This window comes from Sphingomonas sp. 179-A 2A2 NHS, from assembly GCF_045371305.1.
Taxonomy (GTDB): Bacteria; Pseudomonadota; Alphaproteobacteria; order Sphingomonadales; family Sphingomonadaceae; genus Sphingomonas.
The window spans coordinates 110,726-566,698 of sequence record NZ_JBIQDE010000001.1 but is presented as its reverse complement, the minus strand read 5'-3'; the positions used below and the strand labels follow the sequence as shown (position 1 = coordinate 566,698).

408 protein-coding genes, 2 pseudogenes and 1 riboswitch (2 of these 411 only partly in view) are annotated in these 455,973 nt (G+C 66.7%); of the genes and pseudogenes, 246 read left to right on the top strand and 164 right to left on the bottom strand.

What is annotated here, in order from left to right:
* A protein-coding gene (locus tag ACH0AE_RS02620) for an MATE family efflux transporter (protein WP_294444976.1) crosses the window boundary here: on the top strand, positions 1-329 show its end. Its footprint begins 1,018 nt before the window's first position; the window shows 329 of its 1,347 coding nt (coding positions 1,019-1,347); its start codon lies beyond the left edge, outside the window; its stop codon occupies positions 327-329.
* On the opposite strand, the gene ACH0AE_RS02615 is transcribed toward ACH0AE_RS02620, so the two are convergent.
* Complete coding sequence (locus ACH0AE_RS02615; protein WP_294444978.1) at positions 301-1,113, bottom strand: MJ0042-type zinc finger domain-containing protein; 813 nt, start codon at positions 1,111-1,113, stop codon at positions 301-303. The genes ACH0AE_RS02620 and ACH0AE_RS02615 overlap by 29 nt on opposite strands.
* Before the next feature lie 152 nt (positions 1,114-1,265).
* On the opposite strand from ACH0AE_RS02615, the gene ftsE reads away from it, so the two are divergent.
* The 4 genes from ftsE to ACH0AE_RS02595 are packed head-to-tail and all read left to right on the top strand — an operon-like array spanning position 1,266 to position 4,111.
* Entirely contained in the window at positions 1,266-1,970 is a 705-nt protein-coding gene (ftsE, locus tag ACH0AE_RS02610; protein ID WP_294444980.1) for a cell division ATP-binding protein FtsE, read from the top strand.
* Positions 1,924-2,862 (top strand): ABC transporter permease, encoded by a 939-nt coding sequence (locus tag ACH0AE_RS02605; RefSeq protein WP_294444982.1) that lies wholly within the window; start codon positions 1,924-1,926, stop codon positions 2,860-2,862. Before ftsE ends, ACH0AE_RS02605 begins: the two co-directional genes overlap by 47 nt.
* Positions 2,859-3,395, top strand: a complete 537-nt coding sequence (locus ACH0AE_RS02600) for a YdcF family protein (RefSeq protein WP_294444983.1) — start codon at positions 2,859-2,861, stop codon at positions 3,393-3,395. The genes ACH0AE_RS02605 and ACH0AE_RS02600 overlap by 4 nt, the downstream gene beginning before the upstream one ends.
* Complete coding sequence (locus ACH0AE_RS02595) at positions 3,392-4,111, top strand: 1-acyl-sn-glycerol-3-phosphate acyltransferase (RefSeq protein WP_294444984.1); 720 nt, start codon at positions 3,392-3,394, stop codon at positions 4,109-4,111. Before ACH0AE_RS02600 ends, ACH0AE_RS02595 begins: the two co-directional genes overlap by 4 nt.
* Positions 4,112-4,117: 6 nt before the next feature.
* Here ACH0AE_RS02595 and ACH0AE_RS02590 read toward each other — a convergent pair whose 3' ends face one another.
* Complete coding sequence (locus ACH0AE_RS02590; protein ID WP_294444985.1) at positions 4,118-5,026, bottom strand: prephenate/arogenate dehydrogenase family protein; 909 nt, start codon at positions 5,024-5,026, stop codon at positions 4,118-4,120.
* Between the two features lie 29 nt (positions 5,027-5,055).
* Positions 5,056-6,153, bottom strand: coding sequence for a histidinol-phosphate transaminase (gene hisC, locus ACH0AE_RS02585; protein ID WP_294444986.1), 1,098 nt, complete (start codon positions 6,151-6,153; stop codon positions 5,056-5,058).
* A 133-nt stretch (positions 6,154-6,286) separates the two neighbouring features.
* Here hisC and ACH0AE_RS02580 point away from each other — a divergent pair, with 133 nt between their 5' ends.
* The 3 genes from ACH0AE_RS02580 to ACH0AE_RS02570 are packed head-to-tail and all read left to right on the top strand — an operon-like array spanning position 6,287 to position 8,415.
* The gene (locus tag ACH0AE_RS02580; RefSeq protein ID WP_294444988.1) at positions 6,287-7,405 is read left to right on the top strand and encodes a homoserine O-acetyltransferase; all 1,119 of its coding nucleotides are present in this window, start codon (positions 6,287-6,289) and stop codon (positions 7,403-7,405) included.
* Complete coding sequence (gene metW / locus ACH0AE_RS02575; RefSeq protein ID WP_406875418.1) at positions 7,402-8,001, top strand: methionine biosynthesis protein MetW; 600 nt, start codon at positions 7,402-7,404, stop codon at positions 7,999-8,001. Before ACH0AE_RS02580 ends, metW begins: the two co-directional genes overlap by 4 nt.
* Before the next feature lie 21 nt (positions 8,002-8,022).
* Positions 8,023-8,415, top strand: coding sequence for a response regulator (locus ACH0AE_RS02570; RefSeq protein ID WP_294442932.1), 393 nt, complete (start codon positions 8,023-8,025; stop codon positions 8,413-8,415).
* On the opposite strand, the gene ACH0AE_RS02565 is transcribed toward ACH0AE_RS02570, so the two are convergent.
* The 6 genes from ACH0AE_RS02565 to ACH0AE_RS02540 form a co-directional block, all read right to left on the bottom strand.
* Positions 8,390-9,883: a sensor histidine kinase gene (locus tag ACH0AE_RS02565; RefSeq protein ID WP_294442988.1), complete on the bottom strand. Its 1,494-nt coding sequence runs from the start codon at positions 9,881-9,883 to the stop codon at positions 8,390-8,392. The genes ACH0AE_RS02570 and ACH0AE_RS02565 overlap by 26 nt on opposite strands.
* Positions 9,884-10,045: 162 nt before the next feature.
* Positions 10,046-10,591 carry a single-stranded DNA-binding protein gene (gene ssb, locus ACH0AE_RS02560; protein ID WP_294442933.1) on the bottom strand — a complete coding sequence of 182 codons (546 nt, stop codon included), beginning with the start codon at positions 10,589-10,591 and terminating at the stop codon, positions 10,046-10,048.
* Positions 10,592-10,607: 16 nt separating this feature from the next.
* Positions 10,608-12,467, bottom strand: coding sequence for a ferrous iron transporter B (locus ACH0AE_RS02555; protein ID WP_406875417.1), 1,860 nt, complete (start codon positions 12,465-12,467; stop codon positions 10,608-10,610).
* A 1-nt stretch (position 12,468) separates the two neighbouring features.
* Complete coding sequence (locus ACH0AE_RS02550; protein WP_294442935.1) at positions 12,469-12,723, bottom strand: FeoA family protein; 255 nt, start codon at positions 12,721-12,723, stop codon at positions 12,469-12,471.
* A 42-nt stretch (positions 12,724-12,765) separates the two neighbouring features.
* Positions 12,766-13,407 (bottom strand): COQ9 family protein, encoded by a 642-nt coding sequence (locus ACH0AE_RS02545; RefSeq protein ID WP_406875437.1) that lies wholly within the window; start codon positions 13,405-13,407, stop codon positions 12,766-12,768.
* A gap of 24 nt (positions 13,408-13,431) precedes the next feature.
* Positions 13,432-14,382, bottom strand: coding sequence for a DMT family transporter (locus ACH0AE_RS02540; protein WP_406875416.1), 951 nt, complete (start codon positions 14,380-14,382; stop codon positions 13,432-13,434).
* Between the two features lie 63 nt (positions 14,383-14,445).
* On the opposite strand from ACH0AE_RS02540, the gene ACH0AE_RS02535 reads away from it, so the two are divergent.
* On the top strand, positions 14,446-15,525 hold the full coding sequence (locus ACH0AE_RS02535; protein ID WP_294442938.1) for an alkene reductase: 1,080 nt from the start codon (positions 14,446-14,448) through the stop codon (positions 15,523-15,525).
* A gap of 64 nt (positions 15,526-15,589) precedes the next feature.
* Here the strand turns inward: ACH0AE_RS02535 and ACH0AE_RS02530 are convergent, their stop codons facing one another.
* The 4 genes from ACH0AE_RS02530 to ACH0AE_RS02515 all read right to left on the bottom strand — a co-directional run bounded on the left by ACH0AE_RS02530 (position 15,590) and on the right by ACH0AE_RS02515 (position 22,475).
* Positions 15,590-16,468, bottom strand: a complete 879-nt coding sequence (locus ACH0AE_RS02530) for a transglutaminase family protein (protein ID WP_294442939.1) — start codon at positions 16,466-16,468, stop codon at positions 15,590-15,592.
* Positions 16,465-18,942, bottom strand: a complete 2,478-nt coding sequence (locus ACH0AE_RS02525) for a circularly permuted type 2 ATP-grasp protein (RefSeq protein ID WP_406875415.1) — start codon at positions 18,940-18,942, stop codon at positions 16,465-16,467. Before ACH0AE_RS02525 ends, ACH0AE_RS02530 begins: the two co-directional genes overlap by 4 nt.
* 94 nt (positions 18,943-19,036) lie before the next feature.
* The gene (gene ligD / locus ACH0AE_RS02520) at positions 19,037-21,523 is read right to left on the bottom strand and encodes a DNA ligase D (protein ID WP_294442941.1); all 2,487 of its coding nucleotides are present in this window, start codon (positions 21,521-21,523) and stop codon (positions 19,037-19,039) included.
* A gap of 25 nt (positions 21,524-21,548) precedes the next feature.
* A complete protein-coding gene (locus ACH0AE_RS02515) occupies positions 21,549-22,475 on the bottom strand; it encodes a Ku protein (RefSeq protein WP_294442942.1) in 927 nt (308 codons plus the stop codon).
* Positions 22,476-22,574: 99 nt separating this feature from the next.
* Between ACH0AE_RS02515 and pdxH the strand changes: the two genes are divergently transcribed.
* From pdxH to ACH0AE_RS02495, 4 genes are all read left to right on the top strand, one after another.
* Positions 22,575-23,159: a pyridoxamine 5'-phosphate oxidase gene (gene pdxH / locus ACH0AE_RS02510; RefSeq protein WP_294442943.1), complete on the top strand. Its 585-nt coding sequence runs from the start codon at positions 22,575-22,577 to the stop codon at positions 23,157-23,159.
* Positions 23,156-24,103 (top strand): cation diffusion facilitator family transporter, encoded by a 948-nt coding sequence (locus ACH0AE_RS02505; RefSeq protein ID WP_294442944.1) that lies wholly within the window; start codon positions 23,156-23,158, stop codon positions 24,101-24,103. Before pdxH ends, ACH0AE_RS02505 begins: the two co-directional genes overlap by 4 nt.
* Positions 24,104-24,143: 40 nt before the next feature.
* Positions 24,144-24,938, top strand: coding sequence for a PhzF family phenazine biosynthesis protein (locus ACH0AE_RS02500; protein ID WP_294442946.1), 795 nt, complete (start codon positions 24,144-24,146; stop codon positions 24,936-24,938).
* Between the two features lie 106 nt (positions 24,939-25,044).
* Positions 25,045-25,263 (top strand): hypothetical protein, encoded by a 219-nt coding sequence (locus tag ACH0AE_RS02495; protein WP_294442947.1) that lies wholly within the window; start codon positions 25,045-25,047, stop codon positions 25,261-25,263.
* Positions 25,264-25,363: 100 nt separating this feature from the next.
* Here the strand turns inward: ACH0AE_RS02495 and mnmA are convergent, their stop codons facing one another.
* Positions 25,364-26,470 (bottom strand): tRNA 2-thiouridine(34) synthase MnmA, encoded by a 1,107-nt coding sequence (gene mnmA, locus ACH0AE_RS02490; protein WP_294442949.1) that lies wholly within the window; start codon positions 26,468-26,470, stop codon positions 25,364-25,366.
* Between the two features lie 161 nt (positions 26,471-26,631).
* Between mnmA and ACH0AE_RS02485 the strand changes: the two genes are divergently transcribed.
* The 3 genes from ACH0AE_RS02485 (at position 26,632) to ACH0AE_RS02475 (ending at position 27,603) form a co-directional block, all read left to right on the top strand.
* Positions 26,632-26,859, top strand: coding sequence for a hypothetical protein (locus ACH0AE_RS02485; protein WP_294442950.1), 228 nt, complete (start codon positions 26,632-26,634; stop codon positions 26,857-26,859).
* Between the two features lie 102 nt (positions 26,860-26,961).
* Complete coding sequence (locus ACH0AE_RS02480; RefSeq protein WP_294442951.1) at positions 26,962-27,261, top strand: DUF1153 domain-containing protein; 300 nt, start codon at positions 26,962-26,964, stop codon at positions 27,259-27,261.
* A gap of 84 nt (positions 27,262-27,345) precedes the next feature.
* A complete protein-coding gene (locus ACH0AE_RS02475; protein WP_294442952.1) occupies positions 27,346-27,603 on the top strand; it encodes a GlsB/YeaQ/YmgE family stress response membrane protein in 258 nt (85 codons plus the stop codon).
* 83 nt (positions 27,604-27,686) lie between these two features.
* Here ACH0AE_RS02475 and ACH0AE_RS02470 read toward each other — a convergent pair whose 3' ends face one another.
* Positions 27,687-28,412 (bottom strand): SIMPL domain-containing protein, encoded by a 726-nt coding sequence (locus tag ACH0AE_RS02470; RefSeq protein WP_294442953.1) that lies wholly within the window; start codon positions 28,410-28,412, stop codon positions 27,687-27,689.
* Positions 28,413-28,628: 216 nt separating this feature from the next.
* Between ACH0AE_RS02470 and ACH0AE_RS02465 the strand changes: the two genes are divergently transcribed.
* The 7 genes from ACH0AE_RS02465 (at position 28,629) to ACH0AE_RS02435 (ending at position 38,064) form a co-directional block, all read left to right on the top strand.
* Positions 28,629-29,804, top strand: a complete 1,176-nt coding sequence (locus tag ACH0AE_RS02465; protein WP_294442954.1) for an efflux RND transporter periplasmic adaptor subunit — start codon at positions 28,629-28,631, stop codon at positions 29,802-29,804.
* Positions 29,805-29,806: 2 nt separating this feature from the next.
* A complete protein-coding gene (locus ACH0AE_RS02460) occupies positions 29,807-33,073 on the top strand; it encodes an efflux RND transporter permease subunit (RefSeq protein WP_294442955.1) in 3,267 nt (1,088 codons plus the stop codon).
* Positions 33,074-33,220: 147 nt separating this feature from the next.
* Entirely contained in the window at positions 33,221-34,426 is a 1,206-nt protein-coding gene (locus ACH0AE_RS02455; protein WP_294442956.1) for a DUF445 domain-containing protein, read from the top strand.
* 104 nt (positions 34,427-34,530) lie between these two features.
* The gene (locus tag ACH0AE_RS02450) at positions 34,531-35,628 is read left to right on the top strand and encodes an ABC transporter permease (RefSeq protein WP_294442957.1); all 1,098 of its coding nucleotides are present in this window, start codon (positions 34,531-34,533) and stop codon (positions 35,626-35,628) included.
* On the top strand, positions 35,628-36,500 hold the full coding sequence (locus ACH0AE_RS02445; protein WP_294442958.1) for an ABC transporter ATP-binding protein: 873 nt from the start codon (positions 35,628-35,630) through the stop codon (positions 36,498-36,500). The genes ACH0AE_RS02450 and ACH0AE_RS02445 overlap by 1 nt, the downstream gene beginning before the upstream one ends.
* Positions 36,500-37,462 carry an MlaD family protein gene (locus ACH0AE_RS02440; protein ID WP_294442959.1) on the top strand — a complete coding sequence of 321 codons (963 nt, stop codon included), beginning with the start codon at positions 36,500-36,502 and terminating at the stop codon, positions 37,460-37,462. The genes ACH0AE_RS02445 and ACH0AE_RS02440 overlap by 1 nt, the downstream gene beginning before the upstream one ends.
* A 20-nt stretch (positions 37,463-37,482) precedes the next feature.
* A complete protein-coding gene (locus ACH0AE_RS02435) occupies positions 37,483-38,064 on the top strand; it encodes an ABC-type transport auxiliary lipoprotein family protein (protein WP_294442960.1) in 582 nt (193 codons plus the stop codon).
* An 84-nt stretch (positions 38,065-38,148) separates the two neighbouring features.
* On the opposite strand, the gene ACH0AE_RS02430 is transcribed toward ACH0AE_RS02435, so the two are convergent.
* From ACH0AE_RS02430 to ACH0AE_RS02415, 4 genes are all read right to left on the bottom strand, one after another.
* Complete coding sequence (locus ACH0AE_RS02430; RefSeq protein WP_406875414.1) at positions 38,149-39,558, bottom strand: M20/M25/M40 family metallo-hydrolase; 1,410 nt, start codon at positions 39,556-39,558, stop codon at positions 38,149-38,151.
* A 92-nt stretch (positions 39,559-39,650) separates the two neighbouring features.
* Entirely contained in the window at positions 39,651-40,481 is an 831-nt protein-coding gene (locus ACH0AE_RS02425; RefSeq protein ID WP_406875413.1) for a retropepsin-like aspartic protease, read from the bottom strand.
* Positions 40,482-40,673: 192 nt separating this feature from the next.
* Positions 40,674-43,085, bottom strand: a complete 2,412-nt coding sequence (locus tag ACH0AE_RS02420) for a ligase-associated DNA damage response DEXH box helicase (RefSeq protein WP_294442964.1) — start codon at positions 43,083-43,085, stop codon at positions 40,674-40,676.
* 73 nt (positions 43,086-43,158) lie between these two features.
* Complete coding sequence (locus tag ACH0AE_RS02415) at positions 43,159-43,347, bottom strand: hypothetical protein (protein ID WP_294442965.1); 189 nt, start codon at positions 43,345-43,347, stop codon at positions 43,159-43,161.
* Positions 43,348-43,422: 75 nt separating this feature from the next.
* On the opposite strand from ACH0AE_RS02415, the gene ACH0AE_RS02410 reads away from it, so the two are divergent.
* Positions 43,423-44,421 (top strand): ligase-associated DNA damage response exonuclease, encoded by a 999-nt coding sequence (locus tag ACH0AE_RS02410; protein ID WP_294442966.1) that lies wholly within the window; start codon positions 43,423-43,425, stop codon positions 44,419-44,421.
* 59 nt (positions 44,422-44,480) lie between these two features.
* On the opposite strand, the gene ACH0AE_RS02405 is transcribed toward ACH0AE_RS02410, so the two are convergent.
* From ACH0AE_RS02405 to ACH0AE_RS02395, 3 genes are all read right to left on the bottom strand, one after another.
* Entirely contained in the window at positions 44,481-45,098 is a 618-nt protein-coding gene (locus ACH0AE_RS02405; protein WP_294442967.1) for a glutathione S-transferase family protein, read from the bottom strand.
* Positions 45,095-45,976: a glutathione-dependent disulfide-bond oxidoreductase gene (gene yghU / locus ACH0AE_RS02400; RefSeq protein WP_294442968.1), complete on the bottom strand. Its 882-nt coding sequence runs from the start codon at positions 45,974-45,976 to the stop codon at positions 45,095-45,097. Before yghU ends, ACH0AE_RS02405 begins: the two co-directional genes overlap by 4 nt.
* A 74-nt stretch (positions 45,977-46,050) precedes the next feature.
* A complete protein-coding gene (locus tag ACH0AE_RS02395; protein WP_294442969.1) occupies positions 46,051-46,644 on the bottom strand; it encodes a TetR family transcriptional regulator C-terminal domain-containing protein in 594 nt (197 codons plus the stop codon).
* A gap of 48 nt (positions 46,645-46,692) precedes the next feature.
* On the opposite strand from ACH0AE_RS02395, the gene ACH0AE_RS02390 reads away from it, so the two are divergent.
* Both ACH0AE_RS02390 and ACH0AE_RS02385 read left to right on the top strand, forming a co-directional pair.
* Positions 46,693-47,874: an aromatic ring-hydroxylating dioxygenase subunit alpha gene (locus ACH0AE_RS02390; protein ID WP_294442970.1), complete on the top strand. Its 1,182-nt coding sequence runs from the start codon at positions 46,693-46,695 to the stop codon at positions 47,872-47,874.
* Between the two features lie 53 nt (positions 47,875-47,927).
* Entirely contained in the window at positions 47,928-49,535 is a 1,608-nt protein-coding gene (locus ACH0AE_RS02385) for an NAD(P)/FAD-dependent oxidoreductase (protein ID WP_294442971.1), read from the top strand.
* Here the strand turns inward: ACH0AE_RS02385 and ACH0AE_RS02380 are convergent.
* The gene (locus ACH0AE_RS02380) at positions 49,507-50,793 is read right to left on the bottom strand and encodes an amino acid permease (protein ID WP_294442972.1); all 1,287 of its coding nucleotides are present in this window, start codon (positions 50,791-50,793) and stop codon (positions 49,507-49,509) included. The two genes, ACH0AE_RS02385 and ACH0AE_RS02380, sit on opposite strands and share 29 nt — an antisense overlap.
* A 129-nt stretch (positions 50,794-50,922) precedes the next feature.
* Here ACH0AE_RS02380 and ACH0AE_RS02375 point away from each other — a divergent pair, with 129 nt between their 5' ends.
* The 3 genes from ACH0AE_RS02375 to ACH0AE_RS02365 all read left to right on the top strand — a co-directional run bounded on the left by ACH0AE_RS02375 (position 50,923) and on the right by ACH0AE_RS02365 (position 57,051).
* Positions 50,923-52,512, top strand: coding sequence for a sulfotransferase (locus ACH0AE_RS02375; protein ID WP_294442973.1), 1,590 nt, complete (start codon positions 50,923-50,925; stop codon positions 52,510-52,512).
* A gap of 194 nt (positions 52,513-52,706) precedes the next feature.
* The gene (locus ACH0AE_RS02370; RefSeq protein ID WP_294442974.1) at positions 52,707-55,166 is read left to right on the top strand and encodes a TonB-dependent receptor; all 2,460 of its coding nucleotides are present in this window, start codon (positions 52,707-52,709) and stop codon (positions 55,164-55,166) included.
* Between the two features lie 73 nt (positions 55,167-55,239).
* Positions 55,240-57,051 (top strand): DUF885 family protein, encoded by a 1,812-nt coding sequence (locus ACH0AE_RS02365; protein WP_294442975.1) that lies wholly within the window; start codon positions 55,240-55,242, stop codon positions 57,049-57,051.
* 70 nt (positions 57,052-57,121) lie between these two features.
* Here ACH0AE_RS02365 and ACH0AE_RS02360 read toward each other — a convergent pair whose 3' ends face one another.
* Positions 57,122-57,640: a MucR family transcriptional regulator gene (locus tag ACH0AE_RS02360; protein ID WP_406875412.1), complete on the bottom strand. Its 519-nt coding sequence runs from the start codon at positions 57,638-57,640 to the stop codon at positions 57,122-57,124.
* 299 nt (positions 57,641-57,939) lie between these two features.
* Here ACH0AE_RS02360 and ACH0AE_RS02355 point away from each other — a divergent pair, with 299 nt between their 5' ends.
* The 6 genes from ACH0AE_RS02355 (at position 57,940) to ACH0AE_RS02330 (ending at position 66,284) form a co-directional block, all read left to right on the top strand.
* Positions 57,940-59,046, top strand: coding sequence for an NADH:flavin oxidoreductase/NADH oxidase (locus ACH0AE_RS02355; RefSeq protein WP_294442977.1), 1,107 nt, complete (start codon positions 57,940-57,942; stop codon positions 59,044-59,046).
* 90 nt (positions 59,047-59,136) lie between these two features.
* Positions 59,137-60,438 (top strand): Hsp70 family protein, encoded by a 1,302-nt coding sequence (locus tag ACH0AE_RS02350; protein ID WP_294442979.1) that lies wholly within the window; start codon positions 59,137-59,139, stop codon positions 60,436-60,438.
* A 180-nt stretch (positions 60,439-60,618) separates the two neighbouring features.
* Entirely contained in the window at positions 60,619-62,283 is a 1,665-nt protein-coding gene (locus ACH0AE_RS02345) for an MFS transporter (protein ID WP_294442980.1), read from the top strand.
* 14 nt (positions 62,284-62,297) lie between these two features.
* Entirely contained in the window at positions 62,298-63,446 is a 1,149-nt protein-coding gene (locus tag ACH0AE_RS02340) for an HlyD family secretion protein (RefSeq protein WP_406875436.1), read from the top strand.
* Positions 63,443-64,807, top strand: a complete 1,365-nt coding sequence (locus ACH0AE_RS02335; RefSeq protein ID WP_294442983.1) for an efflux transporter outer membrane subunit — start codon at positions 63,443-63,445, stop codon at positions 64,805-64,807. Before ACH0AE_RS02340 ends, ACH0AE_RS02335 begins: the two co-directional genes overlap by 4 nt.
* 76 nt (positions 64,808-64,883) lie before the next feature.
* Complete coding sequence (locus tag ACH0AE_RS02330) at positions 64,884-66,284, top strand: FAD-binding oxidoreductase (RefSeq protein WP_294442984.1); 1,401 nt, start codon at positions 64,884-64,886, stop codon at positions 66,282-66,284.
* Here the strand turns inward: ACH0AE_RS02330 and ACH0AE_RS02325 are convergent.
* From ACH0AE_RS02325 to ACH0AE_RS02300, 6 genes are all read right to left on the bottom strand, one after another.
* Positions 66,279-67,316 (bottom strand): YeiH family protein, encoded by a 1,038-nt coding sequence (locus ACH0AE_RS02325; RefSeq protein WP_294442985.1) that lies wholly within the window; start codon positions 67,314-67,316, stop codon positions 66,279-66,281. The two genes, ACH0AE_RS02330 and ACH0AE_RS02325, sit on opposite strands and share 6 nt — an antisense overlap.
* Before the next feature lie 107 nt (positions 67,317-67,423).
* The gene (locus ACH0AE_RS02320) at positions 67,424-69,427 is read right to left on the bottom strand and encodes an alpha-glucosidase (protein WP_406875411.1); all 2,004 of its coding nucleotides are present in this window, start codon (positions 69,425-69,427) and stop codon (positions 67,424-67,426) included.
* A gap of 23 nt (positions 69,428-69,450) precedes the next feature.
* Positions 69,451-70,527 (bottom strand): LLM class flavin-dependent oxidoreductase, encoded by a 1,077-nt coding sequence (locus ACH0AE_RS02315; protein WP_241212617.1) that lies wholly within the window; start codon positions 70,525-70,527, stop codon positions 69,451-69,453.
* Positions 70,524-71,432 (bottom strand): aldo/keto reductase family oxidoreductase, encoded by a 909-nt coding sequence (locus tag ACH0AE_RS02310; RefSeq protein WP_406875410.1) that lies wholly within the window; start codon positions 71,430-71,432, stop codon positions 70,524-70,526. Before ACH0AE_RS02310 ends, ACH0AE_RS02315 begins: the two co-directional genes overlap by 4 nt.
* A 73-nt stretch (positions 71,433-71,505) precedes the next feature.
* Entirely contained in the window at positions 71,506-72,735 is a 1,230-nt protein-coding gene (locus tag ACH0AE_RS02305) for an MFS transporter (protein WP_294443402.1), read from the bottom strand.
* A 53-nt stretch (positions 72,736-72,788) separates the two neighbouring features.
* A complete protein-coding gene (locus ACH0AE_RS02300) occupies positions 72,789-73,838 on the bottom strand; it encodes a LacI family DNA-binding transcriptional regulator (protein ID WP_294443401.1) in 1,050 nt (349 codons plus the stop codon).
* Positions 73,839-73,996: 158 nt separating this feature from the next.
* On the opposite strand from ACH0AE_RS02300, the gene ACH0AE_RS02295 reads away from it, so the two are divergent.
* Entirely contained in the window at positions 73,997-74,131 is a 135-nt protein-coding gene (locus tag ACH0AE_RS02295) for a hypothetical protein (RefSeq protein WP_294443400.1), read from the top strand.
* Between the two features lie 6 nt (positions 74,132-74,137).
* Here the strand turns inward: ACH0AE_RS02295 and ACH0AE_RS02290 are convergent, their stop codons facing one another.
* Genes ACH0AE_RS02290 through ACH0AE_RS02275 form a run of 4 tightly spaced genes read right to left on the bottom strand, consistent with a single transcriptional unit; the run spans position 74,138 to position 78,124 of the window.
* Entirely contained in the window at positions 74,138-74,554 is a 417-nt protein-coding gene (locus ACH0AE_RS02290) for a hypothetical protein (protein WP_294443399.1), read from the bottom strand.
* On the bottom strand, positions 74,554-75,789 hold the full coding sequence (locus ACH0AE_RS02285; RefSeq protein ID WP_406875409.1) for a molybdopterin-dependent oxidoreductase: 1,236 nt from the start codon (positions 75,787-75,789) through the stop codon (positions 74,554-74,556). Before ACH0AE_RS02285 ends, ACH0AE_RS02290 begins: the two co-directional genes overlap by 1 nt.
* Positions 75,789-76,598: a DeoR/GlpR family DNA-binding transcription regulator gene (locus ACH0AE_RS02280; protein ID WP_406875408.1), complete on the bottom strand. Its 810-nt coding sequence runs from the start codon at positions 76,596-76,598 to the stop codon at positions 75,789-75,791. Before ACH0AE_RS02280 ends, ACH0AE_RS02285 begins: the two co-directional genes overlap by 1 nt.
* Positions 76,595-78,124, bottom strand: a complete 1,530-nt coding sequence (locus ACH0AE_RS02275) for a glycerol-3-phosphate dehydrogenase (protein ID WP_406875407.1) — start codon at positions 78,122-78,124, stop codon at positions 76,595-76,597. Before ACH0AE_RS02275 ends, ACH0AE_RS02280 begins: the two co-directional genes overlap by 4 nt.
* 112 nt (positions 78,125-78,236) lie before the next feature.
* Between ACH0AE_RS02275 and glpK the strand changes: the two genes are divergently transcribed.
* A complete protein-coding gene (gene glpK / locus ACH0AE_RS02270; RefSeq protein WP_294443394.1) occupies positions 78,237-79,733 on the top strand; it encodes a glycerol kinase GlpK in 1,497 nt (498 codons plus the stop codon).
* Positions 79,734-79,738: 5 nt separating this feature from the next.
* On the opposite strand, the gene pncB is transcribed toward glpK, so the two are convergent.
* Positions 79,739-81,043: a nicotinate phosphoribosyltransferase gene (pncB, locus tag ACH0AE_RS02265; RefSeq protein ID WP_294443393.1), complete on the bottom strand. Its 1,305-nt coding sequence runs from the start codon at positions 81,041-81,043 to the stop codon at positions 79,739-79,741.
* Positions 81,044-81,090: 47 nt separating this feature from the next.
* Complete coding sequence (locus tag ACH0AE_RS02260) at positions 81,091-82,377, bottom strand: glycoside hydrolase family 130 protein (protein ID WP_294443392.1); 1,287 nt, start codon at positions 82,375-82,377, stop codon at positions 81,091-81,093.
* Positions 82,378-82,512: 135 nt separating this feature from the next.
* A riboswitch (cobalamin riboswitch) is annotated at positions 82,513-82,736 on the top strand.
* Positions 82,737-82,957: 221 nt separating this feature from the next.
* On the opposite strand from ACH0AE_RS02260, the gene ACH0AE_RS02255 reads away from it, so the two are divergent.
* On the top strand, positions 82,958-84,898 hold the full coding sequence (locus tag ACH0AE_RS02255; protein ID WP_294443390.1) for a TonB-dependent siderophore receptor: 1,941 nt from the start codon (positions 82,958-82,960) through the stop codon (positions 84,896-84,898).
* A gap of 44 nt (positions 84,899-84,942) precedes the next feature.
* Here ACH0AE_RS02255 and ACH0AE_RS02250 read toward each other — a convergent pair whose 3' ends face one another.
* Positions 84,943-85,740 carry an ABC transporter substrate-binding protein gene (locus ACH0AE_RS02250; RefSeq protein ID WP_294443389.1) on the bottom strand — a complete coding sequence of 266 codons (798 nt, stop codon included), beginning with the start codon at positions 85,738-85,740 and terminating at the stop codon, positions 84,943-84,945.
* 81 nt (positions 85,741-85,821) lie between these two features.
* Between ACH0AE_RS02250 and ACH0AE_RS02245 the strand changes: the two genes are divergently transcribed.
* The 7 genes from ACH0AE_RS02245 to ACH0AE_RS02215 all read left to right on the top strand — a co-directional run bounded on the left by ACH0AE_RS02245 (position 85,822) and on the right by ACH0AE_RS02215 (position 91,087).
* On the top strand, positions 85,822-86,772 hold the full coding sequence (locus ACH0AE_RS02245; RefSeq protein ID WP_406875435.1) for a FecCD family ABC transporter permease: 951 nt from the start codon (positions 85,822-85,824) through the stop codon (positions 86,770-86,772).
* Positions 86,766-87,527, top strand: coding sequence for an ABC transporter ATP-binding protein (locus ACH0AE_RS02240; RefSeq protein ID WP_294443385.1), 762 nt, complete (start codon positions 86,766-86,768; stop codon positions 87,525-87,527). Before ACH0AE_RS02245 ends, ACH0AE_RS02240 begins: the two co-directional genes overlap by 7 nt.
* Before the next feature lie 81 nt (positions 87,528-87,608).
* Entirely contained in the window at positions 87,609-88,310 is a 702-nt protein-coding gene (locus tag ACH0AE_RS02235; protein WP_294443384.1) for a PepSY-associated TM helix domain-containing protein, read from the top strand.
* A 23-nt stretch (positions 88,311-88,333) separates the two neighbouring features.
* Complete coding sequence (locus tag ACH0AE_RS02230) at positions 88,334-88,804, top strand: DUF2271 domain-containing protein (RefSeq protein WP_294443383.1); 471 nt, start codon at positions 88,334-88,336, stop codon at positions 88,802-88,804.
* A 14-nt stretch (positions 88,805-88,818) separates the two neighbouring features.
* A complete protein-coding gene (locus ACH0AE_RS02225) occupies positions 88,819-89,706 on the top strand; it encodes a DUF4198 domain-containing protein (RefSeq protein ID WP_294443382.1) in 888 nt (295 codons plus the stop codon).
* 37 nt (positions 89,707-89,743) lie between these two features.
* Entirely contained in the window at positions 89,744-90,748 is a 1,005-nt protein-coding gene (locus ACH0AE_RS02220; RefSeq protein WP_406875406.1) for an FAD:protein FMN transferase, read from the top strand.
* A gap of 57 nt (positions 90,749-90,805) precedes the next feature.
* The gene (locus ACH0AE_RS02215; RefSeq protein ID WP_294443379.1) at positions 90,806-91,087 is read left to right on the top strand and encodes a hypothetical protein; all 282 of its coding nucleotides are present in this window, start codon (positions 90,806-90,808) and stop codon (positions 91,085-91,087) included.
* Positions 91,088-91,098: 11 nt separating this feature from the next.
* Here ACH0AE_RS02215 and ACH0AE_RS02210 read toward each other — a convergent pair whose 3' ends face one another.
* Positions 91,099-93,429, bottom strand: coding sequence for a GH92 family glycosyl hydrolase (locus ACH0AE_RS02210; RefSeq protein ID WP_406875405.1), 2,331 nt, complete (start codon positions 93,427-93,429; stop codon positions 91,099-91,101).
* A 92-nt stretch (positions 93,430-93,521) separates the two neighbouring features.
* On the opposite strand from ACH0AE_RS02210, the gene ACH0AE_RS02205 reads away from it, so the two are divergent.
* From ACH0AE_RS02205 to ACH0AE_RS02195, 3 genes are all read left to right on the top strand, one after another.
* Positions 93,522-94,109 carry a GDSL-type esterase/lipase family protein gene (locus ACH0AE_RS02205; RefSeq protein WP_294443377.1) on the top strand — a complete coding sequence of 196 codons (588 nt, stop codon included), beginning with the start codon at positions 93,522-93,524 and terminating at the stop codon, positions 94,107-94,109.
* A gap of 139 nt (positions 94,110-94,248) precedes the next feature.
* Positions 94,249-96,486, top strand: coding sequence for a catalase/peroxidase HPI (gene katG, locus ACH0AE_RS02200; protein WP_294443376.1), 2,238 nt, complete (start codon positions 94,249-94,251; stop codon positions 96,484-96,486).
* Positions 96,487-96,608: 122 nt separating this feature from the next.
* The gene (locus ACH0AE_RS02195) at positions 96,609-97,202 is read left to right on the top strand and encodes an exopolysaccharide biosynthesis protein (protein ID WP_294443375.1); all 594 of its coding nucleotides are present in this window, start codon (positions 96,609-96,611) and stop codon (positions 97,200-97,202) included.
* Positions 97,203-97,273: 71 nt separating this feature from the next.
* Here the strand turns inward: ACH0AE_RS02195 and ACH0AE_RS02190 are convergent, their stop codons facing one another.
* The 8 genes from ACH0AE_RS02190 to ubiG form a co-directional block, all read right to left on the bottom strand.
* Positions 97,274-97,960: a peptidylprolyl isomerase gene (locus ACH0AE_RS02190; RefSeq protein ID WP_294443404.1), complete on the bottom strand. Its 687-nt coding sequence runs from the start codon at positions 97,958-97,960 to the stop codon at positions 97,274-97,276.
* Positions 97,961-98,061: 101 nt separating this feature from the next.
* Positions 98,062-98,568 (bottom strand): pantetheine-phosphate adenylyltransferase, encoded by a 507-nt coding sequence (gene coaD, locus ACH0AE_RS02185; RefSeq protein WP_294443374.1) that lies wholly within the window; start codon positions 98,566-98,568, stop codon positions 98,062-98,064.
* 4 nt (positions 98,569-98,572) lie between these two features.
* A complete protein-coding gene (locus ACH0AE_RS02180; protein WP_294443373.1) occupies positions 98,573-99,469 on the bottom strand; it encodes a polyprenyl synthetase family protein in 897 nt (298 codons plus the stop codon).
* On the bottom strand, positions 99,466-99,702 hold the full coding sequence (locus ACH0AE_RS02175) for an exodeoxyribonuclease VII small subunit (protein ID WP_294443372.1): 237 nt from the start codon (positions 99,700-99,702) through the stop codon (positions 99,466-99,468). Before ACH0AE_RS02175 ends, ACH0AE_RS02180 begins: the two co-directional genes overlap by 4 nt.
* Positions 99,703-99,768: 66 nt before the next feature.
* Positions 99,769-99,972: a hypothetical protein gene (locus ACH0AE_RS02170; RefSeq protein ID WP_294443371.1), complete on the bottom strand. Its 204-nt coding sequence runs from the start codon at positions 99,970-99,972 to the stop codon at positions 99,769-99,771.
* Between the two features lie 35 nt (positions 99,973-100,007).
* Positions 100,008-101,657, bottom strand: coding sequence for a diguanylate cyclase (locus ACH0AE_RS02165; protein WP_294443370.1), 1,650 nt, complete (start codon positions 101,655-101,657; stop codon positions 100,008-100,010).
* Positions 101,658-101,797: 140 nt separating this feature from the next.
* A complete protein-coding gene (locus ACH0AE_RS02160) occupies positions 101,798-103,906 on the bottom strand; it encodes a S9 family peptidase (RefSeq protein ID WP_294443369.1) in 2,109 nt (702 codons plus the stop codon).
* Between the two features lie 70 nt (positions 103,907-103,976).
* On the bottom strand, positions 103,977-104,756 hold the full coding sequence (ubiG, locus tag ACH0AE_RS02155; RefSeq protein WP_294443368.1) for a bifunctional 2-polyprenyl-6-hydroxyphenol methylase/3-demethylubiquinol 3-O-methyltransferase UbiG: 780 nt from the start codon (positions 104,754-104,756) through the stop codon (positions 103,977-103,979).
* Between the two features lie 52 nt (positions 104,757-104,808).
* Here ubiG and ACH0AE_RS02150 point away from each other — a divergent pair, with 52 nt between their 5' ends.
* Positions 104,809-106,080 (top strand): aspartate kinase, encoded by a 1,272-nt coding sequence (locus ACH0AE_RS02150; protein ID WP_294444951.1) that lies wholly within the window; start codon positions 104,809-104,811, stop codon positions 106,078-106,080.
* Between the two features lie 4 nt (positions 106,081-106,084).
* Here ACH0AE_RS02150 and ACH0AE_RS02145 read toward each other — a convergent pair whose 3' ends face one another.
* A complete protein-coding gene (locus tag ACH0AE_RS02145; RefSeq protein ID WP_294444950.1) occupies positions 106,085-107,566 on the bottom strand; it encodes an AarF/ABC1/UbiB kinase family protein in 1,482 nt (493 codons plus the stop codon).
* Between the two features lie 5 nt (positions 107,567-107,571).
* Positions 107,572-107,988 (bottom strand): secondary thiamine-phosphate synthase enzyme YjbQ, encoded by a 417-nt coding sequence (locus tag ACH0AE_RS02140; RefSeq protein WP_294444949.1) that lies wholly within the window; start codon positions 107,986-107,988, stop codon positions 107,572-107,574.
* 89 nt (positions 107,989-108,077) lie between these two features.
* Here ACH0AE_RS02140 and ACH0AE_RS02135 point away from each other — a divergent pair, with 89 nt between their 5' ends.
* Together ACH0AE_RS02135 and ACH0AE_RS02130 are read left to right on the top strand one after the other, a co-directional pair.
* A complete protein-coding gene (locus ACH0AE_RS02135) occupies positions 108,078-109,064 on the top strand; it encodes a nitronate monooxygenase family protein (RefSeq protein ID WP_294444952.1) in 987 nt (328 codons plus the stop codon).
* 62 nt (positions 109,065-109,126) lie between these two features.
* Complete coding sequence (locus ACH0AE_RS02130) at positions 109,127-109,927, top strand: TerC family protein (RefSeq protein ID WP_294444948.1); 801 nt, start codon at positions 109,127-109,129, stop codon at positions 109,925-109,927.
* Here the strand turns inward: ACH0AE_RS02130 and ACH0AE_RS02125 are convergent.
* The gene (locus tag ACH0AE_RS02125; RefSeq protein WP_294444947.1) at positions 109,917-110,591 is read right to left on the bottom strand and encodes an HAD-IA family hydrolase; all 675 of its coding nucleotides are present in this window, start codon (positions 110,589-110,591) and stop codon (positions 109,917-109,919) included. The genes ACH0AE_RS02130 and ACH0AE_RS02125 overlap by 11 nt on opposite strands.
* 187 nt (positions 110,592-110,778) lie before the next feature.
* Between ACH0AE_RS02125 and ACH0AE_RS02120 the strand changes: the two genes are divergently transcribed.
* The 7 genes from ACH0AE_RS02120 (at position 110,779) to pal (ending at position 116,471) form a co-directional block, all read left to right on the top strand.
* Positions 110,779-111,696, top strand: coding sequence for a hypothetical protein (locus ACH0AE_RS02120; RefSeq protein ID WP_294444946.1), 918 nt, complete (start codon positions 110,779-110,781; stop codon positions 111,694-111,696).
* A 65-nt stretch (positions 111,697-111,761) separates the two neighbouring features.
* On the top strand, positions 111,762-112,229 hold the full coding sequence (ybgC, locus tag ACH0AE_RS02115) for a tol-pal system-associated acyl-CoA thioesterase (protein WP_294444945.1): 468 nt from the start codon (positions 111,762-111,764) through the stop codon (positions 112,227-112,229).
* Positions 112,226-112,918 (top strand): protein TolQ, encoded by a 693-nt coding sequence (tolQ, locus tag ACH0AE_RS02110; protein ID WP_294444944.1) that lies wholly within the window; start codon positions 112,226-112,228, stop codon positions 112,916-112,918. Before ybgC ends, tolQ begins: the two co-directional genes overlap by 4 nt.
* A gap of 11 nt (positions 112,919-112,929) precedes the next feature.
* On the top strand, positions 112,930-113,361 hold the full coding sequence (gene tolR / locus ACH0AE_RS02105) for a protein TolR (protein ID WP_294444943.1): 432 nt from the start codon (positions 112,930-112,932) through the stop codon (positions 113,359-113,361).
* 3 nt (positions 113,362-113,364) lie between these two features.
* A complete protein-coding gene (locus ACH0AE_RS02100) occupies positions 113,365-114,429 on the top strand; it encodes a cell envelope biogenesis protein TolA (protein ID WP_294444942.1) in 1,065 nt (354 codons plus the stop codon).
* On the top strand, positions 114,429-115,907 hold the full coding sequence (gene tolB / locus ACH0AE_RS02095) for a Tol-Pal system beta propeller repeat protein TolB (RefSeq protein ID WP_406875404.1): 1,479 nt from the start codon (positions 114,429-114,431) through the stop codon (positions 115,905-115,907). The genes ACH0AE_RS02100 and tolB overlap by 1 nt, the downstream gene beginning before the upstream one ends.
* Before the next feature lie 48 nt (positions 115,908-115,955).
* Positions 115,956-116,471, top strand: a complete 516-nt coding sequence (gene pal / locus ACH0AE_RS02090) for a peptidoglycan-associated lipoprotein Pal (protein WP_294443364.1) — start codon at positions 115,956-115,958, stop codon at positions 116,469-116,471.
* A 296-nt stretch (positions 116,472-116,767) separates the two neighbouring features.
* Here the strand turns inward: pal and ACH0AE_RS02085 are convergent, their stop codons facing one another.
* Both ACH0AE_RS02085 and ACH0AE_RS02080 read right to left on the bottom strand, forming a co-directional pair.
* Positions 116,768-117,529 (bottom strand): LytTR family DNA-binding domain-containing protein, encoded by a 762-nt coding sequence (locus ACH0AE_RS02085; RefSeq protein ID WP_294443363.1) that lies wholly within the window; start codon positions 117,527-117,529, stop codon positions 116,768-116,770.
* Complete coding sequence (locus tag ACH0AE_RS02080; protein WP_406875403.1) at positions 117,526-122,643, bottom strand: GAF domain-containing protein; 5,118 nt, start codon at positions 122,641-122,643, stop codon at positions 117,526-117,528. Before ACH0AE_RS02080 ends, ACH0AE_RS02085 begins: the two co-directional genes overlap by 4 nt.
* A gap of 187 nt (positions 122,644-122,830) precedes the next feature.
* Here ACH0AE_RS02080 and ACH0AE_RS02075 point away from each other — a divergent pair, with 187 nt between their 5' ends.
* Positions 122,831-123,496: a LysR family substrate-binding domain-containing protein gene (locus ACH0AE_RS02075; protein ID WP_294443367.1), complete on the top strand. Its 666-nt coding sequence runs from the start codon at positions 122,831-122,833 to the stop codon at positions 123,494-123,496.
* Here ACH0AE_RS02075 and ACH0AE_RS02070 read toward each other — a convergent pair.
* On the bottom strand, positions 123,493-125,013 hold the full coding sequence (locus ACH0AE_RS02070; protein ID WP_294443361.1) for an ABC transporter permease/substrate-binding protein: 1,521 nt from the start codon (positions 125,011-125,013) through the stop codon (positions 123,493-123,495). The genes ACH0AE_RS02075 and ACH0AE_RS02070 overlap by 4 nt on opposite strands.
* Positions 125,010-125,780: an ATP-binding cassette domain-containing protein gene (locus ACH0AE_RS02065; RefSeq protein WP_294443360.1), complete on the bottom strand. Its 771-nt coding sequence runs from the start codon at positions 125,778-125,780 to the stop codon at positions 125,010-125,012. The genes ACH0AE_RS02070 and ACH0AE_RS02065 overlap by 4 nt, the downstream gene beginning before the upstream one ends.
* A 54-nt stretch (positions 125,781-125,834) precedes the next feature.
* Here ACH0AE_RS02065 and ACH0AE_RS02060 point away from each other — a divergent pair, with 54 nt between their 5' ends.
* Positions 125,835-126,617 carry an SDR family oxidoreductase gene (locus ACH0AE_RS02060; protein ID WP_294443359.1) on the top strand — a complete coding sequence of 261 codons (783 nt, stop codon included), beginning with the start codon at positions 125,835-125,837 and terminating at the stop codon, positions 126,615-126,617.
* A gap of 153 nt (positions 126,618-126,770) precedes the next feature.
* Entirely contained in the window at positions 126,771-127,121 is a 351-nt protein-coding gene (locus ACH0AE_RS02055; protein ID WP_294443358.1) for a hypothetical protein, read from the top strand.
* A gap of 227 nt (positions 127,122-127,348) precedes the next feature.
* Here the strand turns inward: ACH0AE_RS02055 and ACH0AE_RS02050 are convergent, their stop codons facing one another.
* Together ACH0AE_RS02050 and ACH0AE_RS02045 are read right to left on the bottom strand one after the other, a co-directional pair.
* Positions 127,349-127,684 (bottom strand): TfoX/Sxy family protein, encoded by a 336-nt coding sequence (locus ACH0AE_RS02050; RefSeq protein WP_294443357.1) that lies wholly within the window; start codon positions 127,682-127,684, stop codon positions 127,349-127,351.
* A gap of 49 nt (positions 127,685-127,733) precedes the next feature.
* Positions 127,734-129,068 carry a NupC/NupG family nucleoside CNT transporter gene (locus tag ACH0AE_RS02045; RefSeq protein ID WP_294443356.1) on the bottom strand — a complete coding sequence of 445 codons (1,335 nt, stop codon included), beginning with the start codon at positions 129,066-129,068 and terminating at the stop codon, positions 127,734-127,736.
* Between the two features lie 189 nt (positions 129,069-129,257).
* On the opposite strand from ACH0AE_RS02045, the gene ACH0AE_RS02040 reads away from it, so the two are divergent.
* The 13 genes and pseudogenes from ACH0AE_RS02040 (at position 129,258) to dacB (ending at position 141,317) form a co-directional block, all read left to right on the top strand.
* Positions 129,258-129,911 (top strand): queuosine precursor transporter, encoded by a 654-nt coding sequence (locus tag ACH0AE_RS02040; protein WP_294443355.1) that lies wholly within the window; start codon positions 129,258-129,260, stop codon positions 129,909-129,911.
* 10 nt (positions 129,912-129,921) lie between these two features.
* Positions 129,922-130,824, top strand: a complete 903-nt coding sequence (gene argB, locus ACH0AE_RS02035) for an acetylglutamate kinase (protein ID WP_294443353.1) — start codon at positions 129,922-129,924, stop codon at positions 130,822-130,824.
* Between the two features lie 76 nt (positions 130,825-130,900).
* Positions 130,901-131,200 (top strand): YggT family protein, encoded by a 300-nt coding sequence (locus ACH0AE_RS02030; protein ID WP_294443365.1) that lies wholly within the window; start codon positions 130,901-130,903, stop codon positions 131,198-131,200.
* 38 nt (positions 131,201-131,238) lie between these two features.
* Complete coding sequence (locus ACH0AE_RS02025; RefSeq protein WP_294443352.1) at positions 131,239-131,499, top strand: DUF167 family protein; 261 nt, start codon at positions 131,239-131,241, stop codon at positions 131,497-131,499.
* Entirely contained in the window at positions 131,496-132,365 is an 870-nt protein-coding gene (gene folD / locus ACH0AE_RS02020; protein ID WP_294443351.1) for a bifunctional methylenetetrahydrofolate dehydrogenase/methenyltetrahydrofolate cyclohydrolase FolD, read from the top strand. Before ACH0AE_RS02025 ends, folD begins: the two co-directional genes overlap by 4 nt.
* Positions 132,365-132,979 carry a hypothetical protein gene (locus ACH0AE_RS02015; RefSeq protein WP_294443350.1) on the top strand — a complete coding sequence of 205 codons (615 nt, stop codon included), beginning with the start codon at positions 132,365-132,367 and terminating at the stop codon, positions 132,977-132,979. Before folD ends, ACH0AE_RS02015 begins: the two co-directional genes overlap by 1 nt.
* A complete protein-coding gene (locus tag ACH0AE_RS02010; RefSeq protein ID WP_294443349.1) occupies positions 132,976-133,593 on the top strand; it encodes a MarC family protein in 618 nt (205 codons plus the stop codon). Before ACH0AE_RS02015 ends, ACH0AE_RS02010 begins: the two co-directional genes overlap by 4 nt.
* Positions 133,594-133,648: 55 nt before the next feature.
* Positions 133,649-135,586 (top strand): annotated as a pseudogene (gene acs / locus ACH0AE_RS02005) (acetate--CoA ligase).
* 128 nt (positions 135,587-135,714) lie between these two features.
* Positions 135,715-136,638: a sulfotransferase domain-containing protein gene (locus ACH0AE_RS02000; protein WP_294443347.1), complete on the top strand. Its 924-nt coding sequence runs from the start codon at positions 135,715-135,717 to the stop codon at positions 136,636-136,638.
* A 236-nt stretch (positions 136,639-136,874) separates the two neighbouring features.
* On the top strand, positions 136,875-137,015 hold the full coding sequence (locus ACH0AE_RS01995; RefSeq protein WP_294443346.1) for a hypothetical protein: 141 nt from the start codon (positions 136,875-136,877) through the stop codon (positions 137,013-137,015).
* A gap of 32 nt (positions 137,016-137,047) precedes the next feature.
* The gene (locus ACH0AE_RS01990; RefSeq protein WP_406875402.1) at positions 137,048-138,688 is read left to right on the top strand and encodes an amidohydrolase family protein; all 1,641 of its coding nucleotides are present in this window, start codon (positions 137,048-137,050) and stop codon (positions 138,686-138,688) included.
* Positions 138,688-139,929, top strand: coding sequence for a dicarboxylate/amino acid:cation symporter (locus ACH0AE_RS01985; protein WP_406875401.1), 1,242 nt, complete (start codon positions 138,688-138,690; stop codon positions 139,927-139,929). Before ACH0AE_RS01990 ends, ACH0AE_RS01985 begins: the two co-directional genes overlap by 1 nt.
* Complete coding sequence (gene dacB / locus ACH0AE_RS01980; protein WP_294443341.1) at positions 139,926-141,317, top strand: D-alanyl-D-alanine carboxypeptidase/D-alanyl-D-alanine-endopeptidase; 1,392 nt, start codon at positions 139,926-139,928, stop codon at positions 141,315-141,317. The genes ACH0AE_RS01985 and dacB overlap by 4 nt, the downstream gene beginning before the upstream one ends.
* Before the next feature lie 33 nt (positions 141,318-141,350).
* Here the strand turns inward: dacB and ACH0AE_RS01975 are convergent, their stop codons facing one another.
* Together ACH0AE_RS01975 and ACH0AE_RS01970 are read right to left on the bottom strand one after the other, a co-directional pair.
* Complete coding sequence (locus ACH0AE_RS01975) at positions 141,351-142,358, bottom strand: serine hydrolase (protein WP_294443340.1); 1,008 nt, start codon at positions 142,356-142,358, stop codon at positions 141,351-141,353.
* Positions 142,355-143,839 carry a permease gene (locus ACH0AE_RS01970; protein WP_294443339.1) on the bottom strand — a complete coding sequence of 495 codons (1,485 nt, stop codon included), beginning with the start codon at positions 143,837-143,839 and terminating at the stop codon, positions 142,355-142,357. Before ACH0AE_RS01970 ends, ACH0AE_RS01975 begins: the two co-directional genes overlap by 4 nt.
* 168 nt (positions 143,840-144,007) lie before the next feature.
* Here ACH0AE_RS01970 and ACH0AE_RS01965 point away from each other — a divergent pair, with 168 nt between their 5' ends.
* Both ACH0AE_RS01965 and ACH0AE_RS01960 read left to right on the top strand, forming a co-directional pair.
* Entirely contained in the window at positions 144,008-147,031 is a 3,024-nt protein-coding gene (locus tag ACH0AE_RS01965) for a TonB-dependent receptor domain-containing protein (protein WP_294443338.1), read from the top strand.
* Complete coding sequence (locus tag ACH0AE_RS01960) at positions 146,965-148,203, top strand: serine hydrolase (RefSeq protein WP_294443337.1); 1,239 nt, start codon at positions 146,965-146,967, stop codon at positions 148,201-148,203. The genes ACH0AE_RS01965 and ACH0AE_RS01960 overlap by 67 nt, the downstream gene beginning before the upstream one ends.
* 19 nt (positions 148,204-148,222) lie before the next feature.
* Here the strand turns inward: ACH0AE_RS01960 and ACH0AE_RS01955 are convergent, their stop codons facing one another.
* Positions 148,223-149,293: a phosphotransferase family protein gene (locus ACH0AE_RS01955; protein WP_294443336.1), complete on the bottom strand. Its 1,071-nt coding sequence runs from the start codon at positions 149,291-149,293 to the stop codon at positions 148,223-148,225.
* A gap of 114 nt (positions 149,294-149,407) precedes the next feature.
* Here ACH0AE_RS01955 and ACH0AE_RS01950 point away from each other — a divergent pair, with 114 nt between their 5' ends.
* Complete coding sequence (locus ACH0AE_RS01950) at positions 149,408-150,070, top strand: TetR/AcrR family transcriptional regulator (protein WP_294443335.1); 663 nt, start codon at positions 149,408-149,410, stop codon at positions 150,068-150,070.
* On the opposite strand, the gene ACH0AE_RS01945 is transcribed toward ACH0AE_RS01950, so the two are convergent.
* Positions 150,045-151,124 (bottom strand): GNAT family N-acetyltransferase, encoded by a 1,080-nt coding sequence (locus tag ACH0AE_RS01945; protein ID WP_294443334.1) that lies wholly within the window; start codon positions 151,122-151,124, stop codon positions 150,045-150,047. The two genes, ACH0AE_RS01950 and ACH0AE_RS01945, sit on opposite strands and share 26 nt — an antisense overlap.
* Positions 151,125-151,267: 143 nt before the next feature.
* On the opposite strand from ACH0AE_RS01945, the gene ACH0AE_RS01940 reads away from it, so the two are divergent.
* The gene (locus ACH0AE_RS01940) at positions 151,268-152,452 is read left to right on the top strand and encodes an MBL fold metallo-hydrolase (RefSeq protein ID WP_294443332.1); all 1,185 of its coding nucleotides are present in this window, start codon (positions 151,268-151,270) and stop codon (positions 152,450-152,452) included.
* A gap of 14 nt (positions 152,453-152,466) precedes the next feature.
* Here the strand turns inward: ACH0AE_RS01940 and ACH0AE_RS01935 are convergent, their stop codons facing one another.
* Positions 152,467-152,778 carry a hypothetical protein gene (locus tag ACH0AE_RS01935; RefSeq protein ID WP_294443331.1) on the bottom strand — a complete coding sequence of 104 codons (312 nt, stop codon included), beginning with the start codon at positions 152,776-152,778 and terminating at the stop codon, positions 152,467-152,469.
* The gene (locus tag ACH0AE_RS01930) at positions 152,778-154,124 is read right to left on the bottom strand and encodes a M20 family metallopeptidase (RefSeq protein ID WP_294443330.1); all 1,347 of its coding nucleotides are present in this window, start codon (positions 154,122-154,124) and stop codon (positions 152,778-152,780) included. Before ACH0AE_RS01930 ends, ACH0AE_RS01935 begins: the two co-directional genes overlap by 1 nt.
* Before the next feature lie 106 nt (positions 154,125-154,230).
* Here ACH0AE_RS01930 and uvrB point away from each other — a divergent pair, with 106 nt between their 5' ends.
* Complete coding sequence (gene uvrB, locus ACH0AE_RS01925) at positions 154,231-156,423, top strand: excinuclease ABC subunit UvrB (RefSeq protein ID WP_406875400.1); 2,193 nt, start codon at positions 154,231-154,233, stop codon at positions 156,421-156,423.
* A 31-nt stretch (positions 156,424-156,454) separates the two neighbouring features.
* On the opposite strand, the gene ACH0AE_RS01920 is transcribed toward uvrB, so the two are convergent.
* Positions 156,455-156,826, bottom strand: a complete 372-nt coding sequence (locus ACH0AE_RS01920; RefSeq protein WP_294445020.1) for a PRC-barrel domain-containing protein — start codon at positions 156,824-156,826, stop codon at positions 156,455-156,457.
* Between the two features lie 84 nt (positions 156,827-156,910).
* Here ACH0AE_RS01920 and ACH0AE_RS01915 point away from each other — a divergent pair, with 84 nt between their 5' ends.
* The 4 genes from ACH0AE_RS01915 (at position 156,911) to ACH0AE_RS01900 (ending at position 160,361) form a co-directional block, all read left to right on the top strand.
* Positions 156,911-157,441 carry a hypothetical protein gene (locus ACH0AE_RS01915; RefSeq protein WP_294445019.1) on the top strand — a complete coding sequence of 177 codons (531 nt, stop codon included), beginning with the start codon at positions 156,911-156,913 and terminating at the stop codon, positions 157,439-157,441.
* A gap of 465 nt (positions 157,442-157,906) precedes the next feature.
* Positions 157,907-159,298 carry a M20/M25/M40 family metallo-hydrolase gene (locus tag ACH0AE_RS01910; RefSeq protein WP_294445018.1) on the top strand — a complete coding sequence of 464 codons (1,392 nt, stop codon included), beginning with the start codon at positions 157,907-157,909 and terminating at the stop codon, positions 159,296-159,298.
* 102 nt (positions 159,299-159,400) lie between these two features.
* Positions 159,401-160,051, top strand: a complete 651-nt coding sequence (locus tag ACH0AE_RS01905) for a peptidylprolyl isomerase (RefSeq protein ID WP_294445016.1) — start codon at positions 159,401-159,403, stop codon at positions 160,049-160,051.
* 31 nt (positions 160,052-160,082) lie between these two features.
* Complete coding sequence (locus ACH0AE_RS01900; protein WP_294445015.1) at positions 160,083-160,361, top strand: acylphosphatase; 279 nt, start codon at positions 160,083-160,085, stop codon at positions 160,359-160,361.
* 24 nt (positions 160,362-160,385) lie between these two features.
* On the opposite strand, the gene ACH0AE_RS01895 is transcribed toward ACH0AE_RS01900, so the two are convergent.
* On the bottom strand, positions 160,386-160,682 hold the full coding sequence (locus tag ACH0AE_RS01895; RefSeq protein ID WP_294445014.1) for a hypothetical protein: 297 nt from the start codon (positions 160,680-160,682) through the stop codon (positions 160,386-160,388).
* A gap of 172 nt (positions 160,683-160,854) precedes the next feature.
* On the opposite strand from ACH0AE_RS01895, the gene ACH0AE_RS01890 reads away from it, so the two are divergent.
* The 5 genes from ACH0AE_RS01890 (at position 160,855) to ACH0AE_RS01870 (ending at position 169,771) form a co-directional block, all read left to right on the top strand.
* Positions 160,855-162,099, top strand: coding sequence for a dipeptidase (locus tag ACH0AE_RS01890; RefSeq protein ID WP_294445013.1), 1,245 nt, complete (start codon positions 160,855-160,857; stop codon positions 162,097-162,099).
* Positions 162,100-162,160: 61 nt separating this feature from the next.
* Positions 162,161-164,200, top strand: coding sequence for a prolyl oligopeptidase family serine peptidase (locus ACH0AE_RS01885; protein WP_406875399.1), 2,040 nt, complete (start codon positions 162,161-162,163; stop codon positions 164,198-164,200).
* Positions 164,201-164,287: 87 nt separating this feature from the next.
* Positions 164,288-166,936, top strand: a complete 2,649-nt coding sequence (locus tag ACH0AE_RS01880; protein ID WP_294444366.1) for a valine--tRNA ligase — start codon at positions 164,288-164,290, stop codon at positions 166,934-166,936.
* 106 nt (positions 166,937-167,042) lie between these two features.
* Positions 167,043-168,086: a choice-of-anchor A family protein gene (locus ACH0AE_RS01875; RefSeq protein ID WP_294444364.1), complete on the top strand. Its 1,044-nt coding sequence runs from the start codon at positions 167,043-167,045 to the stop codon at positions 168,084-168,086.
* A 227-nt stretch (positions 168,087-168,313) separates the two neighbouring features.
* A complete protein-coding gene (locus ACH0AE_RS01870; RefSeq protein ID WP_294444363.1) occupies positions 168,314-169,771 on the top strand; it encodes an MATE family efflux transporter in 1,458 nt (485 codons plus the stop codon).
* Here the strand turns inward: ACH0AE_RS01870 and ACH0AE_RS01865 are convergent.
* Positions 169,768-170,679 carry a diacylglycerol kinase family protein gene (locus tag ACH0AE_RS01865; RefSeq protein WP_294444372.1) on the bottom strand — a complete coding sequence of 304 codons (912 nt, stop codon included), beginning with the start codon at positions 170,677-170,679 and terminating at the stop codon, positions 169,768-169,770. The two genes, ACH0AE_RS01870 and ACH0AE_RS01865, sit on opposite strands and share 4 nt — an antisense overlap.
* A 76-nt stretch (positions 170,680-170,755) precedes the next feature.
* On the opposite strand from ACH0AE_RS01865, the gene hemB reads away from it, so the two are divergent.
* From hemB to ACH0AE_RS01845, 4 genes are read left to right on the top strand one after another with little or no spacing between them, the layout of a single operon-like run.
* Positions 170,756-171,748 carry a porphobilinogen synthase gene (gene hemB / locus ACH0AE_RS01860; protein ID WP_294444362.1) on the top strand — a complete coding sequence of 331 codons (993 nt, stop codon included), beginning with the start codon at positions 170,756-170,758 and terminating at the stop codon, positions 171,746-171,748.
* On the top strand, positions 171,745-172,278 hold the full coding sequence (locus ACH0AE_RS01855; RefSeq protein WP_294444361.1) for a GNAT family N-acetyltransferase: 534 nt from the start codon (positions 171,745-171,747) through the stop codon (positions 172,276-172,278). The genes hemB and ACH0AE_RS01855 overlap by 4 nt, the downstream gene beginning before the upstream one ends.
* The gene (locus tag ACH0AE_RS01850) at positions 172,275-172,811 is read left to right on the top strand and encodes a GNAT family N-acetyltransferase (RefSeq protein ID WP_294444360.1); all 537 of its coding nucleotides are present in this window, start codon (positions 172,275-172,277) and stop codon (positions 172,809-172,811) included. Before ACH0AE_RS01855 ends, ACH0AE_RS01850 begins: the two co-directional genes overlap by 4 nt.
* Complete coding sequence (locus tag ACH0AE_RS01845) at positions 172,804-174,987, top strand: spermidine synthase (protein ID WP_294444371.1); 2,184 nt, start codon at positions 172,804-172,806, stop codon at positions 174,985-174,987. Before ACH0AE_RS01850 ends, ACH0AE_RS01845 begins: the two co-directional genes overlap by 8 nt.
* Before the next feature lie 3 nt (positions 174,988-174,990).
* On the opposite strand, the gene ACH0AE_RS01840 is transcribed toward ACH0AE_RS01845, so the two are convergent.
* From ACH0AE_RS01840 to ACH0AE_RS01825, 4 genes are all read right to left on the bottom strand, one after another.
* A complete protein-coding gene (locus tag ACH0AE_RS01840) occupies positions 174,991-175,206 on the bottom strand; it encodes a hypothetical protein (RefSeq protein ID WP_294444359.1) in 216 nt (71 codons plus the stop codon).
* A 65-nt stretch (positions 175,207-175,271) separates the two neighbouring features.
* Positions 175,272-176,528, bottom strand: a complete 1,257-nt coding sequence (locus tag ACH0AE_RS01835; protein ID WP_294444370.1) for an N-succinylarginine dihydrolase — start codon at positions 176,526-176,528, stop codon at positions 175,272-175,274.
* 4 nt (positions 176,529-176,532) lie between these two features.
* Complete coding sequence (locus tag ACH0AE_RS01830) at positions 176,533-177,495, bottom strand: arginine N-succinyltransferase (protein ID WP_406875434.1); 963 nt, start codon at positions 177,493-177,495, stop codon at positions 176,533-176,535.
* A gap of 62 nt (positions 177,496-177,557) precedes the next feature.
* A complete protein-coding gene (locus tag ACH0AE_RS01825; protein WP_294444357.1) occupies positions 177,558-178,757 on the bottom strand; it encodes a hydrolase in 1,200 nt (399 codons plus the stop codon).
* 148 nt (positions 178,758-178,905) lie between these two features.
* Between ACH0AE_RS01825 and ndhC the strand changes: the two genes are divergently transcribed.
* The 18 genes from ndhC to ACH0AE_RS01735 all read left to right on the top strand — a co-directional run bounded on the left by ndhC (position 178,906) and on the right by ACH0AE_RS01735 (position 197,317).
* Positions 178,906-179,280 (top strand): NADH-quinone oxidoreductase subunit A, encoded by a 375-nt coding sequence (gene ndhC / locus ACH0AE_RS01820; RefSeq protein WP_294444356.1) that lies wholly within the window; start codon positions 178,906-178,908, stop codon positions 179,278-179,280.
* 2 nt (positions 179,281-179,282) lie between these two features.
* Positions 179,283-179,849, top strand: a complete 567-nt coding sequence (locus ACH0AE_RS01815; RefSeq protein ID WP_294444368.1) for an NADH-quinone oxidoreductase subunit B family protein — start codon at positions 179,283-179,285, stop codon at positions 179,847-179,849.
* Complete coding sequence (locus ACH0AE_RS01810) at positions 179,846-180,691, top strand: NADH-quinone oxidoreductase subunit C (RefSeq protein WP_406875398.1); 846 nt, start codon at positions 179,846-179,848, stop codon at positions 180,689-180,691. The genes ACH0AE_RS01815 and ACH0AE_RS01810 overlap by 4 nt, the downstream gene beginning before the upstream one ends.
* Positions 180,688-181,947, top strand: coding sequence for an NADH-quinone oxidoreductase subunit D (locus tag ACH0AE_RS01805; RefSeq protein ID WP_294444353.1), 1,260 nt, complete (start codon positions 180,688-180,690; stop codon positions 181,945-181,947). Before ACH0AE_RS01810 ends, ACH0AE_RS01805 begins: the two co-directional genes overlap by 4 nt.
* Positions 181,947-182,642, top strand: coding sequence for an NAD(P)H-dependent oxidoreductase subunit E (locus ACH0AE_RS01800; protein WP_294444352.1), 696 nt, complete (start codon positions 181,947-181,949; stop codon positions 182,640-182,642). The genes ACH0AE_RS01805 and ACH0AE_RS01800 overlap by 1 nt, the downstream gene beginning before the upstream one ends.
* Positions 182,639-183,958 carry an NADH-quinone oxidoreductase subunit NuoF gene (gene nuoF / locus ACH0AE_RS01795; RefSeq protein ID WP_406875397.1) on the top strand — a complete coding sequence of 440 codons (1,320 nt, stop codon included), beginning with the start codon at positions 182,639-182,641 and terminating at the stop codon, positions 183,956-183,958. Before ACH0AE_RS01800 ends, nuoF begins: the two co-directional genes overlap by 4 nt.
* A complete protein-coding gene (gene nuoG, locus ACH0AE_RS01790; protein WP_406875396.1) occupies positions 183,958-185,958 on the top strand; it encodes an NADH-quinone oxidoreductase subunit NuoG in 2,001 nt (666 codons plus the stop codon). Before nuoF ends, nuoG begins: the two co-directional genes overlap by 1 nt.
* On the top strand, positions 185,955-187,001 hold the full coding sequence (gene nuoH, locus ACH0AE_RS01785; protein WP_294445144.1) for an NADH-quinone oxidoreductase subunit NuoH: 1,047 nt from the start codon (positions 185,955-185,957) through the stop codon (positions 186,999-187,001). Before nuoG ends, nuoH begins: the two co-directional genes overlap by 4 nt.
* A 3-nt stretch (positions 187,002-187,004) precedes the next feature.
* A complete protein-coding gene (gene nuoI / locus ACH0AE_RS01780; RefSeq protein WP_294445145.1) occupies positions 187,005-187,490 on the top strand; it encodes an NADH-quinone oxidoreductase subunit NuoI in 486 nt (161 codons plus the stop codon).
* A gap of 39 nt (positions 187,491-187,529) precedes the next feature.
* Positions 187,530-188,141, top strand: coding sequence for an NADH-quinone oxidoreductase subunit J (locus tag ACH0AE_RS01775; RefSeq protein ID WP_294445146.1), 612 nt, complete (start codon positions 187,530-187,532; stop codon positions 188,139-188,141).
* Between the two features lie 5 nt (positions 188,142-188,146).
* Positions 188,147-188,464: an NADH-quinone oxidoreductase subunit NuoK gene (gene nuoK / locus ACH0AE_RS01770; protein WP_294445148.1), complete on the top strand. Its 318-nt coding sequence runs from the start codon at positions 188,147-188,149 to the stop codon at positions 188,462-188,464.
* Between the two features lie 7 nt (positions 188,465-188,471).
* On the top strand, positions 188,472-190,553 hold the full coding sequence (gene nuoL, locus ACH0AE_RS01765; RefSeq protein ID WP_406875395.1) for an NADH-quinone oxidoreductase subunit L: 2,082 nt from the start codon (positions 188,472-188,474) through the stop codon (positions 190,551-190,553).
* A gap of 103 nt (positions 190,554-190,656) precedes the next feature.
* Positions 190,657-192,210 (top strand): NADH-quinone oxidoreductase subunit M, encoded by a 1,554-nt coding sequence (locus tag ACH0AE_RS01760; RefSeq protein WP_406875394.1) that lies wholly within the window; start codon positions 190,657-190,659, stop codon positions 192,208-192,210.
* On the top strand, positions 192,210-193,670 hold the full coding sequence (gene nuoN, locus ACH0AE_RS01755) for an NADH-quinone oxidoreductase subunit NuoN (protein WP_294444020.1): 1,461 nt from the start codon (positions 192,210-192,212) through the stop codon (positions 193,668-193,670). The genes ACH0AE_RS01760 and nuoN overlap by 1 nt, the downstream gene beginning before the upstream one ends.
* Positions 193,637-194,386, top strand: a complete 750-nt coding sequence (locus tag ACH0AE_RS01750) for a biotin--[acetyl-CoA-carboxylase] ligase (protein ID WP_294444019.1) — start codon at positions 193,637-193,639, stop codon at positions 194,384-194,386. Before nuoN ends, ACH0AE_RS01750 begins: the two co-directional genes overlap by 34 nt.
* A 12-nt stretch (positions 194,387-194,398) precedes the next feature.
* A complete protein-coding gene (locus tag ACH0AE_RS01745; protein ID WP_294444025.1) occupies positions 194,399-195,184 on the top strand; it encodes a type III pantothenate kinase in 786 nt (261 codons plus the stop codon).
* Between the two features lie 219 nt (positions 195,185-195,403).
* Positions 195,404-197,047, top strand: coding sequence for a ribonuclease J (locus tag ACH0AE_RS01740; RefSeq protein WP_406875393.1), 1,644 nt, complete (start codon positions 195,404-195,406; stop codon positions 197,045-197,047).
* A 6-nt stretch (positions 197,048-197,053) separates the two neighbouring features.
* Positions 197,054-197,317, top strand: a complete 264-nt coding sequence (locus tag ACH0AE_RS01735) for a DUF1467 family protein (protein WP_294444017.1) — start codon at positions 197,054-197,056, stop codon at positions 197,315-197,317.
* 46 nt (positions 197,318-197,363) lie between these two features.
* Here ACH0AE_RS01735 and ACH0AE_RS01730 read toward each other — a convergent pair whose 3' ends face one another.
* Positions 197,364-199,646 (bottom strand): hypothetical protein, encoded by a 2,283-nt coding sequence (locus ACH0AE_RS01730; protein WP_294444016.1) that lies wholly within the window; start codon positions 199,644-199,646, stop codon positions 197,364-197,366.
* A gap of 98 nt (positions 199,647-199,744) precedes the next feature.
* Here ACH0AE_RS01730 and ACH0AE_RS01725 point away from each other — a divergent pair, with 98 nt between their 5' ends.
* From ACH0AE_RS01725 to ACH0AE_RS01710, 4 genes are all read left to right on the top strand, one after another.
* On the top strand, positions 199,745-200,038 hold the full coding sequence (locus ACH0AE_RS01725) for an Hpt domain-containing protein (protein ID WP_294444014.1): 294 nt from the start codon (positions 199,745-199,747) through the stop codon (positions 200,036-200,038).
* A gap of 78 nt (positions 200,039-200,116) precedes the next feature.
* The gene (locus ACH0AE_RS01720) at positions 200,117-201,295 is read left to right on the top strand and encodes a hypothetical protein (RefSeq protein WP_406875392.1); all 1,179 of its coding nucleotides are present in this window, start codon (positions 200,117-200,119) and stop codon (positions 201,293-201,295) included.
* 36 nt (positions 201,296-201,331) lie between these two features.
* Positions 201,332-202,426 (top strand): DUF2336 domain-containing protein, encoded by a 1,095-nt coding sequence (locus ACH0AE_RS01715; protein ID WP_294444011.1) that lies wholly within the window; start codon positions 201,332-201,334, stop codon positions 202,424-202,426.
* Positions 202,423-203,757 (top strand): cell wall metabolism sensor histidine kinase WalK, encoded by a 1,335-nt coding sequence (locus tag ACH0AE_RS01710; protein ID WP_294444009.1) that lies wholly within the window; start codon positions 202,423-202,425, stop codon positions 203,755-203,757. Before ACH0AE_RS01715 ends, ACH0AE_RS01710 begins: the two co-directional genes overlap by 4 nt.
* On the opposite strand, the gene ACH0AE_RS01705 is transcribed toward ACH0AE_RS01710, so the two are convergent.
* Positions 203,732-205,576, bottom strand: a complete 1,845-nt coding sequence (locus tag ACH0AE_RS01705) for an AcrB/AcrD/AcrF family protein (RefSeq protein WP_294444024.1) — start codon at positions 205,574-205,576, stop codon at positions 203,732-203,734. The genes ACH0AE_RS01710 and ACH0AE_RS01705 overlap by 26 nt on opposite strands.
* Before the next feature lie 131 nt (positions 205,577-205,707).
* Between ACH0AE_RS01705 and ACH0AE_RS01700 the strand changes: the two genes are divergently transcribed.
* Positions 205,708-206,130: a GtrA family protein gene (locus ACH0AE_RS01700; protein WP_294444008.1), complete on the top strand. Its 423-nt coding sequence runs from the start codon at positions 205,708-205,710 to the stop codon at positions 206,128-206,130.
* Between the two features lies 1 nt (position 206,131).
* Positions 206,132-206,860 (top strand): bifunctional 2-polyprenyl-6-hydroxyphenol methylase/3-demethylubiquinol 3-O-methyltransferase UbiG, encoded by a 729-nt coding sequence (locus tag ACH0AE_RS01695; RefSeq protein ID WP_294444006.1) that lies wholly within the window; start codon positions 206,132-206,134, stop codon positions 206,858-206,860.
* A gap of 4 nt (positions 206,861-206,864) precedes the next feature.
* Here ACH0AE_RS01695 and ACH0AE_RS01690 read toward each other — a convergent pair whose 3' ends face one another.
* The 4 genes from ACH0AE_RS01690 to ACH0AE_RS01675 all read right to left on the bottom strand — a co-directional run bounded on the left by ACH0AE_RS01690 (position 206,865) and on the right by ACH0AE_RS01675 (position 212,559).
* The gene (locus ACH0AE_RS01690; RefSeq protein WP_294444005.1) at positions 206,865-207,881 is read right to left on the bottom strand and encodes a glycosyltransferase family 2 protein; all 1,017 of its coding nucleotides are present in this window, start codon (positions 207,879-207,881) and stop codon (positions 206,865-206,867) included.
* A gap of 108 nt (positions 207,882-207,989) precedes the next feature.
* Positions 207,990-209,801 (bottom strand): DUF885 domain-containing protein, encoded by a 1,812-nt coding sequence (locus ACH0AE_RS01685; RefSeq protein WP_406875391.1) that lies wholly within the window; start codon positions 209,799-209,801, stop codon positions 207,990-207,992.
* 160 nt (positions 209,802-209,961) lie between these two features.
* Positions 209,962-212,067 carry a bifunctional (p)ppGpp synthetase/guanosine-3',5'-bis(diphosphate) 3'-pyrophosphohydrolase gene (locus ACH0AE_RS01680; RefSeq protein ID WP_294444003.1) on the bottom strand — a complete coding sequence of 702 codons (2,106 nt, stop codon included), beginning with the start codon at positions 212,065-212,067 and terminating at the stop codon, positions 209,962-209,964.
* 129 nt (positions 212,068-212,196) lie between these two features.
* Positions 212,197-212,559: a CC_3452 family protein gene (locus ACH0AE_RS01675; protein ID WP_294444002.1), complete on the bottom strand. Its 363-nt coding sequence runs from the start codon at positions 212,557-212,559 to the stop codon at positions 212,197-212,199.
* 157 nt (positions 212,560-212,716) lie between these two features.
* Between ACH0AE_RS01675 and ACH0AE_RS01670 the strand changes: the two genes are divergently transcribed.
* Positions 212,717-213,211 (top strand): helix-turn-helix domain-containing protein, encoded by a 495-nt coding sequence (locus ACH0AE_RS01670; RefSeq protein ID WP_294444001.1) that lies wholly within the window; start codon positions 212,717-212,719, stop codon positions 213,209-213,211.
* Between the two features lie 84 nt (positions 213,212-213,295).
* Here ACH0AE_RS01670 and ACH0AE_RS01665 read toward each other — a convergent pair whose 3' ends face one another.
* Positions 213,296-214,021 (bottom strand): dienelactone hydrolase family protein, encoded by a 726-nt coding sequence (locus ACH0AE_RS01665; RefSeq protein ID WP_294444000.1) that lies wholly within the window; start codon positions 214,019-214,021, stop codon positions 213,296-213,298.
* Positions 214,022-214,092: 71 nt separating this feature from the next.
* Here ACH0AE_RS01665 and gpmA point away from each other — a divergent pair, with 71 nt between their 5' ends.
* From gpmA to ACH0AE_RS01650, 3 genes are all read left to right on the top strand, one after another.
* Complete coding sequence (gpmA, locus tag ACH0AE_RS01660) at positions 214,093-214,779, top strand: 2,3-diphosphoglycerate-dependent phosphoglycerate mutase (protein WP_294443999.1); 687 nt, start codon at positions 214,093-214,095, stop codon at positions 214,777-214,779.
* 16 nt (positions 214,780-214,795) lie between these two features.
* Positions 214,796-215,719, top strand: a complete 924-nt coding sequence (gene rarD, locus ACH0AE_RS01655; protein WP_294443998.1) for an EamA family transporter RarD — start codon at positions 214,796-214,798, stop codon at positions 215,717-215,719.
* Positions 215,720-215,795: 76 nt separating this feature from the next.
* Positions 215,796-216,473 (top strand): NAD(P)H-dependent oxidoreductase, encoded by a 678-nt coding sequence (locus ACH0AE_RS01650; protein ID WP_294443997.1) that lies wholly within the window; start codon positions 215,796-215,798, stop codon positions 216,471-216,473.
* A gap of 19 nt (positions 216,474-216,492) precedes the next feature.
* Here the strand turns inward: ACH0AE_RS01650 and ACH0AE_RS01645 are convergent, their stop codons facing one another.
* Complete coding sequence (locus ACH0AE_RS01645) at positions 216,493-217,746, bottom strand: putative DNA modification/repair radical SAM protein (protein WP_406875390.1); 1,254 nt, start codon at positions 217,744-217,746, stop codon at positions 216,493-216,495.
* Between the two features lie 67 nt (positions 217,747-217,813).
* Here ACH0AE_RS01645 and ACH0AE_RS01640 point away from each other — a divergent pair, with 67 nt between their 5' ends.
* Positions 217,814-219,067 carry a hypothetical protein gene (locus tag ACH0AE_RS01640; protein ID WP_294442268.1) on the top strand — a complete coding sequence of 418 codons (1,254 nt, stop codon included), beginning with the start codon at positions 217,814-217,816 and terminating at the stop codon, positions 219,065-219,067.
* Here ACH0AE_RS01640 and smc read toward each other — a convergent pair.
* The 4 genes from smc to ACH0AE_RS01620 form a co-directional block, all read right to left on the bottom strand.
* Positions 219,009-222,407 carry a chromosome segregation protein SMC gene (gene smc / locus ACH0AE_RS01635; RefSeq protein ID WP_406875389.1) on the bottom strand — a complete coding sequence of 1,133 codons (3,399 nt, stop codon included), beginning with the start codon at positions 222,405-222,407 and terminating at the stop codon, positions 219,009-219,011. The two genes, ACH0AE_RS01640 and smc, sit on opposite strands and share 59 nt — an antisense overlap.
* A gap of 161 nt (positions 222,408-222,568) precedes the next feature.
* On the bottom strand, positions 222,569-223,315 hold the full coding sequence (locus tag ACH0AE_RS01630; protein ID WP_406875388.1) for a thioredoxin domain-containing protein: 747 nt from the start codon (positions 223,313-223,315) through the stop codon (positions 222,569-222,571).
* 45 nt (positions 223,316-223,360) lie between these two features.
* Positions 223,361-224,056, bottom strand: coding sequence for a thioredoxin domain-containing protein (locus ACH0AE_RS01625; RefSeq protein ID WP_294442265.1), 696 nt, complete (start codon positions 224,054-224,056; stop codon positions 223,361-223,363).
* The gene (locus ACH0AE_RS01620) at positions 224,053-224,568 is read right to left on the bottom strand and encodes a DUF721 domain-containing protein (protein WP_294442264.1); all 516 of its coding nucleotides are present in this window, start codon (positions 224,566-224,568) and stop codon (positions 224,053-224,055) included. Before ACH0AE_RS01620 ends, ACH0AE_RS01625 begins: the two co-directional genes overlap by 4 nt.
* Before the next feature lie 26 nt (positions 224,569-224,594).
* Here ACH0AE_RS01620 and ACH0AE_RS01615 point away from each other — a divergent pair, with 26 nt between their 5' ends.
* The 3 genes from ACH0AE_RS01615 to nudC are packed head-to-tail and all read left to right on the top strand — an operon-like array spanning position 224,595 to position 227,862.
* Positions 224,595-225,632 (top strand): A/G-specific adenine glycosylase, encoded by a 1,038-nt coding sequence (locus tag ACH0AE_RS01615; protein WP_294442263.1) that lies wholly within the window; start codon positions 224,595-224,597, stop codon positions 225,630-225,632.
* Positions 225,629-226,987, top strand: coding sequence for a serine hydrolase (locus ACH0AE_RS01610; protein WP_294442262.1), 1,359 nt, complete (start codon positions 225,629-225,631; stop codon positions 226,985-226,987). Before ACH0AE_RS01615 ends, ACH0AE_RS01610 begins: the two co-directional genes overlap by 4 nt.
* Positions 226,988-226,992: 5 nt before the next feature.
* A complete protein-coding gene (gene nudC, locus ACH0AE_RS01605) occupies positions 226,993-227,862 on the top strand; it encodes an NAD(+) diphosphatase (RefSeq protein WP_294442260.1) in 870 nt (289 codons plus the stop codon).
* Between the two features lie 51 nt (positions 227,863-227,913).
* On the opposite strand, the gene ACH0AE_RS01600 is transcribed toward nudC, so the two are convergent.
* Positions 227,914-230,025 carry a S9 family peptidase gene (locus ACH0AE_RS01600; RefSeq protein ID WP_294442259.1) on the bottom strand — a complete coding sequence of 704 codons (2,112 nt, stop codon included), beginning with the start codon at positions 230,023-230,025 and terminating at the stop codon, positions 227,914-227,916.
* Between the two features lie 86 nt (positions 230,026-230,111).
* A complete protein-coding gene (locus tag ACH0AE_RS01595) occupies positions 230,112-231,002 on the bottom strand; it encodes a prephenate dehydratase (protein ID WP_294442258.1) in 891 nt (296 codons plus the stop codon).
* A gap of 109 nt (positions 231,003-231,111) precedes the next feature.
* Here ACH0AE_RS01595 and ACH0AE_RS01590 point away from each other — a divergent pair, with 109 nt between their 5' ends.
* Positions 231,112-231,831, top strand: coding sequence for a cytochrome c family protein (locus ACH0AE_RS01590; protein WP_294442257.1), 720 nt, complete (start codon positions 231,112-231,114; stop codon positions 231,829-231,831).
* Between the two features lie 163 nt (positions 231,832-231,994).
* On the opposite strand, the gene ACH0AE_RS01585 is transcribed toward ACH0AE_RS01590, so the two are convergent.
* Both ACH0AE_RS01585 and ACH0AE_RS01580 read right to left on the bottom strand, forming a co-directional pair.
* On the bottom strand, positions 231,995-232,876 hold the full coding sequence (locus tag ACH0AE_RS01585; protein ID WP_294442256.1) for an LOG family protein: 882 nt from the start codon (positions 232,874-232,876) through the stop codon (positions 231,995-231,997).
* Positions 232,877-233,039: 163 nt separating this feature from the next.
* Positions 233,040-233,849: a cold-shock protein gene (locus tag ACH0AE_RS01580; RefSeq protein WP_294442255.1), complete on the bottom strand. Its 810-nt coding sequence runs from the start codon at positions 233,847-233,849 to the stop codon at positions 233,040-233,042.
* Positions 233,850-234,129: 280 nt separating this feature from the next.
* On the opposite strand from ACH0AE_RS01580, the gene ACH0AE_RS01575 reads away from it, so the two are divergent.
* From ACH0AE_RS01575 to rpoN, 5 genes are all read left to right on the top strand, one after another.
* Positions 234,130-234,750: a ribonuclease D gene (locus tag ACH0AE_RS01575; protein ID WP_294442254.1), complete on the top strand. Its 621-nt coding sequence runs from the start codon at positions 234,130-234,132 to the stop codon at positions 234,748-234,750.
* Positions 234,743-235,381 (top strand): LPS export ABC transporter periplasmic protein LptC, encoded by a 639-nt coding sequence (gene lptC, locus ACH0AE_RS01570; protein ID WP_294442253.1) that lies wholly within the window; start codon positions 234,743-234,745, stop codon positions 235,379-235,381. The genes ACH0AE_RS01575 and lptC overlap by 8 nt, the downstream gene beginning before the upstream one ends.
* 6 nt (positions 235,382-235,387) lie before the next feature.
* Positions 235,388-235,915, top strand: a complete 528-nt coding sequence (locus tag ACH0AE_RS01565; protein ID WP_294442252.1) for an LptA/OstA family protein — start codon at positions 235,388-235,390, stop codon at positions 235,913-235,915.
* A 104-nt stretch (positions 235,916-236,019) separates the two neighbouring features.
* Positions 236,020-236,796, top strand: coding sequence for an LPS export ABC transporter ATP-binding protein (gene lptB, locus ACH0AE_RS01560; RefSeq protein WP_294442251.1), 777 nt, complete (start codon positions 236,020-236,022; stop codon positions 236,794-236,796).
* Positions 236,797-236,868: 72 nt separating this feature from the next.
* Positions 236,869-238,347 (top strand): RNA polymerase factor sigma-54, encoded by a 1,479-nt coding sequence (rpoN, locus tag ACH0AE_RS01555; protein ID WP_294442250.1) that lies wholly within the window; start codon positions 236,869-236,871, stop codon positions 238,345-238,347.
* Between the two features lie 17 nt (positions 238,348-238,364).
* Here rpoN and ACH0AE_RS01550 read toward each other — a convergent pair whose 3' ends face one another.
* The 6 genes from ACH0AE_RS01550 to ACH0AE_RS01525 form a co-directional block, all read right to left on the bottom strand.
* Complete coding sequence (locus ACH0AE_RS01550; RefSeq protein ID WP_294442249.1) at positions 238,365-240,170, bottom strand: acyclic terpene utilization AtuA family protein; 1,806 nt, start codon at positions 240,168-240,170, stop codon at positions 238,365-238,367.
* A 98-nt stretch (positions 240,171-240,268) separates the two neighbouring features.
* Entirely contained in the window at positions 240,269-241,558 is a 1,290-nt protein-coding gene (locus ACH0AE_RS01545; protein WP_294442248.1) for an adenylosuccinate synthase, read from the bottom strand.
* A gap of 111 nt (positions 241,559-241,669) precedes the next feature.
* Entirely contained in the window at positions 241,670-242,773 is a 1,104-nt protein-coding gene (locus ACH0AE_RS01540) for an ATP phosphoribosyltransferase regulatory subunit (RefSeq protein ID WP_294442247.1), read from the bottom strand.
* A 60-nt stretch (positions 242,774-242,833) separates the two neighbouring features.
* Entirely contained in the window at positions 242,834-243,931 is a 1,098-nt protein-coding gene (locus ACH0AE_RS01535) for a VacJ family lipoprotein (protein ID WP_294442246.1), read from the bottom strand.
* Positions 243,932-244,043: 112 nt separating this feature from the next.
* Entirely contained in the window at positions 244,044-245,621 is a 1,578-nt protein-coding gene (gene serA, locus ACH0AE_RS01530; RefSeq protein WP_294442245.1) for a phosphoglycerate dehydrogenase, read from the bottom strand.
* A 122-nt stretch (positions 245,622-245,743) separates the two neighbouring features.
* On the bottom strand, positions 245,744-246,895 hold the full coding sequence (locus ACH0AE_RS01525; RefSeq protein ID WP_294442244.1) for a phosphoserine transaminase: 1,152 nt from the start codon (positions 246,893-246,895) through the stop codon (positions 245,744-245,746).
* 235 nt (positions 246,896-247,130) lie between these two features.
* Here ACH0AE_RS01525 and ACH0AE_RS01520 point away from each other — a divergent pair, with 235 nt between their 5' ends.
* Positions 247,131-247,775 (top strand): extensin family protein, encoded by a 645-nt coding sequence (locus ACH0AE_RS01520; protein WP_406875387.1) that lies wholly within the window; start codon positions 247,131-247,133, stop codon positions 247,773-247,775.
* A 36-nt stretch (positions 247,776-247,811) separates the two neighbouring features.
* Here ACH0AE_RS01520 and ACH0AE_RS01515 read toward each other — a convergent pair whose 3' ends face one another.
* The 3 genes from ACH0AE_RS01515 to ACH0AE_RS01505 form a co-directional block, all read right to left on the bottom strand.
* A complete protein-coding gene (locus ACH0AE_RS01515) occupies positions 247,812-248,528 on the bottom strand; it encodes a DsbA family protein (RefSeq protein ID WP_294442243.1) in 717 nt (238 codons plus the stop codon).
* Positions 248,525-249,889: a M48 family metalloprotease gene (locus tag ACH0AE_RS01510; RefSeq protein WP_294442242.1), complete on the bottom strand. Its 1,365-nt coding sequence runs from the start codon at positions 249,887-249,889 to the stop codon at positions 248,525-248,527. The genes ACH0AE_RS01515 and ACH0AE_RS01510 overlap by 4 nt, the downstream gene beginning before the upstream one ends.
* Positions 249,890-249,984: 95 nt before the next feature.
* Positions 249,985-252,669 carry a ribonuclease E/G gene (locus ACH0AE_RS01505; protein WP_294442240.1) on the bottom strand — a complete coding sequence of 895 codons (2,685 nt, stop codon included), beginning with the start codon at positions 252,667-252,669 and terminating at the stop codon, positions 249,985-249,987.
* 455 nt (positions 252,670-253,124) lie between these two features.
* On the opposite strand from ACH0AE_RS01505, the gene ACH0AE_RS01500 reads away from it, so the two are divergent.
* The 4 genes from ACH0AE_RS01500 to ACH0AE_RS01485 all read left to right on the top strand — a co-directional run bounded on the left by ACH0AE_RS01500 (position 253,125) and on the right by ACH0AE_RS01485 (position 259,142).
* Entirely contained in the window at positions 253,125-254,369 is a 1,245-nt protein-coding gene (locus ACH0AE_RS01500; RefSeq protein WP_294442239.1) for an N-acetylmuramoyl-L-alanine amidase, read from the top strand.
* Between the two features lie 89 nt (positions 254,370-254,458).
* Positions 254,459-256,978, top strand: coding sequence for a penicillin-binding protein 1A (locus ACH0AE_RS01495; protein ID WP_294442238.1), 2,520 nt, complete (start codon positions 254,459-254,461; stop codon positions 256,976-256,978).
* A gap of 161 nt (positions 256,979-257,139) precedes the next feature.
* Positions 257,140-258,267, top strand: a complete 1,128-nt coding sequence (prfB, locus tag ACH0AE_RS01490; RefSeq protein WP_294442237.1) for a peptide chain release factor 2 — start codon at positions 257,140-257,142, stop codon at positions 258,265-258,267.
* A gap of 50 nt (positions 258,268-258,317) precedes the next feature.
* Positions 258,318-259,142, top strand: a complete 825-nt coding sequence (locus ACH0AE_RS01485; RefSeq protein ID WP_294442235.1) for a class I SAM-dependent methyltransferase — start codon at positions 258,318-258,320, stop codon at positions 259,140-259,142.
* Here the strand turns inward: ACH0AE_RS01485 and ACH0AE_RS01480 are convergent.
* Positions 259,065-259,433 carry a JAB domain-containing protein gene (locus ACH0AE_RS01480; protein ID WP_294442234.1) on the bottom strand — a complete coding sequence of 123 codons (369 nt, stop codon included), beginning with the start codon at positions 259,431-259,433 and terminating at the stop codon, positions 259,065-259,067. The genes ACH0AE_RS01485 and ACH0AE_RS01480 overlap by 78 nt on opposite strands.
* A gap of 99 nt (positions 259,434-259,532) precedes the next feature.
* Between ACH0AE_RS01480 and ACH0AE_RS01475 the strand changes: the two genes are divergently transcribed.
* The 6 genes from ACH0AE_RS01475 (at position 259,533) to ACH0AE_RS01450 (ending at position 265,970) form a co-directional block, all read left to right on the top strand.
* Complete coding sequence (locus ACH0AE_RS01475; protein ID WP_294442233.1) at positions 259,533-260,327, top strand: thymidylate synthase; 795 nt, start codon at positions 259,533-259,535, stop codon at positions 260,325-260,327.
* Positions 260,328-260,518: 191 nt separating this feature from the next.
* Positions 260,519-260,986 carry a dihydrofolate reductase gene (locus tag ACH0AE_RS01470; protein WP_294442232.1) on the top strand — a complete coding sequence of 156 codons (468 nt, stop codon included), beginning with the start codon at positions 260,519-260,521 and terminating at the stop codon, positions 260,984-260,986.
* Between the two features lie 42 nt (positions 260,987-261,028).
* Positions 261,029-261,958, top strand: a complete 930-nt coding sequence (locus ACH0AE_RS01465) for a bifunctional riboflavin kinase/FAD synthetase (protein ID WP_294442231.1) — start codon at positions 261,029-261,031, stop codon at positions 261,956-261,958.
* A gap of 70 nt (positions 261,959-262,028) precedes the next feature.
* Complete coding sequence (locus tag ACH0AE_RS01460; RefSeq protein WP_406875386.1) at positions 262,029-265,046, top strand: isoleucine--tRNA ligase; 3,018 nt, start codon at positions 262,029-262,031, stop codon at positions 265,044-265,046.
* Positions 265,043-265,570 (top strand): signal peptidase II, encoded by a 528-nt coding sequence (lspA, locus tag ACH0AE_RS01455; RefSeq protein WP_294442229.1) that lies wholly within the window; start codon positions 265,043-265,045, stop codon positions 265,568-265,570. Before ACH0AE_RS01460 ends, lspA begins: the two co-directional genes overlap by 4 nt.
* Positions 265,563-265,970, top strand: a complete 408-nt coding sequence (locus tag ACH0AE_RS01450; protein ID WP_294442228.1) for a DUF3035 domain-containing protein — start codon at positions 265,563-265,565, stop codon at positions 265,968-265,970. The genes lspA and ACH0AE_RS01450 overlap by 8 nt, the downstream gene beginning before the upstream one ends.
* Positions 265,971-266,050: 80 nt before the next feature.
* Here the strand turns inward: ACH0AE_RS01450 and metC are convergent, their stop codons facing one another.
* A complete protein-coding gene (gene metC / locus ACH0AE_RS01445; RefSeq protein ID WP_406875385.1) occupies positions 266,051-267,259 on the bottom strand; it encodes a cystathionine beta-lyase in 1,209 nt (402 codons plus the stop codon).
* Positions 267,256-268,092, bottom strand: coding sequence for a sulfurtransferase (locus tag ACH0AE_RS01440; RefSeq protein ID WP_294442226.1), 837 nt, complete (start codon positions 268,090-268,092; stop codon positions 267,256-267,258). The genes metC and ACH0AE_RS01440 overlap by 4 nt, the downstream gene beginning before the upstream one ends.
* Positions 268,093-268,183: 91 nt before the next feature.
* On the opposite strand from ACH0AE_RS01440, the gene queF reads away from it, so the two are divergent.
* The 3 genes from queF to ACH0AE_RS01425 all read left to right on the top strand — a co-directional run bounded on the left by queF (position 268,184) and on the right by ACH0AE_RS01425 (position 272,358).
* Positions 268,184-268,627, top strand: coding sequence for a preQ(1) synthase (gene queF, locus ACH0AE_RS01435; protein WP_294442271.1), 444 nt, complete (start codon positions 268,184-268,186; stop codon positions 268,625-268,627).
* Between the two features lie 125 nt (positions 268,628-268,752).
* Entirely contained in the window at positions 268,753-271,020 is a 2,268-nt protein-coding gene (locus ACH0AE_RS01430; protein ID WP_294442225.1) for a glycosyltransferase family 4 protein, read from the top strand.
* 54 nt (positions 271,021-271,074) lie between these two features.
* On the top strand, positions 271,075-272,358 hold the full coding sequence (locus ACH0AE_RS01425; RefSeq protein ID WP_294442224.1) for a glycoside hydrolase family 130 protein: 1,284 nt from the start codon (positions 271,075-271,077) through the stop codon (positions 272,356-272,358).
* Here the strand turns inward: ACH0AE_RS01425 and ACH0AE_RS01420 are convergent.
* A complete protein-coding gene (locus ACH0AE_RS01420; protein ID WP_294442223.1) occupies positions 272,351-274,300 on the bottom strand; it encodes an OPT family oligopeptide transporter in 1,950 nt (649 codons plus the stop codon). The genes ACH0AE_RS01425 and ACH0AE_RS01420 overlap by 8 nt on opposite strands.
* A gap of 217 nt (positions 274,301-274,517) precedes the next feature.
* Here ACH0AE_RS01420 and ACH0AE_RS01415 point away from each other — a divergent pair, with 217 nt between their 5' ends.
* The gene (locus ACH0AE_RS01415; protein ID WP_294442222.1) at positions 274,518-274,817 is read left to right on the top strand and encodes a PspC domain-containing protein; all 300 of its coding nucleotides are present in this window, start codon (positions 274,518-274,520) and stop codon (positions 274,815-274,817) included.
* 228 nt (positions 274,818-275,045) lie between these two features.
* On the top strand, positions 275,046-276,332 hold the full coding sequence (locus tag ACH0AE_RS01410) for a homoserine dehydrogenase (RefSeq protein WP_294442221.1): 1,287 nt from the start codon (positions 275,046-275,048) through the stop codon (positions 276,330-276,332).
* Positions 276,333-276,360: 28 nt separating this feature from the next.
* On the opposite strand, the gene ACH0AE_RS01405 is transcribed toward ACH0AE_RS01410, so the two are convergent.
* The 3 genes from ACH0AE_RS01405 to ACH0AE_RS01395 all read right to left on the bottom strand — a co-directional run bounded on the left by ACH0AE_RS01405 (position 276,361) and on the right by ACH0AE_RS01395 (position 277,749).
* Positions 276,361-276,699, bottom strand: a complete 339-nt coding sequence (locus tag ACH0AE_RS01405) for a DMT family protein (RefSeq protein WP_294442220.1) — start codon at positions 276,697-276,699, stop codon at positions 276,361-276,363.
* Positions 276,700-276,731: 32 nt separating this feature from the next.
* A complete protein-coding gene (locus ACH0AE_RS01400; protein ID WP_294442219.1) occupies positions 276,732-277,217 on the bottom strand; it encodes a hypothetical protein in 486 nt (161 codons plus the stop codon).
* A 184-nt stretch (positions 277,218-277,401) separates the two neighbouring features.
* Positions 277,402-277,749 carry a DNA primase gene (locus ACH0AE_RS01395; protein WP_294442218.1) on the bottom strand — a complete coding sequence of 116 codons (348 nt, stop codon included), beginning with the start codon at positions 277,747-277,749 and terminating at the stop codon, positions 277,402-277,404.
* A 134-nt stretch (positions 277,750-277,883) separates the two neighbouring features.
* Between ACH0AE_RS01395 and ACH0AE_RS01390 the strand changes: the two genes are divergently transcribed.
* On the top strand, positions 277,884-278,363 hold the full coding sequence (locus ACH0AE_RS01390) for a hypothetical protein (RefSeq protein WP_294442217.1): 480 nt from the start codon (positions 277,884-277,886) through the stop codon (positions 278,361-278,363).
* Between the two features lie 100 nt (positions 278,364-278,463).
* Complete coding sequence (locus tag ACH0AE_RS01385; RefSeq protein ID WP_294442216.1) at positions 278,464-279,420, top strand: isopenicillin N synthase family oxygenase; 957 nt, start codon at positions 278,464-278,466, stop codon at positions 279,418-279,420.
* A gap of 71 nt (positions 279,421-279,491) precedes the next feature.
* Here ACH0AE_RS01385 and ACH0AE_RS01380 read toward each other — a convergent pair whose 3' ends face one another.
* A complete protein-coding gene (locus tag ACH0AE_RS01380; protein ID WP_294442215.1) occupies positions 279,492-280,100 on the bottom strand; it encodes a L,D-transpeptidase family protein in 609 nt (202 codons plus the stop codon).
* 279 nt (positions 280,101-280,379) lie between these two features.
* Here ACH0AE_RS01380 and ACH0AE_RS01375 point away from each other — a divergent pair, with 279 nt between their 5' ends.
* A complete protein-coding gene (locus ACH0AE_RS01375) occupies positions 280,380-281,012 on the top strand; it encodes a murein L,D-transpeptidase catalytic domain family protein (RefSeq protein ID WP_406875433.1) in 633 nt (210 codons plus the stop codon).
* On the opposite strand, the gene ACH0AE_RS01370 is transcribed toward ACH0AE_RS01375, so the two are convergent.
* From ACH0AE_RS01370 to ACH0AE_RS01360, 3 genes are read right to left on the bottom strand one after another with little or no spacing between them, the layout of a single operon-like run.
* Positions 280,994-282,058 (bottom strand): glycosyltransferase family A protein, encoded by a 1,065-nt coding sequence (locus tag ACH0AE_RS01370; RefSeq protein ID WP_294442213.1) that lies wholly within the window; start codon positions 282,056-282,058, stop codon positions 280,994-280,996. The genes ACH0AE_RS01375 and ACH0AE_RS01370 overlap by 19 nt on opposite strands.
* Positions 282,055-284,526: a DegT/DnrJ/EryC1/StrS family aminotransferase gene (locus ACH0AE_RS01365; RefSeq protein WP_294442212.1), complete on the bottom strand. Its 2,472-nt coding sequence runs from the start codon at positions 284,524-284,526 to the stop codon at positions 282,055-282,057. Before ACH0AE_RS01365 ends, ACH0AE_RS01370 begins: the two co-directional genes overlap by 4 nt.
* 43 nt (positions 284,527-284,569) lie before the next feature.
* Complete coding sequence (locus ACH0AE_RS01360) at positions 284,570-284,848, bottom strand: chorismate mutase (protein WP_294442211.1); 279 nt, start codon at positions 284,846-284,848, stop codon at positions 284,570-284,572.
* A 221-nt stretch (positions 284,849-285,069) separates the two neighbouring features.
* On the opposite strand from ACH0AE_RS01360, the gene rpsD reads away from it, so the two are divergent.
* Positions 285,070-285,684: a 30S ribosomal protein S4 gene (gene rpsD / locus ACH0AE_RS01355; protein ID WP_294442210.1), complete on the top strand. Its 615-nt coding sequence runs from the start codon at positions 285,070-285,072 to the stop codon at positions 285,682-285,684.
* Positions 285,685-285,763: 79 nt separating this feature from the next.
* On the opposite strand, the gene ACH0AE_RS01350 is transcribed toward rpsD, so the two are convergent.
* The gene (locus ACH0AE_RS01350; protein WP_294442209.1) at positions 285,764-287,737 is read right to left on the bottom strand and encodes a S9 family peptidase; all 1,974 of its coding nucleotides are present in this window, start codon (positions 287,735-287,737) and stop codon (positions 285,764-285,766) included.
* A 120-nt stretch (positions 287,738-287,857) separates the two neighbouring features.
* Between ACH0AE_RS01350 and ACH0AE_RS01345 the strand changes: the two genes are divergently transcribed.
* Both ACH0AE_RS01345 and ACH0AE_RS01340 read left to right on the top strand, forming a co-directional pair.
* Positions 287,858-289,498, top strand: a complete 1,641-nt coding sequence (locus ACH0AE_RS01345; protein ID WP_294442208.1) for a M28 family metallopeptidase — start codon at positions 287,858-287,860, stop codon at positions 289,496-289,498.
* On the top strand, positions 289,495-290,460 hold the full coding sequence (locus tag ACH0AE_RS01340) for an agmatine deiminase family protein (protein ID WP_294442207.1): 966 nt from the start codon (positions 289,495-289,497) through the stop codon (positions 290,458-290,460). The genes ACH0AE_RS01345 and ACH0AE_RS01340 overlap by 4 nt, the downstream gene beginning before the upstream one ends.
* A gap of 45 nt (positions 290,461-290,505) precedes the next feature.
* Here ACH0AE_RS01340 and purB read toward each other — a convergent pair whose 3' ends face one another.
* On the bottom strand, positions 290,506-291,816 hold the full coding sequence (gene purB / locus ACH0AE_RS01335) for an adenylosuccinate lyase (protein WP_294442206.1): 1,311 nt from the start codon (positions 291,814-291,816) through the stop codon (positions 290,506-290,508).
* Positions 291,817-292,035: 219 nt separating this feature from the next.
* Here purB and ACH0AE_RS01330 point away from each other — a divergent pair, with 219 nt between their 5' ends.
* The 6 genes from ACH0AE_RS01330 to ACH0AE_RS01305 all read left to right on the top strand — a co-directional run bounded on the left by ACH0AE_RS01330 (position 292,036) and on the right by ACH0AE_RS01305 (position 297,407).
* A complete protein-coding gene (locus tag ACH0AE_RS01330; protein WP_294442270.1) occupies positions 292,036-292,491 on the top strand; it encodes an EF-hand domain-containing protein in 456 nt (151 codons plus the stop codon).
* A 114-nt stretch (positions 292,492-292,605) separates the two neighbouring features.
* A complete protein-coding gene (locus ACH0AE_RS01325) occupies positions 292,606-293,556 on the top strand; it encodes a polysaccharide deacetylase (protein ID WP_294442205.1) in 951 nt (316 codons plus the stop codon).
* Positions 293,553-294,440 (top strand): GNAT family N-acetyltransferase, encoded by an 888-nt coding sequence (locus tag ACH0AE_RS01320; protein ID WP_294442204.1) that lies wholly within the window; start codon positions 293,553-293,555, stop codon positions 294,438-294,440. The genes ACH0AE_RS01325 and ACH0AE_RS01320 overlap by 4 nt, the downstream gene beginning before the upstream one ends.
* Before the next feature lie 48 nt (positions 294,441-294,488).
* The gene (gene recO / locus ACH0AE_RS01315) at positions 294,489-295,220 is read left to right on the top strand and encodes a DNA repair protein RecO (protein ID WP_294442203.1); all 732 of its coding nucleotides are present in this window, start codon (positions 294,489-294,491) and stop codon (positions 295,218-295,220) included.
* A 46-nt stretch (positions 295,221-295,266) separates the two neighbouring features.
* Complete coding sequence (gene leuB / locus ACH0AE_RS01310) at positions 295,267-296,310, top strand: 3-isopropylmalate dehydrogenase (protein ID WP_294442202.1); 1,044 nt, start codon at positions 295,267-295,269, stop codon at positions 296,308-296,310.
* The gene (locus tag ACH0AE_RS01305; protein WP_294442201.1) at positions 296,307-297,407 is read left to right on the top strand and encodes a glycosyltransferase family 2 protein; all 1,101 of its coding nucleotides are present in this window, start codon (positions 296,307-296,309) and stop codon (positions 297,405-297,407) included. The genes leuB and ACH0AE_RS01305 overlap by 4 nt, the downstream gene beginning before the upstream one ends.
* Here the strand turns inward: ACH0AE_RS01305 and ACH0AE_RS01300 are convergent, their stop codons facing one another.
* Positions 297,408-298,625 (bottom strand): phospholipid carrier-dependent glycosyltransferase, encoded by a 1,218-nt coding sequence (locus ACH0AE_RS01300; protein WP_406875384.1) that lies wholly within the window; start codon positions 298,623-298,625, stop codon positions 297,408-297,410.
* A gap of 180 nt (positions 298,626-298,805) precedes the next feature.
* On the opposite strand from ACH0AE_RS01300, the gene ACH0AE_RS01295 reads away from it, so the two are divergent.
* From ACH0AE_RS01295 to ACH0AE_RS01275, 5 genes are read left to right on the top strand one after another with little or no spacing between them, the layout of a single operon-like run.
* Positions 298,806-300,014 carry a PLP-dependent aspartate aminotransferase family protein gene (locus ACH0AE_RS01295; RefSeq protein ID WP_294442199.1) on the top strand — a complete coding sequence of 403 codons (1,209 nt, stop codon included), beginning with the start codon at positions 298,806-298,808 and terminating at the stop codon, positions 300,012-300,014.
* A complete protein-coding gene (apaG, locus tag ACH0AE_RS01290) occupies positions 300,011-300,409 on the top strand; it encodes a Co2+/Mg2+ efflux protein ApaG (RefSeq protein WP_294442198.1) in 399 nt (132 codons plus the stop codon). Before ACH0AE_RS01295 ends, apaG begins: the two co-directional genes overlap by 4 nt.
* A gap of 7 nt (positions 300,410-300,416) precedes the next feature.
* The gene (locus tag ACH0AE_RS01285; RefSeq protein WP_294442197.1) at positions 300,417-301,208 is read left to right on the top strand and encodes a LysR family transcriptional regulator; all 792 of its coding nucleotides are present in this window, start codon (positions 300,417-300,419) and stop codon (positions 301,206-301,208) included.
* A gap of 5 nt (positions 301,209-301,213) precedes the next feature.
* A complete protein-coding gene (locus ACH0AE_RS01280) occupies positions 301,214-301,759 on the top strand; it encodes a GNAT family N-acetyltransferase (RefSeq protein WP_406875383.1) in 546 nt (181 codons plus the stop codon).
* Positions 301,760-301,792: 33 nt separating this feature from the next.
* Positions 301,793-303,112, top strand: coding sequence for a chloride channel protein (locus ACH0AE_RS01275; RefSeq protein ID WP_294442195.1), 1,320 nt, complete (start codon positions 301,793-301,795; stop codon positions 303,110-303,112).
* A 126-nt stretch (positions 303,113-303,238) separates the two neighbouring features.
* Here the strand turns inward: ACH0AE_RS01275 and ACH0AE_RS01270 are convergent, their stop codons facing one another.
* Positions 303,239-303,685: a glycine zipper 2TM domain-containing protein gene (locus ACH0AE_RS01270; RefSeq protein WP_294442194.1), complete on the bottom strand. Its 447-nt coding sequence runs from the start codon at positions 303,683-303,685 to the stop codon at positions 303,239-303,241.
* 36 nt (positions 303,686-303,721) lie between these two features.
* Here ACH0AE_RS01270 and ACH0AE_RS01265 point away from each other — a divergent pair, with 36 nt between their 5' ends.
* Positions 303,722-304,063, top strand: a complete 342-nt coding sequence (locus ACH0AE_RS01265; RefSeq protein ID WP_294442193.1) for a hypothetical protein — start codon at positions 303,722-303,724, stop codon at positions 304,061-304,063.
* 9 nt (positions 304,064-304,072) lie between these two features.
* Here ACH0AE_RS01265 and rpoC read toward each other — a convergent pair whose 3' ends face one another.
* The 3 genes from rpoC to ACH0AE_RS01250 all read right to left on the bottom strand — a co-directional run bounded on the left by rpoC (position 304,073) and on the right by ACH0AE_RS01250 (position 314,329).
* Positions 304,073-308,353 (bottom strand): DNA-directed RNA polymerase subunit beta', encoded by a 4,281-nt coding sequence (gene rpoC / locus ACH0AE_RS01260; protein WP_406875382.1) that lies wholly within the window; start codon positions 308,351-308,353, stop codon positions 304,073-304,075.
* Positions 308,354-308,427: 74 nt separating this feature from the next.
* A complete protein-coding gene (gene rpoB, locus ACH0AE_RS01255; protein WP_294441937.1) occupies positions 308,428-312,582 on the bottom strand; it encodes a DNA-directed RNA polymerase subunit beta in 4,155 nt (1,384 codons plus the stop codon).
* A gap of 205 nt (positions 312,583-312,787) precedes the next feature.
* On the bottom strand, positions 312,788-314,329 hold the full coding sequence (locus ACH0AE_RS01250; protein ID WP_294441938.1) for a hypothetical protein: 1,542 nt from the start codon (positions 314,327-314,329) through the stop codon (positions 312,788-312,790).
* 170 nt (positions 314,330-314,499) lie between these two features.
* On the opposite strand from ACH0AE_RS01250, the gene ACH0AE_RS01245 reads away from it, so the two are divergent.
* Positions 314,500-316,425 carry a CocE/NonD family hydrolase gene (locus tag ACH0AE_RS01245; protein WP_294441939.1) on the top strand — a complete coding sequence of 642 codons (1,926 nt, stop codon included), beginning with the start codon at positions 314,500-314,502 and terminating at the stop codon, positions 316,423-316,425.
* A gap of 15 nt (positions 316,426-316,440) precedes the next feature.
* Here the strand turns inward: ACH0AE_RS01245 and ACH0AE_RS01240 are convergent, their stop codons facing one another.
* Entirely contained in the window at positions 316,441-316,965 is a 525-nt protein-coding gene (locus ACH0AE_RS01240; RefSeq protein WP_294441940.1) for a hypothetical protein, read from the bottom strand.
* Here ACH0AE_RS01240 and ACH0AE_RS01235 point away from each other — a divergent pair.
* From ACH0AE_RS01235 to ACH0AE_RS01220, 4 genes are all read left to right on the top strand, one after another.
* Positions 316,943-317,704 (top strand): hypothetical protein, encoded by a 762-nt coding sequence (locus tag ACH0AE_RS01235; RefSeq protein WP_294441941.1) that lies wholly within the window; start codon positions 316,943-316,945, stop codon positions 317,702-317,704. The two genes, ACH0AE_RS01240 and ACH0AE_RS01235, sit on opposite strands and share 23 nt — an antisense overlap.
* A 33-nt stretch (positions 317,705-317,737) precedes the next feature.
* The gene (locus ACH0AE_RS01230) at positions 317,738-317,941 is read left to right on the top strand and encodes a hypothetical protein (RefSeq protein WP_294441942.1); all 204 of its coding nucleotides are present in this window, start codon (positions 317,738-317,740) and stop codon (positions 317,939-317,941) included.
* Positions 317,942-318,149: 208 nt separating this feature from the next.
* A complete protein-coding gene (gene rnk, locus ACH0AE_RS01225) occupies positions 318,150-318,566 on the top strand; it encodes a nucleoside diphosphate kinase regulator (protein ID WP_294441943.1) in 417 nt (138 codons plus the stop codon).
* Between the two features lie 5 nt (positions 318,567-318,571).
* The gene (locus ACH0AE_RS01220; protein WP_294441944.1) at positions 318,572-318,868 is read left to right on the top strand and encodes a hypothetical protein; all 297 of its coding nucleotides are present in this window, start codon (positions 318,572-318,574) and stop codon (positions 318,866-318,868) included.
* A 251-nt stretch (positions 318,869-319,119) separates the two neighbouring features.
* On the opposite strand, the gene rplL is transcribed toward ACH0AE_RS01220, so the two are convergent.
* On the bottom strand, positions 319,120-319,500 hold the full coding sequence (gene rplL / locus ACH0AE_RS01215; protein WP_294441945.1) for a 50S ribosomal protein L7/L12: 381 nt from the start codon (positions 319,498-319,500) through the stop codon (positions 319,120-319,122).
* A gap of 48 nt (positions 319,501-319,548) precedes the next feature.
* Entirely contained in the window at positions 319,549-320,064 is a 516-nt protein-coding gene (gene rplJ / locus ACH0AE_RS01210; RefSeq protein WP_046406553.1) for a 50S ribosomal protein L10, read from the bottom strand.
* A 403-nt stretch (positions 320,065-320,467) separates the two neighbouring features.
* On the opposite strand from rplJ, the gene ACH0AE_RS01205 reads away from it, so the two are divergent.
* The gene (locus ACH0AE_RS01205) at positions 320,468-322,945 is read left to right on the top strand and encodes a PhoX family phosphatase (protein ID WP_294441946.1); all 2,478 of its coding nucleotides are present in this window, start codon (positions 320,468-320,470) and stop codon (positions 322,943-322,945) included.
* A 44-nt stretch (positions 322,946-322,989) separates the two neighbouring features.
* On the opposite strand, the gene ACH0AE_RS01200 is transcribed toward ACH0AE_RS01205, so the two are convergent.
* On the bottom strand, positions 322,990-324,162 hold the full coding sequence (locus ACH0AE_RS01200; RefSeq protein WP_294441947.1) for an alpha-hydroxy-acid oxidizing protein: 1,173 nt from the start codon (positions 324,160-324,162) through the stop codon (positions 322,990-322,992).
* Between the two features lie 105 nt (positions 324,163-324,267).
* The gene (locus ACH0AE_RS01195) at positions 324,268-325,617 is read right to left on the bottom strand and encodes a dicarboxylate/amino acid:cation symporter (RefSeq protein WP_294441948.1); all 1,350 of its coding nucleotides are present in this window, start codon (positions 325,615-325,617) and stop codon (positions 324,268-324,270) included.
* A 243-nt stretch (positions 325,618-325,860) separates the two neighbouring features.
* On the opposite strand from ACH0AE_RS01195, the gene ACH0AE_RS01190 reads away from it, so the two are divergent.
* Positions 325,861-327,117, top strand: a complete 1,257-nt coding sequence (locus tag ACH0AE_RS01190) for a Xaa-Pro peptidase family protein (RefSeq protein WP_294441949.1) — start codon at positions 325,861-325,863, stop codon at positions 327,115-327,117.
* A 71-nt stretch (positions 327,118-327,188) separates the two neighbouring features.
* On the opposite strand, the gene ACH0AE_RS01185 is transcribed toward ACH0AE_RS01190, so the two are convergent.
* Positions 327,189-327,536, bottom strand: a complete 348-nt coding sequence (locus ACH0AE_RS01185) for a hypothetical protein (protein ID WP_294441950.1) — start codon at positions 327,534-327,536, stop codon at positions 327,189-327,191.
* A gap of 147 nt (positions 327,537-327,683) precedes the next feature.
* Between ACH0AE_RS01185 and ACH0AE_RS01180 the strand changes: the two genes are divergently transcribed.
* From ACH0AE_RS01180 to ACH0AE_RS01170, 3 genes are all read left to right on the top strand, one after another.
* Positions 327,684-328,964, top strand: coding sequence for a sulfotransferase (locus ACH0AE_RS01180; RefSeq protein ID WP_294441951.1), 1,281 nt, complete (start codon positions 327,684-327,686; stop codon positions 328,962-328,964).
* 84 nt (positions 328,965-329,048) lie between these two features.
* Entirely contained in the window at positions 329,049-331,712 is a 2,664-nt protein-coding gene (gene alaS, locus ACH0AE_RS01175; RefSeq protein WP_294441952.1) for an alanine--tRNA ligase, read from the top strand.
* A gap of 71 nt (positions 331,713-331,783) precedes the next feature.
* A complete protein-coding gene (locus ACH0AE_RS01170) occupies positions 331,784-332,002 on the top strand; it encodes a DUF2945 domain-containing protein (RefSeq protein WP_294441953.1) in 219 nt (72 codons plus the stop codon).
* Positions 332,003-332,052: 50 nt separating this feature from the next.
* Here the strand turns inward: ACH0AE_RS01170 and ACH0AE_RS01165 are convergent, their stop codons facing one another.
* Entirely contained in the window at positions 332,053-332,598 is a 546-nt protein-coding gene (locus tag ACH0AE_RS01165; protein WP_294441954.1) for a hypothetical protein, read from the bottom strand.
* Between the two features lie 163 nt (positions 332,599-332,761).
* On the opposite strand from ACH0AE_RS01165, the gene ACH0AE_RS01160 reads away from it, so the two are divergent.
* Positions 332,762-333,466 carry a glutathione S-transferase family protein gene (locus ACH0AE_RS01160; RefSeq protein ID WP_294441955.1) on the top strand — a complete coding sequence of 235 codons (705 nt, stop codon included), beginning with the start codon at positions 332,762-332,764 and terminating at the stop codon, positions 333,464-333,466.
* On the opposite strand, the gene ACH0AE_RS01155 is transcribed toward ACH0AE_RS01160, so the two are convergent.
* Positions 333,463-333,951, bottom strand: a complete 489-nt coding sequence (locus tag ACH0AE_RS01155) for a DNA-deoxyinosine glycosylase (RefSeq protein WP_294441957.1) — start codon at positions 333,949-333,951, stop codon at positions 333,463-333,465. The genes ACH0AE_RS01160 and ACH0AE_RS01155 overlap by 4 nt on opposite strands.
* Positions 333,952-334,031: 80 nt before the next feature.
* Here ACH0AE_RS01155 and ACH0AE_RS01150 point away from each other — a divergent pair, with 80 nt between their 5' ends.
* From ACH0AE_RS01150 to ACH0AE_RS01050, 21 genes are all read left to right on the top strand, one after another.
* A complete protein-coding gene (locus ACH0AE_RS01150) occupies positions 334,032-335,009 on the top strand; it encodes a cysteine synthase A (protein WP_294441958.1) in 978 nt (325 codons plus the stop codon).
* 51 nt (positions 335,010-335,060) lie between these two features.
* Complete coding sequence (locus ACH0AE_RS01145) at positions 335,061-335,345, top strand: hypothetical protein (RefSeq protein ID WP_294441959.1); 285 nt, start codon at positions 335,061-335,063, stop codon at positions 335,343-335,345.
* A gap of 311 nt (positions 335,346-335,656) precedes the next feature.
* Positions 335,657-336,160 carry a division/cell wall cluster transcriptional repressor MraZ gene (locus ACH0AE_RS01140; protein WP_294441960.1) on the top strand — a complete coding sequence of 168 codons (504 nt, stop codon included), beginning with the start codon at positions 335,657-335,659 and terminating at the stop codon, positions 336,158-336,160.
* Positions 336,157-337,137, top strand: a complete 981-nt coding sequence (gene rsmH, locus ACH0AE_RS01135; RefSeq protein WP_294441961.1) for a 16S rRNA (cytosine(1402)-N(4))-methyltransferase RsmH — start codon at positions 336,157-336,159, stop codon at positions 337,135-337,137. Before ACH0AE_RS01140 ends, rsmH begins: the two co-directional genes overlap by 4 nt.
* A complete protein-coding gene (locus ACH0AE_RS01130; RefSeq protein ID WP_294441962.1) occupies positions 337,138-337,797 on the top strand; it encodes a hypothetical protein in 660 nt (219 codons plus the stop codon).
* A gap of 32 nt (positions 337,798-337,829) precedes the next feature.
* Positions 337,830-339,521 carry a peptidoglycan D,D-transpeptidase FtsI family protein gene (locus ACH0AE_RS01125; protein WP_406875381.1) on the top strand — a complete coding sequence of 564 codons (1,692 nt, stop codon included), beginning with the start codon at positions 337,830-337,832 and terminating at the stop codon, positions 339,519-339,521.
* Positions 339,518-340,939, top strand: a complete 1,422-nt coding sequence (locus ACH0AE_RS01120; RefSeq protein ID WP_294441964.1) for a UDP-N-acetylmuramoyl-L-alanyl-D-glutamate--2,6-diaminopimelate ligase — start codon at positions 339,518-339,520, stop codon at positions 340,937-340,939. Before ACH0AE_RS01125 ends, ACH0AE_RS01120 begins: the two co-directional genes overlap by 4 nt.
* Entirely contained in the window at positions 340,929-341,057 is a 129-nt protein-coding gene (locus ACH0AE_RS01115) for a hypothetical protein (RefSeq protein WP_294441965.1), read from the top strand. Before ACH0AE_RS01120 ends, ACH0AE_RS01115 begins: the two co-directional genes overlap by 11 nt.
* Before the next feature lie 97 nt (positions 341,058-341,154).
* Complete coding sequence (gene murF, locus ACH0AE_RS01110; protein WP_294441966.1) at positions 341,155-342,525, top strand: UDP-N-acetylmuramoyl-tripeptide--D-alanyl-D-alanine ligase; 1,371 nt, start codon at positions 341,155-341,157, stop codon at positions 342,523-342,525.
* Complete coding sequence (mraY, locus tag ACH0AE_RS01105) at positions 342,525-343,595, top strand: phospho-N-acetylmuramoyl-pentapeptide-transferase (protein ID WP_294441967.1); 1,071 nt, start codon at positions 342,525-342,527, stop codon at positions 343,593-343,595. Before murF ends, mraY begins: the two co-directional genes overlap by 1 nt.
* The gene (gene murD, locus ACH0AE_RS01100; protein WP_294441968.1) at positions 343,592-344,884 is read left to right on the top strand and encodes a UDP-N-acetylmuramoyl-L-alanine--D-glutamate ligase; all 1,293 of its coding nucleotides are present in this window, start codon (positions 343,592-343,594) and stop codon (positions 344,882-344,884) included. Before mraY ends, murD begins: the two co-directional genes overlap by 4 nt.
* Positions 344,881-346,107, top strand: a complete 1,227-nt coding sequence (gene ftsW / locus ACH0AE_RS01095; protein ID WP_406875380.1) for a putative lipid II flippase FtsW — start codon at positions 344,881-344,883, stop codon at positions 346,105-346,107. Before murD ends, ftsW begins: the two co-directional genes overlap by 4 nt.
* Positions 346,104-347,249 carry an undecaprenyldiphospho-muramoylpentapeptide beta-N-acetylglucosaminyltransferase gene (gene murG, locus ACH0AE_RS01090; protein ID WP_294441969.1) on the top strand — a complete coding sequence of 382 codons (1,146 nt, stop codon included), beginning with the start codon at positions 346,104-346,106 and terminating at the stop codon, positions 347,247-347,249. Before ftsW ends, murG begins: the two co-directional genes overlap by 4 nt.
* On the top strand, positions 347,246-348,664 hold the full coding sequence (murC, locus tag ACH0AE_RS01085; RefSeq protein WP_294441970.1) for a UDP-N-acetylmuramate--L-alanine ligase: 1,419 nt from the start codon (positions 347,246-347,248) through the stop codon (positions 348,662-348,664). Before murG ends, murC begins: the two co-directional genes overlap by 4 nt.
* Positions 348,661-349,599, top strand: coding sequence for a UDP-N-acetylmuramate dehydrogenase (gene murB, locus ACH0AE_RS01080; protein ID WP_294441971.1), 939 nt, complete (start codon positions 348,661-348,663; stop codon positions 349,597-349,599). Before murC ends, murB begins: the two co-directional genes overlap by 4 nt.
* On the top strand, positions 349,566-350,528 hold the full coding sequence (locus tag ACH0AE_RS01075; protein WP_294441972.1) for a D-alanine--D-alanine ligase: 963 nt from the start codon (positions 349,566-349,568) through the stop codon (positions 350,526-350,528). Before murB ends, ACH0AE_RS01075 begins: the two co-directional genes overlap by 34 nt.
* Positions 350,525-351,436, top strand: a complete 912-nt coding sequence (locus ACH0AE_RS01070) for a cell division protein FtsQ/DivIB (protein ID WP_294441973.1) — start codon at positions 350,525-350,527, stop codon at positions 351,434-351,436. Before ACH0AE_RS01075 ends, ACH0AE_RS01070 begins: the two co-directional genes overlap by 4 nt.
* Before the next feature lie 30 nt (positions 351,437-351,466).
* Positions 351,467-352,726 carry a cell division protein FtsA gene (gene ftsA, locus ACH0AE_RS01065; protein WP_294441974.1) on the top strand — a complete coding sequence of 420 codons (1,260 nt, stop codon included), beginning with the start codon at positions 351,467-351,469 and terminating at the stop codon, positions 352,724-352,726.
* A gap of 107 nt (positions 352,727-352,833) precedes the next feature.
* Positions 352,834-354,354, top strand: coding sequence for a cell division protein FtsZ (gene ftsZ / locus ACH0AE_RS01060; protein ID WP_294441975.1), 1,521 nt, complete (start codon positions 352,834-352,836; stop codon positions 354,352-354,354).
* Between the two features lie 112 nt (positions 354,355-354,466).
* Positions 354,467-356,914, top strand: a complete 2,448-nt coding sequence (locus ACH0AE_RS01055; protein ID WP_294441976.1) for an SPOR domain-containing protein — start codon at positions 354,467-354,469, stop codon at positions 356,912-356,914.
* Complete coding sequence (locus tag ACH0AE_RS01050) at positions 356,911-358,089, top strand: deoxyguanosinetriphosphate triphosphohydrolase (protein ID WP_294441977.1); 1,179 nt, start codon at positions 356,911-356,913, stop codon at positions 358,087-358,089. The genes ACH0AE_RS01055 and ACH0AE_RS01050 overlap by 4 nt, the downstream gene beginning before the upstream one ends.
* Before the next feature lie 7 nt (positions 358,090-358,096).
* Here the strand turns inward: ACH0AE_RS01050 and ACH0AE_RS01045 are convergent, their stop codons facing one another.
* Entirely contained in the window at positions 358,097-358,948 is an 852-nt protein-coding gene (locus tag ACH0AE_RS01045; protein ID WP_294441978.1) for an ABC transporter permease, read from the bottom strand.
* 60 nt (positions 358,949-359,008) lie between these two features.
* On the opposite strand from ACH0AE_RS01045, the gene ACH0AE_RS01040 reads away from it, so the two are divergent.
* Positions 359,009-359,743, top strand: a complete 735-nt coding sequence (locus ACH0AE_RS01040; RefSeq protein ID WP_294441979.1) for a GcrA family cell cycle regulator — start codon at positions 359,009-359,011, stop codon at positions 359,741-359,743.
* Positions 359,744-359,899: 156 nt separating this feature from the next.
* Here ACH0AE_RS01040 and ACH0AE_RS01035 read toward each other — a convergent pair whose 3' ends face one another.
* Positions 359,900-360,775 (bottom strand): outer membrane protein, encoded by an 876-nt coding sequence (locus ACH0AE_RS01035; RefSeq protein WP_294441980.1) that lies wholly within the window; start codon positions 360,773-360,775, stop codon positions 359,900-359,902.
* 152 nt (positions 360,776-360,927) lie between these two features.
* Here ACH0AE_RS01035 and parE point away from each other — a divergent pair, with 152 nt between their 5' ends.
* The gene (gene parE / locus ACH0AE_RS01030; protein WP_294441981.1) at positions 360,928-362,907 is read left to right on the top strand and encodes a DNA topoisomerase IV subunit B; all 1,980 of its coding nucleotides are present in this window, start codon (positions 360,928-360,930) and stop codon (positions 362,905-362,907) included.
* Between the two features lie 32 nt (positions 362,908-362,939).
* Here parE and ACH0AE_RS01025 read toward each other — a convergent pair whose 3' ends face one another.
* On the bottom strand, positions 362,940-363,227 hold the full coding sequence (locus ACH0AE_RS01025) for a hypothetical protein (RefSeq protein WP_294441982.1): 288 nt from the start codon (positions 363,225-363,227) through the stop codon (positions 362,940-362,942).
* A gap of 136 nt (positions 363,228-363,363) precedes the next feature.
* On the opposite strand from ACH0AE_RS01025, the gene ACH0AE_RS01020 reads away from it, so the two are divergent.
* The gene (locus ACH0AE_RS01020; RefSeq protein WP_294441983.1) at positions 363,364-365,610 is read left to right on the top strand and encodes a ribonuclease R family protein; all 2,247 of its coding nucleotides are present in this window, start codon (positions 363,364-363,366) and stop codon (positions 365,608-365,610) included.
* A 2-nt stretch (positions 365,611-365,612) separates the two neighbouring features.
* Positions 365,613-365,924 (top strand): hypothetical protein, encoded by a 312-nt coding sequence (locus ACH0AE_RS01015; protein WP_294441984.1) that lies wholly within the window; start codon positions 365,613-365,615, stop codon positions 365,922-365,924.
* A gap of 24 nt (positions 365,925-365,948) precedes the next feature.
* Here ACH0AE_RS01015 and ACH0AE_RS01010 read toward each other — a convergent pair whose 3' ends face one another.
* On the bottom strand, positions 365,949-367,109 hold the full coding sequence (locus tag ACH0AE_RS01010; protein WP_294441985.1) for a trans-acting enoyl reductase family protein: 1,161 nt from the start codon (positions 367,107-367,109) through the stop codon (positions 365,949-365,951).
* Positions 367,110-367,122: 13 nt separating this feature from the next.
* Positions 367,123-368,901: an ABC transporter transmembrane domain-containing protein gene (locus ACH0AE_RS01005; protein ID WP_294441986.1), complete on the bottom strand. Its 1,779-nt coding sequence runs from the start codon at positions 368,899-368,901 to the stop codon at positions 367,123-367,125.
* A gap of 130 nt (positions 368,902-369,031) precedes the next feature.
* Here ACH0AE_RS01005 and ACH0AE_RS01000 point away from each other — a divergent pair, with 130 nt between their 5' ends.
* Positions 369,032-370,249, top strand: a complete 1,218-nt coding sequence (locus ACH0AE_RS01000; protein ID WP_294441987.1) for a polyhydroxyalkanoate depolymerase — start codon at positions 369,032-369,034, stop codon at positions 370,247-370,249.
* 50 nt (positions 370,250-370,299) lie between these two features.
* Here the strand turns inward: ACH0AE_RS01000 and ACH0AE_RS00995 are convergent, their stop codons facing one another.
* The 3 genes from ACH0AE_RS00995 to ACH0AE_RS00985 all read right to left on the bottom strand — a co-directional run bounded on the left by ACH0AE_RS00995 (position 370,300) and on the right by ACH0AE_RS00985 (position 372,660).
* Complete coding sequence (locus ACH0AE_RS00995; protein ID WP_294441988.1) at positions 370,300-370,776, bottom strand: pyridoxamine 5'-phosphate oxidase family protein; 477 nt, start codon at positions 370,774-370,776, stop codon at positions 370,300-370,302.
* A 184-nt stretch (positions 370,777-370,960) separates the two neighbouring features.
* Positions 370,961-372,139, bottom strand: a complete 1,179-nt coding sequence (locus ACH0AE_RS00990) for an acetyl-CoA C-acyltransferase (RefSeq protein ID WP_294441989.1) — start codon at positions 372,137-372,139, stop codon at positions 370,961-370,963.
* An 86-nt stretch (positions 372,140-372,225) separates the two neighbouring features.
* A complete protein-coding gene (locus ACH0AE_RS00985) occupies positions 372,226-372,660 on the bottom strand; it encodes a MaoC family dehydratase (RefSeq protein WP_241212609.1) in 435 nt (144 codons plus the stop codon).
* 270 nt (positions 372,661-372,930) lie between these two features.
* Between ACH0AE_RS00985 and ACH0AE_RS00980 the strand changes: the two genes are divergently transcribed.
* From ACH0AE_RS00980 to ACH0AE_RS00950, 7 genes are all read left to right on the top strand, one after another.
* Positions 372,931-373,824, top strand: coding sequence for a crotonase/enoyl-CoA hydratase family protein (locus ACH0AE_RS00980; protein ID WP_227771001.1), 894 nt, complete (start codon positions 372,931-372,933; stop codon positions 373,822-373,824).
* Positions 373,825-373,867: 43 nt separating this feature from the next.
* Positions 373,868-374,545 (top strand): ribose-5-phosphate isomerase RpiA, encoded by a 678-nt coding sequence (rpiA, locus tag ACH0AE_RS00975; protein WP_294441991.1) that lies wholly within the window; start codon positions 373,868-373,870, stop codon positions 374,543-374,545.
* Positions 374,546-374,610: 65 nt separating this feature from the next.
* Complete coding sequence (gene tkt / locus ACH0AE_RS00970) at positions 374,611-376,671, top strand: transketolase (protein WP_294441992.1); 2,061 nt, start codon at positions 374,611-374,613, stop codon at positions 376,669-376,671.
* A gap of 121 nt (positions 376,672-376,792) precedes the next feature.
* Complete coding sequence (gene tal / locus ACH0AE_RS00965; protein WP_294441993.1) at positions 376,793-377,902, top strand: transaldolase; 1,110 nt, start codon at positions 376,793-376,795, stop codon at positions 377,900-377,902.
* A gap of 124 nt (positions 377,903-378,026) precedes the next feature.
* Complete coding sequence (gnd, locus tag ACH0AE_RS00960) at positions 378,027-379,010, top strand: phosphogluconate dehydrogenase (NAD(+)-dependent, decarboxylating) (RefSeq protein ID WP_294441994.1); 984 nt, start codon at positions 378,027-378,029, stop codon at positions 379,008-379,010.
* Between the two features lie 10 nt (positions 379,011-379,020).
* Positions 379,021-379,821, top strand: a complete 801-nt coding sequence (locus ACH0AE_RS00955) for a Cof-type HAD-IIB family hydrolase (protein WP_294441995.1) — start codon at positions 379,021-379,023, stop codon at positions 379,819-379,821.
* Positions 379,818-380,564: an HAD-IIB family hydrolase gene (locus tag ACH0AE_RS00950; protein ID WP_294441996.1), complete on the top strand. Its 747-nt coding sequence runs from the start codon at positions 379,818-379,820 to the stop codon at positions 380,562-380,564. Before ACH0AE_RS00955 ends, ACH0AE_RS00950 begins: the two co-directional genes overlap by 4 nt.
* A gap of 45 nt (positions 380,565-380,609) precedes the next feature.
* On the opposite strand, the gene ACH0AE_RS00945 is transcribed toward ACH0AE_RS00950, so the two are convergent.
* From ACH0AE_RS00945 to secB, 7 genes are all read right to left on the bottom strand, one after another.
* Positions 380,610-381,386 (bottom strand): 3'(2'),5'-bisphosphate nucleotidase CysQ, encoded by a 777-nt coding sequence (locus tag ACH0AE_RS00945; protein WP_294441997.1) that lies wholly within the window; start codon positions 381,384-381,386, stop codon positions 380,610-380,612.
* Entirely contained in the window at positions 381,379-382,725 is a 1,347-nt protein-coding gene (locus ACH0AE_RS00940) for a TldD/PmbA family protein (protein ID WP_294441998.1), read from the bottom strand. The genes ACH0AE_RS00945 and ACH0AE_RS00940 overlap by 8 nt, the downstream gene beginning before the upstream one ends.
* Positions 382,726-382,758: 33 nt before the next feature.
* Positions 382,759-383,673: a 4-hydroxybenzoate octaprenyltransferase gene (gene ubiA, locus ACH0AE_RS00935; protein ID WP_294441999.1), complete on the bottom strand. Its 915-nt coding sequence runs from the start codon at positions 383,671-383,673 to the stop codon at positions 382,759-382,761.
* 19 nt (positions 383,674-383,692) lie between these two features.
* Positions 383,693-384,514 carry a metallophosphoesterase family protein gene (locus tag ACH0AE_RS00930; protein ID WP_294442000.1) on the bottom strand — a complete coding sequence of 274 codons (822 nt, stop codon included), beginning with the start codon at positions 384,512-384,514 and terminating at the stop codon, positions 383,693-383,695.
* A gap of 52 nt (positions 384,515-384,566) precedes the next feature.
* Positions 384,567-385,574 (bottom strand): tryptophan--tRNA ligase, encoded by a 1,008-nt coding sequence (trpS, locus tag ACH0AE_RS00925; protein ID WP_294442001.1) that lies wholly within the window; start codon positions 385,572-385,574, stop codon positions 384,567-384,569.
* A gap of 5 nt (positions 385,575-385,579) precedes the next feature.
* Complete coding sequence (murJ, locus tag ACH0AE_RS00920; protein WP_294442002.1) at positions 385,580-387,166, bottom strand: murein biosynthesis integral membrane protein MurJ; 1,587 nt, start codon at positions 387,164-387,166, stop codon at positions 385,580-385,582.
* Positions 387,167-387,299: 133 nt separating this feature from the next.
* A complete protein-coding gene (secB, locus tag ACH0AE_RS00915) occupies positions 387,300-387,812 on the bottom strand; it encodes a protein-export chaperone SecB (RefSeq protein ID WP_294442003.1) in 513 nt (170 codons plus the stop codon).
* A gap of 150 nt (positions 387,813-387,962) precedes the next feature.
* On the opposite strand from secB, the gene ACH0AE_RS00910 reads away from it, so the two are divergent.
* The 3 genes from ACH0AE_RS00910 to ACH0AE_RS00900 are packed head-to-tail and all read left to right on the top strand — an operon-like array spanning position 387,963 to position 390,395.
* On the top strand, positions 387,963-388,607 hold the full coding sequence (locus tag ACH0AE_RS00910; RefSeq protein ID WP_294442004.1) for a Tim44/TimA family putative adaptor protein: 645 nt from the start codon (positions 387,963-387,965) through the stop codon (positions 388,605-388,607).
* Positions 388,607-389,866 (top strand): murein transglycosylase A, encoded by a 1,260-nt coding sequence (locus ACH0AE_RS00905; RefSeq protein ID WP_294442005.1) that lies wholly within the window; start codon positions 388,607-388,609, stop codon positions 389,864-389,866. The genes ACH0AE_RS00910 and ACH0AE_RS00905 overlap by 1 nt, the downstream gene beginning before the upstream one ends.
* Positions 389,867-389,891: 25 nt before the next feature.
* Complete coding sequence (locus tag ACH0AE_RS00900) at positions 389,892-390,395, top strand: Smr/MutS family protein (protein ID WP_294442016.1); 504 nt, start codon at positions 389,892-389,894, stop codon at positions 390,393-390,395.
* Here ACH0AE_RS00900 and dapE read toward each other — a convergent pair.
* The 8 genes from dapE to ACH0AE_RS00860 all read right to left on the bottom strand — a co-directional run bounded on the left by dapE (position 390,392) and on the right by ACH0AE_RS00860 (position 395,752).
* Complete coding sequence (dapE, locus tag ACH0AE_RS00895) at positions 390,392-391,567, bottom strand: succinyl-diaminopimelate desuccinylase (RefSeq protein WP_406875379.1); 1,176 nt, start codon at positions 391,565-391,567, stop codon at positions 390,392-390,394. The genes ACH0AE_RS00900 and dapE overlap by 4 nt on opposite strands.
* Positions 391,516-392,193, bottom strand: coding sequence for a glutathione S-transferase family protein (locus tag ACH0AE_RS00890; RefSeq protein ID WP_294442007.1), 678 nt, complete (start codon positions 392,191-392,193; stop codon positions 391,516-391,518). Before ACH0AE_RS00890 ends, dapE begins: the two co-directional genes overlap by 52 nt.
* Before the next feature lie 56 nt (positions 392,194-392,249).
* Positions 392,250-392,990, bottom strand: coding sequence for a ribosome biogenesis GTP-binding protein YihA/YsxC (gene yihA / locus ACH0AE_RS00885; protein WP_406875378.1), 741 nt, complete (start codon positions 392,988-392,990; stop codon positions 392,250-392,252).
* On the bottom strand, positions 392,987-394,690 hold the full coding sequence (gene yidC / locus ACH0AE_RS00880; RefSeq protein ID WP_294442008.1) for a membrane protein insertase YidC: 1,704 nt from the start codon (positions 394,688-394,690) through the stop codon (positions 392,987-392,989). Before yidC ends, yihA begins: the two co-directional genes overlap by 4 nt.
* Before the next feature lie 15 nt (positions 394,691-394,705).
* Complete coding sequence (yidD, locus tag ACH0AE_RS00875; protein WP_294442009.1) at positions 394,706-394,918, bottom strand: membrane protein insertion efficiency factor YidD; 213 nt, start codon at positions 394,916-394,918, stop codon at positions 394,706-394,708.
* Positions 394,915-395,193: a ribonuclease P protein component gene (rnpA, locus tag ACH0AE_RS00870; protein ID WP_406875377.1), complete on the bottom strand. Its 279-nt coding sequence runs from the start codon at positions 395,191-395,193 to the stop codon at positions 394,915-394,917. The genes yidD and rnpA overlap by 4 nt, the downstream gene beginning before the upstream one ends.
* A gap of 59 nt (positions 395,194-395,252) precedes the next feature.
* Positions 395,253-395,387: a 50S ribosomal protein L34 gene (rpmH, locus tag ACH0AE_RS00865; protein ID WP_028056723.1), complete on the bottom strand. Its 135-nt coding sequence runs from the start codon at positions 395,385-395,387 to the stop codon at positions 395,253-395,255.
* An 86-nt stretch (positions 395,388-395,473) separates the two neighbouring features.
* Positions 395,474-395,752: a hypothetical protein gene (locus ACH0AE_RS00860; protein ID WP_294442010.1), complete on the bottom strand. Its 279-nt coding sequence runs from the start codon at positions 395,750-395,752 to the stop codon at positions 395,474-395,476.
* Positions 395,753-395,854: 102 nt separating this feature from the next.
* On the opposite strand from ACH0AE_RS00860, the gene ACH0AE_RS00855 reads away from it, so the two are divergent.
* Positions 395,855-397,363: a YifB family Mg chelatase-like AAA ATPase gene (locus ACH0AE_RS00855; protein ID WP_294442011.1), complete on the top strand. Its 1,509-nt coding sequence runs from the start codon at positions 395,855-395,857 to the stop codon at positions 397,361-397,363.
* Positions 397,364-397,378: 15 nt separating this feature from the next.
* Here ACH0AE_RS00855 and ACH0AE_RS00850 read toward each other — a convergent pair whose 3' ends face one another.
* The gene (locus ACH0AE_RS00850; RefSeq protein WP_294442012.1) at positions 397,379-398,983 is read right to left on the bottom strand and encodes a bifunctional diguanylate cyclase/phosphodiesterase; all 1,605 of its coding nucleotides are present in this window, start codon (positions 398,981-398,983) and stop codon (positions 397,379-397,381) included.
* 215 nt (positions 398,984-399,198) lie between these two features.
* On the opposite strand from ACH0AE_RS00850, the gene ffh reads away from it, so the two are divergent.
* Genes ffh through rimM form a run of 4 tightly spaced genes read left to right on the top strand, consistent with a single transcriptional unit; the run spans position 399,199 to position 401,797 of the window.
* The gene (gene ffh, locus ACH0AE_RS00845; RefSeq protein ID WP_294442013.1) at positions 399,199-400,713 is read left to right on the top strand and encodes a signal recognition particle protein; all 1,515 of its coding nucleotides are present in this window, start codon (positions 399,199-399,201) and stop codon (positions 400,711-400,713) included.
* A 33-nt stretch (positions 400,714-400,746) separates the two neighbouring features.
* Entirely contained in the window at positions 400,747-401,154 is a 408-nt protein-coding gene (gene rpsP, locus ACH0AE_RS00840) for a 30S ribosomal protein S16 (protein WP_406875376.1), read from the top strand.
* Positions 401,155-401,202: 48 nt separating this feature from the next.
* Positions 401,203-401,340, top strand: coding sequence for a hypothetical protein (locus ACH0AE_RS00835; RefSeq protein ID WP_294443106.1), 138 nt, complete (start codon positions 401,203-401,205; stop codon positions 401,338-401,340).
* Entirely contained in the window at positions 401,300-401,797 is a 498-nt protein-coding gene (rimM, locus tag ACH0AE_RS00830; RefSeq protein ID WP_294443107.1) for a ribosome maturation factor RimM, read from the top strand. The genes ACH0AE_RS00835 and rimM overlap by 41 nt, the downstream gene beginning before the upstream one ends.
* A gap of 19 nt (positions 401,798-401,816) precedes the next feature.
* On the opposite strand, the gene ACH0AE_RS00825 is transcribed toward rimM, so the two are convergent.
* The gene (locus ACH0AE_RS00825; protein ID WP_294443108.1) at positions 401,817-402,722 is read right to left on the bottom strand and encodes an NAD(P)/FAD-dependent oxidoreductase; all 906 of its coding nucleotides are present in this window, start codon (positions 402,720-402,722) and stop codon (positions 401,817-401,819) included.
* A gap of 54 nt (positions 402,723-402,776) precedes the next feature.
* Here ACH0AE_RS00825 and ACH0AE_RS00820 point away from each other — a divergent pair, with 54 nt between their 5' ends.
* From ACH0AE_RS00820 to rplS, 4 genes are read left to right on the top strand one after another with little or no spacing between them, the layout of a single operon-like run.
* Positions 402,777-403,097: a hypothetical protein gene (locus tag ACH0AE_RS00820; protein ID WP_294443109.1), complete on the top strand. Its 321-nt coding sequence runs from the start codon at positions 402,777-402,779 to the stop codon at positions 403,095-403,097.
* Positions 403,098-403,148: 51 nt separating this feature from the next.
* Positions 403,149-404,666 carry a serine hydrolase gene (locus ACH0AE_RS00815; protein ID WP_294443110.1) on the top strand — a complete coding sequence of 506 codons (1,518 nt, stop codon included), beginning with the start codon at positions 403,149-403,151 and terminating at the stop codon, positions 404,664-404,666.
* Positions 404,663-405,388: a tRNA (guanosine(37)-N1)-methyltransferase TrmD gene (gene trmD / locus ACH0AE_RS00810; RefSeq protein WP_294443111.1), complete on the top strand. Its 726-nt coding sequence runs from the start codon at positions 404,663-404,665 to the stop codon at positions 405,386-405,388. The genes ACH0AE_RS00815 and trmD overlap by 4 nt, the downstream gene beginning before the upstream one ends.
* A 6-nt stretch (positions 405,389-405,394) precedes the next feature.
* Entirely contained in the window at positions 405,395-405,784 is a 390-nt protein-coding gene (gene rplS / locus ACH0AE_RS00805) for a 50S ribosomal protein L19 (protein WP_294443113.1), read from the top strand.
* Positions 405,785-405,882: 98 nt separating this feature from the next.
* Here the strand turns inward: rplS and ACH0AE_RS00800 are convergent, their stop codons facing one another.
* The gene (locus tag ACH0AE_RS00800; RefSeq protein ID WP_294443114.1) at positions 405,883-406,914 is read right to left on the bottom strand and encodes a TrkA family potassium uptake protein; all 1,032 of its coding nucleotides are present in this window, start codon (positions 406,912-406,914) and stop codon (positions 405,883-405,885) included.
* 141 nt (positions 406,915-407,055) lie between these two features.
* Here ACH0AE_RS00800 and ACH0AE_RS00795 point away from each other — a divergent pair, with 141 nt between their 5' ends.
* The 3 genes and pseudogenes from ACH0AE_RS00795 to ACH0AE_RS00785 form a co-directional block, all read left to right on the top strand.
* A complete protein-coding gene (locus ACH0AE_RS00795; protein WP_294443115.1) occupies positions 407,056-409,284 on the top strand; it encodes a DPP IV N-terminal domain-containing protein in 2,229 nt (742 codons plus the stop codon).
* Positions 409,285-409,366: 82 nt separating this feature from the next.
* Positions 409,367-410,395: an aspartate-semialdehyde dehydrogenase gene (locus ACH0AE_RS00790; RefSeq protein WP_294443117.1), complete on the top strand. Its 1,029-nt coding sequence runs from the start codon at positions 409,367-409,369 to the stop codon at positions 410,393-410,395.
* Positions 410,302-410,526, top strand: a pseudogene (locus ACH0AE_RS00785) (GFA family protein); the annotation flags it as partial. The gene ACH0AE_RS00790 and the pseudogene ACH0AE_RS00785, both read left to right, overlap by 94 nt.
* On the opposite strand, the gene ACH0AE_RS00780 reads toward ACH0AE_RS00785, so the two are convergent.
* The gene (locus tag ACH0AE_RS00780; RefSeq protein WP_294443118.1) at positions 410,472-410,624 is read right to left on the bottom strand and encodes a hypothetical protein; all 153 of its coding nucleotides are present in this window, start codon (positions 410,622-410,624) and stop codon (positions 410,472-410,474) included. The pseudogene ACH0AE_RS00785 and the gene ACH0AE_RS00780 overlap by 55 nt on opposite strands.
* Positions 410,625-410,630: 6 nt before the next feature.
* Here ACH0AE_RS00780 and ACH0AE_RS00775 point away from each other — a divergent pair, with 6 nt between their 5' ends.
* Positions 410,631-410,825: a hypothetical protein gene (locus tag ACH0AE_RS00775; protein ID WP_294443159.1), complete on the top strand. Its 195-nt coding sequence runs from the start codon at positions 410,631-410,633 to the stop codon at positions 410,823-410,825.
* Between the two features lie 9 nt (positions 410,826-410,834).
* On the opposite strand, the gene ACH0AE_RS00770 is transcribed toward ACH0AE_RS00775, so the two are convergent.
* From ACH0AE_RS00770 to ACH0AE_RS00760, 3 genes are read right to left on the bottom strand one after another with little or no spacing between them, the layout of a single operon-like run.
* Entirely contained in the window at positions 410,835-412,415 is a 1,581-nt protein-coding gene (locus ACH0AE_RS00770; RefSeq protein ID WP_294443119.1) for a DHA2 family efflux MFS transporter permease subunit, read from the bottom strand.
* 1 nt (position 412,416) lies between these two features.
* Positions 412,417-413,496: an HlyD family secretion protein gene (locus tag ACH0AE_RS00765; protein WP_406875375.1), complete on the bottom strand. Its 1,080-nt coding sequence runs from the start codon at positions 413,494-413,496 to the stop codon at positions 412,417-412,419.
* On the bottom strand, positions 413,489-413,959 hold the full coding sequence (locus ACH0AE_RS00760; protein WP_294443121.1) for a MarR family winged helix-turn-helix transcriptional regulator: 471 nt from the start codon (positions 413,957-413,959) through the stop codon (positions 413,489-413,491). The genes ACH0AE_RS00765 and ACH0AE_RS00760 overlap by 8 nt, the downstream gene beginning before the upstream one ends.
* Positions 413,960-414,089: 130 nt before the next feature.
* Between ACH0AE_RS00760 and ACH0AE_RS00755 the strand changes: the two genes are divergently transcribed.
* From ACH0AE_RS00755 to ACH0AE_RS00745, 3 genes are read left to right on the top strand one after another with little or no spacing between them, the layout of a single operon-like run.
* Complete coding sequence (locus ACH0AE_RS00755; protein WP_294443123.1) at positions 414,090-414,533, top strand: GFA family protein; 444 nt, start codon at positions 414,090-414,092, stop codon at positions 414,531-414,533.
* Positions 414,514-415,275, top strand: a complete 762-nt coding sequence (locus ACH0AE_RS00750) for an alpha/beta fold hydrolase (RefSeq protein WP_294443124.1) — start codon at positions 414,514-414,516, stop codon at positions 415,273-415,275. Before ACH0AE_RS00755 ends, ACH0AE_RS00750 begins: the two co-directional genes overlap by 20 nt.
* A gap of 55 nt (positions 415,276-415,330) precedes the next feature.
* On the top strand, positions 415,331-417,169 hold the full coding sequence (locus ACH0AE_RS00745) for a M2 family metallopeptidase (protein WP_294443125.1): 1,839 nt from the start codon (positions 415,331-415,333) through the stop codon (positions 417,167-417,169).
* Positions 417,170-417,241: 72 nt separating this feature from the next.
* Here the strand turns inward: ACH0AE_RS00745 and ACH0AE_RS00740 are convergent, their stop codons facing one another.
* From ACH0AE_RS00740 to ACH0AE_RS00725, 4 genes are all read right to left on the bottom strand, one after another.
* Positions 417,242-417,778, bottom strand: coding sequence for a hypothetical protein (locus ACH0AE_RS00740; RefSeq protein WP_294443126.1), 537 nt, complete (start codon positions 417,776-417,778; stop codon positions 417,242-417,244).
* A 93-nt stretch (positions 417,779-417,871) separates the two neighbouring features.
* Complete coding sequence (locus tag ACH0AE_RS00735; RefSeq protein ID WP_406875374.1) at positions 417,872-419,305, bottom strand: AMP nucleosidase; 1,434 nt, start codon at positions 419,303-419,305, stop codon at positions 417,872-417,874.
* Positions 419,306-419,393: 88 nt separating this feature from the next.
* Complete coding sequence (locus tag ACH0AE_RS00730; RefSeq protein WP_294443128.1) at positions 419,394-419,666, bottom strand: hypothetical protein; 273 nt, start codon at positions 419,664-419,666, stop codon at positions 419,394-419,396.
* A gap of 45 nt (positions 419,667-419,711) precedes the next feature.
* Complete coding sequence (locus ACH0AE_RS00725; protein ID WP_294443129.1) at positions 419,712-420,191, bottom strand: peroxiredoxin; 480 nt, start codon at positions 420,189-420,191, stop codon at positions 419,712-419,714.
* A 108-nt stretch (positions 420,192-420,299) separates the two neighbouring features.
* Between ACH0AE_RS00725 and ACH0AE_RS00720 the strand changes: the two genes are divergently transcribed.
* Together ACH0AE_RS00720 and ahcY are read left to right on the top strand one after the other, a co-directional pair.
* A complete protein-coding gene (locus ACH0AE_RS00720; protein ID WP_294443130.1) occupies positions 420,300-420,860 on the top strand; it encodes a YqgE/AlgH family protein in 561 nt (186 codons plus the stop codon).
* A 168-nt stretch (positions 420,861-421,028) separates the two neighbouring features.
* Positions 421,029-422,447: an adenosylhomocysteinase gene (ahcY, locus tag ACH0AE_RS00715; protein WP_294443131.1), complete on the top strand. Its 1,419-nt coding sequence runs from the start codon at positions 421,029-421,031 to the stop codon at positions 422,445-422,447.
* A 141-nt stretch (positions 422,448-422,588) separates the two neighbouring features.
* Here the strand turns inward: ahcY and ACH0AE_RS00710 are convergent, their stop codons facing one another.
* The gene (locus tag ACH0AE_RS00710) at positions 422,589-423,608 is read right to left on the bottom strand and encodes an alpha/beta hydrolase (protein WP_294443132.1); all 1,020 of its coding nucleotides are present in this window, start codon (positions 423,606-423,608) and stop codon (positions 422,589-422,591) included.
* A 46-nt stretch (positions 423,609-423,654) separates the two neighbouring features.
* Between ACH0AE_RS00710 and ACH0AE_RS00705 the strand changes: the two genes are divergently transcribed.
* The 6 genes from ACH0AE_RS00705 (at position 423,655) to ACH0AE_RS00680 (ending at position 431,609) form a co-directional block, all read left to right on the top strand.
* Positions 423,655-424,605, top strand: a complete 951-nt coding sequence (locus ACH0AE_RS00705) for a histone deacetylase (RefSeq protein ID WP_294443133.1) — start codon at positions 423,655-423,657, stop codon at positions 424,603-424,605.
* Between the two features lie 35 nt (positions 424,606-424,640).
* Positions 424,641-426,623, top strand: a complete 1,983-nt coding sequence (locus tag ACH0AE_RS00700; RefSeq protein WP_294443134.1) for a 2-oxoacid:acceptor oxidoreductase subunit alpha — start codon at positions 424,641-424,643, stop codon at positions 426,621-426,623.
* A 67-nt stretch (positions 426,624-426,690) separates the two neighbouring features.
* Positions 426,691-427,725 carry a 2-oxoacid:ferredoxin oxidoreductase subunit beta gene (locus ACH0AE_RS00695; RefSeq protein ID WP_294443135.1) on the top strand — a complete coding sequence of 345 codons (1,035 nt, stop codon included), beginning with the start codon at positions 426,691-426,693 and terminating at the stop codon, positions 427,723-427,725.
* A 75-nt stretch (positions 427,726-427,800) separates the two neighbouring features.
* Positions 427,801-429,150: a deoxyribodipyrimidine photo-lyase gene (locus tag ACH0AE_RS00690; protein ID WP_294443136.1), complete on the top strand. Its 1,350-nt coding sequence runs from the start codon at positions 427,801-427,803 to the stop codon at positions 429,148-429,150.
* 51 nt (positions 429,151-429,201) lie between these two features.
* Entirely contained in the window at positions 429,202-430,410 is a 1,209-nt protein-coding gene (locus ACH0AE_RS00685; RefSeq protein WP_294443137.1) for a cyclopropane-fatty-acyl-phospholipid synthase family protein, read from the top strand.
* Entirely contained in the window at positions 430,407-431,609 is a 1,203-nt protein-coding gene (locus ACH0AE_RS00680; RefSeq protein ID WP_294443138.1) for a serine hydrolase, read from the top strand. The genes ACH0AE_RS00685 and ACH0AE_RS00680 overlap by 4 nt, the downstream gene beginning before the upstream one ends.
* Before the next feature lie 9 nt (positions 431,610-431,618).
* On the opposite strand, the gene ACH0AE_RS00675 is transcribed toward ACH0AE_RS00680, so the two are convergent.
* Both ACH0AE_RS00675 and purF read right to left on the bottom strand, forming a co-directional pair.
* Positions 431,619-432,332, bottom strand: a complete 714-nt coding sequence (locus tag ACH0AE_RS00675) for an SDR family NAD(P)-dependent oxidoreductase (protein WP_294443160.1) — start codon at positions 432,330-432,332, stop codon at positions 431,619-431,621.
* Between the two features lie 112 nt (positions 432,333-432,444).
* Positions 432,445-433,902 (bottom strand): amidophosphoribosyltransferase, encoded by a 1,458-nt coding sequence (gene purF / locus ACH0AE_RS00670; RefSeq protein WP_294443139.1) that lies wholly within the window; start codon positions 433,900-433,902, stop codon positions 432,445-432,447.
* A 115-nt stretch (positions 433,903-434,017) separates the two neighbouring features.
* On the opposite strand from purF, the gene ACH0AE_RS00665 reads away from it, so the two are divergent.
* From ACH0AE_RS00665 to ACH0AE_RS00645, 5 genes are all read left to right on the top strand, one after another.
* Positions 434,018-434,269 carry a Rho termination factor N-terminal domain-containing protein gene (locus tag ACH0AE_RS00665; protein WP_294443140.1) on the top strand — a complete coding sequence of 84 codons (252 nt, stop codon included), beginning with the start codon at positions 434,018-434,020 and terminating at the stop codon, positions 434,267-434,269.
* Positions 434,270-434,371: 102 nt separating this feature from the next.
* Positions 434,372-434,734 carry a phosphoribosyl-AMP cyclohydrolase gene (gene hisI / locus ACH0AE_RS00660; RefSeq protein ID WP_294443141.1) on the top strand — a complete coding sequence of 121 codons (363 nt, stop codon included), beginning with the start codon at positions 434,372-434,374 and terminating at the stop codon, positions 434,732-434,734.
* Positions 434,731-435,228 carry a hypothetical protein gene (locus ACH0AE_RS00655; protein WP_294443142.1) on the top strand — a complete coding sequence of 166 codons (498 nt, stop codon included), beginning with the start codon at positions 434,731-434,733 and terminating at the stop codon, positions 435,226-435,228. The genes hisI and ACH0AE_RS00655 overlap by 4 nt, the downstream gene beginning before the upstream one ends.
* 34 nt (positions 435,229-435,262) lie before the next feature.
* Positions 435,263-435,679, top strand: a complete 417-nt coding sequence (locus tag ACH0AE_RS00650; RefSeq protein WP_294443143.1) for a MerR family DNA-binding transcriptional regulator — start codon at positions 435,263-435,265, stop codon at positions 435,677-435,679.
* A 6-nt stretch (positions 435,680-435,685) separates the two neighbouring features.
* Positions 435,686-437,482 carry an acyl-CoA dehydrogenase C-terminal domain-containing protein gene (locus ACH0AE_RS00645; RefSeq protein ID WP_294443144.1) on the top strand — a complete coding sequence of 599 codons (1,797 nt, stop codon included), beginning with the start codon at positions 435,686-435,688 and terminating at the stop codon, positions 437,480-437,482.
* 95 nt (positions 437,483-437,577) lie between these two features.
* On the opposite strand, the gene ACH0AE_RS00640 is transcribed toward ACH0AE_RS00645, so the two are convergent.
* The 3 genes from ACH0AE_RS00640 to ACH0AE_RS00630 all read right to left on the bottom strand — a co-directional run bounded on the left by ACH0AE_RS00640 (position 437,578) and on the right by ACH0AE_RS00630 (position 441,137).
* Positions 437,578-438,642 (bottom strand): cell wall hydrolase, encoded by a 1,065-nt coding sequence (locus tag ACH0AE_RS00640; protein WP_406875373.1) that lies wholly within the window; start codon positions 438,640-438,642, stop codon positions 437,578-437,580.
* Between the two features lie 285 nt (positions 438,643-438,927).
* Complete coding sequence (cysK, locus tag ACH0AE_RS00635; RefSeq protein WP_294443146.1) at positions 438,928-439,848, bottom strand: cysteine synthase A; 921 nt, start codon at positions 439,846-439,848, stop codon at positions 438,928-438,930.
* Positions 439,845-441,137, bottom strand: a complete 1,293-nt coding sequence (locus ACH0AE_RS00630; protein ID WP_294443147.1) for an MFS transporter — start codon at positions 441,135-441,137, stop codon at positions 439,845-439,847. The genes cysK and ACH0AE_RS00630 overlap by 4 nt, the downstream gene beginning before the upstream one ends.
* A 142-nt stretch (positions 441,138-441,279) precedes the next feature.
* Here ACH0AE_RS00630 and pdhA point away from each other — a divergent pair, with 142 nt between their 5' ends.
* Together pdhA and ACH0AE_RS00620 are read left to right on the top strand one after the other, a co-directional pair.
* On the top strand, positions 441,280-442,323 hold the full coding sequence (pdhA, locus tag ACH0AE_RS00625; protein ID WP_294443148.1) for a pyruvate dehydrogenase (acetyl-transferring) E1 component subunit alpha: 1,044 nt from the start codon (positions 441,280-441,282) through the stop codon (positions 442,321-442,323).
* Position 442,324: 1 nt separating this feature from the next.
* Positions 442,325-443,764 (top strand): pyruvate dehydrogenase complex E1 component subunit beta, encoded by a 1,440-nt coding sequence (locus ACH0AE_RS00620; RefSeq protein WP_294443149.1) that lies wholly within the window; start codon positions 442,325-442,327, stop codon positions 443,762-443,764.
* A gap of 24 nt (positions 443,765-443,788) precedes the next feature.
* Here ACH0AE_RS00620 and ACH0AE_RS00615 read toward each other — a convergent pair whose 3' ends face one another.
* Genes ACH0AE_RS00615 through ACH0AE_RS00605 form a run of 3 tightly spaced genes read right to left on the bottom strand, consistent with a single transcriptional unit; the run spans position 443,789 to position 447,053 of the window.
* Positions 443,789-444,406: a histidine kinase gene (locus ACH0AE_RS00615; protein ID WP_294443150.1), complete on the bottom strand. Its 618-nt coding sequence runs from the start codon at positions 444,404-444,406 to the stop codon at positions 443,789-443,791.
* Positions 444,407-444,450: 44 nt separating this feature from the next.
* Positions 444,451-445,041, bottom strand: a complete 591-nt coding sequence (locus tag ACH0AE_RS00610) for a TadE/TadG family type IV pilus assembly protein (protein WP_294443151.1) — start codon at positions 445,039-445,041, stop codon at positions 444,451-444,453.
* Positions 445,038-447,053: a pilus assembly protein gene (locus ACH0AE_RS00605; protein ID WP_294443152.1), complete on the bottom strand. Its 2,016-nt coding sequence runs from the start codon at positions 447,051-447,053 to the stop codon at positions 445,038-445,040. The genes ACH0AE_RS00610 and ACH0AE_RS00605 overlap by 4 nt, the downstream gene beginning before the upstream one ends.
* A gap of 80 nt (positions 447,054-447,133) precedes the next feature.
* Here ACH0AE_RS00605 and ACH0AE_RS00600 point away from each other — a divergent pair, with 80 nt between their 5' ends.
* Entirely contained in the window at positions 447,134-447,796 is a 663-nt protein-coding gene (locus tag ACH0AE_RS00600; protein WP_294443154.1) for a hypothetical protein, read from the top strand.
* Between the two features lie 24 nt (positions 447,797-447,820).
* Positions 447,821-448,306, top strand: a complete 486-nt coding sequence (locus tag ACH0AE_RS00595; RefSeq protein ID WP_294443155.1) for an EF-hand domain-containing protein — start codon at positions 447,821-447,823, stop codon at positions 448,304-448,306.
* 112 nt (positions 448,307-448,418) lie between these two features.
* Here ACH0AE_RS00595 and trmFO read toward each other — a convergent pair whose 3' ends face one another.
* Positions 448,419-449,750 carry a methylenetetrahydrofolate--tRNA-(uracil(54)-C(5))-methyltransferase (FADH(2)-oxidizing) TrmFO gene (gene trmFO, locus ACH0AE_RS00590; protein ID WP_294443156.1) on the bottom strand — a complete coding sequence of 444 codons (1,332 nt, stop codon included), beginning with the start codon at positions 449,748-449,750 and terminating at the stop codon, positions 448,419-448,421.
* Positions 449,751-450,096: 346 nt separating this feature from the next.
* On the opposite strand from trmFO, the gene ACH0AE_RS00585 reads away from it, so the two are divergent.
* Together ACH0AE_RS00585 and ACH0AE_RS00580 are read left to right on the top strand one after the other, a co-directional pair.
* Positions 450,097-450,906 carry a hypothetical protein gene (locus tag ACH0AE_RS00585; protein WP_294443157.1) on the top strand — a complete coding sequence of 270 codons (810 nt, stop codon included), beginning with the start codon at positions 450,097-450,099 and terminating at the stop codon, positions 450,904-450,906.
* Between the two features lie 311 nt (positions 450,907-451,217).
* Positions 451,218-451,961 carry a hypothetical protein gene (locus tag ACH0AE_RS00580; protein ID WP_406875371.1) on the top strand — a complete coding sequence of 248 codons (744 nt, stop codon included), beginning with the start codon at positions 451,218-451,220 and terminating at the stop codon, positions 451,959-451,961.
* Between the two features lie 1,036 nt (positions 451,962-452,997).
* On the opposite strand, the gene mfd is transcribed toward ACH0AE_RS00580, so the two are convergent.
* Positions 452,998-455,973, bottom strand: the 3' portion of a protein-coding gene (gene mfd, locus ACH0AE_RS00575) for a transcription-repair coupling factor (RefSeq protein WP_406875369.1). Its footprint extends 480 nt past the window's final position; only the last 2,976 of its 3,456 coding nucleotides appear in the window; its start codon lies beyond the right edge, outside the window; its stop codon occupies positions 452,998-453,000.

Sequence of the window (455,973 nt, the reverse complement as noted above, 5' to 3'; positions counted from 1 at the left end):
CGCAGGTGGTGGCCCTGTTCCCGGCGGAGGCGGCGGTGGCCGTGTTGGCGGCGACGATGTTGTTGCCGTGGCTACCCTTCGTCGTGTTCGACGGGCTGCAGGTGGTGTTCGTCTATGCGCTACGTTCGCTGGGTGATCAGGTGGCGGCGGGCGTGAACGGGATCATCGCCTTCTTCATCGTCACCGGCGGCGCAGGCTGGTGGTTCGTCACGCGCGGCGATGGGCCGATGGCGCTCGTATGGGCGTCGGCGCTGGGTATGGTTGCGGCCGCGGCGCTGAACGGCGGCCGCTTCGCGCTGGTCAGCCGCCGTCTTCGCCGACGAAGCTGAGCTCGAGCCGCTTGGAGGTGGCGGGTACGTCGAGCTTTGCCGAGTTGAAGTCGATCGCGCTCTTGGGCGAGAGGCTGCGCTGCTGCGGGATGATCGTCCAGCTGTAGACGATCCGGCCCTGCGCATCGCGCAGATCGGCGCGGATGTCCGGCACGCGCTGCCGCTCGTTCGAGGGGTTCAGCACCTTGCCGCTGACCGCGAACAATTCGCTGCCATTGTTGATCTCGCGCCGCTCGATCGGATTGTCGATCAGGCGAAGCGGCGATTCTTCCGGGCCGAAGGAGAAGCCGAGCTGAGTCGCCAGGCCGGGTGCGCTGGTCCACAGGATTGCGGCGACGGCGACGAGCATCAGCAGCGCCGCGGCGACGGCGGCGATCGTCCAGCGGCGCGCGGGGTTGATGCGCGGGCGGGTGGAGGGGCGATTGCCGAGTGGGTCGAGATCAGTGCCGGGAGCCGTCGGCGTGGCGGCGGCCGGTGGGGTGACCGGCGGCAGCGGCGGCGTTGGCGTGGCTGCTGTTGCGGGGCCGGGGCCGGGTGCAGGCCGAGCTACGGGGGCTGCAGGTGCCGCAGCGGCGGGCGGCGGCGCAGGGGTGGATGAGGCCTCGGCCTCGGCGGGAGCAGGTTCGGCGGGCGGTGTCGCGGCGAGGGCCTCGACGGCGCGGGCGTCGGGCTCCTGATGCCAGCTGTGGCGACAGTTGGCGCAGCGCACGGTCCGACCCTCCGTCCCGATTGAGCTGTCGGGCACCAGATAGCGGGTGCGGCATTCGGGACATTCGAGGATCATGAAGCGACGCTGCCGGAAACTGGATCAGGGGCTGGTAACATCGCGAATCTAAACACGGCCCGTGCGTTGCATGCAAGCGGAGGTTGATGCAGCGGCACCGCTCGTGCGATGGCTGCGACGGGGCATGGGTGCGTAGGGATGACGGCGCCGCAATGGCGAACATCGTGCAGTTCGAGAATGTGGGGCTGCGGTACGGCGACGGGCCCGAGACGCTGTCCGACATCAGCTTCTCGCTGGCGGCCGGTTCCTTCTACTTCCTGACGGGAGCGAGCGGGGCGGGAAAGACGTCGCTGCTGCGGCTGCTCTACCTCGCGCAGCGGCCGACGCGGGGCGTGATCAAGCTGTTCGGCGAGGACGCGGTGATGATGCCGCGCGGGCGCCTGCCGGGCTTCCGACGGCGTATCGGCGTGGTGTTTCAGGATTTCCGGCTGGTGCCGCACCTGTCCGCGGCAGACAATATTGCCCTGCCGCTGCGGATTGCCGGGATGCCCGAGGCAGAGGTGGCGGGGCCGGTGGGCGAGATGCTGGCCTGGGTGGGCCTGGCGGATCGCGCCGACGCGCGGCCGGCGACCCTGTCGGGCGGCGAGCAGCAGCGCGTGGCGATCGCCCGCGCGGTAATCGCACGGCCCGAGATGCTGGTGGCGGACGAGCCGACGGGCAACGTCGACCCGGAAATGGCCGAGCGTCTGCTGCTGCTGTTCGATTCGCTCAATCGCCTGGGCACGACCGTGGTGGTGGCGACCCACGACCTGCACCTCATGCAGCGCATTCCAAGCGCGCAGATGATGCGCCTGTCCAAGGGGCAGCTGCATGATCCCGCGGGCACGCTGCGGCACCCGCCGGCGCGGCCGTCCTGATGGGGCAGGGGCGATGAAGGGCGAGCGGACGCGGCGCGTCCTCGATGATGCACATGGCGTGCGGGCAATGATCTGGATCATCGCCATCATGCTGTTCCTGACCATCCTGGGCGGCGCGCTGGGAATCGCGATGCGCAACGCGGCGGACGGACTGGAAACAGAACTGACCGGGCGGGCGACGGTGCAAATCGCCGCTGGCGATCCGGCGCAGCGTGAAGCGCAGGCCGCGCGGGTGCTTTCCGAGGTGCGCAAGCTGCGGGAGGTGCGGGCGGCGGCGCCTGTGGACCGGGCGCAGCTCGCCACCCTGCTGGAGCCGTGGCTTGGCGACGACGCAGGCGATCCGGAACTGCCGGTGCCGGCGATGATCGACCTTGAGCTGGCCAGCGACGACGCCACCACGGTGAGCCGCGTGCGCGAGGCCGTGCGGCGCGTGGCGCCGGAGGCGCGGGTCGACGCGCATGAGGCGTGGATGGCGCCGGTGGCGGATTTCCTCGACCTCGTCGTGCTGATCGCGGCGGTTCTCGTGCTGCTAATGGCGGCGGCAACCGCGGCGGTCGTGGTGCTGGCGGCGCGGGCCGGGCTCGACGCGCATCGCCAGACGATCGACGTGATGCACATGCTGGGATCGACCGACGTGCAGATCGCGCGGCTGTTCCAGCGGCGGATCGCGCGGGATGCGGCGATCGGCGCCACCATCGGCGGCCTCGCCGCGGTGGCGCTGGTGGCGCTGGTGGGCAGCCGGGCGGCGGCGCTGGGATCGGGATTGCTTGGCGGCGCGGTGCTGGGCCCGGCGGGCTGGATCGCGTTGCTGATGCTGCCGGTGTTCTTCGTCCTCCTGGCGGCGCTGGCCGCGCGGCTTGCGGTCGTGAGTGCCCTGAGGAACGTGCTGTGATCTCTCGGTTATTTGCGTTGGTGGCGATCGCCTGGGGCTTGGGCTTCGCGATCTTCATGCTGGCGCTTGCCCAGCCGGCGGATGACCTACTAGTCACCGACGCGATCGTCGTACCGACGGGCGGCGCGGGGCGGATCCCTCGCGGTCTGGCACTGATCGAGGCAGAGCGCGCGAAGCGGATGCTTGTGAGCGGGGTGGCGACGGGGCTGCGCAAGGTGGACCTGATCGCCGCCAACGGCCACGCGCAGGCGATCATCTGCTGCGTCGATCTTGGGAGCGAAGCGGTCGATACCCGGTCAAATGCCGAGGAAACGGCGCGCTGGGTGCGCGAGCATGGCTATCGCTCGGTGCGGCTGGTGACGTCCGACTGGCATATGGCGCGTGCGCGGATGGAACTGGGCGCGGCGCTGGACCCCAACGTGCGGATCGTGCGTGACGGCGTGCCGACCGAGCAGCGGCTGGGCCCGCTGGTAAACGAATATAACAAGCTGATCCTGCGGCGGGTTGCGTTGTGGGCGGGACTGGACGGATGAACGACTGGCTGCGCACGATCCTCTATCGGCTGGTGTTCTACGCCGGATCGACCGCGATCGTGATCGCCGTGCTGTTCGTCGCGCCGTTCGGCGAACGGGCGGTGATCGTGCATGCGCATCGCTGGGCCGCGTTCAACCGCTGGTGCGCGCGCATGATCCTGGGTGTGACGACACGCGTGGAGGGCACCATCCCCGAGGGCCAGTTCCTCTACGCCGCCAAGCACCAGGCGATGTATGAAACGACCGAGCTTCAGCTGATCCTGAATGGGCCGGCAATGGTGCTGAAGCGCGAATTGACCCGCATTCCGGTGTGGGGCTGGGCAACGCGGCTGTACGGCGCGATCGCTGTGGACCGGGAAGCGTCCGCCAAGGCACTGCGCCAATTGATGAGCGAGGGTGCGGCCGTCCGCGCGCGTGGCCGCTCGGTGATCGTTTATCCGGAAGGGACGCGCGTGCCGCCGGGCGAGACGCCGCCGCTGCGGTCCGGCTTCGCAGGGCTTTACAAGGCGCTTGGCCTGCCGGTGGTGCCGATCGCGCTCGACAGTGGCCGCCTGCTGCCGAAGAAGGGCGCAAAGCATCCCGGCATCGTGACGGTGCGGATCGGCGAGGTGATCCCGCCGGGGCTGCCGCGCAAGGAAGCCGAGCAGCGCGTGTGGGCGGCGATCAACGCGCTGGAACTGGAGGCGAAGGCGCCGGAAGGCAGCCCGCCGGCCTGACCAGAATCAGCCGTGCTTGCGGCCGAAGTCCGCCGCGGCGTCGTCCTGCCCCTGATCGACGATCGAGCGGCGGATCGTGCGAGTGCGGGAGAAGAGATCGAACAACGTGTCGCCATCGTCCCAGCGGATCGCGCGCTGGAGGTGCGACAGATCCTCGCTGAACCGCTGCAGCATCTCGAGCACGGCTTCCTTGTTGGCGAGGAAGACGTCGCGCCACATCGTCGGATCCGACGCGGCGATGCGGGTGAAATCGCGAAAGCCGCCGGCGGAGAATTTGATCACTTCCGATTGGGTGACCTCGGCGAGATCGTTGGCGGTGCCGACGATCGTATACGCGATGAGGTGCGGCAGGTGGCTGGTGACGGCGAGCACGCGATCGTGATGATCGGGCGCCATCGTCTCCACCATGCTGCCAAGGCGGCGCCAGAATTCGGCGACTCTCTCGGTCGCGGTGGGATCGCCGTCAGGCAGCGGGGTGACGATGCACCAGCGGCCCTGGAAGAGGGTCGCGAAGCCGGCCTCGGGCCCGCTCTGCTCCGTGCCCGCGACGGGATGCGCGGGAACGATGGTGGCGCCAGGTAGCGCGGCGGTGAGCGCGCGGACTACCTCTGCCTTGCAACTGCCGACATCGCTGACGATCGCATCGGCTGGAAGACCGGCGGCCATTTCGGCCGCGGCCGTGCCCATGGCGCCGACCGGCACGCAAAGGATCACCAGATCGGCGTCCTGAACCGCAGCACCGATCGTGTCGGTCACATCGTCGACGATCCCCAGCCCGTCGGCACGCTGCCGCACGTCCGGATCGGCATCATGGCCAATGAGCCGGACGGTCGGCATGTTCGCCCGCACCGCGCGAGCGATTGAGGAGCCGATCAGGCCGAGGCCGACGATCGTGACGCGGGCGAAGGGCAGCATCTAGCGGAGGTCCATCCTAAGCGCGCTCGTCACGCCGCGGCCGTCATCTTGCGAAGCGCGGCAATGACGCCCCTGGTCTCGTCTTCGGTGCCGATCGTGATCCGCAGGCCGTGCGGCAAACCCTGTCCGGGCAGCCACCGGACGATGTAGCCGGCGTCCATGAGGCCCTTGTACGCGGCTTCCGCCGTCAGCGCGCCTTCGAATACGACGAGGACGAAGTTCGCCTGGCTGGGGATCGCGCGAAGGCCGGCGTTGCCGAGCTTGGCAATCTCTTCCGCGAACCAGGTGCGCCACTTGGCGTTATGCGCCGCCGTGTGGGCGACGAAATCGGTATCGCCAAGCGCGGCTACGGCGGCGGCGGTGCCGGCGATGGTGATTGAGAAAGGCAGCCGGATGCGGTGCATCGCCTCGGTGATCGGCGCGGCGGCATAGCCCCAGCCGATCCGCTCCGCGGCGAGCCCGTACATCTTTGAGAAGGTGCGCGTGACGAGCACGTTCGAGGCGCGCGCAGCGAGCGCCATGCCGCCATCATCGTCACCACCTTCGATATACTCAGCATAGGCGTGGTCGAGGACGAGCAGGATGTCGTCGCGAAGGCCTGCGTGCAGCCGCTCGATCTCGCCGCGCGGCGCGTACGTGCCCGTGGGATTGTTGGGGTTGGCGACGAACACGATCTTCGTGCGCTCGGTGACGGCGGCGAGGATCGCGTCGACGTCGGTCGCGTAATCCTTGTCCGGGGCGATCACCGGGGTGGCGCCGACGCGGCGGATCGCGATCGGGTACACGGCGAACCCGTAGTTGACGTAGATTGCCTCGTCGCCCGGGCCGGCGAAGGCGCCAGCGGCAAGGTGAAGTACCTCGTCCGAGCCGTTGCCGTAGATGATGCGAGCCGGATCAAGGCCGTGGCGGGCGGCCAGCGCCTCGCGCAACTCATTGGCGCTGGCATCGGGATAGCGTTCCAGGTTGTTGGCCGCCGAAGCAAAGGCTTCGCGCGCCTTGGGGCTGGTGCCGAGCGGATTTTCGTTGGAGGAAAGCTTGGCGACCTTGCGCCCGTCGTCCGTGGTCGAGCGACCGGGAACGTAGGGCGCGATCTCCATGATCCACGGCTTGGGAGTGGGGCCTGTCATGGTGCGGGCGCATAGCGGCGGCGGATCACGCTTGGCAATTGTAGCCTTCATCGCGCGGCGTGGTGCTGATCTGCAACAAATGGCGCGATGCCGCGGGTTTGCTTGGGACGCGCGCGATGCTAGCGCCGCCATCATGTCAGCCGACGACCAGCGTTTCGGTCTCCAGCGCCATGTGATCCTGCCCAGCCCGCTGCCGCTCGACGGCGGGGGGCAGCTGACGCCGGTCGAAATCGCGTACGAAACCTATGGCACGCTGGCGCCGGACGGCAGCAATGCAGTGCTCGTATGCCACGCGCTCACCATGGACCAGCATGTCGCAGGCGCGAATCCGCGTACCGGAAAGGCGGGCTGGTGGACCCAGATGGTCGGTCCTGGTCGCCCGGTGGATACAAACCGGTTCTTCGTGGTGTGCGCGAACGTGCTCGGGAGCTGCATGGGATCGTCGGGCCCCGCGACGGTGAACCCGGCGACCGGGCGGCCGTGGGGCATGACCTTCCCCGTGATCACGATCCGCGACATGGTGCGCGCGCAGGCGATGCTGCTTGACCACCTGGGCGTGGGGCGGCTGAAGGCGGTGATCGGCGGGTCCATGGGAGGGATGCAGGCGCTGAGCTGGCCCGCGACCTTCCCCGACCGGGTGGAGGCGGTGGTGGTGATCGCATCCGCCGCGCGGCATTCGGCGCAGAACATTGCCTTCCACGAAGTCGGACGGCAGGCAGTGATGGCCGATCCCAACTGGCGCGGCGGGGATTATTACGGCCATTCCACGCCGGCGGCCGGGCTGGCGGTGGCGCGAATGGCGGCGCATATCACCTATCTGTCCGAGGCTGGCCTCACCGAGAAGTTCGGGCGCAAGCTGCAGGCGCGTGAGGCCAAGACCTTCGGGTTCGACGCGGATTTCCAGGTGGAGAGCTATCTGCGCCACCAGGGCATCACCTTCGTCGACCGGTTCGACGCCAACTCCTATCTCTATATCACGCGGGCGATGGACTATTTCGATCTGGCGGAGGAACATGGCGGGCTGCTCGCCAATGCCTTCCGTCAGTCGCGCGCGCGGTTCGCCCTGGTGAGTTTCGATACCGACTGGCTGTATCCGACCCGCGAATCGCGCAGCATCGTGCAGGCGCTGAATGCCGCCGGCGCACCCGTCAGCTTCGTCGAGCTGTCCAGCCCCTATGGGCATGACGCGTTCCTGCTCGATTCGCCCGAAATGAACCGGGTGGTCGCGGGTTTCCTGGGGACGGCGGCATGAGCTTGCGCGCGGACCTCGCCATCATCGCCGATCATGTCGCGCCTGGCAGCCGGGTGCTGGACGTCGGCTGCGGCGACGGTGCGCTGATGGCGGCGCTGCGCGACGGCAAGCAAGCTGACGCGCGTGGGCTGGAGCTGGAGCCGCACAATGTCGCAGCGGCGGTAGGGCGCGGGCTTAGCGTGATCCAGGGCGACGCTGATGTCGACCTCGCGGGCTATCCGGATGCGAGCTTCGACTATGCGATCCTGAGCCAGACGCTGCAGACGTGCCGGGCGCCCGACGCGGTGCTCGATCACCTGCTGCGGATCGGGCGGCGGGCGTTCGTGAGCTTTCCCAACTTCGCGCATTGGCGCGTGCGACTGTCACTTCTTTGGGGAGGACGGATGCCGGTGACCCGGCTGCTGCCGGAGCGCTGGTATGACACGCCCAACATCCATCATCTGACGATCGACGATTTTCGCGCCTACCTGAAGGACAGGGGAGTCGTAGTGGAAGGCGCGTGGTTTCTGTCGGGTGACAAAAAAACCACATCGGCGGCGGCAAACTTCCTCGCTGAGCACGCAATCTTCCTCTTGCGGGGAACGAAATCTAGTTAACCGGGTTGCCCCACGACTATTATGAGCAAAACTGCACTCATCATTGAAGACGAGATCTTCGTTGCGCTCGACTTGGAGCGAATTCTTACCGACGCAGGATATCAGGTCGCGGCCATTGCCGCCGATAGCGAGCAGGCACTGGCCGCTGCGCCTGGATGCGCCTTCGCCTTTGTCGACATCAACCTTCGGGACGGTGCGACCGGCCCGCAGATCGCGGAGCGGATCGCGCGCGATTACGGCGTGAAGGTCGTGTTCGTCACGGCCAATCCGTCACAGATCGGCGCCGGGGTCGATGCGCTGGGCTATATTCGCAAGCCGTTCAGCGACAAGGCGATCCTGGCGGCGGCGGCGCTGGCCAGCGGGGAGCAACTCGCCGCCAATGACGACGTCATCCGGCTCGACGCGCTCGGCTGAACGAACCGCGCGGCGCCTGGATCGTCATCTCCAGGCCCTCTTGCTGCCAATTGCGCGTCACCGAGCCGCCAAGCTGACGAACCGCGCTAAGCTCGATCAAGTGGCTGCCGAAGCCTGACGGCTCCGCAGCGCCGGTGAGCGGCGGACCACCACGCTCACGCCACACAATCGTTGCGTTTTCCCCATCGGTTCCGATCTGGATCGTCACGTGACCTTCCGGCGTGGAGAGCGCGCCGTACTTGCTCGCGTTGGTGGCCAGTTCGTGGAACAGGAGAGCGAGCGGCGTGGCGGCGCGATCGTCGATCGCGACGTCCACGCCATCGATCGTCACGCGCTCCCCGGGCGTGTTCTGATAAGGCGCCAGCAATTCGCCCAACAGACCGCGCAGGCTGTCCTGCTGCGCTGACGGGCGCGAATTGGAGCTGTGCGGACGGACGAAATCATGCGCCCGCCCAAGCGCCGCGATCCGCTCGCGCAGATCCGCCGCCAGCGGCGCGATCTCCGGCCGGGTGCGGGCGGCGAGATGGATGAGGCCGCTCATCACCGCGAAGATGTTCTTGATGCGGTGCGACAGCTCCTGGCTGATGACCTCCCGCTCCTCGAGCGCGAGTTTCTGCTCGTGGATGTCGGTGCAGGTGCCGAACCAACGGGTAATCCGCCCGTGCTGGTCACGGATCGGCTGCGCGCGGCCGAGCACCCAGCGATAGGTGCCGTCGAAATGCCGCAGCCGGTATTCGATCTGGTAGGGCGCGCCGGTTTCCAGGCTGTGGCGCCACACCTGCCATGCGCGTTCCTGATCGTCGGGATGGAACATGTTGTTCCAGCCTTCGCCGTCAGTGGTGCCGGAGGGCGCGCCGGTGAACTCGTACCAGCGCGCGTTGTAGTAATCGTGATAGCCGTCCGGCTGCGTCGACCACACCATCTGCGGCATGGTATCCGCGAGGGTGCGGAAGCGGATCTCGCTATCCTGCAGCGCGGCGCGCGTTTCGGCGACGGCTTCGCGTTCCTTGCGCTGTTCGCGTGCGACGCGCCGCGCATCAAGGCGCGACATGACGCTGGTGGCGAGGATTTCGAGCCCGCGGGTCTGGAAGGCGGTGAGGCCATCGCGCGGCGTCACGTCGATGACGCAAATCGCACCCAGCGGTACGCCTTCTCGCGACACCAGCGGCGCGCCGGCATAGAAGCGGATGAACGGCTCCCCGGTGACCAGCGGGTTATCCGCAAAGCGCACGTCGCGCGTCGCGTCCGGCACTTCCATCACATGGTGGCCGTGCATGGCATAGGCGCAGAAGGACTGGGACCGCGGCGTGCCGGAAAGCTCGGTGCCGGTGCGCGAGAGGAAGGTCTGGAACTCCTCCTCGACCAGACTGACCACCGCGACGGGGGCGGCGCACAATTCCGAGGCGAACGATGCCAGATCGTCCAGCACGCCTTCTTCGCGTGCGCCGGCAAGATCGTAGAGCGCCATCACACGGGCGCGATCGACCTCGTCGAGCAGTGATGGATGGGCGTGCGTAACGGCTCCTGGCAACGATGGTCGGTGTCCGGCGCTAACGCCTGAAGGACGCGTCGTCAAAAAGGACGCGCCGGCGGGAAGGTTCCGGCACGCCTGGCGTCAATTCCGTGGAGCTTAGAACGGCACGTCGTCGTCAAGGTCGTCCGCGAAGCCGCCGCGCGACTGGCCGAAACCACCGGCAGCACCGCCGCCGCTGCGACTGCCGCTGCCGCCACGGTTGCCACCGCCAAAGCCACCGCCGCCGCCGCTGAAATCATCGCCGCCGCCGAAGTCATCACGGCTGCCGCCGCCGCCCCCCGAGTTCCCGCCGGGGCCGTCGAGCATGGTGAGGACGCTGTTGAAGCCTTGAAGCACCACTTCGGTGGAATACCGGTCCTGACCGTTCTGATCCTGCCATTTGCGGGTCTGCAGTTGGCCTTCGATATAGACCTTCGACCCCTTGCGCAGGAAGCGCTCGGCGACGTTGGCGAGGCCTTCGTTGAAGATTGCGACCGAGTGCCACTCGGTCTTTTCCTTGCGCTCGCCCGTATTGCGATCCTTCCAGCTCTCGCTGGTGGCGATGCGCAGGTTCACGACCTTGCCGCCGTTCTGGAACGAGCGCGATTCGGGATCGCGGCCGAGATTGCCGACGAGGATGACCTTGTTGACGCTGCCCGCCATTCAGTGATGCCTTTGTTCAGAGGCCCAGCGCAACGGCGAGCCAGTAAGTGATTCCGGCCATGATGTAAGCGGCGGCGAACAGATAGCCAACCATGAACAGCGGCCACTTCCAGCCATTTGTCTCCCGCCGGGTGATGGCGATGGTGGAGACACATTGCGGGGCGAAGACGAACCACATGAGGAAGGCGAGTGCCGTGGGCAGCGACCAGCGTTCGCGCAGCTTCTCGATGATCGTTTGCTCGCCCGAAGCCTCGTCTGGGTTGTCGACGGCGTAGGCGGTGCCGATCGCCGCGACGGCGACTTCGCGGGCGGCCATGGCGGGGATCAGCGCAAGCGCGATATCGTGATTGAAGCCGATCGGCTTCACGACGACCTCGATGCCGCTGGCGATCCGGCCGGCAATCGAATGCTCCACCTGGCTCTGGCCCTCGGTTGCGCGCGGGAAGCTGAGCAGCGCCCAGAGGATGATCGTGGTCAGTGCGATGATGGTGCCGGCACGCTTCAGGAAGATGATGGCGCGGGTCCAAAGGCCGAGCAGAATGTCGCTGAGACGCGGCATCTGGTATTTCGGCATCTCCATCATGAAGCCCGAGGAATCGCCCTTGGTGACCGTTCGACGCAGGAGAAGCGCGGCGACGAACGCGCCCGCGATGCCGGCAAGATAGAGGCCGAGGAGGATGAGGCCTTGCAGCCCGACCCCGGGCAGCACGGTCCGCGCCGGAATGAAGGCGCCGATGATGATCGTATAGACCGGCAGGCGCGCCGAGCAGGTCATCAAAGGGGCGATCAGGATCGTCGTCAGCCGATCCTTTTCGTCGCTGATCGTGCGCGTCGCCATGATGCCGGGAACGGCGCAGGCGAAGCTCGAAAGCAGGGGAATGAAGGCCCGGCCCGAGAGACCGACGCCGGCCATCAGCCGATCCATCAGGAAGGCGGCGCGGACCATATAGCCCGATGCCTCCAGCACCAGGATGAAGGCGAAGAGGATCAGGATCTGCGGCAGGAAGACGACCACCGCGCCGACGCCGGCGATGATGCCGTCGGTGATCATCGATCGCAAAAGACCATCCGGCATCGCGCCGCGGACGACCTCGTCAATCGCGGCAAAGCCGTCCTCGATCCAGCCGATCGGTGCTTCCGACCAGCTGAATACCGCCTGGAACATGACGAACATCAAGGCGACGAGCAGCAGCGGCCCGATGACCGCGTGGAGGGCGACGCTATCGAGCGCATGATTCCAGCGGCGCATCGGCGTTTCGGAGACGATAGCGGCAGCGGCAATGTCACGCGCGCGACGCTGCAGCGCGGTGAGCGGCTGGTCGGCGAGGTCTGCCGACACTGGCGCGGGGCGGTTGCCGCCGCCGTCGACCGCGGTGGTCAGTGCAGCGCGCAGCACGTCGAGGCCACGTTTGCGGACCGCGACGGTGGCGACGACCGGCACGCCCAGTTCGCGCGACAGCGCCTCGGGCGACAGGATGAGCCCGTCACGCTCGGCCAGATCGACCATATTGAGCGCGACGACCACGGGGAGGCCGAGCGCGATCAGTTGAAGCGCGAAGCGGAGGTGAAGATCGAGGTTCGCGGCGTCGACAACGACGATCAGCGCGTCGGGCCGCCGCTCCCCCGCCTGTTTGCCGAACAGCACATCGCGGGTGACCTGCTCGTCGGGCGAGGAAGGATCGAGACTGTAGGTGCCGGGCAGATCGACGAGCTCAACCGGGCGGCCGTCGTCAAGCGCTAGGCGGCCGGAGTGGCGTTCGACGGTGACGCCCGGATAATTCCCGACCTTCTGCCGTGCGCCGGTCAAAGCGTTGAACAGGGCGGATTTGCCGGCATTGGGGTTGCCGACGAGCGCGACCAGCGGAAGATTGCTCATGTCAGTCGGTCAGCACCGTGATCGCCGACGCGACGCCGCGGCGAAGCGCCACCGTCATCCGGCCGATGCGGCAGGCCAGCGGCCCGCGGAAAAGCGTCGCCCGGTGAAGGATTTCGACGTGCACACCGACGTCAAAGCCGAATTCACGCAAGCGGCGCGCCTCGGGGGGCGCGAGGCGATCCCAGGCAATGTCAGTGATCGTGGCGCGGCGGTGAACCGGGAGCGTTTCTAGCGGCAAGGAAGCAGGAGCAAGCACGCTCCTGCCCTTACCGATTCTGCGAACGATTATCAATTCCCGTCAGGCGACGGGATAGCGCAGGCGCCCGACGAAACGGCTGAGGCTGGGTCGATGCCGCGTCCGGCGGATGAAGCCGGCCTTGGCTTTCTCGATCTGCATGATGTTGTCGATGCGGCGCGAGAGGAAGGCCTTGGTATCGACGTAGCCGTCGCTTTCATCGTCGAGGAAGACGGTGATCGTTGCGGCATAGACGCCGAGCAGCATCGTCCGCTTGGTATAGTGATTATAGTCGGTCGCCGTGTCGCCGGCGGCGCGCCACATCGCATCGGCGCTGCGCCAGCCGAGCTTGGCGGCAGTGGCCACGTTCTGCGGCATGGCGAGGATGGCCAGCGCACGGCGAAGTGCCTCACGGTGAGGAGCCAGTGCGTCGAGCCGTGCCTCCACCAGCGACGTGATGCGCTGGCGGATCTTCATCACGGCAAGATGCTCTGGCGGGACGGCGAGGAGCATGGCCGCGTCGATCGATGCGAACCAGGCGTCGATCATCGCGACCGCGCCACCCTCGAACGCGAGTGCCGCGACATCGCGATCGATGCCGGCCAACTCCGCCGCCATGTCGCGCGCGGCATCGCCCCAGCCGTCGAACGCCGCATTCTCGGCGATCGACGGGGCAAGCGCGAGGCGGATCTCGTCGAGGGTCATGTCTGCGGTGTCGGTCATGCTGCCTTATACCCTTGGCGACGTCTCTTGTGCCACTCCCGCGTTTCCGGGGCGAGCGGGGGCGCGCTCCGGCGCGATGCGGACGAGGACGAGTGCGATGGCGACCAACACTGCGCCGATCACGTCGGCAAGGCCAAGCGCTTCGCCATAAACGATCCAGCCGACCGCAGCGGCGACCACCGGCTGGGTGAGCAGGGCAAGTCCGATCACCAGCGGGCTGAAGCGGCCGAGCGCATAGATCATCAACCCCTGGCCGATCACCTGGCTGAGCAAGGCGAGTGCAATCAGCGGCGTCCAGTTGGTCGGCATCACCTTTTCGCCGAGGAGTATTGCCGACAGGAGCAGCGGGAGCGTGGCGGCGGCGGACGACAGACCAAGCGCGGGCAGCGGTGCCATTGTCGTGCGCGCGCGCGACATCAGGATGAAGTATCCCGCATACAGGATGCCCGCCAGCAAGCAGAGAAGGTCGCCGACCAGGTTTTGGGGGGCGAGTTGATAGGAACGCCCCATCAGTAGCGCGGCGCCTACCGCGGCCAGCCCGAGCGCCAGGCCCTGCACCCGTGTCGGCCAGGCGCGGGCGACGAGAAAGCCGTAGAGCGGGAACACGAACGTCGCCGCATTGCCGAACAATGTGGCGTTGGCGAGCTTCGTATGGTGGATGCCGACATGCCAGCTGGCGAGATCGCCGGCGAAGAGCACACCCGATCCGACGAGGACCCAGCCGAGGCCACGGGCGCTGGCGAGGACGTGGCGTGTCGTCATCGCGGCGATGGCGAGCAACAGCGGCGTCGCGAGCGCAATCCGCCAGAAACCGGCGGCGACTGGACCCACGTCGGCGAGGCGGACGAACCAAGGCCCAAAGGCGAGCGCAAGGTTGCCGCCGAGCAGCGCGGCGAAGGCGACCGGACCACCGCTTGGCTGCGGTGTAGCTTTTCTTGGGGCAGGAGCCTCGTGCATGGTGCCACCTAACCGCCTAGATCGCGCAAGTCGCGTAGCAAAGCGCAACGGAAAGGGAGATGAATGCCAAGCCTCTTTGACCCAATCGAACTGGGCGCGATTCGCGCCGCCAATCGTATCCTCATGGCACCGCTTACCCGCACCCGGGCCGATGCGGATCATGTGCCGACCGAGATGATGATCGAATACTATCGGCAGCGGGCCAGCGCCGGGCTGATCATTTCGGAAGCGACGGGGATCAGCCGGCAGGGACTGGGCTGGCCCAATGCGCCGGGCATATGGACCGAGGCGCAGACCGAGGCGTGGAAGCCGATCACCGAGGCAGTGCACAAGGCGGGCGGCAAGATCATCGCCCAGCTGTGGCACCAGGGCCGGCTCGCGCGCCCGGACGTGAACAAGCTGCAGCCGCTGTCCGCCTCAGCAACCCGGGCGCCCTATCCGATTCCGGAGAAAAACCCCTATGGCGAGGCGCGCGCCGCGACGATCGACGAGATCAAGGAGGCGATCGAGCAATATGCCGATGCCGCGCGCAATGCGATTGCGGCCGGCTTCGACGGTGTGCAGTTGCACGGCGCCAATGGTTATCTGATCGACCAGTTCCTGCGCGACAACACGAACCTGCGCGACGATGATTACGGCGGTTCGCCCGAGAATCGTATCCGCTTCATGAAGGAAGCGGTGCAGGCGGTGATCGCGGTGGCAGGCGCCGAGCGCACCTCGATCCGCCTGTCACCCAATGGCGAGACGCAAGGCGCCGACGACAGCAACCCGCAAGCGGTGTTCATCCCGGCCGCAAAGGTGCTGGACGAGCTTGGCATCGCCTTCCTCGAGCTGCGCGAGCAATCGCCTGACGGCACGTTCGGCGCGTCGAGCGTGCCCAAGCTCAGCCCCCAGATCCGCAAGGTCTTCTCGCGCCCGCTGGTGCTGAACCAGGATTACACGCTGGAGAAGGCGCAGGCCGACCTTGATTCGGGCGTAGCGGATGCGATTGCGTTTGGCCGGGCGTTCATCGGCAACCCGGATCTGGTCGAGCGGCTGCGCACCGGGGCGCCGCTGAACCAGGACAATCCGAAGACCTGGTACACGAAGGGGCCGGAAGGTTACATCGACTATCCGGCGCTGAGCGAGCAGGCCGCCGCCTGATCGTCATCGCCTGAAGGCATCTCAGGGCCGTTCCTGCCGCCGGTGGGGGCGGCCCTGTTGTTGTTCAGGCGACGGGGGCGACGTCGACCGAGACGTCCATCTTCTGCGCGCTGGAGCCGAGCACGATGCCGTCGACAGGCGCGATCTCGGCATAATCCCGGCCAACCGCCACGATGATGTGGTCGCTCGCCATCCAGATGCCATTGGTGGGATCGAAGCCGACCCAGCCGCGCTCCGGCCCGCACCACAACAACAACCAGGCGTGGGTGGCGTCGGCGCCGACCAGTCGTTCCTGCCCCTCGGGCGGCAGGGTGCGGATGTAGCCGGAGGCATAGGCGGCAGGGAGGCCGGCGGCGCGCAGACCGGTGATCATGATCTGCGCAAAATCCTGGCACACGCCGCGCCGCTTGGCGAACGCCTCGTGCGGCGGTGTATCGACCAGCGTCGCGGTGTTATCGAACTCAAAATCGGCCTGGATGCGCCGGGCAAGCGCTATGCCGGCCTCCAACGCGTTGCGGCCGGGGTCGAGATCAGGTGCGCAATAATCGGCGATCGCGCGATCGAGTGGAATGAGCGGCGAGGGGAAGAGGTAGCTTGCCGGCCCCGCGGCGCTGAGATCGCGGCTGGCGCGGGCGAGACTGGCCACATCGCCAAGCGTCGGATCGCCGGCATCGGGCACGGGAACCAAGCGGTCGACCGCAACGCGGGCGATGCTCTCGATCGTCAGGCGGCGGACGGGTTCGTCCACCACCAGCCGCGTGACATGCGCGAGGCCGGCCTCGGCGCGCGCAGGAGTGGTGCGGCCGGCGGGCGAGACGTGGAGAGCATAAGATTCCACCCGCTGCCCCGGCCAGTCGATCGGCTGGAGCCTGAGGTTGCACCGCGCGAACTTGACCTGCGCCCCGTAATCGAAGCGCGTCACATGGACGATGTCGTAAATCACGCGAGCGTCAGGCCTCCGGCGCGCAACGGCTCGGCGCCCTGCAGGAAATAGCGACGCGCAATGGCATCCGAAAGGCCGGCGAGATGCTGTTCAATCCGGCTGAGGGTTTCCCAATCGAGGGTGGCGGCCTGGGCGATCGACACCATCGCCTTCAACTCGGTCGCTTGCGTCTGCTGCGGCTCGGCCATGCCATCATCGTTCAGCGTGGGAAGCGCGGCGAGATGCTCACAGATACGCTCTACCTGGAACGCGAGCGCGCGCGGATTGCCGGGATCGAGCACCACGAGGTCGATGACCGGCACACGGGCGAGGCCAGTGAGATAACGCTGGCGATAGCTGATCTGGCTGTCGGCAAGATCAAGCAGGGTGGAAAGATCGTCGAGCGAGGCGCCGGGCATGCCGAAGGTGCGAACGGCGCGCGCGATGGCCGCGGCGCGCTCGACCCGGCGGCCGAGATCGTGGAAGCGCCATGCGGCGGTGCGGCTCATATGTTCCGCCGACAGGCCGGCGATCGCGGCGTAGCGGCGCTGAAGCGAGCCGGCGCGATCGAGCATGCCGCGATGCGTGGGGAAAGGCGCGTCGAGCAGGCGTACCATGTCTGCCGACAGGCGGTCGCGGGAGCCTTCGCCGACGCGGCGCGCCTGTCGGTTGATCTCCGCGACCGACTGCCAACCGTCGCCGGCCTCCATGGCGGTGCGCGCCATCTGGCGTAGATCAGCGCGAGTTAGCGAAGGCGGAGCAGGGGCTGCGCCGGATGTCGCGACCAGATTGGCGAGGCGGCTGACGGTATCCGGGCCGAGCGCCGCGCCGCCATCGGCGTCGATCGAGTTGCCGAGCATGACGCGGATGATCGCGAGCAGAGCCTCGCCGCGCTCCAGATAGCGGCCAAGCCAGTAAAAATTGTCGGCAACGCGGCTTGGCAATGTGCCCGGATTGCGACGCACATGGTGCGAATCCGGTGCCGGAAGGAGCGAAATGGGCGCGACTGGTACCCGCCCGTGCACGACCACATCGGCCGACCAGCTGCCTTCGCCCATGACCGCGGCGCGCGGATCGGGATGCTCGCCGATCCGCGCGAAGCCGCCGGGCAGCACCGTCCAGCTGCCATCCGCGCCGCGCGCGGCGAAGACCCTCAGGGTGAAGGGGCGGGCAACGAGCGTGTCGCCGGCCACCACCGGCATCGTGGAGAGACGAACCACTTCCTGCCCGACATAATCCTGTGGACGGCGCGCCATATCGGCGAGAAGTGCGGCGCGCTGATCAGGGGAGAGATCGCTGCCGGTGACGGGGGCGTCCGCGGGCAGGCCGAGCGTGCCGCCGCCGAAGGCCGGTGCGATCTGCAGGTTGGTGAGATCCTCCTCGACCCGCTCGCGCTCCGACGGCTGCCCGCACCACCAGGTGGCAATGTTGGGCAGCGTCAAGTCAGCGCCGGTGAGCCGGGTGGAGAGTTGCGGCAGAAAGGCGTTCCACGCGGTTGCTTCCAGCACGCCGACGCCCGGCGCGTTGGATAGGACGACGTTGCCGGCGGCATAGGCGTCGATCAGGCCAGGGACGCCGATCTGCGAATGGGTGTCGAACGCCAACGGATCAAGGAAGCGCGGATCGAGGCGGCGCCATAAAGCATCGATCCGCTTCAGCCCGCCGATGGTGCGGATATAGACCTTGTCCTCAAGCGCGGCGAGATCGGCGCCCTCGACGAGCAGGAAGCCGAGGTAGCGCGCGAGATGCGCCTGTTCGGGGTAGCTGGGATTGTAACGCCCGGGCGTGAGGAGGCCGATGCGCGGATCGGCGCGGCGGCAGAGCGCGGCAATGCCATCACGAAAGGCGGCGAAGAAGGGCGCGTGACGGGCGACGTTGAGCCGCGCCTGGAGACCACCCAGAGTGCGGCTGATCGCTAGCCGGTTCTCCAGCGCATAGCCGGCCCCGGCGGGGGTGCGCAGGTGATCGGCAAGGACGCGCCATTCGCCGGTCGGGCCACGGCCGAGATCGACCGCGACGAAATGGAGGTGGTGGCCACCGGGCGGGGCCAGCCTGACGAGCTGTCGAAGGAAGAACTGGCTACCCGTGACAAGCGCTGCGGGAATGAGGCCGCGCTGGACGAGCTTCGCCTCGCCATAAAGATCGCTGAGGATCGTTTCGAAGAGCGAGGCGCGCTGCACCACGCCGCGTTCGATCCGGGCCCATTCGTCGCTGTCGATCAGCAGCGGGACGGGGGAAACCGGCCAGGGACGTTCCTCGGCCTCACCCGGGATGCGAAAGCCAGTGCCCATGTCCGCGGCGTGCCGCTGGACGCGTTCACGCGCATGGCCGAGGTCGTCGCCAACGACGCCGGCCAGCTCCTCGAGCATGGCGAGCCAAGGTGCCTTGTCGGCGCTGCACAGCACATCGCCGCCGGCCCCGGCGTGCGTGCAGTAATCGTCGACCCAGCGGCGCGCGTGCGTCGCGGCATCGAACAGGGCAGGCTGCGTCGCCACGTCGTCGGGCTCCCCCCAATCAGCGCGGCGGACCCTAGCTGCGCGCAACCCAGGTGCAATAACTAAGTCGCTGGTGCCCGTTCGCCGTCGCTATTCAGAGATCGGGGAGCGTCTGATCGGCCACACCCCAACCGGCCAGCGCGCGGCTGCCAGCGCGCGCGATCAGTTCGTCCCCGTCCGTGACGTGCCAGCGCGCGGCGGTGTCGATGTCGCGAAGCTCTGTCCACGAGACGGGGGCGGCGACGGGCGCGCCGGCGCGGGCGCGGGCGGCATAGGGCATGATTGCGGTGGCGCCGCGCTGGTTGCGCAGCCAATCGATGAAGATCCGGCCCTTGCGCTTCGCCTTCGACATGGTGGCGACGAAGCGGTCGGGCTCCGCCTGCGCGAGGGCGCGCGCGAAGCGATCGGCAAAGCTCTTCACTGCCGGCCAATCGGCCTTTGGCGTTAGCGGCACGACGACATGGACGCCCTTGCCGCCCGAGAGCATGGGGAAGCTGACGAGGCCGACTTCGGCAAGCTGGTTCTTGAGGTGCTCCGCGGCCTTCTTGGTGTCGCCAAAATCCAAGCCCTCGTCGGGATCGAGATCGAACACCAGCCGGTCGGGCTGCTCGAGATGATCGATGGTCGAGCCCCAGCCGTGGAACTCGATCGTGCCCATCTGGATGCAGGCGACTAGGCCGTCAGCGTCATCGACCCACAGGTAATTCTCCGTCGAGCCGTCCTTTTCCGTGACCGGCACTTGATGGACGTGTTCCCCAAACGAGCCAGCGTCATGTTTCTGGAAGAAGCATTTCTTGGCGCGCCCCTGCGGGCAGCGGACGAGGCTGATGGGGCGGCGTGCGGACCAGGGCAGCATGATCGGCGCGACCTTCGCGTAATAGTCGGCGAGGTCGCCCTTCGTCACACTTGATTCGGGGAAGATCAGGCGATCGCGGCTGCTCACCTTCACGCTGACTTCCGGTGCCGCGGCGGCGGCAGGAAGCGGCTGCGGCGTTTCGATCACCACGTCCTTCGCGTCCTTGTCACCGCGCAGGCCAAGGAAGCTCGGGTGGCGCAGCACGTTATCCGGCGTCGTCTCGGTATAGGCGATCTCGGCGACGAGCTTCGGCGTGACCCAGTGCGCGCCGCGGACCGCCGCGCGCAGGTTTCGCGGCACCTCGACGGTCGGCGTCTTGCGTTTGAGCTTCGCAAGCTTCTCGCCAAGATCGATCATCAACTGGTTGGAAAAGCCTGTGCCCACCTTGCCGGCGTAACGCAGCTTGCCATCCTCATGCACGCCGAGCAGCAGCGAGCGGAAGCCGCGCGACTTGTCCGATGGTGTCCAGCCGATGATGATGAACTCCTGCCGGCGGGTGCATTTGATCTTGAGCCAGGCCTTGGTGCGCCCCGAACGATAGGGGGCATCGGCTTGTTTGGAGACGACGCCCTCCAGCCCCTGTTCGCACATCGTGTCGAGCAGTTTCTCGCCCGAGCCGATGACGTGCTCGCTGAACTGGATCCGGTCTGCGCCGGGGATGAGCGGGCGCAGCCGCTCCTTGCGATCGATCGTCGGAAGCGCGCGCAGATCCCCGCCATTCAGCTCCAGAAGGTCGAAGGCGAAGAACGTCATGTCGCCGCCGGCGGAGATCGCGTCCTTCAGCGTCGAGAAATCGGGTCGGCCATCCTTGAAGGCGACGATCTCCCCGTCGATCAGCGCATCCTCGACATCGAGCGTGGCGGCTGCCTCCGCAATGGCGGCGAACTTGTCCGTCCAGTCGAGGCCGTTGCGGGTATAGACCCTGGCCGAGCCGCCGCCGATCGCGATCAGCGCACGATAGCCGTCGTATTTCACTTCGTGCAGCCAGTTGCTGCCGGCGGGGACTGCATCGACCAGGGTGCAGAGTTGGGGCTCGTGAAAGGCGGGGGGCGTGCCGGAGGCTTTTCGTGACGCCCTGCCTGCGCGCTTTGCGGACGCCTTTCCCTTAGCCGGCTCCGTCCTGGCTGTTCGCTTGGTCTTTGCAGGCGGTTTCTTGCCCTCGGCGATCTCCTGCATCGTGCGACCGGTCTCGATGCTGGTGAGTGCGGTCTCGACCAATGTGTCGGTGCCGCCGGCATTGGCATCATCGATCTTGCGAAGCAGCCAGTTCTCGTTCTTCTCCTTGCCGCGCGGCTTCAGGCGGATGAGCAGCCATTCGCCCTTCATCCGCTCGCCATCGAGGACGAAGTGGAGATGGCCCTTTTCCAGATCCTTGGGCGATTTGCCCTTGATCACGGACCAGGTGCCGCGATCCCACAGCATCACGGTGCCGCCGCCATATTCGCCCTTCGGGATGGTGCCTTCGAAGGTTGCGTAGCTGAGCGGGTGATCCTCGGTGCGGACGGCGAGGCGTTTCTCGTTCGGATCGAGGCTGGGCCCGCGCGTTACTGCCCAGCTCTTGAGGACGCCGTCGAGCTCCAGCCGGAAATCCCAGTGGAGGCGTGTCGCATCATGCTTCTGCACCATGAAGCTGTTGCCGTTGCCGGGCGCAAGCGTGCCGGCAGGCTCCGCCGTCTTCGAGAAATCGCGCTTGGCATTGTAGCGGGCAAGAGGATCGGTGCTCATGCGACCTCTCCCGGGCAGCGCGCGATCACGCCCGCTTCCTCGCCGGCGCCTTCTTGGCCGTGGTGGTCGACGAGGCCGCGCGCGTCGCCGGCTTCTTTGCCGGAGCCTTTTTCGCGGTCGGCTTCTTTGTGGTGGATTTGGCGGCAGGCGCGCTGCCGCCGCTCTTTTCCATCGATTTCTTCAGCGCCGCCATGAGGTCGACGACGTTCGAGGCGGAGCGGCCGCCGCCGCTGTCCTTGTCCTCGATGATCTTGCGATTGCTCTTCTGCTTGCGCTTGCGCTCGATGAGGTCCTTCAGCGCATCGACGTAGCGATCGTGGAATTCCTTCGGATCGAAGGCTCCGCTCTTCTTCTCGATCAGCGCCTCGGCGAGTTCGAGCAGATCCTCGTCCGGTTTCGCGTCGGGAATGTCGCGGAAGTAGCTTTGCGCGCGGTTCACTTCGTCGGCGTAGCGCAGGGTTTCGAGGATCATCCCGCGGCCGCACGGCTTCAGGCTGACGACATACTCGCGGCCGCGCATCGCGAGTTGACCGAGCCCGACCTTCTTCGTGCGGCGCAGCGCCTCCCGCAGGACGATGAAGGCTTCTTCCGCCAGATCGTCCGCCGGGACGACGAAATACGGTTTCTCGTAATATAGGACGTCGATGTCGGTGGCGTCGACGAACTGGGTGAGCTCCAGCGTCTTCTTCGATTCGAGTTTCACCGAATCGATCTCGTCCTGATCGAGCAGAACGTACTCGCCCTTTTCGATCTGGTAGCCCTTCACGATATCGTCCGGGTTCACTGGGCCGACGCCGTCCGCGACCTTTTCGTAATGGATCGGCTGACCGCTTGGCTCATGGATCTGGCGGAAGGAGACCGCGGCGCCAGACTTGGTGGCGGAGTAGATCTCGACCGGGATCGATACCAGGGCGAGCCTTATCTGTCCCTGCCAATAGGCGCGCGCCGCCATGGTTGCTGCCCCTGTCCTTGAAAACTGTCGTTGCGAGGCCGATTCAATTCACGGACGCGGGAGTCGTTCCGCGAAGCATCCGGTGCTAAGGCGCGCGGCATGGCCGATGATCCCTTCACGCTGTTCGAGACCTGGTTTGCCGAAGCGCGCGAGAGCGAGCCGAACGACCCCAATGCGATGGCGCTCGCCACGGCGGATTCGCGTGGGCGGCCGTCGGCGCGGATGGTGCTGCTGAAGGGGCACGGGCCGGACGGCTTCGTCTTCTACACCAACCGCGAGAGCCGAAAGGCGGCGGACCTGGCGGAGAACATGCAGGCGGCATTGCTGTTTCACTGGAAATCGCTTCGCCGACAGGTGCGGATCGAGGGCGTGGTGAGCCTCGTGAGTGATGCCGAGAGTGACGCCTATTTCGCGTCCCGCGGTCGCGACTCGCAGCTTGGCGCCTGGGCCTCCGAACAATCCCGTCCGCTTGCCGCGCGATCAATCTTCGAAGGGCGTTTCGAGGCGATGCAGTTCCGCTTCGAGGGGCATGACGTGCCCCGGCCGCCGCACTGGGGCGGCTATCGCGTCGTGCCCGACCGGATCGAGTTCTGGCAGGATCGCGCGCACCGCCTACATGAGCGGCGACTATTCACGCGCGCCGATGCCGGGGCGGACTGGACCGAGGGCCTGTTGTACCCATGACACGTGACGAACGCCGGCGCGTCATTCCGCTTGCGATGCGCGCGGCGCTGGCGAGCGTCGCGACCGCCTTTTTCCTGCTGGTGATGAAGGGCTATGCAGCCTGGCACACCGGGTCGGTGGCGATGCTGGGCAGCCTTGCCGATACCGGGCTCGACCTTCTGGCGAGCCTGGTGACGCTGTACGGTGTGAAGCTGGCGGCAGAGCCGGCGGATCACGATCATCGCTTCGGCCACGGCAAGGCGGAGGCGCTGGCGGCGCTGTTCCAGGTGGTGCTGATCACCGCGTCCGCCATCGGCATCGCGGCGCGGGCGATCGAGCGCTTTACCAACCCGCAGGTGAACGAGGATGCGGCGCTCGGCATCGGCGTGTCGGTCGTGGCAATCGTCGCTACCTTCGCGCTGCTCGCCTATCAGCGGAGCATCATCCGCAAGACCGGATCCGTCGCGATCCTGGCCGACAATGTCCATTACCAGTCGGACGTGCTGCTCAACGTCGCAGTGATCGCCGCGCTTGTGCTTGACCAGTTCGCGGGGCTGTCAGGCGCGGATCCGGTGTTCGGCATCGCGATTGCGCTGTGGCTGGCATGGGGTGCGTTCAAGGCTTCGAGCCAGGCGATCGACATGCTGATGGACAAGGAATGGCCGGACGAGCAGCGCGCTGCCTTCATCGAGGTTGCCGCGCGCCAGCCGGGCATCCGCGGCATCCATGATTTCCGCACGCGGCGCGCGGGGACGCATGAGTTTGCCCAATTCCACATGGAGGTAGATCGCAACCTGACGGTGGCAGCGGCGCACGACATCGTCGAAAGCGTCGAGCGCCGGCTGCGCGACGTGTTCCCGCGCGTCGAGGTGCTGATCCACCTCGATCCCGAGGGACATGTCGATACCGATAATCCGCTAGTGGAGGCGGATGTGACGCCGCACTGGTTCGGCAAGCGGGTCTAGCGACCCGCCCCCGGCGGCGCAGGAGAATGAGCGGGAACGTATGAGAATTCCATTTGCGCAGATCGATGCGTTTGCCGACGCGCCGTTTACCGGCAATCCGGCGGCGGTGATGCCGCTGTCGTCTTGGCTGGACGATGCCACGCTTCAGAGCATCGCTAGCGAGAACAACCTGTCCGAGACGGCCTTCATCGTGCCGGCGAGCGGTGAAGACGCGGATTTCGAGTTGCGCTGGTTCACCCCGGCGGCCGAAGTCGCGCTATGCGGCCATGCGACGCTCGCCAGCGGGCATTTCGTGCTGTCGTCCGACCCCACGCTGGACGTCGTTCGTTTTTCGACGCGGCAGGCCGGGGTGCTGGAAGTCGCGCGGCGTGGGGCAGGGTACGAAATGGCGCTGCCCGCTTGGACGCCGCATCCCAAGCCGCTCGACGCGATCGTCGCGGCGTTGGGTGTGACGGCGCGAGAGACGCTTTGGCACGACAAAGGCTATGCGCTGGTCGTGGTCGAGGACGACGCGGCGGTGCGGGCAGCGACGCCGGACGGACGCGCGGTGAAGGCGCTGGGCCCTTATGTGCTGATCGTCGCCGCGCGCGGCGATACGGCGGATATCGTCAGCCGGGTGTTCACCGACTATTTCGACATTCCGGAGGATCCGGTGACCGGGTCAGCACATGCGGTGATGGTGCCGTATTGGGCGGAGGTGCTCGGCCGCGACAGCTTCACGGCTTATCAGGCGAGCGCGCGGGGTGGGCGACTGGGATGCCGGCTTGCCGGTGATCGCGTGCTGCTGACGGGCGCGTGTGTCACCACGATCGAGGGGGCGTTTCTGCTGCCGTGAGTACAGGCGGCAACGATCACGCTTGAATTCCTACTTCATCCATGTAGATTGATTCGGGACGCGGCGGATCGTCGCGATGCGATCTCATAATGAGGGGGAAATGCGGATGAAGAAGCTCGTTTCCGGATTGGCGATTGTGTTGGTGTCTGCCGGCCTTGCTGCATGCGGTTCGCCGGCCAATGACGCGGGCGGCAACACCGTGATCAGCAATGAAACGGTGCTCGACGACGAGATTCCCGCGGACGACAATCTGACGGTTACCGACAACGGCCTCGTCGGTAACGATCTCGATCTCGGCAACGATATCGCGACCAACGCGCTGTGATGCTTGGCGGCGCGGGTCGATCGCGCTGCGGCGATTTTCCGCCCGGATAGCTCCCAGGCGAACCTAGGGCCCGGCGCCACTCGCGTCGGGCCTTCTTCTGTCAGGCGGCGAGAAGCGCCGGCTCGGTCGCGGCGATCCAGCCGCCGCCGAGGACGCGGTTTCCGGCATAGAGCACGGCGGCCTGCCCCGGGGAGACGCCATATTCGGGCGATCCGAATACCAGCCGGTCCCCGTCGAGGCGCGCGGGCACGGGCTTTGCCATGGAGCGCACCTTCGCACTGAGCGGCCCATCAAGCGGGCCGAGTACGTTGAGATCGGTCAGCCGGGCCGCAGATACGGCGAGCGCGGCACGCGGACCAACTACGACACGGTTCTCCTCCGGCTCGAGGCGAACGACGTAGAGCGGCTCTGCCTGGCCGCCGATCTCCAGCCCGCGACGCTGGCCGACGGTGTAATGAATGATGCCGGCATGGCGGCCGAGTTGGCGACCCGCGAGGTCGACGATCTCGCCATCCTGCGCGGCTTCAGGGCGGAGCTTCTTGACGAGGCCGGCATAGTCACCGTCCGGCACGAAACAGATGTTTTGGCTGTCGGGCTTTGCTGCAACGCCTAGATCCATTTCGGCGGCAATCGCGCGGACCCGATCCTTGGGCATGCCGCCCAGCGGGAAGCGCAGGTAATCGAGTTGAGCGCGGGTGGTGGCGAAGAGAAAATAGCTCTGGTCGCGCGCAGGATCGATCGCGCGGTGCAACTCGGCCCCTTCAGCGCCCATCAGGCGGCGGACATAATGGCCGGTGGCAAGGCAGTCGGCGCCGAGATCGTGGGCGAGCGCGAAAAGATCGGTGAACTTCGGCCCCATGTTGCACTGGACGCAGGGAATTGGTGTTCGTCCGGCGAGATACTCGTCGGCGAACCGATCCACCACCTGGCTGCGGAAGCTCGTTTCGTGATCGAACACGTAATGGGCGATCCCCAGTCGATCGCACACGGCGCGCGCGTCTCGAATGTCGCGGCCCGCACAGCAGGCGCCAGGCCGCGCCGTCGCCTCGCCATGATCATACAATTGCAGCGTGATGCCGATCGTCTCGGCGCCGCTCGCCGCGGCAAGCGCGGCCACGACCGAGCTGTCGACGCCGCCGGACATGGCGACAACGATGCGGCGGCCGGCAAGATCGGGGCCGAGCTGGAAATCTGCGATATCGTTCACGATCCCCTATCTAGGACGGGGGGGCGGGAGGCGAAAGCCGGACGAACCGACCTAACGCCGCGCCATGCCGCAAAAATTCTTCCGCCGCGGTTTACGGTGCCTTCACCACGTTGACCTAGACCGATGCAGCCAAAGGACACTGCACAGGAACAAAGCACCGCGTGGATCTGAGTTTCACCCGTTTCGACCGCCACAGCCCCATCGTCACGCTGCCAACCGACCTGGCGGTGCTGATGGTGGAAATGACTGCGCGGCAGGCGGCTTCTCCGACGGCGACAATTTACGCCAAATCGGCGCGAATTAGGCTCGATTCGGCGCTTTTTGCCCCTGTCGATGGTGCGTTTAATGGCCCTATGGCCAAGGCGATGGCACGGTGGAGTGACGAATGAAGAGGCTGTTTACCGTTGGCCTTTAGTGGCCGTTCAACCGTGCAGTCGCATCAAGGCTGCGGGACTGGAGAGGGGGCCCCCGCCCCGAACCGAGGTTAAGGAATGATCGAGAATCAGAAAATTCGCCCGGCACGAGTGATTGGCCCGCTAGGCGAGCCGCTGACGCTCGACAGCCTGCCGCCGGCGAACACCACGCGCTGGGTCGTGCGGCGCAAGGCCGAAGTGGTGGCCGCCGTTAATGGCGGTCTGCTGACCGTCGACGAAGTGTGCCAGCGGTACAATCTGACCGTCGAGGAATTCGCCAGCTGGCAGCGGGCGATCGACCGTTCCGGCATGCCGGGACTGCGGGTGACGCGGATCCAGCATTACAAGTCGTTGTACGAGCGCCAGCAGAAGTTCTGATACGCGGGCGGAACAAGAGGGCCTTGTCAAGAGTATTTTCCCCAGCGCCCGGCCGTTCGGGCCGTTAACGCAGGGGAGTTAGTTATGGGTATCATTCTCTGGTTGATCGTCGGCGGTGTGATCGGCTGGCTGGCCAGCATCATCATGCGCACGGATGCTCAGCAGGGCATCTTTCTGAATATCGTCGTGGGTATCGTCGGCGCCTTCATCGGTGGCCTGATCGTTTCGGGTGGTTCGATCAATAGCGCGCCGCTGACCCTGACGTCGTTCCTGGTGTCGCTGCTTGGTGCGATCGTCCTGCTCGGGATCGTCAACCTCGTTCGTCGTGGTAGCGTGCGTTAATCAGCGCAACGCTCCAGTACTAGAACTTGAACGGCCGCCCGATCGCTCGGGCGGCCGCTTTCGTTTGTGCTTAAGGTCGACCGCTACTTCAGCAGGAACCGGACAGCGACTGTCACGCTCACCGGCGTTTCGCCCGGCATCACATCGGTTGCAGCCTCGCGCTTTGCGGACTGGACGTAGAGCACCGGCGGGCGCGGGCCGCCGCCTGCGTTCTCCCCATTCTCCTCGATTGCGGCAATCCGATCGACGCGCATCCCGGCGGCCCGGGCATATAGTTCCGCGCGAGCGCGGGCGCGGGCAATCGCGTTGGTACGCGCCTCATCCAGCGCCGCTTCGGGTTGATCGATCGACAATTGCGGCCCATCGATCTGGTTCGCCCCGGCCTTCACCAGCGCGTCAAGCGCAGCGCCGCTCTTGGCGATGTCGCGGAACTTGATCGAGACGGTGTTGTTCGCCTGATAACCCGTGATCACGGGCGGTTGATTGTCCGCATAGCGATATTGCGGCGACAGGCCGACGCTGGCGGTCGCGATATCACGCGAGGCGATGCCGGCGGCGCGAAGCGCGGCAACGATCTTTTCCATCCGCGCCGCGTTTTCGCTGAGCGCAGCGGCGGCGGTGGGTGCCTGAGTGACCACACCGGCTCGCACGGTTGCCACATCCGGCACACGGGTGACCTCGCCGGTGGCGACCACGTCGAGCACGGTCGCGTCGGGGAGGATCGGCGTCGCGGCCGGAATCTGCGCCGCCGCCGGGACCGCGGCTTGCGCGGCTGCGACCAGGGCCAGTGTTGCAATCGTGTAACGCATAGGAAACAATCCTCCTGTTCGACCAGTGGCGCCCTTCTGCAAGCCGGCCGGACAACGCACGATGAACGGACGCTCGCTTGAGGTGAAACGCTGAATCTGCCAATTGCACGGCGGTTCCGACTGGCTCTTGAGGCCGGTGACTTATTTCGATAACACAGCTGAACAATCAAGACAGCGGACGGCCTCTGTCGAGGGCCGGATGGGATGACGAGGCGCATGAATTACGAAGCCGGCAATCTGCAGGGCGAGACCTTGGCGATCGAGGGGCCCGCAGACGACAGGGCACGGCGCCGGCGGCGCATGTTCATCATCATTATTGTCGTGGTAGCTCTGGCCGCAGGGGCGTGGTTCTTCCTGCGTGGCGGCGAAGAGGGGCCAAAGCAGGCCGCATCCGACCAGGCACCAACCGTCACCGTCGTCGTTCCGGGCCGCGCGTCGGTCGAGCGCCAGGTGAACGCTACCGGTACTCTGGCGGCGCGGCGCGAGATGCCGGTCGGCGTCGCGGGTGAAGGCGGCATGGTGACTCGCGTGCTGGTCGAACCCGGCGAGTGGGTGCGTGAGGGGCAGGTCCTCGCGCTGGTCGATCGCTCGGTTCAGACGCAGACGGCGGCGAGCCTTGCGGCCCAGGTGAATGTCGCGCGTGCGGACCTGACGCTGGCGCAGTCTGAACTGGAACGTGCCCAGCAACTGGTTGGCCGCGGCTTCATCAGCCAGGCCGATGTGCAGCGGCGCATCGCGACGCGCGACGCAGCGGCGGCGCGCGTGAAGGTTGCGACTGCGGCAGCGTCCGAGCAGCGCGCGCGCAACGGCCGGCTCGACATCCGTGCGCCTGCCGCGGGACTCGTGCTGACGCGGCAGGTGGAGCCGGGCCAGATCATCAGCTCCGCTTCGGGCACCTTGTTCCGCATGGCGAAGGGCGGCGAGATGGAAATGCGCGCGCAACTGGCGGAAAGCGACCTCGTCACGGTTCGGACCGGCGCGCAGGCCAAGGTGACCCCGGTGGGCGAGGCGCGCTCCTTCGACGGCCAGGTCTGGCAGGTGTCGCCGGTGATCGATCCGCAGACCAGGCAGGGGATCGCGCGCATCGCGCTGAAGTATGATCAGGCGCTTCGCCCGGGTGGTTTTGCCTCCGCAGTGATCGTCAGTGGCGCCGCGAATGTGCCGGAACTGCCGCAGTCTGCGATCTTGAGCGACGAGAAGGGCAATTACGTTTATATCGCCGACAAGGACAATGTCGTGCGGCGGCGTGACGTGCGCCTTGGCACGGTGAACGACACCTCGGTCGCGATTGCCGAGGGGCTCGATGGCACGGAGCGCGTGGTCGTGTCGGCAGGTGCTTTCCTGAACCCCGGACAGAAGATCGCACCGGTGCTCGCCAAGACAAAGGGCTGACGATGGGCTTCCAGAATATCTCGGCCTGGTCGATCCGGAACCCGGTTCCATCGATCGTCCTGTTCGTCATCCTGACCGTGGCTGGCATCGTCAGTTTCGTGAGGATGGACATTAACCGGGAGCCGGACATCGACTTCCCGATGGTGGCGGTCGAGATCACGCAGCCGGGCGCCGCGCCAAGCGAGCTTGAGACCCAGATCACCCAGCGCGTCGAGGCGGCGGTGCGCACCGTCGAGGGCGTGGACGAGATCCAGTCCTACGTCTCCGAAGGCAATTCAACGACGATGATCCAGCTGGACATCGGCACGCCAGTCGATCGCGCGGTCAACGAGGTGCGCGACGCCGTCACCCAGATCCGTTCCAATCTGCCCGAAGGCATCCTGGAGCCGCAGATCAGCCGGGTGAAGATCAACGACGACGATCTCGGCAGCTATTCCGCGATCGGCACGGACATGACGATCGAGCAGCTGAGTTGGTACATCGACAATACGGTGTCCAAGGAACTGCTCAGCATCGAGGGCATGGGCGGCGTTGAGCGCAACGGCGGCGTCGATCGCGAGATCCGCGTGATCCTCGATCCGGCGAAGCTCGCAGCCTATGGCCTGACGGCGACGCAGATCAACCAGCAGCTGCGGCAGGTGAATCTGAACGCCGCCGGCGGCCGCGCGGAGATCGCCGGCACCGAGCAATCGGTGCGCGTGCTGGGCAATGCGCGCGACGCCTATGAACTTGGCCAGACGCAGATCTCGATCGGCAACGGCCGCACGATCAAGCTCAGCAGCGTCGCCACCGTGCGGGACCTTTATGCGGAGCAGCGGACCGCCGCGGCGGTGAACGGCCGCCCGGTGCTGACGTTCGATTTCAAGCGGGCCAAGGGCTATTCGGAAGTCACCGTCTTCCGCGAGGCGAAGAAAAAGCTGGAGGAGCTCGAGAAGCGCAATCCGCAGGTGAAGTTCCAGCTGCGCATCGACGGTTCAAAATACGCGCTGGAACAGTACAAGAGCGCGATCCACGCGATGATCGAGGGCGCGGTGCTCGCGGTGTTCATCGTATTCCTGTTCCTGCGCGACTGGCGTGCGACAGTCATTTCCGCGCTGGCCATCCCGCTGTCGGCAATCCCGGCCTTCTGGTTCATGGACATGCTGGGCTTCTCGCTGAACAGCATGACGCTGCTGGCGCTTAGTTTGGTGGCAGGCGTGCTGGTCGACGATGCGATCGTGGAGATCGAGAACATCGTCCGGCACATGCGGATGGGCAAATCGGCATATCAGGCCGCGATCGACGCAGCGGATGAGATCGGCCTTGCCGTTCTGGCGACGACCATGTCGATCGTCGCAGTGTTCCTGCCGGTCGGCCTGATGCCGGGCGTGTCGGGCCAGTTCTTCAAGAACTTCGGCCTGACCGTGGTGGTCGCAGTGCTGATGAGCCTCGCGGTCGCCCGTTTGATCACGCCGATGATCGCAGCCTATTTTCTGAAATCCGCCGGGCCCGAAGCGCATGGCGAAGGCCGGCTCATGGACATCTACATGGCCGTGCTTCGCTGGACGCTGGAGCCCGGCAAGTCGCTTGCGGTGCGCGCACGCGGCGGGATGCGGCGCGTGACCGGCTATTTCTACGATCATCGTATCTGGACGATGGGGATCGGCGCCTTTGCCTTCCTGTTGACGGTCCTGGGCTTTGCCTCGCTGCCGATGCAGTTCCAGCCGTCCACCGACCAGGAGCGTTCGACCGTCACCATCACCATGGCGCCGGGCACCACGCTCGCACAGACCCAGGCAACGGTGGATCAGGTGTACGAACTGATCCGTCAGCAGCCGGAGGCCGACACGGTCTATACCCGTACCGGAGTCGGCACTGGCCGTGTAACGGTGCAGTTCAAGGAGAAGCCGACGCTGAATGATCGCATCCGCGCGATCTTCGGCGGCGACATTTCGCATCTCAGGACGAAGAGCTCGACCGAGTTCGAGCGCGCGCTGGCGCCGGAGCTGGCCAAGATCCCGGACGCGCGCGTGAATTTCCAGTCGCAGTTCGGCTGGGGCGATAACAACCGCGACGTGTCCGTGACGCTGGGCGGCGACGATCCGGTGCTGCTGCGCCAGACCGCCGACAAGATCGTCGCCGAGATGGCGAAGATCCCCGGCTTCCTGGCGCCGCGTATCGCGGGCGACCTCAACCGGCCTGAGATCGTGATCAAGCCACGGCTCGACTTGGCAGCCGATCTTGGCGTGACGACCAGCGCGCTGTCCAATGCGATCCGCATCGCGACGTTGGGTGATATCGACCAGAACAGCGCGCGCTTCTCGCTGAACGATCGGCAGATCCCGATCCGGGTAGCGCTGGAGCAATCGTCGCGGTCGCGCATGGCGACGATCCGAAACCTGCCGGTGCAGACGCAGAATGGCGGATCGGTGCCGCTGTCGGTGGTGGCGGAGATCGGCTTCGGCTCCGGCCCGACCAAGATCAATCGCCTCAACCAGCAGCGCCAGCTGACGATCGGTGCGGATCTTGCGCCGGGCCTGGTGCTGTCGAACGCGATGCAGCAGGTGAACGCGCTGCCGATCATGAAGAACCTGCCGCTGGGCGTGCAGAAGATGAGCGTCGGTCAGGCAAAGTGGCAGATGGAGATGCTGATCAACTTCGTCTTCGCAGTGATCGCGGGCGTGTTCCTCGTCTTCTCTGTGCTGGTGCTGCTGTACCGCCGCTTGTTGCCGCCGCTGGTCAACATGGGCTCGCTGCTGCTGGCGCCCCTCGGCGGCGTGCTGGCGCTGATGCTCACCGGCAATCCGCTGTCGATGCCGGTGTTCATCGGGTTGCTCATGCTGCTGGGTATCGTGGCCAAGAACTCGATCCTGCTGATCGACTTCGCGCTGGAGGAGATGAACGCGGGCGTGCCGATCTATGACGCGATCGTCGATGCCGGGCACAAGCGAGCTCAACCGATCGTGATGACGACGGTGGCGATGGTCGCCGGCATGGTGCCGACCGCGCTTGCACTGACCGGCGACGGCGCGTGGCGCGCGCCGATGGGGATCGTGGTGATTGGCGGCCTGACCGTGTCGACAGTGCTGACCCTCCTGATCGTTCCGGCGTCGTTCAGCCTGGCGGTTGGCGTCGAGCGGCGGATCGGACCGTGGCTCGGGCGCAAGCTGCTGACCTATCGTCCGGGCGATGACGGTACGCCGGTGATCGACCATGTGCCGGGCGGCGGGCCGCTGCCCGCACCGCATGGCCGGATCGGCTTCCGCGACGGCGAGGCGCCAGCGGAGTGACGCGCCGGGGAGGCTGGCGAATGAGCAATGCGGGGGATGCGCCGTAAAGCGCGTGAACTATCCGTCGCTTTGCGTATTGTTCGCGGCATGACCCCCGACGCGCTTCGGCGCCCAGCCAGAATGCGCCCGCCGCCCGGGCTGGTACGCATGCGCGTCATCGCGACGGGCATGCTGATCGTGATGGCCGCGACCTTCCTCGTCGCGCGTCATCTGGAGAACGGACACGCCGCCTGGGGCTTCGTACGCGCTTTCGCTGAGGCGGCGATGGTGGGCGGCCTGGCAGACTGGTTTGCAGTGACTGCGCTGTTCCGCCACCCGCTGGGGCTGCCGATCCCGCACACCGCAATCATCCCGCGCAACAAGGACCGGATCGGCGACCAGCTCGCCAGCTTTTTGCGGGATTATTTCCTGATTCCGGTGGTGGTTGCGCGGCGGATGCGCCGCATGGACGTGGCGGGCGCGCTCGGCCGCTGGTTGAGCAATCCGACGGGCGGCAGCAAGCGGGTGACGCGCGGTGCCTCGCGGCTCGCCGTCGAAGTGCTGCAGTCGCTCGATCAGGAGCGACTGGGCGGGATGGTGCGCGGCGCCATGGTGCAGCAGGTGCGCGCGATCGACCTCTCGCCGATGCTGGGCCGTGCGCTGGAGGCGGCAATGGCCGAGGACCGGCACCTGCCGCTGCTGGACGGGGTGGTGCGCTGGGCACGCAAGGTGCTGGAAGCGAACGACAGCATGGTGCGCGCGATGGTGCATGAACGCGCCGGCACGATCCTGCGCTGGACAGGCCTCGACGAGACGCTCGCCAACAAGATCATCGATGGCCTCGACAAGATGCTCACCGACATGGCGGAGCAGCCCGACCACCCGATGCGCGCCAAGGTGGAAGAGGCGCTGGTGACGCTCGCGGCCGATCTGCAGCACAAGCCGGAGATGCGCGAGCGGGTGGAGGCTCTGAAGCTGGGGCTGCTCGAGAATCCGGCGATGCAGGACTGGATCAATGGCCTGTGGGAGCAGGCGCGCCAGGCAATGCTGCGGATGGCGCGCGATCCGGAGGCGCTGCTTGCAGGCAAGATGGGCGAGATGATGCGCCAGCTGGGCGAGACGCTTGAAAGCGATGTGCGCCTGCGTGCGACGATCAATCGCTTCACGCGCCGTGTCGCGGTTGGTGCAGCGGCGGATTACGGCGATGTGATCGTCGGCCTCGTATCGGAAACCGTTCGTGGGTGGGACGCGCGAACGATCACGCAGCGGCTGGAACATGCGGTCGGCAAGGATCTGCAGTTCATCCGCATCAACGGCACGCTGGTCGGCGGCCTCGTCGGTCTTGCGATCCACGCCGTCGACGTTGCCCTGTGACCCAGGCCGATACAGTTCCAGCAGAATGTCTATGTGTGTGACAACGGTGGGTTTCTGCACCTGTGCCTTGCCGTCGTGCAGGCTTTCACGCAAGGAAGCGGACGATGGCCGGGCTCACCGACTTTAAAGAGGACGGAGACGTCCTGCGCTTCACCGGGGACCTTTCGCTCGCGCGGCTGGGAGACTTGCCGAACCGGCTGCAGAGCTTCGACGGCAGCGTGTCCAAGATCGATCTGTCGGGGATTGATCGGATGGACACGATCGGGGCCTGGGTAGTCCATCGGTTCGCGCGTGATCATCAGGCGACGATCGAAGGGCTGACGCCGCCACAGCAGCATTTGCTGGACCAGGTGCAGACCGCTGACACTGCCGCACCAGTACGCGCGCCGCATATTCGGCCGTTCAGCCGCGTTCTCGGCGAAGTCGGCGATGCGGTGGTGACCTCGGGTCGAACGCTCGTAGGCCTGCTCGGCTTCCTTGGCGCGACGATCATCGCGTTCGGAAATGTCATTCGCCATCCCCGCCGATTCCGATTCAACGCCACGGTGCAGCGGTTCGAGGTCGTCGGTGTGTCGGCGCTTGGCATCATCGGCCTGATGAGCTTCCTGATCGGGATCGTCATTGCACAGCAGGGCGCGGTTCAGCTGCGGCAGTTTGGTGCGGAAGTGTTCACGATCAACCTGATCGGCCGGATCACGCTGCGTGAGCTTGGCGTGCTGATGACCGCAATCATGGTCGCGGGCCGATCGGGATCGGCCTTTGCGGCGCAGCTTGGCACCATGAAGCTGACCGAGGAGATCGATGCGATGCGCACGATCGGCGTATCGCCGATGGAGGCGCTGGTGGTGCCACGCACGCTGGCGGCGGTGCTGATGATGCCGCTGCTTGGCTTCTATTCCTCGTTGATTGCCATCATCGGCGGCGGCCTGCTGTGCTGGTGGCAGCTGGAGATCCCGCCGGTCACCTTCGTCGCTCGGCTGCGCGAAGTGGTGCCGATCACCGACCTCTACGTCGGCCTGATCAAGGCGCCGGTATTCGGGACCATCATCGCGGTCGCTGGTTGCTTTCAGGGCATGCAGGTGAAGGGTGACGCGGAACAGGTGGGTACCCGCACGACCGCCGCCGTCGTGCAGGCGATCTTCCTCGTCATCGTGCTCGACGCGTTCTTCGCGGTGTTCTTCGAACGGATCGGCTGGATCTGATGACGGGGACGGACAACATCATTGAAGTGCGCGGCCTGAAGAACGCATTTGGCGATCAGGTGGTGCACGAGGATCTGGACCTCGACGTCAAGCGCGGGGAGATCCTGGGCGTTGTGGGCGGATCGGGCACTGGCAAATCGGTGCTGATGCGCTCGATCATTGGCCTGCAGACGCCGCTGGCGGGCGAGGTCACCGTGTTCGGCGAACCGACCCTCGGCCGCGAGGAAACCGAGGCGATCGAGATCCGAAAGCGCTGGGGCGTGCTGTTCCAGGGCGGGGCCTTGTTCTCCACGCTGACCGTGGCGGAGAATGTGCAAGTGCCGCTGCGCGAGTTCTATCGCGAACTGGACATGTCGCTGCTCGACGAGATTGCGTCGTTTAAGGTGACGATGACGGGTCTGCCGGCGGACGCCGGGCCGAAATACCCGGCGGAGCTGTCCGGCGGCATGAAGAAGCGTGCCGGACTTGCGCGGGCGCTGGCGCTGGACCCGGAACTGTTGTTTCTCGACGAGCCGACGGCGGGCCTCGACCCGATCGGCGCCGCGGCGTTCGACGAACTGACGCGATCCTTGCAGCGCACGCTTGGCCTTACGGTCTTCTTGATCACCCACGATCTGGATACGCTCTACTCGATCTGCGACCGTGTGGCGGTGCTCGCGGACAAGCGGGTGATCGCCGTTGGGACCATCGACGAGTTGCTGGCGTTGGATCATCCGTGGATTCAGGAGTATTTCAGGGGGCCGCGCGGCCGCGCCGCGCTCGCGACACAGGAAGCGCGCGAGCACGTGGGCGAACACGAACACGACGGTACCTCGACCGATGTGTCGACAAGCACGGCGCCAGGCACGCCACGAAGTTCAGGGGCTGATTGATGGAAACCCGTTCCAACCACGTCCTTGTCGGTGCCGTGGTACTGATCCTTCTTGCGGTCCTCGCGCTGTTCACGGTGTGGATCGCGCGCCTCGGTGGTACGAAGGAGAAGGAATATGACATCTTCTTCAAACAGTCGGTCGACGGCCTGGCGAAGGGTTCGTCGGTCACGTATTCGGGCGTGCCATCCGGCCAGGTGAAATCGATCCAGCTGTGGCGCAACGATCCGCAATTCGTGCGCGTGCGGATCAGCGTGAATGAAGACACGCCGATCCTGCAGGGCACCGCCGCGACCATCCAGGGCAGTTTCACGGGCACCAGCACGATCAGCCTCGACGGTGCGCGAAAAGGCGCGCCGCCGATCGTGTGTCCTGAGAACGACATGGCGAGCCAGTGTCCCTATGGCGTGCCGGTGATCCCGACGCGCACCGGCGGACTGGGCGCGATCCTCAATTCCGCGCCGCAGCTGCTCGAGCGACTGTCGACCCTGACGGAGCGTCTGACGGGGCTGCTGACGGACAAGAACCAGGCGTCGATCGCGGGCATCCTGGAGAATACCGATCGTTTGACCGCCGCACTTGCCGATCGCGGGCCGGAAATCGCGGCAACGCTGGCGCAGACGCGGATCGCGATTGCGCAGGCTGGCACGGCGGCGGAGCAGATCGGGGCGTTGGCGGAAACCACCAACGGCATCCTGGCGGACGACGTGAAGCCGACGATGGTAACGCTGAACGAGACGATCCGCTCGGCACGGCAGAGTGCCGACACGCTGAACGGCGCGATCCAGGATGCACGGCCGGGCCTGCAGACCTTCTCCAAGCAGACGGTACCCGAGATCAACAAGCTGGTCTTCGATCTGCGCCAGATGTCGGCAGCGCTGGCGTCGGTCGCGGAAAAGGTTGACCAGCAGGGCGCAGGCTCGCTGATCGGGCAGCAGAAGCTGCCGGATTATAAGGGCAAATGAGCGGCGAAATGAGGATGGACATGAAGAAGATCCTGATTGGTCTTGCCCTGCTGCCGCTCGCTGGCTGCATCAGCTTCGGTGCGAAGCCGCCGAACGCACTGCTGACCCTGAGCTCTGCCGAACAGGTTCCGGTCGGCCAGACGCAAAGTTCGGCCGGTGCGCGTACGGTGACGATCCAGGTGCCGACGGTGCCTCAGGCGCTGGCAAACAACCGGGTGCCGGTGCGCGCGAGTGCGACGGAGATCGCCTATATTAAGGACGCGCAATGGGCCGAGTTGCCGGCGCGCCAGTTCGCGCGTGTTCTTTCCGACACCGTCAGCGCCCGCACCGGGCGGGTGGTTTTGTCCGGCGCGCAGTCGCTGGCGGAGCCGGGCGCGCAACTCGCCGGGCAGTTGAGCTGGTTCGGCGTGGATGCCGCGTCGCGTAACGCGGTGGTGACGTTCGACGCGGCGCTGGTGCGGGACGAGGGCGGCACGCTGGAGAAGCGACGGTTCGAGGCGCGGGTGCCCGTGTCGGAGATCGAGGCGGCACCGGTTGGTGTCGCGCTGAACCAGGCAGCGAACCAAGTGGCGGGCGAGGTCGCCGACTGGCTCGGCCGGTGATAGCGTCGCTGCCAAGCATGAAGAAGCGGGTCCTCGGATCAAGTCCGGGGTGACTAAACGTCGGGTGCGCTTCAGCCGCTACCTCTAGCTGGCGAGCGTCTTTGCCAGGTCGAAGAGATAGTCGCGGCCTTCATACAGCGCGCTGACCCGCACCCGTTCGTTGAGGCCGTGGACGCCGTTCAGATCGGATTCGAGGAAGATGCCCGGCACGCCGTAGACCGGCATGTTGAGCGTGCCGAAGAACACGCCATCGGTCGCCCCCGTGGACATCATCGGCACGACGGGCACGTTGGGGAAATGCTTAGCCGCGATCGTCTTGATCGGCCCCATGATCTTGGGATCGAGCGGTGGGGGAACGGCGATCGGGCGAACCGGTTGGTTGGCGGTGACTGTCACCTTCGGGCCGGCAAGCTCCTTCAGCTTGGCGAGCGTGCCGTCCACCGTTTCACCTGGGAAGATGCGACAATTGACGTTGGCTGTCGCACGTTGCGGCAGCGCGTTTTCGGCATGGCCGGCGTTCACCAGCGTGGCGACGCAGGTGGTGCGAAGCGTGGAGTGCATGGTCTTGTCGCGGCTGACGATGGCGTCGGCTTGTGCATCAGCGGGGTTGGCCAGCAGGCGCTTGATAGCCGGGCCGGTGGGCGCGGGGAGCGCCTGGGACGTCGCCGCGAAGAAGGCGCGCGTGGTGTCAGTGAACTTGATCGGGAATTCATAGGCCTGCACCGCCTTGATGGCATCGGCCAGTTCGTAGATCGCATTGTCTGGCGTCGGCGCCGAACTGTGCCCGCCGGGATTGGTGGCGGCAAAAGTGAAGTTCTGCGCAGCCTTCTCGCCCACCTGAACGGCGAGTGCCTGGCGCCGGCCGTTCACATCCAGCCTTCCGCCACCGCCTTCGTTCAGGACGAATTCGGCGCGCACGAGTTCGGGGCGGTTGCGCGCCAGCCAGTCGGCGCCGTTGAAGGCGTAGGTCGTTTCCTCGCCGCAGGTGAGCGCCAGCTTGACCGTGCGGCGGGGCGTGAACTTGTCCTGCGCAAAGCGGATCATCGTATCCGCCCAGACGGCGGACATCGCCTTGTCGTCGACGGTGCCACGGGCGTAGTAGAAGCCGTCCTCCTCGACGAGCTTAAACGGATCGCGCACCCAATCCTCGCGCTTGGCCGCCACGACATCGAGATGGCCGAGCAGCAGCATCGCGCCGATGGAAGGATCACTCCCCTTGAGCGTGACGACGATGCCGCCGTCATCAGGGTGCTCAGGCGTGCTGAACAGCGTGACGGCGCTATCGGGATAGCCGGCGGCTTTCATCCGCGTGGCGATCTGCTGCGCAGCGCGGGTGCAACTGCCCTGGCCGACGACCGTGTTCGTCTCGACCAGTTCCTTGTAGAGCGTGAAGAAGGCCTTCTGATCAGGCCGGGCCTGTGCCTGCACCGCCATCGGCGCGGCAAGCGGCGCGAGCGCGACCATGGTTGCCAATTCCCGTGCCCCAAACCGCATCCCGCTCTCCCCTGCTCATGTCAGATGCAATGGTTGCAGGGAAAGGGTACCCGCGCAATGGAGCGGGTGTGCATGCGGTGCGAAAGCTATTTCTAGCCGCGTCGGCTTCCGTAACGCGGAAGGCTGAGCCGCAGTTCGCGATTGGCAAAGTCGATCTGCACGCGGGTGAAGAGCTTCAACGCATCCATGCCCAGGAGCAGCGCCGGGCGCCGTTCCAGGCCAAAGGAGCGGAACGGTGGCACGTCCGCGAAGGCGACGGGCATGTCCTGAATCTCGATGTCGCCAATCTTGATCGAGCCGATCGTGCTGTAATCGGCGGTAAGCTGCCCGCCGGTGACGCTGACCAGCGATACCGGCGTGCCTTTGCTCCGGCGCGCGAGCTTGCGACGCAGAGCGGAGTTGCCCATCGTGACGGCGCTGCCGGTATCAAGGATCACGCGTACGCGTTCCCCGGCGACGCGAGCATCGGTGACGACCAGCTGGCCGAACAGGCTCTTCGCCTGGATCACGATTTCATCGGGCGCGCGGCGAACGCGCTCGCCGCGCTTGCGCGCCGGGGCGACAGTCATGCGCTGATTGTCGAAGTCGATTGCCAGCGCATGGCCCTGCAGCGCATCGATCCCGAGCATGCCGGGCGCGCCGAGGTGCGCGGCAGCAAGCGCCGGGGCTTCGATCCGCTCGCCGCCTAAAGTGCTTACCGAGATGGAGGGGATGACGACTGTCCCGACATTCTCCGTCCCGGTCATGCCAGTGAGGCGGACGTTGCGACCGCCGGCAAGCCCCAGCTTCCCGGCCAGCTCCCGGCTGATGACCGTGCGCTGCGCACCAGTGTCGATAATGAATTCGTACGGCCCGGCGCCCGCAATCTCGACCGGCACCGTCATCCGCAAGCCATTATGGCCGAAGGCAAGTTCGTCGATCAACGAAGGAAGCGTCGGCTCGCTGATCGGCGCGGGCGGCACAAGCGGCTGCTGCGGCGCCGCGTTTGCCAGAAGCGGTAGCAATGCAAGGGAGAACCAGCGGCGCATTACGTGAGGGAACGCCCGTTTCGGCCCTTTGTCAAAGGAATTGCTGCGCAGCATGTCGCCTTCGTCGCAAAGGCAGCGCAGCGAACATCATTCGACGCGCATCGCCTCCGCGGCGAGCGACTCCGCCTCGATCAGCAACGCATCGTCGGCGCTGCCAGTGGCGACTCGTTCACGCCCGATCAGCACCAGCACCGGTACCGCGAGCGGCGACACGCGGGGGAGATCGACATGGAGCATCGTGCCGGCCGCGCGGTCGAGCAGGTCGGCGAGACGGCCAACGTCGGTCATGCGCGCCCGCGCGTCGGCCCAGGCAGCCTCCAGCAGGATATGGCCGGGTTCGTACTTGCGCAGCACGTCGTAGATGAGGTCGGTGGAGAAGGTCACCTGCTTGCCGGTCTTGCGCTTGCCCGGATGCTGCCGCTCCACCAGCCCGCCGATCACCGCCACCTCGCGAAAGGCGCGCTTCAGCAGGTGCGATTGCTGCACCCAGTCGACGAATTCATGCTCAAGGATGTCGGGCGAAAAGAGCGCCGCCGGATCGGTCACGGGATCAATCGAATAGGTGGCGATGGCATAATCGTTGGCGACGAAGCCGAGCGGCTTCAGCCCCGCCGTTTCCATCCGCCGGGTGATCAGCATGCCGAGCGATTGGTGCGCGTTCCACCCCTCGAAACTATAGGCGACCATGTAGTTGCGCCCTTCGCGCGGGAAGGTTTCGACCAATAGCTGATCGGGGTGCGGCAGCGCGGAGCGGCGCGCCTGGATTTCGAGCCATTCGCGCACGTCGTCGGGAAAGCGCGACCATTCGGCCGGCGTATCGAGGAAGCCGCGCACGCGATCGGCAAGGTTGGTCGAGAGCGGCATCCGGCTGCCGCCATAGGTGGGGATGCGCGCGGGCCGGGCGGTGGCGCGGACGATCAGATCCTCGGTATCGATCTTCTCGACCTCAAGGCTCATCCCGGCGAAGAAGAAGGTATCGCCATGGCTGAGCGTGGAGGCGAACGCCTCCTCCACCTTGCCCAGCGCGCGCCCGTTGCGGAAGCGCACCTTGAGCATCGTCGCCTCGACGATGATACCGGCGTTGAGGCGGTGCTGCGCGATGAACCTGGGGTGGCTCACGCGCCAGCGGCCGTTGGCATCCTGCGTCAGCCGCTTGAAGCGATCGTAGGCCCGTAGCGAATAGCCGCCGTCGCGGATGAAGCCGAGCACCTTGTCGAACAGTTCATCGGTCAGCGCCGAATAGGGCAAGGCCGAGCGGACCTCGTCGAGCAATTCGGCCTGATCAAAGGGCGCGGCACAGGCGCAGGCCATGACATGCTGCGCCAGCACGTCGAGCGCGCCCATGCGGAATATGTCGGTATCGAGCTCGCCCGCCTCCACCGCGTCGAGCGCGGCGCGCGCCTCGAGATACTCGAAGCGATTGCCCGGGACGACAATTGCCTCCGACGGCTCATCGAGGCGGTGGTTGCTGCGGCCGATCCGCTGGAGAAGGCGCGACGAGCCCTTGGGGGCGCCCATCTGGATCACGCAATCGACATCGCCCCAGTCCACCCCGAGGTCGAGGCTGGCGGTCGCGACCAGCGCGCGCAACCGGCCGCCGGCCATTGCGGCCTCCACCTTGCGCCGCGCCTCTTTCTCCAGGCTGCCGTGATGGATGCCGATCGGCAGCTGCATCTCGTTCGCCTTCCACAGATCCTGGAAGATCAGTTCGGCAAGGCTGCGCGTGTTGCAGAAGACGATGGTGGTCTTGTGAGTCTCGATCTCCGCCATGACCTGCGCCGCGGCGTAGCGGCCGGAATGACCCGCCCAGGGCACGCGATCCTCGGGCAGCAGGATGGCGATGTTGGGATCGACGCCAGTTTCGCCCTGCACCAGGCTGACGCTGTCGATATCGCCGTCCGGCGCGAGCCAGGCGCGATAGCCATCGGCGTCGGCAACGGTGGCGGAGAGCGCGACGCGGCGCAGGCCGGGCGCAATCGCCTGTAGCCGCGCCATGCACAGCGACAGGAGATCGCCGCGCTTGCCCGTGGCGAAGGCGTGAACTTCGTCGATCACGATCGTGCGCAGGCCAGCGAACATGGTGAAACTGTCGGGATAGCTCAGCAGCAGCGAGAGCGATTCGGGCGTGGTGAGCAGGATCTGCGGGGGCTTCACCCGCTGACGCGCCTTGCGATCGGAGGGCGTGTCGCCGGTGCGGGTTTCGACGCGAATGTCGATGCCCATTTCATCGAGCGGCGTGACGAGATTCCGCTGGATGTCGACCGCCAGCGCCTTGAGGGGCGAGACGTAAAGGGTGTGCAGCCCCTCAGTCGGCTGCTCGATCAATTCGGCGAGTGTCGGCAGGAAACCGGCGAGCGTCTTGCCGGCCCCAGTGGCCGCAACGAGAAGTGCGTGTTGACCGGCTCGTCCCTCAGCCAGCATGTCAAGCTGATGGCGACGCGGGGACCAGCCCCGTGACGCGAACCAGTCAGTCAGCGGGGCGGGAAGGACAGAATTCATCGGGAGGCGATATAGGAACGCCTGCGCCGCGACAGAACAAGCGTCGCCTGCCTGTCCTCCCCATCAAAGTCGATTAGCCGCGTGCCGCGTCGTCGCGGGCCTGTTCCTTGTACAGATCGTGTGTCGCCTGTTCGGTGCGGCGCTCCTGCGCAGGCGTTGCCTTGTTGCGCAGCTTGGCAATTGCGATCGCGAGCCCGAGAACGAGGAAGCCGCCGATCACCACGATCGCCCAGAGGCTGTCGCCGAATGACGAATGTTCCATGCCTAATCCCTCCTGGTGTTTGATTGCAGAACGAGGCGATGCGGCGATTTGATCCGATCATGCGTACTGCCCGGCATGGCGAAGCTTGGCGACTGGCTGGAACCCCATCCGCACGGCATTTACATTCGGCCCGCCGATGCGTGGGTTGATCCCTCGATCCCTCAGCCTCGCGCGCTGGTCACGCACGGCCATGCGGATCACGCCAGGGGAGGGCACGCCGCGGTATGGGCGACGCCCGAGACGCTGGCGATCATGGACACGCGCTATGGCGAACAGGCTGGGCATCCGGTGGCTTATGGCGAAACGATCCGGCTGGGCGAGGTGGAGGCGAGCTTTGCGCCTGCAGGTCATGTGCTCGGTTCCGCGCAGATACTGCTGGAGTATCGCGGCGAGCGGATCGTCGTCTCGGGTGATTACAAGCGGCGGCCGGATCCGACGTGCGCGCCGTTCGAGCCGATCGCGTGCGACGTGTTCATTACCGAAGCGACGTTCGGCCTGCCGGTGTTCCGCCATCCGGATACGGGGGACGAGATCGACAAGCTGGTGGAGCGGCTGCACGCCAATCCGGACCGCTGCGTGCTTGTCGGTGCCTATGCTCTGGGCAAGGCGCAGCGAGTGATCGCGGAGCTGCGGGAGCGCGGGCATGAGGCGCCGATCTATATCCATGGCGCGCTGCAGCGCCTGTGCGACCTTTATGCCGAGCAGGGCGTACGGCTGGGCGAGCTGGTCCCGGTCGCCGACGTGCCAAAGGCCGCGATGGTGGGCCATGTCGTGATGTGCCCTCCCGGCGCGCTCAACGATCGCTGGTCACGCCGCTTGCCGGATCCCATCACGGCGATGGCGAGCGGGTGGATGCGGGTGCGCCAGCGCGCGCGGCAGAAGCTGGTCGAACTGCCGCTGATCATGTCGGACCACGCCGATTGGGACGAACTGACGCAGACGATCGAGGAGATCGCGCCGAGGGAAGTATGGGTGACCCACGGGCGCGAGGATGCGCTGATCCACTGGTGCGAAATGCGCCAGATCAAGGCCAGGGCGCTGGCCTTGCTTGGCTTCGAGGACGAGGATGATTGAGAGGTCTGGCGCCGTCACCTGCGCGTTGAGCTGAGTGACGGCGCGCAGTTGGTTTGTCGCTACACCCCCGCCGAAGCTGCGGGACGGGCACGCATCTCGTCGGCCCATCGCGCGACATTTGTCAGTTCGGCGGGCGGCGCGAATTTGATCATCCGAGCGAAATCCATCGCGGTAAAGGCGAGGATGTCCGCGATCGTCACGCGTTCCGCGGCAATGAACGGACTCTCGCCGAGGCGCCGATCGAGCAGCTTCAAGGCACGGGTAGCGGAGGCGGCATTCGCTTCGGCGATAGCCGGTACCTGCGTGTCGAGCGCGGCCAGCGCCGGGTGCGTGTGTCGCACAGCCATCATCAGCGGATTGGCGACGAGCAATTCGGTGCGCCGCGCCCACATCTCGATCTCCGCGATCTCGCGCGCGTCCCGGCCGAACATGTTGGGCTCGGGATAGACGCTTTCGAGGTAGCGGCAGATCGCGACCGACTCAGTGATCGTCGTGCCGTCGTCGAGCTCCAGCGCGGGCACATTCGCGAGCCCGACACGCGCGAGATATTCCGGCGTCTTGTGCTCGCCCTTGAACACGTCGACCTGGACGATCTCGATATCCTCGGCGCCCTTTTCAGCGAGAAACCAGCGGACGCGACGGGGATTGGGGGCACGCGTGCTGTCGTAAAGCTTCATGCTGCGGGCTCCTGTGCGCCGATCTTGTCCTGCGTCTTTGTGTCGAAGTCGCTGGCATCGTGGCGCTCGTGGAGCTGGCTTGCGGGATCACCCATCACGCGATTGACCATTCGGCCGCGCTTCACCGCCGGGCGTTCCGCGATTTGGTCAGTCCAGCGCTGGACGTTCTTGTAATCCTGTACCTGGAGGAAGGTGCCCGCCTCATAGACGAGGCCTTTCACGAGCGCGCCATACCACGGCCACACCGCCATATCGGCGATCGTATATTCGTCGCCGCCGAGATATTCGCTTTCAGCAAGCCGCCGGTCGAGCACGTCCAACTGACGCTTCACCTCCATGGCAAAGCGATCGATCGCGTATTCGATCTTGAACGGGGCGTAGGCGTAGAAGTGGCCGAAGCCGCCGCCGAGGTAAGGCGCGCTGCCCATCTGCCAGAACAGCCAGGAGAGGCATTCCGCGCGCTTGGCAGGGTCGGTGGGAAGGAACGCGCCGAACTTCTCGGCGAGATAAAGCAGGATCGCGCCGGATTCGAAGACGCGGATCGGCGTATCGCCGCTACGATCCAGCAGTGCAGGGATCTTCGAGTTCGGGTTCACCGAGACGAAGCCGCTGGAGAATTGATCGCCTTCGTTGATGCGGATCAACCATGCGTCATACTCCGCGCCGCTGTGGCCGCCGGCGAGCAGTTCCTCCAGCATCACCGTGACCTTCACGCCGTTCGGCGTGGCGAGCGAATAGAGCTGCAGCGGGTGCTTGCCGAGCGGCAGATCCTTGTCGTGCGTCGGTCCGGCGATCGGGCGGTTGATATTGGCGAAGCGCCCGCCGCTTTCCTTGTTCCAGGTCCACACTTCGGGCGGCGTGTACGTCGGCTCGGTCATGCTCGGCTCTCCTTTGGTGGCGGCATACACGCCGGGTTGGGGAGGACCAAGGCCGGCTCTGCGGCGCGACACAGTCAGCCGGGTAGCAACGCCGTTACGTGAAGATCGGCAATTGTGATCGCCTCGGCCGCGGTGAAGCCGCCCGGGGTCAGGCAGAGTTCCAGCCATAGGCCATCGACAAGGGCAGTGATCGAGATGGCGGCAATGCGGCAGTCGGGCTGGGGCAGCCCGCAGGCCGCGAGCAGCCGCTCCAGATCCTCGCGGTAGGTGGCGTAGCTTCGATCATGCTCCGCCGCGACGCCGGGGTTGCTGCGGACGAGGCCCCAGAAGGCGGTCCATGTGGCGAGCAGCGCCGGGTCGGCGATTGGTGGGGCGAAGCTTGCGCGAACATAGGCGTCGAGCCGTGCCCGGGGATCCTCGCCTGCTCGAGCCACCGCATCGGCAAGGGCGCGATCCACTCGCGCCGCGACATGAGCGTAGGTCTGCGCAATCAGCGTGTCGACGCTGGCGAAATGGTGCGTGACGAGCCCCGGGGAGACGCCCGCCTCTGCAGCGATGGCGCGTACCGACGCGCCGGCGGTGCCGCGCTCGGCGAGCACGCGGGCGGTGGCCTCGATCAGGCTGGTGCGGCGGCTGTCGGCATCGACGCGGGCGAAGCGCTTGCGCATGTGAGAGGCTTATAATACGATCGTACAACAAGCAATCTGAGGCTCGCCATGGCGCATCGTCCGATCGATCTTCCGCTGCCCGATCGCGATGCGGACTGGAGCCTGCCCGGCTGGCTCTACACCGATCGCGAGTTTTTCGACCTTGAGGTGGAGCGGGTGATCCGCCCCTCGTGGCAGATCGTTTGCCACGAGAGCGACATTCCGGCCGCGGGCGACTGGCACACGCTCGAGTATCTTGGGGAGAGCGTCGTCGTGGTGCGGGGCGAGGACGGTGCGATCCGGGCCTTTCACAACGTATGCCGTCACCGCGCGATGCGGCTGGTGGAGGGCGCAGCGGGCTGCGCGAGGAAGCTGGTCTGCCCCTATCACGCCTGGGTCTATGAACTCGATGGGCGGCTGACGGGCGTGCCGATGCGGCGCGATTATCCGGCGCTCGACATGGCAAGTACCGGGCTGGTGCCGGTCGAGGTCGACCGCTGGCGCGGGTTCGTCTTCGTGCGGCTTGCCGATGATGGCGGCCCTTCCGTGGCGGAGATGTTCGCGCCTTACGATGCCGAGGTCGCGCCTTACCGTTTCGAGGAAATGCGCGCGATCGCGCCGGTGCGCACCCGCGAGCGGCGGGTGAACTGGAAAAATGTCGGCGATAATTATTCCGACAATCTCCACATCCCCGTGGCGCATGACGGGCTGACGCGGCTGTTCGGCAGGAGCTATGCAATCGAGGCAAGCGGCTGGGTGGACAAGATGTCCGGCTACCTCGTCGATCGCCCGTCGGACAATCCGTCCGAGCGCTTCTACCAGAAGCATCTGCCGCATGTGCCGCACTTGCCGGAAGCGAACCAGCGGCTGTGGCTTTACTACAAGCTGTGGCCGAACATGGCGTTCGACATCTACGCCGACCAGATCGATTTCATGCAGTGGTCGCCGCTGAGCCCGACGACCTCGCTGCTCCGCGAGATGGTGTTCGCGCTGCCCGACGATCGGCGCGAGATGAAGCTGGCGCGCTATGCCAATTGGCGGATCAACCGGGTGGTCAACGCCGAGGACACGTGGCTGATCGAGCGCGTGCAGCAGGGCATGGCATCGCAAAGCTACACCGCCGGCCCGATCGGCGCGAGTGAGGTATGCCTGCGGAGCTTCGCGGCGAAGATCCGGGAGCGGATCCCCGAGGCGCGGCTGCATCGTCCGCCGGCGCCTGGCTGGTCGAAGCGGTTGAAGGCAGTGGACTGAGGATCGTCATGCCGAACGTGGTTCGGGGAAGTGGCTTTTTGGGCGGGGCGGGCATGACGAAGAAGTATGATGCGCTGGTGATCGGCGGCGGGCACAACGGGCTGGTCTGTGCCTTTTATCTCGCGCGGGCGCGGCTGAAGGTGCGCGTGCTGGAGCGGCGCCATGTCGTCGGCGGGGCGGCAGTCACCGAGGAGTTCCACCCCGGCTTCCGCAACTCGACCGCGAGCTACACGGTCAGCCTGCTGCGCCCGAAGGTGATCGCGGACATGAAGCTGCACGACCGCGGCTTTCGCATCATCGAGCGGACGATCTCGAACTTCTTCCCGTTCGAGAATGACTATCTCAAGCTCGGCGGCGGGCAGACGCAGGCGGAGTTCGCGCGCTTCTCGAAGAAGGATGCGGACTCTTTCCCAGCGTATGAAGCGGCGCTGGAACGCGTCGCACAAGTCATGCGCGACCTGGCGTTGAAGGCGCCGCCGAACGTGGGGGGCGGCCTGCCCTCGCTGCTCGCCGCGGCGAGCCAGGGCAAGCGACTGGCCGGGATGAGTATCGAGGCGCAGCGCGACGTGCTCGACCTGTTCGTGAAGTCCGCGCGCGACTTCCTCGATGGCTGGTACGAGAATGATTGCGTCAAGACTGCCTTCGCCTTCGACGCGGTGGTGGGCAATTACGCGGGGGTGTCCACGCCGGGCAGTGCGTACGTGCTGCTGCACCACGTGTTCGGGGAGGTGAACGGCAAGTACGGTGCCTGGGGACATTCGGTCGGCGGCATGGGCGCGATCACGCAGGCAATGGCGGCGGCGTGCATCGATGCTGGCGTCGAAATTTCGCTCGATACGCCTGTCGCGAAGGTGCTGGTCGATGGCGGGCGCGCTGCCGGTGTCCGGTTGGAGAGCGGAGAGGAGCTTGCCGCGGGGATCCTCGCGGCGAACGTCGGCCCGGCGATGCTGTACCGCCAGATGGTCGATCCGAGTGATCTCGATGGCGATTTCCGGCGCCGGATGGATGGGTTCAAGACCGGATCGGGCACGTTCCGGATGAATGTGGCGCTATCCGAGCTTCCTGATTTCAGCGTGTTGCGCGGCAAGGATAAGGCGGAACATCATACCGCCGGAATCATCATCGCGCCAGGCATGGATTACATGGACCAGGCGTTCGACGATGCGCGCGCCTTCGGCTGGTCGAAGAAGCCGATCGTCGAGATGAAGTTGCCGACGACAGTGGACGACAGCCTGGCCCCGCCGGGGATGCATATCGCCAGCCTGTTCTGCCAGCAGTTCGCGCCTGAGCTGCCCGGTGGGCGGAGCTGGGACGATCACCGTGAGGAAGTGGCGGACCTCATCGTCGATACGGTCAACGATCACGCGCCCAACTTCAAGGCGAGCGTGATCGCGCGGCAGATCCACTCGCCGCTTGATCTGGAGCGCAAGTTCGGGCTGATCGGCGGCGACATTTTCCATGGCCGGATGAGCCTCGACCAGTTGTGGGCGGCGCGGCCGGTGCTTGGGCACGGCGACTATCGCGCGCCCATCAAGGGGCTCTACATGTGCGGATCGGGTACGCATCCGGGCGGCGGGGTGACAGGCGCGCCGGGGCATAATGCGGCGCACGCCATCCTCGCTGATCGCAGCCTTATCGGCCGCTGGCTGCGGCGCGCCTGACGAGAAGATACACCGGCGCGCCGGCAAGCAGCAGGATGAGCGCCCAGGCATTGGCTTCGGCGCCGAGGCCCCATGACAACCACGCCACGAAGGCTGCGCCGATTGCGGCGACGATCACCGCCGGGCGATCGCCAGGGAGGAGCTTGATCGCGGCGCAAGCGCTGGCGAAGTAAGCGAGCATCCCGGCGGCGAGGGATACGGAGGCGATGAAGGTGAACAGATCGCCCATGCCGCGGGTGTAGTTGGTGAGCGTGACGACGGTGACGAGCACGCCGGAGACGATGTGCGCGCGTGCCGGCGTGCCACGGCTGGACTGCTTGCCGAGCCACGCGGGGAATACGCCGCCGCGCGCCATCGCCGCGCAGATCTCGCCCTGCAACAGCGTGAACCCGTTCAGCGCGCCCAGCGCAGCAATTGCGGCGAAGGCCGCGACGACGACGGCGGTACCATTGCCGAAGGTGCGGCCGAGGAAGGTCGCGATCGGCGAGGGAGAGGCGGCGGCCTCGGCCGCGGGCATCATTGTGGTGAGCGCGAGGCTGACCGCAAGGTAGACCGCGCCGGTCAAAAATGTGCCGAGAATGGTCGCAAACGGCACGACACGCGCGGCATTGGTGATGCGATCAGCAGGAACGGTAGCCGACTCGACGCCCAGAAAGCCCCAAAAGGTCAATGCCGCCGCCCCGGCGATCGCGCCGCCGGTGATCGGCACCGCCGGGTTGGGCACGATCGCCTCGCCACCTTGCGTGGTCAGCAGCCACAAGGCGAGCAGGATGACGCCGACGAGCGGCACCAGTTTCAGCGCGGCGGTGACGAGCTGGACGCGGCCGGCGAGGGCGACGCCGCGTACGTTGACGAGCACCACCGACCAGATCAGCACCAGGGACGCGGGAGCGGCATAGGCCTCAAGCCCGGGCAGGATCAGGCTGATTGCGCTGATCACGGCGATCGCGACCGCGGCGTTGCCGGCCCAGAGCAGTGTCCAGTAGCTCCATGCCGTGGCGAAGCCGGCGACCGGCCCGAACGCGGCGTTGACGAAGGCATAGGGGCCACCCGCGACCGGCATCGCATGGGCAAGTCGCGCGAAGATGAAGGCGAGGCACATTGCGCCTGCGATCGTCGCCATCCAGCCAAGCGTCGCGTTGGTGCCGAAGGGCGCGAGCGTCGCGGGAAGGAGATAGATGCCGGAGCCGACCATATTGCCGACGACGAGCGCCAGAACGGGCCAGAAGCCGAGCGGCTTGCTCGCGCGGTTGGTCAATGCGGGGGTTCCTGTGCGTGGATGGTCGGCGGAAAGTGATGCGTTTCTATAAGCGAGGATCGTCCGTGGCGAGGCCCGTTTCCGATCATCCCTTGATCGGCCTCGCAACGCATGATCTTCTCCCGACCCGTGCCCGCTTCTTCCCTCACCACACGCTGGCCGCCGCGGCTGATCGACGCCGCGCTGGCGCTGCACGACAATCGGCTGAACGTCGCCGAGCCGCTGCTGCGTGCGCATCTGAAGGATGATCCGTTCGACGCGCGCGCGATCCGCATGCTGGCGGAGCTTGCCGGGCGGATCGGGCGCAACCGCGATGCCGAGACGCTGCTTCGTCGCGCACTGGAGATCGCCCCCGCCTTCACCGCGGCGCGCGCGAACTTGGCGATCGTGCTTTACCGCTTGAACCGCCCCGTGGAGGCGCTGGCAGAGCTCGACAAGTTGCTCGCGGCAGAGCCCGATCATGTCGGCCACGCGAACCTGAAGGCGGCGGCACTGGGACGGCTCGGCAGCTTCGAGGATGCCATTCCGCTGTACGAGAATGTGCTGCGCCAGGCGCCGAACCAGCCGAAGGTGTGGATGAGCTACGGCCACATGCTGAAGACGGTGGGGCGGCAGCAGGACGGGATTGCCGCCTATCGCCGCGCCATCGCGCTTCGCCCGGAACTGGGGGAGGCGTGGTGGAGCCTGGCCAATCTGAAGACGGTGCGGTTCGATGACGCGGACGTGGCGGCGATGACCGCCGCGCTCGCCCAGGCGGACATCAGCGACGAGGATCGGTTCCACCTAGATTTCGCGCTGGGCAAAGCATGGGAGGACCGGCGCGAGGCGGCGCGGGCTTTCGATCATTATGCGCGCGGCAATGCGCTGCGCCGCACGCAAATCGTCTATGATGCGGACGAGACCGAGCGGTTCGTGGACGACGTGTGCGCCATTGCGACACCGGCCTCCTTTGCCGAGCGGCAGGACTGGGGCTGCCCATCGCGCGAAGTGATCTTCGTGCTGGGCATGCCGCGGGCGGGATCGACGCTGATCGAGCAGATCCTTGCCAGCCACAGCCAGATCGAGGGCACGACCGAGCTTCCCGATTTGCCCGCGATCGCGCGGCGCGTCAGCGACTATCCCGCGGGTCTCGCCACCCTGACCGCGGATCAGGCGCGGGCGATGGGCGAGGAATATCTGCAGCGCACCGCGGTACAGCGCCGCACCGAGCGGCCGCTGTTCATCGACAAGCTGCCGAACAATTGGGCGCATGTCGCGTTGATCCGCTTGATCCTGCCCAACGCCATCGTGATCGATGCGCGGCGCGAGCCGCGAGCGTGCTGCTTTTCGAACTTCAAGCAGCATTTCGCGCGCGGGCAGGCGTTCAGCTACACGCTGGAGGACGTGGGACGCTATTATCGCGACTATGTGCGGCTGATGGCGCATGTTGACGCGGGGCTGCCGGGCTGGGTGCACCGTGTGATCCACGAGGCCTTGGTCGCGGACCCGGAGACGGAGGTGCGGCGATTGGTCGAGGCCTGTGGGCTTCCGTTCGAGCCCGGGTGCCTTGCCTTCCACGAGACGGAGCGGCCGGTGCGCACGGCGAGTTCGGAGCAGGTGCGCCAGCCAATCTATCGCACGGGTAACGATGCATGGCGGCCCTTCGCCGAGCGGCTGGCCCCCCTAGACGCGGCGCTTGGAGATGTTGCGACACTCTATCCCAATGTTCCGCGCTTCTGACGCTCGAAATCGGGCGATCTGTTGCAGAACTGTCACGAAGACGTAATGATCGTTCAGCGTTCAGCCTAGCCGATTGACGTTCTTTTCGCAGTTGCACAATCTTCCGCAACATAGTTCCACACGGGGGGCGGCGGATGATCTGCGGTTCGGTTCGGCGGGCTGGTTTCTCGGCTCTCCTCGCATCGGCAGCAGTGATGGCAGTCCCGGCGCTGGCGCAGGATGCCACGACCGCGACCACGCCGGCTGATGATACCGCGCGATCGGACTTCCAGGACGACATCATCGTCACGGCGCAAAAGCGCGATGAGAATATTCAGGACGTCGCGATCAGCATTCAGGCGATCGGCACGCGGCGGCTGGATCAACTGAACATTACCAATTTCAACGATTACACCCAGCTCCTGCCATCGGTCGCGTATCAGACGTCGCAGCCGGGCCTGACCACCGTTTACATGCGCGGGGTCGCATCGGGCGGGGACGGCAACCACTCGGGATCGCTGCCATCGGTGGGCACGTATCTGGACGAGCAACCGGTGACGACAATCGGCGGGACGCTGGACGTCCATATCTACGACATTGCGCGGATCGAGAGCCTGGCCGGCCCACAGGGCACGCTCTACGGCGCTTCATCCCAGGCGGGTACGATCCGCATCATCACCAACAAGCCCGATACGTCCGGCTTCTACGGCCGGGTCGACGGAGAGGTGAACACGGTCAAGAGCGGCGGCGAGGGCGGCCGGATCGAGGGCATGATCAATGCGCCGCTTTCGCAGGACATCGCGTTGCGCGTCGTCGGTTTCTATCAGCGCGATGCGGGCTTCATCGACAACGTGCCGGGCACGCGCAGCTTCCTCCCGACACCGGGCGGGATCACCGTCGACAATGACGAATTCGTCAAGAAGAACTACAACAAGACCGACATCTGGGGCGGGCGCGCCGCGCTGAAGATCGACCTGGATGATAGCTGGACCGTGACGCCGACGGTGCTGTACCAGGAGCTGCGCAGCGACGGCAGCTTCGCCTATGATCCCAGCGTCGGCGATCTTCAGGTGCAGCGCTTCTACCCCGAATATCGGCGCGATCGCTTCGTCCAGGCCGCGCTGACGATCGAGGGGCAGGTCGGCAATTGGGACGTGACCTATGCCGGCGCCTATCTCGACCGGCGCACTGCCTCTTCATCGGATTATACGGATTATTCCGAAGCCTATGACTCGCTCTATGCGTCGGTCGGCGGGCTCGCCGGCTATTTCTATTACCTCGACGCGGCTGGGAATACGATCGACCCGCGGCAGAACGTGCTGGGCACCGATCACTTCAAGAAGCTGAGCCAGGAGCTTCGCGTCGCCTCGCCGGCGGAGGATCCGTTCCGCGTGGTGGCGGGCATGTTCTACCAGCGGCAGAGCAATTTCATCCACCAGGATTACAACATCCCTGGGCTGGGCCCGGACGTGTCCGTCAATGGCTGGCCGGGCACTTTGTGGCTGACCCAGCAGGAGCGGGTGGACCGCGACTACGCCATGTTCGGCGAGGCGAGCCTGGACGTGACGCCGACGCTGACGCTGACCGCGGGCGGGCGCGCCTTCATTTATGACAATTCGCTGATCGGTTTCTTCGGCTTCGGGCGCAATCCGGGTGTCGATCCGGATGACGGGCGGCCATTCACGGCGTCACCGTTCAACGGCGCCGGTTCCGGGCGGACGGGGGTTGCGGGTTGCTATGTCGCGGGCGGGCAGACGCTGCGCGACGTTTACCTCAATGGCGGCGACACATCGGCCTTGCTGCCGGGGATCGTCTCGGGAAGCCCGTGTACCAACCTTGCCACGCTGTCAGGCGGGCAGCTGGTACCCAAGAAGGCGTCAGGCAGCGGCGTCACCTATCGCTTCAACGTCACGTGGAAGCCGGTGGAGGATATTCTCCTTTACGGCACCTGGTCTCGCGGGTTCCGCCCGGGCGGCATCAACCGGCGCGGTGACGTCGGCGCCTATGGCGCGGACTTCCTGACCAACTACGAGCTTGGCTGGAAGACGACGCTGCTCGGCGGGAGACTGCGCTTCAACGGCGCGGTGTATCAGCAGAATTGGGATGCCTTCCAATTCTCGTTCCTGGGCGAGAACAGCTTCACGGTGATCCAGAACGGGCCGGATGCGCGGATCCGAGGGATCGAGACCGACGTGAACCTGGGGGTAGGGCCGCTGTCGCTGACGGCGTCCGCCGCTTACACGGACGCCAAGACGCGCAACGACCTGTGCGCGGCGCAGATCTGCAACGGGACCGGGGATGACGTGCTGGCGCCGACGGGAACGCGACTGCCGATCACCCCGCGCTTCAAGCTGGGCGGGACGGCGCGGTACACCGTGCCGATCGGGGAGGCGAAGGGCTATATCCAGATGCTGGTCGCGCACCAAAGCTCCGCCTCGTCCGACATACGGGTGGAGAAGGCAGCGATCATCGGGCGGCTGAAGCCTTACACCACCGGCAACCTTTCGATCGGGGCGGAGCTGCGCAATTTCACCTTCGAGCTGTTCGCGCAGAACCTGTGGGACGAACGGGCGCAACTGACGCGGTTCCAGCAGTGCGGCGCGTGCGATCAGCGCGTCTATATCGTGCCGATCCGCCCGCGCACGATCGGGCTGCGCGCGGGCACGAAATTCTAGGGTTTGGCTGCGTTGCGCGGGGGGCGGCAGAGGCGCTAGGGCGGGGCAACGTTCCCGAAAGGTACCCCCCACCTTGCGCCTTGCATTTGCCCTGCTGTTGTCCGCCGCTTTGCCTGCCGTCGCCACGGCGCAGACCCCTGCCGCAAGCGCAGCGAAGCCCGCCGCTGCCGCTACCGCCGAAGATGCGAAACTGCGCCGCATATTTGCGGAGAGCGACGAAGCCTCGCTGAAGCGCAACCCGCTGGAGGGCATCTTCCGCGGTGACCTGCGCTATGCCGATCGGCTGAGCCCGTATCTGACGCCGGCTTATGAAGAGGGCGAGCGGCAGGCGCTGCTGGCGAACCTGCGCGCGCTGGGCACGGTGGATCGCGCGAAGCTCTCGCCCGTCAACCAGATCGCTTATGACGTGTTCAAGGCGGACAATGAGCGGCAGCTGCGGGGCTACGCGCCTGCCATCCGGCAGATTACCGATGTGCTGCCGATCAATCACTTCTCCGGCTTCCAGACCTTCTATCCGGAATTCGCCTCCGGCCAGGGCGCGGCACCGTTCAAGACGGTAGCAGACTACGACAACAACCTGAAGCGCAACGCCGAATATGCGCGCGTCGTCGACCGGATGATCGTGCGGGCCCGGGAAGGCATGAAGCGCGGCATCGTGCCGCCGAAGCTGGTGGTGCAGAATGTGATAGGCCAGCTCGATCACCTGCTCGACGCGCCGGTCGAGAAATCCTTGTTCTACGAACCCGTGACGAAGTTTCCCGAAGGATTGCCGGCAACCGAGCGTGCCCGTCTGACGGCGGCATACGAACGGCAGGTGCGTGAGGTGCTGAACCCGGCGCACAGCCTGCTGCGCGACTTCCTGAAGAGCGAATATCTGCCCAAGGCGCGCGACACCGTCGGCCTGTCGGCGGTGCCGGGTGGGGCGGCGCTCTACGAATATCTTATCGAAAGCAGCACGACCCTGCCGATGAAGGCGGAGGAGGTGCATCAGCTGGGCCTGTCCGAAGTGAAGCGGATCCTGGCCGAGATGGAGGCGCAGAAGACGCGCGCCGGCTTCACCGGCACGTTGCCAGAGTTCTTTGCCTATCTGCGCACCGATCCCAAGTTCAAGCCTAAGTCTGCCGCGGAGATCGCGCAGGGCTATGACGCGATCGGCAAGCGCGTGGACGCGCGGGTGCGCGAGCAGTTCACGCTGATCCCCAAGACGCCGCTCGAGATCCGGCCGGTGCCCGCGTTCAAGGAGAAGACGGACGCGGCGGGATCGTACCAGTCGGGCACGCCGGACGGCACGCGGCCGGGCGTGTTCTATTACAACACCTATGACCTGCCGAACCGTTACCTGTGGGGCATGGAGACCTTGTACCTGCACGAGGCGGTGCCGGGGCATCATTTCCAGATCAGCCTGGCGCAGGAGAATGACAGCCTGCCAGCGTTCATGCGCTTCGGTGGAAATACCGCCTTCGTCGAGGGCTGGGCACTCTATGCCGAGACGCTGTGGCCCGAGCTTGGCATGGAGACCGATCCGCTGCAGCGGATGGGCGGCCTCAATGACGAGATGCTGCGCGCCATGCGGCTGGTGGTCGATACCGGGCTGCACGCCAAAGGCTGGACCCGCGATCAGGCGATCAAATACATGCTCGACAATTCGCCGATGCCGGAAAGCGACGCGACCGCCGAGGTCGAGCGCTATATCGCTATTCCGGGCCAGGCGCTGGCGTACAAGATCGGGCAGCTCACCGTCCTGCGCCTGAAGGCGGAGGCGAAGGCGAAGCTGGGCGCGAAGTTCGACCCGCGCGCGTTCCATGCCGCGGTGCTGGACACCGGATCACTGCCCATGCCGGTGCTGGAGAAGAAGCTGGCCGACTGGATCGCAGCGCAGCAATGATGTCGATCCCGCCCCGGTGACAGGCTGGGGCGGGACGGATCGACCAAGTGCAGCGGATGTCGCGCCTGGATCAGCCAGCCTCGGCGGAGGAGGAGCGGGACCTGCCGGCCTTTCGCCCCTTTTCCTGGCCGCGGCTGTTTCCGGCGCCATTGCTGGCTGCAGCCGCTGCGCGCGCTGCCGCCGCCTTGCCACCAAGGCCAATGCGAAGCGCCATTGCACGGCGCGCCTGGCTATAGGCGGGCGCGACCATCGGATAATCAGGCTTCAGGCCATAACGTTGACGATATTCGTCCGGCGTCAGACCGTGCGACTTCAGATGGCGGGCGAGCGACATGTAAGGCTTGCCATCGATCATCGAGATGATCCGATCGGGCGAGGCAAGCGATTTGCGCACGCTGACCGCCGGTTCGAACGCCGGTTCCGCTTCGGCATGTTCCTCGGACGGGGTGGCGACCAAGTCCGACAACATCTGGTGCGTCGAGCGAAGGAATTCCGGGACATCGCCGGCCGATATACGTGTATTCGGATTCGATAGCCAAGCGATCGTCAGATCCGCTGCCAATTTCAGCGTTCTTCCATCCTGTTCCACTCACACCCTCCCGGTTCTCTCATGACGAACGATAGGGTTGTCGTTCGGCGGCGGGTAGCAAAGTTGACACCAAATCGGGGATGAACGCGCCGCGGCATGACAAGGCCGTTGCTTTCTCTTGCTCGTCAATCAGTAATTCTCGCATTTTATATGATCTATCTGCTTTGAACGGAGCGGATCGCATGATCTTTTCGGCAGCTTTGGCGGATGGTCGGTCGGGCACGATCCCGATGGTGAGGTTGATCTCGCGTCAGGTGCTTCCCAGTTGAGGGGCGCTTTTGACACAAGGAAGCCTGTCCATGAGTGGACCCAAATTGTTCGAACCGATCAGCTTTGGCGGGCTTTCGCTCGATAATCGGATCGTCATTGCACCGATGTGCCAATATTCGGCCGCGGATGGCTGCATGACGGACTGGCACCTCATCCACCTTGGCCAGTTGGCGCTGTCCGGCGCGGGGTTGCTGACGATCGAGGCGACGGCGGTGGTGCCCGAAGGGCGGATTTCCTATGCCGATGTCGGCCTGTGGGACGATGCCACCGAAGACGCGATGGAGCGGGTGATCGAGGCGATACGGCGCCACTCGACCATGCCGATCGCGATCCAGCTGGCGCACGCCGGCCGCAAGGCTTCGACTGACCTGCCGTGGCACGGCGGCGGACAGATCGCGCCGGATCATCCACATGGGTGGCAGACGCAGGCGCCCTCCGCGCTGCCGTTTGCGGCGAGCGACCACGCGCCCAACGCGATCGACCGCAAAGCACTGAACGAGCTTCGTACTGCCTTTGCGGCAGCAGCGCGGCGGGCGGCGCGGCTTGGGCTGGATGGCATCCAGCTTCACGGCGCGCACGGCTATCTGCTGCACCAGTTCCTCTCTCCATTGTCGAACCGGCGTGACGACGAGTTCGGCGGATCGCTGGAGAACCGAATGCGCTTTCCGCTGGAAGTATTCGACGCGGTCCGCGCAGCATTCCCGGCGGACAAGCCAGTGACGATGCGGGTATCGGGGACGGACTGGGTGCCCGGCGGCTGGGATGTGGAGCAGACGATTGCCTTCGCCCAGGCACTGGAGCGCCGTGGCTGCGCCGCGATTCATGTGTCGAGCGGCGGGCTTGATCCGCGCCAGGCGATCCCGGTCGGACCGGGTTATCAGGTGCCGCTGGCACGCGCGATAAAGGCAGAGACCCGCATGCCGGTGGTGGCGGTGGGGTTGATCACCGAGCCGGAACATGCCGAGTCTATCCTCGGCGCGGGAGACGCCGACATGATCGCGCTCGCGCGCGCGATGCTCTACGATCCGCGGTGGCCATGGCATGCAGCGGCCGCATTGGGCGCGCAAGTTTCGGCGCCTAATCAATATCTTCGCTCGCAGCCACGGCGCTATCCGGATCTGCTGCGCGGCCAGTGATCGGCGGTTGCGGGACGGGCGAGCGGATGCCATAGGCGCCGCCCGCCCGGCGGCATCGATCGCGGGCCCCTCTTTCAGCAGGAATGCGTCGTGAGCGACGAACCGGCCGTGCGCGCGCTCGGCCTCGATTTTGGTACTACCAACACCGTCGTCGCCGCGGCTGACGGGAGCGCCGGAACGCGGCTGGTGCCGTTCGGAAGTGCCGACGCCGGGGCCTCCGTGTTTCGATCCGCCTTGTGCTTCTGGGGAGAGGAAGATGCCTGGAACGGCATCGCACATGAGGCGGGGCCGTGGGCGATCGAGGAGTATCTCCAGTCGCCGCTCGACAGCCGGTTCGTGCAATCATTCAAGACCGTCGCGGCGAGCGAGACGTTCGAACGCGCGCTGATCTTCAACAAGCCGTTCCGCTTCGAGGATCTGGGGCGATTGTTTCTCCAGCGGCTGGTCGGGCACGCCGCCGGGCGGCTGGACGAGCGGCCGCGGCGTCTGATCGTCGGCCGGCCCGTGGAGTTCGCTGGCGCGCGGCCAAACGAGGCGCTGGCGCGCGAACGGTATGACCGGATGCTCGAAGGCTTCGGGGTGGAGTTGCATTATGTGTTCGAGCCGCTGGGCGCGGCGTTCAGCTACGCTGCCCGGCTTACCGAGCCAGCGACGATCCTGGTCGCGGATTTCGGCGGCGGCACGACAGACTTTTCGATCGTGCGGGTGGCGGAGCCGGGCGCGGCTCGCCGCTGCGTGCCGGCCGCTTCAGCCGGCATCGGGATTGCCGGCGACCGGTTCGACCAGCGTATCGTCTCACAGCTTGTCCTGCCGTTCCTGGGCAAGGGCGGGCAATATCGCTCGTTCGGCAAGCTGCTCGATATTCCCGGCGGCTATTTCACTGACTTCGCCGACTGGTCGAGGTTGGCGATGATGCGCAACCGGCGGACGCTGGAGGACTTGCGGCGACTGCAACGCGACGCGGTCGATCAAGCGCCGATCGGCCGGATGATCGCGCTGATCGAGCATGAGCAGGGTTTCCCGCTGTATGATGCGGTCGGCCGGCTGAAGCGGGCGCTGTCGAGCGCGGAAGAGGCCGAGTTCGTCTTTGAGGGCGGGGACGTGAAGATCAAAGCGGCGGTGCGGCGCGTGGACTTCGAACAATGGATTGAAGGCGATCTGCGGAAGATCGAGGCTGCGCTGGACAAGGCGCTGGAGCGCGCTGAGTTGGCGCCGCCGGCGATCGACCGGGTGTTCCTAACGGGTGGATCGTCACTGATCCCGGCGATCCGTGCAATCTTCGATCGGCGTTTCGGCGCGGAGCGTATCGCGACGGGCGGTGAACTGACATCGATCGCCCATGGCCTGGCGCTGATCGGGGCCGAGCCCGATCCGACGGAATGGGCGGCGTAAGGACCGCTCCCCTGTGCACTTTTGTCGCAGCGATGTTGCAGCGATGGCACCTCGCGCCGCCTTGCTCGTTCAACGCGCATCCGGGGCGGATATCCACACGCTGAGCGGCGGCGCGGGGCCGTGGCATGAGTGCGTGTTTCGCGCGGCAAGAGTCTGAAGGAAGCGAAGGCGCAGCGCGAGATGGCTTCAGAACCGGTCTATGAATTCGCCCCGCATGAGCGGCCGCTGCTGCCCGGATCACCGGCGACGCCGGATCATCCGCCGAGCCGCCGAGTCGCCTATTTCGCGATCGGCACGCTGCTGGGCATCACCGGGGGCCTCAGCAACGGACTGCTGCTGGCCAATCTGCCGCAGATCCAGGGTTCGCTGGGGCTGACGCCGGTCGAGGGCGGGTGGCTGATGGCGACCTATACGATGACCAGCGTTTGCATGAGTCTGCTGCTGATCAAGTTCCGCCAGCAATTCGGCCTCCAGCGCTTCATCCGTTATTCGCTCGCCGGGTTCCTCGCGGTCACGCTGCTTCAGGTGTTCGTGCACAGTTATCGCGTGGAGCTGATCGTGCGGGGCGGTGCTGGTGTCATAGGCAGTGGCCTGACCACCTTGAGCTTCTTCTATATCACCCAGGCCATGCCACCCGCTGCGCGGCTGTCGGGACTCGTTATTGGCTTCGGGCTGGGCCAGATCGCCCTGCCGCTGGCGCGGGTGATCTCCCCGGTGCTGCTGGCGGACGGCGACATCCAGAACCTGTTCATTCTCGAACTGGGGCTGACGCTGGTGTGCCTCGGCTCCGTCGCATTGCTTCGGTTGCCGCCGAGCCAGCGTATCCAGGCGTTCGAGCCGCTCGACTTCCTGACGTTCGCCTTTTTTGCGCCGGGCGTTGCCCTGTTGTGCGCGGTGCTGGCGCAGGGGCGGATCGTATGGTGGACCACCGCGTGGCTGGGATACGCCACGGCCGCCGCAATCGTGCTGATCGGCACGGCGCTGCTGATCGAGCACAATCGCGCCAATCCGCTGCTCAACACCCGATGGATGCGCACAAGAAACGTGCTGCGCTTCATCGTCATCGTGCTGGCGATCCGGGTGCTCCTGTCCGAACAGACCTATGGTTCGACCGGGCTGTTGACGACGCTGGGGATGGGCAGCGACCAGCTCGTTACGTTGAATGTCGTGCTGACGCTTGCATCAATTGCGGGGCTGGTGACGGGAGTGCTGACGCTGAACCCCAAGGACCTGTTGTGGCCGGTCGTGGTGTCCGTGGCGATCATCTCGGTGGCGGCGTTCCTCGACAGCCGGGCGACGAACCTGACCCGGCCGGTCAACGTTTTCTTCAGCCAGGGCATGATCGGCTTCGCCGCGCTGTTCTGGCTCGGATCGGCGACGATGGTTGGCATCCTTCGCGCGCTGGCGCGCGGGCCCAACCATCTGGTGAGCTTTTCCGCAGTGTTCGGCATCGCCCAGTCGCTGGGCAGCCTGGGCGGCGCGGCGCTGCTCGGCACGTTCCAGACGATGCGCGAGCGGTTTCATTCGGAGGTGCTGGTCGAGGGCATGCTCGGCGGCGATCCGCTGATCGCCCAGCGCAGTCAGCAGCTGGGCGGCGCTTATGCGCGAACGCTTGGCGACACCGCGCTGCGCCAGGCGGAAGGGGCGACCCTGCTGGCACAGCAAGTAACGCGCGAGGCGAACGTCCTTGCGTATAACGATGTCTTCTTCCTGGTCGGCATGCTGGCGCTTGCTGTTTTCGTATGGCTAGCCACCCGCTGGCTGCATCTGCGATGGAAGGGGATCAACCCGCTGGCCGAGGAACTGCAGGCCTTGCAACGATTGCGCGAACAGGCATCCAAGTGAGCGACACGACGACGATGCGCCGGGCAGAGACAAGCGACGCCGGAGAAAACGAGCGGCTTCACGATCCCGTCGAGCCGGGCAGCGCCGAGGCGCCGCGGCGCGGCTGGGCACCGCCGCGGGGCAGCAGGCGCGGCACGATCATCTTCGTCTGCCTGCTGATCGCGGGTGTGCTGCTGGCGCTCTATGCCTGGGATCTGCCGCCGTTCCGCCGCTACGTTCAGGTGACGGACAACGCCTATGTCCGCGGGCAGACCACCGTCATCGCGCCGCAGGTGAACGGCTATGTCACCGAAGTGACGGTGCGCGATTTCGAGACCGTTCGGCGCGGGCAGGTGCTCGCGCGGATCGACGATCGCATCTATCGCCAGCGGGTGGAGCAGGCGGAGGCGGCGGTGGCGACGCAGCTCGCGAACCTCGCCAATTCGGCGCAGAGCCAGCGGTCGCGCGAGGCTGCTCTCGGCGGCCAGCAAGCGGCGATCGCCAATGCGCGCGCTCAGCTGCTGCGCGCCGAGGCGGACATGCGCCGCGTGGACGAGTTGGTGGCGGAAGGGTCAGTCTCGGAGCGCGAGCGCGATCAGACGCGGGCGGCGCTGGCGCAGGCCCGCGCGGGCGTGCTGCAGGCGCAGTCGCAGCGGGCGATCGGGGAGCAGGATGTACGCTCCGTACTGGTCGGGCGCGGCGGGCTCGAGGCGGCGGTCGAAAATGCACGCGCGGCGCTTCGCCTGGCGCAGATCGACCTGTCGAACACGGTAATCCGCGCGCCGCAGGACGGGCGGCTGGGGGAAGTATCCGTCCGGCTCGGGCAATATGTGACGGCGGGCACCCAACTCATGTTCCTGGTGCCGCCGACCGTGTGGGTATCGGCGAACTTCAAGGAAGCGCAGACCGCGCTGATCCGCCCGGGCCAGCAGGCGACCGTGACGGTGGACGCGCTTGGCGGCGCAGAGCTTCGCGGCAGGGTGGAACGGCTGTCGCCGGCAGCGGGGAGCGAATTCTCGGTCATCCGGCCGGACAATGCGACGGGCAATTTCGTGAAGGTGCCGCAGCGGCTGACGGTGCGCATCGCCGTCGATGCCCGAGACCCGCTGTACCCGCGCCTCAGCCCCGGCATGTCGGTGGAGGCGCGGGTGGACACGCGCAGCGCGGCATCCGCCACACGATGAGGGGACGCCTGGTCCTGCTGGTCGGGAGCGCGCTGGCGGCGTGCTCGGCGCCCAATCCGCCGCGCCCGGAAGCGGCGAATGTGACGGCGCCGATCGCCTGGCGAACCGCGTTGCCCGCCGCGAGCGCCGCGGTTGATCGCGACTGGTGGGCGCAGTTCGGCGATCCCGTGCTGAGCGGACTGGTGGAGACGGCGCTGGCGCGCAATCCCGACATCGCGATTGCGGCGGGGCGCGTGCAGGAGGCGCGGGCAAATGAGCGGCTGGCGCGCGCGCAGCTGTTCCCGTCGCTCAGCGCCGGCGGCGGCGTGACTCACGGGCGCAGTGTCAGCGCCTTTGGTACCGCGGTGGAGACGACGAGCGCGCAGCCGCTGTTCCAGGCAAGCTACGAAGTGGATGCGTTCGGGCGCATCTCGAGCCAGGTGGCGGCGGCGCGGGAGGCGGCGCTGGCGAGCGAAGCGGCGCGCGACGCAGTGGTGCTGTCGATCGCGGCGACCGCGGCGAGCGGCTATATCACGCTGCGTGCGCTCGATGCGCGTCGCCTCGTCGTGGAAGCGACGATCGCCTCGCGCGCCGAGGCGTTGCGCATCGCGCGGTCACGCGCCGAGGCGGGCTATACCTCGCAGCTGGAGCTCCGCCAGGCGGAGGCGGAGTATGAGGCCACGGCGCAATTGCTGCCGCAGGCGGAGCTGGCGATCCGCCGGCAGGAAAACGCACTGAGCGTTCTTCAAGGCGATGCGCCGCGCGACATTCCGCGCGGTGCATCTCTGGCAGACTTGCGGCCGTTGCCGGTGCCGGCTGGCCTGCCGTCCGACCTGTTGCGGCGGCGGCCAGACATTGCACAGGCCGAACGCGCGCTGGTGGCATCCGACCGCTCGCTCGACGCCGCACGGGCGCAGTTCCTGCCGAGCATCCAGCTGACCGGATCGGGCGGGCTCGCTCTGTCGAGCGCGCTGGCAAACCCGCTGACGATCTGGTCCGCCGGGGCCAGCGTGCTAGCGCCGCTGTTCGCCGGCGGACGGCTGACCGCCAACGTCGAAGGAGCGGCAGCGCGGCGCGACCAAGCGGCATTCACTTATCAGCGCACCGCGCTGACCGCGTTTCGCGAGGTGGAGGACGCGCTGGCGGCGGTGGACCGGCTGGCGGCGCAACGCGTGCGGCTGGAGGCGCAGCGTACGGCGTTGGCGGAGGCGCTTCGCCATGCGACCAATCGCTATCGCGCGGGCTATGCGAGCTACCTCGAGCAGCTGGATGCGCAGCGCTCCTTGCTCAACGTGGAACTGACGCTGGTGCAGCTTCGCGCCGACCAGCTGAACGCGCTGGTCGCGCTATACCAGGCGATGGGGGGCGGCTGGCGCGCCTGAGGACCGGGAAAGTAATCGTTGTTGGCGGACGTGCGCGCGCCATCTACGCCCTTTGGCGGCGAAAGGACGTGATGCCATGCAGCTTGTTTCGGATCCTTGGCGAGCCGCGCTTGATCCCGATGTGATAGCGGCGCTGGCAGCACGCTTTGGTACGCAGCTGCACACCAGCGACGCGATGCGGGTGCAGCACGGGTCGAGCGAGGCGCATTTCGCGCCGGTGCTTCCTGATGCGGTCGTCTTCGCGCGGTCGACGCAGGATGTGGCGGATCTCGTCGCGATCTGCGTGCCGGCTCGGGTCCCGATCGCGCCGTTCGGCGCGGGTACGTCGATCGAAGGCAATGCGGTGCCCGTGCGCGGCGGCATCAGCCTCGACATGAGCGAGATGAACCGGATCGTCGCGGTGAACGCGGCCGATTTCGATTGCACGGTCGAAGCCGGCGTCAGGCGCGAGCAGCTGAACGAGCATCTGCGTGACCTGGGGCTGTTCTTCCCGATCGATCCGGGCGCGAATGCGACGATCGGCGGCATGGCCGCGACGCGGGCAAGCGGCACCAACGCCGTCCGCTACGGCACGATGCGCGAGGCGGTGCTGAACCTGACGGTGGTGACGCCGGAGGGGAAGGTGATCCAAACGGCGCGGCGCGCGCGCAAATCGGCCGCGGGCTATGACCTGACGCGGCTGTATGTCGGCGCGGACGGAACGCTTGGCGTCATCACCGAAGTGACGGTGCGGCTGCACCCGATCCCGGAAGTGATTTCGTCCGCGACGTGCGGCTTTGCCTCCATCGACGGGGCGGTGGAGACGGTGGTGCAGGCGATCCAGCTCGACGTGCCGCTGGCGCGCGTCGAACTGCTGGACGACATGCAAATCCGCGCCGTGAACCGGTGGTCGAAGCTGGACCTGCCCGAGGTGACGACGCTGTTTTTCGAGTTCCACGGCTCGCCTGCCGGGGTGGAAGAGCAGGTGGAAACGGTGCGCGCACTGGCCGCGGCGAACGGCGGTGGTGAGTTCGCGTGGTCGAACCTGCCGGAGGAGCGCAGCCGGCTGTGGAAGGCGCGGCACGAGGCTTATTATGCTGCGATCGCGCTTCGGCCGGGCGGCGTCGGCTGGACGACCGACGTGTGCGTGCCGATCAGCCGGCTTCCCGAGTGCATCGTCGCGACCAAGGAGGATTTGGCGCAAGCGAATGTGCCGTCGACGATCGTCGGCCATGTCGGGGACGGCAATTACCACGTGATCTTCTCGCTCGACCCGAACAGCGCAGACGAGCGGGCGCAGGTCGAAGCGATCAACGCGCGCATTGTCGAGCGTGCGCTGGCCGCGGATGGCACCTGCACGGGCGAACATGGCATCGGTTTGGGCAAACAGCCGTGGCTGGTGCGCGAGCTTGGCGAGGCGGTGGACGTGATGCGCGCGCTCAAGCGGACGCTTGATCCACACGACCTCTTCAATCCCGGAAAGATCTTCAGCCTATAGCAGCAGCAGCGCCGCGCCGAGCGACAGCAGGAGCGCAGCGATCGAGGAAACGATGATCGCGAGCAGCGGGCGCGTGCCGGTTTCCAGGAGGGAGCTCATCGGGGCGCGGATGCCGGTGGCGGCGACGGCGCAGGCGAGGCAGGCGGTGGCGATATCCTGCGCGCTGCGGCTTGCGAGTGGCGGGACGAGGCCGAGCGAGTTGATGCCGGCGAAGACGAAGAATCCGACGACGAACCAGGGAAGGGTGATCCCGGTCTTCTTGCCATCCTCCGGCCGGAAGAAGGCGGCAACGAGCGCCAGCACCGGCGCGAGCAGTGCAACGCGGGTGAGCTTGACGATGGCGGCGACCTGGCCGGCGCTGTCCGAATAGCTGTACCCGGCGCCGAGCGCCTGGGCGACGTCATGGATCGAGGCGCCGAGCATGAAGCCGGCCTGACGATCGCTGAGCCCGAGCTGATGCGCGAGCGTGGGGTAAAGGAACATCGCGGCGGCGCTGGCGGCGGAAATGCCGACGAGCACGAGCGCGAGCTGGGCCTGATTGGCGCGCTTCTCGCCCAGCGTGGTCGCGAGGGCCAGCGCGGCGGAGGCGCCGCAGATGGCAACCGCCCCGCCGGCGAGCGTGCCAAAGGCACTGCCCATGCCGGTGGCGCGGGCAACAAGGACACCGACACCGAGCGTCGCGAGCAAGATGATGACCACGGCAAGCAACGTCAGCGGGCCGAGCCCGACGATCTGGCCGAGCGTGATGCGCGCGCCCACCAGCACGATGCCGACGCGAAGCAGCGTCTTGGACGCGAAGTTCAACCCCGGCGCCATGCGCGGATCCGCGCCGAGAAAGTTCAAGGCGAGACCGATCAGCAGGGCCATGAGCGTGAGCGGCGCGGCATAATGATCAGCGACGAATGCTGCCGCCATCGTCGCGAGCACCGCCACGACCAGCCCGGGAATGAGATCCCGCCAGCTGCTTTGCGGATCGGGTTCCAGATCATTGTAGAGATCGGCTGCAAGCGGCAGCGTGGGATAGTTGGTCATCGCTTTCCGTTCACGCACCGGCTGCCCCCGGTCTTGCTGATTCACGAGTTTTGCGCGTCATCATAGAAGTGCCGCCACGCCGCGTGGCGGTCAGTTCGTGCGAGCCCTCATGCCCGATGGTTATGGCCGACACCGGCGAAGACTGCCGCATGCACGCTGTCGGTGCGGTAGAATACCGGCGGCTGGCCTATTGGCGCCGCCACTTCGACGGTTGCGCCACCGGCGAAGGTTTCGCCCGACCAGATGTGCCGCCACTCGGCCCCGGCCGGCAGATACGCGCGCCACCGCTCCGCGCCCGCCTCGATCACCGGCGCGACGATCAGGTCGCGGCCATAAGCGAATTGCGTCTCCACGCCCCAGCAGGTCGCGTCATCCTCATAGTCGAGGAACAGCGGACGCTGCAGCGGCAGGCCGGTCGCCGCCGCTTCGCGGCACAGTTCCGCAACATAGGGCGCCAGCGCCGCGTGCACCTTCGTCATGGCGACGAAATGCGCCAGCACCTCGGCGTCGCCATCCAGCTGAAGGTTTGTGTCGGGCCGATTGCCCTCATGGCTGCGCATGATCGGCGAGAATGCCGACAACTCGCTCCACCGCATCAGCAGCTCGGCGGTGCGGACATTGTCGTACAGGCTGGTGTATCCGCCCAGATCGCTGTGGTGATAGGCATTGCCAACCAGGCCGGAGGACAGCGCCCCTCGGATCACCGTGCCGATCCCGTCATGCCGCGTGAAATCGACGCTCTGGTCGCCGGCCCACAGCAGCGGGCAATATGCGCCCACGCCGCTGAACCCGGCGCGCATGAAGAACAGCGCATCGCCCGTCTTCCCGCGCGAGGCGATCGCGCGCGCATTCACCTCGGCCCAGATCGTCGGCCAGGCATTGTGCGCCAGCATCCCGTCGGTGCCGTCGAACAGGCGAACGTCGGTGGGGAGGTACTCGCCGAAATCGGCCATCCAGCCCGACAGCCCGAAATCCAGCATCTCGCGCCCGATCACGCGATCGGCGAACCAGTCGGCGGCGGCGGGATTGGTGAAATCGACGATCCCGCAATCAAATTCGCCGAAATCGACCAGATACGGCTCATCGGCGTCGAGCTTAAGCGCGAGATACCCCGCCTCCGCCGCCTCGACATACAGCGATCCGTCGACCGCCAGATACGGGTTCACATAGCCAAGAAAGCGAATGCCGCGTTCGTTCAGCTCGGCGATCTTCTGGCGCAGATGCGGATAGCGCGCCTCGTTCGCCTTCCAGTCCCAGAACAGCCGCTTGCCGAAACTGGTGACGCGAAGCCCGACCCAATCCTCGCACCACAGGCCAGTGACCACCGCGCCCGCCGCGATGATCTTCTCCATCCGGTCGAAGCTGTTGGCGCCGTCCTTCAGCCCCAGGATCGCGCCCGAATAGGCCCATTCGGGCAGCAGCGGCTGGCGCCCGAACCGCGTCGAAAGCTGCGTCACCAGATCGGCAAAGCGCGTCGCGGCGAACAGCTCGATCCGCGCCGGCACCTCCCACACCTCGACCGCGGGCGCAGCAGCATCGCGGAAGTCGAAGCAGCTATAGGCCGTCGTATCGACGTGCAGCGCATAGCGCCGCGACGAGAGGTACGTCGGCTGCGGATAGTTGGTGTTCCAATAGTCGCCGCCCGAACGATGGTCGCGATCGCACTGGAACGTCAGCAGCGTCGACTTGTCGCGCCCGACGCCGGGCTCCGACGTCCACATCGGGAAGCGCCGCCCCGCCATGTCGACATAGGACATCTGCTCGCCGCCGCCCCACAGCCGCTCGCCCGCCGCACCGACCATGTTGAGCCACAGGCGGTTGAGCGCCGGATCGAGCGCTTCCAGATGCAGCGCATCGTCACGCAACGTCAGCGTCAGCAGCGCGCGCCCACCGGCGGACAGCGTGACGGTGTCGCCAGCGACGCTCGCCTCGCGCAGCGCGATCCGCTCGTCGACGCGGTCCTCCAGGAAGTAATTGCCGCGGTACATGTCGACCAGCGGCCGCCCCGCACCGACGAACAGCGCAGGCGCGTCGGCGCGGTGGCGAATGACCAGCGCCTCGCCCGCGAAGATATCGAAACCGCTCTCCGCGGGGCGAAGCGTCACCGTCATTCAAAAGCCTCCGGGGAAGGTTGTTACAGCGTCAGCGGGCCGTGCTGCAGCTTGGGAAGCACATGGCGCGCGAACAAATCGGCCTCCGCGGCATGCGGATAGCCCGACAGGATGAACGCCTCGATCCCCATGTCCTGGTACATGCGAAGCTTGGCGAGCACCTGGTCGGGATCACCGACGATCGCCGCGCCGCAGCCCGAGCGCGCCCGGCCGACGCCGGTCCACAGGTTGTCCTCGGCATAGCCGTCGTCGCTGGCATTCTCGCGCAGCGCGGCCTGTGCCGCGACGCCGGTCGACTGGGTGTCGAGCGACTTGTTGCGGATCGCCTCGCCCTGCGCCGCATCCAGCTTGGACAGCAGGCGATCGGCGGCGGCACGCGCCTCGCTCTCGGTCTCGCGCACGATGACATGCGCGCGATACCCGAACTTCAGCGTGCGGCCGTGCTTGGCGGCGCGCGCGGTCATGTCGTCGATGATCGACTGCACCGCTTCCCGCTTGTCGGGCCACATCAGATACACGTCGGCGCCCTGCGCCGCGGTCTCGCGAGCGTCCGGCGACAGGCCGCCGAAATACAGCGGCGGGCACTTGCCCGACACGGTGGTGACGGCCGGCGGGTCCAGCTTCAGCTTCCAGAACTCGCCCTGGTGGTCCAGCGGCTCGCCGTTCAGCATGGTCTTGAGGATCTGCATCGCCTCCAGCGTGCGGGCATAGCGCGGCGCCGACGCGAGCGTTTCGCCCGGCAGGTCGGAGGAGATGATGTTGACCGTCAGCCGCCCGCCCAGGATGCGGTCGATCGTCGCGATCTGGCGCGCCAGCTGCGGCGGCCAGCTTTCGCCGATGCGCACCGCCATCAGCAGCCGGATACGCTTCACCATCGTCGCGATCGCCGCGGCAAAGGCGGTCGTGTCGATGCCCAGCGCATAGCCCGACGGCAGCAGGATATTGTCGAACCCGCCGCTCTCGGCCTGAAGCACGATGTCGCGGCAATGCTCCCAGCTCGACTTCAGCTTGGGATCGGGAACGCCGAGAAACTCGTAATCGTCATCGCACAGCGCCGAAAACCAGCTGACTTCGCACTGTTTATTGGTCGAACCGGTCACGGCAAACGCTCTCCCATGCTGGCTTGAAGGACGGCGTACCATTCCCCGCGCGTCCATTGTGGTTTGTAGGCGTCGGGGATCGTCGCGATCCGCGACACATTCTGCGTGCCGACGATCGGGATCGGGCGCGCTGGGTGCGCCATGATCCAGCTATAGGCGGCGGCGGCGCGGTCAACGCCCGCCTCATGCGCCTTCACGTCGAGCAAGGCGGCAACGGCACGCGCGCGCTCGTCGGTCGGATCGGCCAGGCGACCACCGCCCAACGGCGACCAGGCCAGCACCGCCATGCCACGCTGCATTGCCTGGTCGAACAGGCCGTCGAACAGCGGCTTGATCGCCAATGCCGAGAATTCCGGCTGATGGCTGACGACCGGCACGGTCAGATATTCGGCCAGCGCCGCGGTCTGGCTTGGCGTATGGTTCGACACGCCGATCGCGCTGATCTTGCCCGCGACACGCGCATCGTCCAGCGCGCGCGCCACTTCCTGCGGATGCGCCAGCAGGTCCGGGCGGTGGATCTGATACAGGTCGATCTTCTCGCAGCCCAGCCGGCTCAGCGACGCGTCGATCGCCTCGGCCAGATAGGTCGCGCCCGAATCATACGGCACGCCCATGCGGATGCCGCCCTTGGACGCCAGCACCATCTTGTCGCGCAATGCCGGTGCCTCGGCGAAGACGCGGCCCAGCAGCGCTTCTGCCGCGCCGAAATCCTCGTCATTGTCGGGGCCATAGATGTCGGCGGTGTCGAACAGCGTGACGCCGGCATCAAACGCCGCCTCGACCAGTGCGCGGGCGGCGGCGACGTCGGTGCCGCGGAAACGCCACATGCCCCAGGCGATGGTGCTGATGGTTAGGCCAGTGTCACCCAGGGCGACGGAGCGAGCGGGAGAGGGGAGATAAGACACCGTTGTCCTATACCGATCACAAGGGGTGGGTGAAAGAGGCTGAGCAGCAATGCGGCTGCGAAGAACGGCGTGCTTACGCCGCCTTGGCGATCTCCAGCCGCGGCACGAGCAGGTGGATGAAGAGCAGGGCGACGAGATACGAACCGCCGCAGATCAAAAGCAGCGGCGTGTAGCCGTGGCCGTTGTCGAGCGACCAGCCGGCAAGCTCGATCATCCCCATGCCGGAGAGGTTGCCAGCGAAGGCTCCAATACCGATCGCGGTCCCGATGACGCGCGGCGCGAACATGTCCGCCGTCATGCCGAAGACGTTGGTCGAGAAGCCCTGGTGCGCGAAGAGGCCGAGGCCGAGCAGCGCCGCGGCGACCCATGGATCGCTGGTCAGCAGCAGGGTGGGGACGGGGAGGATCAGCAGCGCGTAGAGCAGCATCGAGCCCTTGCGCGCGGCATTGATGCTGACGCCGCGCGAGAGCAGCCAGGTCGGCAGGATGCCGCCGGTGAGCGAGCCCATCGCGGCGAGGAAATAGATCATCGCGATCGGCAGGCCGAGCGTCCCCTGGCTCATGCCGAACAGGCGGTGGAACAGATCGGGCATGAAGAACAGGAGGAACCACCAAACCTGATCGCTGAGCGCCTTGGCGGCAATCACGGCCCATTGCCGGCGGTCCTTGAGCAGTGTGCGCCATGGCACGCTCGCGCCCTCTTCACCCGGCGCCGGCTGGTCCGATTCTACGGCAGGGCGCGGTGCGACGAACAGCCAGGCGATGACCCAGACGAGCCCGAGCCCGCCGGCGATGAGGAAGGCGGCGCGCCAGCCGAGCCATAGCGCGAGTGCGGGGATGGTGAGCGGCGCCACCACCGCGCCGAAGTTCGACGCCATGTTGCCGATGCCGAGCATCAGCGAGCGCTGCTTTGGCGGGAAATAGGTGGCGGCGGTCTTCACCTGCGCCGGCGTGCCGATCGATTCCGCCGCGCCAAGCGCCGCACGGACAGCGACGAAGCCGCCCACGCTGCTGACGAAGGCGTGCGCCATGCCGGCAAGGCTCCATGCGCCGACGCCGATCGCGAAGCCGCGGCGCAGGCCGATGCGGTCGATGAACCAGCCAGTGCCAAGGAAGGCGACCGCCGCGCTGAACTGGAAGGCGGAGGCCATGTGGCTGTAGTCACGATCGCTCCAGCCGAATTCCGCCTGCAGCATCGGCTTCAGCAGCGCGATGATCTGTCGATCGACGTAGTTGAGCATGATCGCGGCGAAGGCGAGCGCCACGATCCACCCCCGACGGGCGTTAGTGATCGTTTCATCCATCGCCGTGCTACTCCCTCACCATAGGACAGCGGTGTCATCCCCGCGCTGGATCGTCAACTGCCGGGCGGCGCGGTGGAGGCGCGCACGACCAGGCTATGCTCGATCCGGCGCGAGGAGGATGCATCCTCGCCGGCAAGCAACTGGTCGGTAGCCGCATCGGCGAGCGCGCGGACCGGCTGGCGAATGGTGGTGAGGGGCGGCCAGACGAGCTGCGCGGTGGGACCGTCGTCGAAACCCGCGACCGACAGACAGCCCGGCACCGTCACGCCGCGCTGGTGCGCAGCAGCGAGCACGCCCGCCGCCATGTCGTCGCTCGAGGCGAAGATGGCTGTCGGCGGGTTGGGCAGCGAGAGAAGCGCGGCACCCGCGGCCTCACCCGAGGCAACGTCGAAGCGCCCTTCCTGGATAAGGTCTTCGTCGCTCTCGATGCCGGCGGCGGCGAGCGCGCGGTGGTGGCCGGCCAGCCGCTGCTCCGAGGCGGCATAGCTGCGATCGCCGACGACGAAGCCGATCCGGCGGTGGCCGAGCGTGATCAGATGCTGCGTCATGTCGAAGGCAGCCGCTTCATTGTCGATGAGGACGCTTGGCCCTTCCTCCATGCGGGTGCCGGGCTGAAGACGGACGAAGGGAATGCCCCGCCGGTTAAGTTCGCCGAGCACGCGCTGGTCGTCGCACGCTGGCGGGGCAAGCACGAGCCCATCGGGGTGCGCCTGATCGATGAGGGCGACGATATCCTCCAGCAGCGTGGGCGAGGCACGATCATAGGGCTGGGCGATCATGCGGATCTTGTCGCGCGCGCAGCGTTCGCGAACGCCAAGCTGGATCTCGTACACGTACCAGGGATTGGGATTGTCGCAGATCAGCGCGATCTGGTGCGAGCGGTGGCCGGCAAGCGCCCGGGCCGCCTGGCTCGGCTGGAAGGCGAGTTCATCCATCACGGCGCGAACGCGATCGCGCTTTTCGGCGCTGACATATTGCTGATCGTTGATGACGCGCGACACGGTCTTGATCGACACGCCAGCGAGCCGGGCGACATCGCGGATCGTGGGCCGATGTCGATCGATGCCGAGGCTGGCGGGAGAAGCGGCCGCGTTCGGGGGCATATCCATTGCTTGCCGTGTAGGGCGCCGGCGCTGCCGTGTCACAGAAGATCGTGGTGAGCGAGCGTGCGTCAATGAACCGAAGCCATTCCCAGGGATTGTTACGGCATGCGACGGTTCGCCCGCCGCATCCCTCTTTTATCTACTTGGGGAGAAATGCCATGGCCGAAGTTCGCAAGGACGAAACCGTCGTGGTCCAGCGTTCGAGCTTCAACGTCGGGCAGATCATCGCTGCGATTGCACTGCTTCTGCTGGTGCTGGGGTTGCTGAAGTTCATTGGCGTCTCGCCGATCTGATCCGAATTATCGCTCGCTGCTGCTGATCGAGGCGCCGCTGCGCGATAGATAGTCGACGATCAGCGGTACCTCGCCCGGCGCCAGCGGAGCGTGATACGTGTCGCGCATCTTCTCGACGATCGCCTGCCATTGCTCGCGCTTCAGCGGCGGCTGGGTCAGCACCATGCTGGCCGAGTGGCAGGCGAGGCAACGCTGGTTGACCAGATCGGCGTGCGGTCCGGCGGGAAAGGTCGCATCGTCGGTCACCGGCTCGACGCTGGTGGAGGTGAGGGTGAAGCCGTTCGAAGCGACGCTGCTGGCGGGCGCAACCGCGCTGGCGCGTGCGGGCTCGGCAGGGCGATGGCGTGTGCCGAGCAGCACTGCGACAAGCAGGGTGGCGAGCAGGAGGACGCCGACGATCGCACCGGTGGAGGGCGCGCGCATCAGGTGAGCGCCACGGTGACGGGTTCGACGCAATTGCGCATATAGCCGCCGGGGTTCCAGTTCGGCTCCATCGGCTGCATCTCGCCGCGCGTGTTGGTGCAGCGGGACATCAAGCGGACGCGCCCACGCCGAGGTACGCCGATCCGCCCGACAAAGCGACGGAAGCCGTATTTCCCTTCATCGGGACCAAGCTTCGCCTCGATCCAGTTGCGGCCATTGTCGCCGGAGATGTGGACGGCGGTCACCCCGGTGTCTCCGCCCATCGCGATCCCCTCGATCGGCAGCACCGGATCATATCCATAGGCAGCGCCGTCGCTGAGGCTGGTGATCCACGACCGCGGGTTCATGCGGTTGATCGGCTCGCTGGGAAAATCCTTTGTCCCGGGGGCGACATGCGCACGCGGTGTCTTGGGGATCTTGTAGGCCTTCGCCATCCAATAGCCCTCGTCGGCGCTCTCGAGCACCTCGATCGAGTCGACGGTCTTCATCCAGTATGTGGAATACCAGCCGGGCACGACGATGCGCACCGGGAAGCCGTTCAGCAGTGGCAGTTGCTCTCCGTTCATGGCGAAGGCGAGCATCACCTCGCCATCACGTGCATGATCGATGGCGAGTGACTTCTCGAAGTCGGGGGCGCCGGGCACCGATGGCTTGTCGAGCGCGCCGACCCGTATCGCGACAGCACCTGCACGGACGCCGGCAAGATCGAGCAGGTGGCGAAGCGGGACGCCCATCCACTTCGCATTGCCCATCGCCCCATGGCCCCATTGCGCGCCGGGCACGCGCGGCTGGAACAGCCCCCGCGAATTGCCGGAGCATTGATTGACCGCGGCAAGCTCGATCCGCGGCATCCGCAGCAACTGGGCGAGCGAGATCGACAGCGGCCGGTTCACCGCGCCGAACAGACGGATGCGATAGGCCTCGACGTCGATCGCGTTCGGCATGTCGCCCCAATGCCAGCGGACGTAGAAGCGGTCGTTCGGGGTGAAGAGGTTCTGCTGGAAGACCTCCATCGGTGTCTCGAGCAGCGCGGGGCGCGCGCGCTGCAGGATCATCGTCCCCTTTTGCGGAAAGTCGCTGGTGAGCGGCCGCGCCCCCGCGCCGCGGGGGAGGCTGAGGTCGACGTCGGCGGCAAGCGCCCGTGCCGCGATCGTCGCAGCGGCACCGCCGGCACCTGCCGCGAGCAGCCGGCGGCGAGTCAACGCCTTCGCCAGCGGGAAATCGAACCGGTCCATCACGCCCCCTGTTGCGCCCCCGTCGCGGATGGCGCGGTTTCCACCACCCGCACTTCCGCGAGGCTGCACGCCTGCACCAATCCTGCGTCCGCTAGCGTATCGGTGACGAGGAAGTCGATATCGCCAAGATCACCGACACGCACCGGCGCCGGGCGACCGAGCTTCGAGGAGTCCAGCGCCAGGATCACCTGACGCGCCTGTGCAATGATGGTCTGCGAAACGCGGACCTCGTCGATATCGAAATCGAGGAACGTCCCGTCGGGCTCGATCGCGGAGGCGCCCACCAGCGCGAAATCGACCTTGAAGCCGCGGATGAAGTCCATCGCCAGGGCGCCGACCACGGCGCGATCGCTGGCCCGCACGCGGCCACCAGCGGCGATCACCTCGATCGATGGGCACTCAGCGAGGATGTCGACGACGTTGAGGTTGTTCGTGATCACCATCAAATTGCGGTGGCCGGTGAGATGGCGGGCAATCGCCTCGGTGGTCGAACCGATGTTGATGAAGAGGCTGGCGCCATCAGGAACCAGTGCTGCCGCCGCAGCGCCGATCGCGGCCTTCGATTCCGCCGCGACGTGGCGACGCTCGGCGTAGCGCAGGTTGTCGACGCCGGAGGTGATGATCGCCCCGCCATGAACGCGTGCCAGCATCGCGCGATCAGCGAGCAGATTCAAATCTTTGCGGATCGTCTGCGGGGTGACGCCTAGCTGCTCGGCAAGCGAATCCACAGAAACGCTGCCGGTGTGGCGCGCGATCTCCAGGATCGCCCGGTGGCGGGCGGCTATGACGTCGGTGCCCGGCGCGCTCATGCCGTCTGCCGCGACGTATTGGCGAAATAGGCGTCGAGCGCCGTCGCGGTACCCGGGGGGGTGTGGAGGCCGAGCTTGCTGCGTCGGTAAAGCACGTCCTCTGACGTCCGCGCCCATTCGTTGGCGACGAGATAATCGACTTCCGCCTGGTAGAGATCGCCACCGAATGGCCGGCCGAGATCTTCAACGGTCTGCGCTTCGCCCAGCAGCCGATCGACGCGGGTGCCGTAGGCGCGGGCGAGGCGGCGCAGAAGCGGGGCGTCCAGGCCGGGACGCGCGGCCTGCAGCGATGCGACGAAGCGGTCGAAGTCAGCATCCGGCATGTCCCCACCGGGAAGCGTGGCGCCCGCTGTCCATGAATTGCCGGCATCCGGGAAGAAGGGAGCGAGCTCTTCGAGCGCGTGTTCGGCGAGCTTGCGATAGGTCGTTATCTTGCCGCCGAAGATGCTCAGCATAGGGGCCCGCCCTTCGCCGGCGTCGAGGTCGAGCACGTAATCACGGGTGACGGCCGAGGCGTTCGACGACTTGTCGTCATAGAGCGGCCGGATACCGGCGTAGGTCCAGCGGATATCACTCTCGCTAACTGGCCGGGCGAAGTAGCGCCGCACCGTTTCGAGCAGATACGTGGTTTCGTCAGCGCTGATCGACGCCTTGGCCGGGGGCTCGTTCCACACCTCGTCGGTCGTGCCGACGAGCGTGTAATCCTGCTCGTACGGAATAGCGAACACGATCCGGCGGTCCGGGTTCTGCAGCATGAACGCGTGATCGCCGTGATACAGTCGCGGCACGATGATGTGGCTGCCCTTGACCAGCCGGACGCCGCGGTCGGTGCGCGCGTCGGGTACGCGGCCGAGCACGTCCGCAACCCAAGGGCCGGCTGCGTTGACGAGGACGCGGGCGCGTACCTCGCGCTCGTCGCGTGCATCGGCAATGGTAGCGATCCAGCCGCTGTCCGTGCGACGGGCGGACACCATCCGCGTGCGCGTTTCGATCCGGGCGCCGCGGGCAGCAGCATCCATGGCGTTCAGCACGACCAGACGGCTGTCTTCCACCCAGCAGTCAGAATAGACGAACGCCTTGCCCGAAGGCGTCGCGAGCCCGTCGCCAAGCGGCGAGCGTTCGAGCCGCACGGTGCGGGTGCCGGGCAGCTTCTCTCGCCCGCCGAGATGATCGTAGAGGAAGAGGCCGAGGCGAACCATCCAGGCCGGACGCGGCGACTGCGTTTGCGGCAGGACGAATTCGAGTGGCCAGATGATGTGGGGCGCCATGCCGAGCAGCCGCTCCCGCTCGATCAGCGCCTCGCGCACCAAGCGGAACTCGCCATATTCGAGATAGCGCAGGCCGCCATGGATCAGCTTCGTGGAGGCGGACGAGGTGTGGCTTGCCAGATCGTCCTGCTCGACCAGCAGCACCGACAGGCCGCGGCCCGCCGCATCGCGAGCGATGCCCGCGCCGTTGATTCCGCCGCCCACGATCAGCAGGTCGACCGTGCCGCCGTCGGCACTTCCTACGGCGCTTGCCGCCATCATCTTTGCTCCGAACTGGTGTAGGCAACATAGGGAAGCGGTCAGCAAATGAAAGCGTTGACGTTCGTACGAAAGCGCGCGAGGTTCGTTTCGAAAGTCGATGGAGGTGTAAATGGCGTCCCACATTCTGGTGATCGATCAGGGGACGACCTCTACGCGTAGCGTGCTGTTCGATGATGCCGCGCGCCGCGTCGCGATCGCGCAAACCGAGTTTGCGCAGCATTATCCGGCGCATGGCTGGGTGGAGCATGATCCCGAAGACATCTGGCGCGACACGCTGGCGACCGCGCGTGAGGCGATCGAGAAGAGTGGGGTGTCACTCCAGGCAATTGCCGCGATCGGCATCACCAACCAGCGCGAAACGGCGGTGATCTGGGACCGCGCCACTGGCGTGCCGATCCACAATGCCATTGTCTGGCAGGACCGGCGCGGCGCGGCCTTGTGCACGCAGCTGCGCACGGACGGCGTTGAGGATCTGATCCGCGCCCGCACGGGCCTGCTGATCGATCCCTATTTCTCAGCCACCAAGATAGCGTGGATGCTGGACAATGTGCCGGACGCGCGGGCACGCGCCGAGCGCGGCGAGCTCGCGTTCGGCACGATCGACAGTTTCCTCTTGTGGCGGCTGACCGGCGGGAAGGTGCATGCGACCGACGTCACCAACGCCAGCCGCACGATGCTGTTCGATATCCATCGCAGCAGCTGGGACGAGGAATTGTGCCGCGCGATCGGCGTGCCGATGTCACTGCTGCCGGAGGTGCACGACAATGCGCACCTCTACGGCACCACGGATGCCGACCTGTTTGGCGCGCCGATCCCAATTGCCGGGATGGCAGGGGACCAGCAATCCGCCTTGTTCGGTCAGGCCTGCTTCGATCGCGGGACCGCCAAATCGACCTATGGCACCGGTTGTTTCATGTTGCTCAATACCGGCGCGGAGGCAGTGGAATCGAAGCACCGGCTTCTGACGACACCCGCCTATCGGCTGGGCGGCAAGACCATCTATGCGCTGGAAGGCTCGATCTTCGTCGCCGGCGCGGCGATCAAGTGGCTGCGCGACGGCATCGGCATCATCACGCACGCCAGCCAGACCAACGACATGGCGACGCGCGTCGCGGACAGCCACGGCGTCTATATGGTGCCGGCCTTCGTCGGGCTTGGCGCCCCGCATTGGGACCCGGAGGCGCGGGGCTCGATCCACGGGCTGACGCTGGATACGACGGCGGCGCACCTGGCGCGGGCGGCGCTGGAGGCGGTGGCCTACCAGACGCTCGACCTTGCCGAAGCCATGGCGGCCGATGGCGGCGGCCGGCCAAAGCTGCTGCGTGTCGATGGTGGCATGGCCGCGAACGACTGGCTCTGCGGTTTTCTCGCGGATCTCACCGACATGACGGTGGAGCGGCCGACCGATCTGGAGACGACCGCGCGTGGCGCGGCCTTCCATGCGGGACTGGCGACTGGTGTTTGGTCAGGCCTCGACGAACTGGCTGGCCTGTGGTCCCGGGAGCGCAGCTTTGCGCCGTCGATGAGCCCCGAGACGCGGGCGCCGCTCGTCGCTGGCTGGCACGATGCGGTCCGGCGGACGCTGAGTCAGCTGCACGAGGGCTGACGCGCTCAGACCTCGGGCGTGTGCGCGGCGTAGCCTGAGGCGCCGAACACGCGCAGATAACGCGCGATCTCCGCCGGGTCGCCGGATGCCTTGGCGGGGTTGTCGGATAGTTTGACCGCCGGCCGGCCGTTGGCGCTGGTGACCTTGCAGACGAGCGAGATGGGCTCCAGCCCCGGATGCCCGTCCGGATCACAACCGCGAAAATCGTTGGTGAGGTTGGTACCCCAGCCGAAGCTGGTCCGCACGCGCCCCGCGAAGTGGTGACGGACGCGCTCGATCGACTCGACGTCCATGCCGTCCGAGAAAATCAGAAGCTTCTCGCGTGGATCGCGGCCCTTCTCCTGCCACCAGGCGATGATCTCCTCGCCCGCCTCGACCGGGGGCGCACTGTCCGGGCGAAAGCCGGTCCAGTCCGCGACCCAGTCGGGCGCGTCGGTGAGGAAGCGGCTGGTGCCATAGGTGTCGGGAAGGACGATCAGCAGGTTGCCGGCATATTGGCCGCGCCATTCCTCCAGCACCTGATAGGGTGACTGGGCGAGGGCCGCATCGTCGGGCGCGAGCGCGGCCGCCACCATGGGTAGTTCGTGCGCATTGGTGCCGATCGCCTCGAGATCATTGTCCATCGCGAGCAACACGTTCGACGTGCCGATGAACCGATCGCCAAGACCTTCCTTCAGCGCCTCGACGCACCAGCGCTGCCACAGGAAGCCGTGCCGGCGCCGGGTGCCGAAATCCGAGATGGCGAGATCGGGGAGTGCGCGCAGCCGCTCGACCTTGGCCCAGAGCTTCGCCTTGGCGCGCGCATAGGTGACGTCGAGCGCGAACCGGCCCTTGCCGTGGAGCGTCGCCCGCGCGCGCAATTCGTTAACGATGGCGAGCGCCGGGATTTCCCACATGGTGGTGTCTGTCCACGGGCCGGCAAAGCGCAGCTGGAACTGGCCGTCCGCACGCGACAGTTCATATCCCGGCAGCTGGAAATCGGCGAGCCAGGCGAGGAAATCGGGCGCGAACATGCGGCGCTCGCCGTAGAAGCTGTTGCCGGCGAGCCAGATCAGTTCCTTCTTCGTGAAGCGGATCGTGCGGGCGTGATCGAGCTGCGCGCGAAGCTCGCCCTCGTCGATGATGTCGGCGAGCCGAACGGCGCCGGACCTGTTGATCAGTTCGAACGTGACGTTCACGTCGCGGTGCAGCCGCCAGATCATCTGCAGCATCAGCAGCTTGTAGAAATCCGTATCGAGCAGGCTTCGGACGATCGGATCGAGCCGGAAGGCGTGATCGTAGGTGCGGGTTGCGATGTCGGTAACGGCCATGATCAGGCGAACGGATCAGGCGCTGCTGCGGTTGCCGTTCGCCACGCTCAGGCCGGCTCCATCACCGACAGGATGTCATCGACCTTGCCGACCGCAAAGGCGCTATACTCGTCGCCAATCGCATAGGGCAGCAGGATGTTACGCTTATGGCGAAGCGCGCCGCAGCTGTAGGTGACGTTCGGGACATAGCCGCCGCGCTGCTCGGCGCTGGGGAACAATAGGGGCGAGGGCGTGCGTGCCAGCACCTTCGACGGATCAGACTTGTCGAGCAGGCAGGCGCCGACGCAATAACCGCGGATCATCCCCACGCCATGGGTGAACACCAGCCAGCCTTCGTCGATTTCGATCGGGGAGCCGCAATTGCCGAGCTGAACGAACTCCCAGGGATATTTCGGAGCCATGATCCGTTCCCCTTCGTCCCAGTGGCTGATATCGTCCGACCGCAGCAGCCAGATGTTCTCGTTATCCTGTCGGCCGAGCATGACGAACTTGCCGTCGATGCGCCGCGGAAACAGCGCCATGCCCTTGTAGGCCGTCATCGCCCCCGTCAGCGCGCGCATCTGGAAGGTGCGAAGGTCAACCCCGCGCAGCAGCTCCTGCGTGGCCTTGACGCCGTCGAACGCAGTGTAGGTGCCAATCACGCTCTTGGAGCCATCATCGTCGGTGAAGTTCACCATGCGCAGGTCCTCAACGCCCTGTCGTTGGCTTGGGAGAACCGGGAAGATGACGGTTTCGGACACGTCGTCGCTTTCATCGCACATCAGATGCGACCACCCGTCGATGACGCCATCGAGCCGCGGCGGTGTGCCGTGCTGGCTCGCGGGATCGATCACCACGTCGGTCCCGCCGTCCCAGGTTCCGGTGCGGAAGGTGACGGATGAAATATGGCCCTCACCGATCCCGCGTAGTGAGAGGAGGAACGGCATCTTGTCGTCCGTCACGTCGGCGTCTGGCAGGCGCACGATGCTGGGATTGAAAAGCGCCGCGGATTCAAAGGCATATTCCTGGCTGAAATAGGCGCCGATCAGCAGTCGATCAGTTTCCGACAGCGACGGATCAAGGCCGATCTCCTCGCAGACCGAATTGAAGCGGCGCAGGAACGTCTCGTCCGCATTGTCGTGTCGTTCGTGCATCGGGATGGCAAGCAGGGTGCGCATCCGCCGTCGCATCGCCGGGCTGAGTGCGAGGAGCCGCTGCACCACCTCCTGCATGCGCGGCGGCCGGCCACGCGCGAACGCTTCGGGATAGGCGAAGCTGAACGGGCGGATGACGGTGCGGGACGGATCGGGCTTCAGCTCGAGGGGAAGCTTGGTGAATACGTCCGCTGCCTTCATCCGATATCCTCCCAAGTGCGCCCCGATGCGCAAGGTAACGGGCGGACGGCGGAACGGCTCCCGCTGCCGAGCGCGATTTGCATTGTACGCCATCGCGCGTTTCGATTACAGGCGCCGCCGGATCCGGGCGTGCCCGGGCCCGAAGATCGCGCCGGTGCCCTTTGACGGGGCTGAAAACGGGAATGCGGTGCGAGGGGCGTGCCCCTCAATTCCGCGGCTGTCCCTGCAACTGTAAGCGGTGAGTGAGAAGCACAGGCGCCGGCGGTCTCGTCCGGCCAGCCACTGGGATGATCCCGGGAAGGCGTGTTTCGAGCGACGACCCGCGAGCCAGGAGACCTGCCAGCGCTGTCGCTCATGTCTCGCGCTCAGGGGATGGCGGAGGCACGGATCTCTTCCGTTCGAGCGACGAAAGGCCGCGGGCGAGCATCTGTTCGCCTCGGTCCTAGTGCTGCGCGGCCACGGGGCTGCGATCGGCGCACGTCGCCCGGGCACCCGCGTTGCCCACCGTCGTGCCCCGGCGTCCGCCAAAGCGCGGGCGGCCCCGACCGCGCGTTCGGGAACTGACGCGGGGAAGAAGATCATGATGAAGCCGCTCGTGTCCCTGTTCGCACTCGTTGCAGCCACACCGGCACTCGCCCAGAGCAATCCCACCCTGCCGACCACCGACGCGAGCGGGAACGATATTGTCGTCACGGGATCGCGCTCCGGCGACAGCGTCGAGGTGCGTAACCTGCCGGCATCGGTGACGCTGCTGACCGCGGCGGACCTGGAAGAGCGGCAGACGCGTATCGTTTCCGACGTGCTGCGCGACGTGCCGGGCGTGGCGGTGAGCCGCACTGGCGGTGTCGGTGGCGTCACCCAGGTGCGGCTGCGCGGCGGGGAGAGCAACCACGTGCTGGTGCTGGTCGACGGGATCGAAGCGTCGGACCCCTATCAGGGCGAGTTCGATTTCGGCACGCTGATCGCCGACGAAGCGGCGAAGATCGAGGTGCTGCGGGGCCAGCAATCCTCGCTTTACGGCTCGGACGCGATCGGGGGCGTGATCCAGTACATCACGCTGACCGGGCGCGAGGCGCCGGGGATATTGCTCCGCGCGGAAGGCGGATCGTTCGGCACCTTTGCGGGCGGCGCACGGGTTGCGGGGTTCAGCGATACCGCGGACTATGCGTTGTCGAGCTCGATCTACCGCACCGATGGCACGCCCAGCGCGATCGGCGGCAGCCGCAATGTCGGGGCAACCAGCATCGGTGCGAGCGCGAAGCTGAGCTGGACGCCGTCCGACACGTTCAAGCTGATCGGCGTCGGGCGCTACGGCTATACCGATGCGCTGACCAACGACAGCGACAATGATCCGGCAAGCCCGCTATTTGGCCAGACGATCGACAGCCCGGGCGTCCATTCGCGCAGCGAGGCCTTCTATGGCCTGGCGCGGGCGGAATTGTCGCTCGCAGATGGACGCTGGACCAACGCCCTCACGGGCCAGTTTTCCGATACGACGCGCGAGAATTTCACGGCTGCGGGGCTCGATTTCGGCGACAAGGGCCGGCGGTACAAGGTCACGTTCGAGACGAGCTATCGCTTTGGCGATGATCGCGTCGCGCACCGGCTGACTGGCGCGGTTGATTACGAGCGGGAGGAGTTTCAGAACACCACGCCCGGCGGCTTCGCGTTCAACGGGCGGCGCTCGACGACCAACTGGGGGTTTGTCGGCCAGTATGAAGTGACGGTCGACGATGCGCTGTCCGCCGGAGCCAGCGTGCGGCAGGACGAGAACGACCGGTTCGAGGACGTGACCACCTGGCGCGCGCAGGCCGGCTACCGCCTGCCAATCGGCCTGCGGCTGCGCGGCGCCTATGGCACGGGCGTCAAGAACCCGGGCTATTACGAGCTCTTCGGCTATTCCGACGGCCGCTACATCGGCAATCCGGATCTGAAGCCGGAGAAGTCGGAAGGATGGGAGGCCGGCGTCGATCAGGAACTGGCCGGCGGCAAGGGGACGATCGGCGTCACCTATTTCGATAACCGGCTGAAAAACGAGATCTACATCGCCTATCCGGCCCCTGCGTTCGACGCGACGCCGCTGAATCGCACCACCTTGTCGAAGCAGCATGGCGTCGAGCTCTTCGCCTCCGCGCGGCCGATCCCGCAGATCAAGTTCGACCTGGCCTATACCTATCTGAAGGCGCGCGAGAATGGCGTCGACGAGGTTCGGCGCCCGCGGCATGTGGCCAGCCTCAACACGACGATCTTCAGCACCGACCAGCGCTTCTCCGGCACGCTGACCGTGCGGTACAACGGCCGCCAGACGGACGTGACGTTTACCGACCCGACCTATGCGACATCACCTTTGGTGGAGCTGCAGGAGTTCGTGCTGGTGAACCTCAACGCCGAATATCGTCTGTCGGATCGCCTGTCGCTGTTCGGCCGGATTGAGAACCTGACCGACGAGGATTATCAGGAGATCTTCAGCTTCGCCGCGGCCGGACGGGCTGCCTATGGCGGCGTGCGGGCACGCTTCTGATGATGGGCTGGGCCGGCGCGATGCGCGTCCGCAATCGCGCGGGTTCAGCGCAGCTGCGCCGCGATCGACCGGGCGGCGCGGACGTAGGCGGGGCCGCCACAGACCGTCCAGGATTGCGGCAGGCGGATGCGGGGAATGGATGCGAGCACCGGGTGGTGCAGCATCTCCGTTCCCTGATCGCTGATCCGGTCGGTCTCCGTTTCCACCACCAGATAGTCGGGCTGCGCGCGAGCCAGTTCCTCGAGGCCGATCCGCGACAAGGCGGGCTTGCCGAGCGAGACGGCGAGATTGCGCAGCCCGACGTGGCGCAGCAGTTCGTCGACGAGCGTGCCGGCGCCGGTGAGATAGCCACGCCGCTGGTAATAAGCCGCCGTCCGGCCGCGCCCGGCACCCGTCGACACCGTACCAAGCTGTGCATTCATGTGTGCAATCAGTGCTTCGCCGCGCGCCGGATGACCGACGGCGGCAGCAATCGTACGCACTTGGTCGATGATTTCGGCGTAGCTGTTCGCTGGCGGCACATCGAGCGTGCGGGCGCGGCCGCGCAGCGCGGTAGTGGCAGCATCGACGCGGCCAGGCGCTGCGACGATGAGGTCCGGCCGAAGCGCCAGCACATCCTCCGCGCCGCCGCGCGTGATCGGATAACGCCGCGCCTGCGCCGCGTCCGCCGACATCGAGGGATCGCGGGCGTTGCGCGACAAGGCGACGATCTGGCCCCGATCGGCGAGCGCCATCAGATATTGGTCGGCGCACAGGTTGAGCGACACGATGCGCTTAGGCGTCGGTGCTGGCGCTGCGGCGATCAGGGTGGGCATCAGCAGGATGGCGAGCAGGCGGCGCATGGCAGCGCTTTGCCCCGCTTGGCGGCGGCGCGCTAGACGATGGTGGTGACTCGCCCCTGGCTCTGGCCCTTGTTGATCGTGATGGTCGTCCTCGCCGCGATGCTGGGCGTGGCGATCGGCAGCACGACCATCCCGCCGGCGCGGCTGCTGGCGGCATTGGGCGGCTGGGGCGATCCGATCGAGCGGGCCATCGTGGTCGAGCTGCGGTTGCCGCGTGTGATCCTTGGACTCGCCGTCGGCGCGATCCTGGGCCTGGGCGGGGCGGCGCTGCAGGGATATCTGCGCAATCCGCTGGCAGAGCCATCGGTGCTGGGCGCATCGAATGGCGCTGCGCTGGGCGCGGTGGTGGCGCTGTATTTCGGGCTGGCGATCGCGAACCCGGTGGTGCTGCCAGTGCTGGCGATCACGGGCGCACTGCTTGCGCTGTCGTTGCTGTTCGTGCTGGCGGGGCGATCGGAAAGCGCGCTGACACTGATCCTGGCGGGCATCGCGGTATCGACGCTGGCGGGGGCCGGGATCAGCCTGGCGCTGAACCTGTCGCCCAACCCCTTCGCGGCGATGGAGATCACCACCTGGCTGCTCGGCAGCCTGGAGGATCGATCGTTCCAGCATGTCGCCATCGCCCTACCGTGCGTCATGGCGGGGATGCTGCTGCTCGCGGGACAGGGGCGGGCGCTGGATGCGCTGACGCTCGGGGAGGACGGCGCGGCGGCGCTGGGCGTGAACCTTCGTGCGGTGCGGCTGCGGCTGCTGCTGGGGGTGGCGATCGGGGTGGGCGGCGCCGTGGCCGTGTCGGGCGCAATCGGCTTCGTCGGGCTGATCGTGCCGCACCTGGTGCGCCCGCTGACCGACCGCAGCCCGTCGGCGGTATTGTGGCCGAGCGCGGTGGCGGGGGCGGCGCTGCTGACGCTCGCCGATGTGGCGGTTCGGGTGATCCCGGCGAGCAACGAGTTGAAGCTCGGCGTGGTGACCGCGTTCCTCGGCGTGCCGGTATTCCTGATCCACCTGATGCGGGAGCGGCGCCTGTGGTGAGCGTCGCAACCAGTGCATTGACGGTCAATCTTGGCCGCCGAACGGTCGTTCGCGGTATCTCCGTGAACATGGATGGCGGCCAGTTGATCGGCATTCTCGGCCCGAACGGTGCGGGGAAGTCCACCTTTGTACGCGCCTTGCTGGGTTTGCTGCCGCATGAGGGCACCGTGAGCATCGACGACGCGGATCGCGCGTCTCTGCCCGGCCATGAAGTGGCGCGGCGGATCGCCTATCTGCCGCAGGGGCAGGTGCTGCATTGGCCGGTGACGGTGGAGCGGCTGGTGGCGCTGGGACGGCTGCCGCACTTGGCGCCCCTGTCGCGGCTGGGGGACGAAGACCGCGCGGCGATCGAGCGGGCGCTGGCGCGGACGGACGTGGCGCATCTACGCGCGCGGGTGGCGACGGAACTGTCCGGGGGCGAGCGGGCGCGGGTGTTGCTGGCGCGGGCGCTGGCGGTGGAGGCGCCGGCGCTGATCGCGGACGAGCCGCTGGCGAGCCTCGACCCTGCGCACCAGATCGAGGGGATGGAGCTGCTGCGCGCCGAGGCGGATGCCGGCGCGCTGGTGATCGCTGTGCTGCACGACCTGACGCTGGCGGCGCGCTTCTGCGATCGGGTGCTGGTGATGGCGGACGGCGAGCTCAAGGCCGATGGCGCCCCCGGGGCGGTGCTTACGCCCGCGCTGCTCGCCGACGTCTATGGCATCGCGGCGCGATACGTCGATGGCCTGATCGTTCCGCTGGACCGCCTGCGCTGACCCCGCTTCGCTATTGCGAATAATTCGCATAGACGCTAGCGGAGGCCATCAGCCTGCTGCTGCGGGCGAAGAGGGTTTTTCATGCAGGCGAGCGACGCGACGGTGACGGGTGAACAGCGGGCGACCCGCGGTGCCGCCAACCGTCCGGATTCGCCGGCCGGTGCGCAGCGCGCCAAGCGCAAGGTGCGCGCGGCGTGGCTGAAGCAGCTCCACATGTGGCATTGGGTGAGCGCGGCGGTGTCGCTGGCCGGCATGCTGCTGTTCGCGATCACCGGCATCACGCTCAATCACGCTGCCTCGATCGGTGCTGAGCCGAAGGTGACGCAGGTGGAGGCGGTGCTGACGCCCCAGGCGCTGGCCAAGCTGCGCGGTGACCATGCCGCGGACGCGCAATTGCCAGCCGACGTTGCCACGGTGGTGCGCGACAAGGTGGGGCTGGACCCCGCCGGGCGCGCCGGCGAGTGGTCCGACACGGAAGTCTATGTCGCCATGCCGGGCCCGGGGCGCGACGCCTGGGTGAGCATCGATCGCGAGAGCGGCAAGATCTCGGCCGAGACGACGTGGCGCGGCTGGATCTCCTACCTCAACGACCTGCACAAGGGCCGCAACACCGGTGACGCCTGGTTCTGGTTCATCGATGCCTTTGCCGTTGCCTGCATCATCTTCACGCTGACCGGGCTGCTGCTGCTGCAGCTTCATGCCCGGCATCGCCCGTCCACCTGGCCACTGGTGGCGACGAGCCTGCTCGTGCCGCTGCTGCTCGCCATGTTCCTGATCCACTGAGCCTGTTTGTTCCGGGAGGTTCCATGCGCCCTGCCTATCTGCTGCTAGCCGGCGTCATCAGCACGCCAGCGACCGCGGCGACCGTTACGATCACCATCCCGCGGCTGAAGGTGGCGGAATATCACCGTCCCTATGTGGCGGGCTGGCTGGAGCCGGCGGGGGGCGGCGCGGCGCGCACCGTCTTCGTCTGGTACGACATCAAGAAGGGCGGGGCGGAGCCGGGCACCAAGTGGCTGGCGGACCTCCGCAGCTGGTGGCGCAAGGGCGGCCGCAACCTTTCCCTGCCGGCCAATGGCGTGAGCGGCGCGACGCGCGCGCCGGGCACCTATCAGGTGCCGCTGCCGGCGGACCTCAAGCCCGGGCAATATGTGCTGAACATCGAGGCCGCACGCGAGACCGGCGGGCGCGAGCTGGTGCAGGTGCCGATCACCGTGCCGGGCAAGGGCGGCACCGCCACCGGCAAATCCGAACTCGGCACCATTACCGTCCGCTAAGAAAGGGACCCTCTATGCGCATCCGCACCATCGTGCTGGCGGCCGCTGCTGCCATCACCGCCGCGACGCCCGCGCTGGCGCATCGCCAGTGGCTGCTGCCGTCGACGACGACGCTGGCCGACACCAACCAATATGTGACGGTGGATGCGGCGGTTTCGAACGACCTGTTCTACGCCGATCACGTGCCGATGCGCCCCGAGCAGATCAAGGTGTGGGCGCCGGACGGCACGCCCGCGACGATCGAGAATGCGTCGACGGGCAAATATCGTACGACCTTCGACGTGAAGATCGACAAGCCGGGCACGTGGAAGATCGGCACCGAGATGAATGCCGTGAACGGCAGCTTCAAGCTGAACGGCGAAGACTGGCGCGTCGGCGGCCGCCGGCCGCCGATGGGCGGCGCAGGCGCAGGGGCGGGCGGCGCTGGTGCTGCCGGCGCGCCGGCACGGCCGATGCCGAAGTTCGTCGCGAGCCCGGCGGAGATCCCGGCCGGCGCCACCGACATCAAGCTGACCGAGGTGATCGGCACCAACGCGGTGTTCGTGACCGCGGGCCCCGCCACCGAGGGCGCGTTCAAGCCGACCGGCAAGGGGCTGGAGATGCAGCCCATCACGCACCCGAGCGCGCTGGTGGCGGATGAGGACGGCCAGTTCCGCTTCCTCGTCGACGGCAAGCCGGCGGCGGGCGTGAAGGTGACGGTGGTGCCGGGTTCGAAGAAGTTCCGCGACAGCGAGGAAGCACAGGAGCTGACCACCGGCGCGGACGGCGTGCTGCGTGTGAAATGGCCGGTTCCCGGCATGTACTGGATGAGCGCGACCCTGACCGACGCCAAGCCGAGCGCGCCGCGCGCGACCGAGCGGCGGATGACCTATACCACGACGCTGGAAGTGCCCGCGCCCTGACGCGGCGCCACTTGCCGGCAACAGGGATGCGCCAGCGATGAGCGGCGAGGGCGCGGGCGCGGGTGGCGGCATATCGCCGCGCATCGCGGTGGGCGCGATCGATCCCGCCGCGATGGCGGGCTGGGATCCGACGCTGCCGATCGTCGAGCTTGGCGGCGCGACCATGGGAACCGGGTGGCGGGCGATGTTCGCCGCGCCGCCCGCCGTGGATCGCGGCCAGCTGCGCGGAGCGATCGTGGCGCTGCTCGATCAGCTGGTGGCGGAGATGAGCCATTGGGAGCCCGATTCGGCGCTCGGCCGCTTCAACCGCGCGGCGCCGGGCAGCTGGACCGCGCTGCCGCCCGACTTTGCGACCGTGATCGCCGCTGCGCTCGACCTCGCCGCGCAAACCTTCGGCGCGTTCGATCCGGCGATCGGCGCGCTGGTGGATCTGTGGGGCTTCGGTCCGGTCCCCGCCGCGGGGCGCCCCGACGATGCTTCGGTGCGCGCGGCGCTTGAGCAGGGGGGCTGGCAGCGGCTGCACTTCGACCCCGCGGCGCGGCGATTGTTGCAGCCGGGCGGGCTCCGCCTCGACCTGTCAGGCATCGCCAAGGGGCATGGGGTGAACCGCGTGTCGGCGCTGTTGATGGAGCGTGGCGTGCGGCACAGCCTGGTTGAGATCGGGGGCGAGTTCGTCGGACGCGGGATGCGGCCGGATGGCGATCCCTGGTGGGTGGAGCTGGAGACGCCGGCCGGCGAGGTGAGGCCGATCCGCGTCGCGCTGCATCAACTGGCGGTCGCGACATCGGGCGATTACGTGCGCGGCAAGCATACGATCGATCCGCACACTGGCCGGCCGGTCCATCACGCGCTGGCCGTGAGCGTGATCCACCGTTCCGCGATGCTGGCCGATGCCTGGGCGACAGCGCTCAGCGTGGTCGGGCCGGAGGATTTCCTGCCGCTGTCCGAGGCGCACGGCCTTGCTGCGCGAGCGCTGATCCGGACGGACGGCGGCGTGCGGGAGCTTCTGAGCCCGGCCCTGCAGGCGATGATCGCGGATTAGGATGACGCAGCCGATCGCACGCCCGAGCGTTCTAGAGCGGGGCGAATAGGAGGCGACATGGAAATCCTGAAACTGCCGCCCGGACAGCCGGCGCCAAGCGACGGTGATTGCATCCGAATCCAGCAACTGGCCGACGACAAGTTCGAACTGAGCGGATCGGTGCTGCTGAGCTGCGGCGATGGCGATGCCGCCGATTCGGTCTCGCTCGTCGGCGGCGAGCCCTATCCGAGCTATGACGATGCGGAAGCCGCAGGGCTTGCCTGGCTGACCGAGCATTGCCCCGAACGCGTATTCATCGCGCGATCGGCGGGCACCGCGCCGCTGCCGGACATGGTCTAGGCCGCGCCCCGTTACCGGGGGCGCGAGCCTGCCGTCGTGCTCATCGAATAGGGACGCGCGCCGGGCGCCGTGCCCCAAGCCTTGTTGGGCGTTGCCTGCATGGCGAAGCGAAGCTCGCCGCCGGCGGTGAGTTCGTCGTGGCGAAGATAGCTGCGTTCCAGCGGGCGACCGTTCAGCGTGACGCGGCCGACATAGCGGTTTGCGTCGGAGAGACCGTTGGCAACGATGGTGAAGCGCTTGCCGTTCGGCAGCGTCAGCGCGGCGCGATTTACGAAGGGTCGGCCGATGACATATTCGTTCGATCCCGGCGCGACGGGATAGAAGCCGAGCGCGGTGAAGACGAGCCAGGCGGACATCTGGCCGAGATCGTCATTCCCCGACAGCCCATCGGACGCTGCCTTGTACTGGGCGTCGACGATCTGCTTCAGCCGTTCCTGCGTGCGCCATGGCTGGCCGGCAAAAGCATAGAGATAGGCGACGTGGTGGCTTGGCTCGTTGCCGTGGATATATTGGCCGATGAGGCCGGCGATGTCCTCGGCATGGCTGTAATCGAGCTTCGAATTGTCGTGATCGAACATGGCGTCGAGCTTCGCCACCGCGGCGGCGTCTCCGCCCAGAAGGCGGAACATCGCGGCCTGATCCTGCGGCACGAACCAGGAATATTGCCAGGCATTCCCCTCGGTATAGTCACTGCCATAGTTGATCGCGGTGGGATCGAACGGGGTGCGGAAGCTGCCGTCCGTTTTGCGGGCGCGCAGGAAGCCGGTCCTGGCGTCAAAGCTGTTGCGCCAGTTGCCGGCGCGCTTCTCGAACGCCGCCGCGACATCGGCCTTGCCGAGCGCGCGGGCCATGCGGGCGATGGTCCAGTCGTCATAGGCGTATTCGACCGTCTTGGAGGCGGCCTCCGGCTCCTTGTCGATCGGCACGAAGCCAAGCCGCATATAGTGATCGAGCCCGCCATAGGGGCCGTAGCTGGCGCTCTTCACCATTGCATCGAGCGCGGCATCGGCATCGAAGCCGCGCAGGCCCTTCAGATACGCGTCGGCGATGACGGGAACGGCGTGATAGCCGATCATCGTCCACGTCTCGCGGCCGTGGAATTGCCAGACGGGGAGGATGCCGAACGGGCTCGCTTGCTGGCTGGCAAGGAGCGACTTCACGAAATCGCGGTTGCGCTGTTCCGGCTGGACGAGGAGCAGCAACGGGTGCTCGGCGCGGAACGTATCCCAGAGCGAGAAGGTGGAATGGAAGGTGAAGCCGTCCGTCCGGTGCACCTGATCGTCGGGGCCGCGATAGCGCCCGTCCGCATCGGAGAAGACGCTGGGGGCGATCATCGCGTGATAGAGCGCGGTGGAGACCATGCGCTTCATCGGCGCGGGGGCGTCGACCTCCAGGGTGGCGAGCGCCTGGGCCCAGGCGGTGCGGGCAGCGGCGGCGACGGCGTCGAAGCTGCCGGGCTCGCTGTCGAGATTGGCGATCGCGCCATCCTCGTCGACGCTGGAAATGGCGACCTTCAATTCCAGCGGGCGGGTGAGGCGGCCGAAATCGAGCGCGGCGACGAGCGCCTGGCCCTGTAGCTGCGCAAGGTCGGCGCGGCCGCGACCGGGGGCCTGGAAGCCCGTGTAGGCGATCTTCCCCTCGCGATTGTGGAAGGCGTGGCCGGCCAGCGGCGCGTTCGGGCGGATCGCGAAATAGAGCTTGCGCGCCGGGGCCCAGCCGCGCGTCTCGCGCATGCCGGTGATCGTGCCATTGGGGCGCAGGCGGACCGACGACCAGAGGATCTTGCCCGGATAATTGTACAGCGAGGAGCGCAGGTCGAGGACGACATGCGCGTCCTTGCCCGCGGGAAAGGTATAGCGGTGGACGCCGACGCGGGTGCCGGCGGTAAGCTCGGCGCGCACGCCGCTTTCGGCGAGGGTGACGGCGTAATAGCCCGGCCGCGCGACTTCGGCGTCGTGGCTGAAGCGGGAGCGATAGCCCGAGCCGGGCTTGCCCGGATCGCCCGGCTCGAGCGGCACGTTGGCGCCGGCCACGGGCATCAGCAGGAAATCGCCGAGATCGGAATGGCCGGCGCCGGAGAAATGGGTAAGCGAGAAGCCCTGGATCGTCGGATCATCGTAGCGATAGCCGGCGGCGTGGCCGTAGCATTCGCGGATCTGGCAGGTGGTGTCGGTGTCGGGGCTCACCTGCACCATGCCGAAGGGAGCGACGGCGCCGGGAAAGGTGTGACCCTCGCCGCCCGTCCCGATGAACGGATCGACGCTGTCATAGGTGGATTGCGCGAGGCCGGGGGCAGCGAGCGAGGCGCTGGCGAGGAGCAGCGCGAGAGCGGGGCGGAGCATCCGCGGGGTTAGAGCATGACGGCGGCGGTGCGGCCAAGCCCCCCGAAGGCAGGCGATGCAAAAGCGCGCGCGCTTCCTATCTCTGCCGGTTCATGACCCAGGATACCCCGCTCATCCTCGCGTTCGGCGACAGCCTGATCGCGGGCTATGGCCTTGCCGCGAGCGAAAGTTTCCCGGCGCAGCTGGAGGCGGCGCTTCGGCCACGGCATCCGGCGGCGCGGGTGATCAACGCCGGCGTCTCCGGCAACACGACCGCGGATGCGCTGCGCCGGCTGCCGCGGCTCTTGAGCGGGCTCGCCGCACGGCCGGATCTTGCCATCGTGCAGATCGGCGCGAACGACGTGCTGCGCAGCCTTCCGCCGGCGCAGACGCGCGCGAACCTCGATGCGATGCTGACCGAATTCGCGAGGTGCGGCATCCCGGTGCTGCTGGCGACGCTGGAGCCCCCGGCGATCCTGCATGCGCGGACCGGGCCGTATCTGGGGGTGCATGGCGAGGTGGCGGCGCGGCATGGCGCGGCGGTGAGCGGCTTCTTCCCGGCGGGCGTGCTGGGGCGGGCGGACATGGTGTTGTTCGACCGCGTCCACCCGAATGCGCGCGCGATCGCGGCGGTGGTCGCGCACCTGCTGCCGGCGGTGGAGCAGGCGCTGACGAAGGCGGGGATCGCGGCTGCCGCCTGATGTGGCTTCGATCGGCTGAGTCGCTTGTTCCGGCGCGTTTGATCGATTTAGCCGCTCTTACTGACGAATTTATGTTGCTTCCATCGCGGCGCGATCTGCCTAGTCTCGGGCAAGAACATCGCGACGAGAGGATATCAAGATGGACGCACCCACTAGTGGCTGCCCGGTTACCGGAAGCCCCCTCAGCGATCATTCCAAGGAACCGGCGGCGCTTCGCAAGTTGCTCGGCCGTACGAACCGGGATTGGTGGCCGAACCAGCTGTCGCTGGAAATTCTTCAACAGGACGGCCTGTCGGGAAATCCGATGGGCGACGACTTCGATTACGCCGCGGAGTTCAAGACGCTCGACCTGGAAGCGGTGAAGGCGGATCTTCGCGCGCTGATGACCGACAGCCAGCCGTGGTGGCCGGCCGATTACGGTCACTATGGCCCGTTCTTCATCCGCATGGCGTGGCACTCGGCCGGCACCTATCGCACCGGCGACGGGCGCGGCGGTTCGTCGTCGGGCGCGCAGCGGTTCGCCCCGCTCAACAGCTGGCCGGATAACGGCAACCTCGACAAGGCGCGGCGCCTGTTGTGGCCGATCAAGCAGAAGTACGGCCGCAAGCTGAGCTGGGCGGACCTTTTCATCCTGACCGGCAATGTCGCGATCGAATCGATGGGCGGCCCGGTGTTCGGCTTCGGCGGCGGGCGCGAGGACGTGTTCGAGCCGGAAAAGGACATCTACTGGGGCACCGAGGAGGAATGGCTCGGCCAGACGCGCATCGACGAGAAATCGGGGCTGGCGCTGGAGAACCCGCTCGCGGCGATCCAGATGGGCCTTATCTACGTCAATCCGGAAGGGCCGGGCGGCGAGCCTGATCCCAAGGGGTCGGCGCGCGACATCCGCGAGACGTTCCACCGCATGGGCATGAACGACGAGGAAGTCGTTGCCCTCACCGCCGGCGGCCACACTTTCGGCAAGGCGCATGGCGCGGGCGACGCATCGCTCGTCGGGGCGGAGCCGGAAGGCGCTGACATCGCCCAGATGGGGCTTGGCTGGGCCTCCACCCACGAAAGCGGCATGGGCGATCACACGATCACCAGCGGCATCGAGGGCGCGTGGACGCCGACGCCGACGAAATGGGACATGACCTATTTCGAGATGCTGCTCGACCACGAATATGAGCTGGTGAAGAGCCCGGCCGGTGCGTGGCAGTGGCAGCCGATCGGCAACCCGCCGGAGACGCTGGCGCCCAAGGCGCATACGCCCGGCGTCAAGGTGCCGACGATGATGACCACCGCCGACATGGCGATGAAGGTCGACCCGAAGTATCGCGAGATCTCCGAGCGGTTCCGCAACAACCCGGATCAGTTCGCCGACGCCTTCGCCCGTGCGTGGTTCAAGCTGTGCCACCGCGACATGGGGCCCAAGATCCGCTACCTCGGCCCGGACGTGCCGGCAGAGGATCTGATCTGGCAGGATCCGATCCCCAAGGCCGATTACGCGATGATCGATGCGGCGGACGTGAACGCGCTCAAGCAGAAGATCGCTGCTTCGGGCCTGTCGACGAGCGAACTGGTGAAGACGGCCTGGGCCTCTGCCTCGACCTATCGCCAGTCGGACCATCGCGGCGGCGCCAATGGCGCGCGCATCCGGCTGGAGCCGCAGCGCAGCTGGGACGTGAACGAGCCGGAGAAGCTGGCCCGTGTGCTCGACGTCTATGAGCGCATCAAGGCGGACTTCGATGGCAGCGCGAGCGGCGGCAAGAAGGTGTCGATCGCCGACCTGATCGTGCTGGGCGGCAGCCTGGGCGTGGAGCAGGCGGCGAAGGCGGCCGGCCACGACATCGAGGTGCCGTTCACACCCGGGCGCACCGATGCCACGGAAGAGCAGACCGATGCGGCGAGCTTCGAGGTGCTGGAACCCAAGGCCGACGGCTTCCGCAATTACCTGCAGGTGCGGTTCAACGTGCCGACCGAGGAGCTGCTGGTCGACCGGGCGCAGCTGCTGGGGCTGAGCGGGCCGGAGATGACCGTGCTGGTGGGCGGCATGCGCGTGATCGGCGCCAATCATGGCGATACCGACCATGGCGTGCTGACCGACAAGCCGGGGCAACTGACGAACGACTATTTCGTCAACCTGCTCGACATGAGCACGGCGTGGAAGCAGGTGGATGAGGAGAGCGACGAGCTCTACGTCGGCACCGACCGCGCCACAGACGAGCCGCGGTGGCGGGCATCGCGCACCGACCTGGTGTTCGGCGCCAATTCGCAGCTGCGCGCGCTGGCCGAAGTCTATGCCTGCGACGACGCCAAGGAGAAGTTCGTGAAGGACTTCGTGGCGGCATGGACCAAGGTGATGGAAGCCGATCGCTTCGACCTGAAGTACAAGTGATCGCAGCCTAGGCGGCGACAGGGGCCGCGGCATCCACGGGTGCCGCGGCCCTTTGTTTTTGCGGCTGCGGCGACCGTTACGCCAGCGGAACCGTGACCCGCGCCGCGCCGTTCAAGCGGGCGATGGCAGATGAACCCCATAGCGTCGGCGATATCCTGGACCGACTGAACGACCTGGCGGACGAAAAGGACGAGGTGTCGCTGGGGCAGACGATCGAGGCGTTCGGCAACCGCAGCTACGCCCCGTTCCTAGTGATCCTGCCGCTGATGGAGATTTCGCCGATCGGATCGATCCCCGGCCTGCCGACGCTGCTGGCGCTGGTGATCATGCTGACGGCTGCGCAACTGCTGTTCGGGCGCAAGCACATGTGGCTGCCCGGCTTCCTCGCCAACCGATCGCTGAAATCAGACAAGGTGAAGAAGGCGGTGAAGAAGGTCCGCCCGATCGGCGAGCGGATGGACAAATGGTTTCACGGCCGCCTGCCGGCGCTGACCAAGGGGCCGGCGGTGCGGATGGCGGCGGCGGCGATCATCGTGATGACGCTGGCGGTGCCACCGCTGGAACTGCTGCCGATGGCGACGACCGCGCCGATGGCGGCAATCGCGGCGTTCGGCATGGCACTGCTGGTGCGCGACGGGCTGCTGATGATCATCGCTTATGCAGCGGCCGGCGCGGCGCTCGCCGCCGCAATCGGCCTGTGGAGTGCGCGCGGCTAGGGGCCAGTTAGACGCCGCGTCATTGACCGGGCAGCGCGATCGGATCGCGCCGCACCGGCGATGACGGAAGCTTATTTGGCGGGAACGGGCTTCGGCTTGGTGCCCGGCAGGGTGACGGGCTCGAGCGTCGGCGCGGGTGCGGCGGGCGCTGCCTGGTAGGGCGGCGGATTATCGGCCGCGATATAGGCGTGGAGAATCCGCGTCGGGTTCGCCGGCGGCTCGCCCTTCTCGATCGCGTCGACATATTGCATGCCCTGCAGCACGCGACCGAAGACGGTGTATTTCCCGTCGAGGCTGAGGCGCGGCATCAGCACGATGTAGAACTGGCTGTTGCCGCTGTTCTCATCCTCCGCGCGTGCCATGGCGACCGCGCCGCGCACGTGCGGCAGATAGTTGAACTCCGCCTTCACGTCGGGAAGCTCGGAGCCGCCGCTGCCGTCGCCCTTAGGATCGCCGCCCTGCGCCATGAAGCCATCGATGACGCGGTGGAACGTCAGCCCGTCATAGAAGTGTCGGCGCGTCAGGTTCTTGATGCGGCGCACGGTTTCCGGTGCCACGTCCGGCCGCAGCCAGATCGAGACGCGGCCACCACTCGACAGGTCGAGCAGCCAGGTGTTCTCCAGATCGTTGGTCGGCGGCGGCGTGTACCGCTGCTTGGCCGTCGTCGCCGGATCCTGCGCCTTGTCCTTGTCTTTGGCCATAGCCGGGCCGGCGAGCAGTGCCGCGCCGAGCATCGCGATCATTCCCACAAAACGCATCGTCATCCCAACCAGATCGTGTCGCCGCGCCGTAGACCAGATCGCAGCTTGCGCCAATCTGAACTACGCCGGCGAAAGGTGAGGGCGGGTCGAAGCGGGAATCAGCCGCCGCGTCGACCGGTTGCCGCGACCCGCGCGACGACTTCGTCACGCACCGCCGGCGTCACGAACTTGGAGATATCGCCGCCGAACAGCGCGATTTCCTTCACCAGCCGGCTGGCGATCGGCTGAAGCGCCACGTCGGCCATCAGGAAGACCGTCTCGATCCGGTCATTGAGCTGCTGGTTCATGCCGGCCATCTGATATTCGTATTCGAAATCCGCGACGGCGCGCAGGCCGCGCACGATGATGCTGGCCTTCTCGCGCTCGGCGAAATCCATCAGGAGCAGATCGAAGCTGACGACGCGGATATCGGCGTCGAGCGCCGCGCATTCGCGCTCCACCTGCGCCATGCGTTCCTCGAGGCTGAACATCGGGCTTTTCGAGGGGTTCGTCGTCACCCCGATGACCAGACGGTCGACCAGCTTCGCCCCGCGCCGGATGATGTCCATATGCCCGCGGGTGATCGGATCGAAGGTGCCGGGGTAAACGCCGATGCGGGTGGTCATGTCGTCAATGATCCCTGGATAGGACAAAACGGGCAATGTCGCGGAGGAGATCGGCCTCCGGGCCATAGTGGCGCAGGTGCGTGATCGCCTGGTCGACGAGCATGCGGCACCGGGCCCGCGCGGGCTCGACGCCGAGCAGCGACACGAACGTTTCCTTGCCGGCGCCCTCGTCCTTGCGCAGTTTCTTGCCGGCGACCGCCTCGTCGCCCTCGACGTCGAGGAGATCGTCGACGATCTGGAAGGCAAGGCCGATGTCGCGCGCATAGCCGCGCAGGTGGACGCGGCCCTCAGGGGGAAGGCGGCCGAGGATCGCGCCGGCCTCCACCGCCGCGGCGATCAGCGCGCCGGTCTTCATCGCCTGCAGCCGGGTGACGGTGGCGAGATCGAAGTTCGCGCCTTCCGCCTCCAGATCCATCATCTGGCCGCCTGCCATGCCGGCGGGGCCGGCCGCGCGGGCGAGATCGAGCACCAGTTCGGCGCGGACGAATGGATCGGGGTGAGTCGCGGGATCGGCCAGCACCTCGAAGGCGAGGGCGTGAAGGCAATCGCCGGCGAGGATCGCGGTCGCCTCGTTATACGCCTTGTGCACCGTCGGCCGACCGCGGCGCATATCGTCATTGTCCATCGCCGGCAGATCGTCGTGGATCAGCGAATAGACATGGATCGCCTCCAGCGCCACGGCGACGCGGGCGGCGCACTGACGATCGCAGTTGAAGAGCTGTGCCGTGGCGAAGACCAGCAGCGGGCGGAGCCGCTTGCCACCGTCGATCGCGGCGTGGCGCATCGCGCGATAGAGATCCGCGCGGGGATCGTCCGGCACGGCGAGCAACGCGTCGAAGCGCGCGTCGATCTCACGCGCGGTTTCGGCCAGCGCCGCTTCAAGCGCGGGGGAGGGGCTCATCCGGCGGTGAAGGGCGTGGTGGTGGCGCGGCCTTCCGCGTCGAGGCGGATCGCCTCGATCCGGGCCTGGGCAGCATCAAGCCGCTCGGCGCAGCGGGCACGAAGGGCGTTGCCGCGTTCGTAGAGGTCGATCGCGTCCTGTAGCGGGGTTTCGCCCGATTCCAGGCGGCCGACGATCGCCTCGAGCTCCTTCAGCGCGGCTTCGAACGTCAGGTTCTCGACGGGCGTGTCCATCCCCGCGCTATGGCCAGCGGCCGGGGAATAATCAAGGTTATGGCGCGGCGCGGGCGCGGCGCCGCCTCAGCGGGTGAGCTGGCTGCCCGTCCAGGTGACGAGGATCGAGGCGCTGGCGAGGCCGAGATCGACCGCGGCCTGGAAGCGTGCCGGCGAGGCATCGCCCGAGCGATGCGTGAGGATCGCGACGTTGGCGCTGGGCGGATGCGATGCGACCGCGGCCAGCGAAAGGACGCCGACGGCGAGGGCGATCTGGCGACGCTTGGTCATGCCCGGACTGTAACCGATCACGGGCGGCGCGGCAATCAGGCGGCCAGCGCGACGGCGCCGGTGGTGCGCGCCCGGTCGCGGCCCGCGTCCTTGGCCGCATAGAGCGCCTGATCGGCGGCGCGATAGAGCTGCTTCCAGTCGGTTTCCTCGGTCAGCCAGCCGGATGCAACACCGAGCGACGCGGTGACGCGAATGTCGAACGGCATGCGTTCGGCACGGATCGCCTCCAGCACCTCTTCCACCGCAACGGGTGCGCAGGCGGGGGCGAGCAGCGCGAATTCCTCGCCGCCGAGACGCGCGACGAGCGCGTCGCGCGGGGCGGCGGTGCGGCGCAGCACGCGCGCGACGAGGCGGAGCACCTCGTCCCCGCCATCATGGCCCAGCGTGTCGTTGACTGCCTTGAAGTGATCGATGTCGACGATGATCAACTGCTGTTCGCCGCTGCGCCCAATCGCATCGCGCAGGAACGCGCGGCGGTTGAGAAGGCCGGTTAGCGGATCGCGATCGGCCAGCTCGCGCGCCTCGCTTTCCCGCACCCGTGCCTCGTCCCGCTCACGGGCAAGCATGCGGGTGCGGTAGGCGATGGCGAGGCTGGACAGCAGCGCCTCGCTGGCCATTGCGGCGAGCGTCGAATTGTCGAGCAGGAAGCTCCACGGCACGAGGTGGAAGTTGCCGGCGGTGCGCACGGCGGCGAGCAGGATCGGCAGCGCCCAGGCGCAGGCGAACAGCCACAGGTAATTGCTCCGCCGACGCCATGCCTGCCAGAGCACCGGGATGCTGACGAGCGTGAGGAGGAGGAAGCTGGCCGCGTAGATGCGGTCGAGCAGCACCATGTCCCAATCCGCGGCGATGGCGAGCACGATCGCGCTGCCAAGGACAAGGGCCGCGACGAGGTTCGTCAGGTGGGTGAGCCATCCGCGGAACACGCGCGATTCGAAGAAGGTGCGCGCGAACGCGATCGCCCAGGCGGCAGAGGCGGCGAGCGCAAAGTAATTGACGCGCAACCGCACGTTGTTGGGCAGATCCGGCCATACCCAGGCGAGCGCGCCGGAGGAGGAGAAGGCGTAGGTGCCGAGCGACAGCAGCATCGCGCAATAAACGATCTGGAAGCGGTGGCGCTGCGCTGCCCAAAGCGCGAGATTGTAGACGAACAGCGCAAGGCACAGGCCGGCGAAGCTGCCGTAGAGCGCCGCCAAGGTGATGTTCGACGTCACGCTTTCTTCGGGCGAGGCGAGCCGCGTGCCGAGGAGGACGCCGCGCATGTTGGCCGCGCCGTCGATTCGCCAGAGCAGGCGGGTAACGGGCACGTCGCGGCGCGCGAGCGGGATCTCGACGATCGCGCCGAGCTGGATGTGATGCGCCAGCCCTGCGCCGTCGAAGCTCTGCTTCCTGACGACGCCGTCGGCATAGATCGTCCAGAGGGTCGCATGGCGCTGCCACAGGCTGGCGTGGCGCACCGACACCGGGCCGGCTGCGGCAAGCGGGGCGGAGCGAGCCCAGAAATCGCCCGGGCCGTAATCAGACTGGGTGACGGTGCAATCGAATCGCTCGTTCGCGCGCAGCATCGCTGCCGGCGTGTCACCCGCCCGGACCGGCGCGATGCAGACGGAAAACGGGCTGCCGACGGCGCCAATGGCGGCCGCGGCGGGCGACGCCAGCACCCATGGGCCGATGACGCACGCCATCAGCCAGACCACACATCGTTTTACCCACCCCGACATGGCTCGGGATTAAGGGCGCAAGACGAATAATGCGTAAACGAGCGGCGGCATTTCGCCGCGCGGGCGGGCCGGAACGGGGTGCACCCGGACCGGCCCGGCACCGGTCAGTTGGTCGGCGTGGCAGACGGCGCCTGCGGCTGCGCCGGCTGCATGCCGGCAGGCGCACCGGCGCCGCGATAGCGATCGAACCAGGCGAGGATCGCGCTCGCCTTGGCGGCCGATTGCGACGGGCGGCTGGTGAAGCCGCCGTGGCTGGCGCCGGGCACCTTCACCAGTGCAGTCGGCACGCCGGCGATCTGGAGCGCGGCATAATATTGCTCGCTCTCGCTGACGGGCGTGCGGTAATCCTCGCTACCGACGACGACGAGGGTCGGCGTCTTGACGTTCCCGACGAGGCTCAAGGGCGAGCGGTTCCAGTAGCTCATGGGATCTTCCCACGGCAGCTTGGTGAACCAGTAGCGCGACGTGAACAGCGTGTTGTCCATCGTCAGCGCCTCGCTGATCCAGTTGATCACCGGCTTCTGCGTGGCCGCCGCCTTGAACCGGTTGGTCTTCCCGACGATCCAGGAGGTGAGCACGCCGCCGCCCGAGCCGCCGGTGACGAACAGGTTGTTGGGATCGGCCACGCCTTCGGCGATCGTCGCATCCACCGCGGCCATGAGATCGTCATAGTCCTGGCTGGGGTAGTTCTTGTCGATCAGGTTCGCGAATTCGGCGCCGTAGGAGGTGGAGCCGCGCGGGTTGGTCCACAGCACCGCGTAGCCGCCCGAGGCATAGAGCTGGACGTCGGTCGCGAAGCTGGGGCCATAGGCGGAATGCGGCCCACCGTGGATCTCCAGGATCAGCGGCACGCGGGTACCCGGCTGCCAGCCCGGCGGGGTGGCGAGCCAGGCGTCGATCGGGCGGCCGTCCGGCGCCGTCACCGGGACCTTGCGCACCGGTGCCAGCGTCTTGGAGGCGGTGAGCACGGCGTTGAGGTTCGTCAGGCGGCGCGCCTTGCCGCCGCTCCACACCCATACGTCCGCGGGTGCCGAGGCGTCACCGCCGGTGTACGCCACGGTGCCGCCGCGCGAGACGGAGAAGTCGCCGCCCGTATAGGGGCGGTCGAGCCCGCCGCCGGCGAGATTATCCGCAAGCACCGTCGAACGCCCGTCGAGCCCGATGCGGGCGAGCTTGCGCTGCCCCTTGTCGTCATAGCTGGCGTAGAGCGAGCGGCCGTCGCCGGCCCATTGCGCGTCCTCGATCGAGCGATCGAGCGACGCGGTCAGCGAGCGTGGCGCCGCAGCGTTCGCATCGCCGACGTAAAGCTCCGCATTGGTATAGGCGCGGCGCTTGTCGTCGAAGCCGATCCAGGCGATCCGGCTGCCGTCATCAGAATAGCGCGGTGCGGCATCCGGGCCGTCGCGGCTGGTGAGCGTGCGCAGCGTGCCGCTGTTCGCATCGACCGCGATCACCTCGGAATTCATCACCTGGCGCTCGGCATCGGGGCCGCGGATGGCGGAGAACAGGATGGTGCGGCCATCGGCACTCCACGAAAGCGGGCCGCCATCGTCGAACTTGCCGAAGGTGAGCTGCTGCGCCGCGCCGCCTTCTGCCGCGACGACAAAGAGATGGTCATAGCCGGGCTTGCGATAGCCGGGTCCGTCGTTGCGATAGGTGATGCGGTCGATCACCTCGAGCGGCTCGGCCCATTTCGCACCCTCCGGCTTCGCGGGCGCCTTGCCGAGCGTGGTCGGCTGGCCGGCAACGGTGGCGATATAGGCGATGCGCTTGCCGTCAGGCGACCAGGCGAGGCTGTTCGGGTCACCCGGCAGGCTGGTGACGCGGGTGCTGGCGCCGGTCGCGACCCAGCGCACGAACAGCTGCGCACGATCGCCGTCCGCGGCGACATAGGCGATGCGCGTGCCGTCCGGCGACCAGCGCGGGCTTGAGCCGCTGGTAGCGAAGGGCGATTGCTTGCCGCTGGCGACGTCGATCAGCCACAGCGAGGACTGCATCCGATCGCTCATGATGTCGCCGGTGCGGCGGACGTAGACGATGGTGCGCCCATCGGGGCTGATCTGCGGATCGGCCGCGATCGAGAGGCCGAAGAGATCAGCGCCGGTGAAGGTGCGGGTCGGGCCATCGACCGGGGCAGCATTGGTCTGCTGCTGGGCCGCGGCGGGCGCGGCGGCGATGGCGGTGCAGGCGAGAAGCAAGGGAAGGATGCGCATCAACGTCTCCGGTGAGGATGCGGCGTTGAAGCGCGATCGGGCGTGGCGCGCAAGCGGTGGATTGCGGCGCTCAGGCGCGGGTGGCGGTAATCAGGTAATTGAGCGCGAGCGAGTCCGAGAGGGTGAAGCCGGCGGTTGGCGAGAAGCTGAGCCCGCGCGTGTCGCGCACGGTGAGGCCGGCCTTGTCGAGCAGCTCGGTCAGTTCCTCTGGCGTCAGGAACTTGTCCCAATCATGCGTGCCCTTCGGGATCCGGCCGGTCCCTTCGGCAAGCGTGATCATCGCGACGCGCGACAGCGGGGTGCGATTGGGGGTGGAGAGGATCAGCAGGCCGCCCTCCGCCAGCGCGCCGGCGAGGCCAGCGACGAAGGAAGCAGGATCGGCGACATGCTCGATCACCTCGAGGCAGGTGACAAGGTCGAACGTCTCGCCCGCCACTGCCTCCACGCCGCCGGCGCGATAATCGATGACGAGGCCGCTGGTGTGGGCGTGATCGCGCGCCACCGCGATATTCTCGGGCGCGGCGTCAATCGCGGTGACGGCGGCGCCGAGGCGCTTCAGCGGCTCCGCGAGGAGCCCGGCGCCGCAGCCGACATCGAGCGCGGTCTTGCCGGCGAGCGGGGTGAAGCTTGCCGGATCGAGATCGAAATGCCCGTCCGCCTGTTCGCGGATGTAGCGCAGCCGCACCGGGTTCAGGCGGTGGAGCATCGCCGAGGAACCGCGCGGATCCCACCAGTCCTTCGCCATCGCGCCGAAGTGCGCCGCCTCGGTCGCGACGATGCTCGCGTGATCGGGGCTGGCTACGCCGGAGCTGGCCGGAGCGGTATCGGTTGTTACGGTTGCGTCCACCATGGGCCGCTCCTATCAGGCGCGCCTGTTTTCCCCAAGCTCCGAGAGTATTCGCGTGGCCCGCATCGTCATGAAATTCGGCGGCACCTCGATGGCGGGGATCGAGCGGATTCGCTCGGTCGCCGCGCGGGTGAAACGCGAGGCGGCGGCCGGCAACGAAGTGGCCGTGGTCGTTTCCGCCATGGCGGGCGAGACCGACCGGCTGGTCAATTTCTGCCGCGAGGCGAGCGCGCTGTACGATCCCAAGGAATATGACGTCGTCGTTTCCGCCGGCGAGCAGATCACCAGCGGGCTGCTGGCGATCGCGCTGCAGGCGATCGGCGTGCCGGCGCGTTCCTGGCTGGGCTGGCAGTTGCCGGTCAACACGTCCGGCGCGTTCGCAAAGGCGCGGATCGAAACGATCGATGCCGAGGCACTGCTCGCCAGCATGGGTGCGGGCGAAGTGGCGGTGATCCCCGGCTTCCAGGGCGTGCATGACGGGCGCGTGACGACGCTGGGCCGTGGCGGCTCCGACACGTCGGCGGTGGCGGTGGCGGCAGCGATCAAGGCCGATCGCTGCGACATCTACACCGACGTTGATGGCGTCTATACCACCGATCCGCGCATCGTGCCGCGCGCGCGCAAGCTCGCCAAGGTGACGTATGAGGAGATGCTGGAGCTCGCCAGCGTGGGCGCCAAGGTGCTGCAGACGCGGTCGGTGGGCCTGGCGATGAAGGAAAACGTCCGCGTCCAGGTGCTCTCGTCGTTCACCGGCGACGATGCGCCGATGGCGGATACACTGCCCGGTACGATGATCGTGGGCGAAGAGGAGGTTGAAGACGTGGAACGCCAGCTGATCACCGGCATCGCGCACGACAAGAACGAAGCGAAGATCACGCTGACCGCAGTGCCCGACAAGCCGGGTTCGGTGTCGGCGATCTTCGAGCCGCTGGCCGCGGCGAACATCAACGTCGACATGATCATCCAGAATATCGCGCACGATCACGGAGCGCGGGGCTCGGGCTCGACGGACGTGACCTTCACCGTGCCGGCGGCGGATCTGGCACGATCGATCGAGACGCTGAACCAGGCGCGTGTGGCGATCGGCTTCGAGGAGCTGGTGCACGACACGCGCGTGGCGAAGATCAGCGTCGTGGGCGTCGGCATGCGCAGCCATGCGGGCGTGGCGAGCACGATGTTCTCGACGCTGGGCGCGCGCGGGATCAACATCCTTGCGATCTCGACCAGCGAGATCAAGGTCAGCGTGCTGATCAACGAGGACGAGACCGAGCTGGCGGTGCGCGTGCTGCACACCGCCTACGGCCTCGACGCCGACGAGGCGGCCTGAGCCGCTAGGTCAGCATGATCGCCGCCGCGATGATCAGCGCGGCGACGATTAGGGCGGCCGCGAGGATGCGGCTGTCGAACGGCTGCGCCGGGGCAGGCGTTGGCGGGGCCTCCGCGCGGCGGACGAGCGCGCGGATCAGACGCGGGAGATCGTCTCCCAGCCGATCGACCTCCAGTGCGACGGCGGCGGCGCGGCGTGACCAGCGCTCCGGCGATAGCCGCTCCATCACCAGCCGGCCGCTTGCCCGGCGCATCGCGGCGGCGAGATCGAAGTCGGGCTCGATCGCGCCGAGCACGCCGTCCAATGTGATCAGCGCCTTGAACAAAAGCAGCAGATCGGGCGGGAAGGCGAGCTTCTCCTCGCGCAGCGTGCCGAACAGGTCGGCGACGAGATCGGCCAGCACCAGACGGCGGCCGTGGCGGACCACCAGCCCCTCCGCGATCGGCATGAAGCGCGGGACCTGATGTTCCAGTTCGGCCCAGCGGGCGAGCGTTTCGGCGAGGAGCGCGGGATCGTCGGTGACCAGTGCCTGGACGAAGGCGATGAATTCCTCACGCCGGCGCGGGCTGACGTGGCCGATGAGGCCGAAATCGATCATGCCGATGCGGTTGCCGGGCAAGCACAGGAGGTTGCCGGGGTGCGGATCGCCGTGGAAGCGGCCGTTGATGAGCGCCATCTGAAGCACGATGTCCGCGCCCGAGGCGGCGATCACGGCGGGGTCGATCCCGGCATCTCGCAGCACCTGGGCGTTGCGCGGCGGCACGCCGGGGATGTGGTCCATCACGATCAGCGCTTCGGACGTATAATCCCAGTGGATGCGCGGGATCAGCACGCGGGAGTCGCGCGCGAAATCGTCGCGCAGCAGATCGGCGTTGCGGCCCTCGTTGGCGAAATCGAGTTCGCCCAGGATCGCGCTGCCGAGCTGGCGGATGAGCTTGGTCGCGCCGAAGCGGCGGGCCTCCGCATTGGAGCGTTCCATGACGCGCGCGACTTCGCCGAGCAGGCGCAAGTCCGCCTCCATCCGCGGGCGGATGCCGGGGCGGCGGATCTTGACCACCACGGCCGTGCCATCGGGCAGCGTTGCGCGGTGGACCTGCGCCATCGAGGCGGCGGCGAGCGGTTCGGCATCGAACTGGGCGAAGACGGTCTCGGGCGGCTCGCCGAGCGCGGCCTCCACCGCCGGGCGCAGGTCCTCGAAGGGCAGGCGCGGGGCCGAGCTTTGCAGCTGTTCGAACGCGGCGATCCATTCGGGCGGCAGGATATCCGCGCGCGTCGCCATGATCTGGCCGAGCTTCACCCAGGTGGGGCCGAGCGCCTCCAGCGCGCGGCGGGTGCGATCGGGAAGGTCGAACGGCTCGGGCTCGTCCTGCGCGCTGCCGAGGCCGAGGCGGGCGAGCAGCACGTCGAGGCCGAAGCGCGACATGACGGCGGCGACTTCGCCCAGCCGGGCGCGATCGCGGGCGGCGACTTTCAGCGTTCCCAGCATCGCCGTCACTCGCCGATCAGGTGAAGCGCGACCTGCCGACGGTGCGACGCACGGCGATGCTCGAAGAGGTAGATGCCCTGCCATGTGCCGAGCACAGGGCGGCCATTCGCGACTGGGATCGAGAGGCTGGTGGCGGTGAGCGCCGAGCGCAGGTGCGCGGGCATGTCGTCCGGCCCTTCATCGTCATGCTCGTAATCACGCGATTCGGGGGCGATGCGGGCGAGATAGCGTTCTATGTCGCGTCGCGCGGCGGGGGCGGCATTTTCCTGGATCAGCAGCGAGGCGGAGGTGTGGCGGATGAAGAGGGTGAGGAGGCCCTGTTCGATGCCGGTCGAGGCGACCCAGCCGGTGACATCGCGGGTGAATTCGTGAAGGCCCTGTCCGGGCGAGGTAACAATCAATTCGGTGGCGTATTGCCGCATGTTTGTCTCCGCCGCGCGACCGGTGTAGCGGCGCGGTGATGAACGATACCACGATCGACCGTTCGGGTTCCGCCCGTCTCGCCCGCCGCATGGAGCGCGGCGCCGCATTCCTCGGCAGCGAAGTGGCCATCATGGCCGGCGCGATGAGCTGGGTTAGCGAACGCAATTTGGTCGCCGCCATGTCCAACGCCGGCGGGTTTGGCGTGATTGCGTGCGGGGCGATGACGGTCGAGTTGCTCGACAAGGAAATCGCCGCGACCAAGGCGCTGACCGACAAGCCGTTCGGCGTGAACCTGATCACCATGCACCCCGATCTGATGGCGCTGATCGAGGTGTGCGCGAAGCATCAGGTTGGCCATGTCGTGCTGGCGGGCGGGCTGCCGCCCAAGGGCTCGCTGGAAGCGATCAAGGCATCAGGCGCCAAGGTCATCTGCTTTGCGCCGACGCTGGCGCTGGCGAAGAAGCTGATCCGCTCGGGCGTCGACGCGCTGGTGATCGAAGGGTCCGAGGCAGGGGGGCATATTGGCCCCGTTTCGACCAGCGTGCTGGCGCAGGAGATCCTGCCGGCGATCGCCAGTGACGTGCCGGTGTTCATCGCTGGCGGCATCGGCCGCGGCGAGGCGATTGCGGGCTATCTCGACATGGGCGCGGCAGGCGTCCAGCTCGGTACGCGCTTCGTCTGCGCGACCGAATCGATCGCGCATCCCAAGTTCAAGCAGGCGTTCATCCGTGCCTCGGCCCGCGACGCGGTGGCCAGCGTTCAGATCGACCCGCGCCTGCCGGTGATCCCGGTGCGCGCGTTGAAGAATGCCGGGGGCGAATTGTTCACGGCGAAGCAGCGCGAAGTGGCGCAGGCGCTGGACGAAGGGTCGGTCGCGATGGCCGAGGCGCAGCTGCAGATCGAACATTATTGGGCCGGCGCGCTGCGCCGCGCGGTGATCGACGGCGATGTCGAGCATGGCAGCGTGATGGCTGGCCAGTCGGTGGGCATGGTCACCAAGGAAGAGCCGTTGGCCGACATCATCGCGTCGCTGATGGCGGAAGCCGCGCAGGCGCTGGAGCAGCGCGCGGCATAGGTTCCGCGGGCGGCACAAATATCCTCGTTGCCGGTGGGCGATCGGCCGCATAGCATCGCGGCATGGAAAGCCTTGTTGCGTTATTCTCCGATCCGACCGCCTGGGCGGCGCTGATCGCGCTGGTGATCATGGAAGTCGTGCTTGGCATCGACAACCTGATCTTCATCTCGATCCTGTCGAACAAGCTGCCCGAGGAGCAGCGCGGCAAGGCCCGCAAGCTCGGCATCGGGCTGGCGCTGGTCATGCGCCTTATCCTGCTGTCGATGATCGCCTGGCTCGTCGGCCTGACGGCGGTGGTGTTCGACCTCGGCATCAAGGGGCCGCTCAACGATTATGGCCAGCCGGCGTTCGAGACGGCGTTCTCCTGGCGGGACCTGATCCTGATCGCGGGCGGCCTGTTCCTGATCTGGAAGGCGACCAAGGAGATCCACCATAACGTCGATCCGCGGGTGAGCGACGACCTGCTCGACAAGAAGCAGGTGGCGGCGATCACCTTCGGCGGGGCGATTGTGCAGATCATCCTGCTCGACATGGTGTTCTCGATCGATTCGATCCTGACGGCGGTGGGCATGACCGACAATCTGGCGGTGATGGTGATCGCGGTGCTGGTCGCGGTCGGCACGATGGTGCTGGCGGCGGATCCGCTGGCGAACTTCATCGCGCGCAACCCGTCCGTCGTGATGCTGGCGCTGGGCTTCCTGTTGATGATCGGCGCGGTGCTGATCGCGGACGGCTTCGGCGTGCATGTGCCCAAGGGCTATATCTATGCCGCGATGGGCTTCTCGGTCCTGGTCGAGGCGCTGAACCTGATGTCGCGGCGCGCCGATCAGCGTAAGGCCGCGGCGCAGGCCGCTAAGGAGTGACGCCGGTCAGGCGGATGCTGCCGTCCGCCTGAACCGCCACTGCAAGCCCGCGATAATCGCGGACCACGGGATGCGACGTGGAAGGTGGATCGTCGTGCGCCGCGCGGAGGACGATGATCGCTGTCGCCTCGGCGGCTTCGGCAGCGGCAATCCCGGCCGGCGCATCCTCCCATATCAGGCAGTCTTCGATCGCGACGCCGAGCGCGCTGGCGGCTGCGAGGAAGCAATCGGGTGCCGGCTTGCCGTTCGCGATATCCTCGGCACTGATCATGACCGGCGGAAGCGGCAGCCCAGCGGCCTCCATGCGGCGCAAGGCGAGCGCACTTGGGGCGGACGTGACCACCGCCCAGCGTGCATCGGCGAGTTGATCGAGAAGGTGCCGGGCGCCGGCGATCTCCACTACGCCTTCCACGTCCTCGATCTCCGCGGCGGTGATGAGCGCGGCCTCGTGATCCGGATCCATGCCCGGCTTCGCGAAGCGCCGCACCGTCTCGGCCGCCTGCACGCCATGCATCACTGCGCGGACTTCCGCGGGATCGATGCCGTGCCGCTCCGCCCATGTCGTCCACACGCGATTGGCCACGGCGATGCTGTTGAGGATGGTGCCATCCATGTCGAACAACAGGGCGGCGTAGCTGCGGTTCGGAAGCTTCTGGTGACTCAAGATCGTGTTCCTCAGGATGTGGCCGTTGCAGCCGGGAAGCAGAACTCTCCTTGGTGCAAGGGGATGCGGACACATCGTTACCACTGGAGCCGATCCGAACCGGATCCGTTTATCGCAAGGTTTACTGCGCGGTAACTTTATCGGGCGCACGTTTCGATTCGGGAGCCGGGGAGAAAACGGAGCCGCCATGTCACGCGTATCGCTAGCCTCTGCCGCCCTCGTGTTGGTCGCCATGGCGGCCTGCTCGACGAAGCCCAAGGTGATCGCGGAGGCGCCGCCACCGCCGCCGACGCCGGCCGTTCCGGTGTACATCACGCCGCCCTTGTCTCCGATCAACCGCGGCCTGAGCGATGCGGCGACCGTCTGGCACGTCCGGGTGGCGCTGAACGTCGCGGCCCTCGCCTGCCGCGGGACCGAGGAAGCCGGCATCATCCAGCGCTACAATGCCATGCTGGCGACGCACAAGGCGACGCTGGCGACGGCGCAAGCGACGCTGTCGGCGGAGTTCAAGGCGAGCGGCGGGGACTGGCAGGATCGCTATGACGATGCGATGACCCGCCTCTACAATTTCTTCTCGCAGGCGCAGGCACGCGATGCGTTCTGCACGGCCGCGGCGGCGACGCTGACGGAGACCGAACGGCTGCGCCCGGGCGAGCTGCAGAGCTTCGCCGCAGCTGTGCTGCCGACGCTGGACGCGCCATTCGCGGAAATGCTCGCGCCGCGACCGGTGATCGCCGCAGCGGCCCCCGCATCTGTGCCGGTCCATGCGTCGATCACGCCGCAGGTGGCGCGACCGCAGGCGTTACCGGTGTCGACACCGGCAACTGCGGCGCCTTTGCCGGCGCGCGCCGTCGCGACGCGCGTTGCCGCTGCGCCGGAGCCGGCGGTGGGTACCCGCGCACCGACACTGGCCCCGGCGCCGGTGAGCAAGCCGCTGCCCGCGGTGGCATCGCGCGCCGTGGTGCCGGCTGCCGGCGTCCGCACGGCGGCCGTGGCCGCTCCTGCCCCTGCCGCCCCTGCCGCTGCGGTCGGTACCCGCGCGCCGCGGCTGGAGCTCGACATGGCGGCGCTGCAGGACGAGGAGCCGGTCGCGCCGCGCCGTTGATCGCGCCCGCCCGGACGCTCAGCGAAGGGGTTACGCCGGGCAAGGCGTTGGGTTAACAGCGCGACATGGAGACCGGCCGCGCCGATCAGCCCGCCGAGGGGCGCTTCGACGGGTTCGAGCACCGTTTGCCGGTGCGCGTCTATTTCGAGGACACCGACCTGTCGGGCGTGGTCTATCACGCCAATTACCTGCGTTTCATGGAACGCGGGCGATCGGACATGCTTCGCCTGGTGGGCGTCAATCAGCGTGCGGTGCAGGAAGCGGGCGACGGCGCCTATGCCGTCGCCAGCCTGTCGATCCGCTACGCCGCGCCCGCGCGGCTCGATGACGCGCTGGTGGTGACGACGCGGGTGACGGCCGTGCGCGCGGCCAGCGTCTCCATTCATCAAAGAGTCATGCGTGACGCGCTTGTGCTGGCGGAGGCGGATGTGGTCGCCGCGCTGGTCGCCCCTTCGGGGCGGCCGCGCCGGCAACCGCGTGATTGGATCGACCGTTTCTCCGCACTTGTCGACAAAGGGGAAAACAGGCCTTGAACCCGTTCTTCAATACCGACGCTGCCACCCTCTCCCCGATCGCCTTGTTCCTGCAGGCCGATTGGGTGGTGAAGCTGGTGATGTTCGGGCTGCTTGCCGCGAGCATCTGGACTTGGGCGATCATCTTCATGTTCTGGCGCAAGCTGGGGCGGACGCGGAAGGCGACTGAGACGTTCGAGCGCGATTTCTGGAAGGCGGAGGATATCGACGCGTTCTACAAGACACGCGCCGATGCGGACCTGCCAAGCGCGCGGGTGTTTGCCGCGGGCGTCGCGGAGTGGCGGCGCTCGACCCAGGGCGCGGTGATCGATCGCGGCGGCACGCGCGAGCGGCTGGCGACGACGATGGGCGCGGCCGTGGCGAGCGAGATCGACAACCTGTCCGACCGGCTGAACATTCTGGCGACGGTCGGCTCGGTGGCGCCGTTCGTTGGCCTGTTCGGCACCGTGTGGGGCATCATGCGCAGCTTCACCAGCATCGCCAGCCAGCAGAACACCAGCCTTGCGGTCGTCGCGCCGGGCATTGCGGAGGCGCTGTTCGCGACCGCGATCGGCCTGTTCGCGGCGATCCCCGCGGTCATCGCCTACAACCGCTTCAGCCATGCCATCAACCGCATCGAAGCGCGGCTGAACCGCTTCGCCGACGGCTTCCACGCGACGCTTTCGCGCCAGCTCGACCGCGAGAAGTGAGGGGGTAGCCGATGGCCCTGCAACTTCCCTCGCAACGATCCGGCGGGCGCCGCGCGCCGATGGCGGAGATCAACGTCACGCCGCTCGTCGACGTGATGCTGGTGCTGCTGATCATCTTCATGGTGACGGCGCCGCTGCTGACCGCGGGCGTGCCGGTGAACCTGCCTGACAGCCGCGCCAAGCCGCTGGACCAGGACCAGCAGCCGACCGAGATTTCGCTCGACGCCGATGGCCAGATCTTCATCGCCAAGGAGGAGATCGCGCCGGACGCGCTGCCGGCGCGGCTGGATGCGATCGCGGCGCAATCGGGCGCGGGTGATCCGCCGCAGGTGTATCTGCGCGCCGACCGTGCGCTCGATTACGGCCGCGTGATGCGGGTGATGGGCGAGTTGAACCGCGCCGGGCTGAACCGCGTCGCGCTGGTGACGATCGGCGACGAGTAAGCGATGGATCAGACGGAGAAGGTCGGGCTTGGGGTTGCAGGGGCAGGACATCTGGTCCTGTTTGGGCTCTTGTCCGTCGGCTTCCTCTCGACGCCCAATCCCGAAAAGCTGAAGCAGCAGCCGATCGACGTCAGCCTCGTAAAGGACGTGGGGCTGGAGGCGACGGCGCCGCAAGCGGTGGAGGAGCCGGCGCAGTCGGTTGCCCCGGAAACGGGCGAGCCGGACGATGCGGCGCCGCCGGCGCCGGCCGAGCCTGAACCGGCACCCGAGCCCGAACCCGCGCCGCCGCAGCCCGCGCCGAAGCCCGAGCCGCCCAAGCCTGCACCCAAGGCTGCGCCCAAGCAGGAACCCAAGCCCAAGCCCGCGCCGCCCAAGCCGCAGCCTGCGCCCAAGCCGGCTGAAAAGCCGCAGCCCAAGCCCACGCCCAGGCCGAACCCGGCGGCGGAGCGCGAGGCGGCGAAGAAGGCCGCAGCGGCCGAGAATGCCGCGAAGGAAGCTGCCGCTGCCAAGGCGAAAGCTGCCGCAGAGGCGAAGGCGAAGGCCGCGGCCGATGCGCGCGCGAAGGCTGCAGCGGATGCCAAGGCAAAAGCTGCCGCAGCCGCCAAGGCGCGTGGATCGGGATCGGACAGCCAGTCCAAATCGGCAAAGCCGCGCGGTGGCCGGCTCGGCGATGACTTCCTGAAGGGCCTGACGACCGAGCCGTCGACGAGCCGCAGTCAGACGCCACGTGCGGCGAAGATCGATGCGACCGCCCTTGCATCGATCGTGCAGGCGATCGCGCGACAGATTCAGCCATGCGCCGATCGCCAGGTCGATCCGGGCCCCGGCGCGAACCAGATCGTGACGACGCTGAACCTGCGCCTGAACGAGAACGGCACGCTCGCCTCAACGCCAACGGTCGTCCGCCAGACCGGCATCACGCCCGAGAACGAGCGTTACGCCCAGCGCGTGAAGGACCTCGGCATCGCGGCGTTCAAGGGCTGTTCGCCGCTCAAGCTGCCGGCGGAATATTACGACACGCCCAGTGGCGGGTGGAACAACATCAACTTCAAGTGGAAGCTGCGGTGATGATCGAACCAACAACCGTTCGCCCTGAGCGTGTCGATGCGCGCGGAGACGCCGGCCTTGCAGCCCGTGGATCCGGCCGACCGGCCCGGGCGGGCGTGGCGGCGCTGTTCCTCGCGCTGCTCGCCGCGCCGGGCGTCGCGCAGGACGTGCCACCGACGCCGCTCAACGTGCCGACCGTCCAGGCGCCGGCGGCGGCTCCCGCGCAGACCGCCGGCGGCCCGCTGGAAGTGGACGTGACGGGCGGCATCTCGGCGCCGATGCCGATCGCCATCCCCTATATGCCGCCTGCCGCCGTCGCGCAGACGCCGGCGGGATCGACCGACGCGCTCGGCCGGCAGCTGGCGGAGATCGTGACCAACGACCTGCGCAACTCGGGCCTCTTCACGCCGCTGTCGCCGGCGCAGCTGCGCACCGTGATGTTCCCCGAAGTGCAGGCACCGGCGTTCAGCTATTGGGGCGGCACGGGCGCGCAGGCGCTGGTGCAGGGCTATATCCGCGCCAATGGCGACGGCACGCTGACGGTCGGCTGCTATCTGTTCGACGTGTCGGCGCAAACCGAACTGATGCGCCAGGGCTTCGTGGTGCCACCGTCCGACTGGCGACGTGCGGCGCACAAATGCGCCGACATGGTCTACACCCGCCTGACCGGCGAAGGACCGTATTTCGACAGCCGCGTCGTCTACGTCTCCGAGACGGGGCCGAAGGGCAAGCGCATCAAGCGGCTGTCGATCATGGATCAGGACGGCGCCAACCACCGCTTCCTGACCAACGGCCAGTCGATCGTGCTGACGCCGCGCTTCTCGCCGAACCAGCAGTCGATCGTGTACATGAGCTATGTCGGCCGGGTGCCGGCGATCTATGTCTACGAGATCGGCAGCGGACGGCAGCGGCTGGTGGTGCAGAATGTCGCCACGACCTTCGCACCGCGCTTCTCGCCGGACGGCCGCTGGATCCTGTTCTCGATGGCGACCGGCGGCAACACGGACCTCTATCGCGTGCCCGCTGCCGGCGGCACGCCGCAGCGGCTGACCAATTCGCCGGGCATCGATACCGGCGGCAGCTATTCCCCCGACGGCAGCAAGATCGTGTTCGAGAGCGATCGTTCGGGTGGACAGCAATTGTACGTGATGAACGCCGATGGTTCGAACCAGCAGCGCATCAGCTTCGGCGGCGGCCGCTACGGCACGCCGGCCTGGAGCCCGCGCGGTGACCTGATCGCGTTCACGCGCATGTCGGGCGGCTTCCGCATCGGCATCATGAACACCAGCGGCGGAGGCGAGAAGATCCTCACCAACGGCTGGCATGACGAGGGCCCGAGCTGGGCGCCGAACGGCCGCGTGCTGATGTTCTATCGCTCCGCACAGGGGCGCAGCGGCAAGGCGGATCTGTGGTCGGTGGACCTGACCGGCGTCAACGAACGCCGCGTGCCGACGCCGCTCGACGGCTCCGACCCCTCATGGGGTCCGCTGCGGCCGTAAAGCTGTTATGGGGGTGAGATACGGGGTGCAGAAATGGGAGAAAGAAGAATGGCGAGACTGACGACCACCATCCTGCTCGCGACGGCGCTTGTCACGACCGCGGCCTGCTCGAAGAAGCGGCCCGAAGTGCTGCCGCCGGCGCCGGGCGAGGCGCCGCAGGGCCCGACCGGCCCGACCGGCCCGAGCGATGGCGCGGTCATCCCGGGCTCGTCCGAGGACTTCAAGCGCTCGGTTACCAGCGACACGATCAACTTCGGCCTCGACATGTACGACATCGACGGCACGGCGCGCGGCATCCTCGACAGCCAGGTGGTTTGGCTGCAGCGCTATCCGAACGTGCGGGTGACGATCGAAGGCCATGCCGACGAGCGCGGCACGCGCGAGTACAACCTGGCGCTGGGCGATCGCCGCGCGAATTCGGCGAAGAACTATCTCGTCGCGCGTGGCATCTCGCCGTCGCGCATCACGACCATCAGCTACGGCAAGGAGCGGCCGCTGGCACTTGGCTCCGACGAGGAGAGCTGGGCGCAGAACCGCCGCGCGGTGACCGTCGTCCTGAACTGACGATATGAGGGCGCCGGCCCGATAGGGGCCGGCGCCCGTTTGCCGCGACCTGCTGGGCGGAGGGACGGCCGCGGCAAATCCCTCAGGCGGCGCCGACGGACGGCGCGATCACCATAACGGTCAGCAGGAAGCCGGCGAGCAGCGCCGGGAAGAAGCTTGGACGGTGCATGGCGCGTCTCCTTTCGTGAGGAGGCAGGTGCCATCGCCCGGTGTGGGCGTCAGCCGCCGTGCGATCGGCGGGGCGGGGCTGCGACCAAGGTGCCGGTGGCCGCGACGAAGCGGCGGGATCGGCGCCGCTACCGCTTCAGCCGATGGCGAACGTCGCCGACATGCTGCGGGCCGACACGGACGCTCGCTCCTGATTTCAGCACCAATGTGGTGTGGCGGCCGATCTGGTTGATCGCCTGCACCGCGTCCGGCCGCACGAAGGCGGAGCGGTGGACGCGCATCAGCTGCGCCGGATCGAGCGCGCCTTCCAGCGCCCCCATCGTGACGCGGATCATGTAGCTGCGCTCCGCCGTGTGGAGCAGCGCATAATCCTTGGCCGCCTCGATCCACTCGATCGCGTCGACCGCGACGCGCACCTGGCCGCGGCCGGTGGGGATCCAGAATTCGGTCTGATAGCCGCCGCCCGGCATCTCCGCGGGCGCGGTCTGCGGTTCCGAGGCCGGCGTACTCGTCGTGGCGACGCGCCGAAGCACGGAGCGCACGCGCGCGAGCAGTTCGCGCGGCTCGAACGGCTTCATCATGTAATCGTCCGCGCCAAGCTCCAGCCCCACCACGCGGTCGATCACGTCCTGCCGTGCCGTCAGCATGATGATGCCGATCGGCTTGCCGGTGGCGCGCAGCCGGCGCGCGATCGAGAAGCCGTCCTCTTCGGGCATGGTGACGTCGAGCACGACGAGATCGGCCGGACGCTCCGCCAGGATGGCGTCGAGCGCGCGGCCGCCATCCGCCTCCGACACATCGAGGCCCTGGTCCGCGAGATAGGCGGCGGTCGGCTCCCGCAGATCCTCTTCGTCATCGACCAGGACGATGTGGGGAATGGCGTCGCTCATCTTTGCTCCATCTGGTCAAGGAAGCGGCGCACCGCCTCGGGTACGAAGGGTTTTTCCAGCACCGGGCGCTGCATCTCGGCAATGAAGCGCGCGGCAGCAGCACCAAGCGTGTCGCCGGTGGCGAAGGCGACGCGTGAGGCGAGATCCGGCCGCTCTGCGCGCACGAAGTCATAGAGCGCGGGCCCGTCCATGTCGGGCATGCGCAGATCACTGACGATGAGGTCATAGTCGCCGCCGGCGAGCCGCGACTTGGCCGCCAGCCCGCCAACCGCAATGTCGCAGGTGAAGCCCTCGAGCGAAAGGAAGTCGGCGAGCGATTCGGCAATTTCGGCCTCGTCATCGATCACCAGTGCGCGCCGCTGCGGCGGGGGCGGCGGCTCGGCCGCGCTCGGCTCGGCACGGCCCAGCATCTGCTGCGGATCGACCGGCAGCGTCAGGCGGAAGGTGGCGCCGGTGCGGGTGGGCAGCAGCGTCAGCCGCCCGCCGTGCGCCTCCGCCAGGCCTTGCGAGAACGAGAGGCCGACACCGGTGCCTTCGCCTTGCGTCTTGGTGGTGAAGAAGGGTTCGAAGATCCGCCGGCGCGCGTCGGCCGGGACGCCGGGGCCATTGTCCGCCACGTCGAGCACCACCGTCATCGGCTCCGGCCCCCGGGCGGTGGTGATCCGCACCACACGCTCGCCGATCCCGCCATGGCCGACGAGCGCATGCTGGGCGTTGATCAACAGGTTGATGATGATCTGGTGGAGCTGATCGGCATCGGCGGCGATCTGCGGCAAGGCGGGGTCAAAAGCGCGTTCGATGCGGATCCCCTCCGTCCGGAGGCCGAATTCGGCGAGGTCCAGCGCAGCGATCGCGACCTGGTTCAGATCGACCGGCTGGCGTTCCGGCTGCTTGGCCCGGGCCATGGCGAGGAAGGTCTGGACGATGCGCGCGCAGCGATCGGCCGCCTTGCGGATCTTGAACGCGCGGTCCGCGAGGTCACCTCCCTTCGCTTGGCGCTCCATCATCACCGCCTGGGCGACGACGATCGACAGGGGGTTGTTTAGCTCGTGGCTGACCCCGGCGAGAAGCGAGCCGAGCGCCGAGAGCTTCTCCGTCTGATACAGCGCCTCACGGCTGCGCTCGAGCGCTTCCTCGGCATGGGCGCGCTCCAGGGTGGCCCAGGTCCGGTCCGCGATCTCGCGCAGCAGGCGCACCTCGCTGGGGCGCCAGGCGCGCGGCTCGGCCTGCTGCATCGACAGGATGGCGACGATCCGCCCCGCGCGCGTCAGCGTGACGCTGCTCAGCGCGCCGATGCCGATGCTTTCGAACAGCGGGCGATTTCGTTCATCGAAGCGATCATCGGTGGCGATGTCGTCGATCACGACGGGTGTGCCGGTGAAGTGGCTGTCGAGCAGGCGATCACCAAGCTGCGCGAAGGGGAAGCGCTGCCCGAGCAGCGCCGGCGTGCCGTCCCGGGTCCATTCACGCACCACGTGAAGCGCGTGCCCTTCCTCGTCACTCTCGGAATAATTGGCGCGCGATACGCCGAGATACCGCCCGACCCATTCCAGCGTGATGTCGAGGATTGCGTGCGCGCGGCTTTCGTCGCGGACGAGATCGCTCCAGCCGATCAGGAAGGCCTGATCGCGTTCGCGCTGGCGCAGTTCGGCGAGCGCGCGGGCGCGATCGAGCGCGATCCACAGCCGTTCCGATACGTCGCGGATCAGCTGGATCTCGGATTGGCGCCAGCCACGCGGATGACGCGACTGGGCGGAAAGCGAGGCGCGCATCTCGCCTTCGACGATCAGCGGCACCGTGACGAAGGCACGGACCTCGATTTCGGCATAATAAGCCTCGCGCCCCGGCAGCACGCGCGGATCGCCGACGATGTCATCGTAGCGGATCACGTGACCCGCACGCCATTGGTCGGCAATCGTCTGGGATACCTGCGCGACCGAGAAGCGCCGCCCGACGACGCTGCTGACGCCGTCGCACCAGTTGGCCACCACGACGAACTCGCCGTCGGGCCCGGTGTTGATCGAATAGGTGGTGCGCGTGATGCCGAGGTGGCGGGTGAGCCGCTCGAGCGTTGCCGCCATCACCTGATCGGCGGTGCTGAGCTGCCGCAGCTGATCGCTCCATTCGACGAGGAACGCCTGATTGCGTTCGCGTTCGAGCAGCGATGCCTCGGCGCGCGCGCGTTCCAGCATCGTCCAGAGGCGATCGGCAACCTCGCGCAGGAGCTGCAGTTCGCGCTCCGACCAGTCGCGGGCGCTGCGATCCTGCACCGAGAGCAAGGCGCAGGTCGTGCCGCTGCGCACCATCGGCACTGCCGCGAAAGTGGCGGCGTCGACGGCGTGGTAGCGGGCGCGGGCCGCCTCGTCGAAGCGGGGATCCGAATCCACGTCCCGCGACATCACGGTCTCGCCGGCGAGATACGATGACTCCACCGCATCGCTCACGGCAGGCCGCGGCGACGCGCGGGTGGCGCCGACCGTGTCGCGCCATTCGTGCAGGACAGTAAAACCACCGTTCGCCTCCGGCTCGGCGAAATTGGCCCGCGCGGTGCCGAGGTGGCCGGCGAGAGCGGCAAGCGTCGTGGCGAGGATCGCGTCAGGATCCGTCTCGGCGCGCAGCCGGTCGCTCCAGGCGATGACGAACGCCTGATCCCGTTCTCGCCGGGCAAGTTCAGCCTGGGTGCGGGCGCGCTCCAGTGCGTTCCATGTCCGCTCCCCCATGTCGCGGATCAGCGCGATCTCGCGGGCCTTCCACGCCCGCGGCGCGCGTGACTGGACCGAGAGGATCGCGGCAACGCCGCCGTCGCGGATCAGCGGGATGCTGACGAAGGCGGCGATGTCGCGCTCGGCGTAGATCGGCAGGTCCTTGGGGTCGGTGCGCGGATCGCTGGCGACATCATCGTAACGGACGATCTCGCCCGCGATCCATTCGCGCTGCGCCCGCGTGCCGATCGCCTCCAGCGAGACACGGGTACCGATCAGGCTGGGGCAGCCATCGCACCAGTCCCAGCGGGTGGTGAAGACGCGGTCGTCATGATCGAATTCCGAATAGGTGACGCGCGTCGTGCCGAGATGGCGGCCGAGCCGCTCCATCGTATCCAGCATGATGTCGTCGGGTTCGGAAAGGCCGCGCAGCGCATCGGTCCAGTCGACCAGGAATGCCTGGTCGCGCTCACGCGCCTTCAGCGATTGCTCGGCGCGTGCCCGTTCGAGCATGCCCCACATCCGGTCCGCTACCTCGCCGACCAGCGCGGCCTCTGCCGGATGCCAGCGGCGCGGGCTGTTCTGGTCGATCGCGAGGATCGCCTGCACCACGCCGCCGCGTGCCAGCGGGACGCCGATCCGCGCGACGATGCCGGTCTCGGCAAAGCGGCGCCGCGCCTCGGCGGAGAAGCGATGATCCTTCGACAGATCCTCGCTGACCATCATCTCGCCGGCGAGATAGGCGCTGCGCACCATCGGGCTGAGGTTCGCCGCGGGCCAGGAATAGCCGAGCACCGAGGGGCGGCCCGGCGCCCATTCCGCGATGACGGTGTAACGCCCGTCGCCGGCGGGACCGACCGGATCGAGTTCGATCGTCGAGCAGGTGGTGCTGGTCGCGCCGAGGTGGCCGCCGAGCATGGTGAGCGTGATCTGGGTGATCGCGGCCGGATCGAGCGCGGCGCGGACGCGATCATTCCAGCGGATGAGGAAGGCCTGTTCGCGCTCGCGTGCCTTCAGCGCCTCCTCGGCGCGGGCGCGGGTGAGCGTTGCCCAGGTGCGCTCGGCTACCGCCTCCACCAGTGCGATCTCCGCCGGCGACCAGTGGCGGGGGAGGTGGTGCTGGACGATCAATATGCCGTCGAGCCGGCCCGCCTTCACGAGCGGCACCGAGATGCCGGAACGCACGCCGATCGCCGCCATATAATCCCGCGTGCCAACGGTGATCGGGCCGCCCAAAGTCGAGAAATCTTCGGTAATGATGGTCTCGCCGCGGGCAAAAGCGGCGAACAACGCGTCGAAGGCGGCGGGGAAACGGCGCGTATTGTCCGCCTGTGGCAGCAGATCGGCGAGGCCACGCCGGATGCTGATCATCGGCCCCTCGGAAGAGGGCTCCGCTTCGCTGTAAAGGACGCGGGTGGCGCCGAGATGCGCCTTCAGCATGTCCGCGACCGTCGCCAGGATGATCGCCGGTTCGGTTTCGTCGCGGATCGCGTCGGACAGGCCGCGCAGGAAAATCTCGTGTTCGGTGCGCGCGGCCTGGCCACTCAGATCGAACTGGATGCCGCACCAGCGCGTGATCGCGCCGTTCGCGTCGCGGATCGGCACGGTGCGGGTGAGGAGCGGGCGATAGATGCCGTCGAGCCCGTGCATCCGCACCGTCGTTTCGAGCGGCAAGCCCTCGCGCGTGGACCGGGAGTAGAGCCGCATCGCCTCCCGGCGGTCCTCGGGATGGATGGTGCGGCTGGGATCGCGCACCGCATCGCCATAATAAGCGCGGCCGGCACGGTTCATCCAATAGCCAAAGCCATCGGGATCGGCGAGCCAGCAGATCCCGGGCATGTTGTCGGCCAGGAGGCGGAACTGCTCCTCGCTTTCGCGCAGCCTGGCGAGCGTGCGCGCCTGCTCGAGCGCCGCCCAGGTGCGCGCGCCGGTCTGCGCGACGAGCGCGATCTCATCCTCCGCCCAGACGCGCGGTTCATGATGATTGGCGGAGAAGAGCGCGACGAAGCGACCATCGTGGATCAGCGGCACCGACAAGGTGGCGCGGCAGTGGGTGGCGCGCAGGCTGGCGCGCTCCGCCTCCGTCAGATCAAGGCCATCAACGTCGGTGGCGGCGATCGTGCGGCCGCGGACATATTCGCGCACCAGCCCGGAATCGCGGTGCAGCGGACGGCGGCCCACCATCGTGGCGAGCCCGTCGGTCCGGTCATGAAGGACGACGAACTCGTCCCCCTCCACCTCGCCATAGCCGACGCGGCTGACGCCCAGGTACCGGGCGATGGTTTCGCACACGATCGCGAGGATCGCTGCCGGCGGGCGTTCAGCGGCAAACTGTTCCGACAGCCACAGCTTTACCGCCTCGACAGAATCGAGCGCAGGTGGTGACGCTGCGGTGGCGTTCTGCGCGCGCATTCCTCCGCTCGTATCCATCTGTCCCCCCCCGGAGGCGCAGCTTAGCATCACGTGGCCGAGTCGCGCATAGGGCGCGCGTCGCACGCTGGCCGGCGCCGCCGACGGGGCAGGCACCTTCGTCGAGCTTTCGTCGCACTCGTCGCAAGTTACGCGGCAGGTGTCGGCGGGCAGGGGAAACAGCTCCCTGATGCAACGCCACTTTTCGCCGCCCGGCTTCGATTCTTCCATTTTGGACTTTTCTATCGGTTGCTTTGGCGGGATTTGCCGCGATCGGCTGGCGGGGCCGCTTGTCGCGTTCAGCATGGCGTGGCCCGACCTAAACGTCGGCGTCCACGAGATGGGTTTTGCCGAGTTGCCGGGGGGCGTGGCGTCCGGCCGGCTGGCGCTGGCGCTGCGCCCCGGCGCTGGTGTCGAAGGTTTTGCGAGCGTAGAATTATGGCCTGACAGGGCGGTGGTGGCGATGGCGCCGGATCATCCGCTGGCAGCAGCGCCCGACATCACGATCGACCAACTCGCGGATGCAGTCCTGCTGGTGTCGCGCGATCGTGCGCGCGAGCAATTGCACCGCTTCCTGATCGACCGGCTGTTCCCGAAGGTTGCGGCGCCAGCCACGCGGATCGTGGCGGATGCGCGGCGGTCCCAACTGCTGGCGCGGGTCGCGGCCGGGGAGGGCCTGGCGCTGCTGTGCGAAAGCCAGGTCGACGCGGCGATGGCGCAGCTGGCGGTGCGCCCAGTCACGGGGGATGCGGCGCAATTCCGGGTTCGTGCCCTATGGCTGGAGGCGCGGCGGGACGCACCCCTCTCGACGCTGATCGAGCAGTTGGAGCAGAGCCGCGAGGGGTGGTTCGTTTAGCGCGCGGCGCCGGTGATCTTGCGGTCGAGCCATGCGGCGGCGGCTTCCGGGCTTGTCTTATCGGCATCGCGATCGACCATGTAGTTCGCCTCCCGCATCGCCTCGACCGGGATGCGGCCGACGAGCGGGCGAAGCGCGTCGAGGAGGGCGGCATCGTCGCGGCGCCGCGGCGCGACCAGCAGGATCGCGTCATAGCCCGGGATCGCGCGCTTCGGATCGCTGAGCACGGTCAGGCGATCGGCCGCGATACGCCCGTCCGAGGAGAAGGCGCTGATCACGTCCGCCCGCCCGCTGGCGACCGCGCGGTACATGAAGGTCGGGCTGTAGGGCGTCATGCTGGCAAAGCGCAGCGGGTAGGCGCGACGGACGGCGGCCCATTCGGGACGGTCTAGGAACTCCAGATCAGCGCCGAGCGCGAGCGCCGGGGCATGGGTGACGAGATCATCGAGCGAGGCGATGTTCAGGCGCCGCGCGTCGGAGCTGCGCATCGCAAAGGCATAAGCGTTCTCGAAGCCGAGCGGGCCGAGCAGCGTCACATCGTGGGTGTCGCGCGCCCAATCCGTGATGGCGCGAACCTGATCGGCGCGCGGCGGCACGTCGCTGCGCTTCATCTGCCCGGTCCAGATCGTGCCGGCATAATCGACATAGACGTCGATCGTGTTGCCGGCGACTGCGCCGAAGGCGACGGCCGATCCAAGGCCATCACGATATGCGACCTCATAGCCGGCTGCGCGCAGGCGATCCCCGATCAGCCGGGCGAGGATATATTGCTCCGAGAAGTTCTTGGCGCCGATCACCACCGTCCGATGCGCGCCGCTGCGCCACAGCGGCGTCGTTGCGGCGAGCGTCGCGAGACCGAGCAGCGCAAGCGATGCGGCTGCGATCCAGCGACGGCGAGTAGCGACGCCATATTGCGCGAGGCCGAGCAGCGCATCGACGCCAAGCGCGAGACCCGCGGCGGCAATGCAGCCAGCGAGGACGAGCGGCCACGATTGCGTCTGCAGCCCGGCGAAGATGAGGTCGCCGAGGCTCGGCTGGCCGACGGTGGTGGAGAGGGTGGCGGCACCGATCGTCCACACCGCGGCGGTGCGGATGCCGGCCATCGCAAGCGGAAGGACGAGCGGCGCCTCCACCAGCCGGCGCTTCTGCCAGCGCGTCATGCCGATGCCGTCGGCCGCCTCGACCACGGCGGGATCCAGCCCCTGCAGCCCGGTGACGACGTTCCGCAGGATCGGCAACAGCGCGTAGAGCGTGAGCGCGAGCAGCGACGGCAGGAAGCCGAGCGCGGGGACGCCGCCGATCCACAGCAGCACGGGATAGAAAAGCGCGAGCAGCGCGAGGCTGGGGACCGTCTGGACGAGGCTGGCAAAGCCGAGCGCGACGCGGGCGGCGGCGGGCCGGTGTGCCGACCAGAAGCCGAGCGGCACGGCAATCGCGATACCCAGCACCAGCGCCGTGATGGCGAGCAGCAAATGCTGCGCCGCGAGTTCGGGAACGCGCGTCCACGCCTCGCTCACCGCGCGAGCCCTGCGATACGTTCGGCCTGGGTGCGCGGCACGGCGACCAGCGCCTGCGCCGCCTCGCCACCGCCGCCGGCGAGAAGCGTGGCGGGTGTCTCATCGGCGACGATCCGGCCGTGCTGCATGACGAGGATGCGATCGGCGAGGAGAAGCGCCTCCGCCATATCGTGCGTCACCATGATGGTGGTGAGGCCGAGGCGGGAGTGGAGCGCGTGGACCGCGTCACCAAGCGCGGCGCGGGTGACGGGATCGAGCGCGCCGAACGGCTCGTCCATCAGCATCAGGCGCGGGCCGGCGACGAGCGCGCGGGCGACTCCGACGCGCTGGCGCTGGCCGCCGGAAAGCTCGGCCGGGAGGCGCGCAGCGAGATTGCGCGGCAGGTCGACGAGATCGAGCATCGCGCCGACGCGATCCGCTGCCGGCTGGCGCGCAATGCGCATTGGCAGCGCAATGTTCTCCGCAACCGTCAGGTGCGGGAACAGCCCGACATTCTGGAAGACATAGCCGATGGCGCGGCGCAGTGCGGGCAGGGGCTGCGCCGCGACGTCCTCGCCATCGATCGCGACGTGGCCTGCGCTGGGGACAACAAGGCGGTTGATCGTCTTGAGCAACGTCGACTTGCCCGATCCAGACGTTCCGACCAGCGCAACGAAGCTTCCCCCGGCGATCGTGAGTGATACGTCGTCGACCGCCGCAGCGCCGGCGGCGTAACGCTTCGATACGCCGTGGAAGGCGACCGTGGGGCCGGGCGATTCCGCTGGCATCGCCCCGGAGGATGCGGGATGCGGCAGGGCAGGTCAAATAAGAGAGCTTGGGACATGAAGGCGATCCTCATCACCGGTGGCGGCTCCGGCATCGGCCGGGCAGTGGCGCAGCTGTTTGCGACGCGCGGCTGGCGCGTCGGACTGGCGGACCGGGACCCGGCGGGGCTGGTCGACACGGCAGCGACGCTGCCGACCGACCGGACGACGAGCCATGTGATGGACGTGCGATCGCCGGAGGACTGGGAAGAAGTGCTGGCCGAGTTCGTCGGTGCCAGCGGGGGGCGGCTGGACGTGTTATTCAACAACGCCGGAGTCGCCGTCGGCGGGCCTTTCGGCGCGACCTCGCTCGAGGATCTCGACCGCGCGCTGGACGTGAACCTGAAGGGCGTCGTCTATGGCGCGCGGCTGGCCTATCCGTTTCTTGCCGCGACGCCGGGGGCGTGCCTGCTCAACACGGCGTCAGCCGCCGGCATCTATGGCACCGCCGGGGCGGCGGTCTATTCGGCCACCAAGTTCGGCGTTCGCGGGCTGACCGAGGCGCTCGACGCCGAATGGGCAGCGGACGGCATCCGCGTACGCAGCCTGATGCCGGGCTTCATCGACACGCCGCTGTTGCAGGCCGGCGTCGGCGGATCGAACCGCAGCGTGCGCGAGACGGTGGTGGAGGCGGGGCTCGAGTTCACCCCCGTTGAGACGGTGGCCGAGGCCGCCTGGGCGGCGGTGCATGGCGAGCGCATGCACACGCTGGTCGGCAAGACGGCACGCCGCCTCGCCTTCGCCTCGCGCTGGATGCCCGGATCGCTGCGCAAGCGGATGCGGGGCGGGCGGGGGCTGTGACCGGCTGGCTTTGAGTCGCAAGCAAATATCGTCCTTGTGAACTGCCGCATTAAGAGTCTGCAATGTATTCTGGGGCTTGTTGCTGTCCACCGAGCGTGGCACGCAAGAGTTTCTGCTTCAGAAGGGCGCTACATGAGATCGGCATATGCGATGATGACCATCGCGCTCACAGTATTTCCATCGACGATCATTGCGGCTCAGGCACCCCGAATGTTGCCGTTGCGCTTGTCGCCCGCCCAAGCTGTCATGAACGCCGCCGAGATGCCGAGCGGCGTTGGCGGCGTGTTCGAAATGGTCGTGCGAGCAACGGGCAGGCAAGGATCGTTTCTGTATCTCAATTCTGAAACTGACTATCGCGATCCCCGAAACCTGTCGATCGTTGTCACTCCGTCAGAGGAACGTGCCCTGGCTGAGCGGCTTGGTCGCCCGGTTGAAAATGCAGTCCTGGGAAAGGTGATCGCTGTCAGGGGTCGCCAAGAAAACGAGAATCGACTTTTTGGCTAAAGGGCGCCCCACGGGTAAATATTATTACCAGACTCATCTTAGCCTCAGGTCAGCACGCGATCTCACCATTGAAGGAGAGCGCCCGACTTTCTGAGTGGGCATGACACGGGGATTTCCGTCGGCTGACGGGGGCACTTCCCCGTGGGATTTCGGCCCGTTCCTCTATCTGCTGTCGGCCTCAGGACCGATGAGGTCCGCGGGGAACGGGGCCGTTGGGCGGCTGACGCTCAGGTCGCCTTCTTCGGCTTGCGCGGCTTGGGTGTCGGCAGCTCAGCCGCGGTAATGCGCAGCAGTTCGCCGAGCCATGTGGCATCGTCCCACCGATCGGCTTCGATCAGTAAATTTGGCTTCGCGCCCGGGTAGGGCGGCGCTTCCGACACAGGCTCGGCATGGCTGCGGCCGGAGGCGGTTGGCTTCAGGTACAGCTGATCGTCGCAGACCGTGCCGATCATCTTGCCGTCGAGGTACACGCCGTACTCACCGAACATCGGCTTGGCGGTCACTTCCCCGGCACCAGCAGCCTGCGCGATCAGATGTTCAATCGTGCGGTGCTGCGTTGCCATGAAGCGAGCCTAACAGTGGGACATCGCGACGAACAGGGTGCCCCGCCGGTCAGCCGATCAGCAGGCCGGCGAGCGCGGCGGAGAGGAGGTTCGCGAGGCTGCCAGCAAGAAGCGCGCGGATGCCGAGCTTGGCGATCATCGGCCGCTGGTTGGGGGCGAGATTGCCGGTCACCGCCATCTGGATCGCGATGGAGGAGAAGTTTGCAAAGCCGCACAAGGCGAAGGTGACAATCGCGACGGTGCGCTCGGACAGCTCGCCCGCCTGCCGGCCGAGATCTATATAGGCGACGAATTCGTTCAGCACGATCTTCTGGCCGAACATGCCGCCGGCGCGCAGTGCCTCGTCCCACGGCACGTTGATGAGGAACATCACCGGCGCAAAGGCATAGCCGAGGATCTGCTGGAAGCTGAGATCGGGATAGCCGAACAGGCCGCCGATGCCGCCGAGGATGCCGTTGGCGAGCGCGACTAGGGCGACGAACGCCAGCACCATCGCGCCGACCGCGACCGCGAGGCGGACGCCGGTCTGCGCGCCCTGCGCGGCGGCCATGATGATGTTGGCGGGTGCCTCCTCGTCATGGGTCGCTTGCGGCATCGGTTCGCCAGGCGCGAGCTCGTTCGGCAGCGCGGCGATGCTCGCGCCGGCGAGCCGTGACTCGGAGACCAGGATCTCGCGGTCAGCATCGGGCAGGTCGCCGAGCGGCAATTCGCCCTCCGGCGGCACGGTGCGGTCCGGCATGATGATCTTTGCCATCAGGATGCCGGCGGGAGCGGCCATGAAGCTGGCGGCGAGGAGATAGTCGATACGGATGCCCATCGAGGCATAGGCCGCGAGGATCGTGCCCGCGACGCCGGCCATGCCGCTGGTCATCACGGTGAACAGCTGCGGCGGGGTGAGGCCGGCGAGATAGGGGCGGATGACGAGCGGCGATTCGGACTGGCCGACGAAGACGTTGGCCGCCGCGCACAGGCTTTCCACCTTGGAAACGCCGATCACCTTTTCCAGCGCGCCGCCCAGCCAGCGGACGACGAGCTGCATGATGCCGAGGTAATAAAGGATCGAAACAAGGCTGGCGAAGAAGATGATCACCGGCAGCGCGGCGATCGCGAAGCTGTTGCCGCCGATCTCCGGCGAGGCGAGCGGGCCGAAGAGAAAGTCGACGCCGGCCTTGGCATAGCCGAGCAGGTTGGAGACACCCGCAGACATGGTGGCGAGCACGCGCTTGCCCCAGTCGACGTAGAGCACCATCACCGCGATCCCGACCTGAAGCGCAAAGGCGCTGATCACCACGCGCGGGCGGATCGCGCGGCGATCGGTCGACAGCGCGACGGCGAGCGCAAGAATGACGGCAATACCGGCAATGCCGATGAGAAAGCGGCTCAAGTGCGACAAGTCCCCGTTCGGGCGGAACCTGGCCGCCGGATTCTTTTTCCGTGCGCCATCATAGGGAAAGCACCGCCCGTTCGACAAGCATCCAACCGCGCGGTTTGGCGTTCGCGCGCGCGAGAAGCGGGCGGGTTGCGTAATATCGCTGCTTTCGCAACCGCGGTTCGCGATGCTACCGGCAAGCGCATGGAATCACGCGCCCCTGCGCTCATCTCGCGCTCGCTCTTCGCCTTCTCGATCTTTTACGGCGGGATGGTCTGTATCGCCGGCGTGCTCGGCAACAAGCAGGTGGCGGTTGGCCCGCTGTCGGTGGAGGCGGGCATTTTCGCCTTCCTGTTCCTGGTGGCGACATCGAGCGCGATCGCGGAGCTGCACGGGCGCCAGATGGCCAACAGGCTGGTGCAGATCGGCTTCGTGCCGCTGCTCGTCTCGCTGGTGCTGACCCTGGTGGTGCTGGTGGTGCCGGCCGCGCCATCGATGGAGCCTGAGCGACTCGGTGCGTTCGAGCTGATGATGACCGGCACACCGCGCATCTGGCTGGGCGGCCTCGTCGCTTATGGCACGTCGCAGACACTGAACGTGACGATCTTCGCCGCCTTGAAGGGCAAGGAGGATAGCCGGCTGTTGTGGCTGCGCGCGGCAATCGCCAGCGTCCTGTCGCAGGTGGTCGACACGTTGCTGTTCGTTACCATCGCCTTCTACGGCGTGTTCCCGATCGGGGAGCTGATGGTGGGGCAGATGATCGCCAAAGTCGTGCTATCGATCGTGCTGGTGCCGCCGCTGATCTACGGCTTCGTCGCGCTCGGCCGGAAACTGGACGCGACGCCGCGCCCCGCGTAACGGCCGCCGCATGACCGACCATTCTCCGTCCCCGGGGCTGCTCGCCAAGGCCGAAACGCTCGTCGAGGCACTGCCCTATCTCCAGCGTTATGCCGGTGCGACCTTCGTCGTGAAATACGGCGGCCATGCCATGGGCGATCCCGAGGCGCAGCGCGATTTCGCCGAGGACGTGGTGCTGATGAAGGCGGTCGGCATCAACCCCGTGGTGGTCCACGGCGGCGGGCCACAGATCGGATCGATGCTGAAGCGGCTGGGCGTCGAATCGCGCTTCGTCGACGGGCTGCGCGTCACCGATGCGGAAACCGCGCACATCGCCGAGATGGTTCTTGCGGGATCGATCAACAAGCAGATCGTCTCCTGGATCGCTGCTGCCGGCGGGCGTGCGGTAGGCATCTCCGGCAAGGATGCGGGGCTGGTGCAGGCCGAGAAGGTCGGGCGTCAGGAGCCCGATCAGCTGCAGGGCATCGAGCGCAAGGTCGACCTTGGCTTCGTCGGCGAGCCGGTGGCGGTCGATCGGCGGATCGTCGACACGCTGAGCCGTGACGGCATCATCCCGGTGATCGCCCCGATCGGCATCGGCGCCGATGGCCACACCTATAACATCAACGCCGATACCATGGCCGGCGCGATCGCCGCGGCGCTGGGCGCCAAGCGCTTCTTCCTTTTGACCGACGTTGCCGGCGTGCTCGACAAGTCGGGCGAGCTGATGACGGATCTGACGCCTGCCGACATTGCCGGCCTGCGCGCCGACGGCACGATCACCGGGGGCATGATCCCGAAGCTCGAGACGTGCGTCGCCGCGGTCGAATCCGGCGTCGATGCGGCGGTGGTGCTGGATGGCCGCGTGCCCCACGGCATGCTGCTCGAGATCTTCACGCGCCGCGGCGCGGGAACGCTGATCCGCCGGGCCTGATCGCCTTGATCGGCTGGGACATCATGCCCAACTGTGCTATTGAAATGATACACCCCTACGGAGGCCGCCCTTGCTGATGCTCACCATCATCCAGATCCTGCAGGTTCTGCTGAACGTCGTCTGGTGGGTAATCGTCATCCAGTTCGTGCTGTCGCTGCTGGTGGCGTTCAACGTCGTCAACATGCAGTCGAACTTCGTGCGCTCGCTGTACATGGGGCTCGATCGGCTGACGGAGCCGCTCTATCGCCCGCTGCGCCGCGTGCTGCCGCAACTGCAGGGCATCGATCTGGCGCCGGCGGTGGTGCTGATCGGCATCGCGATCCTGACGATCATCCTCAACAACATCGCCGCCAGCGTGATGGTGGGCAGCATCTGACCGCCTGGCGGACCGCCGACGACGGCCTCGCCATCGCGGTGCGCGTGACGCCGCGGGGCGGGCGGGACGCGCTGGCCGCCGGCACCGACGGTCATTTCGCCGCCCGCGTGTCCGCCCCGCCGGTGGACGGCGCGGCGAACGCTGCCGTGGTGGCGCTGGTCGCCAAGAGCTTCGGCGTGTCGCGCGGGTCGGTTCGCCTGACCGGCGGCGAGACGAGCCGGATCAAACGCCTGTTCATTTCCGGTGACCCCGCCGCGCTGGCGCGGGTCGCCGCTACTCTTTATGGCCATGAGACATGACGGCACGGATCATTGACGGAAAGGCGTTCGCCGCAGGGCTGCGCGCACGGGTGGCGGAAGCTGCCGCTGAGGTAATCGCGCAAAGCGGCCGCAAGCCCGGGCTGGCCGTGGTGCTGGTTGGCGAGGATCCGGCGTCGGCCGTCTATGTCCGGTCGAAGGGCAAGGCGACCGTCGCCGCTGGCATGGAGAGCTTCGAGCATCGCCTGCCGGCCGATACGGGCCAGGCGGAGCTCGAGGCGCTGGTCGACCGGCTCAACGCCGATCCCGCGGTGGACGGCATCCTCGTCCAGCTGCCGTTGCCCGAGCATCTCGACGAAAGCGCGATCATCACGCGGATCGACCCCGACAAGGACGTCGACGGCTTCCACCCGGTCAACGCTGGGCGGCTCGCGACTGGCCTTCCCGGATTTGTGCCATGCACGCCGCTCGGCTGCCTGATGCTGCTGCGTGACGGGCTGGGCGATCTCAGTGGCAAGGACGCGGTGGTGATCGGCCGATCGAACATCGTCGGCAAGCCGATGGCGCAGCTGCTGATCGGCGACAGCTGCACCGTGACGGTCGCCCATTCGCGCACCCGCGATCTGCCCGAGGTGGTGAAGCGCGCCGATATCGTCGTCGCGGCGGTGGGCCGGGCGAAGATGGTGAAGCCGGACTGGATCAAGCCGGGCGCGACGCTGATCGACGTCGGCATCAACCGCACGGACGAGGGGCTGGTGGGTGACATCGACCCCGCCTGCGCCGACGTGGCGGGCGCGATGACGCCGGTGCCGGGCGGCGTCGGCCCGATGACGATCGCGGTGCTGCTACGCAATACGCTGGTCTCCGCCGCGCGGCGCGAGGGCGTGACGCTGGCGACTGATATCTGATGCTCGCCGCGCTGCTGCTTGCCGGCGCGGGGCCGGTGACGGCAGCCGGCGCCGAACGCGCCTTCGCCGCCGATGCCAAGGCGATCGGGCAGTGGAGCGCGTTCCGCAAATGGGCGGCGGATGATGCCGTCATCTTCGTGCCGCAGCCGACGAACGCGCAGGCATTCCTGAAGCCGCTGAAGGACCCGCCGAAGGCCGTCCACTGGTGGCCGACGGCAAGCTTCGTCTCGTGCGACGGCAAGATGGCGGTGAATACCGGCGGCGCGGCGTGGCCGGACGGGCATGCGAGCTACTTCTCGACCGTGTGGAAGCAGGCGGGCGGCACATGGCGCTGGGCCTTGGATCACGGGGACAATCTTGAAACGCCCCGCCCGCGCGTGCCTGAACCGGCGGTTCGCCGGGCGGCGTGCAGCGGCACGCCTGCATCGCCACCGGGCGGTGCCCTGGCTTCTTCCGTTGCGGATGGTACGGGTGGGTCTGGCCGTTCGCCGGATCAAACGCTTTTCTATGCCTGGCGCAGCGACGCCAATGGGCGATCGCTTCGGGCGTGGCTGTGGAATGGCACGGGCTGGGACGATGTACTGAATGACCGTGTGGGGGCGGCGAAACCATGATCGAGCTCTTCATCTCCTCCTTCATCACCTTCTTCGTGGTGATCGATCCGCCCGGCTGCGCCCCAATCTACGCCGGGCTGACCGCCACGGCGAATGCGGTGCAGCGGCGGGCCATGGCGATCCGCGCGGTTGGCGTTGCGTCGGCGATCCTGCTCGTCTTCGCGCTGTTCGGCGAGAAGCTGCTGAAGGGGCTGGGCATCGATCTTGCCTCGTTCCGGATCGCGGGCGGCATCATGCTGTTCCTGATCGCGCTCGAAATGGTGTTCGAGAAGCGCACCCAGCGCCGTGAGGACCGGGCAGCGAGCGTGACGGCGGAGGAGGCGGAGGACGTCTCGATCTTCCCGATGGCGATGCCGATGATCGCCGGGCCGGGCTCGATCGCCAGCGTCATGCTGCTGATGGCGCGCAACGATGGGTTGCAGCAATCCCTGGTGGTGCTCGGCGCGCTCGGCCTGGTGCTTGCGCTGACGCTGGTGGCGCTGATGGCGGCCGGGCCGCTGATGCGGATGCTGGGGCACAAGATCGAGGTGGTAATCACCCGGCTGCTCGGCGTGCTGCTGGCGGCGCTGGCGGTGCAGTTCGTGATCGACGGGATCAAGGAACAGCTCGCATAGACGGGTTGCCAATGCGGCTCCGCTGCGGCCATCAGGCGCAAAAAGGAGACGATGCATGGCTGACCAGCAACACTACCCGGTGCCGGACGCCTGGGCTGCGGAAGCGAAGGTGGATCGTGCCGGCTACGAGGCGATGTACAGCGCCGCGGCGGCGGATCCCGACGCCTTCTGGCTCGACCAGGCGAAGCGGCTGGACTGGATCAAGCCGCCCACCGTCGCCGGCAACTGGTCGTTCGACGAGGCGGATTTCCGCATCGAGTGGTTCAAGGATGGCGTCCTCAACGCCTCGGTGAACTGCCTCGACCGGCATCTGGCCGAACGCGGTGACCAGATCGCGATCATCTGGGAGCCGGACGAGCCGAGCGAGGAGCCGAGGCGCTTTACCTATGCGCAGCTTCACGAAGAGGTGTGCCGCTTCGCCAACGTGCTGAAGGCGCAAGGCGTGCGCAAGGGCGACCGGGTGACGATCTACCTGCCGATGATCCCGGAGGCGGCCTTCGCCTTGCTCGCCTGTGCGCGGATAGGCGCGATCCATTCGGTGGTGTTTGGCGGCTTCTCGCCCGATGCGCTCGCCGGGCGGATCCAGGATTGCGACTCCAAGGTGGTGGTGACCGCCGATTGCGGGCGGCGCGGCGGCAAGCGCATCGCGCTGAAGGCCAATGTCGATGCCGCGGCCGGGCGCGCGCCGAGCCTGGAGACGGTGATCGTCATCAAGGCGACCGGCGACGAGGTGCCGATGCACCAGCGCGACGTCTGGTATCACGAGGCGGCCGCCGAGGTGTCGACCGACTGCCCGCCCGAGCCGATGAACGCGGAGGACCCGCTGTTCATCCTTTATACCTCGGGATCAACGGGCAAGCCCAAGGGCGTGCTCCATACCACCGGCGGCTATCTGCTGTGGGCGAGCTTCACCCACGAGCTGGTGTTCGATTATCGCCCCGGCAACATCTTCTGGTGCGCCGCGGACGTCGGCTGGGTCACCGGCCATACGTACATCGTCTACGGCCCGCTCGCGAACGGCGCGACGACTTTGATGTACGAGGGGCTGCCCACGTGGCCCGATGCAAGCCGCATCTGGCAGGTGGTGGACCGGCACCAGGTGCACACCATCTTCACCGCGCCGACCGCACTTCGGGCATTGATGAAGGAAGGCGATGCGCCGGTGAAGGCGACCAGCCGCAAGAGCCTGCGCCTGCTCGGCACGGTGGGCGAGCCGATCAATCCCGAGGCGTGGCGCTGGTATCACGAGGTGGTGGGCGAGGGCCGCTCGCCGATCGTCGATACATGGTGGCAGACCGAGACGGGCGGCGCGCTGATCGCGCCGCTGCCGGGCGCGACGGACCTCAAGCCCGGTTCCGCGACCAAGCCGCTGCCGGGCGTGCACCCGCAACTGGTGGACGATACGGGCTAGGTACTCGACGGCGCGGTGAGCGGCAACCTGTGCCTCACCGCCAGCTGGCCGGGACAGATGCGCACCGTCTGGGGCGATCATGCGCGCTTCTTCCAGACCTATTTCACGACCTATCCCGGCAAGTATTTCACCGGTGACGGCTGCCGCCGTGACGAGCATGGCTATTACTGGATCACCGGCCGGGTGGACGATGTGATCAACGTTAGCGGGCACCGCATGGGCACGGCCGAGGTGGAAAGCGCCCTGGTGCTCCACCCCAAGGTGGCCGAGGCCGCGGTGGTCGGCATGCCGCACGACGTGAAGGGGCAGGGCATCTACGCCTATGTCACGCTGAATGCCGGCGAGGCTGCGTCCGAGGCGCTGTCGGCCGATCTTCGCCAGTGGGTGCGCAAGGAGATCGGACCGATCGCCAGCCCCGATGCGATCCAGTTCGCGCCGGGCCTGCCCAAGACGCGTTCGGGCAAGATCATGCGCCGCATCCTGCGCAAGATCGCCGAAGGCGACGTGACGAGCCTCGGCGATACGTCGACGCTGGCCGATCCGTCGGTGGTGGACGATCTGGTCGCAAACCGGGCGCAGTAATGTGCGACGAAGCTGCGACCAGTGCCGCAAGTTGTTGAAAGAAGGATTTCACGTGCAACGCGGCAGGTTTTGACGCGCGGGATCGGGAAGCGTTAGTCGGAAGGCATCCAAGAACGGGATGTTCCACGATGACCAATGCTTGCCCGATCCCGGTGAAAACCCGGGAGTTGCACAATCATCATTTCGATTCGACGATCTGGAACGACTTCGTCTTTCGAGATGACGACATCGTCATCGCGACCTACGCCAAATCAGGCACCACCTGGACGCAGCAAATCGTCGGCCAGTTGCTGTCGGGCGGGGATCCCAGTTTTCCGGTGGCGGACCTGTCGCCGTGGCTGGACCTGCGCGTGCCGGGGCGTGACGTGCTGCTGCCGATGCTGGAGGCGCAGACCAATCGGCGGTTCATCAAGACCCATCTGCCGGTCGACGCGCTCGTCTTCTCGCCGCGCGCCAAATACATCTACGTCGGGCGCGACGGGCGCGATGTGGTGTGGAGCCTGTTCAATCATCATCGCTCCTTCACGCCCGAAGCGCTTGCGATGATCAACGACGCGCCCGGCCGGGTCGGCCCGCCGCTGCCGCCCGCGGGTGACGACGTGCACGTTTTCTGGCGGCATTGGTTCGCCGCAGATGGCGCGCCATTCTGGTCCTTATGGGAGAACGTGCGCAGCTGGTGGGCGATCCGGCACCTGCCCAATGTGCTGATGCTGCACTTCGACGATCTGAAGCGCGACCTCGCCGGCGAGATGCGGCGCGTGGCGGACTTCCTCGACATTCCGATCGACGAAAACCGCTTCCCGGCCCAGGTCGAACATTGCACCTTTGACTGGATGCGGCAGCACGGCGAGACGATGGTGCCGCTGCACGGTGCGATCTGGAAGGACGGGCCCAGATCCTTCCTCAACAAGGGTACCAACGGCCGCTGGCGCGACGTGCTGACAGTTAACGAAAGCTTGCATTACGAGTCGCGTGCAAGGGCAGAATTGGGCCCGGAATGTGCGACTTGGCTGCAATCGGGCAGTGCGCCGGCGGTGCAGCTGGCGGCCTAATGGGGACTTCCGGCGACATGGCGAAACGCTTCGCCGAGGATTCCGCCCGGATGGTCACTCAAGGCCATCGAATCGCTTGACGCAAAGCAAGAATCAGCGCCCTCTACGGCCATCCACCAACGATGCCGTAGAACCCGTGGGGGGTCGCATTGGGTCAGCAAGACGATGGCGCTTGGCTTACCGCTGAGCTGCTCGAACGCATATTGGGGTCGGCACGTTGCGCCGGGCCCCATCTCATGATTTCGCGTGGCGATTGCCAGTACACGCTGGATGCGCTGACGCGGCAGGGCTGGGTGCAGGAGAAGCGCGGGCATATCGTGCTGACGGCGAAGGCGCGCGCGCGCCGGCTTGCCCAGCCGCAGGCGGCCAACGCCTGATCCGGCGCCCGATCTGACGGGCGCCCGCTCCCTTGTCCGGGAGCCGCTTCCTCATCGACGCGCATCGCCTGCCTCTTTGCAGCGTGCAGCATTGCTGTACCAAGGCCGGGATGGGGGAACGATCGACACGGCTGGGCCGGCTGACGCTTGCGGCGATCGCCTGCCTGTTGCCGGGCGCGGCACAGCCGCCCAGCGTGGACCTGCTGATCCGCGGCGGCACGGTCTATCGCGGCGGCGCCGATCCGTACGTCGGGGATGTGGCGGTGCGCGGCGACCGGATCGTCGCGGTCGGCCAGTGGCTGCCGCTGCGTGCCGCACGCACCATCGATGCCCGCGGCATGATCGTCGCGCCCGGCTTCATCGATCCGCACACCCATGGCGACACGCTGCTGTCTTCGCCCGACGCACGGACCCGGCTCGCCCTGCCGTTCCTGATGCAGGGGGTGACCACGATCGTCATCGGCAACGATGGCGCCGGCAGCCCGGCCGTCGCGCAGACGCTGGGCGCGATGCAAAACATCGGCGTCAACGTCGCGGCGCATGTCGGCTTCGGCGCGGTCCGCCGGCAGGTGATCGGTGGGGCGGCTCGGGCGCCGACAGCGGGTGAACTCGCAACGATGCGCGGGCTCGTTGCCGCGGCCATGTGCCAGGGCGCGCTGGGGCTCTCGACCGGGCTGTTCTACGCCCCGCAGCGCTTTGCCAGGACCGACGAGGTGACGGCGCTTGCGGTTGAGGCAGGCAAGCGCGGCGGCATCTACGACACGCATCTGCGCGACGAATCCTCCTATTCGATCGGCCTGGAGGCGGCGGTGGCGGAAGCGCTGGCGATCGGGCGCGATGCGCGGCTGCCGGTGAACATCAGCCATATCAAGGCGCTGGGGCGCGATACCTGGGGCAAGGCGCCGGCGGTGATCGCGCAAATTACGGCGGCGCAACGCGCCGGCGTGCGGGTGTCGGCCGATCAGTATCCGTATGAAGCGTCGGGCACGAGCCTCGTCGCGGCGCTCGTACCGGGCTGGGCGCAGGATGGCGGGCGCGCGGCGCTGCTGCGGCGCTTCAACGATCCGACCGTGGCCGATCGCCTGCGGCGCGAGATGAGAGCCAATCTCGTCCGGCGAGGGGGCGCGGCTAAGCTGCTGGTGACCGAAGGCGATGAAGCAGGGAGGACGCTGGCGCAAATCGCCGGACGCGGCGACCCTGTCGCGGCAGCGATTATCGTCATCCGCAAGCGCGATCCGGCGACCGTCTCCTTCAACATGGACGAAGGCGACATCGCCGCTTTCATGCGCCAGCCGTGGGTGATGACGGGGTCCGACGCGTCGCCGGGCCACCCGCGCGTCTTCGGCAGCTTCGCACGCAAATACGCCGCTTACGTGCGCCGGCAGGGGGTGATCGACCTGCGCGCGTTCATCGATCGCAGCACGGCGCTGCCGGCGGACACGCTTGACCTTGCGGATCGCGGGCGGCTCGCGAGCGGCAAGCGCGCCGACATCGTCGTCTTCGATCCGCGCCGCTATGCCGACCGCGCCACCTATGCTTCGCCGACGAAGCTCGCCGCCGGCGTGCGCACTGTGGTGGTGAATGGTCGTGTTGCGGTCGACCATGGCCGCGCGACGGGCATCGCAGCGGGCCAGGCGATCCGCCATGTGCCGTCGCCGGGCAGTTGCCCCTGATGCGCGGCTGGTTCGGCATCCCCTTGTGGCAGCGTGTGCTGGGCGGGCTGGCGCTCGGCGTGCTGCTGGCCATCGTGGCGCCCGGCGCAGCGCCCTATGTCGCGTTCCTCGGTGATCTGTTCGTGCGGGCGATCCGCATGCTCGTTGCGCCGATCGTGCTGGTGACGATCGCCGCGGGGATCACGACGCTCGCCGATCCGCGGCGGCTGGGAGCGCTCGGCGGGCGGACGATCGGGCTGTTCGCGGCGACGACCGCGATCGCGGTCTCGGTCGGCATGGCGGTCGCGCTGGTGATCCGTCCGGGCGTCGGCGCGCCGCTCGGCAATGCCGCGCCGCATGCGCTCGGGCCGCCGGTGACGCCGTACGAGCAACTGATCGGGATCATTCCCGTCAATATCGTCGAGGCGCTGGCCAAGGGCGACATGCTGGCGCTGATCTTCGTCGCGATCCTGGTTGGCGTCGGCACCGTGCTTTCGGGGGAAGCGGGGCGGCCGTTCGCCGGGCTGCTCCAGTCGCTGTCGGCCGTGCTGCTGCGCATTGTCAGCCTGGTGATGGAGGCGGCGCCGTTCGGCGTCTTCGCGCTGATCGCCAATGCGGTGGCGCAGCACGGCGCGGCCGTGTTCGTGCAGGTCGGGTGGCTGGCGCTCGCGGTGGTCGCGGGCTCGCTGATCCAGCTCGCGATCGTTCACTCGCTGCTGCTGCGGCTGATTGCGCGGGTGCCGGTGCTGCCGTTCTTCCGCGGCATCGTCGATGCGCTTGCCGTCGCTTTCTCCACCGCCTCGAGCTCCGCGACTTTGCCCGTCGCGATGCGGGTGGCGGGCGCGAACCTTGGCATCGGGCGGAGCATCTATTCCACCGTGCTGCCGCTCGGCGCGACGATCGGCAAGGACGGGACGGCGATGTACGTCGGTCTGCTCAGCGTCTTCGCGCTCCAGGCGCTGGGCGTGCCGATCACGCCTGCGGTGCTGGCGATCATGCTGCTGACCGGGTCGCTGGCGGCGTTCGGCACGGCGCCGGTGCCTTCCGCTTCGCTGTTCATGCTCGCCGCCGTGCTGTCCGCGGTCGGCGTCGCCCCGGAGCAGACTGCGCTCGTGGTGGGCTTTGTGCTGCCGTTCGACCGGCTGCTCGACATGACGCGCACGGTGCCGAGCGCAAGCGCGAACCTCGCCGTTGCCACCACGGTGGCGCGGCTGGAGGGTGAGCTGGACCAGAACGTCTATCGCGCAAGCCCGCTGGCATGAGGCGGCTGGCCGCCTCGATCGCGCTACTGGCCGTGAGCGCCGCTGAGCCACTGATCGAGGCACCGCCGGGAACCCGGATCGGGCTGGTGGTGGCGACGCTCAACGGGCGGGAGGTCGTCGCCATTCGCGCCGACGAGCGCTTCGTGCCGGCGTCGAACACCAAGCTCTTCACCACCATTGCCGCCTTCGAGACGCTGGACCTGAGCGCGCCGGACGCGGCCGGCGGAGCGTCGGTCCGGCTCGAGGGGCAGGACGTGGTGCTCAGCGGCCATGGCGACGCGCGCCTGTCGAGTGCGCCAGATTGCGCCGCGAATTGCCTGAAGACGCTGGCCGATGCGGTGGCGGCCAAGACGCGCCACGTTCGCGACGTGATCGGCGACGACAGCGCTTTTGCCGACGAACGGTGGAGCGAGGGGATGAGCTGGAACAACATCCCCAGCCGATCGGGTACCGCCGCGTCGGCGCTGACGCTGGACGATAACGAGGCGGTGTTGGTGGTGACGCCGACGCGGGTAGGGACCGCGCCGCGCGTGGCGGACGATGGCTATTACACGATCGACAATCGCGCGGTGACGGTGGCCGGCAGTAGGACGTCGCTGTCACTGGAACGCGCACCGAACAGCCGTGCGCTGCGGCTGACCGGCTCGATCGCTGCGGATGCCCCGCCGGCACAGGCGCGCGGCGGGATCGATGATCCGGCGCATCGCGCGGCGTGGCGCTTTGCCGCGCTGCTGCGCGACCGCGGCGTGCGCGTGAGTGGCACGATTGGCACGCGGCATCGCCTGCCCGGCGCGAGCGACCGGGCAGGTGCGGTGGTGATGCGGGGGCCGCCGCCCGCGCCGCTCGCGCGGCTAGTGCCCCCGCCGCTGCTGCCGGACGTCACGCTCACCAACAAGATGAGCCAGAACCTGCATGCCGAGCTGTTGCTGCGCCGCATCGGCGCGGCGCGTGGCGGCGCATCGGTCGCATCGGTCGCATCGGGGCTGGCCGGCGTGGAGGCGGTGGCGGTCAAGGCCGGCGTGCCGCGGACCGGCTGGGATCTTGCCGACGGCTCCGGCATGTCGAGCTACAATCGTGTCAGCCCGCGCGCGATGGTCACGCTGCTGCGCTGGGCGGCGGGGCGGCCGTGGGGCGCGCAGTTCCGCGCGACGCTGCCGGTGGCGGGCGTGGACGGCACGTTGCGCGGGCGCTTCCGCGGCACGCCGCTGGAGGGCCGTTTGTGGGCCAAGACCGGGACGCTCAACGCGGCCAATGCACTGGCCGGCTATATGACCGCCAAAAGCGGCGCGACTCTGGTGTTCGCGGCCTATGCCAATGACATGCCGGCGGACGCGAGCGCGACCGCGGTGATCGACGCGGCGCTGGTTGAGGTGGCGGCGGCGAACTGAGCGGCGCGCCTGGCGGCACGCCCTTCGACAGGTTCAGGACGAACGGGCGGGGGCGTCGAACGCGGCAATAACTGCCTCGCCGGTTGCCGGGCGGATCTCGAAGATACCGCTGTCGCGGTGGCGCGTTGGGTGGACGCGGTTCGTCAACAACGTCCAGGCGAGGCCGCGAGAGACGTCGATCCACAAGCCCGTCCCGGTGAAGCCGGTGTGGCCGATCGTGCCCGGTGCGCATGCCATGCCGCCGGACCATCCCGGATGGCGTAGCTCCCAGCCGCAACTGCGGTGGTTCGCCGCTTCGTCCAGGATCTCGCGGGGCGGATCGGTGAGCGTCGCGGCAGCGAAATCGAGCACGCCATCGATCGTGCCGAACAGGCCCGCGTGGCCCGCCGCACCGCCGAGCGCGAAGGCATTCTCGTCATGCACCTCGCCCTTCAGCATGCGGCCGCGCCAGGTGCACGCCTCGGTCGCGACGGCGGGGCCGAGCGGGCGATAGCCAAGGCCGGGGCCAAGCGGCCAGGCGTCGAGCGGGGCGCCGGTCAGCCGCTCGATCGCAATCCCCAATAGGATGAAGTTGATATCGGAATAGACCGGCGGGCCGGCGCGCCACTCGCGCTGCAGGACGAAGGCGCGCAGCCGGGCGGAGTCGTCGCCATAAGTGTAGATCGGCTCCACAGCGGGCAGATGCGTGCGGTGGGCGAGGCAATCGCGGAAGGTGAGGCGGCGTTCGAGCGCGCCGTCCACGTCATATTGCCTGAGGTCGGGAATCGCGGTGGTGAGCGGCGCATTGATGTCGATCACGCCGCGCCGCGCGAGCGACAGGATCATCGGTGTCGTCGCGATCACCTTCGTCAGCGAGGCGAGATCGAACCAATGGTCGCGCGTCAGCACCTCCGGGTCCGGGACCAGCGCGGCATGGCCAGCGAAGACGACGGCGCGCGCGCCGTCGCGTGTCACGATCCCCAGGGCAGCGCCGGGCAGCCGGCCGTCCGCCACCGCGGCGGCGGCGGGCGCGAAGGCGCGGGCGGCGATGCCCTCGATCACGCGTCCGCCGCGCGCGGGCGGAGCCGCATCACGAAGGGGAGGAGCGGCAAGGCGGCCAAGCTCAAGGCGCCGGACAGCAGGAAGAAGGCATCATAGCCGAAGCGCGCCACCATCGATCCCGATGCACCGGCCAGCAGCCGCGGCAACAGGAAGGCGAAGCCCGAGAGAAACGCATATTGCGCGCCCGGATATCGCGGGTTCACCATCAGCGAGAGATAGACGACGAACACCGCGCCCGCGAACCCGTTGCCGAACTGGTCGGCGAAGGTGGCGAGATACAGCGCCGTGCTGTCGGGCGGGCGATGCGCCAGCCACACGAAGCTCCAGTTGCCCAGCCCGGCGAGGATTGCGCCGATCGCCAGCGTCCGCCCCATCGGCCAGCGCGCTGCCATCCACCCGCCGACGCCCACGCCCGCCATGCTCGCCGCCAGCGCCACGCCGCCATCGGCCATGCCGATCGCGGTCAGCGAATAGCCGAGCGAGGCGACCAGCGGCTTCGACAGGGTGAGCGCCAACACGTCCCCCATGCGATAGAGCGAGACGAGCGCGAGCAGCGCGAGGACACCGGTTCCGTAACGCCAGAAGATGTCGACATAGGGCCCGATCGCCGGTGAGCGACGGACCGGGGCGTCGGCCGGCGCGCGGCGGATGTAGGGCAATGCGAGCGCCAGCACGACGAAGGGCAGGAGGCACAGGCCCAGCACGACGGGCGTCACGTTGCTGCCCGCATTGATGCCCAGCGCCTCGGCGCCGGACAGCAGGATCCAGCCGATCGTGGCCGTCGCCGCCGCGACGGCGAGCAGGATCGCCATGCTCGCCGCGACGCCGGTCGCCAGCGCAACCACGCGCCCGCCGCCGCAGCCCGGCTCGGGCGGCATGGCGGAGAGCAGCGGAAAGGGGGCGAAGGCCGCAATGGCGATCAGCAAATACGCCGCCGTCCAGCCCTGGCCGTCCGCTACGATCAGCGCGCCGCTGCCCGCTGCCACCATCGCGGTGCGATAGCCCCAGACGGTCGCGGCAACGACCGGGCCCTGATCCTCCTTGCTGGGATAAAGGATGATGCGCCACGCGTCGGACGCGACCTCCAGCGTCGTCGTCCAGAAGGCGAGCAGGGTGGCGAGCAGCGCGGTCAGCGGCAGGCTGGCGTCGTCGCTCGTCAGCGCCATGCCGATGAGCGAGGCGGTGATGCCGAGCTGCGAGAGCATCAGCCAGCTTCGCCGCTGCCCCCAGAAGCGCGCAAAGCCCGGCACGGCCAGGCGATCGAGCACCGGCGCCCACAGGAACTTCATCGTCGGCAGTAGCGTGATCCAGGCAAAGAAGCCGATCACCACCAGCCCGACGCCATGCGCCTGAAGGCGAAGCGCCAGCACGGTGGAGAACATGTAGAAGGGCAGGCCCGCGGAAAAGCCGAGCAGGCCGAACAGCGCGATCGCCGCTGTGCGGCCCGGGGGCTGGATGATGACGGGCGCGGCAGCGTGCATGGGCGCGTTGGTTGTTGGCGGCGATGCGGGCGTCGTCAATGCTCCGGGTGTGCTGCTGGCGCCGGACGCGCGAAAATGCTGCGGCTGCGCAAATTCTCCTTGCCGATGGATGACAATTTCGTTGCTATGCGCCCAGCGCCGCTGGGGGAGCGGCCGACGGGGGGAATAATGGTCAAGCGTTCCGCACTTCAGGCGATCCTTGCGTCCGGCGTGGCGCTGGCGGCGATGCTGCCGGGGGCCGCGATCGCGCAGGTGACGACCGGGGGTACGCCGGAAGCCGCCACCCCCACCGGCGCGGCCACGCCGGCGACGGATGCCTCCTCAAGCGGCCAGGCCGAGGGCGGCGGCGACATCCTCGTCACCGGATCGCGCATCCGCCAGGATCCGAACCGAAGCGCGCTCCCGCTGCAGATCATCACCACGCAGGAGCTTGGCCGCAATTCGATCAGCAATCCCGAACAGCTGATCAACTTCCTGTCGACCAACGGCACCGGCGCGGACAATCTCGCCTCGAACGGCGACGTTACCTCGGGCGCGCAACGCGGCACCAACGGGCTGTCAGCGGCGAACCTGCGCGGGCAGGGGTCGGCGGGAACGCTGGTGCTGCTGAACGGGCGGCGCCTCGCCGCGCACGGCCTGACGGGCGGCGCGGTTGACGTGAACCAGGTGCCTTTTGCGGCGATCGAGCGCGTCGAGGTACTGAAGGACGGCGCCTCCGCGATCTACGGCACCGATGCGGTCGGCGGCGTGATCAACTTCATCACCTACAAGGAATATAAGGGCCTCGGCCTGCAGGGCTTCACCGATGTGACCGAGCAGGGCAACGGCAACATCTATCGCCTGTCAGGCATCGCCGGTTGGGGCGACCTAGACGACCAGGGCTTCAACGTGATGGGCTCTGTGTCCTATTCGTGGAACCAGATTCTGCGCGGGCGTGACCGGGCCTTCGTCAACGGCAACCAGCCGGAGCGCGGGCTTTCGGTCGACACGCGCGGCACGCCGATCGCCACCGCCTTCCCGCTGAACCCGAGTGGCGCGTTCTTCCCGGGCGGCACGTTGCTCGGCGGGACGACGGGCGCGACCGTGCTGCCGGGGCTGGTGTTCCCCGGCACGACGCAGCTGGCCAACGGCGGCATCAATCCGCTCGATCTGCCGGGCGGGGCCGGATGCGGCTCGGTCGACGGCGGCATGGCCTATGACGAGCAGCTGTGGAACGTGCCCTCGGCGCGCTACGCTTGTTCCTGGGATACCGGTCGCGCCGCGGTGATCCAGCAGCCGATCGAGACGCTGACCTATTACGCCCGCGCCGCCGCGCGGCTGGGCGGCGAGCATGAACTCTCACTCGAAGTGTCAGGGTCGAGCGCCAAATCCGCCAAGAGCTTCTCGAACAACCAGATCAGCGGGAACACGACCAGTGCGACCGCCGCGCTGCCCGTCGCTTTCCCGCTCAACGATCTGACCCGCGACACCTACAATCAGGTGTTCAACGCGATCGCTGCGCAATTCCCGGCGATTGCCGCCAATTACGGCAAGCCGATCGGCTATCGCTGGCGCTGCATCGCCTGCGACGTGCGCGAGTACGAAACCGACGTCGATACGCTGCGCGTCTATGCCGCGGCAGAAGGGCCCTTGTTCGGCAGCTGGGATTATCACGCCGGCGCGTCCTACGCGAAGAGCGAGGCGTCGTCCGTGCTCGGCACCGGCTATCATTATCGTGGCACGCTGGGGAACGGCGCGATCGATCCCAATGCGCCGACCGCGCCGGGGGCAAGTGCGCCGGGCCTCGTCGGCGTGCTGAACAGCGGCCTCATCAATCCCTTCACGCTGAACCAGAGCGCCGCCGGGCTTGCCGCGCTCGACGCCGTCTCGGCGCGGGGCGTGACGCTCTACGGCGGCAAGTACGAGATCCGGCAGTTCGACGCCTCCGTCGCGGGTGACCTGTTCAGCATCTGGGGCCGGGACGTTCAGCTGGCGGTAGGCGCGGATTATCGCCGCGAAACCTATTCGTTCAACGGCTCGCCCGCCGCGATCGCCACCGCGCCGGTGATCTTCAACGCCGCGTTCGACAATATCAACGCGCTCGATCGCGTGAACCGCGACGTGAAGGCGGCTTATGCCGAGCTGCTGGTGCCGCTGGGTGACATGATCGACATCACCGGCGCGGTGCGCGTCGACGATTACACTGGCTTTGGCACCACGACGAACCCGAAGGTCTCGTTCCGTTTCCAGCCGATCGACGCGATCATGTTCCGCGGATCGTACAACACCAGCTTCCGCGTGCCGTCGTTCAACCAGATCTTCAACGGCATCACCGATTCGCCTTATTCGGGCAGTGACTTGGCCGATCCGGTGCGCTGCCCCGGCGGCGTCCCCAACACCACCAACCCCGCCTGCGCGATCATCCGCCCGGCGATCTACACCGGCGGCCGGCGCGATCTCGGCCCGGAGACGGCGGAGCAGTTCAACCTTGGCGTGGTGATCCAGCCGGCGCCGATGTTCAGCGCCTCGGTCGACTGGTGGGTGATCAACGTCGACAACACGATCCAGGTACTGACGCTGCGCCAGCTGGTGGAGAATGCCGCGCTGTTCCCGGACGCGTTCATTCGCGATGCGACTGGCGAGATCGAGATCATCGACAATCGCTGGCTGAACGCCGGATCGCGCCGCACGCAGGGCCTTGAGGTGGCGCTGCGCGGCGGCGTCGAGGCAGCGGGCGGCCGGTTCCTCGCCGGGCTCGACGGCACGTATCTGCTGAAACGGCGCGAGAAGCTGACGCCCACCGCGGACTATGGCCCGAGCCAGATCGGCGTCTTCACCTTCGCTGGCGACCTGAGCCTGCGCTGGAAGCACAATGCCTTCGTCAGCTTCCAGAACGACGATTTCCTCGTCTCGCTGACGCAGATCTTCCGCCACGGCTACAAGAACCAGGCGCTGCCCGGCATCGCATCGGGCGCGATCACGCGGCCGGGCTTCAACCCGCGCGTCGACGATTACGTCATCTACAATGCCGCCGTCGCCTGGACCGGGATCCCCGGATACCGGCTGACGCTGGGCGTGAAGAACCTGTTCGATAAGGATCCACCGTTCGCCATCACTTATGATGGCAACACCGGCGCCGGCAGTTCGTGGGAGCCGCGCGTTGCCGACCCGCGCGGCCGGTCGTTCACGATCAGCGTGGAGACGAAGTTCTGATCCTCCTCGCCCTTGCCGCTGCGGCCGCGACCCAGGCTGCGGCTCCGATCGCGACGGTGCGCGTGGCGTTCGACCGGCGCGGCGAGACGGCGGTTGCCGTCACTGGCCTCGCGAACCGCGAGACCGGCCGCGCGGTAACCGCGGACGATCCGGTACGCGTTGCGTCGATCTCCAAGCTGGTGACGGCGATTGGCGTGATGCGGCTGGTGGAGCAGGGCCTGCTCGATCTCGATGCCGACGTGTCGGACCGGCTCGGCTGGCGGCTGCGCAACCCCGCCTTTCCCGATGTGCCGATCACATTGCGCCTGCTGCTGTCGCACCGCTCCAGCCTGACGGATGCAGCGGATTACGTGCTGCCGCTCGACGATGTGCTGGAGCAGAAGGTGCGCGATCCGCGGGCCTGGGATGCCGCCCACGCGCCTGGCACCTTCTTCCGCTACACCAATTTCAACTTCCCGGTGGTCGCCGCGGTGATGGAGCGCGCGACTGGTGAGCGGTTCGACCGGCTGATGCAGCGGCTGGTGCTGGCGCCGCTGAAGCTCGATGCGTGCTTCAACTGGGCAGGATGCAGCCCGGCGGCGAAGGCTCGGGCGGTGGTGCTGTACGACCAGGGCAAGGCGGTGCGCGACGAGCCGGCGTTCATCGCCGGCTGCCCCGTCACCCCGGCGCGCGATGGATCGTGCGATCTGGCGACGTGGCGGCCGGGCGTGAACGGCGCGATGTTCTCGCCGCAAGGCGGCCTGCGCATCTCGATGCGCGGGCTGGCCACGATCGGCCGGCTGCTGCTGAACGACGGCGCCGTGGATGGCGTGCGGCTGCTGACACCTGCCTCGATGGCGGTGCTGGCGACGCCGGAATGGACGTTCGACGGCCGCAACGGCGTGCAGAACGAGGAGGCGGAAAGCGGCGTTCAGCCCGGTGGCTTCAACTGCCGCTATGGCCTGGCGGTAAGTTTCACCGCGACGCCGCTGCCGATGTGCCGCGACGATCCGGTCGGCGACGGCCGCATGCGCATCGGCCACGCCGGCGAGGCCTACGGCCTGCAATCCGGCCTGTGGGTCGATCGCGCCGGCGGCACCGGCGTCGTCTATTTCGCCACCGACGTGCCGAAGGAAGCCGGCACGCGATCGGCATTGTCGCTGACCGAGGAACGGCTGGCGGCCGGCAAGTAACCCGCCGATCCTCCGGCGGTCACAGCAGCGGCTTGTCGATCCGGCGCAGCGCGCGTTCGAACAGCGAGATGGTGTGAGCGTGGAGCGCGTCGCCGATCGGCTTGGGCGTCAGGCCGGCGCAGGCGCGCGCATGGCTTCCCTCCAGGATCGCGCCCAGCTTGAACGGGGCGAGGACGCTGTACCACCGCGCATCCGCCGCGCTCCGCCCGGTGGCGGCAAGATAGCGGTCGACGATCTCGCCCAGGCTCGGGAACCCATCCCACGGCGTCACCGACACCCGCTGGTTCTCCTCGTCCGGATCGCGCCAGGTGGCGGTGAGCCAGCCGAGATCGAGCATCGGATCGCCGCGGCTCGCCAGTTCCCAGTCGACGATCGCCGCCAGCGCGGGCGAATCCGGCCGGTACATGACGTTCGACAGGTGATAGTCGCCGTGAATCAGGCCGGGCTGCATCGTCGTCGGACGGTTCGCCTCCAGCCAGGTGCAGATCGCCTCCACGTCCGGCAGCGCCTCCAGCCCGGTCCAGCCCTCGAACTTGGCATAGCCGTCGAGCTGCGCGCGCCAGCGCGGCACCTGGCGTTCGAGCCACCCGTCGAGCTTGCCGAGGTCGTCGAGCCCCGCCTCATGCGGATCGATCCGCGACAGGGCGATCGCGCCGTCGACGATCGCCTCGCCCATCTGCCGGCGCACGTCCGCGCTGCCGGCATGAAGCGGCGGCAGGCCGACCGTCGCGTTGAACCCGTCGATCGGCTCCATCAGGTAAAAGGCGGTTCCGAGCACCGCGGGATCGCCCTCGCCGGCGATGAAGCCGGGGTGCGGCACGTCCGATCCGGCGATCGCGGACAGGACCTTCATCTCGCGGCGCATCACCTCGTCGCTTTCCGGGCGCGGGCGGCGCGGCGGGCGACGCATGACATAGGTGCGGCCGGCACGATCAAAGCGCAGCAGGATGTTCTGCGTGCCGCCGCCAAGCGTATCGGCATTCTCGATCGGCGCCCCGGTGCCGAGGCCCTGGCCGTCCATCCAGCGCGCGAGCGTGCCCAGATCGATCAGCTCGCGCCATGCCTCCCGGTCGTGCGCCAGTGCTGCCATGGTCCGCTCCCCGCTCTTTTAAGTCGTGCGAATTACCATAAGGGCGAGGGGGCAAGCGTCAATCTAAGCCATGTGACTTGAACCGGACGCCCGCTTGCCCGATGCTGCCGCCGCATGAACCTTGCCCGTCCCCAATCCGCCGGCCGCGGTGGCACCACCCGCAACGAACTGAAGCGCGCCGCGCGCCGCCTGTTCGCCGAGCGCGGCATCGCTGCGGTGGGCATGCGCGAGATCGTGGAGGCCGCCGGCCAGCGCAACGCCGCCGCGGTCCATTATTATTTCGGCAGCAAGGACGATCTGCTGCGCGAACTGGTGGTCGAAGGCGCTGACATCATCGACCAGATCCGCATGCGGATGCTGGACGACGCGGAAGCAAAGGGCGAGCTGTCGCTGCGGGACGTGGTGCGCGCCCTGGTCGTTGCCAATGCCGAACTGTCCGGCGAGACGGGCGAGGGTGAAACCTATTTCCGCTTCATGACCAGCATGCAGACCGAGCGGCGCCAGATGTTCGATCAATGGGCGGGCGGCGAGCATTCCGAAGGCTATGTGCGCTGCGTCTCGCACTTCCATCGCCTGCTGTCGCACTTGCCGCATGCGCTGGTGAACCAGCGGCTGTTGTTCGCCGGCCTGTCGCTGCGCACGCTGCTGGCGGCGCGCGAGGCGGCGCGCGATGCCGGGGCAGGGCCCGATCACCCTTATTGGGGCGAACCGGTCGCGACCGAGGGGATGATCGACGCGGTCGAGGCGATCCTTACCGGCCCCGCCAGACCTGCCTGATCGCCGGGGCAAACGCCGCGGGAAGCCCGGGGCGCAGCAGCAGCCAGTCGCGGATCGCAGGCCCCTCCGCCGCACCGATGGTGCGCTTGTACCCGCTGTCACCCGCGCCCCAGTCAACGGTCGTGATGCCGCGTCCCAGCGCCTCGACGAGGTTGCGGTAATACAGCAGCTTGCCGGGCGAATGCTTGGCGAAGGCCGGATCGTAGCTGTTGGCGATCGCATATTTCAGCGAGCCGCAATCGATATCGAACGAGAAGGCAGCGGGGCGGTCGTCGACGGTGAGCAGCGCGGCGCGGAACATCGTGGCGAGCACCGGGTCCGCCGCCGCCGCGCGCCAGAAGGCGCCATGCCCGGTGCGGGTGAACTTCGCGTCGCGACCGTCGGTGCGCGCAGCGATCCAGCTGCTCCACTCGACGGCGGCAAGATCGTCGAACGCGCCCGGCCAGTCGCTGCCTGACAGGAAATGCCAGCCCAAGGCGCCATGTTCGGCGAGGTGCTTCTCGTGGAAGCGATTCTTGCGCAGCGTCGAATTGCGCGGCCAGGTGCCCTCCGCCTGCGCCGCCGCCATGTCGAGCAGGAAGCTGGTGGCGATCGGCCGGGCAAGCACCGTCCAGCCGCTGGCGCGCGCCGCGTCGATGAGCGGCGTCACTGCGACATCGCCATCATAGACCGGGCCGATGCGCAGCGCGCGCACTCGCCGGCCGAGCGCGGCGATCGCTGCGGTTGCCACGTCCGGCCCCGCATCCTCGGCCTGCGGGAAGCCGCGAAACGGCCAGTAGCAGCCGGGCACCGCCGCGCCGCGCAGCGCCCGCGGGCCGACCGGCACGATCGGCAGCGCCAGTACCGCCCGGTCGTCGCGTTGAACCGTCAGCGTGCGCGCCTCGCCGCCATAGGCCGCGAGCGCGGCGGCATACCAGGCGCGGCGCAGGAAGGCGTGGCTGGGAGGGGCGGATTCGGCAACCTCGTCGATCGCCGGAGGCAAGCCGCTGACGATCGAGGCATGGACCGGGTGCCACAGGCGCTCGACATCGTCGCAGTCCAGCATCGTCGTCATCGTGCCTGCCATAGACCTGCGTGGTTACCGCGGTATTGCCAAATCGGGGTTAATGATCCGCCCGATGCGCCGATCGGCCCGCCCGCGCGTTGGCAGCGCTTCGGCCCGCGGTAAAGGACGGTCGTGACGCGGGTGGATCAGGGATGAGGAGGGGAATCGGTTTGGGTGCGATCCTGAAGGTGGCGGGAACGGCGCTGTTGTTCCTGTGCGTGGGCCTGGGGCTCGCCATCGCGATCGTGCCGCGCTTCCTCGATCGCATCTATTACGAAGGCCCGGTCACCGACCATTTCAACGGCGCCCGCTTCTTCAATCCTGACAATGACGCCGATACTGCCCGTCCGCCGACCGGCGGCAGCCGCGAAGGCTTCCTGCTGCGCTTCCTGACGGGGAGCGACGGTCGCCCCGCCTGGCCGGCATCGGTGCCGGTCACGCCAACGCGGCCGGCGACACGCGTTGCCGGCGATCGCATGGTCGCCACCTGGGTCGGCCACGCCAGCGTGCTGGTGCAGACGCAGGGGCTGAACATCCTGACCGATCCTGTCTGGTCGGACACCGCCGGCCCGTTCGGCTTCGGCCCGCGCCGCGTGGCGGCGCCCGGCATCCGCTTCGAGGATCTGCCGCCGATCGATCTCGTCCTCGTCAGCCACAATCATTACGACCATCTCGACAAGGGAACGCTCAGGCGCCTGTGGGAGCGTGATCGGCCGGCGATTGTCACCAGCCTCGGCAACGACAGCGTGATCGGCCAGGCGGGGGTGAAGGCGACGGCGCTCGATTGGGGGCAGCGGGTCCGCATCCGCCCGAATGTCGAGGTGGCGGTGGTGCGCAACCACCATTGGGGCAGCCGCTGGTTCACCGATCGCAACCGCGCCTTGTGGTCCGCCTTCACCGTTCGGCTGCCGGGCGGCAATCTCTTCTTCGCCGGCGATACCGGGCTTGGCGACGGGCGCTGGCCGGCAGAGGCCGCAGCGCTCGGGCCCGTCCGGCTGGCGCTGATCCCGATCGGGGCGTTCCGCTTCGCGCCCGGCCAGATGGGGTCGGGTAGTCACATCGGCCCGGCGGATGCGGTGCGCGTGTTCAACCGGCTGGGCGCGTCGCACGCAATCCCGATCCATTGGGGCACGTTCCGCCTCAGCTACGAGGCACGCGACACCCCGCCGCGCATGCTCGCCGCGCTGCTCCGCGCGACCGGCGTGGAGGCTGGCCGCTTCGCCCCCGCCGGGTTTGGCACACCGGTTGAGGTGCCGCCCTATGCGGCGCCGGCGCGGCTGGACGAGGCTCGGATCGCCCCGGCGCTATCCACCCCCGCGGTCCAGGCGCTGCAGTAGCGCCGCGCGCCGCTTCAGCGACGGCAGTCGGCAGCCCAGCGATCGTCCATCGCGGCGTCGGTCGGCAGCTGCGACGCCAGCGTCACCTTGCCGTCCTTCACGATGAACCGTTCGTAGCCGGTGCGGCCCATCCCGAGACTCGCATTGACCTCGCCGCAGACAGCATCGCCATAGGCCTCGACGCTCTTGAATTGCGCGGTTTCGGGCTGCTTCAGCTCAGCCTTCACCGCCTCGGTCCCGCGGCGGACGCGCTCGACGTCCCCCGCATCCGGCGTGACGTCGCAGCCGGCCGCCAGCAGCACCGGCAGGATGAGCAGCGCGCGCATCACTGCGCCGCCGCCGGCGTGGGCGTCGCGCCCGGCTTCAGCAGGTCGAGCACCGCGGCGGTCATCGCTGTCGCGCCGGTGACGACAACGGGTTCCGGCGTGATCTTGAACAGCGGCGAATGGTGCGACGGGACGGCGGGGCCGCCGTTCTTCTCCGCCTCGAATGCCGCGCGGGGCGTGCCGCCTACCGCGAAGAAATAGCCTTTCACGCCGGTGTCGGGCTGCACGTAATAGGCGAAGTCCTCCGCCCCCATGCCCATCTGCTCGAACGGCACGACATTGTCGGCGCCCATCGTCTCGACCATCACTGCGTTCAGCCGCTTGGCGAGCGGTGTGTCGTTGATCGTCGTCGGCGTGCCTTCGCTCACCGTCACCACGGGCATCTTGTCCGCCGGCATGCCGTTCAGCGCTCCGATCCCTGCGGCGACCCGCTTGATCCCGGCGAGAAGCTGCGCGCGCGTCGCTTCGTCATTGGCGCGCACCGTCACTTGCAGTTTCGCCTCGTCGGAAATGATGTTGTGCTTCAGCCCGGAATGGAACGAGCCGACGGTGATGACGCCCGGCGCCAGCGGCCCGCGCTCGCGGCTGACGAGGCCCTGCAGCGCGATGACGAGCTGGGAGGCCATGTAGACCGGGTCCTTGCCCATGTGCGGGCTCGCGCCATGCGCGCCGACGCCGGGGATCGTGATGTCGACCGAATCCGACGATGAATATTGGATCGTCTCGCCGGCCGCGACCTTGCCCGTCTCCATCGCTGCGGCGACGTGGAAGGCGAGCGCGTACTCGGGCTTGGGGAAGCGCGTGAACAGGCCATCCGCGATCATCGCCTTGGCGCCGCCGACGCGCTCCTCGGCCGGCTGGGCGATGAAGACGACGGTGCCGTTCCACCGGTCCTTCATCGCTGCGAGGCGGCGCGCCGTCGCAATCAGTGCAACGATGTGCGTGTCATGCCCACAGGCGTGCATTACCGGCGTTTCGATGCCATCCACGCCCACCTGGCGCACTTTCGAGGCATTGGGCAGACCGGATTTTTCCTCAACCGGCAGCCCGTCCATGTCCGCCCGCACCAGCACGACTGGCCCCGCGCCGTTCTTCAGCACGCCGACGACGCCCGTCTGCCCGACCTTCTCGGTCACCTGCATGCCCGGCACCTTGCGCAGTTCCGCCGCCATGATCGCCGCCGTCTTCGTCTCGCGGAAGGAGAGCTCCGGATTGCGGTGGAACTGATCCCACAGCTTGCCGAGATCGCGATCGTAATCCGCCTTCACCTGCGCCTGGTAATCGGGCGCTGCGGCGACCGGCGTGGCAGCTGCGGCCAGAAGAGCGGCGATAAAGGTGCGGCGCATGCGAATCCCCCGTTGTTTGCGCGCACCATAGCCAGCCGCGCGGCGTGGTGAAGCGGCTTCGCAGTGCCACCTTCCGTTCGCACCTGTTCCACCCCATATTCTCCACATGGCGATCCAGATCCGCACGACCCTCGACGAACCTCAGACAGACGCGGCGTTCGTGCCACACCGCCCCAACCGCCCAGCAAAGGTCGAGGGCGGCCGCCGGTTCAAGCTTGTCTCGGATTACCAGCCCGCCGGCGACCAGCCGACCGCGATCCGCGAACTGGTGGATACGGCGCGGCAGGGCGAGAAGGACCAGGTGCTGCTTGGCGTCACCGGATCGGGCAAGACCTTCACCATGGCCAAGGTGATCGAGGAATTGCAGCGCCCCGCGCTGATCCTCGCGCCGAACAAGATCCTGGCGGCGCAGCTCTATGGGGAGTTCAAGAGCTTCTTCCCCGAGAATGCCGTCGAGTATTTCGTCAGCTACTACGATTATTATCAGCCCGAGGCGTACGTTCCCCGGTCGGACACGTACATCGAGAAGGAAAGCTCGGTGAACGAGGCGATCGACCGGATGCGCCACTCGGCCACCCGCTCGCTGCTGGAGCGCGACGATGTGCTGATCGTCGCCTCTGTCTCGTGCCTCTACGGCATCGGGTCGGTCGAGACGTACTCGGCGATGATCTTCGACCTGAAGAAGGGCCAGACGGTCGATCAGCGCGAGATCGTGAGGAAGCTCGTCGCGCTCCAGTACAAACGCAACGATGCGGCCTTCCAGCGCGGCAATTTCCGCGTGAAGGGCGACAATCTGGAGATCTTCCCGTCGCACCTCGAGGATGCAGCGTGGCGGATCAGCTTCTTCGGTGACGAGATCGAGGAGATCGTCGAGTTCGACCCGCTGACGGGCAAGAAGGCGGCGAGCATGAACTCGGTGCGGGTCTATGCGAACTCGCACTATGTCACCCCCGGGCCGACGATGAAGCAGGCGACCGAGGCGATCCGCCACGAGTTGGCGGAGCGGCTGAAGGAGCTGGAGGCGGAGGGCAAGCTGCTCGAGCATCAGCGGCTGGAGCAGCGCACCAATTTCGATCTGGAGATGATCGCCGCCACCGGCAGCTGCAACGGCATCGAGAATTACAGCCGCTTCCTCACCGGCCGCCTGCCGGGCGAGCCACCGCCCACGCTGTTCGAATATCTGCCCGAGAACGCGCTCTTGTTCGTCGACGAGAGCCACCAGACGATCCCGCAGATCGGCGCAATGGCGCGCGGCGACCATCGTCGGAAGATCACGCTGGCCGAATACGGCTTCCGCCTGCCGAGCTGTATCGACAACCGCCCGCTGCGCTTCAACGAATGGGACGCCATGCGCCCGCAGACCGTCAGTGTCTCGGCGACGCCGGGCGGCTGGGAGATGGAGCAGACCGGCGGCGCCTTTGCCGAACAGGTCATCCGCCCGACCGGCCTCATCGATCCGCCGGTCGAGATTCGCCCGGTCGAGGAACAGGTGCAGGATTGCATCGTCGAGTGCCGCAAGACCGCGGAGCTCGGCTATCGCACGCTCGTCACCACGCTGACCAAGCGGATGGCGGAGGACCTGACCGAATATATGCACGAGGCGGGCGTGAAGGTCCGCTACATGCACTCCGACGTCGAGACGCTGGAGCGTATCGAGCTGATCCGGGACCTGCGGCTCGGCGTGTACGACGTGCTGATCGGCATCAACCTGCTGCGCGAGGGCCTCGACATCCCCGAATGCGGCCTCGTGTGCATCATGGATGCCGACAAGGAAGGCTTCCTGCGCTCCGAGACCTCGCTGATCCAGACGATCGGCCGCGCGGCGCGCAACGTCGACGGGCGCGTGATCCTCTACGCCGATCGTATCACCGGCTCGATGGAGCGGGCGATGAACGAAACCGCGCGCCGCCGCGAGAAGCAGGAGGCGTACAACCGAGAGCACGGCATCACGCCGACCACGATCAAGCGCAACATCGGCGACATCATCGCGCACGTATCGAACCAGGACAGCGTGCTGATCGATACGGGCGACGAGGAACGGCCGCACATGGTGGGCCACAATCTGCGCGCCTATATCGAGGAACTCGAGAAGAAGATGCGCAAGGCCGCGTCAGACCTCGAGTTCGAGGAAGCCGGCCGCCTGCGCGACGAGATCCGTGCGTTGGAGCAGGAGGAGCTTGGCCTGCCGGTGCAGGAGCACAAGGCGCCGCTGATGGGCCGCAGCAACGAAGGCAAGCCGGGCACGCGCAAGACGCGCTTCGGCAAGCAGCAGGCGATCAGGATGGCGAAGCGGCGCTAGCCGCTCGCCGCGCCGCCACTGTCTTCAGGGGTCAGCCCAGCGACAGATCCTCGCCGGTGACGCCATAGTAACTGGCGACGCGATCGGCATAGGCCTGGTCGAAGTGTGGCGCGTTGTTCGCCCAGCTCGGGCCGCCTTCCAGCAGGCGGCGGTCGATCGTCACGACATATTGGTCGCGCACCGGATCGAACTGCAGCAGCGAGAAGGGCAGCGGGTAATAGCTTTTGCCAACGCCCAGGAAGCCGCCGAGGCTGAGCACCGCATGGGTCGTGCGCCCGCTGCGCTTGTTGACCATGAAGGCGGAGACATGGCCGATCTTGTCGCCGTCGCGGCTTTCCACCCGCATGGTCGAGGCGAGCGATGCTTCGATCAGAAGCAGAGTTTGCGTGTCGGCAGCGGCCATAAACATCTCCCTGCCGCGCTGAACCGCTCTGCCCCTGCGCCGGTTCCGGTTGAGCCGTGCGTCGGGGGCGTTAGGGTGCGCCTCATGCGTCATCTTCCGCTTCTGTCCGCTGCCCTGCTTCTCGCCGTCGCCGGCTGCGTCGCCCCGCCGACCGATGCGCCGCCCCCGCCGCCGCCGTCACCCGCGCCTCCGCCGCCCGCGCCGAGGCCGGCCCCGGCTCCACTGGCCGGGGACTGGCGCGACTGGCCGATCACGCCGGGCACGTGGCGCTATGAAAAGGACGCGCGCGGCGGCCGCGCTTTGTTCGGCCAGGCGGGGCAGGATGCGCGGCTGGTGCTGCGCTGCGATCTGGCTGCACGGCGCCTCTATCTGTCGCGCCCGGGCCAGGCGACGGGGGCGTTCACGGTGCGCACCAGCAGCACGACGCGCGCGGTTCCGGTGCGGCCGACCGGGGGCACGCCTCCTTACGTCGCGGCCGATCTCGCAGCCCGAGACGAACTGCTCGATGCCATGGCGTTCAGCCGCGGCCGCTTCGTGATCGAGCAGGCCGGCGCGCCGACGCTGGTGGTGCCGGCCTATCCGGAAGTCGGGCGGGTGATCGAGGATTGCCGCTGAGGCACCGCGCGTCGGCGCGGTCTTCCGGCAAGGCGAAAGAGGATCGTGCAAAGCCGGTGTGAAAACAAGACTTGTTTCGCATCGCCAAACGACTCAGATTGCGTCCGTGGCCACGCTGGCCACGATCGTTATCAACCAGCGAAAGGAGGTGATCCGATGTCTCATGGTTCAGCAATGGGGTCGGTTCAGTTCGTTCGGGGGACGCGCTTCTAACCACCACCGCAGCCTGGCGGGGGGTATTCTCCCCCAGTCAACGCCGGGTTGAATGAGGTGAAGAGGCTCGCATGGTCTCCCGGGCTGGAGCTCTCCGGCCGCTGACCATGTTTAGGGGTTGTCGGGCAGTCAGGTGCGGCTGCTCGGCAACCTCTTCTCATATCTGGCACCCATCATATCCGGCGCCTCGCATCTGGCGCCCACCCCCGGCAACGGTTAGCGTGCGTCGCAGCATATTCGGGGGGTACGCACATGAAGACGATCACGACGCTGGCGGCGCTGGCCATGATGGCGGCGGCGCTACCCGTTCACGCGGCAACACCGGCCACTTCCCCTGCCGACGCGCAGGCCCTGGAAATCGCGCAGAAGCTGATCGCCTTCCGCACCGTGCGCGGGGAGGGCAACCAGACGCGCGCGGCCGCCGACTATCTGAAGCAGCAGCTCGTCGCTGGCGGCTTCCCAGCGGCCGACATCATTGTCGAGCCGGTGGATGATACCGCGATGCTGATCGCCCGCTGGCGCGGCAGCGATCCCAAGGCGCCGGCGATCGTGATTTCCGGCCATATCGACGTGGTGGAGGCGAAGCCCGCCGACTGGCAGCGCGATCCCTTCACCCCGGTGGTCGAGAACGGCTATCTCTATGGCCGCGGCGCCACCGACATGAAGCTCGACATGGCGCTCGTCGTCGCCACGCTGATCGACATGAAGCGCGCCGGCGTGAAGCCGCGGCGCGACATCGTGCTCGCCTTCTCGGGAGACGAGGAGACGACGATGAAGACCTCCTCGATTCTCGCCGACCGGCTGAAGGGCGCGGAGATGGCGCTCAACGTCGATGGCGGCGGCGGCTTTTATGGCGAGGACGGTCGCCCGCAATATTTCACCATCGGCGCGGCCGAGAAGACCTATGCCGATTTCCAGCTGGAGGTGACGAACCCCGGCGGCCATTCCTCCGCCCCGCGGCACGACAATGCGATCGTCCAGCTGTCGAATGCGCTGGCGAAGATCGGCGCGTACCGCTTCAAGCCGCAGATCAGCCCGATCACCAAGGGCTATTTCGAAGGCGTGGCACCGCGCCAGACGCCCGAACTCGGCGCCGCGATGAAGGCGTTCGCCGCCGATCCGACCAACCAGAAGGCGATCGAGACGCTGACGGCGAGTCCCGCCTATGTCGGGCAGATCGGCACCACCTGCGTCGCGACGATGATCTCGGGCGGTCACGCGCTGAACGCGCTGCCGCAGCGCGCCACCGCCAACATCAATTGCCGCATCTTCCCGGGTGTGAAGCCGGCTGACGTGATGGCCGAGCTCAGCCGTGTCGCGGCTGACCCGGCGGTGAAGTTCACCGACGTCACCGAAGGCTCGAACCCCACCGATGCCTCGCCGTTGCGGCCCGATGTGGTGGGCGCGGTGAAGAAGGCGATGGGCGCGATCCGCCCCGGCGTGCCGATCTTCCCCTCCATGTCCGCGGGCGCGAGCGATTCCATGTGGTTCCGCTCGGTCAACATCCCCAGCTACGGCATCAGCCCGATCTTCGTAAAGGAATCGGATGATTTCAGCCACGGCCTGAATGAGCGTGCGCCAATCGACAACGTGCCGCTGGCCGTGCGCTACTACCGCTCGGTCTTCACCGACCTTTCGAAGTAAGCTCCCCCGCATTCACCTCGCGCCGGCTTTCGCCGGCACGAGGCGGATAAGCCGTAGCGATCCGGTGGCGCCGCCGCTGATGCGGCGCTACCTAGCGGGTCGATGCGTACGCTTGTTCTGATCCTCGCCCTCCTCGCCGCCACCATCACGCCCGCGGCAGCGCAGCGCGCGGACCGGCCGACGCCGGGCTTCGTGCGCGTCCGCCTGGAGACGGTGCTCGGCAACATTGTCCTCGCGCTGAATGCGAAGCGCGCGCCGGAGACGACCGCCAATTTCATGCGCTACGTTGACGACGGGCGGTTCGACGGGATCAGTTTCTATCGCGTCGCGCGCAGCAAGCAGGCGCCGCAAATGGGCTTCGTCCAGTCCGGCATCCGCACCGATGCACGCCGCTTCCTCGACATGATCCCGCATGAATCCACCGCCAAGACGGGGATAAAGCATCTCGACATGACGATCTCCATGGCGCGGCGCGGGCCGCCGGGCTCTGCCAACGGAAACTGGTTCATCGCGGTCGGCCCGATGCCGTGGATGGACTGGAAGAAGGACAATCCTGGCTATGCTGCCTTCGGCCGCGTTGTCGCCGGCCAGGATGTGGTGAAGCGGATCCTTGCCCAGCCGACCGGCGGGGGCATGAACGGCACGCTGCTGATGAAGCCTGTCTATGTGAAACGCGCGGTGCGGCTGGACGGCAAGCCGAAGCCCACCGGGCGGCCGCGGCCCTGGCTGCTGGAGGGGCGCAAGGACGGATGAACCGGCTGGGCGGGCATCGCGTTCTTGACGCATGATCCGCCGCCGCCTCGTCATCACTGGCCGTGTCCAGAACGTCTTCTACCGCGCCTCGTTCGTGGAGGAGATGCGGGGCCTTGGCATCCGCGGCTGGGTTCGCAACCGCGCCGACAATTCCGTCGAGGCAGTGATCGAGGGGCCAAGCGAGATGGTCGAGGCTGCGCTCGCCAAGGCGCGCCAGGGCTCGCCCGCGTCACGCGTCGATGCCGTGGCGGTGCATGACGATGCACCGCCGGAAACCTTCGAAGGGTTCGAGAAGCGCGCGACTCATTGATTGGCCGCGCGCATCACGCGCCGGTCAGCTGCCGGATGCGTTGCCCAGCGCCGGTCCCGCGTCGTTCGCCGCCGGCGCCTGATCGTCGTTATAGACCTTGTCCAGATAATAGCCGGCCAAAGTATAGTGCGCCTTTACCGCTTCCGGAACGATCGTGCGCTGCGCCATCTCAAGCTCGCTCTCCGCGCGCTTGTAGAAATACTCTTTATCTTCCACCGAATAGTCCTGCGCGTCTGTTTCCGCGCAAGTGGGGGCATATTCTTCAAAGGGCAAGATAGTAACATCGGAAACTGGCGCAATCTGGCGCAAAGTCACGGTCATTCGTCGAATACTCACCCAAAAAACAAGCCCCGTCGCGGGCGCGGCGGGGCCATCATGATGCAGCCGGCGCGTAAAGCGCGATCCACATCCAATTCGCTCGTCCTTTCGGCCGCGCGGTGTATCAACTGCAGCTTGGGGTCGATGGTTCCGTCGGCCGATCGAGGGGGGTTCCATGTCGCTGATCGCCATCCTGCTTGCCGCCCAGGCCGCGTCCGTCGCCGCGCCGGCGCCGCCCCCGGTGCCGCCGCGGATCACGCGGCTGCTGGAGCGGACGCCGGTGATCGACGGGCATAACGATCTCGCCTGGGAAATCCGCGACCGCTACGATGCGAAGGTCGAGGCTTTGGATCTGTCGCGCGACACCGCCGCGCTGCCGCGGCCGCTGCAGACCGACATTCCCCGCCTGCGCCGCGGCGGGGTGGGCGGCCAGTTCTGGTCGGTCTGGATCCCGGCCGACGCGCAGGGCCCCCGCGCGGTCGAGATGACGCTGGAGCAGATCGACATCGTGCGCCGCTTCGTCGCCGCGCACCCCGATGTCTTCGTGCTGGCGACCACCGCCGCCGACGTCCGCCGCGCGCAGAAAGCCGGGCGGATCGCCTCGCTGATCGGGATCGAGGGTGGCCATCAGATCGACGCGCGGCTTTCCGTCCTGCGCCAGATGAAGGCGCTGGGCGTCAGCTACATGACGCTGACGCACGGCAAGAGCCTGGACTGGGCGGATTCTTCCACCGATGCGCCGCGCGCCAACGGCCTTTCCGATTTCGGGCGGCAGGTGGTCGCCGAGATGAACCGCATCGGCTTGATCGTCGACGTCAGCCATGTATCGGATGCGACCATGGCTGCGGTGCTTGACGTGTCGAAGGCGCCGGTGATCGCCTCCCACTCCTCGGCGCGCGCCATCGCCGATGCGCCGCGCAACATTCCGGACGCGCTGCTGCGCCGGATCGGCGAGGCAGGCGGCGTGGTGATGGTGAACTTCTATCCCGCCTTCGCTTCCGCGCCATGGCGCGCTTGGGATGCGGAGCGAACCGCCTTTGCCAAGGCGCAGGGCGTGCCGGCGGATGTCTATGGGCTGAAGGCGCCTGCACCGCTTGTCGCCTGGGATGCGGCGCACCCGATGCCGCGCGTGACGGCAGCGACGATCGCCGATCACGTCGATCACATCGCCCGCGTCGCGGGGAAGGGTGCGGTCGGCCTCGGCGGCGATTTCGACGGGATCAACGGCACCGCGCCCGAGGATATGACGGGCGTTGACGGCTACCCGCAGCTGTTCGCCGAACTCGCCCGCCGCGGGTGGAGCGATGCTGATCTCGCCGCACTGGCGCAGGGCAATGTGCTGCGCGTGATGGAGCGGGCGGAGGCCATCGCCGCGGCCTCTGCCGGGCAGCCGCCGGTGGACGCGATCGGCCGCAACTAGCGTGGGCAGCGGGCAACAGCCGAGTTGTCGCAACGGTAACGATCTGCTTTAGTTCGCGGCCATGAGGATGTTCCTTTCCGCGAGCCTCATCACGCTCGCCGCCGCCGCTGCCCTTCCTGCTGCAGCCCGCCCGATGACCATCGAAGACCTGACGATGCTAAGCCGCATCGGCACGCCGACCGTCTCCAAGGATGGCCGCTGGATGGTCTGGGCGCAGCGCGAGACCGATCTCGACGCCGATCGCGGCCGCTTCGATCTGTGGCGGCTCGATCTGACGAAGCCCGGCGCCGCACCGGAGAAATTGCTCGCCGATCCGCAGAAGGACGAGAATGATCCGCAGATCGTCGGCAACACCGTCTATTTCGCGATGGACGATGCGATCTGGTCCGTCCCCGTCACCGGCGGCACGCCGCGCCGGTTGACCGACTTCAAGGGCGGCTTCAACGGCTTCAAGGTCGCGCCCACCGGCGACAAGATCGTCGTGTGGGCGGACCGCCTGCCGGGCGCACCCAGCCTTGAGGAGCCGATGATCCGCAAGCGCGCGGACGCCGGGTCGGGCCGCACCTATGACCAGCTGTTCGTGCGCCATTGGGATACGTGGAGCGACGGCAAGAGGTCGCAGCTCTTCGTCCTGCCGCTGACCGCTGCCGGCGCGCGCGGCAACGGCAAGGCGGTGGTCGGGATCCTCGTCGGCGACACGCCCTCCAAGCCGTTCGGCGGCGCGGAGGAAGTGTCGTGGAGCCCTGACGGCAAGACGCTATACTTCGCGCTTCGCGAGGCCGGGCGGATCGAGTCGACCTCGACCAATCTCGACATCTTCGAGGTGCCCGCGGACGGGAGTCGCGCACCGGTGAACCTCACGGCCGACAACAAGGCGACAGACAATCAGCCGGTCGTCTCGCCCGATGGCCGCACGCTCGCCTGGTTCGCCATGCGCCGCCCCGGCTATGAGGCGGACCGCCAAGTGCTGATGCTGCGCGATCTCGCCACCGGTCGCATGACGTCGCTCACCGAAAAGTGGGATCGCTCGGTCGGCTCGATCGCCTGGGCACCCGACTCGCGATCGCTCTACGTGACGGCCGATGACACGCAGGAAACGCCGCTGTTCCGCGTCGATGCGCGTACGGGCCAGGTCACCCGGCTGACACAGCAGGGCCATGTCGGCGCGGTCGCCGTGACGACGACGGGGCCGATCATCGCGCTCGATTCGCTCACCGCCCCTGCCGATTTCTACCGCGTCGCCGGGAGCGGCACGCCGCAGCGGCTGACCAACGTCAACGCCGCCAAGCTTGCCGGCATCGACATGCCGACCGTTGAACGGTTCAGCTTCACCGGCGCAAACAACGACACCGTCTGGGGCTATGCGGTGAAGCCCGCCAATAGCACCGGCAAGGTGCCGATCGCGTACATGGTCCATGGCGGCCCGCAGGGATCGAGCAACAACAGCTGGTCCTACCGCTGGAATCCGGCGGTGTTCGCCGGCGCGGGCTACGGCCTCGTCGCGGTCGATTTCCACGGCTCCACCGGCTACGGCCAGGCCTTCACCGACAGCATCCGCAACAATTGGGGTGGGTGGCCGCTGGAGGACCTCAAGAAGGGCCTCTCCGCCGCGACCACCAAGTTCACCTGGCTCGACGCGGATAACGCCTGCGCGCTCGGTGCGTCCTACGGCGGCTATATGATGAACTGGATCGAGGGGCAGTGGCCTGATCGTTTCAAGTGCATCGTCCAGCACGACGGCGTCTTCGACGCGCGCGCCATGGCGTACGAGACTGAGGAGCTCTGGTTCGACGAGTGGGAGCACGGCGGCAAGACCTATTACGAGGACCCAGAGGCCTTCGAGAAGTGGAACCCCGTCCACCACGTCGCCAAGTGGAAGACGCCGCAGCTCGTCATCACCGGCGAGAAGGATTTCCGCATCCCCTACACCCAGGGCCTTGCCGCCTTCACCGCGCTCCAGCGTCGCGGCATCCCCTCGCGCCTGCTCGTCTTCCCGAACGAGAACCACTGGGTGCTGAAGCCGAAGAACTCGCGCCAATGGTACCGCGAGGTGATCGGCTGGATGGACAAGTGGACCGGCAAGGCGCCCGCTGACCAATAACACCTCGTCATCCCGGCCTGGAGCCGGGGTGATGGTGTGAGGAGGGGGGGACTTGGGTTCCCCCCACCGCCTCGCTATGGCCGCTCCATGAGCGAGCTGCCGAAAACCTTTGACCCCGCCGCGATCGAATCCCGCTGGTACAGCCATTGGGAGGAGAACGGCCTGTTCCGCCCCGAGCGCCCCGGCGCCGAGCCGTGGACGATCGTCAATCCGCCACCCAACGTCACCGGCTCGCTCCACATCGGCCATGCGCTCGACAATACGCTGCAGGACATCCTGACCCGCCATGCCCGGCTGAAGGGCAAGGACGCGCTCTGGGTGGTTGGCACCGATCACGCCGGCATCGCCACCCAGATGGTGGTCGAGCGGCAGATGGCGCTTAGCCAACAGAAGCGCACCGATTTCACGCGCGACGAATTCGTCGCCAAGGTGTGGGAATGGAAGGCGGAGAGCGGCGGCCAGATCACCGGCCAGCTGCGCCGCCTCGGCTGTTCGATGGACTGGGCCAACGAGCGGTTCACGATGGACGAGGGCTTCTCGAAGGCCGTGCTCAAGGTCTTCGTCGAGCTACACCGCCAGGGCCTGCTCTATCGCGACAAGCGGCTCGTGAACTGGGATCCGGGCCTCGGCACCGCGATCAGCGATCTCGAGGTCGAGACGCGCGAGGTGAAGGGCAGCTTCTGGCAGATCCGCTATCCGCTCGCCGACGGCTCGGGCACGATCACCGTCGCGACGACCCGCCCGGAGACGATGCTGGCCGACATGGCGGTCGCGGTGCATCCGGAGGACGCGCGCTACAAGGACATGATCGGCAAGCAGATCAGGCTCCCGATCACCGGCCGCCTGATCCCGGTGATCGCCGACGAACATGCCGATCCGTCGCTAGGCACGGGCGCGGTGAAGATCACGCCGGGGCATGACTTCAACGATTTCGAGGTGGGCAAGCGCGCCGGCATGAAGGCGGGCGAGATGCTCAACATGCTCGACGCAAAGGCCAATGTCACGCAGACCGCCGACGGCCTGATCCCGGCCGAATTCCTGGGGCTGTCGACGGCGGACGCGCGCAAGGCGGTGGTCGCCCGGCTGAAGGCCGATGGCGTCCTCGTGCCCTATGTCGACAAGGAAGGCGTGGAGCATGATGCCGAGCCGCGCACGATCCAGACGCCGTTCGGCGATCGCTCGGGCGTCGTCATCGAGCCGTGGCTGACCGACCAATGGTATGTCGACGCCAAGACGCTGGCGCAGCCGGCGATCGAAGCGGTGAAGTCCGGCGCGATCCGGCTGGTGCCCAAGACGTGGGAGAAGACCTACTTCAACTGGATGGAGAACATCCAGCCTTGGTGCGTCAGCCGCCAGCTGTGGTGGGGGCACCAAATCCCGGCGTGGTTCGATGCGGAGGGCAAGGCCTATGTCGCCGAAACCGAGGCTGAGGCACAGGCGCAGGCGGGCGAGGGCGTTGCCCTGACGCGCGACCCCGACGTGCTCGACACCTGGTTCTCCTCCGCGCTTTGGCCATTCGCCACCATGGGCTGGCCGGAGAACACCGATCCGACGCTGGGCGGCCGCTATCCGAACGACGTCCTCATCTCGGGCTTCGACATCCTGTTCTTCTGGGATGCCCGCATGATGATGCAGGGCATGCACTTCCTGAAGGACGTGCCCTTCCGCACGCTCTACCTGCACGGCCTGGTCCGCGCGGCGGACGGCGCGAAGATGTCCAAGTCCAAGGGCAATACCGTCGATCCGCTCGGCCTGATCGACAAATACGGCGCGGACGCGCTTCGCTTCTTCATGGCGGCGATGGAAAGCCAGGGCCGTGACATCAAGATGGATGAGAAGCGCGTCGAGGGCTATCGCAACTTCGCGACCAAGCTGTGGAACGCCAGCCGCTTCTGCCAGTCGAACGGCATCGGCGGATCGACCACGCTGGAGCCGCCGGCGGCGACTCACCCGGTCAACAAGTGGATCATCGGTGAGGCGATCAAGGCGATCCAGTCGGTCGACCTCGCCCTCGGCGAATATCGCTTCGATGCCGCGGCGAACGCGATCTACCAGTTCGTGTGGAGCCAGTTCTGCGACTGGTATCTGGAGCTCATCAAGGGCTCGATCGACGAGGAGACGAAGGCGGTCGCCGGCTGGGTGCTCGATCAGATCCTGGTCGTGCTCCACCCCTTCATGCCGTTCATCACCGAGGAACTGTGGCATGCGCTCGCACCCCGCGATCATGACCTGATCGTGGCGCACTGGCCGATGGCCGACGCGCGCGCGATCGATCCTGCGGCGGCGCAGGAGATCGACTGGCTGATCCGCCTCGTCAGCGAAGTCCGCTCCAGCCGCACCGAGCTGAACGTGCCGCCGGGTGCACGGCTGCCCTATGCGGTGGCGGATGCGAACGCCGACACCCAGGCGCGCCTTGCCCGCAACGCCGCGACGATCGCCCGCCTCGCACGGATCGATCCGGGCGAAGTCTCTGGCGGCACTGCGCAGGTCGTCGTGGACGAGGCGACCTTCCGCCTCGCGTTGGGTGACGTGATCGATCTCGCCGCCGAACGCACCCGCCTCGCCAAGGCGATCGCCGCGGCCCAGAAGGAGCGCGATGGCCTCGCCGGGCGCCTCAACAACCCGAGTTTCGTTGAACGGGCGAAGCCGGAGGCGGTCGAGAAGGCCCGCGCCGACCACGCCGAAAAGTCCGCGGAGGCGGAGCGGCTTGCGGCCGCCCTGGCGCGGCTCGGCTGATCCCGTCCGTCGGTGGCATTTCCCTGAATGGGACAGGTGCCGCCGACGAAAACTGGCGGCATTAGTGTCGCGGTCGTAACGGACCCCCGGTCTCGCTGGAGTTGAAATGACGCGCGTAAAGGTTTCGGTTATCGCCATGGTCGCCGCGCTCGCTGCGGCCACGCCGGCGAGTGCCCAGTCGATCGTCGGCCTTGATGTCCTGCGCACCTGGAACCTCGTGGTGCTGGGTGATCTCACCTCCTCGTCCGAGGTCGAGGGCCGCACCTTTGTTGGCGGCAACCTCAACGGCAGTTCGTCCAACTATCAGATCCGCACGCCGGAGCCGTCGCCCTATAATGTGACAGGCCTGACGGTGGTCGGCGACGTCAACGGATCGCACAAGAACCTGAACGGCGGCTCGGGCGCGGTCGTTGGCGGCAACGTCAACAGCGGCTTCAACCTGAACGGCGCGCCGCAGACGGTGAAGGTCGGCGGGACGATCGCCAACACCAACGTCAATCAGAACACGGTGACGTCGGGTCTCGCGGCGAGCGATCCGTCCTTCCTCGTCAACCTGAAGCAGCAGGGCAGCCTGATCGCCAGCAGCATGGGCGAACTGTCACGCACCTTCGGCGGCATGTCCGCGAACAGCGATCTGACGATCAGCGGCAATCGCGGCACGTTCGATGCGAAGCCGGATGCGCAGGGCGTGGCGGTGTTCAACATCACCAGCGCCGATCTCGATCGCATCGGTGAGATCAAGTTCAACCTCAACGGCGCCGATACCGCGATCGTCAACGTCACCGGCACGAACGTGACGCTCAACGACAATTTCCTCGGCGGCACCAGCGGTCTCGGTAAGCACGTGATCTGGAACCTGGTCGACGCGCAAAAGGTAGATGCCACCACGGCATGGGGTGGATCGGTGCTGGCGCCCGGCGCCGCGGCAACGACGGGCAATTACATCGAGGGCTCCGCGGTGTTCGGCAGCCTCGTGCAGAACGGCGAGTTCCACCTCGGCACCTACGTCGGCACCTACAATCCGCCGGCCGGGCCGCCGGTCAACGGTGGCGGCTCGCCGACGCCGATCCCGGGCGAGGCCGCCGGTCTGTTCGCGCTGGGCGCTGTCGGCCTGTGGTTGCTGCGCCGCCGCCGCCTCGCGGCTGCCTGAGGAACAGTAACGCCGGGGGCCAAAGCCGGCAGCCTAGCGACGGCGCTGTCCTACAATCGCCCTCCCATGGCAGTGTCGCAGACACGATGGGAGGGACGCGAATGTTGGAGAAAAACACGCCAGAGCCTCAACTTCCTCAACATTCGCGCGCTTGTCGGCCGCCAAAGACTGCCTCAAGGAGATCCCGAGACCGGAACGATACCGGCTGGAAGGGGTAGAGGGGCGGCATGGAAGAACCGGTAACGCACCTCCGTCCCGGGCAGCGCGATCTCACGTCCGGGCCGATCGGCTCTGCGTTGCTGATGTTCGCCCTGCCGACGCTCGCCTCCAACGTCCTTCAATCGCTGAACGGATCGATCAACGCGATCTGGGTCGGCCGCTTCCTCGGCGAAGGCGCGCTTGCGGCCACCTCGAACGCGAACATCATCATGTTCCTGATGTTCGGCGCGGTTTTCGGCTTCGGCATGGCGGCGACGATCATCGTCGGCCAGAGCTGGGGGCGACGCGACGTGGATGCCGCGCGCCGCGCGTTCGGCTCCGCCATCGGCCTCGTGCTGGCGGGATCGGTGATCGTCGGCGCGCTCGGATGGATCTTCGCGCCCGAGATCCTCGTCACGCTGGCGACCCCGCCCGACGCCTTCGAGCCGGCGCTGGATTACCTGCGCGTCATCTTCCTCGCGCTGCCGCCGTCGATGCTGCTCGTCCTCATGTTCATGGGTCTGCGCGGCACGGGCGATTCGGTCACGCCTTTGTGGTTCATGGGCCTGTGCGTGCTGATCGACGCGGCGATGAACCCGTTGCTGATCGCCGGCTTGGGGCCTTTCCCACGCATGGGGATCGCCGGTTCCGCCACCGCGACGCTAATTGCCAACATCGTCGCCCTCGCCGCGCTCGTCGGCTGGATCGCCTGGCGCGATCTGCCGCTCCGGCTGCGCGGCGCGGAGATCCGCTACATCCTTCCCGAACGCGCATTGGTGCGCACGATCGTGGGCAAGGGCCTGCCGATCGGGGCGCAGATGCTGGTGCTGTCGGTATCGGCGCTGGCCATGGTCGGCCTCGTCAACCGCGCGGGGATCGATACGGTCGCCGCCTATGGCATCGTCCAGCAGCTCTGGGGCTATGTTCAGATGCCGGCGATGGCGATCGGCGCGGCGGTTTCGGCGATGGCGGCGCAGAACATCGGCGCCGGCCGCTGGGATCGCGTGGCGCGGATCACGCGCGCCGGCCTGTTCTACAATTTCACCATCACCGCGGCGACCGTCGTGGCGGTGCTGTGGTTCGACCGCGTGATCATCGGTCTGTTCATCCCGGGCGGCAGCCCGGCGCTGCCGATCGCGCAGCACATCAACCTCGTCGCCACCTGGGGCTTCATCCTCTTCGGCGGCACGATGGTGCTGTTCGGCGTGATCCGCGCCAATGGTGCGGTGTGGGGGCCGCTCGCCATCATGACGATCGCGATGTTCCCGGTGCGGCTCGGCGTCGCCTTCGCGCTGCAGCCGCTGCTGGGGCCTGACGCCTTGTGGTGGAGCTTCCCGATCGGGTCGGGCACTAACCTCGTGCTCGCCGGGCTCTATTATCGCTACGGCCGCTGGCGTGAGAACCAGCTGCTGGTGCCGGACGAACATGGCGAGGAACGCAGCCACGCGGACATCGAGCCGGCGGGGAGCCTGAAGCCCGTCGGCTAGTCGGCGTGTTCCTCATGCTGGTCGGGCGCATCGCGCGGGGTCATCACCCGGATCGCGCCGGCCGCGATCCGCGCCTCAACCGGGGTGCGCGCCAGCACCTCGCCGTCGATCGAGATCGGCAGGCTCGGCCGTGTGTCGATCTTCAGCCGCTTGCCCGAAAAGGTGATCGTATCCTGATGGCGCGCGGAGAGACCGAAGAAGCTGGCGAACCAGTTCTTCAGCAGCGTGCGCTTGTACCGCCCTGTAACGGCCTGAACGACGATCTGGCCCGAATCGATCTCCGCCTCGTCCACCAGCCAGGTGCCGCCATGATAGGGCCCGTTGGATATCCGCACCTCGACGACGCGGAGGCGCTTCTCCTCCACCCCATCATCGACGGTGAGGATGAAGGGGCGGAACCTGAGATATTGCAGCCCCGCCCAGCCGAGATACCCGACCCGCCCGAGCACCTTCTTCAGATTGTGCGGCACGCTTTCCGCGATCTGCGGCGACAGGCCCATGGCGGCGCAATTGGCGAAATAGTCGCCATTGATCACGCCAAGGTCGATCCGCTTGGGCACGCCGTTCACCAGCACGTCGATCGCGCCATCGATGTCGAGCGGCAGGCCAAGCGTTCGCGCGAAGCTGTTCGCGGTGCCGAGCGGCAGCACGCCGAGGATCACGTCCTTCCCGATCAGCAGGTCGACCAGGCCGCTGACCGTGCCGTCACCGCCGCCGAAGATGACAAGGTCGGGCTTCTTAGCGAGCGCCCGCTCGACGGTGCGCTCGAGATCATCCGGATCCTCAACGGCATGTGCATCGACCGGGAAGGGCACCTTCTCCAGCCGCTTGCACGCCTTTTTGAACAGCTTCTTGCCCTTGCGCGACTTGGCATTGACGATCAGCGCAGCCGACTGGATTTCGCTCATCCCCGCCCAACGCGCGAGTGCCGGTTTCGCTTCCGTAACGCTTGCAGCGCGGCCGGGGCGGGCGCAAACGACCGTCATGACCGCCTCTTTCCCCGCGCTTCGCCTTCGCCGTACCCGCTCCGCCGACTGGAGCCGCCGCCTGCATCGCGAGACGGTGCTGACGCCCGCCGACCTCATCTGGCCGCTGTTCATCGCGGACGGGGAAGGGGTGGAGGAGCCGATCGCCAGCCTGCCGGGCGTCTCGCGCTGGTCGGTCGATGGCATCGTGGCGCGTGCGCGGGAGGCGGAGGCGCTCGGTATCGCCTGCCTCGCCTTCTTCCCCAATACGCCTGCGCGGTTGCGCACCGAGGACGGGCGCGAGGCGCTGAACCCCGACAATCTGATGTGCCGCGCGATCCGCGCGGTGAAGGATGCGGTGCCCGACATCGGCATCCTGACGGACGTGGCGCTCGATCCCTATACCGCGCACGGCCACGACGGGCTGGTCGACGCAGCCGGTTATGTCCTGAACGACGCGACGGTGGAGGTGCTGGTCGGCCAGTCGCTCAATCAGGCCGCTGCCGGTGCTGACATCATCGCGCCGTCCGACATGATGGACGGCCGTATCGGCACGATCCGCGGCGCGCTGGAGGCGTCCGGGCACAGCAACGTCCAGATCATGGCCTATGCCGCCAAGTACGCCAGCGCCTTCTACGGCCCGTTCCGCGACGCGGTGGGCAGCCGCGGACTGCTGAAGGGCGACAAGAAGACGTACCAGATGGATTACGGCAATGCCGAAGAAGCGCTGCGCGAGGTGGCGCTGGATCTCGCGGAAGGGGCGGACAGCGTGATGGTGAAGCCGGGCCTGCCCTATCTCGACGTCATCCGCCGCGTGAAGGATCGGTTCGAAGTACCGGTGTTCGCATACCAGGTGTCCGGCGAGTATGCGATGATTGAGGCGGCGGTCGCGGCTGGCGCGGCTGATCGCGACGCGATGGTCATCGAGACGCTAACCGCCTTCAAGCGCGCGGGCTGCTCCGGCGTCCTCACCTATCACGCGGCCCTTGCGGCGCGGCTGCTGAACGCATGACGGGTGCACCGATCGAGACCGAGCGGCTGATCCTGCGCGCGCCCGAACCGGGTGACCGCGCGCCGCTCCACGCCATGTGGGCGGACGAGCGGGTGATGGCCGATCTCGGCCCGGTGAAGGACGAAGTGGCGAGCGACGCCGCCTTGGCGCGCCACGCATCCTACGCGCCGCTCGGTTTCCGCGCGGTGATCCACAAGGACAGCGGAGCGACCATCGGCTTCTGCGGGCTGAAGCCCGGCGCGCCGGATACGCCGATCATGGGCATGCTGGAGATCGGCTGGATGCTGGCGGTGCCCTATTGGGGTGCCGGCTACGCCCATGAAGCGGCGGCGGCCAGCATCGCTTGGGGCTGGGCCAACCGGGGCGAGCCCGCGATCGTCGCCATCACTGCACGACAGAATGCCAAGAGCCGGGCGCTGATGACGCGCCTTGGCATGGCGCACGTGCCGGCCCTCGATTTCGAGCATCCCCTGTTCACCACGGATGATCCGCGACGTGACAGCGTCACCTACCGGATCGAGCGGACATGATCGAGACGCCGCGCCTGATCCTGCGGCAATGGCGGCAGGAGGATGTCATGCCCTTTCACGCCATGGGGCAGGATCCCGACGTCATGCGCTATCTCGGCCCGCCGATGAGCATGGCGGATTGCGAAGCGACGGTGGTGCGGATGAACGAGCTTGCCGAGGCGACTGGCGATTGCTTCTGGGCTGTGGAGCGCCGCGCCGACGGCGCCTTCATCGGCTTTTGCGGGATCAAGCCTGGCGCGGCCGGCACGCCGATCGACGGCGCGCCCGAGATCGGCTGGCGGCTGGCACGGCATGCCTGGGGCAATGGGCTGGCGCGGGAGGCTGCTGCGGCTTGCCTGGCGCGCGCATGGCAGCGCGAAACGCCGCGGGTGCATGCGATCACGGTACCGGCGAACGAGCGCAGCTGGGGGTTGATGATTCGGCTCGGCATGACACATGTCGAAGACGGCGACTTTGACCATCCGGCGCTGGCCGAAGGCGATCCGCTGCGTCGCCACGTCCATTACACGATCGAACGGCCCCTTCATGGGTGAGGGCAGCCGCGCACCGCGCGCGCTGTTCATCGTGACGATCCTCAGCGGATCGTTCTTGCTGTTCCTCGTCCAGCCGATGGTCGCCCGGATCGCGTTGCCGCGGCTCGGCGGGGCGCCGGCGGTGTGGAATTCGGCGATGCTGGTGTACCAGGCGCTGCTGCTCGCCGGCTATGGCTATGCCCATGCGATCGGCCAGTTGCCGGTGCGCCGGCAGGCCGGAATCCATCTCGCCGTGCTGGCGATCGCCTGCCTCTGGCTGCCGATCGGGGTGCTGGGCTGGCCGCTTCCCATCGGAACCGCGCCCGAGTTGTGGGTACCGTGGCTGTTCGCCGCCTCGATCGGCCCGCTGTTCATTGCTGTTTCGGCGCAGGCACCACTGGTGCAGCGCTGGTTCGCCGCCGCGCGCCCGGGGGAAGACCCCTATCGGCTTTACGCTGCGTCCAATCTCGGCAGCTTCGCTGGCCTGATCGCCTACCCTCTGGTGGTCGAACCGCTGATGCCGGTGAACAGCCAGCGCTGGCTGTGGACCGCGGGTTATGTCGTGCTGGTGGCGCTGGTGATCCTGATCGCGACCCGGCTGCCGCGGGCAGCGGCGCAGGCGGCCGTGAGCTTCGATGCGCCGCCCGCGCGCGTTGGCCAGATCGCGCGGTGGATCGCCCTGTCGCTGGTGCCCTCAGGGCTGATGCTGGCCACCTCGACATACATCACCACCGATATCGTCGCGATGCCGCTGCTGTGGGTGATGCCGCTCGGCCTGTATCTGCTCAGCTTCACCATCGCTTTTGCCGATGATCGCGGTCCGGCGGATTTCCTGGTTTGCGTGGCGCCGGTGACGATCCTGCTGTTCGGCGGCGTGATGATCGGCGGCTTCCATGTCGCGCCCCTGTTCGGGCTGGCGCTGGCGCTGATCCTTCTCTTCATGGTCTCGGTCGCGCTTCACACCGCGCTTTATCGGGCGCGGCCCGCACCCGAGCGACTGACCGGCTTCTATCTCGCCATGTCGGTGGGCGGCGCGCTTGGCGGTGTGTTCGCCGGGCTCGTGGCACCGGCGCTGTTCGACTGGACGTGGGAATACCCGCTGCTGATCCTCGCTGCCGGCGCGCTGACGCCGCAGGTGTTCCTCGCGCCTTTTGTGCGCGACTGGTGGGCACGCGGACGTGGCATCCCGGCAACCGTGGTCGTCGGACTGGTGCTGGCCGCGCTACTGGCGCTTCGCCAATGGGGGCCGGACGCCTATTTCGGCGAGGAACATACCGGTTTCGTCTTCGTAGCAATTGCGCTCGTCGGGCTTGCGTCGATCGGTGTGCGGCCGGCGTACGTGACGGTGCTTGGCGTATCGCTGCTGCTGTTCGGGGGGATGAGCGCGCTTCGCGATATGATCGCGGCGAATGTGCGCACGCGCAGCTATTTCGGCGTCTACAGCATCTCGGAAACGCCGCGGCAGCGCACGCTTGCTCACGGCACGACGATGCACGGCATCCAGTTGCTCGGCTCTGCGGAGCGAGAGCAGCAGCCGACGAGCTATTACGTGCCGTCGTCCGGCGTGGGGCGGGCGATGACGATTGCACCGGCGCTCTACGGGCTTGAGAGCCGGATTGGCGTCGTTGGCCTCGGGACGGGTACGCTCGCCTGCTACGCCTGGCCGACGCAGAAATGGACGTTCTTCGAGATCGATCCGGTGATGTCGGATCTCGCGCGCAAGCGCTTCTCTTTCCTCAGGACCTGCGCGCCCGACGCCAAGGTTGTGCTGGGGGATGCAAGGCTCTCGATCGAGGCGGCTCCGTCCCGGTCGTTCGACTTGCTGGCGCTTGATGCCTTCTCGTCCGATTCGGTACCGATCCACCTCCTGACGCATGAGGCATTCGCCGATTACGCGCGCGCCTTGCAGCCAAAGGGCCTGCTGCTGGTGCACATCTCGAACCGCTTCCTCGATCTTCGTCCGGTCGTCGCCGCAGCCGCCGCTGCCGGCGGGTGGCGGGCGATCGAGCTTGCGGACAACCCGCCCGCGGATGACGAGGCCGGTTCGCTGTCGTTATGGGTTGCGCTGTCACGCGATCCTAAGGTGCTCGCCAAGCTGCAGGGGATGGGGGAGGGCTGGCGCCCACTGGCGGCACGCGCCGGGTATGGCGGCTGGAGCGATGACTACGCCTCTATCCTGCCGCTGCTGCGTCGCTGAGCATCACTCGCTGTTGCGCTCCACCGATTCGAGGATGCGGGCACCGGCCATGAACACCGCCAGGGGGCAGACGCCGAACAGCACCCAGCCGCCGAGGCCGGGATATTGCTCGACATAATGGACGCCGCGCTCTGTCGCCCCGAGGCTGAGGCCATAGATGACCATGAACGCCTCGAACTTGGTCTTGATCGTGAACAGCCTGGCAATGCGCGAGAACATGCCGACGCATAAGCAAGCCCCGCGCCAATGGCGGACTTCCGTTGTTTTTGCGTCAGGCTAAATGGTTAACTGTCAATTAACTCGACAAGTAGCAGCTCTTCCAGCAGCGCGCGGCGTGCGTTCTCGATCCGCGCGATGAGCGCGGGGTCGGCGAGATCCTCGCCGGCGATCGCCTCTGGCCAGTGCGCCTCGATCACGGCGGCGATCCGATCAAGCGCCGCCGCGTCGACCAGGAAGCGCGGATCGATTAGCGCCGGATCGCAGGCCACGCGCAGCCGAAGGCACGCCGGCCCGCCGCCGTTGGCCATTGATTCGCGGACGTCGACAACCTCCACTGCGCGGATCGGGCCGTTACCCGCCAGATGATCCTGCAGCCACTGCCATACGGAGGCCGTGTCACGCGCCTCCGCTGGCACGATCAGCGTCTGCGTCCCCGCCGGCGTCGTGACGAGCTGCGCGTTGAACAGATAGGACCGGATCGCGTCCTCGAGGCTAACGCGGGCGGCGGGCACCTCGACGATCTCCACCCCCGGCATCATCGTGCGCAGCCGTTCGTAGAAGGCGTCGCGGGCGGCAAAGGCCTGTTCGTGCGCAAACAGCGTCCGCTCGTTTGCGACCGCGACGACGTCATTATGGAAGGCGCCGGCGGCGATCGCTTCGGGCGATTGCTGGACGAATAGGGTGCGCGCCGCGTCCAGGCGATGCGCGCGGGCTACCGCCTCGCTCGCCTCGCGGTGCTGGCGTGCAGGGAAGGGGCCGCCAGCCTCGCCATAGACGAAGATCTCGACACCCGCTTCGCCTTGCGCCGTCGCAAGCCGCATATGGTTCGCCGCACCCTCGTCGCCGAAGGGCGCTGGGATCGGCGGGTGAACCGCAAAGGCAGGATCGGCGAAGGCAAGCCGCAGTTGCGCCAGCGTCGCGGGCCATTCGTGGCTGCGGTGCGGCATGGTGACGAGGTTCGCGACGGTCAGGTGACAGCGGCCGTCCGCCGTGTCCGGCGCCGGGGACACGGTGGCGGCGTTCGCGGCCCACATTGACGAGGCGGAGAGCGCCCCGGCCCGAAGGTGCGGGGCCGCGCGATCGTAGCTGGTGTGGAGTGCGGAAAGCCAGGCACGGTCGGGCCGAGGGTGGGGCAGAAAGACGCCCTGCGGCAGGCCGAGCGCGAGATTGGCCCGCATCTTGGCAATGCCCTGCAACGCGGCCGCGCGGGGGTGCGCCACGGCACCCGCGTTACGCGTGGCCGCCAGGTTTCCCGGGCTGAGGCCCGCATAATTGTGGCTCGGGCCGACGATCCCGTCGAAATTGATTTCCCGGATCATGATGTGCTCAGATCCGGGGCGCGTGGAGGATGGACGAATCCTCCTTCGCCCCGATGGCCGCGGCGCAGCTTGGGTCGATCACCACGGTATCTCCCACCTCGCGCAGCACGCCGAACGAGCAGCGGAAGTCCGACAGCCGGCCATGCGCCACCAGCGATTGCGTGCCTCCGTCCCGGTCGAGCGCGACGACCCGCGCCTCGCGCGCCTCGCGGATCGTCCGCACCGCATCGATCCGTGCCGTCATCGTGGGGCCGCCGTCGAAGATGTCGATATACTTCTCGAACGCAAAGCCCTCATTCTCCAGCATCCGCATCGCCGCCCGGCCAGAGGGATGCGGAAGCCCGATCGCTGCCCGCGCGGTTTCAGACAGCATGGCGGTATAGATTGGATGCTTTGGCATCAGATCGGCGATGAACTGGTGGCCGTTGATCGCATTGAAAGCATCCGCATCCTGGAAGTTCATGCCGAAGAAGCGCCCGGCAAGCCCGTCCCAGAAGGGCGAGCCCCCCGCCTCGTCGATCACGCCGCGCAACTCGGCGAGGATCCGGTCGCCGAAGCGCGCACGGTGCGCCTTGATGAAGAGATAGCGACTACGCGCAAGCAGCAGCCCCAGCCCGCCGGCCCGCTCGCCGGGGTGAAGGAACAGGCCGCCCACCTCGCTCGATCCTTCCAGATCGGTCGTCAGCGTCAGCATCTCGGCGCGGAAGGTGCGCTCCAGTTCGCGGCTGTGCTGGGTCAGCGTGCTGATGCGATAGCTGTAGAAGGGGTGCCGCTGGCCCACCTGGGTGAAGATCTGGCAGGTGCCGCGAATCTCTCCGGTCGAGAGATTCTCTAGGATCAGCACGAACAATTCGTCCTCGATACCGTCGCCGGTGCGGGCGAAGGCGGTATGGCTGCGATCGAGCTTGGCGCGAAGCGCCTTGCGATCCGGCGGCAGATTGGTGAAGCCGCCCCCGGTCAGCTTGGCCATCTCGTAGAGGTGCTCGAGATCCTCGTCGCGCGCCGCCCGCACCACGAATGTTCCCGGATTCGTCAAAGTCCCTGCTCCGCCAGTCGTAGGATGGTGAGTGCCGACAGGCCCGCGCGTTCGGCGAGGCTGTCGACGATCAGATACTCGTCCGCCGAATGGATCGCGCCGCCGCGCACGCCCATCGTGTCGATCACCGGCGTACCGGCCGCGGCGATATTGTTGCCGTCGCATACCCCGCCGGTGTCGCGCCAGGCGATGGCAAGCCCCAAGTCGGCGCCGGCGTTGCGCACCTTGGCGAACAGCTTTGCGGCGCCGGTGTCGATCGGCTTGGGCGGCCGGTTGAAGCTGCCATGCACTTCGACCCGCACGTCGTGCGCGGCGGATACGTCCGCGGCGGCGGCATCGATCGCGGCGCGGGCGCGCGCGATCTCGTCCTGCCCCCTGGGGCGGAAGTTGACCCGAAGCACGGCAAGGTCGGGGACCACGTTGTTGGGCCCGCCGCCATCAATCCGCGCCGGATTCACCGCGAGGGTCGGACCCTTCACGTCGTTGAGGCGAAGCGCCAGTGCGGCGGCGGCGACGATGGCGTTGCGGCCATCCTCCGGATTGCGCCCGGCATGCGCCGATCGGCCGCGCACGACGATCGAGAAATTGCCCGTGCCACCACGCGCGCCCGCCAGCGTGCCGTCCGGCAGCGCGGGTTCATAGGTGAGGGCGGCAAGCTTCCCGCGCGCCGCCTGCGCGATCAAGGCGGCCGAGGAGAAGGAGCCGGTTTCCTCATCCGAATTGATGATGACGTCATAGCCGATCGGGCAGCCGGCCGCCTCGATCGCTTCCAGTGCGGCCAGCATCACGGCAAGGCCGCCCTTCATGTCGGCAACCCCGGGCCCGTTGATCGTCCCATCCGGCCGGTCCGTGATCGCCTGGAAGGGGTGATCGACCGGGTACACCGTATCCATATGCCCGGTCAGCAATAGCCGGGCCTGCGCCTGCCGACGCACGCTGAGGTGCAGATGCTGGCCATGGGCGATCGGCTCCACCCGGCCGTCCGCCGCCACGCGCTCCGCCGGCGCCGGATCGATCAGCCGCAACTCGCCGGGAAGCGCGGAAAAGGCGTCGGCGAGCTGCCCCGCCACCGCGCTCAGCCCCGCCAGGTTGCCCGTTCCGCTATTGATCGCCGCCCAGGCGCGGGTACGTTCCAGCATGGGGGAGGCGCTCGCATGGTCGATCGCCTGTCGTTCGCTCGTCGTCAGCGCCAGCATCTGGCACTGCTAGCCGAAGCGGGCGGGACCGACCACCCCGTTGGTCTTGCGAATGATTCTCACGGGCTGTGCGCCTTGCCCCGCCGGACCGCCGGGCCTAAAGCGGCCGCCATCCGTTCGCACCTGCGAGAGAAGCTTCGAGAGCGCCATGGTCGACCTGTCGCAATATCTGCCGATCCTGATGTTCCTGGGGATCGCGCTTGTTCTGTCGTCGGCCTTCGTGTTCCTGCCGATGGGCGTCGCGCGCCTGACCGGCGCTCACAAGCCGACCGTTGAAAAGCTCAGCGAATATGAGTGCGGCTTTCCGGCCTTCGAGGATAGTCGCGCGCAATTTGACGTGCGTTTTTATCTAGTTGCGATCCTCTTCATCATCTTCGATCTCGAAGCGGCGTTCCTATTTCCATGGGCGGTCAGCGTGTTTGATCTCGGCTGGGCAGCCTGGATCAGCATGATGATCTTCATCGGTGAACTCGCGCTCGGGCTCGTCTACGCCTGGAAAAAGGGCGCGTTGGATTGGGAATGACCATGCACTCCGGCCCTGTGGAATTGCCGCGCGACGCAAGCGCGATCTCGAGCGGAACCGGGCTTGTCCAGCCCGATCCCGCCTTTTTCAATGACCTGAACGGTGAACTGACCGAGAAGGGATTCCTCGTCACCTCGACGGAGGAGCTGTTCCAGTGGGCGCGCACCGGATCGTTGTGGTGGATGACGTTCGGCCTCGCCTGCTGCGCGGTCGAGATGATCCACGTCAACATGCCGCGTTACGATCTGGAGCGGTTCGGCGCTGCGCCGCGCGCGTCCCCGCGCCAGTCGGACGTGATGATTGTCGCCGGCACGCTGTGCAACAAGATGGCCCCGGCGCTGCGCCGCGTGTACGACCAGATGTCGGAGCCGAAATACGTCATCTCGATGGGCTCGTGCGCCAATGGCGGCGGCTATTATCACTATAGCTACAGCGTCGTGCGCGGTTGCGATCGTGTGGTGCCGGTCGACATCTACGTGCCCGGCTGCCCGCCGACCGCCGAGGCGCTGCTGTACGGGATCATGCAGCTGCAGCGGAAGATCCGCCGTTCGGGGAGCATCGAACGGTGAGGGCGCCTGCACCCCGCTGGGCCGCCGAGCTCAACGACGCGACGCTGGAGGCGGCGCGCGCTGCCATTCCGAACGGGCTGGTCGACGCGTTCGCGCATGTCGGCGAGATCCAGCTGCACGTCCACCGCGATCACCTGATCTCGGCGCTGACGGCGCTGCGTGACACGCCGGGGCTGGAATATCAGCAGCTGATGGACATTGCCGGCGTCGACTATCCGGATCGCGCGGAGCGGTTCGAGGTCGTCTATTGCCTGCTGTCGCTGACCCGCAATCACCGCCTGCACGTTCATGTTGCCGCCAGCGAAGATACGCCGGTGCCGACCGTGACCGAGCTCTGGCCGGTCGCCGGCTGGTACGAGCGCGAGGTTTACGACATGTACGGCGTGCTGTTCGAGGGCAATCAGGACCTGCGCCGGATCCTGACCGATTACGGCTTCCGCGGCCACCCGCAGCGCAAGGACTTCCCGCTCAGCGGATTCGTCGAGATGCGCTATTCCGAAGAGGCGAAGCGCGTGGTGTACGAGCCCGTGAAGCTCGCGCAGGATTTCCGCACCTTCGACTTCACCAGTCCGTGGGAGGGTGCGGCCTACGTTCTTCCGGGTGACGAGAAGGCGGCGCTGCCGGAAGCGAAGGGCGCGCCGACCCCGCTCAGCGCCGATGCGATCGGCAAGGCCGATGCTGCGCAGAGCGAGAAGAAGCCGGCGCAGGCACCCAGCCAGCCTTATGCCAAGGAGCCGGCGACCAGCACTGCGCAGACCGGTGCCGGCAACCCGCATCCGCAGGCAACCCCGCAGCCATCCGACCCCGATGTCGTTCCCGGCAAGGGAGGGCAGAACCAATGACCGACACCGTGCTCAATGATTCGATCGACCCCGCGGTCGAGCGGCTGGCCGACGCCATCCACGACGGTCACGTCGATGATGAAGTGGCGATCCAGAACTACACGATCAATTTCGGCCCGCAGCACCCCGCGGCGCACGGCGTGCTCCGGCTTGTCATGGAGCTGGACGGCGAGATCGTCGAGCGGATCGATCCGCACGTCGGCCTGCTTCACCGCGGCACCGAGAAGCTGATCGAGTACAAGACCTATGCGCAGGCGATCCCCTATTTCGATCGGCTCGATTATTGCTCGCCGGCATGTATGGAGCACACCTTCGTGCTCGCGATCGAGAAGCTGCTCGATCTCGAGGTGCCGATCCGCGCGCAGTATTTGCGCGTGTTCTTCGCCGAACTGACGCGCATCTCGAACCACATGCTGAACCTCGGGTCGCACGTCATGGACGTGGGCGCGATGACGCCGAACCTGTGGCTGTTCGAGATCCGCGAGGATTGCTACGGCTTCCTCGAGCGCGCGACCGGCGCGCGCATGCACCACAATTACTTTCGGCCCGGCGGCGTCCATCAGGATGTGCCGCTGAAGCTGCTGACCGACATTGCCGAATGGCTCGACACGCGCCTGCCGCGCCTGTTCGAGGATGCGATCAGCCTCGTCGCCGACAACCGCATCTTCAAGCAGCGCAACGTCGATATTGCAGTGGTCAGCCGTGACGATGCGATCCGCTGGGGCTTCTCGGGCCCAATGATCCGCGCCGCCGGCATCCCGTGGGATCTGCGCAAGTCGCAGCCCTATGACGTCTACGACCGGATGGATTTCGAGATCCCGGTCGGCACGAAGGGCGATTGCTACGATCGCTTCATGGTGCGCGTCGAGGAGGTCCGCCAGTCCGCGCGGATCATGAAGCAGTGCCTTGCCGAAATGCCGGAAGGGCCGATTGCCAGCCTCGACCGCAAGGTGGTGCCGCCCAAGCGCGCCGAGATGAAGCAGTCGATGGAAGCGCTGATCCACCACTTCAAGCTCTACACCGAAGGCTATCATGTGCCGGCCGGCGAAGTGTATGTCGCCACGGAGAGCCCGAAGGGTGAGTTCGGTGTCTACCTGGTGTCGGACGGCACCAACAAGCCGTACCGTTGCAAGATCCGCCCGACCGCCTTCAGCCACCTGCAGGCGATGGACTTCATGAGCCGCGGGCACATGCTCGCGGACACCACCGCGATCCTTGGCGCGATGGATATCGTTTTTGGTGAATGTGACCGCTGATGGCTGACGCCCCTCAGATCCCCGACGAGGCAGAAGTGCGCGCGCGCTGGGGCGCGTTCGCCTGGACCGACGAAAATCGTGCCAAGCGCGATGCGATCCTTGCCCGCTACCCCGCGGGGCGGGAGCAATCCGCCTCGATCCCGCTGCTCGATCTGGCGCAGCGCCAGGTGGGCGCGGAAACGAACACGCAAGGCTGGCTGCCGATCCCGGTGATCGAATATGTCGCGCGTGAGATCGGCGTGCCGTACATGCGCGTGTACGAGGTCGCGACCTTCTACACGATGTTCAACTTGGCGCCGGTCGGCCGTTATCACGTGCAGGTCTGCGGCACGACGCCGTGCATGCTGCGCGGGTCGGACGATGTGCTCGCGGCGTGCAAGAACCGCGGCCTCACCAAGGGCAAGACGACGCCGGACGGACTGTTCACGCTCACCGAGGTCGAGTGCATGGGCAATTGCGCCTCGGCCCCGATGGTGCAGATCAACGACGACAATTACGAGGATCTCGATTACGATCGCACCGTCGCGATCCTCGATGCGCTGGCGCGTGGCGAGCAGCCGAAGACGGGCACGCAGGAGCCGGGCCGCCACACGGTGGAGCCGCTCGGCGGTCCGACGACGCTGACCGCGATGGTGAACGAGAACCACGATTATCGTTCCGAGTGGAACGCGCCGGCCGCGGGAGCGAGCGCATGAGCGTCATCACGTCCCTGACGGACAAGGACCGCATCTTCACCAACCTCTACGGCTATCAGCCGTGGACGCTGCAGGCGGCGCGCCAGCGCGGTGACTGGGACAATACCAAGGCGCTGCTGGAGCTTGGCCAGGACAAGATCATCGACGTGATCAAGGCCTCGGGCCTGCGCGGTCGCGGCGGTGCGGGCTTCCCCACCGGCACCAAATGGTCGTTCATGCCCAAGACGCCGAGCCCCGAGCGGCCGAGCTTCCTGGTCATCAACGCCGACGAATCCGAGCCCGGTTCGTGCAAGGACCGTGAGATCATCCGCCACGATCCGCACAAGCTGATCGAGGGCGCGCTGGTCGCCGGCTTCGCGATGCGCGCGCGCGCCGCGTACATCTACATCCGCGGCGAATATATCCGCGAGGCTGAGACGCTCTTCGCCGCCGTCCGGGAGGCGTATGACGCCGGCCTCGTCGGCAAGAACGCCTGCGGTTCGGGCTACGACTTCGACGTTTTCGTCCACCGCGGGGCCGGCGCGTACATCTGCGGCGAAGAGACCGCGATGATCGAGAGCCTGGAAGGCAAGAAGGGCCAGCCGCGCCTCAAGCCGCCGTTCCCCGCGGGTGCGGGCCTGTACGGCTGTCCGACGACGGTGAACAACGTCGAGAGCATCGCCGTCGCGCCGACGATCCTGCGGCGCGGCGCGGAATGGTTCGCCAGTTTCGGCGCGGAGAACAATCGCGGCACGAAGCTCTTCCAGATCAGCGGCCATGTGGAAAAGCCCTGCGTGGTCGAGGAATCGATGAGTATCTCGTTCCGCGAGCTCATCGAGAAGCATTGCGGCGGCATCCGCGGCGGGTGGGACAATCTGCTCGCGGTTATTCCGGGTGGTTCGTCGGTGCCTTTGGTGCCAGCGAAGGACATCATGGACGCGCCGATGGATTTCGACGGCCTGAAGGCAGTCGGCTCGGGCCTCGGCACCGCGGCGGTGATCGTCATGGACAAGTCGACCGACGTCGTCCGCGCGATCAGCCGGATCTCGTATTTCTACAAGCACGAGAGCTGCGGCCAGTGCACGCCGTGCCGCGAGGGCACGGGCTGGATGTGGCGCGTCATGGAGCGTCTGCGCACCGGTGACGCCGAGATCGGCGAGATCGACATGCTGCAGCAGGTGACCAAGCAGGTCGAAGGCCACACCATCTGCGCGCTGGGCGATGCGGCTGCCTGGCCGATCCAGGGCCTCATCCGCCACTTCCGCCCCGAGCTGGAACGCCGCATCATCGAACGTCAGGGTGGCAGTCTCGCCCCCATGCAGGAAGCTGCAGAATAATGCCCAAGCTGAAGGTAGACGGGATCGAGGTCGAGGTGCCGCAGGGCGCCACGGTGCTGCAGGCGTGTGAGATCGCCGGCAAGGAAATCCCGCGTTTCTGTTATCATGAGCGGCTGTCGATCGCCGGCAACTGCCGCATGTGCCTCGTCGAGGTGAAGCCCGGGCCGCCCAAGCCGCAGGCCTCCTGCGCGCTGCCGGCAGCGGACAATCAGGAAGTCTTTACCAATACGCCGATGGTGAAGCACGCCCGCGAGGGCGTCATGGAATTCCTGCTGATCAACCACCCGCTCGATTGCCCGATCTGCGACCAGGGCGGCGAGTGCGATCTGCAGGATCAGTCGATCGCCTACGGCCGCGGCCACAGCCGCTTCCACGAGAACAAGCGCGCCGTAACCGAGAAGTACATGGGCCCGATCGTGAAGACGGTCATGACCCGGTGCATCCAGTGCACCCGCTGCATCCGCTTCGCCGAGGAAGTCGCCGGCGTGGAGGAGATCGGCGCGATCTACCGCGGCGAGAACATGCAGATCACCTCCTATCTCGAAGAGGCGGTGACGAGCGAGCTCAGCGGCAACGTCGTTGATCTCTGTCCGGTCGGCGCGCTCACCAGCAAGCCCTATTCCTTCGAGGCGCGTCCCTGGGAGCTCACCAAGACGCTCTCGATCGATGTAATGGACGCGGTCGGCACCAACATTCGCCTCGACAGCCGCGGCCGGCAGGTGCTGCGCGCCTTGCCGCGTGTGAACGAGGACGTGAACGAGGAGTGGGCGACTGACAAGACGCGCCACGCCGTCGATGGCCTGGTGCGCCGTCGCCTCGATCGCCCGTTCGTGCGCCGCGACGGCAAGCTCGTCCCTGTCAGCTGGGACGAGGCGTTCGCGGTGATCGCCGATGTCGCCAAGGGCGCCGGTGACAGCGTCGCCGCCGTGGCCGGCGATCTCGTCGATTGCGAGACGATGTTTGCCGCCAAGGCCCTGCTGAAGAACCTCGGCTCGTCGCTGCTCGAAGGGCGGCAGACGGGCATGGATTATGACACGTCCAGCCTCGCGGCGGTGAATTTCAACACTACCATCGCGGGCATCGAGAAGGCCGACGCAATCCTGCTGGTCGGCACGAACCTTCGCTGGGAAGCCAGCCTCGTCAACACCCGTATCCGCAAGGCGATCAAGCGCGGCGCGAAGGTGTGGGCGGTTGGCCCGGAGACGGAACTAACCTACAAGGTCGAGTGGCTCGGCAATGATCTGGCGGTCCTCGGCAACCTGCCGCAAGCACTGACCGACGCGTTCGGCAAGGCCGAGCGTCCGGCGGTGATCGTCGGCGGCGGGGCGCTGAAGGGCGCGCATGGCGCCGCGCTCGCGCTGGTGGACACGCTTGGCCTGATCAAGGACGGCTGGAACGGCTTCAACGTCCTCCACATGGCGGCCAGCCGGATGGGTGGCCTGATGCTCGGCTATGCGCAAAAGGCCGGTATCTCCGCGCTTTACGACGCGAAGCTCGCCTTCTTCCTCGGCGCCGACGAGTGCGATTTCACGCGCTTCACCGGCTTCAAAGTTTATGTCGGCCATCACGGCGACAAGGGCGCGGCCGCGGCGGACGTGGTGCTGCCGGGCGCAAGCTACGCCGAAAAATCGGGCACCTACGTCAATCTCGAGGGCCGGGTTCAGCGCGGCAACCGCGCCGTCTTCCCGCCGGGCGATGCGCGCGAGGACTGGACGATCTTCCGCGCCCTGTCCGAAGTGATCGGTTCGGTGCTGCCGTTCGATACGATGGGTGAACTGCGCGCCGCCATGGCGCTCGATTGCCCGGATCTCGCCAACGAAGGCCTGGTCACCTTCCCGTGGTCCGCGCCCGCGCTGCCCGCGACGGCAAGCGGCGTCATGGAAGGCTATCCGATCAAGGACTTCTACCTCACCAACGCGATCTGCCGCGCATCGCCCACGATGCAGCGCTGCTCGGCTGAACTGGTGCACGGCGAAACCTTCGCGGAGGCCGCGGAATGACCGCCTTATTCACGTCCTGGGGTTTGGACTATAACTGGGCGTGGTTCCTTGCCACGCTGATCGGTATCCTCGTCATTGCCCTGCCGCTGATGCTGGCGGTGGCGATGATCATCTATGCCGATCGCAAAATCTGGGCGGCAATGGCGCTGCGCCGCGGCCCGAACGTCGTCGGCCCGTTCGGTCTGCTCCAGTCCTTCGCTGACGGTCTCAAGGTCTTCCTGCAGGAAACGATCGTTCCGGCAGCGGCCAATCGCGGGCTCTTCATCCTGGCGCCGATCGTCACCTTCACGGTGGCGCTGATTGTCTGGGCCGTGGTGCCCTTCGATCTCGGCGTGGTGCTGGCGGACATCAACGTCGGCCTGCTGTACGTGCTCGCGGCCTCGTCGCTCGGCGTGTACGGCATCATCCTCGCCGGCTGGTCGTCGAACTCCAAATATCCGTTCTTCTCCGCCATTCGCGCCGCGGCGCAGATGGTGAGCTATGAAGTCGCGATCGGCTTCGTCCTGATCTCGATCGTCCTGTGGGCCGGCACGTTCAACCTCACCGGGATCGTCGAGGCGCAGCGCGGTGTGCTGGGGACGCCGATCAACGGCTTCTTCTTCAATCCGCTGCTGTTCCCGATGTCGATCGTGTTCTTCATCTCGGCGCTGGCCGAAACGGCGCGCGCGCCGTTCGACCTGACCGAGGCGGAATCGGAACTCGTCGCCGGCTATCAGACCGAATATTCGTCGATGAGCTTCGCGCTCTACTGGCTCGGCGAATATGCCAACGTGATCCTGATGTGCGTGCTGAACGCGACGCTGTTCTGGGGTGGCTATCTGCCGCCGCTGGACTGGGCGCCGCTCTATGCCGTGCCGGGCATCATCTGGCTGTTCCTGAAGGCGCTCTTCTTCTTCTTCTGCTTCAGCTGGGTAAAGGCGACGGTGCCCAGGTACCGTTACGATCAGCTGATGCGGCTCGGTTGGAAGGTGTTCCTGCCGCTGTCGCTGTTCTGGGTATTCCTCGTGTCCGGCGTGTTGATGCTGAACCGGGTTGGGATCTGACGCATGGGTATCGCATCGACGATCAAGGCTTTCACTCTCTGGGAGTTCGTGAAGGCGCACGCCCTGACCTTGAAGTATTTCTTCAAGCCAAAGGCCACGATCAACTATCCGTTCGAGCGTAACCCCGTCTCGCCGCGCTTCCGCGGTGAGCACGCGTTGCGCCGCTATCCCAACGGCGAGGAACGCTGCATCGCGTGCAAGCTGTGCGAGGCCGTGTGCCCTGCGCTCGCGATCACGATCGAGGCCGAACCGCGCGAGGACGGCAGCCGCCGCACTACGCGCTACGACATCGATATGACGAAGTGCATCTATTGCGGCCTGTGCCAGGAAGCCTGCCCGGTGGATGCGATCGTCGAAGGCCCGAACTACGAATTCTCGACCGAGACCCGCGAAGAGCTGATCTACGACAAGGCCAAGCTGCTCGATAACGGGGATCGCTGGGAGCGGGCGATTGCGGCCAACCTTGCCGCCGACGCGGCATACCGATAGGCGGCGCGCGATGACGAACCATATTCCCGTGGTGACGGCATGATCCAGGCCATCGCTTTTTATCTGTTTGCGGTCGTCGTGCTCGTTTCGGGCGCGATGACGATCGCGTCGCGCAATCCGGTGCACAGCGTGCTGTGGCTGATCCTCGCGTTCTTTAACGCGGCCGGCCTCATGGTGCTCGTCGGTGCCGAATTCATCGCGATGCTGCTGGTGATCGTGTACGTCGGCGCGGTCGCGGTGCTGTTCCTGTTCGTGGTCATGATGCTCGACATCGACTTCGCCGAACTTCGCGCTGGTTTCGTTCGCTATTTCGGCATTGGCCTGGTGCTTGCCGTGGCGCTGGTCGCGGAGATCGTGATCGCGGTCTTCGCGTGGACTGCGGGGGGCGTCGATCTCGATCGTCGCGCCGCGCCGATCGATGCATCGGTGCCGAACATCCAGGCGATCGGTAACCTGCTTTACTCGCGCTATCTCTTCGTCTTCGAAGGCGCGGGTCTGGTGCTGCTGGTCGCCATGATCGGGGCGATCGTGCTGACTCATCGCCAGAGGCAGGGCGTTCGCCCGCAGAATATCGCGCAGCAGATTGCGCGCCGTCCGCAGGACGCGACGCGCAACGTGCGGCCGGAAATCGGACAGGGGGTGCAGCTGTGAGCGCCATGGCTTCAGGGGGCGTCGGCCTCATTCACTATCTTGTCGTGGCGGCGCTGCTGTTCACGATGGGCGTGCTGGGCATCTTCCTCAATCGCAAGAACATCATCGTCATCCTGATGGCGATCGAGCTCATCCTGCTCGCCGTGAACATCAATCTCGTCGCGTTCAGCGCGGCGCTGGGCGATCTCGTCGGCCAAGTGTTTGCGATGTTCGTGCTGACGGTCGCTGCCGGTGAGGCTGCGATCGGCCTGGCCATCCTCGTTATCTTCTTCCGCGGCCGGGGCTCGATCTCGGTTGACGATCCCAGCCGGATGAAGGGCTGATCCGACCGTGACCTCGATCCTCTTCATCGTCTTCCTGCCGCTGCTCGCTGCGGCGATCGCCGGCTTCGGCAATCGCTCGATCGGCAATGTCGCGGCCAAGGGCGTGACGACGGCGGCGCTGTTCGTCTCCTGCGCGCTGTCGTGGCCGATCTTCATCGGCTTCATGACGGGCAGCCTGTCGGCCACCGTCACGCCGGTGCTCCACTTCATGACGTCCGGCACCTTCAGCGCTGATTGGTCGCTGCGCGTCGACGCGCTGACCAGCGTGATGCTGGTGGTGATCACCAGCGTCTCCGCGCTCGTCCACCTCTATAGCTGGGGCTATATGAGCGACGATCCTGATCAGCCCAGGTTCTTCGCGTACCTGTCGCTGTTCACCTTCGCCATGCTGATGCTGGTGACGGCGGATAACCTCATCCAGATGTTCTTCGGCTGGGAAGGCGTCGGCCTCGCCAGCTACCTGCTGATCGGTTTCTGGTTCCGGAAGCCCAGCGCGCAGGCTGCCGCGATCAAGGCGTTCGTAGTCAACCGCGTCGGTGACCTTGGCTTCATGCTCGGCATCTTCGGCACCTATCTGGTGTTCGGCACCGTCTCGATCCCGGCGATCCTCGAAATGGCGCCGGGGATGGCGGGCTCGACGATCGGCTTCCTCGGCTATCGCTTCGATACGATGACCGTGCTCTGCCTGCTGCTGTTCGTCGGCGCGATGGGCAAGTCGGCGCAGCTCGGCCTCCACACCTGGTTGCCGGATGCGATGGAAGGCCCGACCCCGGTGTCGGCGCTGATCCACGCGGCGACGATGGTCACCGCGGGCGTGTTCATGGTCTGCCGCCTGTCGCCGATGTTCGAAACGTCGCAGACGGCGCTTCACTTCGTCACCGCGATCGGCGCCGCGACGTGCCTGTTCGCCGCCACCGTCGGCACGACGCAGACCGATATCAAGCGCGTGATCGCCTATTCGACCTGTTCGCAGCTCGGCTACATGTTCTTCGCCGCCGGCGTGGGTGCCTATGGCGCGGCGATGTTCCACCTGTTCACGCACGCCTTCTTCAAGGCGCTGCTGTTCCTGGGTGCTGGCTCGGTCATCCATGCGATGCACCACGAACAGGACATGCGTTTCTACGGTGGCCTGCGTAAGCACATCCCCCTCACCTTCTGGGCAATGCTGCTCGGCACGCTCGCGATCACCGGCGTCGGCATCTACGGCATCGGCGGTTTCGCCGGCTTCCACTCGAAGGACGCGATCCTCGAAGTGGCCTGGGCCTCGGGCCGCGGGCAGGGCGCCTTCTGGGTCGGCACCTTTGCGGCGCTGCTGACGAGCTTCTACTCGTGGCGCCTCATGTTCCTCACCTTCTGGGGCAAGCCGCGCTGGGCCGGGTCGGAGCATGTCCAACACGCCGTTCACGACGCTCACGGCCACCACGGCCATGACGAGGCGCATGGCCATGGCGACGCGGCGCACGAGGATGCCGGCCATTCGCCTGATGCTCACACGCGTGATGTTCGAGAAGTTCCGACCGGCACGGCAGGCTACCACCCGCACGAAAGCCCGCTTTCGATGCTGATTCCGCTGATCGTGCTCTCGATCGGCGCCGTCTTCGCCGGCTTCGTCTTCCACGGCTTCTTCATCGAGCCGGAGTCGGGCGAACGCTTCTGGCGCGGCAGCATCGCATTCAGCGAGCACCTTGCGCACGAGATGCACGCCGTGCCGCTGCTGGTGAAGCTGGCTGCCACGATCGTGATGATCATCGGCCTCGTGATTGCCTGGATGGCGTACATCTGGCGCACCGACATCCCGGCGCGCTTCACCGCGACGTTCGAGGTGGTCTACGATTTCGTGGCGCACAAATGGTACTTCGACGAACTGTACAACCTGCTGTTCGTCCGTCCCGCCTTCGCGATCGGGCGCTTCCTCTGGCACAAGGGTGACGAGGGTACGATCGACCGGTTCGGCCCCAACGGCGTGGCTTGGGTCACCCAGCTGTCCAGTCGTGTCGCGGGGCGGGTTCAGACGGGGTATGTCTACACCTATGCCTTCGTCATGCTGATCGGCCTTACCGCCGCTGCGACCTGGGTGATCGCCGGATGACGATCACCTCATTCCCACCGTTCGGGCTGCGCATGTCGAAGCCCATGTTTATCTCGCGGGCGCCACGCCCTTCGACTAGCTCAGGGCGAACGGACGTTAAGTCGTGACATCCTTTCCGATCCTCTCCGTGATGCTCGCAATCCCGGCAATCGCCGCGGTCGCCTGCCTCTTCCTGTCCGCGCAGAGCGCACGCTGGCTCGCGCTGGCGGCAACGCTGGCTGATCTCGCGCTTGGCGTGATCCTTTGGCTGAGCTTCGACATTGGCGGCGCGCAGTGGCAGTTCGTCGAATATGCGCCGGTTTTCGGCCGGTTCGCGTGGGCGCTAGGCATCGACGGGTTCGCGCTTCTGCTGATCATGCTCAGCGTGTTCCTGATGCCGATTTGCATCGGAGCGTCGTGGCAGGCGATCGAGAAGCGCGTGCCGGAATATATGGCGATGTTCCTGCTGACCGAGGTGCTGATGATCGGCACCTTCGCGGCGCAGGATATCTTCCTCTTCTACATCTTCTTCGAAGCCGGCCTGATCCCGATGTACCTTATCATCGGCATCTGGGGCGGGGCGAACCGCATCTACGCTTCGTACAAGTTCTTCCTGTACACGCTGCTCGGTTCGCTGCTGATGTTCATCGCGATGCTCTACATGAGCATCACCGCGGACACGACGTCGATCCCGGCGCTGATGAACTACGACTTCCCGGTCGATGTTCAGACATGGCTGTGGCTCGCCTTCTTCGCCTCCTTTGCGGTTAAGATGCCCATGTGGCCGGTGCACACCTGGCTTCCCGACGCGCACGTGCAGGCGCCTACCGCCGGGTCGGTCATCCTCGCGGGCGTGCTGCTGAAGCTGGGCGGCTATGGCTTCCTGCGCTTCAGCCTGCCGATGTTCCCGGAGGCCTCGGCTTCGCTCGTTTGGCTGATCTTCGGTCTCAGCGCCGTCGCGGTGATCTACACCAGCCTTGTGGCGCTGGTGCAGTCCGACATGAAGAAGCTGATCGCCTATTCGTCGGTTGCGCACATGGCAATCGTGACGGTCGGCCTGTTCGCGTTCAACGCGCAGGGCATCGAGGGCGCGATGCTCGTCATGCTGGGCCACGGTCTCGTCTCGGGCGCACTCTTCCTGTGCGTCGGCGTGATCTACGACCGCCTGCACACCCGCGAAATCTCGCGCTATGGTGGGCTTGCCATCAACATGCCGCGCTACGCCGTTCTGTTCCTGTTGTTCACCATGGCCTCGATCGGCCTGCCCGGCACCAGCAACTTCCCGGGTGAACTCCTGGCGCTGATGGGCTCGTACCAGGTGTCAACCACGATCACGCTGCTGTGCACGACCGGCATCATCCTTGGCGCCGCGTACATGCTGTACCTGTACCGCCGCGTCGTCTGGGGCGAGATCAAGTCGGACGAGGTTAGCGCCATGCCGGATCTGTCGAGCCGCGAGATGTGGCTCCTCGCACCGATCGCTGCCGTTGTTCTATGGATGGGCGTCTATCCGGAGAGCTTCATCGCGCCGATGCGCGCCGACACGCAGCGCCTGCTCGCTCGTATCGAGCGCGCGACGCCGCCGGGGGATTCGCTTCCCACCGAGGGTACGGGTGTCGTCCCCGCCGCGCACGCGGCTCCTTCCGCACATGATTCTGCCGCCGTGGAGGCGCACTGATGGACTATGCATCGCAGGTCGCGATGACCCTTCCCGAGATCGTGCTGGCGCTGGGTGCGTTGGCACTGTTGATGGTCTCGGCCTGGGCTCCAGCTTCGGCGACGCGCGCGCTGTCCTGGACGGCCGTGGCTATCCTCGGTGGTGCCTGCATCGCGCTGATGGGCCCCGCGACCACTGGCGGCAGCGCCTTTGACGGCATGTACCGGGCGGACGCCTTCGCCGGCTTTGCAAAGGTGGTGATCTACATCTCCGCTGCGGTGGCGATCATGCTCGCACCACGCTTCTTTGAGCGCACGTCGGGCGATGATCTTCGTCCGGAATATCCGGTTCTGATCCTGCTGTCGGCGATCGGCATGGGGATCATGGTTTCCGCTGGCGATCTGCTGACGCTCTACGTGGGCCTCGAACTGCAGAGCCTCGCCGCCTACGTGCTGGCCAGCTTCATGCGGCAGGACCAGCGCTCGGCAGAAGCGGGTCTGAAGTATTTCGTGCTCGGCGCACTTGCCAGCGGCATCCTGCTCTACGGCATCAGCCTAGTATACGGCTTCTCCGGCTCGACGCTGTTCGACGAAGTTGCGGGCGCCTATGCCACCGCGAACGTCGGCGGGGACACCAAGTCGATCGGCCTCATGTTTGGCCTCGTGTTCGTTTTCGCCGGTATTGCGTTCAAGATCAGCGCGGTGCCGTTTCACATGTGGACGCCGGACGTCTACGAGGGCGCACCGACGCCGGTGAGCGCCTTCTTCGCGTCGGCGCCGAAGGTTGCGGCGATGGGCCTCGCGGTACGCGTGGCGATCGAGGCAATGGGGCCGGCTGAGGACCAGTGGCGCCAAATCGTCATCTTCGCGGCGCTAGCGTCGATCATCTTTGGTGCTGTAGCAGCGATCGGCCAGAGCAACATCAAGCGGCTGCTCGCCTATTCGTCGATCAACAACGTCGGTTTCGCGCTGATCGGTCTTGCGGCTGGCACGCCTGAAGGTGTCGCTTCGGTGATGACCTACATGACGATCTACGTCGCGACGACGCTGGGCTCGTTCCTGGTGGTGCTGCAGATGCGCGATGCGCAGGGTCATCCGGTTGAGAGCATCGCGTCGCTCGCAGGCCTGTCACGCACGCGCCCGGCACTGGCCGCGGCCCTGGCGATCTTCATGTTCAGCCTCGCGGGCATACCGCCGCTGTTCGGCTTCTGGGCAAAGTTCGCGGTTTTCGACGCGGCGGTGCGCGCGGGCCTGTTCCCGCTGGCAGTGGTCGGCATCGCGGCGAGCGTGATCGGCGCCTATTATTACCTGCGTGTCGTCAAGACGATGTACTTCGACGAGCCGGGCGTGCCCTTTGGTGAAGGCGATCGCCTGGAGGGCGGGCTGATCGCGGTGGCTGCCATTGCGGTTTCGCCGCTCGGCTACCTGGCGATCCCGCTGCTCGGCGCGTGGTCGATGGCGGCGGCGCAAGCGCTGTTCTGATCGGTACCGATCTGTCCCGCATTTTGACGGTCGCCGAAACGGGTTCGACCAACGCCGATCTGCTCGCGCTGGCGGCGGAGGGCGTGGAGGAGGGGCTTTGGCTCCGTGCCGATCGGCAGACCGCCGGCCGGGGCCGCCAAGGCCGGCCTTGGACCTCACCCGCCGGCAATCTCTACGCCAGCACTCTGGTGCGGGTGCGGACGGATGATCCGTCCCCTGCTTCGTTGGCGCTGGTATGCGCGGTTGCCTTGGCCGATACGATCGCGGCGCTCGGCTGCCCGGCGGTGACGATCAAGTGGCCGAATGATCTGCTGCTTGATGGTGCAAAGCTCGCCGGTATCCTGCTGGAGCGGCAGGGGGACGCGATCGTTGCGGGTTTTGGAGTGAATCTCGCCTCTCATCCTGCGGTGGAGGGGCGAGAGACCGCCAGCCTCGCTGGCCAGTTGTGGGTTCATTCGGCAGCGGAACTCCACGAACATCTCATGGCGGAATTCGCACGCTGGCTCGTTATCTGGCGGCGGGATGGGCTGGCACCGGTGATCGAGCGATGGGAGGAACAGGCTCATCCGCGCGGCACCGCGCTGATCGCCAATCTGTCCGACGGATCGTCGGTTCCGGGCGCTTTTGATGGCTTGGCAAGTGACGGCGCGCTTCGGCTTCGCTTGGCGGACGGCGCCACGCGTGTCATCCATGCCGCCGACGTGTTCCTGGTCTAGGAGAGGATGAACATGCTGCTCGCCGTCGACGCGGGTAATACCAACGTCGTATTCGCACTGGTGGAAGGGCGCGAGATCAAGGCGCGCTGGCGCATTGCGACCGATCCGCGCCGCACGGCGGACGAATATGCGGTGTGGCTGAGCCAGTTGCTCTCGCTTGAGGGGTATGACCGCAGCGTGGTTGATGGCGTCATCATCTCCACGGTCGTGCCGCGTGCGCTCCACAATCTGGAAGTGCTGGCAACCAAGTACTTCCATCACGATGCGTTGATTGCCGGCCGCCCACCGGTGGAGTGGGGCGTGGCGCTCGACGTAGACGAGCCGCAGAACCTTGGCGCTGATCGGGCGGTGAATACAATCGCGGCGCATGCGTTGCACGCGGGTGACCTGATCGTCATCGACTTCGGCACCGCGACGACGCTGGACGTGTCCGACTTCAACGGCGCCTATAAGGGCGGCATCATTGCGCCCGGGATCAATCTGTCGCTCGATGCTTTGGTGAACGCCGCCGCCAAGCTGCCGCGCATCGCGATCGAGGCGCCAAAGGGGAATGTCGGGGTGATCGGCCGCAACACGGTCGATCAGATGAACATCGGCATCTACTGGGGCTACATCGCGATGATCGAGGGCTTGGTCAGCCGGATGAAGGCAGAGATCGGGCGCCCGGCAAAAGTGATCGCCACTGGCGGCCTTGCCACCTTGTTCGAGCAGCACACCGATGTCTTTGACGCGATCGAACCCGATCTGACGATCCAGGGGCTGGCGATCATGTGGGAGCGCGCCCATATCAAGCGGTGAGTTTTCGCGTCGCGCGTTCATTCACGGCATGTGGCCGGAATCGGTCGCTTCTCTCCGCTGAACGATAGCAGGAGTGACCGGGATCTGGCCGCATCAAAGTGGACGGGACCCGCGGCGTACACGAGATTGGGGAATGGCCTCCCCCTTGATCGAGGCTGAGCAAAACGAGGCGCATCCGTGTGCCTTCGTCCCGTGAGGCATGGGGCGAGCAAAAGGATTATGACAATTTCGAAGAACGAAGAACTTCTCTTCTGTGCCCTTGGCGGCTCGGGCGAGATCGGCATGAACGTCAATCTCTATGGTACTCGCAGCCGCTGGGTCATGGTGGATTGCGGTGTGACCTTCGCCGATCACAGCTACCCCGGCATTGATCTCGTGCTGCCAGACCTCTCCTTCATCGAGGACCGGCTGGAACAACTGGACGGCGTTGTCATCACGCACGGCCACGAGGATCACATCGGGGCGCTTCCCTATCTGGCGTACGATCTGGGCGTGCCGCTGTACGCGACGCCCTTCACGGCTGGGCTCGTGCGGCACAAGCTGGAAGAGGAACGGATAGCTGATCGGATCGACCTGCGCGTTATCCAGCCGGGTGCCCCGTTCAAGGTCGGGCCGTTCGGGTTTGAGTTTGTGCCGATGGCCCATTCGATCCCTGAGGCGAACGCGCTGATCATCGATACGCCGGCCGGCCGCGTGTTTCACACCGGTGACTGGAAGCTGGATGCTGCCCCGATCATCGGCAACCCCGCAACGGCCGAGCAGTTGACGACGATCGGCGATCGCGGCGTCGACGTGCTGGTGTGCGATTCGACCAACGTCTTCAACGCCGAGGCGTCGGGCTCGGAGAGCGACGTGCGCATCGGGCTTGGCGAGGCGGTGCGCAAGGCGCGCGGCCGTGTGGTGGTGACGACCTTTGCGTCGAATGCCGCCCGGGTCCAGACGCTCGGCCAGGTGGCGAAGGAGACTGGCCGCGCGCTGTGCGTCGCTGGCCGCTCGCTTGACCGGATCATCAAGGTCGCGCGGTCCTGCGGGTATCTGCGCGACTTCCCGGATACGATCTCTCCCGACGAAGCAATGCGGCTGCCGCGTGACAAGGTGCTGGTGATCGCGACCGGCGGGCAGGGTGAGGATCGCGCTGCGCTGGCGCGGATCGCCGGCGGGCAGCATCCGATCAAGCTGGATGCCGGCGACACGGTAATCTTCTCCTCCAAGCAGATCCCGGGCAACGAAGTGGCGATTGGCCGCATCCAGAACACTCTGGCGGGTCGCGGCGTGCAGATGGTCACCGAGAAGCAGGCGCATGTTCACGTTTCCGGCCATCCGGGGCGGCCTGAGCTCGCGCAGCTTTACGGCTGGCTGCGGCCGCGAGTCCTGGTGCCGGTACATGGCGAGATGCGGCACCTGATGGAGCAGGCACGCTACGGCCTGTCGCAGGGGATCCCGCGCACGATCGTCCAGACGGACGGGGAGCTTGTGCGGCTCGCACCCGGCGATCCCGAGAAGATCGGCCACGTGCCGGTCGGGCGGCTGGTGCTGGACGGTGACGTGATCCTGCCGGCCGATGGTGGCACGATCAACGAACGGCGCCGGCTGGGCGTCAACGGCCAGATTTCCGTCGCGGTTGCCGTGCGCGAGGACGGCCGGCTCGCGGGTCGTCCGCAGGTACGCTTCCAAGGCGTGCCGGTGGAGGAAGAGCGCGACGCGTTCGTTGCCGAGGCCGAGGACGCGGCGGAGGAAGCCGTCCGGACATCGCGGCGCGATCGGGATGGCATGCGCGAGGACGTGCGGCTTGCCGTGCGTCGCTGCGCGACGCGCTGGACGGGTAAGAAGCCGGTCGTCGACGTTCTGGTGCTGGAGGTTTGATCGATCATGTTGTGGACCTCTGCGGTCGCAATCTACATTCTCTTCTGGGCGTTCTCGGTGTTCCTCGTTCTGCCGTTTGGTGTGCGCACCAGCGAGGAGGCGGGGGCCGAAAGCCTGCCCGGGCACGCGGAGAGCGCTCCGCATGAATTCGCGCTCGGCCGACTGGTGATCCGCACGACCATTGTCGCGACGGTGCTTTTCACGCTTTACTATGCCAATTACGTCAACGGCTGGATCACGCCGGAGATGATCGATCTGACGAAGTACTGATCAACCGGCGTCGGCGCTTCCTTAAGAAGCGCCGACGCTTTCTTGATCAGCGCAGACGTTCGATGCCCTGTGCGAGGGCGACATAGAGCTTGCCCATGTCAGACGAGAGCAACGTCACGGCCAGCAACGAACCCTCGGGCTGCGCCAGGATGGTCCGCAGCATCGCCTCGAAATCGTGGATGTAGCGATTGACCTGGTCACGGAACGCTTCATCCTCATCATAGAAGCGTCCAATCTCGGCCTGCTGTACGCTATCAAGCAAGCGCACCGCGCGCCGGGTGAAGACGCCGCGGTCGCCCTTCAGATAAGCAGCCCAGGTGCTGTCGGCAACGTCCGGCGAGAAAGTGCGCGTGATGTCGATCGCGGCCGAGTTCATCGCGTCGATCAGTAGCGAGGCCCGGCGCGCGAAGCTCTCCTGCTGGCGATCCTCGATTTCCTTGCGCGCCACATCGAGCCGCGTGTCGACCATCGCCGCCGCCGCATCAAGGCCCTGAAGCTGCTGGCTGAGTCGTTCCGCCGCGCGATTTGCCGCGGCGACGGCCTCTTCGGCGGTCGTCTCGATCTGGGCGATCTGGCGATCGAGCCCGGCGTCCACCGCGCGCTGCAGTGCCGCCGTGCCGGACCTCTCCAGCGCCTCTGCCGCTTCCGGGATGACCTTCGCCAAGACCTCGCGGGCGTGTTCCGCCGCCTGAGTGGCGGTATCGCGGACCCGGAGCAGCGCTTCGAGCAGGCGAGGTGCGGCTTCCTCGGCGAAGCGATTGGCGCGGTCGGCCGCTTCATCGACCATCTGGCCCATCGCGTCCGCCTTGCTGCGCCCGTTCGATAGAGCATCGATCAGCGTGCCGGTCAGCGTGTCGACATTCTGCCGTTGATCGGAAATTACCTGAGCGATTGCCTCGATCGCCTCGTGCGTGCTTTCGGCCGCAGTAACGAGCGCCAACAGCTCTGGCTTCGCGGCCACCACCACAGCCTTTGCCGCGATCACCCGCGAATCGAGCCGGTCGACGGCAGCGGGGAGTGTTTCGTCAATTTCGCGGGCGGCGGCATCAAGCGCGACCAGCAGCGATTCGGTGGTGGCGATCGCCTTGTTGGCCATGGCATCACCGGCAGCGAGTGCCTGCGTCATCGCGTCGGCCGATCCGCCAAGTGCACTGATCGAAGCCGCGAGGTGCTGCGAACGCTCAACGCCGCGCTGGTGAAGGGCATCAAGCTGACTCTCGACGCGTGTCAGACCGCCTTCAAGACCCTGGATCAGCCCGTCGCCAGCGGCGCGCTGACAATCGAGGCGTTCGGCAATGCGGTCGATGACCTGTTCGATCGCCGTGATCCGGTCTGCCAGCGCATCGGCGCTGGTGCGTGCGGACGCATCGAGCGTCGCCTGCGTCGTGCCGACGAGAGCAACGGCGGCTTCGCTCTGCGCGGCGATCCCCTTGCGTGCGGCGTCCACCGCGCCTGCGAGGCGCTCGATGAGTGCGTCAACGGCTGCCGCCATGTCGCTAGTGGTTGATTGCAGCCGGGTGCCGGCGCCAACGCTCGTGGCTTCCATGCGATCAATGTGAGCGGCTAGGGCCTGGGCCGAACCGCCAGCAGCTGCCTCCGCCTCGCGCGCGCGCTCAGCAAGCGCGATGACTTGCGCATCGAGCGCTGCGGTGTGCTCGCCCGCGGCGAGAGCGGCGAGGTCGATACGCTCCGCCATGCCTTCCACCTCCGCCTGGACGCGCGGCATGGTGGTGAGGAAGCTGGTGAGGTTAGCCTGTGCGTTTGCGGCAGCTTCCGCCAGCGAGCGGGCATGGACGTCCGCCTGATCGATCTCTTCGGACAGGCCACGACCGACGGACGCGAGCTTCGCCGTAGCAGCATCACCGATCGAACCTAGCTGGCGTATTTGATCCGCAAGCCGCTCGCGGTTTGTCTCGAGTGCTGCGGCCAGTGCTGCGACCGAGCGTTCGAGGGCGGCTGCCTCAGCGCGCATCGCTCGGGCCGAGGCACCGAACCGCTGAGCCTCCGCGCGGCTGGTGCGAAGCGTAATGAGCCAGACGATCCCCGCTAGGGCGGGCAGCGAAACCAGAGCTGCCGCCAATTGCGCGATCGCGAACGGGGGCATGGCAGCGATGGTGTCGCTTGCGATCCATAGCAGCCCCGCCACCCAGATGAGCGAGATGCCACCCAGCACATATGGTGCCGCTGCCTGCCATCCCGTCGCGCGGTGTTTGTCCTCGCTCATGATGTACGGGTCTTCCGGGAGGAATGTCTCGAAAACCTGCGCTGGCGGCTCGACGTCATTGTGCTGCGTCTCACCCGTGTCACGCGTTTGCATATCGATAGTCACTGGCCCCCCGGTCATGGACTGAACCTAACAGGAAATCGGCGGTCTCAAAACGAATAGCGGCAACCTGCGATTAAGCGTTCCGCGCTAGCGCTACTCGGATGGCCTTTGATCCGGGAGCGATTGACGCCGCTTTGGCGGCAGCTGTGGGCGACGATCCGGCGTTGATCGCGGAACTGCGAGGGGCGTTCCTAGAGAGCGCCCAACGTGGGCTCGCCGCCGTTGAACAGGCGCGGGACGACGAGGAATGGCGCGCCGCTGCGTGGCGACTGAAGGGGCTCGCCGCGAGCTTCGGCGCAGTGCGGCTGATGACGTTGGCGACGGAAGCCGCCGAAAGCGAGCATGGGGACAGCGCCATGGTGAACCGCCTCAAGCGCGCCGTAGAGCGGCTGTAGCGCGCCGCCTCTTTTCGACTCCGGGGCGCAGGCCGCACGCCCGTTGCCCCGGCAGGTCGCAACTCGTAACAGCGCTCGATGCTCGCGGGGCTGATATTCGCCGTCCAGGATGCTGATGACCGCCCGGGCATGCTCGCGGCGACGCTGCCGTTCGCCGGAATGACGGTCATCGAATACCAGGCTCGCCTGCTGATCGCTGCCGGCGCCTCGCAGATCGTCATTGTTGTTTCCCGCCTGACGCCAGAATTGCTGGGTGCGATCGCGCGGATCGGGCGGCGCGGCGTGACCGTCGACAACGTGCGTAGTGCTGGTGAGGCATCGGCGCGCCTACATCCGCTTGCGCACCTTCTGGTGCTGGCCGACGGGCTTGTGACGACGGATGCGGTGGTCGCCTCGATCGCGCGCGAGGAAGGTGATGCGCTGCTTGTGGTACCCGAGAGTGAGGCGGACGCCGGCTATGAGCTGATCGGAGGCGGCGACGCTTGGGCCGGTATCGCGCGGTTGGATGGACTACGGCTTGCCAACGTCGCGGCCATGCCGCGGGATTACGACATTCAATCCTCGCTGCTCCATGTCGCCGCCCAGGCAGGCGCCATGCGGCTGGTTCTTCCTGAGGGCGAACAGCGAATCGGACACGGCATCGAGCGTCGCGGCGATTCTCTTGAGCTCCGCAGCCGGGCCGTCGTGTCTTCATCGCTGGCGACGCGTACCGGATGGTTCGACCGATGGATCGTCCGCCCATTCGCGCGGATTGGCCTGCCCGCGCTCATGCGCCGCCAATTGCCGACCACCGCGCTCGCCGGTGCTGCTGGTGCGCTTGGGCTGGCGGGCTGGGCGAGCCTCTGGACCGGGCATCTCACGGTCGGACTGATCTCGGCGCTTGTGGCGCTCGTCGTCGCTAAACTGGCCGGCAGCTTCGCTCGCCTGCGAGACGAGGCAGTGGTTGCGCAGGCAATGACGTGGCTGACTGCAGGCGTTCCTGCCGTCTCGGCTCTGTTGCTGGGGCGCGCGGTCGACAGCGAAACCGGAGAGCTGACCGGCGTCGTGCTAGCGATCGCGTCCGTGGTGGCGGGTGCGCTGGGCGAGCGGGCGGCGCCGTCTGATCGGCCGCAGTGGTGCGGCGACCCAGCGGCTTATCTGACGGTCTTAGCCACGGTGACGATCCTAGGCTTCCCGACGATCGCGCTCGGTGCGGTAGCTGTCTACGCCGCGGTGACGGTTGCGGCCGCGATCGAACTGTTGCGGGAACGACTTTAGCAGCCCTTTAACGAGGCGCGCGCTACGGCAGCCTTTATGTCGGTCGATTCAAACGGCGAAACGGGGCCTCTGGCCTACGACGCCGCTCCTTTGCTGGCGCGCGCGGCCAATGCGGATCGCCGTGCAGACGCGCGGCTGAGGAAGGCGGTCGAGGACTTCTTCCTGGGCAGCGAAGATCGGCTTGATGATCGCGCGCGAGCGGCACTGAATGTGAGACTTGGCGCGATCCTGCGTTCGACCGAGCAAGAGCTCCGCGATCACGCGTCGCCGTATCTCCTCAGCAATGGCCATGAACCTAAAGATGTGTTTGGGGCGCCTGGCACGACGGCGCGGCGGCTGGTTGTTAGCGGGCTTCTGCGGGATCGGAAGCTGGTCGCCGAACTGCTGAACCAGGTGCAGCAGGAGCTGCTGGAGGAGGGGTTGCGGTCGAACCGCCCGCCGGGCGCGGCACCCGGCTTACTGGTTAGGCTCATTGCCAGTGCGGACGGTACGGTCGCGAGTACGGCATCAGCCTTTCAGTTCGCCAGTGTCAGTCGGACCGATCCCGACGCTATGACCGCGCGCGAGTTGCCCGAACCTCTTTATCGGCAACTTGTCTGGGATTTGGCAGCAGCTACGAGAGCTGGCGCCACCAGCGGGGCTGTTCCGCAGGGTGTGATTGACGAAGCCTTGCAATCTGCAAGCCGCCGGATGCTGGCGACGCACGATGAAACGACGCGACTGGACGACGCCGCGATGAGGTTGGCTGGCGCGCTCATCAGGTTCCCGGACGAAATTGAGAACCATCTCGTCGGCGCGGTAGAGGATGGCGAACTGGCGCTGTTCGGCGCGCTCCTGTCCAAGTCTTTGAGCGTCGATTTCGATGAGGCGCGCCTGATTGTCCTGGACCCGGACGGCGATCGCCTCTGGGTCGGTCTGCGAGCACTCGATGTCGATCGCGCAACGATCGCCCGCATCGGACTGGCGCTTGGGGACGCCGATCCCCGGCGCGACATCGAGGCCTTCGCTGACGAGATTGACGCCATTGCAGCGGTTCCGAGCGATCGAGCCAAGGAGGCTCTCGCGCCATTGATGCTGGATCGAGATTTTCGTGCCGCACTCAGCGATCTCCGGCGGGCGGACGCACAATGATCGAGGGCACGATCTTCACCGCACGGGTCGATCGCGAAGACCGCCTGGTCGAGGCCGACTCGAGCTTCATGGCAATGAACGCACGCGCAGGCGGGGCAGTGGGTGAGCGCTTGGCGGCGCCGCAGCTGGCGACCATCGTTCGACTGGCGCGAAGACTGCGTATCCTGGTGTCGCGGGCGGTCACCCTGGCGGATGGCGAGGTGGATATCGATTGCTGGGTGCGTGCAACTCCGAGCGAAGATGGCGTGACTTTCGCGGTCTCTCCGGTTCGCGAGCGCCCGGCATGGCGGCCTTCGCGCGCAACTGGCGCCGTTCCGGCGCCGATTGGCGCGGATTGGACATGGGAGACGGATGCCGGCCTCCGGATTCAGCGGTTGCCGATGGAAGCCGGCACGAGGCATGGCTTCGACGCGCGCGCCGCACTTGGGCAGCCGCTGACAAAGCTGTTCACGCTGGACAGCGACGAACATGGCGTGATGCCGCTACTAGAAGCGGTCGCGGCGCTTGAGGACTTCGAGAAACAGCCGGCGACACTGCGAGAGAGTGGTGGAAAGGTGATGCTGGCGGGAAACGTGCGCCGTGACGCTGCTGGTGCATTCGCGGGTTTCACGGGGGCCACCTTCCATCAGCCGCTGGCGCCGCTGCGCGATGCGGTTGCGCTCGGCAACGCATTCAATCGCAGGCTCGACACGATCCTGCGCGGGCCGCTTGGCCGCATCGTGGCGAGCGCGGACAGCATCAATGCCGCGGCCGACGGCCCGATCGACCCGCACTACGCCGATTACGCCGCAGACATCGCGAACGCCGGACGACATCTGATGGGGTTGATCGACGACCTAGCCGACATCGAGGCGATCGAGCGTGATGACTTCACCGTGGACGACGAGGGGATCGATCTGGCGGACGTCACACGCCGTGCAGCGGGGCTCTTGGCGGTGCGGGCTGCCGATGCCGGCGTCACGATCGATCGCGGCGATCTGGACCAATCGATCCCGGCGCATGGTGAATTTCGGCGTTCGTTGCAGATCATGGTCAACCTGATCGGCAATGCCGTGCGCTATTCCCCGCGTGGCGCGACCGTGTGGCTGCGATTGCAGCACGACGGCACGCGGGCGATCGCCATAGTTGCCGATCAAGGCAAGGGGATCGCTGCTGAAGATCAGGACAGGATCTTCGGCAAGTTCGAACGGGTTGACCCGTCGGAATCGGGCGGCAGCGGGCTTGGCCTCTATATCGCGCGCCGTTTGGCGCGTGCGATGGGTGGCGATCTAACGGTGGACAGCGCGCCCAATGAGGGCGCGCGGTTCATTCTGACGTTGCCCGCCGCGTAGCGGGCGCTGCTTGCGTATTGGTGGGGCGTGGCCCCGTCAGCGGCGCATTATAGTCGATCTTGAACAATCGCAGCGGCGAACCCTTCGGAAGCGGGATGGGCGTTAACCAGGGGAACTTCTCCGCCTGCGCCAGGCGGCTGTAGAAGCCTTCGGGTGCGCGGTCCCGATAGACGGTTGACTCGGCCATGTTCGGGCACACCAGCATCATGGTCGCGCCATGCTGCCGCATGATCTCGCGTGCCTGCGCTGGCGAGCCTTTGAAGGCGTGCTGCACGTCAAGAATCGCACCGCCATTGCGGTGATAGGGGCCCGCGATCGCGCTGTGGTGGGTTAACGCAATGAGTCGTGGACCAAGATCGACGAAGGTGAAGATCGTCTGGCTTGGCAGGCGATCGAGCGGGTCCATCGCCGGCATCGTCATGCAGCGGCCGGTGGCCCGGTTGACGCGCTGCACATAGGGCTTGGGGCGGTCGATCGGGAACCACTTCAATGCAAGGCCCGCAAACAGCCCCGAAATGACGACGAACACCGTCACTGTGCCGAAGACGCGCACGAAGATCGACTTGTGGCCGAGCAGCCACGGAAGCACGATCCAGCCAAGGGCGGTGACACCAGGAATTGCCATCACCTGCGCCGCGGGCCCGGCGCGCACCTGCCACAGCAGCATCAGCATCGCGAAGATGGCGAACAGGCCGACGCAGGCCCAGCCGAGGATGGCAGGCGTGCCGCGCGCCCGCCAGGTGGCGATGGCGGCACCGATCAGCCCCATCACCGGCAATGCGGCGAGCGGCAGGCCGACGCGTAGCGGATGCCGGTAGATGGGTTTTGCTTCCCGCACGTTGCCGAGCCAGTTGGCATAGAGTTCGTCGGACACCTGCTCAGGCCGGCCGAGGCATTGCGGGAACAGGGCAACGAACCCCCCAACGATGATCGCGCCAGCAAGAGCGGCAAGGCCGAGGCGCGCCGGGCGGTTCGCCGGCGAGAGAAGCGCCATCAGCGCGAGCAGCGCGCCGGCTGCTACGAACACGCTGAGCCACACCGGGGTGAGTGCGTCACAGCGCATCACACGATTGGCTTCAGAGGCGAAGATCGCGAAGCCGGCCGCGCATCCGCCGCCAAGCGACAGGGCGTAGGTGAGCAACCGCCGACGTTCAGCGCCGTCCCATACCCAGCGCAACGTGATGATCGCGCCCGCCATCGCGCAATACGGCAGCATCTCGAGCCCGATGGTAAGCGACACCGCGCTGGCGAGGCCCACAGTGGTGCCACCGCGCGGGCCATTGGGATCGCATAGGCCGGCAACCGTCAGGCTGAGCATCGCAAGCTGCCAGCCGTGATGATCGATGCGGTCGGGCATGAACATCAGCAGCGCGACCGTCGAACCCATAAGGAAGACGATGGCGAGCGGCCAGGCGAGCGGGTTGACCAAGCGGCGGACGGTGGCGCCGATACCGATGAAGGTGATGCTGAGCGGGATGAGCGGCGCGATGCCACAGGCGAGTTTCTCGGCCTCGGCCACGCCCACAAACGGACGCAGCAGGATGATGAGGCCGGCGATCGGCAGGTCGACGATTCGCGACCAGTGGATGTCGAACCCTTCCGGCGGGTTCAGCCGATAGTTGCGCAGATCGTACCAGCCCTGGCCGTCCAGCAAGGCCCGGACCTGCATCAAGCGCATGTTGTCGTCGGTGTCGCCAAGCGAGAGCCACTGGATCGCGCTCCAGCGTTGGATGACGAAATAGATCGCGATCACCAGCCACGCGAGCAGCGTCAGCTTGATCCAGTGCCGATCGAGTTCAGCGGCTAACGGATGGCGCATCTGCTTCACGGGGCTTTCCTCGCTGGCGCCAGCGCTCTAGACGCCCGCCACATTCTTCGGATCGCGCTGGTCGTGCCGGCGCTTTTCGGGGTACGGCTCGCCTCTAGCTTCGGGGGCATAAAGGGCAAGGCGTGGACGCGGTTCGCAACAAGTTCCTTTCCGAGGAGGCGCGGGAAACCCTCGGGCAGATCATCCGTTTCGGCATCGCCGGCGGACTGGCGACCGTGTGCTATGCGCTGGTTTATTCGCCACTGGCTGCATTCAAGATCACGTCGGAGCAAGTGGCGAATATCTGCGGCTATTTGGTAGCGATGCTGTCCGGATACGTGCTCCACAGCAAGTGGAGCTTTCGCGGGCACAGTGCCTCGGCGAAATCTTCTGCGCCAAAATTCTTCGCGGTCTCGCTCGTCAGCTTCGCGGCGAACACCTTCTGGGTGTGGCTGCTGACGGACGATGCCATGCTGGCAGGGCCGTGGTGGTGGCCGCTGATCCCAATCGTCTTCGTGACGCCGGCCGTCACCTTTGCACTCAATCGCTTGTGGGTATTCGCCTGATATGGATCGCCGCGTCTACGATCGCATGGCCGAGCATGATTCCACCCATTGGTGGTATCGCGCCCGGCGGGACATCCTAGCGGATTATCTGACCCGCGAGGGTGGGCTGCCGGCGCAAGCACGCATCCTGGAGATCGGCTGCGGTACCGGACACAACCTGCCGATGCTGGCTCAGTTCGGCAGTGTCGAGGCGATCGAGATCGATCCGGCAGCCCGGGAGATCGCCAGCAAGCGTCTCGGCAGGGACGTGGGTGCGGCGCCGCTGCCCGGCCTGCCCGGCGTTCCCTCCGGCCATTACGATCTGATCGCGGTTCTCGATGTGGTCGAACATATCGAGGATGATGTCGCGGCACTGCGGGCCATGCGCGAGCGACTGGCGCCCGGCGGGAAGATCCTGATCACCGTGCCGGCGCATCAGTGGATGTGGAGCGCGCACGACGTGGTGAATCATCATCACCGGCGTTACTCCAAGGCAACGCTGGTGAAAGCGATCGAGGCGGCGGGCCTACGGCCGCGCAAGCTTGGCTATTTCAACTCGCTTCTGTTTCCGCTCGCCGCCGGCGCGCGGATTGCGGGGCGGCTGACCGGGCGCGACGACAGCGATGATTCGCCCCCGCCCGCACCGGTCAACAAGCTGTTCGAGACGATCTTCCGGCTGGAGCGTCATCTGGTCGGGCGGCTGCCAATGCCGCCCGGTGTGTCGATCGTCACGCTGGCGGAGCCCGCCTGAAGGCTTACTTCGCGGTTTCGCGGGCCAGATCACGCGGGGAGACAATCGTGCGCTCTGCCTGGAAGCCGAGCGTTGCGCGGCGCTGCACGGTGCCGGCGATGTCGGCCACCAGATACAGCGGGCGGCGCTTCGATTCGATGTACAGACGCCCGAGATATTCGCCGATCATGCCGAGTACGAACATCTGGACGGCACTCAGCACCGTCACGACCAGCATCGTCGACGTCCAGCCCTGCACCGGATCGCCTTCGAAATAACCCCAGGCGATATAGAGCAGGAGCAGCACGGATGCGCCGGCAAGCGCCACCGAGGCATGGCTGGCGAACCGCAATGGCGCCGTGGAGAAGCCGGTGACTGCGTCGAGCGCGAGCCGGATCATCTTGCTGATCGGGTAATTGGTTTCACCTGCGTGCCGCTCTGCGCGATCATAGGCGAAGGGGACCTGACGGAAGCCGATCCACGCGACCATGCCGCGAATGAAGCGGGCCTGTTCGGGAAGCGACAGCAGGGCATCAAGCGCGCGGCGCGACATGAGGCGGAAATCGCCGGTATCGAGGGGGATCGGCGTGTCGGTGAGTCGATCGAGCAAGCGATAGAAGGCGGCAGCGGTGGCCTTCTTGAACATGGTTTCACCAGCGCGCTTGCGGCGCACCGCATAGACCACGTCCGCCCCTTCACGCGCCATCGTCTCGCGCATGTCGGAAAGGAGCTCTGGCGGGTCCTGCAGATCCGCGTCGATGATCAGGATCTGCTCGCCGGAACACAGATCAAGTCCGGCGGTGAGCGCCAGTTGGTGGCCATGATTGCGCGACAGGTTGATCGCCACGAGCCGCGGATCTGTGGCCGCGAGATACTGCATGATGGCCCAGCTATCGTCTCGCGATCCATCGTTGATCAGGACGATCTCATGGTCGTCGCCGACCGCGGCGCGTGCCGCGGCAGACACACGCTGGTGGAGCAGGGGAAGCGTCGCCGCTTCATTGTAGCAGGGGATGACGATCGAAAGTGCAGGACGGTGCATGATGAGGGGCGGTCTACAGCCCGCCACTTATGAAATCACGTGGAACTTGGAGTCTTCCTGCGTCCGGCCGGGGCGTGCCCGCGCCGGATGCAGGGCAGGTAGCTCCGTTCAGGCGCGGGCCTGCTCCTCGACCAGCCGCTCCATGATCGTCAGCGGCACGGCGCCATATTGAAGCACTTCGTGGAACTGCTTCAGATCGAATTTGTCTCCGCGGATCTTCTGCGCCGTTTCGCGCGCGCGAACCCACGCAGCGTGGCCGACCTTGTAGCTGCAGGCCTGGCCAGGCATCGTGCAGTAACGCTCGACCTCGCGCTGCGAGCGCGGGCGGGCGAAGCCGACCGTCTGGACCATGTAGTCGGTTGCCTGATCGCGGGTCCACTTCTTGGTGTGGAGACCCGTGTCTATCACGAGGCGCGCGGCGCGGAAGAGGTAGCTCTGCAGGAAGCCGGCGCGTTCCAGCTCGTCGGCATAGCCGCCGAGTTCGTCCGCTACGCTTTCGGCATAAAGTGCCCAGCCTTCCGAATAGGCGCTGAAGAAGGAGAGGTTGCGCAGCAACGGCTGCTTCGCCTTCTGTCCGATCGAGATCTGCAGGTGATGGCCCGGCACCCCTTCATGGTAGGTGAGGCTGGGCAGCGAGTACTTCGGCCAATCGGCGACGCTCTTGAGGTTGATCCAGTAGATTGCCGGGCGCGACCCATCGAGTGCGGCGCGATTGTAATAACCATTCGATGCGCCGTCCTGGATTTCCACCGGCACTGCGCGGATATCGAGCGGTTCGCTGGGCGGATTGAGGAAGGCCTGGCTGAGCTTCGCCGTCAGCGCGGCATTGCCGTCGTTCAGGCTCTTGATCAGCTCAGCGCGGCCCTCGGCGGTATCGGGATAGAGCTGGTCGGCACGAACGTTGAGGATGTTGAGGCGCTCGGCGACGCTGCCGCTGGTCAGGCCCTGCTTGCGCAGGATCGCATCGAGTTGCGCGCTGATGTCCGCAACCTGCTCGAGGCCCATCTTGTGGACCTCTTCCGGCGTGTACTTGGTGGTGGTCGCCTGCTCGAGTGCGGCGGCGTAGATCTCGTCGCCCCGCGGGATATCCCAAATGCCGGCCGAGCTGCGCGCCTTTGCGCGAAGGGCCTTCACCAGCGCGATCTGGCGATCGAGCGCGGGGTAGACCTGCGTCTCGACAATCTTCGCGGCGCGGCCCTGCCAGTCGCCCGGGATGTTCTTCGCGGCGGCGCGCTTTGCGACGGACTGTGCAAGGCCGTTCTCGGCGGGCGCTGGCGAGCGCAGCTTCGCCATCTGGCCGAGCGCGAGATCGAGCGAGAAATCAGGCGCGAGATAGCCGCGCGCTGCCTCTTCCTTCTGCTGCGCGCTGTCCTGATCGAGGCTGTTCGCGAAGGCGGACAGGCGGCTGATGTAGGCTTCGCAATCCTCTGCATTGTTGATCGTGTGCGCCGAGTTCAGGAAGTCAGGCCCAGAGAAATAGGCGCCCGCCTGCTGGGTGATCGTGAAGGGGCGCTGCACGCCATCGAGGTTAAACTTGTCGCGGGGGAGCGCGCGGCTCTCGAGTGAATAGAGGATCACCTCGCGATCAAGCTTCGAGCGGGGCGAGAGGGGAGCCGGATCGAAGGCGCGGATCGTGGTGATCGACTGCTTCAGCTCTGCATGATTGCGCGCCTTTGCGGCGGGCGAATCGTCGGACAGGAGGTGCTTCAGGCGGGCGTTCGGGCCCTTGTCCATGCCCAAGGAGGTGGCCAATTCCGGTGAACGCTGGAGCGTCTTTGCGAAAATCTGGTCGAAAATGGCATTTAAACGGGCGTCAGCGGGATTTGCCGGCGTGGCATTGGTCTGCGCCCGGAGCGCTTCGGGCAGGAGCGCGAAGGCAGAGGCGGCGCTGGCAGAGGCGAGGAAGCGACGGCGATCCAAGGGCTTGAGCCTTTCGTTAAGTGACGCCGCGGTTCTAAGCAGGGCAGCAATAATGCCGCAAGTGGAACGATCGACTTCTTTTCGTGTGCGGATCGTGCCGTCGGCGCATCAACGAGATAGCCTGGCGGGCAAGGCGTGGGACAGCAGCCCGCCGCGTGGATCAGACGCGTTCGGCGGCATTGATCGCGTCCACTGCGCGAAGCGCGGCGAGGAGGCGCATCAACTGGTGGGCGTCGTGCACTTCCACATCGATGATGTTGGTGTGGAACTGCGTGTCGCGGGTATCGAGCCGCAGGTTGATGATGTTCGCCTTGTGCTGGCCGATGATCGTGGCGAGCACGCCGAGCGCGCCCGGCTCGTTCTTGATCTCGACCGCGATGCGGGCCGTGGCGCCTTCGGTCTTGTCGCCCCACTGAACGTCGATCCAGTCGGTTTCCTCGTCGGAGCGTTCGGCAAGTTCGGCAAGCGTCGAACACGTGATCGCATGGACCTCGATCGAAGCGTCCGGCCGGCGCAGGCCGACAATGCGGTCGCCGGGCACCGGGTGACAGCATTCGCCAAGCTCGTAGGCGACGCCGGGCGCCAGGCCTTCGATCGAGATCGCCGAGGATTGCGGCGGCGCATGCGCGACATCGGCGCCGGCCGAGCCCGGCATCAGCGCCTCCATCACCTGCGCATCGGTGAGCGTGCGGCGGGCGATCGCCTGCATCAGCACGTTCTCGTCCGGCATCTTCAGGCGCTTCAGCGCTTCCTTCAGCGCATCCTGCGCAAGCGGAGCGGGAAGGCGGCTGACGATATCGTCGTAGAGCTTGCGGCCGAGCGCCACGGTCTGATCGCGCTCCACCTGGCGAAGGTGGCGGCGGATCGCGGCGCGTGCCTTGCCGGTAATGGCGAAGTTCAGCCAATTGGGCTGCGGCACCTGCGCCTGAGAGCGCAGAACCTGCACCTGGTCACCATTCTCGATCACCGTGCGCAGCGGCACGACGCGGCCGTTCACCTTCGCCCCGACCGCCTGATCGCCAAGATCGGTGTGGACGGCATAGGCAAAGTCGATCGGCGTCGCGCCTTTGGGCAACTGGATCAATTCCCCCTTCGGCGTGAAGGCGAAGATGCGATCCTGGTACATCGCCATGCGGGTGTGCTCGAGCAGCTCCTCGGGGCTGCCGGCAGTGTCGAGGATCTCGACGAGGTCAGCGATCCAGCTCTGCTGTGCCTGCGGGCTCGCCTTCTCGCCCTGCTTGTACGCCCAATGCGCGGCGAGGCCGAATTCCGCCTCCGCATGCATTTCCTCGCTGCGGATCTGGATTTCGACGCGCTGATTCTCGTTGTGGATGACGGTGGTGTGCAGCGAACGATAGCCGTTGCGCTTGGGCGTCGAGATGTAATCCTTGAACCGCCCCGGGACCATCGGCCATCGCCGGTGAATGTGCCCAAGCGCGGCATAGCATTGGTCCTCGTCCTTCACGATGGCGCGGAAGGCCATGATGTCGGACAGCTGCTCGAAGCTGATGTGCCGTTCCTGCATCTTGCGCCAGATGCTGTAGGGATGCTTCTCGCGGCCCGAGACTTCCGCGTCGATGCCGCTGCGGGCGAGCAGGTCCTTCAAGCCCTGCTTGATCTTCTCGATCCGGTCTCCGCCGCCGGCCTGAAGCTGCTCCAGCCGACGCGTGATCGATTCGTATGCCTCCGGCTCGAGTTGCTGGAAGGCGAGCGTCTGCATCTCCTTCATGAACTCGTACATGCCGATCCGCTCGGCGAGCGGGGCGTAGATATCCATCGTCTCGCGCGCGATGCGCTTGCGCTTGTCCGGGTTCTTGATGTGGTGGAGCGTGCGCATGTTGTGCAGCCGGTCCGCGAGCTTGACCAGCAGCACGCGGATGTCACCGGACATGGCGAGCAGGAACTTGCGAAGGTTTTCCGCGGCGCGCTCGCTCTCCGTCTGCGCCTCGATCTTCGACAGTTTGGTAACGCCATCGACCAGCCGCGCGACGTTGCCGCCGAACAATTGCTCGATCTGCTCGGTCGTGGCGACCGTATCCTCGACGGTGTCGTGGAGGATCGCGGTGGCGATTGTCTCGTCATCGAGGTGAAGCTCGGTCAGGATGCCGGCCACCTCGATCGGGTGGCTGAAATAGGGATCGCCGCTCGCACGTTTCTGCGTGCCATGGGCATTGACCGAGAACACATAGGCGCGGTTCAGCAGCGCCTCATCGGCATCAGGGTCATACTCAAGGACCCGGTCTACAAGTTCATATTGACGCAGCACGGATCAGATTTGGGGCCGCTGCCCCTTGCAATGCAACAGAAAAGCCTGTGGGCCGAGCGCCACAGGCAACAAAAAGAGCCCGCGCTGACCAGAGCGCGGGCCCTTCTCGTTTACCGGCGGGAGTGCCGATCAGTTGGCGGGAACGGCCGTCGCGTCCGTCTTGGCGACGACGGTCTTGATGCCCTTCGCCTTGGCGTTGCATGCGTCGAGTTGCGCCGTATCGAACGCCTTGCCGTTGGCGACGAAGCCCGAGAGCTGGCCCGCGCTGCGGGCGACGAGCTGGCAAGCCGCCATTTCGCGCATCGGTGCATTGACCGTGACGAAGGCGCCGTCGCGGACGTTCCAGGCGGTGTCGCGGGTCATCAGCACCGACTTGGCGGGTGCGTTGACCGGGGTGGCGACATAGGCGCCGGACGACGGCTGAGCCGAAACACCGGCGGCAGCGAGCAGAGCAGCGGACGCAAGAATGGACTTGGCGATAACGCGAATCATGATGTGCCTCCGGAGAGTAAGTTGCTGATCGCTACCTAGATGCTGCAGATGCGAGTTGCAAGAGAAAACTCGCAGTTGCGAGTTGCATTGAGCAACCTTTATTTTCTATTCGGTTAGTAGAGGTGATGCGGTACGTTGAGATTGAAGAGGAAATTTCATGGGTGAGCTGCGCGAGCCACTGAACGAATGCAGCCTGCCGGCGGCGCTCGAGTCGATGGGTGAGCGCTGGGCCTTCCTGATCCTGCGCGCCGCCTTCAACGGACTGCAGCATTTCGAGGAGTTCCAGTCCGAACTCGGCATTGCCCGCAACATCCTGGCCAATCGACTGGCCCGGTTCGTCGAACATGGCATCATGGAACGCAGATCCCTGCCGGAAGATCGGCGGAAGATCGCCTATTGCCTGACCGACAAGGGGTATGCGCTGCTGCCGACGATGGTGGCGCTGCGCCAATGGGGTGAGCGCTGGGAGACCGGCTGCCCGGCCTTCCCGGTATTGGTCGACGCGCGCGACTATCGCCCCGTGCAGCAGGTCGCGGTGCTGAGCCATGACGGCCGTGTGCTGGGAAAGCACGATCTCCACTGGGCGCTGCCGGGCGATGTTCGCGACGATGACACCGACGTGGCCGGGGGTGTGCCGGAGGCGGCGGAATAGCGCCGGCCGATCACCCTAAGTGACAGAGAAAGCGGGAGCCCGGGTTCAAACCAGGTTCCCGCTTTTTTCTTTAGGGCTGCCGGATCAGACGAAGAGTTCGGCAAGGAAGTCGCTCATCGCCTTCCAGCTGCGGCGATCGGCGCGCTCGTCATAGGCGACGCCCGGTGCGGCTGGCTTGACCAGCGCGGCATCGGTGAAGGCGTGGCCGGCATTGCCGTAGGCGTGGATCTGCCAATCGGCCTTGCCCTCAGTCAATTCACGGCCAAGCCCGACCATCGCATCGGGCGGGCAGAGCGGATCTTCCCAGCCGTGGCAGACGAGTAGCTTCGCCTCGATCGGCGAGACATTGGCGTAATCCGGTCGATCATAGACGCCGTGGAAGCTGACGCCGCCCAGGATCGGCAGGCCGGCGCGCGCCATGTCCAGCACGCATTTGCCGCCGAAGCAGAAGCCCACTGCGGCAAGCTTCGTCGGATCGACCGCCGAAAAGCTGCGCAGCGCCTCCAGCGAGGCGGCAAGCCGATCGCGCAGCAGGCCGCGATCGGCATCGAGCAGGTTCATATATTCAGGGGCGTTCTCGCTCTCGCGCGTCTTGCGCTTGCCCTGGCCATAGACGTCGCAGGCGAGTGCGACGTAGCCGAGCTTTGCGAGATCCTCCGCCTTCTGATTGTCCGATTCCTTCTGGCCCAGGATGTTGGGGCAGACGAGCACGCCGGGGCGCGGCGTTTCCACTTCGTCTTCCCAGGCGATCACGCCTTCGAACGGGCCGCCGGGGCCGTCATACACCAGCGTCTGTCGAACGATTGCCATCGTAGCTCTCCCGTGTTGCTCGTGCGCGCCAAGCCGCTACAGACCGCATCCGACCACCGCAAGGAGCCGGCATGCCAACTCTCGTCCTGATCCGCCACGGCCAGTCCGCCTGGAACCTCGAGAACCGTTTCACCGGCTGGTGGGACGTGGATGTGACCGAGAAGGGCGCGGCCGAAGCCAAGGCGGCGGGCGAACTGATGGCGGCCAAGGGCCTCGATTTCGACCTGACCTTCACCTCGCTGCAGACCCGCGCGATCAAGACGCTGAACCTGGCGCTCGAGGCGATGGGCCGGCTGTGGCTGCCGACCGAAAAGCACTGGCGGCTGAACGAGCGCCACTACGGCGGACTGACCGGCCTCAACAAGGCGGAGACCGCGGCAAAGCATGGCGAGGAGCAGGTGCATATCTGGCGCCGCAGCTTCGACATCCCGCCGCCGGCGGCCGAAGCGGGCGGGCCGTACGACCTGACCAACGACCGCCGCTATGCCGGGATCGACGTGCCCGCGACGGAGAGCCTGAAGGACACGATCGCACGCGTGCTGCCCTATTGGGAGGAGCGCATCGCGCCGGCGCTGAAGGACGGGCAGCGCGTGCTGATCTCCGCCCACGGCAATTCGCTGCGCGCGCTGGTGAAGCATCTGTCGAATATTCCCGACGACGAGATTACCAGCCTGGAGATCCCGACCGGCCAGCCGATCGTCTATGAGCTGGCGGATGATCTGTCGGCGATCGACCGTTACTACCTGAGCGAACGCTGACGATCGGTCGGCGCCCGTGACGGAGACTTCCGCCCGCGGCGGCCTGCTGCTGGGGCTGGGCGCCTATACCTTCTGGGGTGTCCTGCCGCTGTACTTCCGGCTGCTGAAAAGCGTGCCGGCGATCGAGGTGCTTGCGCATCGCGTGATCTGGTCGCTGGTGCTGCTGATGGTGGTGGTGACCGTGATGCGGCGCTGGGAGGCGATCCGCGCGGCGATCAACCGGCGCACGCTGGGCATCCTGGTGATCAGCGCGGCGCTGATCGGCGTGAACTGGCTGATCTATATCTGGGCGGTGAATGCCGGGCACACGCTGGCCGGCAGCCTTGGTTACTTCATCAATCCGCTGCTGAACGTGGCGCTCGGCGTGATCGTGCTGAAGGAGCGGCTGCGCAAATGGCAGGGGGTGGCGATCGGGCTGGCCACCGCGGGCGTGCTTGCCATGGCGTTCGTCGCGCTCGACACCTTGTGGATATCGCTGTCCTTGGCGGCAACGTTCGGCCTCTACGGACTGGCGCGCAAGGTGGTGGCGATCGATTCGCTCGGCGGGCTGCTGGTGGAGACGGTGCTGCTGGCGCCGCCGTCGCTTGCCTATGTGCTGATACTCGGCGCAGAAGGGGCAGGGGCTTTCGGTGCGTCGCTGAGCACCGACGCGCTCCTGATCCTGCTGGGTGCCTTCACCGCCCTGCCGCTGCTGATGTTCGCCGCCGCGGCGCGGCTGCTCCCTTATTCGACGCTGGCGCTGCTCCAATATGTCGCGCCGACGCTGCAGTTCATCGTCGCAGTGGCGGTGTTCGGGGAGCCGCTGCGGCCGCTGCACCTCATCGTTTTTGCGCTGATCTGGACGGGGTGCGCGGCCTTCGCCTGGGATACGGTGCGCGGCGCGCGATCGGCGGCGCGGCTGCGGCGCGAGGCGGCCGACGTAGCGCCGGCAGCGTCCTGAAAGCCGCGACCAAGGTTCGTTTCCGCCTCGCGACCATGCTAGACCGGCGGGGAACACGAACCACGGAGTTGAGATCATGACCAAACCGGCCCTGCCGGCGATCCGCCATCACCTGGTCTTCGCCAATCCGCGCCGGGACAGCTTCGACGGCCAGATCGTCGACCGCTATGTCGAGACGGCCGAGAGCTTCCACCAGGAAGTGATCGTGCGCGACCTGTATGCCATGGGGTTCGATCCCGTGCTGCGCGACGAGGAGCGCCCGTCCCCGGACGGCGAGGCGCATCCTGCGCCAGACGTCGCGGCGGAGCTGGAGCTGCTGCAATCGGCGCAGATCGTGGTGCTGGTCTATCCGATCTGGTTCGCGCTGCCGCCGGCGATCCTCAAGGGCTATGTCGATCGCGTCCTTGGCTCGAACTACAGCTATCGCGACGTGCAGCAGCAGTCCGGCCATCCCGCGGTGAAGGGCAAGCCGCTGCTATCGTTCAGCACCTCGGGCACGTCGCTCGCCTGGCTGCACGAGAAGGGACAAGTGGGATCGCTGCGCGAGATCTTCGACGCCTATCTGTGGCAGGGGCTGGGGATGACCCGTGCCGAGCACATCCGGATCGACTCGGTCGTGCCGGGGATGGATGCGCAATATGCCGCGGAGCAGCTGGAACGCGTGCGGGCGACCGCGGAGCGCAATTGCGCCATGCTGCTGAGCGCGCGGCAGGCGGAGAATACGGCTAACGTCACGTCGCGCGCCGGCGGCTGAGCGCCTACGGCAAGGCGGATCAGGCGGCGAAGAGCTCCAGCTGGCGCTGCTGCTTGCGCGGCGAGACGAGCTGCTTGAGATCCGCCTTGTCGGTGAGCGTCACCGGGCGCCAATCCGCGGTGACGATGAACGGGCGGATCTTGGCGATCGAGACGGTGAGCCGGGCGACGTCATCAAGCCCCAGGCGGCGCCAGCGGCGGCTGGTGAGGATGTTCGCCACCGCCTTGGTGCCGAGCCCCGGCACGCGCAGCAACAGTTCGCGCGGGGCACGGTTCACGTCGACCGGGAAGCTGTCACGGAACTTCAATGCCCAGGCGAGCTTGGGATCGATATCGAGCGGGAGCATGCCGGTGGCATCATCCGCCGCGGCGACGACTTCCTTCGGTTGAAAGCCATAAAAGCGCATCAGCCAGTCCGACTGGTAGAGGCGATGCTCACGCATGAGCGGCGGGCGCTGCAGTGGGAGGACGGCGGAGGCGTCCGGAATCGGGCTGAACGCGGAATAATAGACGCGGCGAAGATCGAAGCGGTCGTAGAGCGTCGCTGCCTTGGTGACGATATCCCCGTCGGTCGCCGCATCGGCGCCGACGATCATCTGCGTCGATTGCCCGGCCGGCGCGAAGGTGGGGGCTGACTTGTAGCGCTTCTTCGCGTCGCGCGTGTCGAGAATCGAGGATTTGAGGCCCCTCATCGCGCCCTCGATCCGGCCATTGTCCTTTTCCGGCGCCAGTCGCTTCAGGCCGCTGACGGTGGGAAGTTCGACGTTGATCGACATGCGATCGGCGTAGAGGCCGGCCTGGTGGATCAGCTCCGGATCGGCATCCGGAATGGTCTTGAGGTGAATATAACCGCGGAAATGGTGATCCTCCCGGAGTGAGCGGGCGACCTCGACCAGTTGCTCCATCGTGTAGTTGGACGAGCCGATGATGCCGGAGGAGAGGAACAGCCCCTCGATATAATTGCGCCGGTAGAAGGAGAGCGTGAGGTTCACGACCTCCTTCGCGGTGAAGCGCGCGCGGCGGACGTTCGAACTCTTGCGGTTGATGCAATAATGGCAGTCGAAGATGCAGCTGTTGGTGAGCAGGATCTTCAGCAGGCTGATGCAGCGGCCGTCCGGCGCATAAGCGTGGCAAATGCCCATGCCCTCGGTCGAGCCGATGCCCTTGCCGTCGCGCGAGTTGCGCTTGGTGGTGCCGGATGAGGCGCAGGACGCATCATATTTCGCTGCATCCGCAAGGATTTCCAGCTTCTGACTGACATCGAGTTGCGCCATTTGTTCTCTATAAGTTCTTCTGTATGGCTTGTCGACCGTGTCACATTCCGCGCGTAAGCCGTCGGCCATGCGATTGCTGCGCGTCGATCATCCCGGGCCTTACCTGCTGTTCGCGCTAACCTGCCTCGCCGGCTGGTGGTTCAAGGCGCATTGCGGGGCGATCTGGCTGGGTGACGAGCAGTATCTGACTGGCTGTTATTCCGATGCGGTGCCCTTCTGGGGATTGCGCGGGGTGGCGGCGGGGCAGTTGCCGTACATCGAGGCGCGGATCGAATATCCGGTGCTGACCGGCGCGCTGATCTGGCTGGAAGGGCTGATGGTGCGCAGCATCGGCGGCGCGCGCGGCGACGCATTCGATTTCCTGCTGGTCGTCTCGATCGTCAATGCGGCGCTTGCCTTCGCCGTGCTGCGGATGATGGAGCGGGCCGGGGTGCCGCTGAAGCGGCGATGGTGGTGGGCCGCCGCGCCGCCGCTCGTGCTGTACCTGGGCCACAATTGGGACATGCTGGCCGTGGCGCTGGCGGTCGCAGCGTTCCTTGCGGCACGGCGCGGAGAAGCGGCGAGCAGCGCCGCGCTGGCGGCGATCGGGACGGCGGCAAAGCTGTTCCCGGTGCTGCTGCTGCCGCTGCTGGGGCTGGGGGCGCTGTTCCGACGTGGCTGGGACTGGCGGCTTCGGATTCTTTCGGCGGCCGGGCTGGCGGCGATCGCGATCCTGTTTTGGGGCGCGCTGAATTTGCCGATCGCGCTTCGCGCCTTCGAGCGCTGGGCTGAATTCTACACTTTCAGCCAGGCGCGCAGCGGCACGGCGGCATCGGTGTGGGAGATCATGAGTGTGCAGGGCTGGCGGTGGACCGATGTCGCGACGCGCAACCTTGGCTCATTCCTGGTCTTCGCCGGCGGCGCGGCGGCGATCATCGTGCTCGGATGGCGCCGGCATGGCGACACGTCCTGGGTGCTGTTCACCCCGGTGCTCGCCTGGTTCCTGCTGACCAACAAGGTCTATTCGCCGCAATTCGACTTGTGGCTCTATCCCTTCCTGCTGCTGATCTCGCGCCGGCTATGGCCCGTCGCGTGGTTCGTGCTTGGCGATCTCGCGGCGTACTGGGCGGAGTTCTGGTTCTTCGCCTCGCCCGGCGCCGCCGGCATGGGGGTGACGCAGGGCCATATCGCGGTGGCAGCGGCGTTCCGGGCGGCGGCGATGCTGTGGATCATCGTGGATGCGGTGCGCAGCCCGGCGCCAGCTTGGCTGGTGGAGCAGGCACTCACTCCGCCGCCAGCAATGTCTCCGCTGCCTGAAGGTCGACCGAGACCAAACGGCTGACGCCGCGCTCGATCATGGTGACGCCGAACAGGCGGTGCATGCGGCTCATCGTGACGGCATTGTGGGTGACGATGAGGTAGCGGGTCTCCGTTTCGCGGGTCATGCGATCGAGGAGGTCGCAGAAGCGCTCGATATTGGCGTCGTCGAGCGGGGCATCGACTTCGTCGAGGACGCAGATCGGCGCTGGATTGGTGAGGAACAGGCCGAAGATCAGCGCGACCGCCGTCAGCGCCTGTTCGCCGCCGGACAGAAGCGTGAGCGACTGGAGCCGCTTACCGGGCGGCTGCGCCATGATCTCCAGCCCGGCCTCGAGCGGATCGTCCGAATCGACCAGTTCGAGATGCGCCTGGCCGCCGTTGAAAAGGGTGGTGAAGAGGCGCCGGAAGTGACCGTTCACCGCCTCGAACGCGGCAAAGAGGCGCTGGCGCCCTTCGCGGTTCAGCGTACCGATCGACCCGCGCAGGCGATTTACCGCCTGACCAAGCTCCTCGCGCTCCGCGGCGTTGCCGCTGGCGCCGGCCTCGAGCTCCGCCAGTTCCTGTTCGGCGACGAGATTGACCGGCCCGATTCGCTCGCGGTCACGGACGAGCTTGTCGTGCGCGGCGGCTTCGTCCTGCGGCGAGCGGACGTCGGCGCTGTCGAAGCCGACCTTTTCCGGGAGGACGGGGGCGGGGCATTCGAAGCGCTCGCCCGAGACTCGGTCGAACTCGACGCGACGAAGCTCCTGGCTTTCGGCCCGCGCGGCGGCACCGGCGCGGACCTCGCGTGCCTCGGCGAGCGTTTCGCCGGCGCGGCGGGCGGTCTCCTCGCTCTGCCGTAGCGCGGCCTCGGCGGCGCGTTCGGCGGCGGCGAGATCGTCGGCAGCTTTGCGCGCGGAGTCATGTGCGGCGGCGGCCTCGGCGATCGCTCCGGCGAGTTCGTCAGGGCGCGCAGAGATGGCGGCGGTCTCGGCGGCGATCTCCGCCTCGCGCTTGCCCATGTCGGCGATTCGCCGGGCGGCATCTCCGGCGCGGGCGCGCCAGCTTTTCACATCGGCCTGGGCGGCGGCGAGGCGGGTGCGGGCGTCCTCCGCGGCGCGTTCGATGGCGGTGCGGGCGGCGCGCGCCTCGGCAACGGCGGCGCGGCGGTGCTCCGCCTCGCGCTGGAGGGTGGTGACGGTGGCGGGGGTGGCGCTGGTATCGGGCAGCGCCGTGAGAGCCGTGGCGGCGGCTTCATGGTCGCGCGCGGCTTCGTCGCGTTCGGCTGCGGTCCGCGCAGCGCGGGCGTCGAGGTCGGCACGCAGCCCGGCGAGCCGCTCGATCTGGGCGGCGGCGCGGTCCTGCCGGGTACGCGCGTCGCGTGCCGTCGCATCGGCGCGGGCGAGCTGCTCGCGCGCGGTGCGCGCAGCCGTGCGGGCAGAGGCGATCGTCGCTTCCTCGCCGGCAAGATCGGCTTCGGCCACTGCCACGCTCTCGCGGGCAGCGGGGAGCGCTTCGTCGATCGCGGCGAGGCGGTTGAGGCGTTCGAGCCGCTCGGCAGCCGCGGCGCCGCCTTGTTTCGCGACATAACCGTCCCAGCGGCGGAGCTGGCCGGTCCGGGTGACGAGGCGTTCGCCGGGGGCGAGCGGGCGCTGATCGTCGGCGTCGAGGACGATGATGTGGGCGAGGCGGGGGGCGAGGAGCGGCGGCGCGGTAACGTGGTGGATGAGGCGGTCGGGCGGAGCGCCGACACCTGCATCTGCGGTAGCGTGGACATCCGACCAATAGGCGTTGGCTTGCTGATCGAGACCGATCTCGAGGTCGTCGCCCAATGCCGCGGCGAGGGCGCGTTCATAGCCGGGGGCGGCGCGGACATGATCGAGCAGGCGGTCGCGGCCCTTGCGTTCGGTGGCGCGACGCAGCGCCGTGGCCTCGCTGTCGAGTGCGGCGAGATCGGCGCGAGCGGCGGCGCGCGTGGCTTGCGCTGCGTCTCTCGCGGCGAGGGCGGTGCGTTCATTGGCCTCTGCCTCGGCCTGGGCGGCGCGTGCGGCGTCGGCCTCCTCGAGGGCGGCGGCAAGCGTGGCGGCGGCTGTGTCGCGGTCGCGCTCGAGCGGTGCGGCGTCACCGAGCGCGGCGAGCTGCTGTGCGACTTGTGCCGCCTCCCGCTCTGCCCGGTCGAGGCGGGTTCGGGCGGCAGTGGCGGCGGCGTGCGCGACGCGGGCGTCGGCCGCTTCGGCGGCCTGACGGGCGAGGGCCTGGGCGAGCGCGACTTCGGCGTCGCGGGCAAGGCGTTCGGCTTCCGCGAGTGCGGCCTCACGAGCCGGCAGGTCGGTCGCGGCACCGGCGATGGCGGCCTCGAGCGACTTGCGCTCGGCATCGAGCCGGGCGAGCGCTTCGGCGGCGTCGTTGGCGAGCGCGCCCTCGCGTGTTCGATCGTCGGCGATACGCGCGGCGGCCTGCGCCAGTTCGGCGAGGCGGCGACGGGCGGCCTGTTCCTCGGCGCGCAGGCCCGCGAGTTGGTGGGCGAGTTCACCGCTTCTGTCGCGCGCTTTCAGCGCGGCAGCGCGCGCGGTGGCCAGCTTGTCCGTTGCCTGCGCCTGATAGGCTGCGGCGGCGCGCTGGGCCTCCGCCGCCCCGGCGACGCGAGTTTCGGCCGCCGCCGCTTCGGCCTTTGCTGCGTCCGCAGCGGCGGCGGCATCGCGCCAGCGCGCGAAGATCATCCGCGCCTCTGCAACGCGGATCTGGGCAGAGAGGGTTCGGTATTTCTCCGCTTGGCGCGCTTGGCGGCGAAGCGCGGCAGCGCGCGCTTCCTGGTCGGCGATGACCTCGTCGAGACGTTCGAGGTTCGCCTCGGTTGCGCGCAGTTTCTGCTCGGCGTCGCGGCGGCGGACATGGAGGCCAGCGATCCCGGCCGCTTCCTCCAGCATGGCGCGGCGGTCGGTCGGCCTGGCCGCAATGACCGCGCTGATGCGGCCCTGGCTGACGAGCGCCGGCGAGTGGGCGCCGGTCGCGGCATCGGCGAAGAGCAGCGACACGTCCTTCGCGCGCACGTCCTTGCCGTCGATACGGTAGGCGCTGCCGGCGCCGCGCTCGATGCGGCGGACGATCTCGGTCTCGGCGCCGTTCACTTCGGCAAGCAGGGACACTTCGGCGAAGTCGCGCGCCGGGCGCGTGGCGGTGCCGGCGAAGATCACGTCTTCCATGCCCGCGCCGCGCATCGATTTCGCGCTGTTCTCGCCCATCGTCCAGCGCAATGCTTCGAGCAGGTTGGACTTGCCGCAGCCGTTGGGGCCGACGACGCCGGTCAGCCCCGGCTCGATGCGCAGATCGGCAGGATCGACGAAGCTCTTGAAGCCGGAGAGGCGGAGGCGCTTGATCTGCACGGGTGAGGTATCAAGACGCGGTTGTCGAACGAGCGCAAGAGGCGGAAAGCGCGCCCGTTCGCCTCGAGCGCGCCGAAGGCCATGTCACGGGCAGGACGCGCAGTGACATGGCCCTCGGGCAGCCTCAGATCGAGCGGCTGTGGCGGGCCGCTGACGGCAGGTCAGGCGCCGGCGTTCTTCAGCGCTTCCTCAACCTGCGGCCAGCTGGCGGCGTTGAGCTTTTCGCCGTTCAGGATGAAGGTCGGCGTGCCGGTGACGTCCTTGTCGCGCATCGCGGTTTCGGAGACCTTGGCGACCGCCTCGATACGGGCGGGGTCCGCAAGGCACTGGCGCGCCTGCTGCTCGGTGAGGCCGCGCTGCTTCGCCCAATCGATCACGCCGAGATACTCGACCCAGGCGGTGGCCTGTTGTGCCGGGCTCATGCCCTGGAGGCGCTGCTGGAAATCGGCCGGGACCGTCTCGAGCTTCGAGAGGAACTGGTCCTGATCGACGAACATCTGTTCGAGCATGCCGAAGAACGGCCCTTCGCCGGCGCACTGGCCGATCAGCGCGACGCCAAGGTCAGGCGCGTGGACGAGGAAATCGCGGAACTCGTAAGAGACCTTGCCGCTCTTGATGTAATTGTCCTCGAGCGGGCGCGTGCCGGTGCGGCCGAAGTTGCCGCAGGTGGGGCAGGTGCGCGAGCCGTATTCGACAAGCTTCAGCGGGGCGTTGGGATTGCCCATGACGAAGCCGCCGTCGGCCGTCTTGCTGACCACCTGGGTCCAGTCCTGACCCGCGGGCGCCGGCGTCGCGGCAATCGAATTGGCGGGCGCGGAGGTCGAATTGCCGCTGTTGTCGCCGCAGGCGGCGAGCATCGCGAGCGCGAGCCCGAGGATCGGGGCGGTGGCGGCGGTACGCAGCTTCATTCTTCTACTCCGTTCAGATCACGTCAGTCGTCGGCCGGGGCCAGATCAGCGCGCGCCGGCAGCGCGCAGCATGGGTTCGAGCGCGGCCCAGTCGGTGCGCTCGATCAGCTTGCCGTTCAGTTCGAAGGTGGGCGTGGCGTTGATCTTGCCCTGCAGCGCCTGCGCCACCTGAAGCGTCTTGGCGAGGTTCGCCTCCGTGGCGAAGCAGGCGTTGATCGCAGCGTCCGTCATGCCGGCAGCCTTGGCGATGTCGGTGAGGCCGGCGCCGTTCGCGAGCGTGCGCATCTTTTCGCCCTGGGTATTGCCCGCCGGCGACTGGCCGCTCGCCGCATCGAATGCGACCGCCTTGTTCAGCCATTCGTCCTGCCGGGCGTACAGCAATTCGTGCATCTTGGGGAACACGGCGGGCCCCGAGCAGCGCGCGAGCGTCGCGGCGATCAGATCGTAGCGGTCATGGATCGAGTTGCGCACTTCGAGGCTGGTCGAGCCCGACGCGATCATCTTGCCCTTCAGCACCGCCGCCGAGTCGCGCGCGAAATGGCCGCAATGGGGGCAGGTGTAGCTGACGTATTCGATCAGCTTCACCTTCGCCTTGGGATTGCCGATGACATAGCTGCCCTCCGGCGCCGGCGTCGCGACCGCAGTCCACGGCTTTTGCGGGGCGGCCACCAGCGGCGCGGCGAAGGGGACGGCGAGCGCACCAAGGAGCATGGGCGCGGCGAGCGCGAGGAGCTTCTTCATCTGATTGTTGGCAGTCCGCTGCTGGCGCCGATGCCGGCGGCAAGCGCCTCCAGCACGGCCTTGAGTTCGGGATCGGCGATGGTCTTCAGGCTGTGGCCAAGCTCGGCCGGGACGGGCCGCGCTTCCGGCACGACGCGGGGCTTGGGGCGGGGGGCGACATCGCCCTGGCGGATCGCGACCTTGGCGACGGCGGGATAGCCGAAGAAGCGGTTCACCCGCTCCATGATCTCGGGCACGACGTGCTGGATCATCACCGCATGCGCGCTGCGCGCGACGAGGGTGAGGGTGCCGTCCTGCTTCTTCCCCATCGGGAATTTGATCGATTCGGGCGAACTGGCGGCGGCCAGCTTCTCGCCGACGATCTCCGGCCAGCGCGTGACGATCGAGGATTGAATGAAGCCGAAGCGCCGGAATGCCGCCCCGCCGACGCTGGGCAGCAGTTCGGACACCTGGCGCGAGCGGTTCGACCGCGCGGGTTCCTGTTTCGGGGGGGCGCCGGCGCGCTTGCTCATCCGGCGCTCCATGCCATAGCCGGGGCGTGGACGCCAAGCGCTCGATCGCCCTTACCCTGCTCGATTGGTACGATCGTCATCGTCGGACGCTGCCGTGGCGCGCGCTGCCGGGCGAGCGCGCCGATCCCTACCGCGTGTGGCTCTCCGAAGTGATGCTGCAGCAGACGACCGTGGCGACGGTGCGCCCGCGATTCGAGGCGTGGGTGGCGCGCTGGCCGGATGCGGCGAGCCTCGCCGCGGCGGACGAGGCGGAGGTGATGGCCGCCTGGGCGGGGCTTGGCTATTACGCCCGGGCCCGCAACCTGGTGCGCGCCGCCCGCGCGATCGCGACCGACCATGGCGGCGCGCTGCCCGATACCGAGGAGGCGCTGCGCGCCCTGCCGGGGCTTGGCGATTACACCGCGGCGGCCGTGGCGGCGATCGCCTTCGGGCGACGCGCAGTGGTGATCGACGCCAATGTCGAACGCGTGGTGGCGCGGTTGTTCCGGGCAGCCGGGAAGCGTGCCGTGCGCGCCGCGGCGGAGACGGTGACGCCGGACGCGCGGGCGGGCGATTTCGCGCAAGCCATGATGGACCTGGGCTCCGCGATCTGCACGCCCAAGCGCCCGAAATGCCTGCTCTGCCCGCTGGAGGCGGACTGCGCGGCACACGCGGCGGGGGAGGAAGAGGCATTCCCGGTCAAGCCGGCAAAGAAACCGCGGCCGGCGCGGTTCGGGACGATCTTCTGGCTGGAGCGCGAGGGTGTGGGCGGCAGGCGCGACGTGCTGCTGGTGCGGCGGCCGGCGAAGGGCCTGCTCGGCGGGATGCGCGCGCTGCCGACCGGGCCGTGGGAGGAGAGCCAGCCGGGGCTCAGCGGCGCGCCGGCAGCGGTCGATTGGGTGATGCTGAACCAAATTGTCGCCCATGGATTCACGCACTTTACGTTGGAACTCGCGCTTGCCGTGGCGCGGATGGACGCGCATTCAGCGACGGCCGATGGCGAATGGTGGCCGGCTGATGAACTCGCCGACGCCGGATTGCCGACGGTGTTCGCCAAAGCGGCGGCTGCAATAGGGAGGGAATGATGAGGGGCAAGTGGCTGGTCGGAACAGTGGCGGCAGTGGCGCTGGCGACGGGGGTCGGCTCTGCCCGGCAGGCCCAGCCCAAGCCGCAACCGGGCCCGCAACCCGCGCCCAACGCCGCGGCTCCCCGTGGCAATCCGCTGCTGACAGAAACGCAGGCGCTGTTCGACGGCCTGGTCCAGTCGGACAAGATGCCCGGCATCGTCGGCGCCTTCGGCATCGGAGACTTCCCGACCCAGTTCGTGTCCGCCGGGAAGATCGCGGATGGTGCCAATGCACCCGCCGCGGGGCCTGACAGCCTGTGGCGCATCTATTCGATGACGAAGCCGATCACCGGCATGGCAGCGATGCTGCTGGTGGAGGACGGCAAGATCAGCCTCGACGATCCGGTGAGCAAGTACATCCCGGCCTTCGCCAACATGCGGGTGCTGACCAATCCTGACGCGTCGCTGGACAGCGCGCCGGCGAAGAACCCGATCCTGATCCGCCACCTGCTGACCCACACGGCGGGGCTGAGCTACAACATCTCCGCCAAGGGGCCGCTGCTGAAGGAATATGAGCGGCTGGGCATCCTGCCGGCGCAGGTGAACACGCAGCTGGAGGCCAAGGCTCGCACGACACGCCCCGCCACGCTGGCGGAGTTCGCGAACCGTGTCGCGAGCGTGCCGCTGATCGCGGAGCCGGGCACGAAATGGGTCTACTCGATCGGCCTCGACGTGATGGGCGCGGTGATCGAGAAGGCGAGCGGCATGCCGTTCGACCGGTTCGTCCAGACACGGCTGCTCGATCCGCTGGGCATGACATCGACCTATTGGAGCGTGCCGGCGAGCGAGGCCGGGCGGCTGTCGACCAATTACGTGTTCGTGGGCGACAATCGCACCCCGATCGACCCGGGAGCGACCTCCGTCTACCTCCAGCCGCCGAGCTTCCCTTATGGTGGCGCAGGCCTCGTCTCGAGCGCGCGCGACTACGACCGGTTCCTCCACATGCTGAGCAACGGCGGGACGCTGGACGGCAAGCAGGTGATGAAGCCGGAGACGGCGGCGCTGGCGATGTCCAACCTGTTGCCGCCGGGCGTTGCCTTTGGTGGCATCGGCGGCGGCACTGGCGGCGCGATGTCAGCCAAGATGGGGTTCGGCGCGGGCGGATCGGTCTATCTGGAGGATGCCCCCAACGGTGGACCGTCGAAGGGCACGTACGGCTGGGGCGGCGCGGCGGGGACGATCGCCTGGGTTGATCCCGCGCGGAAGATGCGCGGCACGATCATGGTGCAATATTTCCCGGCCGAGAAATGGGGCCTGCGGCAGAGCGTGCCTGCGGCGCTCGCGCGCGACGCGATGCGGTTGCACGGCAAGTGAGCGGGATGGAGACGATGCCGGGCTTCACCGGTGGCACGCTGACCCGCGTCGCCGATCATCGCAACGACGCCGAGGCCTTTGCCGCGGCAATGGGCGACTGGCGGGCGCGGCTGCTGAAGCTCGACGGTTACGATCCCGAGATCACCGAGGACGGCCGGCTTGGCTGGACGATGGTGACCGAGGCGCCGGACGACGCGCATATCGTGCTGCTCGGCTTCGACGACGGACGTCCGCGGTTCGCTGCGGCGCCCGAGGGGGTGCCGGCGCCGCCGCTGCGCTCGCCGGCGCTGTTCCGCGCGCTCGACCAGCTGGAGGCAGGCGAGGCTGCGACCTATGCCATGGCGCGGTCGGTGCTCGACTGGAATGCGCGGCATCGCTTCTGCGCCAATTGCGGCACGCTGACCGAAGCCTTCCGCGCCGGCTGGGGCCGCAAGTGCGGCAATTGCGGGACCGAGCATTTCCCGCGCGTCGACCCGGTGGTGATCATGATCGCCGAGCATGACGGCCGCGCATTGTTGGGCCGCCAGCCGAGCTGGCCGGCGGGGCGTTACTCGGCGCTGGCGGGCTTCCTGGAACCGGGCGAATCGATCGAGGAAGCGGTGGCGCGCGAGATCCAGGAAGAGGCGGGCGTCAGCGTTTCCGGCGTGCGCTATGTCGCCAGCCAGCCCTGGCCGTTCCCCTCGCAGCTGATGATCGCCTGCGTGGGCATCGCCGATGATGACGCCATCACGCTGGACGAGAACGAGCTGGAAAAGGCCGGCTGGTTCACGCGTGACGAGGTGCGCGCTGCGCTTGCCGGCGACGGACCCTTCGTGGCGCCGCCGAGCTATGCCATCGCGCATACCCTGCTGACGCGCTGGGCGGCGGCGGAATAAGCTCAGGCCATCACCCCGGCACGATCCGGGGTGATGGCCAGACGCTTGCGGTTACTGCGCAGCGCCGAGCTGCTGGAGGACGAAGGCGCCCCATTCGGCATTCTGGCGGTAGCGTTCGAAGCGGCCGGACTTGCCGCCGTGGCCGGCCTCCATGTTCACGCGGAACAGCAGCGGATTGCTGTCGGTCTTCTTCTCACGCAGGCGCGCGACCCACTTGGCGGGCTCGTAATATTGCACCTGGCTGTCCCACAGGCCGGTGCCGACGTACATTGCCGGATAGTTCTTCGCCGCCACCTGATCATAGGGCGAGTAGCTGAGCATATACTCGTAATATTGCTTCTGTGCCGGATTGCCCCACTCATCATATTCGAAGGTGGTGAGGGGGATGGATGCGTCGAGCATCGTCGTCACCACATCAACGAACGGCACCTGCGCGACGATCACCTTGTAATCTTCCGGTGCCATGTTCGCGACGCCGCCCATCAGCAGGCCGCCTGCCGAGCCGCCCATCGCGGCAACACGGCCCTTGGCGGCGTATTTCTGCGCGACGAGATAGCGCGTGACGTCGATGAAGTCGGTGAAGCTGTTCTTCTTGTTCAGCAGATGACCGTCATCATACCATTGGCGCCCCATTTCCTGCCCGCCGCGGATGTGCGCGATGGCGTAGATGACGCCGCGATCAAGCAGACCGATGCGGCCCGGATCGACCGCCGGATCCATCGAGATACCGTAGCTGCCATAGGCATATTGAAAGAGCGGCGCGGTGCCGTCACGCTTCACGCCCTTCTTGTAGACCAGGCTGACCGGGATCTTCGTGCCGTCCCGCGCGGTCGCCCAGACGCGTTCGGTGACGTAATTGGCGGGATCGTAGCCGGGCACCGGCGCGACCTTCAGCACGCGGCGCTCGCCCGTCTTCGCGTTCACCTCGTACGTGGTGGTCGGCGTGACGAGCGACCCGTAAGTGTAGCGCACCCACGGCGTCTCGGGCTCCTCGTTGACGTCGAGCGCCATGCGATAGGCGGGCTCGTCCGCCTTCACGGGGAGCGACTTGCCCGCGGCATCCAGCAGGCGGATCATGCGATTGCCGCCTTCGCGCTGGTCGATCGCGATGAAGCCGGCGAACGGCTTGAAGTTTTCGATGAAGACGGTGTCGCTGGCGGGCGTCAGATCTCTCCAGGCGGCGGTGCCGCTGCCGACCGCGTCATCGGCGGCGGTCATCAGCGTATAGTTCTTGTGGCGCAGGTTCGTGCGGATGATCCAGCGGCCGTCCATGTGATCGGCGGAATAACGCAGCTCGCGCTTGCGCGGCGCGATCGTCTGGAACGCGGTGGGCGCGGTCGCGGCAGGGGCGCAGCGCTGCTCGTCACTGACGGTCGACTGCACGAAGACGCAGATGAAGCGGTCGTCCATCGTGCGGGCGATGCCCATCTGGAACGTGTCGTCCTTCTCCTCGTAGAGCAGCTTGTCCTGCGCCACCGGCGTGCCGAGGACGTGCGCCATGACCTTGTAGCCGCGCAGCGTCGTCGGCTCCTTGGCGACATAGAGGATCGTGCGATTGTCGTCGGCCCAGATGATGTTCGGTTCGACGTTGGTGATCGTGTCGCTGAGCAACTGCCCGGTGGCGAGGTCCTTCACCTTCAGCGTGTACTGGCGTCGGCCGACGGTGTCCTCGGCATAGGCGACCAGGCGATTGTCCGGGCTGACCTGCCAGTCGCTCAGCGCGAAGAAGCTGTGGCCCTTCGCCATCGCCGGCTGATCGAACATGATCTCGACCGGCGCGGTCTTCTCGCCCTTGCGGCGCTCGACGATGGGATAGTCGGCGCCGGTCTCGAACCGCGTCTGATACCAATAGCCGTTCTTGCGATAGGGGACGCTGGTGTCGTCCTGTTTGATGTGGCTGACCGTCTCCTGGTACAACCGGTCCTGCAGCGGCTTCAGCGCGGCGAGGGCGGCATCGGTGTAGCCGTTCTCCGCCTTGAGATAGGCGAGCATCTCCGGGTTCTTCCGGGTGTCGTCACGCAGCCAGTAATATTCGTCGGTGCGGGCACCGTTGGGCGACGTGACCTGATGCGGCTTCTTTGCGGCGCGCGGCGGCGTCGCCGTCTGCGCCGCGGCGCTGGCCGCCAGGGTGAACGCCGCGCCGGCGAGCAACATCTTCCGCATCATCAACCCCCAAGCAAATTCGTTGCTCGTGATACGACAGGCGGGGCAGGACGCAAGCGGGCGCAGTGTGGCCCTTTGCGTTTGGCTCAGCCGCGCTTGCGTGCCTGCCGGTACGTGCCGAGGACGCGGACCCACTTGGTGTGGAAGCCGAGTTCCTCCATCGCGCGATCGAGGTTGTCGTCGCCCGGCTTCCCCTCGACATCGGCGTAGAAGTCGGTCGCGGCAAAGGTGCCGCCGCGCTGGTAGCTTTCGAGCTTCGTCATGTTGACGCCGTTGGTCGCGAAGCCGCCGAGCGCCTTGTAGAGCGCGGCGGGGACGTTTCGCACCTCGAAGATGAAGGTCGTCATCCATGGGCCGTCGCCGGGGATTGGGCGGTTCTCGCGCGCGAGCGTGACGAAGCGCGTCATGTTGTGATCGGCGTCCGCAATGTCGGTCGCCAGAAGATTGAGACCGTAGATCTCCGCGGCCGCCGGCGGGGCAAGCGCAGCAACTGTGGCATCGCCCTTTTCGGCGACGACGGCCGCAGCGCCGGCCGTGTCAGGGTAAGCAATGGGCTGAATGTCGTGCGCCCGAAGCCAGTGGCGGCATTGGCCGAGCGCCTGCGGATGGCTCATCGCCGCACGCACCTCGTCCCGCGTCCCAGTGCTCATCAAGGCGTGGCGGATCGGCAGGAAATGCTCGCCGGTGATCACCAGTCCCGATTCGGGCAGCAGGAAGTGAATGTCCGCCACGCGGCCATGGAGTGAATTCTCGATCGGGATCATCGCATGGTCGGCGAGCCCCTGCTTCACCGCGTCGATCGCATCCTCGAACGAAAAGCAGGGCAGCGGCAGGCCTTCGGGAAACGCTTCGGTTACCGCGACATGGCTGTTCGCACCGGGCGCGCCCTGAAAGGAAACGGCGCGCTGCGGTGCCTGAGCGGCAGCGGCCGCCATGCGAGCGACGATCGGGCGAGCGGGAGCGGCGAAGTTTTCCATGATGTAGCGCGGGTCGTTAGGCGAGGGGCCGCGCCCCCTCAAGCGTGCTTGCCGTGGCCGAAACGCTTTTCTATGGGACGGCCAAACGTTTCAGGGGCGACTGCGCAAAATGGACGATCGGAACAACACGATTGCGGGCTGGGTGCTGGCTGCGTGCGGGGCTGCGCTCGGCTTGTCGATCGTCGGCGGCATGATCTTCCACTCGAGTGAACCCGAGAAGCCTGGCTATCCGATCGAGGCCGCCGAAGAGGCTGGCGGCGGCGCCGCAGCAGCGGTGCCGATCGCGACGCTGCTGCCGACGGCGGACCCCGCGAAGGGCGCGGACGTGTTCAAGAAGTGCGCGGCGTGCCACACGATCAACCAGGGCGGCGCGAACGGCATCGGCCCGAACCTGTGGGCCACGATGGGCGAGGCCGTCGGCCAGGGTAAGGGCGGCTTTGCCTTCACCGATGCGCTGAAGAAGGTCGGCGGGACCTGGGATTTCGAGAAGATGGACGCGTGGCTGACCAGCCCGCGCAAGTTCGCACCGGGCACGAAGATGACCTTCGCTGGCCTCTCCAACCCGCAGGACCGCGCGAACCTGCTCGTCTACATGAACCAGCAGGGCTCGAACCTGCCGTTGCCGGCAGCGCCCGCGGCGGGTGCAGCGCCGGAAGGCGACGGCGGCAATGTCGTCGAGGGCGCCAGCGGCGCGGCACCGGGGGCGGCGAATGCCGTCGATGCGGTGGAGAAGGATATCCGCGGCGAGACCGGCGAGCTTGCGAACACCGCGACGCCCGCGAGCGGCGCACCCTCGGTCGATCCGGCGGCGCAGAAGCAGAACAAGTAAGTTCGCGAAACGCGCCGCTGCGCGCGGCCGCGACGTGTTCGAACTGAAGTAAAAGCCGTCTGCGGTTTCTGCCCGGGAGCAGTGCCGCAGACGGCTTTTTTGTTATGCTGGGTCGATGTCGGCCTCCAGAGGCCCAAAGGGCGCTCTGACGGCCCGGAGCGCGTCAGGCGGAGGCCGCCTCGCGTTCGGTACGCTCCTGGTAGAAACGCTGCACCACGGCCCAGCCTTCGGCAGCGCTTTCGACATAGGTGAAGATGCCGAGATCGCGTTCCGAGATGACGCCTTCCTCGACCAGCGCCTCGAAGTTGACGACTCGCTCCCAGAACTCGCGGCCGAACAGAAGCACCGGAATCGGCGCGACCTTCCCGGTCTGGATCAGCGTCAGCAGCTCGAACAATTCGTCGAACGTGCCGAAGCCACCGGGGAAGGCGGCAAGCGCGCGCGCGCGCAGCAGGAAGTGCATCTTGCGCAGCGCGAAATAGTGGAACTGCATCGACAGCGACGGCGTCACATAGGGATTGGGCGCCTGTTCGTGCGGGAGCACGATGTTGAGGCCGATCGATTCGGCGTGAACGTCCGCCGCACCGCGATTCGCCGCTTCCATGATCGACGGGCCGCCGCCGGAGCAGACGACGAACTGCCGCTTGCCCTGCTCGTCACGCGGGAAGTTGCTAGCCTGCCGCGCGAGCTCGCGGGCCATTTCGTAATATTTCGACTTGGCGACCAGCCGCTCCGCGACCGGACGATGCGCCTCATCGGCCATGTCGAGCATCGCCTGCGCCTTCGAGGGCTCCGGGATACGTGCAGAACCATAGAAGACGAAGGTCGAGCCGATATGTGCTTCCTCAAGCAGCAGCTCGGGCTTCAGCAGTTCAAGCTGGAAACGGACCGGCCGAAGATCCTCGCGCAGCAGGAAATCCATGTCCTGGAAGGCGAGGCGATAGGCGGGATTTTCGGTCTGCGGAGTGGAGATGCCCGTCTTGGCAGATTCGGCATCCTGGCGCGCGCGCGGAAAAACGCGGCTTGGAACTCGTGTTTCAGTCATTTCGACAGCCAATAAAGGACTTTGTGAGCCGGAGCGACGGATAAATATGCCGCAACCGGGAGGGCCCGGACGGCGCCTGGAGCGAAGAGGGCGGGTGAAAAGAAAGGGGGCCGCCCGGTTTCCCCGGACGGCCCCACCCTCTCCTAGCTGTGAAGCTTGACGCTTAGCCGGCGGAAGACAGGTTGACGGCGGCATACTTGCCGCGACGGTCAACCTCGATCTCGAACGACAGACGATCGCCTTCGTTGAGACCCGCCATACCGGCGCGCTCGACCGCAGAAATGTGCACGAAGGCGTCGGGCTGCCCATCGTCGCGCTGGATGAAGCCGAAGCCCTTCATGGCATTGAAGAACTTGACCGTGCCGGTCGCCTTCTCGCCAGTCAGCTGACGCTGCGGCGCACCACCCGCACGCGGGCCACGATCGCCGCCCGGGGCGCCGAAGCCGCCGTCACGCGGTGCGCGCTCGGTGACCGGAAGCGGTTCGCCTTCGATCTTGAGGTCGGTTGCCGAGATACGGCCGCCACGATCGACCAGCGTGAAGCCGAGCGGCTGCCCTTCGGCGAGCGAGCTCAGGCCAGCCTGCTCGACTGCCGAGATGTGAACGAACACGTCCTCGCCGCCGTCATCGCGAACGACGAAGCCGAAGCCCTTCTGCGCGTTGAAGAACTTAACGACGCCCGTGCCTTCGCCAACGACCTGCGGGGGCATACGATTGCCGCCGCCGAAGCCGCCACCACCGCCGCCGCCGCGGAAACCACCGCCGCCGCCGCCGAAGCCGCCGCCACCACCGCCGCGGTATCCACCGCCGCCACCGAAGCCGCGATCACCGCCGCCGAAGCCGCCGCCACCAAAACCACCGCCGCCAAAGCCGCCACCAAAATCGCCGCCGCCGAAGTCGCCGCCACCGAAATCATCGCGCTTGTCGCGTCCGCGCCCGCCACGATTGCCGCGGCCACCTTTGTCGTAACCCATAAACCCTGTTCGTCTTCCCGCTCCGTCCCGCCGATCGGTCAAGCCTTGCGCGATGGACGGCCACGCAAGGCTTCGAGGCGCGAAATCCAGTGCGCCACGAGACTCGTCATAGCGCATTGCGCGGCACTCCGCGAACAGAATCGTCGCGCAAACAAAGTATTCGCCGCTATTCATTGCGGAACTGTCGCGTTGAAAGCACAATCCGTCGCATGTTCGACTTAGTTGGCGCAGGATTTTTGCCGCTTGTTGAGCCGCGCGTCACAGCACGCTAGGGCGCGTCATGGCCGTATTTTTCCACGAAGAAGATTTGCCCGGTGACGTGTTCGCACCCGGCGCCCCGCTTGCCGTCGATACCGAGACGATGGGCCTCATCACGCCGCGCGATCGGCTGTGCCTGGTGCAGATCTCGGACGGGCAGGGCGACGAGCATCTGGTGCGGTTCAATCCCGGATCCGACTATGTCGCGCCGAACCTGCGGGCTGCGCTCGCTGATCCGGCGCGGCTGAAACTCTATCATTTCGGCCGGTTCGATATCGCCGCGATCCGCCATTACATGGGGATCGTCGCTGCGCCGGTATATTGCACAAAGATCGCGTCGCGACTGGTGCGGACCTATACCGACCGACACGGGTTGAAGGAGCTGGTACGCGAACTTCTGGGGCAGGATATTTCGAAGCAGCAGCAATCGTCGGACTGGGGCGGCCCGGAATTGAGCGAGCCGCAGCGCGAATATGCCGCGTCCGACGTCCGTTATCTCCATCGCCTGCGGGAAGAACTCGATCGCCGCCTGGCGCGCGAGGGCCGCACCGCGCTGGCGCAGGCATGCTTCGACTTCCTGCCGCATCGGGCCGAGCTCGATCTCGCGGGATGGCCAGAGACCGATATCTTCGCGCATGTCTGAGATTGCCGTCCGTGAACGTACCGCACGGCAGCGCTGGGCGATGCCCGGCAGCCGGCACGATCGGCTGGTGGGGATCACCCACTGGCTGCTGCCGGTGCTGATCGGTGTGCTTGCGGCGTTCCTGGTGATGGCCCCGCTGACCACGGGGGGCGACGTTTCGTTCGTCCTCGACAAGAACAAGGTTGAGGTCGCCAAGGAGCGGCTGAAGATCCAGAAGGCGCAATATCGTGGTGCCGATGCGAAGGGGCAGCCGTTCACGCTGAACGCGGGATCCGCTGTGCAGAAGAGCTCCGCCGAGCCGGTCGTGCAGCTGAATGATCTTGCGGCGCAGATCCGGTTGACCGACGGGCCAGCGCAGCTGACCGCGCCGAGTGGCCGGTACGACATGGAAAGCGAGCGGATGAACGTGAACGGGCCGATCGCCTTCCGTGGGCCGGATGGGTACACGCTCGACACCAACAATGCGGTCGTCGATCTCAAGAGCCGCCGGCTGCAATCAGAAGGCGCGGTGAGCGGGACCGTTTCGCAGGGAACGTTTACCGCCGATCGCCTGGACGCGGACCTTGAAGCGCGCACGGTGACGCTTCGTGGCAATGCGCGCTTGCGCGTGAACCCGCGAGGTACGAGATAGCGCCGCATGAAACGCGCCGTTCTCCTCTCCATTCTGATCGCCTCGGGTGCGAGCGCCCAGACGCGCCACAATTCCAATGCCCCAATCGATTTCGGCGCCGACACCATCGAATTGCAGGACCGGGCGAATCGCGCCGTTCTGTCGGGCAACGTCGCGGTGCGGCAGGGCGAGATGACGTTGAACGCGGCGCGGATGACGGTGATCTACACCGGCCAGGTGATCGGCGGTAACCCGCAGGTCTCCCGGCTCGACGCGTCCGGCAACGTGATCGTGAAGCGACCGGACCAGACCGCGCGCAGCCAGTACGCGGTCTATGACCTCAACAAGCGCGTGATCACCATGGTCGGCGGCGTGACGCTGACGCAGGGCGGGAACACCGTCCGGGGCGCAAGGCTGACGATCAATCTCGACACGGGCCGGGCGGTAATCGACGGTTCCTCGGTACGTGGTGGATCGAGCGGTTCTGGCGGCAATGCAACGACGGCGCCGTCTGGCCGCGTGACGGGCACCTTCTCCGTCCCGAAGCGCAATTAGCGTTTCGCCCGGACTTTCCTATGTTGTGGCCCTTATGCATGAATCCTGCCAATCGTTCTGCCTGAACGGCCCGATAACCATGATCTGCGAGGGGGAGGCGAGGAATGGATGACGTGACGACCCTGAGCGAGGTGGAAGCCATCCACGAGGCGCCGACCGCGAGCGGGCTGCAGGTGGTTTCGATCGCCAAGTCCTACGACAAGCGAATCGTGCTGAGCGACGTCTCGGTTTCAGTGGGGCGCGGTGAAGTGGTCGGGCTGCTTGGACCGAACGGCGCCGGCAAGACGACGTGCTTCTATTCCGTGATGGGGCTGGTGAAGCCCGACGCGGGGCGGATCATGCTCGACGGCGAGGATATTACCGGCCTTCCGATGTATCGCCGCGCGATCCTGGGGCTGGGGTATCTGCCGCAGGAAACCTCGATCTTCCGCGGCCTGACGATCGAGAAGAATATCCTGACCGTGCTTGAGCTCGCCGAGCCGGAGCCGGCCGAGCGCAAGCGCAAGCTCGATCAGTTGCTGGAGGAGTTTGGCCTGACGCGGCTGCGCGATGCGCCCGCGATGGCGCTGTCGGGTGGCGAGCGGCGGCGAGCGGAGATCGCGCGTGCGCTGGCGGCGGATCCCTCGATCATCCTGCTCGACGAGCCGTTCGCCGGCATCGATCCCTTATCGATCGCCGACATCCGCGATCTGGTGAAGGACCTGAAGCGGCGTGGGATCGGGGTGCTGATCACCGACCACAATGTGCGCGAGACCCTTGATATCGTCGACCGCGGCTACATCATCTATGACGGCCGCGTGCTGTTCAGCGGCGCGCCTGCCGATCTCGTGGCAGATCCCAACGTACGCCGGCTCTATCTGGGCGAGAGCTTCTCGCTCTGAGGCCATGCGTAGCGCGTCCTTCCTCCTTGTCATTCCGGCGACGGCAGGGGCGGCGCGTAACGGGGGCCGCTCATGAGCCTCGCGCCGCGGCTCGACCTGCGCCAGTCACAATCGCTCGTGATGACGCCGCAGCTGCAGCAGGCGATCAAGCTGCTGACGCTGTCCAACCTCGAGATCGAGGGCGTGATCGCGGAGGAGATCGAGAAGAACCCGCTCTTGGAGAGTGCGCCGCCAAGCGACGACGGGCCGGCGATCGAGCGCGAGCCCGAGGTAAAGCGTGACGAGCCGGCGCCGACGGATGAACTGGTGGTGGCGGGCGAGGCCGCGGGCGAATCGCTGGATGTCGATATCGCCGCGGAGCGCTTCGACGATGGGCCGGGTGACCGTGTTTCCGGTGACGGGCTGGGTCTGACCGGCGCGAGCAGCGGGGCGGGAGAGGAGGCTCCGGATCTCGACAGTTTCGCCGCGAGCGATGTGTCGCTGGCCGATCATCTGTTGCAGCAGGCCGGCGAGGTGGTGACTGGCGCTGATCTGTTCGTGGCGCAGCATCTGATCGATCTGATCGATGAGGCGGGATATCTGACCGAGAACCTGCTCAGCGTGGCGAACCGACTTGGCGTGCCGCTGGCGCGGATCGAGCAGGTGCTGGCGGTGATCCAGGCGTTCGACCCGACCGGCGTCGGAGCGCGCGATCTGGCGGAATGCATTGCGCTGCAGGCGAAGGAAGCGGATCGCTACGACCCTGCGATGGCGCGGCTGATCGATAACCTCGATCTCGTCGCGCGCGGGGACCTCGCTCGGCTGAAGCGCATCTGCCAGGTGGACGACGAGGATCTGGCGGACATGATCCGCGAGCTGCGCAGCTATGATCCCAAGCCCGGCTGCCGTTACGGCGGGGAGCCGGTGCATGCGGTGACGCCGGATTTGCACGTGCGCCGCACACGGGGCGGCTGGGTGGTGGAACTTGACAGTGCAACGCTGCCGCGGGTGCTGGTCAACCGCCGTTATTATTCGGAACTGTCATCGGGGCCGCAGGACAAGGCGTCGAAGGCGTGGCTGGGCGACATGCTGGCGAGCGCCAACTGGCTCGTGAAGGCGCTGGACCAGCGGCAGAAGACGATCATCCGCGTCGCGACGGAGATCGTGCGCCAGCAGGAAGCTTTTTTCCTGAAGGGCGTCGCGCATTTGCGCCCGCTGACCCTGCGCCAGGTCGCGGACGCCATCGAGATGCATGAATCGACCGTCAGCCGGGTGACGTCGAACAAGTATCTGAGCTGCGCGCGCGGGCTGTTCGAACTGAAATACTTCTTCACGTCTGCCATCCAGTCGGCGGATGGTGGCGATGCCGTTTCCGCGGAGGCAGTGAAGAGCGCGATTAGGTCACTGATCGCCAATGAAGGCGCCAAGGTGCTGAGCGACGACACGATCGTCGAACTGCTGAACGCCAAGGGCTTCGATATCGCGCGGCGCACCGTGGCCAAATACCGTGAAGCGATGGGGATCGGCAGTTCGGTCCAGCGCCGCCGGCAACGCGCGCTCGGCGGCGGCTGAACCTGTGCTGCGTGGCCTCAGTCGAGGAGGCGACGCGGAACCTTCACCTTCATGTCGAGCAACTGCTGCCCCTTGCCCTTGGCGAGCGGATCGAGCCGCAGGCTGGCGAATTGCCCACCGCCGAGCGACTGGATGCAGTGAAGGTTGACCGCGTTCATCCCCGGCAGCTCGTAACGACGTACCTCGGGATGCGTGGCGCCTTCGAATTCATGCGCGAAGAAGGCTTTCACGGCATCCTCGGTCAGCGCGGCGCGAATCCACGGGAGGAGTTCGGGTCGGCGGGCGATCACGCCGACGTTGAACGCGTCGCCCTTGTCTCCCGAGCGTGCCCAGGCGACCTCGATGAGCGGAACCTCGACCAGATCATCCTCGTCGGCCGGGCCGTCCTTTACCACGGGGCGCGTGATCATGTTCGGCGTGAAGGGCGTGGCCGGGGCCGGGTTCTGCACTGAGAGCGTCTCCGCGCCGAGCGAGACGCGCGGCTCGACCGAGTTGCCGTCCACCAGGAAGGAAAACACCTGTGCCACCGGGCTGATCGTCGGGCGCGCGCCGAACCAGCCGGTGGAGCCGACGCTCATCGACGTGGTGGGGGAATCAAATTCGCGCATCAGGATGCCGAGCGCCTCGGCATCGTCATGCTCGGCGCCAATGCGGGCGATGACTTCACGGGACGAGGAAAGCGCCGGGTTGGCCTGTGCGCCGTAGCTTGCCTCGGTGCCGAGCAGCTCCACGCGGGTGTCGCGCAGCGGCGGGAGGTTGCGGCCGCGGAGCATCTCGCCGACGCGGGTGAGCACCGCATCGGCCTGGGCCTGGGCCTTCCTTGCGGCGTCGCGACCCACGACCGGCATGATGCCGATGAAGCGATGGCCGTTCTCATAGGTGACGCATGTCTTGAGCTTGCCGGTCGGTGGATAGCCCTTGGCATTGGAGACGCGCACGCGATGCTCGCCTTCCGCCGTGACCTTCAGCTGCGAGAAATCGCAGACCACATCGGGCAGCGCATAGGCCTGGGGATCGCCGACCTCGTAGAGGATCTGCTCGGACACCGCAGCAGGCGAGACGAGCCCGCCGGTACCATCCGGCTTGGTGACGATGAAATCGCCGTCGGCGTGGCATTCGATGATCGGGTAGCCGATGTGTGCCCAGTCCGGCACCTTCTCCCAGTCGGTGAACAGGCCGCCCGTAGCCTGTGCGCCGCATTCGATGACATGGCCGGCGAGCGAGCCTGCCGACAGTCGATCGTGATCGTCCGGGCCCCAGCCGAATTCATGCATCAACGGCCCGAGGGTGAGCGCACTGTCCACCACGCGGCCGGTGATGACGACGTCGGCGCCCGCTGCGAGTGCTGCCGCGATCGGGCCGCCGCCGAGATAGGCGTTGGCGGTCCACACCTTGCTGGGATCGGGGAACGGGGCGCCGGAGAACATCTCCGTCGTGCCGCTTGCGGCGAAATCAGGCACGCGGGCGATCAGATCGTCGCCGGTGACGATCGCGATGCGGAAGGAGAGGCCGACCTCTGCCGCGATCGCTTCCATGCGGGCGCGGCACGCTTCGGGATTGACGCCGCCGGCGTTGGTCACCAGCCGGACGCCCTGTTCCTTGAACTCGCGCAGGTTGTCCTTCCACACCCATTCGGTGAAATCGCGCGCATAGCCCTGATCCGGGCGAACCTGCTTCAACTGGCCAAGCGGCGCCATCGTCGCTTCGGCGAGATAATCGAGGATCATGTAATCGAGCTTGCCGCCCGCCAGCAGTTGCGGTGCGGCGACCGAACTATCCCCCAGGAACCCGCCAGCGCCGCCGATCCGGACCACCTTGCCCATCATACTCTCCCAATGTTTTGCGGGAGCGGTAATGGAAAGGGGCGGGGAGGCAAACCTCCCTCTCGGCGTGAAGCGCCAAAGAGGGAGGGGGGATCAGCTCAGTCGGCGAAAGGATCGCGCACGAGGATCGTGTCCTCGCGTTCCGGACTGGTCGAGACCAGCGTGACCGGGCAGTTGATCAGTTCCTCGATGCGGCGGATGTACTTGATCGCCTGTGCCGGCAGATCGGCCCAGCTGCGCGCACCGGCCGTCGACTGCGACCAGCCTTCCATCGTCTCGTAGATCGGCTCGACCGCCGCCTGATCGGCCGCGTGCGAGGGGAAATAGTCCAGCGTCTCGCCGCGCAAGCGGTAGCCGGTGCAGATCGAGATGGTTTCGAAACCGTCGAGCACGTCGAGCTTCGTGAGCGCAATGCCGGTGATGCCGCTGACCGCCGCCGACTGGCGGACGAGAACGGCGTCGAACCAGCCGCAGCGACGCTTGCGCCCGGTGACCGTGCCGAACTCATGACCACGCGTGCCGAGACGCTCGCCCGTCTCATCGTCGAGCTCGGTGGGAAACGGGCCGGAGCCGACGCGGGTCGTGTACGCCTTGGCGATACCCAGAACGAAGCCCACCGCACCCGGCCCGAGGCCCGACCCACCGGCGGCTGTGCCGGCAATGGTGTTGGACGAGGTGACGAACGGATAGGTGCCGTGATCGATGTCGAGCAGCACGCCCTGCGCACCTTCGAACAGGATGCGCCGGCCCGCGGCGCGGGCCTCGTTCAGGTCCCGCCACACCGGCTTGGCAAAGGACAGGACGAAGTCGGCAATCTCGCGCAGGTCCGCCAGCAGCCGCGCCCGATCGATCGGGGGCTCGCCAAAGCCGGCGCGCAGCGCATCATGATGCGCGGTGAGGCGATCAAGCTGCGGATCAAGATCGTCGAGATGCGCCAGGTCACACACACGCAGTGCGCGACGGCCGACCTTGTCCTCATACGCGGGGCCGATGCCGCGGCGGGTGGTGCCGATCTTGCCCGCACCGCTCGCGTCCTCGCGCAGCCCGTCGAGATCGCGGTGGAAGGGGAGGATCAACGGGCAGGTATCGGCGATGCGCAGCGTGTCGGGGGACACCTTCACGCCCTGACCCGACAGCTTCTCGACCTCGGCCTTGAGCGCCCAAGGATCGAGCACCACGCCATTGCCGATCACCGACGGCGTGCCGCGCACGATGCCGGAGGGGAGGAGCGACAGCTTGTAGACGTTCTCGCCGACGACCAGCGTGTGGCCGGCATTGTGGCCGCCCTGGAAGCGAACGACCATGTTGGCGCGCTCGGCCAGCCAGTCGACGATCTTGCCTTTGCCCTCGTCACCCCATTGGGCGCCGATCACCGCTACATTCGCCATGGATACGATACTCCCCCTGCCGGGATGACCCTGGCCGCCCTTCGACAGGACTCGGCAGCCAGGAGGGACCAGAAATGCGCCGCGGCGGGTAGCGGGGGGCGCAGTGCGCTGTCAATCGCCGAGCGGGCGTGCCTCGCCTTCGACGAAGAGATGCGTGCACAATTGCTTCTCAGGCGTGTCGCCTGCTTCAAGCGCCGCGACCGTCACCCAGCCGGCCGCGCGCATCGCCGCTGCGTCCGCATCCTTCGTGCCGAGCGGCAGGAACAGGCGGCGGCGTTCGGCCGCGGCATCGCGGGCGATCGCCCCGGCAAAAAGCGAGAAGCCCGTGGCGGCTTCTTCCGCGCCGTTTTCGTGGACGAGCATGTAGGTGCCGCCGCGCCCGACCTCGCGCGTCGCACCTTCCGCGAATAGCGAGAAGCCGAGCCACGTCTGATATTCGAAGCCGTGACGTTCGGTCGGATCGAGCGTGAGCGTCGCCTTGTCTCCGAGCGCGTCGGCGATGGCGGCAAGGCCGTCGAGGCGGGAGGACAGGACACCGCTGGTGTCGAAGGCCCGCAAGCGTGCGATCGCGGCATCGAAGGGGCCGGCCGCCTCGATCAGCGGGAGGTAAGCCGGCGCGATCACCGCCACGGCGCCGGCATCCTTGGCATCGAGGCGCTCGCGCAATTCGTCCACGCGATCGACCGGCAGCGGGCCGGCGGCCAGCGTGTCGACCAGATCGGGCAGGGTGAAATCAACCGACACGCCGCGCGCCCCGGCGGCCGACAGGGCCTCCACGGCGACCAGCACCACCTCGCGGGCGGCGGCGACCGAATCGAGGCCGATCAGCTCACAGCCGATCTGGCGTGCCTCGCGATCCGGCTGGAGCGCAGCGCCGCGCAGCTTCAGCACCGAACCGGCATAGCTGAGGCGCACGGGGCGCGGGTGATGCGCCATGCGGGTGGCGGCGATGCGCGCAACTTGCGCGGTGATATCGGGGCGAATCGCCATGTTGCGCTGGCTGACCGGGTCGACGAAACGGACCGCATTGGAGAGGCCGCCGTCCTTCAGACGCGATCCCAGGCCGTCGGCGAACTCCGCAAGCGGCGGATCGACCCGCTCATAGCCATAGCCATGCGCCACGCCGAGCACCCGAGCTTCCACCGTCGCGGCGGCATCGGCGTGGGGGGGCAGGCGATCGCGAAACCCCTCGGGAAGCAGGCTGGCATAGGTCATGGCCGCGCGCATACCCAGCCGCCGGGCGGAGCGCCAGCCGGAGCGAGCGCAGGCGTGAAGCTACGCGCCCTGCGGCAGCACGGGACCCGGGGCGGGCGCAGGCGGTTCCGACACGGCGGGCTGAGTTGCTTCGGGAAGGGTGCGCACGACCGGCGGTGGGGTGATCCGCGGTGCCGCGGCGGGCGGGGCCTCTTCCGCCGAAATCTCCGAGGACCGCTTGCGCACCTCGATCGGCGCGGTCGGGGCCTCGGACATCGGGCTGGAATTGCGCGGCGCCTTGCCCTTCAGCTCGTCGATCTCGTTCTGGCGGCGCTGCAGGTAGAAATCGCGCGAGCGGGCATAAGGATCGGCCTGCCCGTCATGAAGCTGGTGCTGGGTCTCGTCGAACTCGGCGCGGTGGTCGAGCACGCCAAGTACGCCCAGAGGCACTGCAACCTCGGGCTTGGTGACCCGCGAGCCATAGACGAACGGGAAGATGAGCCTGTCGATCGCGCCGCCGATCAGATCGCGCGGCGTTGTCGGCCCGACGATCGGAAGGAAGAGGAACGGGCCGGATTTCACGCCGTAGAAGCCGAGCGTGTTGGTGAAGCCGTTGCTGCGGCGCTTCCACCGGAAGGGCTTGCGCTTCGCGATGTCGAACAGGCCGGCGACGCCCACCGTGGTGTTGATCACGAAGCGCGCCGCGGTTTCCAGCGCGCGGCCGAACTTCAGCTGAAGCACGAAGTTCAGGAAAACGACCGGTTCGCGCATGTTGTAGAGGAAGTTGTGGATCCCGTCGCGCACCGGCTCGGGCAGGGTGTTCTTATAGGCGAGCGAGATCGGGCCGATCACCGCCTTGTCGACGGCCATGGTTGCGTCGAAGGCCATCTGGTTGATCCCGGCGAGTGGATCGGGCGCCTCCCATTCGGCTTTGCCGGTGATGACGATATCGGGGGATGGCGATTGCGCGCCGCTGTCACTGGGCGTCTGCGCTTGGGCCGCTGCGGGGGCGACGCCGCCGGCCGGCGACTGTACAATCGCGGCCGATCCTGGTGCGAAGATGGCAACCGATGGCGCGGGATGGGCCGGAATGGTTGTGGAAAGGGGGGGTATCGGCGGCGGACCGGGCAGCGCAGGCGGCGTAAAGAGCATCGCACCGGCAAAAATCAACGCGCTCACCTGCCGCCCCCTGATGGTCGCGCCATTGCCCATGGCGCGCCCGGAACGGTGACGGGCTATCCGACGGATGGCAACAGGAATTGCCAGTCCGTCGAACAGCCCGTGAGACAGATCAGAACTTCAGGCCCATCGCGGTCTTTACGCCCGGCAGCGCCTTCACCTTGGCGAGGAGGTCCGCCGTCACCGGCTCGTCGACCGACAACAGCAGCACGGCTTCGCCGCCCGCCTGACGACGGCCGAGGTGGAAGGTGCCGATGTTGACGCCGGCCTCGCCCAGCGTCGTGCCGAGGCGACCGATGAAGCCCGGCGCGTCCTCGTTGACGACGTAAAGCATCGCGCCGGTGAGATCGGCCTCGACCTTGATGCCGAACAGCTCGACGAGGCGCGCGGCCTGATCGCCGAACAACGTGCCGGCGACCGAACGCTCACCGTCGGCGGTGCGGACGGAAACGCGGATCAGCGTGTGGTAATCGCCCTCACGCTCGGTGCGGATCTCGCGCACTTCCATGCCGCGCTCACGGGCGAGGAGCGGCGCGTTGACCATGTTCACCGTATCGGTCTGCGTGCCGAGGAAGCCCTTCAGCACCGCGCTGGTCAGCGGCTTGGGGTTCAGCTCCGCCGCGGCGCCTTCCATGTGGATCGAGATGCGATCGATCGCGCCATGTGCCAGCTGGCCGACGAGGCTGCCGAGCTTTTCGGCAAGGCCCATGTACGGCTTCAGCTTGGGCGCTTCCTCAGCCGTGAGGCTGGGCATGTTGAGCGCGTTGGTGACGCCCCCCGACACCAGATAATCCGCCATCTGCTCGGCGACCTGGATCGCGACGTTCACTTGCGCCTCGGTGGTCGACGCGCCGAGGTGCGGCGTGGAGATGAAGTTCGGCGTGCCGAACAGCGGGCTTTCCTTGGCCGGCTCCGTGACGAACACGTCGAGCGCGGCGCCGCCGATATGGCCGCTGTCGAGCCCTTCCTTCAGCGCCGCCTCGTCGATCAGGCCGCCGCGTGCGCAGTTGATGATCCGCACGCCCTTCTTCGTCTTGGCGAGGTTCTCGGCCGACAGGATGTTGCGGGTCTGGTCGGTCAGCGGCGTGTGCAGCGTGATGAAGTCGGCGCGGGCGAGAAGCTCGTCCAGCGTCACCTTCTGCACGCCAAGCTCGATCGCGCGCTCCTCGGTGAGGAACGGATCGTAGGCGACAACCTTCATCTTCAGGCCCAGCGCGCGATCGGCGACGATCGAGCCGATGTTGCCCGCGCCGATCAGGCCCAGCGTCTTGCCGGTGACCTCGACGCCCATGAAGCGGTTCTTTTCCCACTTGCCCGCCTGGGTCGACTTGTCGGCCTCCGGCAGGTCGCGGGCGAGCGCGAACATGAGTGCGATGGCGTGTTCGGCGGTGGTGATCGAGTTGCCGAAGGGGGTGTTCATCACGACCACGCCCTTCGCGCTAGCCGCCGGGATGTCGACATTGTCGACGCCGATGCCGGCACGGCCGACGACCTTGAGGTTGGTCGCCGCCTCGAGGATCTCCTTGGTGACCTTCGTCGAGCTGCGGATCGCCAGGCCATCATATTGGCCGATGATCGCCTTCAGCTCTTCCGGCGTCTTGCCAGTGATTTCGTCCACTTCCACGCCGCGCTCGCGAAAGATCTGCGCGGCCTTGGGATCCATTTTGTCGCTGATGAGAACCTTGGGCATGGGATAGTCCTTTGCCTGCACCGTCGCCCCGGAACTGATCCGGGCCCGCCATCTGCGGCGCAACGGTGAGAAGAAGCGTGACCCCGGATCAAGTCCGGGGTGACGCAAGGGAGGGGTGGTCTTCAGGCCGCCTTGGCGGTCGCGTAGGCCCAGTCGAGCCACGGGCCCAGCGCGACGATATCCGCGGTGTCGACCGTAGCGCCGCACCAGATGCGCAGGCCCGGCGGGGCATCGCGATAGCCGCCAATATCATAGGCGGCGCCCTCTGCCTCGAGCAGCGAGACCATCTTCTTGATCACCGCTTCGTCGGCATCGACCGTCAGGCAGACGCTGGTGGTCGAGCGCGAGGCGGGATCCGTCGCGAGATGCCCGAGCCAGTCGCGGGCGGCGACGATCTCGTCGAGCGCCCTGGCGTTCGCATCGGAGCGCGTGATGAGGCCGTTCTCGCCCAGCGACTTGGCCCATTCGAGGCTGAAGATCGCGTCTTCGACGGCCAGCATCGACGGGGTGTTGATCGTCTCGCCCTTGAACACGCCCTCGGTGAGCTTGCCTTTGGAAACGAGGCGGAACACCTTGGGCAGCGGCCAGGCGGGCGTGTATGTTTCGAGCCGCTCGACCGCGCGGGGGCCGAGGATCAGCACGCCATGCGCGCCTTCGCCGCCCAGCACCTTCTGCCAGGAGAAGGTGGCGACATCGATCTTGTCCCACGGCAGGTCGTACGCGAACACACCGCTGGTCGCGTCAGCGAAAGAGAGGCCTTCGCGATCGTCAGCGATCCAGTCACCGTTCGGCACGCGAACGCCGCTGGTGGTGCCGTTCCAGGTGAACAGCACGTCGTTCGACCAGTCGACCGCGTTCAGATCGGGCAGCTGGCCATAATCGGCGCGGATCACATTCGGGTCGATCTTGAGCTGCTTGACGGCATCCGTCACCCAGCCTTCGCCGAAGCTTTCCCAGGCAAGCGCGGTGACCGGGCGGGCGCCCAGCATCGTCCACATCGCCATCTCGAACGCACCGGTGTCCGAACCCGGAACGATGCCGATGCGGTGCGTATCCGGAAGCTTCAGCAGCTCGCGCATCAGATCGATGCAATATTGGAGGCGCTGCTTGCCGATCTTCGAGCGGTGCGACCGGCCGAGCGTGGCGTCGGCCAGCTTGGCGGCATCCCAGCCGGGAGGCTTGGCGCAGGGGCCCGAAGAAAAATAGGGTCGTGCCGGCTTTGCGGCAGGTTTCGCAGGCGCAAGAGTGGCGTCGGCGAGCGTCGTATCAGTCATGTCTGACTCTCCTTACAGAGAGCACGCGCGGCGTTGGGACCGCGTGGCCCGCCGACGGCCCTAGAGGCGGTTCGCCGATGTAGCAACCACGATCAGCGCCGCGGGACTCGTTTCGTCCGCCTGCACACACTGTTCGGCGGAGCACCAAGGCGGGCTGCTTTCCTTCTGCAATCAGGGCAGAAATAGAAGATCAACGCGCCGGAAGAATGATCAGACAGGCGCGAATGGGGGAAGTGTGCGTACCGTCATCCTGCTGGCCGCCATCGCCATGCTCGCCGCGTGTGGCCGATCGGAGCCCCCCAAACGAAGCGATTCGCGCAGCCCCGGGCCGCGGGTGGAGGGCCCGTCGCCGCGCGAGACGGCGCAATGCCATCGCGATCTGCGCGAACTGGGCGTTGCGTTCGAGCCGCTGCCGGATCGGCAGTTCGGCCCGGGTTGCGGCATCGTCGGCACGGTGAAGCTGCTCGACATCGGCGTGCCGACGACGAACCTCGGCGCGGTGCGATGCGGCCAGGCGCGCACCTATGCGCAATGGGCGCGCAACGCGGTGGGGCCGGCGGCGTACCAGATCCTGGGCAGCGAACTGACCAAGATCGAGAGCATGGGAAGCTACAACTGCCGCAACGTCGCGGGCACGGCGCGCCGATCGGGCCATTCGATCGCCAATGCGATCGACATCGGCGCGTTCCAGCTGAAGGACGGGCGGCGGATCACGATCTTGCAGGACTGGAACTCGCCGGACCCGGCGGTGCGACGGTTCCTGCAGACGATCAGCGGCTCTGCCTGCAAGCGGTTCGGCACGGTGTTGGGCCCGAACTACAATTCAGCGCACCGCAACCACCTGCACCTCGAGGACGACAAGGCAAAATTCTGCCGCTGATCGGGAAGCGCGCTTTCCCCTTCGATCAGCTTGCGATTACTTGGCGCGGGCGGCGGCGATCGCGTCCTGCAACCGATCGAGCGGCTGCGCGCCGGACAGGACCTTGTCACCGACCACCCAGGTGGGCGTGCCCGTGAGGCCGAGCTTGCCGGCGAGCGTTAGGTTGCTGGCGATTTCGCTATCGGCGTCGTCCGGCACCTTGGTCAGGTCGACACCGGTGCGGCGGGCGGTGGCGGCGATGGTCTCCGCGCTGAGCGGCCCTGCGGCGTAGAGCGCGTCATGGAACGCCTTGAACTTGCCCTGCGCCGCGGCGGCGAGCGAAGCGCGCGCGGCATCGCGGCTTTCGTCGCTGAGGATCGGCAGCTCGCGGAAGACGATGCGCAGCTTGGGATCGGCCTTCACCAGTTCCTCGAGGACGGGAAGGCTCGCGCGGCAATAGCCGCAATTATAGTCGAAGAACTCGACCAGCGTGACGTCACCCTGCGGGTTGCCCATCACCGCGCTGCGATAGGGCGTCTCCAGCCGCGAACGATCGGCGCCGATGGCGCGCGCGCTTTCCCGTTCCTGCAGCTTTTGCATCGCCTCGGGGATGATCTGCGGATTGGCGAGCACGTAATCGTGCACGATCCGCTCGATCTGGGCCTTGTTGGTGGTGGAGACGTCAGCCGGCGCGACACGTTCGGCAAGCCACACGCCGCCGGCACCGAAGGCTGCGCCGAGCAGCACGAGAAGCAGCAATTGCAGGCGATTCATCGACGCTTGCGCTTGCCGCTGTCGAGATCGTTCTGTGCAGTCATCGCGATATCCTGAGCCCGGATCCAGTCCGAGGTATTTTGTGGGATGCCGGCCATGGCGGCGCGTGCGCTGAGCGCCGCGGTGCGCGAATCGCCCATCATGCTGGCGCGCTCGGCCGTGGCGAGCGCGGCGCGCGCGCTGTCACCGGTGAGTTCGTAGATCGTCCCGAGCTGGACCCAGGCGAAGGGATTCTGATCGTCGCGCGCGACCGCGGTGCGCAGCACGCTCTTCGCCTCGTCGTAATTCGCCCGATCTTCGGTGGCGATCAGCGCATGGCCGAAGGTGGTGGCGATCAACGGATTGTTGCGCGAGCCATTGGTCGCTTCGCGCAGCGGGGCGAGCGCTTCCTTCGGCTTGCCGGCCTCGAGCAGGATCTGGCCCTTGATCTCGAGGAAATAGGGGTCGTGCGGTTTGGCCAGCACCAGCGCTGCCGCTTCCGCATCGGCTTTGTCCGGGTAGCCGCCGCGGTGGTAGGCATAGGCCCGGGCGTAGTGGCCGTAGATGGTCTGGTTGCTCTCGGGGTATTTCTGCAGCGCCTGCGCGGGCGGGAGGAGATAGCCGTCGAGCTTCGCCTGGACGCGCTTGAACCGTTCTTCCCAGTCCTGGTTCAGCGGCTTGTTCCAGGCGGGCGACGACTGCAGCGATTCCGAGATGGCGGCGATACGCTCCGATGACACCGGGTGGCTGAGCATATACTCGACCTTCCGGGTGATGCCGTAGCGATACTCCAGCTGCTGCATCGTCTTGAAGAAGTTCAAATACCCCTTGCCGGTGATTCCGGCGCCATTGAGATATTTGACGCCCGCGGCGTCGGTCGATGCTTCCTGCTGGCGCGAGAAGGCGAGATACTTGCCCATCGCTGCCTGCTGGCCAGCGGCGAGGAGGCCGGCGCCGGCCTCGCCAGCGCCGGCCGCCAGTGCGGCGATGCCGAGGACGACGGAGAGCAAGGTGATGCCGGTCGCTTCCTGGAAGCCGCGCCCGGACAGCGAGACGTGGCCGCCGGTGATATGGCCAAGCTCGTGCGCGATGACGCCCTGCACTTCATTGGCCGTCTTGGCGGCCTGCAGCGTGCCGGAATTGACGTACACGATCTGGCCGCCGGCGACGAAGGCGTTGATCGAATCGTCGTTGACCAGAACCACCTTCACGTCGCGCGGCGAGAGGCCGGCGGCGGTGACGAGCGGCGCCGTCATGTCGGTGAGCAGCGCTTCGGTTTCGGCGTCGCGCAGGATCGACTGCGCCTGCGCCGGCTGGGCCCAGGCGAGGCTGACCACCGCCGCGACGGCGACGATCCGGATCGAGGAGCGACGACGCGTCATTCGGCGCTGGCCGGGATCAAGTCGTTGAAAACCATGCGCCGGACCAAGCAGGCAGTGGGCTTAACTGCCGCTGAAGCCCGGCGCAGGTTCATCGATCAGCCGAACGTCCGCTGCCACCAGCCGCGCCGGGGCGCTTCGCCCGACGATGCTTCGGTGGTTTCAGCCGCGGGCTCGGCTTCGGGCTCAGGCGCAGCCGCCGGCTCGGCCGCGTCATTCGCGACCACTGCGGCTGCCTCGGCTGCCGGTGCGTCCGCCTTCTTGCGGCGGGTGCGCTTGGGCTTGGCCGGTGCTTCCGCCTCTGCCGCTGGCTCGGCGGGAGCCGGTGCGGCTTCCGCGGTATCGGCCTTCTTGCGACGGGTGCGCTTCGGCTTGGCCGGTGCTTCCTCCGCAGCCGGTGCGATCGCCTCGATGCCGGGCGTCTCGATCGCGGCAGGAGCGGCGACCGGTTCGGTCACGGGCGCGTCGGCAGCCGGTGCTGCCTCTGCCGCAACCTTGGCGCGGGGGCGACGACGCGTCTTGGGCGCGGGCGCTTCCGCCGGTGCGGCCTCGGCAACCTCGACCAGGGCGGTCTCGGCCGGGGCCGGCTCGGCAGCGACCCCTACGACCGGCTCTGCCGCGGCGGTGTCAGCGGCGTCGGTCGCGACTTCTGCCTGGCCGGCCTCATCGCCGTTGCCATCACGGCGACGGTTGCGCCGTCCGCGACGATTGCGGCGACGACGGCCGCCTTCGGCTTCGCTCTCACCTTCGGCAGCGGCGACGGTTTCCTCGGCCGCTTCGTCCTGATCGGACTCGCTGTCGATCGACTCCGCGTCCTCCGGCTCGCTGAGATCGGCGTTCGAGGCGGGCGTTGCGTCCGCATCGCTGCGACCGCGACGGCCACGCCGGCGGCGGCGGCGACGGCCGCCCTCGCGATGCTCCTCAGACCGGGGCTCGTCGCTGCGCGCCTCATCCTCTTCCTCGCCGGCGAGGACCACTTCGTCCTCTTCTTCCTCGATCTCGTCGACGATATCGTCCTCGATCTCTTCGACCGGCGGATCGAACTTCGGCGGGTAAGCGGGCGGCGGGCCCGATGCCTCGACCAGCATGCGGGCGCCTTCCTGCTCGCCGTCGGGCAGGATCTCGACCGTGACGCCGTAGCGGTCCTCGATCTCGGCAATGTCGGCGCGCTTACGGTTGAGCACGTACACCGCTGCCTCGACGCTGGCGCGCAGCGTCAGGATCGAACCGCGGCCGCGTGCGGCTTCGTCCTCGATGAGGCGCAGCGCGCTGAGGCCCGCGGACGAGGCGGTGCGGACGAGGCCGGTGCCTTCGCAATGCGGGCAGGGGCGGGTGGAGGCTTCGAGCACGCCGGTGCGCAGGCGCTGGCGGCTCATTTCCATCAGGCCGAAGCTGGAGATGCGGCCAACCTGGATGCGGGCGCGATCGTTCTTCAGCGCCTCCTTCATCGCCTTCTCGACCTTCCGGACATTGGAATTGTTGTCCATGTCGATGAAGTCGATGACGACGAGGCCGGCCATGTCGCGCAGGCGCAATTGGCGGGCAATTTCCTGCGCCGCCTCAAGGTTCGTCGCGGTCGCGGTCTGCTCGATATTATGCTCGCGCGTCGACCGGCCGGAGTTGATGTCGATCGAGACCAACGCCTCGGTCGGGTTGATGACGAGGTAGCCGCCGGACTTCAGCTGCACCACCGGATGGTACATGGCGGCGAGCTGATCCTCGACATGGCAGCGCTGGAACAGCGGAATGGGATCGCTGTAATGCTTCACCCGCTTCGCGTGGCTCGGCATCAGCAGGCGCATGAATTCCTTGGCCTGGCGATAGCCGTCGTTGCCCTCGACGATGACCTCGTCGATGTCCTTGTTGTAGATGTCGCGGATCGCGCGCTTGATGAGATCGCTGTCGCCATAGATCAGCGCGGGGGCCGCACTGGTCAGCGTCTTTTCACGGATACCGTCCCACAGGCGGGCGAGGTAATCGAAGTCGCGCTTGATCTCGGTGCGGGTGCGGCTGAGGCCGGCGGTGCGCACGATGCAGCCCATCGAGGGCGGCAGCTCCAGCTCGGCCATGATCGATTTCAGGCGCTTGCGATCGGACGAATTGCTGATCTTCCGGCTGATCCCGCCGCCGTGCGACGTGTTGGGCATCAGCACGCAATAGCGGCCGGCGAGCGACAGATAGGTCGTCAGCGCCGCGCCCTTGTTGCCACGCTCTTCCTTCACGACCTGGACCAGCAGCACCTGGCGGCGGCGGATCACGTCCTGAATCTTGTAGCGGCGGCGCAGGTTCATACGGCGCTGGCGAAGCGCCTCGACCTGATCGTCGTTGATGCCGGTGGCCGAAGGGGTCGGGCGATCCTCGCCTTCCATCTCCTCGGCGACTTCGGGATCCATCCCGCCGTCATCCTCGAACCGCTCGAGATCATCCTCGTTGGCGTCGTCGGAATCGTCCTCGTGCGCTTCCTGTTCGGCGCGCAGCTTGGCTTCCTCGGCGGCATGCTCCGCCTCTTCGCGCAGCAGGGCTTCGCGATCTTCCTTGGGGATCTGGTAATAATCCGGGTGAATTTCCGAGAAGGCGAGGAAGCCGTGGCGGTTGCCGCCGTAGTCGATGAACGCCGCCTGCAGCGACGGTTCGACCCGGGTTACCTTGGCGAGATAGATATTCCCCTTGAGCTGCTTGCGCTCGGCACTCTCGAAATCAAACTCCTCGATGCGGTTTCCCTTGACGACTGCCACGCGGGTCTCTTCCCGGTGGCGTGCGTCGATCAGCATGCGCATGGTCATTATATGGTCTCCGCGCGCGGCTCGCGCCGCCGAACGGCGGGGCCACGCGATAAAAAGGCGCTGCCGGCCCCCTGTGGCCGGCAAAGCAAATGGTGGTGAACTGTGCCTTCGTGCGCCGCGCACGGCCGAGCAGCACGCCCTGGACCGAACCCGTATCCGCGCCGCCGGCGAGGGCCGGTCGGATCTGCGGTGCGGGGAAATGCGACATGCGAACGTCAACCTGGTTGCGCCGCGCCGGCGCGAACGGCCGGACGGGCGGTGGGTCGGCGGCGCGTCAAGGCAACGCGCAATCCGATCAAGATGATGCCTAGCATCTCAAGCGTCATTCGGCAACCGGAACGTCCTTGCCGGCGAAGCGGCAAGAATATGCCGAATGCCGCATTAACCGAATGCCGAAACCCTGGTTTGACACACAGAAGATAAGCCGGACGCCCCGGAGTAAAAGGGTTTGTTTCATGGCTTTTGGCTGGACCGGCCACCCCCCGGCGCGGCATAATCGGCGCGTGTCGTACATTCTCGCCTCGGCCGTCGGCATGATGCTTGCCGCGCCCAGCTGGGCCGCGACCGTCGAGCGTGTCGAGATCAAGGACGGCCGAGTATTGATCCGGTTCGATGAAGCGGTGCGCGGTGCATCAAGCTTCGTGCTGGACGGGCCGCAGCGGATCGCGGTGGACATCGACGGCGCGCGCCCGGGCCAATCCGACCAGGGCGAGCGATATGTGACGCGGGTACGCCAGGGCTGGCGGGGCAGCGATGGCGCGCGGGTGGTGCTGGATCTGGCGCAGCCGATGGTCGTGTCGAAGGGCAAGTTCGAGGACGACGGGCGCACGCTGGAACTGTCGCTGCGCCAGGTGGATGCGCAGCACTTCTCCGCGGCCAGCAATGCCTCGCCGTTGAGCTTCCTCCCGTTCGGCTGGGGCGAGAAGCGGCCGAAGTACAAGGTGTCGATCCCGGTGCCGCCGGCGAAGAAAAGCGTGCTGCCGCGGGTGCAGGGCGATGACAGCCGCCCGCTGGTGGTGATCGACGCCGGGCATGGCGGCAACGATCCGGGCGCGATCAACCCGGAAACGGGGCTGCGCGAAAAGGACGTGACGCTGAAGATTGCGAAGGCGATCCGCGACGAACTGCTCGCGTCGGGCCGCGTGCGCGTGGCGCTGACGCGGGAGGATGACCGGTACATCCTGCACCGCGAGCGCTTTGGCGTGGCGCGACGGCTGCGGGCGGACCTGTTCATCTCGATCCATTGCGACAGCGTCGGTTCGGGCGACGCATCCGGCGCCACGGCCTACACCCTGTCAGACATCGCTTCCGACAAGGAAGCCGCCCGGCTCGCCTCGCGCGAGAACAAGTCGGACATCATCGCCGGCGTCGACCTCGACGAGAGCGACGACGTCTCCTCGATCCTGATCGATCTGACGCAGCGCGAGACGATGAACGCCTCCGCCGGGTTCGCGCGGCTGCTGGGGCGCGAGGCGAAGCCGCTCATCCCGACCAAGCAGAACTTCCACCGCATGGCATCGCTGCTGGTGCTGAAGGCGCCGGACATGCCATCGATCCTGTTCGAGACGGGTTATATCTCCAATCCGCAGGACGCCGCCTTCCTCGACAGCCGCGAGGGGCGCACGCGTGTGGCGCAGAGCGTTAGGCGCGCGGTGGAAGTCTACTTCGCGCGGCGGTTGACGCAGACCGCAGCCCGATGAGGGCAGGGGCAGCGCGTCCGCCGCGGGCAACTGCTTGGCCGAGCGTTGTTGCCAGCCCTGCGCCTGCTCCCTAAACACCGGCGCCGCGTATGGCGTCGACACCTCCCGAACCGAACAAGCTGCGGCTGCGCCGCATGAGCGGCGGCATCGCCGAGCGGCTGGCGCCGATCTGGGGGCGGCGCTGGGTGAAGCTGCTGACGGCGCTTGCCGTGCTCGGCATGGTCGTTTTTGGCGGCTTCTGGTACGTCGTGACCCGCGATCTGCCATCGGTGGAGCAGCTTCGGACCTACGAACCGCCGCTGCCGACCAACGTGCGCTCGATCGATGGTGGTCCGATCTATTCCTACGCCCGCGAGCGGCGCGTGGAACTGTCGTTCAACGAATATCCCAAGATGCTGGTGAACGCTTTCCTCGCGGCCGAGGACAAGACCTTCTTCGAGCATCACGGCGTGGACTATCCCGGGCTTGCCGGTGCAGTGGTCGATTATGTGTCGAAGCTGGGGAGCGGGCGGCGCGCGCGCGGCGGCTCGACGATCACCCAGCAGGTGGCGAAGAACCTGCTGATCGGAAACGAATATTCGCCCACCCGCAAGATGCGCGAGGCGATTCTGGCGTGGCGCATCGAGGATACGCTGACCAAGCCGCAGATCCTGGAGCTGTACCTCAACCAGATCTTCCTTGGCCGGAACGCGTACGGTGTCGAGGCGGCGGCGCATGCCTATTTCGACAAGGAACTGAGCGAGCTGGATCTGGCGCAGATGGCGTATCTTGCCATCCTTCCCAAGGGGCCGGCGAACTACGATCCGTTCCGCAACACCCAGCGCGCGATCGACCGGCGCAACTGGGCGTTGGGCGAAATGGAGAAGAACGGCTTCATCACCACGCAGCAGAAGCTGGCGGCGCAGGCAGAACCGATCGGCGCGATCACGCGCCGCACGCCCAAGTTCGAGCGCGTCGGCGGCTATTTCGTGGAAGAAGTGCGCCGCGAACTGATCAACAAGTTCGGCGAGACGGCGCGCGACGGGCCGTACAGCGTCTATTCCGGCGGCCTGTGGGTGCGCACGTCGCTCGATCGCAACGTGCAGGAAGCGGCGGCTCAGGCACTTCGTGATGGCCTGCTACGCTACGACCGCGGGCGTGGGTTCTCGGGGCCGCTGCGGCACGTCGAGATTACGGACGGACGCTGGCAGGGGGCGCTGCTCGATACCAATATCGCACTCGATTATGCCGACTGGCGCGCCGCCATCGTCATTTCGCGGGATGCGAGCGCGGCCCGGATCGGGTTCGCGGACGGGACGGAAGGCACCCTGCCGCGCTCCGCCGCGCAGATGCCGCTGCGTGGCAAGGGCACGCCGGCGTTCGGCACGCTGAAGGAAGGCGACATCATCGCGGTGGCGCCGGCCGGGGGTAGCAGCTTCGCGCTGCGATCGGTGCCGAAGATTTCAGGCGGGTTCGTGGTGCAGGAGCCGCAAAGCGGGCGGATCCTGGCGATGCAGGGCGGGTTCGACGCATCGCTCCAATCGTTCAATCGCGCGACGCAGGCGATGCGCCAGCCCGGATCGACGATCAAGCCGATCGTCTATGCGGCGGCGCTGGAGCACGGCATGACGCCCGCCTCGATCATCGTCGACGGTCCGTTCTGCGTCTATCAGGGCGCGCGGCTTGGGCAGAAGTGCTTCCGCAACTTCGGCAATTCGCGCGGTGCGGGCCCGCGGACGATGCGCTGGGGCGTCGAGCAATCGCGCAACCTGATGACGGTGCGGGCAGCCGCCAGCACCGGCATGAGCAACGTCGTCAAGCTGATGAAGGCGCTGGAGGTCGGCGATTACGAGCCGTACCTTTCCTATGCGCTGGGCGCCGGCGAGACGACCGTGATGAAGATGGTCAACGCTTATGGCGTGTTGGCCAATCATGGCCGCTGGCATGCGCCGTCGCTGATCGATTTCGTGCAGAACCGGCGCGGCCAGGTGATCTGGCCGGAGAACTGGCGCGCGTGCGATCGCTGCAACATGCCGGAATGGGACGGCAAGCCGATGCCGCGGCCGGTAACGCGTGGCCGCCAGGTGCTGGACGCCATGTCCGCCTACCAGATGGTGCACATCGCCGAGGGCGTGATCCAGCGCGGGACCGCGACCACGCTGCGTGACCTCGATCGCCCGATCTTCGGCAAGACCGGCACGAATTCGGGCCCGAAGGACGTGTGGTTCATCGGCGGCACGCCGCAGATGGTGGCCGGCGTCTACATCGGTTACGATTCGCCAGTGAACCTTGGGGGCTACGCACAGGGCGGCACGCTCGCGGCGCCGATCTTCAAGCAATGGGCGCAGAAGGCGTATGAGGGGATGGAAGTGCTGCCGTTCCGCGCGCCCGCCGGCATCCGCATGGTGCGGATCGACCGCGCGAGCGGGCGCCCTGTCTACGGCACCTTCCCGACCGACAGCGATCCCAAGGCATCGGTGATCTGGGAGGCGTTCAAGCCGCAGGCCGAGGCGCGCCGTGCGCCGCGCCGCACCGGCCCGGCACCGGCGGCGACCGAAAAGGCGAGCAGCGGCGAGCAGAAGAAGGCAAGCGACAGCGACTTCCTGCAGCGCGAGGGCGGCATCTACTAGAGCCATAACGGGCGGCATTGTGTCGTCGTTGTTGAGGCCCTAAGTCCGCCAACCAAATCGTCATCCCAGCGCAGGCCGGGATCTCCCGCCACTGACGCGTTGCTCGTGCCGCAGGGGATTCCCGACTTGTGCTGGACTGACGCCAGAAGCGGAGAATAACCATGCGCGCTGAAGCGCAGGCCCATGTCGACACGATCAACGAGGCGTTGGCTTTGGTGCGGCGGTTCCTCGACTGGGATCGTGCCGTGCGGCGGCTGGACGAACTGAATGCGCGTGTCGAGGATCCGACGCTGTGGGAGAACCCCAAGGCGGCGCAGGACGTGATGCGCGAGCGCCGCCGGCTGGACGAGGCGATTACGGCGACGCGCGCGATCCAGCGCGAAATGTCCGACACGGTCGAGCTGATCGAGATGGCAGAGGCCGAGGGTGACGAGGAGATGGCGCAGGAGGGCACCCAGGCCCTGGCGCAGCTCGCGCGCAAGGCGACCGAGGACAAGGTGAAGGCGCTGCTGGCCGGCGAGGCCGACGGCAACGACACCTATATCGAGATCAACGCCGGCGCTGGCGGCACCGAGAGCCAGGACTGGGCCGAGATGCTGCAGCGGATGTACACCCGCTGGGCCGAGCGGCGCGGCATGAAGGTGGAGCTGATCGACTATCACGCCGGCGAGCAGGCGGGGATCAAATCGGCCACGCTGCTGATCAAGGGCGAGAACGCCTATGGCTATGCCAAGGTGGAAAGCGGCGTTCACCGCCTGGTGCGGATCAGCCCGTACGACAGCTCCGCGCGCCGCCACACCAGCTTCTCCAGCGTCTGGGTCTATCCGGTGATCGACGATTCGATCGACATCGAGATCAACGACAGCGAGCTGCGCATCGATACCTATCGTGCGTCGGGCGCCGGCGGTCAGCACATCAACACGACCGATTCGGCGGTGCGCATCACCCACTTGCCGACCGGCATCGTCGTGGCGTGCCAGAACCAGCGATCGCAGCACAAGAACAAGGCGGAGGCGTACAACCAGCTGCGCGCCCGCCTGTACGAGCACGAGTTGCGCAAGCGCGAGGAAGAGGCGAACGCCGTCAACGCGACCAAGACCGACATCGGCTGGGGCCACCAGATCCGCTCGTACGTGCTTCAGCCGTACCAGTTGGTGAAGGACCTGCGCACCGGTGCCACTTCCACCTCGCCCAGCGACGTGCTTGACGGGGATCTCGACGAGTTCATGGCCGCGGCGCTGGCGCAGCGCGTGACGGGCGAGGCTGTCGAGGTGGAGGACGTGGAATAAGGATGAGCCGGGGGACGACGCTTCGCTGTGGGGGGATGCGGGGCGGAGCCATGCCCCGGCGCGGTGCGCCGTACCTGCGCGTGGGGCTGATCGCGGCGATCGCGTCGAGCGCGCTGCTTCTTGCCGCCTGTGACGGCGGCGAGCCGCTGATCAAGAAAGAGCCGAAGGATCCCGGCCCGTTCCCCGCGGCGGACCGGCCGGTCGCCCATATCGTCTCGTCGCGCTGGTCGAACGAGGAAGCGCGTGACCGGGTGAACGAGGCGGGCACCGTCATGGCGCTCGCCAAGATCAGGCCGGGCATGACGGTCGCCGATATCGGCGCGGGCGAAGGCTATTACACGATCCGTCTGGCGCAGAAGGTGGGCGAGGACGGCCGCGTTCTGGCGCAGGACATCATGCCCGCGACGCGCGACGCGCTGGCGGAACGTGTCGCGCGCGAGCGGCTGGACAATGTCAGCGTCAAGCTGGGCGAGCCGGCCGATCCCAAGCTGCCCGAGGCGAGCTTCGACCGGATCTTCATGGTCCACATGTACCATGAGATTGCGCAGCCGTATGAGTTCCTGTGGCGGATGCGCCCGTCGCTGAGACCGGGCGGGCTGGTGGTTGTGGTGGACGCGAACCGCAGTACCGTCGATCACGGCACCCCGCCGGCATTGCTGAAATGCGAGTTTGCCGCGGTCGGCTATCAACTCGTCGCGATGCAGCCGATGCCGTCAGCCGGCGGCTATTTCGCGACCTTCACCGCGCGCGGCGCGCGGCCGGAACCGAGCGCAATCCAGTCGTGCCGTCTGCAGCCGTCACAGCAGCCCGCGCGCGCGGAAGCTGACGCTGGCACCGGCGGCCAGCACGAGATGGTCGACCAGCCGAATCCCTAAAGCGTCGAGCGCCGCCGCCAGTCGGCGCGTGGTGCGCAGATCCTCCGCCGAGGGCTCGGGATCGCCGGACGGGTGGTTGTGGGCCATCATCACGTCCTGCGAATCATGCGCCATCGCCAGTGCGGTGACGGTGCGCAGCGACACGTCCACGCGCGAGGCGCTTGTGGAGGGCATGTGATGCAGGCCGAGCGCCGCGCCTCCCTTGTTCAGGAAGATGAAGGCGACCGATTCGGTTTTCCCGGCCGCGATCGCCAAGAGGTGCGGGAGGATCACCGGGTCGATGCCGTGCATGGGATGGGGGTGGGGCGGCGATGCCTGCCGCGGCAAGAGAACCCCGCCGATCCGGACTCGTCACTTGGCGCGGTGGACCAATCGATTTAGCGTCGCCTCATGCGCCAATACCTCGACCTCATGGCCCGTGTGCTCGATTCGGGTGCCCGGCAGATGGACCGCACCGGGACTGGAACGCTCAGCGTGTTCGGCCATCAGATGCGCTTCGACCTGGCGGAAGGCTTCCCGGTGTTGACCACCAAGAAGCTGCACCTCCGATCGATCATCATCGAGCTTCTGTGGTTCCTGCGCGGCGACACCAATGTCCGTTGGTTGCAGGAGCGCAAGGTGAGCATCTGGGATGAGTGGGCGGACGAGAAGGGCGACCTTGGACCGGTCTATGGCAAGCAGTGGCGCGACTGGGTGACTGCCGACGGGCGCCACATCGACCAGATCAAGGGCTTGATCGAGGACATCCGCACCAACCCTGCCTCGCGCCGGCAGATCGTCACCGCGTGGAACCCCGGGGACCTCCACGCCATGGCGCTGGCGCCGTGCCACTGCCTGTTCCAGACCCATGTGGCGAACGGACGGCTGTCGCTTCAGCTTTACCAACGTTCCGCGGACATCTTCCTTGGGGTGCCGTTCAACATCGCCAGCTATGCCCTGCTGACCCATATGCTGGCGCAGCAATGCGGGCTGGAGCCGGGAGAGTTCATCTGGACCGGCGGCGATTGCCACCTTTATTCCAACCATCTGGAGCAGGCGCGGCTTCAATTGACCCGCGAGCCGACCGCGCTGCCGCGGCTCGAGATCCTGCGAAAGCCGCCGGCGATCGACCAGTATGAATATGAGGATTTCGTGCTTCACGGCTATGAAGCGCAGGCGCATATCAAGGCGCCGGTGGCCGTCTGACGGAGGAGGTGCAGCAGAGTTCAGCGGGCGTTCAGCCTTGACGACTACAAACGTAATCGTTAGGGAGACGATGCCATGCGGGACTATGTCATCACCATCGCCACCGCCACGCTCGCAGCCTGGCTGTTGCAATCGGGCGCGCCCCAGCCGTGCCAGGGGAACACGCCCATGATCGCGGAGCGCAGCGTTCGATGACGATCACGTTCCATCTCGCGCGGGCGCGCAATGGCGTGATCGGTCGGGATGGAGGGCTCCCCTGGCGGCTGCCGGCTGACCTGAAGCGGTTCAAGGCGCAGACCATCGGACGCCCGATGATCATGGGGCGCAAGACGTTCGATAGTTTTCCGTCGCCGCTGCCCGGCCGCCGCCATATCGTGTTGACGCGTGACGCGGCCTGGCAGGCGGAAGGGGCGGAGGTGGTGCACTCGCCCGACGCGGCGCTGGCGCTGGCCGGCGAGGATGCCGCCGTGATCGGCGGGGCGGACGTCTTCGCGCTGTTCCTCGATCGCGCCGACCGGATCGAACTGACCGAAGTTCATGCCGATCCCGATGGGGACACGATCGTTCCCGCCTTCACCGGCTGGCGCGAGGTCTTCCGCGAGGATCATGCCGCGGATGGCGACCGGCCGGGCTATAGCTTCGTGACACTGGTGCGCTGACGTACAGCCCGCTATGCGCCGGCGGCGATGGAGCGGCAGGGGTTGATACGGCTGGATGCGGGCACGACGCTGCCCGCCGAGCTGCGTGGCGGGATCGTCGCGCTGGGCAATTACGATGGCTTCCATCTCGGGCACCAGGCAGTCGTCGGCCGCGCGATCGAGCGGGCGCGGCGTGAGGGGCGGCCGGCGCTGGTCGCGACGTTCGACCCGCATCCGATGCGCTATTTCGCGCCCGACGCGCCCTGGTTCCGCCTGACGACGCTGGAGCAGCGCGCGGCATTGATGCGTGATGCCGGCGTCGATGCGGTGCTGGTGTTCCAGTTCGATGCGCGCCTTGCGGCGCTTTCCGCCGAGGAATTCGTGACGACTCATCTCGTCGGCCAGCTGGGCGTCGGCGGGGTGGTGACGGGGGAGGATTTCACCTTCGGCAAGGGGCGCAGCGGCGACGTTGCGGCGCTGGCCGCGCTTGGCGCGGTTCATGGGTTCAGCGCGGATGCGGTCGGCGCGGTGACGCTGGATGGCGAGATCGTTTCCTCCACCCGCATCCGCGCGGCGCTGCGCGACGGACGGCCGGCGGACGCGGCGCGGCTGCTGACGCGGCCGTTCACGATCGCGGGCGAGGTGCGACACGGCGACAAGCTGGGCCGCGAGATCGGCTATCCGACGGCGAACGTCGATCTCGGCAACTACCTGCGGCCGGCCTATGGCATCTATGCCGTGCGCGTGAAGCTGCCCGACGGGCGCTGGCATGACGGCGCGGCGAACCTTGGCATCCGTCCAAGCTTCGACCCGCCCAAGGAATTGCTGGAGCCGTACCTGTTCGATTTCTCGGGCGATCTTTACGGCCAGACGATCGAGGTGGCGCTGATCGAGTTCCTGCGGCCGGAGGCGAAGTTCGACAGCCTCGACGCGCTGAAGGCGCAAATGGCAGCGGATTGCGACCGCGCCCGGGCGCTGCTGCGCACCGTGTGATCGTCGCGCGCGGCAAAGCGCACGAACGGTTTTGTGAAAGCCCGCGGTTCCGCTAAGGGCGCGAGCTTCTATGGCCGACGAAAACACCACCGCACGCGAGACCGATCAGAAGGATTGGCGCGACACCGTCTTCCTGCCGAAGACCGACTTCCCGATGAAGGCGGGCCTGCCGCAAAAGGAGCCTGCGATTCTGGAGCGGTGGCAGCGGCTGGGCCTGTACCAGCGGCTGCGTGAGCAGCGTGCGGATCGTGAGAAGTTCATCCTTCACGATGGCCCACCCTATGCCAATGGCGATATGCACATCGGCCATGCGCTGAACCATATCCTGAAGGACATGGTGGTGCGCACCCAGACGTTGCTGGGGAAGAACGCGCCCTACGTTCCCGGCTGGGATTGCCACGGCCTGCCGATCGAGTGGAAGGTCGAGGAAGAATATCGCAAGAAGAAGCTGAACAAGGACGAGGTGCCGCCGGCGGAATTCCGCGCCGAATGCCGCGCCTATGCCCAGAAATGGGTCGATACGCAGCGCGAGCAGCTGAAGCGGCTGGGCGTCAACGGCGACTGGGACAAGCCGTATCTGACGATGGACTTCGCCGCCGAGGCGACCATCGTGTCCGAGCTGATGAAGTTCGCCGAGACGGGGCAGCTGTATCGCGGCGCAAAGCCGGTGATGTGGAGCCCGGTCGAGAAGACCGCACTGGCCGAGGCCGAGGTCGAATATGAGGACGTGGTGTCGACGCAGATCGACGTTGCGTTCGAGATCACCGAGGCGCCGAACGCGCCGGAGCTGGTCGGCGCCCATGCGGTGATCTGGACCACCACGCCGTGGACGATCCCCGTGAACCAGGCGCTCGCCTACGGGCCGGAGGTCGAATACGTCCTCGCCCGCTTCGACGACATGGTGGAAGGGCCGCGCACCCTGCTGGTGGCGCGCGATCTGCTGGAGAGCTTCGGCGCGCGGATCGGCCACCCGGTGGTGGTGAAGATCGGCGATGCGGCGGGCACGGTGACCGTGCTGGCGGCGTTCAGCGGCGAGAAGCTGGCGGGCGCGGTGGCGCGTCACCCGATGCATGAACTGGGCGGCTTCTTCGCCAAACCGCGTCCGTTCCTGCCGGGCGATTTCGTCACCACCGACGCGGGCACTGGCCTCGTCCACATGGCGCCCGACCATGGCGAGGACGATTTTGAGCTGTGCAAGGCGCATGGCATCGATCCGGTCTTCGCGGTGGATGCCGGCGGCATGTACCGCCCGGACTGGCTGTGGCTGGGCGGGCAGGGCAGCGTCATCAACAAGAAGTTCGTCGCCGCTGACGGGCCGATCTGCACCGACCTCAGCGAAGCGGGCGCGCTGATCGCGGCGAGCGACGATTTCAAGCACAGCTACCCGCATTCCTGGCGTTCCAAGGCGAAGGTGATCTTCCGTTGCACGCCGCAATGGTTCATCGCCGTCGACAAGCCAATTAAGGCCAGCTCAGGCGAACCTAAGCCGAATACGGGCAGGGACCCGATCACGGCGCTTCTGACCACGTCCGCTGCCGTGGGGTATCTTAGCGGCAATGAAGAAGAACTGATCGCAGCCACTGGTGTGGAGCGTCCAGAGACTCCCGGACTTGAACAAGCAAAACGTCTATCTGGTCCGGCGCAGAATGCAGGTGACACCCTCCGCAACCGCGCCATCGCCGCGATCGCGGCCACGCGCTTCGTGCCGGAGAAGGGGCGCAACCGCATCGGCGCGATGGTCGAGGGGCGGCCCGACTGGGTGATCAGCCGGCAGCGCGCCTGGGGCGTGCCGATCGCGTTGTTCGTGCATCGTGCGACGGGCGAATTGCTGGTCGATCCGGCAGTGAACGCGCGCATCGTCGACGCCTTCCGCGAGAAGGGCGTCGATGCCTGGACCGACGAGGCCGCCGCGGGCTTCCTTGGCGAGGGACGCGATCCGGCCGATTACGAGCGGGTTACCGACATTCTCGACGTGTGGTTCGATTCGGGCTGCACCCATGCCTTCGTGCTGGAAAGCGGGCGCTGGCCGGAATTGTCATGGCCGGCGGATCTCTACCTCGAGGGGTCGGACCAGCATCGCGGCTGGTTCCAGTCGTCGCTGCTGGAAAGCTGCGGCACGCGCGGGCGGGCGCCTTATGATGCGGTGCTGACGCACGGCTTCACGATGGATGCCAAGGGCATGAAGATGTCCAAGAGCCTCGGCAACACGATCAACCCGCTTGATCTGATGCGCGATTATGGCGCGGACATCCTGCGGCTGTGGGCGCTGTCGGTCGATTTCACCGAGGATCACCGCATCGGCAAGGAAATCCTGGCCGGTGTCGCTGACCAGTATCGCAAGCTGCGCAATACCTTCCGCTACCTCCTGGGCGCGCTCGACGGGTTTGACGAGGCGGAGAAGCTGCCGGTGGCGGAATGGCCGGAACTGGAGCGGTACATGCTCCATCTGGTCCATGCGCTGGACCAGCAGCTGCGCCGTGCGATCGCTGATTACGACTTCAACGGCTATGTCCGCCTTCTGAGCGATTTCGCCAACGAGGATCTGTCGGCGTTCTTCTTCGATATCCGCAAGGATTCGCTCTATTGCGACGCGCCGACGGATACGAAGCGCCGGGCGTACCGAACCATGCTGGACGTGCTGTTCCACGCGATGGTGCGCTGGGCTGCGCCGGTGCTGGTCTTCACCGCCGAGGAAGTGTGGCAATCGCGCTTCCCGAGCGAGGATGGCTCGGTTCACTTCCTCGACTGGCCGGAACTGCCGGCGGAAGCGGGCGAGGACGTCAGCGCCCGCTGGCTGGAGGTGCGCCGCCTTCGTGAGCGCGTGACCGAGGCGATCGAGCCGCTGCGCCGCGAGAAGATCGTGCGTTCCAGCCTGGAGGCGAACGTGACCGTGCCCGAAACGCCGCTGTCCGTCGATGCGCTGGCCGAGGCGTTCATCGTGGCGAAGGTATCGCCGGGCGATGAGGTGACGGTGAGCCGGACCGATTACCACAAGTGCGGGCGCTGCTGGCGCCTGCTGCCCGAAGTTGTCGAGGACAGCGCCCTGTGCGGCCGCTGCGCCGAGGTGGTTGGCGAGGTGGCGGCGTGAAGCGCAGCGTGCCTGTTGCCGGCCTCGTCGCCGCGGCAGTCGTGTTCGTGCTCGACCAGCTGATCAAATGGGTGGTGACCGGGCCGCTCGGCATCAACTTCCTGGGTGCCTCGCGCGAGATCGTGTCGTTCTTCGATCTGCGGTTCGTGCAGAACATGGGCGTGAGCCTTGGCCTGCTGCGCGCGGAGAGTGAGTTCGCGCGCTGGGGCCTGGTGGTGATGACCGCGGCAATCGCCGGCGCCGTCACCTTCTGGATGTGGCGCGAGGAGAAGGCGGCCGACAAGCTGGCGCTCGGCCTGGTGCTCGGTGGGGCGCTCGGCAATATCGTCGACCGGGTGCGGTTCGGCTATGTCGTGGACTTCGCCGACCTGCACTTCGGCGAATGGCGGCCGTTCCTCGTCTTCAACGTCGCGGATGCGGCGATCACCATCGGCGTGCTCATTCTGCTGGCGCGGGCGCTGCTGATCCGCGATAAGCCGGCGGCAAAGCCGGACAAGATGGCTTCGGAGAATGTGAATGCGTAAGTCGATCGTCATGGGCGCAGTCCTCGCGGTGACGCTGGCCGGGTGCGCGAGCAACGGCCTCGATCGTGACCGTCCGGACGAATTCGCGGTGGCGCGCCAGCCCTCGCTGATCATCCCGCCCGATTTCGCGCTGGTGCCGCCGACCCCGGGCGCGGCGCGCGTCCAGTCCGCCACCTCGGCGCAGTCGCAGACGCTGGAGGCGCTGTTCGGCAGCGCCCCGCGTAGCGCCGGCGAGCGCTCGGTGGTTCAGGCGGCGGGCGGCGATACGGTGGATGCCGGCATTCGCTCCTCCGCCGGTGATCCCGACACCAACGTCGTCGACAAGGGGCAGACGACGCGGGACATCATCGCGGCGCCCGAAGGCGATGGCCAGGACGCCCGCGCCAACGCGCCGCGCTGACGCCTTCGCTCCGCGGCAGCGGGGCAATATGATATGACGCCCCGGGCGACGGCCCGGGGACTTGTCCAACGATGCGGTTCTTAGCCGCGGGCTGCGGCGAAGCGCTTCAGCCCTTCTTCGAGATCCGCGATGAGATCGGCCGGATCCTCGAGCCCGATCTGGAGCCGCACCAGCGGGCCGGCGAAGCTGGGCGCGGTCGCAGTGCGATAACGCTGTGGATCGACGGGGATCGCGAGGCTTTCGAACCCGCCCCAGGAATAGCCGATTCCGAAATGGACGAGGCCATCGATCAGCGCCGCGCGCGCCGCCTCGTCCCCGCCTGAGAGAACGAAGGAGAATAGCCCGCTCGATCCGCGGAAATCGCGGGCGAACAGGTCGTGGCCTCGGCACGTCTCCAGCGCAGGGTGGAGCACGCGATCCACCTCCGGCCGGGTTTCCAGCCAGCGCGCGATCTGAAGTGCGCTTGACTGATGCTGGGCGAGGCGCACCGCCATGGTGCGAAGCCCGCGCGCGCCAAGCCAGGCGTCGTCGGGGCTGGCGACCTGGCCAAGCTGGAAGCTCGTCTCGCGCAGCTTGCGCCAGTGCGAAGGCGCCGCTGTCACGCTGCCGAGCATCACGTCCGAATGGCCGACGACATATTTGGTGCAGGCGAGGATCGAGAGATCGACGCCATGCTCCAGCGCGCGGAAGTGGAGCGGCGTCGCCCAGGTATTGTCGAGGATCGCCGTCACGCCGCGTGCCTTGGCCGCCGCGGTGATCGCGGGCACGTCCTGCACCTCGAAGGTGAGGCTTCCGGGGCTTTCCATGAAGATCGCGCGGGTCCGCTCGCCGATCATGTCCGCGATGCCGGCCCCGATCAGCGGATCGTAGAAGCGTGTCGTGATGCCGAAGCGTTTCAGCAGGCCATCAGCCATCGAGCGGGTGGGATCATAGGCCGAATCGACCAGCAGCAGCTCGTCACCCGGTGACAGGACGGAGAGGAGGGCGGCAGCGATCGCGGCGACGCCCGAGGGATAGAGGAAGGTCGCCTCTGCACCCGGCTCCAGTTCGGTCAGCGCATCGGCGAGGCTCCACTGCGTCGGTGCCCCGCGCCGGCCGTAGAACAGGCGGTGGTGGGTGTCCCGACCGCCAGCGGCGCGCAGTTCGGCGACCGAGCCATAGAGATGCGTCGATGCACGCCAGACCGGCGGATTGACCACACCTTGCGTCCATTCCGGGCGCCGGCCGGCGGCGACGACGCGGGTGGCATCGCCGATCGTGCGGTCAGCCGTGTCGCGATCCTTGCTCATGCGCCGCGCGCCTTCGGGGTGGCGGGATCCGCGCCCCATTCGGCCCAGCTGCCGTCGTAGATCGGCACCTCCCGGCCGAGCATATGCGCGGCAAAGGCGATGACTGCAGCGGTCACGCCGGACCCGCACGTGGCAACCATCGGCCGATCAAGGTCGATGCCGCCGTCGCGGAACACCGCCTCCAGTTCATCGCCGCGCTTCCAGCTGCCGTCGGCGTGAAAGAAGCGGGCGTAATGGAGGTTGGTGGAACCGGGTATGTGGCCGGGTTCCACGCCGGGGCGCGGCTCGGGCTCGGCGCCGGCGAAGCGGCTGGGGGAGCGAGCGTCGACGATCTGCTCGCTACCGCTCGCCAGCGCTGCCTTCATCTGCGCCAGGTCGCGGATGCCGGCGCCGCGATCCCGTACCGTGATGTGCCTCGGCTTCGGCGCCGCGTCGCCCGTAGCCATCGGCCGGCCTTCGGCTTGCCACTTTGCGAAGCCGCCATCGAGCAGCGCAACATCGGTAAGCCCGAAGCTGCGCAGCATCGCCCAGCCGCGCGCGGCCGTGTGGTGCGGCGAGTTGTCGTAGAGGACGATGCGCGTGCCATCGCCGAGACCTAGCCGACCCATGCGGCTGGCGAACTTCTCGGGCGGAGGAAGCATCATCGGTACGTCGGCGGCGGCATCGACGATCTCGGCAAGGTCGAGGAACACCGCACCAGGGATGTGCGCGGCGCGGAACTCCGCGGCGGCGTCCCGATGCTCGGTGGGGAGGAACCAGCTGCAGTCGGCGATGCGCAGATCGGGCGCGCCGCTTTGAGCGGCGAGCCATTCAGTCGAAACGAGGGCGTCCATGAGCGCCTTCTTAGTCTCATGCGGCGCGTTGTCGAAGGGCGGCGCACCGGTGAACTGGCGCGGGCGGGCGCTCGCGCCTATCTGGCGGCGCATGACACTCCACCTCGGCAAGAATTCCGCGCTGCCCACCTCTCCGGAAGAAGCGGTGCTGGACTATGTTCCTAATCCCCGCCTGGGACGCACCTATCTGGTCCGCTTCGTGACGCCCGAGTTCACGTCGCTGTGCCCGGTGACCGGCCAGCCGGATTTCGCGCACATCGTGATCGACTACGTGCCGGGCGAGACGATCGTCGAATCGAAATCGCTGAAGCTGTTCCTCGGTAGCTTCCGCAACCACGCCGCCTTTCACGAGGATTGCACCGTGGGCATCGGTGAACGGCTGGTGGCGGAAATGGCGCCGCGGTGGCTGCGCATCGGCGGCTACTGGTATCCGCGTGGCGGGATTCCGATCGACGTTTTCTGGCAAACGGGCGCGCCGCCGGCCGACCTGTGGGTGCCCGACCAAGGCGTCCCCTCGTATCGCGGTCGCGGCTGATCCCGCTTTTATTTCAGAATCTTGTTGCGGTGCATCAAACGCCGCAACCTTCCTGCCCCTTACCCGTTGTCCGGAACGTGAACGCCCTGTGAATGGCGTTCCGTAAACAGCGAAGGCATTAGAGGATGAACGACACGGTCGAAACGAACACCGTCGCGCGTATCGCGCTCATCGGCAATTTCCTGCCCCGCAAGTGCGGGCTGGCGACGTTCACGACCGACACGTTCAATGCTCTGAAAAGCCGCTATCCGGATCTGGCGGTGGACGTCTATGCGATGGACGATCACCCCGGGCGTTACGATTATCCGCCCGAAGTCACCGACACGATCCCGCAGCAGGACCGTGCGGCGTACCTGGATGTCGCGCGCAAGATCGAGGCTTCAGGCGCGCAGGCGATCTGGGTGCAGCACGAATATGGCATCTACGGCGGCGCGGCGGGTGAATTTATCCTGGCGCTGCTCGATCGCACCACGCTGCCGTTAATCGTTACGCTTCACACCGTGCTTGAAAAGCCGAGCGCGGATGAGCGCGCGGTGATGGAGGGGCTGCTGCGGCGCGCGTCGAAAGTGATCGTTATGGCCGAGCGCGGCGGTGAGATCCTGACGCGTGTCTACGGCGCGAATCCGCGCTCGATCGTCAACATTCCGCACGGCGTGCCCGATCGCCTGTTCGCCGACCCCGCGACGTTCAAGCCGCGCTTTGGCTGGGAAGGCCGCCGCGTCATCCTCACCTTCGGTCTGCTCGCGCCCGGCAAGGGCATCGAGACGGTGATCGAAGCGATGCCGGAGGTGGTCGCGAAGCATCCGGATGCGACCTACGTCGTGCTCGGCGCGACGCACCCCAATCTGGTGGCGCATGAAGGCGAGAAATACCGCGACAGCCTGAAGGCGCTCGCACGGTCGAAGGGCGTCGAGCACAATGTCGCGTTCATCGATGCCTTCGTCGAGCAGGACGATCTGATCGACTATCTCCAGGCGTCCGACCTCTATGTTACGCCGTATCTGAACCCGGCGCAGATCACGAGCGGCACGCTCTCCTATGCCGTGGGCGTCGGCAAGGCGGTGATTTCCACGCCCTATGTCCATGCGACCGAGATCTTGGCGGACGGGCACGGCGTTCTCGTGGACTTCCGCGATTCGGCGGCGATCGCTCAGGCGATCAACGACCTGCTCGGCAATGACGATCGCCGGATCAAGCTGTCCCAGCGCGCTTATGATCGCGGACGGACGATGACCTGGTCGCGCGTCGCGGAGCGGGCGATAGGCGAGATCGAGCAGATCGTCGCGACGAAGCCGGCGCGGATTGCCGCCCCGTCGGCGATGAAGCCGCTGGACCCTGACATCTCGGCGGTCGAGCGGATGAGCGATTCGACCGGCATGCTCCAGCATTCGATCTACTCGGTGCCGGACCGCCGCCATGGCTATTGCATCGACGACAATGCGCGCGCGCTCATCCTGATGTGTGCGATCGACAAGCTGGACGAGACGGTGCGCGACAAGTGGACGACGGTATACGCCTCGTTCGTCCAATATGCCTGGAACCCGGAGAAGCGCCGCTTCCGCAACTTCATGAACTTCGATCGCACGTGGTGCGAGGACGTCGGCTCCGAGGATTCCAACGGCCGCGCATTGTGGGCGCTTGGCGTCACTGCGCGTGACGCACGTTCGCGCAAGCACCGCGACTGGGCGACGATGATGTTCGACATGACGGCAAGCCTCGCGTTCGAGCTGGGCAGCCCGCGCGCGCAGTCGTTCGCCATGCTGGGGGCGGCTGCGATGCTCGAGGCGTCGCCCGGCCACCAGCTTGCCCGCTCGATCCTGGAGCGATTCCCGAACGAGCATCTCGCCCTGCTCGATACGGCGCGCCGCCCCGACTGGGTGTGGTTCGAGGTGGTGCTCGCCTATGACAATTGCCGCCTGCCCGAAGGTCTGATCCGCGCCGGCATGGCGCTTGGCCGCCGGGACGTGATCGAGCGCGGGCTCGAGACGCTGGAGTGGATCATCAGCAAGCAGAAGAACCCGGAGGGCCGCTTCCGCGCGGTGGGTTCGGAAAGCTTCGGCCGCGCTTATGCCGAGCCGCTGCCGTTCGATCAGCAGCCGCTCGAGGCGCAGGCGACGATCGATGCGTGCTGCGCGGCGTTCCAGGCCACCGGCGACGAGCGGTGGCGGGAGGAAGCGATGCGCGCTTACGGCTGGTACATGGGGCACAACGACCTCGACCTTCCGCTGGCGACGGCGCAGGACGGCGGCTGTTTCGACGGGCTGATGCCGACCGGCCTCAACCGCAACCAAGGCGCAGAATCGATTTTGGCGCTGCAATTGTCCAGCTGCGCCATTTCGGGGCTTTCAAAGGCCACCCAAGGCGTGGCAGGAACGCGGCGCGCGGTCGCATAAGCAACATTTGCGTCGGCGCATTGTTGTCCTGACGCCACCGCGAGGCTGCTTTCCTTGGATTTGTTCAATCATCAGCTTCGGCTGCAAGCCGATCCCTCACGCGTGGTGGTCCGCCCGTTTCATATCCCCTGGTCCGCGCTGAACGGCCAGGGACAAAGCCGTGCCGCGCGTATGGTGGCCGAAGTGCTTGCCATGTCGCCGATCCAGGCGAGCGAGCAACTGGCCGTCGTGCTGAAGGACTTCGAAGCGCGGCACTGGCAGACGCGCCGCGTGTTCATGACCCGGTTCGAGGAAGTGGCCGGTCAGCACGGGCTGAAGGATGCCGACATCGGTGACGAGAAGCGGCAGCTGATCGGGGCCTATTTCTGCCATGAATACAGCTATGCCGCTGCGGCGCTGATGAACCCGAGCGCGGTGGCGCACCCCGATCAGTCCGGCATGCCGCCGGGATCGCAGCGCATCCTGATGAGCCTGCGGGCGGTAGGCGAGGGGCATATCTCGTCCGTCGCCTTCCGCGAGGGGATCATCACCGACGAGAACCAGCTGAAGCTGGCGCCCGAACCGCCCTTCGCCACGGCCGCGGATGCCCATGGCCTCGACAATGACGAGACGCCCAGCGGGCCGGTGACGGTTCATCGCAACCGCGACTCGACCCTGTCGGGCACCGTCATCTTCCCGATCACCGAGGCGCAGTCGAAGGGGTTGGAAGACCTGCGGCTGGTGCAGTTCACCCACGACGACGGCTCGGTCGAATGGCTTGGAACCTACACCGCCTATAATGGCGCGAAGATCCAGTCCGAGCTGATGCGGACGCGCGATTTCCGGTCCTTCGATCTTGTGCCGATGAGCGGTTCGGCGGCTCGCAACAAGGGCATCGCCCTGTTCCCAAGGACGGTGAACGGCGAATATCTCTCGATCGGCCGGCAGGACGGGGAGAATCTCTATCTGCTTCGCTCCGACCGCCTTGATCACTGGGACGACGGTGAGCTGATCTTGAGCCCGATGTACCCGTGGGAGCTGGTGCAGATCGGCAATTGCGGGCCCCCCATCGAAGTGGACGAGGGCTGGCTGCTGCTGACCCATGGCGTTGGCGCGATGCGCAAATATTCGATCGGCGCGGCGCTGCTCGACAAGCGCGATCCGTCCAAGGTGCTCGGGCGGACGAAGGAGCCGATCCTGGCCGCCGCCGATCAGGACCGTGAAGGCTATGTGCCGAACGTCGTCTATACCTGCGGCGCGATGCGGCACGGCAACAAGCTGTTCATGCCTTATGGCATTGCGGACAGTTCGGTCGGCTTCGCCTTCGTCGAGATCGACAAGCTGCTCGCGCTCATGTGAGCGCCGCGCGGCGGGTGTTGCGATATAGCAAGGCGATCAGCGCCGCGAACAGCAGCGTCCCGCCGATCAGCGCGACGGGCAGGAAGCCCTCGCCGACCAACGCCAGCGGCGCATCGCTGCCGCTGGCGGCGACGATGCCGGCGAAGGCAACGCCCCACAGGCTTTCGCCGACGATCATGCCCGTCGCGGTCAGCGTGCCGAAACGGCGCGTGCGCTCGGGATCGTCGGTGCGCTCCGCCCAGCGCTCGTACGCCGCGCCGACCAGGGCGCCCAAGACGACCGGCAGGATCACCGACATGGGCAGGTAGATCGCGATGCCCACCGCGAGCGGCGGCAGGCGCAACCTGCCGGCCTTGCCGAGCAGTTCGTCGAGGATGATGAAGATCACGCCGGCGACCACGCCCCAGCCGAGCATCGACCAGTTGAGGCTTCCGCCAAGCACACCCTTGGCGAGCGAGGAGATGAGACCGGCCTGAGGCGCCGCCAACGCGTTCGGTCCTGCGCCCGGCGCGCCGGCGAAACCGAAGGCGGTATTGAGCAGGTCGAGCACCGGCGGCACGACGATCGAGCCGAAGAAGACGCCGATGATCAGCGCCACCTGCTGCTTCCAGGGCGTCGCGCCGACCAGCTGGCCGGTCTTCAAATCCTGCAGATTGTCGTTGGCGATCGTCGCGATGCCGAAGACGATCCCGGTGACGATCAGCGCGTAGGCGACCAGAGCCGCGGTGGTGTCTTCAGCCAGTCCGCGACCGAACAGCCCGATGAGGAGCAGCGAGGCGGCGATGATCGACAGGATGCCGATGCCCGAAACGGGCGAGTTCGACGCGCCGATCAGGCCCGCCATATAGCCGGTGACAGTGGCGATCATCACGCCGATGACGAGGATGAAGAGCAAGGCGCCAGCGACAAGGATCGCGGCGGATCCGGCGATCGGCCCGACGCTGGCAACGCTCCACAACAGCCACGCGATCGGCACCAGCAGCGCGAGCGAGACCCCGCCGACGATGCCGATCGGCAGATCCTGTTCCTCGATCGCCAGTGCCTCACCGGCGTGGCGCGCGCGGCTGGAGGCAAGCGCGGACGTGACGCCGCCGACGACCGGGCGGGCGATCCGCAGCAATGTCCAGAGCGCAGCGACGCCGATCACGCCGGCGCCGAAGAAGCGCACATCCTGCCGGAAGACGGTGCCGGCCCAGGCTTCGACGTCGCCCGCCATTGGCTGGGCCGCGGTGAGGATCGGCAGCAGGATGAACCAAGCGGTGATGAGCCCGGCAAGCTGCGCCATGCCCACTGACAGCCCGACGAGGTGACCGACGCCGAACAGCGCGAAGGAGAGGCCGCCGGACAGGCCAGTCGCGCCACTGCCGACGCGAAACCAGGTGGAGACCTCGGCCGCGGCCAGCCGCATCTGCGTGAGGATTGCAAAGCCGGCCGAGGCCAAGCTGCCGGCGACGAGCAGCCGCAGGCCAGCAGCGCTTTCCGCGGCGCCTTCACGTGAGCCCGATCCGATATGGAGCACCTCTGCGGCCGCGCGCCCCTCGGGATAGGGAAGATCGCTTTCAACCACCAAAGCGCGGCGCAAAGGCACGGAGAACATCACACCCAGCGTGCCGCCGAGCGCGGTGATCCCGGCGGTGAGGAGAAACGGAAAACCCTGCCACCATCCGATGATGACCAGCCCCGGCAGCACGAAGATGATCGCCGCGAGCGTCCCGGCGGCGCTCGCGATCGTCTGGACGATATTGTTCTCAAGGATCGTCGACCCGCTGAAGTGCCGCAGGATCGCCATCGAGATCACCGCGGCCGGGATCGAGGTGGCGAAGGTGAGGCCGACCTTCAGCCCGAGATAAACGTTCGCTGCGGTGAACAGCAGCGTGATGATCCCGCCGAGCAGGACCCCGCGAAAGGTGAGTTCGGCCACGGCCTTGGTCGGATTGGTCATGACGGGAGGTGTTGCAGATTATTGCTGCGGCACAAGGGGCTGGTTGGCTGGCGTATTTCACCAAGAGATAGCGCGGTTTCCGACCTTGCGCCTCGGACGCATAACCGTCGCCTCTTCTAAGTAGCGGTAAAGATACGAAAAACAGGTTTGGCATGGAGGCTGCAAGGCGCCGGGCATGAACGGCGAGCGCCGTGCCAGTCGATCGGAGCCAAGGACCATGACCACCAACAGCAAGCCGCTTTCCACCCCGAAGGACAATCTGCTCGGCATCTGCAACGCGCTGGGCGAGGATTTCGGCTTCAATCCGCTGTGGCTTCGCCTCGCGCTAGGCGCCGCCTTCGTGCTTCAGCCCGTCGGCGTCGTGGTGAGCTACCTCGCGCTGGGGCTGGTGGTTCTGGTATCACGCCTCGCCTTCCCGAGTTCTGCCAAACCGAAGCAGCAGCAGGTGGCTCTACCGCAGGCGCCGGACCGAGCGGCGGCCGAAGACGGCGAGATGGAATATGCCAAGGCTGCCTGAGCGGCTGACGGCGCGCCCAAAAAAGATGCCCAGCATCGCCAAGTAGCGGTGCCGGGCAGGTTGCCCCTGTTTTACCATGGGCTTGGGTCGCCTGATCTCATTGCGTTGCGCGCGACATATTCACATCCCCCGAATGGGGTATGGCAAAAGAAAATTGCCGCGGGCCGCGGTATCGACACTCTCGCCGCAAGCCCGTAGGCGGCAGCCGCGTGCAACTGAGGGATTGAGATGGCGGACGCATTGCGAGTGGCATTGGCTGGGCTGGGCACGGTGGGCGGCGGGGTAATCCGCGTCCTGGAGACCAACCGTGAGCTGATCACTCGGCGTGCCGGGCGGCCGATCGAGATTGTCGCCGTGTCAGCGCGGGACCGCAGCAAGGACCGCGGCGTCGACATCAGCGGCTATGAATGGGTCGATGATACGACGGCGCTTGCGCGCTGTGACGCGGACGTCGTGGTCGAGCTGGTGGGCGGTGCCGACGGCCCCGCGCTCGCGCTGGCGCGTGCGACGCTCGGTGCCGGCAAGGGGCTGGTCACGGCGAACAAGGCAATGCTCGCTCATCACGGGCTTGAGCTTGCGGAAGCCGCGGAAGCCGCCGGCGCGCCGCTCAAGTTCGAGGCGGCGGTGGCGGGCGGCATCCCGGTGATCAAGGGACTGCGCGAAGGTGCGGCCGCGAACGCCATTGCGCGGGTTTACGGCATCCTCAATGGCACGTGCAATTTCATCCTCAGCAAGATGGAAGCGGAAGGTCGCGACTTCGCCGAAGTGCTCGCCGAGGCGCAGGCGCTTGGCTATGCCGAGGCGGACCCGTCGTTCGACATCGATGGCGTGGACGCGGCGCACAAGCTGTCGATCCTGGCCTCGATCGCCTTCGGTACCAAGCCAGCCTTCGGTGATGTGGCCGCGAGCGGGATCAGGCATGTCATCGCGGCCGACATCGCCGAGGCGGCGGCGCTGGGCTATCGCGTCCGCCTCGTCGGCGTGGCGGAGGCCGGCGCGGACGGGCTGTTCCAGCGCGTCCACGCCCATCTGGTGCCGCAGGATCATCCGCTGGCGCATGTCACCGGATCGACCAATGCGGTGGTGGCGGACGGCAACTTTGTCGGCCGGCTGCTGTTCCAAGGCGCGGGGGCAGGTGACGGCCCGACCGCAAGTGCGGTCGTCGCCGATCTGATCGACATTGCACGCGGCGAGTTCGGCCCGCCATATGCGATGCCGGCAACGTCGCTGGTGGCGGCGCCCGCCGCCGCGCCGGACACGCGACGTGGGCGCGCTTACCTGCGCTTCATGGTTGCCGACCGAGTGGGTGTGCTGGCCGAGATTGCGGCGGCGATGCGCGATGCCGGCGTCTCGATCGAGAGCCTGATCCAGCGCGGCGCGGCGGCGGACGGCACGGTGCTGGTCGCGATCGTGACGCACGAGGCGCCCGAGGCGAACATCGCAGCGGCGCTGGAGCGGCTTCGCGGATCGCAGAGCCTCGCCGGCGAGCCGCTCTGGATGCATATTCTCGACTAAGGATCGGCTGGGCGGCCCAAAGTGGCGCTCAGTTCCGCCCGGCGAACATGAATGCGGCCGCGCCGACGAGGCAGACGAAGGCGCCCGCGTGGCGCCAGCTCAGCTGTTCACCGAGCACCAGCACCGCAAAGGCGCCGAACACCAGCAGCGAGATCACCTCCTGCGCAATCTTGAGCTGTCCGCCAGACCAACCGCTGGCGAAGCCGATCCGGTTGGCGGGGACGGCGAAGCAATATTCGACGAGCGCGATGCTCCAGCTCAACAGGATCACCACGTGGAGCGGCTTCGACATGCCGCCCTTCAGATGCCAGTACCAGGCGATCGTCATGAAGACGTTCGAGACGACGAGCAGCGCGAGGGTCGGCATGTCGGCGCCATAGCCTCCGCCGGAGGCGGCAGCTAGTCGCCCGGCGTCGGAGTCGTCGTCGCCGTTGTCGGCCGCGGCTTCAAACCGGATACATAGATCCGCCAGCGGCGCTGCGCCGCCGTTGCGCCGTCAATGTCGGCGGCGCGATGAAGCGTCACCGGACCGTCCATGGCGAACGGCGCCCCATCGCGAAGCGTGCCGCGCACGGTGACCGGGATGGTGATGTACCGCTGGCCAGCACCGGCATCGATCCGGCCCGGCGGGCCAAGCTGCGCACTGAGATCGCGGTACTTGTTGAACGAAGCAGCGAACGCATCCGGCGTCATGCCGGAGGCTTGGCCCTCCCGATCCCACAGGTTCCAGGCCTCCCGGAACTGCTTGCGCGCGATCAGCGCATAATAATCGCGCAGCACCTGTGCCGCTGCCTCGGCGCCATCCTCCGCCGGTTCAGCTTCGGGAAGCCCCGGAGTTTCGGCGGTCGCCGATGCGGGTGTCGGCGCGCCAACAGCATTGGACACACCTGAGTTCGCCAAGCCAGGTGCGGTCGGCGTGGCCGCCATCGGCAGGGATTGCTGGCTATCGATCGACCCTTGCGCCGTGCGCGCAGCGTCGCCGATATCGACCTCCTCGGTGGTCGGCTGCCTGGAGCAGGACGCAGCGAGGAGGACGCATGCCGCGGCGACGGCGCTGGCGGCCGGGCGGTTACGGATTGAGCGCCGTATCGTCCTCGTCGTCGATGTCCTCGTCCTCGTTGATGGTGCCATCGTCGAATTCATCCTGGACCACATCTTCATCGATGTCGTCCTCATCCTGATCTGCATCATCGTCCTGTTCCGCGACTTCGCCGTCGAGCATCTGCAGATCGTCCTCGTCATCGTCCTCATCATCATCGAGGCCGACGTCCGGATCGAGATCCGTGATGATCGTCCCGTCGCTCGGGCCGTCTCGCGTCGCTTCCAGGATTTCGGCGCGCTGCGCCTCGTCATAGCCGTCTTCGTCGAAGGGGCCGCCGTCGCCCGAGCCGAAGTTCGTCACTTGATGGCCACCCATGATCATTCTCCTGCTGACCAAGGCGCGAACGGCTGTGAGGGCGGGGCGGTTCCGGCAAAAGCCGCTCAGTACTCGGGGCTTGCGACAGGCCGCTCAGAGGGCTAGTGTGTTACACTCGTAATACGGAGATTGAGATGCGCTTCTATATCGTTCCGGCGCTGGCCATCGCTGCGACGCTGGGCGCATGCGGTCAGCGTGACGGGGAGGGCACGACGGTGTCGATCGATGCCGGCAACGGTGCGGCGCGCGTGGATGGCAGCACCGGCGAGGTGACGCTGGACACACCGCTGATCAAGGGATCGATCAAGCTGCCGAAGCTCGACCTCACCGCCGACAATTTCGAGATTGGCGGGGTGCATCTGTTTCCGGGCACCCGCATCGGAGCGATGAACGTCAATGCGAAGGGCGATGAGGATGGCGTGGTGCGGCTGTCGTTCGATAGCCCGGCAAAGCTGGAGACGGTGCGCGACTGGCTGCGCAGCGAGTTCGAGAAGGCCGGCACCAAGGTGGAAGTGCAGGGTGACACGCTGAGCGGCACGACCGATGGCGAGCGTTTCCGAATCGATCTTAAACCCGCGGGCGACCGGGCGATGGGAACGGTGACGATCGGCTGACGACGCGCGAGCGGCCGATGACGGGCGGTGACGGACTGGCGGGGTTCAGGCGGGCGGCGTATACGCCCGCCATCCATAAAGTTCGACAAAGGCTGGTGTAATGCTCGACTCGCCGTTGGCCCAGGTGCCGACGCTTAGCCTCGCCGATCAGGCGCGCGACCCGGAGCGGTTCGCGGCGGATCTGGGGGGCTCCTTCCGCCGGTTCGGCTTCGCCGTGGTGGCCGACCATGGCGTGCCGCAGGGTCTGATCGACCGCGCCTGGGCGGCGACCGAGGCGCTTTTCGCGCTGCCCGAGGAAGAGAAGCGCGGCTATTTCATCGAAGGCGGCGGGGGAGCGCGTGGCTACACCCCGTTCAAGACCGAGATCGCCAAGGACGCCAAGCACGTCGACCTGAAGGAGTTCTGGCACGTTGGGCGCGAACTGCCCGAGGGGCACAAGTTCGCGGCGGACATGCAGCCCAATGTATGGCCGGCCCGGCCTGAAGGGTTCAAGGAGACGTTCGTCGAGCTGTTCAGCGCGTTCGATACGGCGGGCGACAAGCTCCTCTCGGCGGTCGCACGGCATCTTGGCCTGGCGCCCGATTGGTTCGACCCCGCAGTGAAAGACGGCAACTCCGTGCTCCGCCTGCTTCACTATCCGCCGATCCCTGCCGATGCGGAGGGCGTGCGGGCCGGAGCGCACGAGGACATCAACCTCATCACGCTGCTTCTGGGCGCGGAAGAGGCGGGCCTTGAGTTGCTGGATCGCGATTCGGGCAAGTGGCTCGCGGTGAAGCCGCCCGAGGGCGCGATGGTCGTCAACGTCGGCGATATGCTGCAGCGGTTGACCAACCATGTGCTGCCATCGACCACGCACCGCGTGGTCAACCCGCCGCCGGAGCGCCGCGGTCACTCACGCTATTCGATGCCGTTCTTCCTGCATCCAGTGCCCGACTTCCTGATCAAGACGCTGCCGCAGACGATCACGAGCGACAATCCGAACCGTTACCCGACGCCGATCACCGCCCAGAATTATTTGACCGAGCGGCTGATCGAGATCGGCCTGCTGAAGAAGTAATCACGACGGCCCCGCGCCCAGGTGTTCCGATACGCTGAACGCCAGGGTGCGGGGCCGATCTCCCACACCGGTCACTTGCTGGCGAGGAAGGTGTTGAGATCCTTCTGCGTACTTGCATTCGCCGCGGCCGTCATCTGAGCGTCACTGCGCGGCGCCGGCATGCCATCCATGTACGACAGATCCGTCACTTCCACCGTTGCGCCCATCTCGGTGGCTGCGAACAGCTTCTTGGCGAAGCTGGTGGGAACGCGGATGCAGCCGTGCGAGGCGGGGAATCCCGGGTTCTTGCCGGCGTGGATCGCCACGCCATCCCACGTCAGCCGCTGCATGTAAGGCATGGGCGCGTTGTCGTAGAGATTGGAGTGGTGCATCTGCTTCTTCTGCAGGATGGTGAAGACGCCAACCGGGGTCTCCTTGCCTTCCTTGCCGGTCGAGACGGTCGATACGGCGACTAGCGTATCACCGCGATAGACATAGGCCTTCTGGTCCGGGATGCTGATCAGGAGGCTGACCGGGCCGGCAGCCACATCCTCCTCCCACAGATACTTGCCCGGGGTCAGGCTGGCAGCGGCCTCCACCAGAGCTACGCTACCGGCATTGGCGGTCTGCGCCAGGCTGGGCGTCGAAACAAAGGCTGCCGTCGTCAGGGCAGCCGCCATCATAGCGCGAATCATGCGCATGTGCGTCCCTCTTTCTCGATGTCCGAGCCCTCATTGCGGGGCTGTCAAGTGGTAAAACGCACTATCTCGAATTTGGTGCCATGCGACGAACGGAAGGGTTTGCACGGCGGATGAAGCAAGCATCGGGCCAGATTGGGCCCGCATGGGCAGATCGTTCACCATTTCCGTGTTATGAACGACTTACCGGGTATGGGGACTTCAGGATCAATGCTCACGATGCGTGAAAAGGCGCCGACTCGACGCGGCTTGCTCAAGACGGCCGGCGCGCTCGCCGGTGCGATGGTGCTGCCGGATGCAGTATCCGCCGCGATGCGGGCGACCGAATCAGGATCGGCACAGCTGCCGTCATCTTCGCTGGCACCTGTGCGCCCCACGCCGAAGGTGACGCCGAGCTCGCCACGCGTCGTGTCCCCTGATCTAATGCGCAAGGCGCTGGCTGCGCTGGAGCGCCATGGCAACCGCATCGCGCTGCGCGATCGGATCGTCATCGCGGACTTTTCGGCACCCTCGTCGCAGCGTCGCTTCCATTTCATCGATCTCGTCAACGGATCGAGCGTGTCGAAGCTGGTCGCGCACGGCAGCGGCTCGGACCCGGCGCATAGCGGATACCTGCAACGCTTCTCCAACCAGAACGGCTCGAACGCGTCGTGTGAGGGCGCCTTCCTCGCGTCCGACTATTATGTCGGCAAGCACGGCCGCTCGCAGCGGCTGATCGGGCTTGATCCCACGAACGACAATGCGCTCGCGCGGGCGATTGTCGTGCATGGCGCCTGGTATTCGAACGCCGACATGCTGCAGAAGCACGGTCGGCTGGGGCGTAGCCAGGGTTGTTTCGCAGTGGGCGAGAACGAACTGGCCGAAGTGTTCCAGCGTCTCGGGCAGGGCCGGATGATCTACGCCGCCAAGGTGTAACGACGCTTGATGCTGCGGGCGCTGCCGATCAGGCGCGCCCACAGCAACTGCTCGATGCCTGCGTGGCCAAGGCCGAGGTGTGGCGGCCGCACTCGTATCGCGTCGCTCAGGGTTATCGTGCCGGCGCGCAGCGAGGCGCGTGATACCGCGGCCCAGCGACGCGCGGTTGCCCAGCGGATCATGCGCAGATCGGCGTCGCTGACGTTCCGCTCAGCGAGAAACGCCTCCTGCAGTCGACCCAGGTAGGTGCCAAGTCGTGCAAGCGTCGCCCGGTCGGGCACGGGCTGGCCGTGCATCAGATGTTCTACCACCAGCGCCGCTGCTTGCTCCGCCTCATCGCCCAGGACCGGCATATAGGCCGCGCCAAGCACTCGCCGCGCATTGGCCAGCATGATGCCCTCGTAGCGCTGCGATGCGCCGCCGGCGTGGCGGCGGTAGGCCAGCAGCGGCTCGTCGATCCGCGCAATGTCGCCATAAGCGGAGAGCCGATGGTAGAGATCGAAATCCTCGGCGTAGAGAATGTCGGGGCGGGTGAAGGGATGGAGCCGTCGCGCCACATCGGCCCGGACCATCACCGACGACCAGACGAACGGGTTCTCGATCCGGATCAGCCAGCCGAGCAGGCCCGGCGTCGTATGAGCGACATGCGGCGAGGGGAGAAGGCGCGCGCCTTCCAGGACTTCGGTCGCGGTGGCGACAAGAACCACGTTGGGGTTGGCATCAAGATAGGCCAGCTGGCGCGCGAAGCGGCTCGGCAGGCACAGGTCGTCCTGATCGAGACCCGCGATGTACCGGCCGCGCGCCTCGGCAAAGGCGCGGTTGCGTGCACGGACTGGCCCGCCATTCTCGTCGAGCGCGATGACGCGAACGCGCGGGTCGGGCCAGGAACGCAGCACGTCGAGCGTGCTGTCGGTCGAACGATCGTCGACCACGATCACTTCGAAATCGGTGAACGTCTGGCGCTGCAGGGAAGCAAGCGTCGCGGGCAGCAGTTCGGCGCCGTTATAGGCCGCCATGATGACGCTGATCGCGGGCGCTGCGGTCACGCCGCTGCCCTTGCCCGATCTGCCAGCAGCTGATCGACGATCATCATGCCGACGTCGTTCTGCCACAGCCATAGCCCGTTGGCCTGGCCGACGAAGCTTGCCTCGCCGCCGAGGCGACCATGCGGCACGAAGCCGGCAGCAAGGCCGATCCCGTAGAGGCCCGGGATCGCTGCACCGGCGGGATCCCGCACGCGGCACAGATCGTCGACCATGGGCGCTCCGCTATGGGCGGCAAGCGGAAGCAGCGAACCGTCGGCTTGCTCAAGAGGCAGGGCGCGCGGGCGATACCCAAGCGCGGCGATGACGATATCGGCACGGCGGACGATCTCGCGGGCCGCTTCGTCGTCACCCGTGACGCGGTGAGTTGCGACGCGGGGATCTGGCTCGCGGCCATCGATGGCCAGCATGCGCAGGACGAGTTCGCGCGCTTCGAGGCGGAAGCCGGCGAGGCGATATACGAAGCCCGAGACCGGGCACATGTCGTCCGGGCCGAAATCGGTGAAGCCCTCTGCGTGAGCGGCCTCCACCGAATGATAGAAGGGGCGGAGCGGGCGGCGGTGCAGCAGGGTGATCGCGCCGGCGCTGAACGGCAGTGCCGGCCGCTCCCGCAGCAGAAGAGCGACGGTTGTCAGCGCGCTGGTCGAGCCACCAATCACCGCCACGCGCGGCGCGCGCCTGCCGGAGAGAAGATCGGTGACCATCTCGAATCCGCCGCGGGTGAGAACGGAGTCCGACTGTAGCAGGCGATCCGCCGCAAGCTCGAGGAGCGGGGCGCCGGCGAACCGCTGCTCGACCAGGCGCGTGAGCGGCTGATGCCCGCCCGTCGCGATCACGAGGTTGCGCGCCAGCCGTTCGGTATCGCGGTGGGTTGCCACATCACGGATGCGCACGCGCCAGATGCCGTCCTGCTGCCGTGCCGAGACGACTTCCTGGCCAGTCAGCACCGTTCCGCCATTCGCCTCGACCGTCATATGCAGCCGGTCACCGATGGCGCGGAGCAGCGGGCCCACCTCTGCCAGCGGCACGCCGAGCGAGTCGCGATGCCGGGCGACCGCGAGCGCCGCGGGGTGATTGGCAAGTGCGGCGATCGCCGGATCGGGATTGCCCTCGATCGCGGTCAGGAAGGTCTGCGCGGTCGAGTCCGACGTGATCGAATAGCGGCCGAGCTGGCCACCGCCGATCGCCTGATCACGCTCCACGATGACGAGGCCGCGCGACAGTTCGGGCAGCAGGCCGTGGCGGCTTGCGGCGGTCAGCATGGCAGTGCCAGCCGGCCCGCCGCCGACGATCAGCGTCTCGGCCACGGGTGGCGGCGCGTCACGCGACGTCCGGCGTGAGGGGCGGGCGACGGCCCGATCCAGCGCCGCGACGACTTCCGCCACATCCTCGATCGCCATCGTGTCGGAAAGCGGGAGGGAGAGAAGGCGGCTGCCGACCATGTCCGCGACCGGCGTCTCCTCTATCTGCGCGACGCTGCGGACCCAGGGCTGCTCGCCCAGGTGCGGGCTGAAGTACTTGCCGGCGCCTACGCCTTCGCGCCCGAGCCGGGCGATGATCTCGTCGCGCTCGTGCGTATATTCGGACGGCAGGAGCAGCGGGAAGAAGCCCAGCGCCTGGCGTCCTGCCTGCCGTGGCTGGATGCGATAGCGGTCCCCGATCAGCTCGCGATAGGCGAGCGCCAACTGATCGCGGTGGCGCGCCACGCGGGCGAAATCATCGAGCCGCGCCTGCGCCATCACCGCCATGGCCTCCGGCAGCTTGGCGTTGAGGCCGGGCAGGGTCGCGGTGCGCGGCGCGGTGAAGCCGAAGTTCGCCATGGCGCGCAGCCGCTCGATCCGATCGGCATCCGCGCAATGGATGAGGCCGCCTTCGGCCGTCGCGAACGGCTTGGTCGCGTGCATCGAGAAGACGACCGGGAAGGGCGCGCCCGCCCCGAAGCCGACGCCTTGCGCATCGGTTGTGCCGAGCGAGGCGGCAGCGTCGATGACGACGGCAACGCCATAGCGGCGAGACAGCCAACGATAACGATCGAGGTCGATGCCGTAGCCAAAGGTAGCGTACGGCACCACCGCTGCGACCTGCGCTCCATAGCGGGCGAGCAGGCGTTCTTCTTCGTCTGCGGCGGCGCCCCAATCGTCTGCATCGATATCGCAGACGAGCGGCGTCAGACCGGCCCACCACGCGGCTTGCGCGGTCGCCGCGAAGGTCATCGCGGGCATGATCGCGAAGCGGCCCGCCGGCCCGTCGCTGACCGCATCGCGCAATGAGATCATGAGGCCGAGCGTGGCGTTTGCCACCGCCAGGCAGGCACCCCGCCCGCCGAACAGGCGCCGCGTGGCGTCCGCCTCGAACGCACGAAGCTCCGGCCCGTTGTTACTGAAGATGCCGGATTGCTCGACACGCGTCAGCGCCTCGACCATGCTCGACAGGCGCGGCGGATGCGGCGCAATCAACGGCAGTTTCTTCATCGGACGGTCCCTGTCTCCCGTCCGATGCTTTGCCGATTACGGCCTAATAGTTGGTTACCCGCCGGTCATATTCGGCAAGTTCATAGGCGATCGACGCCTCAACCAAGTCGTTCCACAATTGCGCGATTGCTTCGCCGGGAAGCCCGGCGGCTTCCGCGGCAGCTCGGGCATTGGCGATGACTTGTGCCTTGCGTCCTTCGTCGCGCACGGCATCACGGGTTGGCTTGATGCGCGCCGCGGCATCCATGTAATCGAAGCGCCGACGGAGCAGCGCGATGAGTTCGCGGTCGACCTGGTCCACGCCTGCGCGTACCTCGGCCATCGTGGTGCATTCTTGTCCGGGAAGGATCATTGCCCGGCTGTGGCGGTACAGGGCGCGGCTGTCCAGCGCCACCTTGCCTACCTTGACTCCGTGCGGCCCTGCGGCTAGGCGCGCCGCTTCGCGATCGCCCCTGCATCCCGGTGAAGCAGGCGGCCTGCCCGTGCCCCGCACGGTCGGTGCGATACCGGGACCAACGTTGTTAGCAAATCGAAGGAAAGACGATGTCGAAGCGCCATAGCGCCAAGCACAAGCTCGACCGCCGTTTGGGCGAAAACATCTGGGGTCGTCCCAAGAGCCCGGTCAACAAGCGCGAATATGGCCCCGGCCAGCACGGCCAGCGCCGCAAGGGCAAGGTGTCGGACTACGGCATCCAGCTGCGCGCGAAGCAGAAGCTGAAGGGCTATTACGGCGACGTCACCGAGAAGCAGTTCCGCCACTGCTACGACGAGGCTGCCCGGATGAAGGGCGATACCTCGCAGAACCTGATCGGCCTGCTTGAGCGCCGCCTCGACATGATCGTGTACCGTGCGAAGTTCGCGCCGACGATCTTCGCAGCGCGTCAGCTCGTCAGCCACGGCCACGTCTATGTGAACGGCGTGAAGTGCAACATCGCGTCGCGCCGCTGCGCGGTGAACGACGAGATCACGATCGGCAAGAAGGCGCAGGAAATGGCGCTGGTGCTCGAGGCGCAGAGCCTCGCCGAGCGCGACGTGCCTGACTATGTCGTGCAGGACGGCACCACCAAGGTCACCTTCATCCGCGTGCCGACGCTGGACGAAGTGCCGTACCCGGTGAAGATGGAACCGAACCTCGTGGTCGAGTTCTACAGCCGCTGATCCTGACGGCGCCGGCAGCCGCCGGTGCCTCCATCGGTCGCAAAAAAGGGCGGTCCCGCGGGGCCGCCCTTCTTCGTTTCTAGAGCCCCAGCGTCATGCGCAGGAATGTATCCGATTTGTCGAGCATCTCGGTGCGCGCCGTGGAATCATTCAGCGAATGGGCGAGCCCCTTATATTCAACGAGCTCGACCTTCTTGCCCGCATCCTTCAGCCGATCAGCCATGAGGCGCGAGTGCCCGATGCGGACGTTCTGATCCCGGTCACCGTGGAACATCAGGACCGGCGCCTTGATCCCGCTCGCCAGCCGTGCCGGAGACCCCTCGCGGACGTGCGCGCCGGTCCCGATGAATTTATCGACCAGCTTGAAGTTCGTGTACATCTGCGAGTCCGTGCGCAGCTGCTCCAGATCAGTGACTGGCGCGATCGCGACGATCGCCTTAAAGAGGTCCGGATCGAGCGCGGGCGACTGTAGCGCCGCAAAGCCGCCGTAGGACCAGCCGACGATCGCGATCTTGCCCGGCGCAGCGATGCCCTGCGCCAACAGCCACTTTCCCCCGTCATTGATGTCGCCGATCGCGGTGCGCCACGATTGAAAGCCGTTCTTCTCGAACCACGCCTCGCCGTAACCGGACGAGCCGCGAAAATTGGGCTGGAGAACCGCATAGCCTCGCGCAGCGAAGAATTGCGCCAGCCAGTCGAACCCCCATTCGTCGCGCGCACTTGGCCCGCCGTGCGGCATGACGATTGCGGGCAGGCCTTTGCCCGTGCTGTTTGCCGGCAGGGTCAAATACCCCGGGATCATCGTGCCATCGGCGGCGCGATAGGTGATCGGCTTCATCTTGCCGAGGCCGAGAAGCGCGAGCTGAGGCCGGGCAGGCATGACCTCCTCGAGCTTCTTGGTGCCCTTGTCATAGATGTAATAAATGCCGGGATGGTCGTCGCTTGATGCGGAAAGCAGCAGCTGCTTTTCGTTCGCACTTGCATCGACGAACCGGATCTGCGGCAGGTTGGGGATGGCCCGCCCGAGCGACGTGGCGAGCGCCTTCAACTCGGGATCGAAAAAGGTGAACTCGCGCACTTCGCCAGCCCAACTTGCGCCGACGACACGTTGTTGACGGCCGATCTGGATCAGCCCGTCGACATCCACGCCAGGTCGCTCGACGACGATCTCTTTCTTCAAGCTCCCGTCAAGGTTGATCCGCACCAGCTTTTTGAAGCCGTCACTGTCATCGAAGCCATAAACGACGTTGAGATCGGGATCGACGGCATAGGGATTGAACCCTGCTCGCGCGTTCTGGGTGAGCTGAAACGTGCCAAGCCGCTCCCAGGTCCGTTCACCTGCCTTACGGTAACTATAAGCGATCGTCTCGCCGACGTATCCCCCGGTCGCGCTGGTCAGGAGCCCCATTACGCGCACCGTGCCGCGGCCATCGCTGATATATTCCACCGCCATCGGCTTTGGCGGCTCCACTGCGCGGCGGGCCAGCGTGATGGTATCAATGCTTTCGACGCCCAATCCCTCCGCGTCGCTGCCGAAGCGGCTGCCCGTGGTTTGTTCAGGCACGTGGGACCGGGTCACCAGAATGGAGCTCTCCTTCCCTTGGCCTCTCCAGTCGATGACATTGCCACCGTTCAACGTCGGGCCCAGCGAGCGTGACGATCCCGTCTGGGACAGCATTTTGGGGTTTGTGCCGTCCGCGTTGATCGCGATCAGGCGGGTGAAGCCGGTGAGAACACCCAAAGTCGTCGTGTCGCCATAGATCCGGCACACGATCCGAGAGTTCGTTGACCAATGGCAACGATCGAACCGCTCGGGATCGCCCGACACGCTCGTCACCGGCGTGATCGCCCCGCTTTCGAAATCCCCCACGACGAGCCGAGCGCCGCGCCCGCTGCTCGCCTCGACCATGGCCACGCGCTTGCCGTCGGGTGACAGGCTGATGTCCTGCACGAACTCGCGCGCACCGAACGCCTTTGCTTCCTTCGACGGCTCGGCTGCCGCCGGCACGGCGATAGCGCCGCTCAAAAGAGCGGCTGTCAAAACCTTACGCATCCCCCAAAACTCCCCCTTGTTTCACCAGCATAACGGAAGCGGGGGCGGTGCCAAGCCCGTCGCTTGCGCACCTGCACGGCCGCTGCCAAACAGCAGGGCAGTCATTCTGCCGGAGTACCCATGCGTTCCTTCGTTCTGCTTGCCCTGGCGGCGCTGCCGCTTCCCGTCGTTGCGCAGACCGCGCCCGCCATTTCCGTCGAGACGCTGAAGTCGGTCACCCAGGAACTGTCCTCGGACGCCTATGAGGGGCGCGCGCCCACTACAGCCGGCGAGGCGAAGACGATCGACTATATCGTCAAGCGCTTTGCCGCGGCCGGGCTGAAGCCGGGCAACAAGGGCCAGTGGACGCAGGACGTGCCGATGGTGGAGATTACTGCCAGGGACGTGACGCCGTTCACCGCGTCCGGCGGAAAGGCGCCAGTCACCTTCAACTATCGCACCGATATGGTGGCGGGCACGTATCGCGTCGTGCCGAAGGTGACGCTGAAGGACAGTGAGATCGTCTTCGTCGGCTACGGCATCAATGCGCCCGAAAAGGGCTGGAACGATTATGCCGGCCTTGATGTGAAGGGGAAGACGGTCGTCATCCTCATCAACGATCCGGACTGGCAGACGACCGCCGCCGGTCAGGACGCCGGGCCCTTCGAGGGCCGCGCGATGACCTATTATGGCCGCTGGACCTACAAATTCGAGGAAGCTGCACGGCAGGGCGCCGCGGGCGCGATCATCGTCCATGATACGGAGCCTGCCGCTTATGGCTGGTCTGTCGTCCAGTCGTCGTGGACTGGCCCGCAGTACAAGCTCGATGCGCCGGGCAATCACATGGACCAGAACGAGATGGTCGGCTGGATCCAGCTTGCCAAGGCGAAGGAACTGTTCGCCGCAGCGGGCAAGGATTTTGATCAGCTGTCTGCTGCCGCCAAGCAGAAAGGCTTCCGCGCCGTGCCGCTGGGCCTGAAGCTGTCGGGCAGCTTCTCGAACGACATCAAGCGGAGCATGTCGAAAAATGTCGTTGGCGTGCTGCCGGGTACCGCTGCGCCCGACGAGGTGGTGCTCTATTCGGGCCATTGGGATCATCTTGGCCGCTGTGATGCGGTAGATGGCGACGACATCTGCAACGGCGCGCTCGACAACGCCTCGGGGATCGCGGGGCTGGTCGCCACGGCGGAGGCTTACGCCAAGGCAGGGCCGGCGCGCCGCTCGGTCGCCTTCGTTGCCGTGACCGCGGAGGAGAGCGGGTTGCTTGGTTCCGAATATTATGCCCGCAATCCCGTGTTCCCGCTGGGCAAGACGGTTGGCGGCGTCAACATGGACGGGCTGAACGTGATCGGTGCGACGAAGGATTTCGAGATTACCGGCGCCGGCAAGTCCGAGCTTGAGGACATGGTGAAGCCGCTCGTCGCGGCGCAGGGCCGGACGATCGCGGCAGAGGCAACGCCGGAGAAGGGGCATTACTACCGCTCGGATCACTTCAGCTTCGCCAAGCTCGGCGTGCCGATGTTGTCGGCCGGCGGCGGCATCGATCTGGTCAAGGGTGGCGCGCTTGCCGGCAAGGCGGCAAGCGAGGATTACCTCAAGAATCGCTATCATGGCCCGAAGGATGAATATGATCCCAACTGGAACTGGGACGGCGCGGTCCAGGATCTGACGATCTATTATCAGCTCGGTCGCCAGCTTGCCGACGGAAACGCCTGGCCGAGCTGGTACTCCACCGCCGAGTTCAAGGCGATCCGTGACAAGTCCCGCAGCGAGGCGAAATGACCCACGCACCCAAGCCCGAATGGGCGCCGCACAAGGCCATTTGGATCGGCTTCCCCAGCCATCCGGAGCTGTGGCAGGAGGATCTCGATCAGGCGCGCGACGAAGTCGCCGCCTTCGCCGCAGCGGTGCACGCTGGCGGCAAGGGCGAGACGGTCTTGCTCGTTGCTGCTGACGAGGAAGCGGGCGAGGCGGCGCGCCGCCTTGCGCCGTTCGCCGATGTCGTCGTGGAGCCGTTCGGCGATATCTGGCTGCGCGATACCGGCCCGATCATCGCCGGTGACCGGGTGGCGCACAGCTTCCTCTTCAACGGCTGGGGCGGCAAATACGATCTGCCGGGCGATGACGACATTGGACAGCGGCTCGCCGCGCAGCGCGGCAAGCGGATCGAGCGTCATTCCTGGGTGCTGGAAGGCGGCGCAATCGACGGTGATGGTACCGGCCTGGTCGTGACGACCGAGCAATGCCTGCTGAACCCGAACCGCAATCCTAACCTATCGCGCAGCGACATCGAGGCGCGCCTCCATTCCGATCTTGGCTTCAACCGGGTGCTATGGCTCGGTGACGGCCTGCACAACGATCACACCGATGGCCATGTCGACAATCTCGCCCGTTTCGTAGGCGAGGGGCGCCTGGCGATCCCGGTCGGCGGGGAGAATGATCCCAATTGGCAGGTCTATGCCAATGCCGCCGAGCGCGCGCGCGGCGCTGGTGTGGAGGTGGTGCCGGTGCCATCGGCCGGCCGTGTGTTGCGCGATGGCGAGATCGTGCCTGCGAGCTACATGAACTTCTACATCGGCAATGCGAGTGTCGTCGTGCCCATCTATGGCGCGGCTGACGACGAGGCCGCGGTGCGGGAACTCCAGGCGATCTTCCCGGGTCGCAACGTCGTCGGCCTGCGGGCAGACGCGATCCTCACCGGGGGCGGCAGCTTCCACTGCATCTCGCAGCAGATCCCGGCCTGATCAGCCGGGATGGCGTTGGGCCCGGCGCCCGCCGGGCCCGACCGATCAGCCGAAGACGCGATCGAAGATCGTGTCGACGTGCTTGTAGTGATAGCCGAGGTCGAATTCGGCATCGATCGCTTCGGGGCTGAGCGCCGCAGTGACTTCCGGATCGGCCTTGAGCAGCTCGTTCAGCGACAATGCGCCGTCCGACTCCCACACCTTCATCGCGTTGCGCTGGACGAGGCGATAGGCGTTCTCGCGGCTGACCCCGGCCTGGGTCAGCGCCAGAAGCACGCGCTGCGAATGGATCAGCCCGCCCATCCGGTCCATGTTCTTCTGCATCCGCGCCGGATAGACCAGCAGCTTGTCGATCACGCCAGTGAGCCGCGCGAGCGCGAAATCGAGCGTGATGGTCGCGTCGGGCGCAATGTACCGCTCGACCGATGAGTGGCTGATGTCCCGTTCATGCCACAGCGCGACATTCTCCAGCGCGGGCGTCACATAACCGCGCACCATGCGGGCGAGGCCGGTCAGGTTCTCGGTCAGCACGGGGTTGCGCTTGTGCGGCATCGCCGACGAACCCTTCTGCCCGGGTGAGAAATATTCCTCCGCTTCCAGCACTTCGGTGCGCTGCAGGTGGCGAACCTCGACCGCGAGGCGCTCGATCGAACTGGCGACGACACCGAGCGTGGCGAAGAACATGGCGTGGCGATCGCGTGGGATCACCTGGGTCGACACGGGCTCCACCGCGAGGCCGAGCTTCTCGGCGACATGCGCTTCAACCCGGGGATCGACATTGGCAAAGGTGCCGACCGCGCCGGAGATGGCGCAGGTCGCGATCTCTTCCCGCGCCGCGACGAGCCGCGCGCGGCAGCGATTGAACTCGGCATAGGCCTCGGCAAGCTTCAGCCCGAAGGTGACCGGCTCCGCATGAATGCCATGGCTGCGGCCGATCGTGGGGGTGAACTTATGCTCCTCGGCGCGGCGACGCAGCACCGCGAGTAGCGCGTCCATGTCCGCGATCAGGATGTCGGACGCGCGCGCCAGCTGTACCGCAAGGCATGTGTCGAGCACGTCGGAGCTGGTCATGCCCTGGTGCATAAAGCGCGCCTGGTCGCCGACCTGCTCCGCCACCCAGGTGAGGAACGCGATCACGTCATGCTTCGTCACCGCCTCGATCGCATCGATCGCGGCGACGTCGATCTCGGGGTTGGTGCGCCACCAGGCCCAGAGCGCGTCCGCCGCTTCCTTCGGGACGACACCCAACTCGGCCAAAGCTTCAGTCGCATGAGCCTCGATCTCGAACCAGATTCGGAACCGCGCCTCCGGCGTCCAGATCGCGGTCATTTCGGGCCGGGAATAGCGCGGAACCATTTGAATTTCCTCAAATCAACGGCGGCGCGGCAGCGCGGAGACTGCCGCGGGCCAGACAAATCGCGCGCTCGGTAGCAGGGTCCCGGGAAGTGTTCAAATCGCCAACAGGGAACCGAATAGAACAGATGAGGGTTGATTATTCGCCAGTTTCTTGGCGCCGCGCGCGTATTCCGGCGTCGTTCATCTGCAATTCATAAAAGCAAGCAACGGAGAGTGAAGATGTTGAAGTATGTTCTTCTGGGTACCGCCATGGCTGTTGCTACGCCTGTTATGGCGCAGGACGCCGGCATGACGGCGCAGACGCCGTCGACTGCTGCAACCCCCTCCGCCACTACTGGCACGACTGCTACTGACTCGACGACTACTGCCAGCCCGGCGACGACTGCGGCACCGACCACGGCTCAGCCGGCAGCGCAGGGCAACCAGGTGGCGGCGATCGTCGAGAGCGAGTTCGGCACCTACGACAAGGATTCGAACGGCACGCTCGACAAGACGGAGTTTGCTGCCTGGATGGACGCGCTGAAGGCAAAGGCGCCGAATGCCTCGGCTCAGCCGTCTGACCCGAAGTGGAATGACGCTGCTTTTGCCCAGGCTGACGCAGACAAGTCGTCGACCGTTACGAAGCAGGAACTTGCCGGCTTCCTGGGTGGCGCCGCTTCCAGCGGCACGATGTAAGCGCCAATTGCACCAGACTTCATGTTCACGGGCGGCCGCTGGAGCGATCCGGCGGCCGCTTTCATTTGTGATCGTTCGCCGAATCTTTACGCCGCCGCTATTATCCCGGCACCCATGCCGCGCGTCTTCCTCACCATCGATACCGAACTCGCCTGGCGGCACCATGCGGCGGGCCACGATGCGGCGACGGTGGAGGCGCGGTCGATCGAACCGGGTGGGGTGGGGCTTGCCTGGCAACTTGCGGCACTCACCCGGCATCAACTGAAGGCGACCTTCTTCGTCGATCCGATGCCGGCCCTCGTCTATGGCCTTGATCCCTTCCGGCGGATCGTCGCGGCCGTGCTGGAGGCAGGGCAGGAGGTGCAGCTTCATCTCCACGCCAATTGGCGGGGCGCGGCCATCGACGATCGGGGCGCGCATGGGGCGTTCGAGCTGATCGACCATTCGGCGGAGCAACAGCGTGACCTTCTGGCGCAGGCGCGCGATCTGCTGATGGGGGCTGACGCGCCTACGCCGGTGGCATTTCGTAGCGGAAGCTATTCCGCCAACGACGAGACACTGTCGGCGCTCGCCGGCCTGGGGATCCAGTACGATTCCAGTCACAATGGTGCGCATCATCCCTGGCCCAGTGCAATCGGCCTGCCACCGTCGTGCATCGCGCCGGTCGCGCGGCACGGCGTCGTCGAGGTGCCGGTGACGGTGATCGAGGACCGGCCGGGCCTGTGGCGCAACTTCCAGATTTGCGCGCTGTCCGCCGGAGAGATGCGCGCGGCGCTGGATCACGCGATCTCCGAGCAGCATGTGGCGACGACGATCGTCGGGCACAGTTTCGAACTGGCGAACCGTGCTGGAACGGCCGCCAACCGCGTGCATGTGAACCGGTTCGAACGGCTGTGCGCTTTGCTGGCCGAGCGTCGGGATACCGCGCCGACGACGCATTTCGCGGACAACCCTATACTCGCGCTTGATCGTGAGGATGCTCCTCTTCCGGCCAGTGCGTTGCGACGCGGCCGGCGGCAGGCGGAGCAATTGTGGTCGAACCTCGTCGCGGAGCGCGCGGCGTGAGCGCGACCGCCCTGCGATTGCAGATTGGTGCGCGCACGATCGCCTCGATCCCACGCCGGCTGCTGCGCGTCGGGCTGTCCCTCGACGACGCCCTTGCCGGAACGCTGCCCTCGCTCCCGCCACTTGGTGACCACCATGGGTATCTCGTCACGTCGCTTCCGGCCGCGACCGCGCCGAGCTGGGCAGGGCTGCAGTTCGAGCGTCAGCGTTACACGCGCTATTTCGTCGATCTGGCGGCGGGCGAGGCGGCGTGGCGCGCCGGCCTTTCTGGCCAGACGCGCTCGACGCTGAAGCGCAAGGCGAAGAAGGCGGCGGCGGCGAGCGGCGGTTCGGTTGATGTCCGCCGGTTCCGATCGCCGGAAGAGCTGGCCGTCTTCCATCCGGTTGCGCGGGCGTTGGCCGAGAAGACCTATCAGGAGCGGCTGATGGCGGCCGGCCTTCCCGGGGATGCTGCATTTTTCCACCGAATGCAGACGCTGGCGGCCGCAGACGCGGTGCGCGCCTGGCTGCTGTACATCGGTGAGGCGCCCGCGGCTTATCTGTGGTCCAGCGCAGACGGGGACACGTTGCGCTACGATTACGTCGGCCATGATCCCGCTTTCGCCGCGCTGTCGCCGGGAAGCGTGCTGATGGAGGCGGCGCTGGCCGATCTGTTCGCGGATCGCTTCCTCCGCTTTGACTTCACCGAAGGCGAAGGGCAGCACAAGCGAAGCATGGCGAGCGGCGGCGTCGCCTGCCGGGACCTGTTGCTGCTGCGGCCGACCATCGCCAATCGCGGGGCGCTGGCGCTGGTCGGCGGGTTCGACGGTGCGATGCGGCTCGCCAAGCGGGCTGCGGCCACGCCCGCGTTCCGCGATCTTGCCCGGCGCGTACGGCGGGCCTGACCGGACGCGCGCCCTTTCGCGGCGCGAGGGACGCGGTACAATCGGCACATGCATCTTGCCTCGCCCGCCATCGTCCTCGCGATCCGGCCGCACGGCGAGCATGGTGCAATCGTTCGCGCGCTGACGCCCTCTGACGGGGTCCAGGCGGGCTATGTGCGCGGTGGCCGATCGCGCGCGCTGCGCCCCATCCTTCAGCCCGCGAACACGATCCTGGGCGAATGGCGCGCCCGTACCGCAGATCAATTGCCCGCGTTGACGATCGAACTGGTGCACAGCCTGGCGGCGTTGCATGCCGAGCCGCTGCCGGCGGCGGTGCTGGAATGGGTGACCGCGCTCACCGCTGCGGCGCTTCCGGAGGCGCAGCCGTATCCGCGCCTCCACGCGGCGCTGAGCGGGCTGCTCGACGCGGTCGAGGCGGCACCGGCAGCGCGGGGATGGGCTGGCGCGCTTGCGCGTTATGAGTTGCTCGTGCTGGCCGAGCTTGGCTTCGGGCTGGACCTTGAACAATGCGTCGCCAGCGGCGCGACCGGCGAAATGGCATTCGTCAGCCCCAAGAGCGGCGGCGCCGTCAGCCGTGCGGCGGCGGCGGGTTATGAGGATCGGCTGCTGCGGCTGCCTCCTTTCCTGCTCGCGGGCGGGGAGCCCGACTGGCCCGATGTCTTCGATGCACTGGCGATCACCGGCCGCTTCCTCGCGCGCGACGTGCTGGTCGATCGGCGGGCGGAAGCGCTCGCCGCGCGCGACCGGCTGCTCGATCGGCTGAAGAGAGCGGTTGCGTGAGTGCATGCCGGGCGGCAAGGGACGCGCGCCTTTAGCGGAGTTGAACATGGCCCTGATCGCGATCCTGCCCGGCGACGGCATCGGCCCGGAAGTGACTGCCGAGGCGCGGCGCGTGCTCGAGGCGCTGGCGCTCGACCTGGCGTTCGAGGAAGCGCCCGTCGGCGGCGCGGCGTATCACGCGAGCGGGCATCCGCTGCCGCCGGAGACGCTGGACCTCGCGCGGCGAGCGGATGCGATCCTGTTCGGCGCGGTGGGCGATCCCAGCTGCGACTCGCTCGAGCGCCATTTGCGGCCGGAGCAGGCGATCCTTGGCCTGCGCAAGGAGCTGACGCTCTTCGCGAACCTGCGCCCGGCAAAGCTGTTCGCGGGGCTGGAGGAGGCCTCCGCGCTCCGCCCGGAGGTGGCGCGAGCGATCGACCTGCTGATCGTGCGCGAGCTTAACGGCGACGTTTATTTCGGCGAGAAAGGCATGCGCACCACCGCCGCTGGCCTTCGCGAAGGCTATGACGTCATGAGTTATGACGAGGGCGAGGTTCGCCGCATCGCGATTGCCGGCTTCGAGGCGGCGCAGCGTCGGCGCGGGATGCTCTGCTCGGTCGACAAGGCAAACGTCCTGGAGACATCGCAGATGTGGCGCGACGTCGTGATCGAGACCGCGAAGGACTATCCCGACGTGACGCTCAGCCACATGTATGTCGACAATGCCGCGATGCAGCTGGTGCGCGATCCGGGCCAGTTCGACGTGATCGTCACCGGCAACCTGTTTGGCGATATCCTGTCCGACCAGGCATCGATGTGCGTCGGCTCGATCGGGCTGCTGCCCTCCGCCTCGCTCGATGCGGCGGGCAAGGGCCTGTACGAGCCGATCCACGGATCCGCACCGGACATTGCCGGGCAGGGCAAGGCGAACCCGTGCGCGGCGATCCTGTCCGCGGCGATGATGCTGCGCCACTCGCTGGGTCACGCCGCCGCCGCCGATCGCGTCGAGGCGGCGGTCGCGAAGGCTTTGGCAGCGGGCAATCGCACCGCTGACCTTGGCGGTGATTGTTCGACCCGCGCGATGGGCGATGCGGTGCTTGCCCACCTGTGAGCGACGCGCTCGACCTCGCAATCGTCATCCCGACGTTCAACGAGCGCGGCAATGTGCCCGTGCTCGTCGCCAAGCTCGATCAGGCGCTGGCCGGGATCAACTGGGAAGCGATCTTCGTCGATGACGACAGTCCGGACGGCACGGCGGATGCCGCGCGGGAGATCGGCCGGTTCGATCGCCGGGTGCGGGTGATCCAGCGCATCGGGCGCCGCGGCCTCGCGACTGCGTGCATCGAGGGGATGTGCGCGACCGCCGCGCCTGCCGTCGCGGTGATCGACGGTGACCTGCAGCATGACGAGACGATCCTCCCTGCGATGCTCGCGGCCTTGAAGGGTGATCCCGTGCTGGACATCGTGGTCGGCTCGCGCTTCGTCGATGGTGGCGGGACGGGCGAGTGGGACCGGGACCGGGTGGCGAAGTCCGCCTTTGCCACCAAGCTGTCGCAGCGCGTGCTCGACGTCGGCCTGACCGATCCGATGAGCGGCTTCTTCATGATGCGCACCGAGCTGTTGCGCGCCATCGCGCCGCGGCTCGCCGGCATCGGCTTCAAGATCCTGCTCGACATCATGGCAGCCGGCGATCGCCCGCTGCGCTTCCTCGAGCTGCCCTATGTCTTCCGCACCCGCAGCGTTGGCGAGTCCAAGCTCGATCACGTGGTGGCGCTGGAATATCTGATCGCCTTGTACGATCGGAAGTTCGGCAATGTCGTGCCGGTGCGCTTCGCGATGTTCTCCGCCATCGGGGTGATCGGCGTCGGCATCCACATGGGCGTGCTGACCTTGTTGTACCTTGGCCTCGGCGTCAGCTTCCTGGCCGGCCAGATCGCCGCGACGATGGCGGCGATGACGTTCAACTTCTTCCTCAACAATGCGCTCACCTATCGTGATCGGCGGTTGAAGGGCTGGCGGCAACTGCTCGACGGGTGGGTTTCCTTCTGCCTGGTCTGTTCGGTCGGTGCGGTGGCGAACGTTGGTGTGGCGGCGTTCCTCTATGACTTCCGCTATGGTGCCTGGGCGGCATCGGCGATGGCCGGGGTGCTGATCGGCGCGGTGTGGAACTACGCCTTGTCGTCGCGCTTCACCTGGGGCCGCTACTGATCACACCCAGGTCGTAAACCACGTCCAGCGCCGGAAGGCGCCGGCGTCAGGCAGGGCCTGGGCGGAGAGGATGGGATAGAAGTAGATCGCCAGCGCAGCGGTGACGGCGATCAACGCCACGTCCCAGTTGCGCGTCCGCTCACGCCAGTGGTCGAGTGCGGCGACGATGGCGATGACGATGAAGACGCTGGCCGGATAGTAATAATAATAGAAGCCGAGCGACTTGGGGATCACTGCCCATAGGGCGAGGCTGCCCGTCCACAGCCAGGCCGCGGCAAACAGCCGCGTCGAACCGGAGCGCACCCACCCGATCCAGCACGCCGCGACCGCGACTAGGCCCGACCACATGATCGCCGGATTGCCGAGGAACAGAATGCCGCGCTGCGCGCCGTCGGCGGGCTCGTAGAGATACCAGATCGGTCGGATCAGCAGCGGCCACGTCCACCAGTTCGACTGGTAGAGATGGGGCGGCAGCACCTGGGTCTGCCGTTCGTACATGGTGAGCTGGAACGGAATGAGGCTGGCCAGCGTCAGCGGTTCGCTGGCGTAGAAGAAGGCAGGAGCGAAGGTGGCGAGATAGGTCGCGACCGACACGGCGCCGAGCAGCGCGATCGCCGGCAGCGGGCGGATGCCGGGGAAGCGGCGCGCGTCACCCCGCTTCAGGATGACCAGCGCGCCCGCGGCGAACGCGATATAGGGTGCGGCAAGCCATTTGCAGCCGACCGCGCAGCCGAGCAGCACCGCCACCAACGTCCAGCGCCACCAGCCGCCGCGCCGCATCGTCCAGGCCGCCATGGCGATCGCCGCCATCAGGAAGGCGAGCATGAACCCGTCCAGCATCGCGATCCGCGACTGGACGTAGACGGTGAAGCCAAGCAGCGTCAGCGCCACCGCGACAAGGGCAGGGCGGAGGCGCCCGGTCATCAGCCAGACGGTGGCGAACAGCGATACCACGGTGACACTGCCGGCCACGGTTGACGGAAAGCGCCAGCCGAACGGCGTGTCGCCGAACAGCCGGATGCCGAGCGAGATCAGCCATTTGCCCAGCAGCGGATGTTCGATGTTCATCGGCCCGGCGAGCGTGATCAGCGCGCGGGCTGCGGGCACGTAGTGCACCTCGTCGAACACGAACTGGTGCGGCACCGATAGGCGGATCATGAACAACGCCTGCGCAAGCGCGAAGATCAGGATCGCGAGCGGCAGCGGGCGGCGAAGCATCACGTCCTGCTTAGCCGAGGATAAGGCGGTGCGGAACTTCATGAAGTTGACGCATGTGGAAAGGGAATTTTGCGCCTCCCGCGCCTGGACGTGGATGGCGCCACCTTCGCACGGTTACGGCCTTGTAGGACAGGGGCCGCCGCCCTTGAAAGCCCGTGCCGAATGGCCGAAAGCGGCGGCATGAAACGCCATACCGGACAAGACCGCTCGATCACCGACACCTGGCGCCCCGCCACGCGGGCGATCCGCGGCGGCACGGTGCGTTCCGAATTCGGCGAGACGTCCGAGGCGATCTTCCTCACCTCCGGCTATGCCTATGACTGCGCCGGCGATGCCGCCGCGCGCTTTGCCGGCGAGCAGCAGGGGATGACTTACTCCCGGCTGCAGAACCCGACCGTCGAGATGCTGGAGCATCGCATCGCCCTGCTGGAAGGCGCCGAGGCGTGCCGCACCATGGCGAGCGGCATGGCGGCGATGACGGCGGTGCTGCTGAGCCAGCTGCAGACAGGCGACCATGTCGTCGCCGGCCGCGCCGCGTTTGGATCGTGCCGCTGGCTGGTCGATACGTTGCTGCCCAAGTTCGGCATCGCCACCACCGTGGTCGATGCGCGTGACCCGCAGCAGTTCATCGATGCGGTGCGCCCTGAAACCAAGGTGTTCTTCTTCGAAACGCCGGCCAATCCGACGATGGACGTCGTGGACCTGCGCGCGGTGTGCGCCATCGCCCGCGAGCGCGGCATCACCAGCGTGGTCGACAATGCCTTTGCCACCCCGGCGCTGCAGCGGCCGATGGAGTTCGGCGCGGACGTGACGGCCTATTCCGCGACCAAGATGATGGACGGGCAGGGGCGCGTGCTGGCCGGTGCCGTTTGCGGTACCAAGGATTTCATCGACAACACGCTGCTGCCCTTCACCCGTAACACCGGGCCGACGCTGTCCGCGTTCAACGCCTGGGTGGTGCTGAAGGGGCTGGAGACGCTGGACCTGCGCATCCGCCGTCAGTCCGAGAACGCGATGAAGGTGGCAAGCTTCCTCGAAGGCCGCGTGCCGACGGTGCTGTACCCCGGCCTGCCGAGCCACCCGCAGCACGAACTGGCGATGAGCCAGATGGAAGCGGCGGGGCCGATCTTCGCCATTCTGCTGGATGGCGGGCGCACCCAGGCGCACGGGCTGCTCGATGCGCTGGAGCTGATCGACATTTCCAACAACATCGGCGATTCGCGGTCGCTGATGACGCACCCCGCCTCCACCACGCACAATTCCGTGGCGCCCGAGAAGCGCGAGGAGATGGGCGTGACGGAGGGGATGCTTCGCCTTAACGTGGGCCTTGAAGACCCGGCGGACCTGATCGAGGATCTCGACCGTGCCTTGCGCAAGGTGGGCCTGTGAAGGCGCTGTTCCCCGCCGCGGAGACGACGCGCGGGGTGACGGTGCGTGTTTCCGTCAGTTACCTGCCCGAGCAATCGGAGCCGGCGCGCGGGCGATGGTTCTGGGCTTATCACATCCGCATCGAGAACGATTCGCCGCAGACGGTGCAATTGCTGACGCGCCACTGGATCATCACCGATGGGCGGGGTGCGCGCCATTCGGTGGAAGGGGAGGGCGTGGTCGGCGAGCAGCCGGTGATCGCGCCGGGCGCCAGCTACGATTACGTATCCGGTTGCCCGCTCGCGACGCCGAGCGGATCGATGCAGGGCAGCTATCGCATGATCGGCGAGGATGGCGCGCTGTTCGACGTGGCGATCCCGAAGTTCGCGCTGACGGCGCCTGCGGTGGCGGGGTGAGCCGGGCATGAAGCGTACCCATCTTCCGCTGAACGGCCTGCGCGTGCTCGACGCCGCGGCGCGCCACCTGTCGTTCACCCGCGCGGCGGACGAGCTGGCGGTGACGCCCGCCGCCGTCGGCCAGCAGATCCGGGCGCTCGAGGACACGCTGGGCGTCGTGCTGTTCCGCCGTACCACCAAGGGGCTGGAGCTGACCCCGGAAGGAGAGGCGGGGCTCGGGCCGCTGCGGCATGGCTTCCTGCAGTTCGAGGAAGCGGTGCGCGCGATGCAGGCCGGGCAATCGTCCAAATCGTTGACGATCGCCGCGCCGCGCGACCTGACCGAGAAGTGGTTGCTGCCGCGGCTGGCGGAGATCGCGCGCAATGACGGCGACCTCCGCTTCGTGCTGGTCGCCGCCGATACGCCGCCCGACTTCACGGAGGCGAACCTCGACCTCGCAATCACCTGGGGTGACGGCCCCGGCGCGCACGAAGGCGAGGCGATCGAGAGTGAGGGCATGGTGACGATCGAGCGCGCCGGCGGCGGCGCTGACGCGGTGATCGCCTGGCCGGGCTGCGGCAGCGAGGATGGCAGCCCGCTGATCCAGGTGGGCGACGCAGGCCTGGCGCTTGATGCTGCCGCGCAGGGGCTGGGGAAGGCGACTGTGCCGGAGCTCCTTGCCGCGCGAGATCTTGCTGCAGGGCGGATCGCGGCGATCGGCGAGCCGCGGCCCTCCCGGCTCGGCTATTGGCTGGTCGCGCCGCTGCCGCAGTGGCGCCAGCAGAAAGTGCAGGCGCTGGTCGAGGCACTGGCGGGTTGATCGGCATGCGGGCCGAGCCTTTTGAGAGCGAACGGCTGATCATGCGGGCGCCGACGGCGGACGATGCCCCGGCGTTGCACGAGGCGTATCGTGACCCGCGGGTGATGCGCTTCTGGTCCAGCCCGCCGCATGCCTCGCTGGAGGAGACGATCGCTTATGTGACGCCCCACGCCGGCGATCAGTGGCGGCAATGGGTGATCGTGGAAAAGGCCAGCGGCCGTGCAATCGGCACGCTGGCCGCCGGCGAACGGCGCCGCGCGGTGATGGAGATCGGCTACCTCCTTTCCGCCGCCGCCTCCGGCCAGGGCTATGCCCGTGAAGCGGTGAGCGCGCTGATCGACCTGCTGTTCGCGCAAGGCGCGCGGCGGGTGTTCGCCGATACCGATCCCGACAACGTCCGCTCGATCGCGCTGCTGACGACGCTCGGCTTCCGACGCGAGGGCCTGCTGCGCGCCGAGTGGGAAACGCATATCGGCGTGCGCGACAGCATCATCTGGGGCCTGCTGCACGACGAATGGCGCCCGAAGCAGTCGCGTGCGGCGCAGGAGTGATCCGCGCGCGCTGATCCGCATAGAGGAACAGGCGTGACTGACGAGCCGACGATCGCCCGGGCGCGCCGACGCTGGACCCCGCGCCGGGCGCGCGCGCTGCTCCGTTCCCGCGGCCCCACCTCGATCCTGTTCCGCCGCCGGATCGCAGTGATCACCGGCGCGGTGATCATCGGCGTGGTGGCGGTGCTCTTCGCCAAGGCCTCGGACGAAATGGGGCTGATCTTCGAGCACTACGCCCGGCGCTGGCCCTACGCGCCGCTGGTGACGACGCCGTTCGGCTTCATGGCGCTGGTGTGGATCACGCGGCGCTGGGTGCCGCTAGCGCGTGGATCGGGCATCCCGCAGGTGATGGCGGCGCGGGATGATCCGCCAGCCGCGATGCGCGGGCTGATCGCGGTCAGGACCGTCGCGGGCAAGGCGTTGCTGACCATGGCGGCGATCCTGTGCGGGGCCAGCGTTGGGCGCGAGGGCCCCACCGTGCAGCTGGCGGCGGCGGTAATGAACGTCAGCCACCGGGTGATGCACGTCGCGCTGCGCAGCACCGTCGTTATCGCCGGCGGTGCGGCGGGCGTGGCGGCGGCCTTCAACACGCCGCTGGCGGGCGTGCTGTTCGCGATCGAGGAGCTGGCCGCGGCCTATGAGCAGCGCATGACGCTGATGGTTCTGTCATCGATCGTCATTGCCGGCATGGTCGCGCAGAGCCTGGCGGGCGATTACGTCTATTTCGGTGCGATCGGAGCGCACATGCCGATCGCCGGTGCGCTAATCGTAGCGCCGATCGCGGGCATCGGCGGCGGCCTTGCCGGCGGACTGTTCTCGCGGGTGGTGCTGGCGCTGGCGAGCGGCAGCCACCGGGTGACACGGTGGAGTAAGGCGCGGCCGGTGCTGTTCGCCGGGCTGTGCGGCGCGGTCGTCGCGGTGCTGGGCGTGGCGACGGGGCTGACATGGGGCACCGGCTATGGCGCGGCGCGCGCCGTGATCACCGGGGCGGATGCGCCCTTGTGGTTCGGGCCGGCGAAGTTCGTCTCGACGCTCGCCACTGCGGTGGCCGGGCTGCCAGGCGGCATCTTTGCGCCGAGCCTGGCGGTCGGGGCAGGGGTGGGGAACCTGCTGCGCGAGCTGTTCCCCGGGGAGCCCGCCGAAGCAGTCGTAATCCTCGGCATGGTGGCCTATTTCACCGGCGTGGTGCGCGCGCCGCTGACCGCCGTGATCATCCTGTCCGAGACGACGGCGAGCCGCGGTTTGATGCTGCCGATGTTCGCCGCCGCCTTCCTGGCGGACGGGGCAAGCCGGGCGGTGTGCCGGGAGAAGCTCTACCACGGCCTGTCGCGGACGTTCGCCGGCCAGCCCTAGGCGCACCTCACCTGGATTGGCGGCGGCCTGTGAAGCGTCGCGCGATTCCGGCGGCGTCCTGGGAGCCCGCAATCTCGGAGCGGCACGCGGGCGCGCATCCGAGATCGCGTCACCCTCAGCGCACTCTCAGCGGCACTTGATCTGCCCGCGATCGACCGAACGGCCGAGCAACGCCCCGCCACCGGCGCCCGCCAGCGTGCCTAGCGTGCCGCCACCGATCAGGTTGGCCAGCAAGCCACCCCCGACCGCGCCGATCACCAGGCCCGTCGTGCCGTCGTTGCGCTTGCAATAGGCGCGGCCGTCCTGGCCGCGGTAGATCCGGTCGTTGCGGCTGAGGCGACGCTCCCGATAATTGCCGCTCCGATAGCTGGAGGCCGGATCCCAGTTGCGGTCGTTCCGGTCGCCTTGCCAGCGATAGTCTCCGCGGTTGTTGCGGTTCCCGCGGTGATCGCGATCGTTGCGGTCGTACCGATCATGGCGATCGTCGCGGCGCTGCGCGGCGGCGTCCGTCGGCATCATTGCGGGCGATGCGACCGCCACCGACAGAAGCGCGGCTAATAGATGGGTTTTCAAACTAAGCTCCTGATCTGAACGTCAGGTCAACCATCGATGGGCGAGAAGGTTCAGAAAGTAGCATGGCTGTGCGACGACGATCTTCTGGGCAACTGGCGTGTGTTCCCGCAAAAAAAAGGTGGATCGCCCTATGCATTGGTGACGGCGAATACCGTCGATGATGCTCATAGATGTTACCTGGTCCACCGTGTCGCCACGTTGATTGCAGAGGGTGACTGCATCTTTGCTGAAGGCGTTTCGGCGTCAGCTATGCGCGGTTGGCAGTCGCGACGTGACATCTTGGCGTGGTGGAAATGCGGGGTCGCCGGCGCCGTCGTTTTCGCAACCAACAAAAAGCCCCGCCGGATCGCTCCGGCGGGGCTGATTGCATCAGGCTGAGCCGAACGATCAGTCGTTCAGATACTCACCGGCCGCCTCATCGCTGCCGTCGCCCGAGGGGACGACGGTGGCGAGCGGATCGTCACCGGTGCCGACGTCTTCACGCGGGCTGCGGGCGTTCTCTGCCGCACGCAGCTCGTCCGCGCTGGTCGGGGCCACGATCATCGCTTCGGCCAGCTTCTTCTGCTGGGCACGAAGCGCGGCGTCGCGCGAGGAAGCCGCCACGCGCAGGCGGTTCATGCCGGCGCCGGTGCCTGCCGGGATGAGCCGGCCGACGATGACGTTTTCCTTCAGGCCCATCAGCGTGTCCTGCTTGCCCTGGACCGCCGCCTCGGTGAGGACGCGGGTGGTCTCCTGGAACGACGCGGCCGAGATGAACGACCGGGTCTGCAGCGACGCCTTGGTGATGCCGAGCAGGATCGGTTTGCCCTGGGCGGGCGCCTCGTTCTTGCCGAGCTTCGCGTTGACCTCGTCCATCTCCGCACGGTCCACCTGCTCGCCAGGGAGCAGGGTGGTGTCGCCGGCCTCGGTGATCTCGACCTTCTGCAGCATCTGACGAACGATCGTCTCGATGTGCTTGTCGTTGATCTTCACGCCCTGCAGTCGATAGACTTCCTGGATTTCCGACACGAGATATTCCGCGAGCGGCTCGATGCCGAGCACCTCGAGAATGTCGTGCGGATCCGGGCTGCCGCCGATCAGGTTGTCGCCACGCTTGACGTAGTCGCCTTCCTGGACGTCGATCACCTTCGACTTCGGGATGAGGTATTCCACCACCTCGCCGCCGTCCTCGGGCTGGATGCCGATCTTGCGCTTCGCCTTATAGTCCTTGCCGAACACCACGCGGCCCGAGACCTTCGCGATGATCGCATTTTCCTTCGGCTTGCGCGCTTCGAACAGCTCGGCAACGCGCGGCAGACCGCCGGTGATGTCGCGGGTCTTGGCGGACTCGCGGGCAACACGGGCAACCACGTCGCCGGCGTAGACGACCGAGTTGTCGTCCACCGACAGTACCGCACCCGGCGCCAGCATGTAGCGGGCGGTTTCACCCGAACCCTCGTCGAGCAGGGTGATGCGCGGACGCAGATCCTCCTTCGAACGGCCAGCTGCACGATATTCGATCACGACGCGCTGGGCGATGCCCGTTGCCTCGTCGACCTGCTCGGTCAGCGTCTTGCCCTCGATGAGGTCCTGATACTTCACCGTGCCGCCGGTTTCCGTGATCACCGGCATGGTGAACGGATCCCATTCGGCGATGCGATCGCCAGCGCTGATGATGTGCCCATCGTCGCACAGCACGTTCGCGCCATACGGGATCTTGTGCACCGCCAGCTCGCGGCCATCCATGTCGACGATCGCGACTTCGCCCGAGCGGCTGAGCACCACGCGGCGACCACGCTGGTCGACGATGATGCGCAGGTCACGATATTCGATCGTGCCGTCGGTCGGTGCCTCGAGGTTTGACTGCTCATTGAGCTGCGCCGCACCGCCGATGTGGAAGGTACGCATCGTCAGCTGCGTGCCCGGCTCACCGATCGACTGCGCCGCGATGACGCCGACGGCCTCGCCGATGTTCACCGGCGTACCGCGGGCAAGGTCACGCCCGTAGCACTTGCCGCAGACGCCGATCTTGCTTTCGCAGACCAGCGGCGAGCGGATCTTGACGGCCTGGATGCCAGTCGCCTCGATCTTCGCCACCATCGGCTCGTCGAGCAGGGTGCCGATCGGGATCACGATCTCGCCGGTCTTCGCCTCGACGATGTCCTCCGCCGTCGTACGGCCAAGGATACGCTCGCCGAGCGACGCGATGACCGAGCCGCCCTGAACGATCGCCTTCATCTCCAGCGCGCGCTCGGTGCCGCAATCGTCCTCGACGATGACGCAATCCTGCGACACGTCGACGAGACGGCGGGTGAGATACCCCGAGTTCGCCGTCTTCAACGCCGTATCCGCGAGGCCCTTACGAGCGCCGTGGGTGGAGTTGAAGTATTCAAGGACGGTCAGGCCTTCCTTGAAGTTCGAGATGATCGGCGTTTCGATGATCTCGCCTGACGGCTTGGCCATCAGGCCGCGCATGCCGGCAAGCTGCTTGATCTGCGCCTGCGAACCACGCGCACCGGAGTGCGCCATCATGTAGATCGAGTTGATCGGCTTCTCACGGCCGGTCTCCTCGTCGATGCGAACGGCCTTGATCTCGTTCATCATCGAGTTCGCCACCTGGTCACCGCAACGGCTCCAGGCGTCGATCACCTTGTTGTACTTCTCTTGCTGCGTGATCAGGCCGTCCTGATACTGCTGCTCGAAGTCCTTCACCTGCTCACGCGTCTCGTCGACCAGCTTGGTCTTGTCCGGCGCGATGATCATGTCGTCCTTGCCGAACGAGATGCCGGCGCGGAACGCGTGACGGAAGCCCAGCGCCATGATCGCGTCGGCGAACAGCACCGTCTCCTTCTGGCCGGTGTGACGATACACCTCGTCGATGACGTCGGTGACGTCCTTCTTGGTCAGCAGGCGGTTGACGGTCTCGAAGGGTACCTTGTGGCTCTTCGGCAGGCACTCGCCGAGCAGCATGCGGCCCGGCGTGGTCTCGTAGCGCTTGAGGTACTGGTTGCCGTTCTCGTCGGTCTGCGGGACGCGGCTGATGATCTTGGTGTGCAGCGTCACCGCGCCGTTGAACAGCGCCTGGTGCACTTCCTCCATGTCCGCCAGCAGCATGCCTTCGCCCGGCTCGTTCTGCTTCTCCATCGAGAGGTAGTAGAGACCGAGCACCATGTCCTGCGACGGCACGATGATCGGCTTGCCGTTCGCCGGCGACAGGATGTTGTTGGTCGACATCATCAGGACGCGCGCTTCCAGCTGCGCTTCAAGCGACAGCGGAACGTGCACGGCCATCTGGTCACCGTCGAAGTCGGCGTTGAAGGCCGAGCAGACCAGCGGGTGAAGCTGGATCGCCTTGCCCTCGATCAGCACCGGCTCGAACGCCTGGATGCCAAGACGGTGAAGCGTCGGCGCGCGGTTCAGCAGAACCGGGTGCTCGCGGATCACCTCGTCCAGGATGTCCCAGACTTCCTTGCGCTCCTTCTCGACCCACTTCTTCGCCTGCTTCAGGGTCATGGACAGACCCTTGGCGTCGAGCCGGGCGTAGATGAACGGCTTGAACAGCTCGAGCGCCATCTTCTTGGGCAGGCCGCACTGGTGCAGCTTGAGCTCCGGACCGGTCACGATGACCGAACGGCCCGAATAGTCGACGCGCTTGCCGAGCAGGTTCTGACGGAAGCGGCCCTGCTTGCCCTTGAGCATGTCGGACAGCGACTTCAGCGGACGCTTGTTGGCGCCCGTGATCGTGCGACCGCGGCGGCCGTTGTCGAACAGGGCGTCGACGGCTTCCTGCAGCATGCGCTTTTCGTTGCGGACGATGATGTCCGGCGCACGCAGCTCCATCAGGCGCTTCAGGCGGTTGTTACGGTTGATCACGCGGCGGTACAGATCGTTCAGATCCGACGTCGCGAAACGACCGCCGTCGAGCGGCACCAGCGGGCGAAGCTCGGGCGGGATCACCGGCACGACCTCGAGGATCATCCACTCCGGACGATTGCCGGATTCGAGGAAGCTCTCGACGACCTTCAGCCGCTTGATGATCTTCTTGGGCTTCAGCTCGGACTTGGTGACGGCGAGCTCTTCGAGCAGCGCGGTCTTCTCGCCTTCGAGATCCAGGCTCTCGAGCATGATGCGCACGGCCTCGGCGCCGATGCCGGCGGAGAAGGCGTCCTCGCCATATTCGTCCTGCGCCTCGAGCAGCTCATCCTCGGTGAGGAGCTGATACTTCTCCAGCGGGGTGAGGCCCGGCTCGATGACGATATAGGCTTCGAAGTACAGCACGCGCTCGAGCTGCTTGAGCTGCATGTCGAGCAGCAGGCCGATGCGCGACGGCAGCGACTTCAGGAACCAGATGTGCGCGACCGGGGCGGCGAGCTCGATATGGCCCATCCGCTCGCGGCGGACCTTCGAGACGGTGACCTCGACGCCGCACTTCTCGCAGACGATGCCCTTGTACTTCATGCGCTTGTACTTGCCGCACAGGCACTCGTAGTCCTTGATCGGACCGAAGATGCGCGCGCAGAACAGGCCGTCACGCTCGGGCTTGAACGTGCGATAGTTGATCGTCTCGGGCTTCTTGATCTCGCCGAACGACCAGGAGCGGATGCGGTCCGGAGACGCGATGCCGATCTGGATCTGGTCGAAGGTCTCCGGCTTGGCGACCGGGTTCGCGAAATTGGTAAGTTCGTTCATTTTTCTACCTCTTCCCCCTCCCGCGCGGGCGGGAGGGGCTAGGGGAGGGATGGTCGATCGTCGGAGCGGTGCGGTTACTCGGCCGCCTCGGCCAGATCACCGTCGTCCGCGTCTTCCATGCTCTTCAGCTCGACGTTGAGGCCCAGCGAACGCATTTCCTTGACGAGCACGTTGAAGCTCTCCGGAATGCCGGCCTCGAACGTGTCGTCACCCTTGACGATCGCCTCATAGACCTTGGTGCGGCCGACCACGTCGTCGGATTTCACCGTCAGCATTTCCTGGAGCGTGTACGCAGCGCCATAAGCCTGCAGCGCCCACACCTCCATTTCGCCGAAGCGCTGGCCGCCGAACTGCGCCTTACCGCCCAGCGGCTGCTGGGTGACGAGGCTGTACGGCCCGATCGAACGTGCGTGGATCTTGTCGTCGACGAGGTGGTGCAGCTTCAGCATGTAGATGATGCCTACCGTCACCTTGCGGTCGAACTGATCGCCGGTGCGCCCGTCGAACAGATCCGACTGACCCGACGGATCGAGACCCGCCAGTTCGAGCATGTTGGCAACGTCCTGCTCCACCGCACCGTCGAACACCGGAGTGCCCATCGGAACGCCGGGCTTCAGGTTGGTCGCCAGCTCGATGATGCCCTGCGCGTCACGTGCCTCGATCTCGTCGACATAATGCTCGCCGTAGATCGTCTTCAGCCGTTCCTTCACCGCCTCGGGCATGGCGCCCGCGGTGGCATCCGGATTGGCCTCACGCCATTCCTCCAGCTGCTGCGCGATCTGCTGGCCGAGGCCGCGCGCGGCCCAGCCAAGGTGCGTCTCGAAGATCTGACCGACGTTCATGCGCGACGGCACGCCCAGCGGGTTCAACACGAGATCGACCGGCGTACCGTCGGCGAGGAACGGCATGTCCTCCACCGGCAGGATGCGGCTGATGACGCCCTTGTTGCCGTGACGGCCGGCCATCTTGTCGCCCGGCTGCAGCTTGCGCTTCACCGCGACGAACACCTTGACCATCTTCAGCACGCCCGGCGGCAGCTCGTCGCCGCGCTCCAGCTTCTCGCGACGGTCCTCGAACTTCTCCTTAATGAGCTTCGCGGCCTCGTCGTACTGCGCCTTTACCGCTTCGAGATCCGACTGGACCTTGTCGTCGGCGACCGCGAACTTCCACCATTCGTGGCGGTCGACGCTGTCGAGCATGTCCTGATCGATCACGGCACCCTTCTTGGGGCCGCCCTTCGGCACCGCAGTCGCGGTCTGGCCGATCAGCATCTCGCGCAGGCGCGACCAGGTGGCACGGTTGAGGATCGTGCGCTCGTCGTCCGAGTCCTTCTTCAGGCGCTCGATCTCCTCGCGTTCGATCGCCATCGCACGCTCGTCCTTGTCGATGCCGTGGCGGTTGAAGACGCGAACGTCGACGACCGTACCGGCAACGCCCGGCGGCAGGCGGAGCGAGGTGTCACGCACGTCGCTGGCCTTTTCACCGAAGATGGCGCGCAGCAGCTTCTCTTCCGGCGTCATCGGGCTTTCGCCCTTCGGCGTGATCTTGCCGACCAGGATGTCGCCCGGCTCGACCTCGGCACCGACGTACACGATGCCCGCCTCGTCGAGGTTGCGCAGCGCTTCCTCGCCGACGTTCGGGATGTCGCGCGTGATGTCCTCCGGCCCGAGCTTCGTGTCGCGGGCCATCACCTCGAACTCGTCGATGTGGATCGACGTGAACACGTCGTCCTTCACGATCCGCTCGGAGATGAGGATCGAGTCCTCGTAGTTGTAGCCGTTCCACGGCATGAACGCGACGAGCGCGTTACGGCCGAGCGCCAGCTCGCCGAACTCGGTCGACGGGCCGTCGGCGAGGATGTCGCCGGCGTTCACCACGTCGCCCACCTTCACCAGCGGGCGCTGGTTGATGCAGGTCGACTGGTTGGAGCGCTGGAACTTCATCAGCGAGTAGATGTCGACGCCCGACTTGCCGGCATCGACCTCACCCGTGGCGCGGATCACGATACGGCTGGCGTCGACCTGGTCGACGACGCCGGCGCGGCGTGCGGCGATCGCGGCACCTGAATCGCGTGCCACCGTCTCTTCCATGCCGGTGCCAACGAACGGCGCTTCCGCCTTCACCAGCGGCACGGCCTGACGCTGCATGTTCGAGCCCATCAGCGCGCGGTTCGCGTCGTCGTTCTCGAGGAACGGGATCAGCGAGGCGGCGACCGACACGAGCTGCTTGGGCGACACGTCCATCAGCGTGATCGTCTCGGGCAGCGCCATGAGGAATTCGCCGGCCTGACGGGCGGAGATGAGATCCTCGGTGAAGCGGCCTTCGGCGTCGAGCTCGGCGTTCGCCTGCGCAACCGTGTGCTTCTGCTCTTCCATCGCGGAGAGGTACACGACCTCGCCGGTCACCTTGCCGTCCACTACGCGGCGGTACGGCGTCTCGATGAAGCCGTACTTGTTGACGCGCGCGAACGTCGACAGCGAGTTGATGAGACCGATGTTCGGGCCTTCCGGCGTTTCGATCGGGCAGATACGACCATAGTGCGTCGGGTGAACGTCGCGCACTTCGAAGCCCGCGCGCTCACGCGTCAGACCGCCCGGCCCGAGGGCCGAGACGCGGCGCTTGTGCGTCACTTCCGACAGCGGGTTCGTCTGGTCCATGAACTGCGACAGCTGCGACGAGCCGAAGAATTCACGCACCGCGGCGACCGCCGGCTTCGCGTTGATGAGGTCGTTCGGCATGACGGTCGACACGTCGACCGAGCTCATGCGCTCCTTCACCGCACGCTCCATGCGGAGCAGACCGACGCGATACTGGTTCTCGAGCAGCTCGCCCACCGAACGCACGCGGCGGTTGCCGAGGTTGTCGATGTCGTCGATCTCGCCCTTGCCGTCCTTCAGGTCGACGAGGGTCTTCACGACTGCCAGGATGTCCTCGGTGCGCAGCGTCGTCACCGTGTCCTCGGCATCGAGGTCAAGGCGCATGTTGAGCTTCACGCGGCCCACGGCCGACAGGTCGTAGCGGTCCGGATCGAAGAACAGGCCAGCGAACAGCGCTTCCGCCGTCTCGAGCGTCGGCGGCTCGCCAGGGCGCATCACGCGATAGATGTCGCTCAGCGCCTGCTCGCGCTCTTCGGCCTTGTCGGCCTTCAGCGTGTTGCGGATCCACGGGCCGGTGGTGACATGGTCGATGTCGAGCAGCTCGATCCGGTCGATGCCGGCCTTGTCGAGCTTCTCCAGGCTTTCCGGGCCGATCTCGTCACCGGCCTCGACGTAGATCTCGCCGGTCTGCTCGTTGATGAGGTCATAGGCCGAATAGCGGCCGTAGATTTCCTCGGTCGGGATGAGGAGGTCGGTCAGGCCGTCCTTGGCTGCCTTGTTGGCGGCGCGCGGCGTCACCTTCGTGCCCGTCGGGAACACGACTTCGCCCGAGTTCGCGTCGACGAGGTCGAACGTCGGCTTCACGCCGCGCCAGTTCTCGGCCGCGAACGGGATGCGCCAGCCACCCTGGCCGCGCACATAGGTGACGCGGTTGTAGAAGTGGTTGAGGATTTCCTCGCTGTTGAGGCCAAGCGCGTAGAGCAGCGCCGTCACCGGCAGCTTGCGCTTGCGGTCGATACGGACGTTGACGATGTCCTTCGCGTCGAACTCGAAATCGAGCCACGAACCGCGATACGGGATCACGCGCGCCGCGAAGAGATACTTGCCCGAGGCGTGCGTCTTGCCGCGGTCATGATCGAAGAGGACGCCCGGCGAACGGTGCATCTGGCTGACGATCACGCGCTCCGTGCCGTTGATGAAGAACGTGCCGTTCTCCGTCATCAGCGGCATGTCGCCCATGTAGACGTCCTGCTCCTTGATATCGAGCACCGAGCGGGTTTCCGTTTCCGGATCCACCTCGAACACGATCAGGCGAAGCGTCACGCGCATCGGCGCGGCATAGGTGATGCCACGCTGACGGCATTCCTCGACGTCGAACTTCGGCGGTTCGAGTTCGTAGTTCACGAAGTCGAGCTCTGCCGTGCCGGCGAAGTCACGGATCGGGAACACGCTGCGCAGCGTCTTCTCGAGACCCGAGACATAACCGATCGAGGGGTCGGACCGCAGGAACTGTTCGTAGCTCTCGCGCTGCACCTCGATGAGGTTCGGCATCTGCACCACTTCGTGGATGTTGCCGAACACCTTGCGGATGCGGCGCTTCGCAGTGCCGTATTCGATCGCCTTGGATGCCATGTAGCTGTACCGCCTTGGTCTAATTCGTCCGGGCGCAGACAAGACACGAAAAGGCCGCACGTCATGTTCCGGTTCAGGAACAAACGGCAGCCTTGAAGCGTCTTATGAAACCACCAACTCCTATCCGTTCGACACGGTGCGCGACGCCATGTCATTTCCCGAAGCTGTGGTGATTGACCGGATATAGGTGACGGGGTTGCCGGCGTCAACCAGTCGGCAGGCGGTAAAGCGCGCTATTTCCATCGGCATAGACAGGTGCAGCGCCGGGCCACGGATCATGCCCGCGCGTGCCGAGTACCCATAGATACTGCCAGCCGCCGCCACGGATCTGCGCCAGCTTCGCGCTGAGCGGCTGGGCGAGCGGACCGTTGCAATCGAAGCCATCCACCATCTGCGAGGGATCGTGCATCAGGGCGGCGTCCCCCGGCGCGCGCACGGTGAGCAGCGCCGCGCCCGGCAGCAGCCACTGGCTGTTCACCAGCGCGTGACGCCGGCCGATCGCGAGGCTGGGCAGATGATTGTACGCGGTTGCCTGCCACGCGCTGTGGCAGCGATCCTGCAGCACGACAGCGTGGATGCGCGCGCCGGCCGGCACCAGCTCAAGCGCCGCAAGGTGCGAGGCATAGGCCGCGTCGAGCCGGTGCCAGTCCCGCGCGATCATCACGGTGCGCACCCCGAACAGCATGGACGCGAGGCCGGCAAGCGCGATCGCGCCGCGTCGGCTGCCGCGCCAGCGCAGGGACAGCAGCGCAGCGATCACCGCCGCCGGCGCGATCCGCTCGTCGGCGCCCCAGCTGCCGAACATGGTGGTCGGCATGGCGAGGCAGGCAAGCGCGATCAGCACGGCGCCGGTGCCGATCCGCCAGTCGATCAACTGCCGGCGCCAGGCGGCAAGGCAGGCGAGGGCGATCAGCACCGGCGTCGCGAGATCGATCCACTTCGCCTCTCCGCGCAGCATGACCACCCAGTTCATCACCTTGCGGGTGACGAGGCTGTCGCCCCATGCCATCAGCGCGCCATGGTCGCCGCTTTGCCAGGCAAGCGTCAGGATGAGCGGGGGCAGGAGCGGGACCCCGCGCAGCAGCGCGTCCGCTAGCGCCTGAGCGCTGCGCCGCCGCCACAGCCGTTCGAGCTCGAACCCGCCAGCGAGCAGCACCAGCACGCCCCAGCCCATGGCATGGGCGATCCACGTAGCGAGCGCGGCGATTGCGAGCAGCGGCACCGTCCAACAGGCGGGCGCGTCGCGCAGCCGGATCCACGCGGCGAAGGTAAGCAGCGCCAGCGCGAACGATAGCGAATAGTTGACGAAGCCGAACATCAGCGGATTGGCCAGCGCGAAGCAGGCGGCCGCCACGGTGGCGGGCTGGATGCGACCGTGCAGTGCATGGCCGACGGCCGCCATGCCGAGGATCGTCAGCGGTGCGATGGCGGCGGCGACCAGCCATGCGGCGCGTTCCGCCCCCAGCCAGCCGAGCGCGCGGACCGTCAGGTCGACGCCGAGGTTGCCGACGAGCTTCCACGTGAAGTCATAATAAGAGGCAAGATCAGCCGAGCGCCCACCATCCAGCATGACGGCGTAGCGGCCGATATGGCCCGGCAGATCGGTCATCGACGCGATGGTGGCGCTGAGGAACGGGACGCACGCCAGGAGCGCCATTGCCGCCAGCACCACGCCGAAGCGCGGCAGGCCGCGCCGGCGCTCCGTTGGCCGGGCGGAAGGAAAGGCGGGGGTGGGGCCGGGGCGCATCGCCGGCGATCATGGCACAAAGCGCGTCAAGGAACCGTGAAAGCTGGCCGATGCCGGTTGATCGCCAGCCCCGCGTCCGACTATCGCCCGGCGCTTGAGCATCCGTCCAACTTCGCAGGGAGAAGAGGCGGACGCGATCGGGCCGATGGTCGGCAAAAGGGGTGAAGCGAATGAAGAAATTGCTGCTGCTCGCCGGCGTTGCGATGGCCGTCACCCCGCTCGCCGCGCAGCAATCGCCCGCGCCCGCCGGGGACATCCCGCCCGGCTTCGCCTATCCGATCGAGGCGCGCGACTATGTGAAGCGCGAAGTGATGATCCCGATGCGCGACGGGGTGAAGCTCTACACCGTCATCGTCATCCCGAAGGGGGCGGCGAACGCGCCGATCCTGCTGACGCGCACGCCCTATAACGCCAGCGGCCGCGCCAATCGCGTGGCGAACAGCCCGAACATGCGCGCGCTGCTGCCGCAGGGGGACGAGCCGTTCGTGCGCGCCGGCTACATCCGCGTCTTCCAGGACGTGCGCGGCAAATATGGCTCAGAAGGGAATTATGTCGTCACCCGCCCGGTGATCGGGCCGCTCAACCCGACCAAGACCGATCACGTCACGGATGCCTATGACACGATCGATTGGCTCGTGAACAAGGCGAACCTGCCGGAAACGAACGGCCGCGTCGGCATGCTCGGATCGTCCTACGAAGGGTTCACGGTGGTGATGGCGCTGCTGAACCCGCATCCGGCGCTGAAGGTGGCGGCGCCCGAAAGCCCGATGATCGACGGCTGGATGGGGGACGACTGGTTCCATTACGGTGCCTTCCGCCTCGCCAACATCCGCTGGTTCGGCAGCCAGACGGGCTTCAAGGGCGCCGGAAGCGGCCCGGCGCCGGAAGTCTATGACGATTACGAGGTATTCCGCCGCGCCGGGTCGGCCGGTGCCTGGGCGGAAAAGTCCGGCTATGCCAAGCTTCCCTATTGGCAGCGAATGGCGGCGCATCCTGCCTATGACGCCTTCTGGCAGGGCCAAGCGCTGGACAAGCTGCTCGCCGCGAACCCGTCGAACGTGCCAACGATGTGGGAACAAGGGTTGTTCGATCAGGAGGATATGTACGGCGCGATCACCGCGTGGGAAGCGCTGAAGGCGAAGGGCAAGGCGGGCAACAACTTCCTCGTCATGGGGCCGTGGCGGCATAGCCAGGCCAATTACGACGGCTCGTCGCTGGGCGACTTCAAGTGGAACGGCGATACCGCCACCGAATGGCGCGAGGATTACCTCTTTCCCTTCTTCGACCAGTATCTGCGCGATGGCCGCCCCGCCTTCACCCCGCCGCAGGCGCTGATCTACAACACCGGCGCGAACCGCTGGGATAAGCTGGCGCAATGGCCGCTCGCCTGCGAGGCGGGCTGCGCCGCGCCGATGAAGCCGATCTATCTGCAGGGCGACGGCGGGCTCGATTTCGCCAAGGCCGCGACCGGCGGCGACAGCTACGTCGCCGATCCGGCGAAGCCCGTCCCGCACTTGCCGCGCCCGGTGAACTTCAACGACGGCCGCTGGCAATCCTGGCTCGTCTCGGACCAGCGCTCGGTCGACGGGCGGACCGACGTGATGACGTACCAGACCGAGCCGCTGACCCAGGCGGTGCGCGTCTCCGGCGCGCCGCTGGCGGATATCTTCGCCAAGACGACCGGCACCGACGGCGATTTCGTCGTCAAGGTGATCGACGTCTATCCGGACGATTATCCCAACGAGCCGAAGAAGGGCGGGTACCAGCTGCCGATCAGTCTCGACATCTTCCGCGGGCGCTACCGCGACAGCTTCGAAAAGCCGACGCCGATCCCCGCCGGCAAGGTGCAGCGCTATCGCTTCCGCCTGCCGACGGTGAACCACGTGTTCCAGCCGGGCCACCGCATCATGGTGCAGGTGCAATCCTCGCTCTTCCCGCTCTACGATCGCAACCCGCAGACGTTCGTGCCCAACATCTTCCACGCCAAGCCCGAGGATTATCGCAAGGCAACCGTCACGCTGATGCGCGGGGGTGAGCAGGCGAGCGCGGTGTGGCTGCCCGTCGTCCCTACCGATCAGCCGCAGGTGAAGCCGTGATCCGTTGTCGCGCGTTCATCTTGGCAGGACTAGCGCGATGACGATGCGCAGAACGACGGGATATTTGGCGGGCGCGGCGATCCTCGCCCTGGCCGGATCGGCCGCGGCCCAGGTGCCGCCGGGCGGCTTGCCGGACCTTGGCAATTTCAGCCTGCCGCCGGGCCAATCGACCCCGCAGCCGACGCCCACTCCGACGCCGGTTCCGGTCGTCACGCCGCCACCCCCGCCGTCGGTGGTGACGCCCACGCCGCGCGCGACACCGACGCCCCGTGCCACGCCAACGCCCCGCGCCACGCCGACGCCGCGGCCGGCCGCGACCCCCACGCCGCGGCCGACTCCGACGGCGACGGCAACCCCGACGACGAGCGCACCGACGCCCGTTGCCTCTCCGACGCCCGCCGCACCACTCTTACCTTCGCCGATTGCGTCGGAGACCCCGGCGCCGGTCGAGCCGAGCGCCGCACCGCAGCCGCTCCCGCCCGCGGAAGAACCGGCGCGTCCGATCTGGCTGCTGCCCGTGCTTCTCGTCGCCGCCGTCATCGCCGGCCTGCTTTTCTGGCGCAGTCGCCGGCGGCGCGAGGAGGTGGCGGACGAGGAGCCTTTCGCCCCAACGGTGACCGAGCCGACACCGCCGCCGCCGCCGGCACCTGCCGCCGCGCCGCGCCCGCTACCGGCGGCGCCCGTCACACCTGCCGCGCCCGTGACGCCGCCGCCTGCGCCGCCGACACCGCGCTTCCTGCAGCCGACGCCCAGCGCCGCCGCTCCGGGCGCAACAACGCCAGCGGCAACCGCGCCTGCTACGACCGCCCGGATCGACATCGACGAGCCGGTCATCAGCCGTGCCGGCATCAACCTCGTCACCGCCACGGCGGACGTCATCGTCACGGTGCGCAACACCTCGGACGTGCCGGCCACCGGCGTCGCGGTCGAGGTGCGCCTGCTCAGTGCGCAGCCGGGGCTCGATTCCGTGATCGCCACGATCTTCGGCGGCCCGGTCGGCAAGCCGGCGATCGCACCGTTCACGCTGGCGCCGGGCGAAACGAAGCGGGTGCGCACACTCGCCACCATGCCACGCGACGCGATCACCGTGCTTCAGGCGGGCGGGCGGCCAATGTTCGTGCCGGTGCTCGCCATCCGCGCGGTGCATGAGGGTGCGCAGACCACGTCCGTCCACGCGCTTGGCATCGACCGGCCCGGCCAGGCGAAGCTCGGGCCCTTCTGGCTCGATCAGCCGCCGCGCATGTACGATACGATCGGCGTGCGGCCGCACGGCAGGTGATCAGAACGAGCCTCTGTGCCTCGGGCGCGCGCGATGCGCACCAAGCTCAGCGTCTGTAACCGCAAGCGACGCTTCCCGTCGCAAGGAGAGGCGGCGGCGGCCGCCATCGCGGCGGAGATCGTCCTGCGGCCCTATCGCTGCGATCGCTGCGGCCGCTGGCATCTCACCAGCCGCACGAAGGGAAAACGCGTGCCGCGGGCCCGGGGCGAGACGGGAGCCGATCGCGCGAAAACTTGACTTCCGGCGCGCCTGTCCTCACGTTCCACTAATGTACGCTTGGGCGACATATCAGCGTTTTCGCGATCACGCAGGGCAGCTCGCCGCACGCCGCTAGCCCGGGCCCCGGACGGCATGCGCCGCCTGGGTTCGGGCCTTCATCGATATGACCTCCCTAGGCCGCGCGCGTGCGCGGCCGATTTCGATCAAGCGGAAAGCTGCTATTTTCATGGAACAACTCGCCTCGCTGCCGGCGGAGCCGCCGGCGATCTATCTCACCGCCGCGGAATGCGATCAGCTCTGGGAGCTGGCGCTTCGTGCCGAGCGGGCCCATCCTCACACCACGGCGCTGCTGATGGCGGAGCTCGACCGGGCCGAGGTGCGCGAACCCGATGAGCTGCCGCAGCAGACGGTGACGATGAATTCGCAGATCGAATTCGTCGACGAGGGGACGGGCGCGCAGCGGACCGTGCAGCTGGTCTATCCCAAGGACGCGGACATCGACGCAGGCCGCGTCTCGATCCTGACGCCGGTGGGCGCGGGCTTGATCGGGATGCGGGCCGGCAGCACGATCCGCTGGCCGGACCGCGACGGACGCGATCGCGACCTGCGCATCGTTCGCGTCACGCCGCTGGCCGTGGACTGAGGGCGATGATCGAGGAACTCGCACGGCACCGGTGCATCGGCGACGACGGCACCGCGCTGGTGGTAGTGGAGCGTCGCCACGTCTTCATGACGAACGGCGGCACGGGCGTGCGCCAGCATCGCGGCGCGGCCTGGACGACGCTGCTTGACGGCGAACCGGTGCGGTATCTCGATTCCAGTACCTTCGAAGTGGTCGCGACGGGCGAATTGCTCGCCCATGATACGCGCCGCTGCGGCTGTGCGCCCGCGGCGCGCATCGCGACGCGGGCCGGGGACGGCGACGACTGGGTGGGGCACGCCTGAGCGCCGTGTCGTCTTGCAGGGCTGCGTCACCCCGCACCTGATCCGGCGTCCCGCTTCTTTCTCTTCTCCGGCGTCGTCACCGAATTGAGCATGCATAGAAAAAGGCGGCGCCCGCGAGGGGAGCCGCCTTTTTCTGTCTTCGGCTATGCCGTCACGGGAGCAGGTCCCGTGACGTCGGACGTGAGCCTTGGCCCACGCCGGCCGGCCTTGCGGGGATGCGGGCCAGCATGGCCCGTCTTCCCCGCAGCGGCTTACTTGACCTCGACGGTCGCGCCAGCTTCTTCAAGCTGCTTCTTGACCTTCTCGGCCTCGTCCTTCGAGACGCCTTCCTTGATCGCCTTCGGAGCCGACTCAACGAGGGTCTTCGCTTCGGTCAGGCCCAGGCCCGTGATCGCGCGGACTTCCTTGATGACGTTGATCTTCTTGCCACCGTCGCCGGTGAGGATCACGTCGAACTCGGTCTTCTCTTCAGCGGCCGGTGCACCGCCGCCGGCGCCGCCAGCTGCCGGAGCTGCTGCAACCGCTGCTGCGGCCGAGACGCCCCACTTCTCTTCGAGGAGCTTCGAGAGCTCAGCCGCCTCGAGGACGGTCAGTTCGGACAGCTGGTCAACCAGCGCGTTCAGGTCTGCCATGATATACTTCCTTTGAAACGTTCGAATGAAACGATGCTGCCTGAAGGATCAGGCGGCTTCCTTTTCCGAGTAAGCTGCAAGCACGCGCGCGATCTGCGCGGCGGGCGCCTGGGTGATGGTCGCGATCTTGGTGGCCGGGGCCACGATGAGACCGACGATCTTCGCCCGGAGCTCGTCGAGCGACGGCATCGTGGCGAGCGCCTTCACGCCCTCCACGTCGAGCTTGGTCGCACCCATGCCGCCGCCGACGATCTCGAACTTGTCGGTCGTCTTGGCGAAGTCCACGGCCACCTTGGCAGCCGCAACGGGGTCGACCGAGGTCGCGAGACCGACCGGACCGGTGAAATATTCACCCAGGCCGTCATAGTCGGTGCCATCGAGCGCGATCTTGGCAAGCTTGTTCTTCGAGACCTTGTAGACGGCACCGGCCTCGCGCATCTTCGTCCTCAGCTGCGTCGACTGTGCGACGGTGAGGCCGAGGTTGCGGGTGACGACCACCACGCCGACCTCGGAGAAGGTCTGCTTGAGTTCGGCGACGGCTTGGGCCTTTTCAGCACGATCCATGCCATTCTCCACACTTTGGCCGCGTCCCGAAGGCTGCGGCCGGTTACGATCCGTATGCGGCAGATACCGCATCCGGTTGTCCAGCGAAGGGGAATGGGAAGCAGTCGCACGGCGCGGGAATGACCCCGTAAGCGGTGCGGCAAACCGAAGCGCCAGGGCGCTGCGGCAAAATCCTGTCCCCGCCTCGGCGGGGAATTAAGGGCGCCAGGGCCCACCCGCTGTCTCGGACGGCGCCGTTCGCCCAAAGGCGTACGACAAGCGCGGCTCCATAGCGAAAGCGTGCGCTGGGTCAAGTGTCTTGGACTTCACATCAAATTGCAACCGTAGCGACTTCGTCACGCCACGTAGCCGTCACCAGCGCCCGCCACATGACCCCGTAACAGGGCAGCTTCCGGGGGCGATCATGACCGATTCGACTTTCCTCTACGACGATGGCGACGTTGACACGAACGAGAGCGCGAACACGCATCTGGGCGATCTGATCGCGCGCCGCTATTCGCGCCGGCAGACGCTGCGCGGCGGCTTGAGCGCGATGACGACCGCAGTGTTCGGCGGCGTGCTCCTCGCGGGCTGCGACGACGATGACACGATCACGCGCGATCCGATCACCGTGACGGCGGGCAGTGCGGTGGCGATCACTGCGGGCAAGATCGTAACGCTGCAGGGTACCGCCAGCCCCACCGCGCAGGCGGTCGGATGGACGCAGGTGAGCGGCCCGGCGGTGACGCTGAGCAGCAGCGGCGCGAGCGCGACGTTCATTGCCCCTGCCGTCGCCGCCGCGACGCCGCTTGTGTTCCGTTTCAGCGGCACCACCAGTTCCGGCGACAACGCAACGGCGGATACGACGGTCACCGTCTCTCCCGCGACGCTCGATTTCGCCGCCGTGGCGAAGAACCGCAACGACATCGTCACTGTGCCGGCCGGCTATCGCGTGACGGTGCTGTACCGCCTTGGCGATCCGATCAACGGCGCGACGCCTGCCTTCGCCAATGACGGCAGCGATTCGAGCTTCGCGACCCGTGCGGGCGATCATCATGACGGGATGAGCTTCTTCGGCCTTGCCGCCAGCGGCACCGCGCGGGACGCATCGAACAGCACCCGCGGGTTGCTGGTGCTCAATCACGAGAACATCACCCAGGCCTATCTTCACCCGAACGGCCCGACGAGCGCCGGCGGCGTGCGGCCGGAGGCCGAGGCGACCAAGGAGATCGAGGCGCATGGCGTCTCGGTGGTCGAGGTCACCCGCGGTGCCTCCGCATGGAGCTATGTCCAGGCGTCGGCGCTCAACCGGCGCGTCACGCCCAATACGCCGACTGCCTTCAGCGGCCCGGCGCGCGGCAACCGTCAGCTGAGGACGCTCCATTCGCCCGATGGGACGCAGGGCCGCGGCACGATCAACAATTGCGCAAACGGCCCGATGCCCTGGGGCACCTATGCCACCGCGGAGGAGAATTGGGCCGGCTACTTCCGCCGCGACACCGGCGACGCGACGGTGCGCACCAATGCGGGGGCCGCGAAGGAGAACCGCAGCCTCACCCGCTATGGCATCGGTGAGGGCCGCGCGGGCAATTACGGCTGGTCGACGGTGGCCGCGTCAGACCCGTCGAACACCAGCTTTCGCCGCTGGAACGCCACCGCCAGCGCGGCGCTCGCCGCGGACGGCACCGGTGATTTCCGGCACGAGCCGTTCCAGTTCGGCTGGATCGTCGAGATCGATCCCTATGATCCCGCCTCCACGCCGCGCAAGCGCACCGCGCTCGGCCGCATGAACCATGAGGGCGTGGAGCCCGGCCGGATGGTCGCCGGCGTAAAGCCGGCCTTCTACATGGGTGACGACGCGCAGAACGAATATATCTACAAGTTCGTCTCCAACACCGCTTGGTCCGCGGCGGACGCCAATGCCGCGAGCCGGCTGGCGGTGGGCGACAAATACCTCGACGCCGGGACGCTGTACGTCGCGAAGTTCAACGCCGACGGTTCGGGCCAGTGGCTGCCGCTCACCTTCGGCTCGGGCCCGCTGACCAGCGCCAACACGGACTATCCCTTCGCCGATCAGGCCGACGTGCTGATCAACGTCCGCCTCGCGGCGGATGCGCTTGGCGCCACCAAGATGGACCGGCCGGAATGGACCGCGGTGAACCCGGCCAATGGCGAGATGTATTGCACGCTGACGAACAACAGCTCGCGCACCGCAGCCGGCGTCGATGCCACTAACCCGCGCGCCTATGTCGATCCCCGCACCGATGGGCGCAGCAACAGCGTGGGCAACGTCAATGGCCACGTCATCCGCCTGCGCGAAGCCGGCGACACGACCGAGGCGACGAGCTTCACCTGGGACGTCTATGCCTTCGGTTCGGGCCGTGATCTCGACGCGGCCAACATCAACCTGTCGGGGCTGGACGACAGCAACGATTTCTCCTCGCCCGACGGCATGTGGTTCAGCCTGCCCTCGAACGTCGCAGGGCAGGGGGCCAATCCGGTGATGTGGCTGCAGACGGACGATGGCGCCTATACCGATGTCACCAACTGCATGATGCTGGCCGCAATTCCGGGCCGGGTGGGTGACGGGGGCGTGAAGACGATCACCAACACCACGCCTGCCGGCACCAGCACCGCGACGACGCGCGTCGGCAAGGTGCCGGGCGCGACGCTGAAGCGCTTCCTCGTCGGCCCGAAGGAGTGCGAGATCACCGGCATAACCTCGACGCCGGACGGCAAGGCACTGTTCGTCAACATCCAGCACCCGGGCGAGAATGGCGGGCCGGACAATATCACGTCGAACTGGCCGGCGTCGCAGAGCGGCACTTCGGCCAGCGCCAGCCGACCGCGCTCGGCCACGATCGTGATCACCCGCGAGGATGGCGGGCTGGTCGGGATCTGATCTTCAGGGGCGTCATCCCTTCGCCGGATGACGCCTTCCCGGCGCTAGCGATCCGTCCGGATCGCCCCCGCCTGGCGCACCGCCTCCAAGGTTGGCCAGCCGTTGACCGCCATCAGCAGGTCCGCCTCGGCAAGGAAACACTTCAGCACGTGCGCGCAGCCCGCCGCGCCGCCCAGCGCCAGGCCATAGGAATAGGGCCGGCCGACACCCACCGCATCCGCGCCAAGCGCGATCGCCTTCACCACATCGGTGCCCGATCGGATGCCCGAATCGAACAGCACCGGCACGCGTCCCGCCACCTCGTCGGCCACCGCCGGCAGCATGTCGATCGCCGCGATGCCGCCGTTCGCCTGCCGACCGCCGTGATTGGAGACATAGATGCCGTCCGCGCCGCTATCGATCGCGCGGCGCGCGTCATCGGGGTGGCATATCCCCTTCAGCACGATCGGAAGCTTCGTGATCGACTTGAGCCACGCCATGTCGTCCCACGTCAGCACCTTGCCGAACGTCGCGCCCCAGGTGCCGATGGCGGTGCGCAGATCCTCCTCGGGCGCCTTGCCGCCCAGCATCTGGCGAAAGCGCGGATCCACGAAATAGTTCTGCAGCACATGGCCGCGCAGCTGCGGGAAGTTCGACGGGTTGAGATCGCGCGGCCGCCAGCCGGTGACCCAGGTGTCGAGCGTGACGACGATCGCCTTGTATCCCGCCGCCTCCGCGCGCCCGACGAGGCTTTCGGCCAGTTCCTTGTCGCGCGGCGTGTAGAGCTGGAAGAAGGCCGGCGTCTCGCCGCAGGCGGTCTTCACGTCCTCCAGCGGATCATTCGACAGGGTCGAGGCGGTCAGCGGCACGCCGGTCATGGCTGAGGCCTGTGCCGCCGCCACGTCGCCGTGCTGGTCCTGCGTCATCATGCCGGTGACGCCGATCGGCGCCATGAACAACGGCGAGGGCAGTTTCAGCCCGAACAGCTCGATCGAAAGATCACGGTGCGTCGCATCGACCATCATGCGCGGCACCATCCCCCAATGGCGGAAGGCGCGCGCATTCTCGTCCTGCGTATATTCGTCCCCGCAGCCGCCCTGGACATAGGTCAGCACATGCGGCGGCAGCGCGGATTGCGCGCGCTTCTCCAGCGTCGCGAAATCGACCGGATAGGTGGGGACCACGCCGGACAGGCCGGCACCATAGATCTGGGTTTGCAGGTCGCCGTAATGCGGCATGGAAGGCTCTCCTTTGCCGCCTTCATTGCCGCGCGGGGGCGCGCTGTCACCCCCTTGGCCTGCGCCGGCGCGGCAACGCATCAGTGCCACGCCGGCGGGGATACGTCAGGCGCGCCGGTCCACGTCGAGGTTCGGCGTCTCGCGGAAGCTGTCGGTGTCAAAGGCCGGCCCGCCTCCCGCTGGCGCCCGTGGCCCGTCGATCACGTCCGGCTCCATCGGATCGAGCTCGCCTTCCCATTTCGCGATTACCGCGCTCGCCACCGCATTGCCGACGACGTTGGTTGCCGACCGGCCCATGTCGAGGAAGTGGTCGATGCCAAGGATCAGCAGCAGGCCGGCCTCGGGAATATCAAAGAAGCCAAGCGTCGCCGCGATCACCACCAGGCTGGCGCGCGGCACGCCGGCAATGCCCTTGCTGGTGATCATCAGCACCAGCAGCATGGTGATTTCCTGCCACAGCGTCAGATCGATGCCATAGGCCTGCGCGATGAAGATCGTCGCGAAGGTCATGTAGATCATCGAGCCGTCGAGGTTGAAGCTGTAGCCCAGCGGCAGGACGAAGCTGGCGATGCGCGGCGGCACGCCGAACTTGTCCAGCGCCTCCAGCGTGCGGGGATAGGCGGCTTCGGACGATGCGGTGGAGAAAGCGAGCAGCAGTGGCTCGCGCACGTAGCGCACCAGCAGCTTCGTACGCTTTCCGACGATCGCCCAGCAGACCCCGAACAGCAGCATCCACAGGATGATCATGCCAAGGTAGAAGGTGCCCATGAAATAGGCGAGGTTGCCGATGATCGAGGGCCCGCGCTCGGTCAACGTGCCAGCCACCGCCGCGAACACCGCGATGGGGGCGAAGCGCATCACGTAATTGGTGACGGTCAGCATCACCTGCACCAGCGCCTCGATGCCGCGCACCAGCGGCGCGGCCTTCTCGCCGACTGCGGTGATCGCCACGCCGATGAAGATCGAGAAGACGACGATCTGCAGGATCTCGTTCTTCGCCATCGCTTCGATTCCGGAGGCGGGGAAGACGTGGGTGATGAAATCCTTGAGGTTGAACGCGGCCTTTTCGACGCCGCTGGTGGCGGTTTCCGGCGGGATCGGGAAGTTCAGCCCGACGCCCGGCTGGAACAGGTTCACCAGGATGAGGCCAAGCGTCAGGCTGACGAGGCTGGCGCAGATGAACCACGCCACCGCCCGCCCGCCGATCCGGCCCAGCGCCTTGGTGTCCCCCATGTGCGCGATGCCGGCGACGAGGGTCGCGAACACCAGCGGGGCGATGATCATCTTGATCAGCCGCAGGAAAACGGCGGTCACGATCGAGAAATATCCGGCGATCTCTTCCAGCCGGGCCGTCGCGGCGGCGCTGCCGTCATCGATCCAGGCATTGAGGGCAACCCCCAACGCAAGGCCAGCGACGAGCGCGATCATGATATAATAAGTGAGCCGCTTGGCCATGTATGCTCCCGAGATGTGCGCCTGGCCTTACCGCTGCGTGGCGACCCTTCGACAAGCTCGGGGCGAACGGTGGATAGGTCGTCGCGCGAAGGTGAAAGGGGATTGGCGGCGCGAGGTCAAGTGACTCTGTTCTCACACGCATAGTCGCTTTAGGCATGGCTGCGCCCGCCCGGGCAGCGCAGCACTGGGTCTGTCGCCCTCCGGTCAATTCATCCACGCACCCGATAGGAAAAGAACAAGCCGATGATCTTCGCCCCCTCCCGCCGATCACTGCTTCGGGCGGCAGCGGCGCTGCCATTGCTCTCGATCACTGGGGTTCTTCGTGCCGCGGAGCCGGATCTGGCCGAGCTTTCCGACATCACCACCGGCGCCCGGCCGATCACCCCGGCGGAGCGCACGGCGCGTGTCGCGCGGGCTCAGGCGCTGATGAAGGCCAACGTGATCGGCGCCGTGCTGATCGAGCCGGGGGCAAGCCTCACCTATTTCACCGGCGTGCGCTGGGGGCGCAGCGAACGGCTGACGGCGGCGGTGATACCGGTGGAGGGGGAAGCGCTCGTCGTCACGCCCTTCTTCGAGGAACCGTCGGTCCGCGAGACGCTGGGCGTGCCGGCGGAGGTGCGGGTGTGGCAGGAGGACGAGGATCCGCTGAAGCTCGTCGCCGGCTTCCTCGCCGAACGCAAGCTGGCGGGCCGGCCGGTCGGCGTCGAGGAAACGGTGCGCTTCTTTGCCAGCGATGGGCTGAAGCGCGCGCTGCCGGGCGTCCGGCTCGTCTCCGCCAATCCGGTCGTGCGCGGCTGCCGGATGATCAAGACGCCGGCCGAGATCGCGCTGCTGCAGTGCGCGACAGACGTGACGATCGCCGCCTATCGCTGGCTCCACCCGCGGGTCGAGAAGGGCATGACCGGCGCGGAGGTCGGCGCGCTGATGAGTGCCGCGACACGCAAGCTGGGCGGGGAGCCGGTTTTCTCCATGGCGCTGATCGGCGAGGCATCGGCCTATCCGCATGGCAGCCGCGAGGTGCACCGCGTGGGCGGCGGCCAGGTCGTGCTGATGGACTGCGGCTGCGCCGTGCACGGCTACGAATCGGATGTCTCGCGCACCTGGGTTCACGGCGATGCTACTGCCGAGCAGCGCCGTGTCTGGGATCATGTCGCGCAGGGCCAGCAGATCGCGCTGAAGGCCGCTCGGCTCGGGGCACCCGCCGGCACGATCGACGATGCGGTGCGGGCGCAATATGGACGCTGGGGCTATGGCCCGCGCTACCGGCTGCCGGGTCTCTCGCACCGCACCGGCCACGGCATCGGCATGGACGGGCACGAGCCGATCAACCTCGTCCACGGCGAAACCGCGCCGCTCGCCGCCGGCATGTGCTTTTCCAATGAGCCCGGCCTGTACCTGCCGGGCAAGTTCGGCATCCGGCTGGAAGATTGCTTCGGGATGGGCGCATCGGGCCCGCAATGGTTCAGCACCCCGCCGACCAGCCTCGATCGCCCGGTCTAGCGACTTCACTCGTCACCCCGGCCTGGAGCCGGGATCCCACTTCTTCTTCTTGTTCCGGAGGGGTCGGCGGATCACTTGGCCATCGGCCGAAGCTCGACGCCGTCACGCCCGCCGCCGGTGGTGACGCTGAGGCCAAACGCCCCGCAGCCGACCAGGAACAGGTTCTTCTCCTGGCAATTGTCGGTCCGCGCCAGGAACCGCTGCCGTTCGTTGGCGACCGGCTCCCACATCGGATCGCCTGCCTCGTGCACCGTGAAGGGTGCGCGGAAGCGATCCGCATTGCGCATCCCGCACACCGTGATGTCCGTCGACTGGGGGTCGCGTACGCAGCGCGAATCGGCGGTGGTCAGCTCCCGATAGCGATCGACCGCGGCTTCGGCGGAGGGAACGGCAGCTTGCAATGCCAGGATCAGCCACATGCCGGCGCGCTCCTTCAGGTGTGCCGCGCACTATGAGCGCGCCTGCGCGGCACGCACAAGTGCGACGAACCGAGCAGTCGCGCGCAACGCACTCACTTGGATCATTTTTCCTTGGGCACTAAACGGCGGGCAGGGGGTTTGCCTTTCATGTTCACCATCACCGCCGACAGCGCGGGTCCTTCTGTCGTCCCGCGCGCGTCAGGCGTCGTGGGGGAGCCGTCCCGTCGACACGCCCGCGTCAACGAGGTGCTGGAGCGTGCCTGGACGCGTGGCTGGCTGTCGCGCCCGGTGATCGAATCGGACGCGCTGATCGCGGCCGCGCGCCGGCAGGTCGGCGATGCGACGCTGGGGCCGGACAATGGCTGGCGCGAACGGCTCGACGTGCTCACCGCGGCGCTGCGCGACGAGGCGGCGCTCACCCCGCTCGGCACGGTGATCGCTCATGGCCAAATCGTGGCGGCGCTGGCCAATCGCGCGCGCATGCACGCCTGGTGGCGGCGCCACCCCGAAATCCTCGCCCAGCCGATTCGCCGCCCGATCATCGTCCTGGGGCAGATGCGCTCGGGAAGTACGCGGATGCAGCGGCTGCTCGCGTGCGATCCGCGCATCGCGCACACGCGCTTCTTCGAAAGCTGGAACCCGCTGCCGAGCGGGCGCCTTGGCCCTTTCGACGATCGCCGGCTGCGCGGCTGGATCGGCCTGCGCTGCGCCGCCTGGCTCAATCCTGAATTCCAGACCATCCATCCCACCGCCACGGCGGAGCCGGACGAGGAGATCGGGCTTCACAACGTGTCGATCTTCGGCGCCGCGTTCGAGGCGCAGTGGCGGATCCCCAGCTTCGTCGCGATGACGGAGGCGATGGACACGCGCCCCGTTTACGCCGAATTCAAGCGGCTGCTGCAGACCGCCGCGTGGCTGCGGCGCGAACGCGGGGACAAGCCGCTGGTGCTGAAGCTGCCGCAGTTCACGCAGGATCTGGATGCGGTGCTCGATACCTTCCCGGATGCGCGGTTGGTGTGCCTTGATCGCGCCGCACCGGCGACCGTCGCCTCGTCCGCTTCGCTGGTGCACAGCCAGATGCGCGTCCAGTCCGACGCCGTCGATCCGCATTGGGTGGGGGCGGAATGGCTGCGCAAGATCGCGCTTCGCCAGCAGCGTACCGCCGCTGCCCGCCGCGCCGCGATCGTGCCGCAGGTCGACGTCAGCTTCGAGGCGGTCGGCGCCGACTGGCGCTCCGAAATGCGCCGCGTGTACCGGATGCTTGCCATGCCGCTCTCGTCGCGCGTCGAGGAGCGGATGGAGCGCTTCGTTGCGCGGTCGAAAGAGGGAAGCCACGTCGCGCACCGCTATTCGCTGGCGGATTACGGGCTGAGCGAGCCCATGGTCGTGCGGGCGCTGGCCGGGGAGCTGCCATTGCGCGCCGCTTGAGCGCCATTGTCGACCGTTTTTGCGCGCGATCGACCGTACGACTACCGCTAGTCACCGGGCGTTCAGGTGATTAAGTCGCACGCCATGACCTCGACGAACGACATCCGCCGCAGCTTCCTCGATTACTTCGGCTCGGCCGGGCACAGCATCGTGCCCTCCGCACCCTTGGTGCCGCAGAACGATCCGACGCTGATGTTCGTCAACGCGGGCATGGTGCCATTCAAGAACGTGTTCACGGGCCTCGAGACTCGGCCCTATTCGACCGCGGTAAGCGCGCAGAAATGCGTGCGCGCCGGCGGCAAGCACAATGATCTCGACAATGTCGGCTACACCGCCCGGCACCATACCTTCTTCGAGATGCTCGGCAATTTCTCGTTCGGCGATTATTTCAAGGAACAGGCGATCACTCACGCCTGGACCTTGCTGACCAAGGAATGGGGCCTTCCCGCGGATAAGCTGACCGCGACCGTGTATCACACCGACGACCAGGCGTTTGATCTGTGGAAGAAGATCGCCGGCCTCCCGGATCACCGCATCATCCGCATCCCGACCAAGGACAATTTCTGGGCGATGGGCTCGGATGGTCCGTGTGGGCCGTGCAGCGAGATCTTCTACGATCATGGCGATCATATCCCCGGTGGCCCTCCCGGCTCGCCGGACGAGGATGGCGACCGCTTTGTCGAGGTGTGGAACCTCGTCTTCATGCAGTTCCTGCAGGAAGCCGACACGATCATCGGCGATCTGCCGCGCCCGTCGATCGACACCGGCATGGGGCTGGAACGGATCGCGGCCGTCATGCAGGGCGTGCACGACAATTATGATACCGACACGTTCAAGGCGCTGATCGCCGCCTCGGGCGCGCTGACCCACACTGCGACGACAGGCGCGAATCAGGCCAGCCACCGCGTGATCGCCGATCACCTGCGCTGCGCCGGCTTCCTCGTTGCCGATGGCGTGCTGCCCGCCAACGAGGGTCGCGGCTATGTCCTGCGCCGCATCATGCGCCGCGCGATGCGTCACGCGCACCTGCTCGGTGCCAAGGAGCCATTGATGCACCGCCTGGTGCCGGCGCTGGTCGCCGAAATGGGCGCGGCTTACCCGGAACTCGTCCGTGCGCAGCCGTTGATCGAGGCGACGCTCTCCCAGGAGGAAACCCGTTTCCGCCAGACGCTCGACAAGGGGCTGAAGCTCCTCGACGAGGCGACCGCGGGGATGAAGCCGGGCGACGTGCTGCCGGGTGAGACCGCGTTCAAGCTCTACGACACGTTCGGCTTCCCCTATGACCTGACCGAGGACGCGCTGCGCGCCCAGTCGTTCGGCGTCGACCGCGCCGGCTTCGACGCCGCGATGGCGGAGCAGAAGCGCGCGGCGCGCGCCGCCTGGAAGGGCTCTGGCGCCAAGGCATCGGACGAATTGTGGTTCGACCTCGCCGAGGAAGTCGGCGCGACCGAATTCACCGGCTATTCCAGCGATGTCGGCGAGGGCGTCGTGCTCGCGCTGGTCAAGGATGGCGCGCGGGTCGAAAAGGCCGCAGCCGGCGACCAGGTCGACGTGATCGTCAACCAGACGCCTTTCTATGCCGAGAGCGGCGGTCAGGTCGGCGATGCCGGCACGATCAGCAGTGAGGGGGGCCTTTCCGCCGAGGTGACCGACACCTCGAAGCAGCTCGGCAAATTGTGGGTCCATCACGCGACGCTCGGCGCGGGCGAGATCAAGGTCGGCGACACGGTGAAGCTCGCGATCGACGTCGCGCGACGCGCCGCGATCCGCGCCAACCACTCGGCCACCCACTTGCTGCATGAGGCGCTGCGCCAGCGGCTCGGCACGCATGTCGCGCAGAAGGGCTCGCTCGTCGCGCCCGATCGCCTGCGCTTCGATGTCAGCCATTCCAGCGCGATGAGCGCGGAGGAACTGGCCGATGCGGAGGCAGCGGTGAACGCCAAGATCCGCCAGAACACCCCCGTCACCACCCGGCTGATGACGCCCGACGATGCGATCGCGATGGGCGCGATGGCGCTGTTCGGCGAAAAATACGGCGACGAGGTCCGCGTCGTCTCGATGGGCAGCGATGACGGCGGCAAGACCTATTCGGTCGAGCTGTGCGGCGGCACCCATGTCAGCGCGCTGGGCGACATCGGCCTGTTCAAGGTGATCGGCGAGGGCGCCGTCTCCTCGGGCGTCCGCCGCGTCGAGGCACTGACCGGCGAAGCCGCGCGCGCTTACCTCTCCTCGCGCGACGAGAAGCTGCGCGAGGCAGCCTCCGCGCTGCGCACCACGCCAGACGAAGTCCCCGGCCGCGTCGCCTCGCTGCTCGAGGAAAAGCGCCGGCTGGAGCGTGAACTGGCCGAGGCGAAGAAGGCGCTGGCGATGGGCGGCGGCAGCGGCGCTGCGCCGGCCGGTCCCGAAACCGTCGGCGGCGTCGCCTTCGTCGGTCAGGTGCTGAACGGCTTCGAGGCCAAGGGCCTGCGCGGCGCGGTGGACGATGCCAAGAAGCGCATCGAGTCGGGCGTCGCCGCATTGGTCGCGGTCAACGACGGCCGCGCCACGGTCGCGGTCGGCGTCACCGACGATCTCGTCGCGACGTACAATGCGGTCGATCTGGTGAAGCGCGCGGTCGCCGCGGTGGGCGGGCAGGGCGGCGGTGGCCGGCCCGACATGGCGCAGGGCGGCGGTCCGGACGGCGACAAGGCCAATGACGCGCTGGCCGCGGTTCGCGCCGCGTTGGAGGAAGCCAAGGCCGCAGCCTGAACCCCCGTGTCACCGGCGGCGTGCATCTCGCGCGCTGCTGGTGCGTTCGGCATCGTCGAAGGAGACGATGCTTGGCGAATTCAATTCACAAGGGTGACAAGGTCAGCTGGCACTGGGGTAGTGGCACGGCGCACGGCAAGGTCGAGGAGCGGTTCGAACGCCGTGTCCAGCGGACGTTGAAGGGTGCCAAGGTCGTCAAGAACGGAACCAAGGATAACCCCGCGTTCCTCATCGCACAGGAGGACGGCGCGAAGGTGCTGAAGCGCGGATCTGAATTGCACAAAGGCTAACGGCCGCGGGCGCCGTGCCCGCGGCCTCTGCCGTACTTACTTGGCCGCTCTTACTTGCCGGCCATCGCTGCTTCGAGCTGCGCAGCGGTCATCCCGATGGTGACACCCTGCGGCCCGGGGCCGAACGAGCCGATCGGCAGCTTCGCGTCACCCTTGGGCGTGGTGAGCGTCACGAACTGCGCGTCCGCTTCCTTGATCGTTCCGACCGACGCGCCGGCCGAACCATAGACGGTGGTGCCCGCGGTCAGCTTCGACTTGAAGTCGGCAGCGGCCTGCGCCGCGCCCTGGCCGGCAGCAGCTTCAAGCTCCGCCTTCGTCATGCCGAGCGTTGGGCCCTTGGGGCCGGTGCCGAACGAGGTGAGCGGGACGGCAGCCTTGACGGTGCCGGTGTCGACGACTGCGTTGGTGCCGTCGGTCGATGCGATCGTGCCGACCGTGCCGCCCTGCGCGTCATAAATGGTGGCGCCGACGGTCGGCGCGCCGGCTGCCGGTGCAGCAGCAGCGCCGGTTGCGGGCGTGGTGGCCGGAGCCGGGGCAGTCTGGGCGGTGGCGGCGATCGGCGCCGCGGCAAGCAGAAGGAATGCGTAACGGTACATGGTCGCTCCTTGGTTGTTGCGTCAGTGTTCCAACGAGGGCGCGCGACCCGGGTTCCTGCAAGTGCGGGGCGGCGGGCCGCTCCATCGCGGGGATAAACCGAGCCTCCTTGGCGCAACCGCGCCAGCCACCTACCTTCCGGTGCACACTTCAGGAGAACCCTTCGTGCCTGATCTTTCCGCATTCCCGGTCACCCGGCGCTGGCCCGCCCGGCATCCCGATCGCTTGCAATATTACGGCCTGCCGACGCCCAATGGCGTCAAGGTGTCGATCATGCTGGAGGAAACCGGTCTTCCCTACGAGGTTCACCTCGTCGACTTTGCCAAGAACGATCAGAAGTCGCCGGAATTCCTGTCGCTGAACCCGAATGGCAAGATCCCCGCGATCCTCGATCCCAATGGCCCAGACGGTGCACCACTGGCGCTGTTCGAAAGTGGCGCGATCCTGCTGTACCTGGGCGAAAAGACGGGCAAGTTCCTGCCCGCGGACCCGGCGCGCCATTGGCAGGCGGTGCAATGGGTGATGTTCCAGATGGGCGGCGTCGGCCCAATGTTCGGGCAGCTCGGCTTCTTCAACAAGTTCGCCGGCCGTGAGTGGGAGGACAAGCGCCCGCTGCAGCGCTACGTCGACGAGGCGAAGCGACTGCTTGGCGTCATGGACTCCGCACTGGAGGGCAAGCAGTGGTTCCTCGGCGATGAGTATTCGGTCGCCGACATCTCGATGATCGGTTGGGTGAACAACCTCATCACCTTCTACGAAGCGCGCGACCTCACTGGCTTCGACGGCTATTCAAACGTCGTCGCATGGCTGGAGCGGGGCCTTGCCCGTCCGGCCGTGCAGCGTGGGCTGGAAATCCCCAAGCGGCCTTAGGCCAGATACTCGGCGATGGCCGACCAGGCGGGCTGCTTGGCGGCGAGGCCGACCGTGTGGAGCGGGCTGGACGAGGGGAGGGCGAGGATCGCGAGATCTCGCCCGGCCAGCATCGGCCGCCCGATCGACAGCGCCTTGCCGCCGTTGAAGGCGACCGCGCGAAGTTGCGGCAGGCGATCCACCAAAGCGACGAGGTCGTTCGCACTGGCGTCGCTGATGGTCGCGTCGCTGCTTCCGGTGCGCCGCGCGGTGGCGACCACGTCCCATAGCGCGATGCCTGCGGCGCTGACGGCAGCAAGCCGCGCCTCATATTCAAGCGCCGCGAGATCACGCCCGACCACCGGCGATAGCAAGCGCCAGAACTGGTTTTGCGGATGCGCATAATAGCGCCGTTCGGCGAGGCTGCGCTCACCCGGCAGGCTGCCGAGGATCAGCACGCGCGCATCATCCGGGGCGATCGGCGGGAAGGAAGATTTGAGCGTCACGTCGCCGGCCGAGATCAGCCTTCGCGCGCTACAACGCAAGGTTGCTTGTGGCGCGGGCATGGCTTCGCCATCTAAGCCGGATGCATATCGCCAACGACACGCTTTCGCTCATCGGCAACACCCCGCTCGTCCGTCTCAAAGGCCCCAGTGAGGAAACCGGCTGCGACATCTTCGGGAAATGTGAGTTCGCCAATCCCGGCGCCAGCGTGAAGGATCGCGCGGCGCTGTTCATCGTCGAGGATGCCGAGGCGCGCGGCGCGCTCAAGCCCGGCGGCACGATCGTCGAAGGAACGGCCGGCAACACCGGCATCGGCCTGGCGCTGGTCGCCAACGCCAAGGGGTATCGCACGATCATCGTGATGCCGGATACCCAGTCGAAGGAGAAGATGGACACGCTCCGCGCGCTCGGTGCCGAGCTCGTGACCGTTCCGGCCGCGCCTTACTCCAGCCCGTGCCACTTCGTGCACCAGTCACGCCGCATTGCCGAGGAGACGCCCGGTGCCGTCTGGGCCAATCAGTTCGACAATATCGCCAATCGCCGCGCCCATATCATGGGCACCGCGGAGGAGATCTGGAACCAGCTCGACGGGCGGATTGACGGCTTCACCTGCGCCGCGGGGACCGGCGGCACGATCGCGGGCGTCGGCCTCGGCCTGAAGGAAAAGGACGAGCGGATCACGATTGCGCTGAGTGACCCGCACGGCGCCGCGCTCTACAACTACTACGCCCACGGCGAATTACGCGCGGAAGGATCCTCGGTAGCCGAGGGGATCGGGCAGGGGCGGATCACCGCCAACCTGGAAGGCGCGCCGATCGACACGCAGTTCCGCATCTCGGACGCCGAGGGGCTCGAATGGGTCGATCGTCTGCTGGCGGAGGAGGGGCTTTGCCTTGGCCTGTCATCGGGCATCAATGTTGCCGGCGCGGTGCAGCTGGCGCGGCATCTGGGGCCGGGGAAGCGGGTCGTCACGATCCTGTGCGACACGGGATTCCGTTATCTTTCGAGCCTTTACAATCCGGCCTGGCGCGAGTCGAAAGGCCTCAGGGTGGCAGGGTGAGGTCCCGGAATTCGACAAGTGCGCGATGTTCCGTTAACTGACGACGACGAAATGAAATCCGTCGCATCACATAATCAGGCGATGCAGCGCGTGAAGGTTGGCCTGGTCGGGCTTGCCTTGGTTGTCCTGCTCATCGGCCTCGCAAGTGCCATCTTCAGTGCCGCCAACCGCGAAAAGCCTGTCGCTGCCCCCGGCGCGCCGCAGACGGGCGCGCTGACGAACCTCACCGTCACCAACACCAGCGACGCGGCGAACGAGCCGCTGGCCGAGCTTGGCGTTGCGCCCAGCGCCACCGATCCGTCGCCGTCACCTGCCCCGGAAGCGAACCGCCAATGATCGCGGGAAATCCGGGGATGGGCGGGAATCGAGCGCCTGGAATGGCATCTGGTCGCCCAGCGGCCGGGCCCGATTGCGGAACGGATACCGAACTGCGCCCTCTGCACACGAGACGCGACGTGGGAATCCCACCGGAATAGCCTCGTTTCCCCGACTTTCCCCAAATTTCCCTTCCTTTCCCCGTGTCTCCCTGATATTCATCAGGATGACAGAGGGGCAGGACCACTGTTTTTTGTCGATGGCGACAACCGAGGGCGGTGTGAGCTGCTTTTCGGCTCGGGCGGGTCTTGCGCGCCTTGTGCGAGGTGGGCGTGTCGGAACGGGTGGATTATCTTGGGAAGGGGGTCGGCCTTGTCGATGACAAGGGTCGTGTCGCCATTCCCAGCACCCTGCGGGCCGCCCTCGCCCAGAATGCACCGCGGCCGGACGGCAAGGACGGCGGCACCGTGCTCGTCGGCGTTCACCCGGATTTCCCGTGTCTGATCGCGCATGACCGCGGCTATGTGGAATTCGCCAAGAACCAGCTGATCCAGCGCCAGGCCGAGGCCGGCGCACACACCGGTTCCGCGGCTTACTACGCGCCCCGCATGCGCGGCGCCTCAGTCGAGCCAGTGCCGTTCGACGGCAGCGGCCGCTTCATCCTGCCTGCGGCCGAGCGTGAACTTGCCGGAATCACCGACATCGCCTTCTTCCTCGGCGACTACGAGAGCTTCATGATCTGGGACCCGCGCGCGCTCATGGCGCACGAGGGGGTCGACGAGATGGTGAAGCGTCACGCCGCCATCATGTGCCGAGACAAGGGGATCACGCTGTGAGCCCCCGCCCAGACGCCGATGCACCGCACATCCCGGTGCTGCTCGACGAAGTTCTCGCCGCGCTTGCCCCCGAGCGCGGCGAGACCATGGTCGATGCCACGTTTGGCGCCGGCGGCTACACCCGTGCGCTGCTTGGCGCCGGGGTGCAGGTTTTCGCCTTCGATCGCGATCCTGACGCGATCGCGGCGGGCCGCGCGCTGGAGGAGGCAGAGGCTGGCCTCACGCTCGTCCCCAGCGAGTTCTCGCGCATGGATCGCGAACTGGCGGCGCGGGGGATCGCCTCCGTTGATGGCGTGGCGATGGATATCGGCGTCTCCTCGATGCACCTCGACCAGGCGGAGCGCGGCTTCTCTTTCCAGCAGGACGGGCCGCTCGACATGCGCATGAGCCAGTCGGGCGAGAGCGCGGCCGATTTCCTGAATCACGCCGATGAAGAGGATATCGCCAACGTCCTGTGGCGGTACGGCGAGGAGCCCAAGTCGCGCCGCGTCGCGCGCGCGATCGTCGCTGCGCGGCCGCTGACCACGACCGGCGAATTCGCCCGTGTCGTGCGCAAGGCGCTGGGCCACCGGCCGCACGACAAGAAGGATCCGGCGACCCGCGCCTTCCAGGCAGTTCGCATCCATGTGAACCGCGAGCTTGATGAACTGGCCGAAGGGCTGGCCGCGGCGGAGCGGATCCTCGCGCCGGGCGGGCGGCTGGCCGTGATCAGCTTCCACTCGCTCGAGGATCGCATGATCAAGCGCTTCCTGCGCGAACGGAGCGGGGGAACGCCGGCAGGATCGCGCCATCGGCCGGCGGTGGCCGCGGCGCAGGCGCCGACATTCGAGATTACTGCCCGCGCCGTGCGCGCGGGTGCAGCGGAAGCGGCGCGCAACCCGCGCGCTCGTTCCGCGACATTGCGGACGGCGCGGCGGACGGCCGCGCCGGCATGGGGCAACGACGGTTTGGGGCGAGCCGGCAGTGGAGACGAGTAAATGACGGCGGCGTATCGATTGAAAGGGCTCGGGTGGTTCGGCGGCGTGGTGATCGTGTCGCTGAGCTTCTATCTTGTCAGCCTCCAGGTGGCGGCGGAGCGCAAGCGGCTGGCGCAGGTCGACGCGAAGATCAGCGCTGCCGAACGCGATATCCGCGCTCTGGAAACGGAGTTCGACGTTCGTGCGAACCTGGCGCAGCTCGAACGCTGGAACGGCGATACGCTCGCGCTCGTCGCCCCGACGGCGCAGCAGTTCGTGCGTGACGAAGCGCAGCTTGCGGCGATCAGCTTCACGCCCGGCGGCGCTGCGCCGATAGCCGAGGGCGCGATCCAGACCGCCCAGCTGATCGTGCCGTCGCGCCCCATCGACTCGGCGCCGGCCGCAATCACCGAAACGCCGGCCGCCGCCGCCGCTGCCAAGCTCGTCCAGGTCGCTGCCAAGCCTGGCGAGCCGCGTCCCGCCACCGTCCAGCTTGCGTCCGCCGTCACGAAGCCGGTGCGCCCGGCCGCGATCAAGGTTGCGGCAGCGCGCGGCGATGAGCCGGTCGCTACGATCCGCAAGGCCAATGCCGTTGCCATGCTCGACAAGTCGCTGCTCAGCGACCGCACCCTCGGCGACCTGCTGAGCGGCGCCCGCACCGAGACGAGCCGCTTGCGTTGAGCACGATGGTCGCCCGGCAGGCGGCACGCCCCATGCGTGCCGCCGAACAGCGGCAGGCGCTGCTCGCGACACAGCACCAGCGGCTGATGATGCTGCTGCTGCTGTTCACGGCAGCGATCCTGCTGGTGATCGGGCGACTGGCGATGCTCGCGTTTGACGGCGGCCCGCGCCGGTCGGCCGCGATCAGCACCGCGCCGCGCGGCGATATCGTCGATCGCAACGGCGCGCAGCTGGCGCGCACGATCGATGCGTGGACGATCGGCGTTCACCCGAACAAGCTGCTCGGCGACCGGATGGAGATCGCCAAGCGCCTCGCCGACCTGATGCCCGATGTCGGCGATCAGGCGCGCTTCTACCGGTTGATCACCAAGCCGGTGACCTTCACCTATCTCAATCGCCGCGCATCTCCGGCCCTGGTCCAGGCGGTGAATGCCATCGGTGAGCCGGGCATCGTTTTCGAACGCGAGACGCAGCGGCTGTACCCGCAATCCTCGCTTGCCGCGCACGTGCTCGGCTATATCGGCACCACGCAGAAGGATCCTGTCGTTCGCGGACGGCTGGGCATGGAGCGGGCGCTGGAGGAGCGGCTGACCAACCCTGCACTCTCCGGCACCCCCGTCGCGCTCTCGATCGACAGCCGCGTCCAGGCAGCGATGGAAAGCGAGCTTGGCCGGGCCATGTCGACGATGCAGGCGCGCGCCGCCGCCGGCATCGTGCTCGACGTCGACACGGGCGAGGTCATCTCGATGGTGTCGCTGCCGCTGTTCAACCCGAACCGAGTCGGCATGGCGGGCAGCGAACAGCTGCGCAACACCGTCACCCAGAGCGTTTACGAGCTGGGTTCGGCGTTCAAGCCGATCGCCATGGCGACCGCGATAGACAATGGCATCGTCACCGATATGTCGCGTCGGTTCGACGCGACGGCGCCGATCCAGGTCGGCCGCTTCCGGATCAAGGACGACCACGCTCAGAACCGCTGGCTCAACATCCCGGAAACGCTGATCCACTCGTCGAACATCGCCACTGCCCGCGTCGCAGACGAGATCGGCGCCGCGCGTATGCAGGACATGTTCCGCAAGATGGGCTTCGACACGAAGCCCGATACCGAGCTGATCGAGAAGGGCCGCCCGCTCTGGCCGCATTATTGGGCGCGGACCACGGTGATGACGACCGCGTACGGCCACGGCATTGCGGTGACGCCACTTCATCTCGCCAATGCCTATGCCACGCTCGTCAACGGCGGCATCTGGCGCCCGACCACGCTGCTGAAGGTGGCGCCGGGCCATGCGCCGAAGGGCCGCCGCGTTCTGAAGGAGGAGACCAGCGCACGGCTTCGGCAGCTGCTCCGCCTGATCGTCACCAACGGCACGGGGCGAAAGGCCGAGGCCCCAGGCTACCGCGTCGGTGGCAAGACTGGCACTGCCGAGGCCGCTGAAGCTGGCGGCTATGCCCGCAACCGCAACGTTTCCACCTTTGCGGCGGTGTTCCCGATGGATGCGCCGCGCTATGTGGTGCTGACTATGATGGACAGCCCGAAGCGGGTGCAGGAAAACTCCTTCCAGACCACCGCCGCCTATACCGCCGCTCCCGTCGTCAGCCGTGTGATCAGCCGGACCGGCGCGATGCTGGGCGTCATTCCGGACGCGAATCGCGACATCGACCTTGGTGAACTGCCAAACCTCTTGTGGCACGCTCCTGGCGACAAGAAGGTCGCCGCAGAATGAAGCTTGGCGACCTCATTCCCGACGGCGGCGATCAGACCGTCACCGGGTTCGCAATCGACCACCGCAAGGTCGCGCCGGGCACCATCTTCGGCGCATTCGAGGGCCAGCGGGTGAACGGAGAGGATTTCATCCCCGCTGCGATCGCCGCCGGCGCCATCGCGGTCGTCGCCCGCCCTCAGGCCGTCGTTGAGGGTGCGCTTCACATTGCTGATCACAACCCCCGCGCGCGCTTCGCAGAACTGGCGACGACGTTCTTTGCGCCTTTCCCAGAAACCGCGGTTGCGGTGACCGGAACCAACGGCAAGACCTCGACGGTCGAACTGACGCGCCAATTGTGGCGCATGGCCGGACACCATGCCGCCTCGATCGGCACCCTCGGCGTCACCACGGCGGACGAGCGGGTGACGACTGGCCTTACGACGCCCGACGTCGTCACGTTCCTCTCCAATGTCGCCGGGCTCGCGCGGGAGGGCGTGACGCATGTCGCCTTCGAGGCATCGAGCCACGGGCTGACGCAATATCGCACCGAAGGCCTGCGTGTGTCCGCTGCCGCCTTCACCAATCTCAGCCGCGATCATCTCGACTATCACGGTGACATGGCGGCGTATTTCACCGCCAAGCTGCGGCTCTTTTCGGAAGTGCTGGCGCCCGACGGCACCGCCGTCGTCTGGGCTGACGATCCCCATTCGGACCGGGTGATCGATCTTGCCCGCCAGCGCCGCAACCGCCTGATGACGGTGGGCGAGCATGGCGACGACATCCGGCTTGTCTCGCGCGATCCGACGCTGCTCGGGCAGGGGCTGGTCATCGCAGCCGGGGGCGCCGAGCATCATGTGAAGCTGCCGTTGATCGGCGCTTACCAGGCAGCGAATGCGCTGATGGCTGCAGCGTTGGTGATCGCGACGGGCGGCGATGTCACGGCCACGATCGCTGGCCTATCCCGGCTGCAGCCCGTGCGTGGTCGACTGGAGCGCGCCGTGATCACCGCCAGCGGAGGGCCGGTCTATGTCGATTACGCGCATACGCCCGACGCACTGGAGGCGGCGATCGCCGCGCTTCGCCCGCACGTCACTGGCCGGCTGATCCTCGTCTTTGGCGCCGGCGGTGACCGCGATCAGGGCAAGCGCGAACCGATGGGGGCGATCGCCCAGGCGCTGGCCGACGTGGTGATCGTGACGGACGACAATCCGCGAAGTGAGGATCCGGCCACGATTCGCGCCGACATCCTGAAGGCAGCGCCTAGCGCGGTCGAACATGGCGATCGCCGCGGCGCCATCCGCCTCGCCATCGAGCAGGCGGGACCGGAGGACATCGTGCTGATCGCCGGCAAGGGACATGAACAGGGGCAGATCGTCGGCGATCTCGTCCTGCCGTTTGATGACGTGAGTGTAGCCAGGGAGGTTGCAGGTGAAGCATAAGTTCGTGACCCCGTCGAAGCCCAATGCCAGCGAGGGTGAGAAGCGCCCGCGCGAGCGCCGCACCCTCGGCGTGCGGTATGAGCTGGTGACGGGTGACAGCGTCAGCGGGCTGCGTTGAACCGCGCGGCGGCACCGCGTTCTCTCTCCCTGGCCGGGGTACGCCCCGGCCTGTCGATACTGGACCCGGCCGTCCGCCGCGGTGGTATAGGCGCGCGATGACTCTCTGGACCTCTGATGACATCGCCGCCGCTACGCACGGCGTCGCCCACGGCAGTTTTGCCGCGAGCGGCGTCGCTTTCGATTCGCGCGAGGTGGGGCCGGGTGACCTCTTCGTCGCGTTGAAGGGCGAGGCCACGGACGGCCACCGCTTTCTAGAGCAGGCCTATGCGCAAGGCGCGGCCGGCGCGATCGTCTCTGCCGGCGCAGCGGGGCCGCATGTCGCCGTCTCCAACACATTCGCGGCTCTCGAGGATCTCGCGCGCGCCGCCCGCGCGCGCACCAAGGCGCGGATCATCGGCGTCACCGGCTCGGTCGGCAAGACGTCGACGAAGGAGGCGCTGTTCGCTGCGCTGGATCGCGGCGCGCGCGGCGCGGTGCACCGTTCGGTCAAGAGCTACAACAACCACACCGGCGTGCCGCTCAGTCTCGCCCGAATGCCGGCCGACTCTCGCTTCGGCGTGCTTGAGATGGGCATGAATCATCCCGGCGAACTCGCGCATCTAACCACGCTCGTCCGCCCCCATGTTGCGATCGTCACCGCGATCGCGCCGGCGCATACGGAATTCTTCCCCGACGAAGCCGCGATCGCCGATGCGAAGGGGGAGATCTTCCGCGGGCTGGAGCCTGGCGGCGTCGCCATCATCCCCTTCGACAGCCCGCATCGCGATCGACTCATCGCGGCGGCCCGGCCGTACGCAGCACGCATCGTCACCTTCGGCTCCGCGCCTGATGCCGATGTTCGGCCGATCGAGACGATGCCGGTGAAAGGCGGCGGCACGTTCGTTACCGCGCGGATCGGCGAGCGCGAGCTGAGCTTCACCGTGGCGCAGCCCGGCGCGCATTGGGTGTCGAATGCACTCGCGTTGCTGGCGGCGGTGGACGCGGTGGGCGGCGATCTGGCGCTTTCCGGGCTGGCTCTCGGTGATCTCGGCGGCCTGCAGGGACGCGGCGCGCGACTCGAAGCACAGGTGCAGTGCGGCGACATCCTCGTGATCGACGAAAGCTATAACGCCAACCCCGCTTCCATGGCCGCGACCCTTGCCGTCCTGGGTGCCGAGCCCGGCCGCCACGTCGCTGTTCTTGGCGAAATGCGCGAGCTGGGCGAGGCCTCGGCCGACTATCACGCGGCCCTTGCTGGCCCCATTGCGGCGGCCCGCGTCGAAGCGGCGCTCTTGGTCGGCGAAGCGATGGCCCCTCTTGCGCAGGCGCTTGAGGGAAAGACGAAATTCGTCCATGTGCGCGACGCCGCGGCGGCGCTGGAGGTCCTTCCGGATATGCTCGCGCCGGGTGACGCGGTACTCGTCAAGGGATCGAATGGGGTAGGGCTGTCGCGGATCGTCGCGGCGCTTGCCGGGGGCATGGCTTAGTGTTGTACTGGATCGCCGAGCAGCTCGGGTTTCCGAGCGTCCTCAACCTCATCCGCTATCTGTCGTTTCGCGCCGGCGCCGCCATCGCGACCGCGCTGTTCATCGGCCTGATCATCGGGCCGAAGTTCATCGGCTGGCTGCGCGTGCGGCAGGGCAAGGGGCAGCCGATCCGGGCCGACGGGCCGCAGACTCACCTCGCCAAGCGCGGCACGCCGACGATGGGCGGGCTGATGATCCTGACCAGCCTTGCGCTGTCGATCCTCATCTGGATGGATCTGCGAAACCCGTTCGTCTGGGCCTGCCTGTTCGTGACTCTCGGCTTCGGCGCGATCGGCTTCCTCGACGATTACGACAAGGTGCGAAAGGCGACCACCGCCGGCGTGCCCGGGCGCGTCCGCCTGCTGCTGGAATTCATCATTGCCGGCGTCGCGGCGTGGATCATCAGCTACGAGAACGGCACGGCGCTCTACCTGCCGTTCACCAACCGCATGTATATCGACCTGGGGTTGTTCTACCCGCTGTTTGCGGCCTTCACGATCGTCGCCTTCGGCAATGCGGTGAACCTGACGGACGGGCTGGATGGCCTGGCGACCATGCCGGTGATCATCGCCTCGGTCGCGTTCATGCTGATCGTATACCTCGCCGGTAACGTGAAGTTCGCCGATTACCTCGGCATTCCGCATGTCGCACGGGCGGGCGACCTTGCCATCTTCTGCGGCGCGATGATCGGGGCCGGCCTCGCATTCCTGTGGTATAATGCGCCGCCCGCCGCGGTGTTCATGGGCGATACCGGCAGCCTTGCGCTTGGCGGGGCGCTTGGCACCATCGCGGTCGTCGCACATCACGAGATCGTGCTCGGCATCATCGGCGGCCTCTTCGTTGTCGAGGCGATGAGCGTCATCATCCAGGTGTTCTGGTACAAGCGGACTGGCCGGCGCGTGTTCCGCATGGCGCCGATCCATCACCATTTTGAGCAACTGGGCTGGAGCGAGCCGACCGTTGTGATCCGTTTCTGGATCATCAGCCTTGTTCTGGCGCTTGCCGGCCTGTCGACGCTGAAACTGCGGTGATCGTCTCCCCCGCCTGGGCCGGCAAGCGCTACGCGGTGCTGGGGCTCGCGCGTTCGGGCCTGGCGACCGTGCGCGCGCTGGCGCAGGCTGGCGCGCATGTCGTCGCTTGGGACAGTAACGCCGAGGCGCGCAGCGCGGCGGAGCAGATCGACGGCGTCATCGTCCATGACATTGCCGCACTCACGCTGACCGGCGCGGCGGGCCTCGTCGTCTCCCCCGGCGTGCCGCTCAACACGCACCCGCTGGCCGCCAAAGCGCGGGCGGAAGGCGTGCCGGTCATTGGCGATATCGAGTTGTTCGCGGAGGCCCGCTCGGGCCTGCCACCACACAAGGTGGTCGGCATCACCGGCACCAACGGCAAATCGACCACCACCGCGCTCGTCACGCACATCCTGAAGACGGCCGGCGTGCCGGCGCTGATGGGCGGCAATATCGGGCTGCCGATCCTCGCGCAGGATCCGTTGCCGGAAGGCGGCGTCTATGTGCTCGAACTGTCGAGCTACCAGATCGACCTGACGTCGCGGCTCGATTGCGACGTCGCCGTGCTGCTCAACATCACGCCCGATCACCTCGATCGCTACGATGGGTTCGAGGGCTATGCCGCGTCCAAGGCGCGGCTGTTCGCCATGCAGTCGGCAGATCACGCGGCGGTGATCGGCACCTCTGACGCGCCCTCTTCGGCTATCGCAGGCACGATCGAGGCGGCGGCCAAGCGCCTGATCCGGATCGCGCCGGAAGTCGGCGTGGATCAGTCCGGTTGGCCCTCCCTTCAGGGTCCGCATAACGCGCAGAACGCGCTCGCCGCGATTGCCGTGTGCCAGGCGCTCGGCATCGCCGAGGATGACATCCAGCGCGGCCTTGCCAGCTTCACTGGCTTGCCACATCGCATGGAGAAGATCGGCGAGGTGGCCGGCGTGGCTTATGTCGATGACAGCAAGGCCACGAACCCGGAAAGCACCGCGCCAGCGCTCGGCGCCTTCGATCGCGTGCACTGGATCGTTGGCGGACGCGCGAAGGGTGAGGATCTCGACGCTTGCGCGCCCTATTTCGGGCATGTCGTACGTGCCTACACGGTCGGCGAGGCCGGGCCGGTGTTCGCCCGCGTGCTCACCGGCAAGGTGCCCGTTGAGGAAGCGGGAACGCTGGAGGCGGCGGTGCGCCGCGCGGCAGAACTTGCGGCACCGGGGGAAACGGTGCTGCTGTCACCGGCGGCCGCATCATTCGATCAATTCCGCGATTACGAGCATCGCGGCCAGGCATTTCGTGAAGCGGTAGGGGGCCTCGCGTGACCGAATTGTCGAACAGGGCCGGCCTGCGCGGCCGGTTCAAGGAGCGGGGCGGCCGGGGCGATCGCTCGCCGCTCGGCACGTGGTTCTGGGATACCGATCGGCTGCTGCTGCTCCTCACCTTCGCGCTGATCGCGGTCGGCTTGCTTTCCGTCGCGGCGGCGTCGCCGGCGAGCGCGGTGCGCTATTCGGGCGAGCAGTTGAAGATCCCGCCGCTTTACTACTTCTGGCGCCAGGTGATGTGGGTGCTGGTGTCCTTGCCGGTGCTGATCGGCGTTTCGATGCTTCCGGTGAACGTCGCACGGCGCGCAGCGGTGATCGGGGCGGCGGCGTTCAGCGTGATGCTCGTGCTCGTGCTGATACCCGGCGTTGGCGTCGAGGTGAACGGTGCAAAGCGCTGGCTCGGTGTCGGCGTCGCCCAGTTCCAGCCGTCCGAGTTCCTGAAGCCCTGCTTCATCGTCACCGTCGCCTGGCTGCTCTCGCTGCGCTCCAAGGACGAGAGCCTGCCGCTCACCGCGATCACCTGCGGCATGACGGCAACGGTCGCATTGCTGCTGATGCTCCAGCCCGACTTCGGCCAGACAATCGTGTTCGCGACCGTCTGGATGGTGCTGCTGATGATCGCCGGCACGCCGATGCGCACGCTCGCCGCCTTCTTCGCCATGGCGCCGGTCGGGCTGGTCGCGGCCTATATGTTCTACGGCACGGCGCGTGCGCGCATCGACGCCTTCCTGTTTCGCGATCCGAACGAGGCGGAGGGTGCGCACTTCCAGACCGACGCCGCGCATGCGACGCTGACGTCCGGCGGCTGGACCGGGACGGGACCCGGCGCGGGCACGGTGAAGTTCGGCCTGCCCGAAGCGCATACCGACTATATCTTTTCGGTGATCGGGGAGGAGTTCGGCCTTCTTGCCTGCATGGTAATCGCGGTGCTGTTCCTCGCCATCGTTGTGCGGGTGTTCGTGAAGATGCTGGACGAGCAGGACGGGTTCAAGCTGCTCGCGGCGTCGGGGCTGGCGACCCAGTTCGGCGTCCAGGCTCTGGTGTCGATGGCGGTGAACACCGGCCTCGCACCCTCCAAGGGGATGACCTTGCCGTTTATCAGTTATGGTGGTTCGTCGATGATCGCGCTCTCGCTTGGCATGGGGCTGTTGCTGGCGTTCACCCGTCGCAATCCGTTCCTGCTGCGCAGCCCCTATGTCACGCGCTGGGGGCCGGCGGCATGACGCGCGCGCGCCACTTCGTTCTGGCTGCCGGTGGCACCGGCGGTCACATGGTGCCGGCCGCTGCGCTTGCCGAAGAACTGATGCGTCGCGGCCACCGCGTCGCGCTGGTCAGCGATGCGCGCGGCGTGCGCTTCCCCGGCCTGTTTGAAGGCGTGCAGACCCACGTGCTGCCAGCCGGTCGCTTGGCTGGCGGCCCGCTCGGCTGGGCCAAGGCGGCGCGCGAGATGTGGCGCGGCCGCGCGATGGCGCGCCAGCTGTATCGCACATTCCGGCCGGCCGCGGTGATCGGCTTTGGCGGCTACCCCGCTTTCCCGGCACTGGCCGCCGCCTTCGCCGAAAAGATCCCGACCGCGGTGCACGAGCAGAATGCCGTGCTTGGCCGCGTAAATCGGCTCGTCGCCGCCCGTGTCGACGCGATCGCCACCTCTTATGCCAAGACGGAGCGGTTGAAGCCCAAGTTCGAAGGCAAGACGCACTATATCGGTAATCCGGTGCGCGACACCGTGCTGGCCCTGCGCGCCAAGCCTTATCCGCTGCTGGAAGAGGATGGCATCTTCCGTCTGCTCGTTACCGGAGGCTCGCAAGGCGCGAGCGTCCTTTCCAAGGTGGTGCCCGACGGCCTCGCAATGCTGCCGGTCGCCTTCCGTCGGCGCCTTCAGGTGACGCATCAGGCGCGCATCGAGGATATCGATGCCGCACGCGCCAAGTACGCCGAGCTTGAGATTGCCGCCACGCTGGCCACCTACCTCCCCGATCTGCCGGAGGAGCTTGGCTGGGCGCATCTGGTGATCGCGCGCGCGGGAGCGTCGACCATCTCGGAACTGACCGCTGCTGGCCGCCCCGCGATCCTGGTGCCGCTGCCCGGTGCCACGGACGATCACCAGACGGCGAATGCGCGCGAGATCACCGCAGCGGGCGGGGCGCGGACGATTCCGCAAAGCGCCTTTACGCCCAGCGAACTGGCCAAACAGATGCAGAAGCTCGGCCTCGATCCGGCCGCGCTGCAGAATGCCGCCGGCCGCGCCCGCGGCTGTGGCAAGCCCGATGCCGCACGCGATCTTGCCGATCTGGTCGAAAGCCTTGATTCGCCGCTCACGCCGCTGCCGGTCGGGCCGGCAGTGAAGAAGGAGGCGTTTGCGTGAAGGGTGTTGCGACCGACATCGGTACGATCCATTTCGTCGGTATCGGCGGCATCGGCATGTCCGGCATCGCGGAGGTGATGCACAATCTCGGTTATGCAGTGCAGGGCTCCGACGTCGCGGAAAGCTACGTTGTGGAGGGCCTGCGCAGCCGCGGGATCAAGGTAACGATCGGCCACGATGCGGCCAACGTCGATGGCGTTGCCGTGGTGGTCACCTCGACCGCAGTGAAGCGCGGTAACCCGGAAGTCGAAGCTGCGCTCAGCCAGCGCATACCGGTGGTGCGCCGGGCGGAGATGCTGGCCGAGCTGATGCGGCTGAAGTCCACCGTCGCGGTTGCCGGCACGCACGGCAAGACGACGACCACCTCGATGATCGCCGCGCTGCTCGACGCTGGCGGCGTTGACCCGACCGTCATCAACGGCGGGATCATCAACAGCTACGGCTCCAACGCCCGCCTCGGCGACAGCGACTGGATGGTGGTGGAAGCCGATGAGAGCGACGGCAGCTTCCTCCGTCTCGATGGGACGATCGCGGTCGTCACCAACATCGATCCCGAGCATCTCGATCACTACGGCAGCTTCGAGAGGGCGAAGGACGCCTACGTCGAGTTCGTCGAGAACGTGCCCTTCTACGGCGCGGCGCTGTTGTGCCTCGATCATCCGGAAGTGCAGGCGCTGATCCCGCGCGTCCGCGACCGCCGCATCGTCACCTATGGCTTTGCGGCCAGCGCTGACGTGCGCGGCGTCAATGTCGCGCCCTACCCGGGGGGTAACCGGTTCGAGGCGATCATCCGCCATCGCGACGGCACCAGCCGCTCGATTGAGGGCATCGACCTGCCGATGCCTGGCCGTCACAATGTGCAGAACGCGCTTGCCGCGATCGGCGTCGCGCTTGAACTCGGCATCGACGACGCGACGATCCAGAAGGGGTTCGAGAAGTTCAACGGCGTGAAGCGCCGCTTCACCAAGGTTGGCGAGGTCTCGTTCGCTGACGGCGGCACCGCTGCGGTGATCGACGATTACGGCCACCATCCGGTCGAAATCCGAGCCGTGCTCGCCGCCGCGCGTGAATCGGCGCAGGGCCGCGTAATCGCCGTGGTGCAGCCGCACCGCTACTCGCGCCTCGGCAATTTGATGGACGAGTTCCAGGGCGCGTTCAACGATGCCGACGCGGTCTATGTGACCCCGGTTTACGCCGCGGGCGAGGCGCCGGTGCCCGGTGTCGACGCCGATGCGTTGGTCAGCGGACTGCGCCACCGCGGGCACCGCGCCGCGGCGATGGTGGCCGATGCCGATGCGCTTGCAACCGCGCTCGCTGCGGAGGTGCGCCCCGGTGATCAGATCGTCTGCCTGGGTGCCGGCGACATCACCAAATGGGCCGCTGGCCTCGCACCCGCGATCGAGGCACGGCGGTGAGCGCAATCGACGAAACCACGCCCGGCCCGAGCACCGGGGACGCTGCGACCACGCGCGCGCCGGTGCAAAGCCGCCTCACGCAAAACGCGCCGCTCGCCCCGCTGGTCTGGTTCAAGTCGGGCGGCCCGGCCGAATGGCTGCTGGAGCCGGCGACCGTGGATGATCTCGCGAAGTTCCTCGCCAACCTCGATCCCGCCGTTCCGGTGATGCCGCTCGGCCTCGGCTCCAACCTGATTGTGCGCGACGGCGGCGTACCCGGCGTCGTCGTTCGCCTCGGCAAGCCCTTCGCCAAGGTCGAGGTGGTTGACGCGACGACGCTGCGCTGCGGCGGCGGCGCGAGCGGCATCCTCGTGTCGTCGACCGCGCGGGACGCGGGCATCGCCGGCGTCGAGTTTCTCCGCTCGATCCCCGGCACCGTCGGCGGCTTCGTGCGCATGAACGGCGGCGCCTATGGCCGTGAGACCGCCGACATCCTGGTCGAATGCGATGTCGTGCTTCGCTCGGGCGAGCTGGTGACGCTCCCCGCCGCCGACCTCCATTACAGCTATCGCCATTCGGAGCTGCCCGATGGCGCGATCGTGGTCAGCGCCACCTTCCGTGGCCAGCCGGGCGATCCGGCCGCGATCCAGGAGGAAATGGACCGCATCGCCGCCAGCCGCGAGGCGTCGCAGCCGCTGCGTTCGCGCACCGGCGGCTCCACCTTCAAGAATCCGCCCGGGCACAAGGCCTGGGCGCTGGTCGACGAGGCAGGCTGCCGCGGGCTGAAGCGTGGCGACGCGCAGGTCAGCGAGAAGCATACGAACTTCCTCCTCAACCTCGGTAACGCGACCAGCGAGGATATCGAAGGACTGGGGGAGGAGGTGCGCGTACGGGTGAAGGAGAAATGCGGCGTGACCCTCGAATGGGAGATCCAGCGCGTGGGGGTAGCATCGTGAGCCTGTTGCATATTGTCGTGCTGATGGGCGGCTGGTCGGCCGAGCGCGACGTATCGCTGTCGTCCGGCGCCGGCATCGCCGAGGCGCTGGAATCGCTTGGTCATCGCGTCACCCGGATCGACATGGATCGCAACGTCGCCGCGCGCCTTGCAGAGGCCGCGCCCGATTTGGTGTTCAATGCGCTGCATGGCTCGCCCGGCGAGGATGGCTCGATCCAGGGCCTGATGGACATCATGGGGCTGCGTTACACGCACAGTGGCCTCGCCACGTCCGTCATCGCCATCGACAAGGTGCTGACGAAGCAGGCCCTGGTGCCGCACGGCGTACCCATGCCCGGCGGCCGTATCGTCGCGACGGAGGATCTCTATGCCGCGGATCCGCTTGCCCGGCCGTATGTGCTGAAGCCGGTGAACGAAGGCTCGTCGGTCGGTGTCGCGATCGTCACGGACGAGGGGAATTACGGCAATCCAATCAGCCGCGAGGCGAGCGGGCCATGGCAGGAGTTCGACGAGCTTCTCGCCGAGCCGTATGTGCGTGGCCGCGAATTGACGACGGCGGTGCTCGGCCATCGCGCGCTCGGCGTCACGGAGCTTCGGCCCAAGTCCGGCTGGTACGATTACGATGCCAAGTACACCGAGGGGATGACCGAGCATATCTTCCCCGCCCCGGTGCCGGACGACATCACTGAAGCGTGCAAGGCGATCGCGCTGCGCGCGCACCAGTTGCTCGGCTGCAAGGGCTGCAGCCGCGCCGATTTCCGCTGGGATGACGAGCGCGGCGTCGACGGCCTGTTCCTGCTCGAAGTGAACACGCAGCCGGGGATGACGCCGCTCAGCCTGGTGCCCGAACAGGCGCGCCATATCGGCATGAGCTATCCCGAGCTTGTCCAGGCGATCGTCGATGAAGCGCTGAAGGATCACGTGCAATGAGCCGCGCGATCAAGCGGGACACGCCGCGCCGCCCAACGGTACGCCGCCCCCCGCCCAAGCAGTCGCTCGGCGATCGCATCATCGCCAAGTTGCCGGTCAGCGAGGCGACGCTACGCCGCGCGGTGACGTGGACGATCCTGGCAACGACCGGCGCCGTGGCGATTGCCACCGCCACGTGGTTCGGCGTGCCGGCCGCGGTTGGCGCGGCGGTGGCGGACAGCACAGGCCAGCTTGGCCTTCGGGTCGAGCAAGTCGACATCACGGGCCTGAAGCGGATGAACCGCGAGACGGTCTATGCCGTCGCGCTGGAGGATCAGCCGAAGGCCATGCTTCGCGTCGATCTCGATCAGATCCGCGAGCGCCTGCTCGCCTACGGCTGGGTTGCGGACGCCTATGTCTCACGCCGGCTGCCCGATCGACTGCTGATCCATATCGTGGAGCGGGAGCCGGCGGCGATCTGGCAGAACGGCGGCAATCTGACGCTGATCGACGCGCAGGGCGTGCCGCTGGAGGCCGTAGACCGCAACCACATGCCAGATTTGCCGCTGGTGATCGGCCCTGGAGCGGATCGGCAGGAGGCCGCATACCAGCGCCTTCTCGCCGCGGCGCCGGCGCTGAAGCCACGGGTGAAGGCGGCGACGTGGGTGGGCAATCGCCGCTGGGATCTCACCTTCGATACTGGCGAGACGCTCGCCCTGCCGCAGGAGGGCGCCGCGGCGGCGCTGGTGAAGTTCGCGCAGCTCGACGGCGCCCGCTCCCTGCTCGGCAAGGGATGGCTTCGCTTCGACATGCGCGATCCGGCAAAACTCGTGGCGCGCAAGCCGGGCGCGGACATGGAGCATCAGGTGCCCGATGGGGACGGGGCCGCGATCGATCCGGAACGACTGGCCCGGGTGGGCGACGCATAACGACGACGGGCAGGCAACAGGGAACAGGCAATGGCGAAGGCAGCACCGGAAGGACTGATTACCGCACTCGACATTGGCACGTCGAAGGTGTCGGCGATGATCGCGCAGCGCGGCGACGGCGGCGAACTGATCGTGCTCGGCACCGGCCAGCGCGAGTCGAAGGGCGTGAAGCGCGGCTACATCGCCGACATGGCGCTAACCGAGGTCGCCGTGCGCGAGGCGGTGGCGCAGGCGGAGCGGATCGCCGGCTTCAACATCGAGAACGTCTGGGCCGGGTTCTCGGCCGGCGGGCTCGTCAGCGACGAGGCGTTCATCGAGGTGGAGCTGAACGGCCATCGCATCGAGCAGCAGGATATCGACGCGCTGCTGCAGGAAGGTCGCTCGGCGATCGACCCGCAGGGCCGCATGGTACTGCACGCACAGCCCGCGCTCTATACGTTGGATGGCCTCACCGGCGTGAAGAAGCCGCTCGGCCTCCATGCCGATCGCTTGGGCGTGCACATCCACGTCATCGCCGCCGATGGTTCGCCGGTGCGCAATCTTGACCTCACCGTCCGCTCCGCGCATCTCGAGGTGAAGTCGATCATCGCCTCGCCGGTCGCGACCGGGCTCGCCTGCCTCAGCGAGGAGGAACGGGACCTTGGCGTTGCGCTGGTCGAGATCGGTGCCGGAATCACGAATGTATCGCTCTTCGCTGGCGGCATGCTCGTCGGCCTGAAGTCGCTCGCGATCGGCTCGTGCGACATCACGGACGATATCGCATCGGCATTCGGCACCACGCGCAGCCAGGCGGAGCGGATGAAGTGCTTCCACGGCTCGGCCAATGCCTCCCCGCGCGATAACCACGAGATGATCACGATCCGCCCGGGGGCGGGGGACGATGACGCCGACCCGCTGCAGATCACCAAGGCTGCGCTGATCGCGGTCATCCGCACGCGGCTGGAGCATCTCGTCAACGAGATTCAGAATGCGCTGAAGGAACTGAAGTTCGAAGGCCCTGTCGGCCGCCAGGTGGTGCTGACGGGCGGCGGCGCGGAGCTGAAGGGCATTGCCGATTACGCGCAGCAGGTGCTCGGCCGCTCGGTGCGCGTCGGCCGGCCGCGCGGGCTGACCGGCCTGCCCGATGCCCATGCCGGGCCGGGCTTCGCCACCCTTGCAGGCCTTGCCTTCTTCGCGGCATCTGATCCGGTCGACCTGCGCGGTCTGGTGCCCCAACAGCAAATGGTGGTGCGACAAAAGGGGCTTGGCGCGTTGAAGCGGTTGTTCCAGGCGGCGAAGGCGAATTATTGATCGCGCAGTGCCGCTTTTCGGCTGGCACCTACGCTTTCAATGCTGCACTAAGATCAATGGCGATGGCGGGCCAGTGTTTCGTGCCCGAAATGACGGAGTAATTTGCGATGGGCATTGAATTCATTGCACCCGAAGTTGACGAACTGACCCCGAAGATCGCGGTTGTCGGCGTCGGCGGTGCGGGCGGCAACGCAATTGCCAACATGATGCGGGCAGATGTGCAGGGCGTCGACTTCTTGGTCGCGAACACCGATGCCCAGGCGCTGAAGCAATCGATCGCGCCGCAGAAGATCCAGCTTGGCGCGAAGATTACGCAAGGTCTTGGTGCGGGCAGCCGTCCGGAGATCGGCCGCGCCGCCGCCGAGGAGACGATCGAGCAGGTGTCAAAGCTGCTTGAGGGCGCCCATATGTGCTTCATCGCGGCCGGCATGGGCGGCGGCACCGGCACCGGCGCCGCGCCGGTGATCGCCAAGGCCGCACGCGACATGGGAATCCTGACCGTCGGCGTCGTGACCAAGCCCTTCGCCTTCGAAGGCAAACGCCGCGCGAAATCGGCCGAGCAGGGCATCGAGGAACTGCAGAAGTTCGTCGACACGCTGATCGTCATCCCGAACCAGAATCTGTTCCTGATCGCCAACGCCAACACCACCTTCAAGCAGGCTTTCGAGCTGGCGGATGAGGTGCTGCAGCAGGGCGTGCGCGGCATCACTGACCTCATGGTCATGCCGGGCCTCATCAACCTCGATTTCGCCGACGTCCGCTCGGTGATGCAGGAGATGGGCAAGGCGATGATGGGCACCGGCGAGGCGGAAGGCGACGACCGCGCGCTTGTTGCCGCGCAGAAGGCGATTGCCAATCCGCTGCTCGATGGCGTGTCGATGCAGGGTGCGAAGGGCGTCATCATCTCGATCACCGGCGGCGAGGATATGCGCCTGCTCGAGGTGGACGAGGCTGCGAATCACATCCGCGAACTGGTTGATCCGGACGCGAACATCATCTGGGGTTCGGCCTTCAACCCGGATCTGGAAGGCCGTATCCGAGTCTCGGTGGTCGCCACCGGCATAGAGGCCGTCGAGCGCACCGAGGCGCCGGTCGCTGAGCCCGGCCGCGCGTTCAGCTTCTCGGCACCGCGCCGCATCGACACTCCGGCCACCGCACCTGCCGCCGCCACGCCGGCCGCACCTGCTGCTTCGACCACGCCGGCGCCCGCACCGCAGCCGACCGGTGCTGCCGCCGGTGCGATGGCGAGCGGCGTGCCGACGCCCGGCGCCTCGCCCGAGGTTCAGCCGGCTCCTGCCGTTCGCGAAGTCGAGGACGAGGCTGGCGGCGACGAGCTGCTGCTAGGCGCCGACACGATCGTTCCCGCCACGCCGTCGGCGTCCACGAAGCCCGCCCAGCCGCGCGTGTTCGGGGATGACGAGCCGACGGAGGCACCGCGCCGCCGCTTCCTGTCGGGCGGCAGCGAGGCGGGCGCCGAAGGCATCCCGCCGCAGCCGCGCGTGAAGCTCGGCGGCACGCTGTTCGAGCGGATGCAGAACGCCTCGCGCGGCACGCAGCGCAAGGAAGAGGAAGAGGGCAAGGACTCGCTCGACATCCCGCGCTTCCTTCACCGCCAGAACAACCAGTAATCATGGGCGCGGGCGGCGGCCGGCGTTCGTCGGCCGCCGCGTGCAGCTTGGCGCGCGGTGGCGCGGGGCTCATTGCCGGTTCATCGTGCCCCGTTGTAAGCGCCTGACGCTCATGTCGATTTCTCGCCCTCTCATCATCGCCGTCGCCCTGACGGGCGCCCCGGCGGCACTTGCTCAGACCTCGCCCGCGCCGGGCATGGTGCAGCCGCTGCAGACCATGCCGCGCCCTACGCCGGACGCGGATGCGCTCGCCAATGCGATGCGCCGACTCGGCACCAACCCGCGCGACCTGTCGTCGCTGATCGAGGCAGGCGAGCTCTCGCTGCGGCTTGGTGACGTGAATGCCGCGGCCGCGCTGTTCAAGCGCGCGGAGAACGTCGATCCGATGAACGGCCGCGTTAAGGCCGGCATGGCGCGGATCCTCGTCACGCAGGAGCGCCCTGGCGAGGCGCTGCGCTATTTCGACCAGGCAATCGGCTACGGCCTCGATCCGCGCACCTTCGCTGGCGATCGTGCGCTCGCCTACGACCTGATCGGCGAACAGGAGCGGGCGCAGCGCGACTACCGAGTCGCGCTAAAGCAAGCACGCAGCGACGAGGTTGAGCGCCGCTATGCCCTGTCCCTTGCCTTGTCCGGCAAGCGTGAACAGGCGCTCGCCGAGATCGATCAGCAGGTCCGCAAGAACGATCGCAGTGCGTGGCGCACGCGCGCCTTCATTCTGGCGCTGACCGGGGATGTGCCGGGCGCGGAGAAGATCGCGGCGACGATGATGCCGCCGGGCATGGGGAATGCGCTCGCGCCGTTCTTCTCACGGCTCGGCACGCTCAGCCCGGCGGACAAGGCGTTCGCTGTTCATTTCGGAGAGCTTCGCGCCTCGCCGCAGCGACTGGCCGATCGCCGCATGGCGCCGCCGCTCCCGGCGCTGCCGCCCGAGTACCCGCCGCCGGTCCAGGTCGCCGCCGCACCGGCGCAGCCGCCGCAACGCGCGCTCGATCCGCGTCAGGAGCGTCAGCGCAAGCGAGACGAGGCGCGTCGCCAGCGCGAACTCGCCCGTGAACAGGCGCGGGCGCGTCGCTCGGGCCGCACCACTGCGCCAGTGGCGGTCGCCAGTGTCGCCGCCAAGGCGTCGGCTGATCCTGCCGCCACGCTTCAACCGCCGCGTTACGGCAATGGCGTCACTTTTGCGGCGCCGAGCGCCGTCGTGCAGTCGCTGCCCAACGCGCCAGCATCCTCACAGCCGGCGCCGACAGTCGCCCAGGCGCCGACGCCCTCGCCCTCGAGCACCTACGCGGCAACTCGCACGACGCCGGCGCCCGCTGCGACGACGTCCACTTACAGTACCTCAGCACCGTGGCGCCCGGCGTCGCAAACGGCCGGAGCCAACACTACCACGTCCACGACATCGAGTTCGACGCCCGCTCCGGTAGCGCAGGCGCCCTGGCGTCCGGCTTCGCAGACTGGCGGAGCAAGCGTAGCCTCGACCACGCCGGCATCGAGGCCTGCGCCGGTGGCACAGGCTCCCTGGCGCCCCGCGTCGCAAACGGGTGGCGCGAGCGTTGCCGCGACCACCGCGGCCCCGGCGGCGCAGGCTCCTTGGCGTCCTGCCGCGCAGGCGGGCGCAGCCAGTGCTGTATCGGGGACCACGCCCACATCTGTCGCAGCGACGACGGGCACACGCAGTGGGCTCACCACCACGGCTAGTTCTACGCCGCAGCCGGGCTTCTCCAGCAGCGCGCCATCAACCACGGTCACGAACAATTTGGCGAGCGCGTCGGCGCCGAGTGCCACCACGCCGGCCGGTGCCACGGCAGCGGCCAGCTCGCCCCCCGTCGCGACCGGCCTCAGCGAGGATTCGATCCTCGCGCGCATCATGGCCGGCATTTCAATCCCGGCGGAGGAACTCGGCGTGCCGCCGGTGCGGCCACAGCCGGTCCGCGAGGTTGCCGCCGCACCCGCGCCGACGCCCGCACCAGGCGCTGGGACCGCGGAGCCGGCCCGTGCGGCGCCCGAACGTCCCTTGCCGACGACGCGCGTCGCCCAGGCCGCAGCACGCGAGCCGACGCCCAAGCCGACTGCGACCCCCACTCCGACGGAAAAGGTGACGCCCTCCAAGTCGAAGGCGGGCACGGCGCTCGCCAAGGCGGATACCAAGACGGAGAAGGAGCCTTCGGTCGATCCGAAGAAGGCCGCAGCGGATCGCAAGGCGGCTGCCGAGAAGAAGGCGGCCGATGCCAAGAAGGCTGCCGAGGCCAAGAAGGCGGCTGAAGAGGCGCGCATCGCCAAGTCCGAGCCGTCGCGCATCTGGGTTCAGGTGGCTGGCGGTGCGAACCAGAAGGATCTGCCCAAGGCGTGGAGTTCGGCGCAGGCCAAGGCTCCCGCGCTCAAGGGCAAGACCGCCTATACGACGCCGCTGCGCGCCACGAACCGCGTCGTCACCGGCCCGTTCAAGACCGATGCGGAGGCGCGGTCCTTCGTCAACACGCTCGCCAAGCAGGGCATTGCCGCATTCCCCTTCACCAGCGAGAAGGGCCAGAAGATGACGAAGCTTTCTGACAAGTGAGTGGGCTTGCGTCCTGGGCTTCCGACCCTGCGCACAGCAAAGGCCGCCTTCACGAAGAACAAAGCAAGTCCGCGGCTGGCGTGGAGCGCGGCCCGCGTGATGCCTATCAGCGCGATCGGGACCGGATCGTCCATTCGATCGCCTTCCGTCGCCTGCGCCACAAGACGCAGGTGTTCCTTGCGCCCGACGGCGACCACTTCCGCGTCCGGCTAACGCACAGCCTGGAGGTGGCGCAGATCGGCCGAACCATCGCGCGTGCGCTCGGGCTGAACGAGGACCTGACGGAAGCGCTGTGCCTCGCGCACGACATCGGCCATCCCCCCTTCGGCCACGCCGGCGAGGATGCGCTGAAGGAAGCCATGCAGGGGGCAGGGGGCTTCGACCACAACGGCCACACCCTGCGCACGCTGATGCAGATCGAGCGCGCCTATCCCCGGTTCGATGGGCTGAACCTCACCTGGGAAACGCTGGAGGGCCTCGCCAAGCACAATGGCCCGGCGCGCCATCCCGGCTGGGCCCTGGCGGAAGCGGACGCGCTGGCGAACTTCGGTCTCGACGGATGGTCCAGTCTCGAGGCGCAGGTTGCCGCGCTTGCGGACGACATCGCCTATGACAATCACGACATCGACGATGGCCTTCGGGCCGGGCTCCTGTGTGTCGATCAGCTCCTCGCCGTGCCGCTGGTGGCGAGTGGCTGGGACAAGGTCCGCGCCGCCTTCCCGGAGGTGAGCGAGCGCCGGCAGGCGCGCGAGCTGGTGCGCAGCCAGATCGGCGTGATGGTGAATGATCTCATCGGGGAAACGCAGCGGCGGATCACGGAGGCCCGCGTCGAGACAGTCGCCGACGTGCGCGCCGCCGTACGTGCGCTGGTCGCCTTCTCGGATCCGATGCGGATCGCCGAACGCGACCTGAAGCGCTTCATGTACGCCAATCTGTATCACCACCCGCGTCAGCTGGAGGCGGCAGCGGCGGCGCAGCAGGTGGTGTCCGGGCTGTTCGCCGCTTTCCGCGCCGATCCTGCGGCGCTGCCCGAGGAATGGCGCATCCGGCTGCCCCCCGACGAGCCTGGGCTTAGCCGCCACATCGCCGACTATATCGCCGGCATGACCGATCGTTACGCCGTGCGCGAATATTGCCGGGTCGTCGGCCCGGTCAGCATGCCCGAAGGCTTCTGAGCCGGGCTCAGTTCTTGATCCGCCACCCGCGGCTCAGCAGCGTGTAGCAAGCAATCGCCAGCACCACGTCGATCACCAGGATCACGAGGCTGCCGAGCAGCACCGGCGAGTCCGTGATGCCCAGGAAGCCGTAGCGGAAGCCGGAGATGATGTAGAAGAACGGGTTGGCGTGGCTGATGTTGTGGAAGATCGGCGACAGCCGGTCCACCGAATAGAAGGTGCCCGACAGCAAGGTCAGCGGCGCGACCACGAAGTTGGTCACCGCCGCGGCATGATCGAACTTCTCGGCCCAGATCGACGTCAGCACGCCGATCAGCGCGAGGAACACCGATCCCAGCAGGCCGAACCACAGCACGGCCAGCGGATGCGCTGGCAGCACGTGTACGCCCGGCCACAGCAGCATCGCCAGCCAGACGGTCGCGCCAACCAGGAACGCGCGCGTCACGGCGCCGCCCACCAGCGCCGTCAGCAGTTCCGCAACGGACAGCGGCGGCATCAGATAATCGACGATCGTGCCCTGGATCTTGCCGACCAGCAGCGAAAAGCTGGCATTGGCAAAGGCGTTGTTCAACATGCCCATGACGATGAGGCCAGGGGCCACGAAATCGGCAAAGGCAACCGTGGTGCCGCCTAGATGAACCTCGCTTCGCCCGCCCAGTGCGACGGTGAAGATGATGAGATACAGAAGCGTCGTAATCGCCGGCGCCCAGATCGTCTGGAGCTGCACCTTGAAGAACCGGCGCACCTCCTTCACATATAGGGTCTTCAGGCCGCCCCAATTGACGTTCCGGATCGTCGGCACGCCGGGCGCGCTCCTGATCAACGATTGATCTTTGCCGATCGGGGGGTGGCTGCTCATTGCGCAATCGCGTAGTCGCTGCCGCTGCCCGCCGCAAGAAATGAAGGAACGACGAGTCCCATGTCCTGGACCGAGGAACGGATCGATACGCTGCGCAAGATGTGGGAAGGCGGCCAGACCGCCAGCCAGATCGCCGAGGCGCTGGGCGGCGTCAGCCGCAATGCCGTGATCGGCAAGGCGCACCGCCTGGGGCTCCAGTCGCGTCCCTCGCCCGTCGTCCCGAAGGATGCGGAGGCAAAGGCACAGGTGCAGGCGGAAGCGCCCGCCGCTGCCGCGGCACCGCCTCCGCCACCACCCGCACCGCCGGCGCCTCCGCCAGCCGCACCGGTCGCAACTGCCAAGCCGTCGCCAGCGCCTGCCCCGACGTCGAAGCCGACAGCCCCTGCCTTTACCCAGGCATCGGAGCCCAAGCCGATCACCATCACTACGCCACTTGAACCCGAGCGGTCGGTGGATCAGGCGCGGATGGTTCGTTCGGTTGGTCCCGGCGGCTTCGTGCGCCAGGCACCAGGTGAACAGCAGGCCCCCAGCACGCCGGCGCCGCCGCGCCGCCTGGTTCCCGCCAAGCCGTCACCTGAAATGGCCGGCAAGACGACTTTGCTCGATCTCAGCGACAAGGTCTGCAAATGGCCGCTCGGCCACCCGGGTGAGCCGGATTTCCACTTCTGCGGTGAAAAGGTGAACCCCGGCTTCCCGTATTGCGTCGCGCATTGCGGCCACGCCTATCAGGCGCAGCTGCCGCGCCGTGATCGCCGCGCTGCGCCGCTGCCGTTCGGCGGCCCGCGCCCACGCTAAGGGCCGCGTACATGTTGCTCCGGTCTGACCGGGGCGGCTGGAAACGAAAACGGATCCGCTCCCTCACTGGGCGCGGATCCGTTTCCTTTTGGCGAAACCGCCACTTCTGAAAGGCTGTGCTGCGACCGGGCTTGCGGCCGATCGCAGCGTGCTTGATCAGAAGCGGAACGCGGCAGTTGCGCGCAGCGAGTGCCACCGGAACTTGTCATCACTGCGACGGAAGTCGGTGCCACCTGCGTTACCGAGCAGGAACGGGTTGGTCGCCGGGGTCGTGCCGGTGCTGCCGGCGCGGACGCGGTAATCGTCGTCCTGATACTGATGGTACATGTATTCGAGGCCGACCGAGAAGTTGCGGCCGATGCGCTGCTCGACGCCGCCACCGCCGGTGATGCCCCACTGGTTGCGCTTGCCGCTTTCAGTGAAGGCGTTCGCCGTGTTGGTGGTGGTGAAGCTGCGGTCGATCCGCGCATAGCCCGGGCCGAACGTGCCGTAGAACAGCGTGGTGTCGTTCGGGGTGTAGCCGATGCGGCCGCGGATGCTCGATTCCCAATCGACGGAGCGCGTCATGGTGTAGGACGCGGGCGTCGTCGAGAAGGCGCTGACGCTGTCGTTGATCTCGCTCTTGCCGAACTCGCCGACCACGCCGACGACCAGGCGGCCGCGCTGCTGATCAGCACCGACGCGGGCGTAATAGGACCAGCCGTCCTTGTCGTTGCGGCAGCCAGCACCCGCGACCGGGTTCGTCGGCGAAACGGCGGCCAGGGCCGCACCGTTGCAGAAGCCGCCGATCGGCGCGCCGAATGCGTTCGCGCCGGTGGCGGTGCTCACCGTGTCTCCGAACGTGCCGTTCAGATCGCGATCGAACAGGATCGAGGAGCCGACATCGTTCGGCTGAACGTCATAGCCGCCGGCCACGCCGACGTAGATGCCCGAGAAGCCGGGATCTTCATCGCTGGTCTGCGCGGACACGGCCGGGGAGACCATCGCAGCAGCAAGACCGGCAAGCAAAAGGGGTTTGAAGTTACGCGACATACAACGCGACCTTTTTCGTGGGTGGGGAGCACAGGGAACGGCGACGGCCGCTGAAAGGATGCATGTCGAAGCGTGTCCAGGCCGGATTGGCGGCCGCGCTGTTGCATGCATGCAACAGTTCGCCGGGCAGGGTCTGGCTGCTATAGAGCGCTATGGCCGATCCCGATCTGTTCCGTTCCGTCGTCCCCACCACTGATTATGACGCATCCTCGATCGAGGTGCTGGAAGGGCTGGAGCCGGTGAGGCGCCGGCCGGGCATGTATATCGGCGGCACTGATGAGCGGGCGCTTCATCACCTCGCCGCCGAAGTGCTCGACAATGCGATGGATGAAGCGGTTGCCGGCCACGCGACGCGGATCGAGGTGACGCTGGACGCCGGCAATCGCCTTACCATCGTCGATAATGGGCGCGGCATCCCGGTCGATCCCCACCCCAAGTTTCCGGACAAGAGCGCGCTCGAGGTGATCCTCTCGACGCTCCATTCGGGCGGCAAGTTCGCGGGCAAGGCCTACGCCACCAGCGGCGGACTTCATGGGGTCGGCGTTTCGGTCGTGAACGCGCTGTCGTCGGATACCGTGGTCGAGGTCGCGCGCGACCGGCAGCTTTATCGCCAGCGTTTCTCACGCGGCCAGACGCTGGGGCCGCTCGAAAACGTCGGTGCCGCACCCAACCGTCGCGGCACATCGGTCGCCTTCACGCCTGATCAGGAGATTTTCGGCCCCGAACTGTTGTTCAAGCCGGCTCGCCTCTATCGTCTCGCACGCTCGAAGGCATATCTCTTCGCCGGCGTCGAGATCCGCTGGAAATGCGCACCGGAACTGATCACGGACGATACGCCGCCCGAGGCGGTGTTCCAGTTCCCCGGCGGCCTTGCCGATCACCTGCGCGAACAGATCGGTGGCCGGGAGTGCGCGACAGCGGATTTCCTCGCCGGCTCGCAGGAGTTCCCGGGCGAGGCCGGCCGCGTCGAATGGGCCGTCGCCTGGCCCTTGTGGTCGGATGGCAGCTACAGCTGGTATTGCAACACCATCCCCACCCCCGACGGCGGCACGCATGAACAGGGTCTGCGTCAGGCGCTCGTCCGCGGCCTTCGCGCCTTTGGCGAGCTGGTCAACAACAAGCGTGCGAAGGATCTGACCGCGGACGACGTGATGGTCGGCAGTGAGCTCATGCTCAGCGTCTTCATCCGCGAACCGCAGTTCCAGTCGCAGACCAAGGATCGGCTGACCTCGCCAGAGGCCGCAGGGCTGGTCGAGAAGGCGGTGCGCGACCATTTCGATTACTGGCTTGGCCACAACATGGATCGCGGTCGCGCGCTGCTCGGCTACGTCCTGGAGCGGATGGACGAGCGGCTGCGGCGCAAGGCCGAGCGCGAGGTGAAGCGCAAGACCGCGACCTCCTCGCGCAAGCTGCGGTTGCCGGGCAAGCTCACCGATTGCGCCAACGACAGCAACGAGGGCACCGAACTCTTCATCGTCGAAGGCGACAGCGCCGGTGGCAGCGCGAAGCAGGCGCGCGATCGCAAGACGCAGGCGATACTGCCTATCCGCGGCAAGATCCTGAACGTCGCCTCCGCCACCAGCGCCAAGATCCTCGCCAACCAGGAGATCGCCGATCTGGGCCAGGCGCTCGGCTGCGGCACCCGCAAGGATTGCCGCCCGGATAACCTCCGGTACGAACGCGTCATCATCATGACCGACGCTGACGTGGACGGCGCGCACATCGCGACGCTGCTGATGACCTTCTTCTTCCAGGAAATGCCCGAACTGGTGCGCCGCGGGCACCTCTATCTCGCGCAGCCGCCGCTCTACCGACTGACGGTGGGCGCCAAGTCGCTCTACGCGCGCGACGACGCGCATCGTGCCGAGATCGAGGCGACGGTGTTCAAGGGCAAGAAGGTCGAGGTCTCGCGCTTCAAGGGTCTGGGGGAGATGAACCCCGGCCAGCTGCGCGAAACCACCATGGATCCCGCCACCCGCAGCCTGATCCGCATCACCCTGCCGCAGGAATATGAGGAGCGGGCAGGCGTGAAGGATCTCGTCGATCGGCTGATGGGCACCAACCCCGCCCATCGCTTCGCCTTCATCCAGGAAAACGCCGCGCGCCTCGACGAGGAGGCAATCGACGCGTGACGCGGCCTGGTTACCGCGTCACTCGGCGGTGATCAGTTCAAGCGGCCGAACGGGTCGATGCCCGCGCCACCACCTTCGTTGCCCTTGTACCGCATGTTCTGGATCCGCTCGACGGACTGGCGATCCAGTCGCGCCATCTCGGTCCATTCGGCGGCGGTCAGGCAACGCTTGCGCGCCCCAAGGCGGCTCCCCGTAACATTCTCCTTGCGGCAGACGACGCGGTTCTGATCGCCCTTGCTGATGTTCTCATCCTTGGGCTCGGCGGATACGATTGCGGGAATGGCCAAGAGGCCAAATGCTGCCATGACAATCTTCTTCATCGAATCCACCCCTGTTGCTGCAAACCCCATATCGCACGTGCAGCATCAACTCCATTGATCTGCTTGGGGCGGAAATACTGCTTCGTCGCAAAATTGGCCGGGTGACCGGGGCGGGGCGAGCCCCTATCTGTAGCCGATGCGCAAACCCAAGGCCGGGCTTCCCACCCGTCAGCAGATCCTCGACTTCATCTCCACCAGCGATACGCCAGCCGGCAAGCGCGAGCTCGCGCGCGCCTTCGGGTTGACCGCGCAGGAGAAGATCGGCCTCAAGGCGCTGTTGAAGGATATGGCCGACGAAGGCCTGATCGACAGCGCTCCCGGCCGCGCCTTCCACAAGATGGGCGGGCTGCCCAAGGTGACGGTGCTGCGCATCGTCGATGTCGACGACAGCGGCACCATCTGGGCGACGCCGGAGCGCTGGGAGGCGGACGTCCCCCCGCCGCGCCTTCGCGTGCGGGAGCGCAAGCGCGGCGAGCTTGGTGTCGGCACACGCGTGCTCGCGCGTACCGAGGAAGCCGGCAATGGCTGGATCGCGCACCCCTTGAAGACGCTTGCGCCTGCCGCGGAACAGATGATCGGCGTGCTCCGCGGCGAGGGCGATCGGCTCTGGCTGCAAGGCGTGGAGAAGAAGGACCGCCGCGAATATGCCGTCTCGGACGCCGGCGATGCGGAGGCCGGCGATCTCGTCCTCGCCGAACGAGCCGGGCGCCCGCCGCGCATCACCGCGCGCGTCGTGACGCGCCTGGGCGATCCCTTCGCGCCCCGCAGTTTCTCGCTGATCGCGATCCACAAGCACGAGATTCCGCACGTCTTCAATCAGGAGACGCTGGACGAGGCCGAACGAGTCGCCCGCCAGCCGCTCGGGGCGGGTCGCGAGGATCTCACCCACCTGCCGATCGTCGCGATCGATCCCGCCGACGCCCGCGATCATGACGATGCGATCTGGGCCGAGCGAGACGATGATCCCGCCAATCCGGGCGGGTGGAGGGCGATCGTCGCCATCGCCGATGTCAGCTTCTACGTGCGCCCGGGCAGCGCGCTCGATCGTGAGGCGCGCCGCCGCGGCAATTCGGTTTATTTCCCCGATCGCGTCGTCCCGATGCTGCCTGAAGTGCTCTCGGCCGATGTCTGCTCGCTGAAGCAGGGCGAGGATCGCGCGGCGCTCGCCTGCCACCTTCAGGTAACGAAGGAGGGCGCGCTCAAGTCCTTCCGCTTCACCCGCGCCATCGTCCGGATCGCAGCCAATATCGCCTATGAGGATGCTCAGGCAGCGATCGACGGCACCGCGCCGCTCCCGCTTTCAGAAGAAGCTGCGCCGCGCGCCGACGAGATCATGGCGGCGCTGCGGCATCTGTGGGATTGCTGGGCTGGCCTCTCGATCGCCCGCGACAAGCGCGAGCCGCTCGCGCTCGATCTGCCGGAACGGCAGGTCGCGCTCGACGAGAAGGGGCGCCTGCTGTCGGTCGCCCCGCGCGAGCGGCTGGACGCGCACCGGCTGGTCGAGGATTTCATGATCGCCGCCAATGTCGCCGCCGCCAAGGCGCTGGAGGCGAAGAAGGCGCCGGTGATGTACCGCATCCACGAGCCGCCCGCGCGCGAGAAGCTGGTCGGTCTCAAGGATTATCTCGCCACCTTCGATGTCGCCTTCGCACTTGGCCAGGTGATCAAGCCGGCAACGTTCAACCGCATCATCGACCGGGTGGGGGATGCCGATTTCCGCCCGCAGGTGATGGAGCAGATCCTTCGCTCGCAAACGCAGGCCTATTACGGCCCGGCAAACCACGGCCACTTCGGCCTGTCGCTCGGCTCCTATGGCCACTTCACCTCGCCGATCCGCCGCTACGCCGATCTCCTCGTCCATCGCGCGCTGACCAGCGCCTATGCGCTTGGCCCCGGCGGCCTCAACGGCGACGAGGATTTCGAGCGGCTTGGCGAGACGATCAGCAAGCTCGAACGCCGCGCGATGGAGGCGGAGCGCGACACGATCGATCGCTATGTCGCGGCCTTCCTCGCGGAGAAGGTGGGCGAGGTGCTCGATGCGCGGATCACCGGCATCCAGAACTTCGGCTTCTTCGCGACCGTCGAGGGCATCGGCGGCGACGGGCTGATGCCGATCAGCGACCTTGGCGGCGAGTATTTCCGTCATGACGAGACGAGCCATCGCCTCGTTGGGGAGACGAGCGGCGAGGAATATACGCTCGGCCAGCGGTTGAAACTGCGGCTCGCGGACGCCAACCCGGTGTCGGGTGCGTTGCGGTTCGAACTGCCGGAGGGCAAGGGCGCGCGGCCGGCGCGTCGCGGCGAACGGGAAGATCGCGGCGCCCGCGTGCTCAAGCGGCGCGGGCGGCCAGGAAACATCCGGCATCAGGGGCGGAGGAAGTAACCATGGCGAACATCGTGGTGCGTACGGCGGAACGCTATTCGACGCGGGCGCAAAGCCGGATCGTGGAGCGCCTGCGTGCAGGCGGCGCGCTTCGCCCCGCAGCCGCCATCGCGCTCGTGCCCAACGGACGGGCGGAGAAGCGTCTGCTCGAACGGATGGTCAAGTTCCGTGCCGTCGTGCCGGAGGGGGAAGGCCGTTACTGGCTCGACGAGCGTACGCTGGGCCATTTCCGCAAGGAAGAGCTGGCGCGCGTCCTCGGCGCCATCGCGGTCGCCGGCTTTGCCGCAGCGGGGGCAATCGCACTGGGGCGCTGACACTGCGCCCCAGCGCGCATTACGTCAGTCGGCGACGAAGGTCATGCCGGCCCGCGCGATCAACCGCTTGCGAAGCTCAGGCCCCATCAACGCGCCCGGCGTCCAGATCCCGCCTTCGCCCTCGACGTCCTGGACAAGGCACAGCGCGCTTTCCGCCAGCATCCGGCTGGTCGAGCCATAGCCCGGGTCGCGATCGCCGGTCACCACTGCGTCGATTCGCGTCCCGTCCGGCATCAGGCCGGCGAACAGCACGTCATAGCTGCCGTTCTCGCGCTCTTCCTTCGTCGGCCCTTCGCCGGGCTTGGGCCCCTTGTCGCCGGCGAGCGGGTTCAGCTTCGCGAGCGCTTCCGCCGCAGCTTTGCCCATCTCGCCCAGCCCGGCGACCATCATCTCGTCATAGACGAAGTCGTCGCCGTAGCGCTGGCCGAGCAGGAAGTTGGTGCGGTGCACGTTCTTGGTGTTGATCGGCGCCATCACGAACGGCGCCACCCAGGCGTCGATAGTCGTATCATGTTCCGGGATCAGCCCGGTCGGCTGGTGCGCGCCCTTGTGCCCCGGGGTCAGCGCGAAGGGGCTGGCGAGCAGCGCGATCAGCGACGGATCCTTGGCTGCCGCCGCCATCGTTGCCTTCAGGCTCGCTGCGGTGCCGCCCGAGAAGCCGCCCTTCATTGTGCGCACGCGGCCCTTTACGCGAGGGGCTGGGCGGCCGAAGCGGGCCATCGCCGCCTCCTGCAGCGTCAGCACGCCAAGGTCGAAGGGGATCGAATCGAACCCGCAGGAAAAGACGATGCGCGCGCCGCTCGCCTTCGCCTGCTCATGATGCGCGTCGATCATGCGACGCATCCAGCCCGGCTCGCCGCACAGGTCGACATAGGCGGTGCCCGTCGCGGCGCAGGCGGCAACAAGGTCGCTGCCGTACAGCTGATACGGTCCGACGGTCGTGATCACGACGGTGGTGCGCTCGCACATCGCGCGCAGCGAGGCGGGATCATCGGCATTGGCGGTGATCAGCGGCACGTCCGCCGAGATCCCCAGTTCGGCGCGCACTTCCTGAAGCTTGGTGAGCGAGCGTCCCGCCATCGCCCAGCGCACGCCTTGCGGGTAAGCGCCCGCGATATATTCCGCCACCAGGCGCCCGGTGTAGCCGGTAGCGCCATAGACGATCACGTCGAAGTCGTTCGCCATTATCTCTCTCCCCTCAGGCCGCTTCGCTGAATTGCAGGCTGGCGAGCCGCGCATAAAGGCCGCTGCGCGCCATCAGCGTCGCATGCGTTCCTTCTTCCACGATTCGTCCTTCGTCCATCACGACGATGCGATTTGCCGCGCGCACGGTGGCGAGGCGATGCGCAATCACCAGCGTGGTGCGATCCGCCATCAGCCGTTCCAGCGCCTCCTGCACGAGGCGCTCGCTTTCGGCGTCAAGCGCGCTGGTCGCCTCGTCGAGCAGCAGGATCGGCGAATTGCGCAGCAGCGCGCGCGCGATCGCCACCCGCTGGCGTTGTCCGCCCGACAGGCGCGCGCCGCCTTCGCCAAGAAATGTATCGAGCCCCTCCGGCAGTGCGCGCAGGAAGCTGGCCGCATTGGCCGCTTCCGCCGCCGCCCACAGCGCCTCGTCATCCGCGTCCCACCGGCCATAACGGAGGTTGTCACGCGCGGAGGCGCCAAAGATCACCGTCTCCTGCGGCACCATCGCGATCCGCGCGCGCACCGCGCCCGGATCCGCATCGCGCAGGTCCACCCCGTCGATCAGCACGCGGCCCGCCTCGGGATCGTAGAAGCGCTGCAGCAGCTGGAACAGCGTCGATTTGCCCGCCCCCGACGGGCCGACCAGCGCTACCGTCTCGCCGGGCGCCACCGTCAGCGAGAAATCGTGCAGCGCCGCCACCTCGCGGCGCGTGGGATAACGGAACGCGACATGCTCGAAGGCGATCGCGCCGCGCGCCGGCTCGGGCAGGGCCGCGGGATCCGCAGGCGCGGCGATCTCGGGCTGCTCGGACAGAAGCTCGGCGAGCCTCCCAGCCGCACCAGCACCGCGCAACAACTCGCCATAGACTTCCGTCAGAGCGCCAAATGCGCCCGCGACGATACCGCCCGTGAGCACGAATGCCGCGATCGAACCGCCCGAAATCTCGCCGGCGGCAACGTCCGTCGCGCCCTCCCACAGCACCAGCGTGATCGATCCGAAGATCAGCCCGATGACGATCGCGGTCATCACCGCGCGCAGCAGGATGCGCTTCTCCGCCGCCACCATGGTCGCCTCGACCGCGCCGGCGAAGCGCTGCGCCTCGCGCCGCTCCTGCCCGAACGCCTGGACGATCTTCATCGCCCCCAGCGTCTCGGTCACCATCGATCCGACGTCCGCGATCCGGTCTTGCGACGTGCGCGAATAGGTCCGCACGCGCTTCCCCAGCAGCATGATCGGCAGCACCACCAGCGGGATGCCCAGCACCAGCATGCCAGCGAGCTTGGGCGAGATCGCGAACAGGTAGATCAGCCCGCCGATGCCGGTGAAGGCGTTGCGCAGCGCCACCGATACTGTGGTCCCGACCACCATCTCGATCTGCGCGGTATCCGCCGTCATGCGGCTGGCGATTTCAGACGGGCGGTTCTCCTCGAAGAAGCGCGGGCTCAGCGTCAGCAGATGGCGCTGCACCGTCCGCCGGATGTCCGCCACTACCCGCTCGCCCAGCCACGACACGAAGTAGAAACGCACCGCCGTGCCAACCGCCAGCACCGCGACGATCATCAGCATGTAGTGGAAGGCTTCCGCCACCGCCTCGCCGCCGCCCGACGTGAAGCCGCGGTCGACCACGCGCTTGAAGCTGTAAGGAATGGCGATCGTCGCGGCGGAGGTGACCGCCAGCGCGACCCAGGCGGCGGCGATCTGCTTCGGATACCGCTTGGCATGATGCCAGACGAGAGCAAGGTTGCCGATCCGCCGGCTGGTAGGAGGTTCGTTGGTCGCGCTGCTTGCCATCGCGGGCGTCTAGCAGCCGGTCGGGTGTGGCTCAACGGCCACCGCCCGGGACCGATTGTCCCGGTACCTCTTTGTGCACATGCACAATTACTATATCTGTGCCGGACTTAGCCGCGTTTCAGGATACCCGATGCTCTACGACGCGTACGAATTTCAGCGTTCGATCCTGGCAACTGCCAGCGCCATGGCGAATTTTGGCGCCGGCATGCTGCAGAACCCGGCAAACCCGTTCGCCTATATGGGTGGTGGGCAGGTGATCGCCTCGGCGCTGGAGGTATTCGCCCATGCTGCGGCTGCGCGCGGAAAGCCCGCGTTCGGCCTCGATCACACCGTCATCGACGACCGCGACGTGGCCGTGCGTGAGGAGATCGTGCTCCAGAAGCCGTTCGGCCAGCTGAAGCGCTTCGTGCGCGAGGGCGCGGAAGGCGGACCGCGCCTGCTGATCGTCGCGCCCATGTCAGGCCATTTCGCGACGCTGCTGCGTGGCACGGTGGAGCGGATGCTCCCGTTCGCGGACGTCTACATTACCGATTGGTGCGATGCGAAGCTGGTCCCGGTGGAGGAGGGCAGCTTCGATCTCGAGGATTACGTCGACTATCTCGTCGCTTTCCTCGAGAAGATCGGGCCCGGCGCGCACATGCTGGCAGTCTGCCAGCCCTCGGTGCCCGCCTATGCCGCCGCCTGCCTGATGAGCGCGCATGAGCACCCTTGCCGCCCGCGCACGCTGACGATGATGGGCGGGCCGGTCGACACGCGTGAAGCGCCCACCGCGGTCAACACGCTGGCGACCGAACGTCCGCACGCGTGGTTCGAACAGAACGTCATCGCCACGGTGCCCACCATGTATCCGGGCGCCGGCCGCCGGGTGTACCCGGGCTTCCTGCAGCTCACCGGCTTCATGTCGATGAACCTCGGCAATCACATGATGAGCCATTGGGAGATGTTCAAACATCTCGTCGAGGGCGACGGCGAAAGCGCCACCGCAACCAAGGAATTCTACGACGAATATCGCTCCGTCAGTGACATGACGGCCGAATTCTATCTGCAGACGATCGACCTCGTGTTCCAGCGCCACGCGCTGCCGCGCGGGCTGATGACGCATCGCGGTGAGACGATCGATCCTGCGGCGATCAAGGACATCGCGCTGCTCGCGATCGAGGGCGAGCGCGATGATATCTCCGGCCTCGGCCAGACGAAGGCCGCGCTGACGATCGCGACCGGGCTGCCGGAGGAAAAGAAGCGCTATTACATGGCCGAAGGCGTCGGCCATTACGGCATCTTCAACGGATCGAAGTGGCGCGACCGGATCGCGCCCGTGGTCGAACAGTGGATCACCGCGCACGACTGAGGCGGCGCTTAGGCGAGGCCAGGGGGCGACCCAAGCCGCCCCCGTCCGATTTATCCGACCGAACCGACCTTGGCGTGGCTCGACGATTCCGCGGAATCGATCGTGCCGCCGAACAGCATCTTCAGCCGCCCGCTGATCGACACGTCGGTCTCCCACAGCTCGGCAGACGTGATGTCGAAGCGGTTGAGCCGCGCATCGGCCTTGCCGTTCGGGAACCATGCCTCGACCTGATTGTCCCACAATTTGTCGAACGTCGCCTGGTTCGTCTCCTCGGAGACGCGGCCCGCGAGGCAGGCGAAGAAATCGTGGCCCTTGCCGACGAACTGCGCCATCGCCTCGCCGCCCTTGGCAATGCGGTTGTCGCGCGCGGAGAACATGAACAGCGTGTTCGGCTGGGTTTCGTCCAGCTTCACGCTCATCGGTTCGGAATGTTCGCCGTCCATCAGGCCGATCATCACATACGGGCTTGCTTCAAGCTTCTTCAGGAAGGTTTCGGCGACTTCCTGCGGACTATCCTTATCGGCCATGCGGCACTCTCCTGCTTTAGATCAAGCCGAAGAACGAGGCGAACGTCCGTTGGTTGCGCTGTTTCGGCGCGGCGATCCGCACGCCCGAAAAAGATCGAGCCCCGGCCGCTCGCGGCGGCCGAGGCTCGGGATGATCGCCCGGATCATCGTGGCCGGCACCTGAGGCGCCGGCCGATTGTGCGGATCAGAGGACCTCGAACAGGCCCGCTGCGCCCATGCCGCCGCCGACGCACATCGTGATCACGACATACTTAGCGCCGCGACGCTTGCCTTCGATCAGCGCGTGGCCCGTCATTCGCGCGCCCGACATGCCGTACGGGTGGCCGATCGAGATCGCGCCGCCGTTCACGTTCAGCAGCTCGTTGGGGATGCCCAGCTTGTCACGGCAGTACAGCACCTGCACCGCGAACGCCTCGTTCAGCTCCCACAGGCCGATGTCGTCCATCTTCAGGTTGAAGCGCTCGAGCAGCTTGGGGATCGCGAAGACCGGGCCGATGCCCATCTCGTCCGGCTCGGTGCCGGCAACGGCCATGCCGACATAGCGGCCCAGCGGGGTCAGGCCCTTCTTCTCGGCCAGCTTCTCTTCCATCAGCACGCTGGCCGATGCGCCGTCCGACAGCTGCGAGGCGTTGCCGGCGGTGATGTTGAGATCGGGCCCAAGCACCGGCTTCAGCGACTTCAGGCCCTCCAGCGTGGTGTCCGGGCGGTTGCCCTCGTCCTTGGCCAGCGTCACTTCCTTGTAGGAGACTTCCTTGGTCTCCTTGTCGGTGATCGCCATGTTCGCGGTGACGGGGATGATCTCGTCATCGAACTTGCCGGCGGCCTGCGCGGCGGCGGTGCGCTGCTGCGACTGGAAGCCATATTCGTCCTGCGCGTCGCGGCTGATGCCATAACGCTTGGCCACCACTTCGGCGGTCTGCAGCATCGGCATGTAGATGTCCTTGTGCATCGCGACCAGTTCGGGGTCGGGCTGCACGCGCATCTGCGGCGTCTGGACGATGCTGATCGAATCGACGCCGCCGCCCAGCGTCACGTCCATGTTGTCGACCACGATCTGCTTTGCGGCAGTCGCGATCGCCATCAGGCCCGATGCGCACTGGCGGTCGAGCGACATGCCCGAGACCGAGGTGGGGAGGCCGGCGCGCAGCAGCGAGGTGCGCGCAATGTTGGTCGCCTGCGCGCCCTGCTGGAGCGCGGCGCCCATCACGACGTCCTGGATTTCAGCACCGTCGATCCCGGCGCGCTCGACGGCGGCCTTGATCGCATGGCTGGCGAGCGTCGGCGACAGCGTGTTGTTGAACGCGCCACGATAGGCCCGGCCGATCGGCGTGCGGGCGGTGGAGACGATGACGGCGGAACGCATGATTGTTGTCCTTGGGTAAGGTTGGTGGCCGGTCCGCCCGCGGCTGCGGGCGGCACTCCCTGGGGAGGGCGGCGGTCAGGAGGATATCAGGTGAAGACCTGGGTGATCCACTCCGCGATCATCGCGGGCTTTTCGCTGCCCTCGATCTCGATCGTGGTCTCGGTGGTGAACTGATACTGGCCCGGGCGCTTTTCATCGAACTCGGTCAGCTTGGAACGGCCGCGCACGCGCGATCCCGAGGGCACGGGGGCGAGGAAGCGGACTTTGTTGCCGCCGTAATTCACGCCCATCTTCACGCCGTCGAGCCGCGGCATGCCGGGGTTCTTGGCCGACAGCAGCGGCAGCAGCGACAGCGTCAGGAAGCCGTGCGCGATGGTGGTGCCGAACGGCGTCTGCTTGGCGCGTTCCGGATCGATGTGGATGAACTGGTGGTCACCGGTCGCGTCGGCGAACTTGTTGATCATCTCCTGGGTCACCTCGACCCATTCGGACACGCTTTCCTTGCCGATCGCGGCCTTCATCTCGTCTGCGTTCACGAAGACTCCCCTTGGCTTCCTCATCCCGTTCGCGGGTGCAGCGCACCTGTAGGCGCGAGGGCGCCAGCCTCGCAACCCTTGTGAACCGCAGGATGGAATTTGCCGAGAGCCAAGGGCCGGACCTGCGAACCGGATCTTCGAAAATGCCGTTACGGCAACGGCCAGTGCAGCGACTCGCTTGCCTGTGCCACCATAAATAATGTTATGGTCGTAGGCGAAGCTGCCGGAGGGGCGGCGCAAGTAAGGAGAGGCAGCTTGGCGTACGAGCAGATCATCTATGACGTGAAGGACGGTATCGCGACCATCACGCTGAACCGGCCGGAAAAGCTCAACGCATTCACCGGCACGATGATGGCCGAGATGATCGACGCGTTCGACAAGGTGGATGCCGATGACGACGTGCGCTGCGTCATTGTGACGGGCGCCGGCCGCGCCTTCTGCGCCGGCGCGGATCTGTCGGCGGGCGCCAAGACCTTCGACTATGACAACCGCACCGATCGCCCCGATCACGGCAGCGGCCAGGGCGGCCTCACCTATGAGATGGAAGAGGCGCGTGACGGCGGCGGCCGGCTGACGCTGCGGATCTTCGAATGCCTGAAGCCGGTGATTGCGGCGGTGAACGGCCCCGCGGTCGGCATTGGCTCCACCATGCAGCTGCCGATGGACATCCGCATCGCCAGTGACACCGCGCGCTTCGGCTTCGTCTTTGCACGCCGTGGCATCGTGCCGGAGGCCGCGTCCAGCTTCTTCCTGCCGCGCGTCGTCGGCATCAACCAGGCGCTGGAATGGTGCTTCTCGGGCCGCGTCTTCGACGCGCAGGAGGCACTGAACGGTCGTCTGGTGAAGCAGGTGGTGCCGGGCGGCGAGCTGCTCGCCGTCGCCAATGCCCTTGCTCGCGAGATCGCGGACAATACCGCGCCCGTCTCGGTCGCGCTCACCCGCCAGATGCTGTGGCGCGGGCTCGGCATGAGCCACCCGATGGACGCCCACAAGATCGATAGTCGCGCGATCCTGTCGCGCGGCCGCTCGGGCGATGCGAAGGAAGGCGTCACCTCCTTCCTCGAAAAGCGCACTCCGGTGTATCCGGACAAGGTGTCCGAGGCGATGCCGGACTTCTTCCCGTGGTGGGAAGAGCAGAAGTACGCCTGACGCGCCGTGATCCTTCGGCGCTCGACCTGCGTTATAAGGCGGCATGAGCGCCGAGGATGACAAGAGGCTGGCCGCGGAAGCTGCGGTGGCGGAGGTTCGGGACGGGATGATCGTCGGCCTCGGCACCGGATCGACCGCGGCCTTCGCCATTCAGGCTCTGGCCCGCCGCTGCGCCGCCGGGCTCCGGATCGAGGCGGTGGCGACCAGCGAGGCAAGCACCGCCGCCGCGCTCGACGGCGGCATCATCGTGCGCGATTTCGCCGATGTCGCGACGCTGGACCTCGCGATCGACGGCGCGGACGAGATCGACCGCCGGCTCTGGGCGATCAAGGGTGCGGGCGGGGCGATGCTGCGTGAGAAGACGGTTGCCGCCGCCGCGCGCCGCTTTGTCGTGATCGCCGACGGATCGAAGCGGGTGGAGGCGATCGGAGCGGCCAAGCTCCCGGTCGAGGTGCTTCCCTTCGCCCGCGCCTTCGTCATGAGGCAGCTTCAAGCACTCGGCGCCACCGTCACCGTCCGCCCGGGCTATCGCACCGATAACGGCAATCTGGTCGCCGACTGCCGCTTCGTCGCCATGCCTGATCCCCGCTCCCTCGCGGCCGCGATCGCCGCCATTCCCGGGGCGCTCGGCCATGGCCTGTTCCTTGATGAAGTGGACGCTGCCTATATCGCTTCGAACGGTATCGTTACGCGACTGGAACGCGGCCATACGAACGTTTAGAGGGGCCGGGATTCGGCAACCGGGCAAGGGCCCGTGCGTTCGATCCAATGAATCAGCGAGGCCCCATGACCGACACCGCAACCTCTTCGTCCGCGAATGTTCACGAGGACGGCTCGCCCGAGCGGCTCGCGATCGACACGATCCGCACGCTCTCGATGGATGCCGTTCAGGCGGCCAATTCGGGTCACCCCGGAACGCCGATGGCGCTTGCGCCGGTCGGCCACACGCTGTGGACGAAATTCCTGCGCTACGATCCGGCGAACGCGCACTGGCCCAACCGTGATCGCTTCGTCCTGTCGGTCGGCCACGCCTCGATGCTGCTCTATTCGCTGCTGCATCTCGCAGGCGTGAAGCAGCCCGATGGTGCCCCCGCCGTCAGCCTCGACGATATCAAGCAGTTCCGCCAGCTCGGCTCCAAGACGCCGGGCCACCCTGAGTACAGCCACACCGTCGGCGTCGAGACGACCACCGGCCCGCTCGGGCAGGGCTGCGGCAATTCGGTCGGCATGGCGATCGCCGAGCGCTGGATGGCGGCGCGCTACAACAAGCCCGGCTTCACCCTCTTCGATCATGACGTCTATGCCCTGTGCGGCGACGGTGACATGATGGAGGGCGTCGCCTCGGAGGCCGCGAGCCTCGCCGGTCACCTGAAGCTCTCCAACCTCTGCTGGATCTATGACAGCAACCAGATCTCGATCGAGGGCGATACGGACCTCGCGTTCGATGAGGATGTGGGCAAGCGCTTCGAGGCTTATGGCTGGCACGTCATCCACGTGGATGATGCCAATGATGTCGCGGCGCTGACCAGGGCGTTCGAGGAATTCCGCGCCACCACCGACAAGCCGACGTTCATCGTCGTGAAGTCGGTAATCGGCTGGGGCTCCCCTCGCGCCGGCAGCGAGAAGGCGCATGGCGAGGCGCTGGGCGAAGAGAATGTCCGCCTGACCAAGGAAGCCTATGGCTGGCCGACCGACAAGAGCTTCTACGTCCCCGAAGGCGTGCAGGAAAACTTTGAAAAGGCCATGTCCAGCCGCGCTGCGCCGCTGCGCGAGGCATGGGAGGCGACCCTCCAGAAGTATCGCGCCGAGCACGCCGATCTCGCCAGGGAAGTCGATGCGATCATCAACGGCACGCTGCCCGATGGCTGGGACGCGGAGATCCCGACCTTCGAGGCGGATGCCAAGGGCGTCGCCAGCCGCGACGCCGGCGGCAAGGTGCTGAACGCGATCGCCAAGAAGATGCCGTGGCTGATCGGCGGCTCCGCCGATCTCGCGCCGTCGACCAAGACGGACATCAAGGGCGAGGCATCGTTCGAGGCGGATAATTACGCCGGCCGCAACTTCCACTTCGGCGTGCGCGAACATGCCATGGGCTCGATCGCGGTAGGCATGTCGCTGTCGGGGCTGCGCTCCTATGGCAGCACCTTCCTCGTCTTCCTCGATTACATGCGTCCGCCGGTGCGCCTCTCGGCGCTCATGGAGCTCGGCACCACCTGGATCTTCACGCACGATTCGATCGGTGTCGGTGAAGACGGGCCGACCCATCAGCCGATCGAGATGCTGGCCATGATGCGCGCCACGCCCGGCCTCGACATGTTCCGCCCGGGTGACGCGAACGAGGTTGCCGCCGCATGGCGCGCGATCGTCGAGACGCCGAAGCAGCCGGCTGCGCTGGTCCTGTCGCGCCAGGCGCTGCCGACGCTCGATCGCTCGAAGTACGCCAGCGCTGATGGTGTGAAGCAGGGCGGCTATATCCTCGCCGACAGCGACGGCACGCCGGACGTGATCCTGCTCGCGACCGGCAGCGAGGTGGGCCTTGCGATCCAGGCACATGAGAAGCTGCTTGCCGATGGCGTGAAGAGCCGCGTCGTCTCGATGCCGAGCTGGTATCGGTTCGAGAAGCAGAGCGATGCGTACAAGGAAAGCGTCCTGCCTAAGGCCGTCACCGCTCGCGTCGCGATCGAGATGGCGGGCGAGATCGGCTGGGATCGCTACGTCGGCCTCGCCGGAAAGACGATCACCATGTCCACTTTCGGTGCTTCCGCCCCGATCTCCAAGCTCGCGGACAAGTTCGGCTTCACCGCTGACAACGTGGTGAAGGTGGCGAAAGAAGTCATGGCTGCCTAACTGGTAACAACACCCCCGTCCGGTCCGAGCGAAGTCGGTAACCGGGGCCGGACGGGCTCGGCGTTGTGATGCGCCAACGTGTTTCGGCTTCGCTCGACATGAACGGATGGAGTGAAGAATAATGGGCAGGCTCAACGATCTTGCAGCGCTCGGCCAGGCGATCTGGCTCGATTTCGTCGCGCGCGATTTCCTCAACGAAGGCGGGCTGAAGAAGCTGGTCGATGAGGATGGCGTTACCGGCGTCACCTCGAACCCGACGATCTTCCAGCAGGCGATGGGGCAGGGCACCGCGTATGACGCCAGCCTCGCCGAGTATGACAAGGCACACCCGGGCGCAGCCGCGCTCGATCGGTACGAGTATCTCGCGGTCGAGGACATCAAGGCCGCAGCCGACACGCTTCGCCCGGTCTATGATCGGCTGAATGGCAAGGACGGCTATGTCAGCCTCGAAGTGTCGCCCTATGTCGCCAACGACACTGATGCGACGATCGCCGAGGCGAAGAAGCTCTGGGCGGCAGTCGACCGGCCGAACCTGATGATCAAGATCCCGGGAACCCCCGCCGGTGTTCCGGCGATCGCGGCGACGATCGCCAGCGGAATCAGCGTCAACGTCACCTTGCTCTTCTCGCAGGAGGCATATCAGGCCGTCGCGCTGGCTTATGTCGAGGGGCTGGAGCAGCGCGTCGCGCGCGGTGAGCCGATTGATCGCGTCGCCAGCGTGGCCAGCTTCTTCGTCAGCCGCATCGACAGCAAGATCGACAAGAAGATCGAGGATGGCGTCGGCGGCGATGAAGCCAAGGCGCTGAAGGGCAAGGTGGCGATCGCCAATGCCAAGCTCGCTTACGCCTGGTATCAGGAATTCATCGCCTCGGATCGCTGGCAGGCGCTGGCCGCCAAGGGCGCGCAGCCGCAGCGGCTGCTGTGGGCCTCCACCGGCGTCAAGAACCCGGATTATCCGGACACGCTCTATATCGACACGCTGATCGGCCCTGACACGGTTAACACCGTGCCGCCCAAAACGCTCGATGCGTTCCGCGAGCGCGGCACCGCCGCCGTCACGCTGACGCAGGACGTCGATGGCGCACGCAAGGTGCTGGCCGATGCGGATCGCCTCGGCCTCGATCTGCCGGGCGTCACCGAGGAACTGGCGAGCGAGGGCGTCGCGTCCTTCTCCAAGTCGTTCGACGAGCTCCTCGGCTCGATCCAGGCGAAGCATCCGGCGGACGCCTGACAGGGCGCGGGCGGAACGAAAGGCCGTTCCGCCCCGTTCGCGCTTTTGGCCGCCAGAGCATGGGTCCGAAGCGTAAGTTTCGAGAAGTTTGGCCCGAGCGGCGGTAAAAGCGGGAGCCTTTGACATGAAGATCGGCATCGTCGGCCTTGGCCGCATGGGCGGCAATATCGCGCGGCGCTTGATGCGCGGCGGCCATGAGGTCGTGGTCTGGGATCGCAATGACGATGCGGTGTCGGGCCTCGCCGGGGAGGGTGCGATCGGTGCGTCCTCGCTCGCCGACATGAAGGACAAGCTCGCCAGCCCGGCGATCTACTGGATCATGCTGCCTGCCGGCGCGCCGACCGAAAGCACGATCGAGGAACTGAGCGCGACCGAATGTGCTTCGGGCGACATCATCATCGATGGCGGCAACACCTTCTGGAAGGACGATGTTCGCCGCGCCAAGGCGCTCGCCGAAAAAGGCGTCCGCTATGTCGACGTCGGCACCTCGGGCGGCGTCTGGGGGCTTGAACGCGGCTATTGCATGATGATTGGGGGCGACAAGGAGACGGTCGATTTTCTCGACCCGATCTTCGACACGCTGGCGCCCGGCATCGGCTCTGTGCCCCGCACGCCCAACCGAGGTGAGGATGCCGATCCGCGCGCGGAAAAGGGTTATATCCACGCCGGACGCGCTGGCGCGGGCCACTTCGTGAAGATGGTGCACAACGGCATCGAATACGGCCTGATGCAGGCCTATGCCGAGGGGTTCGATGTGCTGTGGGGCCGCAACGTCGCGCATTTGCCCGAAGAGGAAAGGTTCGACTTCAACATGTCGGAGATTTCTGAGGTCTGGCGCCGCGGCTCGGTGATTTCCTCCTGGCTGCTCGATCTTACCGCCTCGGCTCTGGCGCAGGACCAGAAGCTGGAGCAATTCTCCGGCAAGGTCGCCGATTCCGGCGAGGGCCGCTGGACGATCGAGGCCGCGATGGAACAGGCGACCCCCGTCGCCGTCCTCACCACCGCGCTCTTCGCCCGCTACCGCAGCCGCATCGACGAGATGTACGGCGACAAGTTGCTCTCCGCGATGCGCTACGGCTTCGGCGGCCACGTCGAGATTCCGCAATGAGCGTGCGTTCGTGACGCTCGTCATCAGCGATGTCGACGGCACGCTGGTCGACAAGCAGAAGCAGCTCACCCCCGCCACGATCGAGTCGATCGATCGCCTGCGCACGGCCGGGTTCGGCTTCACGATGATCAGCGCCCGGCCAATGTCGGGCCTGACGCCGCTTGCCGATACGCTGTCGCTCGACGCCCCGATGGGCGCCTTCAACGGCGGCCTCGTCTTCCGCCGCAACGGCGAGATCCTGTGCCGCCACGTCGTCGAGGAAAATGTCGCACGCGGCGCCGTTGCGCTGGCGCAGGAGACGCCGGTGGATATCTGGGTCTTCGCCGACGATCGCTGGTACGCCACCTCCGGGGAAGGCGCGCACGTGCCAAGCGAGCGTCGCGCATCGAATCAGGAGCCGACGATCTGCACCGGATTCGCGGATCTGCTCGACCACGCCGACAAGATCACCTTCGTCAGCGATGATCCCGCCGTTCTCGATGCCTTGCGCGATCGCATCCTCGCGGCCGATCTTGGTGAGGCGACGATCGCCAAGTCGCAGACCTATTATCTCGATGTCACCGCGACGACCGCCAACAAGGGCGACGGAATCGCGCGTCTTGCCGCGGCGATGCACGTCGCGCTCGATCGTACGATCGTGATCGGCGATCAAGCCAACGACCTGCCGATGTTCGCCCGCGCCGGCCGCGCCATCGCGATGGGCAACGCGCCCGACGACGTGAAGGCCATGGCCGCGGACGTCACGCACGGCAACGATGCGGACGGCGTCGCCCACGCCATCGATATGTTCATCCTTGGGAGAATGATGTGAAGCAACTCGTCGCGTTCGATCTCGACGGCACCCTGGCGGAGAGCAAGCAGGCGATCCAGCCGGACATGGGGGAAGCGCTCGCCGATCTGCTCGGCGTGGCGCATGTCGCCGTGATCTCGGGCGGGGACTGGCCGCAGTTCGACAAGCAGGTCGCCTCGCGCCTGCCCGGACGTGCGGACCTGTCGCGCCTGTGGCTGATGCCGACGACGGGCACGAAGCTCTACACCTATCGCGACGGCAAATGGGGCTCGGTCTATGCCGAGCTGTTCTCCGACGAGCAGAAGAAGACGATCCTAAAGGCCTTCGACGAGGCGCTCGAAGCCACCGGCTTCGTCCCGGAGCAGACGTGGGGCGAACGGATCGAGGATCGCGGCAGCCAGATCACTTTCTCCGCGCTCGGCCAGCAGGCGCCGATCCACGCCAAGGAAAGCTGGGATCCGGATTTCGCCAAGCGCAAGGTGATCCAGGCCGATCTCAAGAAGCGCCTGCCTGGCCTCTCGATCAACATGGGCGGCGCGACCTCGATCGACATCACGCAGGAGGGTGTCGACAAGGCCTATGGCCTGAAGCGGCTGCGCGACGAAAGCGGCATTCCGCTCGATGCGATGATGTTCATCGGCGATGCGATCTTCCCCGGCGGCAATGATTATCCGGCGAAGGAACTCGGGCTCGATACGGTCCGGGTGCGCGATCCGCAGGAAACGCTGAGCGTCATCGCCGCCATCGTCGCCTGCCAGAAGTAAGACGGCGCAGCGATCGTCATCCCGGACATCGGCCCGGGGTGATGATTACTGGCCGATCACCGCCCGCGCCCGCTCCGCCAGCCGCTCGATCGCGGCTTCATGGATCCCGACGCTGCTGGTGATCACCCCGAACGCGCGCGGGTTCGGCTTGTTGAACAACAGGTCCGCGCCCAGCGCGTCGGTCACGGAGCCGCCCGCCTCGGCCGCGATCAGCGATGCGGCGGCAATGTCCCACTCGTTTCCCCAGCGCAGCGTCGCGACCAGGTCCGCGCGATTGTCCGCCACCATCGCCATGCGCAGCGCGATCGAATTGGGCTTCTCCACCGCGGTCAGGTCGCGGTCGGTCTTTGGCAGGGCGTCAGTCGGCACGCGCGCGCCGGCAAATTCGGTGCGGGTGCTGGCGTGAATAGGATCGCCGTTCAGCGTCGCGCCGCGCCCGGCGGTCGCCCGCCACAGCTCGCGTCGCGCCGGCGCATCCAGCACCCCGATCACTGACCGGCCGTTCTCAACCAGCGCCACTGAGACGGCCCATCCGGGGCGACCCCGGATATAATCGCGCGTGCCGTCGATCGGATCGACCACCCAGATGCGCTTGTGACCTAGCCGATCGGGATTGTCCGCCGTCTCCTCGGAAAGCCACCCGGCATCGGGCAGAAGCGCCGAGAGGCGGGAGCGCAGGAGGCTGTCGATCTCCAGATCGACCTCGCATACCGGGCTCCCCGGTGTCTTGTCCCAGCGCGCGAAATCGGTGCCGAAGCGGGCGAGCGCTCGCTCACCCGCTTCGCGCGTAATATCCGCTACCGCATCGGTGAGATCATCCACCGGCGACGGTCATCCCATCGATGCGCAGTGTCGGCACGTTCGTGCCGTAGCGGAATTCCAGATCGTTGGCGGGCGTCACGTTGCGGAACATGTGCTTGAGGTTGCCCGCGATGGTGAACTCCGCGATCGGCCCGGCAAGCTCGCCATCCTCGATCAGGAAGCCGGCCGCACCGCGGCTGTAATCGCCCGTCACGCCGTTCACGCCCTGGCCGATCAGTTCGGTGACATAGACGCCGCGCTTGATGTCGCCGATTAGCGTCGCGACCGGCACGTGTCCGGCGTGCATGTAGAGGTTGCTGGTCGTCACCCCCGGCGCACCGCCGACACCGCGCGCGGCATGGCCGGTCGGCTCCAGCCCGAGCTGCCGGGCAGATGCCGAATCGAGCAGCCAGGTGGAAAGCACGCCGTCCTCGATGATCGCGCAAGGCGACACCGGCAGGCCCTCGCCATCGAACGGGCGCGAACGCAGGCCGTGCGGACGATGCGGATCGTCGGAAACGGTGATGCCGTCGGCGAACACCTTGGTGCCCAGCGCCTCGAGGAGGAAGCTCGTGCGGCGCGTGATCGCCTGGCCAGCGATCGCGCCGGTCAGATGGCCCAGCAGCCCGGCGCCGACGCGGGGATCAAACACCACCGGCAACGCGGCGCTTTCCATTCGGCCGGGGTTCAGCCGCGCGACGGCGCGCTCGCCCGCGCGGCGGCCGATCTCTTCCGGCGATTCCAGCCGGCTGCGATGGCGGGCGGAGGTGAAGGCATAATCGCGCTGCATGCCGCTGCCCTCACCGGCGATCACGCTGGCGGACAGGCCGTAGCCGGAATTGGCATACGCGCCGCTAAACCCGTGGCTGGTGGCAAGCGCCCACAGGCTGCGCGAGGCGCTTGCCCCGCCGCCCTCGCTGTTGGTGACCCCGGGAACGGCGCGTGCCGCTTCCTCCGCCGCCAGCGCGGCTTCGCGAAGCTCGGTCGGGGACATGTCGCCGCCGTCGTCGAGGTCGAGCAGCGGCGCGTCGCCCTTCATCAGCCGCTCTTCCGGTGCAAGGCCGGCCCAGCGATCTTCCGGTGCCTCGCGCGCCATCGCGATGGCGCGCTCCACCAGTTGCTCGAGCGCTTCGGGCGCGAGATCGGATGTCGAGACGCTGGCCGAACGCTGCCCGATGAATACGCGCAGCCCCAGATCTTCGCTCTCGGATCGGCCGACGTCCTCAAGCGCGCCAAGGCGCACCGATATCTCGGTTGCGGCGTCGGCAGCGAACACGGCGTCGGCTGCGTCGGCACCGGCTTTCATGGCGCGGGCGACGATATCGGCGGCGCGTTCCTGCGCCTCTGGGGGAGTGAGCATGAAGGCGGACTTAGGGGCGGGACGCCGCCGTTGCTAGAGGTTCGTCCCGACGACGAGGCAGGCAAGGAACATCAGCAGCCCGGCAAAGCGATTGGATCGGAAGCGGACGAGGGCACCGGCGCCGTCATCGGGGCGAAGCGTCGCCACCTGCCATCCAAGGTGCAGTGCCATTGGCAGCAGCGCCGCGAGCACCAGCGCATCCGAACGCTGCAGCCACAGCGCCGTCGCCCACAGCAACAGCGCGCCCGCGTAGCAGAGCGCCGTGCCGCCGCGGACATGCCGGCCCATGCGAAGCGCGGAGGACCGCACACCGATCAGCGCGTCGTCCTCCCGATCCTGCAGCGCGTAGATCGTGTCATAGCCGATCACCCACAGGACCGATCCGGCATAGAGCAGCAGGCCCGGCGCGGTCAGCGCGCCCCAGGTTTCCAGCCAGCCGACCAGCGCCGCCCAGGAAAAGACCAGCCCAAGCCATGCCTGCGGCCACCAGGTGATCCGCTTCATGAACGGGTAGCCCGCAACCAGCGCCAGGCTGGCGACGGCCAGCACCGCGGTATCGACACGAAGCTGTACCAGCACGACGAGGCCGATCAGGCAGAGGATGCCAAGCCACGCCCAGGCCGCCTTCAGCGACACTTGGCCGGATGGGATCGGCCGCGCCCGGGTGCGCGCGACGCTGGCATCCAGGTCGCGGTCGACGATGTCATTGTAGACGCAGCCCGCGCCCCGCATCGCGATGCTGCCGATCAGGAGCCAGGCAATCAGCGACCAGCGCGGAATCGCGCCGCCCGCCAGCGCAACGGCCCAGGCCCCCGGCCAGAACAGCAGCCACCAGCCGATCGGCCGGTCGAAACGGGCAAGAAGCGCAAACGGGCGGATGCGCGCTGGCAGCGCAGCGACCAGCCCGCGGTGTTCGCTGTCGGGGGTGATGTCAGGGGAAGCAGTCACGCGCCTTTCCCTAGGCCCCTCATCCCCGCGTCGCCAGCACCTCGATCGCGCTATCCTCCAGATAGACCGCGCTCAGGACGCCTGATTGATAGGCGCCGGTGTCGAGACCGATCCGGTTGGGCCGCAGTTCGACGAACGGGCTGATCGTGTGGCCATGAACGATGACGGCCCCGTGGTCGCGCTGGCTGTCGAGGAAATCCTCGCGGATCCACAACAGGTCGCGGCGGTGCTGCTTGCGCAGCGCCACGCCCGGCTTCACCCCGGCGTGGCAGAAGAAATAGTCGCCCGACGTCGCGGTCAGCGGCCAGCCGCGCATCCACTCGATCCATTCGGGGCCGATGGCGGCGCGCAGTTCCTCGATATAGGCGCCCGCATCCTCCCCATCGAACGGGGGCAGGCCGAAGCTCCTCGCGGTGTCATTGCCGCCGTTGCGCAGCCAGTTGGCAAACGTCATCGGATCGCGCTCGCAGGCGCGGATCAGCATTTCCTCGTGATTGCCCATCAGCGTCACGATGCCCGGCGCCTCGTGGTGCAGCCGGTCCAGCCATTGCAATGCACCGCGGGTGTCGGGGCCGCGATCGACGATGTCCCCAAGGAAAATGATGCGCATTGCGCGCGGGTCGGGCCGCGCGGCGGCATGGGCGGTGATCGTCGCCCACAGTTCCTCCAGCTGCTCGATGCAACCGTGCACGTCGCCGATCGCGTAGATGCGCTCGCCGGGCGCGGTGCTCGGCGCCCGGTTGCGTCGGGCAAGGTTGCGCAGCGCGTTCAGGATAAGGAGGGGCCTCTCACGGGTCGACGTTATAGCGCGAACGGTGACATAGATGGCCGCAGCCGACAATGTCGGGAGCCGGCGGTCCGATTTGCTCGCCCCCGGCTTCCTTGACGATGTGTCAGGCCAGTAGGCCCATCGCCTTCTGCGCCTGCGCCAGCACCGGTGCCGCCAGGTCACGCGCCTTCTCCGCTCCGCGCGCCAGGATCGCGTCGATCGCGCCGCGATCATTCAGCAGCCGCAGCATCTCGTCGCGGATCGGGCCCAGCTTCGCCACCGCAAGGTCGGCCAGCGCCGGCTTGAACTGTCCGAAGCCCTGGCCGGCGAACTCTGCCACCACATCCTCGGGCGTCCGATCCGCCAGCGCCGCGAAGATCGTCACCAGGTTGCGTGCCTCCGGCCGCTCCGCCAGCGCATCCCAGCTGTCGGGCAGCGCGTCGGGATCGGTCTTCGCCTTGCGGAACTTGTCGGCAATCTCGCTGTCGCTGTCGATCAGCTTCACCACCGACTGCACCGACGGGTTGGATTTGGACATCTTGGCCGACGCATCTCGCAGGCTCATGATGCGCGGCGCGGCCTTGCTGATCAGCGGCTCGGGCAGGGTGAACAGCTCGGTGTTGTAATCCTGGTTGAACTTGGTCGCGATGTCGCGCGCCAGCTCCAGATGCTGCTTCTGGTCCTCGCCGACCGGCACGTGCGTCGCATTGTACAGCAGCACGTCCGCCGCCATCAGCACCGGATAGTCGTACAGGCCGACGCTCGCGCCCTCGCGGTTCTTGCCCGCCTTGTCCTTGAACTGCGTCATGCGGTTGAGCCAGCCGACCCGCGCGACATTGTTCAGCAGCCACGCCAGCTCACTGTGCGCCGGCACGCGGGTCTGGTTGAACAGGGTCGATCGCTCAGGGTCGATCCCCGCCGCGACCACCGTCGCGGTCATCTCGATCGTGTTGGCGGTCAGCTCGGCCGGCGCGATCCACTCGGTCAGGCCATGAAGGTCGGCGATGAAATACATCGTCTCGCCCCCGGCGGCCTGGATCTCGTCCTGCATCGCCACCCACTGCTTCACCGCGCCCAGGTAATTGCCGAGGTGAAGATTGCCGGTAGGCTTGATGCCGGAAACGACGCGCATGATGGTCAGCTTGCTTTCTTGCGACGGAGGAGGGCTTTGATATCGGACAGCCGGTACGCCCCAGTCACCACACAGGCAACGCCATAAACCGACACGCCCGCGCCAACCAGCGCCATCAAGGCACCAATGCGTACCGGAAGGCTACCGGTAAGGTACGGGTCAATCGGAGGCGCGATGAGCAGCAACGTCCCGCCCATTACCCCTGCGGCCAGCGCCAGCCGCGGCACCCGCCGTCGCACCTGCGCATCGATCGCGAAATGCCCGCGCCGCGCCAGCACGATGTACAGCGACGCCACGTTGATCGTGGAGGCAAGGGCAGTCGCCAGCGGCGGCCCCATCTGGCCGATGCCGTAACGGCCAAGCAGCGGAATAAGAACCAGATTCCCGACGAGGTTCACCGCCACCGACCACAAGGCGAGGCGCACCGGCGTCGCCGTATCCGCCCGGGCGTAGAAGCCCGGCGTCAGCACCTTCACCAGCACATAGCTGGGCAGGCCGATCGAGAAGGCCGACAGCGCCAGCGCCGCCCGCGTCGTGTCCGATGCGTCGAACGCGCCGTGCTGGAACAGCCCCCGCACGATCGGCTCGGCCGCAAAGACGAACGCCGCGGTTGCGGGCAGCGTCAGGAAGAGCGCGAGCTCCAGCCCGCGATTCTGCGTCTCCATCGCTTCGGCCTCGCGGCCCTCCGCGAGCTGGCGCGAGATGACGGGCAGCAGGATGGTGCCAAGGCCGATGCCGATCATCCCCAGCGGCAGCTGGTTCAGGCGATCCGCATAATAGATCGCCGAGATCGAGCCCGCCGACAGCAGGCCGCCGGCGAGCGCGGTTGAGATGGCTAGGTTGATCTGCGCGGCGCCAGCGCCCGTCGCAGCCGGCACGATCAGCTTCAGCAGCCGCCGGACATCGTCGTCGAGCCGCGGCATGCGCAGCTTCAGGCTGACCCCGGCGCGTCGGCACGCCCACCACAGCCAGGCAAGCTGCATTGCGCCGCCCACCGTCACCGCCACCGCTTGCGACTGCGCGGTCTCGTAGGGATTGTCGCCATGGAAGAAGAGGAGTCCGCCAACCATGGCCACGTTCAGCAGGATCGGCGCCGCCGCATTCACCCAGAACTTGCCGAGCGAATTGAGAATTGCACCGAGCAGCGATGCAAGCGAGATCAGCAGCAGATAGGGAATGGTGATCCGCGATAGCGTGACGGCGAAGGCGAACTGCGCCTCGCTCGGGTTCTGCCGCTCGAAACCGCCGGAAAGGCTCCAGGTGATCGGCCACGCTGCCGCCAGCATGATGGCGGTGAACACCACCAGCACGGGGAAGAGAAGTGCAAGCGCGCGCTCGGCAAAGTCGATGCCCGCCGCGGTCCCGCCGCCCTCGGCAATCTTCTTGTTGAACAGCGGGATGAACGCGGCGTTGAACGCGCCTTCCGCGAACAGCGCGCGGAACATGTTGGGCAAGCGGAAGGCGACGAAGAACGCGTCCGACGCAAAGCCGGCGCCGACATAGCTTGCCTGCAACGTGTCGCGGACAAGCGCGAGCACGCGGCTCGCCAGCGTCAGCCCGCCGACCGAACCAAGCGCGCGCGTGAGGTTCATTTTGCTACGCCCCGTCCGCCATCATTGCCCCGCGCACCACCTCGGCTGTGTTCATGCGATCGGCGATCACAACGAGGCGGCAGGCCCGGGTGGAACGGGCGATGCGCATCCCACCCCGGCCCATGATCCGGTCTCAGGCCTGGCCGAAGTTCCCGGCCTGAAGCTGCGCGTCACGCTGCTCATTCTGCTGCATGTACAGCGCGTTGAAGTCGATCGGCTCCAGCAGCAGCGGCGGGAAGCCGCCGTCGCGGATCGTATCGGCGATGACGCGGCGCGCGAACGGGAACAGCAGGCGCGGCGCTTCGCCGAGCAGGAACGGCTGCAGCGCATCGAGGGGCACGTTGCGCACGCCGAACAGGCCGGCATAGGAAAGTTCGACGAGGAACGTGACGCGGCCCTGCGTCTCGGCGCGGACTTCGATCTTCAGCGTCACTTCGTGCGCGTCTTCTGCCACCTGATTGGCGGCGATGTCGAACTGGACGTTAATCTCCGGGCCCTGCTGATCCTGATAGACCGACGGCGCGCGCGGATTCTCGAAGGACAGGTCCTTCACATATTGCGAGATCAGCCCGACTGCCGGCGACGTGTCTTCGCCATTGGGCTGCGGCGTCGTGCCGTTGCCGGCGCCAAGATCCTGCTCGTCCATCTCGTCGAATCCTTGAAAGAAGGGCGCGCCTTGCTCTCGCGCGCATGGCGGCGGCGCCTAGCAGGGGGGGCGGGGCGTTTCAACGGTCGCACCCATTTGAAACATGATGCGTTGCCGCCTATGTTAGGACTTCAGCGTATCGGAGGCCGGGTGTTTTACATTATCCTGCTCGCGATGGTTGCCGCGTTCCTCGCGCTTCGGCTCTATTCGGTGCTGGGCAAGCGTACGGGGCATGAGCAGCCATTGATCAAGCCCGCGGAGGAGCGTGTCGCCCCCGCGGCGCTCCCGCGTGCCGTCGAGCCGGTGCGGGAAAATCGCGAACCGGCGGTGAAGCCGTTCGAAAGCGACGCCGAGCCAGGCATTCGCGCGATCGTCTCTGCCGAGTCCGGGTTCGACGTCGCACGCTTCGTGGATGGCGCGCAGGCGGCTTATCGCATGATCCTCGAGGCCTTCTGGAAGGGCGACGAGGAAACGCTGCGCGACTTGGTATCGTCGGATGTCAGCCGCGCCTTTGGTGATGCGATCGCGGCGCGTAATGCCTCGGGCCATGTGCTCGACAATCGACTTGTGTCGATCGAGCGCGCGATGATCACCTCGGCCTCGCTCAACGGCAAGGATGCGCGGATCACCGTCCGCTTCGATGCGGTCATCGCTGCCGTGACGCGCGATGCTGAGGGCAATGTTATTGCCGGGTCGACGAGCGATGCGGTCGAAACGCATGACGTGTGGACCTTTGCGCGGACGCTGCGCAGCGCCGATCCGAACTGGAAGCTGGTGGATACCGACGAAGCGTGATGGCGTTTCGGGGGGGAGCCGCGCTGGCCGCCGCGCTGGCGCTATCGGCATGTGTCGGCGGGGTCGTCCCGCCATCGCCCGGGTCCGGTCCGGCGCCGTCCAAGGTGCCATCGCAGCCGCGGCCTCAAGGTCCGGTGCGTCAGCCGGCCCCGGCCACCCCGATCACGCCTGTGCCCGCTATGACATCGGCGACGGCGACGACCGCGGTCAGCGCAGGGCTTGTCGCGGGCCCACCAATCGCCAGCCTGCCGATCACCCGCGAATCGGCTGCCGGCGCGCTGGCGGCTTTTCGCATCAGCTGTCCCTCGCTGATCCGCAGGACCGATCCGACTGGGCTCACGCGCGGCACTGACTGGAAGCCAGCCTGTGACGCCGCCGCGGGCGCATCCGGCGATCCTCAGCGCTTCTTCGCGCGCTTCTTCGAAACGGTGCAGGTCGGCGACGGCAAGGCTTTCGCCACCGGCTATTACATCCCGGAAATCGCTGGCTCGCGTGAGCATCGCAGCGGCTATGCCCCGATCTATGGGCGTCCGAGCGACTTGGTCGATGTCGACCTCGGCCTCTTCTCGGACAGTCTGAAGGGCAAGAAGATCCGCGGCCGGGTGGAGGGCACGAACTTCGTGCCGTACTATGATCGTACCGCCATCGAGGAAGGCGCGCTTCGCGGCAAGGCAAAGATCCTCGCCTACGCCGTGGATCCCGTGGAGCTGTTTTTCCTCCAGGTGCAGGGTTCGGGGCTTGTGCGCCTCCCCGACGGCGAGGTGCTGCGGATCGGCTACGAAACACAGAACGGGCGGGACTATACCGGCATCGGCAAGCTGATGCGCGATCGCGGACTGCTTGGGCCGGGTCAGTCGAGCATGCAGGGCATCGTCGCCTGGCTGCACGCGAACCCGGAGCAGGGCCGCGCGATCATGCGCGAGAATAAGAGTTTCGTTTTCTTCCGCCTGCTCGATGGGCCGCCGCTGGGCGCCATGGGGCTGCCGGTGTCCGCCCAGTCGACCGTGGCGGCCGACGTGCGCTTCGTGCCGCTCGGCGCGCCGGTGTTCCTGTCGATGGATCGCACTGACGCAACCGGCTTGTGGGTGGCGCAGGATACCGGCGGCGCGATCAAGGGCACCAATCGCTTCGACACGTTCTGGGGTGCGGGCGAGGATGCGCGGGCGATCGCCGGCGGGATGAGCGCGCGCGGCACGGCGTTCGTGCTGGTGCCGGTCGGCACGCTGAGCCGGCTCGGTGTCGCGCAGCCTCGCCCCTGACGAGGCGGCGTTATGGGCGCGCGTGATGGCGACCGTGCGGCCGCTTCGCGCCGCAAGCGCGCCAGCGGTCGCGAAACCGGTCCCCGCAAAGCCCGCTGAGCGCCAGCCGGTCGCGCGCACGAAGGCAGCGCCTCCGCCGGCGCCGCCGCGGGTCGAGCTTCCGAAGCGGCCCCAACCGGGCGTGACGCTCGACGGCGGTTGGGACAAGCGCCTGTCGCGCGGGATGGTCTCTCCCGACGTGACGATAGATCTGCATGGCCATACGCTCCACTCCGCGCATGACCTCCTAGATGCGGCGCTCGGCCGCGCGATTGCACGGGGTGATCGCGTGATCCTGCTCGTCACGGGAAAGCCGCCGCGCCCGGAAAGCGAGCGCCCGCATGCGCGCGGCGCGATCCGCGCGGCGATCGGGGACTGGCTGGCTGCGTCACGCCACGCCAGCGCGATCGCAGCGGTGCGCGGCGCGCATCCGCGGCACGGGGGCGCGGGCGCTCTCTATATCGTGCTGCGCCGTCCGCGCGGAACCTAGACGGCCGGGGCCAGCGCCCGGCGCAGGATGTCGGCGTAGATGCCGGTCAGCAGTCGAAGATCCTCGACAGCCACCGCCTCGTCCAGCTTGTGCATGGTGGCGTTCAGCAGTCCGAACTCGACCACCGGGCAGACGGCGGACAGGAAGCGTGCGTCCGACGTGCCGCCGCTGGTCGAAAGCTCCGTGACGATCCCGGTCCGCGCCTCGATCGCCTCAGCCACGATCGTGGAGAGTGCGCCCGGCGCGGTAAGAAACGCCTCGCCTGATACCTTCGCCTCCACACGCGCCCCCGGCGCGTAGCGAAGCACCACCTCCTCAATCCGCCGCGCCAGGTCTGCGCCACGGTGAAGATCGTTGAAGCGGATCGATAACCGTGCCGAGGCGAGCGCGGGGATGACATTTGTCGCCGGGTTTCCGACGGTGATGTCAGTCACCTCGATGTTCGACGGCTGGAACCAGTCAGTTCCCTCATCAAGCACGATGCCGTCGATCTCAGCCAGCGCGGCGACGAGGCGCGGGATCGGGTTGTCGGCCAAGTGCGGATAGGCGACATGCCCCTGCCGCCCCGGCACGTAGATCCAGATGTTGACCGAGCCGCGGCGCCCGATCTTGATCATGTCCCCAAGCCTAGCCGCGGACGTTGGCTCACCGACCAGGCACATGTCCGGCCGGATGTTCCGCGCAGCCATCCGGTCGATCAGCGCGCGAGTGCCGAACGTTGCCGGCCCTTCCTCGTCACCGGTGATGATCAGGCTGGTCGTGCCCCCATCCGTCACCAGCGCCGCGGCGGCGACGAAGGCCGCGATCGCGCCTTTCATGTCCACCGCGCCGCGCCCGAAGAGAAGGCCGTCGCGCACTTCAGGCTCGAAGGCGTCGCTCGTCCAGCCGCTTCCCGGTGGCACCACGTCGACATGGCCAGCGAAGGCGAAGTGCGTGCCGCCTTCACCGCGCACCGCAAGCAGATTCTCAACCGGTCCGTCGGGCGCCTCGCCGGCGACGAACCGCTCCACCTCGAAGCCGATCGGCAGCAGCGCCGCCTCCAGCACATCGAACACCGCGCCGCGCGCCGGGGTCACGCTCTCGGCGGCGATCAGCGCCTGCGCCAGCGCCAGGACGTCGGTCACGGGGCGGTTGGGGTCGGCGTCGGGCGCTCGAATTGCTCGATCACCCATTCCTCTTCCTGAGCGCCGGCGATCCAGTCCTGCATGAACGGATGGGTCAGCACCGCCTCGATATACGGGCCGGCAAAGCGCGCGACCGGCAGCGAATAGGTGATGATCCGCGTGCACACCGGCGCGAACATGATGTCCACCGCGCCGAACTCTCCGAACAGGAAGTCGCCGTCGCCGCCGAAGCGCGCCCGTGCCTGCGCCCACAATTCCATCATCCGCGTCAGATCGGCGAGGACGGCCGGGGAGGGCGGTACCGGGGGGTAGATCTGGCGAATGTTCATGCTGTGCTCGCGGCGCAGCGCTGCGAAGCTTGCGTGCATCTCCGCCGCCATCGATCGGGCCATGGCACGCGCCGCCTCGTCTTCGGGCCAGAAGCGCGCCCGGCCCACCTTGTCGGCGAGATACTCGACGATTGCGAGGCTATCCCACACCACCGCATCGCCGTCCCACAGGATCGGCACCTTGCCCGAAGAGGGGGCGAACTCATCGCCCTCGCGCCGCTTGTCCCAATCCTGGTCGTACAGCGGTACGACGACTTCCTCGAACGGCCGGCCTGATTGCTTGCACGCGAGCCAGCCGCGCAGCGACCAGGACGAATAGGCCTTGTTGCCGATGATGAGCTTCATGGCTGCCGGCGTATAGGCGGCCGTCGGCAGGCGCAACTAGGCGCGCCGGGAAAGCGTCAGCCGATCGCCTCGATCACGGCCGCGCGAAGCTCGGCAATCCCCATGCCCTTCTCGGACGAGGTGGCGATGATCTCCGGATGCGCCGCGGGCCGCTTACGCGCTTCCGCGATGGTGCGCGCCGTTACCTCATCCAGCTCTGTCGCCTTGATCTTGTCGGCCTTGGTCAGCACCATGCGATAGCTGACCGCTGCCTTGTCGAGCATGTCGAGGATCTCGCGATCGACATCCTTGATGCCGTGCCGCGCATCGATCAGCACCAGCGCACGCTTCAGCACCTGCCGCCCGCGCAGGAAGTCGTTAACGAGGAAGCGCCACTTCTTGACCACGTCCTTTGGCGCTTTGGCAAAGCCGTAGCCGGGCATGTCGACGAGGCGGAACAGCATCGGCTCGCCCACATCGAAGAAGTTCAGCTCCTGCGTTCGCCCCGGCGTCACCGAGGTGCGCGCCAGCGTCTTGCGCCCGGTCAGTGCGTTGATGAGCGACGACTTGCCGACGTTCGAACGGCCGGCAAACGCCACCTCCGGCACCGACGGATCGGGCAGGAACTGCAGCGCTGGCGCCGATTTCAGGAAGGTGATCGGCCCGGCGAAGATCTTGCGTGCCGCCTCGATCTCGGCCTCGTCAGGGCCACTGTCCAGTTCGGTGAAGGGGGCCTCGGGCGACGCCGTTTCCGGCGCCGCTTGTGTGCCAGCGGCGGGCTGGGGCCCCTCCCCATGGAGGGGAGGTTGGCGGTTCATTTCGCGGGTGCTTCCTTCAGGCCGGGATGCCGGGCGTAGAGCAGCTTCTGCTGCAGGATCGTCAGGACGTTCGACGTGATCCAGTAGACCTGAAGGCCCACCGCGAACGGCGCCATCACGAACATCAGCACCCATGGCATCAGCGCGAAGACCTGCTTCTGCGTGTCATCCATCGGTGCCGGGTTCAGCTTGAACTGGAAGTACATGCTGATGCCAAGCAGGATCGGAACCACGCCGATCGCCAGGAACGCCGGCGGCGTGAAGGCGAGCAGGCCGAAGAGGTTCACCGGCGTCAGCGGATCGGGCGCAGACAGGTCCTTGATCCACAGGATGAACGGCTGGTGCCGCATTTCGATCGTCAGCATCAGCACCTTGTACAGCGCATAGAAGATCGGGATCTGCAGCAGGGTGGGGGCGCAGCCGGCAAGCGGGTTCACCTTCTCCGCCTTGTACAGCGCCATGATCTCCTGCTGCATCCGCGGCTTGTCGTCCTTGAAGCGCTCCTGGATCGCCTTCATCTTCGGCTGCACGGCACGCATGTTCGCCATCGACGCGAATTGGCGCTGCGCGATCGGGAACATCAGCAGGCGGATCGTCAGCGTCAGCAGGATGATCGCGACGCCGAAATTGCCGACCATGCGGAACAGCCAGTCGAGATAATAGAAGATCGGTTTCTCGACGATGCGGAACCAGCCCCAGTCAATCGCATAGTCCAGGCGGGTCACGCCTTCCTTGTCGGTATAGCGATCGAGCAGGCGCACTTCCTTGGCGCCAGCGAAGAAGCGGCTCGTCTGCGTGATTTGTCGGCCGGGCTGCAGCAGCTGGGCGTTGCTGGTATAGTCGCCCTGGTACGCCTTGTTCGCGCCTTCGCGGAACTGCCCGTCGAACGGCCGCGCCTGATCCGGGATCAGCGCGGTCAGCCAGTATTTGTCGGTGAAGCCAAGCCAGCCCCCGGTGGTCGCGAACCGCTGCGGCCCTTCGGTCAGGTCCTTGTAGTCGACGTCGTAGTCGGCCTTGTCGTTGTGCACCGACATCGGCCCGACATGGATCGTCCAGCTGTCCGGATCCTTGGAGACGCCAGTGCGATTGACGAGGCCATAGGCAGCAACCGGCACTGCACCGGTTCCACCGTTCGCCACCGTCTGCTTGATGCCGAACATATAGCCGTCGTCGACCGACAGCTCGATCGCGAAGCGCTGCCCACGACCGTTGGTCGCCGTCAGCGTGACCGGCTTGCCCGGCGCGAGGAGGTTAGACGATGCGGTCCACACCGTATCGGCACTGGGCGGCGACAATCCGTCGTCACGCCAGCCGAAGCCGGCGAAATAGGCCTCGGGCGCGCCGGCTGGTGACAGCAGGCGGATCGGCGGCGAGTTCTTGGCGATCGTTTCCTTGTAATTCTTGAGCACCAGATCATCGATCCGCGCGCCCTTGAGGTTGATCGAGCCGCGCATCGTCGGCGTGTCGATCATCACGCGCGGCGTTTCGCGCAGGACGAGGTTGCGGTCACGGATCGCGGCAGGCCCGTCAGCCGTCGGATCAGCCGACTTTTGCGTGACGACCTTGGTCTTGCCGTCCTCGATCTTTGTGACGGGCGGATTGGCGGTGGGGAAGAACTTGTTCTGCAGGACCGGCCAGCCGAACAGGATGAGCGCGGCAATGACCGCGAACAACACAAAGTTCTGATTCTCTTTATTCACGTGCGCCAAAATCCTTTACGGCACCGGATCATAGCCGTGCCCACCCCATGGACCGCAGCGCGCGATCCGCTTCATCGCCAGCCAGCTGCCGCGCACGGCTCCATAGCGGCGAAGGGCCTCGATTGCATAGGCGGAACAGCTTGGCTGATAGCGGCACGTTGGCGGCAGGATCAGCGAGGGGCCGAGTTGCCAGCCGCGTGCCAGCAGGATGAGCAGCCGGGCGATCACTGGCTCGCCTGCCGGGCAACCTTGCCCAGCGCCTTGCCCAGCTCGCGCCGCAAGCTGTCGAAGTCGCGCTCGATCCCGCCGTTGCGTCCGATCAGTACGTGGTCCGCGCCGGCAATGCCCTGCGTCGGCAGCAGCTCACGCGCAAGCGACCGCAACCGGCGCTTCATCCGGTTGCGGACCACGGCATTGCCGATTTTCTTGGTGACCGTGAAGCCGACTCGCATCGTCGGATCACCGTCCTCGCGGGGGCGCACCAGCAGCACGAAGCCCGGCATCGGCGCACGGCGCCCCGCGTTTGCCGCCAGGAAGTCCCGGCGGCGGGTAAGCGTCTGAATTATGCCGACAGCTTCTTGCGGCCGCGTGCGCGACGCGCCCGGATCACTGCCCGGCCGCCCACCGTCGCCATGCGCGCACGGAAGCCGTGACGACGAGCCCGCACCAGGTTGCTCGGCTGAAAGGTCCGCTTCATCGTTCATTCCCGAATCTGAAAAACAACAAGGCCGCCACGCAGGACGGCCCGAATGGTGCGGCGCATAGGTGAAGACCGGCTCCAAGTCAACGAGAGCCAAGGACGCGATCGCGCGCGCGGCGCCGCAGCGCGCTTCGCCGACGCATCGTCCGGTCGACCAGATTGCCGACACGTGGCCAGCGCCGCTTGAGGCGGGCCCAGCGCACCTGCGCCCAACGCGAATTGCGCAGGATCAGGATCATCCCGCCAGCGAACAGGAAAACGCCGCCGGGGCCGGGCAGGGGTGCCACCGCGGCAGCGCCGATCCACAGCAGGAAGCCAAGCACCAGCTGGATGAGTCGCGAAACGGGATGGCGGTCACGCATGGCGGCGATGTGGCTCCGGTGTGTTGCAATGACAAGACGCTCGATGAGTGGTTTGCAGCCGTCGCAAAGCGGGTATGAACGGGAGGGGAACGGGGGAGATAGATGGCGGCGATCGTCTCGACGGTGGCGTATCTCGGGCTGGAGGCGCGCGGCGTCGAGGTTCAGGTGCAGCTCATTCCCGGCTTGCCGGCGTTCAACCTCGTTGGGCTCGCCGACAAGGCAGTTGGAGAAAGCCGGGAACGGGTGCGCGGCGCCATCGCGGCAATGGGCCTCGCCTTGCCCCCAAAGCGGATAGCGGTGAACCTGTCGCCGGCGGATCTGCCGAAGGAGGGATCGCACTTCGATCTGCCGATCGCCATCGGCCTGCTCGCCGCGATGGGCGTCGTCGATGCCGAGACGCTCGCGGAGTACGTGATCGTCGGCGAACTGACACTGGATGGTCGGCTCGCGCCCTCGCCTGGGGTCCTGCTCGCCGCGCTCCATGCCGCCGAGACGGGCAAGGGCCTGATCTGCCCTGCCGCCCAAGGTCCGGAGGCTGCGTGGAGCGGATCAATCGAGGTGGTGGCCGCCCCCGATCTTCTCTCGCTAATTAATCATCTCAAGGGACATGGCCTACTTTCCGCACCCATTGCTGGCGACGTGATCGCGGCGGGCTCGGGCCCGGATCTGCGGCAGGTACGCGGGCAGGAGACGGCAAAGCGTGCGCTGGAGATTGCGGCGTCGGGCGGGCACAATTTGTTGATGGTCGGCCCGCCGGGTGCCGGCAAATCGCTGATGGCGTCCTGCCTTCCGGGCATACTTCCGCCGCTCGATGCCGCCGAGGCGCTCGAAGTCTCGATGGTGCAGTCGGTCGCCGGCACGCTGGAGGGTGGCCGCCTTACGCGCACCCGGCCGTTCCGGGCGCCGCATCATTCCGCCTCGATGGCGGCGCTGACCGGCGGCGGTCTCAAGGTGAAGCCAGGCGAGGTCAGCCTGGCGCATCTTGGCGTCCTGTTCCTCGACGAGCTTCCCGAGTTCCAGCGCGCCGTCCTCGATTCGCTGCGCCAGCCGCTCGAATCGGGCACGGTCAGCGTCGCGCGTGCCAATGCGCACGTCACATTCCCCGCGCGCGTCCAGTTGGTCGCGGCGATGAATCCGTGCCGCTGCGGCTATCTCGGGGATGCGAGCCTCGCCTGCGCCCGGGCACCGAAGTGCGCGGCGGACTATCAAGCAAAGGTCTCCGGCCCGCTGCTCGACCGGATCGATCTGCACGTCGAGGTTCAGGCGGTTAGTGCTGCGGACTTGATGCTGCCGGCTCCTGCTGAAGGCTCGGCGGAAGTCGCAGCGCGCGTCGCGTCAACACGCAACGTGCAGGCAGCGCGTTACGCCGATCACCCGATCCGGACCAATGCGGAAGCTGAGGGAGACGTTCTGGAGGCGCATTGCATGCCGGACGAGGCGGGCCGCGCGCTGCTGGCGCAGGCGGCGGAGGCGATGCGGCTGTCGGCGCGCGCCTATACCAGGATCTTGCGGGTCGCGCGGACGATCGCCGACATGGCGGGTGCGCAGGAGGTCGGGCGCATCCATATCGCCGAAGCGCTCAGCTATCGTCGGCAGCCGCCCCGCGCCTGACGCGCAGCGCGGCGATCAGCTCGCCAGCCGGCGCTCGTCGGTCGGCCCAGCGCCAGTGGCCAGCATCCGGCGCTCGGCCAGCAATCGGCGGGTGTTGGCCCCACTCATTGGCCGGCCATAGAGATAGCCCTGGCCACGCGCGCAGCCGATGGTGCGCACGCGTGCCTCGATCTCGGCGTCTTCGATGCCTTCCGCCGTCACCGGCAGATTCAGGCTCGTGCCAAGGCTGGCGATCGCGCCAACGATGGCCGCACTGTCGGGATTGTCCGCGATCGCCTGCACGAAGCTCTTGTCGATCTTGATCCGGTCGAACGGCAGGGCGCGCAGGTGCGCGAGGCTGGAATAGCCGGTGCCGAAATCATCCAGCGCGATGCGGATGCCCTGGTTCTTCAGGCTGCCCACGATCGTCTGCGCCAGCGACAGATTCTCGAATAGCGCGCTTTCGGTCACCTCGATCTCGAGCCGGTGCGCCAGGAATCCGGTCTCCAGCAGCAGCTTGATGATCTTCTGCGGCAGCCAGGCGTCGCGCAATTGATAAGGCGAGATGTTGACGGACAGCGTCAGCGCCGGGTCCCAATCGCGGGCCGCCAGGAAGGCCTGGCGCATCACCATCATCGACAGGTCGGCAATCAGGCCGCTCTGCTCCGCGATCGGGATGAAGCGGTCGGGCAGGATTGTCCCGTGCACGGGATGCTCCCAGCGCGCCAGCACCTCGAAGCCGCACAGCCGGCCGGTCTCCAGATCGATCTGCTGCTCGAAATAGGGCACGATATGACCAGACGGGATGGCGTGGCGCAGCCCCGTTTCCAGCTCGTTCCGGGCATGAAGCGCACGCGCCATGGCGGGATCGAACCAGGCGAGTCGGTTCCGCCCACCGTCCTTCGCCGCATACATGGCGATATCGGCGGCGCGCATCAGTGCGTCGATCGAACCACGCTCAACATCGGAACGCGCAATGCCGATCGAGGCCGAGACGTGAAGCTGCTGCCCGTCGATCTCGATCGGCAGGGCAAGCCGGCTGACGAGTTGTTCGGCGATTCGCTGTACCACCGATGGGTCACGCGGATCGAAGATGAATGCGCAGGCGAATTCGTCGCCGCCCAGCCGCGCGGTTAGCGCCCCGCTCGGCAGGATGCCGGTGATCTCGCTCGCCACCCGGGCGAGCAGCGCGTCGCCAGCGGAATGGCCGTGAAGATCGTTGACCGTCTTGAACCGGTCGAGGTCCAGCATCAGCAGCGCGACGGCGCGGCCGCGGCGGCCTGCGTCATGCAGCATGGTCGCGGCTTCTTCCACCAGGCTGCGGCGATTGAGGAAGCCGGTCAGCGGATCGCAGTTCGAGAGGACGCGCACACGCTCGGAGGCGGCGACGTGATCCCCCACAGTCTTCGCCAGCTGGCGATGCCGCCGCCAGCCGATCAGGATCAGCGCGACGTTCAGCAACAGGGCGATGACGATGGTGCGGTCGAGCTCCTCGGGGGAGCCGAAGGACTGGCGCAGAAGGGTGCTCGCCACCATTCCGGCGAGTATGACGAACAGCGCGACGGCCGCGGCAGTGACGATCCCTGCCGCGCTGCCGTTCCCGGCGCGTTTGTCAGCGGCGCGTCGCGCCTGCTCCACCATGCCGTTCGTCCTCCATAGCCGACACATTCTGGAGGCCATCGGTGTAGAAGGAGTTAACGGCCGTAAACTTGCCTTCCGCGGCATTCCCCGCTACTGGCCGCTCACGTTCCGTTGTTGAACGCTGAAGACAAGCGCCCATGTGGTGCACGCTGGCCGGCGAGGTTTCGCCCGCCGGCGCTTTTGCGTTTGGGGCCGGATGAAGGAGTTTTGACGCGATGTTCGACAGCCTGAGCGATCGTCTTGGTGGCGTGTTCGACCGTCTGCGCGGCCGCGGCGCGCTGACGGAGGCGGACGTGCGTCAGGCGATGCGCGAAGTCCGCGTCGCGCTGCTCGAGGCTGACGTTGCGCTGCCGGTCGCGCGCCAGTTCGTCGACGAGGCGACCGAGAAGGCGATCGGCCAGAACGTGCTTCGTTCGGTCACGCCTGGCCAGCAGGTGGTCAAGATCGTCAACGACGCCCTCGTTGCGATGCTCGGCGGCGACGATCCCCAAGCGGCCGAACTGAAGATCGATGTCACGCCTCCCGCGGTGGTGATGATGGTCGGCCTGCAGGGCTCGGGCAAGACCACCACGACCGCGAAGATCGCCAAGCGCCTGTCGGGCGGCCAGGGCGGCCGCGATCGCAAGAAGGTGCTGATGGCGTCGCTCGACGTCAATCGCCCGGCTGCGCAGGAACAGCTCGCTACCCTCGGCCAGCAGATCGAAGTGCAGACGCTGCCGATCGTGCCGGGGCAGCAGCCGGTCGATATCGCCCGCCGCGCGCTTCAGGCGGCGAAGCTGCAGGGCTTCGATGTCCTGATGCTCGACACCGCCGGTCGTCTCCACGTCGACCAGGCGTTGATGGACGAAATGAAGGCGGTGGCCGAAATCGCCTCGCCGCAGGAAATCCTGCTCGTCGTCGATTCGCTGACCGGCCAGGACGCCGTCAACGTCGCGCAGAGCTTCTCGGCGCAGGTGCCGCTCACCGGCGTCGTGCTGACCCGGATGGACGGCGATGCGCGCGGCGGCGCGGCGCTGTCGATGCGCGCCGTCACGGGCAAGCCGATCAAGTTCGCCGGCGTCGGCGAAAAGATGGATGCGCTCGAGGCGTTCCATGCCGAGCGTGTCGCCGGCCGTATCCTCGGCATGGGTGACGTCGTCAGCCTCGTCGAGAAGGCGGCGGAGTCGATCCAGCAGGAAGACGCCGAGCGCATGGCGGCGAAGCTCGCCAAGGGCCAGTTCGACATGAACGACCTGCGCGGGCAGCTGGCGCAGATGCGGCGCATGGGCGGCCTTGGCGCGCTCGCCGGCATGATCCCGGGTATGAAGAAGGCGCAGGCGGCGATGGCTAACGGCGCGGTCGACGAGCGAATCCTGCTGCGCATGGACGCCATGATCACCTCCATGACGCCCAAGGAGCGTGTGAAGCCCGAACTGATCAACGCCAAGCGCAAGATCCGTATCGCCAAGGGCAGCGGCACGACCGTTCAGGACGTGAACAAGCTGCTGAAGATGCACCAGGAAATGTCCACTGCGATGAAGAAGATCCGCAAGATGGGCGGCATCAAGGGCATGCTCTCGATGCTGGGCAAGGGCGGTCCTGGCGGCGGCATGGCCGGGCTGGGCAACGCGCTCGGCGGGCCGGAGCTTGGCGACATGCTCGGCAAGGCCGGCGGCGGGCTTCCTGGCCTGCCGGGCATTGGCGGGGGCGGCGGAGCGCTCCCGCCCGGATTTCCGAAGTTCAAGAAGTAACGTTTTACCGATATCTAGAAGGAAGAGACTACAATGGCACTCAGCATTCGCCTGTCGCGTGGCGGCTCGAAGAAGCGTCCGTACTACCGCATCGTCGTCGCGGACGCCCGCAGCCCGCGCGACGGCAAGTTCATCGAGAAGATCGGCAACTACAACCCGCTGCTCGCCAAGGATGACGAGAAGCGCGTGGTGCTTGATGCCGAGCGTGCGAAGCACTGGCTGAGCAACGGCGCGCAGCCGACCGACCGCGTCGCCCGCTTCCTCGATCTCGCCGGCGTTCGCGAGCGTGCAGCCCGCAACAACCCGAAGAAGGCCGAGCCGGGCGAGAAGGCCAAGGAGCGCGCCGAGGAGCGTGCCGAGAAGCTGAAGGCAGCCGAGGAGGCTTCGCAGGCTGAGACCGAAGCAGTGATGGCGGCTGAAGTCGAAGCGGCAACCGAATAAGCATCCGATCGGATCATGGCGCGTTCCTTTGTTCGAAAGGAGCGTGCCATGACCAACGATCCCGATCCGCGGACTGCCGCCGATGACGATCAAGACCTCGCCAGCAACGAAGGCGTCTCGAGCACCGAGCCGGCCGAAGGCGGCGATGACACCCCCCCTGCCGAGGAAGGATCCCCCGGCGGGTGAGCCGCGCGTCGTGCTCGCCGCGATCACCGGCGCGCACGGCATCGGCGGGGAAGTGAAGCTGAAGCTCTTCGCTGAGGACGTGGCGGCCCATGCCTCGTTCAACGACGGGGCGCTGACGCTGAAGTCGCTCCGGGGCAACATCGCGCGCTTTGCCGAAGTGTCCGATCGCACCGCGGCCGAGGCGCTGCGCGGCACCGAGCTTTCGGTCCCGCGATCGGCCCTTCCTCCGCTGGAGGAGGGCGAATATTACCACGCCGACCTCATCGGCCTCCCCGCGGTGTCCACCGAGGGTGAGCCACTGGGCGAGGTGGTGGCCGTGGAGAATTTCGGCGCCAGCGATGTGGTCGAGATCGAGCGCCCGACCGGCAAGCGCTTCATGGTTCCGATGACCAAGCAAGCGGTGCCCGAGTGGGATGGCGAGAAACTCGTCATTGCTACGGCCTTCGCGGCGGAATAGCCGCCGCCCTTATTTCTATTCAGCGTCGCAGCGGGCGGCGCTCGCTCAGTTCATTGCGGATCGTCGTCGCGGCAACGCCCGCTTGGCCCATGGCGTGGCTGATCTGGTCCAACCCCCGCACCACGTCGCCCGCGGCATAGAGGCCGGGCAGGGTGGTGCGCTGGTGCTCGTCCGTCACGATGCACCCGTCGTCCGTTCCCCGCGCCCCGGCGGCCAGCGCCAGATCTGACCGCACCTTCGATCCCAACGCCGGATAAATGCTGTCGAACGCCACGCGCCCTTCCGCGGTATCGAGCGCGAGCCGTCCTTCCTCGATCGCATAACCGCCGCATGGCCCGTCGATCCGCGCGATGCCGGCCGCATCAAGCGCCGCGGCACATTCGTCGTCCAGCATATGTTCGGCATCCGGGGCGATCAGGGTCACGTCGCGCGAATACCCTCTGAGGAACAGCGCTTCGCGCATGCCATGCCCGCCAGTGCCGATCACGCCCACCTTCTTGTCGGTGACTTCATAGCCGTCGCAGATCGGGCAATAGCGCAGCAGGCCGTCGGCGAGCGCCCGGTGGTGCAGCGCATCGTCCATCTTCGGCCGGTTATTCACCACGCCCGTGGCGAGTAGCACGGTGCGCGCGTCGACCTGCATGTCGGAGGTGCGAATGATGAAATTTTCGCCGTCCGGCTCGATCGCGGTGACATCGGTGCGATGGGTGCGCACACCGAACGAGGCGGCCTGTTCGCTCATCCGCGCCAGCAACTCCTTGCCGCTGATCCCGCCCGGAAACCCCGCATGATTGTGCGTGCAAGGGATCAACGCGGCGCGGCTCGATCCATTGTCGAACAATGCGATGTCAAGGTGGAAGCGGGCGAGATAGATGGCGGCCGTCAGCCCCGCCGGGCCCCCGCCAATAATGACGCAGTCGTGCATGGCGTCCGGAGCGTTTCAAGCCGAAGGTGGTTCCCACTGGAAAGGGAGGCGCCGATGGGCTGGTTGATCGTGAGCGCGCTGGTGATCGCGGCGGTAACGGTGGGGGCCGCAAGGCTCGTCGTCGTCCGGGGCCTCGCAACGTCCACCCTCGGGCAGATCCTGCTTTCTGCCGCGTCGGTACCGATCGTCACGGCGGTCATCGCGGCACTGCTGATCGCGCTGCAATTCGCGCAGCGCGCGCCGGACGCGCATCGCGGCAGCTTCGGCATGGTGATCTTCTCGATCGTCATGTTCTGGTTCTACGGGCTGATGGCGAGCGTGCTGATCGGCCTCCCCACCGCCGTCGTCGCGGTGCGCGCGTTCCAGCGCGGTTGACGGGCAGGCGCCGCAAAGTATCGCTTCCGCCACTGGATTTGGGGGACGATCATGATCCGCGCTCTATCTGCCGCCCTGTTGCTCGCCGCTCCAGCGGCCGCCGTTGCTCAGCAGCAGGCGGCGCCGAACGCACCGATGCCGGCGCCCGACCAGCTCGACATCGCTGCAATGGAGCCGCAACTCACCGGCTATTTCGACGCTTGGATGAGGAACGCGCACGTCCCCGGCCTCGTCTATGGCGTGTTGAAGGATGGCAAGCTGGTGCTCGTGCGCGGTCTGGGCGTGCAGGACGTAACGACAAAGCAGCCGGTCACGCCCGACAGCCTGTTCCGCATCGCCTCCATGTCCAAGGCCTTCACCGCTCTCGCCATCCTGAAGCTGCGCGACGAGGATCGCCTGTCGCTCGACGCCCCGGCGGAGCGCTACGTTCCCGAAATGCGTGGCTGGAAGTACCCCAGCGCGGACAGTCGTCGCATCCGTGTCGAGGATCTGCTTCACCACACCGCCGGCTTCGTCGAGGACAATCCCTGGGGCGATCGTCAGCAACCCTTGTCGGAGGCCGCGTTCACCGCCCTGCTGAAGGCGGGCGTGCCGCTCGCGCAGGCGCCCGGGCTCAAGATGGAATATTCCAACCTCGGCTATGCACTGCTCGGCCGGATCATCAGCAACGTTTCCGGCCAGCGCTACCAGGATTACATCCGCACCAACATCATGGCGCCGCTCGGCATGGAGTCGACCGGCTATGACGTGCTGAACGGCCCGCAGGACAAGCGCGCCTTGGGTTATCGCTGGCAGGATGATGCCTGGGTGCGGGAGCCGGACATGGCCGACGGCACGTTTGGCGCGATGGGCGGCGTGCAGACGAGCGCCAATGATTACTGGCGCTGGGTCTCGTTCCTGCTGTCAGGCTGGCCGGCGCGCGACGATCCCGATCAGGGCCCGGTGAAGCGCGCCACGGTGCGCGAGATCGTCGAGGGCCTGAACTTCGTGAACACGGCCGAGCGCGCTGGACCGTCCGGCAAGCAGTGCCGCGTGTCGAGCGCCTACGGCATGGGCTGGCAGGTCGTGAACGATTGCGATGTCGGGCGGATCGTCACTCACTCCGGCGGCTACCCGGGCTATGGCTCAATCGTGATGATGCTGCCGGACGCCGGCGTCGGCGTCTTCGCCTTTGCGAACCGCACCTATGCGGGGCCTAGCCTACCGGTGATGCAGGCGCTCTATGCCCTGCGCAGTGCCGGGCTGGCGGATCGAACCGTGCCGGTCTCGCCCGATCTTGCTCGCGCCTATGACATCATGCGCGAGGTGTGGCGCACTGGCGATCCGGCGCGCGCGCCGCTCGCTAACAATGTCGTGCCCGATCGCGATCTCGCGCGTCGGCGCAAGGATGTTGCCGATCTCAAGAAGAAGGTCGGCGCCTGCCGGACGGACGCCGCGATCGCGCCGATTTCTGCCATGGAGGGCGCCTTCATTTGGCAGTGCGCGAACGGCAAGGTCGCTGGCCGCGTGCAGCGTGCACCGACGCCGGCGTTGAGTCTTCAGGTATTGAGCTTTACCGCCGCGCCGTGACTTTCCATGCCACCGTCCTGACGCTGTATCCCGAGATGTTTCCCGGGCCGCTCGGCTTTGCCATTGCCGGCCGGGCCTTGGCAGAGGGGCGATGGTCGCTCGACGCCGTCAACATCCGGGATTTCGCCACTGACCGCCATCGTACGGTGGACGATACGCCGGCAGGCGGCGGCGCGGGCATGGTGCTTCGCGTCGACATCCTCGCCGCTGCGGTGGACGCGCAGGGGCAGGGGCGGCCGGTGCTGGCGATGACGCCGCGCGGCAAGCCGCTGACGCAGGCCCGCGTTCGGGGATTGGCGGCGGGTTCCGGAGCCGTCGTCCTGTGCGGCCGGTTCGAGGGGTTCGACGAGCGGTTGTTCGAGGGCCGCGACATTGAGGAAGTGTCGATCGGCGACTATGTCCTCTCCGGCGGCGAGACGGCTGCGCTGGTGCTGCTGGATGCTTGCGTTCGGCTGCTTCCCGGCGTAATGGGCGCCGCTTCAAGTGGGGTCGAGGAAAGCCACGAAAGCGGCCTGCTCGAATATCCGCATTATACCCGACCTGTTGAATGGGAAGGGCGCACGATCCCCGAAGTGCTGCGATCGGGGGATCATGCGAAGATCGCCGCCTGGCGTCAGCGCCGGGCGGAGGAAGATACACGGCTACGGCGGCCGGACCTGTGGGAGCGCCACGTCGGCGCTCGGGTCAACCGCCCTCTGGCGCGCGGCGATGAACGGGAATGAGTTGAGATGAACCTGATCCAGCAGCTCGAGGCCGAGCAGATCGCGAAGCTGACCGCGAACAAGAAGATCCCCGAATTCCGCCCCGGCGATACGCTGAAGGTCGGCGTGAAGGTGGTCGAAGGTGAGCGTACCCGCGTCCAGAACTACGAAGGCGTGTGCATCGCGCGTTCGAACAAGGGCATGGGCTCGTCGTTCACCGTCCGCAAGATTTCCTTCGGTGAGGGCGTGGAGCGAGTGTTCCCGCTGTATTCGCCGAACATCGATTCGATCGAGGTGGTCCGCAAGGGCGCCGTGCGTCGTGCGAAGCTGTACTATCTGCGTGGTCGTACCGGTAAGTCGGCGCGTATCGCCGAGCGCCGCGACAACCGCCCGGCGAAGACCGAAGCCGCCGAGTAATCGGTCGGAACCGCAAGGGTTTCAGGAAAGGCGTCGGCGGGAAACCGCCGGCGCCTTTCGCTTGTCTGTCGCGCGCGTGATGGACGATCCGTGCCCTTCTAGGTCAGCGCGTCACCCTTGACGATCTCGACGATCCGATCGCCCAGTTCCACGCGCTGCGCACCCGGCTGGTCGAAGCCGATGCACGCGCCGCGCCGGAACAGCCGCACGCCAAGCCCCGTGGACAGCCCTATCAATGGCCGCCCCACATCCTCCGCGGTTGCATCCCGCTCGCGCAGCGCCACCCGGCCATGGGTCGCGGCAAGATCGTTCAGATAGTCGGCCACGTGCGGCCCATCGGTCGATCCGGCCAGCAACAGCCCGGCAAAGCTCGCCGGGTTGATCACCACGTCGGCGCCCGCCTGCCGCGCCAGTGCTTCGTTGTCGTCCGATCGGATCACCGCGCTGATCCGCACGTCCTTGGAAAGGCGCCGCGCCGTCAGGACGATCAGGATCGTTGTGTCATCCCGGCCAGCGGAGACCATCAGGGTCGATGCACGCTCAATTCGCGCCGCTTCGAGCGTTTTGTCGCGCGTTGCATCGCCATCCAGCACCACTGCGCCACATTGCTCCGCATGCTCGAGCGCTTCCGTGCCACGGTCGACCACCACGATCGTTGCCGGATCGGTGCCGCGCCGGATCAGCTCGCGCAGCGCTTCGGTGCCGCTGGTGCCATAGCCGGCGATCACGACATGGCCGGTCAGCTGTCGCTGGATCACTGACATCCGCCACCGCTGCCACGTGCGCTTGAGCAGGAAGTCATAAGCGGTCCCCAGGAAGATCAGCCACACAAACAACCGGATCGGCGTGACGATGAAGGTGTCGAACATGCGCGCGCTGTCCGTCACCGGCACGATGTCACCATAACCCACCGTCGTGACGGTGATCATGGTGAAATACAGCACGTCCTTGAAGCTGATATGGCCATCGATATTGTCGCGCAGCCCCTCGCGGTCGAGCCAGTGGCCGCCCAGCGCGATGCTGACGAGCGCGAAGGCCAGCGCCACGCGCAACGCCAGGCTGGCCCAGTCCGGCAGGCTGCTGCGGCGGCGCAGGTGCAGATCCTTGTTCGGTCGAAGGCGGCGCAGCATCGCGCCACCTAAGCGCCTGTTGTATCGGAAGTCACGCACGCGTCTTGCCGCTCCTCCCTCCGGGCCGAGGATGGAGCGCTGACCTTTGCGCTCCGCGGCGCGCGCCGCTAACCGGATCGTTCAATCAGCCGGGAAGAGTGAATGCGCATATGGATGGCGGCGATCGGGGCGGGTCTGGCGATCTGGTCGGCAACGGCAATGGCTGAGCCCTCGCCGGCGCCGGCGAAGCTTACGCTGCAACGCGTCTTCGCCAGCCCGGATCTCGCCGGCGATCAGCCGCAGGCGCTCCGCCTGTCGCCTGATGGCACGCTATTGACGTCGGTCCGCCCGCGCGAGGACGAGCGCAATCGCTTCGATCTGTGGGCGATGGACACGCGCACCGGCACGTGGCGGATGCTGGTCGATTCCAAGAAGATCGGCAGCGGCGCCGAGCTTTCCGAAGCCGAGAAGATGCAGCGCGAACGTGATCGCTCCAAGACGGGCAAGACCGGCATCCTCGATTATGATTGGTCGCCGGACGGCAAGTCGATCCTGGTGCCGATCGACGGCGAGCTGTTCGTCGCTTCGCTCGATGGCTCGGTGCGCAAGCTCGAAGGCACCAAGGGCGCGCTCAATCCGGTGATTTCGCCGCGCGGTGGCCATGTCAGCTTCGTGCGGGATCAGAATCTGTGGGTCGGCACCGCCGACGGCCCGGCGCAGGCGATCACGCGCGAGGGCGGTGGCACAATTCATTTCGGCGAGGCGGAGTTCGTCGCGCAGGAGGAAATGGGCCGCCGCACCGGCTATTGGTGGTCGCCCGATGACAAGAGGATCGCGGTCGAGCGCTTCGACGAGGCGCCGGTGCGCACCTTCACCCGCGCCGCGATCGGCGCCAGCGGTACCAGCATTTATCAGCAGCGCTATCCCGCCGCCGGCACGCCCAATGTGCTGGTCGATCTCTTCATCATGAACCCGGACGGTTCGGGCCAGGTGAAGGTCGATCTCGGGCCTGATCCCGACATCTATCTCGCGCGCGTCGACTGGACACCGGACGGCTCGGCGCTGCTGGTCCAGCGCCAGTCGCGTGATCAGCGCACGCTCGACATGCTTGTCGTCGATCCGGCCACCGGCGCATCCAGGGTGATGTTCACCGAGCGCGCCGGCGAAAAGAGCTGGATCAACCTCACCGACGCCTATCGCCCGCTGAAGGACGGCAGCCTGATCTGGCGCTCCGAACGCGACGGCTACGGCCATCTTTATCGCTGGCAGGCGGGCAAGTGGACCCAGCTGACGAAGGGCGACTGGTCGGTTGAATCGCTCGTCGCGGTGCACGAGCAGGCGGGGCGGCTGTTCTTCACCGGCAACCGTGACGGCGTGCTGGAGCGCCACCTCTATTCGGTCGATCTCGCCCGGCCAGGCGACGTCACGCGGCTGACGGAGCCGGGCTGGTGGCACGCCAGCGCCGCGGCAGACGGGCAGGGGTCGCGCTTCATCGTGTCGCGCTCCAACCCCGCCCAGCCCCGGCAGGTCTATCTCGCGGATGCGACCGGCAAGCGGATTGCCTGGGTAAACGAGAATGCCGTGTCCGGCGCGCACCCATATGCGCCGTATCGCGCCGCGCATCGCCCCACCCAGTTCGGCACCATCAAGGCCGCGGACGGCACGACGCTGCACTGGGAGATGATCACGCCGCCGTTGCAGAAGGGGCGACGCTATCCGGTGTTCTTCATGCACTACGGCGGTCCGCACAGCCAGGAAGTGGCGCGCGACTGGCCGGGCAACATGCCGCTGCGGCAGTTCCTGGTGCAGCAGGGCTGGATCGTCTTCCAGATCGACAACCGCGGCTCCGCCAACCGCGGGAAGGCGTTCGAGGATGCGATCTGGCACGCCATGGGCTCGGTCGAGGTGGAGGACCAGCTTGCCGGCGCCGCCTATCTGAAGACGCTGCCGTTCGTCGATCCGGACGCCATCGCTACCTACGGCTGGTCCTACGGCGGCTATATGACGCTGAAGATGCTGCAGGCCCATCCGGGCGTCTTTGCGGCCGGTATTTCCGGCGCGCCGGTTACTGACTGGGCGCTTTACGACACGCATTACACCGAACGCTACATGGGCGATCCGACGCGTGATGCGGCCGCTTATGCCGCCTCCAGCGCACTGCCGGACGCCGCAAAGACCAGCGATCCGCTGCTCCTCATGCACGGCATGGCGGATGACAATGTGTTCCTCGACAATGCGACCGCCTTCGCCGCCCGGATGCAGGCGGCGAACAAGCCGTTCGAGATGATGCTATACCCGGGCAAGGCCCATGGCGCGGTCCGCGACATCCATCCCTGGACGACGATCCTCGATTTCCTCGACCGGCACGTGAAGAAGCCAGCCGCGAAGTGAGGGGCGGACGAAAGTAAAGCTTGCTGGCACGCCCCGCACCGGGGCGGTATGGCCCGCGCGATCGGATGAAGGACGAAGTGAGATGGGTTACCGGGTAGTGGTCGCAGGCGCGACGGGCAATGTCGGTCGCGAGATGGTCAACATCCTCGCCGAGCGGGAGTTTCCCGCCGACGAGATCGCGCTCCTCGCCTCGTCGCGCTCCGTTGGCGAACAGCTCGAATATGGCGACACGGGCCGGATGCTGAAGGTCCAGAACATCGAGCATTTCGATCCCACCGGTTGGGATTTCGCGCTGTTCGCGATCGGCAGTGAGGCGACCAAGGTCTATGCGCCGAAGTTCGCCGCCGCCGGCTGCACCGTGATCGACAATTCGTCGCTCTACCGCATGGATCCGGACGTGCCGCTGATCGTGCCGGAAGTGAACGCCGATGCGATCGACGGCTATCGCAAGAAGAACATCATCGCGAACCCGAATTGCTCGACGGCGCAGATGGTGGTCGCGCTGAAGCCGCTGCACGATGCCGCCACGATCAAGCGCGTCGTCGTCTCCACCTATCAATCGGTGTCCGGTGCCGGCAAGGACGGCATGGACGAGTTGTTCCAACAAAGCCGCAACATCTTCGTCGGGGACCCTGCCGAGCCCAAGAAGTTCACCAAGCAGATCGCCTTCAATGTCATCCCGCATATCGACAGCTTCCTGGAAGACGGTTCGACCAAGGAAGAATGGAAGATGGTGGTCGAGACGAAGAAGATCCTCGATCCAAAGGTGAAGGTTACCGCCACTTGCGTGCGCGTGCCCGTGTTCGTCGGCCATTCCGAAGCGATCAACATCGAGTTCGAGAATGAGCTGTCGGCCGAGGACGCGCAGAAGATCCTGCGCGAGGCGCCGGGCATCATGCTGGTCGATAAGCGTGAGGACGGCGGTTATGTCACGCCGATCGAATGCGTCGGCGAATTCGCGACCTATATCAGCCGCGTGCGCGACGATCCCACCGTCGACAACGGCATCGCGCTCTGGTGCGTCAGCGACAACCTTCGCAAGGGTGCCGCGCTGAACGCGGTGCAGATCGCCGAGCTGCTCGGCCGGCGCCACCTCAAGAAGGCGGCGTGACGATCACCGGCGGCTGCCGTTGCGGCGCCTGCCGCTACGAGCTGGCGCTTGATGCGCTGCCGCCAGTCTATGCCTGTCACTGCCACATTTGCCAGCGCGCCTCCGGCAGCGCGTTCAGCGTCCAGGCGCTGGTCCGCGAGGAATTGCTGACCGTCTCGGGCCCGGTCGTGATCCACCAGATCACGACTGAGGACCGCACCTCGACCAGCGTTTCTGCGGCACCTGCCACGCGCGCATCTACAATACGAACACGCGGCGGCCGGGGATCGCGGTGGTGCGCGCCGGCACCTTCGACCGCTCCGAGGAACTGGACTGCCGCGCCCACATCTTCACCGCTTATCGCCAGCGCTGGGTAACGCTGCCAGATAATGTGCCGCAATGGGGTGAGGCCGCACCGCTTGACGACCTCGCGGCGGCGCTTCAGCGATAGGCGAACCGCCTACTCACTGTGCACCACCTCCACCTTGCCCTTGGGCTTCTGGAGCAGCAGCACCAGCGGCACCGCGGCGAACGAGATCCAGCTCATCAGGTAGAAATCGTCGAGATAGGCGATCATCGCCGCTTGCTTGTTGACCATGCCATCTGCCATCGACATCGCCGCGTCGGACAGCGTGCCGAGCTGCGCCAGCATGCCAAGATCAAACCCCGCCATCACGTTGCGCGTCACATGCTGTGACAAGTCCGCATGGCTCGTCTGAATGTTGCGCGCGAGCAGCACCGTCACCATCGAGATGCCGGCCGACTGGCCGATCGAGCGGAACAGGTTGAGCAGGCTCGCGCCGTCGGTGCGATAGCGATTGTCGAGCGTCGCGAAGGCTAAGGCGTTCAGCGGCATGAAGACGAGCCCCATGCCAAGCCCCTGTACGAACCCAGCCGTGATTACCGGCCAGAAGTCCATCTCCAGCGAATAGCCCGCCATCTGGCGCAGCGAGACGGCAAAGATCACCAGCCCCGTCATGATCACCAGCCGCGTGTCGACCCGACCCATCAACTGCCCGGCGAGCCACATCGTCGCCAGCACGCCGACGCCACGCGGCGCCATCATCACGCCCGTATCGATCACCGGATAGCCAAACAGGTTCTGCAGCATCGGCGGCAGCAGGGCCATTGGCGCCATGGTCGAAATGCCCACCACCAGCATGAAGAACAGGCCGGTGACGAGGTTGCGGTTGGCGAAGATCGCCCGGTCGAACAGCGGGTTCTTGGCCGTCATGAAGTGGATAATCGCCATCCAGGTGAAGGCGAGCGCCAGCAGGCCCTCGATGATCACTTCCCAGCTTTCGAACCAATCCTCGCTCTGGCCACGGTCAAGCATCAACTGGAACGAGGCCACCGCGACGCCGAGGTAGACGAAGCCCGCAAGATCGAACGATCGCGTCGCCTTCGGTCGGCTGGGCAGCAGGAACCACAGGATCGCAAAGGTCGCCAGGCCGACGGGCACGTTGACGTAGAACACCCAGCGCCAGTTGTAGCTCTCGGTCAGCCAGCCGCCCAGCACCGGCCCCATGATCGGGCCCACCATCACGCCCATGCCCCATACCCCCATCGCCTTGGCGGCGCGCTCAGGCGGGTTGATGTCCAGCATCGAGGTTTGCGACAGCGGGTTGATGAAGGCCGCGAACACACCCTGGAAGACGCGGAATATCACCATCTCCTCCAGGCTGGTGGCGATGCCGCACAGCATGGATGCGATGATGAAGCCCCCCACCGCGATCAGGAACAGGTTGCGGCTGCCGAACCGGTCGGAAAGCCAGCCCGTCGCGGGCAGGGCGATCGCGGTCGCGACGATATAGCTCGTCAGCACCCAGGTGACGGTGTCCACCGTCGCGCCAAGGCTGGTCTGCATGTGCGGCAATGCGACATTGGCGATCGTGGTGTCGAGGATCTGCATGATCATCGCACCCATGATGCCAACCGTCAGCAGCGCGCGGTTGTTGGTATGAAGCAGCGGCTTGCCCGGCGCCGGCGCGGCGGGCGCCTGGGAGGCGGGTGGCCGCCCGGGCAGGGCGCGCGATGCCACCTCAGCGCGCCCCCGTGTCGATCTTCACGTCAGTCGACAGCCCGGCGATCATCGCGCGCGGCGGCTTGCCGTCGATCGCGATCCGCACCGGCACGCGCTGCGTCACCTTCACCCAGTTGCCGTTGGCATTCTGTGCCGGCAGCACGGAGAATTCGCTGCCGGTGCCGGCCCCGATCGACTGCACATGGCCCGTCACCTTCAGCCCCGGATAGGCATCGAACGACAACTCTGCCGGCTGGCCGACGCGCATGTGGTCAAGGTCGGTCTCCTTGAAGTTCGCTTCCACCCACGCGGCGTCGCTGACCACCAGGCTCAGCGCCGGGACGCCGGACGGCGTGATGTTGCCAACCTGAAGCCGGCTCGTCTGGCTGACGACGCCGTCCTTGGGTGCGCGCACGGTGGTCCGTTCCAGGTTCATGGCTGCCTGTTCGCGCTTCGCCATCGCCACCTGGATCTGCGCCGGCATGCCCGATCCGCCACCCGATCCGATCTGCTGGCGTGCGCGTGCGGCCGCAGCCTGCGCCGTGGCGATCTTCGCCCGCGCCGCGGCAACGTCCTGCACCGCTGCGTCGAGGCTGGCGCGCGTCGTGAAGCCGCGCTTCATCAGCGCGTCCTGCCGCTCGTACGTCGCCTGTGCCAGCGTCAGCTCGGCGCGCGCACTCTCGATATCGGCGGCGGCGCTTCCGGTATCGGTGGCCATGGTTGCAACCTGAACGCGCGCCGCGGCAAGGTCAGCGTCGGCCTGTGCAAGGGCGATGCGGTAGGGTTCGGGGTCGATGCGGAACAATACGTCGCCCGCCTTCACCCGCTGGTTCTCGCGTACGTTCACCGCCACGATCCGGCCCGACACGTCCGGGCTGACCGATATCACGTCCTGCCGGACATAGGCGTTGTCGGTGGAGATGAACCGGCCCGACGTCAGGTAGAAATAGGCGCCCAGCGCCGCGATCAGCAGCGGCACGCCGAACAGCAGCAGCATCCGGCCCCAGCGCTTCTGGCGCGGCGCTTCTGCCGGCACATCCGGCGTCAAATCGATTTCGCTGTCGGCGACGAAGTCGCGCTTGGGATCGGCATCAGCCACGCGCCGCCTCCTCGGGAACTTGGGATTGTGCCGCCGCATCCGGCGCGGGATCGATAAGGTTCTGCCGGATCCGGTTCAGCGTCCCGGTCACCGCCTCAAGCTGCTCGGGCGGCACGCCGCGCAGCGCCTGCGCCATCAGGTCGGCCGCGGTGCAATGCAGCTCCTCGATGATTGGATGAGCCTTGTCGGTCAGGAACAGCTGCCATGCGCGGCGATCGTTCGGATCGCGCCGACGCTCCACCAGTCCGGCATCCTCCATCCGATCGATCATGCGACACAATGTGATCGGCTCGACTTCCAGCAGGTCCGCGAGGCCGCCCTGATTGATCCCGGCGTGCCGGCTGATCCCCAGCAACGCCTTCCACTGCGCACGAGTCGCGCCATGCTGCCGCGCCCGCTCGTCGAAACGCCGCCGCACGAGGCGTGCGGTATCACTGAGCAGGAACCCGAAACTATCTGCCATACTGCACGTATAGTAAGCATGCTTATATAATGGAAGGTCTGCCCCACTGCTCGATGCAACTTCTCCGCTTGGAGCAGCCGGCGGTCTGGAGCGTTCCGCCGCTTGAACTGTTGGACAAGGAGCCGCGGGGATGACGAGGATGACGGGCGGCTGCCAGTGCGGCCGTGTGCGCTATTCGGCGGAGGTCGAGAGCGACGAGGCATATCTCTGCCATTGCCGCATGTGCCAGCGCGCGACCGGCGGCGTCTCGATCGCCTTCGTCAACGTTCCGGTGGCCGGCGTCGAGTGGCAATCCGGCCCTGACTGGTATCAGTCGTCCCCGATCGCGCACCGGCCGTTCTGCTCCACCTGCGGCACCCCGCTCGGCTTCGCCTTCCTGGAGAACGGCGAGAACATCGATCTCACCGTCGGCAGCTTCGACGATCCTTCGCGCTTCCGCCCCGCGCATCATTACGCGGTCGAGAGCATGCACGAGGCGTGGATCGACACCCGCGACTTGCCACGGATGCGCAGTGAGGAGAATGAGAGCGTCAACCAACGCTGGATCGAGGCCTGTGGCAAAATACCCGACTGAGGCGCATCACTTCACCAGCTTCGATGGCACGCGGCTGGCCTGGCACGAACTGGGGGAGGGTCGCCCGATCGTCCTGATCCACGGCTATTTCTCGGACGCCCAGACGAACTGGGTGCGCTACGGCCATGCCGCCACGATTGCCGCCAAGGGTTACCGAGTGATCATGCCGGATCTGCGCGCACACGGAGAAGGCGACAAGCCGCACGATCCCGCCGCCTATCCGCCGGACGCGCTGACGAAGGACGGGCACGCCCTGATCGCGCACCTCAGCCTCACCGATTACGATCTTGGCGGCTATTCGCTCGGCGCGCGCACCACGTCACGCATGCTGGCCACCGGCGCCACGCCACGGCGCGTGATCTTTTCCGGCATGGGGCTGGAGGGGCTGACCAGCGCCGAACGTCGTGCCGATCACTTCCGCAACATCCTCACCAACCTCGGGAAGCATGAACGCGGCAGCCCGGCCTGGCTCGCAGAGGCATTTCTCAAGACCACTGGGGGCGATCCCGTCGCGCTTCTCCGCGTGATCGACACCTTCGTCTCGACGCCGCAGGATGTGGTCGCAGGCTTCACCCAGCCGACGTTGGTGGTGAACGGGGTCGAGGATTTCGACAACGGCTCTGCCGCGGATCTGGCGCGCCTGTTGCCGGATGCGCGCCTTGTCGAGATCCCCGGTGGCCATATGAGCGCGGTCACGAAGCCCGAACTGGGGCAGGCAATTGCGGAGTTCCTCGCCGCTTGACCGCACGTCCCGGTGGTTCCAGTTGTAACGAGATACGAAACACCGAGGACCCTTCATGACCCGCCCCCTGATTTCGCTCGCCGCTTTGGCGGCGGCCTTGGTCGTGCATCCCGCCGCCGCTCAGCAGGCCGCGCCGGCCACCGCACCAGCCGGCTCGCCGACCGTTGCGCAGGCCGATGCATTCGTTGCCGCGGCCGAGAAAGAACTTGCCGACGCAAGCGTCGATGGTGCGCGGATCGCCTGGGTCAACGCCACCTATATCACCGAGGACACCGACGCGCTCGCCGCAAAGTCGGGCGGTGAACTGACCGAGATGTCGGTGCGCCTCGCCAACGAGGCCGCAAAGTACCGCTCGCTCCCCGGCCTCTCCTACGACACCAAGCGCAAGCTCAACATCCTGGCGAGCGGCCTGACGCTGCCGGCGCCGATGCGCCCGGGCGCAGCGGAGGAACTGTCGACGCTCACGACGAAGATGTCGTCGTTCTACGGCAAGGGGCGCGGTACGCTGGACGGCAAGCCGATCAACGGCTCCGACATCGAGGCGGCCATGGGCGAGAGCCGCGATCCTGCCAAGCTGAAGGAAATGTGGGTCAGCTGGCACGACAGTGTCGGCGCGCCGATGCGCAGCGACTATGCCAAGATGACCGCGCTCGCCAACGAAGGGTCGGTCGAGCTCGGTTTCAAGGATACCGGCGCGCTCTGGCGGTCCAGCTATGACATGACGCCCGATCAGTTCGCCGCCCTGACGGACAAGCTCTGGAGCGAGGTGGAGCCGCTTTACAAGGCGCTGCACACCTATGTCCGCGCGAAGCTGAACGAGAAATATGGCGATGCGGTACAGTCGAAGACCGGCCCGATCCGCGCCGATCTCCTCGGCAACATGTGGGCACAGGAATGGGGCAACATCTATGACGTCGTCGCTCCCCCGGGCGCCGGCGACCTTGGCTATGACATCGGCGAGCTGCTGAAGGCCAAGCAGTACGATCCGGTTAAGATGGTGAAGACCGGCGAGGGCTTCTATTCCTCGCTCGGCTTTGCGCCCTTGCCTGAAACGTTCTGGCAGCGCTCGCAGATCGTGAAGCCGCTGGATCGCGAAGTGATCTGCCATGCCAGCGCGTGGGACGTCGACAATGTCGACGATCTGCGCATTAAGATGTGCACCAAGGTGAACTCGGATGATTTCATCACCATCCACCATGAACTTGGCCACAATTACTACCAGCGCGCCTACAATCAGCAGCCGTATCTCTACAAGAACGGCGCGAACGACGGCTTCCATGAAGCGATCGGGGACTTCGTCGCGCTGTCGATCACGCCCGATTACCTCGTGAAGATCAACCTGCTCGATCAGGCGAAGGTGCCCTCGCCGGACAAGGACATCGGCCTCCTGCTCCGCCAGGCGATGGACAAGGTCGCTTTCCTGCCGTTCGGCCTGCTGGTCGACAAATACCGCTGGCAGCTGTTCTCGGGCGAAATCCCCGCGGGCCAGATGCAGGGGGGCTGGGACAAGCTTCGGCTGCAGTATCAGGGCATCGTCCCGCCGGTCGCCCGTGACGAGACGAAGTTCGATCCCGGCGCAAAGTATCACGTGCCCGCCGCCGTGCCGTACACGCGCTATTTCCTCGCGCGGATCCTGCAGTTCCAGTTCTACGAGGCGGCCTGCCGCCAGGCGGGCTGGAAGGGGCCGCTCCATCGCTGCTCCTTCTTCGGCGACAAGGCCGTCGGCGCGAAGCTCGATGCGATGATGAAGATGGGGCAGTCGAAGCCGTGGCCGGACGCGCTGCAGGCGTTCACCGGTACGCGTGAAATGTCGGGCAAGCCGATGCTCGCCTATTTCGCGCCGCTGAAGAAGTGGCTCGACCAGCAGAACAAGGGCAAGCCGAGCGGCTGGTAATCCGACGCCCCGGGGCACCAGCCCCGGGGGCTTTAGGTTAGCTGCTCCCCCGGCCGGGGGAGCAGCAATCCGTCATTCCGGGATCACATTCTCGTCAGCGATCCCGGCCTCGAAGGATGCGGTGGCATCCTTGCCGTCCGGCATGTGCGCATGGCCGTGGTTCGGCGTTGCTGCGGCGGCCGCAGGCTCCTTGGCCGCCTCCGCTTCCTTCCCGTCAGCGCCTTTCTTGGGCGTCGAACCGCGCAGCGACAGCAGCGCGGCGGTCGCCGCCGCGCCGACCGCGGCCAGCCCACCAGCGATCGCGGCCTTGTTGCGCCAGCCGGCATCCTTCTTCGCCGGCTCGACGGCAGCGGCAGGCTTGGTGCGCCGCGGCTGCGGGGTCGCCCGCTTGCTGGAACGCGGCTTGGGCGGCACCTTCGTCGTTGCCTTGGTCGTCGCCGCGCCGCCGCTGGCGGCGCTTGCCGCCGCGGTCTTGCGGGCGCGCTTGGGGGCAGCAGGCTTGTCGGTCGCGGTAGCCGCCGGCTTCTTCGGCGCAGCGGCCTTGCGCGGCGCGCGGCGCGCCGGTGGCTTGGGCGATGCGGCGGGCGGCGTGTCGTCGTTCTCGGCCATGATCTGCTCCCCTTTGTCGAATGGATCGCGAACTAACGTCTCGACTGGCCGAAACGTTTCCTCGACGCAACGGGAGCCGCCCGCCGGCGCTGCTCAGCGGAACGGCGGCTCGTTGAACGCGCGCAGCTTGCGGCTGTGCAGCTTCTGCCCTTCGCGACGAAGCTCCTCGCACGTCTCGATCCCGATCCGCATGTGCTCGGAAATCGCACGCTCGTAGAAGCGGTTCGCCTGGCCAGGCAGCTTGAGCTCGCCGTGCAGCGGCTTGTCGGAAACGCACAGCAGCGTCCCGTAGGGCACACGGAAGCGGAAGCCCTGCGCTGCGATCGTCGCCGATTCCATGTCGATGCCCACCGCGCGGCTCAGCGAGAAGCGCAACGCCGAGCGCGAATAGCGCAGTTCCCAGTTGCGATCGTCGGTGGTCACGATCGTGCCCGTGCGCAGCCGGCGCTTCAGCTCCTCGCCCGATTGGCCGCTCACCGTCTCGGCCCCGCGCGCCAGCGCCTGCTGCACCTCGGCGATCGCCGGCACCGGAATTTCCGGCGGCAGCATGTCGTCCAGCACATGGTCGTCGCGCAGATAGGCGTGGGCGAGCACATAGTCGCCGATCCGCTGCGACGGGCGAAGTCCGCCGCAATGGCCGATCATCATCCAGGCATCCGGACGGGTAACGGCAAGGTGATCGGTGATCGTCTTCGCGTTTGACGGCCCGACGCCGATATTCACCAGCGTGATGCCGGTGCGATCCGGCGCCATCAGGTGATAGGCCGGCATCTGCAGTCGCCGCCACGCCGTGTCGTCCAGCATCGCGGGATCATCACCCGGCTTGAACAGCACGCCGCCCGGCCCGGACAAAGCGGTGAAGCGACTTCCTTCCGCCCCCACCTGCGCCGCCGCCCAACGGACGAACTCGTCGACATAGCGGTGATAGTTGGTGAACAGCACGTAACGCTGCACATGCTCCGGCGGCGTGCCGGTATAATGCCGCAGCCGCGCCAGGCTGAAATCGGTGCGCAGGCCATCGAACAGTGCGAGCGGCCGCGTGCCGTCGATCGACGCCCACAGGCCGTCGGCGATCTCGTCGCCGATATGCGCCAGCTCGGTCGCCGGGAAGTGCCGCGTCAGTTCCGCCGCAGAAACCTCGTCGAGGCTCAGCGCGTGGCCGGCATCGATCACATAAGGGAAGGGAATCTCGGTTGCGCCCGGCACCGCGGAAACGGTGACGTCATAATCCTCCATCAGCAGCGTCAGCTGCTCGACGAGATAGTCCGCGAACAGCCCCGGCTTGGTGACGGAGATGCGGTATTCGCCCTCGGTGACGAGCCGGCCGTAGGAGCGCAGCGGGGCAGGGCGATCCATGCCGCCGCGGAAGCTCAGCCGGATCTCCGGGTAAGCGAACGATCCGTCCCGCCGCGACTCGGGCGATGGCGGGGTGCCGGTTCTGATATAGGTGTCGAGGGCCGCTTGAAGGCGCGCCACTGCGCCGGTGTAGAGCCGATCCAGTTCGGCAACGATCTCATGTGCAGTCATCGCGGATGGTTAGGTCGGGTCGATGACTCTGGCAAGACAATGCCCCCCGCCGCGCCAGCTACGGCCGACACGGCGGAAGGGACAATGGTCAGCCCGCGTGCGATCCGTGGCTGGACTGGCCGTGGGATCCGCCAAGCTTGCTTGCTGCAAACGCTGCCCCGCCGACGGCGGCGGCAACGCCGGCGACGATGCCCGCCGCCGCATAGGGATGGCTTTTCACCTTCTCCATCGTGGACGATGCGGCGGCCGTCATCTTGTCGCCGGCGCCGCTCGCCGCGTCACGGGCGCGTTCGGTCAGCGAACCCGTGTCTTCGGACCCGGAGTGGGATGCTCCGGTCTTGTTCTGCGATGCGTTGGTCATGGCATGAACCTCCTGTCAGAGCCGCCAGACCAACGCCTCGTTTTGTCAGAGGTTGCCGAGCAGGTGGTCGGCCGAGCTCACCTTGAACTCGCCGGGGGCCTCAACATTGAGCTGCTCGACGACGCCGTCATTGACGACCATCGAATAGCGCTGGCTGCGCTTGCCCATGCCGAACTTGGAGCCGTCCATGGTCAGCCCCAGCTGCTCGGCGAAGTCGCCGTTGCCGTCCGCCAGCATGGTGATGTCGCCGGCATTGGCGGACTTGGACCAGGCACCCAGCACGAACGGATCGTTGACGGAGGTGCAGACCACTTCGTCGATGCCCTTCGCCTTCAGCTCGTCACCCTTCTCGACGAAGCCCGGCAGGTGCTTGGCGGAGCAGGTCGGCGTGAACGCACCCGGCACGGCGAACAGCGCCACACGGCGGCCCTTGAAGAATTCTTCGGTATCCACCGCTTCCGGCCCATTCTCGGTCGCCTTCACGAGGGTCGCCTTGGGCAGCTTGTCGCCGACGTTGATCGTCATCTCTGAATGTCTCCTCAAGCGCGCAAAGGTGCGGCGGCGGCTACGTCGCAAGGCTCGCCTGTGTTTTCAAGCGTGGCGATGCGCGCCGCTGCGGCCTAGATAGAAGTCATGGAAACCTCGAGCTTTCTCACTGGTCAGTTCCTTCTCGCCATGCCCGGGATCGGTGATCCGCGCTTTCAGCAGGCGGTGATCGCCGTCTGCGCCCACGATGCGAAGGGTGCGCTCGGCATCGGGATCGGCGCGCAGATCGCCGGGCTGGGGCTTCATGACGTGCTGAAGCAGGTCGATATCGATCCCGGCGACACTCCGGATGCGCCGATCCATTTCGGTGGGCCGGTGGAAACGCGTCGCGGCTTCGTCCTCCACACGCTGGACTGGGGCGGCCAGGACACGATCGACGTGGCGGGCAAGTGGGCGCTGTCCGGCACGCTCGATGCGCTGCGCGCCATCGCGAGCGGCAACGGTCCGTCGCGCTGGCTCGTCGCGCTCGGCTATGCCGGCTGGGGCGCCGGGCAGCTCGACGAGGAGATGACCCGTCACGGCTGGCTCAACGTCAGCGACGATGATGCGATGCTGTTCGATACCGGGATCGCGGATCGCTGGACGCGCGGCTTCAACGCCGCCGGCATCGATCCACGCCTCCTCGGCACGCAGAGCGGGCACGCCTGAGGGCACCGCCCGCGAACGTCGCAGCCGGCGCTGACGGGGCGGCGGGACGAGTGACAAAGCAGATATAAAGATATCTTTATATTTGTATTCGATGCCGCGCCCGATTATGTGGCGGGCATGTCGGCCGGTGATATGCCTTGGTCGGCGTCACTTTCCTGGAGACCCGTTGTGGCCACCGTTCTCGATCGCCCCACCACTGATTATGTCATCAAGGACATCGGCCTTGCTGATTTCGGCCGCGCTGAAATCAACATCGCCGAAACCGAAATGCCCGGCCTGATGGCGCTGCGTGAGGAATATGGCGCGTCGCAGCCGCTGAAGGGCGCACGTATCACCGGCTCGCTGCACATGACGATCCAGACCGCGGTGCTGATCGAGACGCTCGTCGCTCTCGGTGCCGACGTGCGCTGGGCGACCTGCAACATCTTCTCGACGCAGGACCATGCCGCTGCGGCGATCGCTGCCGCCGGCATCCCGGTGTTCGCGGTGAAGGGCGAGAGCCTCGCCGACTATTGGGATTATGTCGGCTCGATCTTCGACTGGGATGACGGCAACGGCCAGACCGCCAACATCATCCTCGACGACGGCGGCGATGCCACCATGTTCGCGCTGTGGGGCGCGAAGCTCGAGCGCGGCGAAAGCTTCGGCGAGCCGGAGAACGCCGAGGAAGTCGAATTCCAGCGCGCGCTGAAGGCGTTCATCGCCAAGAAGCCGGGCTATCTCACTGAGACGGTCAAGAACCTGAAGGGCGTCTCGGAAGAGACCACCACTGGCGTTCACCGCCTGTACGAGATCGCCAAGAAGGGCGAGCTGCCGTTCCCCGCGATCAACGTCAACGACTCGGTCACCAAGTCGAAGTTCGACAACCTTTACGGCTGCAAGGAATCGCTGGTCGACGCGATCCGCCGCGCGACCGACGTGATGCTCGCCGGCAAGGTCGCCTGCGTCGCCGGCTTCGGTGACGTCGGCAAGGGCTCGGCCCAGTCGCTGCGCAACGGCGGCGCCCGCGTGCTGGTGACCGAGATCGACCCGATCTGCGCCCTGCAGGCGGCGATGGAGGGCTTCGAGGTCGTGACGATGGACGAGGCGGTGAAGCGCGCCGACATCTTCGTCACCGCGACCGGCAACGCCGACGTGATCACTGCCGATCACATGAAGGCGATGAAGCCCATGTCGATCGTCTGCAACATCGGCCACTTCGACAGCGAGATCCAGATCGCGGCGCTCGACAATTACGAGTGGACCGAAGTTAAGCCGGGCACGGATCTGGTGAAGTTCCCGGACGGCAAGCAGATCATCGTGCTCGCCAAGGGCCGCCTTGTGAACCTCGGCTGTGCCACCGGCCACCCGTCTTTCGTGATGAGCGCCTCGTTCACCAACCAGACGCTCGCTCAGATCGAGCTGTGGACCAAGGGCGAGAACTACAAGAACGAAGTGTACGTGCTTCCGAAGCACCTCGACGAAAAGGTCGCCGCGCTTCACCTCGAGAAGCTGGGCGTGAAGCTGTCGAAGCTGACGCCGAAGCAGGCCGGCTACATCGGCGTGCCGGTGGAAGGCCCATTCAAGCCGGACCATTACCGCTACTGATTGCTCACGCGATCGCGCGAAACGACAAAGGGGCGAGCCGCAAGGCCCGCCCCTTTTTCTTTGTCACACTATGAGGGCGGACTCAGCCGCGAAGCACGTGCCCCAGACGCTGTCGCCCGGGACACGCTCTTCAGGCGATAATCAGCCAGCCGCCTGCACCATCACCCGCTGGCCCTCGGCCTCGACCACCGCATCCTTCACGGCGGCGAGGTATCCCGCCACGTCACCCGCGCTCGACGGCACCGCCTGGCGTAGCGTGATGAAGCCATGGATGTTGCCCACTGCCTCGCGGTACGTCACCGGCACGCCCGCCAGCACCAGCGCGGCGGCATAGGCGCGGCCCTGGTCGCGGATCGGGTCGAGCCCGGCGGTCACGATCACTGCGGGCGGCAGGCCGACGAGGTTGCCGATCATTGGCGAGCCGCGGAAGTGGGTGAAGTCCGCCTGATAATGGTCGGCGAACCAGATCATCGTGTCGCGCGTCAGCAGGAAGCCTTCGGCATAATCGTTGAACGAGGGATATTCCTTGTTCATGTCCGCCGCCGGATATATCGGGGCCTGCACGATCACCGGCACGGCGGCGGGCTCGTCGCGCAGCGCCATGGCAGTGGTGATGGTCAGCGTGCCGCCCGCGCTGTCGCCGGAGAGGACGAGGCCGGTCGCGGTCCGCCCAAGCTCCGCCGGGTTAGAGGCAACCCAGCGTGCTGCCGCCTCGCAATCTTCTGGTGCGGCGGGCCATTTCGCTTCCGGCGCCAGGCGATAGTCGACCGACACCACCGGCAGGTCCAGCTGCCGCGCCATCTCGGCGGTGAAGCTCGCGTGGGTGTCGATGTTCCCGATCACGAAGCCGCCGCCGTGGAAGAACACCACCACCGGGCCCGGTTCGCGGCTCTCGCGCGGATCGAACAGGCGCGCCGGGATGTCGCCCGCCGGCCCCGGGATGGTGAGGTCCCGGATCGTCGCCAACTCGCCCAGCGGCAGGTCGGCCACGTCCTTCATCGCAAGGTACATCGCGCGCGCCGCTTCCGCGGTGCCCTCATGGGTTTTCGGGCCGGGCACGCTGTTCAGATAATCGAGGAAACCGCGCACGTCGGGGCGTACATAGGGCCCGTCGGACGCTGCATTTCCAGTGCCAGCATCGCGGATCAGCGTGTCGGTCATGCCGTAACTCTCCTCAGGTTCGCTTTTGCTACCTATCTTGGCGCAGATGATCGCCGTCGTCCATCATGCCGATTACGTCGTGGAGGCGCCCGCACGCACTGGTTACCGCTGGGGCAAGAACGGTGCGATCCGTGACATTCTGGTCAGCGAAGGGCAGGGGATCGCCTGGCATGTGCCCGATCCGGCGCCGCGTGGCTGGCTGGAGGCGGTCCATGATCCGGCCTATGTCGCCGAGGTGCTCGCCGCCGCCGTTCCGCGTGAGAAGGAAAGGCGCATCGGTTTCCCGGTCACGCCGATCGTCGCGCAGCGGGCGCAGCTCGTTCCCGGTGGCACGTACCATGCCGCGCGGCTCGCCCTTGCCAATGGCTTTGCCGCCAACACCGCCGGCGGCAGCCATCATGCGCTCGCCGACACCGGTGCGGGCTATTGCGTGTTCAACGATCTCGCCGTCGCTGCCGCGCGCTTGGCCGCGGAAGGCGTTCGCGTCCTCGTCGTCGATGTCGACGTTCACCAGGGCGACGGCACCGCCGCGCTGACCGCGGGCCAGCCGAACATCGCCACTTATTCGATCCACGCCGAAAAGAACTTCCCCGCGCGCAAGGCCCGTTCGACGCTCGACGTCGCGCTTCGCGACGGCACCGGCGACGAGGAGTATTGTGATACGCTCGCTCACACGCTCGCGCCCCTGATCGATCAGGTCGCGCCTGATCTCATTCTCTACCAGGGCGGCGTGGATCCCTTTGCGGGCGATCGGCTCGGCCGACTCGCGCTCACCGATGAAGGGCTGGCGCGCCGCGACGAGGTGGTCGCGACGCTCGCGCTCGCCCGCCGTATCCCGATCGCCAGCACGGTTGGCGGTGGATACGGTGATGATGTCGTCGCGATCGCGCGTCGCCATGTCGACGTGATACTGCGGCTTGGTCGCATCTATGAAAAAGCGTGGGTTGCAGCGACGCGGGATCATTCTACCTTGGTTTCAAGGGGCCCCGGCGCGTAACAGCGCCTCATCTAGGGAAGTCTGCAGGAAAACATATGGCGACCGCCGCCCATGAAGTGACGCCGCAAGAGGCGTCGTCCAATCCGCCCGCCGAGTCGATGGTTGTCCGTTTCGCGGGCGATTCGGGTGACGGCATGCAGCTCACCGGGGGCCAGTTCACCCTGTCCACCGCGCTCGCCGGTAACGACCTTGCGACCTTCCCGGATTTCCCGGCGGAGATCCGTGCGCCGCTCGGTACCCTGTTCGGGGTCAGCGCCTTCCAGATCAATTTCGGTTCGACCCAGATCGAAACCGCCGGCGACGAACTCGACGTGCTGGTCGCGATGAACCCGGCAGCGCTCAAGACCAACGTCCAGGCGCTTCGCCCCGGCGGCCTCATCATCGCCGACGAGGGCGAGTTCAGCGAACGGAATCTCGCCAAGGCGAAGTACGATGCGAACCCGCTCGACGACGGCAGCCTTGGCAAGTGGCAGGTCATCCGCCTCAACATCTCGCAACTGACGCTCGATGCCGTGAAGCCGTTCGGCCTCGGCAACAAGGAAGCGCTGCGTTGCAAGAACATGTGGACGCTGGGGCTCGCGCTCTGGATGTTCGATCGTGATCGCGCGCCGCTCGTCGATTGGCTCAAGAACAAGTTCGCTAAGGCGCCGACGCTGGCAGAGGCGAACATTGCGGCATTGAACGCCGGCCATGCTTATGGCGAGACGGCGGAGCTTGCCGGCCCGATGAAGCAGCATGCGCTTCCGGCCGCCCCGGCGGAGCCTGGCCTTTACCGCACCGTCACTGGCGCGGACGCGATCAGCCTCGGCCTCGTTGCCGGCACGCAGCTTGCCGGGCTGAAGATGTTCTTCGGCGGCTATCCGATCACCCCCGCCTCGGCGATCCTTCACGCGCTCTCGCGCCTGAAGGAATATGGCGTCACCACCTTCCAGGCGGAGGACGAAATTGCCGCGGTCGCCAGCGCGATCGGCGGCAGCTACGCCGGCCAGCTCGGCGTCACCTGCTCCTCGGGCCCCGGCATTGCGCTGAAGACCGAGGCCATCGGCCTTGCGATCATGACCGAGCTGCCGCTCGTCGTCGTCAACGCGCAGCGCGGTGGGCCGTCGACCGGCCTTCCCACCAAGACCGAGCAGTCGGACCTCTACCAGGCGGTGTACGGCCGCAACGGCGATGCGCCGCTGCCGGTGATCGCCGCGCGTTCGGCGTCGGATTGCTTCGAAGTCGCGATTGAGGCCGTGCGCATCGCCACGACCTACATGACCCCGGTCATGCTGCTGACCGATGGCTATCTCCAGAACGCGGCCGAGCCGTGGAAGGTGCCGGACATCAGCACGCTCGAGCCGTTCCCCAAGGCCTTCCTCGAGGAAGCGCCGGAGGAGGGCTTCAAGCCGTTCGGTCGCGACGAGAAGGGCGCCCGCCCGTGGGTGAAGCCCGGCACGCCCGGCCTGCTCCACCGCATTGGCGGCATCGAGAAGGCGGTCGGCACCGGCAACATCGATTATTCGCCGGCCAATCACCAGGCGATGACCGAGTCGCGCCGCGACAAGGTGGCGAACATCAAGGTGCCGGATCAGCAGGTCGAAGTGGGCGAGACGAGCGGCAAGCTCGCGGTCGTCGGCTGGGGCTCCACCTTCGGCCCGATCCACCAGGCGGTGCGCCGCATGCGCCGCCGCGGTTATGACGTCAGCCACATCCACCTGCGTCACATCTGGCCGATGCCGGCGAACCTGGGCGCGCTGCTCAAGGGCTACGACAATATCCTCATGCCGGAGATGAACACGGGCCAGTTGAAGACGGTGCTGCGCGATCAGTTCCTGGTCGATGCAAGGCCGCTCAACAAGGTGTCGGGTCAGCCCTTCCGCATCGCCGAGATCGAGGCCGCCATCGCGACCTTCTTCGATGACGTGGCGGGCAACGAAGGCGGCACGCTGCCGGCCGACCAGACGCAGCTTCCCGAGCCCGCGTCCGGCCACGACGATGGCTCGCTGCGCGATGTCCACTCGCCGCAATCGGCATGATCATGGTGGTTGAGAAAACGCGCTATCGCCTCAACTTCCTCAACATTCGCTGCAAGAAGGCAGTTCGATGAACGACATGACTCCCATCGTCGCGACGAAGCCCAAGGACTGGGAAACCGATCAGGAAGTCCGCTGGTGCCCGGGCTGCGGCGACTATGCGATCCTGAAGGCGGTGCAGCGCACCATGCCGGAAATCGGCGCGCGCCCGGAAAACACCGTTTTCGTCAGCGGCATCGGCTGCTCGTCGCGCTTTCCGTACTACATGGAAACCTACGGCTTCCACACCATCCACGGCCGTGCGCCGGCGGTGGCGACGGGCGTAAAGCTCGCCAATCCGGAACTCGACGTGTGGATCATCACCGGTGACGGCGACGCGCTGTCGATCGGCGGCAACCACACGATGCACCTCATCCGCCGCAACCTCGATTGCCAGGTCCTTCTGTTCAACAACGAGATCTACGGCCTGACGAAAGGGCAGTATTCGCCCACCAGCCGCGTCGGCACCCAGTCGCCGTCGACGCCGTTCGGCTCGGTCGATCGCCCCGCGAACCCGTGCGCCTTCGCGCTCGGCGCCGGCGCGCGCTTCATCGCCCGCGGGATCGACGTGCACAAGAACCTGCCGAACGTGCTGAAGGCGGCCTATGCCCATAAGGGCACCGGCTTCGTCGAGATTTTCCAGAACTGCATCGTCTACAACGACGACGTGTTCGCGCCCTTCGCGGCGAAGCCCAATGCCGGGCCGAACCAATTGTGGGTCGAACACGGCAAGCCGCTGCTGTTCGATGGCGGCAAGAAGGGCCTCGCCATGGATGGCGAGCGCCTGACGCTCAAGGTCGTCGACGTGGCGGATGACGATTGGCAGTCGGCCGGCGTCATCGTCCATGACCAGACGAACCGTGGCCTCGCGCACATGCTGGTGGAAATGCCGTTCGGCGCGTTCCCGATGGCGCTCGGCGTGATCTTCGATGATCCCGCGCCGACGTTCGAGAGCGCCGTGGTCGAACAGAACGCTAGGGCGAGCGAAGGCAAGAAGCCCGATCTCCAGAAGCTGCTCTCCAAGGGGCAGACGTGGATGGTCGACAAGCAGCCGCACGTCATCTGATCCTGTTTCCGCGTCGCCGCCGCCAACCGGTGCTGCGGCGCGGAACATCATTCCTGAGACGGGCGTAGAGCAGCGATGCCAACGCTGCTCTGGCTCCGCCAGGATCTCCGCCTCCACGATCAACCCGCCTTATGCGCCGCCGCCGCGGCCGACGCGGTCATTCCGGTCTATGTCCTCGATGATGAGGGCCCCGGGGACTGGCGCATCGGCGGCGCGCAACGCTGGTGGTTGCACCACAGCCTCACCGCGCTCGACGACGCGCTGCGCGAAAAGGGCAGCCGCCTCATCCTCCGCCGCGGCCCCGCCGCCGAGGTGCTGAAGGGGCTGGCGAAGGAGACTGGCGCGACCGAGATCCACGCCATTCGCCATTATGAACCCTGGTGGCGCGCGGCAGAGGAAGAACTGGGCGGCCTCCTCACCCTGCACGACGGCAATCACCTGCGTCCGCTGCGTGATGTGACCACCGGGGCAGGCGGGCAGTTCAAGATCTTCTCGTCCTTCTGGAAGGCGCTGTCCGCGACGATGCCACCGGAAGATCCCATGCCCGCGCCCGACAGGATCCCGGCACCCGGCCATTGGCCAAAGAGCGACACGCTCGCCAGCTGGAAGCTGCTTCCCACCGCGCCGAACTGGGCAAAGGGCTTCGAGATGTGGTCGCCCGGCGAGGAAGGGGCACAGGACGCGCTCGACGCTTTCGTGTCGATCAGCACGGATTACGAGGAGCAGCGAAACCTTCCCTCCACCGAAGGCACCTCGCGCCTCTCGCCCCATCTTCACCACGGCGAGATTTCGCCGCGAACGGTCTGGGCGGCGCTCAGCGGGCGGAGTGCCGGCGTGCAGTCCTTTCGCCGCGAACTCGCATGGCGGGATTTCACCTCGGGCGTGATCCTCGCGCTGCCACGATACGCCGACGAGAACGGCCGGCCGCGCTTCGATCGGCTTAAGTGGCGCCGCGCGCCCAGTGAGCTGAAGGCGTGGCAGCGGGGCTGCACCGGCTATCCGATCGTGGACGCCGGCATGCGCCAGCTGTGGGCAAGCGGCTGGATGCACAATCGCGTGCGGATGATCGCCGCCAGCTTCCTGGTGAAGCATTTGCTGATCGACTGGCGCGAAGGCGAACGCTGGTTCTGGGATACGCTGGTCGATGCCGATTACGGCAACAACAGCGTGAACTGGCAGTGGGTCGCCGGCACGGGCACGGATTCGAACATGTTCGGCCGCATCATGGCGCCGCTTGCCCAGTCTCAGAAGTTTGCCGCCGGCGACTATATCCGCCAATGGGTGCCCGAGTTGCGGGATCTGCCCGACGCGACGATCCACGATCCGGACGCTGCGGGCTGCCGCCCGGATGGCTATCCGCCGAAGATCATCGGTCACCGCGAGGCACGCGAGCGCGCGCTTGCGGCGGGGCGCGCGGTGCGCTGACCCTCTTTCGTGCGGGCTGCGCCCGGTGCATGAGCGCAGGCGATGCATGGCATGGTCGATCTTCCCGCCGCGGGCGGTGTGTGGGCGCGCCGTATGGCGCCCGTGTTCCACCGGATCCTCGATCGGATCGACGCCGGGCTTGAGGAGGGTGCGATCGAGGCCGCTCTTCCTGATGGCACCCGGCGGCTGCTCGGCGGTCGGCGCGATGGCCCGCTTGCCATCGTCACGGTCACCCGCTGGCGCGCGCTGCGCCGGCTAGTGATGGGCGGTTCGATCGGCTGGTATGAAGCCTGGGCGGCCGGCGACTGGTCCAGCCCAGATCCCGTCCCGCTGTTTGATCTGTTCATGCGAAACCGCACGACGTTGGGCAACGTCGCGCGCGCAAAACGCGGCGCCCGCTTGGCGGCGCGCGCAATGCACCTCCTGCGCCGCAACGACCGCCGCAACGCACGCCGGAACATCGCGGCGCATTACGATCTCGGCAACGACTTCTACGACGCCTGGCTTGATCCATCGCTCACCTATTCGAGCGCGCTGTTTGCCGGCGATGAACCACTCGAGGGCGCCCAGCGCCGCAAGATCGACGCCATACTTGACCGCGCAGCCGTGCCGGCGGGCGGGACGCTGCTCGAAATCGGCTGCGGCTGGGGCGCCCTCGCCGAGGCCGCCGCTCGCCGCGGCATCAAGGTGCGCGCGATCACCCTTGCCGCGGAACAACAGCGCTTCGTGGCCGAGCGCACCCGCGGCCTGCCGGTGGCCGTTTCGCTCACCGACTATCGCGACGTCACCGGCCAGTATGACGCGGTCGCCTCGGTCGAGATGGTGGAGGCGGTGGGCGAAGCCTATTGGCGGGATTATCTCGCGGCCGTCTCTGGCGCCCTCAAACCCGGTGGCCGTGCCGCGATCCAGTTCATCAACATCGCGGACGATATCTGGCCGGCTTATTCGACGAACGTCGACTTCATTCAGGCATACGTCTTCCCCGGCGGCATGCTGATCAACGAGCCGCGGTTCCGGGGGCTGGCCGAAGCGCACGGGTTAAGCTGGCAGGATCGCCACGCCTTCGGACTGGACTATGCCGAGACGCTTCGATTGTGGCGCGAACGCTTCGACACTGCGGTGGCGGAAGCGCGTTTGCCATCGCGCTTCGACGCGAAGTTCATTGATCTTTGGCGCTATTACCTGATGTATTGCGAAGGGGGCTTTCGAGGCGGCGGAATCGACGTCGTGCAGATCACCCTCGTGAAGGAGGGGGAATGAAGCACGCCATCTGGTTGACGCTCGGGGCCTTGGCGCTGGCGAGCTGCGCCACCACGTCCGCCCAGCCGCAAGAGGGAACAGCCCAGGCCCAAACCGCCGGTGTGCCGATCACCGATGCCAACCGAGCCAAGCTGCAACAGGTCGGCGCGGAAGTGCTGTTCTGGTCGCAAGAGCAGCGAGACCAGAACTTCCCGCACATGGAAAGCTTGTTTCCCGGCCACGTGGTGAGGGCCGGCCGCAAGCCCTTGGCACTGCCTGCTGGCCCGCCGCTCCCCGTGCCCGCCGGAGAGGTGGACGCCTTCATCGCGGCGAACAATGTCGCCGGCCTGATCGTGATACAGGACGGCGCTGTCCGCCTGGAGCGTTACGCGCGCGGGCTGACCCGCGATGGTCGCTGGACGAGCTTCTCGGTCGCCAAGTCGTTCACCTCGACGCTGGTCGGCGCCGCGATTCGAGACGGCTTCATCAAGTCGGTCGACGAACCGGTAACCAAATACATCCCGGATCTGGCCGGCAGCGGCTATGACGGGGTCACGATTGCCGAGTTGCTGACGATGACGTCAGGCGTGAAGTGGAACGAGGATTATACCGATCCGCAGTCGGACGTGGCGCGGATGTTCTCGGTCGCTGTGCCACCGCGGATGGACCCAACCGTCGCTTATATGCGTACGCTGCCGCGCGAGAGCGCGCCTGGCGCCAAGTGGGTGTACAAGACGGGCGAGACCAACCTCATCGGCGTGCTGGTCGCCAATGCCGTGAAGAAACCCCTGGCCACGTATCTCAGCGAGAAGGTGTGGCAGCCCTACGGCATGGAGCGGGACGCCTTCTGGATGGTCGACGCCACGGGGCGCGAAGTGGCGGGCTGCTGTCTTTCGGTGTCGTTGCGTGACTATGCCCGGATGGGCCAGCTCGCGATGCAGGGCGGGGCAGGGATTGTTCCGCCGGGTTGGTTCGCTGACGCAACCAAGGCAAATGCTTCCACCGGTCGCCCCGGCTTCGGCTATGGCTATCAATGGTGGACGTACCCCGAAGATCGCTTCGGCGGAGTTGGCATCTTCGGCCAGAGCATCACCGTCGATCCGAAGACGCGCACAGTGATCGCAATGGTCAGTGCGTGGCCGAAGGCAAGCGACCCGGCCTTGAGCCAGGCACGCCACGCCTTCCTGGATCGGTTGTTCGCCGCAGCGCGTGGGCGCTGACTGGCCGGATCAGGCCTCGACGCGCTCGAAGTGGCCGGTCTCGAATCCGGAGACTGCCAGGGAGACGATCCGCTCCGCAACCTTCTCCGGCGGCTTCACCGATGCGGGATCCTCTCCCGGATAGGCGCGCGCACGCATATTGGTGCGGGTCGCGCCAGGGTCGACAACCGCTGTACGAACGCGGCTAATTTCGTGCATCTCGTCGCCATAAGCGCCCAGCAATGTCTCAAACGCTGCCTTTGAGGCGCCATAAGCGCCCCAATATGCACGGGGTTTCCGGCCCACGGAGGATGTGATCCCGATCACTTTCCCCGCCTGCGACTGGCGCAGCATCGGGTCGAACGCCTGGATCAGGGCAACCTGCGCGGACACGTTCAGCGTCAGTACGGAGGCCAGTTCCTTAGGATCGATCGCCGGCACCGCGGCGAGCGAGCCGAGCGTTGCGGCGTTCAGCACCATCAGGTCCAGCGCTTGCCAGCGCTCGCCGATCGCCAACGCAAGCCGGGCGATTGCATCCTTCTCGGTCAGGTCCAAAGGCGCGATCGTGGCGGAGCCGCCGGCATCGAAGATCGCCTGCTCAACGTCCTCAAGCGCCTTGGCGGTACGCGCGGTCACCACGACGTGTGCGCCCTGTGCCGCGAGGGCAATCGCGGTCGCGGCGCCGATCCCGCGGCTTGCGCCAGTGACGAGCGCGAGCTGGTTCTGAAGTGGCTTGTTCAAGATCGTGACCCCGAAGTTGTTCCGGGATCGAGCGCCCCGTGAACCCTTATCTGCGACTAGTGCGGCACGCCCGCTGTCGGGACAAGCCCGATCAGCCCGGCGCTGCTATGGCGCGTCAGGCGACGCGCTCCTCCAGCATGGCGAACTGATCGACCTCGCCGATGTCGTCGTGATCGGTCAGCGTGGTGGGATAATCACCGGTGAAGCAGGCGTCGCAATAGCCCGGGCGAACGGCAGCGCGTTTTGCTTCGCCCAATGCCTTGTACAGCCCGTCGATCGAGATGAACGCGAGGCTATCCGCATGGATAAAGTCGGTCATCGAACCTAGGTCATGAGTCGCGGCGAGCAGTTTGGCGCGCTCCGGTGTATCGACGCCGTAGAAGCAGCTGTGCTTGGTCGGAGGGCTGGCGATCCGCATGTGGACTTCCGCCGCCCCAGCCTCACGCATCATCTGCACGATCTTCAGGCTCGTCGTGCCACGTACGATCGAATCGTCGATCAGCACGACCTTCTTGCCGGCGATCAGCGCACGGTTTGCGTTGTGCTTCAGCTTGACACCCAGGTGGCGGACCTTGTCGCCGGGCTGGATGAAGGTGCGGCCAACGTAGTGCGAACGGATGATGCCAAGCTCGAACGGTATGCCGCTTTGCTGCGCATAGCCGATCGCCGCGGGCACACCCGAATCGGGCACTGGAATCACCAGATCGGCATCGACCGGCGATTCAATGGCAAGCTGCTGCCCGATCGACTTGCGCACCGAATAGACGGAGTGATCGTCCACGATCGAATCTGGGCGCGAGAAATAGACCCACTCGAAGATGCAAGGCCGGGGCGCCAGCGGGGCGAAGGGACGGACCGAGCGGGTTTCCGTGCCCTGGACGATCACCAGTTCACCGGGCTCGACCGAGCGGACGAATTCGGCGCCAACGACGTCGAGGGCCACCGTCTCGCTGGCAAAAATCACCGAATCGCCGAGCTTGCCCATCACGAGCGGGCGAATGCCGAGCGGGTCGCGACAGGCGATCATCCCCTCCGGCGTCATCACGATCAGCGCGTAGGCGCCTTCCACCTGCTTCAGCGCATCGATGAATCGATCGAGCAGGGTGCGGTAATTGGACGTCGCGACGAGATGGATGATCGTCTCGGTGTCGCTGGTCGACTGGAAGATGGAGCCGCGGCGGACGAGCTCGCGGCGCACCTTCATCGCATTGGAGATGTTGCCGTTGTGCGCCACCGCAAAGCCGCCGCTCGCAAGCTCCGCGTACAGCGGCTGGACGTTGCGCAGTGCCGTCTCGCCAGTGGTCGAATAGCGCACGTGCCCGCACGCGACCGAACCCGGCAAGCTGGCGATCACCGCCTCGCTGTCGAAATTGCCGGCAACGTGGCCCATCGCTTTCTTGGTGTGGAAGTTCGTGCCGTCGAAGCTGGTGATACCGGCGGCTTCCTGGCCGCGGTGCTGCAGGGCATGAAGCCCGAGCGCCACCAGAGCAGCAGCGCCGTCGGAGCCGGACACTCCGAAAATGCCGCACTCCTCGTGCAGATGGTCATCGTCGAAGGGATTTGTAGTCAGCATGGTGATTGGGGGCTCACGTCGTGCGCGGCCCATATAGCGACTGTCGCCGAAATGTCATGGGCTTGGAGCGATTGGCGGGCCGAAGGGTTCTGGCGGGAGGATACAGGAGGCGGTGATGCCCAGGAACCACGGCGCACAGATCAAGGACGACAAGCTGTACGAGGACCTTCGAAAGAAGGGCGAGTCGAAGGAAAAGGCGGCGCGGATCGCCAATGCCAAGGCCGCGGGCACGCTCGATCATCGCGGCCGCCGCCTCGAGGACCGGACCAAGGACGATTTGTACGAGGAGGCGCAGGACATCGGCATCGAGGGCCGCTCCAAGATGAGCAAGGCTGAGTTGGTCGAAGCGATCCGCAACCACAAATAAGCGAAGGGTGCCCGGGGGCATCTGTCCCCAACTGGCATGGCCGGTGGCGCGCACGTAAACAGCGCGCTTCGATCCCGAGCTTAGCCTCTGTAAGGAGGCCATATGTCAGACCCTCGCGAAGCCGGAAGCATCCTCGATCCCAAGTACGATTCGGCGGGCCTCGTCACGGCAGTGGTAACTGCCAGCGAGACCGGCGAGCTTCTGATGGTCGCCCACATGAATGCGAAGGCACTTGCTGCCACGCGGGCGACGGGCAAGGCGACCTTCTGGTCGCGTAGCCGCCAGTCCCTGTGGGTGAAGGGCGAGACGTCCGGCAACGTCCTCAACGTCCGCGAGATGCGGATCGACTGCGATCAGGACGCGATCTGGATCATCGCCGATCCCGTTGGGCCTGCCTGTCACACGGGCGCGCGCTCGTGCTTTTATCGGCGGATAGGGCCTGATGGTCTGGAGCCGGTCGATTGAAGAACGGCGGCGTTGCAGCGCTGCTTCTGCTTGCCCTGTTGAGCTGTGAGAGCCCGGCTCCCAGCGATTCGGGCGGCAATGCAGCCGGGGGCATGCTGGAACGCGCCGCCATGGAAGGGGGGATTGTCGCGGATCCATCGGTCATCGACCCGGTGGGTGCCTACGCATCCGAGACCGACCGCGTATGCGTCATTCGCGCTGATCGACAGATGCGGCTTGCCGCTGTCGTCGATTATGGCGAGGGCCATGGATGCGCGGCGCGAGGGGTGGCCACCGGGCGGGTGCGCCTGCGCGTCGATCTCGGCGAAGATTGCCGGTTCGAGGCGCGTTTCGACGGGGAGCGGCTCTTCTTCCCCGCCGCAGTGCCTGCTGCATGCGATAGAAAGTGCACCGGTCGAGCCTCGTTTTCGGCGCTCAATGCTCCGCGCTTGAGCGGCGTGGAGAGCGAAGCGCGCGCAATGCGCGGCCCAAACGGTCAACAGCTTTGCAATTGACGTTCACGTAAGCGGAACGTACCTAGCAACGATTATGTCGGTTGCAGCAGCCTTCGACTCGATCCCCCCACGCGAGGATCGCTCGCATTTCACCATCACGGATTTGGCGGTGGAATTCGGCGTCACGCCTCGCGCGCTTCGCTTCTACGAGGATGAGGGGCTGATCGCACCCGATCGCCGTGGAACGGCACGCATCTATTCGCATCGCGATCGCGCCCGGCTTGCCTGGATTTTGCGTGGAAAGCGTGTGGGGTTCAGCCTCGCCGAGATCCGCGAGATGATCGACCTCTACGACATTGGGGATGGCCGGAACACGCAGCGCGCCGTGACGGTCGCCCGCTGCCGCGCGCGGATTGAGGCACTTGAGGCGCAAAAGCGCGACATCGACGCCGCCATCGCCGAACTCGACCAGTTCGTTCAATTGCTTGACCAGTCAGATCAGAAGGACTGATTCCCGATGCCGCAATATACCCCGCCGGTGCGCGACACCCGCTTCGTCCTGGAGCATGTCGTTGGCCTCTCCCGCTATGCGAATGTGCCGGGCTTTTCGGCTGCCGCGCCGGATACCGTCGACGCGGTGCTGGAAGAGGGCGGACGCTTCGTCGCCGAGGTTCTGTTCCCGCTGAACCAGTCGGGCGACCAGGAAGGCTGCACCCGCCATGAGGACGGTTCGGTCACGACGCCGGCCGGCTTCAAGGAAGCGTACAAGCAGTTCGTTGAATCCGGCTGGGGCACGCTGTCCGCGCCAGAGGCGTTCGGTGGGCAGGGCATGCCGCACGTCATCTCGACCGCGTTTCAGGAGTATATGATCTCCTCCAACATGGCGTTCGCCATGTACCCGGGCCTCGCGCATGGTGCGATCGCGGCGCTGGTGGCGAAGGGATCGCCCGAGCAGCAGGAGAAGTACCTGCCCAAGATGGTGTCCGGCGAATGGGGCGGCACCATGAACCTGACCGAGCCGCAGTGCGGCACCGATCTGGGCCTCATCCGCACCCGCGCGGAGCCGCAGGCGGACGGTTCGTACAAGATCACCGGCACCAAGATCTTCATTTCGGCCGGCGAGCATGATCTGACCGAGAACATCATCCACCTGGTCCTTGCGAAGACGCCGGGGGCGCCGGACAGCTCGAAGGGCATCAGCCTGTTCGTGGTGCCCAAGTTCATGGTGAACGACGACGGCTCGCTGGGTGAGCGCAACGCGGTGTCCTGTGGCTCGATCGAGCACAAGATGGGCATCCACGGCAACGCGACCTGCGTGTTGAACTATGACGGCGCGACGGGCTGGCTTGTCGGTGAGGAGATGAAGGGCCTGGCGGCGATGTTCATCATGATGAACGCGGCACGGCTGGGTGTGGGTCTTCAGGGTCTCGCGGTGGGCGAGACGGCGTATCAGAACGCCGTCCAATACGCCGAGGACCGTCGCCAGGGTCGCGCGTTGACCGGCGCGGCGGAGCCCGACGAAAAGGCTGATACGCTGTTCGTCCACCCGGACGTTCGCCGCATGCTGATGAACGGCAAGGCGTGGCTCGAGGGGCTGCGCGCATTGTGCCTGTGGGGCGCGCTTCAGGTCGACCTGGAGCATAGCGCGGAGGATGAGGCCGCGCGGCAGGAGGCGGCTGACCTCATCGGGTTGCTGACCCCGGTCATCAAGGGCGTCGGCACCGACAAGGGCTATGCGATCGCGACCGACGCGCAGCAGGTCTATGGCGGCCATGGCTACATCCAGGAATGGGGGATGGAGCAGTACGTGCGCGATGCCCGTATCGCGATGATCTACGAAGGCACCAACGGCGTGCAGGCGATGGACCTCGTCGGCCGCAAGCTGGCGATGAACGGCGGCCGCGCAATCCAGCTGTTCTTCAAGATCGTGGCGGAGGAATGCGCCGGGGCGAAGGGCGGTCCGGCGGCTGATTTCGCCACGCGCCTCGAAAAGGCGCTGGGTGAGCTTCAGGCGGCGACCATGTGGTTCATGGGGAACATCTCCAACCCCAACAACATCGGTGCGGGCGCAGTGCCGTACATGCACCTGCTGGGCGTCGTGTCGGTCGGCCTGATGTGGCTGCGCATGGCGGTGGCTGCTGCGGCGCTGAAGGACGCGGGCCAGGGCGATGCCGCGTTCCTCGACGCGAAGCTGGTGACGGCACGCTTCTTCGCGGAGCGCGTGCTGCCGGAGGCGGGTTCCTATCGTCGCCAGATCGAGGGCGGTGCGGAGGCGCTGATGGCGCTGCCGCCCGAGATGTTCCGCTCTGCTTGAGGCGGACAGTTCTCGATTTGATCAAATAGAAGGTCGGCGGGGCCTATGCTTCGCCGGCCATTTCTGTACTTGCGCAATGACGCTGCAGCAGGGCGTCACTCCACTCCGGTGCTGTTCTGCGTCCCGGTTTCACCGAGATCGGACTTGCGGCGCACACCGTCCAACTCCGTCGGTCCGCGACCTTCTTCCTTTGGGACCGGGTTCGCGCGCAGCGTCATCCGCTTCATGCAGGGCGAACGCTTCTTGAACTCATCGCAATTCCAGAGCGTACGCTCCAAGCCGCTGCTTCGATCACGGATGTAGCTGAACGACATGGCGTTCAGCTGCTCGGGCGTCAGAGGAAGGGTAAAAGCCATTGCGTTCGGCTCCGTCCACCCCATGAACTTGCAGCGCGGCCGCTCGGCGCAGGAGGCAAGAGCCATGCCGGTGAAGCTGTCCGCCTGCGCCGGGTTCAGCATGGTCAGGAACGTGCTCTGGTCGCTCGCGAGCGGCAGCGGCGTACGGCCAAAGAACGGCACGGCTTCGGCCACCGCCGTGTCGCCGTCTCCCGCGCCAAGTGCGAGCCGGTGCGCATCCGATACTGCAGCGAGCTTCGCGATCGCCATTTCGCCCGGCTGCTGCCCGCGGTTGAAGGCCGGGCCGGTGCCCCACCAGCCCGTCCAGCGGAAGAACAAATGGGTGTGGACTTCGGCAATCTTGTCGAGGCTGGTGCTCCAGTACGGCACCACCCAGTCCGTATGATAATGCGTCGCCCAGCCGACCGGCTTGTAAACGGCGCCGCGCAACGCTTTGGTTGCGATGTCGCGAGCGCGAGTCCAGGCGGCCGCTGAAGGCTGGCGTACCAAAGCGCCATCGCAGGTGAAGGTGAATTGGCAGCCGGTGGAACGCTCCGATCCCTGGAATACGACACCACACACCGTCTTCGGAAACGCTGGATGTCGCAGTCGATTAAGCACGACTTGGACAACCGCTTGCCCGCCAACCGCATCATCGCCGGCTTCATAATAAGCCGCTGCCGCGAGGCAGTCGGTCGCCCGGCTGAAGTCTGCGGCCCCGCCGATGAAGTGGAAGGGTCTAGCAGGCGGCACCGGGCCTTTGACGAAGGGAACCGCAGCGTTGATCGCGCGGGCGTCTTCCGGATTGATCGCCGCAAATTCCACGGGTTCGACCGGTGGCGGCGCAACGCGCGCCGGAATGATGCGCTTCTTGGCCAGCGCGGGAACTCCGGCCTCGCGCGCAACGGTAGGAATGAGGTGCACGACGACAAGCGGCGCAACAAGCGCGACGATTGCGATCAGGCCAAGAAGAAAATGAAGCGGGCGCAGCTTAGTCACGGCGCGGGCGCTTAATGGAAATTACGAGCCGGGCGAAGTGGCATCAATGGCGGCTGGTACCATTATGATCCGGTTCCGCCGTGTCGCCGGGCGACGACACGGCATTTCCGATCAAGCTTCAGGCAGGAAGTCCGGCACGGAAAGATAGCGCTCACCCGTGTCATAGTTGAAACCAAGGACGCGCGCGTTATCCGCGAGATCCGGTAACTTCTGGAGGATCGCCGCGAGCGTGGCGCCCGACGAAATACCGACCAGCATGCCTTCCTCACGCGCGGCACGACGTGCCATGTCCTTGGCGACCGCGGCGTCGACTTCGATCACGCCGTCAAGCGACTGGGTGTGCAGGTTCGCCGGAATGAAGCCAGCGCCGATGCCTTGGATCGGGTGCGGGCCGGGCTGGCCGCCGCCGATCACCGGCGAGGCTGCCGGTTCGACTGCATAGACCTTCAGATCCGGCCATTCCTTCTTCAGCGTCTCCGCGACGCCGGTTATATGGCCACCAGTGCCGACGCCGGTGATCAGAACGTCGATCGGCGCGTCGCGGAAGTCGTTCAGAATCTCCTGCGCCGTCGTGCGCACATGGACGTCGATGTTGGCAGCATTCTCAAACTGCTGCGGCATCCACGCATTAGGGGTGGTCGACACCAGCTCCAGCGCCCGTTCGATCGCGCCCTTCATGCCCTTTTCACGCGGCGTCAGGTCAAACGTGGCGCCATAGGCCAGCATCAGCCGGCGACGTTCGAGCGACATGCTTTCCGGCATGACAAGGATGAGCTTGTAGCCCTTCACCGCCGCGACCATGGCAAGGCCGATACCCGTGTTGCCGCTGGTCGGTTCGATGATCGTGCCGCCAGGCTTCAACTCGCCCGACGCTTCCGCCGCCTCGATCATGGCAAGCGCGATGCGGTCCTTGATCGAACCACCCGGGTTCGACCGTTCTGATTTGATCCACACTTCGGATCCGGGGAACAGCCGCTGGACGCGGATGTGCGGCGTGTTGCCGATCGTGTCGAGGATCGTGTTCGCCTTCATGGCTGGCTCACTCCGTGCTGGGTTTCGGGTGGGATAACCGAAAGAGGTGTCTCTGGTGGGTCAAAGGTTCGGGCGTTTTTCAGTTCCGGGAAGAGCCGTGACCATAGCAACGTGACGGCGATTGCCCCCACACCGCCGATCACCACGGCGCCTACGGGCCCAAGCAGCGAAGCCATGAGGCCGCTTTCCGCTTCGCCGAGTTCATTGGACGCCGAAATAGTGAGCTGGCTTACCGCGCTCACGCGGCCGCGCATCTCGTCCGGCGTGTGAAGCTGGATCAGCGAGCCGCGCACGTACATCGATACCATGTCAGCGCTTCCCGCGACGATCAGTGCGGCGAGGCTCAGGAAGAAGTTCTTGGAGATGCCGAAGGTGAGGATCGCAAGCCCGAAGATGACCACCGCGATCAACATCTTGCGGCCGACATCGGTGCGCATGGGGCGGAACGACAGCAAGATGCCGGTCGCAGATGCGCCGATGCCCATGCCTGCGGCCAAGAAGCCAAGACCCGTCGGGCCGACATGCAGGATGTCACGGGCGTAGATCGGAAGCAGGGCGGTCGCGCCGGCAAGCAGAACGGCGAACAGGTCCAGGGTGATCGCCGCCTGCACGAGGCGGTTGCGCTTCACATAGGCGAAGCCGTCGGCGATGCGGGCGAGGGGGCGACGGTCCTTCTGGGCGGCTGGTTGCGGCACCCGGCCGATGGTGAGGAGCAGGAGGAGTGCGACGCCGAAGAACAGCGTCATGCCGCAATACGCCACGATCGGCCCGATTGCGAAGAGTAGCCCGCCGACGCTCGGTCCCGCGATGAAGCCAACCTGCATCGCGATCGAGCCCAGCGCGATTGCCGTCGGCAGGCTTTCGCGCGGAACCAGATTGGGCGCGAGCGCGGAATAGGCCGGGCCGGCAAAGGCGCGCGCCACACCCACGAACACAGCCGCGCTGAACAGGATCGGCAGCCCGAGCCACCCCTCCCAGGTGGCGAAGCCGAGCATCGCGGTCGTCGCGGCGAGCAAGGTCGTGGTGCCGCGAACGATCCACCGGCGATCGATTGAATCCGCAATCAGGCCCACGACGGGCGTGAGGAGAAACAATGGCAAGAACTGCGCCAGGCCGATCATACCGAGGAGGAACGCTGCCTCTCGGATGTCCATTGTCTCTCGCGCGATGCTGTAGACCTGCCATCCCAGGACGATCGCGAGTGCAGATTGCGCGATCGTGCTTGCCAGCCGTGCCAGCCAGTAGCTGCGATAGTTCGAGATCCTGAGCGGATGGACAGAGGTCGACATGCGGCTCGTGGCTTAGGGCGGCTGAAGGCCACACACAAGAAACCCGATCTATGCGAGGCATTGGCGAGGAATTGCGCCGTCACCGTTTCCGGGCCTATAGGCGGCTGCTCCCCTTCCCCAGGAACCTACGAGGTCAACCCCCGTGGCAAGAACAGCCCGCGCGAAGAGCGCCGAACCCCCCGTCTCCAACCGCGAGCGCCCGAACGAGCCGCAGCCCTATACGGCCTCGAAAGACGAATTGCTTAAATTCTACAAGGACATGCTGCTGATCCGCCGCTTCGAGGAGAAGGCGGGACAGCTTTATGGTCTGGGCCTGATTGGGGGTTTCTGCCACCTCTATATTGGCCAGGAAGCAGTCGCCGTCGGCCTTCAATCGGCCCTGACCGAGAAGGACTCGGTTATCACCGGCTATCGCGATCACGGCCACATGCTGCTTTGTGGTATCCCGCCCAAGGACGTGATGGCGGAGCTGACCGGGCGTCAGGCCGGAATTTCGAAGGGCAAGGGCGGCTCGATGCACATGTTCAGCGTCGAGCATAAGTTCTACGGCGGGCACGGCATCGTCGGAGCGCAGGTGTCGCTCGGCGCGGGCCTCGGCTTCGCGCACAAGTACAATAACGATGGCGGCGTTTGCCTTGCCTATTTCGGCGATGGCGCAGCGAACCAGGGGCAGGTGTACGAAAGCTTCAACATGGCGGAGCTGTGGAAGCTGCCCGTGATCTTCGTCATCGAGAACAATCAGTACGCGATGGGCACGAGCGTCAACCGCGCCTCCGCCGAGGACCAGCTGTATCGGCGTGGCGAGAGCTTCCGCATCCCGGGAATCCAGGTGGACGGCATGGACGTGCTGGCCGCACGCGGCGCGGCCGAAGAGGCGCTTGCCTGGGTGCGCGCCGGCAAGGGGCCGATCATCCTCGAGATGAAGACCTATCGCTACCGCGGTCACTCCATGTCGGATCCGGCCAAGTATCGCAGCCGCGAGGAAGTGCAGGCGGTGCGCGACAAGTCCGATCCGATCGAGCACGTGAAGAAGCTGCTTGATGCGCAGGGCGTCAAGGAAGACGAGCTGAAGGCGATCGAGACCGAAATCCGCAAGGTTGTGAACGAGTCCGCGGATTTCGCCGAGAGCACCCCTGAACCCGATCCCAAGGAACTGTATACCGACGTGCTGGTGGAGAAGTATTGAGATGGCGATCGACATCAAGATGCCGGCGCTCTCCCCCACCATGGAGGAGGGCACGCTCGCCAAGTGGCTCGTCAAGGAAGGCGACACCGTGAAGTCCGGCGACATCATGGCCGAGATCGAAACCGACAAAGCGACGATGGAATTCGAGGCAGTCGACGAAGGTGTCGTCGGCAAGATCCTTGTTGCCGAGGGCACCGACAACGTGAAGGTCGGCACGGTGATCATGCAGCTGGAGGGCGAGGGCGCTGACGCAGCCCCTGCGGGCACCAGCGATCCGGCTGCGACCAAGGAAGACACCGCGGCGCCTGAAGCGAAGGCAGACGAGAAGAAGCCTGACGAGGTCGAGGACTCCGCGCACCCGGCGCAGGAGAAGGTCGAGACGGGCGCCCGGCAGATGTTCGAGGCGGCGAGGCACGACGCTGAAGTGACCGATCCGGCGATCCCCGAAGGCACCGAGATGGTGAAGGTGACCGTCCGCGAGGCGCTTCGCGATGCGATGGCCGAGGAAATGCGCGCTGACGAGCGCGTGTTCGTGATGGGCGAGGAAGTCGCGCAGTATCAGGGCGCGTACAAGGTGACGCAGGGGCTGCTGGACGAGTTCGGCGATCGCCGTGTTATCGATACGCCGATCACCGAGTACGGCTTTGCCGGCGTCGGCACAGGCGCGGCAATGGGCGGCCTCCGGCCCGTCGTCGAATTCATGACGTTCAACTTCGCGATGCAGGCGATCGACCACATCGTGAACTCCGCTGCGAAGACGAACTACATGTCTGGCGGGCAAATGCGCTGCCCGATCGTCTTCCGCGGGCCGAACGGTGCCGCCAGCCGTGTCGCGGCGCAGCACTCCCAGAACTACGGCCCATGGTACGCTAGCGTGCCGGGCCTGATCGTCATCGCGCCGTATGATGCTGCGGACGCAAAGGGCCTGCTGAAGGCCGCCATCCGTAGCGAGGACCCTGTAGTGTTCCTCGAAAACGAGCTGCTCTACGGCCGCTCGTTCGAAGTCCCCAAGCTCGACGACTGGGTACTGCCGATCGGCAAGGCGCGCGTGATGCGCGAGGGCAAGGACGTGACGATCGTCAGCTATTCGATCGGGGTCGGCCTGGCGCTTGAAGCCGCTGAGCAGCTGTCAGGCGAGGGTGTAGAAGCCGAAGTGATTGACCTTCGCACGCTGCGTCCGCTCGACAAGGATACGGTGCTCAAGAGCCTCGCCAAAACCAACCGCTTGGTGGTGGCTGAGGAAGGCTGGCCGACCTGCTCGATCGCCAGCGAGATCATCGCGATCTGCATGGAGGAAGGCTTCGACGATCTCGATGCCCCGGTGATGCGCGTATGTAACGAGGATGTGCCGCTTCCCTATGCCGCAAACCTCGAGAAGCTGGCGCTCGTCTCGTCCGAGAAGATCGTCGAGGCGGTTCGCAAGGTAACCTATCGGGGCTGATGTACCACTCCCAGTCCGGCTGCGTCATGCCGTGTATTTGTCACACGTCATGCGCGGTGCGGCCGGACTGGGATTGGTGATGCCCTTGCCGAAGTCACGTTTGTCGCGAACGATGAAGCTTGCGATATGGTGCAGCCGCGTCTCGCCAATGAAGTAGTTCGAGACAAGCGGGCGATAATCGTAGTTGATCTCCACGAAGATCACGCCCGATCCCGGCGGTGCGATGACCTTGGCGCCGGCCGGCCCCATACCGGTGAAGGAATATGAGGCGGACTTGCCATCGCCTTCGTTGCCATAGGACGAGTCCCAGTTCGCACCCCGCTTTAGACCGACGCAGCGCTGCCAATGGATATATTGGCCGCCGGAGTTGGTTGTCTCGATGCTCGACACGGTGATCCGCCCCGTCTGAGTGATTCCCATCGCCTGACCCTGCAGACGCGCGCCTTGCAGAACGTCGTTCATGTCGACCTCGCGCAGCTCCTGCGTCTGCAGCGACGTATCAGCGCCGACGCGGGAGGCGTTATCGGCCAAAACCAGGGCGAGTTGGCTGACCTTCATCTGGGTTATGCCGAAATTGGCGAGCTCGATCGAATAGAGGCCGACCGGCACGAGGATTGGCAGCGTCAGGGCGAATTCTAGCATCGCAAGGCCCTGGCGATCCCGCCGGAGGCTGCGGAACGTCTGTATCACGTGCATATCGTTGCCGGAGTTGAGTTGCTGCTCTTGTCGTACGGCTGGTTCTTCAGCAGTGTCGATGCGGACACGTCCTGGTTCGGCGGGAGGCCAAGCATCTTTCCCAGCGGGAAAAGCCGCGGATAGCGAATGTTCATCGTGTAGACGACGGTGTCATTGGCATAGCCTTGGCCGGTCTTTCCGGGGTCGGCGTCCCACTGCGCGTTGCCGTTGAGATCGGCAAAACACTCGCCCGGATCGCGGACCTTGTTGTCATTGGTATCGGTGAAGGGCTCCGGGCCGATCGCGGTGTAATTGGAATAGGCGGACCGCTGGCTGTTCCACGTGAGATCCTTCGCGACAGCCCGAACCGATGAGACGACGCGGGCGTCAATCTCGGTTACCTTGGACAAGCCGGTCTCAAGCCCGCTGTCGCGCCCCGCGCGTTGCACGGCGCCCGTCAGGATCGACTGGACGTAGAGCCGGTAGCAGAGGTCCATCACACCCATGAGGAGGAGGAGCATCACCGGCGCGACCAGCGCGAACTCGACGATCGTTACGCCTCGGCTGTCCGCGGTCAGGCGCTTTGGAGTGATATGTCTCACTCCGACACCCGAAGCTTCGCGATGTTCGACGCTATGTTGGCGAAGGCGCTGTTCAACTCGGCGGCATTCTTCGCCTCGAACGAGTTGCTCTCCGAGGACGCGCAATCGCTGAGCAGGGGCGTGAGTGACGTGCCGAACGCGATCACCCACACTGTCATGTTCTTGTTCTTCGCCACCTGGCAGAGCGCGGTCAGCCGCTTCTCGACCAGCGTATTCTGTTCGGAGTCGCCATAAGGCAGTCGGGAGGCGTCGGTGCGCCTACGATCGATGCCCGCCAGTCCGTAAGCATCATAATCGCCGAAGTTTGTTTCCGTCTTGCCATCGGTCATGAAGATGACGTGACGGGCGATCGCGCTGCCATTTGGGGCAGTCGTGTTCTCCGAGGCGAAGAGGCCGTCGGGCGACAGCAGGCGTAGGCCCCAGAGGAACCCGATGTCGTGATATGTGCGCCCTGCGACCTTCAATCCATTCAAATATGAGGTGAGCGTGCCCTTGTTGATTGCGGCAAGCTTTTGCGCCGCGGATGGGCAGGCAGCATAATCATTCGGATAGTTGCTGAGGTTGATGTAATTGCCGTTGTGCCGCACGGCCTTCATCGTGTCTGCGGGCCAATTGGCGGTTGAGGTCGTCGGGTTCGAGTAGCTTGTGTAGCTGCGCGCATAGACGAGTTGCGGAAGCCAGGGCCTCCATTGGGTGGCAGGATCGCTGGCGCTGGGCACCATATCGACATCGAGATCGTAAGCGTCAGTAGGGATGCTCGGATAATCGCTTTGGCGCACGGTGGCCCGCTCTTCGATGCAGGCGCTTGAGCTGTTCCACGTGATCGCACGGTTCGACCATTGGGAGCCGTTGCCACCATTGATCATCGCCTGGAAGGTGCCGCCCGCCATCAGGCCGGAGCCGCCATTACCTTTCAGCCCCCTGACGTCGAACGTTACCGGCTGATAGTTCCACCAATAGGTCTTGGCCGTGGAACTTGATGTACTGCCCCAGTTCGGGTTCTTGGTGCGGGTCTCGACGCGGCTGCGCTTCAGATTGTTGTACCGCGTCTCCGTGATTTTGCAGACGCCGTTCGACAAATTCGCGGAAAAGCTGCTCCCGGTAATTGTCTCAGTCGTCGTTCGACCCTGTGATCCGTTCGGGTTGGTGGTCCAGCTGGTCGAAGAACTGGCGGTCTTCTGCGTGTTCGGCGGCGCGAAGCAATTCTCCGGCAGGCCATAGGTCACGAACGTCTCGGTGCTGCCGGACAAGGTCGTCCAGCCGCTATAGGTTGACGCATTCCACTCGCCTTGGGTCGAGGTGTTCGTCTTCTCCGTGATGTCGGCAGGAGCGCGGGACTGGTATGTCCAACTGTCGACCATCCAGTCGCGCTTCAGCAGCATGCCGACGTTGACGGTCGAGGAATAGGGCACGAACCCGTAGCGGATCTGGCTCGAATTGGTCTTCGATCCCTCTAGCGCGTCATAGAAGCTGACGACGGAGGAACGAAGCGCGCTGATCCTGCTGACGCTGTCGGACGGGTTCGTCAGGCCCATCGATCCCGTCGTGTCGAGCACGAACATCACGTCGAGGTTCGGGATGTCGAGCTTCGCCTGGCAGGTGACATTGATCGTGGCGTCGCCGGCGCCGATCATCTTGGTCAGCGTCATCGGCACGACCGCGGATGCGGTTCCGCGCACCTGATTGTCCGACGTCTTGGAGAATATGCGAGTGCGGGACTTTGTACCAAACACCCCGACCTTAAAATTATTGTCGAAGAACATTTCCGCTTTCTGGTTCGCATCGGCGGAATACGTGGTGTCGACCATGAATTTGCGGCCGGCCAGGGCACCGGAATCGCAAGCTTGCTGCAGGCGCACCTTCACGAAATACATTCGCGAGGTATCGATCGCCGAACCGGCGAGGGCCGTGACGGGGATAGTTGCGATGGCCATGATCGCCAGAGCATTGCCCCGCGTGTCTTGCCCAAGTCGCTTGAGAAAAGTCTTTGGCGCAACGCCCGACGGCTTCATGTTGCCCCTGTCCCCGCAAATATTGTTTATGTTCTAGCGGGCTGTTATGACGTGCAGCTTCTAAACTACGATCAAGCGACATGGTTAACAACCCTCGAACCTTTGGGATCGACCCTGGAGGCGGCCATCCGGAGCGCGCGCTTGCGCTCGGCTATGCGCCGGCGGCCGGGCGCGAGGGGGTGCTTGCGGTGTTCGCGCTGGATGCGACGCTGGCGAAGCTGGCGCTCGGCACGCGCGATCCGATGGTGGCGCAGCTGCGACTGACCTGGTGGTACGAGGCGCTGATGGCGCTCCATGCAGCGCCGGCACCCGCGCAGCCGATCCTCCAGGTGCTGACCGAGGCAGGGGCGGATGGCGCGGCGCTTGCCGCCACTGAGGTGGGTTGGGAACAGTTGCTTGGGGAGACGGACGACGCAGCGTTGATGGCGTTTGCGACCGCGCGGGCGGGCGTGTTCCGGGAGGCGGGGCGGCTGGCTGGCGCTGCAGACAACGTCGCCGACGCTGGCGCTGGCTGGGCGCTGGCGGATCTGGCCGGCATCACGGCTGATCCGGCGGTAGCGAGCCGGTCGCGGGCCCTGGCGGCGCCGTTGCTGGCGCGGGCGGCGGGGCAGCGCTGGAGTTCGGCGGGGCGCTTCCTGGGGGCACTGGTGCATGTCGCGCGGGCGGACCTGGCGGGCGAGCGACCGGTTGGGGCGCCGGCGCGGGTAGCGCGGCTGGCGTGGCATCGATTGACGGGGCGGTAACGGGCTCCACAGGGGGAGAGGGGCATGTGGCGGTATCTGGCAGGGGGTGTCGCGGCGCTGCTGATGGTGGCGGCGGGCTGGATGCTGTTTTCGACCCGGGCGACGAGCGACCCGATCATCCCGTCCGCACCGCCGCCGCCCGCCTCGGCGCAGCGCACTGCTGGCAACGAAGTGGCCGATGCGCCGGTGCCGGAAGCCAGCGCGCGGACGCGGGAGGAGAAGCGCTTCGACCGATACGACAAGGATCGCAACGACAGCATCACGCGCGAGGAATATCTCGCCTCGCGTCGCAAGGCTTTTGCGAAGCTCGACACCAATGGCGACGGGCGGCTGTCGTTCGAGGAATGGGCGGCCAAGACGACCGCCAAGTTCGCCAGCGCCGACCGAGACAAATCGGGCGCCATGGACCGGGCGGAGTTCGCCACCACGGCGGTGAAGCGCAAGACCCCGCTGCGATCGGCGCGCAAACCCGAGTGCCCGCCGGTGCGCAGCGCGGATGACGACAGCTAAGCGCGGGGGCTAGCACTTCACGTCCCTCGGCGATGCTCGGGACGAACGCGGTTGACAGGCGGCCGCCCTCGACCTTGACCCGGCGCGCCGGGGTGAGGGCGCACCGGGGCCGTCAGGCGGCCATCCATTCGGCCAGCGCGGTGCGGGCGCGGTCGGTGTACATCTTCTTGCGATCCGCTTTCTTCGTGCGCCCCTCGATCGGCGGGAAGAGGCCGAAATTGACGTTCATCGGCTGATACGTTTCCGCCACCGCGGCGAAGGTGATGTGGTTCAACAGCGCACCGAGCGCGGTTTCCACCGGCGGGGGTATCATCGGGCGGCCGCCAAGCTCGGCCGCCGCGAAGCGGCCGGCCAGGAGACCGATGGCGGCGCTTTCGACATAGCCTTCGCAGCCGGTGATCTGACCGGCGAAGCGGACGTTGGGGCGGGACTTCAGCCGCAACTCCGGATCCAGCAGCTCGGGCGAGCGCAGGAAGGTGTTGCGGTGGAGGCCGCCGAGCCGGGCGAACTCCGCCTTTTCCAGCCCCGGGATGGTGCGGAACAGGCGCACCTGTTCGGCATGTTTAAGCTTCGTCTGGAACCCGACGATGTTCCACAGCGTGCCGGCGGCATTGTCCTGCCGCAGCTGGACGCAGGCATAGGGCCAGCGGCCATTGGGGTGTTCCGGCGTCGCAGTGCGCGGATCATCGAGGCCGACGCCCTTCATCGGGCCGAAGCGCAGCGTCTCGCGCCCGCGCTCCGCCATCACCTCGATCGGCATGCAGCCTTCGAAATAGGGCACGTTCTCCCATTCGCGCGGCACGCTCTTCTCGCCGGCGAGCAGCCCTTCGACGAACGCCTCATATTGCTCCCGATTGAGCGGGCAGTTGATGTAATCGGTGCCGTCGCCCTTGTTCCAGCGGGACTGGAACCACGCTTTCTCCATGTCGATCGAATCGCGGTACACGATCGGCGCGATGGCATCGAAGAAGGCGAGTGCGTCCTTCCCCGTCTCACTGGCGATCGCCTGCGACAGGCCCGGCGCCGTCAGCGGCCCGGTGGCGATGATCGCGGGCCCTTCCGGCAACGCATCGACCCGCTCGCGCACGATCGTGACGTTGGGATGCGCGGCGAGCGCGGCGGTGACGCCGGCGGAAAAGCCATCACGATCCACCGCCAGCGCGGAGCCGGCCGGCACCTTGTGCGCATCGCCCTCCCGCAGGATGAGCGAGCCAAGCGCGCGCATTTCCTGGTGGATGAGGCCGACGGCGTTGCTTTCGGCATCGTCCGACCGGAAGCTGTTGGAGCAGACGAGCTCCGCCAGATGATCGGTGTGATGCGCCGGGGTATTCTCTCCCGAGCCGCGCATTTCGGACAGGCGGACCTTGAAGCCGGCTTCGGCGAGCTGCCACGCGGCTTCGCTTCCGGCGAGGCCGCCGCCAATGACGTGGATGTCGTAAGTCATGGAGGGGCGTTTAGGCGGGCCGAATACGAAAAGGAACGTGCCGGCGAAAAACGGCGGAAAACCGCGGCTTTCGGAAAATCGCCGCGCGCGAATGTTGAGGAAGTTGAGGCGATAGCGCGTTTTTTTCCAACAGCCTCAACATTCGCGGGATGGATCGGCGCAGGGATCATGGCGGGGATGATACGCCCCGGCGGGCATGTAGGACAGGAAGACGGATCGGCGCGGCGGGGGTGCCGGGGATGGGGCGCATGGCAAGGCTGATCCGAGGCGCGCGTGGCGGCAGGGCGCGAGTGCGGGTGGGGCAGGCGGCGATGAACCGTGCGGGCGGGACGGGCGTTCAGCGCCAATGGCAACCCGCATCCACACCCCCGCCCGCGGCGCGTTGAACGCTGCTTCCATCGCCGTGCTGCTGGCGGCGGCGTTCCAGATCCTGACGCCGCTGCTGCCGCAACTGGGGGTGGGACAGCCGATCGGCGACCAGTCCGATGCGGTGCGCACGCTGATCACCCCGGCGGGCTGGGCCTTTTCGATCTGGGGGGCGCTGTACCTCGGCTCGACATTGTTCGCGATCTACCAGCTGCTGCCGGCGCAGCGGGGCAATCCGCTGCTCGCGCGCATCCGGTGGCCGGCGGCGGGCGCGTTCCTCGGCAACGGCCTGTGGGCGGCCTACACCCAGGTATTCGGGCTGAGCGCGATATCGGTATCGATCATCATCCTGACGCTGGCGTGCCTCGTCGCCATCTATCGCGTGTTCGCGAGCGGCGGGCCCGGCATTGGGCAGTCCGGCAGCGGGCGGCTCAGCACCGGCGAGCGCTGGCTCGCCTATGTGCCGCTCAGCGCGCTGACCGCCTGGCTGACGGTGGCGACGACGGTGAACATCGCCGCCAGCCTGCGCTTCCACGGCGTGGAGGGCGGCGCGGCGGCACCGATGATCGCGGGCGCCGTGGTGGTGGCGGCCGGCGTGATCGCCGCGACCGCGCTGATCCGCGGGCGCGGCAACCTGCCTTTCGCGGTTGTGTTCCTGTGGGCGCTGGCGGCGATCTTCGCGGCCGGCGGGCAGGAAGCAACGCTGGTGGCGGGCGCGACGGCGATCGCGGCGGTGCTGGTGGTTGTGGGGCTGGTGTTGGGCACGCGGCGGGAGCGGGCATCATGGTGATGAAACCATGACGGTGGTTCCTGATCGCCAGATCGGAGTCTGTTTTATCTGGTAAGCTCCAAGTCCTCGTTAGGTTATTCTGGACAAAGCTAGAGAAGCGATGATCTAGCTACTGTGACCCGTCATGCAGGGATGGAGAACCACGCGCTATAATGCAGGTCGGGTGCGGCGTGTCATAATCGCCACCCGGCTGGGTAGGGATACGGGGGTAAACGGTCGCTCAGAACGATTTGATTACCCCCTCGCATATCTGTACCGAGAATAGATCGTAAGGGTCTTGGCCGCACAGAAGGCCGGAGTAAGCTGCTCACATGATCGAACCGTCCGCTGATGAGCTAACGATATATGATGACATTTCGAAGCTAGGTGAAAGGCTTTGGAAAATATCGACTTCTATCGAGGGTCTAAATACCGATCCTAAGATGTCCTCCATCATGTTGTACAAGAGGCTATGGAGCAACCAGCGAGGCTACACTGCCTTATGGAAAATGAACTTAAATCTAGAGGCCAACATTGTCTTAAGGTCTGCTGTTGAGGCAGCGATATGCATTGCCGCCAATGCAAAGCTTAGAGAAGAATTTGTTCTTCTGATGAGTAGAGATGCCGCTGCCACGATCCAAGGTCAGATTAAAATTCACCGAGATAATGAAGCTTATGAGCTCGTAAAGGAGGGAGAGGCCACACTGCGCTTATTGCAATCCAAACTTCCGGTGGGAGTTAAGCCTGCCACTTTGCGTTGGAAGGAGCTTGCCGAACAGGGCGGAGCGCCTCAGCTTTACAGCTTCCACAAGATGCTATCGAGCGTCTCATCCCATGTCACCGGGTTGTCGATTTTACGCGGTGTTACAAACGAGCGCATGGATGCAGAACAGCGAGAAATAAGCGAGCTAGAGCGAAAGATGCACCTTATGATGATGGCCGGTGCCATGCTTCAAGGGGCTAGGCTGCACTCGGTTATGATCGAAGCGTATGCTGAGCTAGAGATAGCGACTATTTTGACTGATCGATTGGCTACCTTGTCGATGAGTTGGCCGGGGGTGGGGCCTGACGATTGAACGACGCAGGCGGGTTGGCAGGCGCTTGAGCACTTGGCTTTCTACGTTCTGCCGCCTTAGCGGGTTGCGGATGTGCGGTAGGCTTTGGTTCCTCATACAGAGAACGGCCACGGGGCGGGGGAACTCGAAAGGCAACTTTGCAGTCTTCCGAGATCAGCGATCGGGCATTATCAGGTTGTATCGCTAAATACTTACCTGATATCTGTCTTAGGACAACATTCCGTGCGCAAGACGTGTGAGAACCGACTGCATCCTTGTACAGAATGAAGCGGTCAGACTGACCTTTAGTTGCCCCAATGCAAAAAAGGGATATCATGAAGCCACCAATTAGGGTGCCGGCTTCGAAGGTGTAGCCGCTATAATTACGACGCTCACTGAAAGTCATCCACGCTACTGTCGCAGGCAATTGCAACGCTACCCATAATATCGTGTATGGGAACTGATTGCCCGAATATATATCGTGTGCCGCGCGGACAAGGCAGATAACAAATATGGCCGCAGCAAACCAATTTATCCCACTCCTCATTTTCTTGTTGCGAGAGTGGGCGCTGGGCTGTTGCTCTTGCGGCAAGGCGTTAGCCATATTCACAGCGTAGGGTGTTGCTGAGGTCACGCGCATCAGAGTTACCGCCAGCGGCAGAACAAGCGACAGTGCGTACACCCGAACCATGTCGCTTACTGACACAGAGAACAGATCGGAGGCTGAGGCATGAACAACCAAGTTTGCGCCGAATCCTAGGCAGTAGCTCCACAGGAAAAAGGCAGAGCCAAGGATATGCGCCACGGGGATAGCGACAAGGGTATGTCCGAGGCGTTCGCTTGTCGTCATCTACGCGGGATATCAGTGCGACCGGACGTCAGCCAGCCCTTTGCCCTCGCTAGCAGAAAGCGCTAACACAACTGTCCCGACGCTCAGGAAACATCCTTTGTTTGTCAATGCTTGCGGGTTTGAAAGCCGATTTCTCTCGGCCCCACTATTGGGTCGTGGAGCCTACATGCATCGCGCTATCCTTGCGTAGGTTAAACGCCTGACAACTCACCCCGCCGCCTTCGCCAGTCCCTTGGACAGTTGCAGCGCGCCATGCAGCCGGGCGGCCGGGTCCGCCCAGTTACGCGTCAGCGCGAGCTTTGAGTCCGGGCGCAGCTTTGCGATCGGGCCGAGCTTTTCGACATAGGCGAGGAGGGCGGGGACGCTGGGCGGCGTATCGTCGTGGAAGCTGACGAGCGCACCCTTGGGGCCGACGTCCATCTTCGCGACGCAGGCCTTCTTGGCGTTCAGCTTGATCTCGATCACCTTGACGAGATTGTCGGTCGCTTCCGGCAGCGGGCCGAAGCGGTCGATCATCTCGGCGGCGAAGGCATCCAGATCGGGCTTCGTATCGAGATCGTTGAGGCGGCGGTACAGGCCCATGCGCAGATCGAGATCTGGCACGTAATCCTCCGGGATGAGGATGGCTGCGTCGACGGTGATCTGCGGCGAGAAATCGCGCGGGCGGCTGGCGAGGCCGCCGGCGCGCGCGTCCATGATCGCTTCCTCCAGCATCGACTGGTAGAGCTCGTAGCCGACTTCCTTGATGTGGCCGGACTGTTCGTCGCCCAGGAGGTTGCCGGCGCCGCGAATGTCGAGATCGTGGCTGGCGAGCTGGAAGCCGGCGCCGAGGCTGTCGAGATCGGAGAGGACCTTCAGGCGCTTTTCCGCCGCATCCGTCATCTGCCGTTCGGGGGGCGTGACCATATAGGCGTAGGCGCGCGTCTTCGACCGGCCGACGCGGCCGCGCAGCTGGTATAGCTGCGCCAGGCCGAAGCGATCGGCGCGGTTGACGATCAGCGTGTTGGCGGACGGGATGTCGATGCCGCTTTCGATGATCGAGGTGGAGATGAGCACCTCGAACTTCTTCTCGACGAAGGCGGACATGCGCTCCTCCACCTCGGTCGGCGCCATCTGGCCGTGGGCAATGACGTAGCGGACCTCGGGCACTTCCTTGCGCAGGAATTCCTCGATGTCGGGCAGATCGGCGATGCGCGGGGTGACGAGGAAGCTCTGGCCGCCGCGGTAATGTTCGCGCAGCAGCGCCTCGCGCAGGACGACCGGATCCCACGGCATGACATAGGTGCGCACCGCGAGGCGATCGACCGGCGGCGTTTGGATGACGGAGAGCTCGCGCAGGCCGCTCATCGCCATCTGCAGCGTGCGGGGGATGGGCGTGGCGGTGAGCGTGAGGACGTGGACGTCCGCCTTCAGCGCCTTCAGCCGTTCCTTGTGGGTGACGCCGAAGCGCTGCTCCTCGTCGACGATGACGAGGCCGAGACGCTTGAAATCGACGTTCTTGGCGAGGAGCGCGTGGGTGCCGACGACGATGTCGATCGTGCCGCTGGCGAGGCCTTCCTTGACGCGCTTCGCCTCCGCCGCCGGGACGAGGCGGGAGAGGCGGCCGATCTCGATCGGATAGCCTTCGAAGCGCTGGGTGAAGTTGAGGTGGTGCTGGCGCGCAAGCAGCGTCGTCGGGCAGACGACCGCGACCTGCATGCCGGCCATCGCCGCGACGAAGGCGGCGCGCAGGGCGACTTCCGTCTTGCCGAAGCCGACGTCGCCGACGATCAGCCGGTCCATCGGCTTGCCGGCGGAGAGATCGGCCAGCGTTTCCTCGATCGCGCGGTCCTGATCGTCGGTTTCCTGATAGGGGAAGCGATCGACGAAGCTCGGATAGCCGCTGGCATCGGGCGCCGCGACCTCGCCGTGGCGCAGCGCGCGCAGCGCCGCGGTGGCGATGAGATCACCCGCGATTTCGCGGATGCGCTCCTTCATCTTCGACTTGCGACGCTGCCATGCCTCGCCGCCGAGCCGGTCCAGCGTGGCGCCTTCCTCGCCGGCGCCGTAGCGCGAGAGGACCTCGAGGTTCTCGACCGGCACGTAGAGCTTGTCGCCGCCGGCATATTCCAGCTGCACGCAATCGTGCGGCGCCTTGGCGACGGGCACCTGGGTGAGCCCGACGTAGCGGCCGATGCCGTGATCGGTGTGGACGACGAGATCGCCGGGCGAGAGCGTGGCGAGCTCGGCCAGGAAGGCGTCGGCCGACTTGCGGCGCTTGGCGCGGCGGATCAGCCGGTCGCCCAGCATGTCCTGTTCAGTGAGGACGGCGACCTTGGGGGCGGTGAAGCCGTGATCGAGCGGCAGGACGATGAGCGCGACCTGCGTCTCGCCGACGCCCTGCGCGTCCTGCCACGTCTCGACCGGCTTCGCGCCGGTGAGGCCGTGATCCTTGAGGAGATTGCCGAGGCGATCGCGCGCCCCGGCGGAATAGCTGGCGAGGACGGGGGTGCGCCCCTCCTTGCGCAGCTTCTGGAGGTGATCGACCACCGCTTCGTAGACGTTGGTGCTGGCGGCGCGCTCGGGCGCGAAATCGCGCGGGCCGTCGACGCCGAAATCGACGACGGTGGCGGATTCGGGCTCGTGGAACGGGGTGGTGACGTGCGCGGTCGCGGTGGCGAGCGCTTCCTCCCACTCCTTGGGCGGCATGTAGAGCGTCTTGGCGGGGAGAGCGCGGTAGCTGCCGGGCTGCGCCGCCTCGGCGCGCTTGCGGTTCTCGTAATAGTCGGCGACCGCCTCGAACCGCGCCTCGCCCGCGGCCTTCACGCCGCCGTCGCGCACGACCAGCGCGTCCTCGCCGATATGGTCGAACAGGGTCTCGAGACGCTCCTCGAACAGCGGGAGCCAATGCTCCATGCCGGCGAGGCGGCGGCCTTCGCTGACCGCCTGGTAGAGCGGGTCACCGGTGGCGGTGGCGCCAAAGGTTTCGCGATAGCGGCTGCGGAAGCGCTTGATGCTTTCCTCGTCCAGCAGCGCCTCGGAGGCGGGGAGGAGGGTGAAGCCGGGGATCTTGCCGGTGGTGCGCTGGTCGGCGGGGTCGAAGGTGCGGACGCTTTCGATCTCGTCGCCGAAGAAATCGAGGCGGAGCGCCTGGGTTTCACCCGAGGGGAACAGATCGACCAGACCGCCGCGGACGGCATATTC

Bases quoted from the DNA above. Each gene is read 5' to 3' on its own strand.
- serA (WP_294442245.1), bottom strand. From the start codon at position 245,621: ATGCCCAAGGTTCTCATCAGCGACAAAATGGATCCCAAGGCCGCGCAG.
- ACH0AE_RS02325 (WP_294442985.1), bottom strand. From the start codon at position 67,316: ATGACCAACTATCCCACGCTGCCGCTTGCAGCCGATCTCTACAATGAT.
- ACH0AE_RS01640 (WP_294442268.1), top strand. From the start codon at position 217,814: ATGCGATTGCTGCGCGTCGATCATCCCGGGCCTTACCTGCTGTTCGCG.
- ACH0AE_RS02180 (WP_294443373.1), bottom strand. From the start codon at position 99,469: ATGAGCCCCTCCCCCGCGCTTGAAGCGGCGCTGGCCGAAACCGCGCGT.
- ACH0AE_RS01970 (WP_294443339.1), bottom strand. From the start codon at position 143,839: ATGCACGCTGCCGCGCCCGTCATCATCCAGCCCCCGGGCCGCACAGCG.
- ACH0AE_RS02430 (WP_406875414.1), bottom strand. From the start codon at position 39,558: ATGCGGTTTGGGGCACGGGAATTGGCAACCATGGTCGCGCTCGCGCCG.
- ACH0AE_RS01745 (WP_294444025.1), top strand. From the start codon at position 194,399: ATGCTGCTCGCCGTCGACGCGGGTAATACCAACGTCGTATTCGCACTG.
- ACH0AE_RS00905 (WP_294442005.1), top strand. From the start codon at position 388,607: ATGGCGTTTCGGGGGGGAGCCGCGCTGGCCGCCGCGCTGGCGCTATCG.
- ACH0AE_RS01440 (WP_294442226.1), bottom strand. From the start codon at position 268,092: ATGGACGCCCTCGTTTCGACTGAATGGCTCGCCGCTCAAAGCGGCGCG.
- ACH0AE_RS01025 (WP_294441982.1), bottom strand. From the start codon at position 363,227: ATGAAGAAGATTGTCATGGCAGCATTTGGCCTCTTGGCCATTCCCGCA.
- ACH0AE_RS01830 (WP_406875434.1), bottom strand. From the start codon at position 177,495: ATGGCCAAGCTGACCGGGGGCGGCTTCACCAATCTGCCGCCGGATCGC.
- ACH0AE_RS01280 (WP_406875383.1), top strand. From the start codon at position 301,214: ATGCGGGCCGAGCCTTTTGAGAGCGAACGGCTGATCATGCGGGCGCCG.
- ACH0AE_RS01340 (WP_294442207.1), top strand. From the start codon at position 289,495: ATGACCCACGCACCCAAGCCCGAATGGGCGCCGCACAAGGCCATTTGG.
- ACH0AE_RS02415 (WP_294442965.1), bottom strand. From the start codon at position 43,347: ATGGAACATTCGTCATTCGGCGACAGCCTCTGGGCGATCGTGGTGATC.
- murF (WP_294441966.1), top strand. From the start codon at position 341,155: ATGACTCTCTGGACCTCTGATGACATCGCCGCCGCTACGCACGGCGTC.
- ACH0AE_RS02395 (WP_294442969.1), bottom strand. From the start codon at position 46,644: ATGCGCAAGCGCTTCGCCCGCGTCGATGCCGACAGCCGCCGCACCAGC.
- ACH0AE_RS01575 (WP_294442254.1), top strand. From the start codon at position 234,130: ATGGCCGTATTTTTCCACGAAGAAGATTTGCCCGGTGACGTGTTCGCA.
- ACH0AE_RS02190 (WP_294443404.1), bottom strand. From the start codon at position 97,960: ATGCGTTTTGTGGGAATGATCGCGATGCTCGGCGCGGCACTGCTCGCC.
- ACH0AE_RS02160 (WP_294443369.1), bottom strand. From the start codon at position 103,906: ATGCGCATCCTTCCCTTGCTTCTCGCCTGCACCGCCATCGCCGCCGCG.
- ACH0AE_RS01890 (WP_294445013.1), top strand. From the start codon at position 160,855: ATGTCGCTGATCGCCATCCTGCTTGCCGCCCAGGCCGCGTCCGTCGCC.
- ftsE (WP_294444980.1), top strand. From the start codon at position 1,266: ATGGCGAACATCGTGCAGTTCGAGAATGTGGGGCTGCGGTACGGCGAC.
- ACH0AE_RS02535 (WP_294442938.1), top strand. From the start codon at position 14,446: ATGCCAAGCCTCTTTGACCCAATCGAACTGGGCGCGATTCGCGCCGCC.
- ACH0AE_RS02130 (WP_294444948.1), top strand. From the start codon at position 109,127: ATGGAAAGCCTTGTTGCGTTATTCTCCGATCCGACCGCCTGGGCGGCG.
- murG (WP_294441969.1), top strand. From the start codon at position 346,104: ATGACGCGCGCGCGCCACTTCGTTCTGGCTGCCGGTGGCACCGGCGGT.
- ACH0AE_RS02505 (WP_294442944.1), top strand. From the start codon at position 23,156: ATGACACGTGACGAACGCCGGCGCGTCATTCCGCTTGCGATGCGCGCG.
- ACH0AE_RS01595 (WP_294442258.1), bottom strand. From the start codon at position 231,002: ATGGAAAACTTCGCCGCTCCCGCTCGCCCGATCGTCGCTCGCATGGCG.
- ACH0AE_RS00650 (WP_294443143.1), top strand. From the start codon at position 435,263: ATGTCGGTTGCAGCAGCCTTCGACTCGATCCCCCCACGCGAGGATCGC.
- ACH0AE_RS02495 (WP_294442947.1), top strand. From the start codon at position 25,045: ATGAAGAAGCTCGTTTCCGGATTGGCGATTGTGTTGGTGTCTGCCGGC.
- ACH0AE_RS01995 (WP_294443346.1), top strand. From the start codon at position 136,875: ATGATTTCGCGTGGCGATTGCCAGTACACGCTGGATGCGCTGACGCGG.
- purB (WP_294442206.1), bottom strand. From the start codon at position 291,816: ATGGTTCCGCGCTATTCCCGGCCCGAAATGACCGCGATCTGGACGCCG.
- ACH0AE_RS02355 (WP_294442977.1), top strand. From the start codon at position 57,940: ATGAGTGGACCCAAATTGTTCGAACCGATCAGCTTTGGCGGGCTTTCG.
- ACH0AE_RS02060 (WP_294443359.1), top strand. From the start codon at position 125,835: ATGAAGGCGATCCTCATCACCGGTGGCGGCTCCGGCATCGGCCGGGCA.
- ACH0AE_RS02465 (WP_294442954.1), top strand. From the start codon at position 28,629: ATGAATTACGAAGCCGGCAATCTGCAGGGCGAGACCTTGGCGATCGAG.
- ssb (WP_294442933.1), bottom strand. From the start codon at position 10,591: ATGGCGGGCAGCGTCAACAAGGTCATCCTCGTCGGCAATCTCGGCCGC.
- ACH0AE_RS02245 (WP_406875435.1), top strand. From the start codon at position 85,822: ATGGTCGTCCTCGCCGCGATGCTGGGCGTGGCGATCGGCAGCACGACC.
- ACH0AE_RS01130 (WP_294441962.1), top strand. From the start codon at position 337,138: ATGACGGCGGCGTATCGATTGAAAGGGCTCGGGTGGTTCGGCGGCGTG.
- ACH0AE_RS01470 (WP_294442232.1), top strand. From the start codon at position 260,519: ATGACGATCACGTTCCATCTCGCGCGGGCGCGCAATGGCGTGATCGGT.
- ACH0AE_RS02480 (WP_294442951.1), top strand. From the start codon at position 26,962: ATGATCGAGAATCAGAAAATTCGCCCGGCACGAGTGATTGGCCCGCTA.
- ACH0AE_RS01540 (WP_294442247.1), bottom strand. From the start codon at position 242,773: ATGACCTATGCCAGCCTGCTTCCCGAGGGGTTTCGCGATCGCCTGCCC.
- ndhC (WP_294444356.1), top strand. From the start codon at position 178,906: ATGGTCGACCTGTCGCAATATCTGCCGATCCTGATGTTCCTGGGGATC.
- ACH0AE_RS00900 (WP_294442016.1), top strand. From the start codon at position 389,892: ATGGCGACCGTGCGGCCGCTTCGCGCCGCAAGCGCGCCAGCGGTCGCG.
- ACH0AE_RS00860 (WP_294442010.1), bottom strand. From the start codon at position 395,752: ATGCGTGACCGCCATCCCGTTTCGCGACTCATCCAGCTGGTGCTTGGC.
- ACH0AE_RS01905 (WP_294445016.1), top strand. From the start codon at position 159,401: ATGCGTACGCTTGTTCTGATCCTCGCCCTCCTCGCCGCCACCATCACG.
- ACH0AE_RS01010 (WP_294441985.1), bottom strand. From the start codon at position 367,109: ATGGCGAACGACTTCGACGTGATCGTCTATGGCGCTACCGGCTACACC.
- ACH0AE_RS01230 (WP_294441942.1), top strand. From the start codon at position 317,738: ATGCGCACCAAGCTCAGCGTCTGTAACCGCAAGCGACGCTTCCCGTCG.
- ACH0AE_RS01740 (WP_406875393.1), top strand. From the start codon at position 195,404: ATGACAATTTCGAAGAACGAAGAACTTCTCTTCTGTGCCCTTGGCGGC.
- nuoN (WP_294444020.1), top strand. From the start codon at position 192,210: ATGGACTATGCATCGCAGGTCGCGATGACCCTTCCCGAGATCGTGCTG.
- nuoF (WP_406875397.1), top strand. From the start codon at position 182,639: ATGAGCGTCATCACGTCCCTGACGGACAAGGACCGCATCTTCACCAAC.
- ACH0AE_RS02405 (WP_294442967.1), bottom strand. From the start codon at position 45,098: ATGAAGCTTTACGACAGCACGCGTGCCCCCAATCCCCGTCGCGTCCGC.
- ACH0AE_RS02515 (WP_294442942.1), bottom strand. From the start codon at position 22,475: ATGGCGGCGCGCGCCTATTGGCAGGGACAGATAAGGCTCGCCCTGGTA.
- ACH0AE_RS00740 (WP_294443126.1), bottom strand. From the start codon at position 417,778: ATGGCCGAGAACGACGACACGCCGCCCGCCGCATCGCCCAAGCCACCG.
- ACH0AE_RS01330 (WP_294442270.1), top strand. From the start codon at position 292,036: ATGTTGAAGTATGTTCTTCTGGGTACCGCCATGGCTGTTGCTACGCCT.
- rpoC (WP_406875382.1), bottom strand. From the start codon at position 308,353: ATGAACGAACTTACCAATTTCGCGAACCCGGTCGCCAAGCCGGAGACC.
- rimM (WP_294443107.1), top strand. From the start codon at position 401,300: ATGACACCCCCCCTGCCGAGGAAGGATCCCCCGGCGGGTGAGCCGCGC.
- ACH0AE_RS02330 (WP_294442984.1), top strand. From the start codon at position 64,884: ATGCAGCTTGTTTCGGATCCTTGGCGAGCCGCGCTTGATCCCGATGTG.
- ACH0AE_RS00680 (WP_294443138.1), top strand. From the start codon at position 430,407: ATGAAGCACGCCATCTGGTTGACGCTCGGGGCCTTGGCGCTGGCGAGC.
- rplL (WP_294441945.1), bottom strand. From the start codon at position 319,500: ATGGCAGACCTGAACGCGCTGGTTGACCAGCTGTCCGAACTGACCGTC.
- ACH0AE_RS01015 (WP_294441984.1), top strand. From the start codon at position 365,613: ATGGCGAACATCGTGGTGCGTACGGCGGAACGCTATTCGACGCGGGCG.
- gnd (WP_294441994.1), top strand. From the start codon at position 378,027: ATGAAGATCGGCATCGTCGGCCTTGGCCGCATGGGCGGCAATATCGCG.
- yghU (WP_294442968.1), bottom strand. From the start codon at position 45,976: ATGACCGAGCCGACGTACACGCCGCCCGAAGTGTGGACCTGGAACAAG.
- ACH0AE_RS00600 (WP_294443154.1), top strand. From the start codon at position 447,134: ATGGTTAACAACCCTCGAACCTTTGGGATCGACCCTGGAGGCGGCCAT.
- gpmA (WP_294443999.1), top strand. From the start codon at position 214,093: ATGCCAACTCTCGTCCTGATCCGCCACGGCCAGTCCGCCTGGAACCTC.
- nuoI (WP_294445145.1), top strand. From the start codon at position 187,005: ATGGGTATCGCATCGACGATCAAGGCTTTCACTCTCTGGGAGTTCGTG.
- trpS (WP_294442001.1), bottom strand. From the start codon at position 385,574: ATGCGCGTCGTTTCCGGCATCAAGCCTACCGGCAATCTTCACCTCGGC.
- pncB (WP_294443393.1), bottom strand. From the start codon at position 81,043: ATGGCCGTTACCGACATCGCAACCCGCACCTACGATCACGCCTTCCGG.
- ACH0AE_RS01150 (WP_294441958.1), top strand. From the start codon at position 334,032: ATGCATATCGCCAACGACACGCTTTCGCTCATCGGCAACACCCCGCTC.
- ACH0AE_RS02545 (WP_406875437.1), bottom strand. From the start codon at position 13,407: ATGACCCTCGACGAGATCCGCCTCGCGCTTGCCCCGTCGATCGCCGAG.
- ACH0AE_RS00735 (WP_406875374.1), bottom strand. From the start codon at position 419,305: ATGACTGCACATGAGATCGTTGCCGAACTGGATCGGCTCTACACCGGC.
- ACH0AE_RS00605 (WP_294443152.1), bottom strand. From the start codon at position 447,053: ATGAAGCCGTCGGGCGTTGCGCCAAAGACTTTTCTCAAGCGACTTGGG.
- ACH0AE_RS01625 (WP_294442265.1), bottom strand. From the start codon at position 224,056: ATGAAGAAGCTCCTCGCGCTCGCCGCGCCCATGCTCCTTGGTGCGCTC.
- ACH0AE_RS01220 (WP_294441944.1), top strand. From the start codon at position 318,572: ATGATCGAGGAACTCGCACGGCACCGGTGCATCGGCGACGACGGCACC.
- ACH0AE_RS02605 (WP_294444982.1), top strand. From the start codon at position 1,924: ATGATCCCGCGGGCACGCTGCGGCACCCGCCGGCGCGGCCGTCCTGAT.
- ACH0AE_RS02085 (WP_294443363.1), bottom strand. From the start codon at position 117,529: ATGAGCGACGCCATTCCCCACATCGTCCTGGTCGATGACGAAGAGGAT.
- ACH0AE_RS02295 (WP_294443400.1), top strand. From the start codon at position 73,997: ATGGCCGAAGTTCGCAAGGACGAAACCGTCGTGGTCCAGCGTTCGAGC.
- ACH0AE_RS02345 (WP_294442980.1), top strand. From the start codon at position 60,619: ATGGCTTCAGAACCGGTCTATGAATTCGCCCCGCATGAGCGGCCGCTG.
- ACH0AE_RS02235 (WP_294443384.1), top strand. From the start codon at position 87,609: ATGCAGGCGAGCGACGCGACGGTGACGGGTGAACAGCGGGCGACCCGC.
- ACH0AE_RS02540 (WP_406875416.1), bottom strand. From the start codon at position 14,382: ATGCACGAGGCTCCTGCCCCAAGAAAAGCTACACCGCAGCCAAGCGGT.
- ACH0AE_RS01630 (WP_406875388.1), bottom strand. From the start codon at position 223,315: ATGAAGCTGCGTACCGCCGCCACCGCCCCGATCCTCGGGCTCGCGCTC.
- cysK (WP_294443146.1), bottom strand. From the start codon at position 439,848: ATGAAGGCGAACACGATCCTCGACACGATCGGCAACACGCCGCACATC.
- ACH0AE_RS01450 (WP_294442228.1), top strand. From the start codon at position 265,563: ATGCGTAAGTCGATCGTCATGGGCGCAGTCCTCGCGGTGACGCTGGCC.
- parE (WP_294441981.1), top strand. From the start codon at position 360,928: ATGGCCGATCCCGATCTGTTCCGTTCCGTCGTCCCCACCACTGATTAT.
- ACH0AE_RS01395 (WP_294442218.1), bottom strand. From the start codon at position 277,749: ATGGGTGGCCATCAAGTGACGAACTTCGGCTCGGGCGACGGCGGCCCC.
- ACH0AE_RS01040 (WP_294441979.1), top strand. From the start codon at position 359,009: ATGTCCTGGACCGAGGAACGGATCGATACGCTGCGCAAGATGTGGGAA.
- ACH0AE_RS01725 (WP_294444014.1), top strand. From the start codon at position 199,745: ATGGCCTTTGATCCGGGAGCGATTGACGCCGCTTTGGCGGCAGCTGTG.
- ACH0AE_RS00825 (WP_294443108.1), bottom strand. From the start codon at position 402,722: ATGCACGACTGCGTCATTATTGGCGGGGGCCCGGCGGGGCTGACGGCC.
- ACH0AE_RS02615 (WP_294444978.1), bottom strand. From the start codon at position 1,113: ATGATCCTCGAATGTCCCGAATGCCGCACCCGCTATCTGGTGCCCGAC.
- ACH0AE_RS02250 (WP_294443389.1), bottom strand. From the start codon at position 85,740: ATGCGCCGCCTGCTCGCCATCCTGCTGATGCCCACCCTGATCGCCGCA.
- ACH0AE_RS02570 (WP_294442932.1), top strand. From the start codon at position 8,023: ATGAGCAAAACTGCACTCATCATTGAAGACGAGATCTTCGTTGCGCTC.
- tkt (WP_294441992.1), top strand. From the start codon at position 374,611: ATGACCGACACCGCAACCTCTTCGTCCGCGAATGTTCACGAGGACGGC.
- ACH0AE_RS02015 (WP_294443350.1), top strand. From the start codon at position 132,365: ATGCTCGCCGCGCTGCTGCTTGCCGGCGCGGGGCCGGTGACGGCAGCC.
- ACH0AE_RS02230 (WP_294443383.1), top strand. From the start codon at position 88,334: ATGCGCCCTGCCTATCTGCTGCTAGCCGGCGTCATCAGCACGCCAGCG.
- ACH0AE_RS02215 (WP_294443379.1), top strand. From the start codon at position 90,806: ATGGAAATCCTGAAACTGCCGCCCGGACAGCCGGCGCCAAGCGACGGT.
- ACH0AE_RS01935 (WP_294443331.1), bottom strand. From the start codon at position 152,778: ATGCGCGCGCTGCTCATCCTGCCGGTGCTGCTGGCGGCCGGCTGCGAC.
- ACH0AE_RS01880 (WP_294444366.1), top strand. From the start codon at position 164,288: ATGAGCGAGCTGCCGAAAACCTTTGACCCCGCCGCGATCGAATCCCGC.
- ACH0AE_RS01950 (WP_294443335.1), top strand. From the start codon at position 149,408: ATGAACCTTGCCCGTCCCCAATCCGCCGGCCGCGGTGGCACCACCCGC.
- ACH0AE_RS01125 (WP_406875381.1), top strand. From the start codon at position 337,830: ATGCGTGCCGCCGAACAGCGGCAGGCGCTGCTCGCGACACAGCACCAG.
- ACH0AE_RS01415 (WP_294442222.1), top strand. From the start codon at position 274,518: ATGACCACCAACAGCAAGCCGCTTTCCACCCCGAAGGACAATCTGCTC.
- ACH0AE_RS01915 (WP_294445019.1), top strand. From the start codon at position 156,911: ATGCGTCATCTTCCGCTTCTGTCCGCTGCCCTGCTTCTCGCCGTCGCC.
- ACH0AE_RS02420 (WP_294442964.1), bottom strand. From the start codon at position 43,085: ATGAATTCTGTCCTTCCCGCCCCGCTGACTGACTGGTTCGCGTCACGG.
- ACH0AE_RS01185 (WP_294441950.1), bottom strand. From the start codon at position 327,536: ATGTGGCTGATCCTGGCATTGCAAGCTGCCGTTCCCTCCGCCGAAGCC.
- ACH0AE_RS01585 (WP_294442256.1), bottom strand. From the start codon at position 232,876: ATGACTGAAACACGAGTTCCAAGCCGCGTTTTTCCGCGCGCGCGCCAG.
- ACH0AE_RS02555 (WP_406875417.1), bottom strand. From the start codon at position 12,467: ATGAGCAATCTTCCGCTGGTCGCGCTCGTCGGCAACCCCAATGCCGGC.
- rplJ (WP_046406553.1), bottom strand. From the start codon at position 320,064: ATGGATCGTGCTGAAAAGGCCCAAGCCGTCGCCGAACTCAAGCAGACC.
- ACH0AE_RS01285 (WP_294442197.1), top strand. From the start codon at position 300,417: ATGAAGCGTACCCATCTTCCGCTGAACGGCCTGCGCGTGCTCGACGCC.
- ACH0AE_RS01055 (WP_294441976.1), top strand. From the start codon at position 354,467: ATGTCGATTTCTCGCCCTCTCATCATCGCCGTCGCCCTGACGGGCGCC.
- ACH0AE_RS01505 (WP_294442240.1), bottom strand. From the start codon at position 252,669: ATGACCATGCGCATGCTGATCGACGCACGCCACCGGGAAGAGACCCGC.
- ACH0AE_RS01375 (WP_406875433.1), top strand. From the start codon at position 280,380: ATGGTGCTGCCGGATGCAGTATCCGCCGCGATGCGGGCGACCGAATCA.
- nudC (WP_294442260.1), top strand. From the start codon at position 226,993: ATGGAGACGATGCCGGGCTTCACCGGTGGCACGCTGACCCGCGTCGCC.
- ACH0AE_RS01815 (WP_294444368.1), top strand. From the start codon at position 179,283: ATGCACTCCGGCCCTGTGGAATTGCCGCGCGACGCAAGCGCGATCTCG.
- ACH0AE_RS01145 (WP_294441959.1), top strand. From the start codon at position 335,061: ATGAAATCCGTCGCATCACATAATCAGGCGATGCAGCGCGTGAAGGTT.
- tal (WP_294441993.1), top strand. From the start codon at position 376,793: ATGGGCAGGCTCAACGATCTTGCAGCGCTCGGCCAGGCGATCTGGCTC.
- ACH0AE_RS01250 (WP_294441938.1), bottom strand. From the start codon at position 314,329: ATGCGCCCCGGCCCCACCCCCGCCTTTCCTTCCGCCCGGCCAACGGAG.
- ACH0AE_RS02275 (WP_406875407.1), bottom strand. From the start codon at position 78,124: ATGGCGGCAAGCGCCGTAGGAAGTGCCGACGGCGGCACGGTCGACCTG.
- ACH0AE_RS01670 (WP_294444001.1), top strand. From the start codon at position 212,717: ATGGGTGAGCTGCGCGAGCCACTGAACGAATGCAGCCTGCCGGCGGCG.
- ACH0AE_RS01120 (WP_294441964.1), top strand. From the start codon at position 339,518: ATGAAGCTTGGCGACCTCATTCCCGACGGCGGCGATCAGACCGTCACC.
- tolB (WP_406875404.1), top strand. From the start codon at position 114,429: ATGATCGAACCAACAACCGTTCGCCCTGAGCGTGTCGATGCGCGCGGA.
- ACH0AE_RS00745 (WP_294443125.1), top strand. From the start codon at position 415,331: ATGACCCGCCCCCTGATTTCGCTCGCCGCTTTGGCGGCGGCCTTGGTC.
- ACH0AE_RS01715 (WP_294444011.1), top strand. From the start codon at position 201,332: ATGTCGGTCGATTCAAACGGCGAAACGGGGCCTCTGGCCTACGACGCC.
- ACH0AE_RS01965 (WP_294443338.1), top strand. From the start codon at position 144,008: ATGGTCAAGCGTTCCGCACTTCAGGCGATCCTTGCGTCCGGCGTGGCG.
- ACH0AE_RS02135 (WP_294444952.1), top strand. From the start codon at position 108,078: ATGGAGCGCGGCGCCGCATTCCTCGGCAGCGAAGTGGCCATCATGGCC.
- ACH0AE_RS01475 (WP_294442233.1), top strand. From the start codon at position 259,533: ATGCGCCAATACCTCGACCTCATGGCCCGTGTGCTCGATTCGGGTGCC.
- ACH0AE_RS01885 (WP_406875399.1), top strand. From the start codon at position 162,161: ATGAGGATGTTCCTTTCCGCGAGCCTCATCACGCTCGCCGCCGCCGCT.
- ACH0AE_RS01645 (WP_406875390.1), bottom strand. From the start codon at position 217,746: ATGGCGCAACTCGATGTCAGTCAGAAGCTGGAAATCCTTGCGGATGCA.
- ACH0AE_RS00595 (WP_294443155.1), top strand. From the start codon at position 447,821: ATGTGGCGGTATCTGGCAGGGGGTGTCGCGGCGCTGCTGATGGTGGCG.
- ACH0AE_RS01500 (WP_294442239.1), top strand. From the start codon at position 253,125: ATGGCTTTTGGCTGGACCGGCCACCCCCCGGCGCGGCATAATCGGCGC.
- ACH0AE_RS00695 (WP_294443135.1), top strand. From the start codon at position 426,691: ATGAACGACATGACTCCCATCGTCGCGACGAAGCCCAAGGACTGGGAA.
- ACH0AE_RS01855 (WP_294444361.1), top strand. From the start codon at position 171,745: ATGACGGGTGCACCGATCGAGACCGAGCGGCTGATCCTGCGCGCGCCC.
- ACH0AE_RS01665 (WP_294444000.1), bottom strand. From the start codon at position 214,021: ATGGCAATCGTTCGACAGACGCTGGTGTATGACGGCCCCGGCGGCCCG.
- ACH0AE_RS01300 (WP_406875384.1), bottom strand. From the start codon at position 298,625: ATGCTTCGCCGCCCGCTGCCGCTCGCGATCCTGATCTTCGCGCTTGCG.
- ACH0AE_RS00800 (WP_294443114.1), bottom strand. From the start codon at position 406,914: ATGCTGCGCCGCCTTCGACCGAACAAGGATCTGCACCTGCGCCGCCGC.
- ACH0AE_RS02050 (WP_294443357.1), bottom strand. From the start codon at position 127,684: ATGGCAACGCAGCACCGCACGATTGAACATCTGATCGCGCAGGCTGCT.
- ACH0AE_RS01840 (WP_294444359.1), bottom strand. From the start codon at position 175,206: ATGTTCTCGCGCATTGCCAGGCTGTTCACGATCAAGACCAAGTTCGAG.
- ACH0AE_RS00990 (WP_294441989.1), bottom strand. From the start codon at position 372,139: ATGCGTTCCGCCGTCATCGTCTCCACCGCCCGCACGCCGATCGGCCGG.
- ACH0AE_RS01005 (WP_294441986.1), bottom strand. From the start codon at position 368,901: ATGGCAAGCAGCGCGACCAACGAACCTCCTACCAGCCGGCGGATCGGC.
- tolR (WP_294444943.1), top strand. From the start codon at position 112,930: ATGGCCCTGCAACTTCCCTCGCAACGATCCGGCGGGCGCCGCGCGCCG.
- lptC (WP_294442253.1), top strand. From the start codon at position 234,743: ATGTCTGAGATTGCCGTCCGTGAACGTACCGCACGGCAGCGCTGGGCG.
- ACH0AE_RS00580 (WP_406875371.1), top strand. From the start codon at position 451,218: ATGATCGAACCGTCCGCTGATGAGCTAACGATATATGATGACATTTCG.
- ACH0AE_RS02075 (WP_294443367.1), top strand. From the start codon at position 122,831: ATGCAACGCCACTTTTCGCCGCCCGGCTTCGATTCTTCCATTTTGGAC.
- ACH0AE_RS01900 (WP_294445015.1), top strand. From the start codon at position 160,083: ATGATCCGCCGCCGCCTCGTCATCACTGGCCGTGTCCAGAACGTCTTC.
- rpsP (WP_406875376.1), top strand. From the start codon at position 400,747: ATGGCACTCAGCATTCGCCTGTCGCGTGGCGGCTCGAAGAAGCGTCCG.
- ACH0AE_RS02475 (WP_294442952.1), top strand. From the start codon at position 27,346: ATGGGTATCATTCTCTGGTTGATCGTCGGCGGTGTGATCGGCTGGCTG.
- ACH0AE_RS02455 (WP_294442956.1), top strand. From the start codon at position 33,221: ATGCGCGTCATCGCGACGGGCATGCTGATCGTGATGGCCGCGACCTTC.
- ACH0AE_RS02225 (WP_294443382.1), top strand. From the start codon at position 88,819: ATGCGCATCCGCACCATCGTGCTGGCGGCCGCTGCTGCCATCACCGCC.
- ACH0AE_RS01875 (WP_294444364.1), top strand. From the start codon at position 167,043: ATGACGCGCGTAAAGGTTTCGGTTATCGCCATGGTCGCCGCGCTCGCT.
- nuoG (WP_406875396.1), top strand. From the start codon at position 183,958: ATGCCCAAGCTGAAGGTAGACGGGATCGAGGTCGAGGTGCCGCAGGGC.
- ACH0AE_RS00620 (WP_294443149.1), top strand. From the start codon at position 442,325: ATGGCGATCGACATCAAGATGCCGGCGCTCTCCCCCACCATGGAGGAG.
- ACH0AE_RS01895 (WP_294445014.1), bottom strand. From the start codon at position 160,682: ATGACCGTGACTTTGCGCCAGATTGCGCCAGTTTCCGATGTTACTATC.
- ACH0AE_RS00850 (WP_294442012.1), bottom strand. From the start codon at position 398,983: ATGGTGGAGCAGGCGCGACGCGCCGCTGACAAACGCGCCGGGAACGGC.
- ACH0AE_RS01385 (WP_294442216.1), top strand. From the start codon at position 278,464: ATGCTCGACTCGCCGTTGGCCCAGGTGCCGACGCTTAGCCTCGCCGAT.
- ACH0AE_RS02435 (WP_294442960.1), top strand. From the start codon at position 37,483: ATGAAGAAGATCCTGATTGGTCTTGCCCTGCTGCCGCTCGCTGGCTGC.
- ACH0AE_RS01590 (WP_294442257.1), top strand. From the start codon at position 231,112: ATGGACGATCGGAACAACACGATTGCGGGCTGGGTGCTGGCTGCGTGC.
- ACH0AE_RS02260 (WP_294443392.1), bottom strand. From the start codon at position 82,377: ATGAAGGCAGCGGACGTATTCACCAAGCTTCCCCTCGAGCTGAAGCCC.
- ACH0AE_RS00815 (WP_294443110.1), top strand. From the start codon at position 403,149: ATGATCCGCGCTCTATCTGCCGCCCTGTTGCTCGCCGCTCCAGCGGCC.
- ACH0AE_RS01610 (WP_294442262.1), top strand. From the start codon at position 225,629: ATGATGAGGGGCAAGTGGCTGGTCGGAACAGTGGCGGCAGTGGCGCTG.
- rpoN (WP_294442250.1), top strand. From the start codon at position 236,869: ATGAGCCTCGCGCCGCGGCTCGACCTGCGCCAGTCACAATCGCTCGTG.
- ACH0AE_RS01200 (WP_294441947.1), bottom strand. From the start codon at position 324,162: ATGCCGCATTACGGCGACCTGCAAACCCAGATCTATGGTGCCGGCCTG.
- ACH0AE_RS01735 (WP_294444017.1), top strand. From the start codon at position 197,054: ATGTTGTGGACCTCTGCGGTCGCAATCTACATTCTCTTCTGGGCGTTC.
- ubiG (WP_294443368.1), bottom strand. From the start codon at position 104,756: ATGGTGGACGCAACCGTAACAACCGATACCGCTCCGGCCAGCTCCGGC.
- ACH0AE_RS02580 (WP_294444988.1), top strand. From the start codon at position 6,287: ATGTCAGCCGACGACCAGCGTTTCGGTCTCCAGCGCCATGTGATCCTG.
- ACH0AE_RS02285 (WP_406875409.1), bottom strand. From the start codon at position 75,789: ATGGACCGGTTCGATTTCCCGCTGGCGAAGGCGTTGACTCGCCGCCGG.
- ACH0AE_RS02165 (WP_294443370.1), bottom strand. From the start codon at position 101,657: ATGGCGTGCGTCATCGGCCCATGGGTGCTGGCGTCGCCCGCCGCGGCC.
- ACH0AE_RS01510 (WP_294442242.1), bottom strand. From the start codon at position 249,889: ATGACGCGTCGTCGCTCCTCGATCCGGATCGTCGCCGTCGCGGCGGTG.
- ACH0AE_RS01525 (WP_294442244.1), bottom strand. From the start codon at position 246,895: ATGACTGATACGACGCTCGCCGACGCCACTCTTGCGCCTGCGAAACCT.
- ACH0AE_RS01265 (WP_294442193.1), top strand. From the start codon at position 303,722: ATGGGCGAGAAGGTTCAGAAAGTAGCATGGCTGTGCGACGACGATCTT.
- ACH0AE_RS01495 (WP_294442238.1), top strand. From the start codon at position 254,459: ATGGCGTCGACACCTCCCGAACCGAACAAGCTGCGGCTGCGCCGCATG.
- prfB (WP_294442237.1), top strand. From the start codon at position 257,140: ATGCGCGCTGAAGCGCAGGCCCATGTCGACACGATCAACGAGGCGTTG.
- ACH0AE_RS01045 (WP_294441978.1), bottom strand. From the start codon at position 358,948: ATGAGCAGCCACCCCCCGATCGGCAAAGATCAATCGTTGATCAGGAGC.
- ACH0AE_RS01800 (WP_294444352.1), top strand. From the start codon at position 181,947: ATGGCTGACGCCCCTCAGATCCCCGACGAGGCAGAAGTGCGCGCGCGC.
- ACH0AE_RS01020 (WP_294441983.1), top strand. From the start codon at position 363,364: ATGCGCAAACCCAAGGCCGGGCTTCCCACCCGTCAGCAGATCCTCGAC.
- ACH0AE_RS00985 (WP_241212609.1), bottom strand. From the start codon at position 372,660: ATGAAGGCCGCGATCGGCAAGGAAAGCGTGTCCGAATGGGTCGAGGTG.
- ACH0AE_RS01690 (WP_294444005.1), bottom strand. From the start codon at position 207,881: ATGCACCGTCCTGCACTTTCGATCGTCATCCCCTGCTACAATGAAGCG.
- ACH0AE_RS01360 (WP_294442211.1), bottom strand. From the start codon at position 284,848: ATGGCCGAGGTACGCGCAGGCGTGGACCAGGTCGACCGCGAACTCATC.
- ACH0AE_RS01180 (WP_294441951.1), top strand. From the start codon at position 327,684: ATGTTCACCATCACCGCCGACAGCGCGGGTCCTTCTGTCGTCCCGCGC.
- ACH0AE_RS01675 (WP_294444002.1), bottom strand. From the start codon at position 212,559: ATGATTCGCGTTATCGCCAAGTCCATTCTTGCGTCCGCTGCTCTGCTC.
- ACH0AE_RS01295 (WP_294442199.1), top strand. From the start codon at position 298,806: ATGAAACGCCATACCGGACAAGACCGCTCGATCACCGACACCTGGCGC.
- glpK (WP_294443394.1), top strand. From the start codon at position 78,237: ATGGCGTCCCACATTCTGGTGATCGATCAGGGGACGACCTCTACGCGT.
- folD (WP_294443351.1), top strand. From the start codon at position 131,496: ATGACGGCACGGATCATTGACGGAAAGGCGTTCGCCGCAGGGCTGCGC.
- ACH0AE_RS01825 (WP_294444357.1), bottom strand. From the start codon at position 178,757: ATGCTGGCGCTGACGACGAGCGAACGACAGGCGATCGACCATGCGAGC.
- pdxH (WP_294442943.1), top strand. From the start codon at position 22,575: ATGGCCGATGATCCCTTCACGCTGTTCGAGACCTGGTTTGCCGAAGCG.
- ACH0AE_RS01070 (WP_294441973.1), top strand. From the start codon at position 350,525: ATGAGCCGCGCGATCAAGCGGGACACGCCGCGCCGCCCAACGGTACGC.
- ACH0AE_RS02305 (WP_294443402.1), bottom strand. From the start codon at position 72,735: ATGGATGAAACGATCACTAACGCCCGTCGGGGGTGGATCGTGGCGCTC.
- ACH0AE_RS00615 (WP_294443150.1), bottom strand. From the start codon at position 444,406: ATGCTAGAATTCGCCCTGACGCTGCCAATCCTCGTGCCGGTCGGCCTC.
- ACH0AE_RS01775 (WP_294445146.1), top strand. From the start codon at position 187,530: ATGATCCAGGCCATCGCTTTTTATCTGTTTGCGGTCGTCGTGCTCGTT.
- recO (WP_294442203.1), top strand. From the start codon at position 294,489: ATGCATCTTGCCTCGCCCGCCATCGTCCTCGCGATCCGGCCGCACGGC.
- ACH0AE_RS02210 (WP_406875405.1), bottom strand. From the start codon at position 93,429: ATGCTCCGCCCCGCTCTCGCGCTGCTCCTCGCCAGCGCCTCGCTCGCT.
- ACH0AE_RS01345 (WP_294442208.1), top strand. From the start codon at position 287,858: ATGCGTTCCTTCGTTCTGCTTGCCCTGGCGGCGCTGCCGCTTCCCGTC.
- leuB (WP_294442202.1), top strand. From the start codon at position 295,267: ATGGCCCTGATCGCGATCCTGCCCGGCGACGGCATCGGCCCGGAAGTG.
- ACH0AE_RS00630 (WP_294443147.1), bottom strand. From the start codon at position 441,137: ATGTCGACCTCTGTCCATCCGCTCAGGATCTCGAACTATCGCAGCTAC.
- ACH0AE_RS02065 (WP_294443360.1), bottom strand. From the start codon at position 125,780: ATGCCAGCGGAATCGCCCGGCCCCACGGTCGCCTTCCACGGCGTATCG.
- ACH0AE_RS01710 (WP_294444009.1), top strand. From the start codon at position 202,423: ATGATCGAGGGCACGATCTTCACCGCACGGGTCGATCGCGAAGACCGC.
- ACH0AE_RS02440 (WP_294442959.1), top strand. From the start codon at position 36,500: ATGGAAACCCGTTCCAACCACGTCCTTGTCGGTGCCGTGGTACTGATC.
- ACH0AE_RS00940 (WP_294441998.1), bottom strand. From the start codon at position 382,725: ATGCTCACTCCCCCAGAGGCGCAGGAACGCGCCGCCGATATCGTCGCC.
- ACH0AE_RS01035 (WP_294441980.1), bottom strand. From the start codon at position 360,775: ATGTCGCGTAACTTCAAACCCCTTTTGCTTGCCGGTCTTGCTGCTGCG.
- ACH0AE_RS02120 (WP_294444946.1), top strand. From the start codon at position 110,779: ATGTCACGCGTATCGCTAGCCTCTGCCGCCCTCGTGTTGGTCGCCATG.
- ACH0AE_RS02320 (WP_406875411.1), bottom strand. From the start codon at position 69,427: ATGACGGTGACGCTTCGCCCCGCGGAGAGCGGTTTCGATATCTTCGCG.
- yihA (WP_406875378.1), bottom strand. From the start codon at position 392,990: ATGAACCGCCAACCTCCCCTCCATGGGGAGGGGCCCCAGCCCGCCGCT.
- ACH0AE_RS01550 (WP_294442249.1), bottom strand. From the start codon at position 240,170: ATGGGCAAGGTGGTCCGGATCGGCGGCGCTGGCGGGTTCCTGGGGGAT.
- ACH0AE_RS00705 (WP_294443133.1), top strand. From the start codon at position 423,655: ATGATCGCCGTCGTCCATCATGCCGATTACGTCGTGGAGGCGCCCGCA.
- ACH0AE_RS02340 (WP_406875436.1), top strand. From the start codon at position 62,298: ATGCGCCGGGCAGAGACAAGCGACGCCGGAGAAAACGAGCGGCTTCAC.
- ACH0AE_RS00820 (WP_294443109.1), top strand. From the start codon at position 402,777: ATGGGCTGGTTGATCGTGAGCGCGCTGGTGATCGCGGCGGTAACGGTG.
- queF (WP_294442271.1), top strand. From the start codon at position 268,184: ATGACACTCCACCTCGGCAAGAATTCCGCGCTGCCCACCTCTCCGGAA.
- ACH0AE_RS01805 (WP_294444353.1), top strand. From the start codon at position 180,688: ATGACCGACACCGTGCTCAATGATTCGATCGACCCCGCGGTCGAGCGG.
- lptB (WP_294442251.1), top strand. From the start codon at position 236,020: ATGGATGACGTGACGACCCTGAGCGAGGTGGAAGCCATCCACGAGGCG.
- ftsZ (WP_294441975.1), top strand. From the start codon at position 352,834: ATGGGCATTGAATTCATTGCACCCGAAGTTGACGAACTGACCCCGAAG.
- ACH0AE_RS02445 (WP_294442958.1), top strand. From the start codon at position 35,628: ATGACGGGGACGGACAACATCATTGAAGTGCGCGGCCTGAAGAACGCA.
- ffh (WP_294442013.1), top strand. From the start codon at position 399,199: ATGTTCGACAGCCTGAGCGATCGTCTTGGTGGCGTGTTCGACCGTCTG.
- rpsD (WP_294442210.1), top strand. From the start codon at position 285,070: ATGTCGAAGCGCCATAGCGCCAAGCACAAGCTCGACCGCCGTTTGGGC.
- ACH0AE_RS02100 (WP_294444942.1), top strand. From the start codon at position 113,365: ATGGATCAGACGGAGAAGGTCGGGCTTGGGGTTGCAGGGGCAGGACAT.
- ACH0AE_RS01705 (WP_294444024.1), bottom strand. From the start codon at position 205,576: ATGCGCCATCCGTTAGCCGCTGAACTCGATCGGCACTGGATCAAGCTG.
- ACH0AE_RS00685 (WP_294443137.1), top strand. From the start codon at position 429,202: ATGGTCGATCTTCCCGCCGCGGGCGGTGTGTGGGCGCGCCGTATGGCG.
- ACH0AE_RS01420 (WP_294442223.1), bottom strand. From the start codon at position 274,300: ATGACCAATCCGACCAAGGCCGTGGCCGAACTCACCTTTCGCGGGGTC.
- ACH0AE_RS01480 (WP_294442234.1), bottom strand. From the start codon at position 259,433: ATGCACGGCATCGACCCGGTGATCCTCCCGCACCTCTTGGCGATCGCG.
- ACH0AE_RS02220 (WP_406875406.1), top strand. From the start codon at position 89,744: ATGAGCGGCGAGGGCGCGGGCGCGGGTGGCGGCATATCGCCGCGCATC.
- secB (WP_294442003.1), bottom strand. From the start codon at position 387,812: ATGGACGAGCAGGATCTTGGCGCCGGCAACGGCACGACGCCGCAGCCC.
- ACH0AE_RS02565 (WP_294442988.1), bottom strand. From the start codon at position 9,883: ATGGCGCTCTACGATCTTGCCGGCGCACGCGAAGAAGGCGTGCTGGAC.
- ACH0AE_RS01390 (WP_294442217.1), top strand. From the start codon at position 277,884: ATGCGCTTCTATATCGTTCCGGCGCTGGCCATCGCTGCGACGCTGGGC.
- ACH0AE_RS01565 (WP_294442252.1), top strand. From the start codon at position 235,388: ATGAAACGCGCCGTTCTCCTCTCCATTCTGATCGCCTCGGGTGCGAGC.
- ACH0AE_RS01075 (WP_294441972.1), top strand. From the start codon at position 349,566: ATGGGAGATCCAGCGCGTGGGGGTAGCATCGTGAGCCTGTTGCATATT.
- ACH0AE_RS00585 (WP_294443157.1), top strand. From the start codon at position 450,097: ATGGCAACCCGCATCCACACCCCCGCCCGCGGCGCGTTGAACGCTGCT.
- ACH0AE_RS02370 (WP_294442974.1), top strand. From the start codon at position 52,707: ATGGCAGTCCCGGCGCTGGCGCAGGATGCCACGACCGCGACCACGCCG.
- ACH0AE_RS01380 (WP_294442215.1), bottom strand. From the start codon at position 280,100: ATGCGCATGATTCGCGCTATGATGGCGGCTGCCCTGACGACGGCAGCC.
- rplS (WP_294443113.1), top strand. From the start codon at position 405,395: ATGAACCTGATCCAGCAGCTCGAGGCCGAGCAGATCGCGAAGCTGACC.
- ACH0AE_RS01845 (WP_294444371.1), top strand. From the start codon at position 172,804: ATGGGTGAGGGCAGCCGCGCACCGCGCGCGCTGTTCATCGTGACGATC.
- ftsA (WP_294441974.1), top strand. From the start codon at position 351,467: ATGGCGAAGGCAGCACCGGAAGGACTGATTACCGCACTCGACATTGGC.
- metW (WP_406875418.1), top strand. From the start codon at position 7,402: ATGAGCTTGCGCGCGGACCTCGCCATCATCGCCGATCATGTCGCGCCT.
- ACH0AE_RS02170 (WP_294443371.1), bottom strand. From the start codon at position 99,972: ATGACCAAGCGTCGCCAGATCGCCCTCGCCGTCGGCGTCCTTTCGCTG.
- ACH0AE_RS02390 (WP_294442970.1), top strand. From the start codon at position 46,693: ATGGCGCATCGTCCGATCGATCTTCCGCTGCCCGATCGCGATGCGGAC.
- metC (WP_406875385.1), bottom strand. From the start codon at position 267,259: ATGAGCAAGGATCGCGACACGGCTGACCGCACGATCGGCGATGCCACC.
- ACH0AE_RS02460 (WP_294442955.1), top strand. From the start codon at position 29,807: ATGGGCTTCCAGAATATCTCGGCCTGGTCGATCCGGAACCCGGTTCCA.
- ACH0AE_RS02175 (WP_294443372.1), bottom strand. From the start codon at position 99,702: ATGGACACGCCCGTCGAGAACCTGACGTTCGAAGCCGCGCTGAAGGAG.
- ACH0AE_RS02055 (WP_294443358.1), top strand. From the start codon at position 126,771: ATGACCATCGCGCTCACAGTATTTCCATCGACGATCATTGCGGCTCAG.
- katG (WP_294443376.1), top strand. From the start codon at position 94,249: ATGGACGCACCCACTAGTGGCTGCCCGGTTACCGGAAGCCCCCTCAGC.
- nuoK (WP_294445148.1), top strand. From the start codon at position 188,147: ATGGCTTCAGGGGGCGTCGGCCTCATTCACTATCTTGTCGTGGCGGCG.
- dapE (WP_406875379.1), bottom strand. From the start codon at position 391,567: ATGGGTGATCGAGCAATTCGAGCGCCCGACGCCGACCCCAACCGCCCC.
- ACH0AE_RS01485 (WP_294442235.1), top strand. From the start codon at position 258,318: ATGCCCCGGCGCGGTGCGCCGTACCTGCGCGTGGGGCTGATCGCGGCG.
- ACH0AE_RS01850 (WP_294444360.1), top strand. From the start codon at position 172,275: ATGATCGAGACGCCGCGCCTGATCCTGCGGCAATGGCGGCAGGAGGAT.
- ACH0AE_RS00855 (WP_294442011.1), top strand. From the start codon at position 395,855: ATGGCGGCGATCGTCTCGACGGTGGCGTATCTCGGGCTGGAGGCGCGC.
- ACH0AE_RS01460 (WP_406875386.1), top strand. From the start codon at position 262,029: ATGGCCGACGAAAACACCACCGCACGCGAGACCGATCAGAAGGATTGG.
- ACH0AE_RS02595 (WP_294444984.1), top strand. From the start codon at position 3,392: ATGAACGACTGGCTGCGCACGATCCTCTATCGGCTGGTGTTCTACGCC.
- ACH0AE_RS02290 (WP_294443399.1), bottom strand. From the start codon at position 74,554: ATGCGCGCGCCCTCCACCGGTGCGATCGTCGGCGTCCTCCTGCTCGCC.
- ACH0AE_RS01720 (WP_406875392.1), top strand. From the start codon at position 200,117: ATGCTCGCGGGGCTGATATTCGCCGTCCAGGATGCTGATGACCGCCCG.
- ACH0AE_RS02255 (WP_294443390.1), top strand. From the start codon at position 82,958: ATGATGAAGCCGCTCGTGTCCCTGTTCGCACTCGTTGCAGCCACACCG.
- ACH0AE_RS00760 (WP_294443121.1), bottom strand. From the start codon at position 413,959: ATGGCAGATAGTTTCGGGTTCCTGCTCAGTGATACCGCACGCCTCGTG.
- ACH0AE_RS02000 (WP_294443347.1), top strand. From the start codon at position 135,715: ATGACCAATGCTTGCCCGATCCCGGTGAAAACCCGGGAGTTGCACAAT.
- hisI (WP_294443141.1), top strand. From the start codon at position 434,372: ATGTCAGACCCTCGCGAAGCCGGAAGCATCCTCGATCCCAAGTACGAT.
- ACH0AE_RS01165 (WP_294441954.1), bottom strand. From the start codon at position 332,598: ATGTACCGTTACGCATTCCTTCTGCTTGCCGCGGCGCCGATCGCCGCC.
- ACH0AE_RS00710 (WP_294443132.1), bottom strand. From the start codon at position 423,608: ATGACCGACACGCTGATCCGCGATGCTGGCACTGGAAATGCAGCGTCC.
- ACH0AE_RS02590 (WP_294444985.1), bottom strand. From the start codon at position 5,026: ATGCTGCCCTTCGCCCGCGTCACGATCGTCGGCCTCGGCCTGATCGGC.
- ACH0AE_RS02500 (WP_294442946.1), top strand. From the start codon at position 24,144: ATGAGAATTCCATTTGCGCAGATCGATGCGTTTGCCGACGCGCCGTTT.
- ACH0AE_RS01365 (WP_294442212.1), bottom strand. From the start codon at position 284,526: ATGAAGAAACTGCCGTTGATTGCGCCGCATCCGCCGCGCCTGTCGAGC.
- ACH0AE_RS01930 (WP_294443330.1), bottom strand. From the start codon at position 154,124: ATGCGCCGCACCTTTATCGCCGCTCTTCTGGCCGCAGCTGCCACGCCG.
- ACH0AE_RS02450 (WP_294442957.1), top strand. From the start codon at position 34,531: ATGGCCGGGCTCACCGACTTTAAAGAGGACGGAGACGTCCTGCGCTTC.
- ACH0AE_RS02385 (WP_294442971.1), top strand. From the start codon at position 47,928: ATGACGAAGAAGTATGATGCGCTGGTGATCGGCGGCGGGCACAACGGG.
- alaS (WP_294441952.1), top strand. From the start codon at position 329,049: ATGACCTCGACGAACGACATCCGCCGCAGCTTCCTCGATTACTTCGGC.
- ACH0AE_RS02280 (WP_406875408.1), bottom strand. From the start codon at position 76,598: ATGAGCGCGCCGGGCACCGACGTCATAGCCGCCCGCCACCGGGCGATC.
- ACH0AE_RS00995 (WP_294441988.1), bottom strand. From the start codon at position 370,776: ATGGCCGATAAGGATAGTCCGCAGGAAGTCGCCGAAACCTTCCTGAAG.
- rnpA (WP_406875377.1), bottom strand. From the start codon at position 395,193: ATGCCGGGCTTCGTGCTGCTGGTGCGCCCCCGCGAGGACGGTGATCCG.
- ACH0AE_RS00645 (WP_294443144.1), top strand. From the start codon at position 435,686: ATGCCGCAATATACCCCGCCGGTGCGCGACACCCGCTTCGTCCTGGAG.
- nuoH (WP_294445144.1), top strand. From the start codon at position 185,955: ATGACCGCCTTATTCACGTCCTGGGGTTTGGACTATAACTGGGCGTGG.
- ACH0AE_RS01945 (WP_294443334.1), bottom strand. From the start codon at position 151,124: ATGACGACGATGCTGGACTGCGACGATGTCGAGCGCCTGTGGCACCCG.
- ACH0AE_RS00755 (WP_294443123.1), top strand. From the start codon at position 414,090: ATGACGAGGATGACGGGCGGCTGCCAGTGCGGCCGTGTGCGCTATTCG.
- ACH0AE_RS00720 (WP_294443130.1), top strand. From the start codon at position 420,300: ATGGAAACCTCGAGCTTTCTCACTGGTCAGTTCCTTCTCGCCATGCCC.
- pal (WP_294443364.1), top strand. From the start codon at position 115,956: ATGGCGAGACTGACGACCACCATCCTGCTCGCGACGGCGCTTGTCACG.
- ACH0AE_RS01325 (WP_294442205.1), top strand. From the start codon at position 292,606: ATGCCGCGCGTCTTCCTCACCATCGATACCGAACTCGCCTGGCGGCAC.
- hisC (WP_294444986.1), bottom strand. From the start codon at position 6,153: ATGACAGGCCCCACTCCCAAGCCGTGGATCATGGAGATCGCGCCCTAC.
- ACH0AE_RS01920 (WP_294445020.1), bottom strand. From the start codon at position 156,826: ATGGCCGCTGCCGACACGCAAACTCTGCTTCTGATCGAAGCATCGCTC.
- murJ (WP_294442002.1), bottom strand. From the start codon at position 387,166: ATGAACCTCACGCGCGCGCTTGGTTCGGTCGGCGGGCTGACGCTGGCG.
- ACH0AE_RS02470 (WP_294442953.1), bottom strand. From the start codon at position 28,412: ATGCGTTACACGATTGCAACACTGGCCCTGGTCGCAGCCGCGCAAGCC.
- ligD (WP_294442941.1), bottom strand. From the start codon at position 21,523: ATGAGCACCGATCCTCTTGCCCGCTACAATGCCAAGCGCGATTTCTCG.
- hemB (WP_294444362.1), top strand. From the start codon at position 170,756: ATGACCGCCTCTTTCCCCGCGCTTCGCCTTCGCCGTACCCGCTCCGCC.
- ACH0AE_RS00835 (WP_294443106.1), top strand. From the start codon at position 401,203: ATGACCAACGATCCCGATCCGCGGACTGCCGCCGATGACGATCAAGAC.
- uvrB (WP_406875400.1), top strand. From the start codon at position 154,231: ATGGCGATCCAGATCCGCACGACCCTCGACGAACCTCAGACAGACGCG.
- ACH0AE_RS01940 (WP_294443332.1), top strand. From the start codon at position 151,268: ATGAGGAGGGGAATCGGTTTGGGTGCGATCCTGAAGGTGGCGGGAACG.
- ACH0AE_RS00690 (WP_294443136.1), top strand. From the start codon at position 427,801: ATGCCAACGCTGCTCTGGCTCCGCCAGGATCTCCGCCTCCACGATCAA.
- ACH0AE_RS01910 (WP_294445018.1), top strand. From the start codon at position 157,907: ATGAAGACGATCACGACGCTGGCGGCGCTGGCCATGATGGCGGCGGCG.
- ACH0AE_RS01190 (WP_294441949.1), top strand. From the start codon at position 325,861: ATGATCTTCGCCCCCTCCCGCCGATCACTGCTTCGGGCGGCAGCGGCG.
- ACH0AE_RS01405 (WP_294442220.1), bottom strand. From the start codon at position 276,699: ATGCCGACCCTCGCGCTGCTCGTCGTCTCGAACGTCTTCATGACGATC.
- rpiA (WP_294441991.1), top strand. From the start codon at position 373,868: ATGAGCGCCGAGGATGACAAGAGGCTGGCCGCGGAAGCTGCGGTGGCG.
- ACH0AE_RS02140 (WP_294444949.1), bottom strand. From the start codon at position 107,988: ATGCGGCAATACGCCACCGAATTGATTGTTACCTCGCCCGGACAGGGC.
- ACH0AE_RS00890 (WP_294442007.1), bottom strand. From the start codon at position 392,193: ATGAAGCTCATCATCGGCAACAAGGCCTATTCGTCCTGGTCGCTGCGC.
- ACH0AE_RS00725 (WP_294443129.1), bottom strand. From the start codon at position 420,191: ATGACGATCAACGTCGGCGACAAGCTGCCCAAGGCGACCCTCGTGAAG.
- ACH0AE_RS00790 (WP_294443117.1), top strand. From the start codon at position 409,367: ATGGGTTACCGGGTAGTGGTCGCAGGCGCGACGGGCAATGTCGGTCGC.
- ACH0AE_RS02410 (WP_294442966.1), top strand. From the start codon at position 43,423: ATGGCGAAGCTTGGCGACTGGCTGGAACCCCATCCGCACGGCATTTAC.
- ACH0AE_RS01620 (WP_294442264.1), bottom strand. From the start codon at position 224,568: ATGAGCAAGCGCGCCGGCGCCCCCCCGAAACAGGAACCCGCGCGGTCG.
- ACH0AE_RS01955 (WP_294443336.1), bottom strand. From the start codon at position 149,293: ATGGCAGCACTGGCGCACGACCGGGAGGCATGGCGCGAGCTGATCGAT.
- ACH0AE_RS01870 (WP_294444363.1), top strand. From the start codon at position 168,314: ATGGAAGAACCGGTAACGCACCTCCGTCCCGGGCAGCGCGATCTCACG.
- rpoB (WP_294441937.1), bottom strand. From the start codon at position 312,582: ATGGCATCCAAGGCGATCGAATACGGCACTGCGAAGCGCCGCATCCGC.
- ybgC (WP_294444945.1), top strand. From the start codon at position 111,762: ATGGAGACCGGCCGCGCCGATCAGCCCGCCGAGGGGCGCTTCGACGGG.
- ACH0AE_RS01430 (WP_294442225.1), top strand. From the start codon at position 268,753: ATGAACGACACGGTCGAAACGAACACCGTCGCGCGTATCGCGCTCATC.
- coaD (WP_294443374.1), bottom strand. From the start codon at position 98,568: ATGACCACCCGCATCGGCGTTTACCCCGGCACCTTCGATCCGATCACC.
- ACH0AE_RS02205 (WP_294443377.1), top strand. From the start codon at position 93,522: ATGACCCAGGATACCCCGCTCATCCTCGCGTTCGGCGACAGCCTGATC.
- ACH0AE_RS01985 (WP_406875401.1), top strand. From the start codon at position 138,688: ATGCGCGGCTGGTTCGGCATCCCCTTGTGGCAGCGTGTGCTGGGCGGG.
- ACH0AE_RS01410 (WP_294442221.1), top strand. From the start codon at position 275,046: ATGGCGGACGCATTGCGAGTGGCATTGGCTGGGCTGGGCACGGTGGGC.
- argB (WP_294443353.1), top strand. From the start codon at position 129,922: ATGACCGACCATTCTCCGTCCCCGGGGCTGCTCGCCAAGGCCGAAACG.
- ACH0AE_RS01240 (WP_294441940.1), bottom strand. From the start codon at position 316,965: ATGACGGCGGCGACGAGAAGCACGGGCAGCAGCCAGATCGGACGCGCC.
- ACH0AE_RS01245 (WP_294441939.1), top strand. From the start codon at position 314,500: ATGAAGAAATTGCTGCTGCTCGCCGGCGTTGCGATGGCCGTCACCCCG.
- dacB (WP_294443341.1), top strand. From the start codon at position 139,926: ATGAGGCGGCTGGCCGCCTCGATCGCGCTACTGGCCGTGAGCGCCGCT.
- ACH0AE_RS01865 (WP_294444372.1), bottom strand. From the start codon at position 170,679: ATGAGCGAAATCCAGTCGGCTGCGCTGATCGTCAATGCCAAGTCGCGC.
- ACH0AE_RS01205 (WP_294441946.1), top strand. From the start codon at position 320,468: ATGACCGATTCGACTTTCCTCTACGACGATGGCGACGTTGACACGAAC.
- ACH0AE_RS02040 (WP_294443355.1), top strand. From the start codon at position 129,258: ATGGAATCACGCGCCCCTGCGCTCATCTCGCGCTCGCTCTTCGCCTTC.
- ACH0AE_RS01545 (WP_294442248.1), bottom strand. From the start codon at position 241,558: ATGGCGAATGTAGCGGTGATCGGCGCCCAATGGGGTGACGAGGGCAAA.
- purF (WP_294443139.1), bottom strand. From the start codon at position 433,902: ATGCTGACTACAAATCCCTTCGACGATGACCATCTGCACGAGGAGTGC.
- ACH0AE_RS02300 (WP_294443401.1), bottom strand. From the start codon at position 73,838: ATGCCCCCGAACGCGGCCGCTTCTCCCGCCAGCCTCGGCATCGATCGA.
- ACH0AE_RS01195 (WP_294441948.1), bottom strand. From the start codon at position 325,617: ATGGCCAAGCGGCTCACTTATTATATCATGATCGCGCTCGTCGCTGGC.
- ACH0AE_RS02080 (WP_406875403.1), bottom strand. From the start codon at position 122,643: ATGCGCGCGCAGAACGCCACCGCAGCGTCACCACCTGCGCTCGATTCT.
- rnk (WP_294441943.1), top strand. From the start codon at position 318,150: ATGGAACAACTCGCCTCGCTGCCGGCGGAGCCGCCGGCGATCTATCTC.
- ACH0AE_RS02145 (WP_294444950.1), bottom strand. From the start codon at position 107,566: ATGCTGGGAACGCTGAAAGTCGCCGCCCGCGATCGCGCCCGGCTGGGC.
- ACH0AE_RS02335 (WP_294442983.1), top strand. From the start codon at position 63,443: ATGAGGGGACGCCTGGTCCTGCTGGTCGGGAGCGCGCTGGCGGCGTGC.
- ACH0AE_RS01650 (WP_294443997.1), top strand. From the start codon at position 215,796: ATGACCAAACCGGCCCTGCCGGCGATCCGCCATCACCTGGTCTTCGCC.
- ACH0AE_RS01515 (WP_294442243.1), bottom strand. From the start codon at position 248,528: ATGAATCGCCTGCAATTGCTGCTTCTCGTGCTGCTCGGCGCAGCCTTC.
- ACH0AE_RS02010 (WP_294443349.1), top strand. From the start codon at position 132,976: ATGATCGAGCTCTTCATCTCCTCCTTCATCACCTTCTTCGTGGTGATC.
- ACH0AE_RS01600 (WP_294442259.1), bottom strand. From the start codon at position 230,025: ATGCGGAAGATGTTGCTCGCCGGCGCGGCGTTCACCCTGGCGGCCAGC.
- ACH0AE_RS01695 (WP_294444006.1), top strand. From the start codon at position 206,132: ATGGATCGCCGCGTCTACGATCGCATGGCCGAGCATGATTCCACCCAT.
- ACH0AE_RS00795 (WP_294443115.1), top strand. From the start codon at position 407,056: ATGCGCATATGGATGGCGGCGATCGGGGCGGGTCTGGCGATCTGGTCG.
- rpmH (WP_028056723.1), bottom strand. From the start codon at position 395,387: ATGAAGCGGACCTTTCAGCCGAGCAACCTGGTGCGGGCTCGTCGTCAC.
- trmFO (WP_294443156.1), bottom strand. From the start codon at position 449,750: ATGACTTACGACATCCACGTCATTGGCGGCGGCCTCGCCGGAAGCGAA.
- ACH0AE_RS00730 (WP_294443128.1), bottom strand. From the start codon at position 419,666: ATGACCAACGCATCGCAGAACAAGACCGGAGCATCCCACTCCGGGTCC.
- ACH0AE_RS00665 (WP_294443140.1), top strand. From the start codon at position 434,018: ATGCCCAGGAACCACGGCGCACAGATCAAGGACGACAAGCTGTACGAG.
- ACH0AE_RS00700 (WP_294443134.1), top strand. From the start codon at position 424,641: ATGGCGACCGCCGCCCATGAAGTGACGCCGCAAGAGGCGTCGTCCAAT.
- ACH0AE_RS01000 (WP_294441987.1), top strand. From the start codon at position 369,032: ATGCTCTACGACGCGTACGAATTTCAGCGTTCGATCCTGGCAACTGCC.
- ACH0AE_RS02030 (WP_294443365.1), top strand. From the start codon at position 130,901: ATGCTCACCATCATCCAGATCCTGCAGGTTCTGCTGAACGTCGTCTGG.
- ACH0AE_RS02195 (WP_294443375.1), top strand. From the start codon at position 96,609: ATGGCAGATGAACCCCATAGCGTCGGCGATATCCTGGACCGACTGAAC.
- ACH0AE_RS01580 (WP_294442255.1), bottom strand. From the start codon at position 233,849: ATGGGTTACGACAAAGGTGGCCGCGGCAATCGTGGCGGGCGCGGACGC.
- ACH0AE_RS01350 (WP_294442209.1), bottom strand. From the start codon at position 287,737: ATGCGTAAGGTTTTGACAGCCGCTCTTTTGAGCGGCGCTATCGCCGTG.